Annotated in this window: 437 protein-coding genes, 1 tRNA gene, 2 pseudogenes and 1 riboswitch (2 of these 441 running past the window's edge); of the genes and pseudogenes, 195 read left to right on the top strand and 245 right to left on the bottom strand. The window is 68.9% G+C overall.

Annotated features, from left to right (window positions below; genetic code table 11):
- The 12 genes from fusA to LVJ59_RS14055 form a co-directional block, all read right to left on the bottom strand.
- A protein-coding gene (gene fusA / locus LVJ59_RS14110; protein WP_308191515.1) for an elongation factor G crosses the window boundary here: on the bottom strand, positions 1-1,099 show its 5' portion. It extends 1,016 nt beyond the left edge of the window; 1,099 of the gene's 2,115 nt are visible here — the first part of the coding sequence; it begins with the start codon at positions 1,097-1,099; the stop codon falls past the left edge of the window.
- 87 nt (positions 1,100-1,186) lie between these two features.
- Positions 1,187-1,657 (bottom strand): 30S ribosomal protein S7, encoded by a 471-nt coding sequence (gene rpsG, locus LVJ59_RS14105; RefSeq protein WP_017201608.1) that lies wholly within the window; start codon positions 1,655-1,657, stop codon positions 1,187-1,189.
- Between the two features lie 5 nt (positions 1,658-1,662).
- Positions 1,663-2,031, bottom strand: a complete 369-nt coding sequence (gene rpsL / locus LVJ59_RS14100) for a 30S ribosomal protein S12 (RefSeq protein WP_017201609.1) — start codon at positions 2,029-2,031, stop codon at positions 1,663-1,665.
- A gap of 226 nt (positions 2,032-2,257) precedes the next feature.
- Positions 2,258-2,905, bottom strand: coding sequence for a spermidine/putrescine ABC transporter substrate-binding protein (locus LVJ59_RS14095; RefSeq protein ID WP_194239285.1), 648 nt, complete (start codon positions 2,903-2,905; stop codon positions 2,258-2,260).
- 67 nt (positions 2,906-2,972) lie between these two features.
- Complete coding sequence (locus LVJ59_RS14090) at positions 2,973-3,407, bottom strand: hypothetical protein (RefSeq protein WP_232763530.1); 435 nt, start codon at positions 3,405-3,407, stop codon at positions 2,973-2,975.
- Positions 3,408-3,472: 65 nt separating this feature from the next.
- Complete coding sequence (locus LVJ59_RS14085; RefSeq protein WP_232763529.1) at positions 3,473-4,513, bottom strand: ABC transporter; 1,041 nt, start codon at positions 4,511-4,513, stop codon at positions 3,473-3,475.
- 115 nt (positions 4,514-4,628) lie between these two features.
- The gene (locus LVJ59_RS14080) at positions 4,629-4,781 is read right to left on the bottom strand and encodes a hypothetical protein (RefSeq protein WP_153242816.1); all 153 of its coding nucleotides are present in this window, start codon (positions 4,779-4,781) and stop codon (positions 4,629-4,631) included.
- 73 nt (positions 4,782-4,854) lie between these two features.
- Positions 4,855-5,508: a hypothetical protein gene (locus LVJ59_RS14075; protein WP_232763528.1), complete on the bottom strand. Its 654-nt coding sequence runs from the start codon at positions 5,506-5,508 to the stop codon at positions 4,855-4,857.
- The gene (locus LVJ59_RS14070; RefSeq protein ID WP_047524115.1) at positions 5,505-5,837 is read right to left on the bottom strand and encodes a PadR family transcriptional regulator; all 333 of its coding nucleotides are present in this window, start codon (positions 5,835-5,837) and stop codon (positions 5,505-5,507) included. The genes LVJ59_RS14075 and LVJ59_RS14070 overlap by 4 nt, the downstream gene beginning before the upstream one ends.
- Before the next feature lie 67 nt (positions 5,838-5,904).
- Complete coding sequence (locus LVJ59_RS14065; protein WP_232763527.1) at positions 5,905-6,813, bottom strand: sugar ABC transporter permease; 909 nt, start codon at positions 6,811-6,813, stop codon at positions 5,905-5,907.
- Position 6,814: 1 nt separating this feature from the next.
- Positions 6,815-8,419, bottom strand: coding sequence for an ABC transporter permease subunit (locus LVJ59_RS14060; RefSeq protein ID WP_232763526.1), 1,605 nt, complete (start codon positions 8,417-8,419; stop codon positions 6,815-6,817).
- A gap of 73 nt (positions 8,420-8,492) precedes the next feature.
- Positions 8,493-9,701 (bottom strand): maltose ABC transporter substrate-binding protein, encoded by a 1,209-nt coding sequence (locus LVJ59_RS14055; RefSeq protein WP_232763525.1) that lies wholly within the window; start codon positions 9,699-9,701, stop codon positions 8,493-8,495.
- A gap of 200 nt (positions 9,702-9,901) precedes the next feature.
- Here LVJ59_RS14055 and LVJ59_RS14050 point away from each other — a divergent pair, with 200 nt between their 5' ends.
- From LVJ59_RS14050 to LVJ59_RS14040, 3 genes are all read left to right on the top strand, one after another.
- Positions 9,902-10,546, top strand: a complete 645-nt coding sequence (locus tag LVJ59_RS14050) for a hypothetical protein (protein WP_232763524.1) — start codon at positions 9,902-9,904, stop codon at positions 10,544-10,546.
- Positions 10,547-10,555: 9 nt separating this feature from the next.
- Positions 10,556-11,047: a YajQ family cyclic di-GMP-binding protein gene (locus tag LVJ59_RS14045; protein ID WP_047524120.1), complete on the top strand. Its 492-nt coding sequence runs from the start codon at positions 10,556-10,558 to the stop codon at positions 11,045-11,047.
- A 202-nt stretch (positions 11,048-11,249) separates the two neighbouring features.
- The gene (locus LVJ59_RS14040) at positions 11,250-11,888 is read left to right on the top strand and encodes a GntR family transcriptional regulator (protein ID WP_232763523.1); all 639 of its coding nucleotides are present in this window, start codon (positions 11,250-11,252) and stop codon (positions 11,886-11,888) included.
- Positions 11,889-11,913: 25 nt separating this feature from the next.
- Here LVJ59_RS14040 and LVJ59_RS14035 read toward each other — a convergent pair whose 3' ends face one another.
- The 5 genes from LVJ59_RS14035 to LVJ59_RS14015 are packed head-to-tail and all read right to left on the bottom strand — an operon-like array spanning position 11,914 to position 16,802.
- On the bottom strand, positions 11,914-12,921 hold the full coding sequence (locus LVJ59_RS14035) for an alpha/beta hydrolase (protein WP_232763522.1): 1,008 nt from the start codon (positions 12,919-12,921) through the stop codon (positions 11,914-11,916).
- 60 nt (positions 12,922-12,981) lie between these two features.
- Positions 12,982-14,355, bottom strand: a complete 1,374-nt coding sequence (locus tag LVJ59_RS14030; protein ID WP_047524122.1) for an FAD-dependent oxidoreductase — start codon at positions 14,353-14,355, stop codon at positions 12,982-12,984.
- 59 nt (positions 14,356-14,414) lie between these two features.
- Positions 14,415-15,476, bottom strand: coding sequence for a polyprenyl synthetase family protein (locus LVJ59_RS14025; protein ID WP_232763521.1), 1,062 nt, complete (start codon positions 15,474-15,476; stop codon positions 14,415-14,417).
- Between the two features lie 46 nt (positions 15,477-15,522).
- Positions 15,523-16,242 carry a class I SAM-dependent methyltransferase gene (locus LVJ59_RS14020; RefSeq protein WP_261812177.1) on the bottom strand — a complete coding sequence of 240 codons (720 nt, stop codon included), beginning with the start codon at positions 16,240-16,242 and terminating at the stop codon, positions 15,523-15,525.
- Positions 16,239-16,802 (bottom strand): DUF402 domain-containing protein, encoded by a 564-nt coding sequence (locus LVJ59_RS14015; protein WP_134352106.1) that lies wholly within the window; start codon positions 16,800-16,802, stop codon positions 16,239-16,241. The genes LVJ59_RS14020 and LVJ59_RS14015 overlap by 4 nt, the downstream gene beginning before the upstream one ends.
- 56 nt (positions 16,803-16,858) lie before the next feature.
- On the opposite strand from LVJ59_RS14015, the gene LVJ59_RS14010 reads away from it, so the two are divergent.
- Complete coding sequence (locus LVJ59_RS14010) at positions 16,859-18,112, top strand: isochorismate synthase MenF (RefSeq protein ID WP_232763520.1); 1,254 nt, start codon at positions 16,859-16,861, stop codon at positions 18,110-18,112.
- Here LVJ59_RS14010 and LVJ59_RS14005 read toward each other — a convergent pair.
- From LVJ59_RS14005 to LVJ59_RS13995, 3 genes are read right to left on the bottom strand one after another with little or no spacing between them, the layout of a single operon-like run.
- The gene (locus LVJ59_RS14005; protein ID WP_232763519.1) at positions 18,109-18,951 is read right to left on the bottom strand and encodes a PPK2 family polyphosphate kinase; all 843 of its coding nucleotides are present in this window, start codon (positions 18,949-18,951) and stop codon (positions 18,109-18,111) included. The genes LVJ59_RS14010 and LVJ59_RS14005 overlap by 4 nt on opposite strands.
- A 16-nt stretch (positions 18,952-18,967) precedes the next feature.
- Positions 18,968-20,614, bottom strand: coding sequence for a 2-succinyl-5-enolpyruvyl-6-hydroxy-3-cyclohexene-1-carboxylic-acid synthase (gene menD / locus LVJ59_RS14000; protein ID WP_232763616.1), 1,647 nt, complete (start codon positions 20,612-20,614; stop codon positions 18,968-18,970).
- A 14-nt stretch (positions 20,615-20,628) separates the two neighbouring features.
- On the bottom strand, positions 20,629-20,979 hold the full coding sequence (locus tag LVJ59_RS13995) for a PLD nuclease N-terminal domain-containing protein (protein WP_047524129.1): 351 nt from the start codon (positions 20,977-20,979) through the stop codon (positions 20,629-20,631).
- Positions 20,980-21,054: 75 nt separating this feature from the next.
- Between LVJ59_RS13995 and LVJ59_RS13990 the strand changes: the two genes are divergently transcribed.
- The 5 genes from LVJ59_RS13990 to LVJ59_RS13970 all read left to right on the top strand — a co-directional run bounded on the left by LVJ59_RS13990 (position 21,055) and on the right by LVJ59_RS13970 (position 26,053).
- Positions 21,055-21,483 carry a hypothetical protein gene (locus LVJ59_RS13990; protein WP_232763518.1) on the top strand — a complete coding sequence of 143 codons (429 nt, stop codon included), beginning with the start codon at positions 21,055-21,057 and terminating at the stop codon, positions 21,481-21,483.
- A 73-nt stretch (positions 21,484-21,556) separates the two neighbouring features.
- The gene (locus tag LVJ59_RS13985) at positions 21,557-22,207 is read left to right on the top strand and encodes a thioredoxin domain-containing protein (protein WP_232763517.1); all 651 of its coding nucleotides are present in this window, start codon (positions 21,557-21,559) and stop codon (positions 22,205-22,207) included.
- Between the two features lie 96 nt (positions 22,208-22,303).
- Positions 22,304-23,110: a tyrosine-protein phosphatase gene (locus tag LVJ59_RS13980; protein ID WP_232763516.1), complete on the top strand. Its 807-nt coding sequence runs from the start codon at positions 22,304-22,306 to the stop codon at positions 23,108-23,110.
- A 41-nt stretch (positions 23,111-23,151) separates the two neighbouring features.
- The gene (locus LVJ59_RS13975) at positions 23,152-25,230 is read left to right on the top strand and encodes a DUF2156 domain-containing protein (protein WP_232763515.1); all 2,079 of its coding nucleotides are present in this window, start codon (positions 23,152-23,154) and stop codon (positions 25,228-25,230) included.
- A 4-nt stretch (positions 25,231-25,234) separates the two neighbouring features.
- Complete coding sequence (locus LVJ59_RS13970; RefSeq protein ID WP_232763514.1) at positions 25,235-26,053, top strand: nucleotidyltransferase domain-containing protein; 819 nt, start codon at positions 25,235-25,237, stop codon at positions 26,051-26,053.
- Between the two features lie 224 nt (positions 26,054-26,277).
- Here the strand turns inward: LVJ59_RS13970 and arfB are convergent, their stop codons facing one another.
- The 4 genes and pseudogenes from arfB to LVJ59_RS13950 form a co-directional block, all read right to left on the bottom strand.
- A complete protein-coding gene (gene arfB, locus LVJ59_RS13965) occupies positions 26,278-26,718 on the bottom strand; it encodes an alternative ribosome rescue aminoacyl-tRNA hydrolase ArfB (RefSeq protein WP_134352114.1) in 441 nt (146 codons plus the stop codon).
- A 68-nt stretch (positions 26,719-26,786) separates the two neighbouring features.
- A complete protein-coding gene (locus LVJ59_RS13960) occupies positions 26,787-27,788 on the bottom strand; it encodes a TIGR00341 family protein (RefSeq protein WP_232763513.1) in 1,002 nt (333 codons plus the stop codon).
- A 122-nt stretch (positions 27,789-27,910) separates the two neighbouring features.
- Positions 27,911-27,986 (bottom strand): annotated as a pseudogene (locus LVJ59_RS13955).
- 84 nt (positions 27,987-28,070) lie between these two features.
- On the bottom strand, positions 28,071-29,057 hold the full coding sequence (locus LVJ59_RS13950) for a YafY family protein (RefSeq protein ID WP_232763512.1): 987 nt from the start codon (positions 29,055-29,057) through the stop codon (positions 28,071-28,073).
- A gap of 63 nt (positions 29,058-29,120) precedes the next feature.
- Here LVJ59_RS13950 and LVJ59_RS13945 point away from each other — a divergent pair, with 63 nt between their 5' ends.
- From LVJ59_RS13945 to LVJ59_RS13930, 4 genes are all read left to right on the top strand, one after another.
- On the top strand, positions 29,121-30,161 hold the full coding sequence (locus tag LVJ59_RS13945) for an ATP-binding cassette domain-containing protein (RefSeq protein WP_232763511.1): 1,041 nt from the start codon (positions 29,121-29,123) through the stop codon (positions 30,159-30,161).
- Positions 30,158-30,937: an ABC transporter permease gene (locus LVJ59_RS13940; protein ID WP_232763510.1), complete on the top strand. Its 780-nt coding sequence runs from the start codon at positions 30,158-30,160 to the stop codon at positions 30,935-30,937. The genes LVJ59_RS13945 and LVJ59_RS13940 overlap by 4 nt, the downstream gene beginning before the upstream one ends.
- 119 nt (positions 30,938-31,056) lie before the next feature.
- Complete coding sequence (locus LVJ59_RS13935) at positions 31,057-31,974, top strand: hypothetical protein (RefSeq protein WP_232763509.1); 918 nt, start codon at positions 31,057-31,059, stop codon at positions 31,972-31,974.
- A 9-nt stretch (positions 31,975-31,983) separates the two neighbouring features.
- Positions 31,984-32,289, top strand: a complete 306-nt coding sequence (locus tag LVJ59_RS13930) for a DUF4229 domain-containing protein (protein WP_232763508.1) — start codon at positions 31,984-31,986, stop codon at positions 32,287-32,289.
- A 15-nt stretch (positions 32,290-32,304) separates the two neighbouring features.
- Here LVJ59_RS13930 and LVJ59_RS13925 read toward each other — a convergent pair whose 3' ends face one another.
- Genes LVJ59_RS13925 through LVJ59_RS13915 form a run of 3 tightly spaced genes read right to left on the bottom strand, consistent with a single transcriptional unit; the run spans position 32,305 to position 34,002 of the window.
- Positions 32,305-33,279: a 1,4-dihydroxy-2-naphthoate polyprenyltransferase gene (locus tag LVJ59_RS13925; RefSeq protein WP_047520930.1), complete on the bottom strand. Its 975-nt coding sequence runs from the start codon at positions 33,277-33,279 to the stop codon at positions 32,305-32,307.
- 51 nt (positions 33,280-33,330) lie between these two features.
- Complete coding sequence (locus LVJ59_RS13920; RefSeq protein WP_047520928.1) at positions 33,331-33,621, bottom strand: DUF4287 domain-containing protein; 291 nt, start codon at positions 33,619-33,621, stop codon at positions 33,331-33,333.
- Positions 33,622-33,639: 18 nt separating this feature from the next.
- Complete coding sequence (locus tag LVJ59_RS13915) at positions 33,640-34,002, bottom strand: cupin domain-containing protein (protein WP_232763507.1); 363 nt, start codon at positions 34,000-34,002, stop codon at positions 33,640-33,642.
- 45 nt (positions 34,003-34,047) lie between these two features.
- Here LVJ59_RS13915 and LVJ59_RS18130 point away from each other — a divergent pair, with 45 nt between their 5' ends.
- On the top strand, positions 34,048-35,073 hold the full coding sequence (locus tag LVJ59_RS18130; RefSeq protein ID WP_232763506.1) for a DUF5937 family protein: 1,026 nt from the start codon (positions 34,048-34,050) through the stop codon (positions 35,071-35,073).
- A gap of 9 nt (positions 35,074-35,082) precedes the next feature.
- Here LVJ59_RS18130 and LVJ59_RS13905 read toward each other — a convergent pair whose 3' ends face one another.
- Positions 35,083-35,541, bottom strand: coding sequence for an Lrp/AsnC family transcriptional regulator (locus LVJ59_RS13905; protein ID WP_047520924.1), 459 nt, complete (start codon positions 35,539-35,541; stop codon positions 35,083-35,085).
- A 72-nt stretch (positions 35,542-35,613) separates the two neighbouring features.
- Here LVJ59_RS13905 and LVJ59_RS13900 point away from each other — a divergent pair, with 72 nt between their 5' ends.
- Positions 35,614-37,053: a DUF6421 family protein gene (locus tag LVJ59_RS13900; RefSeq protein WP_232763505.1), complete on the top strand. Its 1,440-nt coding sequence runs from the start codon at positions 35,614-35,616 to the stop codon at positions 37,051-37,053.
- 131 nt (positions 37,054-37,184) lie between these two features.
- On the top strand, positions 37,185-37,844 hold the full coding sequence (locus LVJ59_RS13895) for an SDR family oxidoreductase (protein WP_232763504.1): 660 nt from the start codon (positions 37,185-37,187) through the stop codon (positions 37,842-37,844).
- Between the two features lie 24 nt (positions 37,845-37,868).
- On the opposite strand, the gene LVJ59_RS13890 is transcribed toward LVJ59_RS13895, so the two are convergent.
- A complete protein-coding gene (locus LVJ59_RS13890; protein ID WP_232763503.1) occupies positions 37,869-39,332 on the bottom strand; it encodes an MFS transporter in 1,464 nt (487 codons plus the stop codon).
- A gap of 55 nt (positions 39,333-39,387) precedes the next feature.
- On the opposite strand from LVJ59_RS13890, the gene LVJ59_RS13885 reads away from it, so the two are divergent.
- The gene (locus LVJ59_RS13885; RefSeq protein WP_134352125.1) at positions 39,388-40,455 is read left to right on the top strand and encodes a low specificity L-threonine aldolase; all 1,068 of its coding nucleotides are present in this window, start codon (positions 39,388-39,390) and stop codon (positions 40,453-40,455) included.
- A 206-nt stretch (positions 40,456-40,661) separates the two neighbouring features.
- Here the strand turns inward: LVJ59_RS13885 and LVJ59_RS13880 are convergent, their stop codons facing one another.
- On the bottom strand, positions 40,662-41,267 hold the full coding sequence (locus tag LVJ59_RS13880) for an NUDIX hydrolase family protein (protein WP_047524563.1): 606 nt from the start codon (positions 41,265-41,267) through the stop codon (positions 40,662-40,664).
- 218 nt (positions 41,268-41,485) lie between these two features.
- Here LVJ59_RS13880 and LVJ59_RS13875 point away from each other — a divergent pair, with 218 nt between their 5' ends.
- Complete coding sequence (locus LVJ59_RS13875; RefSeq protein WP_232763502.1) at positions 41,486-42,142, top strand: alpha/beta hydrolase; 657 nt, start codon at positions 41,486-41,488, stop codon at positions 42,140-42,142.
- Here the strand turns inward: LVJ59_RS13875 and LVJ59_RS13870 are convergent, their stop codons facing one another.
- A complete protein-coding gene (locus LVJ59_RS13870) occupies positions 42,143-42,433 on the bottom strand; it encodes a hypothetical protein (RefSeq protein WP_232763501.1) in 291 nt (96 codons plus the stop codon).
- Between the two features lie 283 nt (positions 42,434-42,716).
- On the opposite strand from LVJ59_RS13870, the gene LVJ59_RS13865 reads away from it, so the two are divergent.
- From LVJ59_RS13865 to LVJ59_RS13850, 4 genes are read left to right on the top strand one after another with little or no spacing between them, the layout of a single operon-like run.
- A complete protein-coding gene (locus tag LVJ59_RS13865; protein ID WP_232763500.1) occupies positions 42,717-44,408 on the top strand; it encodes an ABC-F family ATP-binding cassette domain-containing protein in 1,692 nt (563 codons plus the stop codon).
- A gap of 49 nt (positions 44,409-44,457) precedes the next feature.
- A complete protein-coding gene (locus LVJ59_RS13860; protein ID WP_232763499.1) occupies positions 44,458-49,062 on the top strand; it encodes an ATP-dependent helicase in 4,605 nt (1,534 codons plus the stop codon).
- A 23-nt stretch (positions 49,063-49,085) separates the two neighbouring features.
- Entirely contained in the window at positions 49,086-49,880 is a 795-nt protein-coding gene (locus tag LVJ59_RS13855; RefSeq protein ID WP_232763498.1) for an EI24 domain-containing protein, read from the top strand.
- Positions 49,880-50,653: a DNA-formamidopyrimidine glycosylase family protein gene (locus LVJ59_RS13850; protein WP_232763497.1), complete on the top strand. Its 774-nt coding sequence runs from the start codon at positions 49,880-49,882 to the stop codon at positions 50,651-50,653. Before LVJ59_RS13855 ends, LVJ59_RS13850 begins: the two co-directional genes overlap by 1 nt.
- On the opposite strand, the gene LVJ59_RS13845 is transcribed toward LVJ59_RS13850, so the two are convergent.
- Positions 50,654-51,355: a WYL domain-containing protein gene (locus tag LVJ59_RS13845; RefSeq protein WP_308191514.1), complete on the bottom strand. Its 702-nt coding sequence runs from the start codon at positions 51,353-51,355 to the stop codon at positions 50,654-50,656.
- 73 nt (positions 51,356-51,428) lie between these two features.
- Between LVJ59_RS13845 and LVJ59_RS13840 the strand changes: the two genes are divergently transcribed.
- On the top strand, positions 51,429-52,169 hold the full coding sequence (locus tag LVJ59_RS13840; protein WP_232763496.1) for an alpha/beta fold hydrolase: 741 nt from the start codon (positions 51,429-51,431) through the stop codon (positions 52,167-52,169).
- Positions 52,170-52,267: 98 nt separating this feature from the next.
- The gene (locus LVJ59_RS13835; RefSeq protein ID WP_047524579.1) at positions 52,268-52,675 is read left to right on the top strand and encodes a DapH/DapD/GlmU-related protein; all 408 of its coding nucleotides are present in this window, start codon (positions 52,268-52,270) and stop codon (positions 52,673-52,675) included.
- Positions 52,676-52,715: 40 nt separating this feature from the next.
- Here the strand turns inward: LVJ59_RS13835 and LVJ59_RS13830 are convergent, their stop codons facing one another.
- Together LVJ59_RS13830 and LVJ59_RS13825 are read right to left on the bottom strand one after the other, a co-directional pair.
- Positions 52,716-53,372 (bottom strand): response regulator transcription factor, encoded by a 657-nt coding sequence (locus LVJ59_RS13830; RefSeq protein WP_232763495.1) that lies wholly within the window; start codon positions 53,370-53,372, stop codon positions 52,716-52,718.
- Positions 53,365-54,618: an ATP-binding protein gene (locus LVJ59_RS13825; RefSeq protein WP_232763494.1), complete on the bottom strand. Its 1,254-nt coding sequence runs from the start codon at positions 54,616-54,618 to the stop codon at positions 53,365-53,367. The genes LVJ59_RS13830 and LVJ59_RS13825 overlap by 8 nt, the downstream gene beginning before the upstream one ends.
- A 106-nt stretch (positions 54,619-54,724) precedes the next feature.
- On the opposite strand from LVJ59_RS13825, the gene LVJ59_RS13820 reads away from it, so the two are divergent.
- The 4 genes from LVJ59_RS13820 (at position 54,725) to LVJ59_RS13805 (ending at position 58,085) form a co-directional block, all read left to right on the top strand.
- Positions 54,725-56,263: a PspC domain-containing protein gene (locus LVJ59_RS13820; RefSeq protein ID WP_232763493.1), complete on the top strand. Its 1,539-nt coding sequence runs from the start codon at positions 54,725-54,727 to the stop codon at positions 56,261-56,263.
- Positions 56,263-56,577, top strand: a complete 315-nt coding sequence (locus LVJ59_RS13815; RefSeq protein WP_232763492.1) for a hypothetical protein — start codon at positions 56,263-56,265, stop codon at positions 56,575-56,577. The genes LVJ59_RS13820 and LVJ59_RS13815 overlap by 1 nt, the downstream gene beginning before the upstream one ends.
- A gap of 61 nt (positions 56,578-56,638) precedes the next feature.
- Positions 56,639-57,328 (top strand): substrate-binding domain-containing protein, encoded by a 690-nt coding sequence (locus LVJ59_RS13810; RefSeq protein ID WP_131494280.1) that lies wholly within the window; start codon positions 56,639-56,641, stop codon positions 57,326-57,328.
- A gap of 40 nt (positions 57,329-57,368) precedes the next feature.
- Positions 57,369-58,085, top strand: coding sequence for a GMP synthase (locus LVJ59_RS13805; RefSeq protein ID WP_232763491.1), 717 nt, complete (start codon positions 57,369-57,371; stop codon positions 58,083-58,085).
- 1 nt (position 58,086) lies between these two features.
- Here LVJ59_RS13805 and LVJ59_RS13800 read toward each other — a convergent pair whose 3' ends face one another.
- Positions 58,087-58,557 carry a glutaminase gene (locus LVJ59_RS13800; protein WP_232763490.1) on the bottom strand — a complete coding sequence of 157 codons (471 nt, stop codon included), beginning with the start codon at positions 58,555-58,557 and terminating at the stop codon, positions 58,087-58,089.
- On the bottom strand, positions 58,554-59,768 hold the full coding sequence (locus LVJ59_RS13795; protein ID WP_047524585.1) for a cation:proton antiporter: 1,215 nt from the start codon (positions 59,766-59,768) through the stop codon (positions 58,554-58,556). The genes LVJ59_RS13800 and LVJ59_RS13795 overlap by 4 nt, the downstream gene beginning before the upstream one ends.
- An 86-nt stretch (positions 59,769-59,854) precedes the next feature.
- On the opposite strand from LVJ59_RS13795, the gene purU reads away from it, so the two are divergent.
- On the top strand, positions 59,855-60,706 hold the full coding sequence (purU, locus tag LVJ59_RS13790; RefSeq protein ID WP_047524587.1) for a formyltetrahydrofolate deformylase: 852 nt from the start codon (positions 59,855-59,857) through the stop codon (positions 60,704-60,706).
- Positions 60,707-60,786: 80 nt separating this feature from the next.
- Here the strand turns inward: purU and LVJ59_RS13785 are convergent, their stop codons facing one another.
- Positions 60,787-61,833, bottom strand: coding sequence for a nitronate monooxygenase family protein (locus LVJ59_RS13785; protein WP_232763489.1), 1,047 nt, complete (start codon positions 61,831-61,833; stop codon positions 60,787-60,789).
- 133 nt (positions 61,834-61,966) lie between these two features.
- Between LVJ59_RS13785 and LVJ59_RS13780 the strand changes: the two genes are divergently transcribed.
- Both LVJ59_RS13780 and LVJ59_RS13775 read left to right on the top strand, forming a co-directional pair.
- Complete coding sequence (locus tag LVJ59_RS13780) at positions 61,967-62,239, top strand: DUF6412 domain-containing protein (protein WP_232763488.1); 273 nt, start codon at positions 61,967-61,969, stop codon at positions 62,237-62,239.
- A gap of 66 nt (positions 62,240-62,305) precedes the next feature.
- The gene (locus tag LVJ59_RS13775; protein WP_232763487.1) at positions 62,306-63,085 is read left to right on the top strand and encodes a membrane protein insertase YidC; all 780 of its coding nucleotides are present in this window, start codon (positions 62,306-62,308) and stop codon (positions 63,083-63,085) included.
- On the opposite strand, the gene LVJ59_RS18125 is transcribed toward LVJ59_RS13775, so the two are convergent.
- The 3 genes from LVJ59_RS18125 to LVJ59_RS13760 all read right to left on the bottom strand — a co-directional run bounded on the left by LVJ59_RS18125 (position 63,057) and on the right by LVJ59_RS13760 (position 65,357).
- Positions 63,057-63,974, bottom strand: a complete 918-nt coding sequence (locus LVJ59_RS18125; RefSeq protein ID WP_232763486.1) for a DMT family transporter — start codon at positions 63,972-63,974, stop codon at positions 63,057-63,059. The genes LVJ59_RS13775 and LVJ59_RS18125 overlap by 29 nt on opposite strands.
- Before the next feature lie 50 nt (positions 63,975-64,024).
- Complete coding sequence (locus tag LVJ59_RS13765) at positions 64,025-64,909, bottom strand: SDR family oxidoreductase (protein ID WP_153242861.1); 885 nt, start codon at positions 64,907-64,909, stop codon at positions 64,025-64,027.
- Positions 64,910-65,009: 100 nt separating this feature from the next.
- On the bottom strand, positions 65,010-65,357 hold the full coding sequence (locus LVJ59_RS13760; protein ID WP_021201203.1) for a hypothetical protein: 348 nt from the start codon (positions 65,355-65,357) through the stop codon (positions 65,010-65,012).
- A gap of 189 nt (positions 65,358-65,546) precedes the next feature.
- Here LVJ59_RS13760 and LVJ59_RS13755 point away from each other — a divergent pair, with 189 nt between their 5' ends.
- Both LVJ59_RS13755 and LVJ59_RS13750 read left to right on the top strand, forming a co-directional pair.
- A complete protein-coding gene (locus LVJ59_RS13755) occupies positions 65,547-66,026 on the top strand; it encodes a hypothetical protein (RefSeq protein ID WP_232763485.1) in 480 nt (159 codons plus the stop codon).
- Between the two features lie 87 nt (positions 66,027-66,113).
- Positions 66,114-66,662 carry a CinA family protein gene (locus LVJ59_RS13750; RefSeq protein WP_232763484.1) on the top strand — a complete coding sequence of 183 codons (549 nt, stop codon included), beginning with the start codon at positions 66,114-66,116 and terminating at the stop codon, positions 66,660-66,662.
- A 19-nt stretch (positions 66,663-66,681) separates the two neighbouring features.
- Here LVJ59_RS13750 and LVJ59_RS13745 read toward each other — a convergent pair whose 3' ends face one another.
- The 6 genes from LVJ59_RS13745 to LVJ59_RS13720 form a co-directional block, all read right to left on the bottom strand.
- On the bottom strand, positions 66,682-67,776 hold the full coding sequence (locus LVJ59_RS13745; RefSeq protein ID WP_232763483.1) for an alcohol dehydrogenase catalytic domain-containing protein: 1,095 nt from the start codon (positions 67,774-67,776) through the stop codon (positions 66,682-66,684).
- An 11-nt stretch (positions 67,777-67,787) separates the two neighbouring features.
- Entirely contained in the window at positions 67,788-68,495 is a 708-nt protein-coding gene (locus tag LVJ59_RS13740) for a phosphonatase-like hydrolase (RefSeq protein WP_232763482.1), read from the bottom strand.
- A complete protein-coding gene (locus LVJ59_RS13735) occupies positions 68,492-69,637 on the bottom strand; it encodes a TIGR03364 family FAD-dependent oxidoreductase (protein WP_232763481.1) in 1,146 nt (381 codons plus the stop codon). Before LVJ59_RS13735 ends, LVJ59_RS13740 begins: the two co-directional genes overlap by 4 nt.
- Positions 69,634-71,388: an ABC transporter permease gene (locus LVJ59_RS13730; RefSeq protein WP_232763480.1), complete on the bottom strand. Its 1,755-nt coding sequence runs from the start codon at positions 71,386-71,388 to the stop codon at positions 69,634-69,636. Before LVJ59_RS13730 ends, LVJ59_RS13735 begins: the two co-directional genes overlap by 4 nt.
- Positions 71,385-72,215 (bottom strand): phosphonate ABC transporter ATP-binding protein, encoded by an 831-nt coding sequence (phnC, locus tag LVJ59_RS13725; protein WP_232763479.1) that lies wholly within the window; start codon positions 72,213-72,215, stop codon positions 71,385-71,387. Before phnC ends, LVJ59_RS13730 begins: the two co-directional genes overlap by 4 nt.
- A 107-nt stretch (positions 72,216-72,322) precedes the next feature.
- The gene (locus LVJ59_RS13720) at positions 72,323-73,252 is read right to left on the bottom strand and encodes a phosphate/phosphite/phosphonate ABC transporter substrate-binding protein (protein WP_232763478.1); all 930 of its coding nucleotides are present in this window, start codon (positions 73,250-73,252) and stop codon (positions 72,323-72,325) included.
- Positions 73,253-73,421: 169 nt separating this feature from the next.
- On the opposite strand from LVJ59_RS13720, the gene LVJ59_RS13715 reads away from it, so the two are divergent.
- Positions 73,422-74,165, top strand: a complete 744-nt coding sequence (locus LVJ59_RS13715) for a GntR family transcriptional regulator (protein WP_047524606.1) — start codon at positions 73,422-73,424, stop codon at positions 74,163-74,165.
- A 243-nt stretch (positions 74,166-74,408) separates the two neighbouring features.
- On the opposite strand, the gene LVJ59_RS13710 is transcribed toward LVJ59_RS13715, so the two are convergent.
- Positions 74,409-75,551 carry a sensor histidine kinase gene (locus LVJ59_RS13710; RefSeq protein WP_232763477.1) on the bottom strand — a complete coding sequence of 381 codons (1,143 nt, stop codon included), beginning with the start codon at positions 75,549-75,551 and terminating at the stop codon, positions 74,409-74,411.
- Between the two features lie 227 nt (positions 75,552-75,778).
- Between LVJ59_RS13710 and LVJ59_RS13705 the strand changes: the two genes are divergently transcribed.
- Positions 75,779-76,435 carry a response regulator transcription factor gene (locus tag LVJ59_RS13705; RefSeq protein WP_232763476.1) on the top strand — a complete coding sequence of 219 codons (657 nt, stop codon included), beginning with the start codon at positions 75,779-75,781 and terminating at the stop codon, positions 76,433-76,435.
- Between the two features lie 68 nt (positions 76,436-76,503).
- On the opposite strand, the gene LVJ59_RS13700 is transcribed toward LVJ59_RS13705, so the two are convergent.
- The 4 genes from LVJ59_RS13700 to LVJ59_RS13685 form a co-directional block, all read right to left on the bottom strand.
- Positions 76,504-77,253, bottom strand: a complete 750-nt coding sequence (locus tag LVJ59_RS13700; protein WP_232763475.1) for a TIGR00266 family protein — start codon at positions 77,251-77,253, stop codon at positions 76,504-76,506.
- Between the two features lie 113 nt (positions 77,254-77,366).
- Positions 77,367-78,794, bottom strand: a complete 1,428-nt coding sequence (locus LVJ59_RS13695; RefSeq protein WP_232763474.1) for an HNH endonuclease signature motif containing protein — start codon at positions 78,792-78,794, stop codon at positions 77,367-77,369.
- Between the two features lie 108 nt (positions 78,795-78,902).
- Positions 78,903-79,766, bottom strand: a complete 864-nt coding sequence (locus LVJ59_RS13690; protein WP_232763473.1) for an EamA family transporter — start codon at positions 79,764-79,766, stop codon at positions 78,903-78,905.
- 236 nt (positions 79,767-80,002) lie between these two features.
- A complete protein-coding gene (locus LVJ59_RS13685) occupies positions 80,003-85,543 on the bottom strand; it encodes a DUF11 domain-containing protein (RefSeq protein ID WP_232763472.1) in 5,541 nt (1,846 codons plus the stop codon).
- A 151-nt stretch (positions 85,544-85,694) separates the two neighbouring features.
- Between LVJ59_RS13685 and LVJ59_RS13680 the strand changes: the two genes are divergently transcribed.
- The 3 genes from LVJ59_RS13680 (at position 85,695) to LVJ59_RS13670 (ending at position 89,041) form a co-directional block, all read left to right on the top strand.
- Entirely contained in the window at positions 85,695-86,978 is a 1,284-nt protein-coding gene (locus tag LVJ59_RS13680) for a M18 family aminopeptidase (RefSeq protein WP_232763471.1), read from the top strand.
- A 66-nt stretch (positions 86,979-87,044) separates the two neighbouring features.
- Positions 87,045-88,487 carry a cytosine permease gene (locus LVJ59_RS13675; protein WP_232763470.1) on the top strand — a complete coding sequence of 481 codons (1,443 nt, stop codon included), beginning with the start codon at positions 87,045-87,047 and terminating at the stop codon, positions 88,485-88,487.
- Entirely contained in the window at positions 88,484-89,041 is a 558-nt protein-coding gene (locus LVJ59_RS13670; protein WP_232763469.1) for a cysteine hydrolase family protein, read from the top strand. Before LVJ59_RS13675 ends, LVJ59_RS13670 begins: the two co-directional genes overlap by 4 nt.
- 17 nt (positions 89,042-89,058) lie before the next feature.
- On the opposite strand, the gene LVJ59_RS13665 is transcribed toward LVJ59_RS13670, so the two are convergent.
- Positions 89,059-89,766 carry an MBL fold metallo-hydrolase gene (locus LVJ59_RS13665; protein WP_232763468.1) on the bottom strand — a complete coding sequence of 236 codons (708 nt, stop codon included), beginning with the start codon at positions 89,764-89,766 and terminating at the stop codon, positions 89,059-89,061.
- A gap of 80 nt (positions 89,767-89,846) precedes the next feature.
- On the opposite strand from LVJ59_RS13665, the gene LVJ59_RS13660 reads away from it, so the two are divergent.
- Positions 89,847-90,371 carry a TetR/AcrR family transcriptional regulator gene (locus LVJ59_RS13660; protein WP_232763467.1) on the top strand — a complete coding sequence of 175 codons (525 nt, stop codon included), beginning with the start codon at positions 89,847-89,849 and terminating at the stop codon, positions 90,369-90,371.
- Between the two features lie 197 nt (positions 90,372-90,568).
- Here LVJ59_RS13660 and LVJ59_RS13655 read toward each other — a convergent pair whose 3' ends face one another.
- Both LVJ59_RS13655 and LVJ59_RS13650 read right to left on the bottom strand, forming a co-directional pair.
- On the bottom strand, positions 90,569-91,942 hold the full coding sequence (locus LVJ59_RS13655; protein WP_232763466.1) for an aminotransferase class V-fold PLP-dependent enzyme: 1,374 nt from the start codon (positions 91,940-91,942) through the stop codon (positions 90,569-90,571).
- 10 nt (positions 91,943-91,952) lie between these two features.
- On the bottom strand, positions 91,953-92,612 hold the full coding sequence (locus LVJ59_RS13650; RefSeq protein ID WP_232763465.1) for a TetR/AcrR family transcriptional regulator: 660 nt from the start codon (positions 92,610-92,612) through the stop codon (positions 91,953-91,955).
- Positions 92,613-92,692: 80 nt separating this feature from the next.
- Here LVJ59_RS13650 and LVJ59_RS13645 point away from each other — a divergent pair, with 80 nt between their 5' ends.
- The 6 genes from LVJ59_RS13645 to LVJ59_RS13620 are packed head-to-tail and all read left to right on the top strand — an operon-like array spanning position 92,693 to position 99,459.
- Positions 92,693-93,733, top strand: coding sequence for an agmatine deiminase family protein (locus LVJ59_RS13645; protein WP_232763614.1), 1,041 nt, complete (start codon positions 92,693-92,695; stop codon positions 93,731-93,733).
- On the top strand, positions 93,733-95,460 hold the full coding sequence (locus LVJ59_RS13640; RefSeq protein ID WP_232763464.1) for an amidase: 1,728 nt from the start codon (positions 93,733-93,735) through the stop codon (positions 95,458-95,460). Before LVJ59_RS13645 ends, LVJ59_RS13640 begins: the two co-directional genes overlap by 1 nt.
- Before the next feature lie 59 nt (positions 95,461-95,519).
- A complete protein-coding gene (locus LVJ59_RS13635) occupies positions 95,520-96,371 on the top strand; it encodes a tryptophan 2,3-dioxygenase (protein WP_047524638.1) in 852 nt (283 codons plus the stop codon).
- Complete coding sequence (locus LVJ59_RS13630) at positions 96,371-97,390, top strand: hydrolase (RefSeq protein ID WP_232763463.1); 1,020 nt, start codon at positions 96,371-96,373, stop codon at positions 97,388-97,390. The genes LVJ59_RS13635 and LVJ59_RS13630 overlap by 1 nt, the downstream gene beginning before the upstream one ends.
- Position 97,391: 1 nt before the next feature.
- Entirely contained in the window at positions 97,392-98,630 is a 1,239-nt protein-coding gene (locus LVJ59_RS13625) for a kynureninase (RefSeq protein WP_232763462.1), read from the top strand.
- The gene (locus LVJ59_RS13620; RefSeq protein ID WP_232763461.1) at positions 98,620-99,459 is read left to right on the top strand and encodes a PaaX family transcriptional regulator C-terminal domain-containing protein; all 840 of its coding nucleotides are present in this window, start codon (positions 98,620-98,622) and stop codon (positions 99,457-99,459) included. The genes LVJ59_RS13625 and LVJ59_RS13620 overlap by 11 nt, the downstream gene beginning before the upstream one ends.
- On the opposite strand, the gene LVJ59_RS13615 is transcribed toward LVJ59_RS13620, so the two are convergent.
- Positions 99,456-99,950, bottom strand: a complete 495-nt coding sequence (locus LVJ59_RS13615) for an FBP domain-containing protein (RefSeq protein ID WP_131492322.1) — start codon at positions 99,948-99,950, stop codon at positions 99,456-99,458. The two genes, LVJ59_RS13620 and LVJ59_RS13615, sit on opposite strands and share 4 nt — an antisense overlap.
- Positions 99,951-100,173: 223 nt before the next feature.
- Here LVJ59_RS13615 and LVJ59_RS13610 point away from each other — a divergent pair, with 223 nt between their 5' ends.
- Positions 100,174-100,593: a hypothetical protein gene (locus LVJ59_RS13610; RefSeq protein ID WP_232763460.1), complete on the top strand. Its 420-nt coding sequence runs from the start codon at positions 100,174-100,176 to the stop codon at positions 100,591-100,593.
- A 12-nt stretch (positions 100,594-100,605) separates the two neighbouring features.
- On the opposite strand, the gene LVJ59_RS13605 is transcribed toward LVJ59_RS13610, so the two are convergent.
- The gene (locus tag LVJ59_RS13605; protein ID WP_232763459.1) at positions 100,606-101,007 is read right to left on the bottom strand and encodes a hypothetical protein; all 402 of its coding nucleotides are present in this window, start codon (positions 101,005-101,007) and stop codon (positions 100,606-100,608) included.
- 191 nt (positions 101,008-101,198) lie between these two features.
- Between LVJ59_RS13605 and LVJ59_RS13600 the strand changes: the two genes are divergently transcribed.
- Positions 101,199-101,408 carry a CsbD family protein gene (locus LVJ59_RS13600; RefSeq protein ID WP_232763458.1) on the top strand — a complete coding sequence of 70 codons (210 nt, stop codon included), beginning with the start codon at positions 101,199-101,201 and terminating at the stop codon, positions 101,406-101,408.
- A gap of 80 nt (positions 101,409-101,488) precedes the next feature.
- Here LVJ59_RS13600 and LVJ59_RS13595 read toward each other — a convergent pair whose 3' ends face one another.
- Positions 101,489-101,653: a hypothetical protein gene (locus tag LVJ59_RS13595; RefSeq protein WP_017201713.1), complete on the bottom strand. Its 165-nt coding sequence runs from the start codon at positions 101,651-101,653 to the stop codon at positions 101,489-101,491.
- 123 nt (positions 101,654-101,776) lie between these two features.
- Between LVJ59_RS13595 and LVJ59_RS13590 the strand changes: the two genes are divergently transcribed.
- The 7 genes from LVJ59_RS13590 (at position 101,777) to LVJ59_RS13560 (ending at position 107,609) form a co-directional block, all read left to right on the top strand.
- Positions 101,777-102,043, top strand: a complete 267-nt coding sequence (locus LVJ59_RS13590; RefSeq protein ID WP_131492321.1) for a Rho termination factor N-terminal domain-containing protein — start codon at positions 101,777-101,779, stop codon at positions 102,041-102,043.
- 8 nt (positions 102,044-102,051) lie between these two features.
- A complete protein-coding gene (locus LVJ59_RS13585; protein ID WP_232763457.1) occupies positions 102,052-103,128 on the top strand; it encodes a YbdK family carboxylate-amine ligase in 1,077 nt (358 codons plus the stop codon).
- 43 nt (positions 103,129-103,171) lie between these two features.
- Entirely contained in the window at positions 103,172-104,569 is a 1,398-nt protein-coding gene (locus LVJ59_RS13580; RefSeq protein ID WP_232763456.1) for an MFS transporter, read from the top strand.
- Positions 104,566-105,423: an endo alpha-1,4 polygalactosaminidase gene (locus tag LVJ59_RS13575; RefSeq protein ID WP_232763455.1), complete on the top strand. Its 858-nt coding sequence runs from the start codon at positions 104,566-104,568 to the stop codon at positions 105,421-105,423. Before LVJ59_RS13580 ends, LVJ59_RS13575 begins: the two co-directional genes overlap by 4 nt.
- A 90-nt stretch (positions 105,424-105,513) precedes the next feature.
- On the top strand, positions 105,514-106,554 hold the full coding sequence (locus tag LVJ59_RS13570) for an iron-containing redox enzyme family protein (RefSeq protein ID WP_232763454.1): 1,041 nt from the start codon (positions 105,514-105,516) through the stop codon (positions 106,552-106,554).
- A complete protein-coding gene (locus tag LVJ59_RS13565) occupies positions 106,551-106,757 on the top strand; it encodes a CDGSH iron-sulfur domain-containing protein (protein WP_047523425.1) in 207 nt (68 codons plus the stop codon). The genes LVJ59_RS13570 and LVJ59_RS13565 overlap by 4 nt, the downstream gene beginning before the upstream one ends.
- A 66-nt stretch (positions 106,758-106,823) precedes the next feature.
- Positions 106,824-107,609, top strand: coding sequence for a DNA/RNA non-specific endonuclease (locus tag LVJ59_RS13560; protein ID WP_232763453.1), 786 nt, complete (start codon positions 106,824-106,826; stop codon positions 107,607-107,609).
- 128 nt (positions 107,610-107,737) lie between these two features.
- Here LVJ59_RS13560 and LVJ59_RS13555 read toward each other — a convergent pair whose 3' ends face one another.
- The 3 genes from LVJ59_RS13555 to LVJ59_RS13545 form a co-directional block, all read right to left on the bottom strand.
- Positions 107,738-107,998 (bottom strand): type II toxin-antitoxin system prevent-host-death family antitoxin, encoded by a 261-nt coding sequence (locus tag LVJ59_RS13555; protein ID WP_232763452.1) that lies wholly within the window; start codon positions 107,996-107,998, stop codon positions 107,738-107,740.
- Positions 107,999-108,088: 90 nt separating this feature from the next.
- Positions 108,089-109,177, bottom strand: a complete 1,089-nt coding sequence (locus LVJ59_RS13550; protein WP_232763451.1) for an alkene reductase — start codon at positions 109,175-109,177, stop codon at positions 108,089-108,091.
- A 37-nt stretch (positions 109,178-109,214) separates the two neighbouring features.
- Complete coding sequence (locus LVJ59_RS13545) at positions 109,215-109,712, bottom strand: MarR family winged helix-turn-helix transcriptional regulator (RefSeq protein WP_232763450.1); 498 nt, start codon at positions 109,710-109,712, stop codon at positions 109,215-109,217.
- A 53-nt stretch (positions 109,713-109,765) separates the two neighbouring features.
- On the opposite strand from LVJ59_RS13545, the gene LVJ59_RS13540 reads away from it, so the two are divergent.
- On the top strand, positions 109,766-109,921 hold the full coding sequence (locus LVJ59_RS13540; protein WP_232763449.1) for a hypothetical protein: 156 nt from the start codon (positions 109,766-109,768) through the stop codon (positions 109,919-109,921).
- A 556-nt stretch (positions 109,922-110,477) separates the two neighbouring features.
- On the opposite strand, the gene LVJ59_RS13535 is transcribed toward LVJ59_RS13540, so the two are convergent.
- Together LVJ59_RS13535 and LVJ59_RS13530 are read right to left on the bottom strand one after the other, a co-directional pair.
- Positions 110,478-110,933 (bottom strand): MarR family winged helix-turn-helix transcriptional regulator, encoded by a 456-nt coding sequence (locus LVJ59_RS13535; RefSeq protein ID WP_047524442.1) that lies wholly within the window; start codon positions 110,931-110,933, stop codon positions 110,478-110,480.
- A gap of 1 nt (position 110,934) precedes the next feature.
- Positions 110,935-112,647, bottom strand: a complete 1,713-nt coding sequence (locus LVJ59_RS13530; protein ID WP_232763448.1) for an MDR family MFS transporter — start codon at positions 112,645-112,647, stop codon at positions 110,935-110,937.
- A gap of 106 nt (positions 112,648-112,753) precedes the next feature.
- On the opposite strand from LVJ59_RS13530, the gene LVJ59_RS13525 reads away from it, so the two are divergent.
- The gene (locus tag LVJ59_RS13525; protein WP_232763447.1) at positions 112,754-113,509 is read left to right on the top strand and encodes a methyltransferase domain-containing protein; all 756 of its coding nucleotides are present in this window, start codon (positions 112,754-112,756) and stop codon (positions 113,507-113,509) included.
- A 50-nt stretch (positions 113,510-113,559) separates the two neighbouring features.
- Here LVJ59_RS13525 and trpS read toward each other — a convergent pair whose 3' ends face one another.
- Complete coding sequence (trpS, locus tag LVJ59_RS13520) at positions 113,560-114,591, bottom strand: tryptophan--tRNA ligase (RefSeq protein WP_256536445.1); 1,032 nt, start codon at positions 114,589-114,591, stop codon at positions 113,560-113,562.
- A gap of 14 nt (positions 114,592-114,605) precedes the next feature.
- Entirely contained in the window at positions 114,606-115,574 is a 969-nt protein-coding gene (locus LVJ59_RS13515) for a DMT family transporter (protein ID WP_232763445.1), read from the bottom strand.
- Between the two features lie 34 nt (positions 115,575-115,608).
- Here LVJ59_RS13515 and LVJ59_RS13510 point away from each other — a divergent pair, with 34 nt between their 5' ends.
- Together LVJ59_RS13510 and LVJ59_RS13505 are read left to right on the top strand one after the other, a co-directional pair.
- Positions 115,609-116,208, top strand: coding sequence for a TetR/AcrR family transcriptional regulator (locus LVJ59_RS13510; RefSeq protein WP_232763444.1), 600 nt, complete (start codon positions 115,609-115,611; stop codon positions 116,206-116,208).
- Between the two features lie 65 nt (positions 116,209-116,273).
- Positions 116,274-117,164 (top strand): alpha/beta fold hydrolase, encoded by an 891-nt coding sequence (locus tag LVJ59_RS13505; RefSeq protein WP_232763443.1) that lies wholly within the window; start codon positions 116,274-116,276, stop codon positions 117,162-117,164.
- Between the two features lies 1 nt (position 117,165).
- Here LVJ59_RS13505 and LVJ59_RS13500 read toward each other — a convergent pair whose 3' ends face one another.
- Positions 117,166-117,927 carry a glycosyltransferase family 2 protein gene (locus LVJ59_RS13500; RefSeq protein ID WP_232763442.1) on the bottom strand — a complete coding sequence of 254 codons (762 nt, stop codon included), beginning with the start codon at positions 117,925-117,927 and terminating at the stop codon, positions 117,166-117,168.
- Between the two features lie 86 nt (positions 117,928-118,013).
- Here LVJ59_RS13500 and LVJ59_RS13495 point away from each other — a divergent pair, with 86 nt between their 5' ends.
- Entirely contained in the window at positions 118,014-118,748 is a 735-nt protein-coding gene (locus LVJ59_RS13495) for a GDSL-type esterase/lipase family protein (RefSeq protein WP_232763441.1), read from the top strand.
- Here LVJ59_RS13495 and LVJ59_RS13490 read toward each other — a convergent pair.
- The 7 genes from LVJ59_RS13490 to LVJ59_RS13460 form a co-directional block, all read right to left on the bottom strand.
- A complete protein-coding gene (locus LVJ59_RS13490) occupies positions 118,717-119,088 on the bottom strand; it encodes a hypothetical protein (protein ID WP_047524437.1) in 372 nt (123 codons plus the stop codon). The genes LVJ59_RS13495 and LVJ59_RS13490 overlap by 32 nt on opposite strands.
- Before the next feature lie 99 nt (positions 119,089-119,187).
- Positions 119,188-123,279 (bottom strand): PQQ-dependent sugar dehydrogenase, encoded by a 4,092-nt coding sequence (locus LVJ59_RS13485; protein WP_232763440.1) that lies wholly within the window; start codon positions 123,277-123,279, stop codon positions 119,188-119,190.
- A gap of 190 nt (positions 123,280-123,469) precedes the next feature.
- Positions 123,470-124,222: an ABC transporter ATP-binding protein gene (locus LVJ59_RS13480; protein ID WP_131492300.1), complete on the bottom strand. Its 753-nt coding sequence runs from the start codon at positions 124,220-124,222 to the stop codon at positions 123,470-123,472.
- Positions 124,212-124,952 carry an ABC transporter ATP-binding protein gene (locus LVJ59_RS13475; RefSeq protein ID WP_131492331.1) on the bottom strand — a complete coding sequence of 247 codons (741 nt, stop codon included), beginning with the start codon at positions 124,950-124,952 and terminating at the stop codon, positions 124,212-124,214. Before LVJ59_RS13475 ends, LVJ59_RS13480 begins: the two co-directional genes overlap by 11 nt.
- A gap of 20 nt (positions 124,953-124,972) precedes the next feature.
- Positions 124,973-126,088: a branched-chain amino acid ABC transporter permease gene (locus tag LVJ59_RS13470; protein WP_232763439.1), complete on the bottom strand. Its 1,116-nt coding sequence runs from the start codon at positions 126,086-126,088 to the stop codon at positions 124,973-124,975.
- Entirely contained in the window at positions 126,072-126,956 is an 885-nt protein-coding gene (locus LVJ59_RS13465) for a branched-chain amino acid ABC transporter permease (protein ID WP_047524433.1), read from the bottom strand. The genes LVJ59_RS13470 and LVJ59_RS13465 overlap by 17 nt, the downstream gene beginning before the upstream one ends.
- A gap of 10 nt (positions 126,957-126,966) precedes the next feature.
- On the bottom strand, positions 126,967-128,202 hold the full coding sequence (locus LVJ59_RS13460; RefSeq protein WP_197055682.1) for an amino acid ABC transporter substrate-binding protein: 1,236 nt from the start codon (positions 128,200-128,202) through the stop codon (positions 126,967-126,969).
- Positions 128,203-128,329: 127 nt separating this feature from the next.
- Between LVJ59_RS13460 and LVJ59_RS13455 the strand changes: the two genes are divergently transcribed.
- Positions 128,330-129,343 carry a LacI family DNA-binding transcriptional regulator gene (locus LVJ59_RS13455; protein WP_047524432.1) on the top strand — a complete coding sequence of 338 codons (1,014 nt, stop codon included), beginning with the start codon at positions 128,330-128,332 and terminating at the stop codon, positions 129,341-129,343.
- A 98-nt stretch (positions 129,344-129,441) separates the two neighbouring features.
- On the opposite strand, the gene LVJ59_RS13450 is transcribed toward LVJ59_RS13455, so the two are convergent.
- The 3 genes from LVJ59_RS13450 to LVJ59_RS13440 form a co-directional block, all read right to left on the bottom strand.
- Positions 129,442-130,944, bottom strand: coding sequence for an arylsulfatase (locus tag LVJ59_RS13450; RefSeq protein WP_232763438.1), 1,503 nt, complete (start codon positions 130,942-130,944; stop codon positions 129,442-129,444).
- Between the two features lie 87 nt (positions 130,945-131,031).
- Complete coding sequence (locus LVJ59_RS13445) at positions 131,032-131,925, bottom strand: formylglycine-generating enzyme family protein (protein ID WP_232763613.1); 894 nt, start codon at positions 131,923-131,925, stop codon at positions 131,032-131,034.
- 75 nt (positions 131,926-132,000) lie between these two features.
- Complete coding sequence (locus LVJ59_RS13440; RefSeq protein WP_232763437.1) at positions 132,001-133,155, bottom strand: ROK family transcriptional regulator; 1,155 nt, start codon at positions 133,153-133,155, stop codon at positions 132,001-132,003.
- Positions 133,156-133,278: 123 nt separating this feature from the next.
- On the opposite strand from LVJ59_RS13440, the gene xylA reads away from it, so the two are divergent.
- The 3 genes from xylA to LVJ59_RS13425 all read left to right on the top strand — a co-directional run bounded on the left by xylA (position 133,279) and on the right by LVJ59_RS13425 (position 137,004).
- On the top strand, positions 133,279-134,469 hold the full coding sequence (xylA, locus tag LVJ59_RS13435; protein ID WP_131492297.1) for a xylose isomerase: 1,191 nt from the start codon (positions 133,279-133,281) through the stop codon (positions 134,467-134,469).
- A 7-nt stretch (positions 134,470-134,476) separates the two neighbouring features.
- On the top strand, positions 134,477-135,781 hold the full coding sequence (gene xylB, locus LVJ59_RS13430; protein ID WP_232763436.1) for a xylulokinase: 1,305 nt from the start codon (positions 134,477-134,479) through the stop codon (positions 135,779-135,781).
- Positions 135,782-136,011: 230 nt separating this feature from the next.
- Positions 136,012-137,004, top strand: a complete 993-nt coding sequence (locus tag LVJ59_RS13425) for a DUF559 domain-containing protein (RefSeq protein ID WP_232763435.1) — start codon at positions 136,012-136,014, stop codon at positions 137,002-137,004.
- A 55-nt stretch (positions 137,005-137,059) separates the two neighbouring features.
- Here LVJ59_RS13425 and LVJ59_RS13420 read toward each other — a convergent pair whose 3' ends face one another.
- The 5 genes from LVJ59_RS13420 to LVJ59_RS13400 all read right to left on the bottom strand — a co-directional run bounded on the left by LVJ59_RS13420 (position 137,060) and on the right by LVJ59_RS13400 (position 142,934).
- Complete coding sequence (locus LVJ59_RS13420) at positions 137,060-137,977, bottom strand: aldose 1-epimerase family protein (protein ID WP_232763434.1); 918 nt, start codon at positions 137,975-137,977, stop codon at positions 137,060-137,062.
- Entirely contained in the window at positions 137,977-139,491 is a 1,515-nt protein-coding gene (araA, locus tag LVJ59_RS13415) for an L-arabinose isomerase (RefSeq protein WP_232763433.1), read from the bottom strand. The genes LVJ59_RS13420 and araA overlap by 1 nt, the downstream gene beginning before the upstream one ends.
- Before the next feature lie 32 nt (positions 139,492-139,523).
- Complete coding sequence (locus tag LVJ59_RS13410) at positions 139,524-141,107, bottom strand: xylulokinase (RefSeq protein WP_232763432.1); 1,584 nt, start codon at positions 141,105-141,107, stop codon at positions 139,524-139,526.
- Positions 141,104-141,823: an L-ribulose-5-phosphate 4-epimerase gene (locus tag LVJ59_RS13405; protein ID WP_232763431.1), complete on the bottom strand. Its 720-nt coding sequence runs from the start codon at positions 141,821-141,823 to the stop codon at positions 141,104-141,106. The genes LVJ59_RS13410 and LVJ59_RS13405 overlap by 4 nt, the downstream gene beginning before the upstream one ends.
- A gap of 100 nt (positions 141,824-141,923) precedes the next feature.
- Positions 141,924-142,934 carry a LacI family DNA-binding transcriptional regulator gene (locus LVJ59_RS13400; RefSeq protein ID WP_153242897.1) on the bottom strand — a complete coding sequence of 337 codons (1,011 nt, stop codon included), beginning with the start codon at positions 142,932-142,934 and terminating at the stop codon, positions 141,924-141,926.
- 57 nt (positions 142,935-142,991) lie between these two features.
- Between LVJ59_RS13400 and LVJ59_RS13395 the strand changes: the two genes are divergently transcribed.
- Positions 142,992-143,837 carry an NAD(P)-dependent oxidoreductase gene (locus tag LVJ59_RS13395; protein ID WP_232763430.1) on the top strand — a complete coding sequence of 282 codons (846 nt, stop codon included), beginning with the start codon at positions 142,992-142,994 and terminating at the stop codon, positions 143,835-143,837.
- Between the two features lie 180 nt (positions 143,838-144,017).
- Here LVJ59_RS13395 and LVJ59_RS13390 read toward each other — a convergent pair whose 3' ends face one another.
- The 8 genes from LVJ59_RS13390 to LVJ59_RS13355 all read right to left on the bottom strand — a co-directional run bounded on the left by LVJ59_RS13390 (position 144,018) and on the right by LVJ59_RS13355 (position 156,702).
- Positions 144,018-145,055 (bottom strand): sugar ABC transporter permease, encoded by a 1,038-nt coding sequence (locus LVJ59_RS13390; RefSeq protein ID WP_232763429.1) that lies wholly within the window; start codon positions 145,053-145,055, stop codon positions 144,018-144,020.
- Positions 145,052-146,131, bottom strand: a complete 1,080-nt coding sequence (locus LVJ59_RS13385) for an ABC transporter permease (RefSeq protein ID WP_047524288.1) — start codon at positions 146,129-146,131, stop codon at positions 145,052-145,054. The genes LVJ59_RS13390 and LVJ59_RS13385 overlap by 4 nt, the downstream gene beginning before the upstream one ends.
- A complete protein-coding gene (locus tag LVJ59_RS13380) occupies positions 146,128-147,735 on the bottom strand; it encodes a sugar ABC transporter ATP-binding protein (protein WP_232763428.1) in 1,608 nt (535 codons plus the stop codon). Before LVJ59_RS13380 ends, LVJ59_RS13385 begins: the two co-directional genes overlap by 4 nt.
- A gap of 78 nt (positions 147,736-147,813) precedes the next feature.
- Positions 147,814-148,821: a substrate-binding domain-containing protein gene (locus LVJ59_RS13375; RefSeq protein ID WP_047524286.1), complete on the bottom strand. Its 1,008-nt coding sequence runs from the start codon at positions 148,819-148,821 to the stop codon at positions 147,814-147,816.
- Between the two features lie 186 nt (positions 148,822-149,007).
- Positions 149,008-150,546: a sugar ABC transporter ATP-binding protein gene (locus LVJ59_RS13370; protein ID WP_232763427.1), complete on the bottom strand. Its 1,539-nt coding sequence runs from the start codon at positions 150,544-150,546 to the stop codon at positions 149,008-149,010.
- Positions 150,546-151,565, bottom strand: a complete 1,020-nt coding sequence (locus tag LVJ59_RS13365) for a LacI family DNA-binding transcriptional regulator (protein ID WP_047524284.1) — start codon at positions 151,563-151,565, stop codon at positions 150,546-150,548. Before LVJ59_RS13365 ends, LVJ59_RS13370 begins: the two co-directional genes overlap by 1 nt.
- Before the next feature lie 148 nt (positions 151,566-151,713).
- Positions 151,714-154,800, bottom strand: coding sequence for a carbohydrate binding domain-containing protein (locus LVJ59_RS13360; protein ID WP_232763426.1), 3,087 nt, complete (start codon positions 154,798-154,800; stop codon positions 151,714-151,716).
- A 642-nt stretch (positions 154,801-155,442) separates the two neighbouring features.
- Entirely contained in the window at positions 155,443-156,702 is a 1,260-nt protein-coding gene (locus tag LVJ59_RS13355) for an FAD-binding protein (protein WP_232763425.1), read from the bottom strand.
- A 77-nt stretch (positions 156,703-156,779) separates the two neighbouring features.
- On the opposite strand from LVJ59_RS13355, the gene LVJ59_RS13350 reads away from it, so the two are divergent.
- The 5 genes from LVJ59_RS13350 (at position 156,780) to LVJ59_RS13330 (ending at position 162,716) form a co-directional block, all read left to right on the top strand.
- The gene (locus tag LVJ59_RS13350; protein WP_232763424.1) at positions 156,780-157,826 is read left to right on the top strand and encodes a LacI family DNA-binding transcriptional regulator; all 1,047 of its coding nucleotides are present in this window, start codon (positions 156,780-156,782) and stop codon (positions 157,824-157,826) included.
- A 95-nt stretch (positions 157,827-157,921) separates the two neighbouring features.
- Positions 157,922-159,259, top strand: a complete 1,338-nt coding sequence (locus LVJ59_RS13345; RefSeq protein ID WP_232763423.1) for an extracellular solute-binding protein — start codon at positions 157,922-157,924, stop codon at positions 159,257-159,259.
- Complete coding sequence (locus LVJ59_RS13340) at positions 159,256-160,203, top strand: carbohydrate ABC transporter permease (protein ID WP_232763422.1); 948 nt, start codon at positions 159,256-159,258, stop codon at positions 160,201-160,203. The genes LVJ59_RS13345 and LVJ59_RS13340 overlap by 4 nt, the downstream gene beginning before the upstream one ends.
- Positions 160,203-161,129, top strand: coding sequence for a carbohydrate ABC transporter permease (locus LVJ59_RS13335; protein ID WP_232763421.1), 927 nt, complete (start codon positions 160,203-160,205; stop codon positions 161,127-161,129). Before LVJ59_RS13340 ends, LVJ59_RS13335 begins: the two co-directional genes overlap by 1 nt.
- A 51-nt stretch (positions 161,130-161,180) precedes the next feature.
- A complete protein-coding gene (locus LVJ59_RS13330; protein WP_232763420.1) occupies positions 161,181-162,716 on the top strand; it encodes an alpha-N-arabinofuranosidase in 1,536 nt (511 codons plus the stop codon).
- Positions 162,717-162,723: 7 nt separating this feature from the next.
- Here LVJ59_RS13330 and LVJ59_RS13325 read toward each other — a convergent pair whose 3' ends face one another.
- Positions 162,724-163,728 carry a LacI family DNA-binding transcriptional regulator gene (locus LVJ59_RS13325; RefSeq protein ID WP_047524277.1) on the bottom strand — a complete coding sequence of 335 codons (1,005 nt, stop codon included), beginning with the start codon at positions 163,726-163,728 and terminating at the stop codon, positions 162,724-162,726.
- A gap of 166 nt (positions 163,729-163,894) precedes the next feature.
- On the opposite strand from LVJ59_RS13325, the gene LVJ59_RS13320 reads away from it, so the two are divergent.
- From LVJ59_RS13320 to LVJ59_RS13300, 5 genes are all read left to right on the top strand, one after another.
- Complete coding sequence (locus tag LVJ59_RS13320; RefSeq protein ID WP_047524294.1) at positions 163,895-165,184, top strand: extracellular solute-binding protein; 1,290 nt, start codon at positions 163,895-163,897, stop codon at positions 165,182-165,184.
- On the top strand, positions 165,165-166,103 hold the full coding sequence (locus LVJ59_RS13315) for a carbohydrate ABC transporter permease (protein ID WP_052193815.1): 939 nt from the start codon (positions 165,165-165,167) through the stop codon (positions 166,101-166,103). Before LVJ59_RS13320 ends, LVJ59_RS13315 begins: the two co-directional genes overlap by 20 nt.
- A complete protein-coding gene (locus LVJ59_RS13310; protein WP_047524276.1) occupies positions 166,100-166,972 on the top strand; it encodes a carbohydrate ABC transporter permease in 873 nt (290 codons plus the stop codon). The genes LVJ59_RS13315 and LVJ59_RS13310 overlap by 4 nt, the downstream gene beginning before the upstream one ends.
- A 95-nt stretch (positions 166,973-167,067) precedes the next feature.
- A complete protein-coding gene (locus LVJ59_RS13305; RefSeq protein WP_374199083.1) occupies positions 167,068-169,329 on the top strand; it encodes a beta-glucosidase in 2,262 nt (753 codons plus the stop codon).
- Between the two features lie 64 nt (positions 169,330-169,393).
- The gene (locus LVJ59_RS13300; RefSeq protein WP_232763419.1) at positions 169,394-170,794 is read left to right on the top strand and encodes a threonine/serine exporter ThrE family protein; all 1,401 of its coding nucleotides are present in this window, start codon (positions 169,394-169,396) and stop codon (positions 170,792-170,794) included.
- Positions 170,795-170,827: 33 nt separating this feature from the next.
- On the opposite strand, the gene LVJ59_RS13295 is transcribed toward LVJ59_RS13300, so the two are convergent.
- Complete coding sequence (locus LVJ59_RS13295) at positions 170,828-171,433, bottom strand: flavin reductase family protein (RefSeq protein ID WP_232763418.1); 606 nt, start codon at positions 171,431-171,433, stop codon at positions 170,828-170,830.
- Between the two features lie 66 nt (positions 171,434-171,499).
- On the opposite strand from LVJ59_RS13295, the gene LVJ59_RS13290 reads away from it, so the two are divergent.
- Positions 171,500-172,195 carry a helix-turn-helix transcriptional regulator gene (locus LVJ59_RS13290; protein ID WP_232763417.1) on the top strand — a complete coding sequence of 232 codons (696 nt, stop codon included), beginning with the start codon at positions 171,500-171,502 and terminating at the stop codon, positions 172,193-172,195.
- 5 nt (positions 172,196-172,200) lie between these two features.
- Here LVJ59_RS13290 and LVJ59_RS13285 read toward each other — a convergent pair whose 3' ends face one another.
- Genes LVJ59_RS13285 through LVJ59_RS13275 form a run of 3 tightly spaced genes read right to left on the bottom strand, consistent with a single transcriptional unit; the run spans position 172,201 to position 175,803 of the window.
- Entirely contained in the window at positions 172,201-172,497 is a 297-nt protein-coding gene (locus tag LVJ59_RS13285; RefSeq protein WP_134352195.1) for a hypothetical protein, read from the bottom strand.
- A gap of 45 nt (positions 172,498-172,542) precedes the next feature.
- A complete protein-coding gene (gene ppsA / locus LVJ59_RS13280) occupies positions 172,543-174,927 on the bottom strand; it encodes a phosphoenolpyruvate synthase (RefSeq protein WP_232763416.1) in 2,385 nt (794 codons plus the stop codon).
- Between the two features lie 48 nt (positions 174,928-174,975).
- Positions 174,976-175,803: a pyruvate, water dikinase regulatory protein gene (locus tag LVJ59_RS13275; protein ID WP_232763611.1), complete on the bottom strand. Its 828-nt coding sequence runs from the start codon at positions 175,801-175,803 to the stop codon at positions 174,976-174,978.
- Between the two features lie 221 nt (positions 175,804-176,024).
- Here LVJ59_RS13275 and LVJ59_RS13270 point away from each other — a divergent pair, with 221 nt between their 5' ends.
- The 3 genes from LVJ59_RS13270 (at position 176,025) to LVJ59_RS13260 (ending at position 180,616) form a co-directional block, all read left to right on the top strand.
- Positions 176,025-176,237, top strand: a complete 213-nt coding sequence (locus tag LVJ59_RS13270; protein ID WP_047522544.1) for a heavy-metal-associated domain-containing protein — start codon at positions 176,025-176,027, stop codon at positions 176,235-176,237.
- A 66-nt stretch (positions 176,238-176,303) separates the two neighbouring features.
- A complete protein-coding gene (locus LVJ59_RS13265) occupies positions 176,304-178,622 on the top strand; it encodes a cation-translocating P-type ATPase (RefSeq protein WP_232763415.1) in 2,319 nt (772 codons plus the stop codon).
- Positions 178,619-180,616, top strand: coding sequence for a heavy metal translocating P-type ATPase (locus LVJ59_RS13260; RefSeq protein WP_232763414.1), 1,998 nt, complete (start codon positions 178,619-178,621; stop codon positions 180,614-180,616). Before LVJ59_RS13265 ends, LVJ59_RS13260 begins: the two co-directional genes overlap by 4 nt.
- 84 nt (positions 180,617-180,700) lie before the next feature.
- Here LVJ59_RS13260 and LVJ59_RS13255 read toward each other — a convergent pair whose 3' ends face one another.
- Both LVJ59_RS13255 and LVJ59_RS13250 read right to left on the bottom strand, forming a co-directional pair.
- Positions 180,701-181,105: a PIN domain-containing protein gene (locus LVJ59_RS13255; RefSeq protein WP_232763413.1), complete on the bottom strand. Its 405-nt coding sequence runs from the start codon at positions 181,103-181,105 to the stop codon at positions 180,701-180,703.
- Positions 181,102-181,338 (bottom strand): type II toxin-antitoxin system VapB family antitoxin, encoded by a 237-nt coding sequence (locus LVJ59_RS13250; protein WP_232763412.1) that lies wholly within the window; start codon positions 181,336-181,338, stop codon positions 181,102-181,104. The genes LVJ59_RS13255 and LVJ59_RS13250 overlap by 4 nt, the downstream gene beginning before the upstream one ends.
- 97 nt (positions 181,339-181,435) lie before the next feature.
- Here LVJ59_RS13250 and LVJ59_RS13245 point away from each other — a divergent pair, with 97 nt between their 5' ends.
- The gene (locus tag LVJ59_RS13245) at positions 181,436-182,143 is read left to right on the top strand and encodes a haloacid dehalogenase type II (RefSeq protein ID WP_232763411.1); all 708 of its coding nucleotides are present in this window, start codon (positions 181,436-181,438) and stop codon (positions 182,141-182,143) included.
- A gap of 5 nt (positions 182,144-182,148) precedes the next feature.
- Here LVJ59_RS13245 and LVJ59_RS13240 read toward each other — a convergent pair whose 3' ends face one another.
- Positions 182,149-182,772, bottom strand: a complete 624-nt coding sequence (locus LVJ59_RS13240) for a metal ABC transporter ATP-binding protein (RefSeq protein WP_232763410.1) — start codon at positions 182,770-182,772, stop codon at positions 182,149-182,151.
- Positions 182,773-182,826: 54 nt separating this feature from the next.
- Between LVJ59_RS13240 and aztB the strand changes: the two genes are divergently transcribed.
- The 4 genes from aztB to aztD are packed head-to-tail and all read left to right on the top strand — an operon-like array spanning position 182,827 to position 187,101.
- Positions 182,827-183,741, top strand: coding sequence for a zinc ABC transporter permease AztB (aztB, locus tag LVJ59_RS13235; protein ID WP_232763409.1), 915 nt, complete (start codon positions 182,827-182,829; stop codon positions 183,739-183,741).
- Positions 183,738-184,937, top strand: a complete 1,200-nt coding sequence (locus tag LVJ59_RS13230) for an ABC transporter (protein ID WP_232763408.1) — start codon at positions 183,738-183,740, stop codon at positions 184,935-184,937. Before aztB ends, LVJ59_RS13230 begins: the two co-directional genes overlap by 4 nt.
- Positions 184,934-185,854, top strand: a complete 921-nt coding sequence (aztC, locus tag LVJ59_RS13225; RefSeq protein ID WP_232763407.1) for a zinc ABC transporter substrate-binding protein AztC — start codon at positions 184,934-184,936, stop codon at positions 185,852-185,854. The genes LVJ59_RS13230 and aztC overlap by 4 nt, the downstream gene beginning before the upstream one ends.
- Before the next feature lie 50 nt (positions 185,855-185,904).
- Positions 185,905-187,101 carry a zinc metallochaperone AztD gene (gene aztD / locus LVJ59_RS13220; RefSeq protein WP_232763406.1) on the top strand — a complete coding sequence of 399 codons (1,197 nt, stop codon included), beginning with the start codon at positions 185,905-185,907 and terminating at the stop codon, positions 187,099-187,101.
- A 71-nt stretch (positions 187,102-187,172) separates the two neighbouring features.
- On the opposite strand, the gene LVJ59_RS13215 is transcribed toward aztD, so the two are convergent.
- The 3 genes from LVJ59_RS13215 to LVJ59_RS13205 all read right to left on the bottom strand — a co-directional run bounded on the left by LVJ59_RS13215 (position 187,173) and on the right by LVJ59_RS13205 (position 190,093).
- The gene (locus LVJ59_RS13215; protein WP_232763405.1) at positions 187,173-188,609 is read right to left on the bottom strand and encodes a type II toxin-antitoxin system HipA family toxin; all 1,437 of its coding nucleotides are present in this window, start codon (positions 188,607-188,609) and stop codon (positions 187,173-187,175) included.
- Entirely contained in the window at positions 188,609-188,857 is a 249-nt protein-coding gene (locus LVJ59_RS13210; protein ID WP_232763404.1) for a helix-turn-helix domain-containing protein, read from the bottom strand. Before LVJ59_RS13210 ends, LVJ59_RS13215 begins: the two co-directional genes overlap by 1 nt.
- Before the next feature lie 123 nt (positions 188,858-188,980).
- Positions 188,981-190,093, bottom strand: coding sequence for a histidine kinase (locus LVJ59_RS13205; RefSeq protein WP_232763403.1), 1,113 nt, complete (start codon positions 190,091-190,093; stop codon positions 188,981-188,983).
- A 378-nt stretch (positions 190,094-190,471) separates the two neighbouring features.
- Between LVJ59_RS13205 and LVJ59_RS13200 the strand changes: the two genes are divergently transcribed.
- The 5 genes from LVJ59_RS13200 (at position 190,472) to LVJ59_RS13180 (ending at position 193,874) form a co-directional block, all read left to right on the top strand.
- Positions 190,472-191,122 (top strand): response regulator transcription factor, encoded by a 651-nt coding sequence (locus LVJ59_RS13200; RefSeq protein ID WP_232763402.1) that lies wholly within the window; start codon positions 190,472-190,474, stop codon positions 191,120-191,122.
- A gap of 156 nt (positions 191,123-191,278) precedes the next feature.
- Positions 191,279-191,548 (top strand): hypothetical protein, encoded by a 270-nt coding sequence (locus LVJ59_RS13195; RefSeq protein WP_232763401.1) that lies wholly within the window; start codon positions 191,279-191,281, stop codon positions 191,546-191,548.
- Between the two features lie 275 nt (positions 191,549-191,823).
- The gene (locus LVJ59_RS13190) at positions 191,824-192,459 is read left to right on the top strand and encodes a hypothetical protein (protein WP_232763400.1); all 636 of its coding nucleotides are present in this window, start codon (positions 191,824-191,826) and stop codon (positions 192,457-192,459) included.
- Between the two features lie 634 nt (positions 192,460-193,093).
- Positions 193,094-193,507, top strand: a complete 414-nt coding sequence (locus LVJ59_RS13185; protein WP_232763399.1) for a GTP-binding protein — start codon at positions 193,094-193,096, stop codon at positions 193,505-193,507.
- A complete protein-coding gene (locus LVJ59_RS13180) occupies positions 193,500-193,874 on the top strand; it encodes a Fur family transcriptional regulator (protein ID WP_232763398.1) in 375 nt (124 codons plus the stop codon). The genes LVJ59_RS13185 and LVJ59_RS13180 overlap by 8 nt, the downstream gene beginning before the upstream one ends.
- Positions 193,875-193,987: 113 nt before the next feature.
- Here the strand turns inward: LVJ59_RS13180 and LVJ59_RS13175 are convergent.
- Together LVJ59_RS13175 and LVJ59_RS13170 are read right to left on the bottom strand one after the other, a co-directional pair.
- A tRNA-Ser gene (locus LVJ59_RS13175) sits at positions 193,988-194,078 on the bottom strand.
- Positions 194,079-194,132: 54 nt separating this feature from the next.
- Entirely contained in the window at positions 194,133-195,179 is a 1,047-nt protein-coding gene (locus LVJ59_RS13170; RefSeq protein ID WP_232763397.1) for a hypothetical protein, read from the bottom strand.
- 132 nt (positions 195,180-195,311) lie between these two features.
- Here LVJ59_RS13170 and LVJ59_RS13165 point away from each other — a divergent pair, with 132 nt between their 5' ends.
- Positions 195,312-196,088 carry a hypothetical protein gene (locus LVJ59_RS13165; protein WP_232763396.1) on the top strand — a complete coding sequence of 259 codons (777 nt, stop codon included), beginning with the start codon at positions 195,312-195,314 and terminating at the stop codon, positions 196,086-196,088.
- A gap of 36 nt (positions 196,089-196,124) precedes the next feature.
- Here LVJ59_RS13165 and cydC read toward each other — a convergent pair whose 3' ends face one another.
- Genes cydC through LVJ59_RS13140 form a run of 5 tightly spaced genes read right to left on the bottom strand, consistent with a single transcriptional unit; the run spans position 196,125 to position 202,563 of the window.
- Entirely contained in the window at positions 196,125-197,792 is a 1,668-nt protein-coding gene (cydC, locus tag LVJ59_RS13160; protein WP_232763395.1) for a thiol reductant ABC exporter subunit CydC, read from the bottom strand.
- On the bottom strand, positions 197,789-199,447 hold the full coding sequence (gene cydD, locus LVJ59_RS13155; protein ID WP_232763394.1) for a thiol reductant ABC exporter subunit CydD: 1,659 nt from the start codon (positions 199,445-199,447) through the stop codon (positions 197,789-197,791). The genes cydC and cydD overlap by 4 nt, the downstream gene beginning before the upstream one ends.
- Complete coding sequence (gene cydB / locus LVJ59_RS13150; RefSeq protein ID WP_047520250.1) at positions 199,444-200,472, bottom strand: cytochrome d ubiquinol oxidase subunit II; 1,029 nt, start codon at positions 200,470-200,472, stop codon at positions 199,444-199,446. The genes cydD and cydB overlap by 4 nt, the downstream gene beginning before the upstream one ends.
- A 14-nt stretch (positions 200,473-200,486) precedes the next feature.
- Positions 200,487-201,902 (bottom strand): cytochrome ubiquinol oxidase subunit I, encoded by a 1,416-nt coding sequence (locus LVJ59_RS13145; RefSeq protein WP_131492238.1) that lies wholly within the window; start codon positions 201,900-201,902, stop codon positions 200,487-200,489.
- Entirely contained in the window at positions 201,889-202,563 is a 675-nt protein-coding gene (locus LVJ59_RS13140; protein ID WP_047520253.1) for a helix-turn-helix domain-containing protein, read from the bottom strand. The genes LVJ59_RS13145 and LVJ59_RS13140 overlap by 14 nt, the downstream gene beginning before the upstream one ends.
- Before the next feature lie 101 nt (positions 202,564-202,664).
- Between LVJ59_RS13140 and radA the strand changes: the two genes are divergently transcribed.
- Positions 202,665-204,032 (top strand): DNA repair protein RadA, encoded by a 1,368-nt coding sequence (gene radA, locus LVJ59_RS13135; protein ID WP_047520255.1) that lies wholly within the window; start codon positions 202,665-202,667, stop codon positions 204,030-204,032.
- Positions 204,033-204,089: 57 nt separating this feature from the next.
- On the opposite strand, the gene LVJ59_RS13130 is transcribed toward radA, so the two are convergent.
- The 4 genes from LVJ59_RS13130 to LVJ59_RS13115 form a co-directional block, all read right to left on the bottom strand.
- Positions 204,090-204,500, bottom strand: a complete 411-nt coding sequence (locus LVJ59_RS13130) for a hypothetical protein (RefSeq protein WP_047520260.1) — start codon at positions 204,498-204,500, stop codon at positions 204,090-204,092.
- A 338-nt stretch (positions 204,501-204,838) separates the two neighbouring features.
- Entirely contained in the window at positions 204,839-205,483 is a 645-nt protein-coding gene (locus tag LVJ59_RS13125; protein WP_131492236.1) for a hypothetical protein, read from the bottom strand.
- 70 nt (positions 205,484-205,553) lie between these two features.
- Positions 205,554-206,054, bottom strand: a complete 501-nt coding sequence (locus LVJ59_RS13120; RefSeq protein WP_047520264.1) for an amino-acid N-acetyltransferase — start codon at positions 206,052-206,054, stop codon at positions 205,554-205,556.
- Between the two features lie 177 nt (positions 206,055-206,231).
- Positions 206,232-208,763, bottom strand: a complete 2,532-nt coding sequence (locus tag LVJ59_RS13115; protein ID WP_047520266.1) for an ATP-dependent Clp protease ATP-binding subunit — start codon at positions 208,761-208,763, stop codon at positions 206,232-206,234.
- A 176-nt stretch (positions 208,764-208,939) separates the two neighbouring features.
- Here LVJ59_RS13115 and LVJ59_RS13110 point away from each other — a divergent pair, with 176 nt between their 5' ends.
- The 6 genes from LVJ59_RS13110 to LVJ59_RS13085 all read left to right on the top strand — a co-directional run bounded on the left by LVJ59_RS13110 (position 208,940) and on the right by LVJ59_RS13085 (position 212,721).
- A complete protein-coding gene (locus tag LVJ59_RS13110) occupies positions 208,940-209,563 on the top strand; it encodes a hypothetical protein (protein ID WP_232763393.1) in 624 nt (207 codons plus the stop codon).
- On the top strand, positions 209,563-210,201 hold the full coding sequence (locus LVJ59_RS13105; protein ID WP_047520270.1) for a hypothetical protein: 639 nt from the start codon (positions 209,563-209,565) through the stop codon (positions 210,199-210,201). Before LVJ59_RS13110 ends, LVJ59_RS13105 begins: the two co-directional genes overlap by 1 nt.
- Positions 210,198-210,434, top strand: a complete 237-nt coding sequence (locus LVJ59_RS13100) for a helix-turn-helix transcriptional regulator (RefSeq protein WP_232763392.1) — start codon at positions 210,198-210,200, stop codon at positions 210,432-210,434. The genes LVJ59_RS13105 and LVJ59_RS13100 overlap by 4 nt, the downstream gene beginning before the upstream one ends.
- A 39-nt stretch (positions 210,435-210,473) precedes the next feature.
- Entirely contained in the window at positions 210,474-210,719 is a 246-nt protein-coding gene (locus tag LVJ59_RS13095; protein WP_134352264.1) for a CopG family transcriptional regulator, read from the top strand.
- A complete protein-coding gene (locus LVJ59_RS13090) occupies positions 210,716-211,168 on the top strand; it encodes a TA system VapC family ribonuclease toxin (RefSeq protein ID WP_232763391.1) in 453 nt (150 codons plus the stop codon). Before LVJ59_RS13095 ends, LVJ59_RS13090 begins: the two co-directional genes overlap by 4 nt.
- 125 nt (positions 211,169-211,293) lie before the next feature.
- The gene (locus tag LVJ59_RS13085) at positions 211,294-212,721 is read left to right on the top strand and encodes a dicarboxylate/amino acid:cation symporter (RefSeq protein ID WP_232763390.1); all 1,428 of its coding nucleotides are present in this window, start codon (positions 211,294-211,296) and stop codon (positions 212,719-212,721) included.
- A gap of 66 nt (positions 212,722-212,787) precedes the next feature.
- On the opposite strand, the gene LVJ59_RS13080 is transcribed toward LVJ59_RS13085, so the two are convergent.
- Positions 212,788-214,518 (bottom strand): sodium:proton antiporter, encoded by a 1,731-nt coding sequence (locus tag LVJ59_RS13080; protein WP_232763389.1) that lies wholly within the window; start codon positions 214,516-214,518, stop codon positions 212,788-212,790.
- Positions 214,519-214,572: 54 nt separating this feature from the next.
- Between LVJ59_RS13080 and LVJ59_RS13075 the strand changes: the two genes are divergently transcribed.
- The 3 genes from LVJ59_RS13075 (at position 214,573) to LVJ59_RS13065 (ending at position 217,087) form a co-directional block, all read left to right on the top strand.
- Positions 214,573-215,613, top strand: a complete 1,041-nt coding sequence (locus LVJ59_RS13075) for an LLM class flavin-dependent oxidoreductase (protein WP_232763388.1) — start codon at positions 214,573-214,575, stop codon at positions 215,611-215,613.
- Between the two features lie 192 nt (positions 215,614-215,805).
- Positions 215,806-216,726, top strand: coding sequence for a hypothetical protein (locus LVJ59_RS13070; protein WP_232763387.1), 921 nt, complete (start codon positions 215,806-215,808; stop codon positions 216,724-216,726).
- 151 nt (positions 216,727-216,877) lie between these two features.
- Positions 216,878-217,087, top strand: a complete 210-nt coding sequence (locus tag LVJ59_RS13065) for a methyltransferase (protein ID WP_232763386.1) — start codon at positions 216,878-216,880, stop codon at positions 217,085-217,087.
- Between the two features lie 100 nt (positions 217,088-217,187).
- Here LVJ59_RS13065 and pheA read toward each other — a convergent pair whose 3' ends face one another.
- Entirely contained in the window at positions 217,188-218,171 is a 984-nt protein-coding gene (pheA, locus tag LVJ59_RS13060) for a prephenate dehydratase (RefSeq protein ID WP_052193296.1), read from the bottom strand.
- Positions 218,172-218,216: 45 nt separating this feature from the next.
- Here pheA and pgm point away from each other — a divergent pair, with 45 nt between their 5' ends.
- Positions 218,217-219,860, top strand: a complete 1,644-nt coding sequence (gene pgm / locus LVJ59_RS13055; protein WP_232763385.1) for a phosphoglucomutase (alpha-D-glucose-1,6-bisphosphate-dependent) — start codon at positions 218,217-218,219, stop codon at positions 219,858-219,860.
- 17 nt (positions 219,861-219,877) lie between these two features.
- On the opposite strand, the gene LVJ59_RS13050 is transcribed toward pgm, so the two are convergent.
- From LVJ59_RS13050 to LVJ59_RS13025, 6 genes are all read right to left on the bottom strand, one after another.
- Positions 219,878-220,987, bottom strand: coding sequence for a glycerate kinase (locus tag LVJ59_RS13050; protein WP_232763384.1), 1,110 nt, complete (start codon positions 220,985-220,987; stop codon positions 219,878-219,880).
- Positions 220,984-222,054 carry a LacI family DNA-binding transcriptional regulator gene (locus tag LVJ59_RS13045; RefSeq protein ID WP_232763383.1) on the bottom strand — a complete coding sequence of 357 codons (1,071 nt, stop codon included), beginning with the start codon at positions 222,052-222,054 and terminating at the stop codon, positions 220,984-220,986. Before LVJ59_RS13045 ends, LVJ59_RS13050 begins: the two co-directional genes overlap by 4 nt.
- Before the next feature lie 186 nt (positions 222,055-222,240).
- Positions 222,241-223,119 carry a sugar phosphate isomerase/epimerase gene (locus tag LVJ59_RS13040; RefSeq protein ID WP_232763382.1) on the bottom strand — a complete coding sequence of 293 codons (879 nt, stop codon included), beginning with the start codon at positions 223,117-223,119 and terminating at the stop codon, positions 222,241-222,243.
- Positions 223,116-224,297 (bottom strand): dihydrodipicolinate synthase family protein, encoded by a 1,182-nt coding sequence (locus LVJ59_RS13035; protein WP_232763381.1) that lies wholly within the window; start codon positions 224,295-224,297, stop codon positions 223,116-223,118. Before LVJ59_RS13035 ends, LVJ59_RS13040 begins: the two co-directional genes overlap by 4 nt.
- 8 nt (positions 224,298-224,305) lie before the next feature.
- Complete coding sequence (locus LVJ59_RS13030; RefSeq protein WP_131492225.1) at positions 224,306-225,469, bottom strand: Gfo/Idh/MocA family protein; 1,164 nt, start codon at positions 225,467-225,469, stop codon at positions 224,306-224,308.
- Between the two features lie 436 nt (positions 225,470-225,905).
- On the bottom strand, positions 225,906-226,862 hold the full coding sequence (locus LVJ59_RS13025) for a LacI family DNA-binding transcriptional regulator (RefSeq protein ID WP_232763610.1): 957 nt from the start codon (positions 226,860-226,862) through the stop codon (positions 225,906-225,908).
- Positions 226,863-227,004: 142 nt separating this feature from the next.
- On the opposite strand from LVJ59_RS13025, the gene galT reads away from it, so the two are divergent.
- The 3 genes from galT to galE are packed head-to-tail and all read left to right on the top strand — an operon-like array spanning position 227,005 to position 230,427.
- Positions 227,005-228,207 (top strand): galactose-1-phosphate uridylyltransferase, encoded by a 1,203-nt coding sequence (galT, locus tag LVJ59_RS13020; RefSeq protein ID WP_232763380.1) that lies wholly within the window; start codon positions 227,005-227,007, stop codon positions 228,205-228,207.
- Positions 228,204-229,397 (top strand): galactokinase, encoded by a 1,194-nt coding sequence (gene galK / locus LVJ59_RS13015; protein ID WP_232763379.1) that lies wholly within the window; start codon positions 228,204-228,206, stop codon positions 229,395-229,397. The genes galT and galK overlap by 4 nt, the downstream gene beginning before the upstream one ends.
- A 49-nt stretch (positions 229,398-229,446) precedes the next feature.
- Positions 229,447-230,427 (top strand): UDP-glucose 4-epimerase GalE, encoded by a 981-nt coding sequence (gene galE, locus LVJ59_RS13010; protein ID WP_232763378.1) that lies wholly within the window; start codon positions 229,447-229,449, stop codon positions 230,425-230,427.
- 3 nt (positions 230,428-230,430) lie between these two features.
- Here the strand turns inward: galE and LVJ59_RS13005 are convergent, their stop codons facing one another.
- From LVJ59_RS13005 to LVJ59_RS12995, 3 genes are read right to left on the bottom strand one after another with little or no spacing between them, the layout of a single operon-like run.
- Entirely contained in the window at positions 230,431-231,756 is a 1,326-nt protein-coding gene (locus LVJ59_RS13005; protein WP_232763377.1) for an MFS transporter, read from the bottom strand.
- A complete protein-coding gene (locus tag LVJ59_RS13000; protein WP_131494353.1) occupies positions 231,753-232,682 on the bottom strand; it encodes a polysaccharide deacetylase family protein in 930 nt (309 codons plus the stop codon). The genes LVJ59_RS13005 and LVJ59_RS13000 overlap by 4 nt, the downstream gene beginning before the upstream one ends.
- Before the next feature lie 44 nt (positions 232,683-232,726).
- Positions 232,727-233,875, bottom strand: coding sequence for an ROK family protein (locus tag LVJ59_RS12995; RefSeq protein ID WP_232763376.1), 1,149 nt, complete (start codon positions 233,873-233,875; stop codon positions 232,727-232,729).
- A gap of 579 nt (positions 233,876-234,454) precedes the next feature.
- On the opposite strand from LVJ59_RS12995, the gene LVJ59_RS12990 reads away from it, so the two are divergent.
- Both LVJ59_RS12990 and LVJ59_RS12985 read left to right on the top strand, forming a co-directional pair.
- Positions 234,455-235,147 (top strand): M23 family metallopeptidase, encoded by a 693-nt coding sequence (locus LVJ59_RS12990; protein WP_232763375.1) that lies wholly within the window; start codon positions 234,455-234,457, stop codon positions 235,145-235,147.
- A gap of 48 nt (positions 235,148-235,195) precedes the next feature.
- Entirely contained in the window at positions 235,196-235,720 is a 525-nt protein-coding gene (locus LVJ59_RS12985) for a GNAT family N-acetyltransferase (RefSeq protein WP_232763374.1), read from the top strand.
- Positions 235,721-235,747: 27 nt separating this feature from the next.
- Here the strand turns inward: LVJ59_RS12985 and LVJ59_RS12980 are convergent, their stop codons facing one another.
- A complete protein-coding gene (locus LVJ59_RS12980; protein WP_232763373.1) occupies positions 235,748-237,199 on the bottom strand; it encodes a gamma-aminobutyraldehyde dehydrogenase in 1,452 nt (483 codons plus the stop codon).
- A 99-nt stretch (positions 237,200-237,298) separates the two neighbouring features.
- Between LVJ59_RS12980 and LVJ59_RS12975 the strand changes: the two genes are divergently transcribed.
- Genes LVJ59_RS12975 through LVJ59_RS12965 form a run of 3 tightly spaced genes read left to right on the top strand, consistent with a single transcriptional unit; the run spans position 237,299 to position 239,542 of the window.
- Positions 237,299-237,766 (top strand): Lrp/AsnC family transcriptional regulator, encoded by a 468-nt coding sequence (locus tag LVJ59_RS12975; protein ID WP_047520308.1) that lies wholly within the window; start codon positions 237,299-237,301, stop codon positions 237,764-237,766.
- A gap of 28 nt (positions 237,767-237,794) precedes the next feature.
- A complete protein-coding gene (locus tag LVJ59_RS12970; protein WP_232763372.1) occupies positions 237,795-239,198 on the top strand; it encodes an FAD-binding oxidoreductase in 1,404 nt (467 codons plus the stop codon).
- Entirely contained in the window at positions 239,195-239,542 is a 348-nt protein-coding gene (locus LVJ59_RS12965; protein ID WP_131494358.1) for a cupin domain-containing protein, read from the top strand. The genes LVJ59_RS12970 and LVJ59_RS12965 overlap by 4 nt, the downstream gene beginning before the upstream one ends.
- A 22-nt stretch (positions 239,543-239,564) precedes the next feature.
- Here LVJ59_RS12965 and LVJ59_RS12960 read toward each other — a convergent pair whose 3' ends face one another.
- On the bottom strand, positions 239,565-241,067 hold the full coding sequence (locus LVJ59_RS12960) for a carboxylesterase/lipase family protein (RefSeq protein WP_232763371.1): 1,503 nt from the start codon (positions 241,065-241,067) through the stop codon (positions 239,565-239,567).
- 29 nt (positions 241,068-241,096) lie between these two features.
- A complete protein-coding gene (locus LVJ59_RS12955) occupies positions 241,097-242,404 on the bottom strand; it encodes an MFS transporter (protein WP_232763370.1) in 1,308 nt (435 codons plus the stop codon).
- Positions 242,405-242,552: 148 nt separating this feature from the next.
- Here LVJ59_RS12955 and LVJ59_RS12950 point away from each other — a divergent pair, with 148 nt between their 5' ends.
- Complete coding sequence (locus LVJ59_RS12950) at positions 242,553-243,122, top strand: TetR/AcrR family transcriptional regulator (protein ID WP_131494361.1); 570 nt, start codon at positions 242,553-242,555, stop codon at positions 243,120-243,122.
- Here LVJ59_RS12950 and LVJ59_RS12945 read toward each other — a convergent pair.
- The 4 genes from LVJ59_RS12945 to LVJ59_RS12930 all read right to left on the bottom strand — a co-directional run bounded on the left by LVJ59_RS12945 (position 243,108) and on the right by LVJ59_RS12930 (position 246,896).
- Positions 243,108-244,127, bottom strand: coding sequence for a site-specific DNA-methyltransferase (locus tag LVJ59_RS12945; protein ID WP_232763369.1), 1,020 nt, complete (start codon positions 244,125-244,127; stop codon positions 243,108-243,110). The two genes, LVJ59_RS12950 and LVJ59_RS12945, sit on opposite strands and share 15 nt — an antisense overlap.
- Positions 244,106-245,155: a biotin/lipoate A/B protein ligase family protein gene (locus tag LVJ59_RS12940; RefSeq protein WP_232763368.1), complete on the bottom strand. Its 1,050-nt coding sequence runs from the start codon at positions 245,153-245,155 to the stop codon at positions 244,106-244,108. Before LVJ59_RS12940 ends, LVJ59_RS12945 begins: the two co-directional genes overlap by 22 nt.
- 116 nt (positions 245,156-245,271) lie before the next feature.
- A complete protein-coding gene (locus LVJ59_RS12935) occupies positions 245,272-246,123 on the bottom strand; it encodes an alpha/beta fold hydrolase (protein ID WP_131494368.1) in 852 nt (283 codons plus the stop codon).
- A 35-nt stretch (positions 246,124-246,158) separates the two neighbouring features.
- Positions 246,159-246,896: a copper homeostasis protein CutC gene (locus LVJ59_RS12930; protein WP_047520321.1), complete on the bottom strand. Its 738-nt coding sequence runs from the start codon at positions 246,894-246,896 to the stop codon at positions 246,159-246,161.
- A gap of 64 nt (positions 246,897-246,960) precedes the next feature.
- On the opposite strand from LVJ59_RS12930, the gene LVJ59_RS12925 reads away from it, so the two are divergent.
- From LVJ59_RS12925 to LVJ59_RS12915, 3 genes are all read left to right on the top strand, one after another.
- Complete coding sequence (locus tag LVJ59_RS12925; RefSeq protein ID WP_232763367.1) at positions 246,961-247,401, top strand: MarR family winged helix-turn-helix transcriptional regulator; 441 nt, start codon at positions 246,961-246,963, stop codon at positions 247,399-247,401.
- Positions 247,402-247,406: 5 nt separating this feature from the next.
- Complete coding sequence (locus tag LVJ59_RS12920) at positions 247,407-248,741, top strand: MFS transporter (protein ID WP_232763366.1); 1,335 nt, start codon at positions 247,407-247,409, stop codon at positions 248,739-248,741.
- A 62-nt stretch (positions 248,742-248,803) separates the two neighbouring features.
- Entirely contained in the window at positions 248,804-249,091 is a 288-nt protein-coding gene (locus LVJ59_RS12915; protein ID WP_047520327.1) for a hypothetical protein, read from the top strand.
- A gap of 13 nt (positions 249,092-249,104) precedes the next feature.
- On the opposite strand, the gene rocD is transcribed toward LVJ59_RS12915, so the two are convergent.
- From rocD to LVJ59_RS12870, 9 genes are all read right to left on the bottom strand, one after another.
- The gene (gene rocD, locus LVJ59_RS12910) at positions 249,105-250,307 is read right to left on the bottom strand and encodes an ornithine--oxo-acid transaminase (RefSeq protein ID WP_232763365.1); all 1,203 of its coding nucleotides are present in this window, start codon (positions 250,305-250,307) and stop codon (positions 249,105-249,107) included.
- Positions 250,304-251,182, bottom strand: coding sequence for a dimethylargininase (gene ddaH, locus LVJ59_RS12905; protein ID WP_047520331.1), 879 nt, complete (start codon positions 251,180-251,182; stop codon positions 250,304-250,306). The genes rocD and ddaH overlap by 4 nt, the downstream gene beginning before the upstream one ends.
- 168 nt (positions 251,183-251,350) lie before the next feature.
- Positions 251,351-252,358: an NAD(P)-dependent alcohol dehydrogenase gene (locus LVJ59_RS12900; protein WP_232763364.1), complete on the bottom strand. Its 1,008-nt coding sequence runs from the start codon at positions 252,356-252,358 to the stop codon at positions 251,351-251,353.
- The gene (locus LVJ59_RS12895; protein WP_047520335.1) at positions 252,355-252,585 is read right to left on the bottom strand and encodes a helix-turn-helix transcriptional regulator; all 231 of its coding nucleotides are present in this window, start codon (positions 252,583-252,585) and stop codon (positions 252,355-252,357) included. Before LVJ59_RS12895 ends, LVJ59_RS12900 begins: the two co-directional genes overlap by 4 nt.
- Positions 252,585-253,019: a hypothetical protein gene (locus LVJ59_RS12890; RefSeq protein ID WP_232763363.1), complete on the bottom strand. Its 435-nt coding sequence runs from the start codon at positions 253,017-253,019 to the stop codon at positions 252,585-252,587. The genes LVJ59_RS12895 and LVJ59_RS12890 overlap by 1 nt, the downstream gene beginning before the upstream one ends.
- 196 nt (positions 253,020-253,215) lie before the next feature.
- Complete coding sequence (locus LVJ59_RS12885) at positions 253,216-256,866, bottom strand: proline dehydrogenase family protein (RefSeq protein WP_232763362.1); 3,651 nt, start codon at positions 256,864-256,866, stop codon at positions 253,216-253,218.
- 104 nt (positions 256,867-256,970) lie between these two features.
- Positions 256,971-258,368 (bottom strand): Re/Si-specific NAD(P)(+) transhydrogenase subunit beta, encoded by a 1,398-nt coding sequence (pntB, locus tag LVJ59_RS12880; RefSeq protein WP_232763361.1) that lies wholly within the window; start codon positions 258,366-258,368, stop codon positions 256,971-256,973.
- The gene (locus LVJ59_RS12875; RefSeq protein WP_232763360.1) at positions 258,365-259,918 is read right to left on the bottom strand and encodes a Re/Si-specific NAD(P)(+) transhydrogenase subunit alpha; all 1,554 of its coding nucleotides are present in this window, start codon (positions 259,916-259,918) and stop codon (positions 258,365-258,367) included. Before LVJ59_RS12875 ends, pntB begins: the two co-directional genes overlap by 4 nt.
- A 172-nt stretch (positions 259,919-260,090) precedes the next feature.
- On the bottom strand, positions 260,091-260,651 hold the full coding sequence (locus LVJ59_RS12870; protein ID WP_047523568.1) for an acyl-CoA thioesterase: 561 nt from the start codon (positions 260,649-260,651) through the stop codon (positions 260,091-260,093).
- 131 nt (positions 260,652-260,782) lie between these two features.
- Between LVJ59_RS12870 and LVJ59_RS12865 the strand changes: the two genes are divergently transcribed.
- Positions 260,783-261,292 carry a GNAT family N-acetyltransferase gene (locus LVJ59_RS12865; RefSeq protein ID WP_165875492.1) on the top strand — a complete coding sequence of 170 codons (510 nt, stop codon included), beginning with the start codon at positions 260,783-260,785 and terminating at the stop codon, positions 261,290-261,292.
- A 68-nt stretch (positions 261,293-261,360) separates the two neighbouring features.
- Positions 261,361-261,996 (top strand): dephospho-CoA kinase, encoded by a 636-nt coding sequence (gene coaE / locus LVJ59_RS12860; protein WP_232763359.1) that lies wholly within the window; start codon positions 261,361-261,363, stop codon positions 261,994-261,996.
- On the opposite strand, the gene LVJ59_RS12855 is transcribed toward coaE, so the two are convergent.
- From LVJ59_RS12855 to LVJ59_RS12845, 3 genes are read right to left on the bottom strand one after another with little or no spacing between them, the layout of a single operon-like run.
- A complete protein-coding gene (locus LVJ59_RS12855) occupies positions 261,971-262,900 on the bottom strand; it encodes an NAD(P)-dependent oxidoreductase (protein WP_232763358.1) in 930 nt (309 codons plus the stop codon). The two genes, coaE and LVJ59_RS12855, sit on opposite strands and share 26 nt — an antisense overlap.
- The gene (locus LVJ59_RS12850; protein WP_232763357.1) at positions 262,897-263,679 is read right to left on the bottom strand and encodes a MaoC/PaaZ C-terminal domain-containing protein; all 783 of its coding nucleotides are present in this window, start codon (positions 263,677-263,679) and stop codon (positions 262,897-262,899) included. Before LVJ59_RS12850 ends, LVJ59_RS12855 begins: the two co-directional genes overlap by 4 nt.
- Complete coding sequence (locus tag LVJ59_RS12845) at positions 263,676-264,578, bottom strand: SDR family oxidoreductase (protein WP_047523538.1); 903 nt, start codon at positions 264,576-264,578, stop codon at positions 263,676-263,678. The genes LVJ59_RS12850 and LVJ59_RS12845 overlap by 4 nt, the downstream gene beginning before the upstream one ends.
- A gap of 167 nt (positions 264,579-264,745) precedes the next feature.
- Here LVJ59_RS12845 and LVJ59_RS12840 point away from each other — a divergent pair, with 167 nt between their 5' ends.
- From LVJ59_RS12840 to LVJ59_RS12825, 4 genes are read left to right on the top strand one after another with little or no spacing between them, the layout of a single operon-like run.
- Positions 264,746-265,504 carry an enoyl-CoA hydratase family protein gene (locus LVJ59_RS12840; protein WP_047523536.1) on the top strand — a complete coding sequence of 253 codons (759 nt, stop codon included), beginning with the start codon at positions 264,746-264,748 and terminating at the stop codon, positions 265,502-265,504.
- The gene (locus tag LVJ59_RS12835; protein ID WP_232763356.1) at positions 265,501-266,367 is read left to right on the top strand and encodes a CoA transferase subunit A; all 867 of its coding nucleotides are present in this window, start codon (positions 265,501-265,503) and stop codon (positions 266,365-266,367) included. The genes LVJ59_RS12840 and LVJ59_RS12835 overlap by 4 nt, the downstream gene beginning before the upstream one ends.
- Positions 266,364-267,113: a CoA-transferase subunit beta gene (locus LVJ59_RS12830; protein ID WP_232763355.1), complete on the top strand. Its 750-nt coding sequence runs from the start codon at positions 266,364-266,366 to the stop codon at positions 267,111-267,113. The genes LVJ59_RS12835 and LVJ59_RS12830 overlap by 4 nt, the downstream gene beginning before the upstream one ends.
- Positions 267,110-268,183 (top strand): nitronate monooxygenase family protein, encoded by a 1,074-nt coding sequence (locus tag LVJ59_RS12825; RefSeq protein WP_232763354.1) that lies wholly within the window; start codon positions 267,110-267,112, stop codon positions 268,181-268,183. Before LVJ59_RS12830 ends, LVJ59_RS12825 begins: the two co-directional genes overlap by 4 nt.
- Positions 268,184-268,291: 108 nt before the next feature.
- On the opposite strand, the gene LVJ59_RS12820 is transcribed toward LVJ59_RS12825, so the two are convergent.
- The 3 genes from LVJ59_RS12820 to LVJ59_RS12810 are packed head-to-tail and all read right to left on the bottom strand — an operon-like array spanning position 268,292 to position 271,415.
- Complete coding sequence (locus tag LVJ59_RS12820) at positions 268,292-269,443, bottom strand: acetyl-CoA C-acetyltransferase (protein WP_047523522.1); 1,152 nt, start codon at positions 269,441-269,443, stop codon at positions 268,292-268,294.
- Between the two features lie 20 nt (positions 269,444-269,463).
- Positions 269,464-270,252, bottom strand: coding sequence for an SDR family oxidoreductase (locus LVJ59_RS12815; protein ID WP_047523520.1), 789 nt, complete (start codon positions 270,250-270,252; stop codon positions 269,464-269,466).
- Positions 270,249-271,415, bottom strand: coding sequence for an acyl-CoA dehydrogenase family protein (locus tag LVJ59_RS12810; RefSeq protein ID WP_232763353.1), 1,167 nt, complete (start codon positions 271,413-271,415; stop codon positions 270,249-270,251). The genes LVJ59_RS12815 and LVJ59_RS12810 overlap by 4 nt, the downstream gene beginning before the upstream one ends.
- A gap of 105 nt (positions 271,416-271,520) precedes the next feature.
- Here LVJ59_RS12810 and LVJ59_RS12805 point away from each other — a divergent pair, with 105 nt between their 5' ends.
- Genes LVJ59_RS12805 through LVJ59_RS12790 form a run of 4 tightly spaced genes read left to right on the top strand, consistent with a single transcriptional unit; the run spans position 271,521 to position 275,627 of the window.
- The gene (locus tag LVJ59_RS12805; protein WP_047523516.1) at positions 271,521-272,387 is read left to right on the top strand and encodes an enoyl-CoA hydratase; all 867 of its coding nucleotides are present in this window, start codon (positions 271,521-271,523) and stop codon (positions 272,385-272,387) included.
- Positions 272,384-273,553: an acyl-CoA dehydrogenase family protein gene (locus LVJ59_RS12800; protein ID WP_232763352.1), complete on the top strand. Its 1,170-nt coding sequence runs from the start codon at positions 272,384-272,386 to the stop codon at positions 273,551-273,553. The genes LVJ59_RS12805 and LVJ59_RS12800 overlap by 4 nt, the downstream gene beginning before the upstream one ends.
- Positions 273,550-274,518 carry an acyl-CoA dehydrogenase gene (locus LVJ59_RS12795; RefSeq protein WP_232763351.1) on the top strand — a complete coding sequence of 323 codons (969 nt, stop codon included), beginning with the start codon at positions 273,550-273,552 and terminating at the stop codon, positions 274,516-274,518. Before LVJ59_RS12800 ends, LVJ59_RS12795 begins: the two co-directional genes overlap by 4 nt.
- Complete coding sequence (locus LVJ59_RS12790) at positions 274,518-275,627, top strand: acyl-CoA dehydrogenase family protein (RefSeq protein ID WP_232763350.1); 1,110 nt, start codon at positions 274,518-274,520, stop codon at positions 275,625-275,627. Before LVJ59_RS12795 ends, LVJ59_RS12790 begins: the two co-directional genes overlap by 1 nt.
- 18 nt (positions 275,628-275,645) lie before the next feature.
- Here LVJ59_RS12790 and LVJ59_RS12785 read toward each other — a convergent pair whose 3' ends face one another.
- Genes LVJ59_RS12785 through LVJ59_RS12770 form a run of 4 tightly spaced genes read right to left on the bottom strand, consistent with a single transcriptional unit; the run spans position 275,646 to position 277,865 of the window.
- Positions 275,646-275,903 carry a type II toxin-antitoxin system RelE/ParE family toxin gene (locus LVJ59_RS12785; RefSeq protein ID WP_232763349.1) on the bottom strand — a complete coding sequence of 86 codons (258 nt, stop codon included), beginning with the start codon at positions 275,901-275,903 and terminating at the stop codon, positions 275,646-275,648.
- Complete coding sequence (locus LVJ59_RS12780; RefSeq protein ID WP_232763348.1) at positions 275,900-276,511, bottom strand: nuclear transport factor 2 family protein; 612 nt, start codon at positions 276,509-276,511, stop codon at positions 275,900-275,902. The genes LVJ59_RS12785 and LVJ59_RS12780 overlap by 4 nt, the downstream gene beginning before the upstream one ends.
- Positions 276,508-277,125, bottom strand: a complete 618-nt coding sequence (locus LVJ59_RS12775) for a gamma carbonic anhydrase family protein (protein ID WP_232763347.1) — start codon at positions 277,123-277,125, stop codon at positions 276,508-276,510. Before LVJ59_RS12775 ends, LVJ59_RS12780 begins: the two co-directional genes overlap by 4 nt.
- Positions 277,125-277,865 carry an SDR family NAD(P)-dependent oxidoreductase gene (locus tag LVJ59_RS12770; protein WP_047523503.1) on the bottom strand — a complete coding sequence of 247 codons (741 nt, stop codon included), beginning with the start codon at positions 277,863-277,865 and terminating at the stop codon, positions 277,125-277,127. Before LVJ59_RS12770 ends, LVJ59_RS12775 begins: the two co-directional genes overlap by 1 nt.
- A 55-nt stretch (positions 277,866-277,920) precedes the next feature.
- On the opposite strand from LVJ59_RS12770, the gene LVJ59_RS12765 reads away from it, so the two are divergent.
- Positions 277,921-278,358, top strand: coding sequence for a VOC family protein (locus LVJ59_RS12765; protein WP_232763346.1), 438 nt, complete (start codon positions 277,921-277,923; stop codon positions 278,356-278,358).
- On the opposite strand, the gene LVJ59_RS12760 is transcribed toward LVJ59_RS12765, so the two are convergent.
- Both LVJ59_RS12760 and LVJ59_RS12755 read right to left on the bottom strand, forming a co-directional pair.
- Positions 278,352-279,230: an aldo/keto reductase gene (locus LVJ59_RS12760; protein ID WP_232763345.1), complete on the bottom strand. Its 879-nt coding sequence runs from the start codon at positions 279,228-279,230 to the stop codon at positions 278,352-278,354. The two genes, LVJ59_RS12765 and LVJ59_RS12760, sit on opposite strands and share 7 nt — an antisense overlap.
- Positions 279,227-279,949 (bottom strand): SDR family NAD(P)-dependent oxidoreductase, encoded by a 723-nt coding sequence (locus LVJ59_RS12755; RefSeq protein ID WP_232763344.1) that lies wholly within the window; start codon positions 279,947-279,949, stop codon positions 279,227-279,229. The genes LVJ59_RS12760 and LVJ59_RS12755 overlap by 4 nt, the downstream gene beginning before the upstream one ends.
- Before the next feature lie 92 nt (positions 279,950-280,041).
- Between LVJ59_RS12755 and LVJ59_RS12750 the strand changes: the two genes are divergently transcribed.
- On the top strand, positions 280,042-280,908 hold the full coding sequence (locus LVJ59_RS12750; RefSeq protein WP_232763343.1) for a CoA transferase subunit A: 867 nt from the start codon (positions 280,042-280,044) through the stop codon (positions 280,906-280,908).
- Positions 280,905-281,654, top strand: coding sequence for a CoA-transferase subunit beta (locus LVJ59_RS12745; RefSeq protein ID WP_232763342.1), 750 nt, complete (start codon positions 280,905-280,907; stop codon positions 281,652-281,654). Before LVJ59_RS12750 ends, LVJ59_RS12745 begins: the two co-directional genes overlap by 4 nt.
- Before the next feature lie 13 nt (positions 281,655-281,667).
- On the opposite strand, the gene LVJ59_RS12740 is transcribed toward LVJ59_RS12745, so the two are convergent.
- Positions 281,668-282,279 (bottom strand): TetR/AcrR family transcriptional regulator, encoded by a 612-nt coding sequence (locus LVJ59_RS12740; RefSeq protein ID WP_052193694.1) that lies wholly within the window; start codon positions 282,277-282,279, stop codon positions 281,668-281,670.
- A gap of 110 nt (positions 282,280-282,389) precedes the next feature.
- Here LVJ59_RS12740 and LVJ59_RS12735 point away from each other — a divergent pair, with 110 nt between their 5' ends.
- Positions 282,390-283,991, top strand: coding sequence for an AMP-binding protein (locus LVJ59_RS12735; protein WP_232763341.1), 1,602 nt, complete (start codon positions 282,390-282,392; stop codon positions 283,989-283,991).
- A gap of 114 nt (positions 283,992-284,105) precedes the next feature.
- Here LVJ59_RS12735 and LVJ59_RS12730 read toward each other — a convergent pair whose 3' ends face one another.
- Together LVJ59_RS12730 and LVJ59_RS12725 are read right to left on the bottom strand one after the other, a co-directional pair.
- Positions 284,106-285,326: an acetyl-CoA C-acetyltransferase gene (locus LVJ59_RS12730; protein ID WP_232763340.1), complete on the bottom strand. Its 1,221-nt coding sequence runs from the start codon at positions 285,324-285,326 to the stop codon at positions 284,106-284,108.
- Positions 285,323-286,141 (bottom strand): SDR family oxidoreductase, encoded by an 819-nt coding sequence (locus LVJ59_RS12725; RefSeq protein ID WP_231555029.1) that lies wholly within the window; start codon positions 286,139-286,141, stop codon positions 285,323-285,325. Before LVJ59_RS12725 ends, LVJ59_RS12730 begins: the two co-directional genes overlap by 4 nt.
- 73 nt (positions 286,142-286,214) lie before the next feature.
- On the opposite strand from LVJ59_RS12725, the gene LVJ59_RS12720 reads away from it, so the two are divergent.
- From LVJ59_RS12720 to LVJ59_RS12710, 3 genes are read left to right on the top strand one after another with little or no spacing between them, the layout of a single operon-like run.
- Positions 286,215-287,048, top strand: coding sequence for an SDR family NAD(P)-dependent oxidoreductase (locus tag LVJ59_RS12720; RefSeq protein ID WP_232763339.1), 834 nt, complete (start codon positions 286,215-286,217; stop codon positions 287,046-287,048).
- Complete coding sequence (locus LVJ59_RS12715; RefSeq protein WP_232763338.1) at positions 287,045-287,590, top strand: nuclear transport factor 2 family protein; 546 nt, start codon at positions 287,045-287,047, stop codon at positions 287,588-287,590. The genes LVJ59_RS12720 and LVJ59_RS12715 overlap by 4 nt, the downstream gene beginning before the upstream one ends.
- Positions 287,587-288,123 carry a nuclear transport factor 2 family protein gene (locus tag LVJ59_RS12710; RefSeq protein ID WP_232763337.1) on the top strand — a complete coding sequence of 179 codons (537 nt, stop codon included), beginning with the start codon at positions 287,587-287,589 and terminating at the stop codon, positions 288,121-288,123. The genes LVJ59_RS12715 and LVJ59_RS12710 overlap by 4 nt, the downstream gene beginning before the upstream one ends.
- Here the strand turns inward: LVJ59_RS12710 and LVJ59_RS12705 are convergent.
- The 4 genes from LVJ59_RS12705 to LVJ59_RS12690 form a co-directional block, all read right to left on the bottom strand.
- Entirely contained in the window at positions 288,120-288,839 is a 720-nt protein-coding gene (locus LVJ59_RS12705; RefSeq protein WP_232763336.1) for an ABC transporter ATP-binding protein, read from the bottom strand. The genes LVJ59_RS12710 and LVJ59_RS12705 overlap by 4 nt on opposite strands.
- A complete protein-coding gene (locus LVJ59_RS12700) occupies positions 288,832-290,649 on the bottom strand; it encodes an ATP-binding cassette domain-containing protein (protein WP_232763335.1) in 1,818 nt (605 codons plus the stop codon). Before LVJ59_RS12700 ends, LVJ59_RS12705 begins: the two co-directional genes overlap by 8 nt.
- A gap of 2 nt (positions 290,650-290,651) precedes the next feature.
- Complete coding sequence (locus LVJ59_RS12695) at positions 290,652-291,509, bottom strand: branched-chain amino acid ABC transporter permease (protein ID WP_047522268.1); 858 nt, start codon at positions 291,507-291,509, stop codon at positions 290,652-290,654.
- Positions 291,510-291,607: 98 nt separating this feature from the next.
- Positions 291,608-292,828: an ABC transporter substrate-binding protein gene (locus LVJ59_RS12690; protein WP_232763334.1), complete on the bottom strand. Its 1,221-nt coding sequence runs from the start codon at positions 292,826-292,828 to the stop codon at positions 291,608-291,610.
- A 139-nt stretch (positions 292,829-292,967) separates the two neighbouring features.
- Between LVJ59_RS12690 and LVJ59_RS12685 the strand changes: the two genes are divergently transcribed.
- The gene (locus LVJ59_RS12685; RefSeq protein WP_232763333.1) at positions 292,968-293,747 is read left to right on the top strand and encodes an SDR family NAD(P)-dependent oxidoreductase; all 780 of its coding nucleotides are present in this window, start codon (positions 292,968-292,970) and stop codon (positions 293,745-293,747) included.
- A gap of 40 nt (positions 293,748-293,787) precedes the next feature.
- On the opposite strand, the gene LVJ59_RS12680 is transcribed toward LVJ59_RS12685, so the two are convergent.
- Positions 293,788-294,360: a PadR family transcriptional regulator gene (locus LVJ59_RS12680; RefSeq protein ID WP_052193436.1), complete on the bottom strand. Its 573-nt coding sequence runs from the start codon at positions 294,358-294,360 to the stop codon at positions 293,788-293,790.
- 81 nt (positions 294,361-294,441) lie between these two features.
- Here LVJ59_RS12680 and LVJ59_RS12675 point away from each other — a divergent pair, with 81 nt between their 5' ends.
- From LVJ59_RS12675 to LVJ59_RS12655, 5 genes are all read left to right on the top strand, one after another.
- Entirely contained in the window at positions 294,442-295,368 is a 927-nt protein-coding gene (locus LVJ59_RS12675) for an alpha/beta hydrolase (protein ID WP_232763332.1), read from the top strand.
- A complete protein-coding gene (locus LVJ59_RS12670; protein WP_232763331.1) occupies positions 295,365-296,963 on the top strand; it encodes an NAD(P)/FAD-dependent oxidoreductase in 1,599 nt (532 codons plus the stop codon). The genes LVJ59_RS12675 and LVJ59_RS12670 overlap by 4 nt, the downstream gene beginning before the upstream one ends.
- A gap of 85 nt (positions 296,964-297,048) precedes the next feature.
- Positions 297,049-297,792: an SDR family NAD(P)-dependent oxidoreductase gene (locus tag LVJ59_RS12665; RefSeq protein WP_232763330.1), complete on the top strand. Its 744-nt coding sequence runs from the start codon at positions 297,049-297,051 to the stop codon at positions 297,790-297,792.
- On the top strand, positions 297,789-298,229 hold the full coding sequence (locus tag LVJ59_RS12660; protein WP_232763329.1) for a thioesterase family protein: 441 nt from the start codon (positions 297,789-297,791) through the stop codon (positions 298,227-298,229). The genes LVJ59_RS12665 and LVJ59_RS12660 overlap by 4 nt, the downstream gene beginning before the upstream one ends.
- Positions 298,226-298,660, top strand: coding sequence for a nuclear transport factor 2 family protein (locus LVJ59_RS12655; protein WP_232763328.1), 435 nt, complete (start codon positions 298,226-298,228; stop codon positions 298,658-298,660). Before LVJ59_RS12660 ends, LVJ59_RS12655 begins: the two co-directional genes overlap by 4 nt.
- Here LVJ59_RS12655 and LVJ59_RS12650 read toward each other — a convergent pair.
- Positions 298,647-299,681, bottom strand: coding sequence for an MBL fold metallo-hydrolase (locus LVJ59_RS12650; protein ID WP_232763327.1), 1,035 nt, complete (start codon positions 299,679-299,681; stop codon positions 298,647-298,649). The genes LVJ59_RS12655 and LVJ59_RS12650 overlap by 14 nt on opposite strands.
- A gap of 87 nt (positions 299,682-299,768) precedes the next feature.
- On the opposite strand from LVJ59_RS12650, the gene LVJ59_RS12645 reads away from it, so the two are divergent.
- The gene (locus tag LVJ59_RS12645) at positions 299,769-301,166 is read left to right on the top strand and encodes an MFS transporter (protein ID WP_232763326.1); all 1,398 of its coding nucleotides are present in this window, start codon (positions 299,769-299,771) and stop codon (positions 301,164-301,166) included.
- Entirely contained in the window at positions 301,163-302,323 is a 1,161-nt protein-coding gene (locus LVJ59_RS12640; RefSeq protein WP_232763325.1) for an NADH:flavin oxidoreductase/NADH oxidase, read from the top strand. Before LVJ59_RS12645 ends, LVJ59_RS12640 begins: the two co-directional genes overlap by 4 nt.
- A gap of 14 nt (positions 302,324-302,337) precedes the next feature.
- On the opposite strand, the gene LVJ59_RS12635 is transcribed toward LVJ59_RS12640, so the two are convergent.
- The 5 genes from LVJ59_RS12635 to LVJ59_RS12615 are packed head-to-tail and all read right to left on the bottom strand — an operon-like array spanning position 302,338 to position 307,008.
- Positions 302,338-302,790: a nuclear transport factor 2 family protein gene (locus LVJ59_RS12635; protein WP_052193431.1), complete on the bottom strand. Its 453-nt coding sequence runs from the start codon at positions 302,788-302,790 to the stop codon at positions 302,338-302,340.
- Entirely contained in the window at positions 302,787-303,533 is a 747-nt protein-coding gene (locus LVJ59_RS12630; protein ID WP_232763324.1) for a hypothetical protein, read from the bottom strand. Before LVJ59_RS12630 ends, LVJ59_RS12635 begins: the two co-directional genes overlap by 4 nt.
- Before the next feature lie 58 nt (positions 303,534-303,591).
- The gene (locus LVJ59_RS12625; RefSeq protein WP_232763323.1) at positions 303,592-305,256 is read right to left on the bottom strand and encodes a cytochrome b/b6 domain-containing protein; all 1,665 of its coding nucleotides are present in this window, start codon (positions 305,254-305,256) and stop codon (positions 303,592-303,594) included.
- A gap of 2 nt (positions 305,257-305,258) precedes the next feature.
- On the bottom strand, positions 305,259-306,230 hold the full coding sequence (locus LVJ59_RS12620) for an electron transfer flavoprotein subunit alpha/FixB family protein (protein WP_232763322.1): 972 nt from the start codon (positions 306,228-306,230) through the stop codon (positions 305,259-305,261).
- 1 nt (position 306,231) lies between these two features.
- Positions 306,232-307,008: an electron transfer flavoprotein subunit beta/FixA family protein gene (locus tag LVJ59_RS12615; protein ID WP_232763321.1), complete on the bottom strand. Its 777-nt coding sequence runs from the start codon at positions 307,006-307,008 to the stop codon at positions 306,232-306,234.
- A 176-nt stretch (positions 307,009-307,184) separates the two neighbouring features.
- On the opposite strand from LVJ59_RS12615, the gene LVJ59_RS12610 reads away from it, so the two are divergent.
- From LVJ59_RS12610 to LVJ59_RS12600, 3 genes are read left to right on the top strand one after another with little or no spacing between them, the layout of a single operon-like run.
- Complete coding sequence (locus tag LVJ59_RS12610) at positions 307,185-307,721, top strand: MarR family winged helix-turn-helix transcriptional regulator (protein WP_047522251.1); 537 nt, start codon at positions 307,185-307,187, stop codon at positions 307,719-307,721.
- 1 nt (position 307,722) lies between these two features.
- Positions 307,723-308,193 (top strand): SRPBCC family protein, encoded by a 471-nt coding sequence (locus LVJ59_RS12605; RefSeq protein WP_232763320.1) that lies wholly within the window; start codon positions 307,723-307,725, stop codon positions 308,191-308,193.
- Entirely contained in the window at positions 308,190-308,633 is a 444-nt protein-coding gene (locus LVJ59_RS12600) for a YdeI/OmpD-associated family protein (RefSeq protein ID WP_232763319.1), read from the top strand. Before LVJ59_RS12605 ends, LVJ59_RS12600 begins: the two co-directional genes overlap by 4 nt.
- Before the next feature lie 96 nt (positions 308,634-308,729).
- Here LVJ59_RS12600 and LVJ59_RS12595 read toward each other — a convergent pair whose 3' ends face one another.
- The 4 genes from LVJ59_RS12595 to LVJ59_RS12580 all read right to left on the bottom strand — a co-directional run bounded on the left by LVJ59_RS12595 (position 308,730) and on the right by LVJ59_RS12580 (position 313,247).
- A complete protein-coding gene (locus LVJ59_RS12595; protein WP_232763318.1) occupies positions 308,730-309,506 on the bottom strand; it encodes an enoyl-CoA hydratase-related protein in 777 nt (258 codons plus the stop codon).
- Between the two features lie 109 nt (positions 309,507-309,615).
- On the bottom strand, positions 309,616-310,503 hold the full coding sequence (mmsB, locus tag LVJ59_RS12590; protein ID WP_232763317.1) for a 3-hydroxyisobutyrate dehydrogenase: 888 nt from the start codon (positions 310,501-310,503) through the stop codon (positions 309,616-309,618).
- The gene (locus tag LVJ59_RS12585; RefSeq protein WP_232763316.1) at positions 310,500-311,705 is read right to left on the bottom strand and encodes an acyl-CoA dehydrogenase family protein; all 1,206 of its coding nucleotides are present in this window, start codon (positions 311,703-311,705) and stop codon (positions 310,500-310,502) included. Before LVJ59_RS12585 ends, mmsB begins: the two co-directional genes overlap by 4 nt.
- A 39-nt stretch (positions 311,706-311,744) precedes the next feature.
- Complete coding sequence (locus LVJ59_RS12580) at positions 311,745-313,247, bottom strand: CoA-acylating methylmalonate-semialdehyde dehydrogenase (RefSeq protein ID WP_232763315.1); 1,503 nt, start codon at positions 313,245-313,247, stop codon at positions 311,745-311,747.
- 403 nt (positions 313,248-313,650) lie between these two features.
- On the opposite strand from LVJ59_RS12580, the gene LVJ59_RS12575 reads away from it, so the two are divergent.
- Positions 313,651-314,235 (top strand): antibiotic biosynthesis monooxygenase, encoded by a 585-nt coding sequence (locus LVJ59_RS12575; protein WP_134352303.1) that lies wholly within the window; start codon positions 313,651-313,653, stop codon positions 314,233-314,235.
- Positions 314,236-314,293: 58 nt separating this feature from the next.
- Here the strand turns inward: LVJ59_RS12575 and LVJ59_RS12570 are convergent, their stop codons facing one another.
- Positions 314,294-315,805 carry an alpha-N-arabinofuranosidase gene (locus LVJ59_RS12570; protein WP_232763314.1) on the bottom strand — a complete coding sequence of 504 codons (1,512 nt, stop codon included), beginning with the start codon at positions 315,803-315,805 and terminating at the stop codon, positions 314,294-314,296.
- A gap of 328 nt (positions 315,806-316,133) precedes the next feature.
- Here LVJ59_RS12570 and LVJ59_RS12565 point away from each other — a divergent pair, with 328 nt between their 5' ends.
- From LVJ59_RS12565 to LVJ59_RS12550, 4 genes are all read left to right on the top strand, one after another.
- On the top strand, positions 316,134-317,033 hold the full coding sequence (locus tag LVJ59_RS12565; RefSeq protein ID WP_232763313.1) for a carbohydrate ABC transporter permease: 900 nt from the start codon (positions 316,134-316,136) through the stop codon (positions 317,031-317,033).
- Entirely contained in the window at positions 317,030-317,911 is an 882-nt protein-coding gene (locus tag LVJ59_RS12560; protein ID WP_232763312.1) for a carbohydrate ABC transporter permease, read from the top strand. Before LVJ59_RS12565 ends, LVJ59_RS12560 begins: the two co-directional genes overlap by 4 nt.
- Positions 317,912-317,955: 44 nt before the next feature.
- Positions 317,956-319,296 (top strand): ABC transporter substrate-binding protein, encoded by a 1,341-nt coding sequence (locus LVJ59_RS12555; RefSeq protein ID WP_232763311.1) that lies wholly within the window; start codon positions 317,956-317,958, stop codon positions 319,294-319,296.
- Between the two features lie 126 nt (positions 319,297-319,422).
- Positions 319,423-320,460 carry a LacI family DNA-binding transcriptional regulator gene (locus LVJ59_RS12550; protein ID WP_232763310.1) on the top strand — a complete coding sequence of 346 codons (1,038 nt, stop codon included), beginning with the start codon at positions 319,423-319,425 and terminating at the stop codon, positions 320,458-320,460.
- A gap of 37 nt (positions 320,461-320,497) precedes the next feature.
- On the opposite strand, the gene LVJ59_RS12545 is transcribed toward LVJ59_RS12550, so the two are convergent.
- From LVJ59_RS12545 to LVJ59_RS12525, 5 genes are all read right to left on the bottom strand, one after another.
- Positions 320,498-321,631, bottom strand: a complete 1,134-nt coding sequence (locus tag LVJ59_RS12545) for a bifunctional 2-methylcitrate synthase/citrate synthase (protein WP_047521627.1) — start codon at positions 321,629-321,631, stop codon at positions 320,498-320,500.
- 2 nt (positions 321,632-321,633) lie between these two features.
- Positions 321,634-322,536, bottom strand: coding sequence for a methylisocitrate lyase (gene prpB / locus LVJ59_RS12540; protein WP_134352309.1), 903 nt, complete (start codon positions 322,534-322,536; stop codon positions 321,634-321,636).
- Complete coding sequence (locus tag LVJ59_RS12535) at positions 322,536-324,062, bottom strand: MmgE/PrpD family protein (RefSeq protein WP_232763309.1); 1,527 nt, start codon at positions 324,060-324,062, stop codon at positions 322,536-322,538. Before LVJ59_RS12535 ends, prpB begins: the two co-directional genes overlap by 1 nt.
- Positions 324,059-324,745 carry a GntR family transcriptional regulator gene (locus tag LVJ59_RS12530; RefSeq protein ID WP_047521621.1) on the bottom strand — a complete coding sequence of 229 codons (687 nt, stop codon included), beginning with the start codon at positions 324,743-324,745 and terminating at the stop codon, positions 324,059-324,061. The genes LVJ59_RS12535 and LVJ59_RS12530 overlap by 4 nt, the downstream gene beginning before the upstream one ends.
- Before the next feature lie 80 nt (positions 324,746-324,825).
- Positions 324,826-325,791 carry a DMT family transporter gene (locus LVJ59_RS12525; protein ID WP_232763308.1) on the bottom strand — a complete coding sequence of 322 codons (966 nt, stop codon included), beginning with the start codon at positions 325,789-325,791 and terminating at the stop codon, positions 324,826-324,828.
- A gap of 186 nt (positions 325,792-325,977) precedes the next feature.
- On the opposite strand from LVJ59_RS12525, the gene LVJ59_RS12520 reads away from it, so the two are divergent.
- From LVJ59_RS12520 to LVJ59_RS12500, 5 genes are read left to right on the top strand one after another with little or no spacing between them, the layout of a single operon-like run.
- Positions 325,978-326,553, top strand: coding sequence for a glucose-6-phosphate isomerase family protein (locus LVJ59_RS12520; protein WP_232763307.1), 576 nt, complete (start codon positions 325,978-325,980; stop codon positions 326,551-326,553).
- Positions 326,554-326,562: 9 nt separating this feature from the next.
- On the top strand, positions 326,563-328,053 hold the full coding sequence (xylB, locus tag LVJ59_RS12515) for a xylulokinase (protein ID WP_232763306.1): 1,491 nt from the start codon (positions 326,563-326,565) through the stop codon (positions 328,051-328,053).
- Entirely contained in the window at positions 328,029-329,024 is a 996-nt protein-coding gene (locus LVJ59_RS12510) for a phosphoglycerate dehydrogenase (RefSeq protein ID WP_232763305.1), read from the top strand. Before xylB (LVJ59_RS12515) ends, LVJ59_RS12510 begins: the two co-directional genes overlap by 25 nt.
- On the top strand, positions 329,021-329,986 hold the full coding sequence (locus LVJ59_RS12505) for a shikimate dehydrogenase (protein WP_232763304.1): 966 nt from the start codon (positions 329,021-329,023) through the stop codon (positions 329,984-329,986). The genes LVJ59_RS12510 and LVJ59_RS12505 overlap by 4 nt, the downstream gene beginning before the upstream one ends.
- Entirely contained in the window at positions 329,986-330,957 is a 972-nt protein-coding gene (locus LVJ59_RS12500) for an aryldialkylphosphatase (RefSeq protein WP_232763303.1), read from the top strand. Before LVJ59_RS12505 ends, LVJ59_RS12500 begins: the two co-directional genes overlap by 1 nt.
- A 112-nt stretch (positions 330,958-331,069) precedes the next feature.
- Here the strand turns inward: LVJ59_RS12500 and LVJ59_RS12495 are convergent, their stop codons facing one another.
- The 5 genes from LVJ59_RS12495 to LVJ59_RS12475 all read right to left on the bottom strand — a co-directional run bounded on the left by LVJ59_RS12495 (position 331,070) and on the right by LVJ59_RS12475 (position 336,451).
- Positions 331,070-331,651 carry a glyoxalase/bleomycin resistance/extradiol dioxygenase family protein gene (locus tag LVJ59_RS12495; RefSeq protein ID WP_232763302.1) on the bottom strand — a complete coding sequence of 194 codons (582 nt, stop codon included), beginning with the start codon at positions 331,649-331,651 and terminating at the stop codon, positions 331,070-331,072.
- A gap of 140 nt (positions 331,652-331,791) precedes the next feature.
- Complete coding sequence (locus tag LVJ59_RS12490) at positions 331,792-332,793, bottom strand: ABC transporter substrate-binding protein (RefSeq protein ID WP_134352317.1); 1,002 nt, start codon at positions 332,791-332,793, stop codon at positions 331,792-331,794.
- Positions 332,794-332,855: 62 nt separating this feature from the next.
- Complete coding sequence (locus LVJ59_RS12485) at positions 332,856-333,890, bottom strand: ABC transporter permease (protein WP_194239293.1); 1,035 nt, start codon at positions 333,888-333,890, stop codon at positions 332,856-332,858.
- Complete coding sequence (locus LVJ59_RS12480) at positions 333,890-335,392, bottom strand: sugar ABC transporter ATP-binding protein (protein ID WP_232763301.1); 1,503 nt, start codon at positions 335,390-335,392, stop codon at positions 333,890-333,892. The genes LVJ59_RS12485 and LVJ59_RS12480 overlap by 1 nt, the downstream gene beginning before the upstream one ends.
- A 189-nt stretch (positions 335,393-335,581) precedes the next feature.
- Positions 335,582-336,451 (bottom strand): sugar phosphate isomerase/epimerase, encoded by an 870-nt coding sequence (locus tag LVJ59_RS12475; RefSeq protein ID WP_232763300.1) that lies wholly within the window; start codon positions 336,449-336,451, stop codon positions 335,582-335,584.
- Positions 336,452-336,646: 195 nt separating this feature from the next.
- Here LVJ59_RS12475 and LVJ59_RS12470 point away from each other — a divergent pair, with 195 nt between their 5' ends.
- Positions 336,647-337,648 (top strand): LacI family DNA-binding transcriptional regulator, encoded by a 1,002-nt coding sequence (locus LVJ59_RS12470; protein ID WP_047521602.1) that lies wholly within the window; start codon positions 336,647-336,649, stop codon positions 337,646-337,648.
- Between the two features lie 118 nt (positions 337,649-337,766).
- Here LVJ59_RS12470 and LVJ59_RS12465 read toward each other — a convergent pair whose 3' ends face one another.
- A complete protein-coding gene (locus LVJ59_RS12465; RefSeq protein ID WP_232763299.1) occupies positions 337,767-338,753 on the bottom strand; it encodes an aldo/keto reductase in 987 nt (328 codons plus the stop codon).
- Positions 338,740-340,035 carry an L-fuconate dehydratase gene (locus LVJ59_RS12460; RefSeq protein ID WP_232763298.1) on the bottom strand — a complete coding sequence of 432 codons (1,296 nt, stop codon included), beginning with the start codon at positions 340,033-340,035 and terminating at the stop codon, positions 338,740-338,742. The genes LVJ59_RS12465 and LVJ59_RS12460 overlap by 14 nt, the downstream gene beginning before the upstream one ends.
- 124 nt (positions 340,036-340,159) lie before the next feature.
- Here LVJ59_RS12460 and LVJ59_RS12455 point away from each other — a divergent pair, with 124 nt between their 5' ends.
- Both LVJ59_RS12455 and LVJ59_RS12450 read left to right on the top strand, forming a co-directional pair.
- Complete coding sequence (locus LVJ59_RS12455) at positions 340,160-341,020, top strand: fumarylacetoacetate hydrolase family protein (protein ID WP_232763297.1); 861 nt, start codon at positions 340,160-340,162, stop codon at positions 341,018-341,020.
- Positions 341,017-341,766, top strand: a complete 750-nt coding sequence (locus LVJ59_RS12450; RefSeq protein WP_232763296.1) for an SDR family NAD(P)-dependent oxidoreductase — start codon at positions 341,017-341,019, stop codon at positions 341,764-341,766. Before LVJ59_RS12455 ends, LVJ59_RS12450 begins: the two co-directional genes overlap by 4 nt.
- A gap of 289 nt (positions 341,767-342,055) precedes the next feature.
- Here the strand turns inward: LVJ59_RS12450 and LVJ59_RS12445 are convergent, their stop codons facing one another.
- The gene (locus tag LVJ59_RS12445) at positions 342,056-342,916 is read right to left on the bottom strand and encodes an amidohydrolase (protein ID WP_232763295.1); all 861 of its coding nucleotides are present in this window, start codon (positions 342,914-342,916) and stop codon (positions 342,056-342,058) included.
- 47 nt (positions 342,917-342,963) lie between these two features.
- Here LVJ59_RS12445 and LVJ59_RS12440 point away from each other — a divergent pair, with 47 nt between their 5' ends.
- The gene (locus LVJ59_RS12440; RefSeq protein ID WP_047522088.1) at positions 342,964-343,641 is read left to right on the top strand and encodes a FadR/GntR family transcriptional regulator; all 678 of its coding nucleotides are present in this window, start codon (positions 342,964-342,966) and stop codon (positions 343,639-343,641) included.
- 19 nt (positions 343,642-343,660) lie between these two features.
- Here LVJ59_RS12440 and LVJ59_RS12435 read toward each other — a convergent pair whose 3' ends face one another.
- Positions 343,661-344,323: a transaldolase family protein gene (locus LVJ59_RS12435; protein ID WP_232763294.1), complete on the bottom strand. Its 663-nt coding sequence runs from the start codon at positions 344,321-344,323 to the stop codon at positions 343,661-343,663.
- Between the two features lie 118 nt (positions 344,324-344,441).
- On the opposite strand from LVJ59_RS12435, the gene LVJ59_RS12430 reads away from it, so the two are divergent.
- Genes LVJ59_RS12430 through LVJ59_RS12415 form a run of 4 tightly spaced genes read left to right on the top strand, consistent with a single transcriptional unit; the run spans position 344,442 to position 347,739 of the window.
- A complete protein-coding gene (locus LVJ59_RS12430) occupies positions 344,442-345,404 on the top strand; it encodes a ribokinase (RefSeq protein ID WP_232763293.1) in 963 nt (320 codons plus the stop codon).
- A 37-nt stretch (positions 345,405-345,441) separates the two neighbouring features.
- On the top strand, positions 345,442-345,846 hold the full coding sequence (rbsD, locus tag LVJ59_RS12425) for a D-ribose pyranase (protein ID WP_047522092.1): 405 nt from the start codon (positions 345,442-345,444) through the stop codon (positions 345,844-345,846).
- Complete coding sequence (locus tag LVJ59_RS12420) at positions 345,846-346,658, top strand: GntR family transcriptional regulator (RefSeq protein ID WP_047522094.1); 813 nt, start codon at positions 345,846-345,848, stop codon at positions 346,656-346,658. The genes rbsD and LVJ59_RS12420 overlap by 1 nt, the downstream gene beginning before the upstream one ends.
- A 22-nt stretch (positions 346,659-346,680) precedes the next feature.
- Positions 346,681-347,739: a PLP-dependent cysteine synthase family protein gene (locus tag LVJ59_RS12415; RefSeq protein ID WP_232763292.1), complete on the top strand. Its 1,059-nt coding sequence runs from the start codon at positions 346,681-346,683 to the stop codon at positions 347,737-347,739.
- Between the two features lie 4 nt (positions 347,740-347,743).
- Here the strand turns inward: LVJ59_RS12415 and LVJ59_RS12410 are convergent, their stop codons facing one another.
- Positions 347,744-348,268, bottom strand: a complete 525-nt coding sequence (locus LVJ59_RS12410) for a DUF1992 domain-containing protein (protein ID WP_232763291.1) — start codon at positions 348,266-348,268, stop codon at positions 347,744-347,746.
- Between the two features lie 109 nt (positions 348,269-348,377).
- On the opposite strand from LVJ59_RS12410, the gene LVJ59_RS12405 reads away from it, so the two are divergent.
- Positions 348,378-348,893: a glycine cleavage system protein R gene (locus tag LVJ59_RS12405; RefSeq protein ID WP_232763290.1), complete on the top strand. Its 516-nt coding sequence runs from the start codon at positions 348,378-348,380 to the stop codon at positions 348,891-348,893.
- A 127-nt stretch (positions 348,894-349,020) separates the two neighbouring features.
- Here LVJ59_RS12405 and LVJ59_RS12400 read toward each other — a convergent pair whose 3' ends face one another.
- Positions 349,021-349,704, bottom strand: coding sequence for a FadR/GntR family transcriptional regulator (locus LVJ59_RS12400; RefSeq protein ID WP_134352329.1), 684 nt, complete (start codon positions 349,702-349,704; stop codon positions 349,021-349,023).
- A gap of 166 nt (positions 349,705-349,870) precedes the next feature.
- Between LVJ59_RS12400 and LVJ59_RS12395 the strand changes: the two genes are divergently transcribed.
- From LVJ59_RS12395 to LVJ59_RS12380, 4 genes are read left to right on the top strand one after another with little or no spacing between them, the layout of a single operon-like run.
- The gene (locus LVJ59_RS12395) at positions 349,871-351,106 is read left to right on the top strand and encodes an aminotransferase class V-fold PLP-dependent enzyme (protein WP_232763289.1); all 1,236 of its coding nucleotides are present in this window, start codon (positions 349,871-349,873) and stop codon (positions 351,104-351,106) included.
- A 56-nt stretch (positions 351,107-351,162) separates the two neighbouring features.
- Entirely contained in the window at positions 351,163-352,473 is a 1,311-nt protein-coding gene (locus LVJ59_RS12390; RefSeq protein ID WP_232763288.1) for a sugar ABC transporter substrate-binding protein, read from the top strand.
- Positions 352,474-352,476: 3 nt separating this feature from the next.
- The gene (locus LVJ59_RS12385; protein WP_047522105.1) at positions 352,477-353,442 is read left to right on the top strand and encodes a carbohydrate ABC transporter permease; all 966 of its coding nucleotides are present in this window, start codon (positions 352,477-352,479) and stop codon (positions 353,440-353,442) included.
- The gene (locus LVJ59_RS12380; protein WP_205802365.1) at positions 353,439-354,359 is read left to right on the top strand and encodes a carbohydrate ABC transporter permease; all 921 of its coding nucleotides are present in this window, start codon (positions 353,439-353,441) and stop codon (positions 354,357-354,359) included. Before LVJ59_RS12385 ends, LVJ59_RS12380 begins: the two co-directional genes overlap by 4 nt.
- A 203-nt stretch (positions 354,360-354,562) precedes the next feature.
- Here the strand turns inward: LVJ59_RS12380 and LVJ59_RS12375 are convergent, their stop codons facing one another.
- Genes LVJ59_RS12375 through LVJ59_RS12365 form a run of 3 tightly spaced genes read right to left on the bottom strand, consistent with a single transcriptional unit; the run spans position 354,563 to position 357,574 of the window.
- The gene (locus LVJ59_RS12375) at positions 354,563-355,576 is read right to left on the bottom strand and encodes an aldo/keto reductase family protein (protein WP_232763287.1); all 1,014 of its coding nucleotides are present in this window, start codon (positions 355,574-355,576) and stop codon (positions 354,563-354,565) included.
- A 23-nt stretch (positions 355,577-355,599) separates the two neighbouring features.
- Positions 355,600-356,091: a hypothetical protein gene (locus LVJ59_RS12370; RefSeq protein ID WP_232763286.1), complete on the bottom strand. Its 492-nt coding sequence runs from the start codon at positions 356,089-356,091 to the stop codon at positions 355,600-355,602.
- A 10-nt stretch (positions 356,092-356,101) separates the two neighbouring features.
- The gene (locus LVJ59_RS12365) at positions 356,102-357,574 is read right to left on the bottom strand and encodes a PLP-dependent aminotransferase family protein (protein ID WP_232763285.1); all 1,473 of its coding nucleotides are present in this window, start codon (positions 357,572-357,574) and stop codon (positions 356,102-356,104) included.
- A 52-nt stretch (positions 357,575-357,626) separates the two neighbouring features.
- Here LVJ59_RS12365 and LVJ59_RS12360 point away from each other — a divergent pair, with 52 nt between their 5' ends.
- Complete coding sequence (locus tag LVJ59_RS12360; protein ID WP_232763284.1) at positions 357,627-357,935, top strand: hypothetical protein; 309 nt, start codon at positions 357,627-357,629, stop codon at positions 357,933-357,935.
- A 40-nt stretch (positions 357,936-357,975) separates the two neighbouring features.
- Here LVJ59_RS12360 and LVJ59_RS12355 read toward each other — a convergent pair whose 3' ends face one another.
- Positions 357,976-359,601, bottom strand: a complete 1,626-nt coding sequence (locus LVJ59_RS12355; RefSeq protein ID WP_232763283.1) for a DUF4407 domain-containing protein — start codon at positions 359,599-359,601, stop codon at positions 357,976-357,978.
- 212 nt (positions 359,602-359,813) lie between these two features.
- Entirely contained in the window at positions 359,814-360,386 is a 573-nt protein-coding gene (locus LVJ59_RS12350; protein ID WP_232763282.1) for a TetR/AcrR family transcriptional regulator, read from the bottom strand.
- A 65-nt stretch (positions 360,387-360,451) separates the two neighbouring features.
- Here LVJ59_RS12350 and LVJ59_RS12345 point away from each other — a divergent pair, with 65 nt between their 5' ends.
- Positions 360,452-361,078 carry an NAD(P)H-dependent oxidoreductase gene (locus tag LVJ59_RS12345; protein WP_232763281.1) on the top strand — a complete coding sequence of 209 codons (627 nt, stop codon included), beginning with the start codon at positions 360,452-360,454 and terminating at the stop codon, positions 361,076-361,078.
- Here the strand turns inward: LVJ59_RS12345 and rlmN are convergent.
- The 15 genes from rlmN to LVJ59_RS12270 all read right to left on the bottom strand — a co-directional run bounded on the left by rlmN (position 361,027) and on the right by LVJ59_RS12270 (position 379,866).
- The gene (gene rlmN / locus LVJ59_RS12340; protein WP_232763280.1) at positions 361,027-362,316 is read right to left on the bottom strand and encodes a 23S rRNA (adenine(2503)-C(2))-methyltransferase RlmN; all 1,290 of its coding nucleotides are present in this window, start codon (positions 362,314-362,316) and stop codon (positions 361,027-361,029) included. The genes LVJ59_RS12345 and rlmN overlap by 52 nt on opposite strands.
- Before the next feature lie 58 nt (positions 362,317-362,374).
- Positions 362,375-364,285, bottom strand: coding sequence for a 3D-(3,5/4)-trihydroxycyclohexane-1,2-dione acylhydrolase (decyclizing) (iolD, locus tag LVJ59_RS12335; RefSeq protein WP_232763279.1), 1,911 nt, complete (start codon positions 364,283-364,285; stop codon positions 362,375-362,377).
- Complete coding sequence (gene iolB, locus LVJ59_RS12330; RefSeq protein WP_232763278.1) at positions 364,285-365,193, bottom strand: 5-deoxy-glucuronate isomerase; 909 nt, start codon at positions 365,191-365,193, stop codon at positions 364,285-364,287. Before iolB ends, iolD begins: the two co-directional genes overlap by 1 nt.
- 24 nt (positions 365,194-365,217) lie before the next feature.
- Positions 365,218-366,741: a CoA-acylating methylmalonate-semialdehyde dehydrogenase gene (locus LVJ59_RS12325; RefSeq protein ID WP_232763277.1), complete on the bottom strand. Its 1,524-nt coding sequence runs from the start codon at positions 366,739-366,741 to the stop codon at positions 365,218-365,220.
- 42 nt (positions 366,742-366,783) lie between these two features.
- Positions 366,784-367,683: a deoxyribose-phosphate aldolase gene (locus LVJ59_RS12320; RefSeq protein ID WP_131493381.1), complete on the bottom strand. Its 900-nt coding sequence runs from the start codon at positions 367,681-367,683 to the stop codon at positions 366,784-366,786.
- Position 367,684: 1 nt separating this feature from the next.
- Positions 367,685-368,641, bottom strand: coding sequence for a 5-dehydro-2-deoxygluconokinase (iolC, locus tag LVJ59_RS12315; RefSeq protein ID WP_153242985.1), 957 nt, complete (start codon positions 368,639-368,641; stop codon positions 367,685-367,687).
- A gap of 57 nt (positions 368,642-368,698) precedes the next feature.
- Positions 368,699-371,383, bottom strand: coding sequence for a hypothetical protein (locus tag LVJ59_RS12310; protein ID WP_232763276.1), 2,685 nt, complete (start codon positions 371,381-371,383; stop codon positions 368,699-368,701).
- A gap of 43 nt (positions 371,384-371,426) precedes the next feature.
- Positions 371,427-372,683, bottom strand: a complete 1,257-nt coding sequence (locus tag LVJ59_RS12305; RefSeq protein ID WP_232763275.1) for a CehA/McbA family metallohydrolase — start codon at positions 372,681-372,683, stop codon at positions 371,427-371,429.
- Positions 372,683-373,756: an ABC transporter ATP-binding protein gene (locus LVJ59_RS12300; protein ID WP_134352343.1), complete on the bottom strand. Its 1,074-nt coding sequence runs from the start codon at positions 373,754-373,756 to the stop codon at positions 372,683-372,685. The genes LVJ59_RS12305 and LVJ59_RS12300 overlap by 1 nt, the downstream gene beginning before the upstream one ends.
- Positions 373,756-374,610, bottom strand: a complete 855-nt coding sequence (locus LVJ59_RS12295; RefSeq protein ID WP_205802363.1) for a carbohydrate ABC transporter permease — start codon at positions 374,608-374,610, stop codon at positions 373,756-373,758. Before LVJ59_RS12295 ends, LVJ59_RS12300 begins: the two co-directional genes overlap by 1 nt.
- Entirely contained in the window at positions 374,607-375,551 is a 945-nt protein-coding gene (locus tag LVJ59_RS12290; protein ID WP_232763274.1) for a carbohydrate ABC transporter permease, read from the bottom strand. The genes LVJ59_RS12295 and LVJ59_RS12290 overlap by 4 nt, the downstream gene beginning before the upstream one ends.
- A gap of 2 nt (positions 375,552-375,553) precedes the next feature.
- On the bottom strand, positions 375,554-376,963 hold the full coding sequence (locus LVJ59_RS12285) for an extracellular solute-binding protein (protein ID WP_232763273.1): 1,410 nt from the start codon (positions 376,961-376,963) through the stop codon (positions 375,554-375,556).
- Positions 376,964-377,024: 61 nt separating this feature from the next.
- On the bottom strand, positions 377,025-378,188 hold the full coding sequence (locus LVJ59_RS12280) for a Gfo/Idh/MocA family protein (protein ID WP_165875472.1): 1,164 nt from the start codon (positions 378,186-378,188) through the stop codon (positions 377,025-377,027).
- Entirely contained in the window at positions 378,185-379,093 is a 909-nt protein-coding gene (locus LVJ59_RS12275; RefSeq protein ID WP_232763272.1) for a sugar phosphate isomerase/epimerase, read from the bottom strand. Before LVJ59_RS12275 ends, LVJ59_RS12280 begins: the two co-directional genes overlap by 4 nt.
- A 71-nt stretch (positions 379,094-379,164) precedes the next feature.
- Positions 379,165-379,866 carry an MgtC/SapB family protein gene (locus tag LVJ59_RS12270; RefSeq protein ID WP_134352348.1) on the bottom strand — a complete coding sequence of 234 codons (702 nt, stop codon included), beginning with the start codon at positions 379,864-379,866 and terminating at the stop codon, positions 379,165-379,167.
- A gap of 168 nt (positions 379,867-380,034) precedes the next feature.
- On the opposite strand from LVJ59_RS12270, the gene LVJ59_RS12265 reads away from it, so the two are divergent.
- The 4 genes from LVJ59_RS12265 (at position 380,035) to LVJ59_RS12250 (ending at position 382,890) form a co-directional block, all read left to right on the top strand.
- Positions 380,035-380,796: a GntR family transcriptional regulator gene (locus tag LVJ59_RS12265; RefSeq protein WP_131493363.1), complete on the top strand. Its 762-nt coding sequence runs from the start codon at positions 380,035-380,037 to the stop codon at positions 380,794-380,796.
- An 87-nt stretch (positions 380,797-380,883) separates the two neighbouring features.
- Positions 380,884-381,522 carry a bifunctional 4-hydroxy-2-oxoglutarate aldolase/2-dehydro-3-deoxy-phosphogluconate aldolase gene (locus LVJ59_RS12260; protein WP_047520967.1) on the top strand — a complete coding sequence of 213 codons (639 nt, stop codon included), beginning with the start codon at positions 380,884-380,886 and terminating at the stop codon, positions 381,520-381,522.
- A 14-nt stretch (positions 381,523-381,536) separates the two neighbouring features.
- Positions 381,537-382,124, top strand: a complete 588-nt coding sequence (locus LVJ59_RS12255; protein ID WP_232763271.1) for an ankyrin repeat domain-containing protein — start codon at positions 381,537-381,539, stop codon at positions 382,122-382,124.
- A gap of 13 nt (positions 382,125-382,137) precedes the next feature.
- On the top strand, positions 382,138-382,890 hold the full coding sequence (locus LVJ59_RS12250; RefSeq protein WP_232763270.1) for a sulfite exporter TauE/SafE family protein: 753 nt from the start codon (positions 382,138-382,140) through the stop codon (positions 382,888-382,890).
- 54 nt (positions 382,891-382,944) lie between these two features.
- Here LVJ59_RS12250 and LVJ59_RS12245 read toward each other — a convergent pair whose 3' ends face one another.
- Both LVJ59_RS12245 and LVJ59_RS12240 read right to left on the bottom strand, forming a co-directional pair.
- Positions 382,945-383,775, bottom strand: a complete 831-nt coding sequence (locus LVJ59_RS12245; protein ID WP_232763269.1) for an NAD(P)-dependent oxidoreductase — start codon at positions 383,773-383,775, stop codon at positions 382,945-382,947.
- A 40-nt stretch (positions 383,776-383,815) separates the two neighbouring features.
- Positions 383,816-384,574, bottom strand: coding sequence for an SDR family NAD(P)-dependent oxidoreductase (locus tag LVJ59_RS12240; RefSeq protein WP_232763268.1), 759 nt, complete (start codon positions 384,572-384,574; stop codon positions 383,816-383,818).
- Between the two features lie 151 nt (positions 384,575-384,725).
- Between LVJ59_RS12240 and LVJ59_RS12235 the strand changes: the two genes are divergently transcribed.
- Complete coding sequence (locus LVJ59_RS12235; protein ID WP_232763267.1) at positions 384,726-385,460, top strand: aminoglycoside 3'-phosphotransferase; 735 nt, start codon at positions 384,726-384,728, stop codon at positions 385,458-385,460.
- Between the two features lie 6 nt (positions 385,461-385,466).
- Here LVJ59_RS12235 and LVJ59_RS12230 read toward each other — a convergent pair whose 3' ends face one another.
- The 4 genes from LVJ59_RS12230 to LVJ59_RS12215 form a co-directional block, all read right to left on the bottom strand.
- A complete protein-coding gene (locus LVJ59_RS12230) occupies positions 385,467-386,840 on the bottom strand; it encodes a glutamate decarboxylase (protein WP_232763266.1) in 1,374 nt (457 codons plus the stop codon).
- Between the two features lie 89 nt (positions 386,841-386,929).
- A complete protein-coding gene (locus LVJ59_RS12225; protein ID WP_232763265.1) occupies positions 386,930-387,709 on the bottom strand; it encodes an energy-coupling factor transporter transmembrane protein EcfT in 780 nt (259 codons plus the stop codon).
- Positions 387,706-389,163 (bottom strand): ABC transporter ATP-binding protein, encoded by a 1,458-nt coding sequence (locus tag LVJ59_RS12220; protein WP_374199082.1) that lies wholly within the window; start codon positions 389,161-389,163, stop codon positions 387,706-387,708. The genes LVJ59_RS12225 and LVJ59_RS12220 overlap by 4 nt, the downstream gene beginning before the upstream one ends.
- Complete coding sequence (locus LVJ59_RS12215) at positions 389,160-389,813, bottom strand: ECF transporter S component (protein WP_232763263.1); 654 nt, start codon at positions 389,811-389,813, stop codon at positions 389,160-389,162. The genes LVJ59_RS12220 and LVJ59_RS12215 overlap by 4 nt, the downstream gene beginning before the upstream one ends.
- A riboswitch (TPP riboswitch) is annotated at positions 389,804-389,915 on the bottom strand. It overlaps the preceding gene by 10 nt.
- Positions 389,916-389,997: 82 nt before the next feature.
- On the opposite strand from LVJ59_RS12215, the gene LVJ59_RS18120 reads away from it, so the two are divergent.
- Entirely contained in the window at positions 389,998-391,854 is a 1,857-nt protein-coding gene (locus LVJ59_RS18120) for a D-alanyl-D-alanine carboxypeptidase (protein ID WP_232763262.1), read from the top strand.
- A gap of 72 nt (positions 391,855-391,926) precedes the next feature.
- Here the strand turns inward: LVJ59_RS18120 and LVJ59_RS12205 are convergent, their stop codons facing one another.
- Together LVJ59_RS12205 and LVJ59_RS12200 are read right to left on the bottom strand one after the other, a co-directional pair.
- Positions 391,927-394,179 (bottom strand): ABC transporter ATP-binding protein, encoded by a 2,253-nt coding sequence (locus tag LVJ59_RS12205; protein ID WP_232763261.1) that lies wholly within the window; start codon positions 394,177-394,179, stop codon positions 391,927-391,929.
- The gene (locus LVJ59_RS12200) at positions 394,176-395,903 is read right to left on the bottom strand and encodes an ABC transporter ATP-binding protein (protein WP_134352357.1); all 1,728 of its coding nucleotides are present in this window, start codon (positions 395,901-395,903) and stop codon (positions 394,176-394,178) included. The genes LVJ59_RS12205 and LVJ59_RS12200 overlap by 4 nt, the downstream gene beginning before the upstream one ends.
- Before the next feature lie 232 nt (positions 395,904-396,135).
- On the opposite strand from LVJ59_RS12200, the gene LVJ59_RS12195 reads away from it, so the two are divergent.
- Both LVJ59_RS12195 and LVJ59_RS12190 read left to right on the top strand, forming a co-directional pair.
- Positions 396,136-397,197: a hypothetical protein gene (locus LVJ59_RS12195; RefSeq protein WP_232763260.1), complete on the top strand. Its 1,062-nt coding sequence runs from the start codon at positions 396,136-396,138 to the stop codon at positions 397,195-397,197.
- The gene (locus tag LVJ59_RS12190) at positions 397,197-397,586 is read left to right on the top strand and encodes a GntR family transcriptional regulator (protein ID WP_232763259.1); all 390 of its coding nucleotides are present in this window, start codon (positions 397,197-397,199) and stop codon (positions 397,584-397,586) included. The genes LVJ59_RS12195 and LVJ59_RS12190 overlap by 1 nt, the downstream gene beginning before the upstream one ends.
- Positions 397,587-397,755: 169 nt before the next feature.
- On the opposite strand, the gene LVJ59_RS12185 is transcribed toward LVJ59_RS12190, so the two are convergent.
- The gene (locus LVJ59_RS12185) at positions 397,756-398,817 is read right to left on the bottom strand and encodes an enoyl-CoA hydratase/isomerase family protein (protein WP_232763258.1); all 1,062 of its coding nucleotides are present in this window, start codon (positions 398,815-398,817) and stop codon (positions 397,756-397,758) included.
- 112 nt (positions 398,818-398,929) lie between these two features.
- Between LVJ59_RS12185 and LVJ59_RS12180 the strand changes: the two genes are divergently transcribed.
- Positions 398,930-401,056 carry an ATP-binding cassette domain-containing protein gene (locus LVJ59_RS12180; protein ID WP_232763257.1) on the top strand — a complete coding sequence of 709 codons (2,127 nt, stop codon included), beginning with the start codon at positions 398,930-398,932 and terminating at the stop codon, positions 401,054-401,056.
- A 97-nt stretch (positions 401,057-401,153) separates the two neighbouring features.
- On the opposite strand, the gene LVJ59_RS12175 is transcribed toward LVJ59_RS12180, so the two are convergent.
- The 11 genes from LVJ59_RS12175 to LVJ59_RS12125 form a co-directional block, all read right to left on the bottom strand.
- Positions 401,154-401,603, bottom strand: coding sequence for a hypothetical protein (locus LVJ59_RS12175; RefSeq protein WP_131493338.1), 450 nt, complete (start codon positions 401,601-401,603; stop codon positions 401,154-401,156).
- 95 nt (positions 401,604-401,698) lie between these two features.
- Positions 401,699-403,021 (bottom strand): glutamate-1-semialdehyde 2,1-aminomutase, encoded by a 1,323-nt coding sequence (locus tag LVJ59_RS12170; RefSeq protein WP_232763256.1) that lies wholly within the window; start codon positions 403,019-403,021, stop codon positions 401,699-401,701.
- 75 nt (positions 403,022-403,096) lie between these two features.
- Positions 403,097-404,074: a porphobilinogen synthase gene (gene hemB / locus LVJ59_RS12165; protein ID WP_232763255.1), complete on the bottom strand. Its 978-nt coding sequence runs from the start codon at positions 404,072-404,074 to the stop codon at positions 403,097-403,099.
- Complete coding sequence (locus LVJ59_RS12160) at positions 404,071-404,871, bottom strand: uroporphyrinogen-III synthase (RefSeq protein ID WP_047520995.1); 801 nt, start codon at positions 404,869-404,871, stop codon at positions 404,071-404,073. Before LVJ59_RS12160 ends, hemB begins: the two co-directional genes overlap by 4 nt.
- The gene (hemC, locus tag LVJ59_RS12155) at positions 404,868-405,863 is read right to left on the bottom strand and encodes a hydroxymethylbilane synthase (protein ID WP_232763254.1); all 996 of its coding nucleotides are present in this window, start codon (positions 405,861-405,863) and stop codon (positions 404,868-404,870) included. Before hemC ends, LVJ59_RS12160 begins: the two co-directional genes overlap by 4 nt.
- 5 nt (positions 405,864-405,868) lie before the next feature.
- A complete protein-coding gene (gene hemQ, locus LVJ59_RS12150) occupies positions 405,869-406,549 on the bottom strand; it encodes a hydrogen peroxide-dependent heme synthase (RefSeq protein ID WP_047520999.1) in 681 nt (226 codons plus the stop codon).
- A 77-nt stretch (positions 406,550-406,626) separates the two neighbouring features.
- The gene (locus LVJ59_RS12145) at positions 406,627-406,899 is read right to left on the bottom strand and encodes a hypothetical protein (protein WP_047521001.1); all 273 of its coding nucleotides are present in this window, start codon (positions 406,897-406,899) and stop codon (positions 406,627-406,629) included.
- On the bottom strand, positions 406,886-407,293 hold the full coding sequence (locus LVJ59_RS12140; protein ID WP_021198266.1) for a phage holin family protein: 408 nt from the start codon (positions 407,291-407,293) through the stop codon (positions 406,886-406,888). Before LVJ59_RS12140 ends, LVJ59_RS12145 begins: the two co-directional genes overlap by 14 nt.
- A 1-nt stretch (position 407,294) precedes the next feature.
- Positions 407,295-407,726, bottom strand: coding sequence for a hypothetical protein (locus LVJ59_RS12135; protein WP_232763253.1), 432 nt, complete (start codon positions 407,724-407,726; stop codon positions 407,295-407,297).
- A 148-nt stretch (positions 407,727-407,874) separates the two neighbouring features.
- On the bottom strand, positions 407,875-409,452 hold the full coding sequence (locus tag LVJ59_RS12130; protein ID WP_232763252.1) for an NAD(P)/FAD-dependent oxidoreductase: 1,578 nt from the start codon (positions 409,450-409,452) through the stop codon (positions 407,875-407,877).
- Positions 409,453-409,478: 26 nt separating this feature from the next.
- Entirely contained in the window at positions 409,479-409,808 is a 330-nt protein-coding gene (locus LVJ59_RS12125; RefSeq protein WP_232763251.1) for a metalloregulator ArsR/SmtB family transcription factor, read from the bottom strand.
- Between the two features lie 67 nt (positions 409,809-409,875).
- On the opposite strand from LVJ59_RS12125, the gene LVJ59_RS12120 reads away from it, so the two are divergent.
- On the top strand, positions 409,876-410,787 hold the full coding sequence (locus LVJ59_RS12120; protein WP_232763250.1) for an NAD(P)H-binding protein: 912 nt from the start codon (positions 409,876-409,878) through the stop codon (positions 410,785-410,787).
- A gap of 59 nt (positions 410,788-410,846) precedes the next feature.
- Here LVJ59_RS12120 and hemE read toward each other — a convergent pair whose 3' ends face one another.
- Entirely contained in the window at positions 410,847-411,869 is a 1,023-nt protein-coding gene (gene hemE, locus LVJ59_RS12115; RefSeq protein ID WP_232763249.1) for a uroporphyrinogen decarboxylase, read from the bottom strand.
- 86 nt (positions 411,870-411,955) lie between these two features.
- On the opposite strand from hemE, the gene LVJ59_RS12110 reads away from it, so the two are divergent.
- The 3 genes from LVJ59_RS12110 to LVJ59_RS12100 are packed head-to-tail and all read left to right on the top strand — an operon-like array spanning position 411,956 to position 414,284.
- Positions 411,956-413,257, top strand: coding sequence for a glutamyl-tRNA reductase (locus tag LVJ59_RS12110; RefSeq protein WP_134352366.1), 1,302 nt, complete (start codon positions 411,956-411,958; stop codon positions 413,255-413,257).
- Positions 413,258-413,289: 32 nt separating this feature from the next.
- Complete coding sequence (locus LVJ59_RS12105) at positions 413,290-413,862, top strand: HhH-GPD-type base excision DNA repair protein (protein WP_232763248.1); 573 nt, start codon at positions 413,290-413,292, stop codon at positions 413,860-413,862.
- Complete coding sequence (locus LVJ59_RS12100; RefSeq protein WP_232763247.1) at positions 413,859-414,284, top strand: DUF1801 domain-containing protein; 426 nt, start codon at positions 413,859-413,861, stop codon at positions 414,282-414,284. The genes LVJ59_RS12105 and LVJ59_RS12100 overlap by 4 nt, the downstream gene beginning before the upstream one ends.
- 147 nt (positions 414,285-414,431) lie before the next feature.
- Here LVJ59_RS12100 and LVJ59_RS12095 read toward each other — a convergent pair whose 3' ends face one another.
- On the bottom strand, positions 414,432-415,580 hold the full coding sequence (locus tag LVJ59_RS12095; protein WP_232763246.1) for an epoxide hydrolase family protein: 1,149 nt from the start codon (positions 415,578-415,580) through the stop codon (positions 414,432-414,434).
- A gap of 68 nt (positions 415,581-415,648) precedes the next feature.
- Between LVJ59_RS12095 and LVJ59_RS12090 the strand changes: the two genes are divergently transcribed.
- Entirely contained in the window at positions 415,649-416,605 is a 957-nt protein-coding gene (locus LVJ59_RS12090; RefSeq protein ID WP_232763245.1) for a YafY family protein, read from the top strand.
- Positions 416,606-416,741: 136 nt separating this feature from the next.
- Here LVJ59_RS12090 and LVJ59_RS12085 read toward each other — a convergent pair whose 3' ends face one another.
- On the bottom strand, positions 416,742-418,127 hold the full coding sequence (locus tag LVJ59_RS12085; RefSeq protein ID WP_232763244.1) for a glycine--tRNA ligase: 1,386 nt from the start codon (positions 418,125-418,127) through the stop codon (positions 416,742-416,744).
- A 113-nt stretch (positions 418,128-418,240) separates the two neighbouring features.
- Here LVJ59_RS12085 and LVJ59_RS12080 point away from each other — a divergent pair, with 113 nt between their 5' ends.
- A complete protein-coding gene (locus LVJ59_RS12080) occupies positions 418,241-419,710 on the top strand; it encodes an oligopeptide:H+ symporter (RefSeq protein WP_232763243.1) in 1,470 nt (489 codons plus the stop codon).
- A gap of 21 nt (positions 419,711-419,731) precedes the next feature.
- Here LVJ59_RS12080 and LVJ59_RS12075 read toward each other — a convergent pair whose 3' ends face one another.
- The 4 genes and pseudogenes from LVJ59_RS12075 to LVJ59_RS17950 all read right to left on the bottom strand — a co-directional run.
- On the bottom strand, positions 419,732-420,421 hold the full coding sequence (locus tag LVJ59_RS12075) for a GNAT family N-acetyltransferase (RefSeq protein ID WP_232763242.1): 690 nt from the start codon (positions 420,419-420,421) through the stop codon (positions 419,732-419,734).
- Positions 420,422-420,471: 50 nt separating this feature from the next.
- Positions 420,472-421,092: a hypothetical protein gene (locus LVJ59_RS12070; protein ID WP_232763241.1), complete on the bottom strand. Its 621-nt coding sequence runs from the start codon at positions 421,090-421,092 to the stop codon at positions 420,472-420,474.
- Between the two features lie 32 nt (positions 421,093-421,124).
- Positions 421,125-421,619 (bottom strand): alpha-hydroxy-acid oxidizing protein, encoded by a 495-nt coding sequence (locus tag LVJ59_RS17955; RefSeq protein ID WP_374199075.1) that lies wholly within the window; start codon positions 421,617-421,619, stop codon positions 421,125-421,127.
- Positions 421,620-421,831: 212 nt separating this feature from the next.
- Positions 421,832-422,449, bottom strand: a pseudogene (locus LVJ59_RS17950) (alpha-hydroxy-acid oxidizing protein); the annotation flags it as partial.
- A 61-nt stretch (positions 422,450-422,510) separates the two neighbouring features.
- Here LVJ59_RS17950 and LVJ59_RS12060 point away from each other — a divergent pair.
- Positions 422,511-423,953 (top strand): MFS transporter, encoded by a 1,443-nt coding sequence (locus LVJ59_RS12060; RefSeq protein ID WP_232763240.1) that lies wholly within the window; start codon positions 422,511-422,513, stop codon positions 423,951-423,953.
- Between the two features lie 38 nt (positions 423,954-423,991).
- On the opposite strand, the gene LVJ59_RS12055 is transcribed toward LVJ59_RS12060, so the two are convergent.
- The 7 genes from LVJ59_RS12055 to LVJ59_RS12025 all read right to left on the bottom strand — a co-directional run bounded on the left by LVJ59_RS12055 (position 423,992) and on the right by LVJ59_RS12025 (position 431,267).
- Positions 423,992-424,585 (bottom strand): dihydrofolate reductase family protein, encoded by a 594-nt coding sequence (locus LVJ59_RS12055; protein WP_232763239.1) that lies wholly within the window; start codon positions 424,583-424,585, stop codon positions 423,992-423,994.
- A gap of 57 nt (positions 424,586-424,642) precedes the next feature.
- A complete protein-coding gene (locus LVJ59_RS12050; protein ID WP_232763238.1) occupies positions 424,643-425,044 on the bottom strand; it encodes a hypothetical protein in 402 nt (133 codons plus the stop codon).
- Positions 425,045-425,073: 29 nt separating this feature from the next.
- Positions 425,074-426,036 carry a serine hydrolase gene (locus LVJ59_RS12045; RefSeq protein ID WP_047521031.1) on the bottom strand — a complete coding sequence of 321 codons (963 nt, stop codon included), beginning with the start codon at positions 426,034-426,036 and terminating at the stop codon, positions 425,074-425,076.
- Positions 426,037-426,147: 111 nt separating this feature from the next.
- Complete coding sequence (locus LVJ59_RS12040) at positions 426,148-428,112, bottom strand: M13 family metallopeptidase (RefSeq protein ID WP_232763237.1); 1,965 nt, start codon at positions 428,110-428,112, stop codon at positions 426,148-426,150.
- 55 nt (positions 428,113-428,167) lie between these two features.
- Complete coding sequence (locus LVJ59_RS12035) at positions 428,168-429,547, bottom strand: hypothetical protein (RefSeq protein WP_232763236.1); 1,380 nt, start codon at positions 429,545-429,547, stop codon at positions 428,168-428,170.
- Positions 429,547-430,617 (bottom strand): NAD(P)-dependent oxidoreductase, encoded by a 1,071-nt coding sequence (locus LVJ59_RS12030; protein WP_232763235.1) that lies wholly within the window; start codon positions 430,615-430,617, stop codon positions 429,547-429,549. The genes LVJ59_RS12035 and LVJ59_RS12030 overlap by 1 nt, the downstream gene beginning before the upstream one ends.
- Positions 430,614-431,267 (bottom strand): MTAP family purine nucleoside phosphorylase, encoded by a 654-nt coding sequence (locus LVJ59_RS12025; protein WP_232763234.1) that lies wholly within the window; start codon positions 431,265-431,267, stop codon positions 430,614-430,616. The genes LVJ59_RS12030 and LVJ59_RS12025 overlap by 4 nt, the downstream gene beginning before the upstream one ends.
- 302 nt (positions 431,268-431,569) lie before the next feature.
- Here LVJ59_RS12025 and LVJ59_RS12020 point away from each other — a divergent pair, with 302 nt between their 5' ends.
- From LVJ59_RS12020 to LVJ59_RS12010, 3 genes are read left to right on the top strand one after another with little or no spacing between them, the layout of a single operon-like run.
- The gene (locus tag LVJ59_RS12020) at positions 431,570-432,226 is read left to right on the top strand and encodes a hypothetical protein (RefSeq protein ID WP_232763233.1); all 657 of its coding nucleotides are present in this window, start codon (positions 431,570-431,572) and stop codon (positions 432,224-432,226) included.
- Positions 432,223-432,825 carry a molybdopterin-dependent oxidoreductase gene (locus tag LVJ59_RS12015; protein ID WP_232763232.1) on the top strand — a complete coding sequence of 201 codons (603 nt, stop codon included), beginning with the start codon at positions 432,223-432,225 and terminating at the stop codon, positions 432,823-432,825. The genes LVJ59_RS12020 and LVJ59_RS12015 overlap by 4 nt, the downstream gene beginning before the upstream one ends.
- A complete protein-coding gene (locus LVJ59_RS12010; protein WP_232763231.1) occupies positions 432,825-433,076 on the top strand; it encodes a hypothetical protein in 252 nt (83 codons plus the stop codon). Before LVJ59_RS12015 ends, LVJ59_RS12010 begins: the two co-directional genes overlap by 1 nt.
- Here the strand turns inward: LVJ59_RS12010 and LVJ59_RS12005 are convergent.
- Genes LVJ59_RS12005 through LVJ59_RS11995 form a run of 3 tightly spaced genes read right to left on the bottom strand, consistent with a single transcriptional unit; the run spans position 433,045 to position 435,085 of the window.
- Positions 433,045-433,728, bottom strand: coding sequence for a class I SAM-dependent methyltransferase (locus LVJ59_RS12005; RefSeq protein ID WP_232763230.1), 684 nt, complete (start codon positions 433,726-433,728; stop codon positions 433,045-433,047). The two genes, LVJ59_RS12010 and LVJ59_RS12005, sit on opposite strands and share 32 nt — an antisense overlap.
- The gene (locus LVJ59_RS12000) at positions 433,725-434,426 is read right to left on the bottom strand and encodes a DUF2064 domain-containing protein (RefSeq protein ID WP_232763229.1); all 702 of its coding nucleotides are present in this window, start codon (positions 434,424-434,426) and stop codon (positions 433,725-433,727) included. The genes LVJ59_RS12005 and LVJ59_RS12000 overlap by 4 nt, the downstream gene beginning before the upstream one ends.
- Positions 434,423-435,085 (bottom strand): glycosyltransferase family 2 protein, encoded by a 663-nt coding sequence (locus tag LVJ59_RS11995; protein WP_047521044.1) that lies wholly within the window; start codon positions 435,083-435,085, stop codon positions 434,423-434,425. The genes LVJ59_RS12000 and LVJ59_RS11995 overlap by 4 nt, the downstream gene beginning before the upstream one ends.
- Positions 435,086-435,197: 112 nt before the next feature.
- On the opposite strand from LVJ59_RS11995, the gene LVJ59_RS11990 reads away from it, so the two are divergent.
- The 4 genes from LVJ59_RS11990 to LVJ59_RS11975 all read left to right on the top strand — a co-directional run bounded on the left by LVJ59_RS11990 (position 435,198) and on the right by LVJ59_RS11975 (position 438,949).
- Positions 435,198-435,926, top strand: coding sequence for a response regulator transcription factor (locus tag LVJ59_RS11990; protein ID WP_047521046.1), 729 nt, complete (start codon positions 435,198-435,200; stop codon positions 435,924-435,926).
- Positions 435,926-437,062 carry a sensor histidine kinase KdpD gene (locus tag LVJ59_RS11985; protein ID WP_232763228.1) on the top strand — a complete coding sequence of 379 codons (1,137 nt, stop codon included), beginning with the start codon at positions 435,926-435,928 and terminating at the stop codon, positions 437,060-437,062. The genes LVJ59_RS11990 and LVJ59_RS11985 overlap by 1 nt, the downstream gene beginning before the upstream one ends.
- A gap of 41 nt (positions 437,063-437,103) precedes the next feature.
- Positions 437,104-438,426, top strand: a complete 1,323-nt coding sequence (locus LVJ59_RS11980; protein WP_232763227.1) for an MATE family efflux transporter — start codon at positions 437,104-437,106, stop codon at positions 438,424-438,426.
- A 145-nt stretch (positions 438,427-438,571) separates the two neighbouring features.
- A complete protein-coding gene (locus LVJ59_RS11975; protein ID WP_047521154.1) occupies positions 438,572-438,949 on the top strand; it encodes a hypothetical protein in 378 nt (125 codons plus the stop codon).
- A 30-nt stretch (positions 438,950-438,979) separates the two neighbouring features.
- On the opposite strand, the gene LVJ59_RS11970 is transcribed toward LVJ59_RS11975, so the two are convergent.
- Positions 438,980-439,657 carry a TrmH family RNA methyltransferase gene (locus LVJ59_RS11970; protein ID WP_232763226.1) on the bottom strand — a complete coding sequence of 226 codons (678 nt, stop codon included), beginning with the start codon at positions 439,655-439,657 and terminating at the stop codon, positions 438,980-438,982.
- A 79-nt stretch (positions 439,658-439,736) separates the two neighbouring features.
- On the opposite strand from LVJ59_RS11970, the gene LVJ59_RS11965 reads away from it, so the two are divergent.
- The gene (locus tag LVJ59_RS11965; protein WP_372491394.1) at positions 439,737-441,029 is read left to right on the top strand and encodes an Nramp family divalent metal transporter; all 1,293 of its coding nucleotides are present in this window, start codon (positions 439,737-439,739) and stop codon (positions 441,027-441,029) included.
- 20 nt (positions 441,030-441,049) lie between these two features.
- Positions 441,050-441,346: a hypothetical protein gene (locus LVJ59_RS11960; protein WP_232763225.1), complete on the top strand. Its 297-nt coding sequence runs from the start codon at positions 441,050-441,052 to the stop codon at positions 441,344-441,346.
- 22 nt (positions 441,347-441,368) lie between these two features.
- Here LVJ59_RS11960 and LVJ59_RS11955 read toward each other — a convergent pair whose 3' ends face one another.
- Together LVJ59_RS11955 and LVJ59_RS11950 are read right to left on the bottom strand one after the other, a co-directional pair.
- Positions 441,369-442,814 carry a Na+/H+ antiporter NhaC family protein gene (locus LVJ59_RS11955; protein WP_232763224.1) on the bottom strand — a complete coding sequence of 482 codons (1,446 nt, stop codon included), beginning with the start codon at positions 442,812-442,814 and terminating at the stop codon, positions 441,369-441,371.
- Between the two features lie 58 nt (positions 442,815-442,872).
- A complete protein-coding gene (locus LVJ59_RS11950) occupies positions 442,873-444,486 on the bottom strand; it encodes an amidohydrolase (protein WP_232763223.1) in 1,614 nt (537 codons plus the stop codon).
- Between the two features lie 83 nt (positions 444,487-444,569).
- On the opposite strand from LVJ59_RS11950, the gene LVJ59_RS11945 reads away from it, so the two are divergent.
- The 5 genes from LVJ59_RS11945 (at position 444,570) to LVJ59_RS11925 (ending at position 447,494) form a co-directional block, all read left to right on the top strand.
- Positions 444,570-445,226, top strand: coding sequence for a TetR/AcrR family transcriptional regulator (locus LVJ59_RS11945; protein ID WP_232763222.1), 657 nt, complete (start codon positions 444,570-444,572; stop codon positions 445,224-445,226).
- Between the two features lie 9 nt (positions 445,227-445,235).
- Complete coding sequence (locus LVJ59_RS11940; RefSeq protein ID WP_232763221.1) at positions 445,236-445,865, top strand: metal-dependent transcriptional regulator; 630 nt, start codon at positions 445,236-445,238, stop codon at positions 445,863-445,865.
- A 70-nt stretch (positions 445,866-445,935) separates the two neighbouring features.
- On the top strand, positions 445,936-446,748 hold the full coding sequence (locus LVJ59_RS11935) for an HAD-IIA family hydrolase (protein WP_047521068.1): 813 nt from the start codon (positions 445,936-445,938) through the stop codon (positions 446,746-446,748).
- Between the two features lie 3 nt (positions 446,749-446,751).
- Positions 446,752-447,330 (top strand): YdeI family protein, encoded by a 579-nt coding sequence (locus LVJ59_RS11930; protein ID WP_047521070.1) that lies wholly within the window; start codon positions 446,752-446,754, stop codon positions 447,328-447,330.
- Positions 447,327-447,494 carry a hypothetical protein gene (locus LVJ59_RS11925; RefSeq protein WP_165875499.1) on the top strand — a complete coding sequence of 56 codons (168 nt, stop codon included), beginning with the start codon at positions 447,327-447,329 and terminating at the stop codon, positions 447,492-447,494. The genes LVJ59_RS11930 and LVJ59_RS11925 overlap by 4 nt, the downstream gene beginning before the upstream one ends.
- 160 nt (positions 447,495-447,654) lie before the next feature.
- On the opposite strand, the gene LVJ59_RS11920 is transcribed toward LVJ59_RS11925, so the two are convergent.
- Positions 447,655-448,240, bottom strand: the 3' end of a protein-coding gene (locus LVJ59_RS11920; RefSeq protein WP_134352388.1) for an ABC transporter ATP-binding protein. The gene runs 1,043 nt beyond the window's last position; the window shows 586 of its 1,629 coding nt (coding positions 1,044-1,629); the start codon falls outside the window, past its right edge — the gene reads right to left on this strand; the stop codon is at positions 447,655-447,657.

Here is a 448,240-nt window from a genome sequence, read left to right as displayed (position 1 = left end):
GCATCTGGAAGATCTTCCCGATGCGCTCCTTCTTGCCCTTGGTCGAGTTGACCACGGCGGAGCCCGAGTCGAGGTGACCCGAGTAGACGCGCACGTAGGTGAGGCGACCGAAGAACGGGTGCACGGCGACCTTGAACGCCAGCGCCGAGAACGGGTCGTTGGCGTCGGGGTGACGCTCGATGATCGTGTCGTAGTCCTTCGGGTCGTGCGCCTCGATGGCACCGACGTCGAGGGGGTTCGGCAGGAAGTCGACGACCGCGTCGAGCATCGGCTGGACACCGCGGTTCTTGAACGCGGAGCCGCAGAGCACCGGGTAGATCTCGCTCGCGACGGTCAGCTTGCGGATCGCGCCCTTGATCTCGGCGACGGTGAGCTCCTCGCCACCGAAGAACTTCTCGAGCAGCGCGTCGTCGGTCTCGGCGACGACCTCGAGGAGCTGCTGACGGTACTCGTCCGCCTTCTCCTTGAGGTCGGCGGGGATCTCCTGGACTTCGTACTTGGCGCCCATGGTGACATCACCCTTGGAGTCGCCGGGCCAGACCAGTGCACGCATCTCGATCAGGTCGATGACGCCGACGAAGTCGTTCTCCGCACCGATGGGCAGCTGGATGACCAGCGGCTTGGCGCCGAGGCGGCTGACGATCGTGTCGACCGTGAAGTAGAAGTCGGCACCGAGCTTGTCCATCTTGTTGACGAAGCAGATGCGCGGCACGTTGTACTTGTCGGCCTGACGCCACACGGTCTCGGACTGGGGCTCGACGCCCTCCTTGCCGTCGAACACGGCGACAGCACCGTCGAGGACGCGGAGCGAGCGCTCCACCTCGACCGTGAAGTCCACGTGACCGGGGGTGTCGATGATGTTGATCTGGTTCTTGTTCCAGAAGCAGGTCACGGCGGCAGACGTGATCGTGATGCCGCGCTCCTTCTCCTGCTCCATCCAGTCGGTGGTCGAGGCGCCGTCGTGCGTCTCGCCGAGCTTGTGGTTGACGCCCGTGTAGAACAGGATGCGCTCGGTCGTCGTGGTCTTGCCGGCATCGATGTGCGCCATGATGCCGATGTTGCGGACCTTGCTCAGGTCCGTGAGCACGTCTTGTGCCACAGGAGTGTCCTTATCTTTTGGAGCAGTCTTACTGCGAAGAGGGGGTGCCCGTCCCCCGACGGGAGGCCGGAGGACGGGCGAAGCTGTTTACCAGCGGTAGTGAGCGAACGCGCGGTTCGACTCGGCCATCTTGTGCGTGTCCTCGCGGCGCTTGACCGCGGCACCCAGGCCGTTGGACGCGTCGAGGATCTCGTTCTGGAGACGCTCGGTCATCGTCTTCTCACGACGACCCTTCGCGTAGCTCACGAGCCAGCGCAGAGCGAGCGTGTTGGCGCGGTGAGGCTTGACCTCGACCGGCACCTGGTAGGTCGAACCACCGACGCGGCGGCTGCGGACCTCGAGGGTCGGGCGCACGTTGTCGAGCGCCTTCTTGAGCGTGGCGACGGCGTCCTGGCCGTTCTTCGCCTCGACACCGCGGAGGGCGCCGTAGACGATCGACTCGGCCAGCGACTTCTTGCCGTCGACGAGGATCTTGTTCACCAGCGAGGTGACGATCGGTGCGCCGTATACCGGGTCGTTGACGACGGGGCGCTTCGGGGCGGGTCCCTTACGAGGCATCTAACTCAACCCTTCTTCGCGCCGTAGCGGGAACGAGCCTGCTTACGGTTCTTGACTGCCTGGGTGTCCAGGGCGCCACGGACGATCTTGTAACGCACACCGGGAAGGTCCTTGACACGACCGCCGCGCACGAGCACGAGCGAGTGCTCCTGCAGGTTGTGGCCCTCACCGGGGATGTACGCGGTGACCTCGGTGCCGTTGCGGAGCTTCACACGAGCGACCTTGCGCATCGCCGAGTTCGGCTTCTTCGGGGTGGTGGTGTAGACGCGGGTGCAGACCCCGGCCTGCTGCGGGTTCGACTTGAGCGCCGGCGCCTTGGTCTTGGTGACCTTGGGCGAGCGACCCTTGCGAACCAACTGCTGAATGGTTGGCACGTTCTCTCCTCATAGTGCTGCACGGTGACAGCGTGATGGGTTTCACATCATGACCCACCGGCACGCCGGAATCGACGAGCTTTTGGTGTGGTGGGTATGCCGTGGGGGCGGACCGGCATGGTGCCGACGCCCAGCGCGCACGTCGAGACGTGCACACACCTGGTCAAGTGTAATGCCGCGTAACGTAGCGGTCAAATGAGTGTGCGACCGCGAACCGTCGCGAGGATCAGGGGATGTCGGGATCGAAGGGCGAGTCCAGCGACTCGGTCAACTCCGCCAGCAGCGCCTCGATCTGAGGCTCGACATGCTGGGAGATCGCCGCCTGGATGACGATCCGGTGCCCGAGCAGCATGTTGCAGATCTCCCGGCCGACCATGTTGGCGTACTCGTCGGCGAGGGCGACTTCTTGGCGGAGGGCGATCTTCGCCTCCTCCGTGAGCGGCGGCAGCGCCGGGAGCTCTGCGGCGGAGTCGTCGGCGAGGCCGGCGATCGTGAACAGGAACGGTGCTCCGGGTACCGGCTCCGGATCGAGCGGGAGCCCGTCGAACTCGGGATCGAGGTCTTCGGCCGGTCGGTAGCTGCGGGCGCGATTGCGTGCGGCCTGCTGGTCGAGCTCTCGCTGCAGCATCGGGAGGTTCTGCGCCGTGTACTCGGCGACCGCGTGGTCGACGATGGTCTTGATCCGGGTCGAGAGCCCATGCTGCACGCCGTGGGGCGCGTTCGCGCCGATCCCGGCGGCGGCGAGGATCGGAGACCCCAGACAACGACGGCAGGGCGCGACGCGGCCTCGATGGGTCGCCGGCTCCCAGCGCGGCACCCAGCGCAACCAGGCCTCGACGGCTTGGTCCACCTGCGTCTCCAGTGAGCGCTCCACCCCACCAGCGTACGGCGCGTCGCCCTTCACCGCGTCGATTTCCCCTTCCGCGGCGGGGCGTGGAAGGTCACTCGTCCTCGTCACGCTCCCAAGGCCAACGCGGATGCTCAGCACGAGTGCGTCGGAGAGCGATGCCACCCCACGCGGCGATCAGCGCCGCCACGAGCAGCACCGCGCTCACTCCACCCCGGACGAGGTCCCCGGCGACCGCCGTGGCGATCACGATGTCCGACGTTCCGAGGAGAACGGCGAACCACACGACCGCGAGATGCGCGAGGACAGTGACGAGCGCGATCGTGATCGTGGAGACGAAGGAAGGACGCCGGGTCCGGAGGGTCACCCCCAGGAGCACCGCGAAGGCGACGACCGCGGCGAGCATCCCCGCCACCCCCGGAGCCTGACCGAGGTCGGGGGTCGAGATGATGTCGGTGTCGGTCGCCACGCTCAGGGCACCGAGCCCGAACACCGCGAGCGCGAAGAAGCTGATGGTGGCGAGCACCACCGCCAAGACAGCCGAAACCCCCGCGGACTCGGGCCCGCGGGGGTTCGGCGTGGTGGAGTTCGTGATTACCTCGACAGCGTCGGACCGGCTTCGAGGGTGCGCTCGTACTCGCGCTGCGCCTCGGCGTTCAGCTCGGTCTTGCGCGCACCGCTGCGGGACACCCATGCGCCGAACCAGATGGTCAGCTCACGGGCGAACACGAACGCGGCGATGGCCAACGGCGCCAGCAGCTGTTCCCCGACGAGGTCGAGTCCCTGCGAGGCGGTGAGCTTCCAGAACGGCGCCTCGAACAGCTGCCCGAGGATATGGCCGGCGTACGCGATGACGCCGACGATGAGACCGAACACGACCCAGAGGCCCCAGCGTCCGCGGTTGATGATCGCGCCGAGCAGCCAGAACCCGAGGAAGAACACGACGACGGGCGTCCAGTATCCCCACGTGAGCAGAGGCGCGAGCGCCGCTTCACCGATGTTCTCGCCCGTGACATCACCGGCGACCGCGCCGAATCCCAGCGCCGCGCCCAGGTAGAGCACGGCGAAGACGAGGGTCGCGAGCAGACCGATGAGCCCGGCGGTTCCGCGGTTGCCGCGATCACGCGGCGGCTCCGGGGCCTGCACGAAGATCGGCTGCGGCTGGGCCGCGGCCGCACCCGCGCTCGCGGCGACCAGCGGCTCCGACGGGACGATGCGGGTGTCGGCCTCATCGCCATACTGCGCGTAGGCACCCCCGGCCATCCCGGACTGTTCGTGGCCGAACGGTGCGGGCTCGGCCACGACCGGTTCTGGGAAGAAGGAAGCACTGTCGGCGTCGGCCTCAGCGCGGACATCGCGCACGTCGGGGTTCGATGCGGCGGCCGGCGTCGCTGTCGCGGCGGGGGGCGGAGGAGCGAACGTGCCGGGGTGCTCCCGCTCGGCCTCTTCGAAGGCGGCGAGGTCGGGGTCGACGGGCGCGGCGACGGGGTCGACGGGACCGTCGTCCACGCTGTCGTTCGCGCCGGGAACATCCGCGCCCGCGGCGGCGGCGTCTGCGAGACCGGCGTTCGCGCTGCCGACGACGTCGTCGACGTCAGCCGGCTTCTCGGGCTGGGGGCCGTCGGGATCACTCATGGGGTGCGCCTCTCATCGGATATGTGCATTGCGAGGGTACCGCCGCGTGAACGGCCGCTCACGCAGGCGTGCCGACGTGTCGCCATGCGGGTGAGGACGGGCCGGTCGCCACCGCTCAGGGGAGGGCGGTGCGCAGGGCGTCGCCCGCGAACGCGGCCAGCACGGGAAGGATCGGGAGCGACAGCCAGACGAGCGCCCCGATGATCGCGGCGCAGACGACACCGGCGAACCAGCTCATCGCGATGCTGCGCCCAGCCACTCGTGCCATAGCCCCACGCTACGACGAGCAGGGCGAACTCGCGGGCCGCAACGCCGAGCGATGACGCGGTCGCTGCACGGTCTCACGCGGCGGTGCGCCCCCGCAGCCTCCAGAGCAGCCACAGGCCCGATGCGGGGATGAGGAGGAAGCCGAAGAGGAGCAGGAGGTGCCAGATGCTGAGACTCGGCACCAGCGGATTGTTCGTGACGTCGTCCGGCCCGGGACCGGACCCGGAGGAGCTTCCTGAGGAGGCGAACTCCACGAAGCTCATGAACTGCAGGAGCAGCAGCGACAGGACGCCGAAGACGAACGGCACGACGATTGCGACGACCTTCTCCCACGTCTTCCAGAGGGCGCTCAGCGAGACGAGCACCGCTCCGACGAACCACCCGAGTACCGGGACGATGAATCCGCCGAAACTCAACGTCAGTGCCGCCGTGATCGCGAACCCTCTCGTCGACGTCGATGGGCGGCGCGGCGCCGGCGGGGCGGAGACCGGGGCGGCGACCACGATCCTCGGGCTGTCCGGGACTTCGTCCTGGGCCTCGCGCGCGATCGCGGCCGGATCCCCCAGCCGCGCGATCCGTGCGGCCATCGCTTCGGCGTCGAGCCCCTCGAGCTCTTCGACGATGCCGCCGCGGATGTCGGAGGCGACGCCGTGCGGGAGGTCTCGCATGGCCTCATCGAGCCGCGTGAGGTAGTCGTCGCGCAGTGCGTGTGCGTCTGTCTGTGTCATGGTCGTCCCTCTCCGACGATGCCCGTGACGACACGGGCGAACGGTGTCCATTGGGCGCGGAAGCGCTCGAGCTGCTGCACACCCGCCTCCGTGAGCCGGTAGTACTTGCGCACCGGACCGCTCTCGGACGGCTGGTCGAACGTGCTGACCCAGTCGGCGTCGCGCAGCCGCCCCAGAAGCGGATACAGCGTGCCGATGCTGGCGATCAGTCCGGCGCGTGTGAGTGCGTCCGCCAGCTGCCAGCCGTACATCGGCTCGCGCGCGAGCAGGCCGAGCACGCAGTACTCGACGACCCCCTTGCGCATCTGGGCGCCGACGTCAGCTGTCATGCATCACAAGATAGCATGCGACACAAGCTACCGCGACCGGCGGATACGCGAGGCGGGCCGAAGGAGGTCAGCCCTTGGTCGCGCCCGCGGTCAGTCCGCCGACGATGTACTTCTGCAGGAACAGGAACAGGATCATCACCGGGATCGCCGCCATCACGGCACCGGCGGAGAACGCCGACCAATCCGCGTAGCGCGGGTTGGCCACGAGCTTGGTGAGCCCGACGACCAGGGTCTGCTGGTCGACGTCGACGAGCATCACACTCGCGATCACGTATTCGTTGACGGTGCCGATGAAGGACAGCAGCCCGACGACGGCGAGGATCGGCGCGACCAGGCGCAGGATGATCGTGAAGAAGATCCGGGCATGTCCGGCGCCGTCGATGCAGGCGGCCTCGTCGATCTCCTTGGGGATCGTATTGAAGAAGCCGTACATCAGATACGTGTTCACGCCGAGCGCGCCCCCGAGGTACACCAGGATGAGTCCCGTGTGGGTGTTGAGCCCGATCGCCGGGAACCAGTCCCCCAGCGTCGACATGAGCAGGAAGATCGCGACGACGGCGAGCAGCTGCGGGAACATCTGCACCACGACGATCGTGACGAGTCCGACGCGGCGCCCGGCGAATCGCATGCGGGAGAACGCATATGCGGCGCACGCGCCGATGAAGACCGTGACGGCGCCCGTGACGACCGCGATGAGCAAGGTGTTCAGGAACCAGGTGCCGTAGGGGTTCTGCGGATCACTCAGGATGCGCACGTAGCTGTCGATCCCGATCGCCGAGAACAGCTGATTCGATCCGGTGAGCGTCCCCTTCGGGTTCAGCGAGGCCGACACGACGTACAGGAGGGGGAACAGGGCGAATACGCTGACGACGATCGCGACGAGGTGACGCCACCCGGTGTCGGCGAACCAGGCGCCGAGAGTGCGTCGGCGCGCGGCGGGGGCGTGTGCGTCGGTGGCGGGGCTGGCGGTGCTCATGTCAGTTCAGCTCCTCGAGGGCCTTGGTCTTGCGGAAGCTGATGATCGAGATGGTCGCGACCACGATGAAGATCAGGATGGTGAAGGCGGATGCGAGGCCGTAGTCGCGCGTTTGCCCGGTGAAGGCCACCTTGTACACCATCGAGATCAGGATGTCGGTGTGTCCCACGGGGATCGACACGTCACTGAATCGCGGCCCGCCCTTGGTGAGCATGTAGATCAGGTTGAAGTTGTTGAAGTTGAACGCGAAGGACGAGATCAGCAACGGCGCGACCGTGACGAGCAGCAGGGGGAGCTTGATGCGCCGGAACACCTGCCAGGGGTTCGCGCCGTCCATGACGGCCGCCTCGTTCACGTCCTCCGGGATGCCCTGGAGGGCACCCATGCACACCAGGAACATGTACGGGAAGCCGAGCCACAGGTTGACCAGCAGGACCGACACCTTCGCGAGCGTCGGATCCGTGAGCCACGGGATCGCCGCACCTCCGAACAGGACCTGGTTGATGAAGCCGAAGCTCTCGTTCATCATCCCGGCCCAGACGAGTGCGGAGAGGAACGCGGGGAACGCGTACGGCAGGATCAGGATGATCCGGTATCCGTTGCGGAAGCGCATCCGGGTGTTGTTGAACACCAGCGCGAGCAGGAGCCCGAGGAAGAACGTCGACGCGACAGAGATCAGCGCGAACGCGAACGTCCACAGGGTGACCGAGATCAGCGGCCCACGGATCGAGGAGTCGGTGACGGCACGCACGAAGTTGTCGAAGCCGACGGTCGTCTGCCACCCGGGCAGCAGCTGCGCCCCGTTCGCCGCGGTGAAGGCTCCGTCACCCTCGTCGGAGTAGACGGTGCCGGTGGTGGTGTCCGTGATCGTGTCGGCAGCCGCGTCGTACTCGAGCGTCGAGACGTACAGATACCCCTTCTGGCCGTCCGGAGCCCGCAGGCTGCCGTCGTTGGGGTCATCGCTGAACGGGACGGAGAGCTTCTCGAGCTCTTCCGAGAGTGTGAAGACGGTCGCGAGCGGGAGCGTCGTCCAGCCGTCGACCGCGACGGCCTGACCACCCGCGAACTCGGCGTCGACCTCTTCGAGCGGCTGCTCGGACGTGCCGAGGAGGGCGTCGCCGGACTCCGGGTCCGTCACGAGGAACCCGTACGTCCCGAACTGCTCGACGACGGTGACGGGGTAGGTGGGCGAGTCCTCGACACGCTCCTGCGCCGAGGCGAGGAGCGAGGAGATCGCCTGCTCCTTCGTGCCGTTGTGACCGGTGCCGTAGTTGGTGAAGCCGATGTACCCGGTGTAGAGGAGCGTGAACACCTGGAACACGACCAGGAAGATGATGCCGGGGGTGAGGTACTTCGCTGCGATGCGCTTGCGCGAGAAGTAGATGTAGTTGACGAGGACGGCGACCGCGACGACGATGCCGAGGATCAGCCACTCCTGGTTCGCGAAGAGCACGAACGCGGCGTAGAGCGCGATCGCATCGACCACCGCCAGCAGGAGGATCTTCAGCAGCATCCAGCCGATCGGTCCGGATGCGGCCTCCGCGATCTTCGCGGCCTGGCGCTGACGTCGGGTCGGAGGAGCCGTGCGCTCGTCGGTGTCTGTCATGTCGTCCTCGTCATGATCCTGCCGGGGCGGGCGGTGTTCGCCGTCCGCCCCGGCAGGGCCCGTGTGATGGCTGTTACTTGATCGCTGCGGTGACGTCGTCGACGAGCTTCTGCCACGTCGTCGTCGGGTCCGCACCGTTGATGATCGCCGCCTCGGCGACACCCCAGAACTGCCAGACCGAGCCCATGGCCGGGATGGCCGGCATCGGGACGGCGTCGGCACCGACGGCCTGGAAGCCGGCGATGATCGGGTCCGATGCCGCCGTGTCGGCGGCCGCAGTGAGCGCGGGCAGAACGTTGCCGGCCTTGAACAGCTCGAGCTGGACGTCTTCCGTGCCGAGGTAGTTGACCAGGAAGTCGTTCGCCGCGACCTTGTTCTTGGACTCGGAGCTCACGAAGAAGCCCTTGACGCCGGCGAACGGCGATGCGGTCTCACCGGTCGGGCTCGGGATCGGGTCGATCGCGACGTTGATGCCGGCGTCGGTGGCCGCCCCCACGTTCCAGGGACCGGTCAGCCAGAAGGCCGCGGTGCCGTCGAGGAACTGCTGCTTGGCGATCTCACCGTCGATGTCGGTGTTCAGCACGCCGGCCGCACCCTGCACGCCGAGCCAGTCGGCGAAGGCGAAACCGCCCTCGCTGCCGAGCTGGAGGTCGGTGGCGTCGTAGCTGCCCGTGTCATCCGTGCCGAAGACCGGGGCGCCGAACGCCGTCTGGAAGGGGTACAGGTGGTACGGGTTGCCCTCGGCGCCCTGCTCCACGACGAACGTGCCCTGGGCGATCATGTCGTCGAAGCTGGCCGGTGCGGTCGGGACCAGGTCGGCGTTGCGCAGCACGGCGATGTTCTCGACGGCGTAGGGAAGCATGTAGACGGTGCCGTCATACGTCGCGGCCTGCAGCGCGACCGGGAGGTAGTCCCCCGCGCTGTCGCCGAGCTCGATCGGAGCGACGACGCCGTTCGTCGACAGCTCCCCGAGCCAGTCGTGCGCGCCCATGACCACATCGGGTCCCTTGCCGGTCGGCACCTGCTGGATGAAGTCGTCCTTCATGTCGTCGACGGACTTGCCCAACAGCTCCACCGTGACCCCGGTCTTGTCCTCGTATGCGTCCGCGGCCCCCTTCAGGGCGTCGACGCGCTCGGCATCGACCCAGACGACGAGCGTGCCGCTGTCCTCGGAGCCGGAGGTGTCATCGCCGCTGGTCCCCGTGGAGCAGCCGGCGAGCGTCAGAGTCGAAACGATGGCGATCGCGCCCGCGGCGGCGATGCCCCTCTTGTTCACCTTCATTGGTGTGTGCCTCTCTCAGTGCTGGGTGGCCTGCACAGACTGCAAGCGCTTACAGTATGCATCGAAGCAAGGGCGATTTGCAACGAAGAGAGCGGGTGATATCAACCTGTGACCGGGGCGAACTCGCAGTATCGGAGTGAAAACGCTTCCACGCCGGCAGAAAATTGGGAGGTAGCGGCACGACGCGTTACCGTCGAGAGATGCGGAAAATCCGACGCTCGTGGCTGCTCGGCGGTATCGGACTGATCTCGTGCGGCATCGTCGGCATCGCGCGGAGTTCCGTCTTGGGTGCTCCCGGAGCGGACGTCATCCTCGCGCTTCTCAGCGACCTGCTCTGGGCCGGCGCGATCCTCCTCCTGTCCATCGGCCTGAGTCGCGAGGCGAGCGTCGTCGCACGAAGCCCCCTGGGACTGAGCGCCTCCGCGGTCGTCGCCCTCTGGCCCGTGACGGCCACAGTCCTCGGCCCGCTCGTCCTCCCCCAGGAGCCGACGGCGACGGAAGCATGGCAGATCTGGGCGTATCTGTCGGTGCTGATCCCGCTCATCTCCGGGTTGATCGCCGCGATGCAGGTGGCCCGCGCGCGTACGGTGCCAGCGCCCTGGAACTGGGCTCCGCTCTGGGCGCTCGGCGTTCAGACGATCGTCTGGGTGGTTCCGCAGGCCGTCGGCGCGAGCTCCCCGCGCGCGCTCATCGAGATGGCCGCCGTTCTCCCCGCGCTCGGGCTCCTCGGCTTCGTGGCAAGCACTCTCGGGCTCGGCATCGTGGCGGTGACGCTCGCCGGCCACCGTCGGGTCAACACGGTGCCTGTGTTCGAATCATCGGGTCCCGACACACCCGTTGCCTAGAATTGCAGAATGGCAAACGACTCTAGCTTTGACATCGTCTCGAAAGTGGATCACCAGGAGGCTGAGAACGCCGTGAACCAGGCCCGCAAGGAGGTCGAGCAGCGCTACGACTTCAAGGGCACCGGGGCGTCGATCGCCTGGAGCGGCGAGCAGATCCTGATCACCGCGAACACCGAGGAGCGGGCGAAGGCCGTGCTCGACGTGTTCCAGTCCAAGCTCATCAAGCGCGGCATCTCCCTGAAGAGCCTCGAGTCGGGCGACCCCTTCGCCAGCGGCAAGGAGTTCCGCATCGTATCGACGCTCAAGGACGGCATCTCCTCGGAGAACGCGAAGAAGATCGGCAAGATCATCCGCGACGAGGGCCCCAAGGGCGTCAAGAGCCAGATCCAGGGCGACGAGTTGCGCGTCCAGTCGAAGAGCCGCGACGACCTCCAGGAGGTCATCGCGCTCCTCAAGGGGGCCGATCTCGACCTCGATCTGCAGTTCATCAACTACCGCTGACCCCGGCGGCTGGTACGCAAGAGGGGGCTGGATGCCACGGCATCCAGTCCCCTCTCTGCGTATGTCTCCGAATGAATGCAGATGTACTGCTCGTGTTGGCGCGAGGGTGGAGATCTTCGGGATCCACGCGACCTCCTGGTGCAGTGGCCCTCCGAGCCTGAACGTCGGCTGCTCGGGACTCAAGCGTACGGGGAGCGCATCCATGCGGAACATCGGATCGACATCGACGGGCATCGGTGAGAGCAAGCAGCTTCTGGCGGAGGAGGTCTTCCGGCACATCGGCACGCAGATCGTCACGGGCACACTGACGGAGGGCGAACGCATCCGCGACGTCGACGTCGCCGAGGAACTGCACGTCTCGCGGACACCGGTGCGAGAGGCTCTACAACGTCTCGAACGGCTCGGCATGGTGATGATGTATCCGAGCCGGTACACCGAGGTCACCTCCGTGACGGCGGAGACCGAGGCGCAGTCGCTCGTCTTCGCCGGCTGCCAGGCCGGCATCGCCGCACGTCTGGCGGTCCCCCGGCTCAGCGCGACGCAGCGCGCACACGTCGTCCGCCTCGTGGCGGCGATGTACGCCACACTCGACGACGGCGCGAAGACGTCCGACGCCCGCTGGGCGGTCTTCTCCTACCTGGGTGAGCATTGCGGCAACACCCAGCACCGGGCGCTGATGGAGGACGCGAGCATGGCTCTCCTCCGCAACCTCCGGAACTGGAAGATCACGCCGACGGACCGCGACCGCATGCGGCAGATCTACCTCGACTTCCGCGACGCCGTCCTCGACGGTGACGGGGGACGCGCCGAGCAGCTCGTCCGGTCGATGCACTACCTCTGAGGAAACTCTGTACCTCTGAGGAAACTCAGTCGGCCGCTCGCCAGCCCGTGACCCATCGGTCCAGCCGCCGGTACGCGTCTTCTCGCGCCTCGTGACGTGAGAGGAAGACATCGTGCAGAGCTCCGTCGATGCGCTCCACGGTGACCGTCGAGCCCAGGCGGAGGGCCGCACGGGCGATGTCGTCGACCACCAGCACGGAGTCTGCCGACGTCAGCTCCTCGGACCAACGTGTCGGAGGCACGAACCTCGCGGACAGCAGCACGCACACCGGAGCGGTGATCGAGAGTCCCCCGGCGACGGTCTTGTGACCCGAGAGGATCGCGTGCAGCCATCCGGCGTAGACCGCCATGGTCTGCACCGGGCGCCAGAGGGGGTTCACCTCCATCGGGTCGTCAGGGTCGGCGACCTCCTGCTGTGCCCGGGTGTAGAAGCCGAGGTCGACCTGCGGCGCGGCCTCCATCGGACGGATCCACGCCTGGAACTCGACCATCGGCGCGATCGCCGCCCTGGCGGGGGCGAACTGGAACTCCAACCACGGGCTGTTCAGGATGACCGCGTCGGCCACGCCCGGATGCCGCGACGCCCACAGACTGAGCGTGAGGCCGCCCGTGGAGTGCCCGAGCAGGACGAGGCGCCGGTCGGATTCACCCCCGCCCTCCCCACGTCCCATCTCCGTCAGAGCCGCGGCGATGTCCTCGTCGTAGGTGGCCAGGTCGGCGACGTAGCCGGGCGTCTGCCCCTCGCGGAGGCTGCGCCCGTACTTGCGGAGATCGAGGGCGAAGAAGCGCGCACCCCGCGAGGTCCAGAAGCGCGCGAGTCGCTTCTGGAAGAAGTAGTCCGACCACCCATGCACGTAGAGCACATCGACGCCGTCGAGCTGCGGCGACTGGCGGCGCAGGCGGTCCCACCACCCCGGCTCCGCGGGAAGGGCGCGCACCAGCGTCGCGACGACCGGCCCTTGGTCGTCCGCGCCGAGGTCGAGCGTGAGCTGCTCGAACTCGTCGCCGAGCACGTCGGGCGTCCAGTCGGCCATGCGGTCCTCCCCCGTCATCGCCAGGCTAGCCCAGGCGCGACGCCGAGAGCGGGTCCGGCGCTATTCGCCCCGGGAGACGCGGACCATCTCGTCGCGCGGGACGACCTTGACGCGAGCGCGCTCCTGCGGCGCACCGAGGGCGATCTCGTGCTCGTCGAGGCGGTGCCAGCCGTCCAGGTCGGTCCACTGCACGCCGCGCTCCTGCAGGAGAGCGACGATCGCCTCCTCCGACGGGTCCTCCGGGTGCCACCAGGAGCCCTGATCGTTGATGATGTGCCGCACGGTCTCCATGGCGTCGGACTTCGTGTGGCCGATCAGACCCACCGGGCCGCGCTTGATCCACCCGGTCGCATAGATGCCGGACACGCGCTCGTTCGAATCCTTCGCGAGCACCTGGCCCTCGCGGTTCGGGATCACACCGTGCTTCTTGTCGAAGGGCACACCCGGCAGCGGCGAACCGAAGTAGCCGATGGCACGGTACAGCGCCTGGAGCGGGACCTCGCGCATCTCGCCCGTGCCCACGGCGCCGCCCTGTCCGTCGGGCCGCGTGCGCTCGTACACCAGCGCCGCCACGCGACCGTTCTCGTCCTTGCGCACTTCGACGGGGCGCGCCCAGAAGTGCAGGTGGAGGCGCCGTGAGGCCGTGCCTCCCGCGTTGTTGACCGAGTCGCGCTTGCGCCAGGACTGCAGGATGCGGTCGATGACCATGACCTGCTTGTTGCTGGCGACCGCGTCTTTCGAGGCCTCGTCGTAGTCGAAGTCCTCGTCGTACACGACCATGTCGACGTCGCGCAGCTCTCCGAGTTCGCGGAGCTCGAGAGGCGTGAACTTGACCTGAGCGGGGCCGCGCCGACCGAAGACGTGCACATCCGTGACCTCGCTGGCCTGGAGCCCTTCGTACACGTTCTGCGGAACCTCGGTGACGAGCAGGTCCTCCGCGTGCTTCGCGAGCATGCGTGCGACGTCGAGCGCGACGTTGCCGTTGCCGAGTACGCCGACGGACGCGGCGTCCAGCGGCCACTCGCGCGGAACATCGGGGTGACCGTCGAACCAGCTGACGTAGTCCGCCGCTCCGTAGGAGGCGACCGCATCGATGCCGGGGATGTCCAGCGAGGTGTCGCGGATCGCGCCGGTCGCGAAGATCACGGCGTTGTAGTGCTTCTTGAGGTCGTCGAGCGTGATGTCCTCGCCGAAGCGCACGTTGCCGAAGAGGCGGATGTCGCCGCGGTCGAGCACGTCACGCAGAGCCGTGATGATGCCCTTGATGCGAGGGTGATCGGGCGCCACGCCGTAGCGCACGAGACCGTACGGCGCCGGAAGCTGCTCGAAGAGGTCGATTGACACATCGAACTTGCGCTCGGCCTTCAGAAGGATGTCCGCGGCGTAGATGCCGGCGGGGCCCGCACCGACGATGGCCAGTCTGAGCTTGGTCATGGAGGTCCTTTCGTATGCCGTCGCAGCCGGCGCGCGGCCCGACGGGCCGCCCGCGCAGATCAGCTGGATCGTTCGGCGAGGGTCTCTGCGAATCGGGTCAAGGCCTCGCGCACCGTGCCGCGCGGCAACGGACCGAGGGCGTCGATGGCGTCCTGCGTCCAGGCGTGCGCGAGCTCGAGGGTCTTCTGCGTCACCGGGTGGTCGCGCAGCTCGTCCAGGGGCTCGTCGAGGATCGCCGGGTCCGCACCATCCGCGATCCGGGCGACCCCGTCATCGATGCGCGCAGCGAGGTCGGCGGACGCCTCGTCGGCTTCGGCCTTGAGCAGCAGATACGGCATGGTCGGGACGCCGGCGCGCAGGTCGGTTCCGGGCACCTTCCCCGTCTCCTCCGGCTTGGCCGAGAGGTCGATCACGTCGTCGAGCAGCTGGAAGGCGACGCCGATCTTCTCGCCGTACACCCGCAGCGGCTCCTCGTACTCGCTCGGGGCGTTGGAGAAGATCACACCGCCCTGCGTGGCCGCGGCGATCAGCGAACCGGTCTTGTCGGCGAGCACCTGGATGTAGAACGCGATCGGGTCGTCGTTCTCCTGCGGGCCGAGAGTCTCGTGCATCTGCCCGAGCACGAGACGCTCGAACGTATCGGCCTGGAGCCGGATCGCGCGCTCGCCCAGCCGGGACATCAACTGGCTCGCGCGGGAGAACAGGATGTCCCCCGTGAGGATCGCGATGTTGTTCCCCCACACGGCGTGCGCGGCCGGGACGCCGCGTCGGCGGTCCGCCCCGTCCATGACGTCGTCGTGGTACAGCGAGCCGAGATGTGTGATCTCGAGCGCCTTGGCGACGTCGATGACCTCGCGGGTGTTGCCGTCGCCCAACTGCGCGGCGAGCAGCGTGAGCACCGGTCGGATGCGCTTGCCGCCGGCCTCGTACAGGTAGCGGCTGGCCGCGTCGGCCAGCGGATCGGCGACGCGGACGTCCTCGGCGAGTCCGGTCTCGACCAGCTCCAACCCGTCTTCGATGGCGCGCGCGACGCGGCGGGCGGCGGGGCCGATGAAGACGCGATCGCTGAAGCCGAGACGGCTCGCCAGTCGCGAACCCGGGGCGATGGGGCTCGAAGTCACGTTCCCAGCCTACCTTCGTCGGGTGCCGCGGTTTCGCGCGGAGGAATCACTCCGGCTTGCGTGCTCTGTGCAGGGCGACGATGCCGAACGTGAGATTGCGGTACGCGACGTCCGTCCACCCCGCCTCACGGATCCAGGCCGACAGCTTCTTCTGGTCGGGCCACTCCCGTATCGACTCGTTGAGGTAGTCGTACGCGTCGCCGTTCGTGCCGGCCACGCGTGCGACGCGCGGCAGGACCTGGTCGTTGTAGAGCCGGTAGGCGCCACGGAACAGCTTCCCCGGAGGGGTGGAGAACTCGTTGATCACGAGCCTTCCTCCCGGCTTGGTCACCCGGTACAGCTCCTGGAGAGCCTTCTTCGGGTCGTTCACGTTGCGCAGTGCATACGACATGGTGACGGCGTCGAACTCGGCATCGGCGAACGGCAGGGCCGTGGCGTCCGCCTGCACGAACGAGAGGTTGCGCATCGCCCCGTGGCGGCGCTGGCCCTCGGCGAGCATCCCCGGCGAGAAGTCGGCCGCGACCACGTCGGCTCCGCTGCGGGCCAGAGAGGCCGACGACGACGCGGTGCCCGCTCCGAGGTCGAGGATCCGCTCCCCCGGTTTCGGCGCGACCGCGCGGGTCGTCGCCGCCCGCCACAGGATGTCGTTGCCGAAGGTCATGGCCGTGTTGGTGCGGTCGTACCCTGCGGCGACCTGGTCGAACATGCCGCTGACGCGGGCGGGGTCCTTGCCGAGATCGGCGCGGTTGGCTTCGTTCGGGGTCACGGCTTCAGTCTAGGCGCGAGACCCAGGGCTTCGAGGCGGTCGAGCCAGGGATCGGCGGTGGCATCGTCGAACGGGGCGGTCTGCGCACGCACCCGCTCCTCGAGGTCGAGGGCGAGCGCCTCGAGATGCGTCATCACGTCGGCGGGATAGCCGTACCGGGCGCTGTGCTCGGCCCACTCGTCGCGGTCGTCGACCCAGGTCCCCCGCGCACCCGCCACCCGCACGACGTCGAGGTCCATGTCGATGCCGGTCGCGAGCAGCGGGTCATCGGACCAGCGGATGTCCCACCCCAGGTCGATGTAGATGCGCATCCCGCGGCGGTGACGGCGGTTCACGGTCACCGCATGGTCTCCGCTGGCGGGGATGAGCGTCACGTTGGGGCCGCCCGCATGGAACGCGGCCCCGGGGCGCTCGCTGTGCCATCCCACGGGTTGCCCGAGCCAGTCCCCCCACTCGTCGGCCCCGAGGTAGACGCATTCGTGGCGCCAGTGCGGCGAGCCGTCCCACTTTCGCCACTGGAAGACCATCTCGGTGCCGGGTGCGGGGCGTGCATCACTCATCCGCTCACCCTACGACGGCGCGAATCCGTGCCCCCTGAGCGGCATAGGCTGGAACCGTGCACACCACCCCCCTGGTCGTGGAGACCCGAGAGATCGACCCGGTCGAAGATCTGCTCGCCTACACGGATCCCACCCGCCCGCTCGCCTGGCTGCGGCGCGGGGACGGGATCGTCGCCGTCGGCGAGACGCTCGCGGAGATCCGCCCGCCGGCGCGTCCCGGCGGATCACGCGTCGAAGCCCTCGCGACGGCCTGGCGAGGGCTGGCCGCCGGGGCCGAGATCACCGATCCGATCGGGCTCCCGGGCACCGGGCTGGTCGCCTTCGGTGCCTTCACCTTCGATGAGGAGTCGACGGCCGACAGCGTGCTCCTGGTGCCGACGCGCGTGCTCGGCCGACACGGCGACCGGTTCTGGGAGACCCGCATCCGCCTCGCCGACGCAGCCGTCCACGAGGATGCACTCGCCACGGAGCCGTACGGACCCCATTGGGCCGGCACGGTCGGACCGGGCGCGCAGACCCCGCAGCGCTACCAGGACGCGGTGCGCCGGGCCCTGACCCGCATCGCCGACGGCGAGCTGAGCAAGGTCGTGCTCGCGCGCGACCTGACCGGCAGCATCCCTGCGGGGTCCGACCTGCGTCGCCTCGTGCGAGCCCTCTCGACCGGCTACCCCGACACCTGGGCCTTCGCGGTCGACGGCCTGATCGGGGCGAGCCCGGAGACCCTGGTCACCGTGCACGACGGCACCGTCACGGCGCGTGTGCTCGCCGGCACGATCGGGCGCGGGGCCGACGCCGACGCCGACACCGCGGCATCCGCACACCTCGCTTCGAGCGTGAAAGACCTCGACGAGCACCAGTACGCGGTGCAGAGCGTGCTCGCGTCGCTGCGCTCCCACACCAGAGCCCTGGCCGCGAGCGAACAGCCCTTCCTGCTGAAACTGCCCAACCTCTTCCACCTGGCGACCGATGTCGAGGGCGAGCTGGCCGACGGCGAGTCGGCCCTGGACCTGGTGCGCGTCCTGCACCCGACCGCAGCGGTCGCCGGCACCCCGACCCCGACGGCGATCGCCGCGATCCGCGACCTGGAGCCCTTCGATCGCGGACGCTACGCCGGACCGGTGGGCTGGGTGGACGCGGCAGGCAACGGAGAATGGGCGATCGCCCTCCGGTGCGCGCAGTTCACGGCAGGCACCGACGCGATCGGGGTGACCGCCTACGCGGGTGCCGGGATCGTGGCCGGCTCCGACCCGGAGAGCGAGTTGCTCGAGACCCGGGTCAAGTTCCGCCCGCTCGTCGACGCCCTGGCCTAGCTCGCGGCGAGGCGCTCCTTCTCGGCCTCGACGTCGAAGTCGGCGACCGGCCACTGCGGATCGATGTCCTCGAGGGCCGCGAGCAGCAGCTCCTGCACCGCGAGGCGCGCATACCACTTGGCGTTCGCCGGGATCACATGCCACGGGGCGGCCTCCGTCGAGGTGCGGTCGAAGACCCTCTGGTACGCCTCCATGTACTGCGACCACAGGAGCCGTTCGTCCACATCGCCGGGGTTGTACTTCCAGTGCTTGTCCGGCCGGTCGAGTCGCTCCATGAGCCGCGACTTCTGCTCCTCCGGCGAGATGTGCAGCATGACCTTGATGATGCGGGTGCCCGATGCTGCCACCCGCGCCTCGAACTCATTGATCGCGTCGTAGCGGCGCTCGATCTCTGCGGCGTCCGCGAGCCCGCGCACCCGTCCGATCAGGACGTCCTCGTAGTGGGAGCGGTCGAAGACGCCGATGAACCCCGGCTCGGGCAGGCGCTTCTCGACGCGCCACAGGAAGTCGTGGGCGAACTCTTCCGGAGTCGGGGCCTTGAACGCGGCGAGCGCGACCCCCTGCGGATCGACACCCCCTACGACATGCCGCACGATCCCACCCTTGCCTGCCGAGTCCATCGCCTGCAGCACCAGCAGCACCGCGTCCTTCGTCACGCCCACCCGGCTTTCGGCGAACAACCGCTCCTGCAGATCGTTGAGCGCGTCGAGCCCGGCCGCGAGATCGCGCACTCCGTGCGACTTGCCGCCGACATAGCCGGGCTTGGTGTCGGGGTCGAGGTCAGCGAGGCGGAATCCCTCGTCGACGCGGAGCCGCTGCGTCCAGGTATGCGCGTTCATAGGCACATCCTGCCAGTCAACGCGGCAGCGGCACCTCGATGATCTGACGTCCGCCCCGCGGCGTGGTGAGCGCCTGATCCAGCGCGGTGCGGGTCGTGACCCGCTGGTACTCCCAGCCGTACGCCGATGCCAGATGTTCCAGTCGCACGGTGTGCGGGGTGTAGAAGGCGCGATCGAGGTCGGCCGGGGGTGCGGAGGCGGCGACTTCCAGCGCGTCGAAGATCGTCCCGCCGCCGTCGTTGCCGACGATGACCTGGAGACGCGGTTCCGCCTCATCCGGCGGCAGCAGCAGGGCACCGACGTCATGCAGGAAGGCGAGGTCGCCCAGCAGCACCCTGGTCACGCCGGGAGCGCCCGCGGCCTGGCTGGCGAGGGCGATACCGGTCGCGGTCGCGATCGTGCCGTCGATCCCAGCGAGACCGCGGTTCGCGTGGACGGGCACCTTCTTGCCTCCGAGCACCTGGTCGGCCACGCGCACCAGCCGCGACGAGCCGAAGACGAGCCGATCGTGCGGCCAGGTGGCCCGCCACACGGCATCGACGAGCAGCTCGCGATCGAGCGGGCGCCGGACCGCGTCGAGTTCGGCCTTCACGGCTTCCCGACGGGCGGCGAAGTCCGTGGAGGCGAGGCCTTCCGGATCCGGGGCGTTCTCGCTCAGGTCGACGGTCTCGGCGGCGGAGGCCTGGAGCCACGCACCGAGCCACGCACGATCGGCGGCACCGGGGGCGACCGTGACGGCCCCGACGGCGCGCGTGCGGTGGTTGAGATTGAGCTCCTCCCCTCCACGACGGACGGCCACCACGTCGACATCCTGGCGCGAGAGCAGGGCCGTCGCTTCCCGGCTGAGGGTCGGGTGACCCAGCACGACCACGCGCTCGATACGTCCACCGAGCTCTTCCTGCGCGAGGAGGCGGCGATACCCGTGCACGATCTGCCGACCGAACCGGGCCCCGCTCACGATCTCGGCGATCAGCGGCCACCCACCGGTGTAGGCGATCTCCTCGGCGTCCGGCCCGGCATCGGCACCGGCCAGCACGACGGTGCGCGGACCCCGGGCGAGCTCGAACGGGTCGGCCGCGCGCAGGACGGGCGTATCACCGGGAGTCACCACGACCCCGGGGAATGCACCGGAGAGCGGCTCGCGCGACGGCAGGTTCAGGTGGACGGGTCCTGCGACGCCGGGAAGCGCGTCGACGTCGCGCACGCCCATCGCCGCGGCCACCGCACGCTCGGCGAGCCCTGCCCACTCGCCGTCTCCCGGAACCGGCGCGTCGACCTGATCGCGCACCCAGGGGTGGAACAGACCGTTCTGCAGCGTCGCCTGGTTGGCACCGACGCCCCGCAACTCGGGTGGGCGATCAGCGGTGAGCAGCAGCAGCGGCACGCCCGAGTGGAACGCCTCCATCACCGCGGGCAGCAGATGCGCGACGGCCGTCCCCGAGGTGCAGATCACCGCGGCGGGGACCTGCGTCTCCCTGGCGATGCCGAGCGCGGTGAAACCGGCGACCCGCTCATCGATGCGCACATGCACACGGAGGTGACCCTCATCCGCCAGACGCACCGCGGCGAGCGCGAGGGCCTGCGATCGCGAACCCGGGGAGACGACAACGTCGCGGACTCCATGGGCGACGAGATCGGCGAGCAGGGACGCCGCCGCATCCATCGCCGGCGACGAGCTCACGGGCGCGGGTCCGAGGCGGGAGGCTCGTCGGTCTCCTCGTCCAGGCGCGCGAGCTCCTCTTCGAGACGGCGGATGCGCGCATCCTGCTCGGTCTTGTCGATGCTGCGCAGGAAGGCGGGATCGTCATCCGGGGCGATCACCGGGCGAGCACCGGAACCGTTGGCCCGCCGACGACCGATCACGAACCAGAGGATCCCCCCGATCACGGGGAGGAGCACCACGATGGCGATCCAGGCGGCCTTGGGCACGCCCCGGTGCCGCGTCGCCGGCTGCACAGCGCAGTCGACGATGCTGAACACCCAGAACACGGCGGCGAGGAAGCCGCCGATGATCAGTAGTCTCGCCACCCCTCCAGTGTAGGCATGTCCTCAGCGTCCGGGGTTCGGGGGAGGCAGAGGCGCCGTTGCTAGACTGCGCGGGAAATGCTGCCCTCATCGCCGGATCGGATGCCGCGAGCACGGGCCGAGCGGACGATGATCGCGCGTGTGGTCCTCGCCGTCGGTCTCGCGCTCCTGCTCGTCGTCGGCGCGTGGTCGACGTCGCGCGGCTCCGCCGAGGTGCACGCCACGCTCTGCCTCGCCTCCGGCATCACGGCGTCGACGGGCACGGAATCCGGCACCGCCGTGGCTGACGGCGCGACCGCGGTCGACGTCCTCACCGCCGACGCCGGGCTCTGCCTGGTCGTCGCGCTCTGCTGCGTCGCACTGGTGCTGCTGTTCCGGCGTCTCCGTGGTCGCGGCACACGGCTGCTCGTCTCGCGCGCCCCGCGCACAGCACCGCCGGCGCGCGCCGGACCGCATACCCTCCTCTCCGCACTCTCGCTCACACAGCTCTCGATCTCCCGCACCTGAACGCCGACGCGTCCCTCGGGCCGCCTTCGCGCGGCATCCCCTTTCCCGTCGTACCCGTGTGTCTGGAGACCCCATGAAGAACTCTGTCAAAGCGACCCTGATCGCCATCGCCGTCGCCATCGTCCTGCTGATCGTCGCCCTCGTGTTCGCGCTCAACCAGCGCGCAGCCCCCACGCCACCCGAAGGCGCGGGGCAGCAGACCGTCCGCACCGACTCGCACGTGCTCGACGACGGGGGCAAGGGCGCCGTGACCGTCGTCGAGTTCCTCGACTTCGAGTGCGAGGCCTGCGGGGCGTTCTATCCCGTCGTCGAAGAGCTCAGGGAGAAGTACGACGGCGAGATCACGTACGTCGTCCGCTACTTCCCGCTCCCGGGCCACATCAACTCCACCCAGGCCGCCCTCGCCGCCGAGGCGGCGGCGCAGCAGGACCGGTTCGAGGACATGTACCACCGGCTGTTCGAGACGCAGGCGCAGTGGGGCGAGCAGGGCGAGGAGACGCCCGAAGTGTTTCGCGCCTTCGCCGAGGAGCTCGGACTCGACATGGCCGCCTACGACGCGGCGATCGCGGACCCGGCGACGGCCGAGCGCGTGCAGGCGGACAAGACCGACGGGGAGAAGCTCGGTGTGACCAGCACCCCGACCTTCTTCGTGGACGGCGAGAAGGTCGTGCTCGAGACCTGGGACGACCCGGAACAGGCGATCGAGAAGGCCCTGAACGGCTGAGTCCTGGCGCCCGTCACGGCAGCCCCGCCGAGGGTGAAGGCCGGACACGAACCCCGATACTCTGAGATCAGATTCAGGGAGAGGGCCCGGACGACGATGGAACTGACTTCGCTTCTGCAGGGGACGCACAACGCCCGGGAACTCACCGGGTTGCCGGTCTCGGGAGGCGGGACCATCGCGTCCGGGCTCTTGTTCCGAGCCGATGCTCTCGTCGGACTGACCGACGACGGACTGCGGGCTCTGACGGATCTCGGCATCGGCACCGTGATCGATCTGCGCACGGATGCCGAGCGGTCCCGTGCAGCCGACCGTCTCCCCGCGGACGGCAGCGTGACGCTTCTGCCGTTGCCCATGCAGGGCGGAGCGATGGACGAGATGGTGAAGCATCTGCTCCCCGCGGCCGGCAGCAAGAGCCTGTCGGTGACCCAGGTCGCCCAGCTCCTGAAGCAGGTGCCGACCCTGGAGGAGCTGTACATCGCGATCCTCACGGACAGCGCCGCGCAGTTCGCGACCGTGGCGCGCACGGTGCTCGACGCTGCGCGCACACCCCGCCCCGGCGTCCTGTTCCACTGCACCGCGGGCAAGGATCGGACGGGTCTCGCTGCGGCGATCCTGCTCTCCGTCGCAGGCGTGCCGCGTGAGGCGATCGTCGACGACTACACGGAGACCGAGAAGAACCTCGCGCTGGGATTCGCGGAAGCACTCACCGGCCTCATCACCTCGCTCGGCGTTCCCCTGACCCCCGGACTCAAGACCCTGGCGACCGAATCGCCCGCCTCGGCCATCGAGACGGCCCTGGACTGGATCGACGCGACTCACGGTGACGTCGCGGGCTACCTCCGCAGCGGCGGTCTGACGGACGACGAGGTCGCCGACCTGCGGCGGGTGCTTCGCGGCGAGTAGTCCCCTCCCCGCATCACCGGAGCCGTCGCTACGCTGATCGCATGACTGAGGAGCGCTCCCCCTCGCTGCACCCGCTGCCGGCGTTCGCGCGGCGGATCCCCGCGACGCTGACGATGGTGGTGCTGATCCTCGCCGTCGGGGTCATCTGGCGCGGCCTGTGGACGCCGTTCGAGGACAGCGACCTGTTCCCTACCGTCGCCTACGGATTGCCCAATCTCGCCGAGGGGAAGTGGTGGACGCCGCTGACGGGCACGTTCTTCGTGAACCAGCCGTGGGTCTACGTGTTCACGATCGCCGGGTTCTGGGGCATGGCCTACCTGGAGTTCCGGCGCGGAACGCGCGTCGCCATCGCGTACTACGCGGTCGGCCAGCTGTTCGCGATCTTCGCCACCGCCCTGGCGCTCCTCGTGCTCTCCTCGTTCCCGTGGGCGTGGGCGACCACGCAGGCGCAGGCGCTCGATGTCGGGGCCTCCGGAGGCACCATGGCCTGCATCGCTGCGGCGGTGGGCCTGTTCCGGCCACCGTGGCGGGTGCGCGGGTGGCTCATCCTGCTCGGCTTCGTCTTCATCGCGATGCTGTTCTGGGGCAAGCTCGCCGACCTCGAACATCTGCTCGCGGTGCTGCTGATCCTCGTGGTGGACCGCACCCTGCGTGTGCGTCACACGACAGTTCGCGAGCAGCGGCTGATCGCGGTGATGGCGATCCTCGTGCTCGGCGCGGTCGAGATCATCACCACTCTCCTGCCGACCGACGGTCCGTTCGGTCCGACCGAGCCCGCCTCGGGCGGCTTCATCGACCTCGCCATCGACCTGGTCGTGATCCTGGTGCTCGTGAACGGGCTGCGTCGCGGACGTCGCTGGACCTGGGTGCTCGCCCTCCTACTCGGGATCCTCAACATCGTCACGGCCGCGCTCGTGCTGACGCTGATCACCGTCTTCAGCCAGGCCCAGGTGGACGTCCGCTGGGACGGCGAGACCGAACTCGCCCTCGCGAACGGCTTCCTCTGGCTGATCATGCTCGTGTACCTGATCTGGGTACGCCGCGCGTTCCATGCCCGTCGGAAGTCGAAGCTCGGCATGCAACCCTCCCCCACCGCGGACGACATGAAGCACGAACTGCGCACGCACGGCGGCGGCACCCTCTCGTGGATGACGACCTGGGACGGCAACAGCTACGCGCGTGTGCCCGGCGGCATCGTGGCGTACCAAAGGCGCAACGGCGTCGCGCTCGCGCTCGCCGACCCGATCGGCCCGGCGCATGCCCGTGCCGAGGCGGTGCAGGATTTCATCCGCACGGCGGAACTCGCCGGTCTCGTCCCGTGCTTCTTCAGCGCGGACGAGGCCACCCGCGCCGCGGTCCCCTCGACCTGGCGGAGCATCGTCGTGGCGGACGACACGATCGTCGACCTGCCGGGACTCGAGTTCACGGGAAAGCGGTGGAACTCGGTGCGCACCTCGCTCAACAAGGCCGGGCGCGAGGACATGACCTTCCGGATGACCCACTTCAAGTCGGAACCGTGGGGGGTGCAGCAGCAGCTGCGGGCGATCTCGGAGGCATGGGTCGGCGACAAGGATCTGCCCGAGATGCGCTTCACCCTCGGCACGCTCGACGAGGCCGAGGATCCCGAAGTGCGGCTCGCCCTCGCGCTCGCCCCGAACGGCGACGTCGACGGCTTCCTCTCCTGGCTGCCCGTGTACGGCGACGACGGCGAGGTGCGGGGCTGGACCCTCGACCTCATGCGCCGCCGCGAGGGCGGGTTCGGCCCGGTGATGGAGTTCCTGATCGGCTCCTCCGCCCGGCAGTTCTCCAACGAGGGCGCACAGATCATGTCACTGTCCGGGGCGCCCCTCGCCCACGACTATCCCCCGGATGCCGGCGTGATCGCAGCACTGAGCGACCGCCTCGCCGAGGCCTTGGAACCGGTGTACGGCTTCGGTTCGCTCCACCGGTTCAAGCAGAAGTTCCATCCCCGCTACGAGACCATGTACCTGCTCTTCCGCGACGAGAGCGACCTCACCCGCATCGGCGGTGCCCTCACCAGGGCGTTCCTGCCGGATGCGACTCTGCGGCAGTTCGCCGGCGCGGGGCTCGAACTCGTCCGCGGCGGCGGGAAGGACTGAGCCCATGCTCGATGAAGGCCGCCTCCGCTCCATGGCCGACGACCTGGGCCGCGTCCCCGGCGTGCGCGCGGTCGCTCTGGGCGGCAGTCGCGCCCGCGGGACCCATCGCCCGGACTCCGACATCGACCTGGGACTGTACGTGGACGCGGACGTCGACCGCGCCGGTATCGCCCGCGTCGCGAGCGGCTGGACGGGCGAACACGTCGAGGTCGCCGAGCGAGGCGGATGGGGCCCCTGGGTCGACGGCGGCGCCTGGCTGATCGTGGACGGCGTGCCCGTGGATCTCATCCTCCGAGACGTGGAGCGGGTGACGGAGCAGTGCGCCCGCGCCGTCCGGGGCCAGTTCGCCTTCCATCCCCAGCCCGGGCACCCGCTCGGCTTCCTCGACGTCGCATACGCGGGCGAGGTCGCGACGAGCGTGCCGCTGCGTGATCCGGACGGGCTGCTGGTCGCGCTCGCGCGCGGAGTGACCCCCTACCCCGATGCGCTGCGGGAGGCGTTCCTCGCGAACCTCTGGCAGGTCGACTTCCTGCTGAACGCCGCGATGAAGGGCGCGAAGGCCGGCGATGTCGCCTACGTGTCGCTGTGCGGCACCACGACGACCATGCTCACCGCGCACGGGTGGCATGCTGCCGCCGGCACCTGGGTCACGAACGAGAAGGGTCTCGTCCCGAACGTGGCCCGCCTTCCGATCGACACCGGCGGGTTCAGCGCGGCCGCAGCTGCCGCTCTCGGGAATCTGGGCACCTCCGCCAAGGAGTTGCTCGCGGCAGTCGGCCGGTTGCGGGAGCTCCCACGCCCCGGCGGCTCCGCAGCCGACTGACCGGCAGAGGGGCGGGTCACCCCCGGGCGCGCTCCTCGAGGTAGCGCTTCTCGACCTCATTGGCGGAACTCGCGGCGGCCTCCGCGAAGCCGGCCCGCGCCGCGCACCGAAGGCACGGGAGACGGCACGTTCAAGAAGTGAGCGCAGGCGTTCCCGTCGCACTTTCGACGGCTATCGGGCCGTTTTGCGAGCGAAACTGCGACGGGACCGCCGGGCGGGACCGCTCAGGAGTCGCGAGGCGGTCGACGCAGGTTCTTGGTCTCAGTGCGGCGCTGCTTCGCCTTCAGCCGACGCTCTTTCGATCCGCGAGTGGGTGCGGTCGGGCGACGCGGAGGAGCCGGCGGGCGCAGCGCCTCGGCCACCAGCGCGACGAGCCGATCCCGCGCGGCGTCTCGATTGCGCAGCTGTGCACGGTGCTCGGATGCCGCGATCGTGAGCACCCCGTCGACCAGACGCCCGCTGAGCCGGTCGAGCAGCCGATTCCGCTGATGCGGGGAGAGCACCGCCGAGTTCGCCGCATCCCAGACGAGCTCCGCCCGCGAATCCGCGGTGTTGACACCCTGCCCGCCGGGTCCCGACGACCGCGAGAAGCGCCACGACAGCTCGGACTCGGGGATGGTGAGACCCGACGAGACCCGCAGACCGGGGCGATGGGCAGAAGGCATACCTCCATCATCGGCCCTTGCGAGGCCGTACTCGACGTCGCGCGGTCGTTCCCGACGGATGGGGGTTCTCACTGCACGACGAGCTCGGTCCCCTGACCCGCGTCGACGACGACCCCGATGTACGAAGGCACGGTCTCGGCGATCTCCTCCTGGAGGTCGTCCAGCGGCGGAGTCGAGCCGTCCGGGGTGGTGAGGGAGACCGTGGCCGTCAGGCCGCTCCACTGCACCGGCCCGTGGATGTGCCCGCCGCTCTCGTCTCCGAGCCAGTCGGCCGTCACATTCCGGATGCTGACCGACCAGCGGGCGACCGCGATCGAGGCGATCGAGTTCGCCGCGAGCGGGAGAGCGATGATCAGGGCCAGCGTCACGACGATCGCATAGGCCCGGCGCCGATCGGCGGTGGGCGATGACCCGGGGTCCCGCGCGTACCCCGCCACCGTGAACACGATGCTGCCCGCGATCACCAGCGCGAACACGTTCGAGAGGAACAGGACGAGAGCACCGAGCGCCTCGGGCCACTGCCCCTGCCCCGCGCACACACCGACCACACCGAGCGGCGGCACGAGGGAGATCGCGATCGCGACGCCCGGCATCACCGCGCTCAGGTCCTTGCGGCACATCGCGAATCCGCCGGCGAACCCGGTCGCCAGCGCGGCCATCAGATCCATCAGGCTCGGCGAGGTGCGTCCGATCACCTGCGAGTTGGTGGACAGGCTCTCCGGGGTCGCGACGAAGACCGCGAACACCAATCCGAGCGCGACGACGATGACGACCCCGCTGAGGACCCACAGGATTGACGAGAGGACCCTCCGCGGATGGCCGGTGACGATCCCCCAGGCGATGCCGAGGATCGGTGTGCCCAGCGGGGCGATGATCATCGCCCCGATCACGGTCGCCGTCGAGTCGGTCAGCACTCCCGCGATCGCGATCACGCCGGAGAGCGTGAGCATGATGAGGAATCCCGTCCGCTTGCTGAGGGCGTCTCCGGCGCCCAGGTTCAGCGCATCGTCCAGGGCCTCGGCCGACAGCCGCTGCGACGGCGGGATCAGAGTCTGCGTCAGTCTCGACATGCCGCGGACCCCGTCTCCGCGCCTCGTGTTCTCGTCATGACCGAAAGCTAGGCACGCGGACCCCTGCGCGCAAGATCCCCTCGCCCGCACGGGAGGAGGTGTGGCGGGCCGTCGGGAAGAAGTGGACGCGACGGCGGGAGTCGAACCCGCAACGCCGTCAGGTATGAGCTGAGGCCCGGGACCACCCGGATCGCCGCGATGCGAACGACGTTACCCGGCCGTGATCTTCCTCGCTAGAACCGTTTCCTGGGATGACGCTCCGAGTCTGTGGATGACCGGCCGTCACTCGAGTTCATCCGGCGCAGCGGCGTCGAGGGCGCGCAGCAGCCGTCCGACGGCCTCGCGCAGCTCGCTGCGGTGCGGCTCGGCCAGCGCCACCGTGTACTCGACCCCCTCGGGGATCCAGAGCAGTCCATACATAGCCTCCCGCCAATCGGAGCCGCCGACCGGCCAGTGCGTGCGGTCGTCGCCCACGGGCGTCGCCCCCTCCCACCACGGCCCGAAACGCTCCTGCACCTCGGCGAGCGGCAGCTCCATCACGGCCGCGGCCGTGACGTTCTGCGGCGACCAGGACGCCGCCACGAGCACGCGCGCTTCGATCTCCTGTTCGGTGATCTCGTGCCGGCTGAACAGCACGCGGGTGTGCTCGACCGACACGATGCGGTCCACTCGGAAAGTGCGCCAATCGTCACGATCGAGATCCCAACACAGCAGGAACCACTTGCGGCCGGCCGGTGCGAGAGCATGTGGCTCGACCCGGCGGACGCTCTCCTGCCCTTCCCCGTCCACGTAGCGCAGCCGCAACCGTTCTGTGTCGCGCGTGGCCAGGGCGATCTCTCCGAGCACCTCCGGCGAGACCACCGGAGCATCGCCGATACGGGGCGCCTGCACCGACGCGGCGAGCGCGTTGACCCGCTGTCGCAATGCCGAAGGCAGCACCTGTTCGAGCTTCGCGAGCGCCGTGAGCGTGACATCCGGCCCCCCGACCAGCTGCTGAGTGGCAGCCACCCGCAGCCCGATGGCCATGGTCACCGCCTCATCGTCGTTGAGCAGCAGCGGCGGCACGGCGCTCCCGGCCTCCAATCGATAACCACCCGCCGCCCCGGGCGTCGACTCCACCCGGTAACCGAGCTCCCGCAGACGATCGACGTCGCGACGCACTGTGCGCTCGGTGACGCCCAGGCGTGTCGCGAGCTCGGCTCCCGGCCAATGTCTGTGCGTCTGCAGCAGATTGAGCAGAGCGAGGGCGCGGGTGGTCGTGTCGGTCATGCGTCACAGATTGCCAGACAACGAGGACGAGATCTGTCCGCATTTCTTTCTACGCTCCCCCTCATGAACGAATCCCTCATCGAGACCGAAGGCCTGACCAAGGTCTTCACCGTCAAGAAGACACCGGTGCACGCGGTGACCGATGTCTCCTTCACCGCCGTGCGCGGCGAGCTCGTCGCCTTCCTCGGCCCGAACGGCGCAGGCAAATCGACCACCCTCCGGATGCTGACCACTCTGATCCCGCCGACCTCCGGTCGCGCGACGGTCGTCGGACACGACATCCGCACGGACGCAGCCGGGGTGCGCGCGCGCATCGGCTACGTCGGGCAGCTGACGAGCGGCAGCTTCTCGCAACGCGTTCGAGATGAGCTGCTGAGCCAGGGCGCGTTCTACGGGATGTCTCGCCGGGACAGCGCACGGCGGGCGAGCGAGCTCATCGAATCGCTCGATCTCACCTCTTTCGCGAACCGCAGCGTGCAGCAACTCAGCGGCGGGCAGAAGCGTCGACTCGACATCGCGCTGGGGCTCATGCACGCGCCGCCCCTGATCTTCCTCGACGAGCCCTCCACCGGACTCGACCCGCAGAGCAGGGCCAACCTCTGGGAGCACATCCTCGACCTGCGCACCCAGCACGGCACAACCGTCTTCCTCACCACGCACTACTTGGAGGAGGCCGACCGTTACGCCGAACGAGTGATGGTCATGGACAAGGGCCGCATCATCGCGGACGACGACGCCACCTCCCTCAAGGCGAAGCTCGCCGGAGACGTGCTGACGTTCGGATTCGCGGATGCTGCCGACGCGGCGAGCGCGCGGGGCGTGGTCGCTCGTCTCAGCGCGGCTGAGGTCACGGTCGAAGACTCCGAGATCTCGCTCGCGGTCCCGGAGGGCGACAGGCTGCTCCCGGTGGTCGTGCGAGAACTCGACGCCGCCGGCATCACCGTCCATCGGGCGACCGGAGTGCCACCCACCCTCGACGACGTGTTCCTCGCCCTCACCGGACGCACCCTGCGCGAGGCCGGAGAGGGCGCCGAGGCCGCCGTCGACTCGCCCGATCCCGCACCCTCCCTCTCGGGGAACGACATGACAGGAGTCCACTCATGACCGACAACGACACACGCGTGCGCCCGAACCTCGCGCGCGACACCGGCAATGTGCTGAGCCGGGAGCTCAAGCCCGTTCTGCGCGACCCGTTCACGCTGATCTTCAGCCTCTTGCAGCCGCTCATCTTCCTGGGATTGTTCGCCCCGCTGTTGATCGGCGACTCCGGGCGACCGGCCGGCGAGACCCTGGACTGGTTCGTGCCGGGCGTGCTGGTGATGATCGTGCTGTTCGGCACCGGGTCCACAGGATCGAACCTGCAGTACGAGATGATGACCGGCTCGCACGAGCGCACACTGGTCGCCCCGCTCGCCCGCTCCTCGCTGCTGATCGGCCGTGCACTCAAGGAGATCGCGCCGATCGTCGTGCAGGCACTCGTGATCGTCCTGATCGCGTGGCCCTTCGGATTCACGGTCGACGTCCCCGGCCTGCTCATCGGGCTGGCCTTGCTGGCCGTGTTCGGGGTGGGCCTCGGCTCACTGTCGTACTCGCTCGCGCTGGCGACGAAGGACCGGGAATGGCTCTTCTGGGGTGTGCAGCAATCGTTGATCTTCCCGCTCCTGATCCTGTCGGGGATGCTGTTGCCGCTGGACGCGGCACCTGGATGGATGCGAGTGGTCGCCTCGTTCAACCCGGTGAACTGGGTCGTGCAGGCTGAGCGCGCACTTTTCGCAGGCGACCTCGGGGATGCGACAGTGATGTGGGGCTGGCTCTCGGCGCTCGCGGTCGCGGTCGTCGGACTCGCCGTCGGCGTACGCGCCATCCGTCGCAGCAGTTGACGCGAGTGCGAAACCCGGACGCGGCGTCGGCCCGTCAGCAAGTCGTCCCGCGACACACCGACAACCGCACAACGCGTCTGGGTTTCGACAACGCCCTCGGATCAGGGACGATGAGGAGCATGCTCTGGCCCTTCGGATCGACCTGGCGCCCGGTGCGGTGGAGACGGCGCGACGCCCTCGAGCTGCGCTGGCTCTCGGCCCGCACGTGGACCCGCCGCTGGTATCCCCAGGGCATCGACCTCGGCAGCTGGCGCGACCGCCCCACGATCGCCGTGAGCTGGTTCCGGCAGCGCCTCGACGGCGTCCATCTCGCCTCACGCGTCACCCTCGTCGACCGCGAACGCGCGCGACACCTGGACATCGTCCTCGCGGTCACCGGGGACGAGGGCGAGCTCGAGCCGGCGCCGATCCACGCCGGTGGCCTCGCCTGGTTCGAGGATCGATTGTTCGTCGCGGCGACGGGACGCGGCATCTGGGAGTTCGATCTCTCCGACATCCGCCAGGTCCGCGGCGCCGACGCCCGACGACTCGCCGGAGCGCGCGCCCGCCGGAGCCGTGCCACCGTGCTCGTGGCCGTGCGCACCGTCGTGCATCCGGTCGCTCTGCGCTGCTCCTTCCTCGGCCGGGTGTTCGACGACGACGGCTCTCCCCTCCGACGCGTGCTCATCGGCGAACACCGCACCGACGGCAGCGGCCGGATCGGTGAGTTCTCCATCCCCGAGGACCCCGAGGACGCCTTCATCGAAACGGACCGCTTCTCCCCCGACATCGCCCGCATGCAGGGGGCGGTGCGGTGGGGCGACCGCTACTTCGTGTCACAGTCCGACCAGTTGCACCCCGGCGTGCTGTGGAGCGGTCCGCAGTCCGCGCTCACCCGAGATCGCGCGGCACTGCCGGTCGGCTGCGAGGACCTCGCACTCGACCTCGACGCCGAGCTGCTGTGGACGCTGGGCGAACACCCCTGGCGGCGCGTGGTGCGTGGCATCCCCTTCGCTCACCTGGGCATCGGCGACGGAGGCACGGCGCAGCGAACGTAGACTGAAGAGGTGAAGAAGCCCGCCCCTTTCCTCGTCTACACCGTGCTGCGGCTGCTGGCATTCCTGGTGCCGCTCGCCATCCTGTGGTTCTTCTTCCCGATCTTCCGCGAGTTCTGGTGGCTCGCGGCGATCTTCGCCGCCCTCATCGGGATGAGCATCTCGATGCTGTTCCTGCGCACACCCCTCACCGACGCCTCCGCCCGCTTGCAGGAGCGTCGGGAAAGCCGCTCCTCCGGCGGTCAGGCCGACGCGGAGGCTGAGGACCGGGCCATCGACGATGCGAACGAATCCGTCGACGACGACCCGCGGGTCTGACCTTCGCGCGCTGGATCAGCCGACGAACGCCCAGAAGAGAGCGCCCGCGTAGAGCAGCGCGGTGAGCGAGGTGAGCGCCAGCGCGGTCACCAGCTCCTTCGGCTGCCGGTATGACCAGACGATCGCGATGGCGGGGAGACCTGCGAGCAACGCCAGCAGCGAGATCCACGCGATCGGGAACAGCAGCGCCAGCACGGCCGCGATGCCGAACGGCACCAGGACGAACAGCGTGAACAGCACCTGGGTGGCCCGGCGCCCGATCAGCACGGTGAGCGTGCGCTTGCCGACCTCGCGGTCCTGATCGATGTCTCTCAGGTTGTTGGCCAGCAGGACGGCGCATGCGAACAGGCCGGCGGCGATCGCCCCGAGCCAGGCTTGCTGCGGCAGGTCGAACACCTGCACCCACGTGGTGCCGAGCGTCGCCACGAGCCCGAAGAACACGAACACGAAGACCTCGCCCAGGCCGTAATAGCCGTAGGGACGCTTGCCCCCGGTGTAGAACCACGCTGCGATGATGCACGCGGCACCGACGGCGAGCATCCACCACTGCCCCGTGCGGATCACGATCGCCAGCCCGACGGCTGCGGCAAGCGCGAAGAAGCCGAGACCGATGATCAGCACGGTGCGGGGCTTCACCCGTCCGGAGGCGGTGAGCCGGGCCGGGCCGACGCGGTGGGCGTCCGTCCCGCGGATGCCGTCGCTGTAGTCGTTCGTGAAGTTCACGCCGATCTGCAGCAGCACCGCGACGGCGAGACAGGCGAGCGCGATGACCCAGTGGAACTCGGGACCGGTGCTGCGTGCCGCCCCCGTGCCGATGACCACCGGCGCGATCGCGAGCGGCAGCGTGCGCAGCCGTGCAGCCCCGATCCAGTCGGATACCGTCACCGGCCCCGCTTCGACGACCGGACGCTTCGCCGGGTTGCCGCTTCTGCGGGTCGGCGTGCGCTGGGCACTCGGGGCCTTCTTCTTGCGCTGGGAGGATGCTGCCACGCAGGGAATCCTACTGGCCGGGACGATGCGCGGCCTGCGCGTGCGGAGGGATCAGGCGTTCGGATTGCTGTCCTTGCCGTCGAGCCACAGGGTGTCGGAGGCGTCCCCGTGGGCGCCGCCCTTGCCCACGTGCTTGTCGCTGATCTGCGGACCCTTCGTGATCACGTGCACGAGCGCCATCGCGTGGCCCTGTCCCAGCTGATAGTCCTCTTTGAGCCAGGCGACGATGGGCGCGGCCTTGGTCGTCTGGTCGAAGCCCTTCTCCGTGGCGCGTTCGATGAACTGTCGCGGGGTGAGGCCGGTCTTGGTCTCGATGTTGTCGAGGTATGCCTGGAAGGACATGGGGTCTCCTACGGTGTGTCAGTCCTCGTCGAGGAACGTCTGGATGATGGTGGCGGAGGCGTGGATACCGATGATCTTGAGAACCCCGTCGCCCGCATTGGTGAAGCGGTGCGGGATGAAAGCGGGGCCGGTGGCTGTGTCTCCGGCCTCGGCGACGAACGTCTCCTCGCCCACCGTGATCGAGGCGACGCCCTCGATCACGACCCAGGTCTCAGGATAGGGATGCCAGTGCAGCCCCGGCCCCTCGCCCGGTTGATTCTCGACGAAGAAGTACGACACCTCGGCGCCGTGTTCGACCCCGACGAATCGGCGGCTGCGACCCGAGCCGATGCGGATGTCCGCGCCGGCGACGACCCCGACGGGAAGAGATGTGCTGTTCATGACCCCAGTCTCGACAGCGAAGGACGTACCCCCTAGAGTTTCGATGTGCATCGAAACTCCGGTCCGATCGAGGGCATCGAGCATCCCGATCATCGCGTCGAGTTCCATCTCACCCCCGGCGACGTCGAGGCGGTGCGGTTCGGCATCTCACCCGGTCACGAACTGGCTCACGCGGTACGTGTGCTGCGGCGTCCCGCCGCGCATCCACTGCAGTGGGGATGGCTGCGGGCCGTTCGCGATCGTCTTCCGCGCGACGACTTCGCCCTGCTCACCACCGTGATCGGAGATGACGGCTACCTGCCCGACTTCCTGACCACCGCTCCACGGTGGGATCTGACGCCCGAGGTCGAGCTCGAGGAGCTGCGCGGCGCACCGCTCGAGCCGATGCGCGTCGACTTCGGGAAGATGGTGGTGCGTTCGACCGGCGCTCGACGACAGGCGCTGCGCGAGATGCAGGATCACCCCGAGCGCGCCCGCGGCCTCATCGCGGACGCCTGCGCCGCCGTGTGGGACGCGGCGCTCGCCCCGGTGTGGCCGCAGCTCGAGCGCCTGCTGCGCGCCGACATCGCCGTCCGCACGCGCGCGATCGCGAGCACGGGCATCGCGGGGATGGCCGGCGACCTGCACCCTCAGGTGACCTGGGGTGCAGGTGCCGTCCGTGTCTCCCTCCGCCGTCACAGCGAGCAGGTCGACTGCCGGGGAAGCGGTCTCGTCCTCGTCCCCTCGGTCATGTCGTCGTGGGGGTGCATGGTGCTCACCGAACCTCCCGCGCAACCCACCCTGTTCTACCCCGCCCGAGGCGTCACGGCCGGCTGGGCGCGGAACGCGACCGACATCACCGATGCCCTCGGCGCGCTGCTGGGGCCGGCCCGCGCCGGCATCCTGCTTCGGGCCGGCACCGCCCGCACGACCTCCCAGGTCGCCCAGGAGGCCGACCTCGCGATCTCCACCGCCTCGCATCACCTCGCCGTGCTCCGAGGCGCCGGCCTGATCGCCAGCGAACGCGATGGCCTCAGGATGCAGCACCTGCGCACCCCGCTCGGCGAGGCGATGGTGGGCGCCGTGCTCTGAGTCGCGCGGCTACTCGGTCGAGCCCACCGGGATGATCGGCCGGTGCTCGTAGTAGGTCTGCAGCACCACGGTGGTGCGCGTGCTGACGTTCGCCGCGAGGCGCACGTCCCGCACGAGTTCCTCGAGCGCCCGCGGAGTCGGGACGCGGACGAACAGCATGTAGCTCGCATCGCCGGCGATGGAGTGGCAGGCCTCGATCGCGCCGAGGTGCTCGAGCATCTCGGGCGCGTTGTCGGGCTGAGCCGGATCGAGCGGCGTGATCTCGATGAAGGCGGAGAGCGGCGTGCCCACCTGCTCGGGGTCGAGGATCGCCCGATATCCGGAGATCACGCCGCGCGTCTCCAACCTGCGCAGGCGGGACTGCACCGCCGAGACCGAGAGGCCGACTGCATCCGACAGCTGGGAGAGCGTGGCACGCCCGTCACGGGAGATCGCGGTCAGGATCGCGCGGTCGACAGAATCATCCATAGCTGTAAGATTATCGTCAGGATTCCGATTATGCAGGAATCTTTCCGTCCAAATCCCTGATCGGAGGTCCCGATGTCCCTTCTTTCCGCCAACAGTTCCGCTGTTCAGGCCATCGTCGGCGAACCCGAGGTCGTCGAGGACGCAGCGATCGCCGAGCAGTCCGCCGCCTGGGCGCAGCTCAAGGACGCCGCGATCGCGATCCGCGAGATGCAGATCAAGGACGGCTCGATCCCCGACGCCGCGCACCACGCCGCAGCCCGCGAGCTCGTCGGTGCGATCACCGGCGCGATCCGCGCACTCGCCCCCGCCTTCCCGCATGACGCCGAGTACCTCGCCGCATCGGTGGTCGACTTCGACCGGTGGGCATCGGAGGACTTCGGCGTGCCGGACTTCCTCGACTCGCTCGTGGCCTTCCAGCCGCAGCAGCACCGAGTCGACGGCATCCGCCACCTCGTCGTGTTCCCGATGTACACCCAGAACGGCTCGAGCGATCGCCTGGTCGAGGCTTTGATCGTCGAGACCATCTGGCCTGAGTTCATCGCTGCTCTCGAGGCCGGCGACTACGGCAACAAGCTGTTCGTCTCGCTGCGTCTGGTCGATTTCACGCCCGGCTACGACACGAACTCGGCCGTGCTGTTCCCCGAGACAGTCGCGATGCGCGAGATCCCGACCTTCACGTGGGGCGCGATCTTCCAGGACCGTGAGGCGGCCCGCTACCGTCGCGTCACCCGTGCCGCGGCCGAGATCACCAACCTCGAGCTACCGGAGCGCGCGGCCGCGATGCTCGACGACCAGCAGGTGGCGGAGAAGACCTTCGTCATGTGGGACATCATCCACGACCGCACGCACATGCGCGGGGACCTGCCGTTCGACCCGTTCATGATCAAGCAGCGGATGCCGTTCTTCCTCTACTCGCTGGAGGAGATGCGCTGCGACATGACGGCGTTCCGCGAGTCCGTGAAGATCGAGCGCGCGCTCGCAGCCCGCATCGCCGCCGGCGAGGAACTCACCGAGACCGAGCAGGAGATGCACGACTACGCGCACCTCGTGCAGTACGCGGTGATCTTTGACCGCATCTTCCGGTTCGCCATCACGGGCACCCGCACCCGCAACTACGATGCCGTTGGCGGCCAGCTGCTGTTCGCCTGGCTGCACCAGCGCGGTGTGCTGCACTGGACCGACACCGCCCTCGCGTTCGACTGGGACAACGTGCCCGATGCCGTGGTCGCTCTGGGAGATGCGATCGACGACCTGTACTGGCACTCGATCGACCGCCCGAAGGTCGCACACTGGCTCGCCGCATACGAGCTCGTCCGCGGCACGCTGACCCCGCACCCTGCCTCGCAGTGGGCGCGCGGTCTGTCGGACGAGATCCTCGCCGGCGCACCGAAGGGCTACACGGACGCGGTGATGGACGACGAGTTCCCGCTGTCGATGTTCTTCGAGACCCTCCACAAGAAGATGAAGCCGGTCATCGAATCGACCGTCGGCATCCGCGGCACGGACGACTGATGACCACGCGCGCACCGCGCGCGTTCCGAGTGTGACGCTGGGGCGCACCGCGCTGCGGCCGGAACCTGTTCTGCGAATTCTTCCGCGGGTTCCGGCCGCAGAAGCCCCTCCGACGCGGAAGAGTGGAAGACATGGCTGAACAGACGGATTCGAGACTCTCCGGCCGCAGGGTCGTGCTGGCGGGAGCGACCAGCACTGCGGGTCTCGCGGTCGCGCGTGCCCTGCACGGAGCCGGTGCGCACGTCATCGCCACCGGTCGCTCCGCCGACAGACTGCAGGAGCTCGCCGATGTCGGCGCCGAGGTCGTGGTCGCCGATGCGACCTCCCTCGCAGAGATGGCCGCACTCGCCTCCCGGTCGGGCGCCGTCGACGCGGTGATCCCGCTGGTGGGCGGCTGGCGCGGCGGCGGCGGCCTCGCCGGGCAGTCGGACGAGGACTTCGCCGCATTGCTGCCCGCCCTCGAATCCGTGCGCGCCACGAGCCGGGCCTTCGATGCCGCGCTGCGCGCCTCCGAGGCCGGACGATTCGCGATCGTGTCGTCGACCGCCGTCGCACGACCCCTCGCCGGCGGAGCGAACTACGCCTCCGTCAAGGCCGCCAGTGAGGCCTGGGCGCGGGCGGTTGCTCAGGGGTACGCGAAGGCCGCGCGGGAAGCCGGCGAACCGTTGCGGACCGCCTCCGTCGTGTTCCGTGCCAAGGCGCTCGACCCCGAGGCTCTCGCGACCCGGATCCTTTCCCTGTGGGACGCGGACGCCACCGACCTCAACGACCGGGTGTTCGACCTGGAGTGAGTCCGGACGGGATCCCCGCCGCGCTCAGCGGGGTTCCGGCGGTATGCCCGGCACGACGGGCGGAGCCTCCACGTGCCGGACCTCGGCGTGCTCTTCCGGCTCTTCTCCCCCGCTCGCGTCCGGGGTGTGCGGCGCCGACCCCTGGGCGTCTCCCTCGGGCGTCGGGATGTCCTGCTCCGGCGCCTGCGCATAGAGCTCGGTGAGCTTGCGGTACGAGCGGGTGAAGAAGGCGAGCGTCGCGGCCACCACCATGACCAGCCCCGCGAAGAGGCAGATGAGGGCGATGCCCCGGGCCTCGCCCTCTCCGAGGAGCCAGCCCCACTGCTGCTGCCCCCCGGCGGTGTTCATGTACGGGATGATCAGGAACTCCGCGATCGGGGCGATCAGGAACGCGGTGATCGGCGCCGCCGCCGCTTCCATCGCCGCCGCGACCCCGAACACCCGCCCCTGTCGCTCGAACGGGACGACCTTCTGGATCACGGTCTGCTCCGCGGCCTCGACCGGCGGCACCAGTGCCATGTACACCCACATACCGACCACGTACAGCGGCCACCACTCGCGCAGCATGAACACCGAGCCCAGCAGTCCCATCGCGATGACCACGAGCAGCATCGTGCGCATCGGCTTGGGGCCGAGGCCGAACTTCGCCACGAGCGCACCACCGATCAAGAAGCCGGTCGACGCGAACGCCAAGGCGAAGCCCCAGGTCTGCGCGTCGAACAGGGTCAGCCCGTACGGATCCATCAGCGCCATGTAGACGCCGCCGATGAGGTTGTTGAACGTGGAGAAGATGATGAGCGCGAACAGCCCGGGGGCGAGGCGGATCGCCTTCACACTGCCGCGGAAGTCGAGTGCGCTCGACGCCTCGGGGTCGGGCTTCGGCGTCCCCTCGGGGATGCGGATGAAAAGCAGGTGCGCGAAGGTGAGCGCCATCGCAGCGATCGCGATCGCGAGGGTCCAGCCCATGCCGAGGAACCCGATCGAGAGCCCCGAGAACACGCTGGTGACCAGGAAGGCGATGCCCTGCACGGTTCCCACGAGGCCGTTGGCGTTCGCGCGGCGGTCTTCAGGGATGAGCAGGGTGACGGTGGTCGAGAGGGCGATGTTGCGCAGCTGCTCGATCACTCCGCCGAACAGGATCACGCCAGAGAACAGCCAGAACCACGGGCCGCCCAGATCGAGGAGCGCTGCTTCGGGCTGCCAGAGATACAGAGCGCCGGCGACCAGGAAGGCGGCCGCCGAGATGACGCTCGAGATGACCATGACCGTGTGTTTGCGGTTGCGGTCGACGATGGTGCCGAACGCCATCGCGAAGAACGCGATGAAGAGCATGTACGCACCGCCGATGATGCCCGTGGCCAGCACGGACTGCGTCTCGATGTAGACCCAGAACGTGAGCGCGAACCAGAGGAAGCTCGTCGTCACGTTCGCAATGAGCGTGTTGACGAGGACGTTGCCGAAAGCCCTCTTGGCTGCGGTGCGCTCCATGGGTTAGAGGGTAGGGCGGGGCGGGGACATTCGGTAGGGCGATTAGGCTTGAGCGGTGAGCATCCAGCATGATCCCGCGATCCGCGGCTTCGCCAGTGACAACTACTCCGGCATCCACCCCGACGTCCTCGCGGCGATCGCCGCGGCGAACGGCGGTCACCAGAGCGCCTACGGCGAGGATGCGTACACCGCCCGCCTGCAGGAGGTCTTCCAGGCGCACTTCGGCGACGGCGTGGAGGCGTTCCCCGTGTTCAACGGCACGGGTGCGAACGTGACCGGCCTGCAGTCCATGCTCCCGCGCTGGGGTGCCGTGATCGCGGCGTCGACTGCGCACATCAACGTCGACGAGGCTGCCGCCCCGGAGAAGATCGGCGGCTTCAAGCTGTTGACGGTTCCCACCGACGACGGCAAGCTCACCACCGAGCTGATCGACCGCGAGGCCTGGGGCTGGGGCGACGAGCACCGGGCGCAGCCTCTGGTGGTCTCGATCACGCAGAGCACCGAGCTGGGCACCCTGTACACCGCAGAAGAGATCCGCACGATCGCCGATCACGTGCACGAGCGCGGCATGAAGCTGCACCTCGACGGCGCCCGCATCTCCAACGCCGCCGCCGCCCTCGACCTGCCCCTGCGCGCCTTCACCCGGGACGTCGGCGTCGACGTGCTCACGTTCGGCGGCACCAAGAACGGTGCGATGCTCGGCGAGGCGATCGTGGTGCTGAACCCCGACGCCGCCGAAGGCCTCAGATTCTCGCGCAAGTTCAACATGCAGCTGTCGTCGAAGATGCGCTTCGTCTCGGCCCAGCTGATCGCGCTGCTCGAAGGCGACCTCTGGCTGCGCAACGCCCAGCACGCCAACGCCATGGCGGCCCGTCTGCGCTCCGAGATCGAGGCCGGCATCGCCGAAGGATCCATCCACGGCGTCGGCTTCACGCAGCCGACCCAGTCGAACGGCGTCTTCGCGACGCTGCCCGACGGCGTCGCCGACCAGCTCCGCGACTCGTTCCGTTTCTACGACTGGGATGCCGCCCGCAAGGAAGTCCGCTGGATGTGCGGCTTCGACACCGAGGAGGCCGACGTCGACGCGTTCGTCGCCGAGCTCTCCCGCCTCACCCGGCGCTGACCCGGGCGACCTCGGCGCGGTGCAGGGCTCGGAGCCGCAGGTACGCCCCAGACCCCCGTTGCGCGCCGAAACCCCCTGCTACTGACGCGGACAGGGCGGGGTCTCGGCGCGCAGGCGGGGTCTCGGCGCGCAGGCGGGGTCTCGGCGCGCAGGCGGGGTCTCGGCGCGCAGGCGGGGTCTCGGCGCGGGGGTGCCGGGCGCGAGTGCTAGCGCAGAAGACCCAGGCTCGCGAGAGCCTGACGGATCAGCGTGCCTCGACCGTTCTCCATCTCGGCCGCGACCGCGTCGGATCCCGCGGCCTCCGGCGAGAACCAGGTGACCTCGAGCGCATCCTGGCGCGGCTCGCACGTTCCAGTGACGGGCACGACGAAGGCCAGCGAAACGGCGTGCTGCCGATCGTCGTGGAAGGCGCTGACGCCGGGGATCGGGAAGTACTCGGCCACCGTGAACGGCAGCGGCTGCGGCGGGAGCAGCGGGAAGGCCATCGGGCCCAGGTCGTTCTCCACGTGTCGGAAGAGCGCCTCGCGGATCGTCTCCCCGAAGCGCACACGTCCGGAAACGATCGTGCGCGTCATCTCCCCCATCGGGGTGGACCGCAGCAGGATGCCGATCTCGGTTACCTGGCCGGAGCCGTCGGTGCGCACGGGGATCGCCTCGACGTAGAGCATCGGCAGTCGCCGCCGCGCCTCCTCCAGCTCGAACTCGCTCAGCCAGCCGGGGTTCGCATCCGGAGCCGGCGGGTTCGCGTCTCGGAAAGCGCCGAGACCTTCGTCTTCGGGCTCCGGGTCGGGATCAGGTGTACGGACCGCCATGTGTCCTTTCTACCAGCCGCCTCCTCGGACCGACACCGGCCCCTCTCCACCGCACGCTTCCCGCGTGCGCTCCCCCGTGCGCTTACTCCGTGCGTGCGGCCCGACGTGCACCGTTTCGCCGGCCGACACGCCAGATGTCGGACGTTGCCCACTCCTCGGTCCCACATCTGGCGTGTCGGCGGGGATCGTGTGTCGGCGGCTGCTGGCAGGATGACGGTGTGAGCGAGAACCCGACGATCGACGACACCGCGACCCGATGGTCGTCCCTCGACCGCGGACGGATGCCGCTGCTGGTCCTTCTGCACGGCTACGGGGCGGACGAGCACGACCTCTTCGGGCTCACCCCTTATCTGCCGGAGGGCATCGCCGTGGCTTCCGTCGCTGCACCCCTCACCCCTCCGTGGCCGATGCCGGGCCGCTCGTGGTACCCGATCGAGGGACTCGAAGGGCGCGCCCCCGAGGCCGTGACCGCTGCCGGGGAGGCCTTCCTGCAGTGGCTCGCCACGGCCGTCGGAGATGCCCCATCGGTCGCTCTGCTGGGCTTCTCGCAGGGCGCCGCGGTGGCGCTGCAAGCGCTGCGACTCGCGCCCGAGCGCATCGACGCCGTGGTGGCGCTGAGCGGATACGCCGCACCGGGCGAGCTGCCGAACGACGAGGCGCTGACCGAACTGCGCCCCTCCGTGTTCTGGGGCCGCGGCACGAACGACGACGTCATCCCGACCGCACTGATCGACCACACGGCACAGTGGCTCCCCGCGCACTCCGAGCTTTCCGGACGGGTGTACACGGGTCTGACCCACAGCATCTCCGAAGAGGAGCTGGTCGACGTGCATCGGTTCCTGGCGAAGTGGCTCGACCGGATCCCGTCACCCTGATCAGCGCGGGGGCCGATCCCCGTCGGCATCAGGCTCGCCCGTGGGAGAGCCCCCTTCCCCGTCCTCGGATTCCTCGTCCTCGGCCTCACCCTCGGCAGGGCGGCGTGACGTGCCGCCGGACGTGATGGCGACCGAGAGCGCGATGCCGATCGCCATCCCGATCCCGATGCCGAGCGCCCAGTTCTGCAGCGCGGAGCCGAGGGACACGCCGATCGCCATTCCGAGTGCGAGGCCGACGCCCAGCCCCATCCGCGAACGGGACTCCTGGGGACTCGGACCTCGATCTGCCATGCCTCCACGCTACGCATCCCTGCGCACGACGGCATCCCCCGCGCGACGGATGCGCGACACGCCCGGGTTGCGCGGCACCGACACGCCCGGGTATCGTCGGGGAGTCCTGTCCGCCGTGTCTGGAAGTCCTTTGATCTGATCCGTCGCCTCCGCGCCTCTCTTCCCGCGCGCTGACCCGACGATCGCCGACTCCACGGCAGACCCGCTCCTCCGCGACCTGTGACTTCACACGTCCGGCCGGTGCTCGGTGTCAGTGCACCCTCGCACTCGACAGGAGACACCCATGTCAACACCCACTTCCCTTCACGCGTCGGTCACCCTCGACCGGCTCGCCTTCGCCTGGCCGGACGGCACGATCGCGCTCGACGACGTCTCCGGCAGCTTCGGTTCTTGTCGCACGGGCCTGGTCGGTCGCAACGGCGCCGGCAAGTCCACACTGCTGCGGCTGATCGCCGGCGAGCTCGACCCCACCTCGGGCATCGTCACGGCGTCCGGCGATGTCGCGTATCTCCCGCAACAGCTGACGCTCGATGTCGACCGTCGGGTCGCGGAGCTTCTCGGCGTCTCCGCGGCGCTCGACGCCGTCCGGGCGATCAGCGCGGGCGACATCGATCCCGCGCACTTCGATGCCGTCGGCGACGACTGGGACATCGAGGCGCGCGCCGAGGCCTCGTTGGCGGAAGCCGGCCTCGCGCCGGATTTCCTCGATCGCAGCGTCGGCGAGCTGTCCGGCGGCGAAGCGGTCCTGGTCGCGATCGCCGGCATCCGCCTGCGCCGCGCGCCGGTCACGCTGCTCGACGAGCCGACCAACAACCTCGACCGTGACGCCAGGGCGAAGCTCGGCACGATGGTGCGCGCCTGGAAGGGCACGCTCATCGTCGTCAGCCACGACCTGTCCCTGCTCGAGTTGATGGACGACACCGCGGAGCTGTACGCCCAGACGCTCAGTGTGTTCGGCGGACCGTACTCGCAGTGGCGCGCCTGGCTTGATGCCGAGCAGGATGCGGCGAAACAGGCCGAGGTCACCGCCGCCCAGGCGTTCCGCAAGGAGAAGCGCCAGCGGATCGAGGCCGAGGTGAAGCTCGCCCACCGCGCACGCACGGCGAAGAAGGCCGAGATCGAGAAGCGGGTCCCGAAGATCATCGCCCACGGCCGCAAGATGGCTGCCGAGGTGTCGGCCGGCAGGCTCCGCACCGAGGTCGGGGCGAAAGAGGATGCCGCACGGTCGGTGCTCGACGACGCCGGGAGACGCGTGCGCTCCGAGGCGTCGATGAAGATCGAGTTGCCCGACCCCGGGATGTCGCGCAGCCGCCGGATCGCGACGATCGGCCATCACGAGCGGGCCTGGGTGATCCAGGGCCCCGAGCGGGTGGCGTTGATCGGGCGCAACGGTGCCGGGAAGACGACCCTGCTGGAGCGGTTGGTGGCCGGCGGGGTTCACAACTCCTCAGAAACCGCCGCCCCTGCCCCGGAAACGGGCGCTTCCACCGCATCGGCCGAGGATCTGAGGAGTTCTGAACGCCCGAGCCTGCATGCCGAGGCCCACACCGACCTGATCGGCTACCTGCCGCAGCGGGTCGACGGTCTCGACGAGGAGCACTCGGTGTTCGAGAACATCGCCGCCGCGGCGCCGCACGTACCGGAGAAGGAACTGCGCAACCGCCTCGCCCGGTTCCTCATCCGAGGGGCCACCGCGGACCGCCCGGTGTCGGCGCTGTCCGGCGGCGAGCGCTTCCGTGTCGCACTGGCGACGCTGCTGCTCGCCGACCCGGCGCCCCACCTCGTGGTGCTGGACGAGCCGACGAACAACCTCGACCTCGACACGGTCGACCAGCTGGTCGAAGCCCTCCGCGCCTACCGTGGTGCGGTGCTCGTGGTGAGTCATGACGACGCGTTCCTGCGGCGGCTCGACCTCGACCTCACCCTCGAGATCGACGGGGACGGCGCGCTGCGGGAGGTCCCGCTGGAGCCCTGACGCGCGGGAGGACGGCCCGGATGTCCCCGGCCTCGACGAAGATGGAGACATGAGCGATGTGCTCGACCGCTTCACCCCGGCCACACAGGACTGGTTCCGGGGTGCGTTCCCCGCGCCCACCCCGGCCCAGGCGGGTGCGTGGGAGGCGATCTCCGCCGGAAAGCACGCTCTGGTCGTGGCGCCCACGGGCTCGGGAAAGACGCTGTCGGCGTTCCTGTGGTCGATCGACAGCGTCTTCCGAGAACGCACGTCAGAGGCCGCGCTCCCGGCGAAGGGCGAGCCTCGAACCCGCATCCTCTACATCTCCCCCTTGAAGGCACTGGGCGTCGACGTCGAACGCAATCTGCGCTCCCCGCTGATCGGCATCGGCCAGTCCGCGCGCCGCCTCGGCGTGCCCGCGCCCGCGGTCACGGTGGGAGTGCGTTCGGGCGACACCACGTCGAGCGACCGCCGCAAGCTGGTGTCGGATCCGCCCGACATCCTGATCACCACCCCCGAGTCGCTGTACCTCATGCTGACGAGCCGCGCGGGCGAGACGCTGCGGGGCGTCCACACCGTGATCATCGACGAAGTGCACGCCGTCGCCGCCACCAAGCGCGGCGCGCACCTGGCCGTGAGCCTCGAACGCCTCGACGCGCTGCGCCACGCGAACGGGACCGAGACGCCGGCGCAACGGATCGGGCTCTCGGCCACCGTTCGTCCGATCGACGAGGTCGCGCGGTTCCTCGGCGGGTCGGCTCCGGTCGAGATCGTGGCACCGCCGGCGTCCAAGACCTTCGAACTCGGGGTCGTCGTACCGATGGACGACATGACCAATCCGCCGCCCCCGCCCGGTGTCGCGGGCGAGACCGTGGATGCGGAGTACACCGAAGTCACCGGCTCGGTCTGGCCGCATGTGGAGGAGGCGATCGTCGACCGCATCCTGCAGAACAACTCGACGATCGTGTTCGCCAACTCGCGGCGCCTGGCCGAGCGGCTCACAGGTCGTCTCAACGAGATCCACTCCGAGCGGATCGGCGTCGAGCTGCCCGCGGCGACGGTCCCTGCGGCCATGATGGCGCAGGCCGGAGCCACGGCCGGCGCCGACCCCGTGCTCGCCAAGGCACACCACGGATCGGTGTCGAAGGAGCAGCGCGCCCAGGTCGAGGAAGAGCTCAAGTCGGGCGTCCTGCGCTGCGTCGTCGCGACGAGCAGCCTCGAACTCGGCATCGACATGGGTGCGGTCGACCTCGTGATCCAGGTCGAGGCCCCGCCGTCGGCGGCTTCCGGCCTGCAACGCGTCGGACGCGCAGGACACCAGGTGGGCGAGATCAGCCGTGCCGCGCTCTTTCCCAAGCACCGCGGCGATGTGCTGCACACCGCGATCGTCACCGAGCGGATGCTGGCGGGGAAGATCGAGGCGATCCAGGTGCCGCGCAATCCGCTCGACATCCTCGCCCAGCAAACCGTCGCGGCGAGCGCCCTCGGTGCGATCAGCGTGGAGGAATGGTTCGAGACCGTCCGTCGTTCGGCACCGTTCCAGTCCCTCCCGCGTTCTGCGTACGAGGCCACGCTCGACCTGCTGGCCGGACGCTTCCCGTCCGATGAGTTCGCCGAGCTGCGTCCGCGACTCGTCTGGGACCGCGACGCGGGGACGCTGACCGGGAGGCCCGGCGCGCAACGCATCGCGGTGACCAGCGGCGGGACGATCCCCGACCGCGGACTGTTCGGGGTCTTTGTGGCCGGCGAGACCACCGGTGCCCGCGTGGGCGAGCTCGATGAGGAGATGGTCTACGAATCGCGGGTCGGCGACGTGTTCACGCTCGGCACGACCAGTTGGCGGATCGCCGAGATCACCCACGACCGTGTCAACGTGATCCCCGCCTACGGACAGCCCGGCAAGGTGCCGTTCTGGCACGGCGACGGCATCGGCCGGCCGTTCGAGCTCGGCGAGGCGCTCGGCGCCTTCGCGCGCGAGGTGTCGACGGCACCTCCCGAGAAGGCGGCACAGCGACTGATCGATGCGGGCCTCGACGAGCAGGCTCGAGCGAACCTCCTGGCGCACCTCACGGAGCAGCGCGAGGCGACGGGCACGCTTCCGACCGACCGCACGCTCACGGTGGAGCGGGGTCGCGACGAGGTCGGCGACTGGCGGATCATCCTGCATTCCCCGTACGGCATGAAGGTGCACGCGCCCTGGGCTCTGGCGATCAACGCCCGCGTGCGCGAACGCCTGGGCGTCGAGGGATCGGCGGTCGCGAGTGACGACGGCATCATCGTGCGGATCCCCGACGCGGAGGCGGAGCCGCCGGGCGCCGAACTGTTCGTGTTCGAGCCCGAAGAGCTGGAGCACATCGTGACGGAGGAGGTGGGCGGCTCGGCCCTGTTCGCCTCCCGCTTCCGCGAGTGCGCGGCACGCGCGCTGCTCATGCCCCGCATGAACCCGAACAAGCGCACCCCGCTGTGGCAGCAGCGGCAGCGGTCGGCGCAGCTGCTCGAAGTGGCCAGGCGCCACCCCACGTTCCCCGTGATCCTCGAGACACTGCGCGAGGTGCTGCAAGACGTCTACGACCTCCCCTCCCTGCGCGCCCTCGCGACGTCGATCGCCGACCGCCGGATTCGCCTGGTGGAGACCGAGCCCGGCCAGCCGTCGCCCTATGCCCGCGATCTGCTGTTCGGCTATGTGGGCGCGTTCATGTACGAGGGCGACTCGCCCCTCGCCGAACGCCGGGCAGCCGCGCTGTCGGTCGACCCTGCGCTCCTCGGCGAGCTACTGGGCACGGTGGAACTGCGTGAACTCCTCGATCCCGAAGTGCTCGCCCAGTTCGAGCGCGAGGCCCAGCGGCTCGACCCCGACCGTCGCGCGCGTGGCATCGAGGGCGTGGCCGATCTGCTGCGTATGCTCGGGCCACTCGATGCGGAGGAAGTGGCCCTGCGCCTCGACCCGGAGAGCGTGCCCGGCGCAGCGGGAGACACCGTCGGGGCGGATGCCGCCGCCGCACTGCTGGGCGACCTGGTCGCGGCCCGGCGCGCGATCCCCGTGACGGTCGGCGGGATGAGCCGTGTCGCCGCCATCGAGGATGCCGGACGAGTGCGCGATGCGCTGGGCGCCGCGCTCCCGACGGGGATCCCGGTCGCGTTCCTCGAACCCGTCGCCGATCCGCTGGGCGATCTCATCGCCCGGTATGCCCGCACGCACGGCCCGTTCACGACGGACGCCGTCGCCACCCGGTTCGGACTCGGCGCCGCGGTCGCCCGTCATACGCTTCAGCGCCTGGAGACCGCGGGGCGCCTCACCAGCGGGTATTTCCTCCCCGAGGCCGCCGGGAGCGGCGACGCGATCGAGTGGTGCGACGCCGAGGTGCTCCGCCGACTCCGCATGCGCTCGCTCGCCGCGATCCGCGGATCCGTCGAACCGGTCTCCCCCGAGGCCTACGCCCGTTTCCTCCCCGACTGGCAGCACATCGGTCGCCCTCTCGAAGGCGTCGACGGCGTGCTCACCGTGATCGAGCAGTTCGCGGGTGTGCCGATCCCTGCGAGCGCGTGGGAATCGTTGGTGCTGCCCTCTCGCGTGCGCGACTACACGCCCGCCCTTCTGGACGAGCTCACCGCAGCCGGCGAGGTGATCTGGTCTGGCCACGGCACGCTCCCGGGACGCGACGGCTGGGTGTCGATGCACCCCGCCGATCTCGCGCCGTTCACGCTGCCGGAGCCCGATGCCGAGATCGCCTCCGATTCCTTGGAGTCGCGGATCCTCATCGCCCTCGACGTCGGTGGCGCGTACTTCGCAGGGCAGCTGAAAGACATGGCAGCCGCCGAGAACGAGCAGTCCGTCCTCGAAGCGCTGTGGTCGCTGACCTGGTCGGGCTACGTGACCAACGACACTTTCGCGCCGATCCGCTCGCTGCTCGCCGGCGGCTCGCAGGCGCACAAGGTGAAGCGCCGCGCCCCGCGCGCCCGCACCTACCGCGGTGTGTCCTTCACCGGTTCCGCCGCGCCGAGGCCGCCGTCGATCGGAGGCCGATGGTCATTGCTGCCTCCCGTCGAGAAGGATGCCTCCCGCCGGGCCACCGTGACCGCGGGCCTCCTCCTCGATCGCTACGGTGTCGTCACCCGCGGTGCGGTCCAGGCGGAGGGCCTCCCCGGCGGCTTCGCCCAGGCGTACCGCGTGCTGGCCGGCTTCGAAGAGGCCGGGCACTGTCGTCGCGGCTACGTGATCGAGAAGCTCGGGGCCGCCCAGTTCGCCGCGTCCGGAACGGTCGATCGTCTGCGCACCTATGCGGGACTCGCCGATCCGCCCCCACGCGGTGCCGTGACCCTCGCCGCCACCGACCCCGCCAACCCCTACGGTGCCGCTCTCGGCTGGCCCAAGCTCGACGGGGTCTCGCACCGCCCGGGGCGCAAGGCCGGCGGGCTCGTGGTCCTCGTCGACGGAACACTCGTCCTCTCCCTCGAGCGCGGCGGACGCACGGTGCTGGCCTTCAGCGAAGACGGCGACGTGCTGCGGGCCGCGGCCACCGATCTCGCGGCGACCGCACGCGCACGCCGGCTCGACACCCTCACGGTCGAGAAGATCAACGGCGAGGGCGTCTACGGCACCGAGCTCGCCCTCGCCCTGCAGGAGGCGGGCTTCGTGGCGACGCCCCGCGGCTACACCCTCCGCAAGGCCACCTGAACGATGCACCTACGCTGGAAGCCATGATCCGAGAGTTCGCCACCGGCGTCCGCACGCTGTTGCACGGGTTCGGATTGTGGCGCACGCGCCCCGGGCTCATGATGCTCGGTCTGATCCCTGCGATCATCGCAGTCCTGATCCTCGCCGCAGCGCTGATCCCGCTCGTGATCGCCATGCCTTCGGTATCCGCGTGGCTCACGCCGTTCGCGGAGGGATGGATCGAGCCGTGGAAGGGCCTGTTGCGCGCGGCCGTGGGCTTCGTGGTCGTCGCAGCCGCCCTCGCCCTCGCCAGCGTGGTCTTCAGCGCACTGACGCTGACCATCGGCGACCCGTTCTACCAGCGCATCTGGCACGCCGTCGAGGTCGATCTCGGTGATGCTCCCCCTGCCGACGGCGGCAGCTTCTGGACCACGATCGGCGAGGGGCTGCGTCTCGTGGTGCTCGGCATCCTGATCGCGATCCTGGTCCTCCTGATCGGCTTCCTCCCTGCCGTGGGGGGATTCCTCGGCGCGATCGCGGGTGTGGTGCTGACCGGCCGACTGCTGGCGCGCGAACTCACCGGGCGTGCCTTCGACGCTCGTGACCTCAGTCCGGCCGACCGTGCCGCCCTGTTCTCGGGCAGCCGGGCGCGGGTGCTCGGTTTCGGCGTCGCCACCCAGCTCTGTTTCCTGATTCCCGGTGGTGCCGTCGCGGTCATGCCGGCTGCGGTCGCCGGCAGCACCGTGCTGGCGCGCGACATGCTCGCTCGTGCCGCCGTCACGGCCTCCCCTCACCCCCCGCTGCTCCCGCCTCCACCCGCGCCGTCCGAGGCTCCCTGATGCCCGAGGGTGACACGGTCTTCCGCACGGCGCGACGCCTCGACGAGGCTCTGGCCGGGTCCGAGGTGACCCGGTTCGACCTTCGTGTCCCCCGCTTCGCCACCCTGGATCTGACCGGTCAGCGGGTGCACGCGGTGATACCCCGGGGCAAGCACCTGCTCGCGCGCATCGGCGACAGCACCCTGCATTCCCATCTGCGCATGGACGGGGCGTGGTTCGTCTACCGCCACGGCGAGAAGTGGCGGCATCCGGCCTTCAAGGTCCGCGCGATCATCGGCACGGCCGACTGTGAGGCCGTCGGTGTCGATCTCGCAGAGATCGAAGTCGTCCCGACCCGCGACGAGGAACAGCTGGTGGGCTATCTCGGCCCGGACCCGCTCGCCGACGACTGGGATGCAGACGAGGCGAACCGGCGGCTCGGTGCCGACGCCCGCAGTATCCACGTCGCCCTCCTCGACCAGCGCAACGTCGCGGGATTCGGCAACGAGTACGCTGCAGAACTCCTGTTCCTCCGGGGGATCCTGCCGACGACGCCGACACGGGAGGTCGATGTCTCCGCGCTTCTCGACCTCGGCGTGCGCACCATCCGCGCCAACCGCGACCGCCGCAGCAGGACCTTCACGGGCATCGATCGACCGGGTCAGGGCACCTGGGTCTACGGCCGCGCCGGACGCCCCTGCCGACGCTGCGGCACCCTCATCCGACGCGGCGAACAGGGCGCGGATCCGACACGCGAACGCGTGACCTTCTGGTGCCCGTCGTGTCAGCGCTAGTCACTCGCCGTCGCTGACGAGCACGGGCCTGGCGTTCGGCGGAGGGGTTCCGACCTCCGCAACGGTGTGACCGCTGCAGGCCGTGCTCGTCAGGGTCGCCTTCTCGATGTTCGACACGACGAACCAGCGCATCGCGTCACGCAGCAGGCACCACCCGACGAGGTACCACTGTCCGTTCGTGGAGGCGAACATCACGGGCTCCACTTCTCTCGTGGTCGTGGCCCCGACGCGCGACGTATAGCGGATGCGGACCGTGCGCTGCGCGGACATCGCCTCCTCCAGGACCGATCGGACGGCGCGGGACGGCGAGGGCGAACCCTCCACCCAGACCCGACGCGCGAGGTCGGCCGCGCGGCCGCGCGTGGCGGGATCGAGGACGTCCAGGATCTTCCGGACCCCGGCCGAGGCCAGGTCGGCGTAGGGCGCGTCGGACGCCGCGGAGACAGCAGCCAAGAGCGCCACCGCCTGGGCCGGCGAGAGGGTGATCGGCGGCAGATTCGCGCTCGCGGCCAATCCGTACCCTCCTCCGGGTCCGGGTCTCGACCAGACGGGCGCACCACTGCTCGCCAAGGCGGCGAGGTCTCGCTTGACGGTTCTGACGGACACCTCGAACTCCGCCGCCAGCCGCTCGGCCGGGTAACCCCTGGTTCCGCCGCGACGCAGCATCTCGGACAGCGCATGAAGTCGTTCGCTCCGCCTCACTCTGCACACTCCGATGAATTCATGACAGAAATAGTGCCATACAGCTGTCCGCACACAGTGCGAGCATCGGGTCATGACGACAGCATCGAGCACTCCGACCATCCTCCTGATCGCGGGCCACTGGCTCGGCGCATGGGCCTGGGACGAGGTGCGCACACACCTGGCGGCGGACGGATCGGACGCCATCGCGCTCACGCTCCCCGGCCTGGACCCGGACGACCCCGACCGTTCCTCACGGACCCTCGACGAGCAGGCGGCGGCGATCGAAGCGGCCGTCCTGCGCTCCGGAGCCACGGCGGAGCAGCCGGTCGTGCTCGTCGGGCACAGCGGAGCCAATGCCCCGGTCAGCATCGTCCTCGATCGACACCCCGCGCTCGTCCGCCGTGTGGTGTGGGTCGATTCCGGCCCGGTCGCGCCGGGAAGCGTGTTCGCACCGGACCTCCCGGAGACGGTGGAGGCGCTGCCCCTGCCACCGTTCGACGTTCTCGGACAGCAGGCCAGCATCGAGGGCCTGAGCACCGCGATGCTCGACCGCTTCCGCGAACGCGCGGTCCCCGAGCCGGGACCCGTGCTCCGAGCTCCGGTGCCCCTCTCCGACGATGCGCGCCGCCGGATCCCCACCACCATCGTCTGCTGCTCGATCCCGAGCGCGCAGCTGCAGGAACTCGCCCGCGCCGGACACCCCATGTTCGCCGAGGTCGACGCACTCGAGAATCTGGAGCTCGTGGACCTGACCACCGGCCACTGGCCCATGTGGAGCCGTCCCGCGGATCTCGCAATGGCGATCCGCGACGCGGCCTCGCGCGTGGGCTGAGCACCGCGGACACCGAGGACATCCATCCGAGGGAATGAATCCACCCCTGCCGTGGTTGTTGGTATATCCGGAAGAGACTCCGGAGCACGGGAGGAATCGTGGGTAAGAACTACGTCGACATCGAGAACGACCAGGGAGCGACGCTGCGGTACCGCAAGCACGCGAACGGTCGGGGTCTCGTCGCGCATGGCGCGAAGGTGCATCCGAAGGCGCATATCGAGGCGGGTGCCTACATCGAACCGGGCGCGCGCGTCGGCGCCGGGGCGACCATCGCCCGCGGCGCCTGGATCGACGAAGACGCCGTGGTCGGAGAGGGCGCGTTCGTGGACGCACACGCGCACATCGGCCAGGGGGCCGCGATCGGCGACCACGCCTACGTGGGTGTCCGCACCGATGTCGGCGCCGGAGCGCGCATCATCCGAGGTGCCAGGATCGGCGACGACGAGACCGTCGCGGCCGGACTCACCATCGCGACGGATCAGAAGGGGCTGTGGCTCGCGGCCTGACCGCGTGAAGGCCCGGCCGGCTCATCGGGCCTGCGTACGACTACAGCAGGCGGCGCTCCGACGCCCACGCGGTGAGCTCGTGGCGGGAGGAGAGCTGCAACTTGCGCAGCACGGATGACACGTGTGTCTCGACCGTCTTGATCGAGATGAAGAGTTCCGAAGCGACCTCCTTGTAGGCGTAGCCACGGGCGATCAGACGCATGACCTCCTGCTCGCGCGCGGAGAGGCGATCCAGTTCGTCGGTGGCCGTGGCGGTCTCACCGGCCACCGCCCCGAACGCGTCGAGCACGAACCCGGCGAGCCGTGGTGAGAAGACCGCATCCCCGTCCGCCACCGCATGCACGGCGCTGCTGACCTCGATGCCCGATGACCCTTTGGTGATGTAGCCGCGGGCACCCGCCCGGATCACGCGCACGACGTCGGCGGCAGCATCCGAGACGCTGAGCGCGAGGAACCGCGCCGCCGTGGCCGACCCGCGGATCACCGCTTCTCCGCCCGCGGCATCGTCGCCGCTCCCACCCGGCAGATGCACGTCGAGCAGGACGACGTCCGGCTGTGTCTCAGCGATCACGGCGATCGCGGTCGGCACGTCCGCCGCCTCGCCGACCACGTCGACACTCGCATCGAGGTCGGCACGCAGGCCGGAGCGGAAGATCGAGTGGTCGTCGACGATCACGACGCGGATGCTCTCAGGCATGGTCGTCCTCCCGGGTGGGGATCGGTCGCCCCGCCGCCCGGTCGTACGGCGGGGCCGCCAGAATGCTCAGATGCACTTCGGTCCCGTTCGCGTCACTGCGGACCGCTCCGGTACCACCGGCACGACGCATCCGGCCGATGATCGACTCCCGTACCCCGAGGCGATCGCTCGGCACATCGTCGAGGTCGAAGCCCTCGCCGCGGTCCCGGATGAAGACGTCGACGCCCGCGGTGCTCCCTTCGATGTACACCGAGATGTCCCCGCCGGCATGCCGCGCGGCGTTCAGGATCGCCTCTCGGGCCGCCGCCGCGAGTTCCCCGCTGGCGCGCTCGGTGGAGAGGCCCGCCGACACGACGTCGATGCGCACCGGATAATCGAGCTCGAGGGCTCCTGCGTAGTCACGCAGATCTGTCGGGAGGTCGCTGTCGGCCGGTGCGTCGCCGTCGTACAACCATGCGCGCAGCTCGCGCTCCTGTGCCCGGGCGAGGCGGGCCGCCTCGCTGGAGGCTCCTGCCCTGTTCTGGATCAGCGCCAGCGTCTGCAGCACGGAATCGTGCAGGTGCGCGGCCATCTGGCTGCGCTGCTCCTCGCGGATGCGGCGCACCCGTTCGCCGGACAGTTCGCGCCATCGCGGGATGAGGGCCGAGGAGATCACCGCAGCGAGCCCGGCGAGAGGGAGGAGCACGAGTGCCACCCCCGAGCGCGCGACGGGCCAGGAGAGCAGCACGGTGAACAGCAGGGCGAGCAGCACGAGAGCCAGGATCCGGACGGTCATCGTGTGTCGCGGTCCGCGCGCGGTGTCGGTGCGATCGATCAGGGTCGCCCAGAGCCCGGCGCCCGTCGCGAAGCCCACGGTGCCGCCGACGACGACCGCGGCGAGATCGGGCGGGATGGATCCACTCAACCAGTCGCTGCCGCCGCGCCAGGCCAGCACGATGAGGATCCCGACACCGGCGGGAGCGAGCAGCAGCCAGGCGACCGGTACGCGTCTGGTCGGGGCCTCCTCCCCCTCGCTCCACGGCGTGAAGGCCCAGCACCAGGCGTAGAGGAGAATCCCGGCGCCGCCGCACAGCGTGAGCGCGAGGAACAGCGCTCGCACCAGCCCCACCCGCACGCCCAGGTGTCGCGCGAGGCCCGCACTCACCCCGGCCACCAGGCAGTCGCGATCACGGGTCAGCGGCGGGCGCGGCGCAGCGATGGACGCTGATCGCACGGGAGCGTGCGCCGAAGAGGACATGTCGCCCATCCAATCATCCGCATGGGCGCTCCGGGTCCTCCCCTGGCCAGAATCAGGGGTCGCTCAGGGGTTCCCCCCATGGCAGGGGACCGACGGATGACGCCAGGATCGAAGCATGACGATTCCGACTGCACCCCCGCCTCCTGCCGACCAGGCCACTCCGGCCGTCGGCGCACCGGGCACCGGCATCCCCCGCGGAGCCGAACGCTTCCTCCTCTGGGTCGCCGGCCTCGGCGTCGCCCGGTCCGAGGGCTGGCTGGGCGGTGTCGCCGCGGGGATCGCTGCCCGGCTGCGCATCGATCCGCTCATCGTCCGCGGGATCCTCGTGGTCGCGGCGCTCTTCGGCCTGCCGGTGATCTTCCTGTATGCCGCGGCCTGGGCACTGCTGCCCGACATCGGCGGACGGGTCCACCTCCGCGATCTGTTCCGCCGCGACTATCAGCCGGCGCAGTGGGGCATCCTCGCGATGGCCGTCATCGGTCTCTTCCCGACCGCACCACTGGCCGGACGTCTCTTCGGACTCGGCTACGACGGGTGGTCGGCCCTCTCCGTCGTCAGTTGGATCGTCGGGCTCGTGCTCGTCGCCGGTCTGCTCTTCCTGATCGTGCGCGCCATGCGCCGCACCCCGGGTGCTTCCGCGCCGGATCTGCCGATGGCTTCCGCAGATTCGGCGGCCCCGGCCGCATCCGACCCCCTCAGCGATTCGGGTACCGCTGAGGGGGCGGATGCCACTCTCGCCGATGAGGTCTCCGACACCGCGCTCGCCTTCACTCCCCCGGAACCGCCCGCCCCCCTCCCGCCCGGTTCACAGGACCCCACCGCTCTCGAGGCCTGGCGCGCACAGCATGCGGCCTGGAAGGAACAGGATCAGGCCTGGCGGCGCCAACAGCAGGACATCGAGCGGGCCGCCCGCGACCAGCTGCGCCGTGAGCGCCAGGCCGAGGCTGCGGTGTTCGCGACCGAGGCCGCGGAGCGCCGACGCCTCCGCCGTGCCTCGAACCCCCGGGCCGGCTTCGCGTTCGCCGCGACCATCGTCGGCCTCGCGATCATCACCGGCTCTGCCGTCGGTCTCGTCACGGGCGGTGAGGCCCTCGGCGGCGCGCTGGGACTGCTCGCGGCGGCGCTCATCCTGGCACTCGGGATGATCGTGGCCGGGGCGTTCCGTCGGCGCAGTGGGTTCCTGGCCTTCGCGACCGTGGTGACGCTGATCGGCGGACTCGTCGCCGGCGCTTTCTCCGCCTTCCCGGGCGTCACGCTGGGCCACGTCGCGCTCGGCAACAACGAATCCGCGCACGTCCGGCAGCCCTTCGGCGATACGTTCCTCACGCTGAATCCGTTCGAGGATGGTGCGCGGTCGATCGTCGTGGACAAGGGATCCGGCAACACCTACATCGACGTCCAGTCGGGCGTCGAGCTCGATCTGCGCGCCGTCGTCGGGTCGGCGACCGTTTCGTGGACCCGAGTGGATGAGGAGACCGGCCAGATCACTGCGCACGGCACCTGGACTCCCGTGCGCAGGAACGGGGAGTCGGTCGTCCTGCAGAAGGTCGCCGCTGAGGACACCGAGCCCACCCTCGTACAACCCGTCACGATCGATCAGACCAGCGGAGTGATCTCCGTCACCCTCTACGAGCCCGCGAAGGAAGAGCAGTGATGAGTACGCCGACGATCGTCGAAGCCCCCTCCCCTCCCCGCACGCGCTGGGCCGCCATCATCTGGGGCCTCCTGTTCGCCGCGATCGCCGCGATCGCCCTCTGGATGCTGGCCGACGCCGACCGGAGGGACACCGTCGCCGATGGGCTCCTCGCGCTGACGCCGACCGCGATCGTCACGATCCTCCTCCTGACCGTGGGCGTGCTGATCCTGGTCGGGGGAGCCGCAGGGCTCATCCGCCGTGCGCAGCGGAAACTCGCGACAGCGGCGGACCCCGTCGCACAGGCGGACGTGCCGGTCTCCCCTGCCGAGTAGCCTGGACCCCATGGCGAATCAGGGAAGGCGGCCCGGGAAGGGCGCAGGGCGAGGTACCCCTGTGCGTCGCAACAAGGCCGCCCCCGCCGAGCGGTTCCCGCCGCAGAAGCCGAAGAAGAAGACGGCCAAGGTCGTCTTCGATGCCCCTCAGCCCGAGCCCGAGGCACCGCGAACCTTCCGTCTGGGCGCGGTGCCGGGCGCGACACCGGGCAAGTGGATCGACGCGTGGAAGCAGCGCATGCCGAGAGTGCCGCTCGAGCTCGTCCCGATCGAGGTCGCCACCCAGCGCGAGGCGCTCGACGCGATCGATGCGGCGCTGGTCCGTCTGCCGCTCACGGACGAGTCCCTGCACATCATCCCTCTGTACGACGAGGTGCCGGTCGTGATCGCCGCGGTCGACTCGCACCTGATGGCGGCCGAAGAGCTCTCCGCCGCGGATCTCGAGGGCGAGGTCGTGATCGGGCTGTCCGATGACGTGCTGGGCCCGCTCGACCTCCCCGGCACACTCCCGGCCGCCTTCGCCGCACTGCCGACCGGAGAGGCGATCGCCACGGCGGCCTCCGGCGTCGGCATCGTGATCGTCCCGATGTCGCTGGCTCGCCTGCACCACCGCAAGGATGCCGACCACCGCGTGCTCGCCGATGGCCCGACCTCCACGGTGGCGCTGGTGTGGCCTCGCGATCGCACCACGCCTGACGTCGAGACCTTCGTCGGCATCGTCCGCGGCCGGACCGCGAACTCCTCCCGGTGACCGCGTCGGCTCGGCCCCGCGCGCTCGTTAGAATCTCCTGATGGCCTCGCTTCTCTACGTGTGCGTGCGACCCGAGATCGGGGCGGCGGACGCCGAGCATGCGTCCTTCCGACGGGCGCTCGGCGTCGACGTCGTCGATCGACTCGACCTGCTGCAGACACCGCTGCACATCGAGCGTCTGCGCGGATACCGCGGCGTCGTGGTCGGGGGCTCGCCGTTCAACGTCTCCGACACTGTGAAGTCCGCGGAGCAGTTGCGGGTCGAAGCCGACCTCCGCACACTGGCCGACGCGGCGATGGCCGCCGAGATCGCGGTGTTCTTCACCTGCTTCAGCATCGGTGTCGTGACCCGCATGCTCGGGGGCGAGGTCGTGACGGACACTCCCGAGCCCGCGAGCGCCACCGTGATCGATGTGACCGAAGCCGGCGCCGCCGATCCCGTCTTCGGGCCGAGCGGCCCCGCCCTCACGGTGTTCACGGCGCACAAGGAGAGCGCGGCGAGCACCCCGCCCGGCGCGGTGCTCCTGGCGACCAATGGGGCCTGCCCGGTGCAGGCCTACCGCGTGGGCACGCACCTGTATGCGGCGCAGTTCCATCCGGAGCCCACCCCCCGCGACTTCGCCGATCGGATGACGTTCTACCGCACGACCGGCTACTTCGACCCGGAGGAGTTCGACGCGGTGCAGCAGCAGGTGCTCGCCGCATCGGTGACCGAGGGCGCCGCGCTTCTGCGCCGCTTCGCCGAGACCTTCGCCTGACTCAGCCTTCTGCCGAATCCCGCAACAGGGACACGCGCTCACGCAGGTATGCCTCCAAGGGCATGAACCCGCCGGCCGCGCTCCACCGCACCGAGGGGACGCCGTCGACGAGCGCCAGCGGACCGGAGGAGCCGCCCGCATCCACGGCGTCGACGTCGATCACACTCCATCCCACGTGGACGACATCGCCCTCGTCGAAGCCACCCCGCAGGGCTTCGGCACGACGTTCGGCGCGTGCTCTGGCCGACTCGGCCGTGTAGCCGCGGCGTCCGGGATCAGCCGCGCGGAGCACCTCCGCCGTGGCCAGCGCGTGCGTGTCGGTCAGCAGCAGCACACCCAGATGCCATGCTTCGCCGACCCGCACGATGCGGCGCCCGCGCCACCGCGAGACGCGCTGCTCGCCGAGTCCTTCCTTCGCGATGCCGTCGAGGCTCTGAACCGTACGGGTCAGGAGCGCCGACGCACTCGTCACAGCTCCCCCTGGACAGCGTCGCCCGCACGGGCGGGCCCGACGACGTCGGCGCGATCGCCGCGCAGGGTCATCCCGATCAACGGATAGAGCAGCACCGAGAGCATGCCCGCTCCGACCAATGCCGCCGCGGTGCCGGTGTCGAGCATTTTCTCGTCGACGCCGATCGCGGTGACCGCGACGATGATCGGCAGTCCGGTGGCGGCGAGGAGGCCGAGGGCCGCACGGTCGCGGACACTCATTCCTACTGGGGCCGAGAGCTGCGCGGCCGCCCCACGGATGGCCAGAAGCGCGATCAGGAAGATGGGCACCAGGGCGAGGGCCGTCGGCGAGGTGAGCAGGGCCTGCAGATCGAAGGTCACGCCCGTGTAGAGGAAGAAGATCGGCACGAGGAATCCGAATGCGATCGCCTCGATCTTGCTCTCGACCTCCTCGGCGGATTCCTTCGGTGCCCGCGTCATGATGATGCGCCACACCGCTCCCGCGACGAACGCGCCGAGCAGCATGTCGAGGTCGAGCATCACGCTCAGGCCGACCAGCGCCGCGATGAGTAGGATCACGAAGCGCACCCCGAACTGGTCGGACGTGTGCAGCGTCGCACGGACGATGCGGTGCAGGCGCCCGTGCGGCACGCGGTGCGCGAGCAGCACGGCGAGCCCGGCCAGCACCACGAACGTCAGCAGGACGGCCGTGGCGATCGGTGTGGTGCGCGTGCTGAGGAAGATCGAGATCGCGATCAGGGGCAGGAACTCGCCGACCGCGCCGATCGCACTGATCGCACGACCGAACGGCGTGTCCAGCTCGCGGGCGTCGCGCAGGATCGGCATCAGCGTGCCGAGCGCGGTGGAGCTCAGCGCGATGCCGATCACGACCATCCCCTCACCGGGGGCGAAGAAGAAGCCCAGGCCGATGCCCAGCAGAACGCTGAGGAGCCAGCCGAGGGAGGCGCGGGCGAGCGGTTTGCCCGCCACGGTCTTGAAGTCGATCTCGGTGCCGGCGACGAAGAACAGCAGCGCCAGACCGAAGTCGCTGAGCTTCTCCAGCAGGGGGCCCGGTTCGACCCAGCCGAGCACCGCCGGCCCCACGAGGATCCCGAGCACGAGTTCGAACACCACGATCGGCACCCGCACCACCGGGCGGACCCCGCGGGCGAGCAGGGGCGCGGCGACGGCCAGCAGGGGGATCAGCACCAGGCCGAGATCGCTCGCTTCCACGATTCTCAGAGTAGCGAGTCGCCTCCCGCGATTCGCCCCCGGTGTGCATCCACGGCAGAATCGATGCACACCCTCGAGGAGCCTCCATGTCCCAGCCCGATACCGCCCGCCTGCTCATCGCCTGTGACGACCAGCCCGGGATCGTCGCCGCCGTGGCGGGCGTGCTCGCCCAGCACGGTGCGAACATCATCTCGCTCGACCAGCACTCGACGGATTCCGAGGGCGGACGCTTCTTCCAGCGCACCGTGATCCACCTCGATGGACTCGCCGCCGCGCGCCCCGCGCTCGAAGCCGACATCGCCGTCGTCGCCGAACGCTTCGGCATGGAGTGGTCGCTGCACGACGTCGCCCGCCGCAAGCGCGTGGCGATCTTCGTCTCGAAGTACGACCACTGCCTGATGGAGCTGCTCTGGCGCACACAGCGCGGCCAGCTCGACATCGACATCACGATGGTCGTCTCCAACCACCCCGACCTGGCCGAGTCGGTCCGCTCCTTCGGCGTACCCTTCGTGCACATCCCCTCGGGCGACAAGGCCGCCATGGAGGAGCGACAGCTCGAACTGCTGCGCGGGAACGTCGACCTCGTCGTGCTGGCGCGCTACATGCAGATCCTCACCGACGACTTCATCACCCGCCTCGAAGCGCCGGTGATCAACATCCACCACTCCTTCCTGCCCGCGTTCATCGGGGCGAACCCCTACGCACGCGCCAAGGACCGCGGTGTGAAGCTGATCGGCGCGACCGCGCACTATGCGACCGCCGACCTCGACGAGGGGCCGATCATCGAGCAGGACGTCACACGCGTGACCCACTCCGAGTCAGCGGCCGAGCTGCAGAGCCGCGGGGCCGATGTCGAGCGACTCGTCCTCGCCCGCGCCGTGCAGTGGCACGCCGAGGACCGTGTGATCGTGCACGGCAAGTCCACCGTCATCCTCTAGGCCCTCCTCCGGTCGCACTTTCGCACGCTAAACCGCTGTTTTGAAGGCGAAAGTGCGACCGGAGCGCCGGTAGAGAGCGATCAGGAGGGGCGCGGCACGCCGGCGGCCAGCTCCGCGAACACCTCGGCGGCGCTGTCATGGCGTGCGAGCGGCGCCGCCTGCCCCATCCACAGCGACTGGAGCTCCCCGAGATTCTGCTCCCCCGCCGCGGCCCGGAAGCGTCCGGTGAGCCAGTTCTGCATCGGGAACGGTGCGATAGTGCCGCTCGCCTCGATCGCCCGCACCGCACGGTTGCGGGCGCCTCGGGCCAGGCGACCGCTCATGGCACGGGTGAGCACCGTCTCCTCGGCGGCGGTCGCACGGATCGCGGCGCGATGCGCGGGCGTAGCCACGGATTCCGCCGTCGCGAGGAAGGCCGTCCCGACCTGCACGCCGGTCGCCCCCAACGCGAACGCCGCGGCGACTCCCCGTCGCTCGGCGATGCCCCCTGCCGCGATCACCGGCACATCCACCGCATCGACCACCTGCGGGACGAGCGCGAACGTGCCGACGAGCGAGTCCTCAGCCGGACGGAGGAACGACACCCGATGCCCGGCCGCCTCGGCACCCGTGGCGACCACCGCATCCACCCCGGCGTCGGCGAGCGCGACGGCCTCGGCGACGGTGGTCGCGGTGCCGACGATGCGGATCCCCCGGCGCTGTGCCTCCTCCACCACCTCGGCCGACGGCACCCCGAACACCGTGCTGAGCACGGCGGGCCGGATCTCCCAGATCGCGTCGAGCTGCTCCTCGAGCGACGGGACGTACCGCTCCGGGCGCGCCGGGAGATCGATGCCGACCGCCTCGTAGAACGGTTGCAGCGCCTGCGCGAACACCGCGTGCTGCGGATTCGGCTCTACCTCGTCGCCGGTGGGGAGCCAGAGGTTCACCGCGAACGGACGATCGGTCGCCGCCCGCAGTGCCGCGCCGGTCGCACGGATGCGGTCGCCGTCGTAGCCGTAGAGTCCGAACGAACCGAGGCCGCCCGCAGCACTGACCGCAGCCGTGAGGGCGGTCGAGGAGAGCCCGCCGAACGGGCCGAGGATGATCGGTTGCTCGATCCCGAACAGGGCGCGAAGGTCACTCATGCTTTCGACCGTACGCCCCGTCGGCTTTCGAATCGTGCACTGTGCGGCATAAGTGGCCGGGAGCGCACCATTCGCGCGATTCGAAAGCGGCGGCCGCCCCCGGTGCTACCCTCACAACAGGAAGGGAGCGCGCATGAGCGAGTGGTTCGGGCAGATGCTGAGCATCGTCGCGACCGCGCTCGGCCTCGTGTCGGTGCCGGATGCCACGGCTCTCGGCCTCGCCGTCGCCCTGCTCGCGGTGACCGCACTCACCCTCGCGATCGTGCTGAGTGTGCGCCCCGAGGCCTCGACCGGTGCCCCGCATCCGTTGCGCGCCATCGACGTCGGCACCCTCCTCACGCAGAGTGATCCTGATGCCGCCGGGCATCCGCGCCCTCGGGCGCCGGGAGTCGCGACCGCCGCGTAGTCCGCTCTTTCGACGGGACCGCGCGGCCTTCGCCGACCCTTCCCGACACCTCGAACGGACACTTCCATGGACCCCTTTGCCTTTCCACCCCTCGCCGCCCTCCTCGACGCCGCCTACGGCGCGCTGACCGGGCTCTCCGACCTGCTCACCCCCATCGCCGGTGCCTCCGCCGCCGCTCTCGCCGTCGTCCTCGTCACACTACTCGTGCGGGTACTGCTCATCCCCGTCGGCATCTCCCAGGCCAAGGCCGAGCAGACCAGGGCGCGTCTCGCGCCGAAGCTGCGCGAGCTGCAGCGCCGCCACAAGAAGAACCCCGAACGTCTGCAGAAGGAGACGCTGGCGCTGTACCGCGCGGAGAACACGTCGCCGTTCGCGGGGATGCTCCCGGTGCTCGCACAGGCCCCCGTGGTCGGCATCCTCTACACGCTGTTCCTCCGGGCCGAGATCGCGGGACACCCGAACGAGCTGCTCGCGCACGACCTGTTCGGCGCACCGCTGGGCACGAGCCTGGTGTCGGCGCTGTTCGGGGGCACCGCGACACCCGCCACCTTCCTCGTGTTCGGGGTGCTGCTCGCGGTCATGCTCGCGGTCGCCGAGATCACCCGCCGCGTGTTCCGCCCGACGCCGGTCGATGGGGACGACTCACCCCTGAACTCCCCCACCCTGCTGCGCGTCGTCTCGGCGATGCACTACGCGACCGCGGTCTTCGGCGTGTTCGTGCCTCTCGCCGCTGCGCTGTACCTGACGGTCACGGTGGTGTGGACGCTCGTGCAGCGAGTGATCCTGCGTCGCCGGTACCCGCTGCCGGTCCCCGCGGTCAGTCGGGCAGCGGTATCGGCGCGGTGAACGGGCCGGAGGGACCGTCGTCGCGGCGTTCCCTCCGCACCCCGAGCGTGGTCCCGACGCTCGCGGCGATCACGAGGGCGACGGCGAGCATCCGCAGCGGCGTGGCGTCCTGCCCGAGGATGAGCCAGCCGGCGAGCGTCGCGAACGCCGGTTCGAGGCTCAGCAGCACACCGAACACGCGCTGCGGCAGACGGCGCAGCGCCGCGAGCTCGAAGCTGTAGGGGATCACGGACGACAGCACCGCGGTGATCGCAGCGAGCAGGAGCAGCTGCGGATCCATCGCCACCGTCGACGCGGCCGGGATGCCGACCGGGATGAGCAGCACGGCAGCGACCACGAGTCCCATCGCCAGGCCGCTGCTGCCCGGGATGAGGGAGCCGACGCGGGCGCTCATCCGGATGTACATGGCCCAGAAGCCCGCTGCGATCAGGATGAACAGCACACCGAGCGGATCGAGCGGCTCAGCACCGATCAGGCCGTCGATGCCCAGCACGATCATTCCGAGGAGGGCCACTCCGACCCAGACGAAGTCCGTGACCTTCCGGGTGAGCACGGCCGCGAGCACGAGTGGTCCGAGGAACTCGATCGCGACGGCGGGGCCCAGGGGGATGCGGTCGATCGCCGCGTAGAAGAAGCCGTTCATCGCGGCCAGCGAGACGCCGAAGAGCACCGCGGCGAACCACTGCGGGCGGGTCCACTTCCCGGGCCGCGGGCGCACGATGACGACCAGGAGGACCGCGGCGATCGCGACGCGCAGTGAGGTCACCCCCCACGGACCGAGCACCGGGAAGAGCTGGGCCGCAACGGCGGCGCCGAAAGGAAGCGAGAGGCAGGAGCCGATGACGAGCGCGACTCCGACGAGGGGACGGGACGCGGTCGGCTTCTGCACCCCACAAGCTTAGGCGGCGGCTCCCCTCGGTGCCGCCGCCTGAGCACGTGTCAGAGGCCCTTGCCGCCGGTGACCGCGATGACCGAGCCGGACGTGTACGAGGATTCCGCCGATGCCAGGTACACGTAGGCGCCGGCCAGTTCCGCCGGCTGACCCGCCCGCCCCAGCGGAGTGTCGGCACCGAAGGTCGCCAGCCGCTCGGCATCCCATCCGGTCGCGGGGATCAGGGGTGTCCAGACCGGTCCCGGCGCGACGGCGTTGACCCGGATCCCGCGGGGTCCCGCCTCCTCGGCGAGCGCTTTGACGAACGCGATCTGCGCCGCCTTGGTCATGGCGTAGTCGATCAATCCCGGTGAGGGGTTGTAGGCCTGGATGGAAGCCGTCACGATGATGCTCGCTCCGGGCTGGAGGTCGGGGTAGGCCGCCCGCGCCGAGAACAGCATGCCCGCCAGGTTCGTGTCGAACACCCGACGCATGCGGTCCGTCTCCAGACTCCCGAAGTCGTCGATGTCGTGCTGATAGCCCGCGTTGAGCACGAGCACGTCGAGCCCACCCAACTCACTCCGCGTGCGGGCGACGATGTCGGTCGCGAAAGCCTCTTCTCGCAGGTCGCCTGCGAAGCCCACACCCGTGCGCCCCGTCTCGCGGACCAGGGCGAGCGTGTCCTCCGCGTCGTCCTGCTCCTCGGGCAGGTGCGCGATCGCGATGTCGGCGCCCTCCCGTGCGAAGGCGATCGCGACGGCCCGACCGATCCCGGAGTCACCGCCCGTGATGAGAGCACGGCGACCTTCCAGGCGCCCGTGGCCGACGTAGGTCCCTTCGCCGTGGTCCGGTTCGGGGCGCGTCCGCTCGGTCAGCCCCGGCTGGTCCTGGTGCTGGTCGGGAAAGCCCTCTTCGCGGTGCGCGTGTCGGGGGTCGGTGGTGTCGTCGGTCATGGCCGATCCTCCTCGTCTCGTCGAACGAGGCCCACACTTCCACCCTTGCCCGCCCGTGGTCAGGGGCTTGACATCCCGGGCTCGGAGCCGCGGTCCCGGCTCAGAGCGGAGGGGTGACCGGAACCTCACCGGCACCGGGCTCGTCGCCGGCCTCGGCGGGTTCGGGCACGAGGTACAGCCCGCTCGGCGCGTTCGCGGTGAAGGCGAGTGCCTCGATCCACGCCCGGTTGATGGACGGCTGACGGCTGCCGAAGTACTTGAAGACGAGCGAGCTCCCCGGCTGGATCCACACCGTGGTGCGCCCGCCGCCGACGCTCGCATCCTCACGCCAGCTGAACGGGAAGGGCTCCCCGCGGCGCAGCTTCGCGGTGATGACGAGCTGAAGGTGGGTGAGGGCGCGATCCTCGATCTCGGTCTTCACGCCGCCTTCGTAGACGAATTTACCCATGGGTGGTGCTCCTTGGTCGCTGCCGGGCCGAGACGACGGCTCACCTCATTCTCCCGTACTCGGGAGAAGGTTATCGCCTCCGGGGGCGGTCGACCGCGCGCTGACGACTCGCTGCACCGAAGTCAACCCCCTTCGGCGGAGCGACGGCAGGACCCTAGCCTCGGGACACGCGATTCGAGGAGGACTGCCATGAACGACCGACACATCGACGACCGCCCGGATGACGGATACACCCCCACGACCACGCATGCCGAATGGGGCGCGGGGAACCCTCGATTGCGCATCAGCCGAGACGACGAGCGCACCGAGTTCGCGCTCGAGGTCGACGTGGTCCGGATCGGGTCGGCCGAGGGCAACGAACTGCGCCTCCCCGAGACCGACCCCGTGCACGCGACCATCACGCACGACGACCGCGACGAGTACGTACTGACCTTGAACGGGGAGGGCGAGACCAACGCGAGTCTGGGTGTCGACGCGACTCACGCCGACGAGTCCTCCGAGACGCTGCGCACGGGCGCGCACTTCACGGCAGGCCCGTGGACGTTCGTGTTCGCACGCGACGAGTTCGCCGACCATGGACGTCCGTACGGCGGACGCTCGGGCGGGGAGTACTCCGATCAGCCGCTGCAGCCGCCGCGTCCCGACTACGACGAGGGCGAAGAGCGATGACCACCACGCGTGACCTCACGAGGGCGTCGGCATCCGCGCTCGGGGTCAGCCAGCCTGGCCGCATCGCGGCCCGTTGCCGCTGACGCCGTGGACACCGCTGACGCCGAGACCGACGACGCGAGCGCGGTCACCGGCACGCAGAACGACCTCACACGATTGAGCGACCTCGCCGCCGAGCTACGGCTGCGGGTCGGAGTGGCGGAGTCGCTCACAGCCGGCCTGCTCGCGCACACGATCGGTGCCGGCGACTCTGCCTCGGACTGGTTCTCCGGCGGCATCGTCGTCTACCGCACCGACGTCAAGGAGCGCGTTCTCGGACTGACGCCGGGGACGGATCCGTGTTCCGCAGCGTGTGCGGAACAGCTCGCCTCGGGCACACGACGCCTCTTCGACGCCGACATCGCCGTATCGACGACGGGCGTCGGAGGTCCCGACCCCCAGGGAGGTCATCCCCCGGGTACGGTCTACCTGGGTTGGGCCACCGCCGACGAGGTCGGGCATCGGAGACTCGCTCTGGTCGGCGAGCCTGAAGACGTCCTGGCCGCGACCGTCGACGCCGCTGTCCGACTGCTCGTCATCCGCTCCGCAGGTCTACGCCCACCGGGACCGCTGCGGGGTCAGGCGACCGAAGGCTAGTTCCGACACTCGTTCCGGCTCAGCGCCCCGGAACGAGTCCGATGCGCAGAGGCGCAGCCGGAGTGGCAGCTTCCGCGAGAGCCGCGTCGATGTCGGAAAGGTCCCGCACTGCACCGACCGCATCCACGAACGGGTACGCCCGCCCCCGTCCGGAGAGAAAGGCCACGGCCTCCGCCAGCTCGGCGCCCGTGTAGTTGTGGACGCCGGCGACCGTCACGAGGCGCCGCACGATGCTCTCGGCGTCGAAAGGCACCGGGTCCGCGGGGAAGACGCTGCCCACGAGCACGACCGTACCGCCGACTGCGACGCCCTCGAGCGCGTCGTGGACGGCATGGCCCGAGGCCTCGATCACGATGTCGGGCTCGCGGTCCACGGCGATCTCGGTCGCCCCGAATCGCGTGGCGAGTTCCCGCCGCTCCGGGTTCGGGTCGAGCACCTCCACGGTCGCGCCCTGCTCGACGGCGATGGCGGCGGCGGAGAGCCCGACCAATCCCGCGCCGTGGATCCGGACGGCCGCGCCATCGAGGTCTCGGCCCTGAGCGGCCCTGGCCACCGCTGCCCAGGCGGTCGCCGTGGCGCACGAGGCGGGAGCGAGCACGGCGGCGGGGAGTGCCTCCGGCACGCGGACGATCGCGGTGCCGGTGCGCAGCTGCACGTGACTCGCGAAGGCGCCGGTGAGGTCGCCGTGGACACCGACCCGGTCGTGACCGTACTTGCCGAGGTCGCGGCACTTCTGCGGTATCCCGCGCAGGCAGCGGTCGCAGCTCCCACAGGAGACGGTCACCGACCACACCACGCGATCGCCGATGCGCAGCGGGGTGCCGTCGACCCCGCTCGCCCCGGCGTCACCGGTCGCGATCACACGCCCGACGCTCTCGTGCCCGAGCACCAGCGGCACCGGGGCGGAGCGGCGCCCCTGCACGGTGTGGACGTCGGAGCCGCAGATGGTCGACATCTCGACCGCGACCAGCACGTCGCCATCGGCGAGCGCCACTCCCGGCACCGCGATCGTCTCGTGCGGGTGTCCGGCGCCGATCCAGACCATCGCGGTCGCCGCCGGGCGCAGCGCGACGTCTCTGCGGTGCCCGGGAGGACGGATCAGCAGCGTTCCCATGTCACGGTCTCTCAGGAGGTCGTGACGAGCGGAAGCAGCTCGCGCTGGGCGAGCACTCCGCGCAACGCGGTGACGTCGGCGAGCACGGCATCGGCGCCCGCTGCGCTCAAGGCCGGTCGATCATGGGCACCGGTCAGCACACCGGCGACGAAGCCGGCGCCGGCCCGGCGTCCGGACTCGACATCGCTGACGGTGTCGCCCGCGACGGCGACCGCGGAGACCGACGAGGTCTGCGTGCGCAGCAGCGCCGTGAGCACGAGGTCGGGAGCGGGGCGCCCGCGTCCGGCATCGATCGGCGACAGCGCGAGGTCGACGAGGCCGCGCCAACCGAGACCGTCGAGCAGGGCCTCTCGGGTGATCGGAGCGAAGCCCGTGGTCAGCGCGACCCGCAGTCCGGCGTCTTTGAGGCCCTGGATGGCGTCCGCCGCACCGGGGATCTCGGAGACGCCCTGCTCGGTGATGATCTCGGCGTAAGCGCCCTCGAAGGCCGCGGTCGCCCGTGCCGCGGCATCGGCATCGCCGCCGGAGAGGTGCGTGAAGACGTCGATCTTCGACTGCCCCATCGTGGCACGCACGTGGTCGAGTGCCTCCGCCCACGGCATCCGATCCGCGACGCCCGTGCGCTCGGCCGCGCGTTGGAACGCCTGCTCCACGACGCCGTCGTCGAGCACCGTGGTTCCCGCCATGTCGAGGACGACGAGTTCGATGGGAGTGGTCATGTTGTTCCTTCCCTTGCTGCCGCCCATCCGAAGGCGGCGGTGAGATTGTGTTCCGCGAGACCCAGGCCCGTGGTCATCCCGATCCCGGTCGTGGCGGCGAGCACGAGCACACCGTCGTCGCCCCGATCGATCAGGAACTCCTGCCGACCCTTGGCGTACACGCCCTGCCAGCGTTCGATCACCCGCGGCGCCGGCGCATCGAACAGCGCTTCCGCCTCGGTGAGGAACGCGGTGAAGGCGGCCTCGGGCTGGAACGGCGAAGGAGCTGCGGCGGTCGCGTGTGAGTCCCCGATGATGAGCGTGCCGTCGGGGACTTGCGTGTACATCTGGTTCAGGTCGAGCGCGGCGAGATCAGGCCGTTCGGCGTGGAGACGTTCGCGCAGCACGGCGGCCTCCGGTCCGTCGGAGAAGCGCCCGTACCGCACGAGCGACCATCCGGTGAGCAAGGGCGCCGCGAGCGGATACCGGAACGACACGGCCGCACGCATCATGTCGAGGGCGCAGCGGACGATCCCGTGCCGTTCGGCCACCTCGGGCAGCAGCTGGTCGATGTCGTGGTTCACGGCGACGACCACGCTGCCGCAGGTGAGGGGCCCGCGGGTGGTGTCGACCCGGCCGCGCCCGACTCCGGTCACGCCGGTGCGGAAGCGGAAGTCCACGCCGAGGGCTGCGAGGTGGCGGACGATCGCAGACGCCGCCGTGCGCGGATCGGTCTGCAGGTCGCTCTCGATGTGTGCGCCGCCGACCAAGCCATGGGCGCGCAGCGGTGCGAGTTGCAGGAGCTCGTCGGCCTCGAGCATCCGGATCCCGCCGTCGTGAGCGGCCGCCTCGAGCACCGCGATCTCGTCGTCGTGGCGGGCGGCGACCAGCGTTCCCGACTCGCGCAGCCAGAAGCCCGCGTCCTGGGAGAGGCGCAGCCACAGCTCGCGCGAGGCGTCGGCATACCGCCGGGCCTCCCCGCCCTGCGCTCCGATGCAGAGGTGTCCGAAGTTGCGGATCGTGGCACCGACCGGTGCATCGGTGCGGTCGACCACGATCACCCGCAGCCCGCGACGGACCGCCGCGTAGGCCGCGCCGAGACCGACGATCCCGGCTCCGACCACCACGACGTCCGCAGAGTCCGCAGAGCGATCCGGGTTCATCGGAACACCTTCCGCATCCACATGGCGAGGCCTTCGACGACGAGCACGGTGGCGAGGATCATCAGCACGATCGCCGTCACGGTCTCGTAGCGCGACCCCTGACTCGCGTTGAGCAGGTAGTAGCCGACCCCACCGCCACCGACGATCCCGAGGATGGTCGCCGCACGGATGTTCGTGTCGAGCATATAGAAGCTGTGACCGATCAGCGCCTGGGTCCCCTGCGGCACCGTGGCCGAGGCGTAGGTCTGCAGACGCGTCGCCCCGACGGCCCGGAGGGCGCGCTCGGGTCCGCGATCCACCTCTTCGAACGAGTCGGCGATGAGCTTGCCGAGGAGCCCGATCCCGCCGATCGCGAGGGCGATGACGCCGGCCTGCGCGCCGAGCCCCGTGATCACGACGAGCACGATCGCCAGGATCAGCTCCGGGATCCCGCGGATGCCGACGAGCAGGAGTCGTGCCGTCCCCCGTGCTCCGGAGTTCGGCGCGACGTTGCGGGCGGCGAGCGAGCCGAGCACGAGCGAAGGGAGGAGGGTGAGCACCGTGGCGGCGAGCGCGATCGCGACCGTCTCCCGCATCGCCTCGAACATGGCGCTCGCGTCGTAGTTCCCGAAGGAGGGCGGCCAGAACAGCGCGGCGACCTCGGGCAGCTTGGCCCAGAAGGTGATCAGGTCCATCCAGTTGATCTGGCTGACCACGATGCTGCCGATGACGACGAGCACCGCCACGACGCCGGCGACGGTGTGGCGCACGCGTCGGGCGGTCCAGGGGCGACGCACGGCGGTCTCGGGGCTCGTGGCCCAGGCGGGGCGGCCGACCGGCGCGGCTGCGGTGTTCGCTCCGAGGCGCGGGTGGAGGATCCGGTCGATCCACGAGCGGGTGTGCTTCTGCTCGCCCAGCATCGCGCCGCGAACCATGCTGGAGATGACCTCCATCGCGATGCACAGGAGGAAGATGACGAGCGCGATGCCGAGACCCTTGCCGTAGTTCAGCGACTTGAACGCGTACGACATCTCCAGGCCCAGACCGGCCACCCCGACGTAGCCGAGCACGACGCTGCCTCGCAGGTTGATGTCGTTGCGATGCAGCACGGTGGCCACCCAGCTGGGCAGCACCTGCGGGAGGATCCCCGCCGAGAACTCCTGCATCTTCGAACCGCCCGCGGCACGGATCGCGAGGCGGGGGCCCTCGTCGATCTGCTCGATCGCATCGGCGAACATCTTCGAGATCATGCCGATCGAGTGGATGCCGATGGCGAGGATGCCGGGAAGGGTGCCGAGCGAGAACATCAGCACGAAAGCCATCGCGAGCACCACGTCGGGGAGCGCACGGGTGAGCACGCCGATGAATCGAGCGGCGGCACGCCAGCCGTTGCCCGGAGTCGTGTTGGACGCGGCGAGGTAGGCGATCGGCACCGAGAGAACCGCGGCGAGCAGGGTTCCGACGAGCACGAGACCGACGGTGAGTGCGATCAGCCAGACGAGATCCCCGGGCGCGGGGAACGTGAGTCCGCCGATGCGGGCCATGAAGTTCTCGGCGTTGCCCCAGCTCTGCACCATGGCGGGGATCGAGATGTCGACGTCACGGACGGCGATGATACCGAGGACCAGGAGCGCGACAAGGGTGAGGGATGCGGCGATGCGTTCCGGGGAGACCACCCGCTTCGGGGCGCGCTCCCTCACCTGTCCCGCCTGCCGAGAAGCCGCCCCGCCGCCCCGCGTCGAGGAGTCCGTCGACGCGTCGAGAGCCGTCATGATGCGGCCACCTGTGCTGCCGCCTCGACGAGTTCTTCCTGGACGGCACGGATCTCGGCGGTCGTGGTGGCGACGCGGCCGTAGATCTCCATGACCTCGGCCTTGGTGAGGTCGCCGGTCGGGGTGTCGAGCACGACCTGGCCGTGGCGGAGTCCGACGATGCGGTCGGCCCAGCTGATCGCGAGGTCGACCTGGTGCAGGCTGCACACGACGGTGAGTCCCTCGTCGGCGGCGATCTCGCGGATCAGTGCCATCACCTGTTCACTCGACTCCGGGTCGAGCGAGGCGACCGGTTCGTCGGCGAGCAGGATGTCGGGCTTCTGCATGAGGGCACGGGCGATGGCCACCCGCTGCTGCTGTCCCCCCGAGAGGGTGTCGCTGCGCTGGTACGCGCGGTCGAGCAGTCCGACCCGGTCGAGGTGCTCGAGTGCGGTGACCTTCGCGGCTCGCGAGTACCCCCAGAGCCCGAGGCGCGGTCCGCGCAGGTCGGAGAGCGAACCGGTGAGGACGTTCTCGAGCACCGTGAGCGAGGGCACGAGCTCGAACTGCTGGAAGATGAAGCCCACGCGGCTGCGGAGGTCGCGCAGTGCCCGTCCCTTGAGCGAGGGGACCTCGGCTCCCAACACCTCGACCGAGCCCGAGGTGGGGATCTCGAGGCCGTCGAGGTGGCGCAGCAGGGTCGACTTGCCCGAGCCGGAGAGCCCGAGAAGCACGACGATCTCGCCGCGGGACACCTCCAGCGAGGCGTCCTGCAACGCAGTGGTCGTCCCGAAGGTCTTCGTCACGCCATCGAGGCGGATGAGGGCGTCGGATGCCGAGGCGGTCATGTCGTGGCTCCTGTGGTGTGGTGAGTCGTGCGGTGGTGCCCTCCGTCTCGTCCGTGCGAGGCGGACGGGACGGAGGGCGCCGATGAGGCGAGGTGGTCAGGCCGGGCTCAGGCCTTGCACTGCTCCGCTTCGGTCTCCTTGCAGATGTCGCGGATCAGGTCGTAGTACGCGTCGTCCACCGGCTTCGTGGCGTAGAACACACTGCGGAAGGAGTCGGTGTCGGCGCTGTCGATGCCTGCGGCGATGATGTCGTCGATCGTGATCTCGGAGAGTCCGTCGATGAGCTTCTTCGAGACGTCGTCGGGGAGCGTGGACGAGTAGACGAGCGGTGCACCGGGCACCATGGTCTCGTCGATGACCTTCACCTTGTCCGACTTCTCGACTTCGGAGTCCTCGGCGAAGCCCGCCTCGCACTCGACACCCTCGCCGACCTTGGTGACGCTGACGTCGTGCTTGCCGGCGAAGACCGGGGTGATGTCGGTCTTCGGGTCGATGCCGGCCTCGAGCAGGTTGTACGACGGGAACAGGTAGCCCGAGGTCGAGGACGGGTCGACGAAGCAGACCTTCTTGCCCTTGAAACCGTCGATGCTCGTGATGTCACTGTCTGCGGGGACGATCGCCTGCGAGTAGTAGCCCGGCTCCTGGCCCTCTTCGGTCACGATCGAGGAGATGGGAGTGAGTTTGGCGCCGTTGTTGGTGGCGGTGACGTAGGTGAAGCCCGAGAACGATGCCACGTCGACCTTGCCGGCCACGGCCGCCTCGATGAGCGCGGCGTAGTCGGTCGATTCGTGGTACTCGACGGACTTGCCCGTGAGCTCGGCGATGTAGTCCATCAGCGGCTGGTAGTTGGTCTCGGTGTCGACCGAGTCGGGCACGACGCCGAAGACGAGCGTGTTCTCGTCGACCGCGAATCCGCTCGCAGAGGACGACCCGTCGGCGCCCGAGGCACCGGTCGCCTCAGCCGAGCCCGAACAGGCGGCGAGACCGAGCGCGAGGATCGCGACACCGGCGAGGGCGGGGAGAGCGCGAAGCTTCATGAGGACCTTTCAGAGTGGGAGGGGTGATCCACGGAAGACTCTGACAGGTGCCGCACCGAGATATGTACCTAACTCGGAAGAGTTCAGAACTCGTTTACCGGGCATTCGCCTGGATGAACGCTCTTGGAACGCGATCGCGTGGGTGGGCATGACGAAGTAATGTACCTATGTGGCTGAAGCTGTGTACACCCAGATCGCTGACGACCTCCGCGCTCGGATCGCCGACGGCGGGTTGCGCCCGGGAGACGACGTCCCGACCGAGGCGGAGCTCGCGCAGAGGTGGCAGACCTCGCGCGGCCCGATCCGCAATGCGTTGGCGGCTCTGCGCGCAGAGGGCCTGATCGAGACGACGCGCGGCCGCCCCGCGCGCGTGGTGGCGCGCAAGGCCAATCAGGCGGTGGACGTGTCGGTGCCCTTCACACGCTGGGCGCGCGAACTCGGGGTCTCCCCCGGCGCCCAGACCCAGGAGCTGAGCCTGCGGCGCGCCGGCGCCCTGGGGGCGGCGCTCGGCGTCGACGAGAGCGACACCATCGTGAGCGTCGTGCGACTGCGCTTCCTCGACGGGCGCCCGACCATGCTCGAGCGCCTCAACTACACCGAGGTCGCGGGGCGTCACCTGTTCGAGGTGAACCTGGATGAGGTCTCGATCACCGAGTATCTGTCGTCGGTGGGACACCCCATCGTCACCCTGGAGCACGTGATCGACGCAGTCGCGGCGGATGACCAGGATGCCGCACTTCTGCGCGTACCGCGCGGCACGCCGATCCTGCGCCTCACCCGCACCTCGCGCGACGCGGAGGGACGGATCTTCGAGGCGTCGGAGGATCGCTACCTGAGTGAGGTCGTGCGTTTCACCGTCGCCGCATCGGGAATCTCCACCGATGGGCACTACATGCGAGCGGTGGGCGCGTAGCCCGGGGCCAGAACGAGGCCGGAGAATCGCGCGTTAACGCAGATGGCGATCGCGAGCGCGCAAAGTGTTTCAGAAGCCAGAAAGACCGCGCTCGCGATCGCAGCGCTGGGGACGCTTTATCTGGGGAGCCTCCAGAATACGGAGAGACTCAACCCGGAACGTAGGGCCGAACGTCGAGGTTTATCTAGACTTTTGTCCAGATTTTGCGGTCATCGACGAAGCGTGCTCACACACTCTAGAGCATCAGACGACCGGAAGGCGGGCCGACACGACCCAGGATCCTTCCTCTTCGCCGGCACTGAACTGTCCGCTCGCTCCCATCACACGCTCCGCCATGCGGGTGAGACCCGTACGACTCGAGGAGAGCTCCCGGCGTGGGGTGGTCGGAAGAGGACTCCGGAGGATGAGATGTGCGACCTCGTCGTCGACCGCGAGGTGCATCTGCACTTCGCCGGGGCCGGCGTACTTGAGGATGTTCGTGGCGGACTCGCGTGTGATGCGCGCGAGGACGATCTCGACCGCACGCGGGATGCGCTCGTCACGAGGATCTCCCACGCGGTCCACGGAGTGACCTGCAGCCTCGAATTCTTCTTGGGCCTCGTCGATCGCCGCAGCGAGGTCACCGGTCTGCACGCTCGAGGATTGTGGTCCGTCGTCGGCCAGCTCGATCACGAATCGGAGATCGGTCATCGCCTTGCGCGCGGCGACGCGAATCGCCTCTTGCGAATCTGTACTTGTCTGGGGGTCTTCGAGCATCTGCACGTGCAACGACACCACCGTGAGGTGGTGAGCGATGCTGTCATGCAACTCACCGGCGATCCAGCGCCGCTCGGCGAGTACTGCTTGGCGCTCCTGTTCGGCCGCCGCCTGGAGTTCGCGCTCAAGGCGGCTGCCACGGGCGAACGCGAGCCGAAGGGCGAACCCGACGGCTCCGGCCACCGTGGCGAAGACGAGGAAGAGACCGACATTCACATCGGCATCAGCGTCGCCGTAGGCGACGACTGCTGTCGCGATGAGGAACGCGCCGGTGTAGGCGAGGATCAGGGAAGTCCACCCCAGCCTCATGACCAGACCCGACGCGACTGCGGCGGCGGTCAGAACCTGGGACTCGGTTCCCACGAGAAAGGATGACGCGAACACGACGCCGAGGGCGCATGTCGCAAGGAGCGGCTTCCAGAGATAGAGGGCGAACGCTGCAGTGGATGCGACGCTCACCACCAGGGCGGCCGGGTTCACACCCGGCGTGGTGAAGAAGCCTATGACGTCGGTGGCGATGGTGATGCCGAGTATGACCAGGACGACGATCCGCTCGATCGTGCTGAGCTTCTCGCCTCGACCCAACCGGAACGAATCCGCAGATCGTCGGGGGGACTGGTCGAAGGCCATACTTCACTATCTCCTATTCGCCAGGTACGCTAGCGGACGAGACCAAAAAACTTGCCAACCTGCTGCCAGAAAGTCATTGCGTTCACCTCCATTATGTAGTCGTTCGTCGATGTCTGTATTCATCTTCTCGGTGATCTTCCCGGGGCACATCTGCCTCAAGTCCAGACCTTTTTAGCCAAAGGTCTATATGCGGTCGTCGAGCCGCTCACGCCGTTAGGCTTCCCTCTATGCAGGAAATCCGTGTCCTGATCGTCGACGACGATCCGCTGGTCCGCTCGGCGCTGTCTCACTTCGTCTCCCGTGACCCCGAGATCACCGTCATCGCCCAGGCGGAGGACGGACTCGAGGCGATCGCCACCGTCGAGCGCGAGCAGCCCGACGTCGTGATGATGGACGTGCAGATGCCCGAGATGGACGGCATCGAGGCCACGGGGGTGATCGCCGAACGTTGGCCGCACGTCCGAGTGCTCGCCGTGACGACGCTGGACGGGAGTGACACGGTCCTCCCCATGCTGAGCGCAGGCGCCTCCGGCTACCTCCTCAAAGACTCCAGCGCCGAAGAGATCGTCATCGGGGTGCGCGAGGTGCACAGCGGAGCGAGCTCGCTCTCCCCCCGGATCGCATCGATGCTCATCAAGCACGTCCGCGACTCCACCCCGGCGACCGCCGATGCGGATGCCCTCGAACCTCTCACTGAGAGGGAGGCGGAGGTGCTCCAGTGCCTCGCGAAGGGCATGTCAAACGCCGAGATCGCCAAAGCACTGATCGTCTCCGAGGGGACAGTGAAGGCCCACCTCGGACGCATGATGTCGAAGTGGCACCTGCGCGACCGGGTGCAGATCCTGGTCACAGCCGCGCACGCCGGCCTCGTCAACTTCCGCTGAGAACCAGCGCGTCCCTCCCCTCGACAGTCGGTCGACGGGAGGGACGCGGGGCTCAGGCGCGAGAGGGGTCAGCCGAAGATGCTGACGGTGTCGCCGCCGGAGCCGCTGGACGCACCGATGAAGGGGCTCAGCGAACCCGCGAAGGCCTCGACGTTCCGGGTCTGCATCAGAACGACGCCCGGCCCCGTGAAGTGCGCGACGAGTCCTTCGGCGGAGGTGACCGAGCGGAACAGGCTGCTCGCAGCCTTCTTGGTCTTGTACTTCAGGCTCGAGTCCCAGGCCGCAACGTGCCCCGTGTCGACGATGTACTCCTCGCCCGCAGCGAGCTTCTTCTGGTGGAGCGCGCCGAACGCCGTCAGGAACATCACTCCGGAGCCGCTCGCACGCAGGATGAACAGGCTGTTGCTACCGAAGAAACCCGCGGAGCCGCCCCACCGGGTGTCGATGTCGATCGCCGGTTCGCTGGCCAGGTAACCCGAGGCCGCGATGAGGTACTCACCGTCGAGCCGCACGGGGACGACGTCGCCGAGGGTGGCCGGTGCGAGCACGACCTCACCGCCTTCACGTCCCGCGGTAAAGGTGGAGACGAACGCCGAGCGGCCGGCGGCGGAGCGCTTGATCGCCCCCATGATCCCGCCCTCCATCTTGGAGGTGAGTTCGACGGACGCGCTCATCGAGACCATCGCCCCGGCCTGGGCTGCCATCGACGCGCCGGCGGCAAGACCCACGGTGGCCATGGGGAAGGCGGGGCGGTAGTCGACGCGGTAGCCGAAGCCGGTCGCGGCGCCCTCGTTCGGAAGAAGTTCAAAGCTTGACATGCAGCAAGGATAACTGCTATAGGGCGTGCAAAATGAGGGATTTGGCGATATACCGGAATGCGTTCTTCCGCGACGCCGATCACTGAGAGACGCCGATCACTGAGAGACGGCGATCACTGAGCGAGGCATGTCCCCGCAACGCTCGACGGAACCGGACGATGGGGAGCGCGCCAGCGACGCCCCGGATCCCACCACGCGGGACCGCGGATCTGCGGAAGCCCCTCGCTCATCCTGATCTCCCATCCGGAGGTCTCCAGCGAACGGTGATGCCACCAGCACAACGGCACGCCGTTGTCGGTCTGGGTGGGGCCACCCCGGGCATGTTCGACCACGTGGTGGATCTCGCACCAGGACGCGGGAACGTGGCACCCCGGAATCAGGCACTCCCCGTCGCGCGCGACGATCGCGCGCCGCTGGTGCACGGTGAACACCCGATCGCTGACCGTCACGCCGATGATCCGCCCCTCGTCGGTGAGGACACGCTGGATCGCTCCCGCGCACGCGACCTGCGAAGCCACTCCGAGAGGGACCGGCGCCTGCGTGTTCGCGATCGTGGCCCATCCCGTGCCGGTCGCCACACTTTCGGCCCCCACCTGCACGACCAGAGTCGGGGCGGCGCCGCCCAGGCTCGGCATCTCGTCATGGCGCGCTGCGATCCCCAACGCGACGGTCAGCGCATCATGTCGCTTCTGCGCCGCGGAGCGCCCGTCGATCACGTGCCGCGGATCCGTGTTCCACGGCTCAGCGTCCGGCGCTTCTCCCTCGGAGTCGCGGAAGACGACGCCGGGCGGAACCGGAGCGCCGGTCTTCGGATTGCACTGCGCGTCGAGGATCAGCTGCAGCTGCGCCGCGGCATCCGGCAGCAGATTGCCTCGCAGCGGATGCACCCCGTCGCGGAGGCGCCCGACCGTCACGAACCGCTGCTGCTGTGCCCGGAGGTCGGACGGCTCAGCGCCATCCGGATCGAGCGTCATGGCCAGCACCTGCGCGAACTGACGAAGGTCGTCGGGTGTCGCGGGCGGCGCGGAGTCGGCATCCGCGACGTCGTCCGCAGTGGGGCAGCCGCGGGCGATGTCTGCCAGCGCCGCGTCGGCCACCAGCCGCTCCGCGGTACCGATGCGATCGCCCGCCTGATCGATCGGGGTCGTGGCCGCGAGTACGCCGGTCACGCCGATCGCACCGTCGAGGAGTGCCTCACGCAGCGCGGGGTACCGAGCGGGCAGTCGCTCCCCCGCCGACAACGACACCTCGCGACGCACGGCGGAGGCTGCCTTCACGACTCGCGAGGCCCCCGGCGCGTCGAGCCGCAGCACCCTCTGCAGCAGTTCGTTCAGTGAGCGGCACCCGAAGCCGTCGGAGAACCGCTGGTCGGTCGATGCAACCGCCTCCACGATCACCGCCTCCACCCGCCGCAGCGCTTCTCCTGCGGTGCGGAGCACCTCCATCCGCCCGGCATCGGTCTGCCCCGCCAACCCTCCGCTGGAGAGCACTCGATCGAGGTCGGTGACCACCTGATCGAGAGAGTCCAGAAGCGGGTGCATGCCCTCATTCAACGCCCGACCACTGACATTTCGAGCCCGAAACAGGCCTGTTCAGGAGGTGTTTCGCGATATCCCGGAATGCGTTCGGCGGGGAGCGGACCACGACGCTCAGAGCGCGAGCAGCACGATCCCCGCGACGACCACGAGCGATGCGGCGATCCGCCATCCCGGACGCGATTCCCGCAGGACGAAGACCCCGAAGAGGCTCACCAGCACGACGCTCACCTCGCGCAACGGTGCGACCAGCGCGACCGGGGCGATCTGGATCGCCGTCAGCACCAGGATGTACGACAGCGGGGAAAGGATCCCGAAAGCGACGATGCGGCGCCACTGCGTGCGGCCGAGCGCCCACACCGCACCCCAGCGGCGACGAACCGCGATCGAGTAGAACGGCACTTGCAACACCGTGGTCCCGACCATGAACGCGACGGGCGAGAGGTCCCACGTGCGCACCGCGTGAGCGTCCCAGATCGTGTAGATCGCGATCGCGACGCCGGTGAGCAGGCCGAACACGATGCCGGGATCGATCCGCCCCGTCCCCGCCCCTCTGCCCCGATCGACGAGACCGACGGCGACGACCCCGACGATCACCGCCGCCACGCCCACGAGCGCGACCGCCGACGGGCGCTCCCCCAGCACCAGTACGGCGACGATCACGGAGAGGAAGGGGCCGGTGCCGCGGGCGGTCGCGTAGACGGTGGAGAGGTTGCCTCTCTGATACCCGCGCTGGAGGACGGCCATGTAGCCGACGTGAAGGATCGACGAGACGACGACACCGAGGGCGAAGGACCCCACGTCGTCGGTACCGAGGCCGCCTGTGAACGGCACGGCTCCGGCCCACACGACGGTGCTCCCGACGGCACCCCACCACAAGAACGGCGCTCCGGCCCTGCTGATGCCGTGCGCGATGATGTTCCACGCCGCGTGGGCGATGGCGGCTCCGAAGACCAGGACGAAGGCGAGAGGCGACACCGCGAGACCCTTCCGTCCGACGCACGGCGCGACGAACAGGGTCCTCCGGGCTTTTGTCCTGTCAGATGACGGCTCTCCTGCGGAGGAGTGCCGTGGCGCCGCTCGGACCAGACGGGTGCGAACCCCGGAACCCTAGGCGCTATCGAGAAGACCCTACCGCGCCGTGGTGAACACCCGGGAACGCGAAGCGCCCCGCTCGACCCTGGAGCGGGGCGCTTCGCGCGGCAGAAGCCGGGTCAGACCTGGATCTCGCGGCGACGAACGCGCGCGATCAGAAGCACGAGGGCTCCGACCGCGAGCAGGGCGAGAGCCCAGCCGAGCCCGGTGATCACGCCACCGGTGGCCGCGAGCCCGTTCAGGTCGACCGTCGTGGTCGCGGCGGCGGTGACCGTCACCGTCCCGCCGATGCCGCTCACCGTCGCCACGTTGACGACTGTGCTCGCCGCGACATCGGCCGCCGTGAGGACGTACGTCACCGGACCGCAGTCCGCCGTGGCCCCGGGTGCGAGATCGGGGATCGTGCAGTCGACGAGGCCGCCGAGCTTCCCGTCGTCGATCTGAACGTCCGTCAGCGTCACTGCTCCCGTGTTGGTGACCGTGAACCGGAAGGCGATGGTGTCTCCCGCGGTCACCTTCACGTCGCGATCGACGTCGACGTAGTCTCCGCCGGTCTTCGTCAGCGCGATGGCCGGCTGTGCCGCGAGCGGGGTCACCACGGTATCGGTGGCTACGGGCGGCACATCCGAGGTGCCCGTCCCCGTGGCCGTGGCCGTGTTCTCGATCTCCCCGGTGTCGATCTCGGCCTGCGTGAGCTCCGCGGGGGCTCCGGCGGAGCAGACCGTCGACTCCCCCGGCGCGAGCTCCGTCGCATCGCAGGTGACGGCAGCGCCGAGGCGCGGGTCATCGACCGTGACATCCGAGAGGGTCGTGGTGCCCGTGTTCGTCACGGTGAACGTGTACGCGATCGTGTCACCGGCATCCGTGCGTCCGCTGTCGTTCGCATCGACCACGGCCGCCGCAGACTTCAACAGAGCGATGTCGTCCGCCCCGACGACCGGCACATCGACCTCCGCATCGTCTTCCGCACTGCCGTTGCGCGACTGCCCCTCGACAGTGGCCACGTTGTGCACGACGCCGTCGTCGACATCCTGTTGCGTGAGCGTGTAGTCGACCGGCCCGCAGATCACTTCATCGCCCGGGTCGAGCGCCAGTCCGTCGAGCGCAGCGCACGCGACCGAGCCTCCGAGCGGCGGGTCGTCGAGCACGATGTCCCGGAGAATCGTCGTCCCCGTGTTGCGGATCGTGAAGGTGAAGCCGACCGTATCGCCGGCACCGGCCCGGCCGTCCGCTCCGAGCGCGATCGCACCCGCCGTCTTGCTCAGCTCGATCGCACTCGTGCCGGTGATCACGACGTCGGCCGAGGCGTCGTCCGTGACCGGCCCCAGGGGGCTGGTGCCGGTCGTCGTCGCCGTGTTGCGGACGATCTCCGCCTCCACGTCCGCCTGCGTGAGCGTGTAGGTGAAGGTGCCGCAGGCGGATGATGTGCCGGGCGGGAGGGTGCCGATCGTGCACAGTTCGCCGGCCCCCAGCAGTGGGTCCGAGATCGACACTGCGCTCAGAGTCGTCGTTCCGAGGTTGCGCACCGAGAACGTGTAGTCGACCGTATCCCCGGCACCGATGAATCCGTCGCCGTTCGCGTCGAGCACCCGCCCGACGTTCTTGAGCAGTTCGATCGCGGCGGTCCCCGTGATGTCGACGTCGGCCTGCGCGTCATCGGTCACCGTACCGATCGGAGCGTCCGCCGTGACGGAGGCCTCGTTGTGCACGAGCCCGGCGTCGATGTCGTCCTGCGTGAGCGTGTAGGTGATCGGCGTACACGAGACCGACTGCCCGGGTGCGAGCTCTGCGCCGCTGAGTTCGGGGCACGTGACGGTGCCGCCGAGCATCGGGTCGGTGATCACGGCGTCGCGCAGTGTCGTGGTCCCGTTGTTCGTCACCCGGAACGTGTAGTCCACGGTGTCACCGGCGCCGACGGCCGAATCGTTGTCCACGTCGACCACGGTCGACGGGGTCTTGGCGAGGCTGATGCTGTTGGTCGCCGCGATCGTGACGTTCGCCTCAGCATCGTCGGTCGCCGGCCCCTGAGCGGACTGCGCGGTCACCGAGGCGGTGTTGTTCACGGTCCCCGCGTCCGCGTCCGCCTGCGTCAGCGTGTAAGCGACCGGCGCACAGGTGACGGATGCCCCCGGCACCAGCGGTGCGGAGAACGCCGCGCAGGCCACAGCGCCGCCCAGAAGCGGGTCGGTGATGACCGCGCTGGTGAGCGTGACGTCGCCGGTGTTGCGGATCGTGAAGGTGTAGGCGACGGTATCGCCGGCACCGATGCGGTCGTCCCCGTTGGTATCCGTCGGAGCGCCGGCACTCTTGACGAGCTCGACCTGCGGGGTGCCGGATACCGGGACGGTCACGGTCGAGGTGTTGTCGTCCGTATCGGGGTCCGGCGTGTCCGAGGTCACCGTCGCCGTGTTCGACAGCGCCGTTCCCGCGGTCGACGGGTCGACCGTACCGGTCACGGTCACGGTGAAGGTGGCGTCGACGGCGAGGGTCGGCTGCGTGCATTCCAGCTGTGATCCCGTGATCGCGCAGTTGGGAGTGGTCGTCGACGGGTTCAGCAGTTCGACGGGGAGCGCGTCCGACACGACGACGGCCGATGCGGGGCTCGGGCCGTTGTTGGTGACGACCAGCGTGTAGGTCACGGCGCCGTTGAGCGGTGCCGGATCGGCGGAGATCGTCTTCTCGATCGCCAGGTCAGCCGACGGCGTCACCGTCACCGTCGCGGTGCCGGTGTTGTTCGACGTATCCGGATCCGGCGTTCGTGAACTCGCGACAGCCGTGTTGACCAGAGCGCCCTCCATGGTGGCCGTCGCCGTCACGGTGATCGTCGCCGACTCCCCAGGCAGGAGCGTCCCCACCGTCCACTGCGCGTCTTCCATCGACCAGGTGCCGACGGAGGGCGTTGCTCCGGTGAGTGTGAAACCGGCGGGCATGAGCTCGTCCAGCACGACGCCGGCGGCCGCGGACGGACCGTCGTTGGTCACGGTCACCTCGAAGGTCGCGGTTCCCTCGAGCGGGACCGTCGGGGTCGAGGTGGTCTTGACGACGCTCACATCGGCGTTCGGTGCGAGCGTGACATCGGCGGTCGAGGTGTTGTTGTCGGTGTTCGGGTCGGGGGTCGCCGACGTGGTCGTCGCGGTGTTCGAGACGACCCCGATCGCCGTGGTGCTCCAGGTTCCGGTGACCTCGACGACCACCGATCCTCCCGGCGCGATGTCACCGAGTTCGCACCCGACGGTGCCCCCGACGATGGAGCAGCCGGGGTCGTCGACCGTGGCATCCAGGAATCCGGCGGGGAGCGTGTCCGTGACGGATGCACCGCGCGCGACGGACGGACCGTCGTTCGTGACCGTGAGCGTGTAGGTGAAGGCGCTGCCGGGCTCACCGGTGGCCGGCGCCGTCTTCTGGATGCTGAGGTCGGCGCTCTGCACGACCTCGACGTCGACGGAGCTGGCGTTGTTCGTGGTGTCGCGGTCGTCCGCGGGAGCGGCCACCGCCGCGGTGTTGGTCACCGTCCCGATCGGGGCGTCCGCGGCCACGACGGCGTGCACGACCACGTTCGCAGGGCCGCCGACCGGGAACGACGCCCAGTCGCACAGGATGGAAGTCCCGGTGGAGGTGCAGTCCGCTCCCGAAGGGCCGTCGACGCCGGTCACGCTGAATCCTTCGGGCAGCGTGTCGGCGAGCACCACGTTGACTGCGTCGGAGGATCCGAGGTTGCTCACTGCGAGCGTGAAGTCGATCACGTCTCCCGCGGAGACCTGCGCCGCGGATGCCGTCTTCTCGACAGCCATGTCTGCGATCACGTCGGGCTGGAAGCTGACGGAGGAGACGTTGTTGGCGGGGTTCGTGTCGGTCGTGCTCGTGGTCACCGACGCGGTGTTCTGGAGGACGGCCGTCGCGCCGGGGTTGATCTCCACCACCACGAAGGTCTCGACGGAGCTGGCGCCGGGCGCGAGCGTTCCCACCTGGCAGGTCAGGAGCGACGCCTGGGCCGAGCACGTCCCCTGTCCGGGATCGGCGCTGATGAAGGTCGTGTCCGGGTCCAGAGGGTCGGTGACCACGACGTTGCGCGCCTCGGACGGTCCGGCGTTGAAGACCGAGAGCGTGTAGGTCACCTGCTCGCCGGCGACCGGTACGGACGGGGAGAAGGTCTTGACGATCGACACGTCGGTAGCCGCGGACAGCGTGCTCACCACGCTGGCGGAGTTGTTCGCGAGGTTCGGGTCGGTACGGGTACCGGTGACCGTGGCCGTGTTCGACACGGAGGCGCCGGGGTCGGCCGAGGGCGACAGCGTGCCGGTCACCTGTATCTGGGTGCTCTGACCGACGGCCAGGTCGGGGACGGAGCACGTCACCGTCGCCGCGACCGTGCATGCGCCGGCTCCGGGGTCGGCTGTGACGTTCGTCATCCCTGCGGGGAGGGGATCGGTGACGGTCACGCCCGTCGCGGTCTGCGGTCCGTTGTTCGTCACCCCGATCGTGAACGTGACGGGCTCGCCGGCGACGAGCGGATCCGTGTCGATGCTCTTGGTGATCGCGAGATCGGCGGCCGGGTTCACCGGCGTCTGGGTCTCCTGGCTGACCGAGGTGCGGTCCTGTCCGACCACGTTGTCCCGGAAGGCCACCCGGGCCTCGTTGATGATCGTGGTCGCCGCGGACGAGACGTTGACCTTGGCGTCGAAGGTGTAGCTCGTGCTGGCGCCGACACCGATGGATCCGCCGACGGTGGCGTTCCCGCCGTCGCCGAGGCGCACCTGCACCGTGCGGTTGCCCGAGGTGTAGGTGCCTCGGTCGTCGCCGGCGGCGTCGGTGAGGGTGCCTATGCCGGCACCGCTGATGATCTTGAGGGAGCCGGGGACGAAGTCGATCCCGGAGGCGAGCACGTCGGACGACACCGACTGCGTCGCCGGGTTGCCGCCGCCGTTGTTCGTCGTGACGGTGTAGCGGAGCGTGTCGCCCACCTCAGCGGTCGTGCCACCGCGAGTGAGGTTGGTCACCGACTTGGTCGTGATCAGGCAGGGCCCGGTGCCGAAGGTGATGTCGTCGAGGAAGTTGCCGACGGAGGCGTTGCCGCCCGAGGAGCTGACCGCCTCGAATCCGAAGCGCGTCACCGTCTGGCCCGCCGGGACGACGTAGGTGCCGGTGTGCGTGCCCCAGGCGCCGGTTCCGTCGGAGAGGTTGGGACCACTCTGGACGAGGGCGCCGGTTGGCGCGCCGATCACGACGCGCATCACGTCGGTGCCGACGCGTCCCCGGTGCTTCAGCGACCAGGAGAGCGTCTGCCCCGGCGTCGTCGCCACGTCCTGGAAGAGCCTGCTCGGGCTGTAGGCGTTGAGCTCGGCGAACTGACGGCCGGCGGCCGCGGTGACGCCGTTGAAGCCGCTGCTCCAGAGCTCGATGGCGTTCTGCGTGTCCGTGGTGAACCACGCGGGAACTTGGGACTGATTGAGCAGCGACACCGAGGCGTTCGGGATGACCGGCGCCTCGAACCCGCCGTTCTGGAGCGCGACGGTTCCTTGACAGCTGGTCGGATCCTGCGCTGCCGACGCCGATGTCGGTGCGACGGCCTCCGTCACGATCGTGAGGCCCGCTGCCAGCAGCAAGGCCGATGTGGCCGCCGCGACGGCGCGACGGACGGACAGACGTGTGTTCGCACGCATGTGAAGTTTCTCCCCGGTTCCCGGAAGACCCCGAACCGGCGTCTCCCCCGCTGGCAGGCTAACCCGGGTGAGCGGAATCGCGGTAGCGCTGATTCCGAAAGGAGGCCCGGACTACGCTCGAAGGACCGCACATCCGAAGGAAGGTCACGACATGCCTGTCACCCCCGCCGCGCTCGCCCACGCCGAGGATCTCGCCGACTTCGTCGCCGCTTCTCCGTCGAGCTATCACGCGGCGGCGGAGGTCGCTCGACGCCTGGAGAGCGCAGGGTTCACCCGGCTGCGTGAGGAGGACGCCTGGACCGCACCCGCAGGCGGGCGGTATGTGGTGGTCCGCGACGGCGCGGCGATCGCCTGGACCGTGCCGGCGGATGCCACGGCGACGACACCCGTGCAGATCTTCGGCGCCCACACCGACTCCCCCGGCTTCAAGCTCAAGCCACAGCCGACCACCGGGTCGCGCGGCTGGCTGCAGGCCGCCGTCGAGGTCTACGGCGGCCCGCTGCTGAATTCCTGGCTCGACCGCGAACTGCGTCTCGCCGGACGCCTGGCCCTCGCGGACGGACGCGTGGTGCTCGCCGACACCGGCCCTCTCCTGCGCCTGCCGCAGCTCGCGATCCACCTCGACCGCGGCGTCAACAACGGCCTCGCCCTCGACAAGCAGGTCGAGACGCAGCCGGTGTGGGGCCTGGGTGACGCGAGTGAAGCCGACATCCTCGCCGAGCTCGCCGCCTCCGCCGAGGTGGCGGCCGCCGACATCCGCGGATACGACGTGGTGATCGCCGACAGCGCACGCGGCGCCGTGTTCGGCAAGGACGACGCCTTCTTCGCCTCCGGCCGTCTCGACGACCTCGCCTCGGTGCACGCCGGGGTGGTCGCGCTCGCGACGCACGAGCCGAGGGCGGGCGGCCCCATCGCCGTGCTCGCCGCCTTCGACCATGAAGAGCTCGGTTCCGAGTCGCGCTCCGGAGCGGCCGGCCCGTTCCTGGAGGACGTGCTCGAGCGCCTGTATGCCGGGCTCGGCGCCGATGCCTCCGAGCGGCGCCGAGGGTACGCGTCGTCGTGGTGCCTGTCGAGCGATGTCGGACACTCCGTGCACCCCAACTACGCCGCCAAGCATGACCCCGTCGTGCAGCCGGTGCTCGGGTCGGGGCCGATCCTGAAGATCAACGCCAACCAGCGGTACGCGACGGATGCCGTCGGCACCGCGTCCTGGCTGTCCTGGTGCGAGCAGGCCGGGGTGACGGCGCAGGAGTTCGTGTCGAACAACAGCGTGCCCTGCGGGTCGACGATCGGCCCCATCACCGCGACGCGCCTCGGCATCCGCACGGTGGACGTCGGCATCCCGATCCTCTCGATGCACTCCGCCCGCGAACTCGCCGGGGTCTCCGACCTCCACGACCTCACGCGCACCGCACAGGCGTTCTTCACCGGCTGAGCCTTCTGGCGCGGTTCGACCGCAGAAGTCCGCCCGGTGACGGGGCGGCAGTGCCAGGATGTCAGCATGACGGACATCAAGCCGGCTCTCGTCGAGCGTGCGGGCATCGAGATCATCCCCGAGGCGGAGCGCACCGCGCGACCCCGCGACCTCTTCTGGCCCTGGTTCGCAGCGAACGTGTCGGTCTTCGGCATGTCGTACGGGTCGTTCGTGCTCGGCTTCGGCATCTCGTTCTGGCAAGCGACCCTCGTGTCGGTCCTCGGCATCGTGGTGTCGTTCCTGCTCTGCGGGCTGATCGCGATCGCCGGCAAGCGCGGCTCGGCGCCGACCATGGTGCTCTCGCGCGCGGCCTTCGGCGTGCAGGGCCAGAAGGTCCCGGGCATCGTCTCGTGGCTGACCTCGATCGGCTGGGAGACCTTCCTCGCGATCATGGCCGTGCTCGCCACGGCGACCGTGATCACCCAGCTCGGCGGTGACGGAGACAGCATCGGACTCAAGATCGTCGCGACCGTGATCGTCGCGGCGCTGATCGTCACGGCATCCGTGCTGGGCTATCACACGATCATGCGGATGCAGTCGGTGCTCACCTGGATCACCGGCGTCGTCACCGTGATCTACATCGTCCTGGCGGCGCCGCAGATCGACCTCGCCGCGGTGCTGGCCCGCCCGGACGGCGGCATCGGTCAGGTCATCGGCGCACTCGTCATGGTCATGACCGGGTTCGGACTGGGCTGGATCAACATCGCCGCCGACTGGTCGCGATACCAGAAGCGCACAGCGTCCGACGGGGCGATCGTGGCCTGGAACACCATCGGCGGGTCGGTCGCACCTGTCATCCTGGTCGTCTTCGGTCTGCTGCTCGGCGGGTCGAACGAAGAGCTCATGAACGCGATCGCCGCCGACCCGATCGGCGCCCTCGCCTCGATCCTGCCGACCTGGGTGCTCGTGCCCTTCCTGCTGACGGCCGTGCTCGCCCTCGTCTCGGGGGCGGTGCTGGGCATCTACTCCTCGGGGCTGACCCTCCTCAGCCTCGGCATCCGCATCCCCCGTCCGTCCGCCGCGGCGATCGACGGAGTGATCCTCACCATCGGCACGGTCTTCGTCGTGTTCTTCGCCACCGACTTCCTCGGGCCGTTCCAGAGCTTCCTGATCACACTGGGTGTGCCGCTCGCTTCCTGGGCGGGCATCCTGATCGCCGACATCCTGCGCCGCCGGAAGGACTACGACGAGGATGCCCTGTTCGACAGCCGCGGCCGCTACGGCGCCTGGGACTGGACTTCGATCGGCACCATGGTCGTGACCAGCGTGATCGGATGGGGGCTGGTCGTGAACAACTTCGCCGAGGACGCGGCCTGGAACAACTGGCAGGGCTATCTGCTGTTCCTGGTCGGCGGCCGGGACGGGGACTGGGCCTACGCGAACCTCGGGGTGTTCTTCGCGCTGGTGCTGTCGTTCCTCGTGACGTACTTCGCCCGGGCCGGGAAGATCCGGCGCCAGGAGGACGCGTGAGTGCGGGCCTGCTCGACGACACCTGGCTGGTGGTGATCGATCCGCAGGCCATCTTCGCCGCGCCGGAGTCCGCCTGGGGGTCCCCCTTCTTCGACGAGGCGATGCCCCGCATCCGCACCTTGGCCGACGCCTTCGGCGACCGCGTCCTCGTGACCCGCTGGATGCCGACCGCCGACCGGACGACGTCGTGGGGTGCGTACTTCGACGCCTGGCCGTTCGCGGATCAGCCGCCGAGCGATCCGCTGTTCGCGCTCGTACCGGAGGCGGCCACCGTGAGCACCCACCCGACGATCGACCTGCCGACCTTCGGCAAGTGGGGGCCCGAGCTCGAAACCGTGGTCGGACGCGGAGGCCGCGTGGTGCTGGCCGGTGTCTCGACCGATTGCTGCGTGATCTCGACGGCGCTGGCCGCCGCGGATGCGGGTGCCCACGTCACGATCGCCGCAGACGCCTGCGCCGGATCGACGGCGGAGAACCATGAGGCCGCCCTGCAGGTGATGAGGCTCTATCCCCCGCAGATCACCGTCAGCGACACGGACACGATCCTCGGCTGAACCAGGGCGTCGCCCGCTCAGGCCGCCCGCACGGCCGCTGCGATCTCGGACGGCGTTCCCTGCCACGGGGCGCCGTGTCCCGGCAGCACCCAGGAGGCCGACACCGCGGCCAGGCGATCGAGCGAGGACAGAGCGACCTCCGGCTCGTCCGTGAAGGGCGCGGGCTGTGCGCCGGTGCGGCCGGTGAGCACGTGCCTCGTCGTGAGCGCATCCCCCACGAACACGGCGTCGACGACCGGGACGTGCACCGCGATGCTGCCCGGCGAGTGACCGGGCATCCCGATCACGACGGGAGCGCCCGGCAGGTCGAGCACGTCGCCGTCCCCGACCTCCGTCACCACGGAGACATGCGGTGTGCGCAGGGCGTTCTTGCGGAGGGCGTAGGCGAAGAACCCGAGCGTCGGCCCGACCCTCGCAGGCCCCATCGCCGTCTTCGGCTTCTCGCCCGTGCGCACGCGGTGACTGTCCGCCGCGTGGATGAAGACCGGCACCCCCGCCTCGGTGCGCAGCCGCTCGGCGAACCCGATGTGGTCACTGTCGCCGTGGGTGAGGACGAGGCCGCGGACATCGGACAGCGGACGGCGGAGTACCTCGAGCTCGCGCTGGAGGTCGTGCCAGTGCCCGGGAAGACCCGCATCGATCAGGGTGATCCCCTCGGGCAGGTCGATGAGGTAGGAGGCGACGATGTCGTTGCCCAGTCGGTGCAGGTGGGGTGCGAGCTTCATGGCGGATCCTCTCGGGGCTGTTGCGATAGCTACGATACGTAGCTATCATGGCTAATGTCAATAGCCATCCAGGAGGACCGATGCCGACCCCCGAACGCACGTCCATCGCGGAGATCGTCGCCGCCGGACGGGAGATCCTCGAAACCGCCGGACCAGCAGGCCTCACCATGCAGGCGGTCGCGACTCGCGTCGGCGTGCGCGCACCCTCGCTGTACAAGCGGATCCGCGATCGGGACGCCCTGCACACCGCGGTCGCCGTGGCCACGATCGACGCCCTCACCGCACAGCTCGAGGAGGAGGGCGACGACCTCGCCGGCCTCGCGCACGTCTATCGCGGCTTCGCGAAGGAGAACCCCGAGGGTTTCCGGCTGATGTTCACGATCGCGGCCCCGCAGGATGCCCTCGCGCACTCCGCCGCGCCGGTGATCCGCGCGTCCTCGGCTCTGGTCGGCGACGACGACGCCCTCGACGCCGCCCGTCTCTTCACGGCCTGGGCGACCGGCTTCCTGCAGATGGAGCTCGCCGGCGCCTTCCGCCTCGGCGGCGACGTCGACCGCGCCTTCGAGTACGGGCTGACGCGACTCATCGCCGGCATGGGCGGCTGATCTCTCGCCCTCGAGAGCCGTCCCACACCCGGCGCCCGCTCCCGCACCCGGCGCGCGCTCCCGCACCCGCACCCGCCGCCGGTACGGCGGTCGGGAGGAAGGACGGATGTCGGGAAGATCGGGCCGACTCCCCCGACATCCGGGAATCCTCCCGACATCCGACACGGCCATCCGGGCGGCGCACCCGAGAGCTCGGCCTACTTCATGGTGTCGAGGATGCCGGTGAGGTCTTCGAAGGTCGTGAGCGGGTTCAGGATGGCGAAGCGCGTGTTCGGCCGACCGGCGTGCGAGCTGGGCACGACGAAGGCGCGCTGGGAGTCGAGCAGCTCCGCCGACCAGCGGTCATAGTCGGCGCGCTCCCAGCCGTCGCGCTCGAACACCACGACCGACAGCTGCGGATCCCGCACGAGGCGCAGCTCCGGGCGGCGGGAGATCTCTGCGGCGATGCGCTCCGTGAGGGCGATGGTCGCGCCGATCGCTTCGCGGTAGGCATCCACCCCGTAGGTCGCGAGCGAGAACCACATCGGAAGCCCGCGCGGGCGACGCGTCAGCTGGATCGAGTAGTCCGAGGGGCTGAACTCATCGGCGTCGGTCAGCGTGTCGAGGTACTCGGCGTGCTGGGTGTGCGCGCGGCGACCCTGGTCCGGCTCACGGTAGATCAGCGCGCAGCAGTCGAACGGCGCGAACAGCCACTTGTGCGGGTCGACGATCACCGAGTCGGCACGCTCCACACCGCGGAAGCGGGAACGCGCGGCAGGCGCGAGCATCGCGGTGAGCCCGTAGGCACCGTCCACGTGCAGCCAGAAGTCGTACTCGTCCTTGAGCGCGGCGATCGCCTCGATGTCGTCGACGATGCCGAAGTTCGTCGAACCCGCGGTCACGACGACGGCGCAGATCTCGTCGCCGTGGGTGTCGAGCGCCTCGCGCACCGCGTCGGCACGCAGCATGCCGTCGTCACCCGCGGGCACGAGCACCACGTCGGCATCCATCACCCGCGCGGCGGACTTGTTCGAGGAGTGGGCCTCCGCACTGCACACGATCTTCCAGCGCGCCGGGAGCTCCTTGCCCTGGGCGACCAGTCGGGCCTTGGCGGCCTCCCGCGCCGCGACGAGGGCCGACAGGTTGCCGATCGTGCCGCCCTGCACGAACACACCGCCCGCGGTGTCGGGCAGCCCGAACTCCCCCGCGAGGAACGAGAGCACCTCGTTCTCGGCGTGCACCGCGCCCGCACCTTCGAGCCAGCTGCCGCCGTAGAGACCGGATGCGGAGACGACGAGGTCGAACGCGATGGCCGCCATGGTCGGGGCGGTCGGGATGAAGGACAGGTAGAGCGGGTGGCTCGTGGTGAGACAAGCCGGCGCGAGGATGTGCTCGAACACGCTGAGCGCGCGCTGGGCTCCGAGCCCGGCGTCGGTGATCGTCGCCCCCACGAGACGGTTCAGTTCCGCCTCGGTCTGGGGCTTGTCGAGTGGCACGTCGGCGGCGAGCATGCGACGGCGCGAGTAGTCGAGCACGGCATCCACGATCGCCGTCGATTCGGGCGAAGCCGCGTGCATGCGCACAGCATCCATGAGCGTTCCTTTACTGGTCTTCGGTGCGGGGTTCGGTCGGGGAAGCGAGGGAGATCGCGTGGGGTGCGGCACTGTCGAGGACGGCGGACAGCGCGCGGCGGGCGAGGTCGGCGCGATCGCTCGGCGCCCACTTCACGAGCGAGTGCGCATTCATGCCGTCGACCATGGCGAGCAGGAGCCACGCGGCGGTGTCGGAACGGCCGTCGGCGATCACTCCCGCCGCCGCCGCTCGGACGAAGATCTGCTCGAGAGCGCTCTGCCACCCGTCCATCTCGGAACGCACGCGGGCAGCGAGGATGTCGTTGCGGGCACCGAGCGCCCAGGCCTGCACCCAGATCAGGGTGACGTCGTCGCGCTCGCCGTCGAGGAGGGTCTCGATCAGGTCGTGCAGACCCGCGCGGATGTCACCCACACCATCGAAAGCTGCGATCACCTCATCGCGCTCGGCCGCGACGATGTACCCGAAGATCTCGGCGACGAAGGCGTCCATGACGGGCCGATAGTGAGCGACCAGGGCCGGGGTGACACCGACGCGCGCCGCCACCGCACGCACCGTGAGCACCTCGAGTCCGCCCTCGCGTGCCAGGGCGATCGCGCCGTCGACGATCGATCGCTCGCGCTCCTCCGGGGGCATCCGCCGCGGCGCGGTGCTTCTTGACGTGATCTTCATCGCGGGCTACGGTATCACTCGTTGATCACGTGTTCAACAGCGGATTCCGTCCGCCCGAGATCGTCGACGAGGAGATCACGATGAGTTGGCGCATGCCCGCCGAGACGGCACCTCACGAGCGCACCTGGATGGCGTTCCCCGCGGAGGGCGAGACGCTCGGCGCCACGGATGCCGAGCGCGAAGAGGGGTACGCGACCTGGACGGCCGTCGCCCACGCCGTCGCCGAGTTCGAACCCGTGACGATGCTGGTCGACCCGAGCGAGATCCCGCGGGCCCGACGCATGCTCGGTGCCGGCATCGAGATCCTGGAGGCACCGGTCGACGAGTTCTGGATGCGCGACTCCGGCCCGACCTTCGTCGTCGACGACGAGCGCCCGGGCGTGCTCGGCGCCGTCGACTGGATCTTCAACGGCTGGGGCGCTCCCGACTGGGCCGAATGGCGCAAGGCCGCACAGCACGCCCGCATCGTGGCCGGCGCCGTCGGGGCGGAGCTCGTGAGCTCGACGCTCGTCAACGAGGGCGGCGGCATCCACGTCGACGGCGAAGGCACGGTGCTGCTCACCGAGACCGTGCAGCTCGACCCGCGACGCAACCCCTACGCCGACAAACAGCGGATCGAGGCCGAGATGGCCAGGACGATCGGCGCGACGAAGGCGATCTGGCTGCCGCGCGGGCTCACTCGCGACTACGACGACTTCGGGACGAACGGCCACGTCGACATCGTCGCCACGATCGTCTCCCCCGGCCGGCTCCTGCTGCACGACCAGCAGAACCCGCAGCACCCCGACCACGCCGTCTCCCGCGACCTTCGCGCCCTCCTCTCCGAGCAGACGGATGCCGCCGGTCGCCGCGTGGAAGTGATCGACCTGCCCGCGCCCTCGACACTGAGCGACGGCGAGGGGCCCGTCGACTGGAGCTACGTCAACCATCTCGTGACGAACGACGGTGTGGTCGCGTGCGGGTTCGGCGACGAGAAGGCGGATGCCGCGGCCCGCGAGATCCTCGCGGACGCGTACCCCGGACGCCGCGTGGTCACGGTCGACGCGCGCCCGCTGTTCGACCGCGGCGGCGGCATCCACTGCATCACGCAGCAGCAGCCTTCCGTGGACGGGTCGCGCTGATGTTCGACGTCGTCGAAGCCTCCATCGCCGATCTGCGCCGCGCGCTCGAGAGCGGCACCGCGACCGCGGTCGACCTCGTCGACGCCTACCGGGCTCGCATCGCCGCCTTCGATGCGCCGGGCACGCCGACCGCCCTGAACGCGGTGGTGGTCGCGAACCCCGACGCACGCGCCGAGGCTGCGGCCTCCGACGCCCGCCGTGCCCGAGGCGAGGTGCTCGGCCCCCTCGACGGCATCCCGTACACGGCGAAGGACAGCTACCTCGTGCGGGGGCTCACCGCCGCAGCCGGAAGCCCGGCCTTCGCGGATCTGATCGCCCAGCGCGACGCCTTCACGATCGAGCGCCTGCGCGCGGGCGGAGCGATCTGCCTCGGGCTGACGAACATGCCGCCGATGGCCAACGGCGGCATGCAGCGTGGGGTCTACGGCCGAGCGGAGAGCCCGTACAAAGCCGCGTTCCTCACCGCACCCTTCGCGTCGGGCTCCTCCAACGGCTCCGGCACCGCGACCGCCGCGAGCTTCGCCGCTTTCGGGCTCGGAGAGGAGACCTGGTCCTCCGGTCGCGGCCCTGCGACGAACAACGCCCTGTGCGCCTACACCCCCTCCCGCGGCGTGATCTCGACCCGGGGCAACTGGCCACTCGTTCCCACGATGGACGTGGTGGTGCCGCACACCCGCTCCATGGCCGACCTGCTCGAAGTGCTCGAGGTGATCGTCGCCGACGACCGCGACTCCCGCGGCGACTTCTGGCGGGCACAGCCGTGGGTCCCGATCCCCTCGGCCGCCTCGGTCCGACCGGACTCGTATGCGGCCCTCGCCAGCGGCACCCCGGCAGCGCTCGACGGCATGCGGATCGGCATCCCGAAGATGTACATCAATGCGGATCCGGATGCCGGAAGCGCGCAGGCCCCGGGCATCGGCGGCCCGACGGGTCGGCGCATCGAGACGCGAGCGAGTGTGATCGAACGGTGGGAGGCGGCACGCCGCGACCTGAGCGCCGCCGGGGCGACCGTGATCGAGGTCGACTTCCCGGTGGTGTCCAACTACGAGGGAGACCGCCCGGGCGCCCCCACCCTCCCGACGCGTGGACTGGTGTCGCCCGAGTACCTGCGACGCGAGATCGTCGACCTCTCGGCGTGGGCGTGGGAGGACTTCCTGCAGGCGAACGGCGATCCGGCTCTCCGCACGCTCACGGAGGTCGACGGGGCCACGATCTTCCCGCACCCGGAAGGCGCCCTCCCCGACCGCTACACCGGCTTCGACGACGACATCGCCGAGTATCCGGACTGGGTGCGGAGCCACCCCGATAGCCCCTTCACGGACATGCCCGAGCTCGAAAACGGGTTGCGGGGCCTGGAGGAGACGCGTCGCCGCGACCTCGAGGAGTGGATGGATGCGCTCCACCTCGACGCCGTGGTGTTCCCCGCGGTCGCGGATGTGGGTCCGGCAGACATGGACGTGAACCCGGAGTCCGCGGACCTGGGGTGGCGTAACGGCACCTGGATCGCGAACGGTAACCTCGCCATCCGTCACCTCGGCATCCCGACGGTCACGGTTCCGATGGGGCTGATGAGCGACATCGGCATGCCGATCGGCCTGACCTTCGCCGGACGAGCGTACGACGACACGATGCTGCTGCGCCTGGCCGTGGCGTTCGAAGCTACCGGTGCTCCGGGCACGCGACGCACTCCCCCGCCGCGCACACCGGCCCTGCCGTCGGACGACTGATCCGGATCGAGAACATTTCACACCTGTGACGCTCGCCACAGAAGTGATATGTTCGGCGCATGAGCACCGAGAACGAACGCGCCCTCGAATCCGGGATCGTCACCGATCTGTCCGGACGGATGACCTACGGGTCGTACCTGGCGCTGGACCAGCTGCTCACGGCACAGCACCCGGTGAGCGAGCCGCAGCACCACGACGAGATGCTGTTCATCATCCAGCACCAGACCACCGAGCTGTGGCTCAAGCAGCTGCTGCACGAGCTTTCGTCCGCTCGGGAGCTGCTCGCCCGTGACGACCTGCGCGAAGCACTCAAGCGCATCGCCCGGGTCAAGCGCATCCAGGACGTGATGACGCAGCAGTGGTCGGTGCTCGCCACCCTCACGCCTACCGAGTACGCACAGTTCCGCGGAGCGCTCGGCAACTCGTCCGGGTTCCAGTCCGTGCAGTACCGCGCGGTGGAGTTCGCCCTCGGCAACAAGAACGAGAAGATGCTGAACGTCTTCGCCGACCACCCCGCGAACCTCGCGCTGCTCACGGCCGAGTGGGAGAAGCCGACCCTGTACGACGAGTTCCTGCGGTTCGCCGCCCGGCGCGGACTGCCGGTGCCGTCGTCGATCCTCGACCGCGATGTGCGCGAGCCGTACCGCGAGACCCCGGAGCTGGTGCCCGCGATCCGCGAGATCTACCAGGACCCGAACCGGTACTGGGACCTGTACGAAGCGTGCGAAGACCTGGTCGACCTCGAGGACAACTTCCAGTTCTGGCGCTTCCGGCACCTCAAGACCGTCTCCCGCACGATCGGCATGAAGGTCGGCACCGGCGGCTCCAGCGGCGTCGGCTTCCTGCAGCGCGCCCTGGATCTGACATTCTTCCCCGAGCTCTACACCGTGCGCACCGAGATCGGCAGCTGATGCACGCCGCGACGTTCTTCGACGGGGTCGGCTGGCGCGAGGGCGTCGTCGAGCTCGTCGACGGGCGGGTGCGGCTGAGCGATGGGCACTCCGACGCCGACCTCCCGCGCCTCGACGGCGTCGTGCTGGGCGGGTTCACGGACCACCACGTGCACCTGCAACTCGTCGACCACTCGCAGTTGTCGGGTTCGCGCCTGGGACGCGTGGTCGACCTCGGCGGCAACCCGGACGTGCTGCGCCGACTCGCGCGTGGCGGGATCAATAACGCGCCTCCGACCCGCGATTCCGGCACGTTTTCGATCCCGCACCCGCGCGCGCTCGTGGTCGAGTTCGCGGGGGCGTTCGTCGCCGCCCCGGGTGGATACCCCTCCGACCGCGAGTGGGCACCGGAAGGCTCGGTGCGCGAGGTCGCGGACGAGAGAGCAGCAGCGGACGTGGTGGCCGAGATGGCGGCTACCGGGGCGTCGTGTCTCAAGGTCACGAGCAACAGCACGGCCGGACCGGTCTTCTCGGACGACCTGTTCCGCACGATCGTCGGCATCGCCGCGAGCCACTCCCTCCCGGTCGTCGCCCACGCCGAAGGACCGGGTGAGGCGCAGCGCGTCGTCGCACTCGGCGCTGCCCGCCTCGCCCATGCCCCGTTCACGGAACGCCTCGACGATGAGGAGATCGCTCGGCAGGCGGCCTCGACATCGTGGATCTCGACCCTCGCCATCCACGACGGCCGCGCGCGCGCGATCGCGATCGCGATCGACAACGTCCGCCGTTTCCACGCGGCAGGAGGGACCGTGCTCTACGGGACCGACCTGGGCAACGGGCCGATGCCCAACGACCTGAACGCCCGGGAGATCGCCGCCCTCCGCGAGGCCGGCCTCCACTCCGATGCGCTCCTGCACGCGCTCTCCCCGATGGATCCGCTCGCCCCGTCGGCGACGCTCCTGTTCCTTCCCGGTGCCTCTCCCGCAACAGCCGACCCGCTCGCCGCCCGCCCCCTCATCCCCGCAGACCTGAAGGTGTGACATGACCGACCCCCTCGACCGTGAATTGCTCGACCTCGCCCGCACCCTCGACGCCGCCGACCCGCTGCGTGCGCACCTCGACGCGTTCGCCGACGCCCCGGGCGTCACGGCCTACCTCGACGGCAACTCCCTCGGCCGTCCGCTGCGCGACATCCCCGAGAAGCTCGCCGCGTTCGTGCGCGAGGACTGGGGCACGCGGCTCATCCGCTCCTGGGACGAACAGTGGATGGCGCTGCCGATGGAGTTGGGCGACCGCATCGGACGCGTGGCACTCGGAGCCGGCGCGGGCCAGACCGTCGTGGCCGATTCGACCAGCGTGCTGATCTACAAGCTCATGCGTGCCGCCGCGACCGCCGATCCCACCCGGACGGAACTCGTGATCGAGGCGGGGAACTTCCCCACCGACCGCTTCCTGGCCGAAGGCGTCGCCGCCGAGACCGGCCTGACGCTGCGCTGGCTGGAACCCGACCCCGTGGCCGGCGTGACCGTCGCCGACGTGGCCGCGGTCGTCTCGGAGCGCACGGCCCTGGTGTCGCTCAGCCACGTCGACTACCGATCCGGAGCCCTGGCGGATATGCCCGGCATCACTTCGGTCACGCACGAGGCCGGCGCGCTGATGATGTGGGATCTGTGTCACTCCGCCGGCGTCGTGCCGATGCAGCTCGACGACTGGGGCGTGGACCTCGCGGTCGGCTGCACGTACAAGTACCTGAACGGTGGCCCGGGATCCCCCGCCTTCGCGTACCTCCGCCGCGGGCTCCACGGCGTGCTGCGGCAGCCGATCCAGGGGTGGTGGAGTGCCGCCGACATCTTCGCGATGGGCCCCGAGTACGTGCCGTCCGGCGATATCCGCCAGCTTCTCAGCGGCACGCCGCCGGTCACATCGATGCTCGCGATGCAGGGGATGCTCGACCTGATCGAGGGGTCGACGATCGAGAGCGTGCGTGCCAAATCCCGGTCCCTGACCGATCTGGCGGTCCGCGCCTACGATGCCGTCCTCGCGCCCCTCGGGGTGCGCTTGCTCAGCCCGCGCGACGCAGACCTCCGGGGCGGACACGTGACGATCGGCCATGCCGACTTCCGGGACGTGACGCGGAAGCTGTGGGCGGAGGGGATCATCCCGGACTTCCGCTTCCCCGACGGCATCCGCCTCGGCCTCTCCCCGCTGAGCACCTCGCACGTCGAGACGATCACGGGTGTGCTCGCCGTCCGCGACGCGCTGGAGTCCGGTGACTTCTGACTTCCCGGACGCCCCCGTCCTCGACGACATCGATGCGCGTCCCGGCAGCACGGCCTCACTGCTGCGGACGTTCATCGGCGTCTTCCTGCGTCCTCTCGGCGGATGGATCTCGGCGGCGGACCTGGTGGCGCTCGCGGGCGACCTCGGCATCCCGCCCACGCAAGCCCGCACCGGCATCACCCGCCTCAAGCAGAAAGGGCTGCTGCTCGCCGAGCGCGACGACACGATCGGCTACCGGTTGAACCCGGCCGCGATCCCGATGCTGGAGCGCGGCGACCGTCGCATCTTCGAGATGCGCGAGATGACGGATACCGACCCGTGGTGCCTGGTCTCCTTCTCGATCCCGGAGAGCGCGCGCAGCACCCGTCATCAACTGCGTCGCCGACTGCAGTGGATCGGTGCCGGAGTCGTGTCGCCCGCGCTGTGGATCTGTCCCGGGCACCTTAAGGACGAGGCCCTGCAGATCCTCCACGAGCTCGACGCGCGGCGCTGGGCGACGCTGTTCCTGGCCTCCGCCCCTGCCCCAGCCAGCACGCTCGTCGAGGCGGCTGCCCAGTGGTGGGACCTCGACGCGCTGCGCGCCGAGCACCTCGCCTTCCAGGCGTCTCTCGCGACGTTGCCGACGGAGCCCTTCGCCGCGTCTGTGCAGCTGATCGACCGCTGGCGGGTGCTGCCGTACACCGACCCGGGCCTGCCGCCGTCGATGCTGCCGACGGAGTGGCCCGGTCGGCGCAGCTTCGACGAGTTCGCCCGCCGGTCGGCGGCTCTGGCGGAACCTGCGTGGGAGCACGTGCGCGCCCGGATCACCGAGCGCGCACGTTCCGTCTAGTCCGCGCGCCCGCCGACTTCGGCGAGGAATCCCGCCACGTGTTCCTGCAGGCGCAGGATGCGCAAGTCGCGCGCGAACTCCCGGTCGAAGCCCTGATAGGCCAGCGGCGGCAGGATGCGCACGTTGCGGTTGCAGCCGAACTCGGCGCACGTGAGGACGCCCACGGAGTCGCCCTTGCGCCCCGCAGGTCCGGCTTTGCGCGCGACGTACAGCTGCACGTCGTTGCGGAGCGTGACGTCTTCGCACCACGAGCACTGGGCGCGGGCGAGCACCCGCTGCTCGGCGCGCTGCAGGAAGACGCCCACCACGGCGTCGTCGACCCAGGTGACGACGTAGGCCCGACGGGGGATCTTCGGGTCGACCCAGCCGAGGAAGTCGAGCCGCTCGAAGTCGATCTCGGCGAAGCCGGGCGGAAGGGACAGGTCGGAGACCTCCTTGCGGGAGGCGTTGAGGAAGGAGGCGCGGATGGCGCGCTCGTCGATGGGACGCATGGGAGCAGTGCTTTCAGGTTTTCGCCGCGACGGGCGAGTCGATCGGAGTGAGGAGCCCGGACAGGGAAGCCGGGTACGACGCGACACCGGCGACGGGGTTCCGCCTCCGGCCGGTCCTCAGCCTCTGTCTGCGGCGCGAGGGGCGCCTGCAGCTCCGCTCTGCGCCCGAGGGGCGCTCATCGACGACAGCACCCGGCGATTCTACACCCATATGTTTCGCCGCATGTCGGGCCGCCTGGCCCGGGATCGGCAGGCGACCTACTCTTTTCAGAACATCGATCCGAAGGAGACCACCGTGTCCACGCCGCTCAACCGCCTTTCGCCCGTCCCGGTGCGTGAGCGTGCGGCGTGCATGTGCAGCAACGGCGGCCGCTGCTCGTCCTTCGCTCCGGGTCACGCTCTGCACCTGATCCAGGCGCGCATCGCCTCGGCGACCTCCGCGGAATGGGTCGACGGCATCGTGGAGGCGTCCGACCCGGTGGCGGGCGTCCTCGTCGTGCGCACGCTCGACGGCGCCGTGCACGCGCTGTGGAACGCCTCGGGCGCGGCACTCGAGGCGGGGCCCGGAACACCGGTGGCGCTGCACGCCCGCTACGCGGTCCTCGCCGTGGGACGCACGCAGTTCAACGTCGCCGCCGTCTGAGCCGACCGCGGCTCAGGCACCCGCCATCATCATGTCCCTCATCGCCGCGCACGCGTCCATGCACGCCTGGCAGGCCTGAGCGCACAGACGGCAGACCTCACTCATGTCGGCGTGCTCCATGCACTCGTCCATGCAGGTCTGACACATGGCGATGCACGCATCGAGCATCGCCATCATCGAGGCCGGCGTCATCCCCTGCATCCGCAGCATCGATCGCATCATCGTGCTCGCCATGTCCGCGCAGTTCATGCAGGCCGGAGAACAATCCATCATCTGCGTCGAACACACCGTGCAGGCCTGTTCGCACGCCGCACACGCGTCCATGCACGCCTGCACCACCGACATGTCCATCATCTGCATGTCCGGCATCGACTCCATGTTCTTCGACATGGCGCCCATCATCATCGCGTCCATCGCACACCGCTTTCTCGGTCGGGTCGACGGGCAGGACCACCCGCCTGGCGCCAGGCTAGTCCTCCGCGCTCGCTGCGTCGATGGGGGCAGAACGTTGACACGACCCGTCTCGATTGTCAATCCCGTAGCTGCTTCCGCGCCCGCGTGGAAAGGTCGGACACAATCGAATCCGCCCACGAGAGGAGCAGAACATGAGTGCTGCAGACGACATGAAGCACGCTGCCGAGAAGGCCGCCGGAAAGGTCAAGGAAGGCGTCGGAAAGCTCACCGACAACGAGCGACTCGAGGCCGAGGGCCAGGCGGACCAGGTGAAGGCTTCGGCCAAGCAGGCCGGCGAGGAAGTGAAGGACGCAGCCGGCAAGGCCGGAGACAGCGTCCGCGACGCGTTCGACAAGAAGTAAGGACCGGTCCCCCGGACACCGAAGAGGTGAGGTCCGCCGATGGGCGGGCCTCACCTCGATGGGTCAGACGTTGTGAGTCGTCAGACCTTGCGGCTGCCGCTGATCGCTCGGATCAACCAGGCGATCACAGCGATCGCGAGGAGGACGAGCCCGACCCACAGGAGGAACTGGAGCGACTGCACCAGTCCTCCGGTGATCGCAAGGATCACGGCGACGACGATGACGATGATCAGGAGGATGTTCATCGGTCTTTCCCTTCTTTCGGCAGGCGCGGACGCCCGACTGCGGTGCCCTCACGCTAGCCCGAGAAGACCATCTGCCCGAGGGGGTTGACTTCCACCCTCCGAGTGCGCGAAGGAGACGAGCACATGCCAGGAAGACGCGAGAACTCGCTGAAGGATCCCGAACTGTACGAAGAGCTTCGGAACGACGGGGCATCCAAGGAGAAAGCCGCCCGCATCTCGAACGCCGCCGCGAAAGAGGGCCGCAGTGCGGTCGGGCGCCGCGGCGGGGAGCACGGCGACTACGAGGACTGGACGGTCCCCGAGCTGCGCAGACGCGCCAAGGAGCTGGGCCTGACCGGCTACAGCGGAAAACGGAAGTCGGAGCTGATCTCCGCGCTCAGGGATCACTGAGGCTGCGGATGACGCGCTTCGGCATCGAGGAGGAGTTCCTCTTCGTCGATGCGCACTCCCTCACCGCGGTCTCCCTGGCCGCAGGGACCCGCGAGCGCATCACCCGACTACGGACGGGCGGCGAGGTCACGAAGGAGTATCTGACCTCGCAGATCGAATGCCTCACGGAGCCGGTGTCGACCGCCACGGATGCGGAGGCGCAGTCGACCCATCTCCGCGGCCTGATCGGCTGGCACGCCAGCGAGCAGAGCGCGATCGCCGCGGGTACCGGCACCCCCTTCGCGACGACCCGTTCCTCGGCGGTGTCTCCCTCCGCGCACTACGACGACGTCGCGTCGTGGCTCGGCCACCTCACCCGCGACCACGAGGTCAACGGCCTGCATGTGCATGTGGAGGTGCTCGACGACGAGGAACGGGTGCGCGCCCTCAACCGGGTACGGGGCTGGCTCCCGGTGCTGCTCGCCCTCACCGGCAACAGCCCTTTCGCGGGCGGGCGCGACTCGAGCTTCTCGAGCTGGCGAAGCATCCTGATCCGCCGGTTGCCGGGATCGTGGAGCCCACCCCGGTTCCGCGACTTCGACGACTACCGCACGCAGGTGGAGCGGCTCGTCGATCTGCGGGCGATCACCGACCCGGCGGCCCTCTCCTGGGCGGCGCGGATCTCGGATCGCTTCCCCACGGTCGAGCTTCGGGTCTTCGATGCGCAGCTGACCGCGGAGGATGCCGTGTTCGCCGCCGTCCTCTCCCGCGCGATCGTCCTCACCGACGAGCAGCCGCACGGGGACGCCGGGATCGACGGCCTCGACGCCTCATTGTGGACGGCCGCCCGCCACGGGATGGACGCCCGCATGATCGATCCCACGACCGGAGCGGTCGACGCCGCCTGGGCGGTCGCCGATCGGATGCTCGCCGTCATCGCCCCCACTCTCCGTGACCTCGGTGACGACGAGCGGGTCCGCGAAGGGATCGCCCGACTGCGGGCGGTCGGCACCGGCGCCGACCGGCAACGTCGGGCCCTCGACCGGGGCGGGACGCCGATGCTCGCCCGGCTGCTCGCCGCAGGCACCCCGGCGCCGGTGGCCTGACCTCCACCGCCCCGGGGTCCGTCACCGGGAGTAAGGTCGCCCTGTGGCATCCTTCGCCCCTCTCCAGCGCCTCGTGATCTCGATCGCCGTGCTCGCCTCGTTCGTGACGTTCCTCGACGGCACGGTCGTCAACGTCGCACTGCCGGCGATCAGTCGTGAACTCGGCGGCGGCATCACCACGCAGCAGTGGGTGGTCGACGCGTATCTGATCACTCTCAGCGCCCTGATCCTGCTCGCAGGCTCCGTCTCCGACGCGTACGGACGCGTCCTCGTGATGCGCATCGGCCTGATCTCCTTCGGCATCGCCTCCATCGCGGTCGCCGCCGCCGTCGACCCGCTGATGCTGATCGTCGCCCGGGCCGCGCAGGGCGCCGCCGGAGCGCTGCTGGTCCCGAGCTCGCTCGCGCTGATCACCGCGACCATGCGCGCCGACGTCCAGGCCCGGGCCATCGGGGTGTGGACCGCGTTCACCACGGGGGCGCAACTAGTCGGGCCGCTGCTGGGCGGCTTGTTCGTCGACTTCATCTCCTGGCGGTTCGTCTTCCTCATCAACGTCATCCCCATCGGGATCACCCTGTTCCTGCTGGCCCGTCTGCATCTGCCCGAGCATCCGCGCGGCATCAAGGTCGACTGGTGGAGCGGTGCCCTGTGCGCGATCGGGCTCGGCGCCGTGGTGTTCGCACTGATCGAGCAGCCCAACATGGGATGGCAGTCGCCCGCCATCTGGATCCCCGCGGTCGCCGGCGCCGCCCTGTTCGGGTTGTTCCTGTGGCGTCAGCAGCACTCCACCTCCCCGCTCATGCCACTGTGGCTGTTCCGCGTGCGCGACTTCGGGTGGGGAAACCTCGCCACCCTCTTCGTGTACGCCGCCCTGTCACTCAACGGCTTCGTCGTCGGTGTCTACCTGCAGCAGGGTGCCGGGCTGAGCGCGACGGCCGCCGGTCTCGCGAGCCTGCCGATGACCATCCTGATGATCCTGGTGAGCTCGCGCGCCGGTCGCTGGGCGGGCAGGTGGGGTCCGCGCATCTTCATGACGGTCGGACCGCTGATCATGGCCGTCGGCGCCCTGATGCTCCTGTCGGTCGCCGACGATTTCGACTACTGGTGGCAGGTGCTGCCCGCGATGATCGTGATGGGTCTCGGTCTGTCCCTCACCGTGGCCCCGCTGACCGCCGCGATCCTCGGTGCGATCGATGAGAACCACTCCGGCATCGCCTCGGCCGTCAACAACGCCGTCTCGCGCGTCGCCGGACTGCTCGTGGTCGCGATGCTCTCCACGATCGTCGGCGGACAGCTCGACCTCGATGGGTTCCACAGTGCGGCGTGGGTCACCGCGATACTGCTCGTGATCGGCGGCGTGGTGTCGTGGATCGGCATCCGTCGCAATCCGGCCGAGCCCGTCCCGGCGGACATCGCGGCCTCCGGCACGGATCCGCATTGACCTCCTCGAGGGGCCCGCGCAGACCCGACGGCCGGACGCGCCGGGGCGCGCTGCTCTCCGCCGTCGCGGCACTGGTGCTCACGCTCGGAGGGTGTGCCGATGCCCCGGCGACGCCCGAGTCCGAGCGCGCCCCTGTGCTCCCGCCGGCCGGTGCCGTTCCGGACTATCAGCTCGGTGGTGCCTATGATCCCGCGCCGGAAGTCGGCATCGTGGGGCGCGACCGTGGTGCCGATCCCGCACCGGGCGTCTACTCGATCTGCTACGTCAACGGTTTCCAGACCCAACCGGCTGAGCTCGGTTCCTGGCCCGACGATCTCCTGCTGCGACACGACGGCGAGGTCGTGTTCGATCCGGACTGGCCGGATGAGGCCCTGCTCGACACGGCGAGCGCCGAGCGCCGCGAGCGGATCGCCGACACGGTGACCGCGTGGATCGAGGGCTGCGCCGAGTCCGGTTTCGATGCCGTGGAGTTCGACAACCTCGACTCGTACTCGCGGTCGGACGGCGCGCTCTCGCTCGAGGACAACCTCGCGCTGGCGACCCTCTACGTCGAGGCCGCCCACGCGGCGGGGCTCGCTGCCGGACAGAAGAACGCCGCGGAAGACGCTTCCACGCTGCACGAGCGAGCGGGCTTCGACTTCGCGGTCACCGAGGAATGCGCGGTGTACCGGGAGTGCGGCGCGTACACAGCGGTCTACGGAGAACACGTCATCGACATCGAGTACACGGATGAACTCCCCCTCCCGTTCATCGAGATGTGCGCAGACGGCGATGCGCCCTCCTCGATGGTGCTCCGCGACCGTGATCTCGTCACGCCCGCTGACGACGGGTACGCGTTCGAGACCTGCCCTTAGAGAGGCGTCGGAGCCTCCGCGTCAAGTCCCTGTACCTGTCACAGGTTTGCGCACAGGATGCTCCTGTCCCCATCGTCAGGAGCCCGACCTATGACCGCATCCACCCTCGTCGCCCCCACCGCCCTCGCCTTCCGCGATCGAGGCCCGCTGAGCCGCGCAGTCATCGCACATCTCACGGAGGGCACCGCGTCCGACCACACCGCACTCGCCGCCGACGCCGTGGCAGCGAGCACCGAGGTCGTGCGCGACGACGACATCCAGCTCGCGCTGTTCGTCCTCTACGCCTCCGCCTACGGATCGCTGCCGCAGCTGGACGCCGACCTCGAGTGGGAACCCGCGCTCCTGCGAACCAGACAGGTCCTCGAGGCGGCGTTCGAGAGGTCACTGCGCGCGCGCATTCCGACGCCCGACTTGCCGGACCCGACCGTGGATGCCGTCGGCCGCGCCCTCTTCGCCCTCGCCGAGGCCGACACCGGGCCGAGCCTCTCGCGCTACTTCGTGAAGAAGGCGACCGAGGAGCAGGCGCGGGAGATGCTCATCCAACGTTCGGCCTACACGCTGCGCGAGGCCGACCCGCACTCGTGGGCGATCCCGCGGCTGGACGGTCGCGCCAAGGCAGCGCTGGTCGAGATCCAGTCCGACGAGTACGGAGGCGGGCGTCCACAGCGCGTGCACGCCACGCTCTTCGCTCGTGCGATGACGGCCGCGGGTCTCGACGCGACCTATGGCGCGTGCATCGACGATCTGCCCGCGCTCACCCTCGCCTCACTGAACATGATGTCGCTGTTCGGCCTCAACCGCCGCCTGGTGGGAGCGATCGTCGGACACCTGGCGGCCTACGAGATGACCTCCTCCATCCCCTGCCGCCTGTACGCCGACGGCTTGCGTCGTCTGGGCTTCGACGCCGCGGTGACGGCGTACTTCGACGAGCATGTGGAAGCGGATGCGGTGCACGAGCAGATCGCCGCCCGTGATCTGGCGGGAAGCCTCGCCGAAGATCATCCGGAGTTGCTCCCCGACATCATGTTCGGGGCCGCCGCCTGCCTGACGGTGGACGGCTGGGGTGGCACCGCCACACTGGAGGCGTGGACGGCGGGGGCCTCCGCGCTCCGGCAGCGGGCGGGCGTATGAGCGCCGCACGGGAGCCTGTGACGATCACGCCGTACCCCGACGGCCCGCTGCTGGTGCGGGGTGACATCGAGGTGCTGACCGTCGAGGGGGATCCGATCGCGCCGCACCGCCGGACGGTCGCCCTTTGCCGCTGCGGCCTCTCCGCCCTCAAGCCCTTCTGCGACGGCACGCACAAGGCGGCCGGCTTCCGCACCGACGACTGACCGGGGGAAGGGGTGTCGACTCGGTCACTCACTGTGCGCGTCGGAGGCCCCGTGCACGATAGGAGAATGACCGACGGCTACGACCCGGACTTCCTCGGCACGCCACTGCCACTTCCACGCCCCGCGCAACCGAGCCGTGAACTTCCCTACCCGCGCTTCACCGTGCTGCTCGACCCCGCACGCAGACTGGCTGCAGTGACGGCGGTCAACATCGACGGTGCCCGGCTCCGGGAACTGCCCCGCACGGGCGAGTGGCGGCTCGATCCCCGCATCCCCGCCGATGAGCAGACGGGACCGGCGGTCTACGCGCGCAACGATCTCGATCGGGGCCACTTGGTGCGGCGGCGCGACCCGGGCTGGGGCGAACTCTCCGAGGCGAGGTCGGCGGCGGAGGCGACCTTCTTCTATCCCAACGCCGCACCCCAGGCGGCGGCGTTCAACCAGTCCAAGGAGCTCTGGCTCGGCCTCGAGGATCACGTGCTCGCCTACGCCGATACCACAGACCAGCGCGTGTCGGTGTTCACCGCGCCGGTCCTCGCCGACGATGACCCGCCCTACCGGGGTGTCCGGATCCCGCGCCGCTTCTGGAAGATCGCCGCATGGCGCAGCGGAGACGAGCTCACTGCGGCCGGCTTCGTGCTCGATCAGTCCGCGCTGGTCGACACCCGTGAGACGACACTCGTCGTCCCGCCATTGGCGGCGTTCCGCACGTTCCAAGTGCCCATCTCCGACATCGCCACCCTGACCGGGCTCGGCCTCGGGCCACTGCTCGCCTCCGACGTGCTCGTGCAGCCGGGAGCACGGGAGACCGGATGGCGACCTCTCGACACGGCCGGTGACATCGTGCTCTGACGACCGTCGTCCGCTCACATCTCGTAGACGTCACGCCGGTGAGCCACCCGGAATGCGGCGACGATTCTGTGGATCCAGCTTGCGGACCTCTTTCGCGGCCGCCGTCGTGAACTCGACCCGATACGCAGTCACGCAACTTCCGAGCGCAGTTCATCCAGCGTGACGCGCTGCCCATCATCGGCCGTGCGCGCCGCGGCGAACTCTGCCGCATCGCGGGCGGCCTCGAGCTCCTCAAGCAGCTCGAGGTCGTCCACACTGATCAACACGGCAGTGAGCTTTCCGTGACGCGTGACGCCCACGCGCTCCGAACCGTAGGCGACGCCCCCGAGGACGTCAGCGAGGCTGTCGCGGAGATCCTTCGATGGGACACTGCGGCTGATCGTGTTCATAGCGACATTATACAATTTATGTACATAAGTTACGTAAAGTGCATTGATTCCGCGTGCTTTCGTTCGTCGACGTCCGCCGGGAACAGCGGGTCACGCTCCGACGCGCACCGACTCCAGCGACGGGTAGTCGGTGTATCCCTCCGCGGTCCGGCCGTAGAACAGCGCGGGGCGGGGTTCGTTGAGCTCGGAGTCCTGACGCCAGCGCTCGATCAGGTCGGGGTTGGCGATCACCGGACGACCGGCAGCGACCGCATCGGCGATGCCATCGGCGACGAGTGCCTCTGCGGCTTCCCGCGTGGTCTCGATGGAGAAGCCGGTGTTGACGATCAGCGGGGCGCCCGCCGTGCGGCGGATGTGTTGCACGAGCTCGCCGGCAGGATCGGCGTTGAGCACGTCGATGAATGCGAGAGCGAGCGGCGCGAGCCCCTCGGCGACGGCCGTGTAGGTCGCGTGGACGTCGGCGTCGTCCTCTTCCAGCACTCCCTGGATGTTGTGCTGCGGCGAGAGACGGACGCCGGTGCGATCGGCTCCGACGGCGGCGGCGACGGCCGCGACGACCTCGACCGCGAAGCGTGCCCGGTTCTCGGGAGACCCGCCGTACGCGTCGTCGCGGACGTTCGACACGGGCGAGAGGAACTCGTGCACCAGGTAGCCGTTGGCGCCGTGCACCTCGACGCCGTCGAAGCCGGCGGCGATCGCGTTGCGTGCGGCCTGAGCGAACTGCTCGACGACCTCGGGTATCTCCTCCAGCGTGAGGGCGTGGGCGATGGGCAGATCGGCCTTGCCCTCGGGCGTGCGGGTCTGTCCGGGGGCGGCGAGCGCGCTGGGTGCGACGACCCGGGGCTCTCCCGAGATCGCGGGGTGGCCCACACGACCGCCGTGCATGAGCTGCATCACGATCGTTCCTCCCTCGGCGTGGACCGCCGCGGTGATCGACTTCCACGCCTCGATCTGTGCGGGCGTGACGATGCCCGGCTGCCCGGGGTAGGACTTGCCTTCAAGAGCCGGCCAGACACCTTCGGAGATGATCAGTCCCTGCCCTGCGCGCTGCCGGTAGTACTCCGCCATCGTCGCGGTCGGCACACCGTCGTCATCGGCACGCGTGCGGGTGAGCGGCGCCATGACGACGCGATTGGTCAGCGGGAGGGCGCCGAAGCGGGCCGGTTCGTAGAGATTCACAGTGGGAGGTAAGGCCCGGAGCGCTCCCCGTATTCCCTCAGTTCCCGCCGAGCGCCGCGAGCAGGTCGGCGAAATGGTCGAGGTCGGCTGCCGTCCACCTGCGCAGCCGCTCCCCCATGCGCCCCTCGTACTGCGACCGCGCGAGCGCGACCCGCTCCTGGGCAAGTTCGGTGGCCACGAGGACCCGGGCGCGTCGGTCCTCGGGATCGGGGATGCTCTCGACGAGGCCCAACTGTTCGAGCTGCCGTACCTGGCGGCTCACAGCCGACTTGTCGGTCTGCAGGCGTTCGATGATCGCGCCGGCGGACGTCGCCTTCCCTGTCGCGATCGAGGTGAGCACCTGGTAGCCGAGCGGCTGCAGGTCGGGGTGCACGGTGGCCGCGGCCTCACGCCAGCTCACCCGGATCCGTGCGAAGAGACGCCCGAGTTCCTGTTCGACCCGGGTGATGGCGTGGTCGAGCTCGGCCTCCCCCAGCAGTTCCGCGTCGGCGTCGGATGCGGGGGTCTCGGCGGGGGCGTCGGAGGAGGCGCTCATGCTCGCCAGTGTACGGCGAAGGGGGTGGCCAGCTGCTGCGCTACTGTCCCACCATGAGCATTGCTCGTCACCTGCGCCGCAGCATCGCAGCAGCGGCCACCGCCGCTGTCACGGCGCTCGCGCTCACCGCGGGTTCGCCCAGTTCCCCATCACCGGATGAAGACCCAGCGGACGATGGGCCTGCCACACCGGTACGTGACGGTCTGTAGTCGCGCCGCGAGGGCGACGTCGGTGCCGGTTGAGGACGTTCGAGGGGCGGAGCGGCCCGGAGGTCAGTGCTACATTCCGTTCATGAGGGTGTGGATTGTGCACTTGGAAGATACTCCTGGTTTCATCGGTGTTTTCGATGTCGAAGATGACGCGTACGAATTCCAGGACAAATACGCGGCTGATAGCGGACTCCCAGTTCTGCTTACGCCTGTTGCGGTGCCCTATCGGGCCACGGGACTAGATGCGGCTCTCTATTCGGAGTAAACACGACAGAGCGCGCAACACGCGTCAAGCGGTGCGTGCGATCACCCTGGATACGCAAGAACGAGCGGCATGGTGTAGCTCGTGAGGCGGGGTGAGGTCCCCTACTGATGGGTTCGCCGCACCAACGCAGCCAGAATCCGATCCTTCACAAGGTGAAGCTCGCCACGGGCATATCGGATCTGGATGTGACCGTCGATGTCGGGTACGGGCCGCGAGCCCCCGCCACGGACTGCACGAGAACGCCAGTGTACGGCGAAGCCCCGCTGTCGATCGTGACAGCGGGGCTACGTCTCACACTTCTGCGAGCAGCCGGAAGACCTTGGACGCGGCCCGGATCTCCTCGGGGGTGAGCTCATCGATCACGGCTTGGAGGCGGGAGCCGTACTCGCGACGGACCTCCGCGAGCGCCGCACCCGCACCAGCCGTGACCGTCAGCACCCGGAGTCGTCCGTCGCGCTCATCCGGTCGTGACTCCAGAAGCGCCAGCTCCTCCAGCATCCGCACCTGGCGACTGATGACCGATTTATCCATCTCGAACCGGTCTGCGAGCTCGTGCGCGTTGGCCGTACCCGCTCGATCGATGAACGTCAGCAGCTTGTAGCCGGCGACCTGCAGCTCGGGGTGGACCCGAGCGGCAGATTCCTTCCACAGCGACCTGGTCCGCGCGAAGATGAGGTTCAGATGCGCTTGCAGGTCGCCGAGCGCACTATCGACATCCGTCGAGGCGACCGCTCCCGGGGACGACATGTCAGCGCTCCTGGTCCCGATCTTCGCGTTCGAGCACTCCCACCGAACCGGTCTTCGGAGTCGCGGACTCCCCGCCGTCGATCCGGATGGCTCCGGTCGAGAGCGAGGCGCCGACCTCGGCCTCAGAGACCTCGATCACCGACTCCTCCGCCTGCTCGAGCATCTGCTCCGCGGCGTTCTTCGTCGACAGCGGCTTGTTCTTGATGAACGCGATGGCGATGATGGCGATCACGGCGAGCGGAATCGCGACGATGAAGGCGTCGGCGATGCCATGACCGTAGGCGCTCTCGACGATCGAGCGGATCGTGTCCGGCAGCTGCCCGACCTTCGGGACGTCACCCGAGGCGAGGTGCTTCAAGGCGTCGACCTCTTCCTGCGAGGTCGGCGTGAAGCCGGAGAGCCCGTCCGTGACGTACGTGCCGACGCTGGTGGACAGGAGCGACCCCATCACGGTCACGCCGATGGTGCCCGCGATCGTGCGGAAGAAGTTCACGTTCGACGAGGCGGCCCCCAGCTGCTGCGGGGCGGTGTCGTTCTGCACGATGAGCGTGAGGTTCTGCATGACCATGCCGAGTCCGGCACCGAGGACGAACATGTACACGGCGACCAGCGGGAACGGGGTGTCGTAGCGCAGCGTGGACATCAGGCTGACGCCCACGGTCGCCAGGACCGAACCGGTCAGCATCCAGCCCTTCCACTTGCCGAACCGGCTCACGAGCTGGCCGATGATGATCGAGGCGCCCATCTGACCGATGATCATCGGGATGGTCATGAGACCCGACTCGGTGGGCGTGGCGCCCCGAGCGAGCTGGAAGTACTGCGCGAGGAACACCGACGTGGCGAACATCGAGACGCCGATCGCGATCGACGCGATGACCGACAGCGTGAAGGTGCGGTTGCGGAACAGCGACATCGGCACGATCGGTTCCTTGACGAAGAACTCGACCGTGATGAACGCGGCGATGGCGACACCGGCGGTCACGGCGAGCATGATGCTGGTCGAGGAGTCCCAGTCGAACTGGTTGCCGCCCATCGAGACCCAGATGAGGAGGGTCGAGACACCGACCGCGAGCAGCACGATGCCGAAGTAGTCGATCGACACCTTCGAGTCACGCTGCGGCTTGGGCAGGTGCAGGGTGAACTGCAGCAGCACCAGGGCGAGGATCGCGAAGGGCACGCCGACGAAGAAGTTCGAGCGCCAGCCCCACACGTCGGTGAGGAGTCCGCCGAGCAGCGGGCCGCCGATGGTGCCGAGGGCCATGATGCCGCCGACGACGCCCATGTACTTGCCGCGCTCACGCGGGGAGATGATGAGAGCCACCGCGATCATGACCAGCGACATCAGGCCGCCGACGCCGATTCCCTGGACGACGCGGACAGCGATGAGCATGTTCGTGTCGGTCGAGAAGCCGGCGATCACGGTGCCGACGGTGAAGAGGATGAGGGAGATCTGGACGAGCACCTTGCGGTCGACCAGGTCAGCCAGCTTGCCCCAGATCGGGGTCGAGACCGCGGTCGCCAGCAGGCTCGCCGTGATCACCCAGGTGTACTGCGACTGCGTGCCGCCGAGGTCGGCGATGATGACCGGCATCGAGGTCGACACGACCGTGCCGGAGAGCACGGCGACGAACATGCCGACGACGAGCCCGGATATCGCGGTGAAGACTTCGCGTGCCGAGCGCACGGCTTCGGGTGCGGATGAAGTATCTGTCAAGGGGAAACGCTCCTGCGTAGAAAGTTGATCGAGGTCAACCATACGCCTTTAGTTGCCAAAGTGCAACTAAAGGCTCCGGTGGGGTGGTCGCTGAGAGAATCGATCCATGACCGATTCCTTCGAGGCACTGATCGAAGCCGGAAGGACCGCCGACGTGACGGGATGGGACTTCGGCTGGCTGGACGGAAGAGCCACCGAGGAGAGACCTCCGTGGGGCTATGCCCGCCTCCTGTCCGAGCGCCTCGGCGGTGCGTCCGCGTCGCTCGACATCCAGACCGGCGGCGGGGAGGTTCTCGCCGAGGCCGCGGCCTTCCCGCCCGCCGCCGTGGCGACCGAGTCCTGGCCACCGAACGTGCGTCGCGCGACGCGGCTCCTGCATCCCCGTGGTGTGGTGGTCGTCGCAGACCCCGACGAGCCGCCGCTACCGTTCGGCGATGAAGCCTTCGACCTCGTCACCAGCAGGCATCCGGCGACGATCTGGTGGTCGGAGATCGCACGGGTGCTGGCGCCGGGCGGAACCTACTTCGCACAGCACGTGGGGCCAGCGAGCGCGTTCGAGCTGATCGAGTTCTTCCTGGGCCCCCAGCCGGAAGCACGCCGCGGACGCCACCCCGACGACGAAGCCGACGCCGCTCGGGCTGCGGGGCTCGAGGTCATCGATCTGCGAACCGCGAGGCTTCGCATCGAGATCCACGACGTCGCCGCGGCGGTCTACCTGCTCCGCAAGGTGATCTGGTGGGTGCCCGGGTTCACGGTCGAGAACAGTCTCGACCGGCTCCAAGACCTGCACGACAGGATCCAGGCCGACGGACCGTTCGTCGCGCATTCGACGCGTCACCTGATCGAGGCCCGACGCCCGTAGCGGCGCCCCGGCGCTCGGGGCTCGGGGCTCGGGGCTCGGGGCTCGACGCCTCAGCAGTACACGGTCCCCATCGCCTCGCGCACCTCGTCCAACGTCGTTTCCGCCTCCGCATTCGCACGCTCGTTCCCGCAGCGCAGGACCGAGCGCACCAGCTCGCCATCTGCCGCAAGACTCCGCCGGCGCTCACGCATCGGCGCCAGGAAGTCGTTCACCGCCGCGGCGGTCACGGTCTTCAGCGCGTTGCTTCCCGCGTCACCGACGTCGTCCGCGAGCTCGGCGGGCGTGACATCCAGGCACAGGGCAGCCGTCGTCAGCAGTGCGGAGACACCGGGACGCGCTTCGGGATCGAACGTGATCCGCCGTTCCTGATCCGTCCGGGTTCGGCGGATCGCCGCGACGGTCTCCTCCGGTGTCATCGAGAGGGAGATCGCGTTGCCGTAGCTCTTCGACATCTTCCGTCCGTCCAACCCGGGCACCTCCGGTGTCGCCGTGACGAGCGCATCCGGCACAGGGAAGAGCTCGCCGTAGCGCTCGTTGAACCGTCGGGCGATGACCCGGGTCATCTCGACGTGCGGCAGGTTGTCCTTCCCGACCGGAACGAGGTTGCCCTTGCAGAAGAGGATGTCGGCAGCCTGGTGCACCGGATACGTCAGCAGCAGCCCGCTCAGCGCGCGACCGGACGCCGCGTACTCCGACTTGACCGTCGGGTTCCTGTGCAGTTCCGCCTCTGTGACGAGACTGAGGAACGGCAGCAGCAGCTGATTCAGAGCAGGGATCGAGGAGTGCGTGAAGATCGTGGTGCGCTCCGGGTCGATTCCGGCGGCGAGGTAGTCGAGCACGGCACCGTGAACGTTCTCACGGACGTTGTCCGTCGTATCGCGGTCGGTGATGACCTGGTAGTCGGCGAGCACGAGAAACGTCTCGACTCCGGCTTGTTGCAGCCGGACGCGCTCCCGTATCGTCCCGAAGTAGTGGCCCAGGTGCAGCGGTCCGGTCGGCCGCTCCCCCGTGAGCACTCGGAACCGCTCCGGGTGTCGGTCCACGGCGGCCGCGACCTCCGCCGAGCGCTGTGCCGTCGCAATGAAGGACTCCGATGCTAGCGCGCAGCCTCGCCAGCTCCACGCCTCGGCCGCATTCTCACCCGGACAGACCCGCGATCGACAGCGCCTGCGGGCCGAGCCTCGCCGACGAGCACCGCCGCCACGCCCACCGCGCAGAGGAGGAAGCCGAGGAGCGTCACGATCGTCAGCGGCTCACCGAGAAGGACGGCACCCGCGAGTGCCGTCGTCGGCGCGATCAGGAAGAGCAGGGCGTTCAGCGCCGTGATGCCAACCCGACGTAGCAGCCACCAATACAAGCCATACGCCGCAAGTGTCGGGAACACAGCCGCGAATCCGGCGGCGAGCCAGAAAGAGGCGGATGACGGCGGTGCGAGCGCCTCGAAGGCCGCAGCGACCGGCACGAGCACCGCGGCAGTGACCGTCACGTGGATGGTCAAGGTGACGAGGGTGCCCGTCCGTGGTCGGGACCGACGCTGGAGGAACGTGCCGATGATGAGGCAGGCCATCGCCGCCACAGGCCACAGAAGCGCGGCCGGATGCGCGACGGAGTCGTCAAGCTGCGAGCGCACGATCAGGAGGACCCCGACCGCGCCGACCAGGAGTCCGGCCCACTGCGCCGCGCGCACCCTCAAACCGAGCAGTGGGCCGACGAGGACCGCGACGATGAGCGGCTGCACGGCATCGATCAGGGCAGTGGTACCGGTAGCGACACCGGAGGCGATCGCTCCGTAGACGGCGACGCAATAGCCGAACTGGGCGAACAGGCCGATGAGCGCCTGACGCCGCACGTCGGCCGCGGAGAGACCCCGGGCCGCACCGGTGAACCCGACCACGGCCAGCAGGATCACAGCGAGAGGCACGAACCTCCACACCAGCAGTGTCAACGGCGAGATTTCCACCGCGGCGAGCGCGGGCACGAGGAAGCCGGAGCTCCAGGTCACGACGAACGCCACGGAGGCCGCGACCGTCACACCGATGTGAAGTATACCGATCTGTTTACTCATCTGCTCGACTATACAGGTTGGTATACTCGGTGTCATGGCCGTCCCCATCCCTGAGCTCGCTCCCCTCACACCGGGTGCCACCCGCGTGCTCGACGCCGCATCAGCGCTCTTCTACGAACGCGGCATCCACGCCGTCGGAGTCGACACGATCGCGGAAGCCGCCGGCGTCACGAAGAAGACGCTCTACGACCGGTTCGGTTCGAAAGAAGTCCTGGTCGTCTCCTACCTGCAACACCGCGATGCGCGCTGGCGCGCCCACGTCGCCGAGCACCTCGCTCGTGTCCCGGATCCGGGACAGGAGCGCGTCCTGGCTATCTTCGACGCCGCGATCTCCTGGTCGGACGCCAACAGCCCGAAGGGGTGCAGCGCGATCAACGCGCGCGCAGAGATCGGTGACGGCCATGACGGCCACCCCGTCTTCCCCGAGGTCGCTCGGCAGAAGAGCTGGTTGCTCGAACTCTTCGCCGAACTGTGCGATGAAGCGGGCGTCTCGAACCCGGAGAAGATGTCGCAGGCCATGATGCTGCTCTACGAGGGGGCGATCGTCACGGTCGGCATGGAGACCTTCGACCGACCATGGGACTCGGCCCGCAACCTCGCCCGGATGATGCTGGAGCAGGACCGGGCACACTGACCCGCCCGCGCATCTCCCGGCGCGCGCTCCGCCCGCGCACCGGAGCGCGGGAGTACCGTGTCAGCGTGTCGACGGATTCGCGAAGTGAGCGGGCAGCCGGATCCGCCGCCGCGCTCGATGCCGCGATCGGTGACATCGATTGGACGATTCCGCCCGCCGGCTCAGTGAGGTCATGGTTCTCGGCGCCGAGCGGTGAGCTGGCCGTCGTGTCGCTCGGTGATCCGACGCATCCTCGTGCGGTCCTGGTGCCGGGTGCGACGGGATCCAAAGAGGATTTCGCGCTGATGCTGCCGCTTCTGGCACAGGCCGGATACTTCGTGCAGTCCTTCGACCTCGCCGGCCAGTACGAGTCGCATGCCGCCGGCGCGGACCGGGCCTACACGTACGAGCTGTTCATCGACGACCTCGTCGCGTTCCTCGAAGCAGGCGCCCCGGCCCATCTGCTGGGCTATTCGTTCGCGGGCACGATCGCGCAGTCCGTGGCGATCCGCCACCCTGAGCTCGTCCTCTCGCTCGCCCTTCTCACGACTCCCCCGGGCGCCGGCAACGTCTTCGCCACCATGAAGTGGTTGGGTCCGATCGCCCCGATCGCGAGCCCGCGGCGCGGCGCCGGCCTGATGATCTGGGGCATCGTGACGAACAAGAACCGGGTGCCGCCCATGCGGCTCGAGTTCGTGCGATCCCGGTTCGCCCTCACACGGAGGCGCAGCGTCGACGAGATCATCGGACTGATGATGGCGACGCCCGACCTGCGCAGCAGCGTGCGCGCACTCCCGGTGCCCAAACTCGTCGTCGCCGGCGCGCACGACCTGTGGCCGCTGACCGCCCACCAGCGGTTCGCCCGCGACATCGATGCCGATTTCCGTGCTTATGCGACAGGGCACAGCCCCAGCGAGACCACTCCGCACCAGCTGACGGCGGATCTGCTCGACCTGTACGCTCGCGCCCGCGGCTGACTCACCGGCCGCGCGCCGACGCCTCCTCCCGCCGCCGGGCCTGCCGTCGCCGATACAGCGGCTCCTGCGGCAGATGCAGCCGCACGGTCGGAAGCACGTAGCTCAGCCGACGTCGAAGCGAAGCCCAGTCCTGGAACGGCCGCGCCGAGACCTCGACGACGAGACGACGGTCACGCAGCACGGTCATCCCGGGTCGGATGTGGAACGACAGGTCGAAGTCGTCGTGGATGTTCTGCGGCTCGCGGTGCACCTCACCGCTCAGGATCCGCCAGGTCTCGGCCCGCATGGCCATGTTTGAGCCGAAGAGCGGCGCGTGTCCGAGCAGCGGAGTGAGGGCGGCGTACATGCCACCAATGTAGAGGCGTTCTCCCACCCAGTGCACGAGCGGCGTCGAGCCGTAGAAGCGCGGGTCGCCTGTGACGAAGTCGAGGTCGTCGCGTTCGCGGAACGTCCGCTCGATCCGCTCGATCCAGTCCGGTCCGGGGCGGGAATCGGCGTCCAGGCGCGCGATGATGTCGCACGACGCCGCGTCATAGCCGGCCGACGAGGCGCGAGGGATCCCCTGCACGGGTTCCGACACGACGCGCGCTCCGTGCCGTTCGGCGACCGCAACGGTGTCATCCGTACTGCCGTTGTCGACGACGATGACTTCATCGGCTCTGCGCGTCTGCCGCTGCAGGGCGCGAAGACACTGTTCCAGAAAGAGGGCGTCGTTGCGCACCGGGATGACGACGGAGACGGAACGAGGGAACACGGTCGTCATCGCTCTCCTGTTCTGCACATCTGCGCACTCAGTCACAGTCTCCCCTCGTTCCCCCGCAGGTGCGGGGATTGAGAGAGGATGGACGGATGATCCGTCCCGCGCTGTCCGACGCGCGCCGGAGGATCCTCACGGCCGCTGCGAGCGTCGCCCTCCTGGCAGGCACCATCGCTGTGATGTATCGAAGGATCATGTATCCGCCGGTCCCCCGCCTCAGAGAAGACCGGATCCGAGTCGCAGCCGTCGGCGACAGCAACACCTACGGCGCGGGCGTGCTGTTCCGAGGCCGTGCGCGGCGCGCGTACCCCGGCCGCCTCCAGCAGATCCTCGGCGACCGGTATCAGGTGCTCAACTACGGCGTGAACCGGCGCACCCTGCAACGCGACGGCGACTGGCCGTACGACGAGACTCCGCACGCCGCAGCATCGCTCGCGTCCCAGCCCGACATCGTGCTCATCATGCTCGGCTCGAACGACGCGCGCGGCGACAACTGGAATCCGGAACGATACGCGTCGGAGCTGGCCGACTTCGCCGAACGCTACCGCGCACGGGGAGCGACCGTGTTCCTCCTGACGCCACCCGTCGCCTTCGAGAACCGCCGCGGCGTCGATGAGCGGATCATCGCGAGCGAGGTCGCCCCGCTGGTGCGACGCGTGGCGAGCGACCTCCGCATCGACCTGATCGACGTCTTCGAGGTCACCGCCCGGACCGTGACGAGCCACCGCGACGGCATCCACCTCGGCGCCCGCTCCAGCGCGCTCGTCGCCGCCACGGTCGCCGGCGCGATCCGGCTCAGCCGCAGAACGCCGACGCCGACTCCTTGAGCTGCTCGACCGCTTCGATGGTCTCGGGTGCCCGCAGATCGGTCATCCCGCTGATCTTCTCGGCGCCGGAGCGGATGGCATCGCCCAGCGCCCCGTCGACACCGTCCGCGAGCCCGTCGAGCGACGCGACCAGTTGATCCCGCGCCGCATCCGCCTGCTCCGCCGACACCTCGCCCTGCTCGAGCAGCGCCTGGTACTGACCGTAGGCATCGTCGATCGTCGCGCACGTCGCCTGCACGTCGACGCCGAGAGCATCACCGGCCAGCTGCGTGACCTGCGAGCATCCGGCGACGAGGAATCCGGCAGCGAGCACGAGGGGCAGAACGAGGAGACGGCGCATGTGACTGAGGGTAGCCGGGGATGCTGGGGCGGGCATGGGAGCCAGCTTGCGGCAGTGCGCGGATGCGGGGCGCTGGGCACCCCGCATCCGCCGACGCGACTACCCGGCCGTCACGGTGAAGCGGACCGTCGTCGCGTTGCCCGCGATGTCGTACACGACCAGCGTGTTCGCCCCTTCCACCGCACCGAAAGCACCCGGCTTCACGGCGTTGAGATCGGACCACGCGTTGTCCGTCAGATCCTTCGCCACCCCGTTGAGGGTCAGGCGATCCACCTTCCCGGCATCGTGGAGCTTGAACGACACCAGACTGTACGTGCCGTTCGCACCGACCGTGAAGGAGCCGCCCGTTTTGACCGTAACCGTGGGAGCCGTCGCATCGAGGGTGAAGCGGACGGTCGTCGCGTTGCCCGCGACGTCGTACACGACCAGCGTGTTCGCGCCTTCCACCGCGCCGAAGGCGCCGGGCACCACCGCGTTCAGATCGGACCAGGCGTTGTTCGTCAGATCCTTCTCGACGCCGTTGAGCGTCAACCGGTCGACCTTTCCGTCATCGTGGAGCTTGAACGACACCTTGCTGTAGACGCCGTCCCTCCCCACGGTGAACGTCGCGCCGCTCTTCACGGTCGCCGTGGGCGTGGTGGTGTCTGTCGCCGCCATAGTGACCGACAGATCACGGAGGCGTCCGAAGTTGTCGAATGAGCCGAAGCCCACACGCCCCTCGGTGAACGTCTTGTCGTTCGCCGTCATCAGCGGTGTGTCGATCCCGTCCACGAAGACGGCGATGTCACCGCTGTCCGCGCATCGGAGCAGCCGCACCTCGTGCCACTCCTCGTCGGTGACAGCCGGTGGCGCTCCGACCGTTCCATCCCACTGGTCGTCGATCCGCTCGCGGTCGGCACCATTGACCTTGAAGATGCCGTTGTGGGCATAGATGGAGTTGTCCTGCGAGAGATGCGCGTAGTAGTACTCCGTGTCGGACTTCCACCCGAAGACGATGATCACATCGCGGTTGTTGACCGACGCCTTCTCGTCGAGGCGCACCTGGCCGGTGAGATCGAACGAACCGAGCTCCGGGCCCTCGGTGAGCACGGCGTACTCGAACGGACGGCGGATCCCGTCGTTCGGGTTCGTCCCCGCTTCCGTGAGGATGACCTGGTCACCGGGGAAGTCCCACTTGGCAGGGGTCTTCGGCGCCCAGTCATCCTGCGACATCACATCGGTGATGACGGTGCCGTCCGGCGTGCAGGTCGGCGGCGTCGGAGGCTCGACCTCCGGCACGTCGTACAGCGCATACTGCGCGGCCACCTGCTCGGCCGTGGGCACCGTGTCGAGCAGCATGATGTCGTCCATCCGTCCGTTGAACGGATTGGCCTCTCTGGTGTTCTGCGGGAAGCTCCCGCCGATCTTGATGCCCGCAGGCGCGGTGTCGGACGTCGCGCCCTCACCCCACGGATTGGCTGCGGTGTACTTCCCCGCGAGCTCCTCGCCGTTCATGAAGAGCTTCATCTCGCCCTTCCCGAAGTCGAAGGTCGCCGCCAGGTGCACCCATTGCCCCTTCTTGAGAATCTCGTTCCAGGGCAGATCGGCCGCGAACGTCCACGAGCCGGCACCGTCGACGCGTCGCCCGAGCGCGACGAGCTTGAGCTCGCCCCCGACCGTGATGACCTCGAGCAACGCGCGCACCGCGTGTCCGTCCGACGTTCCGGTGAGCACCCCCGCGAGACCGATCGCGTTGTACACGTCGTCCGGATTCGTCGTGCCCGAGTTCAGCGCCGGGTGATCGCCGGTGGGCTTGAACCAGCCCATGACGGACGCCTTGTCCGTGCCGGCGAACCTGTCCAGCGACTCGACACCGTCGGCGTCGTAGATGCCCGCCTTCCAGTCGTCGTTCGACGCCGTCCGCGGACTCATCTGCTGCGTCTGCAGCGCCTCGCCCGCGCCCGGATAGGCACGATCGGCGACCCGCATCTCGATTCCGCCGTTGATCAGGGAGATGTCGGTACCGGAGCGACCCTGATCGGTCTCGGTGGTCGGCTTCGCCGCATCGGGGTGATCGAAGTCGTAGTGCGTGACGAGGTTCGGAGCGAGCGCCGGGAGCACGAACGGTGACGAGGGCTCGTCGACGGTCCGCGCACCGGTGACCTTCCAGATCTTCCCGTTCGCCTTCGACACGAGGTAGAGCTCGCCGTCGGCGTCGGAGCCGAATCGCAGATCGACGCGCTTGTCGCCGACCAGGTCCTGGAACGTCGTCTCCTCGCCGTCTGCGAACACCCGCAGCTCCTCGATCGTGGCGAGGTCACCGATGTCGCCGTCGTTGCGGATCATCTCCTCCGCATCGGTGGAGAGCACCCACCCGCGCACCAGATCGGTGAAGAGGTAGCGCCCCTGCAGCTCCGCGATCTCGCCGCGGTAGACGAATCCGCCGTTCACGGCCACTCCCGCGTCGCCGGTCTGACCGGGATCGCGATTGTGATCGTAGGCCGCGACGGGATAGGTGAAGCCGTTCTCCGCATCGTCCTCCGGAAGCGGGAAGATCTGCCGGTTGTCGGCCACGAAGGATCCCTCGCGAACAGACCAACCGAAGTTGTCCCCGGGTTCGACCGCGTAGATCGACTCGACCTGCCATTCGCCGATGTGGGCGAGGTACATCGTGTGGTCGCCCTCGGGGTCCCAGCTGATGCGGTGGGGGTCCCGCATGCCGACGGCGAAGATCTCCGGAAGGGCATCCGACTCGTCGACGAACGGGTTGTCCGTCGGCACACCGTATTCGCCGTTCGCGCTGTCGTCGCCGGTCGGGTCCACCCGGAGGATCTTGCCCTGCGGTGTGGCGAGGTCTTGCGGATTGCCGTTGCCGACCCCGTTGCCGCCGTCGCCCACGAGCACGTACAGGTTGCCGTAGTCAGCGTCACCGGCCGAGACGGTCGGGTTGAAGGCGATCTGCTGCACGGTGTGGACACGACCGGCGAACGGGATCCTCATCACCTCGCGGTGCGTGCCCGCGAAGGTCTCCGCAGACGGGTCGTCGGCCTTCCACTCGGTGATCACACTGTGGAAGGCGGTGTTCCCGAAGGCGGGGAAGTCGGGAGTGTCCTCCGTGAGAGCCGACCCGCCCTCAGTGTGCACCGTGTAGAAGAGCCCGTTCTCGGCGAAGTCGGGGTGGAACTCCGCCGACCCCAGACCGGTGCCGAGGCCTGCGCTGTTGTGGAAATTGTCGATGAACTCGTCGCGGACGTTGAGGTAGGGAACGTACTCGCCCGACTCCTTGTCGACCAGGTACAGGATGTCGTTGTTGTCCGGCACCATCAGCCGACCGGAGCCGTCGGGCACCTCGTCGAGGTGCGTGATCCGGTTGTGGCGCACGAGGCGCTGGTCCTGCGTGGCCGGGGTCGTGTGCGACTCCGGCAGCTGCGCCAGCTCGGTCACCTCGATTCCGAGGTCGGCGAGCGCGGGATCGGGGAGCGGGTTGAGCAGGGGTTCGGTCGCGGTGCCTCCGGGTGCGCAGTCACCCGGGTTCCCGGTGGCGATCGCGAGGTTCTCCCCCGTGGTGTCGACAGCCACGTCGTCGAGCAGCAGTCGTCCTGTGCTCGATGCGCCGTTCTTCCAGAAGAATCGATCGAGTGCGCCGTTCACCGCCTGACGGAAGCCGAACTGCTGCTCGGTGCCTTCGGGCAGCCGCGTCCTCTCTTCGTACGCACCGCCCTGGCTGTAGACGGTGACCTTGTCGGTCGCATTGTCGGCGACGATCCAGACGCACTGCCAGGCGTCACGAGACCAGACACCGGCAGATTTGAACGCTCCGCCGTCACGCACGCGAAGGATGTCGTCGTTCTGATTGTTCACGTAGGCCCGGCTGTGCACGTAGTCATTCGGCGCGTCCACATCGGTGAGGCCGAACGAGGTGTCCACACTCCCGGTGCGCAGGAACCGGAAGAACAACGTGCCGGTCTCTCCCTGCGCGATCGCGGGGATCTCCCGGTACGACTGCTGCCCTCCGCCGACGGATTCGACGACCTGGTTGTTGCCGTTCAACGGGTCGGCGACCACGCGCGGGGCCGTCGAGGCCACCCACCCGTCCTGCCCGTTCAATGCGACCCGTTCATAGGCCTCGAAGTCGATCAGCTCGGTGAAGGGTTCCGCGGCGGCCGCAGGAACCGCCGTCAACAGGGCTCCGGCCACGGTCGCCGCGGCCACCACGGCTGCAGACCTTCGAAGTCTTAGGGAGCGCGGAGGCGCATCCCCTCGGGTCTCGCGGTTCGCCGGTCGCAGGGTTCGTTCGTGCATCACAGACCTCTCAACGTCATCGTCGTGCGGTGTCGTGCCGATAAGTACCGTGCATCTCCTCCGGGGCGGCACTGCAGCGGAGGAGCAGGAGCGAAGGGCCTCAGCCCGCGTCGGTGACCGAGGGCTTGCCGCCCAGGTACAGAGCGGCGAGTGTCGGATCTGCGAGAAGCTCGGAAGCCGGACCGGAGATGTGCACGCGACCGAGATCGAGGACACAACCGATGTCCGCGGTCTCGAGCGCCCTCCGCGCGTTCTGCTCGACGAGCAGCACGGCGGTGCCGGCATCGCGCATCCGCACGATCTGCTCGAACACCTTCTCCGTGGTCTTGGGATCGAGTCCCATCGACGGCTCGTCGAGCAGCACCACCTTGGGGCTGACCATGAGCGAGCGTGCGAACTCGACCTGCTTCTGCTGACCGCCGGAGAGGAGACCCGCGAGCTGCTTCCACCGTTCCCCGACGATCGGGAACAGGTTCTGGACGAACTCGATGCGCTCCTGGATGACCGTCTGGTCCTTCAGCGTGAACGCACCGAGCATCACGTTCTCGCCGACCGTCATCTCACGGAACACACTGTGCCCCTGGAGGACGTGTGCAAGCCCGTGACGCAGCATCGACTGCGGTCCTTCACCGGTGATGTCGCGGTCATCGACGCGGATGCTTCCGGACCGCGGCTTGAGCATGCCGCTGGCCACCTTGAGCACCGTCGACTTGCCTGCTCCGTTCGGACCGACCAGACAGACCACCGACCCGGGCGGCACCTCGACCGTGAGACCGCGGAGCACGAGGGCCGCACGGCCGTATCCGGCCTCGATGTCGCGCAGCTCGAGCAGATTCTTCGCTTCAGACTCCAAGGTAGGCCTCCAGGACTCGGGGGTCTTGCTGGATGATCTCCGGGGTTCCCTCGGCGATCTGGCGGCCGCGGTCGAAGACCACGACGTGGTCGCACAGGCTCATGACCATCTCCATGTTGTGCTCGACGATGATGAACGTCTTGCCTTCTTCGTTGAGCTCGCGCACGAGCGTGGCGATGCGGCCGATGAGCGCGGGGTTCACCCCTCCGGCGGGTTCGTCGAGCATGATCGTGTCGGGCTCCCCCATGAGCACACCTGCCAGCTCCAGGAGCTTCTGCTGTCCGTAGCTGAGGTTTCGCGCCTCGGCGTGCTCGAGGTGGTCGATTCCGACGCGTCGAAGCCAGTTGCGCGCCCGCTCGAGCTCCTCCGGATCGTGCGCCGAACGGAGCTGCTGACGGATGTTCGTGCTGCGCACCGCGACGAGCAGGTTCTCCATCACCGTCATGCGCGGGAACACCCGGCACAGCTGGAAGCTGCGCCCGATGCCGGCGCGCGCGATGCGGTCGGGCGACTTGCGCGTGATCGCCTGCCCTCGGTAGCGCACCTCTCCGGAGTCGGGTTTGATCATCCCGGTCACGCAGTTGAAGAAGGTGGTCTTGCCCGAGCCGTTCGGCCCGATCAGACCGTTGACCTTGCCTTCCTGGAAAGTGACCGTGGCGCCGTCGACCGCGGTGACGCCGCCGAACGACTTCGTCATCGAGACCGTGCTCAGGCTTTCGAGTGTGGTCATGGGCTGAGCCGTGGGGGCGTTCATGACGACGTCTCCTTCGTCGAAGCGTCCGCTGTTCGCGTCTTGTTCTGCTCGAGCAGCTCGCCGGCGGTGACCTCACGGATCGAGGCCGCGTTCGACGAGCGGGTGAAGAGCCCCTTCACGGCCGGGATGATGCCGTCCGGCATGAAGAGCACGACGATGCCGAGCAGGATGCCGGTGGCGATGAGGTGGAACTGCGTGTCTCCGAACTCGAGCTTGAAGTACTCGAGGGCGACCCCGACCACGACAGCGCCGAGCAGCGGCCCGAAGAGGTTCCGCACCCCGCCGAGCAGCGCCATGAGCACCATGTAGGAGCCGATGAGGATCGAGAACTGGAAGATCGGATCCAGGTCGCCGAACCACAGCGCGTACAGACCGCCTCCGAGCGCCACGAAGAGCGCGGACAGGACGTAGGCGATCAGCTTGTACCGCGTGGTCGGAACACCGAGCGACTGCGCCTTGTCCTCGTCTTCGCGGACCGACTTGAGCGCTGTGCCGAACTTGGACCGATCGATGATCCACCACACCACCAGCGCGAACGCCAGGAGTCCCGCGAACAGGTAGTAGAAGATGCGGTGGTGCTCCGGCCGCAGAACGTCGAACGGACGCGGGACGTTCAGGCCCTCGGATCCACCGGTCACGTCGCGCCAGCTCTGGAACACCAGAAGCATGATCAGCACGAAGGCGATCGAGACGATCACGAAGGACGCACCGCGGACGCGAAGGGCGGCGATGCCGATCGGGATCGCGATGATCGCCACGACCACGGCTGCCACGATCCAGGCGAGGAATCCGGGAAGGTCGAGGAATTTGATCAGCAGACCGGTGCCGTAGGCGCCGAGCCCGAAGTACGCGGCATGTCCGAGGGAGATGTATCCCGTGAACCCGCCCATGAAGTTCCACCCCGTCGACAGCACGGCGTAGTTGAGGATCACCACGCCCGCCGAGAGGATGTACGGGTTCGGGGCGATCGTGGGGAAAGAGAGGACGAGCGCGGCTCCGACGACGAGGAGGACGAGTTTCACCCACGTCGTCGACTTTCTCCGCACGGGAGCGGGTGGCGCGATCACGACCGTCTCGGTGGCGATCGGCTCTCTGCTAGAAACGCTGGGCAAGACGACCTCCGAAGAAACCTTGCGGACGGAACATGAGCGTGGCGAAGAGCGCGACGTAGAAGACCGTCTGCGCCCAGGTCGGCCCCAGCGGAAGCTGGAGCAGGCTCTGCGCGACGCCGAGGATGAGCGCCGCGATCGCGGCACCGGGGATGCTGCCGAGCCCTCCGACGACGATGATCGCCATGAGCGGTCCGATCCAGTGCCAGTGGAGCGAGGGGTAGATCGTGGCATCGAGTGAGAGCGCGGTGCCGCCGATCGCCGCCGTCGCGAGTCCGAGACCGAACCCGTAGCCGGCGACACGATCGGTGTTGATGCCGACCAGCCGTGCGGCTTCCGGATGCTGGATGGTCGCCCGCAGCGCCTGACCGAACTTCGTGTACTTGAGCAGGACGAAGAGGAGAGCGAGGGCCACGGCCGCCAGACCGAAGGCGATGAGCTTGACCACCGGCACCTGCGCGCCGAACACCTCGAGGCTGGCGCTGGCGTACGGCAGCGGGATGCGCCGCTGGGTACCGGTGAAGAAGAACCCGAGCGCTCCCTCGATGATCAGCGCCACCGCGAACGTGAGCAGCACCGACATCATGGTCAGCGTCAAGGGCTTGAGCCTCGACACCAGCAGCCGCTGCATCACCACACCGGTCACGAAGAACAGGGGCACCGTGACGACGAGCGACACGAGCGGATCGATCCCGGTCTCCCTGTTGAACCACCACGCGAGGTAGGCGGCCAGGATGAGGAAGGCCGAGTGCGCGATCATGACCACGCGCATGATCCCGAAGTACAGCGTGAGCCCGGCCGCCAGGAGGGCGTAGAGCCCTCCCAGCAGGACACCGAGGATCAGGCTTTGCAGCAGCAGTGCTCCACTCACGATGTGCGGATCACCACGTCGGCTTCGGGTAGAGGAACTCGGCTTCCTTGACGTCCTCGGGGAGGACGATCAGGATCTCGCCGTCGATCCACTGCTGGATCAGGTGCGCACCCGTGGGCTTGCCGGTCTCATCCCAGCTGAGTTCTCCGACGACCGTGTCGACGGAGTTGTCCCGCAGCCAATCGATGAGCTCCTGCTGGCAGTCCCCCTGCTCGGCGCAGCCGACGGCCTCGACCGCAGCCGCGACGACCTGACCGGTCGTGTAGGCATTGGCTTCGTCCTCAGACGGCGGGTTGCCGTGCATCTCGGTGTACTTCTCGACGAACTCGATGTTGCTGGGGAACTGGGACTTCGGCGAGTACCCCGTGGGGGCGAGGATGCCTTCGGTCGCACCACCGATCGCGGCGGCGAACTCCGGATTCGTCGGAGCGGTCGAGAACGCCGCGAGCTCCGGCTGATAATTCAGCTGCTGCAGCGCGATGATGAGGTTGACGGCATCCTGATACTGCGTGCCGCCGATCACGATGTCGGCGTCCGACTGCGCGATCTTCGCGGCGATCGTGGAGAAGTCCGTGGTGTTCGGCGGGTAGACCTCGTTCACGAGAATCTCGACGCCGGCCTCTTCGAGCTTGTCCCGGAGTCCGTAGGCGGTGCCCTGGGCGAAGGGGTCGTCCATGGCCGCGACCGCGGCCGTCTCCGGCCTCTGGTCCTCAGGAAGTGCCAGCAGATAGTCCGCGAGGTTGTTGTAGTGGTCGTTCGCGATGGCCGGTGCCGCGTAGAAGAGATTGTCGAAACCCTGCTCGAAGACCTCCTCGGCAGCGCCGGCCGGCTCGACGAACAACATCCCGTACTCCTGCGCGACGCGCGCCGAGGGCACGACCAGTCGCGTCGAGAACGGACCGAACACCAGGTCGACTCCGTCCTGGGCGATCAGCGACTCGTAGTCCGAGACCACCCGGTCGGCATTGGACTGATCGTCGAGGATCTTCAACTCAACCTGACGGCCCAGGAGACCCCCGCTCTCGTTCACGATGTCGCGCCAGGCCTCGTAGCCTCGCTCGACACCCTTGCCCGGTTCGGAGAAGTCGCCGGTGAGCGGCAGCGAGATGCCGATGACGATGGGATCGTCCGAGCCACCTCCCTCCGCCTCATCGCCGGGGGCCGAGCAGGCCGAAACCGTGAGCGCGGCGATCGACAGCGTCCCGATCGCCGCAGCGATCCGTCGACCGTGTCTGGGTGCAGTCATCCGAGTCTCCTACGTCATCGTAGCGAAAGCGCTTTCGTAAGCGCTTCCGCCACTATAGTGGGATCGAAGAACGAAGAGCAACCTACCTCGCAATCAGCGTTGATCTTGCTCCACAGGGGGAGGTTTCGTGAAGCGTGAAGGCGCGCCACGACTCATTGATGTGGCCGAAGCCGCAGGGGTCTCCCTCGCGAGTGCGTCGCGGGCGATGACGGGCGGACCGGGGATATCGCCCGAGGTCGCCGAACACGTGAGAACGGTCGCTAATCGGCTCGGCTACGAACCGAACATGCACGCGCGAGGACTCGCCGGCGGCCTCGTCCCGACGATCGGCCTGGTCGTGCACGAGATCGGCGACCCCTACTTCTCGGACATCGCGAGCGGTGTGATCCGCAGCGCGACGCTCGAGAACCGCTCCGTGCAGATCGCACAAGCCGACCGCACGCCCGACAGCGAGCTCGCTCAGGTCAAGTCCCTGCTGCGCCAGCGCGTGGGATCCATCATCATCGCCGGCTCCGGCTACGCCGACCACCGCCGCGAGCTGGGCATGTCCGAAGCCCTGTTGGACTTCACTCTCGCCGGTGGCCGCGCCGCCGTCATCGGTCGACACCATCTTCCGGTCGACGCCGTGCTCCCCGACAACCACCGCGCCGGTATCTCCGTCGGCCGTCACCTCGCCGAGCTGGGACACCGCCGCATCGGCGTCGTCGCCGGGCCCCTGGACCTCAACACGGTCGCCGACCGCATCGCGGGCCTGCGCGAAGGCACCGCCGACACCGACGTCGAACTCACCGTGGTCTCGCAGGAGTTCACCCGGGAGGGCGGCATCGCGGGAGCCAGAGACCTGCTCGATCGGGACGTGACGGCCATCGTGGGTCTCAACGACGCCATGGCCATCGGCATTCTCAGCGAACTGCGCCAGCACGGCATCCGCGTGCCGGAAGAGATGTCGGTGGTCGGCTTCGACGACATCGCCGTCGCACCGGATGTCGCGCCCGCGCTCACCACCGCGCGGATCCCGATGTTCGAGATGGGGCAGCATGCGGTCTCGCTCATCCTTCGCCCGGCGAGCGATGAGGCCCGTACGATCACGACCGCGCACGAGCTCATCATCCGTCAGTCCTCCGGCCCGCCCCGGAGCTGACCCCGCTCCGCCCCACTCCGGTCGCTCCGGTCGCGATATGACAGCCTCCGGGCCACTTCTGGCTGCCATATCGCGACCGGAACCTTGAGGGAGGGGGCTCAGGAGCTGCCGGCGGTCGACGCCTCCAGCTTCTCCATGACCTGGTTGATCGTGAACGACGCCGATTCCTGCCGGGCCGGGAATTCCACGAGGGACTGCAGCATCCGCGCCACGTACGCCTGCGCCGGCACGAACAGGAAGACCCGGTCGAGCACCCAGTCCCAGTAGGTGTTCGACGTGATGTCCGCCCGCTCGTAGGGATCCGTGCGCAGGTTGAACAGCTTCGGGAATCGCAGCTCGATGTACGGTTCCTGCCAGATCTGCAGGGTCCCGGAGGCGCGCTGCTCGAGGAACACGAGCTTCCAGTTGTCGAAGCGCAGTGCGGTGAGGTCGCCGTCATCCGAGACGTAGAAGAAGTGTCGGCGCGGACTCTGATCGACGGCACCGGTGATGTAGTCGAGCTGGTTGTTGCCATCGAGGTGCACCGTGAACTCGGTCCCGTGCAGTTCCGTGCCCGACTTCAGCCGCTCCGCGATGTCCGTGTCGCCCGCAGCCGCGAGCAGGGTCACGAACCAGTCATTGTGGCTCACGATCCCGTTGAGCGTCGTCCCGGCCGGGATGCGACCCGGCCAGCGGACCATCGCGGGCACGCGGTAGGCGCCCTCCCAGTTCGAGTTCTTCTCGTTGCGGAACGGCGTCATGCCGGCATCCGGCCAGCTGTTCATATGCGGACCGTTGTCGGTGGAATACATGACGATCGTGTTCTCGGCCAGTCCCAGCTCGTCCAGGAGGTCGAGCAGACTGCCCACGACGCCGTCGTGATCGATCATCGTGTCGTGGTACTCCGACTGCCAGCGTCCGGCCTGCCCCTTGCTCTCTTCCTTGGTGTGGGTGCGGAAGTGCATGTGGGTGGAGTTGAACCAGACGAAGAAGGGGGTGTCGTCGTCCGCCTGCGTGCGGATGAAGTCCGCCGCCGCATCGCGGAACTCCTCGTCGACCGTCTCCATGCGCTTCTTGGTCAGCGGTCCGGTGTCTTCGATCCGCTGCGTTCCATCGGCGTTCGCCCAGCTGTGGAGCACACCCCGCGGGCGGAACTTCTCGCTGAAGCCGGGGAACTCCTCGTCGGTCGGGTAATCCGGATGCTCGGGCTCCTCCTCCGCGTTCAGGTGGTACAGGTTGCCGAAGAACTCGTCGAAGCCGTGCGCGGTGGGCAGGTGCTCGTCTCGATCTCCGAGGTGGTTCTTGCCGAACTGCCCCGTGGCGTAGCCGTGATGCTTGAGCGCGTCCGCGATCGTGGGGTCTTCGGGCTGGAGGCCCAGCTTCGCGCCGGGCATCCCCACCTTGGTGAGTCCGGTCCGATAGGGGTTCTGTCCGGTGATGAAGGCCGCACGTCCCGCCGTGCAGCTCTGCTCGCCGTAGTAGTCGGTGAACTTCACGCCCTCATCGGCGATCCGATCGATGTTCGGCGTCCGATAGCCCATCAGACCGTCGGAGTACGTGCTCAGGTTACTGATGCCGATGTCATCGCCCCAGATGATGAGGATGTTGGGCTTCTCGGCCATGGGTGACTCCTTGCTTCAACCGGTGAGAGGGGGCGGATGCCCGCGATCGAAGCCAAACAGGTCACCGACCTGAAGCCCAGTGACGCCTCACTCGGAGCGGGTGAGGCGGAAGCCGATGTGCGACATGCCCGTGTCCTCCGCCTGCGGCGAGCGCGCGGCAGGCCGGAACCGCAGGCAGTAGTCCGGCGAGCACAGGTGGGATCCACCTTTGAGCACGCGACGGGGAATGCCGGGGAAGCCTTCCTGCGCGCTCGCTGCGGCGAGGAGGTTCGTCCGCTTCCCCGCATCGACCGGGGTGTCGGAGAGCCGCAGGTGCCGCGGGGTGTAGAAGTCGGTCGTCCACTCCCACACATTCGCGATCATGTCATACAGGCCGTAGCCGTTCGACGGATAGGAGCCGACGGGCGCTGTGCCGCCGACACCCTGGTTGTCGTAGGGGAAACGACCGAGCCAGGAGTTCGCTTGGGCGACGCCGCCCGGGTACGGCTCGTCCCCCCACGCGAACGGCGCGCCTTCCAGGCCGCCGCGCGCCGCGTACTCGTGCTCGGCTTCCGTGGGCAGCCGCATCCCGACCCAGTCCGCGTATGCCACCGCGTCCTCGAACGCGACGTGCACGACCGGATGCTGCATCCGGTCGTCGATCGAGGAGTCCGGTCCGAAGGGTCGACGCCAGAAGGCTCCGGGCTGCCAACGCCACCAGTTGCGCCAGTCCCCGAGATTCGTCGGTCCGGACGTCGGAGTGAAGACCATCGCTCCGGGCACGAGATCGGCAGGGTCGGCGCCCGGAAACGCGGCCGGATCGAGCTCCCGTTCGGCGACGGTCACGTACCCCGTCGCGTCCACGAACTCGGCGTACTGCGCGTTGGTCACCGGATAGCGGTCGATGAAGAAGGAGGCGACCTCACGCTCGTGCACCGGGCGTTCATCGGGGTAGAAGTCCTCGGACCCCATCAGGAACGTGCCGCCCGGGATGTGGACCATGTCGCGCGAGTTCGTCACGTGACTCAGCGTAGTGTCCGACTCTCCGCGGCTGCAGGGGTGTTCTCGGAGGGGGTGTCAGATGACGCGGGCGGTCGTCCATGCGAGTTCGGCGGCACCCAACAGCAGGCGGTCTGCCGCGAGGGAGGCGGGGAGGATGCGCAGACCTTCCGCGTTCTCGGTCATCGCTCGAGCTGCCACGTCCGCGGCGAAGCACTCCACGTCGACGCTCGCGAGGAGGGCGAGGAATCCGCCGAGGACGACGACGGAGGGGTTCAGGATGTTGACGGCGTCGGCGATCGCCTGCGCGAGGAAGGCCCGCTGGCGGGAGCACTCGGCGCGGACGGCATCCTCATCGGCAGCCGCGGCGAGCGCGCTGGCGAGCGTCGCCTCGTCTGCCAGCGCGAGACCGAGCGCCGCCAGCAACCGCGCCCTGCTGACGACGTCTTCCAGGACCGCATCGGAGGAGACGTCGACGCGGTTCTGGCCGAACTCACCGGCGAATCCGCCCACACCGCCCACCGGCGCCCCGTGCACGATGATCCCCCCGCCGATGCCGGAAGGGCCGCCGTTGAGGTAGACGAGATCGTCCACGCCCTGGGCGGCACCGAACAGGTGCTCGGCGAACGCACCGAGACTCGCATCGTTGCCCACCGCCACCGGGAGCCCGGTCGCCGCGGCGATGGATGCACGCAGCGGCAGATCGGTCCATCCCAGGTGCGGCGCATTGCGCACGAGTCCGTCCGCGGCACGCACCAGACCGGGCACCGCCACCCCCACCGCGATCACGCGCATCCCTGCGAGCGCACCGCGTGTCCAGCGGTCGATCACTCCGGCGATGAGGGGCGCCACCTCATCCGCACCGAGCAGTGAGGTCGACTCGATCCGTTCCCGCACCGCGATCGTACGCGCGAGGTCGATCGCTGCGATCTCGACCGCGTCGACCTCGGGGTTCACGGCGATCACGACCGTCGTCGGAGCTGCGGCGACCACGGGCGACGGGCGCCCCACCCGGCCCACCGGTCCCGGCTCGCGCTCGACGACCCAGCCGTCACCGGCGAGTTCTGCGACGAGGTCCGCGATGGTCGAGCGGTTCAGTCCGGTCGCGGCGGTCAGCTGGGCGCGCGACTGCTCGCCGCCCAGATGGACGAGACGGAGCACACGGGCGAGGTTGCCGGCACGCACCCCGCCGTTCGCGTCCTTGGCTGCGGCGCCCTCCCCGGGTTCGGTCACGTGGTCCTCGCATTCCCGCTCGGTGTCTCAGTCTAGGAGGCTGGACATCCTGCTCTTCTCCGTATAAGTTGCTGTCAACAACATATACGCGCACGCCGCCGTGCGCCCGTGCGAAGGAGCATCATGAGCCTCACCCCGACCCGCGCCGACAAGTTCTCGTTCGGTCTCTGGACCGTCGGATACAACGGCTCCGACCCCTTCGGCGGTCCGACGCGTCCGGCCCTCGACGTCGTGCACGCCGTCGAGAAGCTGGCGGAACTCGGCGCCTACGGTCTCACCTTCCACGATGACGACCTCTTCGCCTTCGGGTCGACGGATGCCGAGCGCCAGACGCAGATCGACCGCCTCAAGGGCGCGCTCGCCGACACGGGTCTCGTCGTGCCGATGGTCACCACGAACCTGTTCAGCGCCCCCGTCTTCAAAGACGGCGGCTTCACCTCGAACGACCGCCAGGTGCGCCGCTTCGCGCTGCGCAAGGTGTTCCGTCAGCTCGACCTAGGCGCAGAGCTCGGTGCGCGCACGTTCGTCATGTGGGGTGGCCGCGAGGGCGCGGAGTACGACTCGGCGAAAGACGTGCGTGCCGCGCTGGAGCGCTACCGGGAGGCCGTCAACCTGCTCGGCGACTACGTGACCGACAAGGGCTACGACATCCGGTTCGCGATCGAGCCGAAGCCGAACGAGCCGCGCGGCGACATCCTGCTCCCCACCCTCGGCCATGCGATCGCGTTCATCGACTCCCTGGAGCGCCCCGAGCTCGTCGGCGTCAACCCCGAGGTCGGACACGAGCAGATGGCGGGTCTCAACTTCACGGCCGGCATCGCCCAGGCTCTGTACCACGGCAAGCTCTTCCACATCGACCTCAACGGCCAGCGCGGCATCAAGTACGACCAGGACCTCGTGTTCGGCCACGGCGACCTGCACAACGCCTTCTCCCTGGTGGACCTGCTCGAGAACGGCGGCCCGAACGGCGTGCCCGCCTACGAGGGCCCCCGTCACTTCGACTACAAGCCCTCTCGCACGGAGGACGAGACGGGGGTCTGGGACTCGGCTGCCGCCAACATGCGGACCTACCTGCTGCTGAAGGAGCGTGCTGCGGCCTTCCGCGCCGACCCCGAGGTGCAGGAGGCGCTGGCCGCCGCGAAGGTCGCCGAACTCTCGACGCCGACCCTCGACGAGGGCGAGTCCTACGACGCTTTCCTGGCCGACCGCAGCGCCTACGAGGAGTTCGATGCCGACGCCTACCTCGGCGGCAAGGGCTTCGGGTTCGTCCGCCTCCAGCAGCTCGCGACCGAGCACCTGCTGGGCGCCCGGTGATCGGCTGATGGCGCTCGCCCTCGGCGTCGATTCGTCGACGCAGGCATGCAAGGTCGTCGTCGTCGACGCCGAGACGGGAGCGGTGGTGCGCAGCGGTCGCGCCCCTCATCCCGACGGCACCTCGGTCGATCCTGAAGCGTGGTGGTCCGCACTGACCGCCGCGATCGAGGCTGCCGGGGGTCTCGACGACGTCACGGCGTGGGCCATCGGCGGGCAACAGCATGGGATGGTGGCGCTCGACGCCTCGGGCGCCGTCATCCGCGATGCGCTGCTCTGGAACGACACGCGCTCCGCGGAGGCAGCGGCCGACCTCGTCGCCGAGTTCGGTGCGCAGGAGCTGGCCGAGCGCACGAACGTGGTGCCGGTGGCGTCGTTCACGATCTCGAAGCTGCGCTGGCTGCGCGACCACGAACCCGAGAACGCGGCTCGCGTGGCGGCGGTCGCCCTCCCCCACGACTGGCTGACGTGGCGACTCCGCGGCTACGGACCGGCAGGCGCCGAAAGCGCGCCTCTCGGACCCGCGCTGGATCAGCTCGTGACCGACCGCTCCGATGCATCCGGCACCGGATACTGGAGCCCCCCGACCGGAGGCTACGATCGCGAGCTGCTGATCGCCGCCCTCGGACACGACGTCCTGCTGCCGCGCGTGCTCGGTGCGGACGAATCCGTGGAGGATGCGAGCGGTCGCCGGGTCGGGCCGGGGGCAGGCGACAACGCCGCGGCCGCACTCGGACTCGGCGCGGGCCCCGGCGACGTCGTGGTCTCGATCGGGACCAGCGGCACGGTCTTCGCGGTGAGCGCGGAGCCCTCCGCCGACCCGTCCGGCATCATCTCGGGGTTCGCGTCGGCCGACGGCCACTTCCTCCCCCTGGTCTGCACGCTCAATGCGGCACGGGTGCTCGACGTCACGGCGGCCCTGCTCGGAGTCGACCATGACGAGCTCAGCAGGTTGGCTCTGTCGGCGTCGGCCGGAGCGGCAGGACTCTCGCTCGTCCCCTACTTCGAGGGTGAGCGCACCCCGAACCTGCCCGATGCCACGGCGACCCTCAGCGGCATGACCCTCGCCTCGACCACGCGCGAGAACCTGGCGCGCGCCGCGGTGGAGGGCATGCTCTTGGGGCTCCGCGCAGGACTCGACGCCCTGCGGGAGGCGGGAGTGCCGCTGCGGCGAGCGCTGTTGATCGGCGGCGGGGCGCAGTCGGAGGCCGTGTGGGAGATCGCGCCGCAGGTGTTCGGCATCCCCGTCGAGGTGCCGGCCGCGGGTGAGTACGTCGCCCTGGGCGCTGCCCGTCAGGCCGCCGCGCTGCTCTGACCCGCCCTTTCACGTCCGCTCCCCGTCCTCCACAGCCGATCCGCATCCCGTCCTCCACAGCCGATCCGCGTCCCGTCCTCCACAGCCGATTTTGTCGGCGCACGCACCCCACGCTCCGGTCGCGAGATGTCAGCCAATTCGCCTCCCAGAGCTGACATATCGCGACCGGAGGAGGAGCAACCCTGGGGAGAGCCGTCCACGCGGCACGCGTCCGGTGCCAGCGTCGAGGGATGGGACGCACACGAGACCCCCTTCCTCCGAACCTCGGCAACAGTTTCAGTCTGCGAGCCGCATATCGCGCGGGGGTCGGACGAGGCCGACTCAGCGGTGACGATCTGGAGCGCCCGTTCCCGGCCGTACGGCGGCGACTCCCTCCAGACCGCTCAGAACAGCCGGACCCGTACCGACGCCAACGGGATGCGCGTGTCACCGCCGCCCGGGCCTACGCCCACCGCATGCACGAGCGGCAGCACATCAGCCATGAATCGGCGGCTGCGCTCTGGGGTGCTCCCTTGCCCCTGACCCGCACCCTGGAGGGGGCTATCGCGGAGGCGGACGCGCTCGGCGTACATGTCACCACGATCGGCACGGGCCCACTATCCCGGGTCCGCGGCGTGGTCAGGCATCGCGGGAAGGAGGATCGCACGGCCACGACGAACCTCGAGGGCATCCGTCTCTCGGATCCCGCGACCACCTGGGCCGCTCTCGGCCGACTGCCCATCTTCGATCTCGTCGCACTCGGCGACTACTTCTGCCGCGCCTGGCGCTCCGGTCATGGTCGCCCTACACCGGGGCGGGCACCGCTAACGACGATCGCTGAGCTCGAAGCTGCCCTGAGCACAGGCCGCCGCGTCGGAATCCGCAACCTGAGGGAAGCGCTCCCGCTGATCCGCGAGGACTCCTGGTCGCCGCGTGAGAGTCGGGTGCGCTGCCTCCTGGTCCAGGCCGGACTGCCGGAGCCCGAGCTCAACGTCGACATCGTCGAGGATGGTGTCTTCCTGGCCTGCGGTGACCTCGTCTACCGCCGACACCGGGTGCTCATCGAGTACCACGGCATGATGCACGGCGCGCAGTGGGCGGCGGACGTCGAGCGTGCCGCGGCGCTGCGTGCGGCGGGGTGGACGGTGATCGAGGTGACGGCGCCTCTGCTCGCTCAGCCCGAGGTGCTCGTGCATCGCGTACGTGCCGCCCTTCGCTCCGGTCGCGGAATGGCACCGAATTGAGCCGGGAGCCATGCGTTTTCGCGACCGGAAGCCGCTGATCGGAGGCCACTGGACGTTAGATCCCGAAGATCCGCCACGAGGCGGCGTGCGCCTCGCCCGGCGCCAGGGTCACCAGGTCGACGCCGGAGTTGAAGGCATCGGGAGGACACGTCATCGGTTCGACCGCGAGTCCGATGCGATGGGTCGACGCAACGGCGGGGGTGTCGGCGGTATGCACCTGCACCCACGGGCACCGCCGGTCCCACGCGATCCCGACGCCCTCCCCCGCAGCTGTCACGACGCGGACCTCCGCGATCTCGTCCGCACGAGCGAGCGAGGTGAACGCGTGGTCGATGAACACACCGCCGATCCGCCTCCCCTCGCGGAAGTCCCATTCCGGGTGCTCCGTCACGGACTCCACGGTGACCGGGCTGAGCCGCTCCGGGGTCACCGTCAGCACCTCGGATGCCGGAAGGGTGAGCGTCCAGTCATCCACGCGTCCGGGCCCGGCCACGAGGTAAGGATGCGGTCCGGTACCCCACGGCGCCGTATCCGCACCGAGGTTGCGCGCCGTGACGGTCTGGTGCAGCCCATCGACATCGAGGCGATAGTCGACCTCGACCTCGATGCGGAACGGGTAGCCGGCCTGAGGCTCGATCACGGCGGCCAGGGAGACGCGGTCCTCCGTGACGAGGCGATCTTCGAACTCCACCCAGACGAGGAGTCCATGGAGGGCTTGGCCGCGCTCCGGTTCGGTCAGTGCCAGCTGGTGCTCGGCACCGGCGAACCGGTAGCGTCCGTCGACGATGCGGTTGGGCCAGGGAGCGAGTGTCGCCCCACGATAGGCCGGGCGCACCTCATCCGCATCGAAGGGGACAACCAGGTCACGCCCGTCGAAGGTCAGCGTCCGGAGAGTAGCGCCGACGCTCGCGATCTCCGCCGCATAACCGTGGCCGGTGAGACGCCGCTGTCGACCGGAGCGAGGCGCCACCATCAGAGCCCCTGCGCCAGGCGGTAGTACGCCTGATTCCAGCGCACCTGCTTCTGGAACTCCGGCAGCGTCGTGCTGTCGTCGATCACCAGCAGTTCGACCTCTGCCATCTCGGCGAAGTCGCGGAACGCCTCGATGCCGACCGCGGTGGACATGACGGTGTGGTGTGCGGCTCCCGCAGTCAGCCACGCGGCGGCGCTGGTGGTGAAGTCCGGTTGCGGCTTCCAGACAGCACGCCCGACCGGGAGCTTGGGCAGCGCGGCGCGCGGTGGCACGTTCTCGACCACGTTCGCGGTGAGACGGAAACGGTCGCGCATGTCGCTGAGGGCGACGACGACCGCGGGCCCCGGGTCCGCCGTGAAGACGAGTCGCACCGGGTCGTCCTTGCCGCCGATGCCGAGCGGATGGATCTCGAGCGTGGGCTTCGCGGTGGTCAGCGACGGCGAGACCTCGAGCATGTGGGCGCCGAGGATCAGCTCGTCGCCGGGCGTCATGTCGTAGGTGTAGTCCTCCATCAGGCTCGCGCCACCGGGGAGGCCGGAGCCCATGACGTTGGCGATGCGCACGAGCACCGCGGTCTTCCAGTCTCCCTCGGCACCGAAGCCGTAGCCCTCCGCCATCAGTCTCTGCACTGCGAGACCCGGCAGCTGCGTCAGGGCGCCCAGATCTTCGAACGAGGTCGTGAAGGCGCCGAAGCCGCCCTCTTCCAAGAAGGACCGCAGTCCGAGCTCGATCGCGGCACCGTCACGCAACGAGGAATGCCGGTCGCCGCCGCGCCGGAGCTCGGGGGCGACCTCGTAGAGTTCCTCGTACTCGGCGACCAGCGCGTCGATCTCACCGTCGGATGCTGCCGCGACGGCATCCGCCAGCTCGTTCACGCCCCAGGTGTTGACCTGCACGCCGAAGCGCAGTTCCGCCTCGGTCTTGTCACCCTCGGTCACGGCGACGAATCGCATGTTGTCCCCGAAGCGCGCGAGCTTCAGATCGCGGGATGCCGCCAGCCCGGCGGCCGCACGCTGCCAGGTGCCGAGCTCCCGGCGCACGCGCGGGTCGGAGGCATGCCCCACGATGGTCTTGCGCGGCACGCCCAGGCGCGTCTGGATGTATCCGAACTCACGGTCGCCGTGCGCGGCCTGGTTCAGGTTCATGAAGTCGAAGTCGATGTCGGCCCAGGGCAGCTCGACGTTCGCCTGCGTGTGCAGATGGGCGAGGGGCTTGCGCAGGGCGTCGAGGCCGGCGATCCACATCTTCGCAGGGCTGAAGGTGTGCATCCAGGCGACGAGACCGATCACCCGATCATCGGCGTTGGCTTCCCGTGCCGTGCGCGTGATGGCCGCCGCATCCGTGAGCACCGGCTTCCAGACGATGGTGACCGGGATCTCGGCGGACTCATCCAGCAGCCGGGCGATCTCCTGGGACTGCGCCGCGACCTGCGCGAGCGTCTCGGGGCCGTAGAGATGCTGGCTGCCGGTGAGGAACCAGACTTCGTAGCCGTCGAGCGAGGTGGTGAGAGCCATGGGCGTGCCTTTCGAGGTGAAGCGCAGATGCGTCAGAGGGATGCGACGGCCGCGGCCTCGACGGCCAGGCCCGCGCGGTAGCGATCGAGGTAGGACGAGAAGCCGGCGACGTCCGCCGGATCGGGGTCGACGACAGCGACGGATGCCGAGGCGAAGACCCGCTGGTCGAGGTAGTCCCCCAGCGTGACCTCGTCGGCCGCGGCGAGGTAGGAAGCGAGCACCGCGATGCCCCATGCCCCGCCTTCCGAGGCGAGGTCGCCGACCGCGACCGGAGCCGCGAGCGCCCCGGCGAGGAACCGCTGGGCGACCCCGGCGGTGCGGAACATGCCTCCGTGGGCGAGCATCCTGTCCAGCTCCACGCCCTCTGCGGTCAGAACCTGCATACCGAGGGCGAGGGTGCCGAACACGCCGTACACCTGCGCACGCACGAAGTTGGCGAGGTGGAAATCGCTGTCGGGCGTGCGGACGAACAGCGGTCGCCCGGCGGCGAGCCCGGCGATCGGCTCTCCGGCCAGGTGGTTGTAGGCGAGCAGCCCGCCGGCGTCGGCTTCTCCTGCCAGTGCCTCGCGGAACAGCACGTCGAACACGGCGTCCTCGTCGAGAGGCTGCCCCGCCGCCGCGGTGAAGCGTCCGAACAGCCCCGCCCACGCGGCGAGCTCACTGGCCCCGTTGTTGCAGTGCACCATCGCCACGGCGTCTCCTGCCGGGGTGGTGACGAGGTCGAGTTCATCGTGCTGCTCCGCCAGCGGCCGCTCCAGCACGACCATCGCGAAGATGCTCGTGCCGGCACTCACGTTTCCGGTGCGCGGAGCCACGGCGTTCGTCGCCACCATCCCGGTTCCGGCGTCACCTTCGGGCGGGCAGAGGGGGATGCCCGGCCGCAGCGCTCCGGTGGGGTCGAGGAGGGCGGCACCCTCGTCGGTGAGCGTCCCTGCTGCCGCCCCCGCCGCCCGCACCGCCGGGAGCAGCGCGGTCAGCGGGGCGGGAAGCCGATCGCCCGCGAGCTCGGTGTAGGACCGCAGCATCCCCGCGTCGTAGTCGGCCGTGGCCGCGTCGATCGGGAACATGCCTGAGGCGTCACCCACCCCCAGGACGCGCTCGCCGGTCAGTGCGTGATGCACGTACCCCGCGAGCGTCGTGACGAAGTCGAGGCGGGGCAGGTGCGGTTCCGCATCGATCACGGCCTGATGCAGATGCGCGATCGACCAGCGCAGCGGGATGTTCACCCCGAGAGCCGCGCGGAGCTCGGCGGCGGCGGGCCCCGTGTTCGTGTTGCGCCAGGTGCGGAACGGGACGAGCAGCCCACCGTCGGCGTCGAGGGCGAGGTAGCCGTGCATCATCGCCGAGATCCCGATCGCCCCGAACGTCTCGGGGCGGAGGCCGTGCCGCCGCTCGACGTCGTCCACGAGCCCGGCGTATGCGGCTCGCAGCCCGGTCCAGACGTCGTCGAGCGCGTAGGTCCACAGGCCGTCTTCGAGGCGGTTCTCCCAGGAGAAGGTTCCGGTGGCGAGCACCTCGGCCGGGTCGGAGCCGACCAGGCAGGCCTTGATCCGCGTCGACCCCAGTTCGATGCCGAGACTCGTGCGGCCGGCGGCGATGTCGTCGCGCGCGCTCATCGCCGGGAGTCCGTGCTCTGGCCGTAGACGTGCTGGTAACGCTCGTAGAGGCTGTCGATCGCTGCTTGCGGAATCGGGATCAGGGGCCCCGCCTCCCGGGCGAGATGCACGGTGCGAGCGACGTCTTCCACCATGACCGCCGCCTTCACCGCATCCTTCGCGTCGGCGCCGATGGTGAACGGCCCGTGGTTCTGCATGAGCACCGCCCGCGACCGATGGCCGCGGAGGGTCTCGACGATGCCACGACCGATCGAGTCGTCGCCGATGATCGCGAACGGCCCGAGCGGCACGGGACCGCCGAACTCATCGGCCATGGCGGTGATGACGCAGGGGATCTCTTCGCCGCGCGCCGCCCAGGCGACCGCATAGGGCGAGTGCGTGTGCACGACGCCGCCGACCTCCGGCATGTGCCGATAGACGTAGGCGTGCGCGGCGGTGTCGCTCGAGGGCGAGCGTTCACTGCCCTCGGTACCGGGGATCACGTTCCCGTCGAGATCGCACAGGATCATGTTCTCGGGCGCGAGGTCGTCGTAGCTCACCCCGGACGGCTTGATCACGAAGAGATCGGCACCGGGGACGCGGCCGGAGACGTTGCCTCCGGTCCAGACGACCAGCCCGTAACGGACCAGTTCGCCGTGCAGGCGAGACACATCCGCACGGACGGTGGCGATCGCCCTCTCGATGTCGGGGGCGAAGGTGGGGGCGTCGTCGCTCACGGCTACCTCGATCGTCGTGACCGGTCACTGTGACCGGTCACGGAAGTCTGTCACGGCTGCTCGGTACCCGTCAACCCGCCGCCCCCGGCGAGCGCAGCTCTCAGCGCGGAGGAGCGATGGAGGCGCGCGAGACCAGCACCGGCGCCACGGCGGCGAGATCGGAGGGGGCCGCGGCTCCGTCCCCGATCACCGCAGCGACAGCCCTCCGGGCCAACTCGTCGAAGTCCTGGCGCACGGTCGTGAGCGCGGGCCAGTAGTAGGCGGCGTCAGGAGTGTCGTCGAACCCGACGACACTCACGTCGTCCGGGACGTCGAGCCCCGCCTCGTGCAAGGCGCTCAGCAGCCCCAGCGCCATCTGGTCGTTGGCGGCGAACACCGCGGTCACGCCGGACCGTCGCACCGCTTCGACCGCGGCATGCCCCGACCCGGCCGACCAGTCCCCCGCGATCACGGGGCCGGGCGTCAGGCCACGGGCGGCGAGCTCCGCGGCGAATCCGTCGGCGCGCGACTCCGCCTCCAGCCAGTCGGTCGGCCCGGCCAGGTGCGCGATCCGCGTGTGTCCGGCGTCCGCGAGCGCGGCCACCGCCAGTCGCGCACCCGCGACCTGATCCACCGACAGCCCGGTCTCACCGAGCCCGGCCGAGTGCAGGGTCACGACGGGCACCCCGATCCGGAGCGCGGCGAGCGCCTCGAGTGTCTGCGCGTGCGGGGCGACGACGACGATCCCCTCCACACCCTGCACGACGAGGTGATCGACCGCGGCGACCACGGCCTCCGCATCCGCCGCGTCGGCGAACGCGGCACTCACCCAGTAGCCGGCCTCCCGCGCCGACGCCTCGAGCGCGGCAAGACTCCGCGACGGACCGTACTGCAAGGCGTCCGACGCCAACACCCCGAGAGTCCGGGACCGTCGGGTGCCCAGCGCCCGGGCCGCGTTGTTCATGCGGTACCCGAGCTCCGCCATGGCCGCTCGCACGCGCTCCTGCGTCTCGGGAGCGACGTCCGGGTGGTCGTTCAGGACGCGCGACACGGTCTGACGAGACACCCCGGCCCGGGCGGCGACGTCACGGACGCCGATGGATCGGCCGCGGCCGTTGCTCGTGTCACTCACGCCGACGAGTGTACGGCGTGGACGTCCGCCGCTCCGTCGGCATGGCACCCTGGTGACATGCGCATCGCTCTCACCGGTTCAACGGGCAAGCTCGGACGCGTCGTGGCACGGGAACTCCGTGCGAGCGGCCACGAGGTCATCGGAATGGACGTGGTGGGGGGCCGAGAGCCCGACTTCGTACAGGTCGACCTGACGGACTACGGCCAGGTCGTCGACGCGTTCGCGGGGGTGAACGACACGCACGACGGCATCGACGCGGTGGTGCACCTCGGAGCGATCCCGGCCCCCGGCATCCGCACCGACGTCGCCACGTTCCACAACAACATGCCGGCGACGTTCAACGTGTTCTGGGCCGCCGTGCGGCTCGGGATCCGTCGCATCGTCTACGCCTCGAGCGAGACCGTCCTGGGGTTGCCGTTCGACGCGCCGCCTCCCTACGTGCCGGTCGACGAGGAGTATCCGCCGCGTCCGGAATCCGTGTACTCGCTCGTGAAGACGCTCGAGGAGCAGCTGGCGACCGAACTGGTGCGGTGGCAGCCGGAACTGTCGATCACGGCCCTGCGGTTCTCCAACGTGATGGCGCCGGAGGACTACGCGGAGTTCCCCGACTTCGACACCGATGCGCTCCGCCGCAAGTGGAACCTGTGGGGCTACATCGATGCCCGCGACGGGGCCCAGGCGATCGAGCGGGCGCTCGAGAACGCGCCGGTGGGCTTCGATCGGTTCATCATCGCGGCGGCCGACACCGTGATGTCGCGGCCGAACGCCGAGCTGCTCGCCGAGGTCTTCCCCGACGTGCCCGTCACCCGCGCAGTGGCTCCGAACGAGACCCTGCTGTCGATCGACAAGGCCCGCCGCGTCCTGGGCTACGCCCCGCAGCACTCCTGGCGCGACCACGTGTGAGCCCCGCTCCCGCCCCGCACCGCCCCGTCCGCACCTCCCCGGTCCGTGCTCAAGCCCACGCTCCGGTCGCAATATGGCAGCCAGAATCGCCGTTTCGGCTGCCATATTGCGACCGGAAGGTTCCCGGCGACCGGGAGACCCCCTGAGACCCCCGGCGACCGGAAGCCAACTGGGTGGGTGCTACTCCCGTTTGCGCGTCACCACGCGCTGCAGCAGAACGAAGACCAGCAGGATGCCACCCGTGATGATGGTCGTCATCTCGGGCGGGATACCGCCGTCACGGGTGATCAGCACGTTCATGAGACCGAGGACCAGTGCCCCGACCACCGAGCCGAGGACGTACCCGTAGGCGCCGGTGAGGACCGTGCCCCCGATGACCGCGGCGGCGATCGCGTCGAGTTCCCACCCGATTCCCGTGATGTTCTGCGCAGTTCCGAGGCGGGCGGTGTAGAGCACCGCGGCGAGGCCGGCGAGCGCTCCGCTGATCACGTACACCAGGACCTTGGTCCGCCAGACCGGAAGCCCCATCAGGAGAGCAGAGCTCTCCGACCCGCCGATCGCATACACGGTGCGTCCGGTGCGCGTCCGGTGCAGCACGAAGAAGGCCACGAGCACGACGATGACCGCGACGATCACTGCCGGGGTGATGACGAGATCATTCACCTTCGGGCCGTCGATGATCTTCAGCTGCACCCCGATCCAGCGGATCGGCGAGTCCTCATCCAGCCGCTCGGGCGTGGTGCTGAGCAACGAGGCGAGTCCGCGGCCGAGGAACATCATGGCCAGCGTCGCGATGAACGGCTGCACGTTGAAGTACCTGATCAGGATGCCCGACACCAGGCCGCACGCCCCACCCGCACCGATCATCACCGCGATGACGGCGTAAGCGTTCCAGCCCGCATTGGCGAGCATCACCCCCGCGACCGAGGAGAACGCGATGATCGATCCCACGGAGAGGTCGATACCGCCGGTGATGATCACGAACGTCATCGCCACGGCGAGGACGATCAGGTGGGCGTTGTTGATGAGCAGGTTGGACAGGGTGTTGAACTGCACCACGCGTCCGTAGGCGACCTCACCGTAGATGACCATCGCGACGAAGATGACGACCGATGCGATCGTGGGGAGGACGGACGGATTCGCGAGAACCACCCGCCGGACGCGGGTCACCAGATCCGCGCGCTCGTGCTGCTCGGGGGCAGCGATCAGAGCGGTCATGCCTTCGCCTCCTCTTTGATGGCTTCCTGGGCGGGGGTGACGGTGACGACCCGTCGTCGTGTGCGGAACCAGCTGCGCACCCGTTCGGACTGCAGCAGGCACAGCACGACGATCACGATCGCTTTGAAGGCCGGGGTCGCCGACGACGAGACCCCGAGGAACAACACGGTCTTGTCGAGCGTCGCGATGAGCAGTGCCCCGACGAATGCGCCGCTGAGCGAGAACTTCCCTCCGGCGAGGGACGCCCCTCCGATGACCACCGCCAGGATGGCGTCGAGCTCCAGCTGATAGCCGGTGCGGGAGATGTCGACGGTCATGACGCTGCCCACCGACATGATGCCCGCGACGCCGGCGAGGATGCCGCTGAGCACGTAGGCCGTGAGCAGAAGCCCCGCCGGCTTGATGCCCGCCATGCGGCTGGCCTTGGGGTTGATGCCGATCGCCTCGATCATGAGGCCGAGCGCGCTGCGGCGCACGACCATGCCGACCGTGAGCACGATCAGGACGGCGATGATGAACACGACCGGGATCCCGATGAGGTACCCGTTCGAGATCCAGCGGAACGGCGCATTCGAGGCGGATGTGTTCTGACCGCCGGTGATGACCTTCGCGATCCCGCGCCCGGCCAGCATCAGGACGAGTGTGGCGATGAACGGCTGCAAACCGATGTACGCCACCAGGACGCCGTTCACCGCCCCCAGTATCGCGGTGACCAGCAGCGCGAGGCCGACGGCGGAGAAAGCGATGCCCACCGACTCGGAGTCGCCGGCCGCGCTGAGGAACTCCATCGAGACGGCACCCGCGACCGCCATCAGCGAGCCGACCGAGAGGTCGATGCCTCCGGTCGCGATCACGAGCGACATGCCGATCGCGATCATCATCACCGGGGCCGCTTGGCGAAGGATGTCGATCACGTTCCCGACGAGGTTGCCGTTGTTCGGATTGATCGTCACCGCGAGGTAGGTCGGGTCCTTGACCACGTTCAATGCGAGCAGCGCCACGATCGCGACGATGCCCCAGAAGAACGGTTTGCGGATCAGATCATGCCAGAAGGTCGTCCCTGCTGCGGCGGTCATCGCGCGCCCTCGCTCTCGGTCGTGTGGGTGACGGCATCGACGACTGCGCCGTCAGCGTCGTCGAGTGTCTCGGCGGCGGCGTCCAGACCGTGCGCGGCGATGACGTCGACGATCTCCTGAGCGGTCACCTCGGGACCGTTCTGGATCTCACCGATCTTGCGGTGGTCTTTGAGGACGATGATGCGCTCCGAAAGCCGCACCACCTCCTCGAGTTCGGAAGAGATGAAGACCACGGCGACGCCATCCTCGGCGAGCTGCGCCACGGCTTCCTGGATCTCGGCCTTCGCGCCGATGTCGATCCCGCGGGTCGGCTCATCCAGGATCAGCAGGTCCGGGGAGGTCGCGAGCCAGCGCCCGAGCAGCACCTTCTGCTGGTTGCCACCGGAGAGGTTCTTGATCATGCGATCGGGATCCGCGGGGCGCACGTTGAGCGCGGCGATGTACTTGTCGACGATCGCGTCCTGCTCCTTGCGCGACATCGGTCGCGCCCAGCCGCGCTTCGCCTGCACGGCGAGGACGATGTTCTCCCGCACGGTGAGGTCGCCGATGATCCCCTCGTCGCGGCGGTTCTCGGTCGAGAACGCGATGCGGCGGGCGAGCGCATCCGAGGGGGACTTCAGATCGGTCCGGGTGCCGTCGAGAGTGAGAGTGCCGTCGTCCGCCCGGTCGGCCCCGTAGAGGAGACGCGCGAGTTCGGTGCGTCCTGCGCCGAGCAGACCCGCGAAGCCGACCACCTCGCCCCGTCGGATCTCGAGGTCCGTCGCCTCGACCGCGCCGCGTCGCGCGATCCCGGATGCCGTGAGCAGGGGCTTCTCGTCGGGGTCGCGCGACTCCCGTCGACGGTTACCGCCGAGCGACTTGAGAGCGTCGAGATCCTTGCCGATCATGGTCGAGATCAGCGCGTGGCGATCAAGCTCACTGGTGAGGAACTCGCCCTCGTACCGTCCGTTGCGCAGCACCGTGAGCCGGTCGCTGATCGCGTAGATCTGGTCGAGGAAGTGGGAGACGAAGAGGATGGCGACGCCCTGGTCGCGCAGGGAGCGGATCACTCCGAACAGCCCCTCGACCTCGGCGGCGTCCAGGCTGGACGTCGGCTCATCGAGGATCAGGACCTTGGCGTCGATGGCCATCGCTCGGCTGATCGCGACCAGCTGCTGCATCGCGATCGAGAGCGTCGCGAGCGGCTTGTGGGTGTCCAGGTGCTCGAGCCCGAGTCGGCGGAGCGCCGCCGTCGCCGCCCGATGGGTTGCTCGCCAGTTGATGTCGAACAGGCCGCGCACCTCGTGCCCCAGCATCACGTTCTCGCCGATGGAGAGGTTCGGGGCGAGGTTGACCTCCTGGTAGACGGTCGAGATCCCCGCGGCCTGCGCATCGCCCGTACCGCTGAAGCTGCGCTCTTCCCCCGCGACCGTGATCGTGCCCGAGTCGATCGTGTAGACGCCGGTGAGGGCTTTGATCAGGGTCGACTTGCCGGCGCCGTTCTCTCCCATGAGGGCGTGCACCTCGCCGGGGAAGAGGCGGAAGTCGACGCCGTCGAGTGCTTTGACGCCGGGGAACTCGATCGAGATCCCGTGCATCTCCACGATGGGCCGTTCTTCGTTCATCGCTGTCTCTCCGTCTGAGAAGCCGGGTGACGCAGATCGCGCTGCGCCACCCGGCGTGAGGCCGAGGCCTCGGTCTGATCAGTACTTGCGGTCGGCCAGAACGGCCTGGGCCGCCTCGGCGGAGTCGAACGCCTCGCTGGGGACGATGATGTAGGACTCGACCGATTCGCCGGCAAGGGTCTTCTTCACCACGTCGAGGGCGGTCTCACCGAACAGCGGGTTGTACTCGTGCACATAGCTGAGCTGTCCGTCCGCGAGTGCCTGCATCGCATTCTTGGTGCCGTCGATCGTCGCGATCTTGACGTCCGTGCCGATGACCAGACCCGCCTCTTCCGCGGCCTGCGCCGCGCCGAGACCCATCTCGTCGTTCTGCGCGAACACGAACTGGATGTCGTTGCTGTTCGCCTTCAGCATGGTCTCGAAGACGCTCTTGCCCTCTTCCGCCGACCAGTTCGCGGTCTGGGCATCGAGCTTGTTCAGCGACGAACCTCCGAGGCCCTCGTCGAAGCCCTCGTTGCGCTCATTGACGACGCCGACGCCGGCCGGTCCCTCCAGCACGACGTAGTTGCCACCGTCGGGGAACGTCGCTGCGGCCCACGTGCCGACTTCCTTGGCGACCTCGACGTTGTCGGGGGCGATGCGGGTGACGTAGAGGCTGTCGTCGTCCGGCTCGATGCCGCGGTCGAGCAGAATCACGGGAATTTCCGCCTCCTGTGCACGCTTGAGCGAGTCCTCCCAGCCGGATGCCTCGGTGGCCGAGAGCAGGATCACGTCGACACCGGCGTCGACGAACGACGTGAACGCGTCGATCTGCGACTTCTGGTCCAGGTTCGTCGCGGGCGCGTACTTGAGGTCGAATCCGGCGTCCTCCGTGAAGGTGTCCTGGATGTTTCGCTCGTTCGCCTCGCGCCATGCTCCCTCGGGACCGACGGCGACGAACCCGACGGTCGTGAGCTCTCCCGCGTCACCGCCGTCGCCGCTGCCGCCGTCACCCGATCCACCGGTCGAGCAGGCCGCGAGACCGATCGCGAGAACTCCTGCAGCTGCCAGGCCCATCGCCGTGCGCATGCGCTTCTTCACGGACATTTCTCCTCCTTGAGACGCCGGGATGAACCCGGCAAACCGTTTCGGACCGATCGTGGTCCTGGTGATTGCAGGACACTGTCGTCGTGTCCCGGAGCCGATGTTACCGGGAACAAAGACTGGAACACAACGCGTAACTCGAATACCGGGGCTAGATCGTCATCCTCATCGTGTTACCGGGCACAATCATCACAGCCGAGACTCCACATCCGCCGCGATCATCTCAACCACGGTGTCGACGGTGACACCAGGCCCGTTGCTGAGCTCGCCGATCTTCTCGCGGTCCTTCAGGACGATGATGCGGTCGCTCACCCGCACGACCTCCTCGAGCTCCGACGAGATGAACACGACCGCGACCCCTCCGGCAGCGAGCTCGCTGACACGGCGCTGGATGTCGAGCTTCGCCGCGATGTCGATCCCCCGCGTCGGCTCGTCGAGGATCAGCACATGCGGGCGCACTGCGAGCGCACGGGCGAGGAGGACCTTCTGCTGCGCACCACCGGAGAGCATCTTCACCGGGCGATCGAGGTCGACGGGATCGAGATGCAGGCCCTCGACGTAGGAGTCGATCAACGCCGCGGACTCACCCGCCGACAGCGGCCTCGACCATCCGCGCAGAGCCTGCAGCGACAGCAGGATGTTCTCTCGCGCGGTGAGGTCGCCGATGATGCCCTGGGTGCGCCGGTTCTCCGTGGACATGGCGATGCGATGACGCAGAGCCACCGAGGGGCTGCGCAGCTCCACCCGCTCCCCCTCGACCCAGACCTCACCGGAGTCCGCGCGGGCGACGCCCGAGAGCAGGCTCGCGAGCTCGGTCCGACCTGAGCCGCGCAGCCCGGCGAAGCCGACGATCTCGCCTCTCTGCATCTCGATGTCCGTCTCGGCCAACTCGCCACGACGTCCGATGTCGAGGGCTTGGAGGGCGGGGAGGGCATCGGAGACGTAGTGATGCGACTTCCGTTCCGACTTCAGGGCGCGCAGACTCTCGATGTCCTTGCCCAGCATCTGGGAGATCAGCTCTGCCCTGTCCAGATCACGGGTGGCGTTCTCGCCGATCAGGCGACCCCCGCGAAGGACGGTCATCCGGTCGCTGATCGCGAACGCCTGCTCGAGGAAATGCGACACGAACAGGATCGCCACCCCCCGCTCGCGAAGGTTGCGGATGACCCGCATCAGGGTGGCGACCTCCGCCTGGTCAAGACTCGAGGTGGGCTCATCCAGGACCAGCACGTCGGGTTGATCCACGACCGAGCGCGCGAGCGCGACCAGCTGCTTCTGCGCCGGCGACAGCATCGAGACCGGTGTCCGCGGGTCGAGGTCGTCCAGTCCGAGTCTGCCCAGCGCCTGTGCCGCATCGGCCCGCGTGCGACGCCAGTCGATCCCGAACATCCCTCGACGCTCGTGGCCGAGCATCACGTTCTCCGCGACGCTGAGGTTCGGGCTGAGCTGCGTCTCCTGGAACACGGTCGCGATGCCAGCCGCGCGGCTGTCGGCGACACCGGACAGCCGACGCTGCTCCCCCGCGATCGTCACGGTGCCCGCGACCGGCGTGCAGGTTCCCGTGAGCACCGCGATGAGGGTGGACTTGCCTGCGCCGTTCTCGCCCATCAGCGCGTGCACCTCGCCGGGGAACAGACGGAAGTCGACGTCTTCGAGCGCGCGCACACCCGGAAAGTCCACCGTGATCCCGGAGAGCTCGACGATGGGCTCCGGTCCGGGGGCGGACATCACCGCACCTCCCGCGGTGGCCCGGTCGAGGCTCGGGCGACGATCTCGGTGGGGATGCGCGTGAACGCAGGGATCTCACGTTCCTCGATCGCCGCACGCAGCATCTCGACCACGGCGACTCCGAGGGCGTGGAAGTCCTGGCGGATGGTGGTCAACGGCGGCAGGAAGTGCCGCGCGAGGGGCACGTCATCGAAACCGACGACGCTGAGATCGTTCGGAACACTGAAGCCCTTGTCGTGCAGTCCGTGGATGAGACCGATCGCCATGTCGTCGTTCGCGGCGAATACGGCGGTGTAGTCGGGCAGCCGGTTCAGGCCCATCGCGAAGTCATAGGCGAAGTCGGCGGTCCAGTCGCCCACGACGATCGGACGTTCGCGGATGCCCCAGGACTTCGCCCTGGAGTGGAAGGCGCGCTCGCGGGCGCGGGCGTCGAGCCAGTCCAGGGGACCGGAGATGTGCAGGATGTCTCGATGGCCGAGGGCTACCAGATGATCCACCAGCAAGGTGGTCCCGGCGTGCTGGTCGATCGACACGGTCAGGAAGGTGGGATCGGCATCCGCCTTGACCACGAGCATCGGGACGTTGATGACGACCCGGCGCAAAGCCGCCACCGAGGAGGAGCGCGGCGCGATCACGCACAGCGCATCGACGCCCTGCGTCATCAGGCTCTCGACCGCCTCCTGCGGCGAGAGACCATCGCCCTCGTGCAGCGCGATCTGGGCGACGGAGTAGTCCGCGCCGCGGGCGGCCAGCTCGACCGCGCTCAGGATGCTGGTCGGCCCGAAAGCGCCGGGGCTCTCGACGAGCACGCCGATGCGGCGGGACCGCTGCGTCGCGAGCGCACGTGCCACCAGATTCGGCCGGTAGTCGAGTTCCTCGATCGCCTCCAGCACGCGGCGCCGCGTATCGGGCTTGATGTTGGGATGGTCGTTCAACACCCGCGACACCGTCATGTGCGACACCCCGGCGATCACGGCCACCTGTCGGATGTTGGGTTTGTCCGAGCCGACGTTCACCATGCGCACCTCCGTCGGCCCTGTCTGAGCGATGTTACCGAGAACAGTGGGAACCACGCAACGACAGAGGGACCCGCCCCTTCCTGCTGCGGGGAGCCAGGAAGGGGCGGGCCGGGAGCGGAGGTCACCGCGTGCGAGCGGCGACCTCACCTCACTCCCTCTCGACCTCCACGACCGCGCGGCCGCGGCGACGCAGGACCCAGAAACCGGATCCGAGCGCCAGGAGCAGCACCCCGAGCCACATCGCCGTCAACGACGCGCTGGCGTCGCCACCGGTGTTCGCGAGGGAACCGTCGGAACCGCCCGCGCCTCCTCCGGCGGAGGAACCGCCACCGGTGCCGCCACCAGCGCTCGACCTGGTGATGGTGAGCGGCACCCGTGCGAGCTCGGTCTCGCCGTCTCGGAGCACGATGTGATGTGCACCCGCCGCCATGTCGGCAGGGATCGTCACGGTCTCCTGGATCCGGCCGGCCACCGCCGTCGCGGTCGCGAGCGCCCGATACGTGCTCTCGATGCCGATCTCGACCTCGTCACTCGTCACGCCGGTGGCGATCACCGTCACCGTGCTTCCTGCGGCAGCGGTGTCGACGGACAGCTGGACGTTCAGCTCGGTGCCCGGATTGTCGTCGATCGGGGTGAACGCCCAGTTGTCGACCTCGAACACGTCGGTCTCGGCGTCCGCGCCCTCGGCTGCGGCGAAGACGAAGAACACATCGTGCTCGCCCGTCGCACCGGTGACCTCGGCCTCGACCGTCGTCCACTCCCCGATCGTGCCGTCGACGGGGATCTCCGCCACGACCGCGCCGTCGACATCATCCAGACGCACCTGGATGCTGCCTCCGGCGGCCAACGGCTTCACCGTCGCGGACACCTTCCGGGCACCGGAGCCGAAGTCGACGCCGGAGATTCCGGAGAAGTCACCGTCGTCGACGCCGGACAGCACCATGTTCCCTGAACCGTTGTGCTCGGGGAACTCGACCGAATCGGCATCCCCCTCGATCGTCGTGATGCCCAGCTGCCAGGCCAGGGTCTCCGCTTCGAAGGTGCGGTACGGGTCGAAGCTCTCCACCTGCTCCACCCCGGCACGCGTTCCGACGATCGGCTTTATGGTGCCGTCCTGGTTGAACTCGAGCTTGTCGATGTGGACCGAGCGGTACCCCTGTGTCGCTCCGGGCGTTCCGAGCGCGGCCGCCCACGCCGCCCCGCGCGTCTGCGCGTGGTACGTGAAGTAGGTCCCGCCCTTGTAGGTGAACATGTCGGAGTGGTTGTTCCCACCGTTGCCCGCTCCGAAGAACGTGCCCTGGTTCTGGAAAGCCACCCCGGCGTACTCCGAGGAACCGAGCGTCATCGGGTCATCGGTCATCATGTAGGCGATCGCGCCGCGCGACGGGTACTGCCCAGGAGCTTCGTTCACCTGGAAGTTAGACGAGTACGAGTAGTAGTACTTGCCGTCCCGCTTGAACATGCTCGACGCTTCGAACATGCCGGGGGCGTCGATCTCCACCGGGTCGCCGTCGAGGGTGACCATGTCGTCCTTAAGCTTCACGACGCGGGTCGACTTCGGGTTCTGCGGTCCCTGCACGTCCGGCGCGGTGCCGATCTGCGAGTTGCCGCCGAAATACAGGTAGCCCTGGCCGTCGTCGTCGATGAAGACCTCGGGATCGAAGAGCCACATGCCTGCCGGGAATCCGCCTTCGGCGATGTAGTCACGTGAGACCGTGTCCGGGATGATCTTCTTGCCGAGCGGGTCCTCCCACGGGCCCAGTGGCGAGCCGCCGACGACGACCGCCGTGCCGGTTCCGCTGTCGCAGAAGTAGAGGTAGACCTTGCCGTCCTTCTCGATCGCGGCCGGTGCCCACGAGTTCCGGGCCCAAGGGGCGGCGCCGCCCTCGCGGGCGACCGGCACCGAGCCGTGATCGACCCAGTTGACCATGTCCGTCGTGGACATCACGTTGAGTCGGGTGATACCGCCGTAGCCGTTCGACTGGGTCGGCAGACCGTTCTCGTCCTTGGTGTTCAGGTCGTACTGCTGGGTGTCATCGGTCGAGTAGATGTAGAGGCGGTCGTTGTAGACGAGGTGGTGCGGGTCGGCGCCGAACTTGTGCCCGACGAGCGGGTTGTGGTCACCGATCGGCTTGGTCTGCACCTTCTCCAGGTTGGTGAAGACGGGGCCCTCCGGGGCATCCGCGATCTTGACGAGCGACAGGTCATCGACGGAGAAGTCCTGCAACGCATCGGAGCCCCAGGGGGTCTCGACGAACAGCCATCCCGCCGCGACGTGCCTGGCCTCGGCCGTGAACTCCTGGGAGAACGTGCCCCATTCCCCCTTCGTGAACGTGTGACCGTAGTCGGCGCACCCGTTGAAGTTCGTGGGGCAGAAGGTGAAGTTGAACTGCTGGGTGGGGTTGCCCTCGTCGTACTTGAGCGTGCCGGTGAGCCGATAGGAGGCACCCAGCTCGAGCTTGTCCGCGACGCTTGCGAACGGACCCGACTGCGTGTTCTCCCGGCCGGTGACCTTCAGGGAGTGCGCCCCGCTCGCCGCGTCGTCACTGAGCGCCAGCGTGCCGCCACGGGTGTTGGTCCATCCGGTCAGGTCCGAGACGAAGCGACCGTCCGGCAGGAGGTTTCCCGGCACGGCCGGCGGTTCGGTGACCGCAGGGCCTCCGTCGCCGGTCGTCAGCGAGACATCGTCGATCACGAACGACTGCACGTCCGTGTTCCAGGGGGTCTCGACGAAGAGGATGTCGTAGTCGGCGGTCAACGGTGTGAACGTCTCCTCGATCGTCGACCACTCCCTCGCCGTCGCGGTCGTGGAGGCCACCACGTCACAGCGGCTCCGCGTCGAGGTGCACAGCACCACATTGAAGTTCTGCGTGGCCCGGCCGGCGTCGAACTTCACCGAGAGCGAGAGATCGTAGGACTCCTCCGTGTCGAGCAGCCCCGTCACCGTCGCAGTGGGGCCGGACTGGAAGCTGGAACGATCGCTGATCGCGAGAGCCTTCGCGCCGGTGCGAGCATCCAAGCTCTCGGCAAGCGTCCCGCCCAGGGGTGCGGTCCACCCCGAGAGCCCACTTTCAAAGGTGCCGTTCTCGATGATGTCGGACGCGGCGAAGGCCGCTCCCGGTCCTCCCACCGCGCTCACGGACGAGACGATGAGGGTGGCGACGCCCAGCAGCGCTGCCGGGCGCGATACGGATCGGCTGCGTTGCCGATCGGCGAATCTGAGATGTGATTTCACTGGTGTTCTCCTTGCGGATCGATTCGCCCGAGGCGCGGGCGCACACCGATGGCGGGCTTCTCCTCGCAGGAGAAGTCCGTCGAGTGTGCTGACCTCAGGCGAAGGCGGGGATACGACCGAGGGCTCCCGATGCGGCGGATCGCCGCAGGACGGGCCTCGGTCCCCTTGTGGGGTCGATGGGATTCAGGACCGGATGTCGCGGGCACGCCGAGCACGCCGCACGGACACGGAGGTCCGCGGATTCACACGTGCCGCGTGCACGGCGCGTCTGCAGAGGGAGTTCCCTCCAGGGCTCAGCGTGACGTTCGGGACTGCCCCTGCCCGAGCTCACGCTCCGGGCGACGGTGTGGAACCCGCTGACCGTGTCGACACAGTTGGATGCCGGCGACGCTGTTCATGCACTCTCCTCCTTGAGATGCCGGAGGCTCGCGGGGGCACGAGTCCGGACGGCCCGGACGGGCCGTGTGATGATCACTGCGAGCCTGATGTTACCGGTAACAGAATTCGAGCACAAGACTCGATCGCTCCGCCCCGCCGCTCCGCTCTTCACCCAGGGGCTCCAGTCGCGATATGGCACCCAAAGCGGCCGTTCTGGCTGCCATATCGCGACCGGAGCGGTCAGACGGGCGGGGCGCGAGCGGACTAGAGACCGAGCCGCTCCAGGTAGGGGTTCACCAGGCGGCGGTCCGGGTCGTAGCGGGCGGCGAGCGCGGCGAAGTCGTCTCCGCGCGTGTATCGCGAGCGCGTCTCGGCGCCGTCGAGGGTGAACACCTTGCCCCAGTGCGGACGCGCCGTGGCGGGAAGCGCTGCCTCGATCGTCGGCAGCAGAGCGCGCACGGCCGCCTCATCCGGCTTCCAGGTGAAGTGGAGACCGACCACATCCGTCCCGTACGACGGGCTGAGCCACAGACTGTCCGCGCGCACGGTGCGGATCTCGTTCACCAGCAGCAGGGGCGCGATCTGCCCCGCGAGGGTTCGCACGGCTTGGATCGCGGCCACCGCATCCTCACGCGGCACGAGGTACTCGCTCTGGATCTCGGCGCCGGCCGAGGGGGTGAAGTCGAGCCGGAAATGCGGCAGCCGCTCGAACCACGGTCCGGCGACGCCGAGCTGTTCGGTGCAGGCGATGGGGTCGACGCCGAGGATGGGATGCCGCTTGCTCACGGCAGCGACGGCCCCGAGCCGTTCGAACAGGGACACCCGGGCGGCCTCGCGCACCTCGGGCAGACGCTGCTTGACCCAGATCTGGTCGATGACGTCGGTGCGCTCCCACGTCGAGAACAGGCTCACACTGGTACCGATCGAGGTGACCTCGTCGAAGTCGGCGAGCACCGCGTCCCAATCCGGATGCTCGAAGACGTGCTGAGCGATCTCGTAGGTCGGCTCGACGTCGAGCGTCACATCGAGGACCGCACCGAGAGCCCCGAGGCTCACGACCGCGCCGTCGAAGTCGGCGTCCCCCCGCTCCAGGCTGCGGGTCTCGCCGGAGGGCGTGAGGATCGTGAGGCCTCGGACCGCGCTCGCGAGCGAACCGATGGCGTCGCCGGAACCGTGCGTTCCGGTGGCCACCGCTCCGGCGACGGAGATGTGCGGGAGTGAGGCCAGATTGGCGAGCGCGAGTCCCTCCGCGTCGAGCAGGGGCGCGATGTCGCCGTAGCGCGCGGCACCGGAGACCCGCACGGCCGTCCGGTCGGCGCTCACCTCGAACACCGAGGGCAGACGGTCGAGCGCGAGGAGCACGCCTTCGGTGTCTGCGATGTCGTTGAAGCAGTGCCGTGAGCCGAGCACGCGCACCGGCCCGCCCTGCGCGAGCAGGGCGCCGAGTTCGTCGACGGACTCGGGGTGCGCGACCGCCGAGGCCCGGTACGTCAGGTTGCCTGCCCAGTTGCGCTCGCTGCTCATTGCGCCATGATAGCCACCCGCCGATCGACTACATCGATGTACTCCGCATCAGCCGGGCTCGGCGCTAGGCTGACCGGATGACAGCGCTGCCGCCGCCCCGCGCCACCATGAAAGACGTCGCGGCCCTCGCCGGGGTCTCCCCCAAGACGGTGTCGAACGTCGTGACCGGCACAGTTCCCGTCAATGAGAGCACTCGGGCCAAGGTCGAGTCCGCGATGGCGCAGCTCGACTTCGTTCCCAACCTCAGCGCACGGGGACTGCGCAAGGGGCGCTCCGGGATCATCGCCGTCGCCCTCCCCGATCTCGCGACCGCATTCTCGGCAGAGCTCGTGCATCGCATCGTCGAGGCTGCGCACGGAAAAGGCCTCGCCGTGCAGATCGAGGAGACGGCATCCGAGCCCGAGCGTGAGAAGGAGCTGGTCTCCCGCGCCCGCGCGCACCTGGTCGACGGCCTCATCCTCAACCCCATCCGCCTCGAGGACAGCGTGCTGAAGTACGCCGACCGCCTTCCGCCGCTGGTGGTGATCGGCGAGGTGGAGCAGAACCGCGCCGACCATGTGCGCATCGACAGCCGACAGGCTGCCGCCGATGCGACGCGGCATGTGCTGGCCCGCGGCGCGACACGGATCGCGGTGGTCGGCGCCGACGACGATCCGTCGATCGCGACAGCCACGAGCCGGCTGCGCCTCGAGGGTGTGCACGATGCGCTCCGCGAGGCGGGCATCGCCCGGGATCCCGCCCTCGAGATCAATCGTCTGCCCTGGTCGATGGCCGGTGGCGCGGAGGCGGTGCGTGCCCTGCTCGATCGCCGCGTGCCCTTCGACGCGATCGTGGCGTTCACGGATTCGCTCGCGCTCGGGGCTCTGCACACCCTGCACGACAACGGCATCCGAGTGCCGCACGACGTCATCGTGACCGGCTTCGACGATGTCGAGTTCTCGCGTTTCACCTCCCCGGCACTGACCTCGATCGCGTTCGATCGACAGGCGTTCGCGATCGCGGCACTCGGCCTGCTGGAGTCCCGCATGGACGACCGCACGGCTCCGCCGCGGGCACTCACCCTCTCGCACCACCTCCTGGAACGCGCGAGCACGGAGGGCCGCCCGGCCGGCTACCGCCCCTGACCTCCGCCGGCATCGGAGCGCGATCGATGCTTGCACATCCGATTACATCGATGTAATGATGAGTCGTCCACCCGCCCTGTCACGAAGGAGTGACGATGACGCCCCCGCTCGATCTGTCCAGAAGGCAGTTCCTCGCTGCCACCTCCCTCGCCGCCGGCGCGGCCCTGCTCAGCGGGTGCGCGCCCGGTGCGGCATCCGCCACCGGCCCGCAGACCCTGCAGTTCTGGCACCTGCTCAGCGGAGGCGACGGTGTCACCATGTCGCAGCTGTTGGATGAGGTGAACGGTGCACAGAGCGCCTTCCGCATCCGCCCGACCGTGCTCGCGTGGGGCACTCCGTACTACACGAAACTCGCGATGGCGGGTGCCGGTGGTCGCGCCCCCGATGTCGCCATCATGCATGCGACCCGCACCGTCGGCTGGGCCCCGGGTGGTCTCCTCGACCCCTGGGACCTCGACCGCCTCGCCGAGCTCGGCGTCGACAGCTCGACCTTCCCCGCTCCGATCTGGGAGAAGGGCTTCGTGGGGAGCGACATGTACAGCGTCGCCCTCGACGCCCACCCCTTCGTGATGATGTTCAACACCGACATCTGTGATGCCGCAGGCGTCCTGGACAGCGACGGCGCACTGGCCGAGACCTCCTCACCCGAGGAGTTCCTCGACCAGTTGCGCGCAATCGGGGGCTCCGCCGAGGGGCATGCGCTGTCCTACGGCTACCTCGGCGACGGCGCCCAGATGTGGCGCCTGTTCTACACCTTCTACTCGCAGCACGGCGCGGCCATGGAACTCCCTCCGGGCGGGCCCGCGACGATCGACAAAGAGGTCGCCGTCGAATCACTGTCTCTGATGCGCACCCTTCTCGACGGGGAGATCGCCCTGGCACAGGCCGACTACGGCAGCGCCATCGCCGAGTTCGCCACCGGCAAGAGCGGCATGCTGTTCACCGGTGTCTGGGAACTCCGCACCATGCAGGCTGCCGGGATCCCGTTCGACGCGACGATGATCCCCACGCTGTTCGGCACACCGGCGGTCTACGCCGACTCCCACTCGTTCGTGCTCCCGCATCAGTCCCACGCCGATCCGGTCCGACGCGATCTCACCTACGAGTTCGTGGCCGACATGCTCAAGAACTCCTTCGGGTGGGCCGAGGCCGGGCACATCCCCGCGTTCCTCCCCGTGACCGAATCCCCGGAGTACGCGGACCTGATCCCCCAGGCGAACTACGCCGACGCGGCCCAGCACGTCGTGTACGACCCGACCGCATGGTTCACCGGGTCCGGTTCGAACTTCCAGTCCGAGTTCGGCGCGGCCGTCCAGGGTGTGCTGCTCTCGGGCGACGACCCGGCGACCGCGATCGACCGCTTCGAGGCGCGGGTCAACACCCTGCTCCGACAGCCGAACCCGGCAGACCCCGAGGGGACGTTCGAATCATGACCGCGCTCACCGACTCCACGCGCACCATCGTCACCGGGTCCCGTACCACCCCGCGGGGTCGCCGCGCCGGCTCGCGCAACCGCGAACAGCTCATCAGCTGGGCCTTCCTCGCGCCGTTCCTCGTGGCCTTCGTCCTGTTCCTCGTCTGGCCCATCATCCACGGCATCATCCTCAGCTTCACCGACCAGTCCCTCACCGGGGCCGGCGGCGCGTTCATCGGCTTCGCCAACTACGCGGAGGCATTCGGCGACCCGAAGATGTGGCAGTCGATGGGCAACACCGTCTGGTTCACGCTGCTCTCCACGGTGCCTCTCGTCGTGGTCGCCCTCGCGATGGCGGCTCTCGTCGACCGCGGCATCCCGGGACAATGGCTGTGGCGCCTCTCGTTCTTCATGCCGTTCCTGCTCGCCTCGACCGTGATCTCGCAGATCTGGGTCTGGATCTTCAACCCCCAAGTGGGCGCGGCGAACAACATCCTCGAGCTCTTCGGTCTCGAACCGCTCGCCTGGCTGCAGAATCCCGACACGAACATGCTGTCGATCGTGATCGCCACCGTGTGGTGGACGGTGGGCTTCAACTTCCTGCTGTACCTCGCCGCCATGCAGAACATCCCGCCGCAGCAGTACGAGGCCGCTTCCCTCGACGGTGCCGGCGCCTGGCGACAGTTCTGGTCGATCACCCTCCCCCAGCTCGGCCCGGCGACCGTCCTCATCCTGATCCTGCAGATCCTCGCCTCGCTCAAGCTGTTCGACCAGGCGTATCAGATGCTCGGCGGGGTCGCGAGCGACACCACCCGCTCCATCGTGCAGTACATCTACGAGGCCGGTTTCGTCAGCTACCGGTTCGGCTACTCGGCCGCCATCTCCTACGTGTTCTTCGCCCTCATCGTCATCCTCGGCGTCGCGCAGGCCCTGATCACGCGCCGCCGGAAGGAGCAGCTCTGATGTCCACCGCCACCGCATCCCCCGTCGTCCCCACTGCCACCGAGACGATCACGACGGCATCGTCCCGTCGTGATCGGCGGCCGCGTCTTCCCGGCCAGAACCCCTTCGGCCCACTCCGCATCGCCGCTTTCGTCGTGCTGCTGCTCCTCGCGGTCGGCTGGCTGCTGCCCTTCCTCTGGGCGGTCGCGACCGCGTTCAAGACCGAGACGGATGCCGCCTCCGGCGATCCGGGCTGGATCGGCGCCAGCGGACCCACGATCGAGGCGTTCGCGGCGATCCTGTCGCAGGGCAACGTCTACGTGTGGGGGCTCAACAGCCTGCTCACGTCCGTCGCGATCACCGTGATCACGCTGGCCATCTCCGCCCTCGCGGCCTATGCCTTCTCCCGCCTGGACTTCACCGGCCGCAAGTGGTTGTTCGTGGCGATCATCGCCTCCATCGTCGTCCCGCCCCAGGTGCTGATCATCCCGCTGTTCTACGAGATGCTCGCGTTCAACCTGGTCGACACCTACGCGGGGCTGATCCTGCCGCAGGTCGTGGCACCCGCGATGGTGTTCATCCTGAAGCGGTTCTTCGATGCCATCCCGATCGAGCTGGAAGATGCGGCACGGGTCGACGGCGCCGGACGGTTCCGGATCTTCTGGTCGATCGTGCTCCCCCTGTCCCGTCCGATCATGGCGTCGGTGGCGATCTTCGTGTTCATCAGCGCCTGGAACAACTTCCTCTGGCCGTTCCTGGTCATCAACGACACGACGCTCATGACGCTGCCGGTCGGCCTGCAGACCGTGATCAGCGCCTACGGCGTGCAGTACGCACAGGTCATGGCGCAAGCCGTGCTCGCGGCGCTGCCCCTGATCGTCGTCTTCATCATCTTCCAGAAGCAGATCGTCAAGGGAGTCGCGACCAGCGGCTTCGGCGGTCAGTGATCCCTGTCCTCCCGCACCACCCCACCCGCAGAGCCAGACCCGAGGAGAACAATGTCTCAGGCCCGCATCACCATCGACCGCGACTTCACGATCGCCGACGTCCCCCGGAGACTCTTCGGTTCGTTCGTCGAGCACATGGGTCGCTGTGTCTACACCGGCATCTACGAGCCCGGTCATCCTCAGGCCGATGAGCGCGGCTTCCGCCGCGACGTCCTGGCTCTGGTGAAGGAGATGGGACCGACCGTGGTCCGCTACCCCGGCGGCAACTTCGTGTCCGGATACCGCTGGGAAGACGGTGTCGGCCCCGCAGAGGACCGGCCGGTGCGTCTCGACGGCGCCTGGCACACCGTCGAGACGAACGCGTTCGGCCTGCACGAGTTCATGGCCTGGGCGAAAGAGGCCGACGTCGAGGTCATGGAGGCCGTGAACCTCGGCACCCGCGGTGTCGAGGAGGCCCGCGCCCTCGTCGAGTACGCGAACCACCCCGGCGGCACGTACTGGTCGGATCTGCGTCGCAGGAACGGGGCCGAGCAGCCGTTCGACATCAGGCTGTGGTGCCTCGGCAACGAGCTCGACGGCCCCTGGCAGATCGGAGGCAAGACCGCGGCCGAATACGGGCGTCTCGCGCAGGAGTCCGCCAAGGCGATGCGACTGGTCGATCCTTCCATCGAGCTCGTCGCGGTCGGGTCGTCCGGCCGCTCTATGCCGACGTTCGGCACCTGGGAGCACACGGTGCTCTCGCACGCCTACGACGAGGTCGACTTCGTCTCGATGCACGCGTACTACCAGGAGCACGACGGCGACGCCGAGTCGTTCCTCGCCGAGTCCACCGACATGGACGCCTTCATCGAGGGCGTCATCGCGACGGTGGACGCGGTGAAGGCCGCGGGCAAGCACACGAAGCAGATCGACATCTCGTTCGACGAGTGGAACGTGTGGGATCAGGTGAAGTACAACGACGTCGAGGCGAAGGAGATCGAGAAGGCCGGGTGGAGGCAGCACCCTCGGCTGATCGAGGACACCTACAACGTGACGGATGCCGTCGTCGTCGGGACGCTGCTCAACAGCCTGCTGCGGCACGGCGACCGTGTGAAGATCGCCAACCAGGCGCAGCTCGTGAACGTGATCGCACCGATCCGATCCGAAGAGGGCGGAGCGGCCTGGCGCCAGACGAGCTTCTGGCCTTTCGAGCGCATGGCGCGTCTCGCGAAGGGCCGCATCCTCCGACTCGCCGTCTCGGCGGCGCAGATCGAGACGAAGCGCTACGGCGGCGTCGACGCGGTGGACGCCGCCGCCACGTGGGAGGAGGCGACCGGTCGGGTGGCCGTGTTCGTCGCGAACCGCTCGCTGGACGAATCGAGCGACCTGACGATCGACCTGCACGGACTCGGCGACCTGCGCGTGGTGGAGGCCGAGACCCTCACGATCCCCGAGGGTGGCGACCGCCACACGTCGAACCTCGAGACCGCTCCCGACAGCGTCCACATGGTGCCGCTGGGTGCGGTCGAGGTCGTGGACGGTGCGGTGCGCGCGACCCTGCCCCCGCTGTCCTGGTCGGTCATCCAGCTCGAGGTCGCTCGCGCCTGACCCCGGCCTACGTGCGGGCGATCGCCGCCGTGGTCGCCCGCACGACCAGCCTCGTCGGCAGGGTCACGTTCATCTCCTCGATGGGCTCGCCGGCGAGCAGCGCGAAGACCATCTCCGCGGCCACCGCCCCGAGTCGACGCATCGGCTGCTGGATGGTGGTGAGCGGCAGGGCTCGGCGGGTGGCCTCCGGCACATCGTCGAATCCGACCACCGAGAGGTCCTGCGGCACCCGGAGCCCGAGCTCGTGCGCGACCTCGATCACGGCGATGGCGGAGAGGTCGTTCGCGGCGAACACGGCCGTCGGCCTCTCCGGACCCGCCAGGAGGATCCTCGCCGAATCCCGTGTCGTCTCCAGCTCGTAGCGCCCCGCGCGGATCAGATCGGGATCCACCGGGATGCCGGCGTCGGCGAGCGCACGCCGATAGCCGGCGTCACGCAGTCCCGCGGAGCGAAGGTCGGGACGACCACCAAGGAAGCTGATCCGGCGATGGCCGAGCTCGAGGAGGTGGCGGGTCGCGGTGAGAGCCCCGCCGAAGCTGTCCGACTCGACCGTCGGCAGGTCGGCCCGGCCCGTGTGCGGGTCGATCGCGACCACGGGAATCTCGGCCGAGGCCCCCACGACGGTGGGTGTGACCATGATCGCGGCATCGATGAGCGTTCCGGAGAGGCGGCTGAGTGATCGGCGCTCCCACCCCTCTCCTTGTCCGTGCCGCGACCCGCTGTACGCGAGCAGATCGAAACCGGTGCCGTGCACCGCTGCGCCGACGCCCTTGAGGATCTCGGCGCTGAACGGCTCGAAGTCGGCGAGGAGCACCCCGATCACGCCGGTGCGTCTGGCGCGCATGCTGCTGGCCACCAGGCTCGATTCGTAGCCGAGCTCCTGCACGACGTCGAGCACACGTCGGACCGTCTCATCCGCGATCCCGTAGCGTCCGTTGACGGCTTTCGACACCGTCGACACCGAGACGCCCGCCGCCTTCGCGACATCGTGGATCGTCGTTCTCCCGCTCATGATCGCCCAGCGTATCCGGCTGCGCGCCCGCCATGGAAACTGTTTTCGAAAACGTTTGACGAAGGTTCTCGACGACAGCAGACTGCAACGCGACGCGGTCGCACCTCCTGCCACCGCGGCGCCCGCAGAGACGCGCGGCGCAACTCTCGATGAGGAGAACGATCACATGAACAGCACACGGCGCTCCCTCGTGTCCCTCGCCACGATCGCCACGGTCGGAGCTCTCGCGCTCAGCGGGTGCACGGCCGGCTCGACCGACGACGGCGGAGACTCGGCGATGACCCTCTGGCACAACTCCACGACGGGACCGGGGGTGGAATTCTGGGAGCAGACCGTCGCCGACTTCGAAGAGGCGAATCCCGGCGTCACCATCGACATCCAGTCGATCCAGAACGAGGATCTCGACGGCAAGCTCCAGACCGCTCTGAACTCCGGCGATGCCCCCGACATCTTCCTGCAGCGCGGCGGCGGCAAGATGGCCGCGATGGTCAAAGCAGGACAGCTCAAGGACCTGACCGACTCGATCACGGGTGCCGCCGCGGAGGAGATCTCCGATGCCGCCTACTCGGCGAGCAGCCTTGACGGCAAGATCTACGCCCTTCCCGTTGCCGTCCTCCCCGGAGGGCTCTTCTACAGCCAGGACCTGTTCGATGAGGCGGGCATCGCCGAGAACCCGACCACGCTCGACGAGCTCGAGGCCGCGACCGAGAAGCTCAAGAGTGCGGGGATCGATCCCGTCGCCCTCGGCGCGAAGGACGCCTGGCCCGCAGCGCACTGGTACTACTGGCTGGCCCTGCGCGAATGCAGCTCGGACACACTCGCCCAGGCTGCCGATGAGATGAACTTCGACGACGACTGCTGGGTGCGCGCCGGTGAAGACCTGCAGGCCTTCGCAGCCACCGAACCGTTCAACTCCGGCTTCCTGACCACGACCGCGCAGCAGGGCGCTGCCAGCTCGGCCGGACTGATCGCCAACCACAAGGCGGCCATGGAGCTCATGGGCGCCTGGAACCCGGGCGTGATCGGCTCCCTGACGCCCGACCAGAAGCCGCTTCCCGACCTCTCGTGGTTCCCCTTCCCCGAAGTGGAGGGCGGCGAAGGCGAGCCGGGCTCGATGATGGGTGGCGTCGACGGGTACTCGTGCTCGGTCGATGCGCCGGATGCCTGCGTCGACTTCCTCAACTACCTGGGCACCTCCGAGGTGCAGACCGCCTACTACAAGGCGTTCAACGCTCCGCCGGTGAACACCGTCGCGCAGGAAGCCGTGACCGAGCCGTACCTGCAGGCCATCCTCGAGGCCTACAACGCCGCACCGTACGCCACCCAGTGGCTGGACACCGTCTACGGACAGAACGTCGGCAACGCCCTCAACGTCGCCGTCGTCAACATGCTCGCCGGTCAGGGAACCCCGGAGGACATCGTCAAGGCCGTCCAGGATGCCGCAGCAAAGGCATAGGGTCTCCGCCCGGCTGGAAGTGATCCTTCTGGCCGGGCCGGCCCTCCTCGTCTTCCTCGCCTTCGTCATCTTCCCGGTGCTGATGGCGGGCTACTACGGGTTCTTCAGCTGGCAGGGCTACGGCCCTCCGACCGACTTCGTCGGGCTCAAGAACTACCTCACGATCCTGCAGGATCCGCTGTTCCACGACGCGCTCGCGCACAACGGGTTCATCCTGGTCTTCTCGCTCGTCTTCCAGGGGCCGGCGGCGATCCTGCTCGCCCTCCTGCTCAACCGGCGGATGCGCGGTCAGTCACTGATCCGCGTCCTCATCTTCATCCCCTACGTGATCTCCGAGGTCGTCGTGGGAACGGGATGGAGCCTGATGCTGCAGACCAGCGGTGCGTTCAACGACCTGCTGGAGAAGATGGGCCTCGGGTTCCTCGCGAACGACTGGCTCTCGAATCCGGACATCGCGATCTGGACGCTGATGGTGATCATCACCTGGAAGTACGTCGGATTCGCGGTGATCCTGTTCCTCGCCGGGCTTCAGGGCATTCCCGAGGAGCTGCACGAAGCCGCCGCGATCGACGGCGCCTCGTACTGGCAGATCCAGTGGCGCATCACGCTGCCCCTGCTGGCTCCGACGCTGCGCATCTGGGCATTCCTGTCGATCATCGGCTCGCTGCAGCTGTTCGACCTGGTCTACATCATCTGGGGGCAGTACATCGCCTCCACCGCCGGGACCTCGACGATGGCGACCTACATGGTCTCCGAAGGACGCAACGCCGGCAACTTCGGGTACGGCAACGCCGTCGCGGTCGTGCTGTTCCTGATCTCGCTCGTCGTGGCGCTCGTCTACCAGCGCGCGGTGCTACGACGCGACACCGACGGCGCCCTGACCGGCGCCCCTGCACGGAAGAAGAGGACGACGCGATGACCGCCACCTCGCTACTCGTCACCCAGCGACCGGGGCGCGCCCCGCGCGCGCGGCTGCCGTGGGCCAACCCGACCGTCTACTTCGTCGCACTGATCGTCGTCGGATTGATGCTCGCTCCGATCGCGTACATCATCATCGGCGGTTTCCGCACGAACGCCCAGATCACGACGGACCCGTCAGGGCTGCCGAGCCCGTGGCTCATCCAGAACTACCTCGACGTGATCACGGGCGGCATCTTCTGGCGCCAGGTGCTCAACTCGACCATCGTCGCCCTCGCCACCACCATCGGCGTGGTCGCCCTGGGGCTGATGGCGGCCTACGTGCTCGCCCGCTATCGGTTCGCCGGACGCGGAGTGCTCTACGCGTTCTTCGCCGCCGGCCTCATGTTCCCGCTGACAGTGGCCATCACGCCGCTGTACATCGTGGTGCGGAACCTCGGCCTGATGAACTCCCTCGGTGGGGTCATCCTGCCGCAGATCGCCTTCGCCCTGCCGACGACGATCATCATCCTGGTGCCGTTCCTCCGGGCGATCCCCGACGAGATCCAGGAAGCCGCGTTCATCGACGGATGCAGCAGGATCGGCTTCTTCTGGCGCATGGTGCTGCCGCTGTCGATCCCCGGCGTGATCACCACCGGCATCCTCGCGTTCATCGGCAGCTGGAACGGGTACCTCCTCCCGTTGTTCATCCTCAACGATGCGGCCTCGTTCACGCTCCCCCTCGGCGTGCAGTCGTTCGCCTCCCAGTACTCCGTCGACACCGCGAAGGTGCTGGCATTCACATCGCTGTCGATGATCCCCGCCCTGATCTTCTTCAGCTTGTTCGAGCGTCGGATCGTGGGCGGACTGACCGGCGCCGTCAAGGGTTGACGATGTCGACCGAAGTTCCACAGAAAGAGATGGATGTGCTCTCCCCCACCCCCCGCCCTCAGCTCTCCGCACGCGTGGCGAGCCTCCTGGACCAGATGACGCTGGAGGAGAAGCAAGCGCAACTCGTCGGCTTCTGGGTCGACCAGGGCAACGAACTCGTCGCCCCGATGGCCGGCGAGAAGCGGACGTCCACGCGCTACGAGGAGGCGACCGCTCACGGGATCGGTCACCTGACCCGCGTCTACGGCACGCGCCCCGTCGAGCCCATCGAGCGGGCGAGCTGGTTGTGGGGCGAGCAGGCGCGGCTGCAGCGGGAGACCCGGTTGGGGATCCCCGCTCTCGTGCACGAGGAGTGCCTGACCGGGCTCGCCGCGTGGAAGGCCGCGACCTTCCCGACACCTCTCGCGTGGGGAGCGTCCTTCGACCCCGATCTGGTCGAACAGGTCGGGCGAGCGATCGGATCGTCGATGCATACCCTCGGGATCCATCAGGGTCTCGCGCCGGTGCTGGATGTGATCCGCGACCCGAGGTGGGGACGCGTCGACGAGTGCATCGCCGAGGACCCGCTGCTGGTCGGAACCGTCGGAACCGCCTATGTGCGCGGCATGCAGGCGGAAGGTGTGCACGCCACGCTCAAGCATTTCGTGGGGTACTCCGCCTCTCGCGCCGGCCGCAACCACGCTCCGGTGTCCGCCGGTCGTCGCGAGGTGGAGGACGTGCTCCTTCCGCCGTTCGAGATGGCGGTGCGGGAAGGCGGCGTGCGCAGCGTCATGAACTCCTACAGCGATATCGACGGCGTGCCGGTCGCCGCGGATCCGTACTACCTCGATGAGGTGCTGCGCGGACGCTGGGGGTTCGACGGAGTCGTGGTGTCCGACTACTTCGCCGTCGATTTCCTGCGCACCATGCATCATGTCGCCGCCGACTCCGCCCAGGCGGCCGCGCTCGCGCTCACCGCGGGAATCGATGTGGAGCTGCCCTCTCCCGACGCGTACACGACGCTCGCCGCACAGGTGCGCGACGGGTCTCTGCCGGAGAGCATCCTGGATCGGGCCGTCGGGCGCGTGCTCACGCAGAAGGAGGAGCTGGGCTTGCTGGACGCGGACTTCACCGATCCGCCGCGCGAGGTCGACCTGGATTCGCCCGAGCATCGTGGATTGGCCCGCCGTCTGGCCGAGGAGTCGCTCGTCCTCCTGAGCAACGACGACATCCTCCCGCTCGACCCGTCCGCGTCGCCGCGTATCGCGGTCATCGGACCGAATGCCGACAGCGCCGAGGCATTGATGGGGTGCTACTCCTTCGTCAACCACGTCCTCGCCCACCACCCCGAAGTACCCGCCGGCATCGCGCTGCCGAGCGTGCTCGACGCGCTCCGGGCGGAGCTCCCCTCGGCGACGATCACCCACGCCGTCGGCTGCGAGGTCGACGGCGAGGACCGCAGCGGCTTCCCCTCGGCGATCGCGCAGGCCACCGAGGCCGATGTCGCGATCGTCGTGATCGGTGACCGTGCCGGCCTGTTCGGACGCGGCACGGTCGGCGAGGGCAACGACGTCGATACCCTCGACCTCCCCGGCGTGCAGCGCGCACTCGTCGAGTCGATCGTCGCCACCGGTACCCCGGTGGTGGTCGTCGCTCTCACCGGCCGCCCCTATGCTCTGGGCTGGGCGCTCCCGCCGCGGGCGACCGCCGCCGGGACGAACGCGGGTCTCGGGTCGGTCAATTCCCCCGCGCCGGCCGGCCGGACATCGCCGTCGGAGCAGCCTCCCCTGCCGGCCGCCGTCCTGCACGGGTTCTTCCCCGGGGAGGAAGGAGGCGCGGCGATCGCCGCCGTGCTGAGCGGACGCGTGTCCCCGTCCGGTCGCCTGCCGGTGTCCCTGCCGAGATCCGCCGGCGCGCAGCCGTACTCTTACCTGCACGCCGCCCTCGGAGGACGCACCGATGTGACGAGCGTCGATCCGACGCCTGTGCGCCCCTTCGGATTCGGGCTCACCTACACGACGTTCGAGCACCGGGACCTGACGGCGGACGAGACCGTGACCGCGGGGCAGACGTTCCAGGTCACCGTGCGCGTGCGGAACGTCGGCTCCCGCGAGGGCACCGACGTCGTGCAGCTCTACGCGCACGACGAGGTCGCGAGCGTGGCCCGCCCCGTCGCGCAGCTGGTCGACTTCCGCCGGGTGTCCCTGGCACCGGGTGCGGAACAGGTCATCGAGTTCGCGGTCCCCACCGAGCGCCTCGCCTTCACCGGCCTGGATGGTGTGCGACGCGTGGAGCCGGGGCGCATCCGACTCTGGGTCGGGTCGGCCTGCGACGACGTCGAGACCTCCGCCACGATCGACATCACCCCTGCTCCCTGACGGGCGGGCGGTCCGATCGCGGCGCGCCCGTGACGGATCGCCTCCCGGCCGGGAGAATGGAGACATGTCCGCGAGATCCCGCCGGCCGCTGCTCACGTCGGTGCGCCGCCTGCTGCACACCGATCCCTCGGCCGTCGCGGCCACCGAGGCGATGCCCGTCATCGACGAACGCACGGTACCGCGGGTGCTGGACCTTGCGACCCGTATCGGCGAGTCGATGTTCGCGGTCGGAGCCTCCGCGCACGAGGTGACGCTCGCGATCATCCGCGTGTGCGACGCGTATGGGATGAAGGGCGTCCAGGTCGACGTCACCTACAACTCGATCACGGTGTCGTTCCACCTGAGCGGCGAGGTCTGGCCGGAGACGCTGGTCCGCGTGGTGCGGGTGACGGCTCCAGACCATGCGAAGCTCCAGCGGGTGCAGGCCCTGGTGGCGGACATCGACGACGGACTCGACCTCGAATCCGCGCGCGCGATGTTCCGGGCGATCCGACGGGTGCCCTTCCGCTATCAGCAGCCGGTGGTCATCGTCGCGCGGGCTCTGCTCGCCGTCGGCGTGAGCATCATGCTCGGCGCCTCCCCGATCATCGTCGCCCTCACCTTCGTCGCGGCGCTCTGCGCGGCGCTGACCCAGGCGGCTCTCGCCAGGATCCGGGTCCCGTTGTTCTTCAGCCAGATCGCCGGTGGCTTCGTGACGACCGGGGTGGCGGTCGCCGTGTCGGCTCTCGGCGCCGCGGGGGTCGAACCCTTCGTCGGCATCCGCCCGTCCATCATCGTGGCCTCGGGTATCGTGCTGATGCTCGCCGGACTCACCGTGGTCGGGGCGGCGCAGGATGCGATCGACGGCTTCGCGCTCACCGCGGGCGGACGCATCCTCGACCTCACGATGCAGACGCTCGGGGTCGTGATCGGAATCCTCGTGGGCCTCGAGCTGGGCAGTGTCCTGGGCTTCACGATGGACCTCCCCGACGACCCTGCGCCGTTCGGCCCGCTGCTGAACCAGTTCGCCGGTGCGATCATCGTCGCCATCGCGGTCGCCGTGTTCAACGGCGCCGGGATCCGGATCATCCTGGTGAGCGCACTGCTCAGTGCCGTCACGCTCGCAGGGTATTCGGCATCCATCGCCCTGAACCTGCATCCCGCAGCGGCGAGCGCGGTCGGCGCACTGCTGGCGAGTTTCCTCGGCATGCTGATCGCCCGCAACCTGCACGTGCCGTCCGTCGCGGTGACGACCGCGGCGATCGTCCCCCTCGTCCCCGGTGTGGCCGTGTTCCAGGGTCTGCTCGAGATGGTGCACGCAGCCGGCACCTCGACCGGGATGCTGTACGCCGGAGGTTCGCTCATCGATGCTGCGGTGATCGGCATCGGTCTCGCCTCCGGCGCCTCCCTCGGGTTGTACCTGGGCACTCCGTTGCGTGCGACCCTCGCCAGCGTCGCGAAGACGCGCGCCCGCGTCCGCCGCTGATCCCCACCCGTCTCGCAACCCGAGCCGAACGGCTCACCGCTCCGCGCGGAAGTTGACCCCGACCCGCTCGCCCTGCGCGAAGTAGTGCCGGAACGTGTAGTACATCGGCTTCCAGGCATCGACGTCGACGTAGGAGGTCCCCGGCACCGCCAGCGCCTGATGCACGTGTGTGCGCAGGACTTTCGCATGGACGATGGTGGCGTCGCCTTCCTCATCCAGCGGCGTCAGGTTCGTGACACGAGCCTCCATCTGCACGGGGCACTCGGCGATCCGCGGCGGCCCGACGATCCCACTCGGCCGTGGAGTGAACCCACCGAGCGTCCACTTGTCCGGCTCGAATCGGTATTTGTCCCGCTTGGGTGCCGGGACGTCCGCAACCCCCGTGGTGTCGGCGATCCTCTCGATCGACTCGCACAACCGAGCGTCGGGAAGGTTGATCACGAGTTCGCCGTTGTCGCGGAGATTGCGCATCGCCTTGCCCACGTTGCTCAGTCCCAGGACGTAAGTGTCGCCCAATGCCCATGCGGACGAGATGGGCGTGATGTTCGCGGTTTCGTCGCCGGCCTTCGCCGTGGTGAGCAGGGCCACAGGGGTGCCGAAGTAGAACACGGAGGGTTCGATCGCCAGAGTCGAGTTCATGAGGGCAAGTCTGTGGCTCGAACCGTTCGGGCTGGACCGAACGGTGCGGGCGATAAAATCCTCGACATGGAGGGGACGAGCAGCCCGGAGTTGGCGGCGACGGCCGCCGTGTTCGCCAACGAGGCGCGCGCGTCGATGCTTTTGCTCCTGCTCGATGGAAGGGCATGGACGCTCACGGAACTGTCCAGGGCCGCCGACATCGCTCGGTCATCCGCGAGCGAGCACGCCGACAAACTGCTCGATGCCGGTCTCGTCGAAGAAGTCCGCCAGGGACGACACCGCTACCTCAGACTCGCCGGCACCCGCGCCGCTGACCTGGTCGAGGCACTCGCCGCATTCTCCGGTCGTGTCCGGCCCGCCACGCCGTCGCTCGACGCCCAGCACCGTGACCGCGCCATCAAGGAGGCTCGTACCTGCTACCGCCATCTCGCGGGCACGCTCGGTGTCGCACTCGCTGACGGCATGCGCGCGACAGGCTACATCGAGTCCGATTTCTCACTCACCCCGGCCGGACGAACCTGGGTGGCGTCCTTCGGGATCGAACTGCCGACGCATCCGAGGCGCGCTCTCACCCGCCCGTGCCTCGATTGGACGGAACGACGCGAGCACCTCGCCGGGCTGGCCGCGGACATGCTGCTCGCGACGTTCACGGAGAACGCCTGGATCGAGCGCGTTCCGTCCAACCCCCGTGCCGTGCGTCTCACCGCAGCGGGGAGGGAAGGTCTCGCAGACCTTCTTCCGGGAGCCCCCGTCCGCCGCTGATCCTCCTAGCCGAGCTGATCGAGGACGAGCTCGCCGCGGGCGTTCAGGTTCTCCATCATGCGTTCGATCCGCTTCGAGTCGATCGCCGGCATCTCCGCGTGGTCGAACGCGAGGCTCAACGGGATGCTGGGGTGCATCCAGATCGTGAGCCGGCCGGCGGGGTTCTTCTCCTCCGGCAACCAGGTCATCATGAAGCTCTCATGACGGCGAAGCTTCGTCCCGATGACGATCTTCAGATGCGCCAGCGTCTCGTCGTCGACCACGATCGGAGGACGAGAGCTGTTGTACTCGAGGGTTCCCATGACCTGAGACTACTCGTGTCGACCGACACGGACGCCCCGGCGCGGTCAGGGAACCGGCACGGTCTGCGCGGCGAGCCGCAGCCAGGTCTCCACGACGGTGTCGGGGTTGAGTGACATCGACTCGATCCCCTGCGAGACCAGCCACTCGGCGAGATCGGGATGGTCACTCGGGCCCTGACCGCAGATTCCGACGTACTTCTCCGCACGGCGGCACGCCTCGATGGCCATCGAGAGCATCCGCAGCACGGCCGGGTCGCGTTCATCGAAGGTCGAGGCCACCAATCCGGAGTCGCGGTCGAGTCCGAGCGTGAGCTGGGTCATGTCGTTCGAGCCGATCGAGAAGCCGTCGAAGTACTCGAGGAACTCCTCGGCGAGCACGGCGTTCGAGGGGAGCTCGCACATCATGATCACGCGCAGTCCGTTCTCGCCCCGTCGCAGGCCGTTCTCGCTCAGCAGTTCCGTCACGGCCGCCGCTTCACCGAGGGTGCGCACGAACGGGACCATGATCTCGACGTTGGTGAGACCCATCTCGTCCCGCACGAACCGCAGCGCCTCGCACTCCATGTCGAAGCACGCTCGGAAGTCCGGAGAGATGTAGCGGGAGGCGCCGCGGTAGCCGAGCATCGGATTCTCCTCCTGCGGCTCGTAGAGCTCCCCGCCGATGAGGTTGGCGTACTCGTTGGACTTGAAGTCGCTCAACCGCACGATGACGGGTTCCGGCGCGAAGGCCGCGGCGATCATCGACACCCCTTCCGCGACGCGGCGCACGAAGTACTCCCGAGGAGACGCGTAGGCCGCGATGCGCTCAGAGATGTCGGCACGCAGGGACGTCGGCAGCGATTCATGGTCCAGGAGCGCGCGCGGGTGGATGCCGATCTGCCGGTTGATGACGAACTCGAGTCGCGCGAGCCCGACGCCGCGGTTGGGCAGTTTCGCGAAGGCGAACGCCTGATCGGGAGTGCCGACGTTGAGCATGATCTTCGTCGGGCTCTCGGGCATCGCATCGAGACGCGTGATGATCTCCTCGAACCCGAGCATTCCCTCGTAGACGAAGCCGTTGTCCCCCTCGGCGCAGGACACCGTGACCCGTTGCCCGTCGCTCAGAACGGTGGTCGCGTCGCCCGTGCCCACGACGGCGGGGATGCCCAGCTCGCGCGCGATGATCGCGGCGTGACAGGTACGACCACCGCGATTCGTGACGATGGCGGAGGCGAGCTTCATGATCGGCTCCCAGTCGGGATCCGTCATGTCGGCGACCAGCACGTCCCCGGGCCGGAAGGCGTCCATCTGCGCGAGCGAGGTCATGACCCGTACCGGTCCGGCTCCGATCTTCTGCCCGATCGCGCGACCGACGGTGATCACCGTGCCCGACTCCTCGAGCACGAACCGCCGCATCTCCTTGCCGTCGGCGCGGGAGACCACCGTCTCCGGGCGGGCCTGGAGGATGTACAGCCGTCCGTCGATGCCGTCCTTGCCCCACTCGATGTCCATCGGGCGCCCGTAGTGCTCCTCGATGACCAGGGCCTGCCGTCCGAGTTCTTCCACCTCGGCATCGGTGATGCTGAAACGGACGCGCTCGGCGGCGGGGACATCGGTGAAGACGGTGCTGTCGCCCGCGTGCGTGCCGTCGGCGTAGACCATCTTCACGGCCTTCTCGCCGACCGAACGCTTGAGGATCGCCGGCCGTCCCTCTCGCAGGGCGGGCTTGTAGGCGTAGAACTCATCGGGGTTCACCGCCCCCTGCACGACCGCCTCGCCCAGACCGTAGGAGCTGGTGATGAACACCGCACGATCGAATCCGGATTCGGTGTCGACCGTGAAGAGCACGCCGGAGGCCCCGACATCGGAGCGGACCATGCGCTGGATCCCCGCCGACAGCGCCACGTCGTGGTGGTCGAATCCGTGATGCACCCGGTAGGCGATCGCCCGGTCGTTGTAGAGCGACGCGAACACGCTGCGGATCGCGGCGAGGATGTTGTCGATGCCGCTGATGTTGAGGAACGTCTCCTGCTGGCCGGCGAAGGAGGCATCCGGCAGGTCCTCCGCCGTGGCACTGGATCGCACGGCCCAGGAGACCGACGCGGGCTCGGGATCGGAGTCGACGAGCGTGGCGTAGGCCGCACGGATGTCCTGCTCGAAGGCGGCCGGGAGCGGCTGCTGCTCGATCCACTCGCGGACGGTGGCGCCGACCCGCGCGAGTTCGGCGACATCCGTGACGTCGAGCGCTTCCACGGTGGATCGGATGCGCTCGTAGAGTCCTCCCTCGGCGAGGAAGTCCCGGTAGGCGTCGGCCGTGGTCGCGAAGCCGCCGGGCACGCTCACCCCGGCTCCGGAGAGGTTCGAGACCATCTCGCCGAGGGAGGCGTTCTTGCCTCCGACCTGGGCGACGTCGGCCATGCCGATCTGCGTGAACCAGAGGATGTTCGTCATGTGATCTCCAGAGAGTGGGGCGTCGTGTGCGAGGGGTGGAGACCGCGATCAGCTGCGCAGGCGCATGGACTGCATGATCACGGCGGACATCTCCTCCACGGATTTCGTGGAGGAGTTGAGGAAGGGGACGCGGTTGCGCCGATAGAGGTCTTCCGCGCGGCGGATCTCGAGCGTGCATTGAGCGAGGCTGGAGTACACCGTGTCCGGCCGCCGCTCGTGACGCACCTGACTCAGCCGGAGCGGCGTCGTCGTCAGCCCGAAGCACTTGCTCGCGAACCGTTCGACCGTCGCGGGCAGCCCGTCGGACGGGAAGTCGTCGTCGGTGAGCGGGTAGTTCGCCACCAGCAGTCCGTACTGCAGGGCCAGGTACATGGTCGTCGGGGTCTTCCCGCACCGAGAGGGCGCGATGATGATCACGTCGGCGATGTCGAGCGCCCGCATGCTCTGGCCGTCGTCGTGCTCGATCGCGTACTCGACCGCCCGCATCCGGGCGAAGTAACGCTCCATGTCGCCGACGCCGTGATACTGGCCCAGTTGCTCGGAGGCCGCACTGCCGAGGGAGGCTTCGAGCTCCCGCAGATGCCCGCCGAGGAGGTCGATCACGACCGCGCCCGACGCATGGAACTCCGCGAGGATCTGCGCGGACTTCACGGTCGTGAAGACGATCGGAGCAGCGCCCGCCGGGGTGACCCGGAGATCCCCGATCACGGCGCGGGCGCCGTCCACCGAGTCGACGAAGGGCACGGTGTGGCGGCGGAAGCGCGCGCCGGGGAAGTTCGCCAGAAGGGCGTTCCCCAGGGTCTCGGCGGTAATACCGGTGCTGTCCGAGACGAAGTACGCGTCCCGGACCTCGGCACCGGAGTCATCTCCGAGCACGCCGGCCGGAAGCACGGGCGATGAGGGCTGGCGGGTCGAAGCGTCGGACACGTTCCCGAGCCTAGGAAAGTAACTGCCTTCATCATGAGGTCTTCCCGAGAAAGAATGAGCAAATTTGCTCAGAGGGCAAGCCGGATCCAGGGATGCGGAATACCCCGGATGGGTATATGGTTGTCATGATCCGATACCCCATAGGGGTACACCAGAGGATGGGAGAGGCAATGACGACCAACGAGTACCAGGTCACCGGGATGACGTGTGGGCACTGCGAGATGTCGGTCCGCGAGGAGGTCGCCGAGGTTCCCGGCGTCGACGGGATCCAGGTCAGCGCACAGACGGGCAAGCTCGTCGTCACGAGCACCGACGGCGTGGACGACGCACAGATCCTCGCCGCTGTCACGGAGGCGGGGTACGCGGCCGTGCGCACGGCATGAACGCCGACACCACGGGCACAGTCTCTCACTGAGCCCACCGACGACGATCAGGAGAAGGATAGGACCATGGGCACATCAGCACTTCCGAGCATGGGATCGGGCGTCGAGCTCGAGATCGGCGGGATGACCTGCGCCTCCTGCGCCATGCGCATCGAGAAGAAGCTGAACAAGCTCGACGGCGTCGTGGCGACCGTCAACTACGCGACGGAGAAGGCGAGTGTCTCGGTCCCGGACGACTACGACGCAGCGCTCCTGATCGCCGAGGTGGAGAAGACCGGGTATTCCGCGGTCGTCGCTGCGCCACGGGGGAAGAGGAAGGACGCGGCCACAGGCGGCGACACCGACGACACCGATCCTGAGCTGCTCTCGCTGCGCAACCGACTGATCGGCGCGATCGTGCTGACGGTGCCCGTGATCGCGATGGCCATGATCCCCGCGCTGCAGTTCACGTACTGGCAGTGGGCCTCGCTCGCGCTGGCCGCCCCGGTGATCACGTGGGCGGGCTGGCCGTTCCACAAGGCCGCGTGGACGAACCTGCGCCACGGAACGGCCACGATGGACACGCTCATCTCGATGGGAACCTCGGCCGCCTTCCTCTGGTCGCTGTACGCGCTCTTCTTCGGCACCGCAGGCATGCCGGGCATGACGCACCCGTTCGAGTTCGCACTGGCTCCCTCCGATGGGGCGGCGAACATCTACCTCGAGGTGGGGGCCGGCGTGACGATGTTCGTCCTCGCGGGGCGCTACTTCGAGAAGCGGTCGAAGAAGCAGGCCGGCGCGGCTCTGCGCGCGCTCCTCGAACTCGGCGCGAAAGAGGTCGCCGTGCTGCGCGGCGGTGCGGAGACGAGGATCCCGGTCGAAGACCTCCGGGTGGGCGATGAGTTCGTCGTGCGACCGGGCGAGAAGATCGCGACCGACGGCCTCGTGGTCTCCGGAACGTCGGCCGTCGATGCCTCGATGCTGACCGGTGAATCCGTGCCGGTCGAGGTGGCCCCGGGCGGCAGCGTCACCGGCGCGACCACGAACGTCGGGGGGCGGCTCGTGGTCCGCGCGACCCGGATCGGCGCGGACACCCAGTTGGCACAGATGGCCAGACTCGTCGAGGACGCGCAGACCGGGAAGGCAGAGGTGCAGCGTCTCGCCGACAGGATCTCCGGGGTGTTCGTCCCGATCGTGATCGTGATCGCCCTCGTGACGCTCGGTGGCTGGCTAGTCGCGGGGTTCCCCGTCGCCGCGGCATTCACGGCGGCGGTGGCCGTCCTCGTCATCGCGTGCCCGTGCGCGCTCGGGCTCGCCACGCCCACGGCCCTGCTGGTCGGGACCGGTCGAGGGGCGCAGATGGGCGTGCTCATCAAGGGCCCGGAAGTCCTGGAATCCACCCGCCGGGTCGACACCGTGCTGCTCGACAAGACCGGAACGGTCACCACCGGCAGGATGACCCTGGTCGACGTCATCGTGGAGCCCGGCACCGACCGCGCGACGCTGCTGCGGCTGGCCGGGGCGGTGGAAGATGCCTCGGAGCATCCCATCGCGCAGGCAATCGCCGCGGGTGCCACCAGGGAGGTTGGGGCGCTGCCCACACCGGAGGAGTTCACGAACCTCGAGGGAAGGGGCGTGCAGGGCGTCATCGAAGGCCATGCCGTGCTCGTGGGACGCGAGTCGCTCCTCGCCGAGTGGTCGCAGAGGCTGAGTCCGAGCCTCTCCTCGGCGAAGGTCAAGGCCGAGGGCGAGGGTAAGACCGTCGTCGCGGTCGGCTGGGACGGACACGCACGCGGCATCCTCGTCGTCGCGGACACGATCAAGCCGAGCAGCGCCGAGGCGATCGGCCACTTCCAGGCGATGGGACTGACCCCCATCCTGCTCACCGGGGACAACGAGACGGTGGCACGGCAGATCGCGGCGGAAGTGGGGATCACGGAGGTGATCGCGGAGGTCCTCCCGAAGGACAAGGTCGACGTGGTCGTCCGGCTCCAGCGCGAGGGCAAGACGGTGGCGATGATCGGCGACGGTGTCAACGACGCCCCCGCCCTCGCCCAGGCCGACCTCGGACTCGCGATGGGCACCGGCGCGGACGTGGCGATCGAGGCATCGGACATCACGCTGGTACGCGGTGACCTGCGCAGCGCGGTCGACGCGATCCGCCTGTCGCGCAAGACGCTCGGAACGATCAAGACCAACCTGTTCTGGGCCTTCGCCTACAACGTCGCCGCCATCCCGGTCGCGGCGCTCGGCATGCTCAACCCCATGCTCGCCGGTGCAGCGATGGCGCTGTCGAGCGTGTTCGTGGTCGGCAACAGCCTGCGCCTGCGCGGGTTCACGAGCGTCACGCGACGAGGACGCTCCCGTCGAGCCACCCGCCCCGCTCTGAGGAAGGATCACGCATGAACGAGCCGCACGCGGGGCACGGTGATCACGTCGGGCAGTTCCGGCGCCTGTTCTGGATCAATCTCGTCATCGCGGTGCCCGTGGTGGCGTTCTCTCCGATGTTCGCGATGCTCTTCGGGTACGACGTCCCGGGCTGGGCGCAGTTCGTCGCTCCGGTGCTGGGCACCGTCATGTACGTCTGGGGCGGCTGGCCGTTCCTGACCGGCGCCGTCAGCGAGCTCCGGACCCGCACGCCGGGGATGATGCTGCTCATCGGGCTCGCCATCACCGTGGCCTTCTTCGCCTCCTGGGGCGCGACGCTCGGACTGCTCCACCACGAGCTCGAGTTCTGGTGGGAGCTGGCACTCCTCATCGTCATCATGCTCCTCGGACACTGGATCGAGATGCGATCGCTCGCGCAGACGACGTCGGCCCTCGACTCGCTCGCCGCCCTGCTGCCCGACGAGGCCGAGCGGGTCGAAGGGGACACGACCGTCACGGTCTCCCCCGCGGAGCTCGCCGTCGGCGATGTCGTCGTCGTCCGTCCCGGCGGGAGCGTCCCGGCCGACGGCCGCATCATCGACGGGACCGCCGCGATGGACGAGTCGATGGTGACCGGCGAATCCCGCCCCGTCACGCGGTCCACCGGTGACACCGTCACCGCGGGCACCGTCGCCACCGACTCGGGCCTTCGGGTGGAGATCACCGCTACGGGCGACGACACCGCCCTCGCCGGCATCCAACGACTGGTGACGGAGGCACAGAACTCCTCGTCCCGTGCGCAGCGCATCGCCGACCGCGCCGCCGCGCTGCTGTTCTGGTTCGCGCTGCTGTCCGCCGCGCTCACCGCCGTGGTGTGGACGGTGGTGGGGAATCCAGACGCCGCCGTGGTCCGCAGCATCACCGTGCTGGTCATCGCCTGCCCCCACGCCCTCGGGCTCGCGATCCCGCTGGTGGTGTCGATCGCCACCGAGCGGGCCGCACGTGGCGGCGTGCTGATCAAGGACCGACTCGCGTTGGAGAGCATGCGCACGATCGACGCCGTCCTGTTCGACAAGACGGGCACTCTGACCAAGGGCGCTCCGACGGTCACGGCGATCGAGCCGACCGGTGAGGTGGACGCCGATCGGCTGCTCGTCCTCGCCGCCTCCGCCGAAGCGGACAGCGAGCACCCCCTGGCCCGGGCGATCGTACGGGCAGCCGAGGAGAAGAGCCTCGCGGTCCTTCCTGCATCCGGATTCACCTCGTCCCCGGCGGTGGGCGTCACAGCGACCGTCGACGGCGCGGAGGTCCGTGTCGGCGGCCCGAAGCTCCTCGACGAGGTCGGCAGTGACGAGATCGCCGCCGCGGACGAGTGGCGCGAAGAGGGCGCCATCATCCTCCACGTCATCCTCGACGGCCGCGTGGTCGGCGGACTGCGCCTCGCCGACGAGATCCGCCCCGAATCCCGCGAGGCCGTGAACGCCCTCCACCGTCGGGGCGTCGAGGTCGTCATGATCACCGGGGATGCGCAGGCTGTGGCCGAATCGGTGGCTGCCGAGCTCGGCATCGACCGGGTCTTCGCCGGGGTGCGCCCCGAGGACAAGTCCGCCAAAGTCGCGGAGCTGCAACGCGAGGGCAAGAAGGTGGCGATGGTCGGCGACGGCGTGAACGATGCGCCGGCACTTTCGCAGGCCGACGTGGGCATCGCGATCGGGGCGGGGACCGACGTCGCCATCGCCTCGGCCGGCGTGATCCTCGCGAGCTCCGACCCCCGCTCGGTGATCTCCGTGATCGAGCTGTCGCGCGCCACGTACCGCAAGATGAAGCAGAACCTGTGGTGGGCGGCGGGCTACAACCTCGTGTCGGTGCCCCTCGCCGCCGGAGTCCTCGCGCCGATCGGATTCGTCCTGCCGATGTCGGTCGGAGCGATCCTGATGTCGTTGTCGACGGTCGTCGTCGCGCTGAACGCCCAACTGCTGCGTCGGATCGACCTCGCCCCCGACGCGCATACGCGGTCCGTCGGCGATCGCTGATCCGTCCGAGGGGACGCCACGAAGCGTCTGACGAAGGCAACCCGCGGGCGGATCGTGCACCCCGCCCCGGCGTTCGCCGCGGGGTCAGCCATCCACGTACTCCTGGCGGACTCTGCCTTCGGTCGCCAGCTCGATGTATCCGAAGTCATGGTCGGAGTTGAGGATGACGGCGTCGTTGGCGACGGCGTACGCGGCGATGAGGCAGTCGAACGCCGCAGCAGCGCGCAGGAGCCCCCTCTTCCACAGTGCCTGCTGGATATCGAGGGCATCCTGCTCAGCGGGATGCTCCCATGCGGGAAGCAACCCCTCCATGTCGCGGCGCAGCTCCGCATACTCTTCGGCGCTGCGCGCTGAGTGGCAGTACTCGAGAACCTGTGGCGGGCAGGTGATGATGAGGTTGTTCGGTGAGAGAGACCGTAGTCGGTCCGCGATCGTCGCGCTTTTGCCCGCCTTCTGCCAGATGCTGTTGTCGACAAGATAGGTGGTCACCGCGCCGAGGGCTTGTCTCGCGACACGGCAGCGGTCGGCGTGATGGTGGGTGCATCGATCTGATCGTCATCGAAGTGGCGCCCGATGATGCGCTCCACGGCGGCGGGCTGACGGCGCACGGCGATCAGCGTGCGCAACGCGAGATCCACAGTCTCCCGGTTGGAGGTCGTGCCGGCGAGCTGCTTGGCCTGCATCAGCTCGTCGGGGTCGATGTCGATGGATGTGACTGCCATGGTGCCTCCTCTTTTCTCGACTCTTATATAGATCACTATATAGTGTCTCGCTGGAGCGCGGCGGAACAGTCCGCGCTCCGGACGTGTTCTCTTCTGCATGACCGACGGATCCCGTGAAGTGGCGCCGGAGCGCGTCGTGGCCGTGTTCGACGTGCTGGGCACTCTGGTGAATCAGGCGGAAGGTCTCCGACGCCGCGTGGAGGCGACGACCGGCCTCGACCGCGAAGAGACGACCGCGATCGTCGACGAATGGCTGAGCGGAGTGGCCGAACAGGAACGGGCCATCGTCCGCGGTGAACGCGTGTTTGCGACCAGCGACCAGCTCGACGCCGAGGTGCTGGAGCAGCTCGCCTCCCGAAGCGCCCTTCCCGTCACAGCCGTCCCCGCGCTCGTCGGCGCTTCCGCTTTCAGCCCACCCTGGGAGGACTCCGCTGCGGGCCTGCGCTCCCTCGCCGAAGTCGCCACCGTCGTGGGGTTGTCGAATGCGAGTCGCCGGGTGCTAACCGGCCTGAGCATCAACGCGGGCTTCCGCTGGCACCAGGCGCTCTCGGCGGAGGACGCCGGCACCTACAAGCCTGCCGCGGCGATGTACGAGTTGGCGATGGCGAGCGTCCCGGCGAGCGGTCGTCCCCCGCTCATGGTCGCGGCCCATGCGTGGGACCTCAGAGCGGCGCGGGCTGCAGGCATGCGCACGGCCTACGTGCCTCGGCCCGACGCCGACCCGCCTTCCCCGGGCGAGCGGTTCGACATCCACGCCACCAGCCTCGCGGACCTCGAGATGCGCCTGCGGGCGGAGACGGAGTAGGTCGCTCAGATCACTCGCCCGCGCTCCAGCCGGATGACACGGTCGGCGGCGAGTACGGCAGCGTCGTCGTGGGTGACGGTGCACACTGCGACGCCGCGAGCGGCCTCTTCCCGAAGGATCTCCTGCATCCGGGCAGCACTCTCGCGATCGAGACCGGCAGCCGCCTCGTCCAGCAGCAGGACGTCGGGCTCACACACGATCCCCTGCGCGAGGAACACCCGCTGCCGCTGCCCGCCGGACAGCTCCGCCAACGGGCGGCCCGCGAGCTCCGACATCCCGACACGGTCCAGGGCCCGCTCCACCGCTCGACGCGCGGTGACGCGGGAGAGGCGTCGCCCTCGCTTCCACGTCCCGATGCGCACCACATCCGCCGCTGACACGGGCAACGCATCCGGCACGGCAGGACGCTGCACGACGAGCGCGAGGGCCCCTCGGCGGCGCACCGCACCCCGCCGAGGGACCTTCACACCGGCGAGGATCTCGACCAGTGTCGACTTGCCCGACCCGTTGTGCCCGGCCAGTGCGACGATCTCCCCGGAATGGACATCGACCGTGACGGAGTGCAGCACGTCATCGTCGGAGTACCCGAAGCACACGTCGCGCGCGGACAGCGCAGAGCTCTCATTCATCGCCTCAGCCTAGCAATTGATAATCATTCTCATTCTCATATAGAGTCTCCTCTCGTGCCCTTCCTGCTCGAACCGTTCGCCGTGGAGTTCTTCGTCCGTGCCCTGTGCGGCGGGGTGCTCGTGGCCGTGATCTGCGGGGTCGTGGGCACGTGGGTCGTGATCCGCGGCATGGCTTTCCTCGGCGAGGCGATCGGCCACGGAATGCTGCCCGGCGTCGCGCTCGCCACCGTGGTCGGCGCCCCGGTCCTGCTCGGCGCGGCTCTGAGCGCTGCCGCCATGAGCGCCGCGATCGGCCTCCTTCAGCGACGGGGCCGGCTCTCGTACGACACGAGCATCGGTCTGCTGTTCGTCGCCATGCTGTCGCTCGGCGTGATCATCGTCTCCCACTCCCGCAGCTTCGCCACGGACGCGACCGCTCTGCTGTTCGGCGACATCCTCGCCATCCGCCCCGACGACATCGCGATGCTCCTCGTCGCCGCCGTCGTCACGGTCGGTGTCGCGTCCGCCTTCCATCGCTCCTTCGTGGCGACGGCCTTCGATCCGCGCATCGCCCGCACGCTCGGGTTTCGCCCCCAGCTCGCGCACGTGGTGCTCGTCGCCCTCGTGACGCTCGCCGTCGTCGCGTCTTTCCAGGCCGTCGGAACGCTTCTGGTCGTCGGGCTGCTCCTCGCCCCCGCCGTCGCCGCCCGGGCATGGACGACGCGGATCCCCACGACCATGCTCGGGGCCTCCCTCGTGGGCGCCGCCGCCGTCCTGATCGGGCTCTTCGCCTCCTGGCACTTCGCGGTGGCGGCGGGGGCCTCGATCGCCACCGCGGCTGTGCTGCTGGCCGCTCTCTCCGCAACCGCACGTTCGCTTCTGACCCGTGCCGTTCGCCGGCACCATCCCGTCGAACACCCCGAATCCGCATCCCCGCAACCCGCATCGCCCGATGCTCCTGCCGTCGCGCTCCCCGAAAGGACCCGATGATTCCCCGACCCCTCCGGCTCCTCCCCGCCGCCCTGACGATCGTCGCGCTCAGTGCGTGCGCCTCTGCTCCGGAGAGCTCAACGCCCGCGAGCCCGGCGTCCGGAGACGGCCACGGCGCGATCACCGGCGCCGAGGAGGTCGCCGAGCCGCCTCTCGGCCTGCTGTCCATCGATGCCGCGGGGAACGCCGCCGTGCTCGACCTGCGGACCGAGGAAGCGACCACCCTCGACCGCACGGCAGCTCCGTCGGCGCTCGCGAGCGATGGACGCTACGGGTTCGTGACCACGGAAGAGGGCGTGGAGGTGATCGACTCGGGCCGATGGAGTTGGGATCACGGCGACCACTTCCACTACTACCTCGCCGAGCCCGCGCTTCTGGGCACGGTCGCCGGCGAGGGCGTCGCCACCGTCGTGACGGGCCCGCTGTCGACGGCCGGGGCCACCGGCGTGTTCTTCGGCGGCAGCCGCGAAGCGGTGCTGCTCGACAACAAGGCACTCTCCGAAGGACGGCTCGATGAGCTGTTCCGCATCGAGGTGAACGCGGACACCGGCCTGGTCGCCCCGATCGGAGAGGGCGCACTCGTGGCCGTCGACGACACGCTCGTCTATCACGACAGCGACGGCGAGCCCGCGGAGTCCCCGGTCGACTGCGCCGACGCCTCGGGAGCGATCACCACCCGCGTCGGACTCGTCGTCGGGTGCGCAGACGGTGCGGTCCTGGCGGCCTGGCAGGACGCGGGCCTCACCGTCGAGCGCATCCCCTACCCGTCAGGCGCCGTCGAGCGCGCCCTGTCGTTCGACGGCCGGAAGGGTCGTCCGACGGTCGCCGCCGTCGCGGGGACGACCGGCTTCTGGCTGCTCGACTCCCGGGAGCGCACCTGGACCCTGGTGCCCACCGAACGTCCTCTGACGCACGTGGTCGCCGTGGACGACGCCGAGGGGCATGTGGTCGCCATCGACATCGACGGGCGGATCGTCGTGCATCTCGCCGACGACGGTGCACTCGTGGGCGCCACTGATCCTCTGCTCGCCGACGGCGGCGCCGCTTCCTCGCTCACCACCGACGAGCAGCGAGCCTACGTCAGCGACCCGGCCGCCGGCGTCGTACACGAGGTCGACTACGCCGATGCCGCCCGCGTCGCTCGTTCCCTCGAGACGCCCACGGCTCCCGCGTTCGTCGCTGAGGTGGGGCGATGAGACCGCTGCGGGCCCCCTCCCTGCTGATAGCGACGACCGTGCTCCTTGCCGGCCTCGTGGGGTGCACCGGCACGGCGGCGTCGGATCGACCGCAGATCGTGGTCACCACGAACATCCTCGGCGACGTCGTCGAGAATCTCACCGGCGACGCGGCCGAGGTCACCATCCTGATGAAACCGAACGCCGACCCGCACTCGTTCGAGATCTCCGCGCAGGAGGCCGCACGGATGGATGGCGCCGACCTGCTCGTGACGAACGGACTGGGCCTCGAGGAGGGGCTCCAGCAGCACATCGATCGCACCGCAGCCGCGGGAGTCCCGACGGTCGTGGCCGGCGACGTGATCGACGTGCTGCCCTACAGCTCCGAAGACGCGAACGGGGCGGACGATCCGCATTTCTGGACCGATCCGGCGCGCATGGTCGATGTCGTGGACGCGGTGGAGGAAGCGCTGGCCGAGGTGGACGGGATCGACGTCGCGCAGGTCCGCAGCAATGCCGAGACGTATCGCGGCGAACTCGCCGAGCTCGACGAGGAGATGTCGGCTGCCTTCGCCGCGATCCCCGTGGAACGACGAGCACTCGTGACGAACCACCACGTCTTCGGCTACCTCGCGGACCGCTTCGACTTCCGCCTCATCGGCGCCGTGATCCCCGGGGGCACGACCCTCGCCGCGCCGAGCGCTGCCGACCTGCGCGATCTCACCGACGCGATCGACGAGGCAGGAGTGCGCACGATCTTCGCCGAATCCTCGCAGCCGGACCGACTCATCCAGGTGCTGGCCTCCGAGGCTGACATCCAGGTCGAGGTCATCGAGCTGTTCACCGAGTCCCTCACCGAGCCCGGCGAGGGCGCCGACACGTACCTGACGATGATGCGCGCCAACACGGACCGCATCGCCGACGGACTGACCCCATGAATGGACCCCGACCGGGGCCCGATACGAGAGGAAACACAATGAAGCGACACATGAGGATGAGTGCCGCTGTCGCGGCGCTGGCAGGCGTCTCGCTGCTCGCCACCGCCTGCGCGGGCGGTGCGAGCGGAGCAGGCGACACCGCGCCCGCGGACGAGAAGTCAGGCACCACCGCGAGCGAGACGGGACGCGTCGCGATCTCGTACCCCGGAGGGATCGCGGTGCTCGACCCCGAGACGCTCGAGGTCGTCGACGAGTTCGAGACCGAGGAGTTCACCCGCCTGAACCCGTTCGGCGACGGCCGCACCATCGCCGTCACCACCTCCGCAGGGTTCCAGATGCTCGACACCGCCGAGCCCGCCCTCACCGACGCACTGTTCGAGGCGACCGCGGCCGGGCACGTCGTCATCCACGGGGAGAACACCGTGCTCTTCGACGACGGCACCGGAACGACCACGATCGTGCCGACCGACGGCTTCGCCGACGGCTACGACGCTCTTCCCGAGACCACGACGTACACCGCCGATGCCCCGCACCACGGTGTCTCGATCGTGCTCGAGGACGGTTCGCTGCTCACCACGGTCGGCGACGAGACGTCGCGCACCGGGGCCAAGTCCTTGCACGCGCACGACGACCACTGGGACGAGGCCGCCGTCAACGCCGAGTGCCCCGGCATCCACGGGGAAGGCACCGCGGCCGAGGAAGCCGTGATCTTCGGTTGCGAGAACGGTGCGCTGCTGTTCAAGGACGAAGCCTTCACGAAGCTCGCAGCACCGGACGCGTACGGCCGCATGGGCAACGCCTTCGTCTCGGAGACCAGCCCGATCGTCGTCGGCGACTACAAGAACGACCCGGACGCGGAGGGCTACCTGTTGAATGCCGTCACGCTGATCGACACCGCCGCCGAGACCCTCGATGTCGTCGAGCTGCCTGCCGAGGTGCAGTACACCTTCCGCGACATCGCACGCGGCCCCGGCGACCTCGCCTACATCCTGTCGACCGACGGGCAGATCCACGTCCTCGACCCCGAGACGGGCGAGCTCACCGAGTCCTACCCCGTGATCGAGGCGTGGGAGGGTCCGGCCCAGTGGCAGGACGCGCACCCGGCGATCAAGGTCGACGGCGACATCGCGTACATCACCGAGCCCGCCGCGAACAGTGTCCACGCAGTGGACCTCACCACCGGGGAGATCATCGCCTCGGTCGAGCTCGACCACACCCCGAACGAGATCGCGGTGGCCATCGGCTGACCCCCGCGTTCGCGCGCACCGGCGGGCAGGGCGTCCTCATCGGACGCCCTGCCCGCTTTCGTGCCGTACGATCAGCGCGCGCTTCGGCCGAGATAGCGACCCGTGATCCATCGGTCACCGCGCCACTCGCCCGGTTCCCAGATCCGCCTGACAGGAAGATCGACCGCGTTCGCCCCCGTGAAGCGAGGCAGCGCGCTCAGACTCAGGTCCTCGCCGTTCGCGCGGCGCACGAACTCGTCGGCGAAGGTCTGGATACGCGCGGGCATTTCCCGCAGCCGCGGAGTGACCATGTCGGCCGGGACTTCGGCGACCGCGGCTTCGAACGCTCCGTGGAGGCGGGGCGCCATCGCGTTGATGGTTTCTCGCATGAGTTCACGTCGTACGCCCAGGACGTCGGCGGCGCGCGCGATGTTGCGGCCGGAGATCTGACGATACCGGCGCTCCTTGCCGTACTTCACCGCCGCGCTGGATCTGAACATGACCCGGTCTTCCTCCCAGAACCCGTGCGCCGAGATGAGATCGTAGGCCGGCGCGAGCCGCGTCGCGTTCCCGACGTGCAGCATGCTGTGGTTCTTCGCGTGAGCGTCGACGCCTGCCACGAGCAGATTGAAGACGAACAGATCGGCGAGCTCGACGTGATCCTTGCCTCGGTAGAACGGTGACGAAGCGCGGTCGACCAACTGCACCATGTCGGCCATCGTCGGACCGCCGTCCTCCTCATACTTGCGCGACGGATAGACGCCGAGCGCCTGGCAGAAGTCCTCCTGGTGGATCCTGGCGACGGCGCCCTCGGCGGGGAGGCGGCGATCGAACCGCGTCGTGACGAAAGCGCGGACGCCGGCGAAATCGAGGATCTCCACCCTTGCGACTCGCAGGTCGAGCGCGCGCGCCGCGCGCATCGTCACGTACTCGACCGCCTGGATGTGGTCGTCGGTATGGCCTGACTTCAGCACCATGCCGGGCTTCACGATGTGCGTGCTCGGCACCCGCCCGTTCGGCTCGAACCACTGCCCATCGATCCGCGCGATGGCGAACTTGCCTTGATTGCCGCCGAGCGAGAAGCGACTCTCGTCGGCGTCGGTGTCATCGACCCAGTGGTCTGGGTCGTCCAGGATGGCACGCACCCGCCGCGCGATGTCATGCTCCGTGAGGAGTGAGAGTCCGCCGGCTTGGGCAGGCACCGTGTGCTCGGGGACGACCTGGACCGACCCCGGGGCGTCCTCACCCATATGCGTGAGGAGCGTGAAGGGATCCGTGCGCCGCTCGCCGAACTTCGCAGCCCATCGTCTGCGGACCTCCTCCGCATCGGGAAGGAGGTTCGACAGCCACGGCATCACCACATCCGGACCGTGTCCGAGCGTGCTCTTGGGCATGCTGACCGAGAGAGGAGTAGCGGTGCGATCCGCGAGGTAGTCGTCGTCGTAAAGGAACTCGACCTGGTCGGTCTCGCCACGCATGAGCTTGCCGGCGAGGCGCCCGTCAAGCCAGATATCCAGGACGTCTGCCATCAGAGATCCTCGAAGATCTCATCGAGGATTGCCGAGGGTTCGTCGCGATCGAGTGAGACGACGTAGCCCAGCGCAGCTGCGACAGAAACGGCCGCACTCAATGAGGGGTCGACGTTCCCCGCCTCGAGGTCAATCACCCACCGGCGGCTCTTGCCCACGGCCTGAGCGAGCTCTTCTTGGGTCACGTTTGTGCGCAGGCGATTACTGCGGACGAACGTCGCGAACGCCGCGGTCGATGGAAGCTGCATGATCACCCCTCACGTGAAGCATAGTTCTCATGGCGATACATGGTAACTATACTGCACTTTGAGTCGCGAGGGAAGTATTCTGCACGTGGAGGTGGTTGCTGGTACGCCGAAGCCGCTGGTGGTTCAGGCGTTGGGATCGGATCCAGTCGCGATGATCGCTCGCAGCTCCCATCCGCCGTCGGTCGGCCCTGCCTGCAGGCGCCCGTGAATCTGGTTGAGGCGCTGACGCGCGCGCCTCAACCCGCGCCCACCCGACGGCAGTTTCGAGCGGTGTGACGAAGCGCCGACGTTCGTGACAATCAACGCGACTTGGTCGGGCTGACTATCGATGTGGATCCTCGCGGATCTCGATTTCGGGGCGTGCTTGATGATGTTCATGACAGCCTCGATCGCCGTCTCGATCAGAACACGCTCTACAACCGGCTGCACGTCGACTGCTGTGCTCGGCGCATCGAGCGTGACAGGGATCCCCGCATCACGCAGAAGCTCACTGAGAGCCGCGATCGCAACGATGATGTTTCCTTCGTACCGGGTCTCTTGAAGCGGCGGGGCCTCTGTGGTCGTGTCGCGCATGAGCGAGAGCAACGACTGGATGCTCTGCAGCGCCTGCTCGGCGGAGCCCTCGATCGTGGTGAGTGACACTTGTCGTGCAGCATCGTCGGGCTGGCGGGGCAGGGCGCGAGCATGGAACAGGATGAGCGTGAGATCGTGTGCGATTCCATCGTGCAGCTCGTCGGCGATGCGTTCCTGATCTTCTCGGGCAAGGGCTTCCAGGTCTCGCTCGACACGAGCGCGCTCAGCGACAAGGATCGTTTCTCTCGCGGTCACGAGCCTGAAGGCGACGCCGACGAGGAACGCGATCGTCGCGATGCCCACGATGCCGTAGACGCCGCCGGCAGCGAGCGTCGTCGTTTCGACCGCCACATATGCGGTCAGCGCTCCCAGCACCACGACGTGGACGATGATCACCCACGGCGCGCATGTCACGGCGACCAGTCCGAGCGAGATCGCCAGCTCGAGGAGATCGCCGCCGCTCCCGGTGAAGACGACGCCGACGCTACTGATCAGCATGACGGTGAACGCCGCCGTCATCGGATGCCACGCGAACGCCGCGAGCCCCAGGTAGAAGACGATGGCGAGAAGGTCGTACCGGGTGAACTCACCACCCTCGACGGCGAACCCGATGGCGACGGCCAAGAGGACGCCGATGATGACGATCAGAAGTAGACGCGCCACAGGATGGAGTGTCCGAGGCTCCCAGAACCTCGGCGACCGCAGCATCCTCCCGACCGATCCGCGCCCAGCGAAGGGCGGTTCCCGGCGACGACCGGACGGCGCGAGGCCGTCAGGCACAGATGCCCATCACCTTGCATAGCCAGTCGCCGAGGTCGGCGTTCTGCTCCGTGAGCACACGCCCCAGGATGTTCACGACATATCCGCTGATGAGTCCCACGCTGGTCTCCTTCATTCGGCCGACCACCTTCGCCGAGCCTCAGATCGGCATCGACAGGCGCTACGGCAGCTCCGTCCACCCTACGAGGGATGCTCTTCAGGTCGAGAGATCATGACCCCAGGGCTAGAGATCCAGCCCGGAGCCCGCGATACCGTGAAGACGTGAGTGAAGCCGCACGCGTTCTCGTGGTCGACGATGAAGCCCTGGTCAGGCACGCACTGCGCGCATTCCTCTCCGACGACGATCGCGTCGTTCTGGTCGGGGAAGCGACCGACGGGTCCGAGGTCGTCGACACCGCGAGAGCCACCGATCCCGACGTGGTCTTGATGGACATCAGGATGCCCGAGATCGGCGGCGTCGAGGCGACCCGCCGCATTCTCGACTGGAACCCTCGCTGCCGCGTCCTCGCCCTGACGACGTTCACCACGGAGTGGCAGGCGCTCGAGGTCCTGCGCGCCGGTGCGTGCGGGTACCTCGTCAAGAACTCCACCCCTGCGCAGATCATCGACGCCATCGTCGCCGCCCACGCCGGTGACCGGGTGGTCTCCCCCGAGGTGCAGGAAAGGTTCGTCCGCGCGGCTATCGAAGCCGGCGACGATCACGTCTCCGATGTGCCTGCGCTCAGTGACCGCGAGCGGCAGATCATCGGCTTGATCGCAAAGGGTCGCTCCAACGCCGAGATCGCCGACGAGCTCCACTACGCCGAGAGCACCGTCAAGGCGGACATCCGCCACATCAATCAGCTGTGGGACGTCGAGAACAGACTGCAGATCGTCCTCCGCGCGACTGAGCTCGGGATCATCGCCCTCTGACCTTCCAGCGCCTGCGTGGACTCGGACGTGATCGGTAGCCCTGGGGCTACGAAGCACCCGGATTCCTTGATCCGGCACAGCACAGGCACGCACGATGTAAGCGGTCATCGCCGTCGGCGACTGCTTGGCCACATCTCCGGTTCCAGAAGAGAGGCGATGATGACTCGGACCATCACCCAGCGTCTTACGATCATCCTTCCGCTCGTCGGGGTCGCATTCTTGCTGGCATCGATGCTCCTCCCCGTCCAGCTCGCCGCAGCCGCGTGGGGCGTGGCGATGACCAGCTTTCTCATCGCCCTCACGACAGCGATCGCCGTCCAGCGGCATCAGGCGCAGTTCAAGGTGGCAAGCCGCGAGTTGGCGCCCAGCAACGCGCGGCCGATGACCCTGAGGGCGGGCGTTGCAGCGGACGACGCCACGCCCTGAAGGCCGAGTCCGCCGTCGCCGCCTGAGCAGCAGCAGGCGCAACATCGATTAGGGTGAGGGCGGTCGCGATGGCGAACCCGACTTCCTTCTTCTGAGTCTCATTTCCTCCCCTGTTCTTGCGTCCCCGCGAGGGTGAAGATCGCACAGCATGCGTGGACGCACCACCCTTTCTGACTTTCGTAGCCCCAGGGCTATGAACCCGTTTCGCGTCGCGTTTCGCTCGTAGGTTGAGAGCGCAGTTCAACACGGAACCGCAGAGAGACGGAGGAGCAACGATGAAGTTCAAAACCGCTGTGCTCGGGGTTGTGGCGGCGCTCGCGCTCGGAACGATCGCCGCGCCTGCGCAAGCGTCGGAACCGCTACCTGACGATTCGATGTTCTTCTCCTCGGAAGACCTCGATGCGATGTCGCCGAACGGTGGGGCTGCACTGGACCCCGATGTGTTCCTCCAAGGACTGGAAGAGCTCGAAGCCTCGCCTGTGGAGCGAAACGAGATCACCCAAGACGGCTACACGTTCTACCAATACGTCGTACCCGAAGGCTCGCTGACGCTACCGAGCGCTGCCGATGTCCGCGCAGCGATCGAAGCGGATGCCTCGGCGTCCACGACAGTGCCGAACGACGTGATCACGCCCTTCCTCGAGGTGCGTTTCTCCGGCATCAAGATGGCCGTCGGGTTCAACACCGTCGACCAACAGGCTCTCGCTGCAGGAGGTGGAGCTGCGGTCGCCGCGGCTCTGTGTCTGATCCCGGCCGTCGGCTGGGCTGCCTGCACAGTCATCGGGATCGTCGTCGGCGTCGCCACCACCTACCTCGTCGCGAATGGGATCTGCAGCGGTGGTCGCACTCTGTGGTGGTACGACGTCCAGGGTGGATCCGTGATCAACTGTCGTTCGTCCGCACCGTTCTGAGTAGGCATCTGAAAGAGGTAGGCCCATGCGTTCTTGGCTGATCTTCACAGGAGTCGTCATCGCGGCCCTGGTACTCCTCGCGCTGCTTGCGACTGGATTTCCGTCGGCATCATCGATCATCTTCCTCATCGGCACTCCGATCGTCGTCCTCGGTGCAGGTTTGGGAGCCAAGTTCGTCCAGCGCAGGAACAGGACCATGAGAAGTGAGAACCTCTAGCTGGAAACTGGTCACCGACTAACCGCGTCGAGATGAGCCGCCCGTGGCAACGCTGCCCGGGCGGCTCTGTGGTGCTCGTGGTCAGATATTGCACCTTTCATAGCCGGGCGAGGCCGGCGAGGGTTCTGAGGGAAGGGAGCCCCCTTGTCGTTCACCGAAGTCACCCTCATCACCGGTCACCGCGAACGCGCCCGGACCGCCGTCGCGAGACGCCACGCGCCTGCTCAGCGATGTGCGCACGTGACCGCGTCCGCGCTCCGTCGCGCGCGGCACTCTCTACGTCGCGCGGGCTCTGCGGCTCGTGCAGCATGTCGAGCACGCGAGAACCGTCATGGTGACCGGCTGCCCGCACCGCACTCCGAGCAGGTCCACCAACCAGGCTGGGTCCACGTGCTCAACGAGGAGCATGACCCACACATGCGCGACGCCCGCGTGACCGCGTTCCGCTACGAGAGGCTGCGCCCCTTCCATCCCGGCCGACTGCACCGCCTTCTCAACGACGAGTTCGGCAGCGGTCGACACGGAGCGATCATCCGCTCGGCAGGATTCTGTCGACTCGCCACGCGACCCGGCCTGGTCGGCCGCTGGGATCAGGTCGGGCAGATGATCTCGCTCGAGCCGCTCGCGCGTGACGACGACTCCCCCACGCCTCCCCTCGCTCTCGGGCAGGATCTGGCGTTCATCGGCATCGACATGGATGCCGTCACCCTCTCAGGCACGCTCGACGGAGCGTTGCTCGACGATGAGGAGCTCCTGACCGACGTGCGTACCTGGATGCGCTTCGCGGACCCCTTCCCACAGTGGACGACACACGTGCACTCCGATGACTGACAACGCACCGTCCACCCACATCAGCGGCGCATCCGACGAACACGAACCCGCCGCCGCGCGGAGGACGGTGCAGCGCGACGCCGTCCTCGCGGCGCTCCGTGAGAGCCCGTCCTTCATGTCGGCGCAGAGTCTGTACGACCGTCTGCAGGACGGACCGGTTCCCGTCGCGCTGGCGACGGTGTACCGGCACTTGAACGCCTTCGCCGAGTCAGGGCTCGCCGACACACTGTGGCGGTCCGGCCACCAGTCGTTCCGCGCGTGCAGTGTCGCCGTGAGCCACCATCACGTGGTGTGCCGATCCTGCGATCGCGGCGCCGACATAGAACCGCCCGTCGACTGGCTGAACGAGGCGGTCGCACACTGGTGAGGCCGCCTCATCACTCATCACCACCCGTGCCACCGCACCAGCGAAGTCTGCACCACCGATGCACCACATCCACCCCGGATACGGAAAAACCCCCGATTTCTCGGGGGTTTCCATGGCGGTGACGGTGGGATTTGAACCCACGGTAGGGGGTTACCCTACACAACTTTTCGAGAGTTGCACCTTCGGCCGCTCGGACACGTCACCGCGGAATAGCTTACGCGAGAGCGGGCGAGCGCGCGAATCGGGCGCCGAGAGCGTTCACCAGGCGGCGGCGACCTCTGCGTGCGTTCGCAGGATGCCCTCGGTCGATCCCGCGGGCGCGCGGCCGATGCCGCACTCGGTGGCGACCCCGAACCGCTCCGCGAACGGGCGGGCGGCGGCGACACGGCGCGCGGCTCCTTCCGCGCCGTCTTCGCGGTGGACGAGTCCGAGGTACAGCTCTTCGACGGGCGCGAGGTCGGCGAGAGGGGCGAAGTAGCCCTCATCGTCGCGCTCGATCGGCACCGGCAGGTGCAGCCAGGTGAGAGGACGCGCCGTCGCCGCCAGGACCGCGTTCGCGTAGCGGACCAGGTTCGCGGAATCGGTCGGCTCGATGAAGTGCTTCTCCCCCGCGTCGCCGTAGCAGAGGTGCACGCCGGCCTCCACGTCTGCGGGAACCGCGTCGATGAGGCGAGCCAGCCGCGCGACGAGGCCGTCGAACGGATCACCGGGCCACCAGGCCTCCATGACCGCTCCGTAACCGGCTGCTCGCTCGATGATGCCCATCTCGCTGGCCACATCCCACTGCACAGCAAGGTCGTCGTGCGGGATCGCGGCGAGGATCGCATCGAGCTCACGCAGGATCGCGGCGGTGTAGACGGGCTCGATGGCCGCCCGGTCATCCCCTCGGAAGAAGGAGGAGATCACGGCGAGCGGTGTCGGCAGCGACACCTGGAAGCGCACATCGGCCGGAACCGCACCATCCTCGCGGAGGCGCGTGAACACCGCGTACGACTCGATCGCCGCGGCCGCGTATCCGAGCGCGGGAAGTTCGATGCTCGCTGCGTCCACGCCCTCGCCGATGCGCAGGCCACGGGCGTCGATCCCGGCCGGGAACGGGATGGGCTCGTCGCCGATGCGCTCGATCCCCTCGGCCTGGCCGATCACATCGGGCTGGAACATGATCCAGTGGAATCGTTTGCCGACCTCTCCGTCCGGGATGCGCCGGAGGCGGGCGCCGAGCACATCCACGGCTGTGCGGATCGTCGTCTCGGCATCGTCGAAGTTCACACTGCCCACGAGGAGGGCGCCCTGCGGCTGAGTCATCACCCCAGGATATCGGCGCGGGATTCCGCGCTTTTCCCCGGCCGGCCACCGGGCGGCGAGACGTCCGAAGAGTTAGGATGTCCTAAGAACCCGCCGCCTGTGGGGGCAGCGATGACGGGAAGGGTACGCAGCATGGGCTTCATCACCTCGGAGGCGCTGGCCGACACCGGCTATGTGGTCCTCGACGATCACTCCGCACCGGGCGACCCCGCCGAATGGCTCGACCTGGAATACGTCCGCTGGCGCTCCTCCGGCGTCACGCGCTTCGCCCCGCTCGCCAGCTACGCGGGCGACGTGGACTGCAACGGCTTCTGGAACCACACGCCGCCGCGCACCGACAAGGACGGCGTGTGGATCGACTCCCAGGTGGCGATCGCGCCCACCCTGCAGCGTCGCGCGCTGGAGCCCGGCGCGGGCATCGGACGGTGCCGCGTGATCGAGTTGCAACCGAACGAGTACGCCGATGCGATCTACAATCTGCACCAGGATGACAACAACCGCCTCAACGAAGACGGCACCGGCTGGGTCGTCCGCGGGTTCTTCAATCTGTCCGACGACACCGAGTCGATGCTCATCCTGCGCGCCGACCGCTTCGACCCGGCGACCGAGGTCCGGCTGCCGCTCCGCGCCGGCTCGCGCATCATCGTCGACACCCAGCGCTTCTGGCACGCGGTCTGGCATCGCGGCACCGCACCCCGCTACGCGCTCATCACCTCCTGGACCAGCGGCCCCGAACTCGACGCGTACATCGCGGCGAACCAAGGCGACCCGCATCCGCCCACCGTCGACCTCGACCCGCAGTTCGTCGATGAGGCGCAGGTCGAGTTGCACCGCCGCATCGAAGAGCGCCGCCGTGCCTTCGAAGCGCAGGGCATCGTGATGGAACCGCCCGTCGACATGAACGCCTGACCCGCAAGGCCGCCCTGACCGGCCCGCGTTCCTCGCTCAGAGCGTGCGTCCGCCGTCGAGTCGCACCACACGGTCGACGGTGCCCGCGGGCGGCACCACGTGCGAGATCAGCAGCACGGACTGCGACCCCGCTGCGGCCAGCAGATCACGCAGCAGGGCGTCGGACGCCTCGGGGTCAACCCCGGCCGTCGGCTCGTCGAGCACCAGCACCGGGAAGCCGCGCAGCAGGGCCCGGGCGAGAGCGATCCGCTGCGCCTGCCCGCCGGACACCAGTGCCCCACGGTCGCCGACCCGCGCATCGAGACCGCCGCGCTCCCGCGCCCACTCCCCGAGCCCCACCCGGTCGAGCACGGCGAAGAGTTCCTCATCATCCGCGGTGTCGCGCGCGAAGAGAAGGTTCTGACGGATGTCCTCGTCGAACAGCTGAGGGCTCTGCTCACACAGGCCGATGACCCGGCGCAGCGTCGGACCGGACAACTCCGTTGCGTCGCGGTCCCCGATCCGGTACTCGCCCTCCACGCGGAGGAAACCGACGAGGGCCGCGGCCAACGAACTCTTCCCGGCCCCGCTCGATCCCGTCACCAGCACCCGCTCACCGGGTCGGAGATCGAGGTCGACGCCGGAGAGCGCCGGGGTTCCCCCCGGCCAGGACGCGCGCACGTCGCGCATCCGGACCGCCGGAGTGCCGTCGAACTCGACGTCTTCACCCGCGTCGGAACGCAGCTCCTGCGGCATCCGGTCGGGGAGCACGTCGACGATGCGCTCCGCACTCGATCGGACACTCCGCCACGACGCCGCAGCGATCGGCACGGCGCCGAAGATCTCGAACACCACCATCGGCACCAGCACCGCCACGGCCAACCACGGCCCGTCGATCGCCCCGTCGACGAGGCCGGGCGACGCGGCGGCGAGCGCCCACACCGACGCCGCTCCGGCGACCGCGGAGACCACCCCGGCAGCGACGGCCTGCGCCAGCGATGCGCGGGAGACGAGCTGACGCAACTCCCCGTCGGCTGCGGCGATCCGTGCCCGCGCCTGCTCCTCCGCCCCATACGCGAGGAGGACATCGAGGCTCGCGAAGTAATCGACCAGCGCCGCCGAGAGCTCAGCCCGACGCGCGGACACGAGTGCTTCGGCGCGGGAGCCGAACACCCAGCCGAGTCCGATCGCCGCGGCCGCGGCGACCAGCAGGCAGACGGCGAGGGTGAGGGCGGCGGGCGGCGAGACGAACGCGATGAAACCGACGGCACTCACCGCGACGAGCGCCGCGACCCCCAGCGGCTGTACCACCCGCAGCGGGAGGTTCTGCAGGTTCTCGACGTCGTCGACGAGGGCCGTGAGCACTTGACCGCGGTCGGTCGAGCCGAGCCCGGCCGGCGAGAGCGGGATCAACCGACGCACCATGTCGGCGCGTGTGGAGGCGAGCTGACGCAGCGCCGCATCATGCCCGCTCAGCCGTTCGAGGTAGCGGGTGACGGCGCGCGACACAGCGAAGAACCGGACGCCGACCACGGCGATCGACAGCGGAACCAGCGAGTCGACGATCGAGGCGCTCACGATCAGCCAGCCACTGACCGCGAGCAGGCTCACGGCGGCCGCCGCGGACAGCACACCCCAGATGAGACCCGGCATGAAGCGTCCGACCGACGGCTGCGCGAGCCGAAGGATGCTGCGGACCCGCTGTCCGCGCGTCAGCTCGGTCATGCGTCCACCCCCAGCGCCACGACCTGATCCGCGATGCGGCGCGCCGACCGCCGGTGCGACACGAGCAGGATCGTCGCTCCGGCATCCGCCCGCGCCCTCAACGACTGCCACAACCGTTCCTCGGTCTCCGGGTCCAGCGCGCTCGAGGGCTCGTCCAGGGCGAGCACACGTCCGGGATCGGTCTGCTGCCGGTACAGCGCGCGCGCCACGGCCACCCGCTGCGCCTGACCGCCCGAGAGCCCACTCCCCTGCACACCGAGTTCGAGTGCCGCGTCGATGCTCTCGGCGCGTGCCTCATCCAGCGCTGCGCGGACGCGGCCGGCATCCGGTGCCGGGTCTCCGAGGGCGACGTTGTCTGCGACCGTGCCGCGCATCAGCCCCGGTGCTTGCCCTGCCCAGGCCAGCCACCCGGCCGGAGCGAGCCCGCGAAGACTCTGCCCGGCGAACACGGCCGTCCCCTCATAGTCGGCAGCGCCCCGCAGCGCCGCGAGAAGCGACGACTTGCCCGAGCCACTGGGTCCCTCGATCAGCGTGATCGTCCCCGGCGTCGCGGTGAAGGACACCGGGCGCAGATCGCGCACCTGCACCCCCTCGACCACGAGCGCCGCGCCTTCCAGTCGGTCCACCTGCACGACGGATGGACGGATGTCGGAAGCTTCGACGGCGATTCGTCCGGCATCCGTCGGAAGCTCCTGCATCCGTGCACCTGTCCGCGCCGCATCGAGCACCTCGAACACGTCCTCGGTCGCGGCGACGCCCTCGGCCGCGGCGTGGAACTGCACCCCCACCTGTCGGATCGGCAGGAACGCCTCGGGCGCGAGCAGCAGCACGAATAGCCCCACCTCGAGCGTGAGGTCCCCCGACAACAGCCGGAATCCGACCGACACGGCGATCAGGGCGACCGCGATCGAGGCCAGCAGCTCCATCGCGAACCCGGACAGGAACGAGAACCGCAGCACCTTCATGGTCTCGCGCCGGTACTCGTCTGCCGTGACCTCGATGCGGTCCGCCGCGCGCCGGTCGCGCCCGAAGAGCCGCAGCGTCGAGAGTCCCTGCACCGTGTCGGCGAACCGGGCCGCGAGCCGCTGCAACGTCTGCCACTGCCGCTTCTGCACCGTGCGCGTCGCCATCCCGATCAGGATGAGGAACAGCGGGATCAGCGGCAGCGTGATGAGAGCGGTGAGACCGCTCGGCCAGTCCTGCCACCACATCACCGCGACCAGCACGGGCGTCGCGATGACGGTCAGCACGAGCTGCGGGATGTAGCGCGCGAAGTAGGCGTCCAGCGCTTCCAGACCATGGCCGGCGGTCACCGCGAGTTCGGTCTGGTTCCGCTGCGCCAGCCACCCCGGTCCGAGCCGCCCCACCGCCGCGATCAACGCGGATCGCAGCTGCATGCCGGTCTTCGCCGCAGCACGGGTGCCCGCCGCATCGGACGCGGCGATGAGCACACCGCGAAGCAGTGCCGTGACCAGCAGCCAGAGCAGGGAAGCCGTGACGTCGCGCCCGGCGATCGCCCCGGTCACCGCATCCGTCAGCAGCCAGGCGAACACGATCACGACCGCCGTCTGGACCACGCCGATCAACGCGGATGCCGCGAGGAATCCCCTCGCGGCACCCGCGTAGCGCAGCAGTCTTGGATCGACGGGTTTCACGCGTGCGCCGGTGCCCCCTCGATGGATTTCCGAGTGACGCGCTTGCGGAAGACCCAGTACGTCCAGGCCTGGTACGCGAGCACGAGCGGCATCGCGATCAGGGCCGTCCAGCTCATGATCTGCAGCGTGTACGGGGTGCTGGATGCGTTCGCGATCGTCAGGCTGTACGCCGGGTCGATCGTCGAGGGCATCACGAACGGGAACAGCGCCGAGAAGAGCATGACCACGGCGAACATCACCGTGAGCATCCCGGAGAAGAAGGCCCACCCGTCACGTCGGACGAGCGAGAACCCGACGGCCGCGATCAGGCTGACCGCCGCGAGCACCCCGGTGCCGATGACGAGCCAGAGCAGCGGAGCCTCGCGGCCCATCGCGATCGCCACCGTCCAGATCACCGTTCCGGCCGCGACGAGGATCGTCGGAAGAGCAGCCTTCTTCGCCAGCTTCTGCGCATCCTCGTGCACCTGTCCATCGGTCTTGAGAGCGACGAACAGCACACCGTGCAGGAAGAACAGCAGCAACGTGGTGACGCCGACCAGCAGCGCGTACGGGTTCAGCAGCGAGAAGAAGCCGCCGACGTAGATGTGGTTCTCATCGATCGCCACCCCCTGCACGATGTTGCCGAAGGCGACGCCCCAGAGCAGAGCGGGAACGGCGGACCCGATCACGATCATCCGGTCGAATCCGGCCTTCCACTTCACGCTGTCGCGCTGGTGCCGGTACTCGAAGGACACCCCGCGCAGGATCAGCGCCAGCAGGATCAGCAGCAGCGGCAGGTAGAAACCGCTGAACAGGGTGGCGTACCACTCGGGGAACGACGCGAACAGCACGGCACCGGCGACGATGACCCACGTCTCGTTGAGGTCCCAGACCGGACCGATCGTGTTGATGACCTGACGGCGCGAGACATCGTTCTTGCCGAGGAACGGCAGCGACATGCCGACGCCGAAGTCGAACCCGTCGAGTACGAAGTAGCCCACGAAGAAGAACGCGACGATGAAGAACCAGAGTGTTGCGAGATCCATGATGCTCCTCCCCCTCAGTAGACGACCGACGGCAGCTGGGCCGTCTCGTCATGCGGTTGTTCTTCGGTGTCCGGGCCCTTCTGCGCGGCCTTGACGATGAGTCGGACCTCGACCACGGCGAGGGCCGCGTAGATCGCGGTGAACGCGATGAGCGATATCAGCACCTCGAGCCCGCTGACGCCCGGCGAGACGCCGTCCTGCGTGGTCATGAGCCCGAACACGATCCAGGGCTGTCGGCCCATCTCCGTGAAGACCCATCCCATGATGTTGGCGACGAGCGCGAGCGGGAACGACCAGATCGCGAGCTTCCACATCCACGGTGCCGGGGGCTTCTTGGCGCCCTTGCGGGTGAGCCACAGGCCGGCGACGGCCACGAGCGCGGCGGCCATGCCCAGGCCGATCATCCAGCGGAACGCCCAGTAGGTGACCCACAGGATCGGGGCGAAGTCCGTCAGACCGGTGGCGGCGTAGGTCTGGGCGTACTCGGCGTTCAGGTCGTTGATGCCGTGCACACACGCGTCGAGCGTATGCGTCGACAGCAGGGACAGCAGGTAGGGGACGCGGATCGAGAACAGTTCGGAACTGCCGTCCGGGGTGCCGAGGGTGAACAGGCTGAACGACGCGTCCGGTCCGCACACCGTGTTGAAGGTCGCTTCAGCCGCAGCCATCTTCATGGGTTGCGCGGCGTACATCGCCAGGCCGAGCTGGTCACCCGTGAGCACGACACCCGCGGTCGAGACGATCATCGCCCACAGTCCGAACTTCAGCGAGATGCGCATGGTGTCGAAGTGCTGTCCGCGAGCGAGGTGCCAGGCGGAGACCGAGATCACGACACCGGCCGCGAACATCAGCGCGCCGAAGATCGTGTGCGGGAACGCGGCCAGCGCGACCGGGTTGGTCAGCAGCGCCCAGAAGTCGGTGAGCTCGGCCCGGTTGGTCTCGGGGTTGAACGTGTAGCCGACCGGGTTCTGCATGAACGCGTTGGCCGCGATGATGAAGTACGCCGACAGGATGCTGCCGATCGACACGCACCAGATGGTGGCCAGGTGCAGCTTCTGCGGGAGCTTGTCCCAGCCGAAGATCCAGAGACCGATGAAGGTCGCCTCGAAGAAGAACGCCAGCAGGCCCTCGAAGGCGAGCGGAGCACCGAACACGTCGCCGACGAAGCGGGAGTAGTCCGACCAGTTCATGCCGAACTGGAACTCCTGCACGATGCCGGTGACGACGCCCATCGCGAAGTTGATGAGGAAGATCTTGCCGAAGAAGCGGGTCAGGTGCAGGTACTGGACCTTGCCGGTGCGCACCCATGCGGTCTGGAAGATCGCGGCGATCAGCGCCATGCCGATCGTCAGGGGGACGAAGAGGTAGTGATAGACCGTGGTCAACCCGAATTGCCATCGGGCGAGCGCGAGCGGATCAAGCCATTCCATGCACGACTCCTGTTCTGTGCTGCCGCTGCCTCGTGCTGTCACGCAGCTGGACGGTGCAGTCCGATGCGAGGACGGCATCGCGGACGCACTCGGCTTCGAGGGGTCCACCGGCCTCGTTCAACACGCTCTGCATGAGCTCGAGGTGCACACGGCAGAGCATCGGGCGGTCTTCGGAACGGCCCGCCGCGTGCGGGCACGGGCTGAGGTCGACCGTGAGCCGGCGGTCGTCGACCACGGGCTCGAAGCCGCTCTCCTCCAGGTGCTCCACGAGCGCGTCGAGCTGATAGGTGGCTTCACGGCCGAGGTCGGGCGCCGAGTCCGGCAGCATGCTGCGCATCAGGTCGCCCCGACGAGCAGCCGCCTTGGCCTTGTCGCGCGCGACCGGGCTGGAGGCACCCGGAGCTCCGGTGGCCGCGCTGTACAGCGTGCGCGGACGCCCCCGCGTGGTGCGGTGCTCGATCGTCGGGATCACGTACCCGCCTTCGATCAGGCGCTGCAGGTGCTCACGGACCGTGTTCGCGTGGAGTCCGGTCGCCTCGCACAGCTCCGCGATCGACACGGCGGCTCGGGTCTGCGAACTTCCCGCTTCGAAGAGCAAGTGCAGGATCTGCACCCGGGAGTAGCTCGAGATCGGCCCGCAGACGGGCCCGCCGTTGGCCATGTCACCAGTATTCCGTGAGATCGCGGGTTTACCCAGAGGTACGGGCCGTGAATAAACACCTGGCCGATAGGGATGTCCGATCCCGCCGATAGCCTGAGAGCATGGCCACCCGAAAACCCGCTCCTCCCGCCTACGTCTGCACGGAATGCGGCTGGACGACCGCGAAGTGGGTCGGACGCTGCGGGGAGTGCCAGCAGTGGGGCACGGTGCAGGAACAGGCGGCGCAGACCGGCATCCTCCGCCGCGTGGGTCCGGTCGCACCGAGCGCCGAGCGGACGGCACGACCGATCACGCAGATCACGACGCAGGACGCACCGCGGCGCTCGAGCGGGGTCGGGGAGTTCGACCGCGTGCTCGGCGGTGGCGTGGTCCCCGGCGCCGCGATCCTGCTCAGCGGTGAGCCCGGTGTGGGCAAGTCCACGCTGCTGCTGGAGGTGGCCGCCCAAGCAGCCCGCGGCGGGCGGCGAGTCCTGTATGCGAGCGCCGAGGAATCTCCGGGGCAGGTCCGCCTTCGCGCCGAGCGCACCGGAGCGTTGCACGACGAACTGTACCTGGCGAGCGAGACCGACCTGGCGACCATCCTGGGGCACATCGACGAGGTCAAGCCGCAGCTGGTGATCGTCGACTCCGTGCAGACCGTCTCCTCGTCGCTGATCGACGGTGCGGCCGGTCAGCCGAGCCAGGTCCGCGAGGTCGCTGCGACGCTGATCCGCGTGGCGAAGGACCGCGATCTGCCGATCATCATCGTCGGTCATGTCACGAAAGACGGCCAGGTCGCCGGCCCCCGGGTCCTCGAACATCTGGTCGACGTCGTCTGCCACTTCGAAGGGGATCGGCAGACGTCGCTGCGCTTCATCCGCGCTCTCAAGAACCGCTTCGGTCCGACCGACGAGGTCGGCTGCTTCGAGATGACGGGCGACGGCATCGCCGAGGTCCCCGATCCCTCGGGGCTCTTCCTCTCTCAGGGCGCGACCGAACCCGGAACCTGCGTCGCGATCTCGCTCGAGGGCCGCCGGGCGCTCCCCGTCGAGGTGCAGGCCCTCACCGTGCCCAGCAACGCTCCGAACCCGCGCCGCATCGTCCATGGCCTCGACTCCTCGCGCGTGGCGATGGTGCTGGCCATCCTCGAACGCCGCGCCGGCATCCCCACCGGGACTCTCGACGTCTATGTGTCGACCGTCGGAGGCGTGCGCTTCACGGAGCCCGCCGCCGATCTCGCCATCGCGATCGCCGTCGCCGGCTCCATCCAGCAGATCGCGGTGCCGCGAACCGTCGCAGCGGTCGGTGAACTCAGCCTCGCCGGCGAGATCCGCCCGGTGACCCAGGCCGCGCAGCGGCGGTCCGAGGCGGCGCGACTCGGATACGAGCAGGTCGTCGACGACCGCTCGAAGACCCTCCGTGCCGCGCTCGGCGATGTGCGGGCGCGCAACACCTCACGCCGATCCGACCGCGACATCCCGCCGTTCTGATCCGCCCGGGAGCCGTTCTGGTCCGCCCGGGAGCCGCTGCGCCTGCCGCAGACCGTCTCAGGCGTCGAGCGCCTTGAGCAGCTCGGCGGGATCGGCCTGCATGGGGTGCGGGCCGGCGATGTCCAGGAACACCGTCGTGATCGGGTGCGCGGAGAGGAACTTGCGCAGCCAGTCCGCGGTGTAGATCCCGACGCCGGGCGGCAGGTTGGCCGGCTTGTTCTTCGCATCGCTGAACAGCAGCAGGGCCAGATCACCCGTCTTCGGGTCGCGGTACGTCCACACCTCCCCGCTGTCGAGCGGGTTGTCGCGCGCGCCCGGGGTGATCAGCGGCACGACCGTGGTGCCGTGGCGCAGAGCGAGAGCGACCGCAGCGACATCCTGCTTCTCGAGAGCCTGAGCCAGGGCATCCGAGCGGAAGTCCTCGGGTGCGGGCTTCTTCTTCGAGGTCTTCGACTTCTTCGCTGCCATGTCTCCAGCTTATTCACGGAGGACGACGCGGCGCGCGGAATCGACCGCGGAGACGATTGGGGCCCTCTCGAGTCCCACATTGGGGACTGGGGTACTCGAGAGGGCCCTCGGACTCTCGAGCGGCGATGTCGAAGCGCTGGGGACGCTGTAGTTCGACGCCACTGGGGATGGCTTGTGCCGCATGATGCGGAGAGTCATCTCAATGGTATCCCAAAGATGAGCACCTGTCAGCATCATGCGGCGAACGATGCTCACATCGCCGCGATTCGCACCCCATAGGGCAGATGACGACGCATTTCGAATGCTTCCTGTCACCGTCGCTTCGAAGACGGAGGCCGCTAGTACAGCAGGATCTGCACGGTGCTGGGGCTCGTGAAGCCGCCGATCGACACCTCGACATGGTACGAGGCTCCCCCGCCGGGCGCGCGCTGACGATTCTCCTGGTCACAGGTCTCGACGCTCGAACGCGTCCGATCCCACGTCACCGGATCCTTGCTCGTGACGGTGGTCCCGGCGGTGAGCGTCGCGATCATGCTGCTCGGGTCCTTCTGGCAGTCGGTCGAGCGCCACCACACATCCGAACCGCTGGACACCGTGAACACCTGCGTCGTCGATCCGACGTCGATCGTGCAGTCCTTCGTGCTCTTGTTGGTCAAGGAGATCGAGAGCTTCGGCAGGACTCCGGCGGCATAGGTCTCCGCATCGGCCACCGCGGCGACTTCGACATCCTTCGCCTCACAGGCGACGATCGCGGGTGTCTGCGAGGCCGACGGATCCGGAGAAGGAGACGCCGTCCCGGGCGACGGTGAGGGCGTGGAGGTCTCCGATGAGGACGCCGACGGCTTCGGACCGGTCTCGGCGGAAGCCCACGGCTTCGCGATCAGCAGCCACACCCCGACGCCGATGGCCGCGAGGAGCAGGACGAGCCCGCCGATGACGACCAGTCGCCGACGGCGGTAGACGGCGGCGGAACGACGGGGCATATCTCCAGGCTAAGCGATCGCACCTGCACAACCGGGGAGGCCCACGGACGGTCGTCGAGCAGGAGGCGCCTCAGAGCACTTTGAGCATGCGTGTGTTGCCGAGCGTGTTGGGCTTGACGTGGGCGAGGTCGAGGAACTCCTCGACACCGGCGTCACCGCTGCGCAGCAGTTGGGAGTAGACGTCGGGGTCGACGACCTGCTCCCCGATGGGCGTGAAGCCCCGACGGCTGAAGAACTCGACCTCGAAGGTGAGGCAGAACAGGCGGGAGAGCCCAAGCATCCGCGCCGTCTCCTCCAGTCGGTCGACGATGGCCCGACCGACTCCGTGGTGCAGCCAGTCGTCGCGCACGAGCAGGGTGCGCACCTCGCCCAGATCCTCCCAGATCACGTGCAGCGCACCGCAGCCGATCAGCACCCCGTCCGCCTCCGCCACGACGAACTCCTGCACGGATCCGTAGAGCACCGCGAGGTCCTTGCCGAGCAGGATGCGCTGCTCCACGAGGGGCTGCAGGAGGTTGCGGATGCCGATGACGTCGGCGCTGCGCGCCGGTCGGACGATGTACTCGCTCACGGCACAAGCCTATGACCCATGCCCCTGCGAAAACCCAGACGGTTCGCTCGCGGTACGGCGCGTCGTGTGCATGACGCGCCCGGGCGATCGCATCCCGTCTGAGTTTTCGCAGGAGGGGCCGGGACACAGGAAAGGGGCGGATGCCGCAGCATCCGCCCCCTCGTGGTTCTGTCTGACTTACTCGCCGCTGGCGACCGCCAGGTCGGGAGTGCCGGCGATCGCACCGCCACCGGTGTTGACGCCGACCGCGACCTTCTCGCCGCGCGGGCCGTGCTCGAACAGGAACTGCCCGTCCTTCGCATCGACCTTCACGTGGTCACCCGAGTTGAGCTCGCCGTGAAGGATCTTCTCGGACAGACGGTCCTCGACCTCGTGCTGCATCGCGCGACGCAGCGGTCGGGCGCCGAGCGCCGGGTCGAAGCCGATCTCGATCAGACGCTCCTTGGCGGCCTGCGACAGCTCGATCGTCATGTCGCGGTCCAGCAGACGCTCGCCGAGGCGCTTGGTGAACAGATCCACGATCTGCACCAGCTCCTCCTTCGAGAGCTGCGGGAACACGATGATGTCGTCGACACGGTTCAGGAACTCGGGCTTGAAGTGCCGCTTGAGCTCTTCGTTCACCTTGCCCTTCATCCGGTCGTAGCTGGTCGAGTCGTTGCCCTCGATCTGGAAGCCGACGGGGCCGCCTGCGATGTCACGGGCACCGAGGTTGGTGGTCATGATGATGACCGTGTTCTTGAAGTCCACGATCCGACCCTGACCGTCGGTGAGCCGACCCTCTTCGAGGATCTGCAGCAGCGAGTTGAAGATGTCGGGGTGGGCCTTCTCGATCTCATCGAAGAGCACCACGCTGAACGGCTTGCGCCGCACCTTCTCGGTGAGCTGGCCGCCCTCTTCGAATCCGACGAACCCGGGAGGGGCACCGAACAGACGCGAGACGGTGTGCTTCTCGCCGAACTCGCTCATGTCGAGGGAGATCAGCGCGGCCTCGTCGTCGAACAGGAACTCGGCGAGGGCCTTGGCGAGCTCGGTCTTTCCGACACCGGTGGGGCCGGCGAAGATGAACGAGCCCGAAGGACGCTTCGGGTCCTTGAGACCGGCACGCTGACGGCGGATCGTCTTGGAGAGAGCGGCGATCGCCTCCTCCTGACCGATGACGCGCTGGTGCAGGGCCTTCTCCATGAAGACGAGTCGGCTGGACTCCTCTTCCGTGAGCTTGAAGACGGGGATGCCGGTGGCCTGAGCGAGCACCTCGGCGATCAGACCCTCGTCGACGACCGCGGAGGTCGCGACGTCGCCTGCACGCCACTGCTTCTCGAGGCGGAGACGCTCGGCGAGAAGGCTCTTCTCCTCATCGCGCAGGGAGGCGGCCTTCTCGAAGTCCTGCTCCTCGGACGCGATCTCCTTCTGCTCGCGCACGGCGGCGATCTTCTCGTCGAACTCCCGCAGCTCGGGCGGGCTCGACAGGATCGACAGACGCAGGCGTGCGCCGGCCTCGTCGATCAGGTCGATGGCCTTGTCCGGAAGGAAGCGGTCGGAGACGTAGCGGTCGGCGAGGTTCGCCGCGGCCACGATGGCGCCATCGGTGATCTGCACCTTGTGGTGCGCCTCGTAGCGGTCGCGCAGCCCCTTGAGGATGTTGATCGCGTGCGGCAGCGTCGGCTCGTTGACCTGCACCGGCTGGAAGCGGCGCTCGAGCGCGGCATCCTTCTCGAAGTGCTTGCGGTACTCGTCGAGCGTCGTGGCACCGATCGTCTGCAGCTCGCCACGCGCGAGGAGCGGCTTCAGGATGCTGGCCGCGTCGATCGCCCCTTCGGCGGCACCCGCACCCACGAGGGTGTGGATCTCGTCGATGAAGACGATGATGTCGCCGCGCGTGCGGATCTCCTTGGTGACCTTCTTCAGGCGCTCCTCGAAGTCACCGCGGTAGCGGGAACCGGCGATGAGCGAACCGAGGTCGAGCGAGTAGAGCTGCTTGTCCTTCAGGGTCTCGGGCACATCGCCCTTGACGATCGCCTGGGCCAGGCCCTCGACGACGGCGGTCTTGCCGACGCCGGGCTCACCGATCAGGACCGGGTTGTTCTTCGAGCGGCGGGAGAGGATCTGCATGACCCGCTCCGCCTCCTTCTCGCGCCCGATGACCGGGTCGAGCTTGTTGTCGCGCGCGGCCTGGGTGAGGTTGCGTCCGAACTGGTCGAGCACGGCAGAGCCGCCCTGGGCACCGGCCGGCGAGTCGTTCGTCTGCGCGCCGACGGAGGCCGGCTCGCGCCCCGGGGCACCGGAGAGCAGCTGGATCACCTGCTGGCGGACCTTGTTGAGGTCGGCACCGAGCTTGACGAGCACCTGAGCGGCGACGCCCTCGCCCTCGCGGATGAGGCCGAGCAGGATGTGCTCCGTGCCGATGTAGTTGTGGCCGAGCTGCAGGGCCTCGCGGAGGCTGAGCTCGAGCACCTTCTTGGCACGAGGCGTGAACGGGATGTGCCCGGTCGGCTGCTGCTGACCCTGGCCGATGATGTCCTGCACCTGCTCGCGCACGGCGTCGAGGGAGATGCCGAGGCTCTCGAGGGCCTTGGCGGCGACGCCTTCACCCTCGTGGATGAGGCCGAGCAGGATGTGCTCGGTCCCGATGTAGTTGTGGTTGAGCATCTTCGCCTCTTCTTGGGCGAGGACGACCACTCGACGGGCTCGGTCCGTGAATCTCTCGAACATGCTGTGACTCCTTATTCGCACGGGGCGAAGACGCGTGAAGCGCTTGTACATCGAGAGTAACCACCACATCGGGCGCGTATGCCCGTGTTCGCCGTGGGCATACCGGGGGTTGACCGAGTTATCGACAGTCGTTATGTTAACGAATGTCGATAACAACCAACCTCAAGGAGACAGGGATGCTCACCAGACAAGGACGCCCCTCACTCGCCGACGGGATCGCCCTCGGACTCATCGCCACCGGCGCCGTGAGCGTCGGGATCGGCGCGATCTTCGCGGTCGCCTCCGCCGCGTTCGAGATGTTCGGCGCGGCGCCTGCGGTGCTCATGCCGATCCACGACGTCGACCTGACCGCACTCGATGACGTCTCCGGCGTGAGCGCGGCGACGGTCGACTCCGCCCTCGTCACGTTCTCGACGATGACCGCCGGCGCTCGCTGGATGCTGCTCCTCGAGGTCGCGCTCCCGGCACTCGCCACGATGGCGCTGTGCGCGGGGGTCTGGTGGCTGGGCGTGTCCCTCATCCGCTCGCGACCTTTCCGTGCGTCGCTCGGGTGGATCTTCGGCCTCGCCGCCTGCCTGATGCTCGCCGGAGCGCTCCTCGGGCAGCTGGCCGGCGGGATCGGGCGGGCGATGATCGTCCAGGACCTGGCCGCCGCGGATCCCGCCGTCGAGGACGTGCTGTGGACCCTGCTGGTGCAGTTCGACCTCGCCCCGGTCGGCTGGGCGTTCGCCCTCGCCCTCATCGCCGGTGTCTTCGAGATCGGTCGACGCCTCGAACGTGACACGGAAGGACTCGTCTGATGCTCAGCACCGCCACCCCCACCCGCTCCGAAACGGCAGATGCCATCACCGTGATCCTCTACGCCGCCGCGGCGCTCATCACGGTTGTCATCGCCACGGTGCTCCGCATCGGCAGCACTTTCCGCGACTCCGGAATCGCGTGGTCGATCCCGATCGACGAGCAGCCGATCTCCGCGACGACCGACTCCGGCGCCCTCTCCATCGAGGGGATCGCGCAGGATGCGATGGTCTTCGCGACCGATGTGAACGTGGTGTCGGTCACCGCCATCATCGCCGCCATCGCTCTGTGGACTCTCGCAGCTGTCCTGATCATCGCGTCAGTGACGCTGGTCGCCTGGAACTTCCTCCGCGGACGCTTCTTCGTTCGCGGAAACGCACGTGCCTTCGACGTGATCGGCTGGACACTCGTCGCCGCCCCCATCCTGATCGTCATGCTCGAGACGATGGGGCGCAACGGCGTGACCACCGCGCTCGGCATCGGCGACGGAGAGCCCGTGCACCCGATCGAGTTCTGGACCATCGCGCCGATCTTCGCCACCGGGGTGACGGTCGGCCTGATCGCCGTCGCGTTCCGCCGCGGCATCCGTCTCCAACAGGAGAAGGCGGCGCTCCAGAAGGAGACGGAGGGACTGGTGTGAGCCCGGCGGAGAGCGACGACGAGTTCACCGGCATCCACTGCCGGCTCGACGAGCTACTCGCAGAGAGAGGCATGACCCTCACGGAGCTCAGCGCCACGGTCGGGGTGAGCATCGTGAACCTGTCGGTGCTCAAGAACGACCGCGCCCGCGCCATCCGCTACTCGACGCTGCGGGCGATCTGCGAAGCGCTCGACTGCGAGGTCGGCGACCTGTTGGTGATCGCCTCGCGCTGATCCGAGCAGATGTCTGCGCACACGCGTATGCTCATCTGTATGCGCACCACGTTGAATCTCTCCGAGGCACTCGCGACCGAAGCTAAGGCGCGCGCCGCCGCAGAGGGCCTGACCTTCACGAGCTTCATCGAAGAGGCCCTCCGCGAGCACCTGGCGAAGCGTCCATCCCCTGCGCCCAGCGAGCCCCTGCCGACCTTCGGCGACCCGCGCACATCACGGTTCCTCGTCAACATCGACGACCGTGACGCCCTGTGGGACGCGCTGGAAGAGACCTCGATCCGATGATCGTTCCCGACGTCAACATCCTCGTCTACGCATTCCGCGCCGACTCCGCAGAGCATCAGACCTACGCGCCCTGGCTCAACGAGGCCCTGACCCGCGAAGCGATCGGCGTCTCCGACACGATCCTCAGCGGATTCGTCCGCATCGTCACCCACCCCCGAATCAGCACCGTGCCCGCACCGATCGACGCCGCGATGGCCTTCGCCCACAGCCTCGTCGCCGCTCCGCGCACCCACTGGCTCACGGCCGGGGCACCGTCCTGGAACCGACTCGAAGCTCTCACCGCGGTCGACCAGGGCATCCGAGGGAACCTCGTCCCCGACGCGTACATCGCCGCGTTGACTCTGGCGAACGGTGCACGCCTCGCCACGCGTGACCGCGGATTCGGCCGGTTCCCCGACCTCAGGTGGTTCGACCCGGCGACGGACGCGCGCGCCGACGGTTCCCGGTGACCCGACGATCGTCGGGAGGAACCACGTCATCCTTCGTCATATCCACCCAGGGAATTCCCAGGGAGTCCTAGCGTTGAGCCTCATGGCGCGCACCCGGCGCACCGCGATCCTGGAGTCCCCACCCCATGAGCACCACCGCACGCGCGCAGAAGGCGCCTGACACCCGCGGACCGGTCCGGAAGCTGCTGACGTCGTTCGGCTTCCAGATCCTCGCCGCCCTCGTCCTCGGCATCGCCGCCGGTCTGATCGGCCGCCAACTCGGCGCCACCGCCGAGAACCCGACCGGCCTGTCCGCGACCCTCGACACGATCGGCAGCTCGTACGTCACGCTGCTGCGTGCCGCCGTCGTCCCGCTGATCTTCACGGCGATCGTCGCCAGCATCTCAAACCTGCGACGGGTGCAGAACGCCGCCCGCCTGGCCGGTCAGACGATCCTCTGGTTCGCGATCACCGCCTTCATCGCCGTCATCATCGGTATCGTCCTCGGCCTCGTGATCCAGCCCGGCAACCGCGCCGGTGACGGCCTCGAGCCCGGGGACCCGTACACGGTCGGCACCTGGTGGAACTTCCTCCTCGGCCTGATCCCGCAGAACTTCCTCGGCCTCACCGTCAGCACCTCGCCCGGTGCTGTCGAGGGCACCTTCTCGTCGAACGTCGGCTTCAACATCCTGCAGGTCATCGTGGTGGCGGCCGTCGTCGGCATCGCCGCTCTCAAGGCCGGCAAGAAGGCCGAGCCGTTCCTCATCTTCACCGAGTCGCTGCTGAAGGTCATCCAGCGCGTGCTGTGGTGGATCATCCGCATCGCCCCGATCGGCACCTTCGGCCTCATCGGCTCGGCCGTGATCAAGTACGGCTGGGAGAAGCTGGCCTCCCTCGGCTGGTTCGCGGCTGCGGTCTACATCGGCCTCGCGCTGGTGCTCTTCGTCGTCTACCCGGTCCTGGTGCGCACGCACGGCCTGTCGATCAAGCAGTACTTCTCCGGTGTCTGGCCGGCCGTGCAGCTCGCCTTCGTCAGCCGCTCGTCGATCGGCACGCTGCCCCTCACCGAGCGCGTCACCGAGCGCAACCTCGGCGTGCCCCGCTCCTACGCGTCGTTCGCCGTCCCGCTCGGTGCGACCACCAAGATGGACGGCTGCGCGGCGATCTACCCCGCCATCGCCGCGATCTTCGTCGCTCAGTTCTTCGGCATCGAGCTGAACTTCGTGCAGTACCTGCTGATCGTGATCGTCTCGGTCGTCGGCTCCGCCGCCACCGCGGGCACCACGGGCGCCGTCGTGATGCTCACCCTGACACTGTCGACTCTCGGCCTGCCGCTCGAGGGCGTCGGACTCCTGCTCGCGATCGACCCGATCCTCGACATGGGCCGCACCGCGGTCAACGTGGCCGGCCAGGCACTGATCCCGACGATCGTCGCCAAGCGCGAAGGCATCCTGAACGAGGAGCTCTACAACGCTCCGCGCGAAGGCCTCCCCTTCGCCGACGACTCCGGAGACGACGAGGGCACCCCGGAAGCGGACACCTCCTCCGACAAGGAGCCGGTCGGCGCCCGCTGACCGCGGTTCCGCCTCACGCAGAGCGCCCCGTCCCCCTCCGGGACGGGGCGCTCCGTCGTCCGGCACTCAGGCGCGGCTCTGCGGACGCGTGGCACCCCGGGTGTCGAGCGCGAGCTCCTCGGCATCCATCGCGGCGATCAGCTCGCGCATGACCTCCTCATCGAGGTTGCCCGCATCCCGCTCGGCGAGCAGGATCTCTCGCCGCACCTGCAGCCAGCCCTTCGTCAGGGCGACGAGGTCCTCGTACGAGGGCCGGCTTGCGGCATCCTCCACCTTCTGCACCTCGTCCGTGTCCTTCTCGACCCGGGTCATCCGCTTGGTGAACGCGTCGAAGATCCCGAGGTCGACCTCGCCGTACTTCGCCTCCCATTCGACACGCTTCGTCGCCAGGTAGGCCTTGCCGGCCTCGCGACTCTTCTCCCGGACGGCGGCGAGCGCCTCCCGGTCCTCTTCCTCGTCGACGTCGCTCGCGATCCCGAGACCGCGGATCAGCAGCGGGAGGGTGAGCCCCTGGATCAGCAGCGTGCCGACGGTCACGATGAAGGCGACGACGACGATGGCATGCGACGCCTCGGTGTCGAGGGTCGCGAGGTCGGCGGCGGCGACCGCGATCGCGAGGGTCACCACACCGCGCATCCCCGCCCAGGAGATGACGGCGCTGTCCTTCCAGCTGAGCTGCAGCCCTGCCATCCGCTCGCGCACGATATGGCTGCGCAACTCGTCGGGGGAGTAGTCCCCCCAGCGACGGGACTTCTTGTGTCGTTTCTCGAACTGCTCGGTCTCGACGCCGCGATCCCAGCGTTCGAGCCGTCGGCGATCCTGGAAGTTCGCCCACGCGCTGGTCGGATAGATGTAGAGCGGTCGCACGATCAGCACCACGAGCAACACCGCTCCCGACAGGAGCAGGATCCGCCCGACCGACTCGCTGCCCAGGTCGTTGAGCACACGCGGGAACTGCAGACCGATGTAGGCGAACACGAAGCTCTCCAGCAGCAGGTCGGCCGAGAGCCACAGCGGCTTCTCCTGCTGCCGCGTGGTGTAGTCGGTGCGCGGCGAGTTGTAGCCGACGTAGAGCCCCATCGCGACGACCGCGAGCACCCCGGATCCGAGCAGGTGCTCGGCGATCGCGTAGGCACCGAACGGGGCGAGGAGCCCGAATGTGCCGATCACCACCGGGTCGCTGATGCGGGTGCGCAGTTGGTGCAGGACGATTCCGAACACCAGACCGACGCCGACGCCGACGCCGACCGCCAGGAGGAACTGCCAGATGCCGTCCCAGACCGTCAGCGTCGCACCGGCGAGGATGGCCGCGAACACCCGGTAGAGCGTGAGGGAGGTCGCGTCGTTGATCAGGCTCTCGCCGGAGAGCACGGTCATGATGCGCCGGGGCAGTCCGAGGCGACGGCCGATCGCCGCGGCCGACACCGCATCCGGCGGAGCCACGATCGCACCGAGCAGCAGCGCGCCGGGAAGGGTGAGCGAGGGCAGGAGCCACCACGCCACGAACCCCACGGCGACGGCGGTGAGCAGCACGAGCCAGATCCCGAGCCGACGGATCTGCGGCAGGCTGCGCCGGAAGCCGACGAACGACACGTCGAGCGCGGCTGAGTACAGCAGTGGCGGCAGCACCAGGCTGAGCAGCAGGTGTCCGTCGATGTCCAGCTCGGGCACGAACGGCAGGAATGACGCGGCGAGCGCCACGACGGTCACGAGCAGCGGCGCCGGCCATCCTCTCCAACGCGCGAACGCGGCCACGGCGACGGAACCGACGAGGACGTAGAAGATGCCTGCTTCCATACGGCAACGCTACCGGGGGGAATGACGCCACCCCGCGAGACGTTGCAGGAGAGGATGTCCGCTACAGCTCTCTCCGTCCTCGATCTCGTCCCGGTGCGCACCGGCCAGACGAGCGCCGAGGCCATCGCCTCCTCCCTGTCCCTCGCCGAGACCGCCGACCGCCTCGGCTACCGCCGCTACTGGTTCGCCGAGCACCACAACATGCCGGCCGTCGCGTCCACCACACCCCCGGTGCTGATCGCCGCTGCGGCGACGCGCACGACGCACCTGCGACTCGGATCCGGTGGTGTGATGCTGCCCAACCACGCGCCCCTCATCGTGGCCGAGCAGTTCGCGGCACTCGAGGCTATCGCCCCGGGACGCATCGACCTCGGCCTCGGTCGCGCGCCCGGCAGCGACCCCGTGATCACGCAATTGCTCCGCGGCTCCGGCACCACGAGTGACGTCGAGCAGTTCCCCCGTCACGTCCAGGACATCGCCGCGCTCCTCTCGGGCGACGGCGCCACCGTGCGGTTCACCTCGGGCGGCGAGTACACCGTGCGCGCGACCCCGGCGGCGACCGGGTCCCCCGAGGTGTGGCTGCTCGGATCGAGCGACTACTCGGCCCAGCTCGCGGCCTCCCACGGACTCCCCTACGTCTTCGCGAACCACTTCTCGGGACAGGGCCTCGAGCGCGCGCTCGACCTGTACCGCACGGGCTACCGCCCGAGCGAGGAGCACCCGGAGCCCCGGACCTTCCTCACGGTGAACGCGGTCGCCGCGCCCACCTCGGAGGAAGCGGAAGCTCGCGCGCTCCCGCAACTGCGGATGATGGCACGGCTGCGGCTGAACCAGCCCCTGGGAGCGCTCGAGACCGTCGAGGAGGCACTCGCCGCGGAGACGGACGCCACCACGGATGAGGTCGTCCAGGCCGCCCGCTCCCGCTGGTTCGTCGGCACGGGAGAGAGCGTGGCCGCAGAGGTCCGCGGCTTCGCCGAGCGCCACGGTGTCGACGAGGTCATGCTGTCCCCGGTCGCCGGTGCGTACGAGTCCGAGCCGAAGGACTCCACCCTCGGCCGAGCCCAGACCCTGGAGCTCATCGCCGCCGCCCTCTGACCCCGTCCGTCCCCCGGTCCCGGTCCCCGCTCGGTTGCGGGATGAAAAACGCGCCTCCCCGGGCACCCGGAGGCGCGTTTTTGATCCCGCAGCCGGAGCGGGCGCTCTCCACAGGCGACAGTTGTCCACAGATGCCGGAGCGCGAGGCTGGAGGGCGGGACGGAGCGGAAGCTCGCGAGCGACCATGGGCGGATGCGACACCGGATCCCCCTCCCCGCCGAGCTCGGCGCGCACTTCTCCGTCCGCGATGCCGAAGCGTCCGGAGTCGGGCGCAAGCGGCACTCCGCGCGCGATCTCATCCGGCCGTATGCAGGTGTCCGCGCCGCGGAGGCGCCCGCCAGTTTCGTCGAGCACGTGGAGTGCTACGTGCCGCGGTTGCGACCGGGCCAGCGTTTCGCCGGACGGACGGCCCTGCGGCTCTGGGGAATCCCCTTCCCGGTTCGCTGGACGACGACCGAACCCCTGGACATCGCGGTGGACACGGGCCACTCTCCCCCGCGCACCGGCGGCATCCGCGGTCGTCGCATCGCCTCGGGGCGAGCGCACTCCTGGGAGATCGGAAGGGCACCGGTGGTCGACCCCGTGGCTGCGCTCTTCCTCTGCGCCGCGGAGCTGACCCGTGTGCCGATGACCGTCGCCCTGGAAGCCCTGATCACCGCGGCCGACAACTACCCCGGCCTCCACGAAGGCAGACCTTCGGTGGACGTCGAGAGGATCGAACAGCGGCTCCTCGAGTGGGGGCGCTTCCCCGGGTGTGGGCGCATCCGCAGGGCTCTCCCCCGAGTGCGCGGAGGAGTCGAGTCACCGAAGGAGACCGAGACCAGGATGCTGCTGGTCGACGCAGGGCTTCCCGAGCCGGAGATCCAGCACGTCGTCCGGGCCGCCGGACGGGCGATCGCCCGCGTCGACCTCGCCTATCCGCAGTGGCGCATCGCGATCGAGTACGAAGGGGACGGACACCGCACGAGCCGCGAGCAGTGGCGCACCGACATCCGTCGACAGCGCGACCTCGAAGCCGCCGGGTGGATCGTGGTCCGCGTCACCGAGCTCGACCTGCGCGAGGGCGGCGCCGCCCTCGTCTCCCTCATCCGCCGGGCGATCTCCTCGCGCTGACACCCGCGTCCTCCCGTGCGGGATCAAAAACGCTCCTCCCCCGACCAGCGGAGGTGCGTTATCGATCCCGCAACCGCGCCGCGGATCCCGTCAAGGGGTGTCGACAACACACAGATCGGCGTACCCTCGACGGCAGAAAGGGGGTCCGAGGATGAGCACCACCAAGACGCTCGCACTCTGGGTCGCTTACGGACGCAATGGAGTAGTCGGCAGCATCCGGCACGACGACGATGGATACCACGTCACGATGGCGGGAGCGGATGCCGAAGCCAGCACCTATCCCAGCCTCGCTTCCGCGAAGGGTGCCCTGCACGCGCGCATGGCTCCCGGCAGCGACTGGCCGCGCTTCCAGGAGCATTGACCCCAAGTCCCGCTCTCGCGGGATGAAAAACGCGCCTCCGTGACGTCCCGGAGGCGCGTTTTCGATCCCGCAACAGCCTCACGGGAGGCGGGGGCGGAGGTCAGACCTCGGGCTCGCCGGAGAGGATGCCGCGCAGCCAGTCGCGCGCCTCGACGAACACGTCGTCCGAGTAGCGGTCGGGGTACTGCACGATCTGGCGATCCGCACGCGGGTAGGAGCCGAGGAACACCACGCGCGGGCTGAAGCGCCGGATGCCGAGCAGCGCGTCGGCCATGCGCTCGTGCTCGATGTGTCCGTCCGCGTCGATCACGAACCGGTAGCGACCGAGTTCGTCGCCGATCGGCCGCGACTCGATGAGCGAGAGGTTGATCCCGCGGGTCGAGAACTGCTCCAGCATCTCGAGGAGCGAACCGGGGTGATCGTGCGGGAGCTCCACGATCAGGGAGGTCTTGTCGGCGCCGGTGGGCTCGGGGGAACGGGTCGTCCGGGTGACCAGCACGAAGCGGGTCACGGCCTGCGCATTGTCGCCGATGCCCTCCGCGAGCACGTCGACGTCGTAGTGGCTCACGATGCCCGGGGCCGCGATGGCCGCCTGCGCGGCGAGGGTTCCGTCGAGGACGCCGATCGCCGACGCCACGTTGCTCGAGGCCGGCACGTGCGAGTGCGAGGGCAGATGCTCACCGAGCCAGCCATGACACTGCGCATAGGCGACGGGGTGCGCCGCGATCACCTCGACCTGATCGAGCGTCGTGCCACGCGGGGCGACGAGCACGAAGTTCACCCGCACCAGGTACTCACCGATGATGCGCAGGCCGGGCAGGGTCGCCAGCGCATCCTGCGTGGTGGACACACCGCCCTCGATGGAGTTCTCGATCGCGATCATGGCGGCATCGCTGCGGCCCTCGAGCACGTCGGCCAGCGCCTCCCCCACGTTGTGCACGGGGCGCCACGTCTGGCCGCGAGCCTCCGCCACCTGATCGAGCGCCGCCTCCGTGAAGGTTCCGGCAGGGCCGAGATAGCTGTAGGTGCGGCGTTCAGTCACGGGTTTCACCTTAGCCCTCGGCGCGACGACGGAGATACGCATGACTTCTCGGGTGCGATCCCGCCGATCAGGGGGCAGACTGAGAGGATGACCAGCCGTGCCGGCCTCCCTGCGGAGGAAAGTGACCTGATCGACGTCGACGAACTGATCGCCGCCTACTACGACCGCACACCGAACCCCGAGGTCGCGGCCGAGCGGGTCGTCTTCGGGACCAGCGGCCATCGCGGTTCGTCCCTGTCGAACAGCTTCAACGAGAACCACATCCTCGCCGCGACGCAGGCGATCGTGGACTACCGCGCAGCCCAGGGGATCACGGGTCCGCTGTTCCTCGGTCGGGACACACACGCGCTCTCCCTGCCCGCCGAGCGCAGCGCCATCGAGGTGCTGCTCGCGAACGGTGTGGACGTGCGGGTCGATGCCCGCGACTCGTGGGTGCCGACCCCCGCGCTCAGCCATGCGATCCTGACCTACAACCGCGGACGCGCTGCCGACGACCCCGGTCGCGCGGACGGCATCGTCGTGACCCCGTCGCACAACCCACCCCGCGACGGCGGCTTCAAGTACAACCCGCCGCACGGAGGACCCGCCGACACCGACGCCACCGGATGGATCGCCGACCGCGCGAACGCCCTGATCGCCGCGGGGCTCGAGGGAGTGAAACTCGAGCGCTTCGCCGACATCGACTGGGATGCCCTCACCGGCTACGACTTCCGCGAGGAGTATGTGCGGGATCTGCCGTCCATCATCGACCTCGACGCGATCCGCACGGCCGGGGTGCGCATCGGCGCCGACCCTCTGGGCGGAGCGTCCGTGGAGTACTGGGCACTCATCGCCGAGATGCACGACCTCGACCTGGACGTGGTGAACCCCGAGGTCGACCCGACCTGGCGCTTCATGACCTTGGACTGGGACGAGAAGATCCGGATGGATCCGTCGTCGCCCTCGGCTATGGCGTCGCTGGTCGCGAAGAAGGGCGACTACGACGTGCTGACCGGGAACGACGCGGATGCCGACCGGCACGGCATCGTCACCCCGGATGCCGGGCTGATGAACCCGAACCACTACCTGGCCGTCGCGATCGACTACCTGTTCTCGCATCGGCAGGACTGGCCCCGCGATGCCGCGATCGGGAAGACGCTCGTGTCGTCGATGATCATCGACCGCGTCGCCGAATCGCTCGGTCGCCGCCTGCTGGAAGTCCCGGTCGGGTTCAAGTGGTTCGTCCCCGGACTCCTCGACGGATCGGTCGCGTTCGGCGGCGAGGAGTCGGCCGGAGCGTCCTTCCTCCGCAAGGACGGCTCGGTGTGGTCGACCGACAAGGACGGCATCCTGCTGTGCCTGCTGGCCGCCGAGATCATCGCCGTCACGGGCAAGACGCCCTCGGAGCGGTACGCCGAGCTGGAGGAAGCCTTCGGTGCCTCGGCCTACCAGCGGGTCGACGCCCCCGCGACACCGGAGCAGAAGGCGACGCTCGGAAAGCTCGCCCCCGAGTCGGTGACGGCGACCAGCCTCGCAGGGGAGAACATCACGGCGAAGCTCTCCCACGCGCCCGGCAACGGTGCGGCGATCGGAGGGCTCAAGGTGCAGACGGAGCACGCCTGGTTCGCGGCGCGACCGTCCGGCACGGAAGACGTCTACAAGCTCTACGCCGAGAGCCTGCGCGGCCCCGAACACCTCGCGGAGGTCCAGGCGGAGGCACGCGCTGTCGTGTCGGCCGCACTCGGCGACTGATCCACGCGGGCGACGTCTCAGGCTGCGGCGGAACGGGCCAGCACGGCGCCGGCCTCGCGCAGCCAGCGCGCCGGTTCGGCAAGGGCCGCGTCGGACGAGCCGGCAAGCTCGGTGAGCGAGGCGGATGCCGCGAACAGCGCGGTATCCGCATCCTCGGTGATGCGACCGGCCGCGACCATCGCGCGCGTCCCGGCCTCAGCGGCGAGACCCGCGAGGTAGGAGGGCACCTTGCCGTCGCCGGACTGCCCGTCGTAGGCCCCCTCCCCGGTGATGACCACATCGGCGTCGGCGATCGCGTCGGCCAACCCGATGAGTTCTGCGACCTCGGATGCGCCGGGAGCGAGGACTCCGCCCCACACCACCAGGGCGGCACCGGTCCCTCCGGCCGCGCCGTTCCCCGCGCCGTCCGGATCGACGCCGAGCAGTGCGGCGAGCCGGCGCAGCCCATCGTCGACGAGGACGATGTCGTCGGGGGTGCGCAGTCCCTTCTGCGGGCCGAACACCGCGGCGGCCCCGCGCGGACCGACGAGCGGGTTCGTCACGTCGGTGAGCACGCGTACCTCCGGAGCCGGGCGCAGTCCGGAGAGGTCGACCGCGGCGATGTCTCCGAGTCCCCGTGCGCCCGGAGCGACAGGAGCGCCCGCGGCATCGAGGAACCGCGCCCCCAGTGCCGACAGCATGCCGGTGCCGCCGTCGGTCGATGCGCTCGAGCCGATCCCGACGACGAGGCGCGAGACCCCGTGATCGAGTGCGGCGGCCATGGCCTGCCCGAACCCGGCGGTGTCGGCGTCCCAGGGGCGCAGCTCCGTCAGCAACTCGATGCCCGATGTCGAGCCGAGGTCGACGACAGCCGTCCCCGCGGGAGCATCCTCGGTCGGGGGAAGCAGCAGCCAGGAGGTCTCGATCCGGTGCCCCGCAGGCCCGTCGACCGTGACCGGCATCCGCACGGCCCCGGGAACCGCGGCCTCGAACGCCGACACGGTGCCCTCGCCGCCGTCCGCCATGGGCCGGTGCACGAACTCCGCCGCGGGGTCGACGGACGCCCATCCTTCGGCGAGCGCCGCCGCGGCATCGGCTGCCGTGATCGTGCCTTTGAAGCTGTCCGGGGCCAGCACGACCCGAGTCACCGCGGGACTCCCGGGGTGCTGGCGCGCACGACCACGTCGAGCGGCAGCGGCGCCTGCTCCCAGTCCGCATCCACCGTCGCACGGAAGGCCTGGTAGCCGACCTCGCTCAGCGGCACACGCACCGTCGTCAGTGCCGGGGAGACGTCGCTGCTCGCGGGCACGTCGTCGAAGCCGCAGACCGCGATATCGGCGCCGATCTCCCGACCGGCGTCGCGGATCGCGGACATCGCGCCGATCGCGACGACATCGGTGATCGCGAAGACCAGGGTGCCGGTGGGCACACCATCGGCGAGCGCCGCGGCCATACTCTCCGCGCCTGATTCACGGAGGAAGCCGCCACGCAGCGTGCGCACGACAGCTCCTCCTGAAGCCTCGAACCCGGCGCGGAACCCGGCCAGACGATCATCCGAGGTCCACACGCCCTCGGCGGCACCGAGCGCGATAGCCGAGCGATACCCCCGCTCGGCCATCCGTCGTCCCAGCGCCTCGGCTCCGGAGCGGTTGTCGATCTCGATACTCCGCTCCACGCCGGAGCCCGGCCCGAAGGCGACCACCCTGCCGCCCAGACGCGAGAACTCGGCGAGGTCGTGGGCGACATCCGCCTCGATCGGCTCCTGCGTGCCGGAGGCGGCGAGGATCAGGCCCCGCGGCCGCTGACCCCGCAGAGCTCGGACGATGCGCGCCTTCCGGGCCGGATCACGGTCGGTGATGGCGACCGTGACGACGAGCCCGTGCTCGTCGGCACCGCGCGCCACCCCCGAGGCGATCAGACCGAAGTAGGGATCGGCGATGTCGGCGACGAGCAGAGCGATGACGGGCGAGGTGCCACGCGCGGTCGCCTGGGCGGAGACGTTCGCGGTGTAGCCCAGCTCCGCGGCCGCCGCTTCCACACGCTCACGGAACGACTCGGCGACCTTGCGCTCCGATCCGTTGAGCACACGGGAGGCGGTCGCAAGCGATACACCGGCCTCGCGAGCCACGTCGTGCAGGGTGGGTGCGGGTCCCCGCGTGTGACGCTGGGCCCTGGTCGGCGCCGGCCGCTCCGCCGACGATGCGGGCTCTGTCATGCCCCAGATCCTACTTCCCCGCCCGGTACCGCGCCGACCTCGGGGGTCACGGGCGGCCCGCCGACACACCGACGCCCCATGCACGGATGTCGGGCCGATGCATGGATGTCGGACGGAAAGCCGCCCGTGCGCCCTGCATCCGTGCGCGCTCCCGACAGGTGGTGCGCCGAACCTCCGGATCGGACCTCATGCGAGGTGCGGAGAGACGGCAGCCGCGAACGTCTCCGCCGTGCGGCGCACGACGCTCTCCGGGGCATCCGCCCAGATCTCGGCGTTGAAGATCTCGACCTCGATGTCGCGGTCGTACCCGGTCGCGACGACCGCACGGGTGAGTGAGCCGAAGTCGATCACCCCGTCTCCTGTGTAGTGCCGGGAGAGCAGCACGTCGGCGGCGAGGGGTGTCTTCCAGTCGCACACCTGATAGGTCGCGATCCGGTTCTCCCTGCCCGCCCGCGCGATCTGTTCGAGCACCTGCGGATCCCACCAGATGTGGAACGTATCGACGGCGGCCCCGACCACCTCGGGCGCGAAGTCAGCGGCGATGTCGAGTGCGTGCCCGAGCGTCGAGATGACGGCGCGATCCGACGCGTACATCGGATGCAGCGGCTCGATCGCGAGCGTCACCCCCGCCGCCTCCGCCTCGGGAGCGAGGACACCGATCGCATCGCGCACCCGCTCCCGCGCTCCGATCAGGTCGCGTGATCCCGCAGGCAATCCGCCCGCGACGAGCACGAGCACGGCGGTCGAGCCTTCCGCACCGGCCGCGGCCAGCGTCGCGGTCTCCTCGATCGCCCTGCGGTTGTCATCCAATGCCGTTTCCCGGTCCGCACCGGCCGGCAGGGTGAAGAAGCCGCCCCGGCAGTGGGTGGAGAAGCGCAGACCCGAGTCGGACAGCATCCGCGCGGCGACGTCGAGGCCGACCGCATGCACGGGCTCCCGCCAGAGGCCGATCGATCGCACCCCCGCGTCGGCCGTGACCCGCAACGCGGTGGCGAGATCGGCATGCTTGATCGTCGCCTGGTTGATCGACAGGCGCGGGTCGGGGGTATGCGAAGAAGGGCTCATGCGTCCACTCCGTTCACGCGCAGCATGCGGTGCCACCGTTCCTGCGCGAGGTCGGGCTGCTCCAGCGCGAGCGAGGTGTTCGCGAGCTCGACGATGCGACTCAGATGCGGCAGGCTGCGCGCGGAATGCAGGCCACCGACCATCTGGAACGCGGGCTGATGCCCGTTCAGCCAGGCGAGGAAGGCCACGCCCGTCTTGTAATAGAACGTGGGGGCGGCGAAGATCTGCCGGCTGAGCGCTTCGGTCGGGCCCAGGATGCGCAGATACTCCTCCTGGTCACCGGCGTCCAGAGCCTGGATCGCCGCCGAAGCCACCGGGGTGATCGCCGCGAACGCGCCGAGGAGCGCGTCGGAGTGCATGTCGTCGCCCGGCGTCATCCCTTCCGCTGTGCCCCCGATCAGACGGACGTAGTTGAAGTCGTCGCCCGTGAACATCCGCACGCCTTCGGGAAGCCGTGCGCGCACCGAGATCTCGGACTCGGCGTTCAACAGACTCATCTTCACTCCCGCGATCTTCCCCGGGTTCTCGGCGATGATCTGCAGCAGCACCTCGGCTGCCTCCTGCCAGCCGTCTGCCCCGAAGTAGCCGGCGAGCTCAGGGTCGAAGGCGGTTCCGAGCCAATGCAGCACGACGGGGGTCGTCGCCCGGGACAGCACCTCGCGGTAGACGCGACGGTAGTCCGCGGCACCCGTCGCCGCGCGGGCGAGGTGCCGGGACGCCATCAGCACAGGACCGGCCCCGTGCTCCTCTGCGAAGTGCAGCTGTTCGGTGTAGGCCGTGATCACCTGCTCGAGGGAGATTTCCGACTCGGCGATGTGGTCGGTGTTGACGCCGACCACCACCGAGCCGCCTTCCTCGCGGGCGACTTCAGCGCTGCGAGCGATCAGTTCCCGCGTGGCCGCGGCGTCCAAGCCCATGTTGCGCTGCGCGGTGTCCATCGCATCGGCGACACCGAGCCCCCAGGAGAACACGTTGCGGCGGAACGCGAGCGTGGCGTCCCAGTCGATGTCGGCGGGTTGCCCGGGGGTGTTGTCGGCGTGCACCTTGGGCACGACGTGTGCGGCGGCGTACGCGACACGGCTCCGCAGCGGCGCGGTCGGACGCGTGCAGGCACCGACATCGTTGAGGGCGACGTCGGTGGTCGCGCCTGTCGGGTGCAGGAGGCGGAGTGTGGCCATCGTGCGCCTCAATCCAGGGTCAACGACTCGAGGGCGATCTTGCGGCCCTCGGCGCTGGAGGTCAGACCGGCCTCGGCGAACTGCACTCCACGGGCGCCCGCGAGCAGGTCGAACGGGTAGTCGGTGCCCTCGACGTACGACACCAGGTACTCCTCCCACTGCTGGCGGAAGCCGTTGAGGAAGACATCGTTGGTCGGCACCTGTTGCCAGTCCGCGTCGTAGTCGCGGGTGTCTTCGAGATCAGGGTTCCACACCGGCTTGGGGGTGGCGTTGCGGGGCTGGATCTTCGCGCCGAACAGCCCGACCACCGCGGATCCGTGGGTGCCGTCGACCTGGAACTCGACGAGCTCGTCCCGGTTCACGCGCACGGTCCAGGAGGAGTTGATCTCGGCGATCACGCCGCCCTCGATCTCGAAGATGCCGTAGGCCGCGTCCTCGGCCGTCGCCGTGTAGTGCTCGCCCTGCTCGTCCCAGCGGTCGGCGATGTGCACGGCCGCCTGCGCGTAGACGCTCTTGACCTCGCCGAAGAGATTCTCCAGCACGTAGTTCCAGTGCGGGAACATGTCGGTGATGATGCCGCCACCGTCTTCCGTGCGGTAGTTCCAGCTTGGGCGCTGCGCGGGCTGCCAGTCGCCCTCGAACACCCAGTACCCGAACTCGCCGCGCACCGAGAGGATGCGACCGAAGAAGCCCGAGTCGATCAGGCGCTTGAGCTTCTGCAGGCCCGGCAAGTAGAGCTTGTCATGCACGACCCCGGTCTTCACGCCGGCTTCCTTCGCGAGGCGCGCGAGTTCGAGTGCTTCCTCGAGCGACTCGGCGGTGGGCTTCTCGGTGTAGATCGCCTTGCCCGCGGCGATAGCCTTGCGGATCGCGGTGGCACGGGCCTTGGTGACCAGGAAGTCGGCGTAGATCTCCCACCGGGGGTCAGCGAGCGCGGCGTCGAGGTCGGTCGTCCAGTCCTCGATGCCGTGCTTCGCGGCGAGCTCGGCGAGCTTGGACTCGTTGCGGCCGACGAGGATCGGCTTCACGGTGATGCGGGAACCGTCGGACAACTCGATGCCGCCCTGATCGCGGATCGCGAGGATCGAGCGCACGAGGTGCTGCCGATAGCCCATGCGCCCCGAGACGCCGTTCATGATGATCCCGATCTCGCGGGTGTTCGCCTGTGCCATGGTGTTCCGTTTCTGTCTCGGGAGGCTGGTCGTGGTTCCGATCCACGGGACCGGAAAGCGCTTTCCGAGATCATGTCATGAGCTTCCACCCGAGTGCAACCACGCAATCCGACCCGGCGGCCCCTCGCCCCGATCCGGTCCGGGAGTCCGGCGTCTCGATCCGGTCCGGGAGTCCGGCGCCCCGCTCCGGTCCGGTCCAGCCTCACCACTTCCGTCGACGCCCCCCGTGCGCGCCGAGACCCCCTCGCGCGAACGACGTCAGGAGGGGGTGTCGACGTCAGGAGGGGGTGTCGACGACAGGAGGGGGTCTCGACACATGAGGAGGTCTCGACACAGGAGGGGGCGTCGACGACAGGAGGGGGCGCGGGGAGGAGGCAGCGAGGGGGCGGGAGGAGGGAGCGGGGGGGAAGGGGTGGGAGGAAGAAGCAGGGACGCGTCAGCGCGAGGATGTGCTGGCGCGCTCGACGAGCTCCGTCGGGACGACGACCGACACCGGATCTCCCGCATTACCCTCGATCGCCGCGACGAGCGACGACACGGCCCGGTGTGCGAGAGCCGCAAAATCCTGGCGGATCGTGGTCAGCGGAGGACGGTAGTTCGCCGCCTCCGGCACATCGTCGAATCCGATGACCCCGACGTCGTCCGGCACCCGTCGCCCCGCTTCGGCGAGCGCGCGCAACAGACCGAGCGCCATCTGATCGTTGGCGCAGAAGACGGCGGACGCCGCCCGCAACTCCCCGCCCGCCGCATACCCCGAGTCCGCACTCCAGTCGCCGCGGACCACCGGGGGCGGGCGGACTCCGGCGGTCACGAGGGTCTCGCGCCATCCGCGCTCACGCTCGATTGCGGCGAAGGAGTCGGCTGGTCCCGCGAGGTGGTGCACCGTGTCGTGGCCGAGAGCGAGCAGTCGGGCCGTGGCCGCGGAGGCACCACCGGCATGATCGCTGTGCACGGACGCGAACCCGGCTTCGGTCGGGGCGTCCACCACGACCAGGCGCAGTCCCTCGGGCGGCTGCGCACCGGGGACAAGCGCCGAGGCCTCGTTCAGCACGATCGCACCGTCGACCTCCTGCTCGGCGAGCCGCTCGAACGCCTGGGCGACACCGGCGGCAGCGGTCACGAGCGTGAGGGCGTACCCGCGTTCGGCTGCCGCTTCGGCGGTGGCCTGCAGCATCCGTGAGTTGCCGACCGTGGCGAGGGTGGTGACGACGAGCCCGATGGTCTGCGAACGGCCGGTGCGCAAGGCCCGAGCGGCACGGTGGGGTCGGTAGCCGAGTTCCGCCATCGCACGCTCGACCCGAGCTCGGGTGTCGGGATCGACCCGCGGGCTGCCGTTGACGACGCGCGAGACAGTCTGCCCCGAGACCCCGGCGCGGACGGCGACCATCGCCATCGACACGCGCCCCGTGGAGGAGCGTCGCCGATCGACCCTGAGGCCCTCGACCTCGCCGCGCTCGCTCACCCTGTCTCTCCGTCCACCGGTTCACAACTCCGTCATGTTGACGTTATCACGGCCCTGTGCGTACCATGTTTACGTGAACACGCACGATCTTCCTGAGTTGCGCACCGAGGACCTCGGCGCCGGCGTCGTCAAACGCACCACCACCCTCGCCGACGGCCGTGACCTCTTCTACTACGACGAACCCGGCACGACTCTGGGCGCCGAGCGGGCGGTCGACGCCCGCGTGCTCGACCCGCGCCCCGACACCGCGACCATGCGCCTCGACGTGCTCACCGGCGACTGGATCACGGTGGCCGCGAATCGACAGAACCGCGTGATGATGCCGGGCGCCGACGCCGACCCCCTGGCACCGCAGACCCCCGGGAACCCGTCCGAGGTCCCTTCGCGATACGACGTCGCGGTGTTCGAGAACCGCTCCCCCGCGTTCGGCCCCGCGCTCAGCGAAGCCGTGGGCGGTGCCCCCCAGGCGCCCAATGCACCGCGCGGACGGGACGACCTCTCGGCGCTGGGCCTCGGCCGCACCCGCGCCGCCATCGGGCGCTGCGAGGTCGTGTGCTTCAGCCCCGAGCACTCCGGCTCCTTCGGCACGCAGTCCGAGACCCGCGCCCGCACCGTGATCGAGGCCTGGGCGGACCGCACCGCTGCCCTGTCGACACTGCCCGGCATCGAGCAGATCTTCCCCTTCGAGAACCGCGGCGAAGCGATCGGCGTGACCCTGCCGCATCCGCACGGCCAGATCTACGCCTACCCGTACGTGACTCCCCGCACGACCCGCGTCCTGGAGTCGATCGACCGGACGGCCCCCGACCTGTTCCAGCACATCCTCGAATCCGAGCAGGCGTCGGAGCGCGTCGTCCTCCGCGGCGAGCACTGGACCGCCTTCGTGCCGTTCGCCGCCCGCTGGCCGCTCGAGGTGCATCTGATGCCGCACCGCCACGTTCCCGACCTCGCCGAGACGACCGCGGCCGAGCGCGACGAGCTGGCCCCGCTCTACCTGCGCCTGCTGCGCGGCGTCGATGCCCTCTACGACTCCCCCACCCCCTACATCGCCGCCTGGCATCAGGCACCAGTGCACGTCGGACGCGACACCGTGCGCCTGCACCTGCAGCTCACGAGTCCGCGCCGCGCCGCCGACAAACTGAAATTCCTGGCCGGCTCCGAGGCCGCGATGTGGGCCTGGGCCGCCGAAGTCCCGCCGGAAGCGGGGGCCGCTCGCCTCCGCGAGGCCATCGAACGCGCATCGCCGACCACCACCGGAGAAGGAGCATCCGCATGACCACGGCCCACGACGACGCGCGAGCGCTCTACACCGAGCTCACGGGACGGCGACCGGACGGTGTCTGGTCCGCGCCCGGCCGCGTGAACCTCATCGGCGAGCACACCGACTACAACGACGGCTTCGTCCTGCCGTTCGCCATCCCGCAGAGAACCTTCGCCGCGGTCGGCCGCGGCGACGACGACCGCGGCCGCGTGCGGGTCAGCTCCCGTTTCGCCTCCGATCCGGTCGAGGTCGGCCTCGACGAACTCGACCGGCTCTTCCCGACCGCGCCCGGCGCGTCTCCGGCCGTTCCCGAATGGGCGGCCTACCCGCTCGGCGTCGCGTGGGCGCTGCGCCGGGCCGCGACCGGCGACGGCCCGTTCCACGGTGTCGACATCGCGATCGCCTCCGATGTGCCGGTGGGAGCCGGGCTCTCTTCTTCCGCCGCGATCGAGGGAGCGACGGCCTCCGCGCTCGACGAGCTGTGGGGCACGGGCCTCGACGGCAGAGCCCTCGCCCGGATCGGACGACGAGCGGAGAACGAAGCCGTCGGCGCACCCACCGGGATCATGGACCAGATGGCGTCCATGCTGGGAGCGCCCGACACCGCTCTCTTCCTCGACTGCCGTTCACTCGAGACCGAACTCGTGCCGCTCGGCATCGCCGAGGCAGGCCTCGCCATCCTCGTGATCGACACCCGCGTGAAGCACGCCCACTCCACCGGTGGTTACCGCGATCGTCGCGCCTCCTGCGAGCGCGGAGCCGCAGCCCTGGGGGTGCCCGCACTGCGCGACGTATCGATCGCCGACCTGCCCCGCGCCCGCGAAGAACTGGACGAGGAGACCTTCCGCCGTGTGCGGCACGTCGTGACGGAGAACCAGCGCGTGGTCGACACGGTGCACACGCTCCGCACGGACGGCGCGCGGGCCATCGGCGACCTGCTGATCGCCTCGCACGCGTCGATGCGTGACGACTTCGAGATCTCGACCCCCGAGCTCGACACCGCGGTCGACACCGCACTCGCGGCGGGGGCACTGGGGGCGCGGATGACCGGCGGCGGCTTCGGCGGTGCGGCGATCGCGTTGATCGAAAATGATGCCGTCGAGACCGTGTCCGCAGCGGTGAACGCGGCCTTCGTCGCGGCCCGGTTCACGGCACCGCACCTGTTCACCGTCACCCCTTCTGCGGGACCTCACCGCGACGCCTGACAGAATGATCCATCGGGCCGCGAAGATTCCGCGGCAGGAGAGGAATGCAGTGTCCTGGATCGTCACCGGCGGTGCCGGCTACATCGGTGCCCACGTCGTCCGCGCCCTCGCGAGCGCGGGGATGACCCCCGTCGTCCTCGACGACCTGTCCAGCGGGGTCGCACCGTTCGTCCCCGAGGGCGTCCCGTTCGTGCGGGGCAGCATCCTCGACCGCACACTCGTCGAGAAAGCGCTGCGCGACCACGACGCGGAAGGCGTGATCCACGTCGCCGGGTACAAGTACGCGGGCGTGTCGGTGCAGCGCCCCCTGCACACCTATGCCCAGAACGTCGAGGGCACCCGGATCATCCTCGAGGCCATGGAGGCCGCAGGCGTCTCGAACATCGTGTTCTCCTCCTCGGCCGCCGTGTTCGGCACTCCTGATGTCGCGCTGGTCGTCGAGGACACGGCGAAGAAGCCGGCCAGTCCGTACGGAGAGTCGAAGCTCATCGGGGAATGGCTGCTGCGCGACCAGGCGATCGCGACGGCCGACTCCGCACACCCGCTGCGCCACACCTCGCTGCGATACTTCAACGTCGTGGGCTCGGCCGACCCCACGGTCTACGACGTGAGCCCGCACAACCTCTTCCCGATCGTGTTCGAAGCACTGCTCGAGGGCAGGACGCCGAAGATCTTCGGCGACGACTACGACACCGAGGACGGCACCAACGTGCGCGACTACGTGCACGTCGGCGACATCGCGGCAGCGCACGTCGCCGCCGCCCAGCGCCTCGCAGACGGACGGCCGATCGAGACCGCATACAACCTCGGATCCGGCGACGGACTCAGCGTCAAGCAGATCATGGATGCGGTCGCCCGAGTCACCGGCATCGACTTCACCCCCGAGATCGGACCCCGCCGTCCTGGCGACCCCGACCGCATCGTGGCCACCGGGGAGCTCGCCGCGCGCGACCTCGACTGGACCATGCGATACACCGTCGACGAGATGGTGCGCACGGGCTGGGAGGCGCGGAAGGCGGCGTCCCTCTAGGGCTCAGAGGTCGCGGGTGCGGATCGGATAGAGCCAGAAGCACAGCCACGCGAGGGCGGTGAACCCGAGCGGGATGACCGCGAGCATCAGACGGATACCCCCGTCGACGCTTTCGGGCTGGGCATCGCCGAGCGTGGCGTCGAACCCCGAAGCCGTCAGCACCACCGCGGCCACGACCGCCTGCAGTACGACCGAACCGCGCACCACGAAACCGTTCACTCCGAAGTAGGCGCCCTCCCGTCGGTGCCCGGTGCGCACGGCATCGTCATCGATGATCTGCGCGAGCATCACCTCGAGCAGCTGCAGCAGTCCGCCGACGCCGACCCCCACGGCGACTCCGACCAGCGACGCCCCGAGCACGGTCGACGGCGCGAGGTAGCCGAGCACGGCGACGCCGAACACCGCGACGCTCCACAGCACGGCGGTGCGCGGTGACGTACGACGGACGACCGCGCTCCACAGCACGATCGAGGGGATCGCCGTGACGAAGATCGCCCCGAGGAGCAGGCTCCCCTCCCCTTCCTCGGCGCGCAGCGAGTACCGCACGTAGAAGGGGACCGCGGCCAGGATGACCGCGATCGAGGTCTGGACGAACAGCGAGCCCAGCACGTAGGGGACGAACGCCCGGTTGCGGAAGGTGTAGGTCAGCTGATCCTTCCACCGCATGGCTTCCGACGCCGCCTCGGGCACCCGGCGCTCGATCATCCCGCCGAAGAACGACCACGCGAGCAGCACCAGGCAGACCGCGCCGAGCACGAGCGCCATACCCGGCCATCCGAGAGCCCCGTACAGGGCGGGGGCACCAGCCGTGCCGAGGACCATGCCGAGGATCGCGAAGATCTGCCGGGGGACGTTGCCGCGGGCGCGCTCCTCCGTGGTGCGGAAGATCTCGGGGAACAGTGCCGAGATGTTCAGCACCACGACGACGAAGGCGATGTCGTACACGGCCACGACGACGAGGAACCAGACGATGAGACCGGCGACGGGAAGTTCGGGCGGCATCCACACCAGCGTGAACGCGACGACGAGCGGCACGATGCCCAGCCCGATCCACGGGATGCGACGGCCCCAGGGGGTGCGCAGCCGGTCGGAGATCGCCCCCACGACGGGGTTCAACACCGCGTTCAGGATGCCGTGGGCGATCATCGCCACGGCCACCCACCCTGCCGGCACCGCGAGGTGCGAGACGTAGAAGTAGACGACGAACGCGGAGAAGGTCTGCGCCATGAGCTGCGTCGGGAAGCCGGAGGCTCCGAACGCGATCGCCTGCCGTCGGGTCGGAGCCGCCTCGAGACGGCGGTCGCGCAGGCGCTCGCCCACCGAGGTCATCGGACGCCTGCCCGCTGCACGTCACGCAGGGCGCGCCAGCCGACGCGCACGAGCGCCTCATCCTCGATCGCCTGCAGCACCGCGGGGTCGCGGAGCAGTCGCAACTCATAGCCGCGCTTCGTCGCGCTGAAGTCGACCGCTGACCGCAGCTCCTCGTCGTCGACCATCGGATGCAGGTAGATCTCGGTCACGCCGGCCGGAACGGCGCGCAACAGGGCGATGAAGCCGTCCCGTACCTGCTCGTAGGTCTCCTCCTCCGGCGTGCCCTCCCCGAGGAGCGGGAAGGGATGCGACCACAACCTGTCGATGATCACGACGCCGGATGCATCGGCGGCGGCAGCTGCAGCATCGAGCGTCGCCTGCAGGGCCGCGTCCTCGCCCACGCCGTCCATGCTGCGCGGCAACCGAAACGGAAGCCCGTGACGCGCGGCGAGCTCGAACACCGGACGGAGGAAGTCGCGTCCGGTCACGAGTCCGTAGACGGAGCCCATGTGATTGTCGAGGTGCGTCACATCGACACCGGCATCGAGCGCGGCCTGCAGTTGGGCGGCGAGCTCGACTGCCACGTCCTCCTCCGACGCCGCCTGCTCGACGGACGCGACGTCCATCGGGAAGAAGCCCGCCGCGTCGACCAGGCTCGTGTCCGTGCCGGTGAGCGGCCGCCACCGGTAGCGAGACCATTCGCTCGTGAGCACGAGATGCACACCGATGTCGAGGTCAGGGCGGGAGGCGGCGAAAGCGAGCGCCTCCGGGGACCACGAGCATGGCACCATCACGGTCGCCGAGTCGATCCGGCCGGCGTCCAGGAGGTCGACGATGGCGGTGTTCGCCGCATGGCACATGCCGAAGTCATCCGCGTTGAGGATGATCGCTCGTGCGCCGGGGGCGAGGCCGAGACGGTCGGCGAGGTCGGAGGGAAGGGTCATCGGTGATCCTGTCGGAAAGGGGCGGTGGGGAGGGGCGGCGATCCTCAGCGTCCCGGCTTCGCGGCCGGCGTGAGGATGCGGGTGAACAGGGTGCCGCGGAGCGCGGACGCCGCCTCGCCGACGGCACCGACGAGCGGCGCCTCGGGTCCGAACGAGGAGACGAGGAATCGCAGTGGGAGCTGCGCAGCGTATTCCTCGGCGATGCGCTCGATCGCCGCCACGAGCGCGGGGTGTGCTGCCCGGCCGCTCAGGATGAAGGCTTCGGGGTCGAGCACCAGGCCCACGCTGCCGGCCACGAGCACGATGCGTCGTCCGATCTCCTCCACGACCCGGGCCGAGGCCGTGTCCTCGCGCGCAGCGGCCTCGAGGTGGTCCGCCAGGGAGGCGTCGGGGTCGCACCCCTCGTTGAGAGCGAGATCGCGGACGACGGCATCGCTCACGATGGGTGCACCGATCGGGAGCGGGGGCTGCGGCAGGTACATGACCTCGCCCGCCACACCGGAGAATCCGCGGTGCAACGCTCCGTCGACCACGATGCCCGCTCCCAGTCCGTCGTCGAGCAGGAGCAGCGCGAAGCTGGCGAGATCGCCACCCGCACCGGCGGTGAGCTCGGCGAGGGCTGCGAGGTTGACGTCGTTCTCGATCCGGACCGGGCAGTCGAGGGCCGTGGCGAGCGCGGTGCGGAAGGCGCCGCCGTCAGGGCCGAGGTCATCCCGGATGCCGCCATCGGGGGTGACGATGCCGGGGACGCCGACGACTGCGAGGTGGACGGCGTCCTTCGTCGCCTTGACCGCACGACGGCAGCGGTCGACGAGGTCGACGATGTGCGCGACGCGGTCTTCGGTGGACGTCAGCGCAGCGTGCTGCTCGGCGCGCACGGTCCCGCTCGCGTCGACCAGGACGACATGCGCTGCGTGGTGGTCGATGTGCACGGCGGCCGCGAAGCCGAGTCGCGGATGCAGGGCGACCCGTCCGGCCGCGGGTCCGCGGGTCTCTCGATCCACGCCGGCCGCGGCGACGGCTCCTGCCCCTTCGAGCATCCGCTGCACCTGGGTGACGGCGGTGCGGGAGAGACCGGTCGTCGACATCAGCTCCGCGCGGGTCTGCGGCCCACTGCGCGCCAGGGCCTCCAGGATCGCGCGGCCGTTGAGCGTGCGGAGCAGGCCCTGCGGTCCCGCGAGTGGTCTGGACATGGGTTCCGGTGTCTCCCTCGCTCGCGCGTCCTTGACGCGGTGTCCGCAAGCATGCCACATCGCGTCGCACTCGTCGACGGTTCGCCACTCCTTTCCGCCCTCGATTTGACGCTCTCGGGGTTCGCCGCTTAGATTACAGATCGGTAACGGCGGCATCCGGGGGGATCGCCCGCCACGCACACCTCCCTCCGGAAGGATCCCGTCACGAATTCCCTGCCGCCCGAGAGCGCTCACGACGCCTCGGAAGCCCCCACAGAAACCTCCGGCACGCCGCGACCGCTTCTGCGGCGCGACCTGCGCCGTTACGCGAACGCCGAACAGCTGCCGACCGGCACCGCGAACACGCCGGGCACGGACACCCCTCGCCCGTCATCGCCCCAGGCATCGCCGGCCGAGTCCCGCCCGCGCGCCGCCCGCGAGCAGCCCCCGACGCCATCCCCGGAACCGACTGAACAGCCCCCGACGCCATCCCCGGAACCGACGCAGCCCCCGAGCGCGACGCGGACCCGTCGGCGGAAGGCCTCGGCCCCACGGATCCGTTCCCGCCGAGCGACGCGCCCGTGGGCGAAGGCCAAGGCGGTGGGAGCCACATTCGCGGTCGGCGCGATGATCACCGGGGCAGCACTGCCCGCGTTCAACCCGGAGATCACTTCGGTCGCCGCCGCCTCCGCCGAAGTCACGACCGCCGCGAGCGACTTCGCGCAGTCATACACCTCGACAGACGAGATCCGCGCGGAGATCGCGCCTCGAGGGAACTTCGCCGCGACCACGCCGGAGGAGATCAAGGAAACGCGTTCGCGTGCCGTCGCCGCCGCGATCGCCGCCGGCATGCCTCTCGGAAGTGCGATGGAGATCCCCGTCGCCGACCGCGTCGTGATGCCGATGGCCGACGGGACCTACACGTTCACCGACGGCTTCGGCGCCTCCCGCCCCGGCCGGTCACACCTCGGCCAGGACTTCGCCGCGGGGGTCGGCACTCCGATCAACGCCGCGATGACGGGCTGCGTCTCCCGCTCCACCGAGAGCTATCAGGGCTACGGAGTGACGATCCAGATCGAGAGCATCGTCGACGGCCAGGCCGTGAGCACCGTCTACTCGCACCTGAACTACGGCACCCGCGCGGTCGAGGTCGGGGACTGCGTCGACGCCGGGCAGTACATCGGCGACGTCGGATCGACGGGGTACGTGTTCGGCTCCTGCCTGCACTTCGAAGTCCACATCAACACGGTCGCCGTGGATCCCATGCCGTGGCTCGAGAAGAACGTGAGCTGACCGCACCCCGTCACGGAAAGCCGTTCGCCCCTCCCCTAGGGTGGACGGATGAGTCCGCTGGTGGTCCGGGAAGCGGGCGTCGACGACGCCGACGAGGTGGCTCGCGTGCATGTAAGGTCCTGGCAGGCTGCCTACCGCGGGCTCATCGACCAGTCCGTGCTCGACGGGCTCTCCATCGCCGAACGCGCGACGGGCTGGCGTCGCCTCATCACGGATCCGCTGCCCACGACTCTCGGACTCCTGGTCGCCGAACGCGACGACCACATCGTCGGGTGGACGTCGTTCGGCTCCGGCCGCGACCCCGACGGCTTGGCCGACGCCGAGGTGTACGGGATCTACGCGGATCCCGATGCCTGGTCGACGGGCGCGGGACACGCGCTTCTCGACGCCGCCGAACAGCGCATGGCCGACGCCGGACACGCGCGCGCCTACCTGTGGGTGCTCGACGGGAACGTGCGTGCCGACACGTTCTACGCACGCCACGGCTGGATCGAAGACGGCGCCATCAAGATCGAGGAGCGCCCCGGGTTCACCCTCTGCGAGCACCGCCGCGTGAAGCTGCTGGCACCCTGATCGCAGGGTCTCCGGCGCGGGGGGACGTCAGTCGAGGGCGCTCATCACGTGTTTGATGCGGGTGTAGTCGTCGAAGCCGTACTGGGAGAGGTCCTTGCCGTAGCCGGAGTGCTTGAACCCTCCGTGCGGCATGTCCGACACGAACGGGATGTGGGTGTTGATCCACACGCAACCGAAGTCGAGGTCGCGGGAGAAGCGCATCGCGCGGGCATGATCCGTCGTCCACACCGAGGACGCGAGCGCGTACGGCACATCGTTCGCCATCTCCAAGGCCTCCTCGTCCTCCGAGAACGACTGCACCGTGAGGACCGGCCCGAAGACCTCGCCCTGGACCACCTCATCGTCCTGTCGCACGCCCGACACGATCGTGGCCTCCCAGAAGTAGCCCTGTTCCCCCTGACGGCGACCACCGGTCTCGATCTTCGCGTGCGCGGGGAGGCGGTCGATGAAGCCCTGCACCTGCGCGAGCTGTGCGGCGCTGCTCAACGGTCCGTAGAGGATGCCGTCCTCACGCGGGCCGCCCGTACGCGCGTGGCTGCGCGCCCGGGCGACGAGTGCCTCGACGAGCTCGTCGTGTCGTGATGCATGCACCAGCACCCGGGTCGCGGCCGTGCAGTCCTGTCCGGCGTTGAAGAAGGCGCCCGTGATGATGCCCTCCACGGCATTCTCGAGCGAAGCATCCGCGAACACGATCGCGGGTGCCTTCCCGCCCAGTTCGAGATGCACGCGCTTGACGTCGCTCGCCGCCGACCGCGCGACCGCCATCCCCGCACGCACCGAGCCGGTGATCGCGACCATCTGCGGGGTCGGGTGCTCCACCAGCGCGACACCCGTGTCGCGATCGCCCAGCACGACGTTCAGCGTGCCGGCCGGCGTGTGCCGGGCGACGATCTCCGCCAGCAGCAACGTCGTCAGCGGAGTGGACTCAGCGGGCTTCAGCACGACGGTGTTGCCGGCGGCGAGCGCAGGGGCGATCTTCCACACGGCCATGTTCAGCGGGTAGTTCCAGGGCGTCACCTGTCCGATCACACCGACGGGCTCGCGGCGGACGAACGACGTGTGGCCGGCGAGGTACTCCGCTGCGGCTCGTCCTTCGAGACTCCGCGCGGCCCCTGCGAAGAAGCGCAGCTGATCGACCGACTGCATGATCTCGTCGGCCACGAGGCTCGCCCGCGGCTTGCCGGTGTCCTGCGATTCGAGGTCGGCGAACTCCTCCGCGCGGGCTTCCATCTCGTCGGCGATGCGGAACAGCGCGAGCTGTCGGTCGGCGGGCGTCGTGTCGCGCCAGAGCGGGAAGGCCGCGGACGCCGCGGCGTAGGCGGCGTCGACGTCGGCCGCGGCCGAGACGGGCGACTCCCCGTAGATCTCCTCGGTGGCAGGATCGATGAGCGGCATCCGCCCCGAGCCGTTCGCGGGCACGAAGTGTCCGCCGATGAAGTTCTGCAAGGGAGCGGAGGTCTTCAGAAGAGTGCTGGGCATGGCGTCATGCTAGCGCGTCGGATACGGAATCTGAAGATCCGGTCCGATATTTCAACTGAATCAGTTGCAGATCAGTGTGATAGCTGACAATATCGACACATGAGCTCGAAGCCTGCCCAGCCCGCACTGGATGACATCTCCAAGCGAATCGTCGAACTGCTGCAGGAGGATGGCCGCCGTCCCTACGCGGAAATCGCACGCGAAGTCGGTCTGAGCGAGGCGGCCGCACGGCAGCGCGTGCAACGGATGACCGAGGCGGGTGTCATCCAGATCGTCGCGGTCACCGATCCGATGCAGCTCGGCTTCCGGCGCATGTCGATGATCGGCATCCGCGTGTCGGGCGACCCCCGCACCATCGCCGAAGAACTCACGACCATCCCGGAACTGGCCTACGTCGTGGTCACGCTCGGCACGTTCGACATCCTCGTCGAAGCCGTGTGCGAGGACGACGAGCACCTGATCGACCTCATCGCCACGCGGATCCGCACCATCCCCGGCATCGCGCACACCGAGAGCCTGCTCTACGCGGGGCTCTACAAGGACCTCTATAACTGGGGAACGCGCTGAGTCGCACCCCCCTCACATCGGAGTGAACATGGGCACCACCGTCTTCGAACGCCGACGTCCGCCGCAGGGGGTCGTCGACGACTCCCTGCGCGAGACGGCTCTCCGCGTGTTCTGGCTCGACGACGTCGATCGGCCGACGCATCCCTCCCTGAACGGGACGGTCCGCGCGGATCTCGCGATCGTCGGCGGTGGGTACGCCGGCCTGTGGACGGCCGTGCGCGCCAAGGAACGCGACCCCGGACGACGCGTCGTCCTGCTGGAGGCGTCGCGGATCGCGTGGGCCGCGTCCGGCCGCAACGGGGGCTTCTGCGAGTCGAGCCTGACGCACGGCCACGAGAACGGTGTGAACCGCTGGCCGGAGGAGATCGACCGGCTCGAAGAGCTGGGGCACGCCAACCTCGACGGCATCGAGGAGACGATCGCGCGCTACGGCATGGACGCCGAGTTCGAGCGCACCGGACAGCTCGCCGTCGCCGTCGAACCGCACCAGGTCGACTGGTTCCGCGAGGAACCCGGATTCCTCGACCGCGAGGCGGTGCAGGCGGAGGTGCACTCGGAGACGTTCCTCGCCGGCGACTGGGACCGCGAAGGATGTGCGATGGTGCACCCCGCGAAGCTCGGCGTCGAGCTGGCACGTGTGGCTGCCGACCTCGGCGTCGAGATCTACGAGCACAGCCTGGTGCGCGCGATCGAGGGCGACGGGTCCGGCCCCATCGCCCTCGTCACCCCGAACGGCCGGGTGGTCGCCGATGCGGTCGCGCTCGGGACGAACGTCTTCCCTTCCCTCCTCACACGCAACCGTCTGATGACCGTGCCCGTGTACGACTACGTGCTGATGACCGAGCCGCTCTCCACGGAACAGCTCGCTGCGATCGGCTGGTCGAACCGGCAGGGCCTCGCCGACAGCGCGAACCAGTTCCACTACTACCGCCTCACCGCCGACAACCGCATCCTGTTCGGCGGCTACGACGCGATCTACCACTTCGGCGGCAAGGTGCGCCCGGAGTACGAGGACCGCATCGAGAGCCACCGCCGGCTCGCCTCGCACTTCTTCACCACGTTCCCGCAGCTCGCGGGCCTGCGCTTCACGCACCGGTGGGCGGGCGCGATCGACTCGTCCAGTCGGTTCTGCGCTTTCTTCGGCACCGCGCGCAAGGGACACGTGGCCTATGCGACCGGCTTCACCGGTCTCGGTGTGGGCGCGGCGCGCTTCGCCGCCGACGTGATGCTCGACAAGCTCGCGGGCGAAGAGACCGAGCGCACCGAGCTGCGGATGGTGCGGGAGAAGCCCATTCCGTTCCCGCCCGAGCCCGCCGCCTCGATCGGCGTCAACCTGGTGCGCGCGGCGATGGATCGAGCCGACCACAACGAGGGCAAGCGCAACCTCTTCCTCAAGACGCTCGACGCCCTCGGCATGGGCTTCGACTCATGAGCGGCCTCGCTGCGGGCGGCGGAGTGGATGCCATCGCCCTGGACCTCGCGCATGCTCCCCTACCCGCGGACGAGGTGATCGCCGGAGCTCCGACCACCGCCGTGCACGAGCTCGCGACCCTCGGCGGTGTCGAGGTGGGCATCTGGGAGATGACGCCGGGCACCGCCACGGACACCGAGACCGACGAGGTCTTCGTCGTGCTGTCGGGCCGTGCCACGATCGCGTTCGCCTCGTCCGGGCTGCCCGATCTCGAGGTCGGCCCCGGCTCGGTGGTGCGCCTCGCGGAAGGCATGCGCACCACCTGGACCGTCACCGAGACGCTGCGCAAGGTCTACGTCGCCTGACACCCCGGCGCGTCGTTCGATGTCAGCCGAGCAGCGGTCGCACGGAGGCATAGGCGTCAGCGACGTCGCGCGTGGGGACGTCGTAGACCCGGGCGATGCCGTGCACACCCTGGTGACGCGGCCAGCCCGGGTCGCCGGTGGTGATGAAGGCGACGGCGGCCCCGTGCACCTCATCGGCCAGCTCCTGCGGAGGGTTCGGTCCGGCGAGCGGCTCCATGGCCGGACCGTCGAGGCAGTCGAAGAAGAACGGCACGTCGAGGCAGTGCTCGGCGAAGCCGAAGTGTCCGGACGGCCAGGAGAACCGGTACAGCCAGGTCGGCGCGTCACCGCGGTCGGCCACGACCTTGAGCAGCGCCGTGCGGAACATCCGATCGGTCAGCAGCCGACCGCCCACGCGGGCATTGCCGAGTCCGGTGATGTCGGCGTTGGCGGCCAGGTACGCCCGCCGCGCGCTCTTCGGCAGCCCGAGCCGCTTCAACAGGAGCGACCGCGGCACCCAGCGCAGCTTCTTCTCGGCCCCCGCGAACACCATGGTGAACTCGTCATCGGTCGCGCCGAGCACGAGAGGTTTGTCCGCACCGACCCCCGCGGCGATCGACTCCCGGGTAGGACGCACGAGCAGATCGCCGTCGACGGCAGGGCCGAGCGGGAGGCCGTCCTCCACCACGCTGCCGAGAGCATCGGGGCCGAGCTCGGTGGCCTTCTTCTGCAGTTCGAGGACGCGGTCTTCGGAGAGGGAGGAGAACCCGGCCACGGTCGGCTTCACCCCGGCGGACGCGGCGAGCCCCCGACCGAACTCCTCCGCGCGCGCCGGAGCCACATCGGCGAGGGCTCCGGAGATCGCGTAGACCCCGTGGAACAGGTGCTGCGCCTTCTCCATGCCGAGCAGGGTCAGCACGGCCCCACCCCCGGCGGACTGCCCGGCGATCGTGACCCGCGACGGATCCCCGCCGAAGCGGGCGATGTTCTGCTGCACCCACTCCAGGGCGAGCAGCCAGTCGCGCACACCGCGGTTCGACGGCGCATCCTCGATCCACCCGAAGCCGTCGAATCCCAGACGGTACGAGAGCGACACGGTCACCACGCCGTCGCGGTTGAAGTTCCGGCCGTCGTACCAGGGACTCGCCGGGGAGCCCGCGAAGTAGCCGCCGCCGTGGATCCAGACGAGCACCGGAAGACCGGTCCCCTGCTCGGTGGTCTCCGGGCTCGGGGTGAAGACGTTCACGTTGAGCGTGGAGTCGCCCTCGATGCTCGGCTCGGGGATGAGCGTCACCCCTGGGTCGCCGCGCTGTGCGGTGGCGGCGAACTCGAGCGCGTCCCGCACGCCGTCCCACGGCGCCTTGGGCACCGGAGCCTGGAAGCGTAACGGGCCGGTCGGCGCCTCTGCGAAGGGGATGCCGAGGAAGGCCGCCGTCCGCGGGTTGCCCCGCCCTCCCGTGGTCGGGCGCCAACGACCACGCACCCGTCCTGCGGTGGTGTCCACCTCGACGAAATCGGCGGCCGTCTCGAACTCGGTATCGGTCATCACAGCATTCTCCCGGTCATTCCTGGTCATCAGCGCACTCCCTTGATCGGTGCGGTCGCGACGGCGGCGAGGATCACGAACACGATCGCGAAGATGAAGAGCATCGCATAGCCACCGAGGGACGTGATGATGACTCCGCCGATCGCCGGGCTCAGCGCCTGCGGCACGTTGGTCGCGACGTTGAGGATGCCGAGGTCCTTGCCCGCCGACACTCCCTCGTTCGGCAGCACTTCGGTCATCAGCGCGGCATCCACCGACATGTACAGACCGAACCCGATGCCGTTGATGACGCTCATCAGGATCATCCCCGTCATGTTCGGCTGCAGCACGGGCATCGCCAGACCCACCACCATCACCGCGGAGGCGACGTAGATGAACACCTTGCGACGACCGACCTTGTCGCTCCACCATCCGGACAGGCCGATCGCGATCAGCGTCGGGACGAACGCCACGAGGGTAAGGGTGACGACGGCGCCCTGCGCATCCGCGAGCGGCAGCCCGATATAGTCGGTGAGCATGTAGAGCTGGTAGGCGCTGACGACGAAGTAGCCGAGGATCAGCAGGAACCGGGCCGTGAACGCCCACGCGAAGTCCGGGTGACGGCGCGGATCGATCCAGAAGCCCCTGAAGAACGCACTCCAGCGGAACGGATCGACCGAAGCGTGCCGCGAGGACCAGTCCCGGTTAACGAACGCGAACAGCAGCGCCACCACGATCACGGCACCACCGAACACCGCGTAGCCGACGCCGATCTGCGCGGCGAAGGCACCGGCGAGCATGACGCCGACCGTCATGCCGACCTGCGTGCCGAGTCCGATCATCGCGCTCGCTCCGCCGCGCTTCGAGCGCGGGAAGCGGTCGGCGGTGATCGCGGTGAGGGGCGCCTGGAAGAAGTTCAGCGCCACCTGGATGATCACCCAGAACACCGTGATCCAGAGGATGTCCGTCAGGGACCCCATGCCGAACAGGAAGACACCGCCGACGATGGCACCGAGCACCATCCACGGCACGCGGCGCCCGAAGCGCGAGCGCGTGCGGTCGCTCAAGGCGCCCACGATCGGCTGCGCGAACAGCGTGAACACGAAGGAGATCGTGGTGACGACGGCGAGGTTGCCGACCTTGTTCGCCTCGTCGATCATCAGCACCTGGCTGGGCAGGAGGATCGCGATGAGACCGCCGTAGGTGGCGAACAGGGTGAGCGAGGCGATCAGCAGGCTGGGCAGCAGTCGCCGGTTCGCGGGCGGGCTCGCCGCCGGTTCTCCGGCTGCGGGCGGGGCTGAGCGGATCGTGCCGGTCGGGGCGAGTTCGGCGGCCGGGTCGAGAGGGGGAAGGGACATGTCGGCTCCTCGTTGAGCGGTTGCGTATGAATACCAAACGATGTTCGGTATTCATCGGACATGCTGGCAGATCGGCCACCCCTGCCGCAAGACATTCACGAACGATGTTTGGTTTTCGTGATCCGGACACGACGGATACCCTGGGGCCATGTCGACACGAGGGGCCTACGCCAAGGGCGTGGCGAAGCGCGAGGAGATCCTCGACGCGGCGCTCGCCGTCGTCGCCGAACACGGGTACCGGAAGGCTTCCGTCCGCGAGATCGCGGATGCAGCGGGACTCAGCCCCGCTGGGCTCCTGCACTACTTCGGCTCCAAGGAAGAGCTGTTCGTCGCGATCCTGCGCGCCCGAGACGACCGGGACCAGCAGCAGTACGCGGCCGAAGACGCTTCCGCAGCTTTCCTCGCGATCATGCGCCACAACGCATCCGTGCCGGGCCTCGTACAGCTCTATGCGCAGCTGGCCGCGGAGGCCGGAGACCCCTCGCACCCCGCGCATGCCTACTTCCGTGAGCGCACCGACCGCATCGAAGCCTTCACGCGCGCGCAGGTCGCCGCCGACCAGGAAGCCGGCCTCCTCCGAGCCGACCTCGATCCGGCCTGGGTCGTCCGCTCGCTGCATGCCCTGGCCGACGGGCTCCAGACCGCGTGGATGCTCGATCCCTCCCTCGACATGGCCGCCGAGATCGAACAGTTCCTCGTGTTGCTACGCCCGGTGTGACCCCGCGTCGAGGGGCGTCACCTCGGCGTGCGGCATCCGCGCCCTCATGATCCCGATCGCCTCGGGGTTGTCATCGACGAGCACGGCATCTCGACCGAGTACCGATGCCACCGCGCCGGTCGTCCCGCTGCCCGCGAACAGATCGAGCACCCGATCGCCCGGGCGGCTCGAGGCCGTCACGATCCGCCGGAGGATCCCTTCGGGCTTCTGCGTCGGATAGCCGGTCTTCTCGCGGCCGGTCGTCGGCACGATCGTGTGCCACCACACGTCGGTGGGGAGCTTGCCGCGAGCCGCCTTCTCGGGAGTCACGAGCCCGGGGGCCATGTACGGCTCGCGGTCGACCTCGTCCGAGTTGAAGACGTACGCCCGAGGGTTCTTCACGTAGACCAGGATCGTGTCGTGCTTGGTGGGCCAGCGACTGCGCGACTTCGCGCCGTAGTCGTACGCCCAGATCAGCTCGTTCAGGAAGCAGTCGCGCCCGAACACCGCGTCGAGCATCACCTTCGCGTAGTGCGCCTCCCGGTAGTCGAGGTGCAGGTAGAGGGTGCCGTCGTCGGCGAGCAGTCGCCACGCCTCCTCGAGCCGCGGCATCAGGAAGGCACCGTAGTCGTCGAAGCGGTCGTCGTAGGCACGGAGGATTCCGCGCACCCGCTCGTAGGCATGGCCGTGGAATCCGTGGCGCACCTCGGTCTCGGGCACGGCGGGCCCCGGTTCAGAACTCCTCAGTTCTGCACTGCTCACACCCTCGGCACCGCCGGATTCCGGACCGGGCTCCGCGACCCCCGCGGATTCCTGCGGAGTTGTGAACGAGCGTCGCGCGGTCACGACCTGGCGCTCCTGCGTGCGACCGGTGTTGAACGGCGGATCGAGGTATACGAGCGTGAACGACGCCGACGGCAGAGTGGCGGCGACCACGAGGTTGTCACCCTCGATGATCGTGACCGCACCGGTGATCGGGGTCGGGAGGTCAGGCTCCGGAGCCGTCACGGCACCCGATGCAGCCATGCCTCGGTGGCGAACTTCGAAGTGACGAGGGCCTCGGCATCGGCATACTCGTCCGCTGTCACCGATCCGGTCTCCGCGTCGGTCAGCGAGCGGAAGGTGTCCTTGAAGCGCTCGATGATCTCCGCACGCTCGAGCCCGGTCTGCGTGCGCAGCGGATCGACCCGCTTGGCCGCCGACGTGGTGCCCTTGTCGCTGAGCTTCTCGCGCCCGATACGCAGGACCTCGGTCATCATCTGACCGTCGATGTCGTAGGAGAGGGTGGCGTGGTGCAGCACTCCCCCGTTCGCGAGTCGCTTCTGCGCGGCACCCCCGATCTTGCCGGTCGGGCTCGCGATGTCGTTGAGCGGCTGGTAGACCGCGTCGATGCCCAGCGACCGCAGGGCCTGCAGCACCCAGTCGTCGAGGAACGCGTAGGAGTCGGCGAACGTCATGCCCGCGACGAGGGACGCCGGCACGTAGAGCGAGTAGGTGATGATCTGCCCGGCGGCCATGAGCATCGCCCCGCCACCGGAGATGCGGCGGACGACGTCGAACCCGTGCTTCGCAGCCCCTTCCGGATCGACCTCGTTCCGGTAGGACTGGAACGACCCGATCACGACGGCCGATTCGTCCCATTCCCAGATGCGCAGAGTCGGACGACGTCGTCCCTCGCCGACGCGTGAGGTCAGAACCTCGTCGAGCGCCAGGTTCATCCGGGGCGACACGGCCGCGTCGTGCACGATCTCCCAGTCGAAGTCACGCCATCCCGGAGCGGTCACGAGCGCGCGGCGCACCGCGGTGCCGACGGCCTCGGGGGTGAATCCGAGCAGCTGTGCACCGTCGGGCAGAGCTCCGCGGACGGCGGCGGCGATGGCCGAGGCATCCGACTCGGCGGGCATCCCGTTGACGGCGGCGTCGATGTCGTCCAGCGCCGAGTCCGGCTCGAGGAAGAAGTCGCCGGCGAGGCGGAAGCGAGCGATCCGGTCATCCTCGATCTCGAGGTCGACGACGACGAGCTTTCCGCCTGGAACCTTGTATTCACCGTGCACGGTTCCAGCTTAAGGCGCGGAACTCCGCCCGCGGGGCCCGTGCGGGATGGATTTCGCGCCTCGCACCGGCCCCTCAGGCGCGTTTTCGATCCCGCACCGCCGCGGGGAAGAAGCCGTCAGCGCGCCGGGATGTGCTTGTCGAGCCAGGAGAGCACGTCGGCTCGCACCTCGTCCTGCTGCAGTTCCGCGAAGATCTCGTGGCGCGCGTCCGGATAGACCAGCGTCGTGACGTCGGTGAGTCCGGACCGGTTGCGATACTCGTCGGCGAGCTTGTGCACGCTGCGGGGGCCGCCCACCGGGTCGTCGCGCCCGACCAGCAGCAGCATCGGGATGTCGTGACCGAGGTCTTTCGCGGGCCGACCGTAGAGCTTCGCCGCCTCGATCGGCCCGAAGAGCTTGAGGAGCGGAACGTCGGTGGTCAGCGGATCCTCGTCAAACGCGGCCCACACGGCCGGGTCACGGCTGAGCCATTCGAGGCCGGTGGCACCCTCGCCGGCCCACCGCGCGTTCAGGGGCGCTGCGTTGAGCGACCCCGGCATCCGCAGTGCGGACCCCGAGAGGATGACGGCGTCCCAGGCTTCGGGATGGTCGTTGACGAGCATCTGCGCCAGGAACGAGCCCCAGGAATGCCCGAGCAGCACGAGCGGCAGATCGGGGTTCTCCGCACGGATGATGCCCGTCAGCTGCCAGACGGCCTCCTCGGCCGCGCGCAACCCGCCCTTGCCCAGGCGTCCGAGCTTCTCGGGGCCGCCGTGCTGACGGATGCCGGTGCGGCCGTGGCCCCGGTGGTCATCGGCGTACACGTGGAAGCCGGCGGTGGTGAGAGCCCCGATCAGGGCGCCGTATCTCCCGGCGTGCTCCCCGACGCCGTGCAGAAGCTGCACGACTCCGCGGGGCGTCCCGTCCGCAGGATGGACGTCATAGACGATGTCGACGCCATAGGCATCGGTGAACTCGCGGGTATCCATCACGGTGCGAGCCTATCGAGAGCACGGAGGAGCGGCTACCGCGCGAGCGCATCCCGGATCGCGAACGCGGTGTCGCGGTCGGTCACCTCGTAGCCGCCGACCCCATCGGAGGCCGATCCCATCCGCACGCCGCCGTCTTCGAGCACGGCCCGCTTGGCGGAGAAGTGGAGCGCGTCGACGCCGGCGGCCGCGAGCACGGGGGCGCTGTCGACGTCGACCCCGCTGCCTGCCATGACCTCGATCTCCCCCTCGGCCGCGGCGACGAGAGCACGCAGGGTGTCGATGCCGTCGATCGCGGCGGACGCGCCCCCCGAGGTGAGCACTCGGCGCAGACCGAGCTCGCGGGCACTGCGCAGCGTCGCGACCGGGTCCGCGGTCATGTCGATGGCACGGTGCAGCGTGACGGGGGCTCCCCCGGCAGCGTCGCGAAGCCGCGCCATGGCGAACAGGTCGAGGCGTCCCTCGGCGTCGAGCGCGCCGATGACCACCCCGCTCGCACCGGCACTGATCGCGTGGCGGACGTCGCGCTCGGAGACGGCGAGCTCATCCTCGGAGTAGTGGAAACCGCCGGCGCGCGGCCGGATCAGCACATGCACCTCGGGGCCGGCCTGTCCGGCCGCCTCGACCGACAGCTCGACGGTCGCGGGCGACGGGGTCAGCCCACCGAGGGCGAGGGCCGTCGCGAGCTCGACGCGGTCGGCGCCGACTTCTGCGGCGATGCGCACTCCTGCGGGGTCCTGCACGGCGATTTCGAGAGCGATCGTTCGGGTCACCCCTCCATTGTGCCCGGCCTCGGCCGCACCCGAGAGCCAGAAAATTAGATAGGCTATCTAAGTAATGTCTGCGTCCGATGAATCCCTCCACCTCACCGCCACAGACCTGCGTATGGCCACCTTCCGCCTGGCTCGGCGCCTCCGGTGCGCACGGGCCGCGGACTCGATGAGCGACGCGCAGCTCGCGGTGCTCGCCGACCTGCGCATGAACGGTCGCCGCACGATCTCGACCCTCGCCGAGCGCGAGCGGGTGACGGCACCCTCGATGACCAGCACGATCAACGGCCTCGAGGAACAGGGCTTCGTCGTGCGCACCCCCGACGAAGACGACCGTCGACGCGTGCAGGTCGACATCACAGACGCCGGCATCGAGATCGTCGCCGAGACCATCCGGCGGCGCGACGAGCTGCTGGCCGACATGCTGCGCGAGGTGGACTACACCGAAGAAGAACTCACCACGCTGCGCGAAGCGAGCGCGTTGATGCGACGGGTGGTGGAGCGATGAGCGCGATGTTCCGTTCCTTCGCGAACATCAACTACCGGATCTGGTTCGCCGGAGCCCTGGTCTCCAACGTCGGCGGCTGGATGCAGGCGACAGCCCAGGACTGGGTCGTGCTGACCGAGCTGACCGACAACGACGCGACCGCGATGGGCGTCACGATGGCCTTGCAGTTCGGGCCGCCGCTCGTGCTGGTGAGCCTCACCGGCTGGGTGGCCGACCGGTTCGACCGACGACACATCCTGTTCGCCACGCAGTCGGCGCTGCTCGCCCTGGCCGTCGCGGTCGGCGTGCTGCTGCTGAACGGCCTGATGACGCTGCCGATGATGTTCGGCTTCGCCCTCGGGTTCGGCATCGTGAACGCTTTCGACGCTCCCGCCCGACAGGCCTTCGTCTCCGACATGGTCTCGACCGGCGACACCTCCAACGCGGTCGCCTTGAACTCGGCGTCGTTCAACCTGGCGCGGATGATCGGCCCGGCGGTCGGCGGTCTGCTGATCGTCGCGATCGGTTCCGGCTGGGTCTTCATCGTGAACGCCGCAACCTTCCTCGCGATGATCCTCGCCCTGTCGATGCTGCGCACGGGCCTCCTCGCGCCCCGCCTCAAGAGCCGCAGTCGCGGTGGCCTCTCCGACGGCTTCCGATACGTATGGGGCCGCAGCGATCTGCGGGTGGTGTTCGTCACGGTGTTCCTGATCGGCGCGTTCGGCATGAACTTCCCGATCTTCGCCTCGACCATGGCGCTCGAGTTCGGCGCCGGGGCCGACGGCTACGGCGTCCTCAGTTCCGTTCTCGCGATCGGCTCCCTCATCGGCGCGCTGCTGGCGGCGCGCCGCGACAGGGCCAGGGTGCGGGTCGTCATCCTCGCGGCCGGAGGGTTCGGCATCGCCGCGTTCGTCTCCTCCGCGATGCCGACCTACGCGTCCTATGCCGTCACCTTGACGTTCACCGGGTTCATGATCGTGACCCTGCTGACGACCGCAAACGGCTACGTGCAGATCACGACCGAACCGACCCTGCGCGGACGCGTGCTCGCCCTCTACATGGCGGTGATCATGGGATCGACGCCCGTGGGAGCGCCGATCGCCGGGTGGGTCGCCGACGTCTTCGGACCGCGCGCGGCCATCATGCTCGGTGGCACAGCCGGATTCGTCGCGTGCGCGATCGGCGTCATCTGGGTCGCGACCTCGGGGCGCCTGCGTCGCGCCGAGAACCGTCGATTCCTGCTCACCCTCGACGAGACCCGTCCGCTGCGGGTCGTCGAGGTGGACCCGATCGAGTTCAGCGACGAAGCCGCCGTGACTACGCCGATCCGCAGCCCGAAGAACCGCGACGACGATCGCTGACCCTCCGCGCCGGGTTTGTCAACGCCCTCCACGGCTGCCCCGGCCGTACGTATCGTCGTCGCATGGATGAGAACACGGAACGCACCCCCCACTCGACGGACCCGGCAGAGGGCGCACCGGAAACCGCCGTCCCGGACGAGGACTCGGGCCAGGGCGACGGCACCGGCGGAGCGATCCAGGGCGACAGCTCCCGGGGCGAGTCGACCGGTGGCGCCATCCAAGGCGACGCGGGTCAGGGCCATCGCTCGGCCCTCGGCGGTGACGAGAACACCGAGGAGCAGCTCGACGCGGACAACGAGGCCGAGGAGGACTCGCTGAAGACGCTCGACCCGGATTCCCCGCCCGCCTGAGCGCGGCAGGGGCTCAGGCCAGCACGAGCTTGAGCTGCTCCACCGCCCAGTCGAGTTCGGTCGCGCGGATCACGAGCGGCGGCGCGATGCGGATGGTCTGCCCGTGCGTGTCCTTGACGAGCACACCCCGCTCGAGCAGCTTCTCGGCGATCTCGCGGCCGGTGCCCTTCGCGGGGTCGATGTCGACTCCGGCCCAGAGACCGGCGAGGCGCACGGCCGTCACGCCGTGGCCGATCAGCGGCTGGAGGGCTTGATCCAGGTGAGCGCCGAGCGCACGCGCCCGCTCCTGGAACTCGCCGTTCTGCAGCATCTCGACCACGCGCAGGCCCACGGCCGCCGCGAGCGGATTCCCGCCGAAGGTCGAGCCGTGCTCGCCGGGCCGGATCACGCCGAGCACGTCGGCGTCGCCGACCACGGCCGAGACCGGAAGCAGGCCGCCGCCGAGGGCCTTGCCGAGCAGGTACAGGTCGGGGACGACGCCTTCCCGGTTGCACGCGAAGGTCTCCCCTACCCGCCCCAGGCCCGCCTGGATCTCGTCGGCGATGAACAGCACGTTCTTCTCGTCGCAGATCTCACGGATGCGGCGCAGGTAGCCCTCCGGCGGGATCACGACACCCGCCTCGCCCTGGATCGGCTCCACGAGCACGGCCGCCGTCTCGTCGGTGATGGCCGCAGCGATCGCGTCCGCGTCCCCGTAGGGCACGACGTCGAAACCGGGCGTGTACGGACCGAAGTCGTCGCGAGCCGTCTCGTCGTCGCTGAAGCTGACGATGGTGGTCGTACGACCGTGGAAGTTCCCGGCCGCGACGATGATGCGCGCCTTGCCCTCGGCGATGCCCTTGACGCGGTATCCCCAGGCCCGGGCGACCTTGATGCCGGTCTCCACGGCCTCGGCCCCGGTGTTCATCGGCAGCACGAGCTCTTTGCCGGCGAGTTCGGCGAGTGCCGCGGCGAACGGTTCGAGCCGGTCGCTCTGGAAGGCGCGGCTGACGAGCGTCACGCGTCCGAGCTGTTCGGTGAGCGCCGCGACGAGGGCCGGATGCCGGTGGCCGAAGTTCACGGCGGAGTACGCAGCGAGCAGGTCGAGGTAGCGCTTGCCCTCCACATCCGTCACCCAGGCACCCTCGGCGCGGGCGATGTTCACCGGCAGCGGGTGATAGTTGTGCGCGACGTGCGGCTCGGTGCCCGCGGTGGTGGTCTCGTCGAGGGCGGTCACTTCGCACCCCGCAGTTCGAGCGTGCAGCACTTGATCCCGCCACCGCCGAGGAGAAGCTCGGAGAGGTCGATCAGGATCGGGTTGTACCCGCGCTCGCGCAGCTGCTTCTCGAAGCCCTTCGCACGCGGCGAGATGACCACGTTGTAGCCGTCGCTCGCCGAGTTGAGGCCGAACACCGAACCGTCCTCATCCGAGACGAGGATCGCGTCGGGGAATCGCTCTTCGAGGATCGCGCGGCTGGCGTCGTCGAAGGCACCGGGGAGGTACGCGATGTTCGCGCGCTCGGGGCCGCCGTTCTCCGTGCCCTGCACCGGATCGAGCACGGCGATGGCGGTGTCGAGGTGGTAGAAGCGCGGGTCGACCAGGGTGAGCGAGACGACCTCGCGGCCGAAGACCTCGCCGACCTCACGGTGGCTGTCTCCCGTCGACCGGAAGCCGGTGCCGGCCAGGATCACGTCGCCGACGAGGAGGAAGTCCCCCTCACCCTCGTTGACCTCCTTCGGCATCACGGTGTCGAAGCCCGCGGCACGGAACCAGTCGGCGAAGGCCGGGGACTCGCCCTGACGCTCGACGAAGCGGAACTCGGGCACGTAGGCGCGACCGTCGATGAGGAACCCGCCGTTGGCCGTGTAGACCATGTCGGGGTATCCGGGGAGCGGATCGATGAGCTCGACCTCGTGGCCCAGCTCGATGTACAGATCGTGGAGCTTCTGCCACTGCGCGACCGCGTTGGCGGTGTCGGTCGGCCTCGTCGGCTCCATCCACGGGTTGATCGAGTAGTTGACCGTGAAGTGCTCCGGCTTGCACATCAGGTAGCGGCGGTGGTGCGCGGTGCGGGCGGGGGCGGGGGAGACGGCGGCTTCAGGCGTCGACATGGGTGCTCTCCTCGGAGGACGGGCGCGGCGGACGCTGTCCAGGGGCCCGGCGGTCCTTCGACCCTTCGCTCGTTCAGAGCGGGCGTCGGGGAAGATGCGACTCGGGCACGCCGGGGTCCATTGTGTCACCCGCCGCCTGTATGCCGCCAGAGCACCGCGCGGGTCGGTTCAGGAGCCGGAGCCGGAGCCGGTGACGACAAGCTTGCCGACCGTATGACCGGCCGCGATGCGAGACAGGGCGGTGGCGGCCTCCGAGAAGGGGTACTCCTGTTCGACCACGGGAACCACACGTCCGTCGGCCACGAGTTGGAGGAGCTTCGCGAGCACTTCCGGACGCGGAGTCGCGGCGAGGGGACGGATGCTCCGCGATCCGATCGACAGGAACACCGCGCGCAGCATCCGGGGGATCGGGCCCAGCACGTGTCCGCCGTCTCCCGTGACCAGCACCACGGTGCCTCCGGGAGCGACGAGGCGCTTCAGCTCCCGCAGCGGCATCCCCCCGGCGATGTCGACGATCGCGTCGAACCGTCCGGCGGGGAGGTCGGCCAGCGGGGACTCCCGGTGATCGAAGGTGCGGATGGCGCCCAGCCGCTCGACCAGCGGTGCGTTGCGGGCACGGCAGGTCGCCCAGACCTCGGCCCCACGGAGCGCCGCGAGCTGCACGGCGAAGGTACCGACACCACCCGAGGCGCCGATGATGAGGACACGCGGCGTCCCGGCATGCGCGAGCCCCACCCCGGCGAGGTCGAGCGCCTGCCACGCAGTCCCCCCGGCCACCGGAAGGCACGCGGCGGACTCGGGCGCGATGTCGGGCGGGATCGGCACGAGCCGTGAGGCCGGCACGCTCACGTATTCGCCGAGGCCTCCGCCGCCGACGAGCTCTCCGACCACGTCCTCCCCCAGCTCCGCGCCCACGATGTCGGGCCCGAGTGCGACCACGGTGCCGGCGACCTCCATACCGCGCACCGGATGCTTCGGACGGGTCAGGCCGTACACCGGCCGGACGAGCAGCGGATCACCGAGGAGGAGACGCACATCGCCCGCGTTCAGGGCTGTGGCGCGCACCCGCAGCAGCACCTCCCCACGACCGGGCGTCGGGACGGGGATGCTCTGCAGCGTCACGCCGTCGGCCGCCCCGTAGGTCTCCCGGGACCATGCCTGCATCGACCGGTTCATGCGGATGCTCCTGACGTGTCGGGATACTCGAAGATGTCGTCGAGGCCCACACCGAACGCGCGGGCGATCTGGAAGGCGAGCTCGAGCGTCGGCGAGTACTTCTGCTGTTCGATCGCGATGAGCGTCTGGCGCGTCACACCGACCGTGCGTGCGAGTTCGGCCTGGGTGAGTCCTGCCTGTTCGCGGTGCACACGGATGGTGTTCGAGACGCGGGTGGGCTTGACCATCAGACGAGTCCTCGCCGGTAGGCGATCACCCGCGCGATGCCGCCGACGAGCGCCGACACCGCGAAGCCCGCGAACATGGTGTTCGCGATCCAGAAGACGTCGGCTCCGACGGCGCACAGCGCGATGACTCCGAGTCCCGCGACCACGACGAAAGCCTGCTCGACCCTTCCGCCCATGCGGCTGATGTCGCGGTCGCGGATGTCCGAGCGACCCACCCCGTCCGGATCCGTCATCCCGGCGATGATCCCCCAGACGATGCTGAGGACGATGGTCGCGACGATGCCGCCACCGATCACCCACAGCATGAGCGGGAACCAGTCGACGTCGGTGAGCGGTCCTCCCCCGGCCTGCTGAAGCACCAGCGCGACGTACACGACCATCACGATCGGGCTGACGATGAGCCCCGACCAGGCATTGCGTTCTTCGTAGACCATGACGCCTCCGATGTAAAAGATTCTTGACACACTCAGCGTACGTCCGCGATATGCGTGTGTCAAGAATTCTTTACATCCGGGGCGATCCCATGCCGTTCCGGTCGCGATATGGCGCCCTATTCTCGGTTTTCGGCTGCCATATCGCGACGGGAGCAGGAGAACGGGACACCCGGACCCGACGGGGACGCGGGCGAACTCAGATCACGTCACTGCTCCACGGGTCGAGGTTGCCGTAGCGGTGCGCGGTGATCGAGATCGACTGCTCGTGCACGAACGGCAGCAGCTCGATGCGGGCCGCGCCCGTCACCTCGCCGTCGTACACCGCGAGGTCGGGATCGCCGGCGGAGGCCGTGGCGAGCTTCGCGCGCAGCGCGGCCACCCCCTCACGACCGCCGACCAGCCGCACGCGGTCGGCCACCGGAAGCGCGACGCCCTCGGGACCAGCGTCCTGCCGCTGCAGGCGCTGCAGCCACTCGTCGTCGCTCTCCAAGAACACGGGGGCGTCGAGATCGCTGAGCGCGCGACGCACATCGGCGGGCAGCCCGACCGGAGTCGAGAGGACGAACGCCGCTCCGGCGCGCACACCGGCGATGACGACGCGCAGCAGCTCCTGCAGTCCCGCATCCGCCGTCGCGCGGACCTCGACCGGCACCGGACGGTAGCGGAACAGGTTCCGCTCGACATCGAGGTGCGACACGTCGCGCACCTGCCCGAACTCGCGGTCCCAGGCCAGCGCATCGGACAGCGCCGATCGACGCAGCCACTCGAACGACTCGTAGGCGAGCGAGGACTGCGCCGACTCGATCAGAGCCGTGATGCGGGAGTCGAGTCCGCGCAGGTGCAGCGTGCTGGACGCCGGGCCGCCCGCCTGCGAGCGCCACGACCCCAGTCCGATCAGGTAGTTCGGCCCGCCCGCTTTCGCGCCGGGACCGACCGAAGACCGTTTCCACCCACCGAACGGCTGCCGTTGCACGATCGCGCCCGTGATGCCGCGGTTCACGTACAGGTTCCCCGCCTCGACCCGATCGAGCCACAGAGCGAGATCGTCCGGGTCCTGCGTGTACAGCCCGGCGGTGAGGCCGTAGGCGACCGCGTTCTGCATCTCGATGGCCTTCGCGAGGGTGGGAGCATGCATGACCCCCAGCACCGGGCCGAAGAACTCCTCCGTGTGGAAGCGCGACCCCGGCTGCACTCCGACGCGGATACCGGGTCGCCACAGTCGCCCGCTGCCATCGTCGCCCTCGGCGAGCGCAGGCTCGATCAGCCACTGCTCCTCCCCCTCGAGCTCGCTCAGCGCCCAGGCGAGCTTGCCGTCGGGTCGCTCGATCACCGGCCCGACCTCGGCCAGCGGATCGGTCGGCGGACCGATGTGCAGCGAGCGCACGGCATCCGCGAGCTGGCGCGCGAACCGCGGGGACCGGCCGACCGGGCCCACCAGGATCGCCAGCGAGGCGGCGGAGCACTTCTGACCTGCGTGGCCGAAGGCACTCTTGACGAGGTCGGCGACCGCGAGATCGAGGTCGGCGGACGGGGTGATGATCATCGCGTTCTTGCCACTGGTCTCCGCGAGCAGCGGGAGGTCCGGACGCCAGGAGCGGAACAGCGCCGCCGTGTCCCACGCCCCCGTGAGGATCACGCGATCGACCGCCTCGTGCGTGATGAGGTCGCGACCGAGATCGCCCTCTTCGACATCGACCAGCGCGAGCAGATCACGAGGGATGCCGGCCTGCCACAGCGTCTCCGCGATGACGGCGGCGCAGCGACGTGCCTGCGGGGCGGGCTTGAAGACCACGCCGGAACCGGCGGCGAGCGCGGCGAGCACCCCGCCCGCCGGGATCGCGAGGGGGAAATTCCACGGCGGGGTGACCACGGTCACGGATGACGGCACGAAGACGGCCCCGGCGATCGCATCGAGCTCGCGTGCCTTCGCGGCGTAGTAGCGGGCGAAGTCGACCGCCTCGCTCACCTCCACGTCGGCCTCCGCGAAGACCTTTCCGGTCTCCGAGGCAGCGACCTCGATGAGATCCGCCCGCCGCCCTTCGAGCGCTGCCGCCGCGCGGAGCAGCACCTCGGCCCGCTCCGCAGCGGGTCGTCCGCCCCAGGCGGGAGCGGCGCGGCGGACACCCTGCACGATCCGGTCCAACGCCGCGGCATCGTCGACCCGCCCGGCAGCGACCGTCGCGGCGCCGAGATCGGACCCGGGGATGCGCTCGCGCACCTCGCGCGCCCAGTCGCGGTTCGCGGGGAGGGCGGGGTCGGTGTCGGCCGTGTTGACGAACCCCGGAGCGCCGCCCGCGTCGTGCTCCAGTTCGCGGGCGGAGTACACGGCCGTCTCGAGGAAGGCCTCCCGTCCGCCGTCGTCGGATCCGCGGGAGATGCCGAGCACCGCCTTGGTGAGGTCGGTCTCCGGGGCGGGAGCCGACGGGACGGGCCGCACGGACTCGTGCACGGGGGCGTGCCGGTCCTGGGTGCGACGCGGTCCGGTGCGGAGAGTCGGATCGGCGGCGCGATCGAGTGCATCGAGGAACCGGTCCTGCTCGCGCACGAACAGGGACTCGTCCTCGCCGAGCCGGAGCGCCGCGGAGAGGAAGTTCTCCGCAGAGGCGTTCTCCTCCAGCCTCCGCACCAGGTAGCTGATCGCGACGTCGAACTCGGCGGGCTCCACCACGGGCACGTAGAGCAGCACCGGACCGACTTCGCGGGAAACGGCCTGCACCTGCCCCTGCGCCATCCCGAGGAGCATCTCGAACTCGACGGCGTCCCGGACACCGCGCTCACCGGCGAGGAGCCAGGCGTAGGCGATGCCGAAGAGGTTGTGTCCGGCGACACCGATCTTCACCGCCGCCGTGTGCTCGGGTCGCAGTGCCCAGTCCAGGCAGCGCAGGTGGTTCGCATCGGTGTCGAGCTTCGTGTCGTAGGTCGCGGGTTCCCATCCGTGCATCCGCGCCTCGACCCGCTCCATCGCGAGGTTCGCACCCTTGACCAGCCGCACCTTGATGCGGGCCCCGCCGTGCGCGACGCGATCCTGCGCCCAGGCGGTGAGCTCCTGCAGGGCGGGCAGCGCATCGGGGAGGTAGGCCTGCAACACGATCCCGGCTTCGAGTCCGGCCAGACGCGGATCTTCCAGGAGGCGCGTGAACACCGCGATGGTCAGATCGAGGTCGCGGTACTCCTCCGTGTCGAGGTTGATGAACGTGCCGTCCCCCGCGGCCGTGAGGTACAGCGGCAGAAGCCGTTCGACGACCTCGTCGACGACCTCGTCGAACGCCCACATCGACAGGTGGCTGACGATGGCGGACACCTTGACCGAGACATAGTCGACGTCCGGTCGCTGGATGAGTTCGTGGATGCCGTCGAGGCGACGCCGCGCCTCCGCTTCGCCCAGAACCGCCTCGCCGAGCAGGTTGAGGTTGAGCCGGGAACCGTCCGCGGCGATCCGCTCGATGGCGGCGCCGAGCTTCGCGGGGCGGGCGTCGACGACGAGGTGCCCGACCATGTCGCGCAGCACTCTGCGGGCGATCGGCACGACGGGTGCAGGGAGGATGGGGGCCACTCCTCCGCCGAGGCGCACCACGGAACGCAGGTACCACGGGAGGAACTCGGGCACGATCGGAGCGATCCGGCGCAACTGCGAGGCGGCAGCGGTCAGGCTTTCGGGGCGCATCACGCCGTCGACGAAGCCGAGCGTGAACGGGAGGCCGTTCGCGTCCTGCAACACACCCGCGAGCCGGGCGGCCGCGGGGTCGGGTTCGACGGCCGCGGCCTCGATCGCCCACCGCCGAGCGAGCTCGACGGCGCGGTCTGCGAGGGGTGCGGATGCCACGGCATCCGGCGGGGTGTCGGCCATGGATTTCAGCCTAGGTCGGGAGCAGGATCCCTCGGCCGTTCGAATCGCGCAATCGGTCGCTTTTCCCTCTCGGATGGCGTCGATCGCGCGATTCGAAACCGAGGTCACAGCGCCGCGATGATGTCCTCCACCCGCTGCTTGGCATCACCGAACAGCATCGAGGCGTTGTCGCGGAAGAACAGTGGATTCTGCACCCCCGCGTAGCCGGCGGCCATCGAGCGCTTGAACACGATGACGTTCTCGGCCTCCCACACCTTGAGCACCGGCATCCCGGCGATGGGGCTGCCCGGGTCCTCGGCCGCAGCCGGGTTCACGGTGTCGTTCGCCCCGATCACCAGCACCACCGAAGTCGATGCGAGGTCGTCGTTGATCTCGTCCATGCTGAGAACGATGTCGTACGGGACCTTGGCCTCGGCCAGCAGCACGTTCATGTGACCGGGAAGGCGCCCGGCCACCGGGTGGATGCCGAACCGCACGTCCACCCCGCGTTCGCGGAGCCTGTGGACCAGATCAGCCACCGGGTACTGCGCCTGAGCGACGGCCATGCCGTAGCCGGGTGTGATCACGACGCTGCCCGCGGCGACGAGCATCTCGGCCGCCCCCTCGGCGGTGATCTCGCGGTGCTCGCCGTACTCGGTGTCGTCCGCGGACGGTGCGGCGATCCCGAAACCGCCCGCGATGACGGAGAGGAACGAGCGGTTCATGGCCTTGCACATCACGTACGACAGGTAGGCACCCGACGAGCCGACCAGCGCACCCGTGACGATCAGCAGGTCGTTGTTGAGGAGGAAACCCGCCGCGGCGGCCGCCCAGCCCGAGTAGCTGTTGAGCATCGAGACGACGACCGGCATGTCGCCACCGCCGATCGAAGCGACCAGATGCCAGCCGAGGGCGAACGCGAGCACGGTGACCGCGATCAGGAGCCAGAGCTGCTGGTCATTCACGAACCACACGGTGAGCGCGACGAAGGCGACGAGCGCGCCGACGTTCAGGCCGTTCTTGCCGGGGAGCATGAGCGGCGCGGAAGACATCCTGGCCGATAGCTTGAGGTAGGCGACGATCGATCCGGTGAAGGTGACGCCGCCGATGAAGATCCCGATGAAGACCTCGGCGTTGTGGATGCCGACGAGCTCGGGGGCGAGCTCCGGGTGCGCGAGGTAGCCGTTCCAGCCGACGAGCACGGCGGCCAGACCGACGAAGCTGTGCAAGAGCGCGATGAGCTCGGGCATTCCCGTCATCTCGACGACCCTGGCCCGCCAGAGCCCGATGGCTGCGCCGACCAGCACGGCGGCCACCAGCAGGCCGAGACCGAGGAACGCACCGGTGCTCCAGGCGTCGGCGACGGTGAGGGCGACGGTCGCGACGAGCGCGATGGTCATGCCGGCGATGCCGTACACCACCCCCGCGCGTGCCGACTCGTGGCGGCTGAGGCGCGCGAGACTCAGGATGAACAGCAGGGCGGCGACGATGTACGCCGCTCCGACGAACGCGTCGATGGTCATTTCCGGCCACCCTTCGCGGAGTTGCCGAGGGTGAACATCGCGAGCATCCGGCGGGTGACCGCGAATCCTCCGAAGATGTTGATGGATGCCAGCAGCACGGCGATCGTCGCGAGCACCTGCACGACCGGAATCGGTGAGGTGACCTGCAGCATCGCGCCGACGACGATGACGCCGGAGATCGCGTTCGTCACCGACATGAGCGGGGTGTGCAGCGCGTGGTGCACCTTGCCGATCACGGAGAAGCCGATCACGACCGAGAGCACGAGCACGGTGAAGTGCTGCGGAAGCGGCGCGGGTGCGAACGCGTTCACGGCGAAGAGGGCGGCGATGCCCAGCACGATCAGGGTCACCCGGCGCGCCGTCGACATCTTCTTCGGCGGGGCGACTTCGACGGGATCCGCGGCGGCTCTCGCAGCGGGCGCGGCGGCGACCTGCACGGCGGGCGGCGGCCAGGTGACCTCCCCGTCGCGGACGACGGTGACCGAACGCTGCACCACGTCGTCGAAGTCGATCACGAGCCGTCCGTCCTTCGCGGGCGTCAGCAGGGCGACCAGGTTCGCCAGGTTCGTGCCGTAGAGCTGGGATGCCTGAGAGGCCAGGCGCGACGCCAGATCGGTGTACCCCAGGATGATCACACCGTTGTCGGTGACGATGCGTTCGCCCGCGACGGACCCTTCGACGTTGCCGCCCTGCCCCGCGGCCATGTCGACGATCACGCTGCCGGGCTTCATCCGGGCGACGTCGGACGCCGTGATCAGGCGCGGTGCCGCACGCCCGGGGATGAGGGCGGTCGTGATGATGATGTCGACGTCGGCCGCCTGCTCGGTGTAGATCTCGGCGGCCCGTCGGTCGTAGTCCGCGCTCGTCGCCTTCGCATAGCCGTCGGTGGACGCGGCGACCTCGACGTCGACCGGGAGGTACGTCCCCCCGATCGAGGTCACCTGGTCGGCGACTTCGGGGCGCGGATCGGTGGCGCGGACGACGGCTCCGAGGCTCGACGCCGCACCGATGGCCGCGAGCCCCGCGACTCCGGCTCCCGCGACGAGCACCTTCGCCGGCGGCACCTTGCCGGCGGCGGTCACCTGGCCCGTGAAGAAGCGGCCGAACTCGTGGGCGGCTTCGACGACCGCCCGATATCCGGCGATGTTCGCCATCGAACTGAGCACGTCCATGGACTGCGCCCGCGAGATGCGGGGCACCGCATCGAGAGCGACCGCGGTGATCCTGCGCTGCGCGAGAGCCTCGACCAGGTCGGGACGCAGTGCCGGCGACAGCAGGGCGATGAGGGTCGCCCCGTCGGCGAGGAGGGCGATCTCCTCCGGTCCGGGCGCCGTGATCGCGAGCACGATCTCACTCCCCCACGCCTCCGCCCTGTCCACGAGCACGGCACCGGCGGCTTCATAGTCCGCATCGGGGAACGACGCCGCCGCTCCTGCTCCTCGTTCGACCCTGACCGTGTGTCCCAGCCTGCCGAGCGACGCGATGGTCGCCGGGGTGGCCGAGACCCGTGCTTCGCCCGCAGGCTCCCGCACGATGCCGATGACTGCCACTGCTTCCTCCTCCACCCGTCTGCGTCGACGGGATCACCGGGGCGTCCGCGCCCCTGACTTCCCGCTCAGAGTACTGAGAGGGCGATCGGGAGCAGCCCTCTTTCGGCTCTATGACGGGGAAAGAAGCGAGGTTCTTACGGAAAGCAGAGGAGGAGATCGCGGCGAGAGCGGCTCAGCCCCAGACGCTCGGAGCCTTCACGCGCACGGGCGGGAGGGCGGATGCCGCGGCCCAGTCGTGCACCCAGGCGTCGATCTCCGGCACGCCGTCGGGCTTGCCGACCGCAGCGAAGAGCTCTTCGTTGCTGACGGTGCCCCCGGTGCGACGCAGCATCCGGGCGCGCACGATCGCCCGGGCGTAGACCTCGCCGTCGACCACGGCCCGGTGCTCCAGGAAGAGGGCCTTGTCGTCGTGTCCGATGAAGCGCGACTGCACCTCGAACCGCTGCCAGAGCTGCAGCGACTTGCGGAACGTGACCGTCTCGCTGGAGACGACCGCGTACCAGCCGCGGTCTTTCATGGCGTCGAACAGTCCGGTGCGGATCAGCTGGTCCCAGCGCCCGAGGTCGAACAGCGACAGGTAGCGACCGTTGTTCATATGGCGCAGGATGTCGAGGTCCGTCGGCAGCGTCGTCAGGGTGATGCTGCCCACCGCCGTCGGGTCGAGGGTCTTCCCCCGTCGCACGCGGCGGCGAGCGCCGAGGATCACCAGAAGGGTCCGCCAGATCACGTTCACGAGGATCGATCGTAGCCAGACGCGCACGAATCACGAACATCGTTGTGCGAACCCTCCATCCCGTGACGCCCCGTCTCCGCGGGTCTCCGCTCGATTTCCTGTTCGCGGACGCCGCGCGTAGAGTCACGAACATGAGCGCCGAAGCCCAGCCTGAAGTCATCGTCCGTCCGGTCCGTGATGTGGATGCGGAAGCCCTCGGTCGCGTGCACGCCCAGTGCTGGCACGAGACCTACGACCACCTGATCAGCAAGGCAGCGCTCGAGAAGGTCTCGCCGCGGCGGATGGCCGAGCTCTGGACGCACTGGGCCTCGCAAGGCCCCGACTTCAAGATGAACGCTGCGCTCGTCGACGGCGAGATCGTCGGCTTCGTCGGTTCGGGACCGGCCCGCGACAAGGATGCTCCGGCGTTCCGCGAGCTCTACTTCATCTACCTGCTCGACGCCTGGCACTCGACCGGCATCGGCCAGAAGCTGTTCGACGCCGCCGTCGAGAAGGACGAGCCGCTGTACCTGTGGGTCGCGGAGGACAACCCCCGTGCGCACCGCTTCTACACGCGCAACGGCTTCCACCTCGACGGCGCATCGCACACCGAGCCGTTCCTCGGTGAGACGCTGACCGAGGTCCGCTTCGTCCGACCCTGACGCGGCGCGCCCGTGCGGGATCGATTTCGCACCTCGCACGTCCCTCGCAGGCACGTTCTTGATCCCGCATGCACCACACTTCGATCCTCGTCGGACTCACCGGTGGCATCGCTGCGGGCAAGAGCACCGTCGCTCGTGAACTGACGGCCCTCGGTGCGCGCATCGTCGACGGCGATGCGGCAGCACGTGACGTCGTCGATCCTCGGACGCCCGGCGGGGCTGCGCTCGTGCGTTCGATCGCCGAACTGCTCGACACCGACGTGCTCGCCGCGGACGGCACCCTCGACCGCGCCGTGGTGAGCGCACGAGTCTTCAGCGACGCCGACCTCCTCCGTCAGTACAACGCGCTGCTGCGCCCGGCGATCCTCTCCGAAGTCGGGGCGAGGATCGAACGCGCCCGGCGGACACCTGGTGTCGTCGTCCATGAGATCCCGTTGCTGAGTCGCACGACGGCGCCGCTGCCGTGGACCTACGACCTGATCGTGACGGTCGAGGCAGCGGAGGACCTTCGGCTCCGGCGCCTGCAGGACGGACGCGGATACGCCCCCGCCGAAGCGGAGCGCCGCATCCGCGCTCAGGGTGAGGAAGTCGATCGGATCGCGATCGCCGACGTCGTCGTGCGCACGGACGGCACCCTCGAAGAGACGCGGAGCGCGACCGCATCGCTGTGGGAGCGTCTCACCGCAGATCGTCCACCGCGGTGACGATCTCGACGAGTGACCGTTCGACGTCGTCCTGGGCGTAGCCGAGCAGCGCCGTCTCGGCGGGGTCGGTGTCGTAGGAGATCACCGCACCACGACCCTGGACGATGAACCGATCGGGGAGGAACGGATGCTCCTGGTCTCGCTCCTCGATCACGCTCCCGCTCCCGCTCCCGCTCCCTGCAGCGTCCGCGAGCAGCTGGAAATACTCGCGGTAGGTGAGATTGCGATCCCCGATCAGATAGGCGCGACCCGCCTCTCCCCCATCGAGCGCGCCCTGCACGGCCTGTGAGAGCGAGCGCACCGACATGTAGTTCGTGCCCCCAGGAGGAGCGAACAGTTCTGGATCGGCGAGTTCCCCGCGCGTCCACGCGATCATGCGTGCGAAGCGACGCATCCCGCGCTCATCGGCACCCACGATCGACGGCGGGTTCAGCGTCATCGCCGCGAAGCCGTCACCGCTCAACGCCCGCGTGCGCTCATCCGCATCCCGGCGAGCGGCGACATACGGGATGCGCGCCGTCCATTCCGGATGCAGATGGTGATAGTAGCTGCCGACCTGCACGAAGCGTCCGACACCCGCAGCCTTGGCCTGCGCGGCGAACTGCGGCACACCGACACTCTGCGTGCGCGCCCAGAACGCATCGTCCTCTTGTTCAGCGGGAACATGACGGATGTCGTTGCCGGCCGCGAACACGATCGCGTCGAAGCCCTCCAGCATCCGCGGCGACGTCCCGGGATCCGTGTAGTCCCCCTGGAGCCGCGGCATGCCCTGCACCGCGCGCGGATCTCGGTCCGATGGATCCCGACGCGCCATCACGGTGACGTCGTCGCCTCGGGCGGCGAGGTCGGCGGCGACGTGGCTGCCGATCATCCCGGTCGCTCCGACCACCAGCACCCGGCTCATGCGAACACCGCCCGGCCGTCGGAGATCACGGGTACGCCATCGCGTCGGAGTTCGAAATCGCCGTCGGGCCATGATTCGACCTCGAGCGTGTCGCCGGGGAGCACCGGCCCGCTGAAACGGCCCTGCAGCGCGGTCAGGTCAGCCGGATGCGCCCGCTGCTCCGTGGCGAGCACCAAGGTGGTCGAGGCGAGGGTGCACAGCCCCTGCAGGATCGGCCTCGGCTGCCCTATGCGAGCCGACGCCTCCGGATCGATGTGGATATGGTGCCGGTCACCGGTCAGGCGGTACAGGGCTGCCTGCGTCGGGAAGGTCCGGACCACGGCGCCGATGCCCGCAGGACGTGTCACGGGCGCAGTCCGCGACGCACCGCGCTCTCCGCCGAAGCCGCCGAGACCGGGGGCGAACAGCGACCACGTGGCGGTGAATTCCTCGCACTCGACGATCACGTCGAAGATCGCCGCCGAGCCCTTGTCCCAGACTTCGCCGACCCGGCCCGAAAGTCGCAGCGCACCGGTGCGGGGCAGTGGCCGACGCACCTCGAGCGTCTGCGAACCGTGCACGGCCCGGTCGTCGAACGCGCCGGCGCCGGCGAGGACATCGGGTGCCCATTGCGCAAGCGTGAGGCCGAACGTCGGCAGCACCCGCAGCCGGTCTTCGAAGACGAGGTCGAGGTCGGTGGCCTGCGCGCCGACGGCGAGCGCATAGAGGATGACGTCCTTCTCGTCGTACCCGATGGTCCGCTCGCCGAGGTCGCGCCCTGCCCAGTCCGCCGCGCTCATGCGCCGTACACCGCCTCGGGCGCGGTGCCTTCGGTGACGAGCGCCCGGACGGCATCGCCGACCTCCGCCGCCGACCAGCGTCGATCGAGTTCGCGGACTGCGCCGTGTCGCCATCCCTCTTCGAGGCAGATACGGCCGCCCTCGACTTCGATCACACGGCCACTGATCGTGCAGTCGGCACTCGCGAGCCACGCCACCACCGGCGAGACGTTCGCAGGATCCATCCGGTCGAAGCCGCCATCCGGTGCGGCCATCGCGTCGGCGAAGGGCCCCTCGGTCATCCGCGTGCGCGCGGAGGGGGCGATCGCGTTGACGGCGACGCCGTAGCGTCCGAGTTCAGCCGCGGCGACGAGGGTGAGAGAAGCGATGCCGCCCTTGGCAGCCGAGTACGCCGCCTGCCCGATGCTGCCTTGAAGGCCGGCTCCCGAGGAGGTGTTGATGACACGCGCGAGGGGCTGCCGTCCTGCCTTGGATTCCGCACGCCAGTATGCGCTGGCGTGGCGAAGCGGGGCGAAATGGCCCTTCAGATGCACGCGGATGACCGCGTCCCATTCGTCTTCGCCGGCATTGACGAGCATCCGGTCACGCACGAATCCGGCGTTGTTGACGAGGATGTCGAGACGGCCGAAGGTGGACACGGCTTGCTCGACGAGCTCTGCGGCTTGGCCGAAGTCCGCGATGTCGGCGCCGTTGGCCACGGCGTCGCCGCCCGCAGCACGGATGATCTCCACGACCTCCTGCGCCGGACCGACCGAGACTCCGGCACCGTCCAACGTCGTGCCGAGGTCGTTGACCACGACCGCGGCACCCTGCCGAGCGAGTTCGAGAGCGTGCTCGCGACCGAGGCCGCGCCCCGCCCCGGTGACGATGGCGACGCGGCCTTCGAGGATTCCTGCCATGAGTCGACTCTCCTTTGAGGCTGTGGCTGCTGCGGACCGCTCTGAGAGCGGTGGATGCACCCGATGCTACCAACCAAGCAATTGCTAGGGCAAATGTCCACAAGGGGTTACCCTGCAAACCAAGCAAGTGCTAGGGTGCCTTGAGCAAACGTTAGGTTAGGTGTCCGATGACGATCACTTCCACCCTGCATCCTGACGGTGTCCGCACCGTCACGATGGACTATCCGCCGGTGAACGCGCTGCCCGTGGCCGGGTGGTTCGATGTCGCCGCGGCGATGCGCGAAGCCACAGCCGATGCCGAGACACGCGTCGTGATCCTGCGGGCGGAAGGGCGGGGCTTCAACGCCGGCGTCGACATCAAGGAGATGCAACGCATCGAAGGCTTCTCCGGCATCCTCGGCGCGAACCGCGGTTGCTACGAGGCCTTCAAGGCGATCTATGAGTGCGCGGTGCCCGTGATCTCGGCGGTCAACGGCTTCTGCCTGGGCGGCGGTGTCGGGCTCGTCGGCAACAGTGATGTGATCGTCGCCTCCGATGACGCCACCTTCGGTGTCCCCGAAGTCGACCGGGGCGCACTCGGCGCAGCGACTCATCTGTCACGACTCGTGCCGCAACACATGCTGCGCTCGATGTATTACACGAGCCGCACCGTCACGGCGCGACGGCTGGAGGAGTTCGGCTCCGTCGCCGCCGTCGTGCCGCGCGACGAGCTCGACGCCACCGCCCTCGCCCTCGCCCAGGAGATCGCCGCCAAGGACCCGCGCGTCATTCGTGCGGCCAAGGAGGCGCTGAACGGCATCGACCCGATCGACGTCAACCGCAGCTACCGGTTCGAGCAGGGATTCACCTTCGAGCTCAATCTCGCCGGGGTCGCGGACCAGCATCGCGACGCGTTCGTCGCAACCGGCGAGAACCTCTCGACATGAGCGTCGTGGCCTCCTCTCCCACGGAGGTCGCATCGTTGATCCACGACGACATGACGATCGGGATCGGCGGATGGGGCTCCCGTCGCAAACCGATGGCCCTCGTGCGACAGATCGTGCGCTCCGGCGCTCGCCGACTGCGCATCGTCAGCTTCGGCGGCCCCGACGTCGGCATCCTCTGCGCCACCGGGCAGGCCGCCGAGATCGTGCACGGCTTCGTGTCACTCGACAGCATCCCGATCGACCCGCACTTCGCGTCCGCGCGCCAGTCCGGCGCGGTGCGCAATGTCGAGTACGACGAGGGGATGCTGGTCGCCGGACTCCGTGCCGCCTCCCGCAGGCTCCCCTTCGAGGTCACCCGTTCCGGGGCGGGCTCGGACGCCGTGACCCGCAATCCCGATATCCGCACGGTCACCTCGCCGTACGCCGACGCCGAGGTGCTGGTGGCGATGCCTGCCGTGCCCCTCGACCTCGCGCTGCTGCACCTCGACCGCGCGGACGCGTCGGGGACAGCCGTGTGCCTCGGCCCCGACCTCTACTTCGACGACCTCCTCGCGGGGGCGGCGGCGCGGACCGTGGTCAGCGTGGAAGCCGTGGTCGACACGGCCGATCTGGTCGTCGACGCCGGGCCCACGGCCTCGGTCCTCGACCGCACGCTCACCACCCTGGTCGTCGTGTCACCCGGAGGCTCGGGGTTCACCGCCCACCCGCCGCACACCGCAAGGGACGAGCATCTCCAGCGTGCGTACGCGGAGTCCGCCGCTTCCCCCGCCGCGTGGGCCGACTTCCGTGCCCGGTTCATCGACGTCGATGACGATGCGTACCGCGCCTCGGTCGCGGCCTTCCACACGAGGCCGTCGTCATGACCGCCACCCGCGCCGAGGTCGCCGCGGTGGCCTGCAGCGACCTGTTCCGCGGCGCCGGGACGATCCTCGCCAGCACCGTCGGCATCGTCCCCACGATCGGCGCTCGGTTGGCGCGCCTGACCCACGCACCCGACCTGCTCCTCAGCGACGGCGAAGCGACGCTGTACGCCGACACACCCGCCGTGGACGAGCCGTTCCGCGAACCCGAGGCGCCCTTCGCCTACGCACGTCTGTTCGAGTTGATCGCCCGAGGCCGCCGTCACGTCGTCATGGGCGCCGCACAGATCGACCGGCAGGGCGACCAGAACCTGTCCGCTATCGGCGACCGCGACCATCCGAGCCGGCAAATGCTGGGCGCACGGGCCGCGGCGACGAACACGGTGAACCACGCCACCAGCTACTGGATCGCCCGGCACAGCCCCCGCGTGTTCGTGGAACGGGTCGACGTCGTCACCGGCGTCGGACCCACCCGCGCACGAGCCGCCGGTGCCGACCGGTTCCAGGACCTGCGGCGGATCGTCACCGACCTCGCCGTGCTCGACTTCACCGGGCCCGCCGGCACCGTCGCGCTCGTGAGCCTGCATCCCGGTGTCGCGCTCGATCAGGTGACGGCGGCCACCGGCTTCCCCGTGCACATCCCCGCCGACGTCCCCGAGACCCGGCTCCCGACCGACGAGGAGCTCCGCCTCGTGCGCGAGCGACTGGACCCCCGCGGACTCCGCGACCGAGAGGTGACCGCATCATGACCACACCCCCACAGCTGTCCACAGCGCTCACCCGAGTCACGGGCGTCGATCATCCCATCGTGCAGACCGGCATGGGCTGGGTCGCCGGCGCCCGACTGGTCTCCGCCACCGCACAGGCCGGCGCCCTCGGCATCCTCGCCTCGGCGACCATGACGTACGACGAGCTCGAACGGCAGATCATCGAGGTCGCCGAACGCACCGACCATCCGTTCGGCGTGAACCTGCGGGCGGATGCCGGCGACGCGGCGGAGCGTGTCGAACTCCTCATCCGTCACGGTGTCAAGGTGGCGAGCTTCGCCCTCGCACCCCGTCGCGAACTCATCGAGCGACTCAAGGAGAACGGCGTGGTGGTGATCCCCTCGATCGGCGCGGTGCGCCATGCGGAGAAGGTCGCCGCATGGGGCGCGGATGCGGTGATGGTGCAAGGCGGCGAGGGCGGCGGCCACACCGGTGCGGTGCCGACGTCGATCCTGCTGCCCTCCGTGGTCGCCGCGGTCGACATCCCGGTGATCGCGGCCGGTGGCTTCCACGACGGAAGGGGCCTCGCTGCCGCGCTCGCCTATGGAGCCGCTGGCGTCGGAATGGGCACGAGGTTCTTGCTCACGAGCGACAGCGCGGTGCCCGAGGCGATCAAGCAGCGCTACCTCGGCTTCGGGCTCGACGGCACGGTCGTCACCACCAAGGCCGACGGGATGCCACACCGGCTGCTGCGCACCGAGTTCGTCGAGGACCTCGAAGGCCGCGGCGGACTGCGCCGACTCGGCCCGACGCTGCGACGCTCCCTGGAGTTCAAGAGGATGTCGGGGCTGAGCTGGCCGCAGATGGTCAAGGACGCGGTGTCGATGAAGAAGGCGACCGGTCGTTCCTGGGCACAGATGACACTCGCTGCGAACACCCCGATGCTCCTCAAGGCCGGCCTCGTCGAGGGCGACACCCGAGCCGGGATGCTCGCGGCGGGCCAGGTGGTCGGCATGATCGACGACCTGCCCAGCTGTGAGGAGCTCGTCGATCGGGTGGTGCGCGACGCCGTCACCCACCTCCGCACCGCTGCGTCCTGTCTCCTCGACTGAGGCCTCCCCCGGGCTTCGATCGCCGAGACCCCTCTCACGCGCCGAGACCCCTCTCCGCCGGCGTCGGCAGAGAGGGGTCTCGGCGGGACCTGGGGGTCTCGGCGTCGTTCAGAGGCGCTCGATGATCGTGGCGTTCGCCAGGCCACCGCCCTCGCACATGACCTGCATGCCGTAGCGTCCGCCGGTACGCTCCAGCTCGTTCAGCAAGGTGGTCATGAGCCGGGTGCCGGTCGCACCGATCGGGTGCCCGAGCGCGATGCCGCCACCGTTGACGTTGAGCTTCTCGCGCGGCACCCCGGTCTCCTGCAACCAGGCGAGCACGACGGACGCGAACGCCTCGTTCACCTCGAACAGATCGATGTCGTCGAGCGACATCCCGGAACGCTCCATGGCGTAGTGCGTCGCGGGGATCGGAGCCGTGAGCATGAAGACGGGGCTGTCGCCACGCACCGACATGTGGTGGATGCGCGCCCGTGGCGTGAGGCCATGGTCCTTGACCGCCTGCGCGCTCGCGACGAGCACCGCACTGGAGGCGTCACTGATCTGTGACGCGACCGCAGCCGTCAACCGCCCGCCCGGGGTGAGCGTCTGGAGCCCCGCCATGCGCTCGAGCGAGGTGTCGCGGCGCACACCCTCGTCGTGGTCGAGGCCGTTCAGCGGCGCGATCTCGTTCACGAACCGCCCCTCGTCCTGGGCCACGGCGGCGCGCTGGTGGCTCTCCAGGGCGAACTGCTCCATCTCCTCCCGAGAGATGTCCCACTTCTCGGCGATCATCTCGGCACCCACGAACTGAGAGATCTCCTGGTCGGGGTATCGGGCCTGCCAGCCCGGCGACTCGGCGAACGGTGTCGTGAAGCCATAGGCCTCACCCGCGACCATGGCCGAGGAGATCGGCAGCTGAGACATGTTCTGCAGGCCGCCCGCGATGACCAGGTCGTTCACTCCGCTCATCACGGCCTGCGCGGCGAAGTGCACCGCCTGCTGACTCGACCCGCACTGTCGATCGATCGTGACCCCCGGCACATGCTCGGGAAAACCTGCGACCAGCACGGCTGAACGACCGACGTTGCCGGACTGACCGCCGATCGTGTCGGTCGCACCGATGATGACGTCATCGAGCGCACCGGGGTCGATGCCGGTGCGCTCGACCAGCGCCCGCAGACTGTGCGCCCCGAGGTCGGCCGGATGGATGCCCGAGAGCGAGCCGCCGCGCTTGCCGACCGGCGAGCGGACCGCGTCGACGATGTATGCCTCTGCCATGTTCTTCCTTCTCTCTGAACTCACGCGTGCTGACTGCTGACGGCGACGACCTCGCCGGTCATGTAAGAGGAGTATGCGCTCGCGAGGAACACCATGACGTTGGCGACCTCCCAGGGTTCCGCCGCCCGCCCGAACGCTTCTCGGGCCTTGAGCTCTTCGAGCAGCTCGGGCGAGGTGACCTTCTCCAAGAACGGATGCATCGCCAGACTCGGCGAGACCGCGTTGACGCGGATTCCGTGCGGGGCGAGGTCCATCGCAGCGCTGCGGGTCAGCGCCATCACCCCGGCCTTCGCGGCGGCGTAGTGTGCCTGCTCGACCTGCGCCCGCCAGCCGATGACCGAGGCGTTGTTCACGATGACTCCAGCCGTGCCTGCCGCGACCATACGCCGACCCACGGCACGGATGCACCGGAAGGTACCGGTGAGCGTCACGTCGAGCACCTTGTCCCACTGCTCGTCGGTCATGTCGAGGATCGGCACCGAGCCGCCGAGCCCCGCGTTGTTGATCATGACGTCGATGGGGCCGCCGTCTTCCGCGAGGTCGAGGAACGCCGTGATCTGCTCCTCGACGGTCACATCGCACACGGCCGTGCGCACCCGATCCGCCCCGAATCGATCACCGAGCTCCTGCTGCGTCTCGGCGAGGCGACCGGCATGCGTGTCGCCGAGGACGACGAGCGCCGCCCCTTCCTCCAGGCAGCGGATTGCCGCGGCCTGGCCGATGCCGGCGCCGGCGGCGGCCGTGATGACGACACGCTTCCCGGTCAGCAGTCCGTGGCCAGGAACGTACTCGGGTGCGGTGGGGATCATGGGCGGGCCTCTCGGGGCAGGCCGAGCATACGCTCAGCGATGACGTTGCGCTGGATCTCGTCCGAGCCGCCGTAGATCGTGTCGGAACGGCTGAACAGGAAAAGCGTCTGGAGGTCGTCGAGCGCATAGTCCGCACCGACGAGGAGGGAAGCGGGACCGGCGATCTCCATCGCGAGCTCGCCGAGCGAGCGGTGCCAGTTGGACCACAGCAGCTTCGTGACCGAAGCACCGTCGCCCTGCTCGCCGCCGAGCGCGCGCAGGGCGTGCTGTCGGATCACTTCGAGGTCCATCCTCGCCCGGACCAGCCGGTCGCGGAGCACGGCGTCGTCGATCGCACCGGTGCGCGTGGCCAGGTCGATCACCGCATCCAGCTCGCGGCGGAACGCGATCTGCTGGGCCAGGGTCGACACGCCCCGCTCGAAGCCGAGCGTCGCCATCGCGACTTTGAAACCGTTGCCCTCACCACCCACGACGAGGTCGGCGGCGGTGCGGGCATCGTCGAAGAACACCTCGTTGAACTCGCTGGTGGCGGTCAGCTGCAGGATCGGGCGCACCTCGACGCCGGGCTGATCCATCGGCACCAGCAGGTACGACAGCCCCTGATGGCGGGTGGAGCCGGGTTCGGTGCGTGCGATCACGAAGCACCAGTCGGCGTGCTGGGCGAGCGAGGTCCACACCTTCTGCCCGGTGATCGACCATTCGTCGCCCACGCGTTGCGCCTTGGTGGACACCGCGGCGAGGTCGGAACCGGCACCCGGCTCGGAGTATCCCTGGCACCACAGCTCTTCGACGGCGACGATGCCGGGCAGGAACCGGGCCTGCTGCTCGGCGGTCCCGTGAGCGATGAGGGTCGGTCCGAGCAGTTCTTCGCCGAGGTGGTTCACCCGCGCCGGCGCATCCGCCCTGGCGTACTCCTCGTGGAAGATGACCTGCTGCGCGATGCTGAGTCCGCGCCCGCCGTGCTCGACGGGCCAGGCGACGCACGTCCAGCCTGCGGACGCCATGTGGCGGTTCCATTCCAGCCGCGCCTCGAAGTCCTCGTGCTCCCGTCCGGATCCCCCGCGGCCGCGCAGGTCGGCGAAGCGGCCGGTGAGGTTCTCGTCCAGCCAACCGCGGATCTCGGCGCGGAACCGCTCATCCGCGTCGTGCTGCGTCGCGTCCATCGGTGCTCCTCATCGAGTCATGGTCTTCGGCATGCCGTTCACGTATAGTATCAATAAACCAAGCGATTGTTTGGTTGATCGCTGGAGTTCAGAGAGGAACCCGTCATGACCGTCGAATCCGCCGACGCCGTGGTCACCTACGAGGTGCGCGGGGCGACCGCGATCATCCGCTTGAACCGCCCTCAGTATCGCAACGCACAGAACTCCCGGGTCACCTACGCGCTCGACGCCGCCTTCACCCGCGCCGTCGACGACGACTCCGTCAAGGTCATCGTGCTCGGCGGCAACGGCAGACACTTCTGCGCGGGCCACGACATCGGCACACCCGAGCGCGACATCGACCAGAGCTTCGAGCGCAAGGCCGTCATCTGGTGGGACCACGTGGGCGCTCAGGGCGTCGATTCCCGCTTCGCGCGCGAGTCGGAGGTGTACCTCGGCATGTGTCGGCGCTGGCGCGAGATCCCGAAACCCGTGATCGCGATGGTGCAGGGCGCCTGCATCGCCGGCGGCCTCATGCTCGCGTGGTCGTGCGACTTCATCGTCGCCGCAGACGACGCGTTCTTCCAGGACCCTGTCGTGGCGATGGGCATACCGGGAGTCGAGTTCTTCGCGCACCCCTGGGTGACCAACCCCCGCGCAGCCAAGGAGATGCTCTACACCGGCGACCGGATGCCGGCCTCGCGTGCGCACGAGCTCGGAATGGTGAACCACGTCGTCCCGCTCGAGGAGTTGGAGGAGAGGACGCTCGAGATCGCGGAACGTATCGGACGAATGCCACGGCTCGGACTCGCACTGACCAAGAAGGCCGTCAACCAGGCCGAGGATCTGCAGGGCATGCGCGCCGGAATGGACTCGGTGTTCGGGCTGCATCACGCCGCCCATGCGCACAACGCCGAGGTCGGCGGAGACTCCCTCGGCGGGGTCGATGTCCGATCGATCAAGGCCGACGCCGCACGCGGAGGAGAGAAGTGAACCTCGATCTGACTCCGGAGCAGGAGGCGTTCGCCGCGGAGGCGCGCGCCTGGCTCGACGTGCATGTGCCGAAGAGCCCTCTGCCCTCGATGGACACCGAGGCCGGGTTCGCCGCGCACCGCGAGTGGGAGGCCACGCTCGCTGCCGGTCGATGGTCGGTCGTGTCCTGGCCGGAGCGGTACGGCGGTCGCGATGCGGGAATCACCGAATGGGTGCTGTTCGAGGAGGAGTACTACCGCGCCGGTGCGCCGACCCGCGTCGCGCAGAACGGGATCTCACTCCTCGCACCGATCCTGTTCGAACACGGGACCCCTGCGCAGCACGAACGGTTCCTGAGACCGATGACCGACGGATCGCTGATCTGGGCGCAGGCCTGGTCGGAGCCGGGCGCCGGCAGCGACCTCGCCGCGATCCGCAGCACCGCACGCCGCGACGACGCCCGTGGAGGGTGGGTGCTCAACGGCCAGAAGATCTGGAGCTCGCGGGCGGTGTGGGCCGATCGCGGCTTCGGGCTCTTCCGCTCCGACCCCGAAGCGCAGCGGCATCACGGGCTCACCTATTTCCTGTTCCCGATGGACGCCGAGGGCATCACCGTGCGGGCGATCGCACAGCTCGACGGCACGACCGGATTCGCGGAGATCTTCTTCGACGACGTGTTCGTACCCGATGCCGACGTGCTGGGCGCTCCGGGCGACGGCTGGCGCGTGGCGATGAGCACGGCCGGGAACGAGCGCGGGCTCTCACTGCGCGCCCCCGGACGCTTCCTTGCGGCGACCGACCGCCTGATCGCACTGCAGTCCGAGCGTGGAGCACCGACGGAAGATGATGCCGTCGTCGACTCGTGGATCGGCGCCGAGGCCTACCGGCTCTTCACGTGGCAGACCGTCAGCACGCTGCTCGAAGGAGGGACCGTGGGCGCGGAGGGCAGCGTCAACAAGGTGTTCTGGTCCGAGCTCGACGTGCACATCCACGAGACGGCGCTGCGCATCCTCGGCCCGGAGGGTGAGCTGCGGGGTGCCTCCGCGGTCGACGGCGGGCGCTGGGTCGACGACTACCAGTTCTCCCTCGCCGGCCCCATCTACGCCGGAACGAACGAGGTCCAGCGCAACATCATCGCGGAGCGGATCCTCGGGCTCCCCCGCGGCGGAGACGGAAGGCGCGCATGATGCGGTTCCTGCCCACGGAAGAACAGCTCGCATTCGCAGAGGCGATCGACGAGATCGTCGAGGGGAGCGGCGGCGCGGACGTCGCACGCAGCTGGGCTGACGGCGACACCGCCCCGGGCCTCGCTCTCTGGGAGCAGTTCGCCGAACTGGGCCTGCTCGGCCTGCGCGTCAGCGAGGAGACGGGTGGCTTCGGCGGCACGCTGAGCGATCTCGTGGTCGTGTTCGAGCGACTGGGGTACCACGGCGTTCCCGGCCCGTACCTCGAGACGGTCGCCCTGCTTCCCGGGCTGGTGGACGACGACACCAGGAGCGAACTCGCCGCCGGTGCGCTCGCGACGGCAGCGGTCGACGGCACAGCTCCCGCCGCGCTCGACGCTGCCCTCGCCTCACACCGATATCTCGTGCGCGACGGCGCACTGCACCACGGCGTGGCCGGAGACGAGCTGACTTCGGTCGCACCGACTCGGCGGCTCGCACGGCTCACTCCGACCGGCGACGCCGTGCCGCTCGGTCCCGGTGCGCTGGACGCAGCGCTCAACGAGGCGAGTCTCGCCGCTGCGGCGACCCTGGTCGGTGCCGGGGAGCGGATGCTGGCGGAAGCGGTGTCGTACGCGAAGGTGCGCGAGCAGTTCGGTCGCCCGATCGGCGAGTTCCAGGCACTCAAACACCAGCTGGCGGATGTGCGCATCGCGCTGAGCTTCGCGCGGCCGCTGGTGTGGAATGCCGCGCTCCGTGCCGATGAGCCCGATGAGGACCGGGCGATCTCCGCCGCGAAGGTCGCCGCCGGCGATGCGGCCGTGCTCGCTGCGCGAACCTCGTTGCAGGTGCATGGTGCGATCGGCTACACCGCCGAGCACTCGCTGCGGATCTGGCTCGGCCTCGCCCCCGCACTGAGCGCGGCCTGGGGTACTCCCGAGTTCCACCGGGCGCGCATCGCCCGCGATATCCTCCCGAAGGAGCGGTGATGTCGTTCGAACCCGACGAAGACCAACAGGAGCTCGTCGCTCTCGTACGCGGCCTCCTGAACCAGCGTGCAGACAGCGCGGCGAACCGGCGCGCACTGGAGAGCGCGGAGCGCTTCGACGTCGGCCTGTGGCGTCTGCTCTGCGAAGAGATCGGCATCGCCGGCATGGCGATCCCCGAGGAGTTCGGCGGGGCCGGGTTCACTCTGCGGGAAGCGCAGCTCGTCCTCGAGGAGATCGGATACTCCCTCGCCCCCTCTCCCTATCTCGGCTCGGTCGCGATCGCCGCGCAGGCGATCCTCGCGACGGGCGACGTGGATGCTGCTGCACGACTCCTGCCCGGCATCGCGGAGGGATCCTCCTCGGCAGCGCTCGCCTGGGCCGCCCCCGACGGACGCTTCGCCCCCGACCGCGTCGACCTCCGCGCCGAGGACGGCGATGGCTGGAGACTCAGCGGCACGTGCGGGTTCGTGCTCGACGGCGCCCTCGCCGATGTGCTGCTCGTGATCGCGCAGACGAGGGAAGGCCCGCGGCTGTTCGAGGTGCTCGACCCTGCGGCCGTGGTGCGCGAGGATACGCCGGCCATGGACCCGACGCTCCGGCTGGCCAGCCTGCGTTTCGACGCTGTCGCGGCACGGCCACTCGGCGCCTCTGAGCCGGCGATCGGAGAGTCCCTGCGCGCGCTGGCTCTGACGGCGATCAGCGCTGTACAGGCAGGCACCGCCGCCCGAGCGCTCGACGAGACCGTGGCCTACGCCAAGCAAAGGGTGCAGTTCGGCCGCGCCATCGGCTCGTTCCAGGCGATCAAACACCGCCTGGCTGACATGCACGTCCGAGTCGAGATCGCGCGCACCGCGTCGCGTGCCGCCTCCGATGCCCTCACGACCGGCGCGGCCGACCGGTACCAACTCGCGGCCATAGCCAAGGCCATCTGCTCCGAAGCACTGGCCCATGTCGCGGCGGAGACCATTCAGCTGCACGGCGGCATCGCGATCACGTGGGAGCACGACGCCCACCTGATCTTCAAGCGCGCCCATTCCCTCGGTCAGCTCTTCGGCACCGCGCGGGAAGAGCGCGAGCGCGCCACGAGCTGGGCACTCGGCTGCGGCTGAGATCGAGTCGGTCGCTCGTCAGCGACTGTAGACGTCGCGACGTGGGCCGGCGTGCACGACGACGACGGTGAGCACGCGATCCTCTATGCGGTACACCACGCGATAGTCGCCGCTGCGCACCCGCCACTCGGCGCGAGCCGTGAGCTTCTTCGCCGCCGGAGGGCGCGGATCCTCCGCCAGCAGACCGATGACCGCCTCGACGCGACGCTTCGCCTCAGGGGGGAGCTTGCGGATCGCACGAACAGCGACCGGGAGAACCTGGACGGTATACGTCACGAAGTCAAGCCGAGGTCTCGCTTGACGTCGTCCCAGGGGATCGGCGTCTCACCGAGACGCTCCGTCTCGTCCCACGCCTCATCGACGGCACGGATGTCGGCGAGCTCCTCGGCGTCTTCGAGAAGACGCTCGAGGAGGGAAGCGTCGACGATGGCCGCGACCGGAGGACTGCGTCGCAACGCCGCCTGCTCCGTCCAGTCGGTGTACTTGCGCCGCTCCTGGAACAGCCAGCGTCCGTCGAGACGGACGAGCGTGTCGTCGTAGCGGTCTGCGAGGGTGAAGCGCACCCGCCCCTCGCCCGTCTCGCTGATGTGGTGCGACATGCAGGTGGTGTGCGCCCGCGCGGTGCCTCCGCCGATCTCGACATCGCTCGGCGACAGCGCATGAGTCGTCACGGTGAACGCGGCGAGCGCGCTGAATGCCGCGATCAACTCCTCCTGGCCCTGCGGCGATTCGGCGGGTTCTTCGGCGCGCGGACGGAACATCAGCATCCGCCCGTCCGGCACGAACAATCCCGCCATCTCCGTGAAGCGCCGCTGATCCGCGAACCGCGCGTAGCGGGCGATCACGCGGGTGATGGCGAGCCAGTCGGCGAATCCCACGCTCACGAGGCACCCCCGTCGCGGTGACGGTGCAGCGGGGTTGCCGCCTCCGCCGACCACGAGGTGCGACGACGGTCCGGCTCGACAGCGGCGAGCGGCTCGACGGGCCGAAGGGTCTCCCGGCTGCGGCGGGCGAGTTCCTGGTAGATCCGCACGCCGTTGCGCTTCCAGGCGAGCGCCTGTTCGTCAAGCGGGCCGACCACGCGTGCGGGCGTGCCGAGCGCTTTCGTCCTCGGGGGGATCACGGTTCCCGCCATCACGACAGCGCCGGCGCCGAGGAGTACCTCCGCACCGATCTCCGCGCCGTCGAGCACTGTGGCACCGATGCCGATCAGCGCGAATGATCCGATGCGACATCCGTGCAGCACGGCCCCATGCCCGACGTGACTGTTCGGCTCGAGCACCGCATCGGCGCCGGGGAAGGCATGGATGACACAGGAATCCTGGACGTTCGAACCTTCGCCGACGAGGATCCGCCCGAAGTCGCCTCGCAGACTCGCGAACGGTCCGATGTAGCACCCGGGACCGATGATGACGTCGCCGATCAGGCTGGCAGTCTCATGCACGAACGCAGTCGGATGCACGACAGGCACGACCCCGTCGAAGGCATAGGCGGGCATCAGGCGACCTGACCGCCGTCGATCACGAAGTCCTGCCCGGTGCAGTAGCTGCTGGCGGAGCTGGCGAGATACGCGACCAGATTCGAGATCTCCTCCGGGCGACCGGCCCGAGGGATCGGGATGCGCGAGATGAAACCCACTCCTGCACGCGTGTCCTCGGTGATCATGGGGGTGTCGACCGCGCCGGGGCACACGGTGTTCACGCGGATCCCGTTGTCGGCGAGCTCGCGGGCGAGCGCGCGCGAGACGCCGCGCAGACCCCATTTCGACGCAGAGTAGGGGACGCGGTTTGCGTATCCGGCGACACCGGCCGTGGACGCGATGTTGACGATGGACGCCCCCTCGCCGAGGAGCGGGAGCAGAGCCTGGACGCCGAGCATCGGTCCGATGAGGTTCACATCGAGGGTGAGGCGGATGACCCGCTCCGGGGTTTGCGCGAGCGGGCCTTCGGGACAGAAACCGGCGTTGTTGACGAGCACGTCGACGCGCCCGAACCGCTCCTTCGCGGCCTCGGCCACCCGCGCCCACGCGTCGGCCGAGGAGACATCGTGCGCGAGACCTATGGCTCGCTCCCCGAAAGCTGCAGCGACGTCGGCGACGGCCGCACCGTCGAGGTCGGTGAGCACGAGGTCGGCGCCGAGCTCATGGAAGAGCGCGGCGTGTGCGCGACCCTGTCCACCCGCAGCCCCGGTGATCACGGCGACGCGGCCGGTGAGATCGATGACGGGCTTTGCATTCATGTTGTTCCTCCGCGATAGTTAGCAAACAAGCATTTGGTTTATTTAGGGAGACAGGATGCCGCGACTGCATCACATCGGGATCACGGTGAGCGACACGGCGACCGCGACCGCCTTCTACCGGACCGCGACCGACGGCGAGGTCATCGGTCCGCTCGTCAAGAGCGGTCCCGCCGTCGAGGCCGCCACAGGCTATCCCGGCGTCGAGATCCTGCTGACGTTCATCCGTCTGGCGGATGGCGTCTTCCTCGAGCTCGCCGAGTACCGCGGCGCGGACACCCCGCGCATCGATCCCGACAACGGGCACACCGGCGCCGCGCATCCGGCCATCGTCGTGACGGACATCGAGGCGAGTCTCGCCCGCCTGGCAGCACTCGGACACCATCCGCTGTCGCCGACGATGACGGCGACAGCGGGCCCCCTCGAGGGCTACCGCTACGTGTACGTCCTCGGCCCGGATGAGGTACGCGTCGAGCTGCTGCAGGAACCTCACTGACCCACTCCCCGGAGTCCCGTGCCGAGCAGGCGCAGATCGTCGTCATCCAGCGCGAGGTCGACCGAAGCCGCTGAATCGCGCACGCTCTGGGCGCGACTCGCTCCCGGAATCGGGATCAGAATCGGCGAGAGGGACAGCAGCCATGCCAGCACCACCCGCTGCGGACTCACTCCGTGCCGCTCGGCGACCATCCCGGCGGAGGCGGCAGTGCCGCCGAGCTCCTTGGCCGCGCGCATGCCGCCCAGCGGGCCCCAGGCGAGGAAGGCGAGTCCGAGTTCCTCGCAACGGCGCAGCACAGGTTCACTCGACCGCTCCTGCACCGAATACTCGTTCTGAACACTGACCAGGGCATCGCCGAGCACGCGCCGCGCGATCTCCAGCTGCGCCACATCCACATTCGAGACGCCGACCCGCATCACCACGCCCTCGTCCACGAGCTGCCGCATCGCCCCCATCGATTCCTCGAAAGGCACGCGCACATCGGGCCGGTGGTGCTGGTACAAGGGCAGCGCGTCGAGACCGAGCCGCTGCGCCGACGCCCGGGCGGCGGCAGCCAGATGCTCCGGCGAACCGTCCACCCACCAGGTCGCGGCCGGTCCGCGCGTATGCCCGCCCTTGGTCGCGATCACCACGCGCTCGAGGGCATCCGGATGACGTCGCAGCGCCTCGATCAAAGCGCACTCGTTCACCCCCATCTCCCCCGTGGGTCCGTACGAGTCCGCCGTGTCGAACAGCGTGATGCCGGCATCCACCGCGGCATGCACAGCCCGGACGCCTCGCTCGACATCGGCGTCGGGCACCTGCGTCAGAGTCATCGCCCCCATGCCGATGGCCGAGACCCGGAGGTCTCCGATCGCACGGTTCGGCATCATCGCCCCACGACCGTCCATCCCCCGTCGACGGGGAGGCACTGCCCGATCACGTGCGTGGCGTCGCGCAGCATCCACACGATCGCACCGGCGATCTCGGACGGATCCGCGAGGCGTCCGCGAGGCGTCCGCCGCTCCACCGCCGCCAGGTCGTAGCCCCCGTCGACCATGTCCTGCACCATCGGGGTCAGCGTGTGCCCCGGAGCGACGGCGTTGACCCGCACACCGAGCGGCGCCCACTCCACGGCGAGGTTCTCCATCAGCTGCCGCTCCGCCGCCTTCGCGGGCCCGTAATCGGCCTGGTTCGCCCAGCCGCGGTACGCCGTCGTGGACGACACCAGGACGATCGAGGCCGGCGCTCCGTCGAGGCGCCGCACCAGAGCACGAGAGACCGCGAGCGTGCCGACGACATGCACGTCGTAGAGCAGGCGCAGGCGGTCGAGGTCGATCTCCAGGGCAGGCACGAACGCACCGCGGATGCCGTGGCAGGCGACCAGTCCGGTCACGGAGCCACGGGCCCATGTGCGCCCCATCGCCGCCTCGACCGCCGCCTCGTCGTGCAGGTCCACGACCTCCGTCTCGACCCCGGGGCGCCGACTCGACGCGAGATCGAAGACGGTCACCCGACAGCCGCGGTCGAGGAGCAGCTCGACGACCGCGGCACCGATGCCACTGGTGCCACCGGTCACGATCACGTGGTCACCTGTCGACTGTCGCGCCATATGCAGCCCCCTCGCTGTTCACCCTTCCGGGCATGCTACTGTGATTCCCAAACAAGCGCTAGGTTTAGCGCCGGTCGCGCGAAGGAGCGGGGATGTCGGACAAGCGGTTGAGCATCGAGGAGGCGGTCGCCACCATCGAGAGCGGTATGACGATCGGCATCGGCGGCTGGGGGTCGCGGCGCAAGCCGATGGCCCTGGTGCGCGAAATTCTCCGTCGCGACATCACCGACCTCACCGTCGTCGCCTTCGGCGGGCCGGATGTCGGCCTGCTCGCCGCCGCCGGCCGCATCCGTCGCCTGGTCTACGGCTTCGTCTCGCTGGACAGCATCCCGCTCGATCCGCTGTTCACCCAGGCGAGGGAGCGCGGCGGACTGGACATCGAGGAGTACGACGAGGGCATGTTCGTCGCCGGGCTCCGCGCAGCGAGTGCCCGGCTCGACTTCCTGCCGATCCGTGCCGGCCTCGGCTCTGACGTCCTGCCCGCCAACCCGCATCTGCGCACCGTGCAGTCGCCGTATTCCGATGCCGAGTACGTGGCGATGCCGGCCCTGCCGCTCGACGTGGCCCTGGTGCACGTGAACCGTGCCGACGAGCAGGGCAACGCGCAGTACCTCGGGCCCGACCCGTACTTCGACGATCTCTTCGCGATGGCCGCCGACCGCACCATCGTTTCGGCCGAGCGGGTCGTCCCGACGTCCGCACTGCTCGACGAGGGATCGTTCCACACACTCCTCTTCAGCCGGATCTACGCGTCGGCGGTCGTCGAGGCCCCGCGCGGCGCGCACTTCACGACCTGCGCCCCCGACTACGACCGCGACGAGACCTTCCAGAAGCACTACGCCGTCTCCGCCAAAGACCCTGAGGCGTGGGCCGAGTTCGAACGCACCTTCCTGCACACCGACGAAGCCGGCTATCAGGCCGCCGTCACACGCTTCCACACCGACCGAGGAGAGTCATGACCACCGCCACGATCGCCGAGATCTGCATCGCCGCGTGCGCCGACACCTACCGGGACTCCGGAGAGATCCTCGCGCACGCGGTCGGCATCGTCCCGGCACTCGGAGCACGCCTCGCGAAGCTCACGACCGCTCCCGACCTCGTTCTCAGCGACGGCGAAGCCTTCTTCCTGAGCGGCCCTCCGCGACCGGGAGAGCCGGGCGCCCCGCAGCCGACGATCGAAGGATGGGCGCCCTTCCGCCGGATCTTCGACATCCTCGCGACCGGACGCCGTCAGAGCATGATGGGTGCCAGCCAGATCGACCGCTTCGGCAATCAGAACATATCCCTCATCGGAGACTGGGCGCGGCCGACCCGACAGCTCATCGGCGTGCGCGGGGCGCCGGGAAACACCGCGAACCACCGGGTGGACTACTGGATCTCACGCCATAGCCCGCGTGTGTTCGTGCCCTCGGTCGACATGGTCTCCGGCGTGGGCAACGACCGCGCCCGCGAAGCGGGACTCGACCACCACCACCTCGGCGTGATCGTCACGAACCTCGCAGTACTCGGCTACGACGAAGAGGGCGCCGTCACCGTGCTCTCGATCCACCCCGGAGTCGACCCGCAGAAGGTGGCGGACGGCACGGGGTTCGCGCTCGATGCCTCGGATGCACCGCTCACCCGCACGCCCGACGCGGAGGAGCTGCGTCTGATCCGCGAGGTGCTCGACCCGCGCGGCACCCGGACGCGCGAAGTCGCCGACTGACGCGGCGGCCAACTCAGTCGGCGAGGAGACCCTTGTGGAGCAGATCCAGGAAGTTGTCGGTCAGGGTCGAGGCGGTGTGTCCGCGGCCCGGCCGATACCAGGCGACGGTCGACCAGACGGCGTCGCGGATGAAGCGGTACGCGATCGGGGCGTCGATCGAGTCGCGGAAGACGCCGACCTTCTGCCCCTCGGTGATCTGCGCCAGCCAAAGCGCCTCGATGCGCTCACTGTTCTCTCCGAGGAACTCGAAGCCCGGTTGGCGCGCAAGGAAGGACAGCTCGTTCTGGTAGAGCCCGACCGCGTCGGGCTGACTCTCGATCGTCGCGAAGGCGTGCGCGATCAGCTTGTCGAGGATGTCGCGCGGACTCCCCCCTTCCGCGACGATCTCCTCGAAGCGACCGAGCAGCCCGCTCATGAAGCTGTGGAGGATCTCCTGCAAGATCGCTTCTTTGGAGGAGAAGTGGTGATACAGGCTGCCCGACAGGATGCCTGCTTCATCGGCGATGTCGCGGACCGTCGTGGCGGAGTATCCGCGCTTGGCGATCAGGCGCGCGGCGATCGAGATGATCTGGTCGCGGCGTTCGGAACTCTGCTCCTGCCGGCCCCCGCTTTTGGTCGTTGCCATTACTGCTCCTTCACAGAGAATCTCACAAGCGCTTGTTCAAGTGTGCCGCATGCGAGCGTTTTCCCGAAACGTCCACTCGGAGTGTACGCATGATATTGGAAAGGACGTCCATGACAGTCTCGGAAGCCACGACCGTGCCCGCCCTCCTCGCCGAGATGGCGACGCTCAGGGTGCATCCGGCCATCGTCGACGGAGACGTCGTCATCAGTTACGCGGAGTTGCAGGATCACGTCCGCAGAGTCGCCCGCGCCTACCTCGCGCACGGCATCGAACCGGGCGACCGGATCGGGCTCTGGGCTCCGAACCGGCACGAGTTCATCCTGGCGATGCTCGGTGCGCAACTGGTCGGCATCGCCGTCGTGCCTCTCAACACCCGCTTCACCGGGCACGAGGCCGCCGAGATCCTGGCGCGATCCCGTGCCACCGGGCTGGTGCTGGCAGACGGGTTCCTCGGCAAGTCCTACAGCTCCGCCCTGCGCGGCGCCGCAGCCGAGCGCGGCACCGACGGCCCGATCTTCCCGGGACTTCCCCACTTGCGCACCGCCGTCACGATCGATGGTGCGGGCGGTGACGGCGTCGTCTCCTGGACGGACTTCCTGACCGCGGGCGTCGCGGTCACGGAAGACCGCGTGACCGCCGCCGCGGATGCCGTGACCCCCGACGACATCATGGACGTGCTCTTCACCTCGGGGACGACCGGGGTGCCGAAGGGCGTGCTGAGCGCGCACCGGCAGACGCTCTCCGTCGCTCGCGCCTGGGGGCGGGGCGCGCAGTTGAGCCCGGCGGACCGCTACGCCGTCGTGAACCCCTTCTTCCACGGGTTCGGCTACAAGGCCGGGATGATCACCTCGCTGATGGCAGGCGCGACGATCTACCCCGTCGCCATGTTCGACGCCGACCGACTGCTCGAGCTCGTGCAGTCTGCGCGCATCAGCGTGCTTCCCGGCGTGCCGACGATCTTCACCTCCCTCCTCGACCACCCGCGGCTCGGCGAATACGACCTGTCGTCGTTGCGGTTCGCGATCGCCGGTGCCACGGCGGCTCCCGCGACGCTCTTCCACGACATGGTCGACATCCTCGGATTCGAGACGGTCGCCCAGGCGTACGGCCTCACCGAGTGCGTGGTCGCCACCCTCTCGCGCCCCGGCGAATCCCTCGAACACACTGCACACACGACCGGCCCGGCGGTCGAAGGCGTCGAGATCCGCGTCGTGAACGAAGACGGCGCGGATGCCGGGCTCGATACCGACGGGGAGATCCTGCTGCGCGGTCCCAATGTCATGCTGGGGTACTTCGAGGATCAGGCAGCCACGGATGCCGTGCTCGACCCGGACGGCTGGTTCCACACCGGCGACGTCGGCCGCCTCGATGAGCACGGATGCCTGAAGATCACCGATCGACTGAAGGACATGTTCATCGTCGGCGGCTTCAACGTCTATCCTGCCGAGGTCGAGAACGCCCTGCGCAGGCATCCGGCCGTGAACGAGTCCGCCGTGATCGGAGTCGACGACCACCGCCTCGGCACGGTCGGCCGCGCCTACGTGCTCCTGCTGCACAGTGCGACTCCACGACCGGACGCCGCGGAGCTCGAGGCCTTCTGCCGCACGCACCTGGCGAACTTCAAGGTGCCGCGCGAGTTCGTCTTCGTCGAGGACTTCCCCCGCAACGCCACCGGGAAGATCCTGAAGTCGGAGCTCCGCGCCCACGCCTGACCTCCGTCCCCCTCCCGGCGGCCGTGCGAGTGCAGAAACGCACCTCCGCAGGCGCAAGGAGGCGCGTATTTGCACTCGCACGGGGCGGGGGGCGGGGGGCGGGATGGGGCGGGGTCAGCTCAGACGCTCGAGCACCAGGGCCATGCCCTGGCCTCCGGCGGTGCACATGGTCTCGACGGCGAACTGCTCGTCGCGCTCGCGCAGCGCGTTGATCGCCGTGGTCGTGATGCGCGCGCCGGTCATGCCGTAGGGGTGGCCGAGGGCGATCGCACCGCCGTTGACGTTCACCCGCGCGGGATCGATCCCGATGTCGGCGATCGAGGGGATGACCTGCGCAGCGAAGGCCTCGTTGATCTCGAGGATGTCGATATCGCCGATCGACATACGAGCGTGCACGAGTGCCCGCTCGACGGCCTGCACCGGCCCGAGCCCCATGATCTCCGCCGACAGCGCGGAGACACCTGTCGACACGATTCGAGCGAGCGGGGTGAGACCGAGCTCGGCGGCACGGGTGTCGCTCATGATCACGAGTGCAGCGGCGCCGTCGTTGAGAGGACAGCAGTTCGCTGCGGTCACGGTGCCGTGCGGGCGGAAGACGGGCTGCATGCCGCTGATGCCTTCCAGAGTGACACCCGCACGGGGACCGTCGTCCTTCGTCACGAGCGTGCCGTCGTCCAGTCTCACCGGAGTGATATCGGCGTCCCAGAACCCTCTGGCAGCCGCCGCCTCTGCCCGGTTCTGGCTGAGTACCGCCCACTCGTCCTGCTCGCGGCGGGACACACCGCGGAAGGATGCGACGTTCTCAGCGGTCTCCCCCATCGCGATGTAGATGTCCTCGAGCTCGCCGCGTTCGAGCGGGTCGGACCACACGAAGGCCGGGTCCTGCACGTCACGCGCTGTGCGGGCAGCGGCCGGTGCCCACCGCGGATTCTTGGTGTCGGGCATGCCGTCGGACTTTCCGGATCCGAACTGCGACACGGCCTCCACGCCGGCCGAGACGAACACATCTCCCTCACCGGCCTTGATCGCGTGGAAGGCCATTCTGGTGGTCTGCAGCGACGACGCGCAGTAACGGTTGACCGTCGTGCCCGGCACTGAATCCCACCCGAGCTGCAGCGCCAGCATCCGACCGATGTTGTACCCCTGCTGTCCTGCCGGCTGCGCACAGCCGACCATCAGGTCGACGATCTCGCGCGGATCGAGATCGGGCACCGCATCGACGGCCGCTCGCACCATCTGCACGGCGAGGTCGTCGCCGCGCATGTCCTTCAGGCTGCCTTTGAACGCGCGCCCGATCGGAGAGCGGACCGCAGAGACGATCACAGCTTCGGTCATGATGGGGATCCTCCAGTGATGTCGAGACGGTCGGCCTGCTGCACGATGTCCGCGTTCGGGGTGTGGGTCAGGAATGCCGGCCACTCGCCACCGCCGTCGACGGGGATGACCGCACCCGTGACATGCGCCGAGAGCGGCGACGCGAGCATGACGCACACGTTGCCGAGTTCCTCCGGTGAGGCGAGACGTCCACGCGGGATCGTGCGCGCGATCTCGGCGTACTGCTCCGGGGTGCCGTAGTGGTCGACCGCGCTCTCGGTGTGAACCAGCCCGCTGCTGACCGCATTGACCCGGATCTCCGGGGCCCACTCGACCGCGAGGCTGCGGGTCAGGCTCTCGAGCGCCGCCTTCGCCGCACCGTAGACGGCCGTACCGGGGCTGGCGCGACGCGCGCTGATGGAGGTGATGTTGATCACACTTCCGGCGCTCTGCCGCAGGGGCGCGAACGCCGCTCGGGTGGCGACCGCGGCGGAGAGGAAGTTGATCTCGGTGATCGCTTGGAAGTATCGGGAGGATCCGGCTTCGAAGCGACCGAACGGAGATCCTCCGACGTTGTTGACGAGCACGTCGAGGCGTCCATGCCGCTCGGCGATACCCCGGATCCAGGCCTCGTTCTGCGCGGCGTCGCGCACGTCGACACGACGGAAGGACGCAGCACGACCGTCGCGCTCCGGCAGGTTCTCCGGCTCGGAACGACCGCAGAACTCGACCTCGGCGCCGGCGTCGAGGAAAGCCTCGACCACTCCGCGTCCGACGCCGCGTGCGCCGCCGGTGACCGCGACCACCTTGCCCGCGAAATCCATGACCAGGCTCACTCCGCCTCCTCCGTGCGCAGCGCTCCGATGCGCCGGCCTGTCCATGCTACCAACCAAATGCTAGGTTTGTCGCATGAGTCTCGATGACGCCGCTCGACGGCATCCGCGCACGGTTGTGGTGACCGGCGGCGCCCTCGGCATCGGTGGCGGTATCAGTCGCCGTTTCGCAGCCGACGGCGATCACGTCGTGCTCGTCGACATCGATGAAGGTGCCGCTGCCGCAACCGCCGCGGACATCACCGCGGGCGGAGGACGCTGCACCGTCCTGCTCGGGGACGTCACCCGGAACGACACGGTCGCCCGCCTCGCGGCACTCGTCGACGACGCGCACGGCCACGCCGATGTGCTCATCAACAACGTCGGCGACTTCCGGCCTGCGAAGTCCTTCTTCGCCAAGAGCCCTCCCGGGCAGTGGCAGCGTCTTCACGAGCTCAATCTGTGGCACGTCTTCGCGGTGACGCACGCACTCCTGCCGGGGATGATCTCGGTGGGATCCGGCAGCATCGTCAACGTCTCCACGGTCGAGGCGTTCCGCGGGATCCCCGGCAACGCGGTGTATTCCGCGTACAACGCAGGCGTGTCGGCCTTCACGAAAAGCCTCGCCGTGGAGCTGGGGCCCTCCGGCATCCGGGTGAATGCGATCGCCCCCGACCTCGCCGACACATCGCAGACGCCGGCCGAACTCATGCTGGCCGGGCGTGACCCCGCCCTCCTGCGGTCCTGGCTGCCCGCTGGCCGCTTCGGCCGACCCGAGGACTTCGCAGGGGTCGTGGCCTTCCTCGCCTCGCCCGACGCCGCGTTCATCACGGGTCACACCATCCCGGTGGACGGCGGAACTCTCGCCGCCTCCGGCTGGTACGGCAAGGCATCAGGGCGAGGATGGACGAATATGCCGGATCAGGCATGAAGACGCTCGCCGAGCTGTCGGACAGGCAGGAGATCCACGACCTGGTCCTCCGCTACTGCTCGGCGGTCGACCGCGCCGACTATCCCGCGGTCCGCGACGTCTATGCACGCGACGGGGTCGATCATCACACCGGCTTCTCCGGCACGGCCGACGACTACGTGCACTGGCTGCGGGAGCGCACGTCCGTTTTCGACGGCACCATGCACCTCATCGGGAACCATCGGGTCGAACTGTTCGGCGATCACGCCTATGCCGAGACGTACGGCACGGCCGTGCACTGGGGCACACCGTCCGACGACGAGGCCCGCAACTTCACGAGCGGCTTCCGCTACCTCGACCACGTGCGCCGCGACTCCGATGGATGGCGCATCGTCGAGCGCACCGCAGTGCGCGAATGGACCCGCTCGGATGCCGGCCGGCTGCGCGAGCCGGAGGGCCACGGACCACGCGGCCGACGGGATGTCCACGATCCTTCGACGGCTTTGCGTGAACGCGTGCGCCAGGCGGCGGTGATCCACCCATCACAGAAGGGAACCCGATGACAACGAGCATCGAGCAACGGCTGCAGGCCCTCGAAGACCGGTTGGAGATCATCGACCTCGAGGCCACCTACGCCCGCACTTTCGATGAACGCGACGGCGACGCCTGGAGCAGCCTGTTCACCGCGGACGGGATCTACCAGTCGCGTCCGGTGGGCGATGCCCCACCTCAGACTTTCGTGCAGGGTCGAGCAGCGCTCCAGGCGTTCTGCACGGACGCCTCGTTCGCCGGCATCCACTTTCTGCACCTCCCGCAGCTGGCGGTCGCCGGCGATCGCGCGACGGCCCGCATCCACCTGGAGTTCCACGGCGACTACGCCGAAGACGCGGGAGCGCCTCGCCTCGCCATGCGGGGGTTCTACGACGTGATCTATCACCGGGTCGACGGCCGCTGGCTGATCGCCCACCGGGTCACGACCGCCTTCGCGCGCGAGCAGAACACGGTGCTCGGCTACCCCACCACCTCCTCGCTCTCGGGGGCCCACCGGGACGGGACGCAGGACCGGAGCGAAGAGGCGGCGAGGTCTCGGGCCTAGGCGATCGCCCCGAAGTACGCCTTCTGCAGATCCTCTATCGTGACCTCGGATGCCGCACCCGAAAGGGTTGTACGGCCCATCTCGATGACGGCCACTTCGTCGGCGATCGCCACCGACTCCTGCACGGCCTGTTCGACGAGGAGGATGCCGATCCCGGTGTCCTTGAGTTCGTGCACGCGCTCCATCACCTCCTTCACGATCACAGGCGCGAGCCCCTGACTCGGCTCGTCGAGGATGAGCAAGCGGGGCTTTGCCATCAACGCCTGGCCGATGGCGAGCATCTGCTGCTGGCCACCGGACATGCTCGCCGCCGGCAGGGAGCGCTTGCTGCCCAGGATCGGGAACAACTGATAGATCTCGTCGGCCGCAGCGACCAGCGCTCGCTTGCTCATCCGTCGCGAGAAGCCGCCGAGGATGAGGTTCTGCTCGATCGTCAGTTCCCGGAAGACCTTCTTGCCCTCCTGGACGTACGAGATCCCTCGGACGACCCGCTTGTGCGGGGCATCCGTCAACGTCTCACCGAGGTATGCAACCGTGCCGCCCGACATCTTGTTGAGCCCGGTGATCGCACGCAGTGTCGTCGTCTTGCCGGCACCGTTGCGGCCGAGCAACACGGTGATCTCTCCGGCCCGCACGGTCAACGAGACGTCGCGCACCACCGTCAGATCACCGTAGCCGGTCTGCAACCCCGCTACCTCCAGCAGCACATCACTCATGGTCGCCGCCTCCCGCCGCGTTCGTCTCCGCTGTGACGCCGAGGTACTCCTCCATCACACGCGGGTTGCTCTCGATCTGCGCAGGGCTGCCGTGTGCCATGACCGCGCCCTGTGCGAGTACGTAGATGTCATCGGCGACCCGCAGCACGAGCTGGAAGTTGTGCTCGACCAGGATGACGGTCATGCCCGCGTCGCGAAGCCGGGTCACGAGGCCTTCCAGAACCTCGAGCTCGTCCTCGTCCAGACCGGAGGCGACCTCGTCGAGCAGCACGACCTTGGGGGAAGCCGCCAGACTCCTGGCGACTTCGAGGAGGCGCCGGTTGCCGAGGGGGAGGGAGTCGGCGGGTTCGTCGCGCTGCTCACTGAGGCCGACGAGGGCGAGCGCGCGCTCCGTCGCGACGCGGTTCTCCCTGCGGGTCCGCCAGAACGTCGGAAGCCGCAGCACCGAGGCCAGGACAGACGGTCGCTCGGTGGCATACCGCCCCGCCTCCACGGCTTCGAAGACCGTCAGCTTCTCGGGGATGTTCGGTGTCTGGAAGGTGCGCGACACACCCGCACGCGCGACCCGATAGGACGACAGCCCTTGGATCGGTGCGCCGTCGAGTTCGATCCGTCCTGCATCCGTCTTGTAGAAACCGGAGATCATGTTCAGCAGAGTCGTCTTGCCGGAGCCGTTCGGTCCGATGATGGCGGTGACGGCTCCCGGCGGTGCCTCGATCGAGACCTTCGACAGGGCCTGGTTGCCGCCGAACGCCTTCGATACCCCTTCGGTGCGCAGCAGCGCTCCGTCGAGCTTCTCGACCTCCGCCGACACGGCCTCCGCCGGCCGCACGCCGATCTTGACCTTCGCCGCGATGTCCGCCTTGCGCAGCAGCGTGCGCAGCAGTCCGGCGAGTCCGCCTGTGAAGGCGACCCCGCCGATCAACAGGAACGCGCCCGAGATGATGAGTCCGAACTTGCTGAAGTTGGTCGACTGGTTCATGCCGAACTGCAGCACGGTCGCGCCGATGAGGGCGCCGTAGATACTCGCCGAGCCGCCGAAGATCGAGGCGGCGAGCACCGTCATGGCGAACGAGAATGCGAAGGCTTCCGGCGAGATGAACAGGTCGAGGTTGGCGAACAGCACGCCGGCGATCCCTGCGGGCACGGCCCCGATCGCGTAGGCGGTGAGCTTGGCCCGGAACACCGAGATGCCCATCGATGACGCCAGCACAGGGCTCTGCTTGAGGACCCGGAGGGCGGTGCCGTGGCCGGACAGGACCAGGTTGCGGATCAGCGCGAATGCCACGATGGCGACACCGACGATGATGATGTAATAGGTCCGCCCGTCGATCATCTGGCCGAACGATGTGGCGGGCATGATGCCTGCCAGTCCGTTACGACCGCCCGTCTCCTCCTTGAAGATCGACAGCACGTCCGGGACGATCAGGATCAGGAAGAACGACGTCATCGCGAGCGACCAACTGCCGAGGCGCAGGCCGGGGATGCCTGAGATGAGCCCGATCACGAGCGCGGCAGCCGCACCTATCAGCAACTGCAGCCAGATGTCGGTGACGCCGGCCTTGTTCGCGAGCCCGGCGGCATAGGCGCCGGCCGCGTACATCGCCACCTGACCCATCGCGAGCTCTCCGGCGTACCCGAGGGACAGGTTCAACCCCAGCACGATCAGCGCCAGGATGAGGGTGAGTTCGATCTGCCGCGTCGCGGCGTAGCTGAGACCGAGGAAAGGGAGGACGATCAACAGGATCCCGACCGCGAGGGGCCAGATCCACCCCGGGATCGCTCGCAATTTCAACCAGAGGGCAGCCATGGTCACACCGTCCGTTCCACGCGACGGGTGAAGAGCCCCGTCGGCTTGACCATCAGAATCACGATGAGGATGAAGAACACGGTCAGACCCGCGTAGTCCGCACCGATGTACCGGGTGGCGAGTGCCTCTGCGAGCCCCACGATCAGTCCGCCGACGAGCACGCCGCCGAGGGAACCGAACCCGCCGATCGCGAGCACGACGAAGCCCTTGAGCGCCAGCGAGGCACCCAGCGTCGCGACGGCGTAGGTCTTGGGACCGACGAAGACACCGAGGAATCCGGCCAGGACGCCGGTGAAGATGAAGGCCATGAGAGCGAAGCGCCGCACGTTGACACCCCGCAGCTGCGCGGCCTCTCTGTTCTCACTCATGCCGAGCAGAGCGATGCCGGTCATGCTCCGCTTGGCGTATTGGGTGAGCACGATCACCAGCAGGATGACGAGGACGATCAACGCGAGCTCGACCGGGTACACACGACCCCCGAGGAACTCCAGCACCTGATCTCCCATGAAGAACGGCACCCGCTTCGGTTCGCCGCCCCAGATCACCTGGGCGACGCCCTCCATGATGATGGAGGCGCCGAGCGTCGTGACCAGCAGGTTGTGCGGGTCCTTGACCGGACGGATCGCGACGCGCTCCTCGAGCGCGGCGATCGCGCCGACGATGACGGCAGCGGCGATCGCGACGAGCCACCAGGGCAGACCCCAGACGACGATGCCGACGTACGCGATGAACGCGCCGAGCATCATCAACGCCGCCTGCGCGAAGTTGAAGGTCTTCTGCGAGAGGAAGACGATGTTGTAGCCGATCGCCACCAGTGCGTAGATCGCACCGAGCGCCAGGCCGGACCAGATGATGGTCATTGCGGTCGGGTTCCTTCCATCATTGTGGCTTGGTGTGCCGACGGCCCGGATCCGATTCGAGATCCGAGCCGTCGGCGATGGTCACGCGCCGACCGCGGTCACGGCTGGAACTGACCGTTGACGAGTTCGCCCGGAGGGATGAACGAGAACTGGTCGGGGCTGACGTGAGGGCTGTACGAGTCGTCCGTGAACGCGTACAGGCTCAGGATCGCGGTTCCTGCCGATTTCTGCACGTCCGGGTCGACCAGGGCCTTGACGATCGCGTCGGGGTCGTCGAGTCCGCCGGCCTTCTCCGCTGCGGCCTTGAACAGGAACATCGAGTCGTAGTTGTACGCCAGGATCAGTGAGGACTTGATGTCCCCCGCGGCGAGCATGCGCTCGACGGCGTCGTTGACCTTGGTGTCGTCCGGGTTGTACTGGGTGCTGGAGTACACCTGCATCGTGAGGTTCTTGACCTGATCGGTGCCGAGCACGCCGTCGGGTGCCGGCGTGGCGATCAGTCCCGTGGCGGCGACGGAGGAGTTGCCCATGACGGGCACATCCCAGCCGAGCTTCTCCAGGCTCTGCAGCACGTAGCCGAGCGGAGCACCGTAGGCGTCGAGGACGAGCACATCGGGGTCACCCTGCTGCAGAGCCGACAGCTGCGCCGTCATGTCGAGTGCGGCGTTGTCGAAGCCCTCGTTGCCTGTCACGGTGAAGCCGGCGTCGGTGAAGGTCGTCTCGCCCAGCGAGCCGAAGAGCTCTCCATAGGCACTCGATCCGTGCAGGATCGCGACGTCCTCGTATCCGCGGTCCTCCATCTCGGCGACGAACGAACCGAGGTAGTCGGGAACGGATGCGCTGAGGTTGAAGCTGTAGGGGTTGGCGCTCGGGTCACCGGATGTGGTGGTCGGGCCGATGTTGAAGGAGACGATCTTGTTCTGCGTCAGGATCGGCAGCATCGCCTCGGTGATGGTCGAAGGTCCGGAGTTCATGACGAGGGCAGGAGCACCCTCGGTCGCGATGTACTCACGCAGCTTCGTCACAGCCACCGTCGGGTCCGCGTTGTCCTCGAGATGGGTGATCTCGACCTCACGGCCGAGCACGCCGCCGTCGTCGTTGATGGCATCGACCGAGGCGAGCGCCGCGGTGACGGATGTCGTGGCGTTGTCTGCCAGGATGCCCTCGGCCCCCATCCCGCCGAGCACGACCACCTTGATCGGGTCGTCCCCGCCATCGCCTCCATTGCCTGCGTCCGCGTCACCGCCCGAGCAGCCGGCGAGCACCACCGTCGACACCACGATCCCTGCGGCAACCGCCGCGAATCTGTTGAACCGCATATCCGAACCTCTCTCATCGTTGAGCTAGAGCGCAAGGGCGACCAAACGCTTGCTTAGTAAATCACACTCGGACAGCCCGGGCAACGCCCAACCGGTCAATTGCTTGGTTACGATTCGGACACCTGTTAGATTCCGGCTCATGGACACTGCACCGACCTCTGAGAACCGCCGCCTCCGTGACCTCCCCGGCATCGCCGTCGTGACCGGTGGTACCGGCGGAATCGGCTCCGCCATCGCTGAAGCCCTCGCCGCCGACGGAGTGCGCGTGGCGATCACGCACCGCTCGGAACCGACTCCCGCTCTGCTCGCCTCTCTCGGCGACGCGGGTGAAGCTCATCGATTGGACGTGCGGGATGAGGCCGCGGCGACGGCCCTCGCGCACGACCTCGTGGCCCGGCACGGTGCCGTGCACACGGTCATCCACGCCGCCGGCCCGCACGTGCCGATGGTGCATCTGTCGAAGGTCTCCGTCGAGCAGTTCGCCCGCCAGGTCGATGACGACCTGATCGGCTTCTTCGTCATCGCGACGGCGTTCCTGCCGGCCCTCAGGGCGGCCTCGGGCTCCCTCACCGTCGTCACCAGCGCCGGAACCCGTCGCTATCCCGTGCGGGACGGACTCTCGGTCGCACCGAAAGGCGGCGTCGAGGCACTGGCTCGCGGGCTCGCCGCCGAAGAGGGCCGCTTCGGTGTGCGCGTGAACGCCGTCGGCCCCGGCATGCTGTGGGATGGCATGTCCGCTCGACTCATGGCATCCGGCGACCTGGACGAGCGCGCCTTGGAAGTCGCCACCGCCAACATCCCGCTGCGTCGCTTCGGAACCGCCGCCGACATCGCGGCCGCCGTCTCGTTCCTCGCCTCCCCCGCCGCAGGATTCATCACGGGGCAGAAACTCGACGTGGACGGCGGTTTCGGAATCTGACAGCGGCGAGCACGAGAGGCTCACGCCGCCACCGCGGTGCTCATCGCATACCGCGGAGGCGCTCGATGAGCCAGTCGATGCGAGCCGCCTCGTCGCGGTAGTAACGCTCCGACCACTCCAGCGCGACACCCGAGAATCTCCAGTCGTCCTCGCGCCGCGCGCCCAGAGCGTGAGCGCCCGCCTCTGCGGCGCTCCGGACGGACTCGTCGCGATACTCGGCCAGGGCCGCGCGGAGACGATCGAGGTCACCGTTGTGCGCTGCCCACAGCCGCAGGATCTGGGAGTGCTTGAGCACCACCGGCTCCGCCGGGATCTCGTCCGACCACCGGCGCATGCTCCGGCGCCCCAGGTCGGTGATGCCGTACAGGCGCCTGCTCTTCGCCGCGTGCGTCTGCTCGACGCGCGAGACCGCGAGTCCGAGCTCCTCCAGCCGCCGCAGCTCGGTGTAGATCTGGCTCTGCGAGGGCGCCCAATAGAAGTACGCGAGGCTCTGATCCGCCCACTGCTTGACGTCGTAGCCCGAAAGCTCGGTGCCGAACGAGAGGATGCCGAGAACCGCCCAGCTCGTCGCCGGGAGATCGACCTGCTCGTCGGGGTGTTCGTGTTCGCTCACTTGACCTCCTCGTCGATGAGTGAGATATTCCTGATCGTACTATGACTAACAGTCATACCGCTGCTGATCGAAGGAGATCATGTGGACGAGACGACGCGCATGCTGGAACTCCTCAACTCCAGTTTCCCCGCGCTGGCGACCATGACGCCCCTGGAGGGCCGCGCCGCCGCCGACAGCCGGATCCGTCCGGCGGCGAATCTCGACGACGCCGTCTCCACGGATGACCGAACCGTGGACGCCGGCACGCACGACATCCCGATCCGGGTGTACCACCCTCGCGTCGTGCATCGCGACGCCCCGACGACCGTGTACGCGCACGGCGGCGGATTCCTGCACGGCTCGATTGCCGGACACGACGGGTTCTGTCGACGGTGGGCGCGCGCGACCGAGGCTACCGTCGTGTCGGTCGGCTACCGTCTCGCGCCCGAAGCCGGGCCGGGGGACGCACGCGATGACGTCGTCGCCGTGGTCGACGAGGTCATGTCGGCAGGCCTCGCCGACCGCGGCATCCTCCTGGCGGGCGACAGCTCGGGTGGCAACATCGCGGCCGGCGCCGCCGTCGTTCTGCGCGACCGCGGAGCGAGCCCGGTCGTGGCTCAGGCGCTGCTGTACCCGTTCCTCGATCCGGAGATGTCGTCCGACAGTCACCGCACCAGGGCGAGCGGATACTTCATCACCTCGGAACTGCTCGCGCACTACTGGCGCACCTTCCTGAGCGATCATCCCGACCGCTTCGATGCCGATGTCTCCCCGCTCGCGGTCGACGACCTCTCCGGCCTCCCGCCCGCCGTCGTCGTCACCGCCGGCCTCGATCCGCTCTGCGACGAGGGAGCCGCCTACGCGCTTCGGATGCGTGAGGCCGGGGTACCGGTCATCCTCCGCCACCACCCCGACCAGTTCCACGGCTTCCTGACCATCCCCGGATACGGACCCGCTCTCGGCGCCGCCGAGATCCTCTGGAGCGACCTCCGCTCCCTGATCACCTCTGACCCGAAGGACCACCGATGACCCCCGAACATGATGTCATCATCGTCGGCGCCGGCCTTGCCGGCATGTATTCCACGATCCACGCCGAGCGCGCCGGGCTCGACGTCCTCGGCCTCGAGGCGGGAGACGACGTGGGCGGCACCTGGTACTGGAACCGCTACCCCGGCGCTCGCTGCGATGTGGAGAGCATCGACTACTCGTTCTCGTTCGATGACGGTCTGCAGCGTGAGTGGCGTTGGAGCGAGCGTTACGCGACACAGCCGGAGATCCTGCGTTACCTGAACCACGTCGCCGACCGTTTCGATGTGCGGCGGCACTACCGGTTCGGCCAGCGTCTGGCTTCCGCTTCCTGGAACGAACGGGCGCAGCACTGGGAGGTGCGCACGGAGTCCGGGCTGGAGGCTTCTGCACGATGGCTGGTCATGGCGACCGGCGGGCTCTCGAAGCCGCAGCTGCCTGAGCTCCCCGGTCGCGACGATTTCACCGGCATCGTCCTGCAGACCTCGGCGTGGCCGGAAGACCCCGTCGACCTGAGCGGCAAGCGGGTCGCGGTGATCGGCACCGGCTCCTCGGGCGTCCAGGCGATCCCGCTGATCGCACGGGATGCCGCGGAGCTGACCGTCTATCAGCGCAGTGCCAACTACAGCGTGCCCGCTTTCAATCGGGTGATCGACGACGCGGAGTGGCAACGCCAGCAGGATGACCTGGAACGTCGCCGCGAGTTGTCGTGGAACAGCACGGCCGGGTCCCCGTGGTCGAGCCATCCCACCCCGTTCGCCGAGGCCGACGAACAAGAGCGCGCCGAGGTCTTCGAGGAGAGCTGGACCCGCGGCGGGGTCCTCTTCGCGAAGGCGTTCCAGGGACTCACGGTCGATCCGGTCATCAACGATGCCGCCCGTGTCTTCTTCGAGCGGAAGCTCGCCGAGCGGGTACCGGACGCCGCGACGCGAGACACGCTGACTCCCCGCGACCACCCCCTCGGCACCAAGCGCATCTGTACCGACACCGGCTACTACGAGACGTTCAACGAATCGCACGTCGCTCTGGTGAACCTGCGGCGGGAGCCCCTCGCCGCAGTCACCGCCACCGGCATCCGGACCACGGAGCGCCACCGGGAGCACGATGTCATCATCTACGCCACGGGGTTCGACGCGATGACCGGAGCTCTCACGGCGATCGACATCCGCGGTCGGGACGACCGATCGCTGCGCCAGGAGTGGGCGGGCTTCCCCTCGACGTACCTCGGCGTCGCGCTGCCCGGCTTCCCGAACCTGCTGGTCCTCAACGGCCCCGGCAGCCCCAGCGTGCTGTCGAACATGGCGCTCACATCCGAGCAGCAGGGCGACTACGCACTGCGGATCATCACGTATTGCCGCGAACGAGGCCACACCTCGATCGAAGCGCGGTCCGACGCTGCCGCGGCCTGGACCGCACACTCGCTCGAGCTCGCCGATCGCACCCTGTTCGGCTCGGCCCCTTCCTGGTATACGGGCTCGAACATCGCTGGCAAGGCGCGCGGGTTCCTGCCCTACATCGGCGGCTTCAAGAACTACATCGATCGTTGCGAGGAGGTCGCAGCCGCCGACTACCGCGGCTTCATCCTGTCCTCCCGTTAGGAATCGTCGTCGCGGCGGGGGGTGGCCTTGCCGCCGCGACGACGCTAGAGTCAAACAAGCAAATGCTTGGGCAAAGGAGCGCGGTATGAGTGCAGTCGACTTCGGATTCGCGGCAGGAGACGCGGTGCTCATCACCGGCGCCGGGAGCGGCATCGGCCGCGCTACCGCAGTGCACGCCGCAGAGCTCGGACTCGCCGTCAGCCTGTGGGATCTGAACCCGGGAGGCCTCGAGGAGACCGCGCAGCTCGTGCACGACACTGCGCCCGCCGTGCACACCTGGGTAGCGGACGTGTCGGACGACACCGCGGTGGACGGCGGGTTCACCGATGCGCGTCGTGTGCTCGGGACCATCCGCTACCTCCACAACAACGCCGGCCCCGCCTCCAGCTCGGACATCCCGTTCGACCGAGCGCTGGAGATCTGTGTCGGAAGCGTCCGCCGGATGACGCAGGCGTGGTCGGCCGCCGACCCCGGAGAGGGCGCGGCGATGGTGGCGACGACGTCGGTGGCCGGCAACCTGGTCGGCACGGACAACGCCTGGTACTCGGCCTCTAAGGCCGCGATCATGGGCTACATCCGCCATCTCGCGGCGCACCACGCGAAGGAGTTCCGCTCCAACGGCGTCGCGCCGGGGATGACCGACACACCACGCCTGGCCGGGTTCGCCGGTAGCGAGATCGGCCGAAGGGTGCTCACCCGCATCCCGCTGGGCCGCATGGCCACCGCTGATGACATCGCCTGGGCGACACTCTTCCTGCTCTCGCCGCTCGCCGGCTACATCAACGGCGTGTTCCTCCCGGTCGACGGCGGCTGGACGGTGACGCAGTGATCGAGGCCGCCGACCGGCCGATCATCCATTCGCACACCGTGCGTCTCAGCTACGCCGACACGGACCCCGCCGGCATCCTCTACTACGCCGCCTGGTTCCCGAAGATGGAGGGATTGCAGTCCGAGTTCCTCTACCTGCAAGGGCTACGGCAGGACACCCTCGTCGAACGCTTCGGCTGGTGGACGGTGTCTCGCGCCACGACCTGCGAGTACCTGGCCGCAGCTCGGCTGTTCGACGAGATCCGGATCGACCTGAGGATGGGGCGCGTCGGCCGTTCTTCCTTCCGATTCGCCTTCGAGATGACCCGCCTGGAGGATCGGATCACGGTCGCCCGCGCCGAGAGCACGATCGTCACGGTCTCTCCCGCGCAGGACCCCGTGCCGATCCCGGCCGCCCTCCGCGTGCATCTCGAGCGCTGGGCCGGGGAGACGGCGTGAGCGCCGATCTGCGGACGATCGGCGACCGCCAGGACATCGCGATGCTCCTCGCGCGCATCGCGCATCTCGCCGACGCCGGGGATCCCGAGGAGTACATCGCGTGCTTCACCCCGGATGCGATCTGGGATCTCACCGATGCCACCGATCTGCCGATGGATGTGCAGACCATCAGAGGGCGGGACGCACTGCTCGTCGGCGTTCATGACCGCCGCGCGTCGGGCATCCAGGGTCCAGGCACCCACACCCGCCACGACATCTCGAGCATCGCGGTGGAGATCGACGAGGACCGCGCGAGCGCGCGCTCCTATTTCCGTTACTACCGGCGAACCGACGGGGCCCCGACCCTCGCCGCGATGGGCGTCTACGCCGACACCTTCGTGCGCACCGCAGCGGGCTGGCGTCTGCACCATCGGGTGATCAGTCGGGGTTGAGCCAGCCCTGCGCCCGGCCGCTGCGCACCAGCTCGAGGTGCATCTCGGTCTGCCGCAGGGCCGAGTGCAGCCAGAAGCCGTCGAGACCACGCCAGCCCGAAGTCCAGGTGAGTCGGCTGGCATAGGTCCACACCGAGCGGTCGCCGAGCTTCGTGACCAGCGCGGCCACCTCGCCGGTTCGCCGCAGATGATGGGCGGAGATCGCGCCGCGCCGCGACGCCAGCCCGACGAATCGGAACTCGTGGCCGGGAAGCACGGTGAAGTCGTCGAACTCGGCGAGACGGTCGAGCGACGACAGGAGGTCCCCCATCGGCTCCGTCCCGGCCAGTATCCCGATGCCGACCCCCGAGTAGATGCGCGGAAGTACGTGGTCCCCGGTGAAGAGGAACCGGCTCGCACGATCGGCGAGGCAGATGTGGCCGCCCGTGTGGCCCGGCGTCGCGATGACCTCCAGGCGGTGCCCGCCGAGCTCGAGCACGTCCCCGTCGACGACCTGGAGATCAGGCTCGACATCGCCGGTGAGGGAGGGGCGCGCGAACGAGGCGACGAGCTCCTCGCGCCGCCCCTCTGGGACGCCCCAGCGCGCCAGAGTGTCGCGGTATGCCTCCGGATCGCGCGCGGCGGGGGCGGTGACAGCGGCGAGCACGCTCCGCTCGGCTGCGGACATCACCAGACGAGCTCCGGTGAGCGTGCGCATGCGACCCGCGATCCCGAGGTGGTCCGGATGATGGTGGGTCACGATGATGGTGCGGATGTCGGACAGCGACCTCTCCTCAGCAGCCAGAGCCCGCTCGATGCGGTGGAGGTTCTCCGGCGTATCCCAGCCGGGATCGATCAGGTGCACACCGTCGTCACCGATGAGCGCGTAGCCGAGGGTGCCGGGCAAGGTCCCCTCCGGGATCCACGTCGGAAGACTCCAGAACCCGTCACCCAGCTCGCGGGCTTCGAGCAGTCGCCCCGCCTCCCACGCCTCGCGCTCGACCTCGTCGACGGCGACCACGTCATCCGGAAGGCTGGTCATGACATGACCCTAGCAATCGCTTGTTCATTCCGCGAGATCCGGATAGCCTGACGAAGGGACAGCGCTCCCCCGAGCGGAACGGTGACGGTGAAGTCGGAATCAGAGCGCCACGAGCGCATGGTGGTGGCACTGCTCGCCGCCTGCGGCATGCTGACGTCGCTGCAGTTCACCCTCATCGTCCCCCTCCTCCCGCTCATCCCCGACCTCCTCGACACAACGGCCGCTGATGCCTCCTGGCTCATCACGGTCACCTTGCTCACGGGAGTGGTCGGCACCCCCATGGTCACCCGACTCGCCGACCTGCACGGCCGACGCCTCATGCTCCTGGTGTCGATGGGTCTGCTCGTGCTCGGTTCCGTGATCGCCGCGGTGATCCCCGGTTTCGGTGCCGCGCTCGTCGGACGCGCACTGCAAGGCTTCGGCACCGCGGTCGTCCCGATCGGCATCGGTCTGCTGAGCGCGCTCGTGTCGCGCCGCCGGGCCGTCCTCGGCATCGCGCTCATGAGCGCGACCCTCGGAATGGGCTCGGCGCTCGGGCTCGTCCTCGCCGGGCCGCTACTCCAATGGGGCGGCCTGTCGACGGTGTTCTGGTGCTCGGCCATCGTAGGAGGCGTCTTCTGCATCCTGATCCGCTGGCGCATCGCCGAAGCCCCGACGGGCGGCTCCCACACCTTCGACCTCATCGGCGCGGCCCTGCTCACCGTTGCACTCACCGCCCTGCTGCTCGCGATCTCGCGGGGACAGTACTGGGGATGGACCGGCTCGCCCACGCTCACTCTCGCGTTCCTCGCACTCGTGACGCTCGTCGTCTGGATGCGATGGGAACGGCGGCATCCCGCGCCGCTGATCGACGTGCGAACGGCGATGCGTGCGCCGATCCTGCCGATCAACATCGCCTCATTCTTCGCGACGTTCGGGATGTACGCCAACCACCTGCTCACGACGCAGGAAGCCCTCGCCCCTGCGTCCACCGGCTACGGCCTCGAGGTCGCCACCGCCGCGGCCGGGATGCTCCTCCTGCCGTCCGCGCTGACGATGATCCTCCTCGCTCCGCTCGCCGCGCGCGTCATCAACCGCTTCGGCGGGCGCCGGGCGCTGCTGCTCGGGTCGGCGACGATGGCGGCGGCGTTCCTGTTCCGAATGCTGTTCCACGGCGGCGTGCTGTCCGTCGTCATCGGTTCCGCACTCGTGGGAGCCGGCGTGGCCTTCGCGTTCGCGGCGATGCCCTCCCTGATCACCGCATCGGTCCCGGGAGACGAGGTGTCGACGGCGAACGGCCTCAATTCCGTCATCCGCACCCTCTCGGGAGCCGTGGCGTCCGCGCTCTTCGCTTTCGTGATCGCCGCCCTCCCCTCATCCGTCGATCCGGCCTTCCTCTCTGAACCGGCGCTGCAACTGTCACTCGGCTTCGCGTCCCTCTGCGGCGTGGTCACAGCGGTGTTCGCCGCGTTCCTCCGTCCGCCGCCGAACAAGGAACCCGCATGACACTCTTCTCTCCGCTCGCCCTTCGCGATGTCACCCTGCCGAACCGCATCGGCGTCTCACCGATGTGCATGTACGCGTCGTCGGACGGTCTGGTCACCGACTTCCATGTCGCGCACCTCGGCCGCTTCGCCCTCGGCGGCGCCGGGCTGGTGATCGCCGAGGCGACGGCCGTGCACCCGCACGGCCGCATCTCGCCCTTCGACGCCGGCCTGTGGAGCGACGAGCAGATCCCCGGATGGCGTCGGATCGCCGCACTCGTCTCGGCGGCCGGCGCTGTGCCCGGCGTGCAGCTCGGTCATGCCGGACGGCGCGCCGCTGTGCGGGAACCCTGGCGCGCAGGCGCACCCCTGGATGCTGAGGATGCGGCGTCCGGATTCGGTCCCTGGCCCCTGGTCGCTCCCAGCGCCCTGGCAGCCGGCCTCGGCCACACCGTGCCCGCCGCCCTCACGACGGAGCAGATCAGCCGTTCCGTGCAGGACTGGCACGACGCGGCCACCCGCGCGGTGACGGCCGGCTTCCGGTTCGTCGAGTTGCATGGCGCGCACGGCTATCTGCTGCACTCGTTCCTCTCACCCGTCTCGAACCGCCGCTCGGACGACTATGGCGGGAGCGCCGAGAACCGTCTCCGCTATCCCCTCGAGGTCGTCGCCGCCGTGCGCGCCGCGATCGGCGAGGGCATCCCCCTGTCGTTCCGCGTCTCGGCGGTCGACGGCGCCGAGGGTGGCGCCGGCATCGACGAGACGGTCGAGATGGCACGTCGCCTCGCAGACGCCGGCGTCGATCTGATCGACACCTCCTCCGGCGGGATCACCACCGACAGAGCGGTCGACACGCGCATCCGGCGCGGCTTCTCCTTCCACGCCGACTTCTCGCGACGCATCCGGGCGGAGGTGGGTGTGCCCACCGCGACCGTCGGCCTCGTCGTCGATCCGGAGCAGGCCTCCCGCCTCATCACACACGGCGACGCAGATCTCGTACTGCTCGGACGACAGCTGCTGGACGACCCCAACTGGCCGCACCACGCCCGGATCGCCCTCGGCGACGACAGCCACGACTCCTGGGATGTGCGCTTCGGCAGCGCACTCGGCCCGCGGGCCCGCACCCTCGCCCGCCTCGCCTCGTCCGGCGAGTCGCCTCTGTCGCGCTTCGGCGTCTGACTCCCCCCGCCGAGTCAGGGAACGAGAAGTTCTCTGGCGGCGGCGGCGCCGTCGAGCAACCTGTTGCGCCGGTGCCGGACGCGCCACCCGTCGGGAGTGCGAAGCATCTCCCACCGATTCGCGCTGACCCGCTCGCCGACCCACCGATCCCCTTCGCGCAGCATCACCACGGAGTGCGTCACCGCCACGGCCTCGTCTCCGTCGATCTCGATCCGCGGCGCCGACACGATGTGCGCGCAGCCGCGGCGCATGTATTCCTCGTGCGTCGGGATGCCCACCAGGCCACGGATGCCGCCGCCCTCCAGCACCGTGTCGTCGAACTGATAGGTACCGTCGGGTACCCACAGCGCTGCGACCGCATCCGCGTCGCCCGCGTCCACGGCCGGTCCGTACCGTGCGATGAGATCCGCAATCGCGGCGCGGTCCTCCAGAGACCGCAGCCGGCGCTCCAGAGCCTCGCTGCTCACCAGTCCTGCCAGGGGATGATCGTCTTCACAGGCGTGGAGAGCAGCCGCTCCCCCTGCTCCGAGAACTCTCCTTCGGCTGCCTGCAGCGCCGGCGCCATGTCGGCCGGATCCTCCTCCAGGTACACGAGGCGGATGCGGATGCTCCCCGGCGGATCGGCGGGCGTCTCCTCGAAGGGCAGCGACGAATGACGCTGAGGGTGGCTGTAGGAGAAGGTCCATGCTCCGGCGACCCCGTCGAGCTCCAGCAGCGCTGGGATGAGCTCGCGGTCCTCGCGCCGGTGCGCCGCATGAGCCTCGGCACTGTGCGGCTCGGGGAACCGTGTGGCGGTGACATGGATGCCGCGGTGCGGGCGGTACGGCAGCACCTCCGGAGCGACCAGCGCGCGAGGAGCCGCATAGCCCTTGACCGGACGGAAGAATGCCAACAGCGGTCGGTGGATGCCGGGGATCAACGGCCCCCGCCCCCACTGGAAGGACGCCTCGCCGAGGGCATCCCAGGCCGCGACGGATTCCTCGACCGGGTCACGGAACCAGTACATGGCGACGAAGTCGACGGCGCCGGCGAGTGATCCCTCACCGAGTCCGGCGTATTCCGGGCGCACCTCCCAGCGGTCCCCCCAGGCCACACCGGGGAGAGCGAGGTTCTCCGGGCGATGATCGAGCTGATGCCAGCGGTTGTACGCGGCATGCTGAGAGCGGTCGCCGAGGCGGACGAAGGAGAAGAAGGCGAGGGGCGCGAACACCGCTCCAGTCAAGCGCTTGCTTGGTTGCGTGTCAATGCTCGCACACCCGTATCCGGTGTCAGCGACCCGAGACCTTTCCGAAGACCTTCGCGATCGGAGCGAGCACCAGCGGACGGGCGGCCGCCCAGCCGATGGCGATCACGACGATCGAGACGACGAAGACCCAGAATCCCGTCCAGGTGACGGCATCCTGCGCGGCGAACATGTGGTTCAGGTTGCGCAGGAATCCGGTCAGCATCACCAGCGCCACGTGCGCGATGATGAATGCCACGAAGTACAGCATGATCGGGAAGTGCAGGGCACGAGCCCATTCGACCGGATATGCCTTCGACAGCTTCTCGGCCTTCTTCGGCCACAGTCCCGACATCCGGAAACCGGTGATCGCCGCGAGGGGAGCCGCGATGAACACGGTCGCGAAGTACGCGAGCTGTTGCAGGCTGTTGTAGTTGTTCCAGCCGTTCTCATGCGGCCAGTCGAAGGACACATACTGCAGGGCCGCCGACAGTGCGTTCGGGAAGACCTCCCAGCTCGTCGGCACGATGCGCACCCAGTGCCCGGTGACGAACAGCAGCACCACGAAGATGACGCCGTTCACGAGCCACAGGATGTCGAGCGCCTGGTGGAACCACAGGTTCAGGCTGATCTTGCCCTTCGCATTGCCGCGGGGCGTCCAGAAGACCGTCGGACGCTTCTCCGTGCGCACCTGGAGTCCGGAGCGGATGATGAGCACCATCAGGAACATGTTGAAGAAGTGCGCCCAGTTCACCCACGGTGCGAATCCGGGCGCGACCTCGATAGCCGGCTCGTACTCACCGGGGAAGGCCGCGAGGAAGTCCTGCATGAACGGGAAGCTCAGGAGCGTGCGCACCAGCGCGATGGCGGCTCCGGCGAGCACCCCGAGCGCAGCGGCGCCGAACAGGACGGCGATCGCCTGGGTCCAGGTCGGACGACGACGTGCGGGCTCCGGGGCCACAGCCACGTGCCGCGGTGCACGGCCGTCCCACACCGTGCGCTTCCACGCCAGCGGCGTATCGACGGTGGCGACAGCAGCGGTCGGGACCCGCGCGGCCGCGGAGGCAGGGGGCTCGGCAGCAACAGGATGCTCGGAAGCGGTAGCAGCAGCGTCGACAGGGGCCGCGGCTGCGGGGACGATCGGAGTGACGCCGGCGGGCGGCCACGGCTCACCACCGACGACACGAGGCAGCCCACGTCGAACACCGGTCGCCGAGGAGGCGTGCGCCTCCGACGTCGCGGCGGGCCCGGGCGTCGGCACAGGAGCAGCAGCGCCCACGGTGTCCGACACGACCGGGCCGGATGCCACAGCCGAGGCTGATGCCGCAACCGAGGATGCTGGCGTGGGCACCGCCTCCGCGGCTGCTGGTTCTTCCGCGACGGGAGCCAGCGCACCACTGGCCGGCGGCCACGGCTCACCCCCGGGCACGCGCGGGAGCCCTCGCCGGATGCTCGCGGTGGAGGAGGAGGCGACCACACCCGTCGTCGCCGCGACGGCTCCGTTCACGGACCCCACACGCGGTGCGAGCGCGTCCGCCTCCGGCGCGACCTCGGCCGCGATGGGTTCAGCGACCGGTACGGTCGCCTCCGGGAGCGACACGTCCGAAGGCTCGGGAGCGTCGGCCGCTTCCACGGCCACGGCATCCGCAGGGGGCCAGGGGTCCCCGCCCGGCACCCGCGGCAGACCGCGTCGCAGCATCCGCGTCGCCATGACTAGTTCTTCCGCGCCTCGAGCGCCGCGATCACCTGGGGGACCACGGTGAACACGTCGCCGACGATGCCGAAGTCCGCGACCTCGAAGATCGGCGCCTCGGGGTCCTTGTTGATCGCGACGATGTTCTTCGACGTCTGCATGCCCGCACGGTGCTGGATCGCTCCGGATATGCCGAGAGCGACATACAGCTGCGGAGAGACCGAGACGCCCGTCTGTCCGACCTGGTGCGACTGCGGGATGTATCCGGCGTCGACGGCGGCCCGGGAGGCACCGACCGCCGCTCCGAGCGCGTCGGCGAGCTCCTCGACGAGCACGAACTTCTCCTTGGAGGCGAGACCGCGACCGCCCGAGACGACCCGTGTGGCGCCTCGCAGCTCGGGGCGGGAGGAGGCGACCTCGACCGCTTCGACCGGACCAGCCGTCGCGACAACGACCCCGGACGGGGTGACATCGAGCACCTCGACCGAGTGCGACGGCACCGCCTCGGCACGCGCATCGACCGCGCCCTGACGCACCGTGATCACCGGGGTTCCGAATGTCGGAGCGGAGTCGACCAGATACGCGCCGCCGTAGACCGAGTGGTGCGCGACGACCCCCTCCTCGTCGCGGGAGACACCGACCGCGTCGACCGACAGCGCGCTCTTCGTGCGCACCGCGAATCGTCCTGCCACGTCTCGACCGGAGATCGAGTTCGAGATGAGCACAGCATCGGGTCGCACCTGGGCTGCCGCAGCCTGCAACGCGTCCACGATCGGGACCGTCAGCGCGGTGGGGTCTCCGTCGGCCGTCAGCACCACGGATGCTCCGGCCGCGGCGGCCTGATCGACCGCCGCAGGGCTGCCGCCGACGATCAGCGCCACGGGCGTACCGACCGTCGACGCGGCACCGATCAGCGCGGCCGTGCTGGTCGCGACGTAGCCGGAGGGGTCGACGTCGACGAGGACGAGGATCGGGTTCTCGGAAGAAGTCATCTCACACCAACCTGTTCTGCACGAGGTAGTCGACGAGCTTGTCGGCGGCATCGCCTTCATCGGTGATCTTCACGCCGGCCGCGCGCGGAGGCTTCTCAGACACCGCGGTCATGATGGTTCGCGGCGCTGCGGACGGATCCGCCGAGACCTCGAGGTCGGCGAGCGAGAGCACCTCCAGCGGCTTCTTCTTCGCCGCCATGATGCCCTTGAAGTTGGGGAAGCGCGCGTCGGGGAGCGCCTCGGTGATCGAGATGACTGCGGGCAGCGACGCCGTGATCGGCTGACTGCCTGCATCCGCACCGCGGACCCCGGATACGCCGTCGTCGGTGATCTCGACCGACGTGAGAGCGGTGGCCTGCGCGAACCCGAGGTGCTCGGCGAGCATGGCCGGGATGACACCGCCCGAGCCGTCAGTCGACAGGTTCCCGGTGATCACCAGGTCGGGGTTCCCGCGGCGGATCGCGGCGGCCAGCACTTCGGCGGTGAGGCCGAGATCGGCACCCACGAGTTCCTCATCGGCGATGTGCACTGCCGACGAGGCGCCGATCGCGAGCGCCCGACGCACGGAGGCGGTCGAGCCGGCCGGAGCCATCGAGAGGGCGACGACCTCGGTCCCGTCGTTCTTGTCGGCGTAGCTGAGGGCGACCTCGAGAGCACGCTCGGTGATCTCGTCCAGGACGACATCTCCGGCGGCGCGATCAGCGAGCCCGGTCTCGAGATTCAGTTTGCGATCGCCATAGGTGTCGGGCACCTCTTTGACCAAGACGAAGATCTTCATCGATTGCTCCTCACGACACGCTGAGTCTATCCGCATGGGCCTCTATGTAGCCAAAAGCGGAGGAAACCACGGTCGGGACCCCAGAATTGCCCCGACAATGTATACATACCCCACACTCCGGCTGCGGTATTCCCCACGCTCCGTCCGCCGCACGCCGCCGCCGGTACCGTAGAGAGGTGACCCGACCCCGCCCGCTCCCCGTTGACCCGCTCGCCGAGGCCAAGCGGCAGTGGATCGCGCACGGGTGGACGGATGCCGCCGACGGCATGGCTGTCGTCACCTCGGTCATGCGGGCCCAACAGCTCCTGCTCGCCCGCGTCGATGCGGCGCTCAAGCCGTTCGCGCTCAGCTTCGCCCGGTTCGAGGTGCTGCGTCTGCTCGCGTTCAGCCGCGCCGGACGCCTCCCCTTGTCGAGTGTCGTCGCTCGCCTTCAGGTGCACCCGACCACGGTCACGAGCACGGCGGAGCGACTGGTCCGCGATGGGCTCGTGGTGCGGGAGCCGCACCCGCACGACGGTCGGGCCGCGCTCCTCGCCCTCACGGATGCCGGGCGGGAACTGGTCGAACGCGCCACCCGGTCCCTGAATTCCGAGGTCTTCGTCGATCCCGGCATGAGCGGAGACGACGCCGCGGAACTCGTCGCGATCGTCGCACGGCTCCGCAAAGCCGCAGGCGACTTCGCGGACCCTCGCCCGCATCCCGAGCCGCTCTGACATGCCCCGGTTCGTCCTCGAGACGCTCATCGCCGCACCACCCGCTGCCGTGTTCGCCGCGTCGCTGGACCCTGAGCTGCACGTCCGCTCGATGGCTCGACACGGCGAGTCGATCGTGGAGGCACCGGCGGGGGGATCGTTCACGGAGGGGTCGACCGTCACGTGGCGGGCACGTCATTTCGGCGTCCCGTTCCGGTTGCGTTCCGTCGTGTTCGACATCGATCCACCCCACGGCTTCTCGGACCGACAGATCGCCGGCCCGTTCGCGGCGTTCCTGCACGAGCACCGGTTCGTTGCGCATCCGTCCGGCACGCTCATGCGGGACACGGTGACGTTCCGGTCGCCCTTCGGTCCGCTCGGCCGAATCGTCGACGCCCTGTTCCTCGGCGCGTACATGCGCCGCCTGATCAGCGAACGCAACACGATTCTGGCCGCCGAGATCGAGGACCCCGGGCGTACCCTGTCGGCATGAGCGAACTGCGTCTGCACACCGTCCTCACCGGTCGCGGCCCTGCCGCGGCGATCCTGCTCACGGACGAGCAGGTCGCGTCATTCGGTGCCGGGAAAGCCTTCCCGGTCGCCGTCACCATCGACGGACGCACCGCCCGCCTGCGACTGGCACGGATGGGCGACGAGAACCTGATCGGGTTCAGCAAGGCCGTCCGCACCGAACTCGGGCTGGAGATCGGGCAGGAGATCGATGCCGTGATCCGGCTGGATTCAGCCGAGCGCACCGTCGACATCCCCGCCGAGCTCGCTGCAGCCCTGGAGACCGACCCTGCCGTGCGCGCACGCTTCGACGCACTGTCGTACTCCGTACGCAAAGAGCACGCGCGGAGCGTGGCCGAGGCCAAACAGGATGCAACGCGCGAACGCCGGATCGCGAAGGTCCTTGACGCCCTCTCCGACTGAGGGCGTTCACAACTCCTCAGGAATCTCCGACGAGCACCGCGCGAAGCGGCGTTTCCCGCGCGACGCACTCCTTTCTGAGGAGTTGCGAACGAACACCTAGCGGTTCTGGAAGTCCGGCGACCGCTTCTCCCGGAACGCCGACATCCCTTCCTTCTGGTCGGCGGTGTCGAACAGCGCCGCGAAGGCCTGCTTCTCGTGCGCGAGGCCGTCGGCGAGGGTCGTCTCCATCGCCGCATCCAGCGCGGCCTTCGCCGCATAGACGGACGGCAGCGACTTCGCGGCGATGGAGTCGGCGAGCGTCGCCGCCTCGGCGAGGAGCTCGGATGCCGGAACGACGCGCGACACGAGACCTGCGCGCTCGGCTTCCTCCGCCCCCATGAAACGTCCGGAAAGCACCAGCTCGGCCGCCTTGTAGTAGCCGACCGCACGGATCAGGCGCTGCGTACCGCCCATCCCGGGGATGACGCCGAGGTTGATCTCCGGTTGGCCGAACTTCGCGGTGTCCGCGGCGAGGATGATGTCGCACATCATCGCGAGCTCGCAGCCCCCGCCCAGGGCGAAGCCGGAGACCGCCGCGATCACGGGGGTGCGTACCGCGGCGAAGTCATGCCAGACGCCGAAGTGGTCGGTCTCGAGCATCTCCGCCGCGGACATGCTCTCCATCTCCTTGATGTCGGCGCCGGCCGCGAACGCCTTCTCGGACCCGGTCACCACGATGGCGCCGACAGCGTCGTCCGTGTCGAAGGCGACGGCGGCCGCGGTGACCTCCTCCGCGAGTCGGCTGTTCAACGCGTTCAGCGCGCCGGGTCGGTTCAGGGTGATCCACCCCACTCGTCCGCGCTGCTCGACCAGGATGGTCTCGTATTCGGTCATGTCGCCCTCTCCGTCGGATCTCCTTCAGCATTCACCCTGGCCTTCGAATCGCGCAAACGAATCCGTCCGCACCGCGAATGGAACCATTTGCGCGATTCGAACGCAGTGCTCACACGCGGTCGTCGCGGATATCCGTGATGATGCCCGAGAAGTCCCGGGTCGCACCGTCACCGGCGGCGAAGGCGGCATAGAGCTCTTGCGCCAGACGGCCCATCTTGGCGTCGGTCGATGTCTGTTCGATCGCCTGCAGCGCGAGGCCGAGGTCCTTCGCCATCAGCGCCCCGGCGAAGCCCGGCTGATAGTCGCGGTTGGCCGGACTCGTGGGAACCGGGCCGGGAACGGGGCAGTTCGTCGTGATCGACCAGCACTGGCCGGATGCCTGCGACACGACGTCGAACAGCGCTTGGTGCGCGAGGCCCAGTCGCTCCCCCAGCACGAACGCCTCGGCCACCGCGATCTGCGAGACCGCGAGCACCATGTTGTTGCAGACCTTCGCCGCCTGGCCGAGCCCGGGCCCGCCGCAGTGCACGATGCGCTTGCCCATGACCTCCAGCAGCGGCAGCGCTGCGGCGAAGTCCTCGTCCGAGCCACCGACCATGAAGGCGAGCGTGCCGTTCTCGGCACCCACCACACCTCCCGAGACCGGGGCATCGATGTTGCGGTGCCCCGCGGCGAGCGCGAGCGCGTGTGCCGCCCTCGCCTCATCGACGGCGATCGTGGACGACTCGATGAAGAGAGTGCCCGGTCGCGCGGCGGCGAGCAGTTCGGTGCGATACGCCTCGATCACGTGCTTTCCGGCAGGGAACATCGTGATGACGACGTCCGCCTCGGCCACCGCATCGGCTCCACTCGCCGCAACCGGGATCCCTGCCGCCTGCGCCGTCTCGACGGCGGCGGGCACCAGGTCGAAGCCGTGCACCTCATGACCGGCGGCGACGAGGTTCCTGGCCATGGGGAGGCCCATGTGCCCGAGACCGAGGAAGGCTACGCGAGTCATGACCCGCTCCGAATCTGGTCTCCGCCGCCGCGCTGGAGGGAGGCGGAACCCGCAGGTCGCAGCATCTCGCGACCGACGATGAGCCGCATGATCTCGTTGGTCCCTTCCAGGATCTGATGCACGCGCAGGTCACGGACCACCTTCTCGATGCCGTAGTCCTGCAGATACCCGTAGCCGCCGTGGAGCTGCAGCGCCCGGTTCGCGACGTCGAATCCGGCATCGGTCGCGAAGCGCTTGGCCATCGCACAGCGCATCGTCGCGTCGGGTGCATGCTCATCGACCGCCTGCGCGCCGTCGCGCACCATGAGGCGTGCGGCGTGCAGGTCGGTGCGCATGTCGGCGATCGCGAACAGGATCGACTGCTTCTCGGCGAGCGGCTCTCCGAAGGCCATCCTCTCGTGCACGTACTGCACGGCCTTGTCGAGCGCCCATTGCGCGCCGCCCAGCGAACAGGCAGCGATGTTGAGCCGACCTCCATTGAGGGCCGACATCGCGATGGCGAACCCACGCCCTTCGTCGCCGAGCATGGCGGAGGCCGGAACCCGCACGCCGTCGAGGATCACCTGGCGGGTCGGCTGCGCATGCCAACCCATCTTCTTCTCCGGCGCCCCGAAGCTCAACGCCTCGGCGTCGCCCGGCACCAGGAACGCGCTGATCCCCCGCGCGCCCGGCTCTCCGGTGCGTGCCATGACGACGTAGACGGCGGCCTCGCCCGCGCCCGAGATGAACTGCTTGACGCCGGTGAGTACGAAGTCGTCGCCGTCGCGGACCGCGCTCGTCGCGATGTTCGCAGCGTCCGATCCCGCGCCCGGCTCCGTCAGGCAGTACCCGCCGAACTCGGACATCGAGGTGAGCGCCGGCAGCCACTGCCCACGCTGCGCATCGTCGCCGTACGTGTCGATCATCCACACGACCATGTTGTGGATGGAGATGTAGGCCGCGACCGCAGGATCGCCCTTCGCGAGCTCCTCGAAGATCGCGACGGTGTCGAGGCGGCTGAGGCCGGTGCCGCCGAACTCCTCGTCCACGTAGATGCCGCCGAGGCCGAGCTCACCAGCACGGTTCAGCGATTCGCGGGGGAACAGGTGCTTCTCGTCGCGCTCCGCGGCGTGCGGGGCGAGCTCGGTCTCCGCGAACTCACGGACGGCGCCGATGATCGCCTCGCGCTCTTCGGCTGTGGTGGTGACGGTGGTCATGGTCATCGTGGTTCCTTGTGGGAGTTTCGTGCCGGACGGTACGGATCAGTGCATGGTGGGGATGACGAAGCTGGCGCCGTCGCGGATGCCCGCCGCAGGCCAGCGGCTCGTCACCGTCTTGGTCTTCGTGTAGAACCGGAAGGCGTCGGTGCCGTGCTGGTTGAGGTCTCCGAACCCGCTGCGCTTCCAGCCGCCGAACGTGTAGTACGCGATCGGCACCGGGATCGGCACGTTCACGCCGACCATCCCGACCTCGACGCGGGCGGCGAAGTCGCGTGCGGCGTCACCGTCGCGCGTGAAGATCGCGACGCCGTTGCCGTACTCGTGCTCCGAGGCCATGCGCAGCGCCTCTTCGTAGTCGGCAGCACGGGCGATCACGAGCACCGGGCCGAAGATCTCTTCCCGATAGATCGCCATCTCGGTCGTGACGTGGTCGAACAGGGTCGGTCCGAGGTAGAACCCCTCTTCGTGACCGGGAACGGTGAAGCCGCGGCCGTCGGCGAGGAGGGTCGCTCCTTCGTCGACGCCCTGCTGGATGTACCCCTCGACCCGTTTCACCGCCGCGCGGGTGACCAGCGGCCCGTAATCGACGTCCGCCGCGAGAGAGGGCCCGACCCGCAGCTGGGCGACCCGTTCGGTGAGTTTGGCGGCGAGAGCGTCGGCCGTCTCCTGTCCGACCGGAACGGCCACCGAGATCGCCATGCAGCGCTCTCCGGCCGAACCGTAGCCCGCACCGATGAGCGCATCCACCGCCTGATCGAGGTCGGCGTCCGGCATCACGATCATGTGGTTCTTGGCTCCGCCGAAGCACTGCGCCCGCTTGCCGTGAGCCGTCGCGGTGCCATAGATGTACTCGGCGATCGGTGTGGACCCGACGAACCCGACGGCCCGGATGCGGTCATCGGTGAGCAGCGCGTCGACCGCCTCCTTGTCACCGTGCACGACGTTGAGCACCCCGGCGGGAAGTCCCGCTTCGAGGAAGAGCTCGGCGAGGCGCACCGGCACCGAGGGATCGCGCTCGCTGGGCTTGAGCACGACGGCGTTCCCCGCTGCGAGCGCGGGCCCCGCTTTCCACAGCGGGATCATGGCGGGGAAGTTGAAAGGAGTGATCGCGGCGACCACGCCCAGGGGCTGCCGCATCGAGTAGACGTCGATTCCGGTCCCCGCGCCCGTGGAGTACTCGCCCTTGAGCAGGTGCGGAGCCCCGGCCGAGAACTCGATGACTTCGAGACCGCGCTGGATGTCGCCCTTGGCATCGTCGACCGTCTTGCCGTGTTCGCTCGCGAGGAGCTCGGCGAGCGGCGTCATCTCGCGCTGCACCAGATCGAGGAAGCGCAGCAGCACCCGCGCACGCTTCTGCGGGTTGGTCGCGGCCCAGGCGACCTGGGCCTCCTCAGCGTTGGCGATCACCCGGCGGACCTCCTCGGCCGACGCCAGCGGCACCCGCGCCTGCACGGCACCGGTGCTCGGATCGAACACATCGGCGAAGCGACCGGAGTCGGGAGTGAGAAGCGATCCGCCTACGAAATGGGCGATGGTACGAGTCATTGTGCGACATCCCTCCGTGCCGTCATTGGCACATTGAAGAGTTTACTCTGGCCTCCGGAGATTTACTAGGACGTCCTAGCATTTTTTGCCACGTGGGTCTTCTCATCCGTCGGGGGTGTTCGCACCGCGTTCACCGGCCGGCCATCTCCCCCGGGTACAACTGCAGATGCGCGGACAGAGACTCAGACCGGATCGGGTGTCACGTCCACCGCGCGCACGGTGAGCACTCTCGCTCCCGTCGCGGCTCCCACGCCGCGAGACCCCCGCCGAATCGGGTCGGCGGGGGTCCTCCTCGTGGAGGCGGCGTCCGTCCGAATCCACCTAGAATCGACCGTGCGCTGCCACCCTGGCGCATCCGCTTCGACGCCCCGACCCCGGGCGTCCGTTCTCCGAGGACCGCATCATGTCCGAGCCCGTCACCGTGTCCATCCGCCGCGAGGTCGACCCCGGCCGCATCACCGAGGCGACCGCCTGGGTGCAGACGGGGGTGAACCTCGCGACGAAGTATCCGGGCTTCCTCGGCTCCGGCTGGGTGCGCGCCGGCGAGGACTCGCAGGTGTGGCACATGCTCTACCGCTTCGCGAGCGAGGAGTCGCTGGTCGCGTGGGAGCAGTCGGCCGAACGCACCTGGTGGCTGTCGATGGGCGAGGGCTTCGTGCGGAGCGAGCGTTCGAAACGGCGCACCGGCATCGAGGGCTGGTTCGACGAGCCGACCACCGGGACCATCACGCTCCCGTCCTCCGAGGGCGGCACCGCCACGGTCACCGTCGCGCCTGCGCCTCCGCGGTGGAAACAGGCGACCTCGATCTGGCTGGGCTTCTTCCCGGTCAACCTGGCCTTCACCTACGCCCTGAGTCCCGTTCCCGGCTGGGACGGTCTCCCGATCTGGCTGCGAGTGCTCGTCACGACTCTCGTCCTCACCCCGATCATGGCCTACTGGGTACTGCCCTTCGTGACCCGGTCCCTGCGGAGCTGGCTCACACGCTGACGAGACCTCTGCGCACTCGCAACGCGATCACCCCGTCTCGGACCTCGGGCCGGTGAGTTCAGCCCAGAGCGATGGCGGACCAGGACACGGGCGGCAGAGTCACCGTGAGCAGTCCTCCTTCGAGGGCGACCGTGTCGTTGTCGCGGACGGTGACGCGCTCCGGCTCGGCAAGCGTGTTCACGGCGTACACGTCGTCATCGCTCAGGGTGTGGGCCTCGCACACCCCGACGTCGCCGAGTCCGGCGATGTCCACGGTGACCGTGATCGCCTCCGTCGTGCTCCGATTCACCAGGAAGACGGCGGAGCGCCCGGTCTCGGACTCGTGCGTCGCCACCGCGTCGACGAGTGGCACTTCGCCATACAGTGCGGTGCGGTAGGAGGGAGCGTCGAGCTTGAGCTCGAGCGCGTCCCCCTGGGCCAGGCGCGAAGTGATCGAGAAGGGGTAGAACGTGGTCTGCCTCCACGCGGGCCCGCCCGGCTCGGTCATGATGGGCGCGATCACATTCACCAGCTGCGCCAGCGACGCGCTCGTGACCCGATCGGCATGCTTGATCAGCGAGATGAGGAGGTTGCCGAAGACGACCGCGTCGACGACCGAGTACACGTTCTCCAGCAGACGCGGAGCGATCGGCCAGTTGTCGATGCCGGAGATCTTGTCCACGTCGCGGAACCGGTCGAGGTACCAGACGTTCCACTCGTCGAAGGAGAGGTCGATCTTCTTCGTGCTGCCCCGTACGGCCCCGACGTGATCAGCCGTCGCCACCACCGACTCGATGAAGCGATCCATATCGACGGCGGACGCGAGGAACGAGTCGAGGTCTCCGCCCTTCTCCTCGTAGTAGGCGTGGCAGGAGATGTAGTCGACGTCGTCGTAGGTGTGCCCGAGCACGACGCGCTCCCATTCGCCGAACGTGGGCATGTGCCGGCTCGATGACCCGCAGACGACGAGCGTGACATCGGGGTCCATCTGTCGCATGGCCTTGGCCGCCTGCGAGGCGACCTTGCCGTAGTCGTCCGCAGAGCGATGGCCGAGCTGCCACGGACCGTCCATCTCGTTGCCCAGGCACCACATCTCGACACCGAACGGCTCGTCGCGCCCGTTCTCTCGACGCCGCTCACTCAACGCCGTCCCTCCTCGGATGTTCGCGTACTCGAGAAGATCCAGTGCCTCCAGCGTTCCCCGGGTGCCGAGGTTGACCGCCATCATGAGGTCGCTGCCCACCTTGTCGAGCCACGAGACGAACTCATGGAGCCCGACCTCGTTCGTCTCGGTCGAGTGCCAGGCGAGGTCGAGGCGCCGGGGCCGCTGTTCACGAGGGCCGACCGAGTCTTCCCATCGGAATCCCGAAACGAAGTTGCCGCCGGGATAGCGGATGGTCGAGACGCCGAGTTCTCTGACGAGGTCGATGACATCCCGGCGGAACCCCTCCGCATCCGCGGCCTCATGCCCGGGTTCATAGATTCCGTCGTAGACGTGGCGGCCGAGATGTTCGACGAAGCCGCCGAACAGTCGACGCTGAATGCGCCCGGTGACGAAATGCGGGTCGATGGTCAGATGGGCCGATGGCATGGGTGCTCTTCCGAGTGAGGACGTGTGCGTCACCAATATACAACGTTGTAAATCTCTCGGCAGGAGCATAACCTGTTCAGCGAAGACAGGTGGAGGCGGAGCAAACGACCCGGTTCATGGAGCATCGACATCTCCGCGCCACCCGAAGCTCCGGCGAGAAACGCCACCCAGGCATGAGTTCGAGGAAGAAAGCTGCCATGACTGATCGAGAACCAGCGCGACGCCCCCACAGCCTCACGAGCACGCATCGCCGGCACGGTGACGTGGCGCATTGTCAGCCTGTTTACATCGTTGTGAATTCTGGAACGCTGAGAAGGGGTCGCGGCGCATGAAGAAGCTGCTCTACAACCAGCGTCTCGCTCCCTACCTGTTCATCCTGCCCTTCGTGCTCACGGTGCTCGTCTTCTGGCTGGTTCCCGTCGGCCGATCGGTGACGATGAGCTTCCAGGAGGTGCTCTACGGTCAGGCCACGTTCATCGGTACGGAGAACTACGAGCGGCTCTGGCGCGACCAGGTGTTCTGGAAGGCCATGTTCAACAGCATCCGCTACATGCTCCTCACCCTGGTCATCCTCGTCCCGATCCCGATGGTGCTGGCGGCGATCATCAACTCCCGACTGGGCAACAGCCGCATCAAGGACTTCTTCAAGTCCTCGCTCTTCATCCCCGCTCTGACGTCCGTCGTGGTCGCCGGCATCATCTTCCGACTAATGTTCTCCGAGACCGACTCGGGTCTGATGAACCAGGTCGTCGAGTTCTTCGGCTTCGGGCCCGTCCGCTGGCTACGCGAAGACCTCACCGGTCTCACGGCGCTGCTCCTCCTGGCGCTGTGGAGATGGGCCGGCGTGAACACGATGTACTTCCTCGCCGGCATGCAGGCGATCCCGACCGAGTACTACGAGGCGGCGTCGATCGACGGTGCGAGCAAGGTCCAGCAGTTCTTCAACGTCACCCTGCCGGGGCTGAAGCCCACCATCGTCTACGTCACCACGATCAGCGTGTACGGCGGTCTGGCCATGTTCCTCGAGAGCTTCATGCTCTACGCCGGCAACAACTCACCGAACAACCAGGGCCTGACGATCGTCGGCTACCTCTATCGCAAGGGCATCCAGGACAATGACCTCGGCTTCGCCTCCGCCGTGGGCGTCGTGCTCCTCGTGCTGGTCCTCGCGATCAATCTCACTCAGCTCATCGCCACGGGCACGTTGAAGAAGGAGTCGGCTCGATGATGTACCAGACCTCCGCGACGCCGCCTACCACCCGCACACGACCACGGATGTCGCGTCGCACGGCGGGACTGATACAGAGCGGCTTCCTGATCCTCATCGCTCTCGTCTCGCTCGTCCCGGTGCTCGCGATCGTCTTCGGAACCTTTCAGGACGGCAACGACGTCATCCGCAACGGGATCTCGTTCTCGACCGACTGGTCGACACTGAGCTTCGACAACTACGTGATGCTCTTCACCGATTCCGGCCTGTACTTCCAATGGTTCTGGAACAGTCTCGTGCTCACGGTCGTGCAATTGGTGGGCACTCTCCTCGTGAGCTCGTTCGTCGCCTACGGGTTCGCGATGTACGAGTTCCGCGGCAAGAGCCTCGGCTTCATCCTCGTGATCATCCTCATGACGATCCCGTTCGAGATGCTCATGCTGCCGCTGTACGTCCAGGTGAACGACATGCGCGCCACGGACCAGTACTGGATCGTCGTCCTCCCGTTCCTCGCCCAGGCGGTCACGATCTTCTTCTTCCGGCAGTACTTCCTCGGCATCCCGAAGGAGATCCTCGAGGCCGGTCGCATGGACGGAGTGTCGGAGTTCGGCATCTTCTTCCGTCTGGTGGCACCGATCGCCAAACCGGCGTTCGCGGCGATGGCGATCCTCAACAGCATGATCATCTGGAACAACTTCCTCTGGCCGCTGCTGGTTCTGCGCTCGCCGGACAAGTTCATCCTGCCCATCGGCCTGAACACGCTGCTCACGCCGTACGGCAACAACTACGAACTGCTGATCATCGGCTCGTTCTTCTCCCTGATCCCCCTCCTCATCCTCTTCCTCGCGTTCCAACGGTTCTTCGTGCAGGGCATGACCGCCGGTGCGGTCAAGGGCTGACACCGAACCATCCTCTCCCCCGTATCCCCCACACAGTCAGGAGTATGACCATGCGATTCCGAAGGATTCTGACCGCGGCGACCGTGGCAGCAGTGACGGTCGGCGTTCTGTCCGCCTGCGCGAGCGGCACCCCGCAGAACGACGGCGCGAACGCCGACGGCACCACCACACTGGACATGTGGGTCTTCGCCGAGCTCCACGGCCAGGTCTACGAGCAGATGGCCGAGAGCTGGAACAAGGAGAACCCCGACAAGGCCATCGACCTGAACATCACCGTCTACCCCTATCAGGACATGCACGACAAGCTCCTGCTCGCCGTGAACTCCGGGGAGGGCCTCCCCGACCTGGCCGACATCGAGGTGGGCAAGTTCGCGAACTTCGTCAAGGGCGACAACCCGCCGTTGGCGGATCTGACGGAGGTCGCCGCGCCCTACACCGACGACATCGTGCAGGCCCGGCTCGACCTCTACAGCAGGAACGGCAAGATCTACGGCTTCCCGACCCACGTCGGCGCCTTCGTGAGCTTCTACAACACCGAACTCCTCGACAGCGCCGGGATCGACTACACGACGATCGAGACCTGGGATGACTTCGCCTCCGCCGGCACCGAGTACTCCACGGCGACCGGGAAGGCGTTCGGCGTCGCCAGCACGGGCATCTTCTTCACCGAGCCGCTCGCGATCGCACAGAACGGCGGGCAGCTCTTCGCCGAGGACGGGCGGGGGGACGTCGATGTGAACAGCCCCGAGGTCGTCGACACGATGGAGATGTTCCAGGACATGAAGGAGTCGGGAGCGCTCTCGACGATCCCCGGTGGCAGCCCGGACAGCGAGGAGGCCTTCGGCGCCATCAACGACGGCGACTACGCCGCCGTCGTCTACCCCGCGTGGTACACCTCGCGTTTCGTCGACTACATGCCGGATCTCGCGGGGAAGATCGCGATCGCTCCCGCTCCGCAGATCGAGGGCTCCGAGGTGCTGACCATCGGCGGCGGTGGCACCGGCACCGCCGTGATGGCCGGCAGCGGGAAGAAGGAGATCGCCAGCGAGTTCGCGGCCTACAGCAAGCTGTCGCTCGAAGCGAACGTGAAGGTGTGGGAGGAGCTGGGCTTCGATCCCGTGAACATGTCGGTCTGGGAAGACGAGAAGGTCACGAAGAACCCGGACAACAAGTTCAACCAGTACTTCCAGACGAACCTGTTCGACGTGCTGAACTCGGTGAAGGACGGGATCGGTCACTTCGAGTCGTTCTCCAACCCGTCCCTTCCCACGGTCGACAACCAGTTCCGCACGGTCACGCTCAACGAGATCTACGAGAACGGCACGCCCGCGGAGGAGGCTCTCGATCAGGCGCAGACCGACCTTCAGAACGAGCTCGGCCAGTAGCAGCCGGCTATTCGGGTGCGGGCGGGAGAGCATTCCTCTCCCGCCCGCACTCTGCGCACGACGTTAGAGTGAGGGGAGCGCGCTGGCGTGACACACGGCGATTGGTGAGGCCCGATGGATCCGACGATGCACGACGTCGCGCGCCTCGCCGGAGTCTCCATCAAGACCGTCTCGAACGTCATCAACGACTACCCCCACGTGAGCGCGCAGACCCGCGAACGTGTGCAGACGGCCATCGATGAACTCGGCTACCGGCCGAACCTGTCGGCCCGCGGCCTCCGCTCCGGCCGCACGGGTGTCATCGGCCTCGCCGTTCCCGCTCTGAGCGAGAACTACTTCGCCGAGCTGGCGGATGCGGTCATCCGCGCCGCCGACGACCGGGGGCTCGGTGTCGTCGTCGAGCAGACGAGCGGCGACAGGGCCCGCGAACTGCAGGTGATCACCGGAGGGCGTCTGCGTCTCACCGACGGACTGCTGTTCAGCCCCGTGGCACTGGGGCAGCCCGATGCCGATGCGCTGGACACGGGCTTCCCCCTCGTCCTCCTCGGTGAGCGCATCTTCGACGGCCCGACAGACCACGTCGCCATGCACAACACCTCCGCGGCCCGAGCTGCGGTGGAGCATCTCCTCGACATCGGGCGCCGGCGCATCGCCCTCGTCGGCGCAGAAGAGGACGAGACGCCTGGCACCAGCTCGGCGAAGCTGCGAGTCGCCGGCTATCGAGAGGCGTTCCTTGAGGCGGGCTTCGAGGTCGACCCACGGCTCATCCGCACGAGCGCGCACTGGAGTCGCAGCGGAGGTCTCCTGGCGATCCGCGAGCTGATCAGCGAAGGGGTGGCGTTCGACGGGGTTTTCGCCCTCAACGACGCCCTCGGTCTGGGGGCGCTCCGCGCGCTGGGCGAGGCGGGGTTGCGCGTCCCCGAGGACGTCGCGGTGATCGGGTTCGACGACATCGACGAGGCCAAGTTCTCGATCCCCTCCATGTCCAGCGTCGACGCCGGGCGCACACAGATCGCGGTGGCAGCCGTGGACCTGCTCATCGAGCGCATCGAGGAGAAGGGGGGTCGTCGCTCGCCGCGCACGGTGAAGCCGGGGTTCCGCATCGTCAGACGCGAGTCGACGGGCTTCCCCGGGCGCACCGCTCACCCCGATCCCGCCCTGTGACCGTCGCCCTCTGAGCTCGAATCGCGGGCGGGGGCTCTCAGCCCTCGACGTGGCGCTCGTCCGGGCCGTCGTAGTGCGACAGCGGACGGATCAGCGCGTTCGATCCCGCCTGCTCGATCACGTGCGCGGTCCAGCCCGTCACTCGCGCCGCGACGAACAGCGGCGTGAAGGTGAGCGTGTCGAAACCGATCAGGTTGTAGGCAGGGCCCGACGGGTAGTCGAGGTTCGGATAGATGCCCTTGCGCGCCACGAACTCCGACTCGAGGGTGTCGTACAGCTCGGCCACGTCGGCGCGATCGTAGTGCTCCACGAGGGTGTCGAGCGCCGCCTTCATGGTCGGCACCCGGGAATCACCCTTCTTGTAGACGCGATGCCCGAAGCCCATGATCTTGCGCTTCTCGGCGAGCGCCTTGTCGAGCCACGGCACCACATTGTCTGCGGTGCCGATGTCGTCGAAGATGTGCAGGACCGCTTCGTTGGCGCCACCGTGCAGCGGGCCCTTGAGCGCGCCGATGGCCCCGACGACCGCGGAGTAGATGTCGCTCAGGGTCGAGGTGATCACGCGCGCGGTGAACGTCGAGGCGTTGAAGGAGTGCTCCGCGTACAGGATCATCGAGCGGTTGAACGCATCCACGACGACGTCGTCCGCTTCCTCGCCGAACGTCATCCAGAGGAAGTTCGCGGAGTAGTCGAGGTCGTCGCGGGGGGCGATGAGCTCCTGGCCACGACGACGACGCTGCCCGTATGCGACGATCGCCGGGAGCGCGGCGAAGAGGCGGATACTGCGTTCGAGGTTCTGCTCGGGGCTGCCCCCGGCGTCGAGCACCGAGCCGCCGGCGCCCGGGTCGGAGGCACCGATCAGGCTCACCGCGGTGCGCACCTCGTCCATCGGGTGCGCGTCGAGCGGGACCAGGTCGATCGCGGCCTTGACGTTGTCGGCGAGCGCGCGGTGTCTGCGCTCCTCCACGCGGAACGCCGCCAGCTCCTCGGGCGTCGGCAGTTCGCCGTTCCAGAGCAGGTAGGCGACCGCTTCGAACGGCTGCGTGTCGGCGAGCTCCTGCACCGGATAGCCGCGGTACAGCAGACTGTTCGTCTCGGGATTGACCTTCGAGATCGCGGTCGTGTCGACGACGACCCCCGCGAGGCCCTTCTTGATGTCCGGCTCGGTCATGGTCACTCCTTCGTGATGGTGAAGTTGAAGACACCGGAGTCGAAATGGTTGTACGACTCGTAGTCGATCAGGTCGTAGAGGTCGGCGCGGTGCTGCATCTCGCCGAGCTTCGAGGTCAGGTGCCCCTCTTCGTTCAGCGTATCGAGCGCACGGCCCGCGGCCCCCATCGAGATGCGCAGCAGCGACACCGGCCAGATGACGAGGTTGACCCCGGCGTCGCGCAGCTGATCCACGGAGAACAGCTCGCTCTTGCCGAACTCGGTCATGTTCGCGAGGATCGGCACGTCGAGTGCCTCGGCCATCGCCTCGAACTCCGCGAGCGTGCGCATCGCCTCGGGGAACACCGCGTCGGCGCCCGCATCCACCAGTGCCTTGGCGCGGTCGATCGCCGCGTCCAGCCCTTCCACCGCCCGGATGTCGGTGCGCGCCATGAGGAGGAAGTTCTCGTCGCGACGGGCGTCGGCGGCGGCACGGATGCGCTTGATCGCCGTGTCCTCGTCGACCACGGATTTGCCGTCGAGGTGACCGCAGCGCTTCGGGTTGATCTGGTCCTCGATGTGCGTGCCCGCGAGGCCCGCATCCTCGAGCTCCTGGATCGTGCGGGCGACGTTCATCGGTTCGCCGAAGCCGGTGTCGGCATCGACGATCGCGGGGAGGTCGGTCATGCGGGCGATCTGCTTCGCCCGACCCGCGACCTCGGTGAGTGTGGTGAGGCCGATGTCGGGGAGGCCCAGATCGGCCGAGAGCACGGCGCCGGAGATGTAGACGCCGTCGAAGCCCTTCTGCTCGATCAGGCGTGCGCTCAGCGGGTTGAACGCACCGGGGAAGCGAAGCAGCTCCCCGCTCGCGAGCCGCTCGCGGAACAGGCGCCGCTTCTCCGACGGGGTGACGGTCGAGTACAGCATCAGAACAGCCCCTTCGGGGCGCCGGCGTTCTCGAGCACTCCCGGCTTCGCGACGATCGACAGCTCGCCGACCTCCGCTGCGGTCAGCTCGGGCAGACGCTGGACGAGGTCCAGGAACCGCTCGATCTCGGCGGGCTCGAGCACGGGCTCCGCCAGCAGACGGAACTTGGCGATGTAGTTATCTCGGGCGAACGGACGCGCTCCGAGGGGGTGGGCATCCGCCACGGCGATCTCGTCCACCACGGTCGACCCGTCAGTGAGGCGGATCTCGACGCGACCGCCGAAGGCCTTCTCATCGGGGTCCTCGGAGTGATAGCGGCGCGTCCACTCGGCGTCCTCGGCGGTGGTGATCTTGTGCCACAGCGCGACCGTGTCGGCGCGGCCCGCGCGCTCGGGAGCGTAGGAGTCGACGTGGTGCCATCCACCGTCCTGCAGCGCGACCGCGAAGATGTAGGGCACCGAGTGGTCAAGCGTCTCGCGCGAGGCGGTCGGGTCGTACTTCTGCGGGTCGTTGGCGCCGGAGCCGATCACGTTGTGGGTGTGATGGCTCGTGTGGATGACGATCTGATCGATGTTGGCGGGGTCACGCAGCGCCGGGTTCTCGATCCCGAGCTTGCGGGCGAGGTCGATGAGCGCCTGCGCCTGGTACTCGGCCGAGTGCTCCTTCGTGTACGAGTCGAGGATCGCGCGCTTGGGCTCACCCGCAGCGGGCAGCGGCACGTCGTACGCGGCGTCCTTGCCGTCGAGCATCCAGGCGATCACGCCGTCTTCGCCTTCGTAGATCGGGGCGGGGCTGGTCTGCCCCCGCATCGCCCGGTCGACCGCCTCGACGGCCATCTTGCCCGCGAAGGCCGGGGCGTGCGCCTTCCAGGTCGAGATCTCGCCCTTGCGGCTCTGGCGGGTGGCGGTCGTGGTGTGCAGTCCCTGCCCGACGGCCTGATAGATGGTCTCGACGTCGAGGCCGAGCAGGGTTCCGATGCCGGCGGCGGCCGACGGGCCGAGGTGGGCGACGTGGTCGATCTTGTGCTTGTGCAGGCAGATCGCGCGCACCAGATCCATCTGGATCTCATACCCGGTGGCGATGCCGCGCACCAGGGCGCGGCCGTCCTTGCCGGTGTGCTGGGCGACCGCGAGGATCGGCGGAATGTTGTCGCCGGGGTGCGAGTACTCCGCCGCGAGGAACGTGTCGTGGTAGTCCAGCTCGCGCACGGCCACGCCGTTCGCCCAGGCGGCCCACTCGGGGCTGGTGCGGTGGTCGAGTGCGGCGCCGAAGAGGTTCGCACCGACGCCGCCCGTCGAGACGGGATGGCTGAACGCCTGCGCCCTGGCCGCGTTGATCGGAGCGCGGGTCAGGGAGGCCGCGGCGACGGAGGCGTTGTCGATGATGCGGTTGATGATCATGTCGACGACATCCTGCTCGACCTCGACCGGGTCGGCGGCGACCTCGGCGATCTTCCAGGCGAGCTGATCCTCACGGGCGAGGTTCTCGTCGCTGCGGTGCACACGGACGTGGTGGGTGACGGTCATGAGAGTCCTTCGGTCGTGGGAGGAGACGAGACGTCTTCGGGGAGGGAGTCGAGGATGCCGGTGAGCGCGTTGTGCAGGTGCACGTGCGTCGCGTGGGCCGCGAGGTCGCCGTCGCGGGCGGCGAGTGCCGCGGCGATGGTGCGGTGCTCCCCCGCGGAGGCGGCGAGCCGGGCGGGGTTGTCCCGCGCCATCCGACGAACCCGCACGAGGTGGGTGCGCACCGTGCGCAGCGCCGACGCGATGTAGTCGTTCGCCACGGCCGCGTCGAGGGCGGCGTCGAAGCGGGCGATCAGCGCATAGTAGGCGTCGCGGCCGGCGACCGCGTCGAGGTCGACGTGGGCGAACTCGTCGGCGAGCGCGGCGAACAGGGAGGCATCGCCCCGGGTGGCGGCAAGGCGTGCCGAGCTCTCCTCGAGCGCGCGGCGGATCTCGAAGAGCGAGCGGATGTCGTCGGCGTCGAGATCGGCGACGACCGTGACCCGCGGTGACTGCTGGACGACGAGGCCGTCGGCGGCGAGCCTGCGCAGCGCTTCGCGCATAGGCGTGCGACTCACGCCCAGGCGTTCCGCCTGCTCGACCTCGCCGAGCACGAAACCTGCCGCGAGCGCGCCGGACTGGATGTCATCGAGCAGCGCCGCATACGCACGGTCACCGGCCGAGGTGCGCTCCACGGGAAGGGTCATGCCCTCAGTGTATACATAAAGCGGCTCTGGCAGGCCGCATCTCTCGCTGGACTCGTTTCCGGTATACATTCCCCGCGGGGCTACGGCACCGGTTCGACGAACTCCTGGGCGACCGGCTCCCCCAACTTGACCACGACGACGCCGGCGAGCACGAGCACCCCACCCAGCGCCTGCAGCAGATCGGGGAGCTGCCCGAGCAGCAGCCAGCCGAACAGGAGAGCCGCCACGACCTCGGCGAGCGCGACGAAGGACGCGAGCCGCGACCCCAGCATCCGCGTCGACGCGATCCCGAGCAGGTACGCGAGGGCGGTCGCGACGACACCCATCGCCAGCGTCGGGACGAACCACGGCACACTGCCGAACCGGTACGCGATGTCGTCGGTGGTCCACCGGATCGGCAGCACGCCGATGGCCCCGGCGGCGGTGAGCCCGAGCGCACCGAGCAGCAGACCACTGCCGGCGAGCGCGATCGGCGGTAGCCCCGTGTCAGCCTTGGCCGACAGCACGAAGTACGTCGCCGCCCCCACCATCGCCCCGAGCGCCCAGAGGATCCCGGCCACGTTCACGTCGGCACCGGTGAGGATGTCGAGCATCAGCACGAGCCCGACGAAGGCGATGGCCGCGCCGATGATGCTCCGACGCGTCGGACGCTCCCCCCTGCGCAGCCAGAGCCACAGCAGCACCGCGACCGGAGCGGTGTACTCGATGAGCAGGGCGATCCCGACATCCATGACCGCGACGGCCTGGAAGTAGAACAGTTGCGTCGCCGCGACCGCGAGCAGACCGTAGGCGAGGATCATCCCCGCATTGCGCCGCAGCAGCCCCCACCGCCCACGCAGGGAGAGGATCGTGGGAAGGAGCAGCACGAGGGCTGCCACCCAGATGCGAGCGGTGACCGCGGCCCCGGGCGTCCACCCCGCATCGATGAGCCCGCGCGCCCAGGCTCCCGACATACCGAACGCGAAGGCCGCGGCGATCGCGAGTGGCAGCCCGAGGCGCACGTCGCGCGCGGGTGCGACCGCCGCGTCACTTCTCACCTTGCTCATGATCGATGACGCTACTCGTGACAACCCCGGGTTTCGAATCGCACGATTGGTCGCTTCTCCACCCCGAATCCGACCATTCACGCGATTCGAAAGAAGAGGGACCCTGGACGTGACCTGTCATAACAGGTACAGTGAACCTGTCATTACAGGTTGCGCAACGACGCAGCGCCCGTACGAGGAGCACCGATGCCCGAGTTCCACACCCCGCCGATCTCTCCGATGGCGATCGCGTTCGACGCCGAGAAGCTGACGCTCTCGCCCGAAGGGCCGACCCTCACCCGGCGGATGTCCGACCTGGAAGGGCTCTTCCTCGACGCCGAGGCCTGGGCCGACGCATCCGCCGGCGACAACCCGGTGGTCTACACGGTGGTGAGCTCCCCCGTTCCCGAGGTCGACCGCGAGCTGCCGCAGTCGATCACGACGATCATGCCCGGTGACACGTCCGGTGAGCTCTGGATGACCAAGGGCCACCAGCACCCGAACCACCAGGGCGAGATCTACCTGGCGCTGAAGGGCCGCGGCGGTCTGCTCATGTTCGACGGCGATCGCACCGAGTGGCTGGACATGCTCCCCGGAACGATCGGCTACATCCCGCCGGGCTGGGCACATCGCTCGGTCAACACCGGCGACGAGCCCTACGCCTTCCTCGCGGTCTACCCGGGAGGAGCAGGGCACGACTACGGCTGGGTGCTGGAGCACGGTATGGGCGCACGCGCCTATCGCGCAGCCTCCGGCGTCGATCTGCGCCCCTACGCGGAATAGGCTCCGGCCATGATCATCGCGCACGATCTGGGCACCACCGGCAACAAGGCGTCCCTGCACCACGACGACGGCCGTCTCGTGGCGTCGGTCACGGTCCCCTACCCCGCGCACTTCGCCGCGGGCGGCGTCGCCGAGCAGAACCCCTCCGACTGGTGGAACGCGGTCGTCGGGGCGACGCGTGACCTGATCGCCCGCACCGGAACGGCCGCGAGCGACATCGCCGGACTCGTGGTGAGCGGCCAGATGATGGGGGCTGTGCTGCTCGACGCCGACGGCGAACCCGCACGCCCGGCGATCATCTGGGCCGACACCAGGTCGGGCGCCCAGCAGCGCGAGCTCGAGGCCGCGATCGGCGCCGAACACGCCTATGGCATCCTGGGCCATCGCCTCAACCCCACTTATTCGGTCGAGAAGATCATGTGGGTGCGCGACAACGAGCCCGACGTGTGGGCGCGCGTGCGCCGGGTGTGCGTCGCGAAGGACTTCATCGTCCTGCGCCTGACCGGGCGCCTGGCCACCGACCGCTCCGACGCCTCCGGCACCAACGCCTACGACCAGGCCGCCGGAACCTGGTCGGACGAGGTCGTGCGCGCCGCACGACTCGACCCGGCTCTGTTCCCCGAGATCCTCGACTCGACCCGGATTGCCGGCACGCTGACGGACGCAGCCGCGGACGCCCTCGGGCTCCCCGCGAGCGTCCGTGTGGTGATGGGGGGCGGCGATGGTCCGATGGCCGCCGTCGGCTCCGGCGTCGTCGCGCCCGAGGACGGCGCGTACGTGTGCCTGGGCACCTCGTCGTGGATCTCGTTCGCGGCCGATGCCCCGCTGCACGATCCCGCGATGCGCACTTTCACGTTCGACAACGTGGTCCCCGGCTCGTTCGTCCCGACCGCCACCATGCAGGCCGGCGGGGCCTCGGTGCAATGGATCTCGGAGGCTCTCTCCCCCGACCCCGCGCATCCCGAAACCGGACGGCTGACGACCGAAGCGTCCGCCGACATCGACACCGACGACCTCTACTTCCTCCCCTACCTCCTCGGCGAGCGCTCCCCGATGTGGGACCCGGACGCCCGCGGCGCCTTCGTCGGTCTCGCCCGCCACCACGGCAGAGCCCACCTCGTGCGGGCGGTGCTGGAGGGTACGGCGTTCAACCTGCTCAGCTGCATCCAGGCCTTCCGTGAGTCCGGTGCCGTGATCGACCGCATCGACGCGGTCGGCGGCGGAGCCCAGAGCGACGTGTACCTCTCGGTGCTGGCGGATGTGTGGGGCGTGCCGGTGCGCCGCCGGACGATCGTGGAGGAGGCGAACAGTCTCGGAGCAGCGGTCACCGCCGCAGTCGGGCTCGGTCTCACGGACTTCTCGGCCGCCCGCGCCCTGAGCGAGGTCACCGCCGAGTTCACCCCGGATGCCGGGCGCCATGCCGTCTACGCCGAGCGGCACGCCCGCTTCGCCGACGCCTACACGGCCCTGGCGCCGTGGTTCGCCGGACGGCCGCGCTGATGGGCGTGATCCTCGTCACCAGCCGCTCCTTCTCGGACGGCGACCTCGACCTGGTGGAACGCGCCGCCCAGGCGGGGCATCGCATCCTCCGCGGTCCGGCGCATCATGACCTCGAGGACTTGCGATCACTCCTGCACGGCGCTGATGCCTGGATCGCGGGCACCGGGGCGATCACGGACGCACATTTCGCCGCGGCTCCGAAGCTCAAGGTAGTCGCCCGGTACGGCGTCGGCACCGAGTCGGTCGATCTGGGCGCGGCGCGCGATCGCGGCATCCCGGTGACCAACACCCCCGGCGCCAACGCCGACGCGGTCGCGGACCACGCGATCGGGCTCATGCTCGCCGCGCTGCGGTTCATCCCGGACGGCGATCGCCGCGTGCGCACGGGCGATTGGGGCGTGCGGCGCGGACGTGAGCTCGGCGCCGCCACGGTCGGCATCGTCGGCTTCGGGCGCATCGGCCAGGGTGTGGCCGCGCGGCTGAGCGGCTTCGGGCCGCGCGTGCTGGCCGCCGATCCGTTCCTTCCTGACGAGGTCGTGCGGGCCCGGGGTGCAGAACCCGTCTCGCTCGACGACCTGTTCCGCACCGCCGACGTCATCACGCTGCACGCTCCGGGCGGGCAAAAGCTCGTCGACACTGACCGTCTCACCGGCATGCGGCCGGGAACCGTGCTGATCAACACCGCCCGCGGTGACCTGATCGACGAGGCAGCCGTCGCGCAGGCGCTGCGCGACGGAACCCTTGCCGGCTACGCGGCCGACACCCTCGACGGTGACACGGCCGCGCACCACAGCCCTCTGCTCGCCCCGGACCTCGCCGACCGCGTGATCGTCACCCCGCACCTCGGCGCGCAGACCACCCAGGCCGTCGACAACATGGGCGCTCTCTCGCTGGCCGACGTGATCGCGATCCTCGCCGGCAGCGATCCCGCCCATCCCGTCCCCGTCCCGCTCGCCGAGGAGAACCGATGACCACCACCGCCGACACCGTCCACGCCGACGGGGCCTCGACTGCCGCATCCGCCGACTACATGGGTTTCGTCGGGGTGACCACGGCGTCGTCGTCGATCATGAAGGTGTTCCCGCTGTGGGCCGACATCCTGGGCCTCCCGACGCGCACCCTGCTCGGCCACGATCTGCCGATGGACGCCGAGCCGCCACAGTACCGCGCGATGGTCGAGCAGATCCGCGATGACCCGCACCACCGTGGAGCCCTCGTGACCACGCACAAGATGAACGTGTACGCCGCGGCCTCCGACCTGTTCGATGAGCTGGATCCCTTCGCGGTGTCCTGCTCCGAGATCTCCAGCATCTCGAAGCGCGGCCGGGTCCTGTCCGGACGGGCCAAGGATCCGATCACGGTCGACCTCGCGTTGAAGGACTTCCTCCCGGCCGATCACTTCACGCGCACGGGGGCGGCGGTCGTGATCCTGGGTGCCGGCGGTTCGGGCACCGCACTGAGCTGGGCGCTGGCCGAGCGTGAGGACGCCCCCTCGAAGATCACGGTGACGGCCCGCACACAGGACAAGCTCGACCACCTGCGCGAGGTGCACCGCCAGCACGGCACGCGGGAGGGACTGATCGAGTACGTGGTGACCGCTTCCCCTGCAGAGGCCGATGCCCTGGTGACCGCGGCCCCCGCGGGATCCGTCATCGCCAACGCCACCGGGCTCGGCAAGGACCGCCCGGGCTCGCCCCTGAGCGAGACGGCGGTGTTCCCCGAAGGCGCGTACGCGTGGGAGTTCAATTACCGCGGCTCGCTCGAGTTCCTGCATCAGGCGCAGGCGCAGGCGGCCGCGCGCGGGCTCCACGTCATCGACGGCTGGCGCTACTTCATCCACGGCTGGTCGCAGGTGGTGGCCGACGTGTTCGAGCTCGACCTGACTCCCGAGGTCGTCGAGCGACTCGCCGAGGCCGCGGAGTCTGTGCGCTGATGTCCGTCGTCGTCCGAACGGTGCTCGGTGACATCGCGCCGACGGCGCTCGGACGAGTGAACTACCACGAGCACCTGTTCCAGGTGTCGCCGCTGCTTCCGGGCGATGAGCTCGACGATGAGACCGCGTCGGGCAAAGAAGCGGCACTGCTGCGGGCGAGCGGGTTCGACACGATGGTGGATGCCACACCGTTCGGGCTCGCCCGGGACCCGGAGGCTTTGGCACGGATCAGCGCGACGACCGGACTGCACATCGTCGCGACGACCGGCCGTCACCGTGAAGCCCATTACGGCGCGGACCATCCGATGCAGGTGTGGACCGCCGACCGCCTGGCCGCTCTCTTCCTCGCCGACCTCACACGCGGCATGCCCGTGGACGACAGCGAGATCTTCGAGACGCCCGACATCTCCCTCGCGCGCACACCGGGCGGCGCTCCCGTGCGCGCAGGGATGCTCAAGGGGGGCGCCGACTACTGGCGTATCAGTCCGTTCGAGCGCACGACGCTGATCGCCGTGGCCGCAGCGCACCGCGCGACAGGGGCTCCCGTCATGGTGCATCTGGAGTTCGGCACGGCGGCCCATGAGGTGCTCGACCTGCTCTCCGCCGAGGGGGTGCCGGCCCACCGGGTCGTGCTCGCGCACGCCGACCGCGACCCCGACCCCGGGCTGCACGTGTCCCTCGCCCAACGCGGAGCCCACCTCGGCTACGACGGCTTCGCGCGTCCGCGCACCCGCTCCGATGCCGAGCTGCTCGCCCTGACCGTCGCCGTGGTCGAGCGCGGCGCCGGCGACCGGATCGTGCTCGGCGGCGATGTCGCCCGGCGCACTCGGTACATCGCGTATGGCGGCATGCCCGGGCTCGCTTACCTCGGCGACCGTTACCTCCCCCGCCTCCGCGAGGCTGTGGGCGAGGACGCCGTGCACCGGATGCTCGTGACCACGCCGGCACAGCTGCTGAGCTTCTCCGTCTGACCCCGAGCACGGGCACGGGCATGGGCATCCACATCCACATCCGAGAACGCCGAGGAGACACCGTGTCCGAACCGACGATCCTGCGCGCCCGCGTCTGACGAGCCGACGCTGTTCAGCGATCGAGCCGGGGATCCCGCAAGGACGCCATCGCCTCGACGAGGCTTTCGTGGATGTACTCGAGTTCAGGTGAGCTGAAGCTCGACCAGTCCTCTTCGGGGGCATCGTGGTCGTCCGCCCCTTCGCTCTCCGCGGATCCGCTCCACGCGGCGGCGTCCTCTCCAGCGGCATCCCACGTCTGACCCTGCGGAACGTGGGTGTAGACCCACCAGAGATTTCCTGACGGGTCGGCGAAGCGCGAGAACGTGTCACCGAAGAAGTCCGTCGGCCGGGTCACGATGCGTGCGCCGAGTCCGACTGCTCGTGCGAGCGTTCCTTCGACGTCGTCGACGTACACCTGGAGGAATCCGGGAGTGAAGGGCCAGTCGGGCTTACGGTCGGCGACCGTGATGACGGAGTCGCCGATGCGCAACTCGGAGTGCAGGATCAGTCCGTCGGTGTCGACGGTGCGAGCCTCGGGGACGTCGGTCGCCCCGAAGACCTCGATCACGAAGTCGATGATGCGAGAGGCGTCATCCGTCATGAGGAAGGGGTTGACGGTGTTCGATCCGGCGGGCAGGGCAGGTGCGTTGCTCATGGTGTGTGTCCTTTCGTCGCAATCACTCTGGCAGTCACCGCGGACAGATCCTGACCTGGATGTCCTGCGTGATCCGGTTCACGTCCCGACACGAAGAAACCCCCCGCCCGAAGGCGAGGGGCTTCTTCATGGATGCGGTGTCACTCGTAGAGGACGGCCGCGATCTTCGGGTCTTCGATGTTCGTGCTGTCGTACCAGTACGAACCCGTGTCGTAGAACTTCTCGACCGACTCACCGTTGGCGGCGTCGTACGCGGCCTGCACGACCTGCGCGCCGATGCCGATCGGGTCCTGCGTGATCGCGCCGGCCATGGTGCCGTCCTTGATGGCGTTGATCTGGGCCGCACCGGAGTCGAAGCCGACGATGGTGATCTTGCCCTTCTCGAGGCCGAGCTCGTTCACGGCGTTCACCACACCGATGGCGGAGCCCTCGTTGGTGCCGTAGATGCCCTTGAGGTCGGGGTGGGCCGCGATCAGGGTCTTGGCGATGTCGGCCGACTTGAGGTGGTCGCCGTCACCGTACTGGATGTCGACGATCTCGATGTCGGGGTAGTCCGCCTCGATCTTGTCGACGAAGCCGTCGCGACGCTCGACACCGGTCGAGTTGATCTGCGAGTGGCCGACGATCGCGACCTGTCCTTCGCCGCCGATCAGCTCGGCCATGTGCTCGGCAGCGAGCGCACCGGCGACCTTGCTGTCGGTGGCGGACAGGCTCAGGCCCACGTCACCGTTGCAGGGGGCGTCGAAGTAGACGACCGGGATGTCCTTGGACTTGGCCTGCTCGAGCGGGGCGACGCACGCCTCGGGGTCGAGGGCGGCGTAGGCGATGGCGTCCGGGTTCTTGTCGATCGCGGCGGTCAACATCTCGAGCTGCTGCGCGATCTCGGTCTCGGCCGCGGGGCCCTCGAACGTGATCTTCACGCCGAGCTCGTCGGCCTTCTCCTCGGCGCCCTTCTTGACGGCCTGCCAGAACTGGTGCTGGAAGCCCTTCGAGACCATGGCGATGTACATCTCGCCGTCGCCGCTGCCGCCGTCTCCGCCGGAACCTTCCTCGATCACGTCGCCGCCGCCGGCACAGCCGGCGAACACCAGGGCGGATGCGGCGACCAGCGCTGCGAATGCGGTCTTCTTCCCGAATTTCATGAAAACTCCATTGTTCGTGGGTGGGTGGGTGGTGCAGGGATGGTGGGTGGTGCAGGGATGGGTCAGGTGCGCTGCCGGTTGCGGAGCGAGTCGAGGAAGACCGCGAGCAGCACGACCACACCGACGACGATGTTCTGCCACTCGGTCTGGATCGACATGATGCGCAGTCCGTTCACGAGCACGCTCATGATCAGGGCGCCGATCACGGTGCCGAGGATGGATCCGCGTCCGCCCAGCAGCGAGGTGCCGCCGATGATGACCGCGGCGATCGCCTGCAGCTCGTACCCCATGCCGATCTGCGGCTGAGCGGAGTCGAGGCGCGAGGCGATGACGATGCCCGCGACGCCGGTGAACGCACCCGCGAACATGTAGATGAGGATGGTCCAGCGACGCGTGTTGACGCCCGACAGACGGGTGGCCTCCTCGTTCGAGCCGATCGCGAAGGTGTAGCGGCCGAGCAGGGTCTTCGACAGCACGAGCCAGGCGACGATCGCCAGCGCGGCGGTGATGAGCACCGCGTTCGGGATACCGGGGATGATCACGCCGAGGGCGATCTTCTTGAAGTCCGGTGCCGAGGTCGAGAAGTAGATCGGTGCGACGTTCGAGATCACGAGGGCGAGACCACCCGCGATCATCATCATCGCGAGCGTGGCGATGAAAGGAGGCAGTCGCAGGAACGTGATGTTCACGCCGTTGACGAGTCCCATCAGCACACCTGTCGCGACGCCGCCGATCACACCGACCCAGACGGGAAGGCCCATGTTCGTGACGATGACCCCGGTCATCACGGCGCACAGCGCCATGCCGGTGCCGATCGACAGGTCGATGCCGCCGGTGATGATGACGAAGGTCGTTCCGAGGGCGAGGATGCCGATCACCGCGGTCGACAGCAGCACCGTGGCGATGTTGCTGAAGGTGAAGAAGTTGGGGCTGGCGATCGAGAAGAAGATGACCAGCACGATCAAGGTGCCGAAGGCCAGCGACTGCTGGAACTGCCGCTTGATGAACCCGACGACATCCCTCTTGTCGGTGTCCTCGTTCACGGCGGTCTGGATGATCGTCGTCGTCGACGATCCGGGCTGCTGCGGAGCGCTCATCAGTCTTCCTCCCCGTGGGCTGCGAGTTGCATGATCTTCTCCTGGCTTGCTTCCTCGTTGCGGAGCGTCCCGGTGATGCGGCCGTTGGCGAAGACCGCGATGCGGTTCGCCACACGGAGGATCTCCGGGAGCTCGGATGAGATGACGATGATGGACTTGCCTGAGTCAGCGAGCTGCTGCATGAGGCGGTAGATCTCCTCTTTCGCGCCGACGTCGATCCCTCGGGTCGGCTCGTCGAAGATGAGGATGTCGCAGTCGCGCATCAGCCAGCGGGCGATGACGACCTTCTGCTGGTTCCCTCCGGAGAGGAGCTTGACGACCTGGTTGACAGAGGGCGTCTTCACGCGCAGCTGCTGCACGTATTCCTTGGTGCGGTTCTTCGCCTTGCTGTCGCCCATCCAGCCGATCGCGTTGGCGTAGGAGCCGAGCGAGGCGAGCACGGTGTTGAACGTCACATCCTGCTCGAGCATGAGGCCGAGGAGCTTCCGGTCCTCGGACAGGTACCCGAGGCCGTGATGCACCGCGTCCGCGGGCTGGGAGATCCGCGCCGGGCGACCATCGATGGTGATCGTGCCGCTGTCGCGGTGGTCGGCGCCGATCACGGCTCGGGCGGTCTCGGTGCGCCCCGCCCCCATGAGGCCGGCGAAGCCGAGGATCTCGCCCCGGTGCAACCGGAACGAGACGTCTTTCAGAAGGCTCTTGGTCGACAGCCCCTGCACCTCGAGGACCACGGGGTCGTTGGCGTGCTCACGGGCCTGGGGACGGGTTCCCTCGTCGATCACGCGGCCGACCATCATCTCGATGATCGTCGGGATGGTGATCTCGGACTTGTCGAGTGATCCGATGTATGTGCCGTCACGCAGGACGGTCACCCGATCAGCCAGGCGGCGCAGTTCGTCCATGCGGTGCGAGATGTAGACGATCCCGGTGCCGCGCGCCTTGAGCTGCTCGATCAGCACGAAGAGCGTCTCGACCTCGGTGTCGGTGAGGGCCGAGGTCGGCTCGTCCATGATGAGCACCTTGGCATTGAAGGACAGCGCCTTGGCGATCTCGACCATCTGCTGCTCGGCCACCGTGAGCTCGCCGACGAGCTGACGCGGGTTCAGGTGGATGTCGAGGCGCTGCAGCAGCTCGGCGGTCTGCGCGTTCAGCTTGCGCTCCGACAGGAACGGGCCCGTGGTGGGTTCCCTCCCCACGTAGATGTTCTGCGCCACGGTCAGATCGGGCATCAGGTTGAGCTCCTGATGGATGATCGTGATGCCGAGCTCCTGCGCCTGGAGGGGGCTCGTGAGCTCGACCTCCCGGCCCTCGAACGTGATCGTGCCCTCGTCCTTGGTGTAGATCCCGGAGAGGATCTTCATCAGGGTCGACTTGCCGGCACCGTTCTCACCCACGAGCACGTGCACCTCGCCGGCGTGCACCTCGAGGTGCACGTCTTTCAGCGCCTGCACGCCGGGGAATCCTTTGCTGATCCCCTCGACCCGGAGGATGGGTCCACTCATGCGCTCACCTGCTTCCTTGAAGGTTCTGCTTCGACGTCGACGGATCATTCCGTCACAAACATCGGATCAATTCTGCGTCCTGCGCTACGGGCAGCGCAAGTTGTATCTAAATGTATCTAATGACCGCCGAATGCGGAAGACCTGTAATGACATCTTGATCTTCCGATCTTCGCGCCGGTGGATTCCGGCTCAGTGGAGGCGGATCGAGTCGACCGCCACGAGCTTGTCGCGGATGTACGCGTTGGCGTGGGCGCCGAGTTCGTCGTTGTCGCTCCAGAGGTTCCGCCAGATGCCGAGCATGCGGCTGAGGTCGGGAGCGACGACCGCCGAGGAGAACGACTCGAAGACGATCGGACCGTCGTAGCCGATGCGGCCGAGCGCCTTGAAGAACGTGTCGAAGTCGACCGTGCCGGTGCCGAGGTACCCGCGGTGACTCTCTCCGATGTGCACGTAGCGCAGGGCGGGAGCAGCGTCGAGGACCGGCGCGAACATATCCGACTCCTCGATGTTCATGTGGTACGTGTCGAGGTGGATTCCGAGGTTCGGCCGATCGACCTCGGCGACGTATCCCAGGGCCTGTCGCGCGGTGTTCAGCACGTTGGTCTCGTAGCGGTTCACGACCTCGAGCGAGACCGAGACGCCGCGCTCGGCGGCGTGGTCGGCGACGCGGGCGATCACGGCGCGGCTGCGCGCGAGCCCCGCAGTGGTCACCGGCTCCATGTACTTCTTCATGGCGCTGTAGATCACCCCGCAGAAGTGCTGGCCCCCGAGGTCCGCCAGCACGTCCACGGCCTTGAGCAGCAAGGCTTCGCCGGCCGCGACGATCGCAGGGTCGGAGCTGGTGACATCGGTGGCCTCGGAGAGTCCGAGGGAGGCGCTGACGGCGAGGTCGTACTCCTCCAGCGCATCCTTCGCGACGGCGACGTCGAACGAGAACGGATCCATCAACGGGAACTCGATGAGGTCGAAACCCGCGCCTTTGGTCTTGCGCACCGCCAGACGGATGCCCTCGGCATCGAAGTTCCCCGTCCAGACGAGCCCGTGGCATCCGATGTTCATGAGACCTCTCACAGCGGGTGTGCGGCACCGTCGCCGTCCCGAAATTGGCACGTGCCAATTCCGGTGTGCGTGCCACGCTACGTCGCACGCCAGACACTGTCAAGAACTTTCTTGGCACGTTGCAAGTCCTCCGCTATCCTGAGGCGACCGACGCGGTCGCCGTTCCCGATCGACGCGGTTCGACGAAGGAGTTCCATGCCCGCGAGCGTCAAGGACGTCGCTGCCCTCGCCGGAGTCTCCTCCTCCACCGTCTCGAACTACCTCAACCACCCGCATGTGCTCGGATCCGCGAGTCGGGAACGGGTGCGGGCGGCGATCGAACAGCTCGGCTACGTGCCCAACGAGTCCGCACGACAGCTGCGCGCCGGATCGAGCAAGGCACTCGCGCTGATCCTGCTCGACGCCTGGCTGCCCTATTTCCACGACCTCTCGCGCGGGGTCGAAGACGTGGCGCGAGAGGGGGGATGGTCGCTGTTCTTCAGCAACAGCGACCGCGACGATGCGCAGGAACGGCGCAACCTCGACATGTTCGAGGCGCACCGGGTGCAGGGCATCGTCATCTATCCGCTCGGCGACGTGGTGCCGCGCCTGGAGGGACTGGCCGACCGCGGTATCCGCTCGGTCGTGGTGGGTCCGATCCGGGAATCATCGAAGGTCGCATCCGTGCTGTTCGACGACCGCGGCGGTGGGCGCCTCGCGGGCGAACACCTTCTGGACCTCGGCCGACGACGCCTCCTCTTCCTCGGCAATCCAGCGGTGAGTCAGTCGAACGACCGCCTCGCCGGGCTGCGTGAGGCCGTCTCGGGGTCCGACGCGAACCTGTCGATCATCGACGTGTCGCACCTGGCGATCGAGGACGGACTGCGTGCGGGTGAGCAGATCATCGCGATGCCGGTCACCGAACGCCCGGACGCGGTGTTCGCTGCGAACGACATGGTGGCACTCGGGGTGCTCACGCAGCTGCTGCGTCATGGCATCCGGGTCCCGGAGGAGATCGCCCTCATCGGCTTCGACGACGTCGCCCAGGCACACCAGGGCGTCGTGCCGCTCACGAGCGTGCGGCAGCCCGGCTACGAGATCGGCCGCGCCGCCGGAGCTGCTCTCCTGCAGCAGCTCGCCGACCCCACGGCACCGCCGCCCGCGACCACCCCCTTCCCCGCTGAACTCATCGTGCGGGAGTCCACGGTCGGACGGTGAGCACGGCCCTGCGTGGTTCACAACTCCTCAGATATTGCCCGCACACCGGGCCGCGACGGCCGCAACCGCTCGATCTGGGCAATCGTTGAGGAGTTATGAACGGGGCACAGGCGCCGGGTCAGACCGTGGGGATGAGCCCCTCCTCCGCGAGGCTCGCCCACAGCGCCGTCGGGATGTCGAGTGCGGCGTACTCCGCGTTCTGCCGCAGCTGCGCCGGGCGACTGCCGCCCACCACGACCGAGCGCACGACATCGGACTGCAGCGGGAACTGGATCGCCGCGGCGGGCAGCGGCACCCCGTGGTCGGCGCACACGGCGGCGATGCGGACCAACCGATCCCACAGCTCGTCCGGAAGCTGCCCGTACTCGTAACGCCCGTCGCGGCGCGGCTCGTTCGACGCGAGCAGCCCGGAGTTGAACACGGAGGCCGCGACGATCCCGGTCGAGGTCTCCCGGCACGCGGGCAGCACGTCGACCGCGGCGGGCTGTTCGAGCAGCGTGTACCGGCCGGCCACCATGATCAGGTCGAGGTCGGCGGCACGGACGGCTGCGGCGAGAGCATCCGACACCATCGAGCCGATGCCGATCGCGGAAACCTCGCCGTCGGCCCGCAGCTGCTCCATCGCGGGGAGGGCTTCCGCGAGCGCGAGGTCGAGATCGTGCCGCTCGGGGTCGTGCAGGTACAGCAGGTCGATGCGCTCGATGCCGAGACGCTCCCGGGACTCGTCGACGCTCGCACGGATCCCCGCCTCCGAGAAGTCCCACACCCGCTGCAGGTCGTCGGGCACGTGGAAGTCGTTGGCGGTGTCGAGGCCACCGGCGTGGTCGGGGTTCGGTCGCAGCAGACGCCCCGCCTTCGTCGAGAGCACGAACTCGTCCCGCGGCTTGGTCTGCAGGAAGGCTCCGAGCCGGCGCTCGGAAAGCCCCAGACCGTAATGCGGCGCGGTGTCGTAGAAGCGGATGCCGCTCTCCCACGCCGCATCGAGCACGGCCCAGGCCTCGTCGTCGCTGAGCGGTCGGAACAGGTTGCCCACGTTCGCGGCCCCATACCCGAGGGCGGGAACGGGCAGGCGGTCAGGCGTCGCCAGAGGATCAGGCACCGACATGCGCACCCGTCCAAGAGTAGGTGGCGATGCTGTCGGCCTTCATCTCCATGCCCGTTCCCGGCGCGGTCGGCGCCATGTACGAGCCGCCGCGGATGTCGGTGGGCACGACGAAGTGCTCGTGCAGGTGGTCGACGAACTCGATCATGCGGCCCTCGCGGGTCCCGGTAACTGCGACGAAGTCGAACATCGACAGGTGCTGCACGGCTTCGCACAGGCCGACTCCGCCGGCGTGGGGACAGACCGGCACGCCGAACTTCGCGGCGAGCAGGAGGTTCGCGATGTTCTCGTTCACCCCTGCCACGCGCACGGCGTCGATCTGCATGACCGAGATGGCTTCGGCCTGCAGGAGCTGCTTGAAGATCACGCGGTTCTGGGCGTGCTCGCCGGTGGCGACCCGGATGGGTGCGATGCCCCGGGCGATCTCGGCGTGACCGAGCACGTCGTCGGGGCTGGTGGGCTCCTCGATCCAGGCGGGGTGGAACTCGGCGAGCGCGTTCACCCATTCGATGGCTTCCGACACCTCCCAACGCTGGTTGGCGTCGATCGCGATGGGGAAGTCGGGCCCGCACACCTCGCGCGCCTTGCGGAAGCGGCGGATGTCGTCGTCGAGGTCGGCGCCGACCTTGAGCTTGATCTGGGTGAAGCCGTCAGCCATGGCCTCGCGGGCGAGGCGTTCGAGCTTCTCGTCGGAGTATCCGAGCCATCCGGGGCTCGTGGTGTAGCCCGGGTACCCGCTGGCGAGGAGCTGCTGCTCCCTCTCCGCGCGACCGGGTTCGGCGGCGCGCAGGATCTCGAGGGCGTCCTCGCGGGTGAGCGCGTTGGTGAGGTAGCGGAAGTCGACGAGGTCGACGAGTTCCTCCGGCGTCATGCGGGCGAGCAGCTGCCAGAGCGGAAGTCCGGCGCGCTTGGCCTTGATGTCCCACAGCGCGTTGATGACCGCGCCGATCGCCATGTGCATGACGCCCTTCTCGGGCCCGAGCCAGCGCAGCTGCGAGTCGCCGATGATCTCGCGGAAGGTGCCGCCCATGTCATCGAGCAGCGGCTCGATCTCGCGCCCGACGAGGTGCCCGGCGAGCGCATCGATCGCCGCGACCTGCACGTCGTTGCCACGGCCGATCGTGAAGACGAAGGCATGCCCGTCGATGTCATCATCGGCATCGGTGCGCACGATGACGTACGCCGCCGAGTAGTCCGGGTCGGGGTTCATCGCATCCGACCCGTCCAGGCTCAGGGACGTGGGGAAGCGGATGTCGGTGGTGTCGAGGGCGACGATACGGCTCACGGGATTCCTCTCCATGCACGGCTGATTTCTTCCGCGCGGATCTCTTGGAGTGTAAACATCCGATGTCTATACTGTCAACGAGACCAGCCGCGTTGTCGCGGCTTCCCGACCGATCAGGAGAAACATGAAGTTCGCGCGGCTCGGCACCCCTGGCACTGAGATCCCCGTCCTGGTGGAGGGTGACCGATACCTCGACCTCCGCCCCGTAACATCCGATGTGGATGGAGCGTTCCTCGAGAGCGACTTCACCTCCCGCGTCGCGGCCGCTCGCGATGCTGGCGAGCTCCCCGAACTCGCGGATGCCGCGTCGATGCGCATCGGTGCCCCGATCGCCCGTCCGAGCGCCGTGATCTGCATCGGCATGAACTACGCCGCCCACGCGGCGGAGTCGGGGTCAGAGCCGCCCACCATCCCCATCCTCTTCCTCAAGACCCCGAACACCGTCGTCGGCCCGAACGACACAGTGACGATCCCCCGCGGCAGCGTCAAGACCGACTGGGAGGTCGAGCTCGGCATCGTGATCGGCACCCGCGCCGCCTACCTCGACAGCCCCGAGGAGTCCATGGCGCACGTCGCCGGCTTCGTCGCAGCGAACGACGTGTCCGAGCGCGACTTCCAGATGACCGTCTCCGGAGGACAGTGGTCCAAGGGCAAGATCGCGGCGGGCTTCAACCCCACCGGCCCCTGGCTGGTCACCCCCGACGAGGTCGACCATCAGGCGCTCGGCCTGCGCAGCTTCGTGAACGGCGAGCCGCGGCAGGACTCGAACACGAGCGACATGATCTTCACGGTCGAGCACATCGTGCACCACCTGTCGCAGTACGTGACGCTCGAGCCCGGCGACCTCATCCTCACCGGCACCCCGCAGGGCGTGGCCCTCTCGGGGAAGTACCCCTACCTCGCCGCGGGCGACGTGGTCGAGATCGAGATCGACGGCCTCGGCCGCCAACGGCAGGAGTTCGTGGCATGGGAGGCCCGGAAATGAGTGCACTGAACGGACTGGTGGCGATCGTCACCGGCGGAGCATCCGGCATCGGCGCGGCGATCGCGCAGCGCCTGCACACCGACGGCGCGACCATCGCGGTCCTCGACCGGGACACCGCGGCGGCTGACCCCGCCTTCGCCGCCTTCACGGCCGATGTCTCGGATCGCGCGAGTGTCGACGCGGCGGTGGCCGCCGTCGCCGAAGAGTTCGGACGCATCGACATCGTCGTCAACAACGCCGGGATCGGCGCGCAGGGCGACATCGCCGCGAACGACGACGACGAGTGGGCCCGCGTGCTCTCGGTCAACGTCACCGGCATCGCCCGCGTCACCGCGGCGGCACTCCCGTGGCTGCGGAAGTCCCCGTCGGCCTCGGTGTGCAACACGGCATCCATCGCCTCGACCACCGGACTGCCGCAGCGCGCCCTGTACAGCGCCTCGAAGGGTGCCGTCTCCGCCCTCACCCGCGCCATGGCCGCCGACCACCTGCGCGAGGGCATCCGTGTGAACGCGGTCAACCCGGGCACCGCCGACACCCCGTGGGTCGGACGCCTGCTCGACTCGGCGGTCGATCCCGCGGCCGAGCGCGCGGCGCTGGAAGCCCGCCAACCCCACGGACGTCTGGTGAGCCCCGAAGAGGTCGCCGCCGCCGTCGCATACCTCGTGAGCCCTGCCGCGGGTTCGACCACCGGCACCTTCATCGAGGTCGACGGCGGCATGGCCCAGCTGCGCCTCCGCGCGGAGTAGCCCCCCTTCGTTCCCTCGTTCCCCCCGTTCCCTCCTTGCCGGATCAAAAACGCACCTGGGCCCCGAACGCGGGATCAAAAACGCACCTGAACACGCCCACGGAGGTGCGATTTCGATCCCGCACCCGCCCCGCGCGCGTCGTGCACCCGTCCCGCGCGCGGCGGCATCGCCGGTGCGGGATCGAAAAGGGACCGCGTACGCGTGTGGCAGGTGACATATTGCACCCGCAACGCGCGGGACGGGGGCGGGACGGCGGGACGGGACGGCGGGACGGGACGGAGGGGCGGGGTCAGAGGGAGTAGAAGGCGGCGGCGGTGTCGTGGAAGAGGGCGGTCTGGTCGAGGCCGCGCGAGTGCGCCCACGCGGCGACCGTGTCGAACCACCGGGCACGCGACGATGATCCGTAACCCGCGCCGCTGACGGCGGAGACCGGCCAGTCGCTTCCCCACATCATCCGCTCCGGCCCGAACAGGTCGGCCGCCACATCCAGGAACGGGATCAGCTGCTCAGCTCTCCACTCCCCACCGGCCTCGGCGGGCAGACCGGAGATCTTGCAGAAGGTGAGGGGATGCCGGGCGAGTTCGGCCAGATCCCGCTCCCACTCCAACGGCGGCGCGAGCGGAGCCGATGCCGTTCCGACCGCGGGCTTGCCGAGGTGGTCGAGCACGATCCGCAGTTCCGGGATCGCTCCGGCCAGGCGTGCCACATCCGGGAGCTGCGATTGCCGCACGCACGCATCGAAGGTCCAGCCCCTGGCGGCGACCTCGCGCGCGCCCGTCACGAACGCGGTGGACAGGGCCGTGCCGTCGGGCTCATCCTGCAGGAGGTGTCGCACGCCGACCACGAGAGGCTCGGACGAGAGTTCCTCCAGGTGCACGGTCGTGTCCGTGCCGCCGTCCAGTCGCACGCCCGCCACGATCCCGACCACCCCGAGCTCCCCCGCCTGGCCCGCGACCCAGCGCACCTCGTCGAGGGACTCGTCCTCCCGCGCCCCGGCCTGCACGAACACGGCCGCCTCCTCGGAGGCATCCTCGATCCGCGCTCGCTCGAGCTCGCCGCCGCCGAACCTTCCGGCGAGAGGGCCTTCGAGCCAGGCGTAGGTCAGAACCTCGGGATCCCAGAGGTGCAGATGTGAATCGAGAACGCGCATGCCTCCATCCTGCCGGAGACATCCGATCAATCGCTAGGATGACGCTCATGGCAGTCACCGACGAGGCGATCGAGAAGATCAAGGCGATGATCGTGGCGGGCGAGCTCTCCCCCGGCGACCGGCTTCCCCCCGAGAAAGAGCTCTCCGAGCGGCTGGGACTCTCCCGCAACTCCATGCGCGAAGCGGTCAAGGCGCTCGAGGTCATCCGCGTCCTCGATGTGCGTCGGGGGGACGGCACCTACGTCACGAGCCTCGAACCCCACCTGCTGCTGGAGGCCATCTCGTTCGTCGTCGACATGCACGATGACGACTCGATGCTCGAGATCTTCGCGGTGCGCCGGATGCTGGAGTCGCAGGCGACCGGACTCGCGGCGACCCTGGGCACCGACGAGAAGATCTCCGAGCTGCAGGCCGAGGTCGATTCGGTCGATGCGGCGGTCACGATCGAGGCCCTCGTCGATCACGACATCCGGTTCCATCGGGAGATCGTCGCGATGTCCGGCAACGCGTACCTCGCGAGCCTCATCGAGCACCTGAGCAGCCAGACTGTGCGCGCGCGCGTGTGGCGAGGCCTCACCGAGGGGGGCGCCGTCGAGCGCACCCTGTCGGAGCACCGGGCCATCGCCGATGCGATCGCCCAGCACGACTCGGCTCTCGCGACCTCGCTGGCCACCGCGCACATCGCAGGCGTCGAGCGCTGGCTGCGTCAGGCCGCGGCGAGCTGACCGCGGCGGCGGGCGCCGCTCATGCCCCCAGGCGCACCATCGCGGCGTCGAACTCCGCCGCGGAGCTGTCGCTCACCTCATGGAAGAGCACGCGGTCGAGCACGTCGGGGGCGGCGGTGAAGTACGGGACGCCGGCCAGGCGCAAGCCCGTGATGTCATCCGGCGAGCGCAGCGACGCGGCGAGCACGTTCGAGTCGCTGCCCGCGCACACCTCTTGCATCCGCGCGATCGTCGCATCGCCGTCGAGCCCGGCATCGCGCATCCGTCCGAGGTACGGAGCGATGTACTGCACCCCGGTCGACGCGCACGCGAGCGCCTGCGCGACCGAATACACGGCGGTCACCAGAACGGTCGCGCCGTCGCGCACGAGCGCGGATGCCGCGGCGAACCCCGCAGACGTCGCGGGCACCTTCACGGCGACCCGGTCACCCAGCGCGCGGATGCCCTCGGCGTTGCGGAGGAAGGACGCGGTGTCGCCGCCCCAGGTCTGGAAGAAGATCTCCTTCGCCCCCTCCGACTCCCAGCGGGCGTAGAGCTCGGGGATCTCGGCGGCGGCGCGGCCTCCCCGTTCCAGGATGGTCGGGTTCGTGGTCACGCCGTGCACCACGCCCGCGGCGAGCAGCCGGGAGACGCGGTCGACATCGGCACTGTCGACGTACAGGCGTGGCGCGATCGGGGTCATCGGGGTCTCCTCGCGGACAACCTGTCGTTACAGGTACGGATTCGGCTAATGTAATGACAGCCACCGCGATCTGTCAAAGCGTCGGCTACACCTGCCGTCGAGGAAGATCAGGAGCAAGATGACCCCCGCACACTCCGAAGACCGCTCCGGTGTCGTCATCGTCGGCAGCGTCACGGCCGACGTCACCACGTTCTCCGGGCGCTTGCCCGCACGGGGCGAGACGATCCTGGGAGACGAGTTCACCCTCATGCTGGGTGGCAAGGGAGCGAACCAGGCCGTCGCGGCCGGACGCTCGGGTGCGCGCACGAGCTTCGTCGGCTGTGTCGGAGACGACCTGTTCCACGACCTCGTGGTCGACGGGCTCACCGCGGCCGGGGTCGACCTCACGCATCTGCGCACGGTTCCCGGCCCCACCGGCATCGCGCACATCCGTGTCGACTCCTCCGCGCAGAACGACATCGTGATGGTGCCGCTCGCCAACGCCGCCCTCAGCGCCCCGCAGATCGACGAGGCCCTCACGGCTCTCGCCCCCACGACCTCGGTGCTGCTCACCCAGCTCGAGACCCCCTCCGCGCTCACCGCGCACATCACCGCGCGGGGACGCGAACTCGGCATGACCGTCATCCTCGATCCGGCCCCGGCCGCCAAGTTGGACGCCGAGATCTGGCGGAGCATCGACATCGTCACCCCCAACGAGACCGAGGCGTCGCTGATCAGCGGCATCGAGGTGACGGATGCCGCGTCAGCCGAACGCGCCGGACGCTGGTTCCTCGCACAGGGAGTCGGCGCGGCGGTGATCACCCTCGCGGGCCAAGGATCGTGCGTCATCACCGCGGAAGGCGCGTCCGTGATCCCGCCGTTCCCGGTGGAGGCGGTCGACACGACCGCGGCGGGAGACGCGTACGCGGGGTACCTCGGTGCCGCGCTCGCCAACGGCAGCACCCTGGCGGACGCCGTGCGCCTGGCCACAGCCGCCGGTGCGCTGACGGTCACGAAGCAGGGTGCATCGCCCAGCCTTCCGCACCGTGCCGAGGTCGACGCGTTCCTGACCGCACGCCTGGCCGCGCCCGTCGCGAACTGACTTCCTGAACCGGACCTGCGGAGAACCGAGGACACACATGCGCAAGACGGCCACCACCATCAATCCCGCGCTCTCCCGCGTGATCAGCGAGACCGGGCACACAGACCTCGTCGTGGTCACCGACGCCGGGCTGCCCATCCCTCCCGGCTCCGAGCGCATAGACCTGGCGTACCGCCCGGGCGCTCCGGAGTTCCTCGATGTGCTCGACACCGTGCTCGCCGAGATGGTGGTCGAGGGGGCGACGGTCTCGGCCGAGGTCGCCGAGAAGAGCCCGGAGGTGCTGGCCGCACTGCGGGAGCGGTTCGCCGGCATGGGGTTCGAGATCGAGCTCATCCCCCACGTCGAGTTCAAGAAGCTCAGCCAGGGCGCTCGCGCGTTCGTGCGCTCCGGGGAGTTCACCCCCTACGCCAACGTGATCCTGCACGCGGGGGTGGCGTACTGATGGTCACCGTCGACGACGCGATCGACCGCCACTCCGCCGCCCCCATGTATGACCAGCTGCGCCAGCTGATCATCGACGGCATCGCCCGCGACGGCCTGCAGCCCGGCGACCCGCTGCCGGGAGAGCACCGCCTCTGCGAGCGGTACGGCATCTCACGCACCGTCGTCCGCCAAGCGCTCGCCCAGCTGGAGCACGAAGGGCTCGTAGAGCGCGTGAAGGGCAAGGGCACGTTCGTCTCCCGCCCTCGCACGAGCGAGAGTCTCGTGCACACGCTGGTGGGTCTGTACGACGACGTCGAGCGCCGCGGCGGACACGTGCACAGCGACGTCCTGCGACACGAACGGACGACAGCCGACGAGGAGGTCGCGCTCGCCCTCGAGCTCCCCGTCGACTCCCCGGTCGTCGTCTTGGAGCGCCTGCGGCACGTCGACGGCGAGCCGTGGTCGCTGTCGACGACGTGGATGCCGGAGGCCACGGGCTCCGTGACGCTCGGCGCCGACCTGACCGAGGGGTCGCTGTACCGGCTCCTCGCCGAACACGACATCGTCGCGACGCACGGCGTGCGCTCGGCGGAGGCGACGGTGGCGACGCACGAACAGGCGCAGTTCCTGGGCGTCAGCGCCGGCTCGGCCCTGCTGCGCCTGCGCAGCATCAGCCGCAGCGCCGACGGTGCACCGATCGAGTACTTCGTCGCCTATCACCGCGGTGACCGGTCGCGCTTCGAGTTCCAACTCCAGCAAGAGCAGTCGCAGGCCTCCCTGCTGCACGTCGACGGCGATGGCGGGGCCTCGCGCGCCGGGACGGTGGGCTGAGTCGCCCGGTAGTGTCGAGGGCATGAGCGACTGGACCAGCACCGCGATCGCCCTGCTGGAAGCCGATGCCAACCGCAGCGCCGACACGCATCTGCACCTCTTCCCGCTGCCGCCCGAATGGGGCATCGACCTGTATCTCAAGGATGAGTCCGTGCACCCCACCGGCTCCCTCAAGCACCGCCTCGCGCGCTCGCTCCTCCTCTACGGCCTGGTCAACGGACGCATCCACGAAGACACCACGCTCGTGGAGTCCTCGAGCGGATCGACCGCCGTCTCCGAGGCCTACTTCGCTCGGATGCTCGGGCTGAAGTTCATCACGGTCGTGCCGCGCTCGACGGTGCAGGAGAAGATCGACCTCATCGAGTTCTACGGCGGCACCTGCCACTTCGTCGACCGCGCCGAGGACATGTCTTCCGAGGCGCAGCGCCTCGCGTCCGACTGCACCGGCCACTACCTCGACCAGTTCACGTTCGCCGAGCGCGCGACCGACTGGCGCGGCAACAACAACATCGCCGAGAGCGTGTTCAGCCAGCTCGCCCAGGAGCAGCATCCGATCCCCACGTGGATCGTCACGGGTGCAGGCACCGGCGGCACGAGCGCGACCTTCGGACGCTACGTGAAGTACCGTCGGCATGACACCAAGGTCGCGGTCGTGGACCCCGAGGGTTCGGCCTTCTACGACGGATGGGCCGGCACCGTGGATCCGCCCGCCGGGCGTCCGAGCCGCATCGAGGGAATCGGTCGCCCGCGGGTCGAGGCCTCGTTCGTGCCCACCGTGATCGACGAGATGATCCGTGTCCCCGATGCCGGCTCGATCGCCGCGATCCGCCTGTTGCGCGAGCGCACCCTGCACTGGGCCGGCGGGTCCACCGGCACGAACCTCTACGGCGCGTTCCAGCTGATCGCCCGGATGCGCGCCGCGGGTAAGACCGGCAGCGTCGTGACCCTGATCTGCGACAGCGGCATCCGCTACGCCGGCACCTACTATTCGGACGAGTGGGTGGCGCAGCAGGGGTGGGACCTCACCCCGCACCGCGCACGGCTGGAAGGCTTCCTGGAGACCGGCGACTGGGCGGAGTGACGGTTCAGGTCGACGAGCGGCGCCACCACCGCCGCCGAGGGGCCGCTGGAGTCGACGGCGTCGGTGCGGTCGGACCATCGGGCTTCCGCCGCCGATGGCGCCACTCGTCGACCTCCGCATCCACGTCTCGGAGCGGCGTGACGACCGGGGGCCCGCCCGTCAACTGCATCCGCGCCGCACGGATGCGGGAGTTGAAATCCTCCACATGCCGACGCACGTCTTCTTCCTGAGAGTAGGTGTCGAGGACGGCTCGAAGGTTCGCGTCCTCCGTGCGCAGCTGGAACACCGGCGGCGCCAGACCCGTGAGGTTCTCCCGCTCGATCTTCTGCCGGATCCACCAGTCGGGGTCATGCGTGCGGCCGAGATTCTCGATGGGCTTTCCCGCGCCGGGCAGATCGTCGAACTCGCCGCGACGGATCGCCATCTGGATGTTCAGCTCGACCGCGGCCCAGCGTTCCTCGGTCGTCGACCATCGCGGCGGGCCCCCGGCACCGGCGGTGTCACCCTCGTCTTCCTCGGCGTCATGCATCAGCAGCCCCCTTCGATGGCGTGCTCGATTCACTGTGGAGGCTACCCGAATCACGGGGGCACTCGGTAAGTTCGCCGACCATCCCCGGACTCCCCCGTACGCTGGCCGCATGACTACTCTGATCCTCACCGTCGCGGGTGCAGACCGTCCGGGCCTCGTCGCCGCCGTCGCCGATGTCGTGGACGCGTACGGCGGAAACTGGGAGAACAGCTCGCTGGCCGAACTCGCCGGCACGTTCGCCGGTGTCATCGAGCTCTCGGTCGCCGACGACAAGGAGGCCGAGCTGACCTCCGCCCTGCGCGGCCTGCAGGGTCAGGGGCTGCTGACCCTGGCCGTGCTCACCGGCACCCCGGAGACCGTCGCCGCGGACGATCGGCTGCTCGAGATCCAGGTACTCGGCAACGACCGCCCCGGCATCGTGCGGGAGATCTCGACCGTGTTGAGCACGCACGCACTGAGCATCGAGGAGCTGGCCACCGAGACCCGGGATGCCGCGATGGCGGGCGGCCGTCTGTTCGAAGCCTCGGTGGTCGCGAAGGTCCCCGCCACCGTCGACCTCGACGCCCTGCGCGCCGACCTCGAGCGTCTGGCCACCGAGATCCAGGTCGACATCACCGTCAGCTGACCCGAGACCCCCGCACCTCGCCGACGCCCCCGCCAGCACGCGTCACTCCGCGGGGGTCTCGACGCGCAGAGGGGGTGTCGGAATCCCGAGGGAGTGTCGGCGCGAGACGGGGTGCCGGAGCGCAGACTCAGTCCTCGAGGCCGGAGTAGCGCCGGACCCAGTACTCCGTGTATGCGACGTGCGCCGAGGCCGCAGCGCTCGCGGCGACAGGATCCGCCGCCGCCAGGCCGCGCAGGATCGCGCGGTGCCCCGCATCCGAGTGGATCTTGAGCTCGGCCGCATCCTCGGGATCGGAGATGCGATACGCCCGCGAACGCGAACGCAACACGTCGATCAGACTGGTCAGCGCCTCGTTCCCCGCCACCCCGGAGATCGCCATGTGGAACTCATGGTCGAGGCGCGACTGCACCTCGAAGTCGGTGGTCGCCTCGATCTCGTCGAGCACGCGGTCCAGGGACTCCACGGTCTCGTCGTCGATGCGGGCGGCGGCGAGCGCGGCGGCATGCGGTTCGAGCACCCGGCGCAGCTCGGTGAGTTCGAGCACCCCCGCCATCGGCAGCAGTCCGACCGTGAGTGACAGGCTGCCGATCAGGTCGGCCGCGCGCAGTTCGCTGACATAGCTCCCCGATCCGTGCCGGGTGTCGAGCACACCGAGTGCGGCCAGCATCCGGATCGCCTCGCGGAGAGACCCGCGGGAGACACCGAGCCGTTCACACAGTTCCCCTTCACTCGGCAGCCGGTCACCGGGCCGCAGCGCACCGTCGGCGATCAGCGCCCGCAACCCGTGCAGCGCCGTGTCGAGTGCGCTCATCGTGATCCTCTCTGACACTCCCCCACCCCTCGTGAAGTCTGGCGGAACTCCCCTTCGCAGGGAACTCGTATGACAACTATGTTTCATAGTTCTTGTTTTCGTGGCAGTTTTCGCGCTCGTGTGGCAAAGTTGTGCAACAACTCGCCCCACTCATCGATGAGGACTGATGCCCGCACCGTTGTTCCCCGCACCGCTCACGCTGAACTCCGGTGTGCGCGCCCGTGACGCCTGGCCCCTCGACCCGTCGGTGATCCACCTCAACCACGGATCCTTCGGCGCGGTCCCCTCCGCCGTCGTCGCGCATCAGGACGCTCTTCGCCGCCGCGCGGATCTCAGCCCGGTCGAGTGGTTCCCCCGCATCGCGGAGCGTGTGCAGGATGCCCGCGAACGCACCGCGCCCTTCGTGGGTGCCCGGACGGAGGACAGCGTCTTCGTCCCCAACGCCTCCGCCGCCGCCACCGTGGTCTACAACGCGCTGCAGCTGGAAGCCGGGGACGAGATCCTCGTCACCGACCAGGGCTACGGCGCCATCACCATGGGGGCCGAGCGCCTCGCCCGCCGGTTCGGCGCCCGCGTCCGCACGGTCGCCCTCCCGCTGCTCTCCTCCGACGACGAGATCGTGCAGCTCTTCGCCGATCATCTCTCCCCCCGCACCCGTCTGATCGTGGTCGACCAGATCACGTCGCCGACCGCACGGATGCTGCCCACACGGCGCATCGCCGAGGCGGCGGCCGAGCGCGGGGTGCGCACGCTCGTCGACGGCGCTCACGCCCCCGGCCTCGTCCCGGACGCCGCTGCCGTCGCGGGCGGCGACTGGTGGTTCGGAAACCTCCACAAGTGGCCCTGCGCGCCCCGCGGCTCCGCACTGCTGGTCACCTCCGCCCCCGACCGCGACGAACTGTGGCCACTCATCGACTCGTGGGCGGCGCGCGAACCGTACCCCTCCCGCTTCGACACCCAGGGCACGATCGACGCCACGACCTACCTGGCCACCCCGACCGCCATCGACTTCATCGAGAACGAGTTCGGTTGGGCTGCCGCACGCGCAGCGATGACGGAGGTCGCGGATGCCGGCGCCGAGCTGATCGCGGAAGCCCTGCGCCCCTACGGCGACGAGGACCCGCTCACCCCGCTCCCCTCCCCTGTGCCGTCGATGCGACTCGTGCGTCTGCCGCTCGGGCTGGGGGCGACACGGGAAGAGGCCGACGCCCTGCGCATGGATCTCCTCGATGAGGTCGGCGTCGAGACGGCCTTCACCAGCTTCCGCGGTATCGGCTACTTCCGACTCTCCGCGCACCTCTACAACGAGGCCTCCGACTACGAGGCCTTCGTGGAGCGGTGCGTCCCGCAGATCCTGAGCCGTGCGGGCATCCGCCGCGCCGACTCCCTCGTCCTGCCCTGATCCGCCCACCGTTCACCCGACCGCAACACCCACCCACCCCAACCGAGAGGCACTTCGTGAAGAACAAGATCTTGACGACAGCAGCGGGATTCGGCACCGTCGCCGTCCTCGCTCTCACCGGCTGTTCCGCGAGCTCCGGCCCGTCGGCCGACGGCGCGGTCACCCTGCAGATGGTCGAGAGCCTGACCAACCCGGCCCGCACCGAGCTCATCCGCGGACTCCTCGACGAGTTCGAGAAGGACAACCCGAAGATCACGGTCAACCTGGTCTCCCCTCCCACCGAGCAGGCCGACGCGAAGATCCAGCAGATGCTGCAGTCCGGCAAGGGCGTGGACGTGCTGGAGGTGCGCGACATCACCGTCGGACCGTTCGCGAACAACGGCTGGCTGTACGACCTCGGCCCCGACCTCGAGAAGTGGGACGGCTGGGACGCGCTGACCGACAACGCGCAGTCCGCGTCCGTGGCCGCCGACGGCAAGAGCTACTTCGTTCCGTACGGCTTCTACGGGCTGTCGCTGTTCTACCGCACCGACCTCGTGAAGGACGCGGGCTTCGACGGACCCCCGCACAGCTGGAAGGACCTGCTCGAGCAGGCGTCCGCGATCCAGGACCCCTCGAACAACATCTACGGCTACGCGTTCCGCGGCGGCCAGAACGCGAACACCAACGTCGTCGCGGCCATCGAGGCCTACACGATCGACGGGCTCGACACCGAAGACGCCTTCCTGATGGAGGACGGCTCGACGATCTTCGCTGCACCCGAGGCGCAGGATGCCGTCGACGACTACTTCGACCTGTTCACGGAGGCCTCCCCGCCTTCCGCCGTCTCGTGGGGCTACCCCGAGATGGTCGCCGGCTTCACGAACGGCACCACCGCGTTCCTGCTGCAGGACCCCGAGGTCATCGCGACCGTGCAGGACTCCTCCCTCACCGAAGACCAGTGGGACACCGCTCCGCTGCTCGTCGGCCCCTCGGGTAAGGCCGCGCAGCCGCTCGCCGTGGCCGGGTGGGGTGTTGCCGAGAACAGCGAGAACAAGGAGGCGGCCGTCAAGCTGGTCGAGTTCCTCTCGTCGGCCGAGCCCGCCACCGAGTTCGCCCAGGCCAACAGCCTGGTGCCGATCATCACGGCTGCAGCGGATGACGACTTCTACTCGTCGGGCCCCTGGACCAGCTACGTCACCATGACGGAAGACCCGGAGACGTACGTCAACGTGCGCCAGCCGCGCGGGGTCAGCTGGTGGACCGAGTGGATCCAGAAGTCCGACCAGGATGTGCAGAACGTGCTGCTGGGCAACATGTCGACCAGCGACCTGCTGGCCTCGTGGGACGCGTTCTGGACCGAGAAGTACGCCGCGGAAAAGGGCTGACCTGTGGCCCGCACCGCTCAGAAGGGAGGCTCCGTCGGCACTGCTTCGCAGCAGGCAGCCGTCGGGGCCTCCCCGGCATCGCGTCGACGTCGTCCGTTCCGAGGGCGCCAGGCATGGACGCTGCTGGCGTTCCTCGCCCCCGCGGTCGTCTTCGTGTGCTGGTTCACCTACTGGCCGATGCTGCAGGGCGCGCGCATGGCCTTCCACGACTGGAACCTGTGGGACCTCACGTCGACGCCGTTCGTCGGCTTCGACAACTTCCTCGCGGTGTTCCGTGACCCCGCGTTCCCGACGGTGGCAGGGAACTCCGTGCTCTGGGTCGTCGGCTCGCTCGTGCCGCAGCTCGTGATCGGGTTCCTGATCGCGCTCGCCCTGCGCAAGCGGTTCCGGTTCCGCGGCGTCTACCAGGCGCTCGTGTTCTTCCCCTGGGCGGTATCCGGCTTCCTGATCGGCATGCTGTTCCGGTGGATGTTCAACGCGGAGTTCGGTGTGGTCAACGACCTGCTCATGAAGGCAGGACTGATCGACGCCCCCCTCCCCTGGCTGGCGGATCCGAAGCTCGCGATGTTCGCGGTGATCGTCGCCAACGTCTGGTACGGGGTCACGTTCTTCGCGATCATGATCCTCGCCGCTCTGCAGTCGGTGCCCGACGAGATGCTGGAGGCTGCGAGCCTCGACGGCGCCGGCAAGGTCCGTCAGCTCTTCTCGATCATCATCCCGTACATCTCGATGACGCTGCTGCTGACGATCCTGCTGCGAGTGATCTGGATCTTCAACTTCCCCGACATCATCTACGCGATGACCAACGGCGGACCCGCCAACCAGACGCACATCATCACGACGTGGATGATCAACTACACCCAGCAGGGCAATTACGGCTTCGCGAGCGCGATCGGCCTCATCGTGATGGCCGTCCTGTTCGTGTTCTGCGCGTTCTACCTGATGGCGATGCGGAGAGTGCAGCGATGACCATGACAGACACCTCCCGCACGGGCTCCTCGGTCACCGAGACCCGCCGCATCACCGTGCCCGACCCGGCATCCGCCCCGCGTCCGAAGCCGCGCGTCACGGTCGGCGGCGTCATCCGCGTCGTGGGTCTCGGGCTCTGGCTCGTGATCACGCTGTTCCCGCTGTACTGGATCGCGCTGACCGCGTTCAAGTCGCCCGGGACGATCAACAGGTTCCCGATCGAGTATTGGCCGAGCGAGCCTTCGCTCGACAACTTCACGAGTCTGTTCGAGAAGAGCTCGTTCGGGGTGTTCCTCGGGAACTCGGCCCTGGTCGCGGTCGTCGGCGGCGCGGTGGCGACACTCATCGCCCTGCTCAGCGCCTATGTGCTCGCCCGCTTCGAGTTCCGGGGCAAGGGCGCGATCCTGATCGCGTTCCTGCTGACGCAGATGATCCCGGCCTTCATCGCGCTGGGACCGCTGTATTCGATGATGACGGACCTCGGGCTGGTCGACACCAAGCCCGGACTCATCCTCGTCTACATCGCGATCTGCATCCCGTTCTCGACGGTCATGCTGAGGGGCTTCTTCGAGAACGTGCCCGATGCCCTCGAAGAGGCCGCCATGATCGACGGATGCTCCCGCCTCGGAGCCCTGTTCCGGGTGCTCGTCCCGGTGATGACGCCCGGCATCATCGCGGCGTTCATCTTCAACTTCGTGAACTGCTGGAACGAGCTGTTCCTGTCGGTCGTGCTCATGAACACCGATGAGAACCGCACCGTGCCCTCCGCGTTGAACGGCTTCATCTCGACGTTCAACATCGACTGGGGGTCGATGAGTGCCGCAGCGGTGCTGACGATCCTGCCGACCATGGCGATGTTCGCACTCGCGAGCCGCTGGATCGTACAGGGCCTGACCGCCGGCGCCGTGAAGGAGTAACCCCCTCGCGACCGTCGCGCCCCGTCCGTCGCGCCCGTCTCGTCCGTCGCGCCCCGTCCGTCCCGTCCGTCGCGTCCGTCGCGTTCGCCGAGACCCCCTTCCACCGCCGAGGCCCCCTCTGATTCGCAAGATTCAGAGGGGGCCTCGGCGGGCAGAGGGGGCGTCGACCCTCGCGACGAGCGAGCGGGCGGGCGGGCGAGCGGTCAGACCAGGCGGGACTTCGGAGACACGGAGTAGGTGTGCTCGGCGTCGCGGTTGACCGTGTGCCCCAGCGCGGTGTCGATCGCGGCGAGCGTGTCGGCGTCGAGCTTCACACCCGAGGCCTTGACGGTCTCCGCCAACTGCTCCGGACGGGAAGCTCCGACCAGCGCAGCCGCGACGTTCGGGTTCTGCAGCACCCACGCGATCGCGAGCTGCGGCATCGACAGGCCGGCTTCCTCGGCGATCGGCTTCAGACGCTGCACCGCGGTGAGGATGTCGTCCTGCAGGAAGCTCTTGATGAAGTCGGCGCCGCTGTGCGGGTCGGTCGCGCGCGAGCCCTCGGGCACCGGCTGCCCCGGCAGGTACTTGCCGCTGAGCACGCCCTGTGCCATCGGCGACCACACGATCTGCGAGATCCCGAGCTCTTCGGACGCCGGAACGACCTTGCCCTCGATGACGCGCCACAGCATCGAGTACTGCGGCTGGTTGGAGATGAGCTGGATCCCCAGCTGCTTTGCGAGTGCGTGCCCTTCGCGCAACTGCTCGGCCGTCCACTCCGAGACGCCGATGTAGAGCGCCTTGCCCTGACGGACGACGTCGGCGAACGCCTGGAACGTCTCCTCCAGCGGAGTCTCGTAGTCGAAGCGGTGCGCCTGGTACAGGTCGACGTAGTCGGTGCCGAGGCGCTGCAGCGAGCCGTTGATCGATTCGAAGATGTGCTTGCGGCTCAGCCCGGTGTCGTTCGGGCCCTTCGGACCGGTCGGGAAGTAGACCTTCGTGAAGATCTCGAGCCCCTCACGGCGCTGCCCCTCGAGTGCCTTGCCGAGAACGACCTCCGCAGCCGTGTTGGCGTAGGTGTCGGCGGTGTCGAAAGTCGTGATTCCCGCGTCCAGGGCGGCATGCACGGTCTTGACGGCGGCATCGTCGCCGACCTGTGAGGCGTGGGTGACCCAGTTGCCGTAGGTGATCTCCGAGACCTTGAGACCACTGTTGCCGAGATAGCGATAGTTGACCATGGATCAACGCTACTGGCTGCCCACTATGGCTGGGCCGGATGCCGGGATCTCACGACCGCCATCGCGCCGCCGACCACGATCGCGACGGCGGCGAGGGCGCTCACGACGTACAGCGGTCGGGCCCATGGCGAGTAGTCCGCTCCGCTGATCCCGAATGTGTCAGCCAGTGCCATGCCCGCGCCGAACGACGCGACGAAGTAACCGACCGCGCCGAGCATGAGCAGCGCCAGGAAGGTCATCGCAGGAACCACGGGGTCCGCACGCCGGACGACCGAGACGACCGCCACCGCGACGGCCAGCGCCACCCCGATCCCGAGCACGAAGAACACGGCACCCTGGCCGAGGTTCTCCCCCGCCTCCGCCATCGCGAAACGGATCTCATCCATCGTGAGCCCCGGAGCCGCGGCGAGCGGATTCAACACGAGGATCTGCAATGCAGCGAGCACCGCGTAGGCCAGGACGGTGAGCACGCCAACGATCGAGATCCACAGGGTTCGGCGCTGAATCCGAGTCATGCGGGTCAGCCTAAGAGGACATCCCGAGAGTCTGCCGATACTCGCGCCAGGCGGCTCCGAGACGCCGGACGCCCTCGGCGAGCACGTCGTCGGGTGCAGTGAACGGGATGCGGATGCGGTCGTCGGGCGAGTCCGAGACCGCGAAGGCCGCGCTCCCGGCGATCGAGACTCCGTGGGTGGCGGCGGTGCGGACGAGGGCCGCCGCTGAGCCTGCGGGCAGGCGCACCCACAGCGACAGCCCACCGCGCGGCGGCTCGGGTGTCCACTCCGGCAGGTGCTCGGCCATCAGCGCCTGCAGCAGACGCAGACGCTCCTGGTGGATGCGGCTGTTGGCTCGACGGAGGTCATCGGCGCGCGCGATCAGATCGAGTGCGAGCAGCTGTCCCGGCACGCTGGTGGACTGGTCGGCGAGCTGGCGCGCGCCGCGGAGCCGACGGACGAGCACGGGGTCCGCGCGCAGCCAGCCGATCCGCAGCCCCGCCCACACCCACTTCGACACCGACTCGACCACGATGATGGGGGCATCGGCGCGTTCGGCCGCGAGCGTCGGCGGCACGACCCCGTCGAAGGATATGCCGGCGAGCACGCGGTCTTCGATGACGGGTACGCCGTACTGGGCGGCGAGCTCGGCGACGCGATGCCGAGCGGCGGGTGGCAGGCGCGATCCGGTGGGGTTCTGATGGTGCGGGTTCACCGCGACGAGCACGGGCCGCAGGCGGGCAAGCGCCTGTTCGAGCGCGTCGACGTCGAGTCCGTCCTCGCCCATCGCGATGCCGTGCACGGTGCCGCCGCGGAGGCCGACCGAATCCGTGACGCCCGGCCAGGTGATCTCCTCTGCGAGCACGATGTCGCCGGGACCCACGAGTGCGTTCACGACGAGGCTGATGGCCTGCTGCGCCCCGTGCGTGACGAGGATCTGCTCCGGCGTGGTCGGCGTGCCCTCCGCGGCGTACATCTCGGCGATGAGGGCGCGCAGTGCAGGAAGACCCGCGGGGTCGGTCTCCGGGAGCAGGGCGAGGTCGAGTCGCGGCTTGTGGTCGCGGATGAGCTGCACTCCGAGATCGGAGATCTGCGGCACGGTGCGCAGCAGGTCGATCGCATTGGGGAGCGCCGAGAAGAGCGCCTCCCCGCGCCCCGGCCGCTGGGCGGGCACGGCGGTTGCGGCTGTCCCGGCGATGCGGGTGCCGCTCCCCTGCCGCCGGTCGACGAGATCGCGCTCGGCGAGGTCGGCGTAGGCGGCGACGACCGTGCCCCGCGAGACGGACCCTGCGGCTGCCAGCGCGCGCTCCGCGGGCAGCCGGTCCCCGGGGCGTAGCTCACCGCTCGCGATCAGGCCCTCGATGCCCCGTGCGAGCCGGGCGGCGAGAGTACCGTCTCCCTGTGTCCAACGGCCGAGCCGTGCGGAGAGTGCGTCCGACGACACGTCACCTGCATGCACGAGAGATGCCGCTCGCTCCGCAGCAATGGCCGAAAACTGATCCATTGGCCGGCCATTGGCACTGTCACTCGCGCTCATGAGATCCGATTCTGGACCAATGACCAGAAATCTCGCCACCAGTCCCTCAAGTGATGGTCCAATCAACCCCGATTGGACCATTACCCAGCTCCTAGAGTGGCTCAGCGACGATGCCCGTCAGCACGATGTGGCGCTGCAGCATCCGCTCGCCCGCATCGAGGCGCTGATGACCGGAGCGCGCTGGGCGCGCACCCCGTCCACGGTTGCGTTGATCCGCTCGATCGCCGCCGCTGTCCACGACGACCCGGCACGGGGAAGCCTCCGGATCGGCGAACTCTCCCCGCAGCAGGAGCCAGGGGTGCCGGAGCGGATTCCGCAACTCGCGTGACCGGAGGCTCGTGCCGTCCCGCCGAACCGCGATTCACCTCTCAGCCGATCGTCGGTCGAACCAGCTGCTCCTGCTCCTCGAGCGTCTGCGCCTGCGCGCGCTTCTCCGCCCGCTCCCGCTCCTGCGCCTCGGCCGCCTCGCGGCGTTCCGCACGCGTCTGCGGCTCACCGGAGCCGGCCTCCGCGTGTATCCCCTGGGACTGATCCGTCACGATCTGCGCACGGTCTCGGAAGCCCTCCGCCGTCACCTTGTCGAGAGCGACCTGTTTGCGGATCGCGGCCGCCTTCTCGTACAGGCTCGGGTCACCGTAGCTCGTGAGCACCTTGACCAGCACCGGAAGCAGCTCGATCATGAAGAACAGGGCCGCAATCAGGATGTGCGCCCACAGGATCGTGGGCTCCTTCTCGCTCAACCGGTTCAGACCGCTGATCTGGCTGAGCAGCCCCACGGCTCCGGCATTGCCCTGCGCCACGGCATCCGCCCGGGCGTTGTACGCGGCGAGCGCCTGGTCGTAGGTGTCGCGCGCGGTCGGCAGCTGCGACTTGGCCTGCTCCCGGTTCTGCGCCTCGGACGTGGAGGTGTTCTCCTTGGCGGCGGTGCCGGCCGCGGCGAGCTCCTCGTTGGCGGTGCGCAGCTGGGCGGCGAGCGCGTCGTACGTCTGCTGGGCCTCGGCGAGCTGTGCCTTCGCGGCATCCGAGCTCGCACCCTCTCCGTTGACCCCGGTGCACCCGGGGACCGTGCCTGCGCCTTCGCCGGTCAGCTCGCACTGGTACAGCACGCGCGCCTGGTCGATGACCTCCTGCTGCGCGGTCATCTTCGCGGTGACGTCGTCGACCGTGGCCTGTGCGGCCGACTCCGTCGCAGACGACGAGTCCGTTCCCGCCACGATCCCGGTCGCCGCCTGGTTCTCGAGCTCGGCGACCTTGGCGGAGGCCGCGTCCAGCGCGATCTTCTCCGGCCCCGACTCAAGGGCCTCCTGATCGGACTGCGACTGCGTGATGTTGGTCGACGCGACCTCACGGGCGATGTCGTTGTGGAAGATCTGGAGCACGAGCGGCTCCGCCACCACGAAACCGATGATCGCCGCCATGATCACTCGCGGGATCGCCAGGCCGATGAGCCGCCAGACGCTCCTCGTCGAGCTCATGGTCGAGGTCAGGAACCGATCGAGGTTGAAGATGATGAGCGCCCACACGAGAGCCAGGGGTACAGCCAGCCACAGCGCCGCCTGCACACCGGTGGTGAGGGCGAAGAGCATCGAGATCGCCGAGACGAGCGCGGTGCCGGCGAGCACGAAGAACATCTGGACGAAGCGGGGGGTCTCGCCCGGGACGCGGTCGAGGATCTCGCCCTCCGCGCCGCCGAGGATCGCCAGGGTCCGCGCGCGCGAACCGGGAGCACGCGGCACGCGCTTCTTCCGCTCCTTCGGGACACGAGGCGCACGCGGAGTCTTCACCGGGGCGGACTCGTCCGCAGCGACCGCATCGGCGATCGGGGTCTGCTCGGCGGAAGCTGCGACCGACGCGTCGCGTGCGGCGTCTTCGGTGCCGGTGGGCTCGAACTCGCGCAGGAAGTCGAGGTCATCCGTGACGGCGTCGGGTTCGCTGTCGAGGATGATCCGACCCTGCGAGTCGTAGCGACCCGGTCGATGGGCGGAATAGGGCATCCCGACAATCTACGAAACCTCGCCTGTGGATAGCGTGGAAGAGTCCTCGGCGTCCACCCGGAATCCCACGTTCCCGTCGCGATATGTCAGCTTCCGAGCCGCGATTGCCTGCCATATCGCGACCGGAGCAGGGTCAGGGAGACCGGAGCAGGGTCAGGGAGACCGGAGCAGGGTCCGGGAGACCGGAGCAGGATCCGGGGACGGGAGCAGGGTCAGGGGGACGGGAGCAGCCGATCGAGGGCCGCCGCGTAGGCCACGAGGGCATCGTCGAGGGTGAAGTGCCCCGCAGCGGCGAGCGTGCCGAGTCCATGGATCAGCCCCCACACCACGACGGCATCGGTCGGCCGGTCCAGGCCTGCCGCGGCGACGCCCTCCGCGAGCACCGCCTCAAGTCCGTCGATCAGCGGCGCCATCGTCGCGGTCGGGGATCCGGGGACGCAGACCGTCGGGTCGTACACCGCATCGAACGCGTGCGGATGCTCGACGGCGAAGCGGATGTAGGCAGAACCCGCGTCCGTGAGTGCCGCGCGTGGGGTCGGTGCCTTCTCGGCGTCACTGCGGACCTGCGCCAGGAGGTCGGCCATGCTCCGCTCGGCGAGCACCTTGAGCAGCCCGAGCCGGTCGGAGAAGTGATGGTATGGCGCGTTGTGGCTGACGTTCGCTGCCCGGGCGACCTCGCGCAGGCTGATCTCCGCCGCGGGCATCCGCTCCAGCAGCTGCATGGCGGCATCCTCCAGCGCCCGGGCGAGATCGCCGTGGTGGTAGCCGTCCTTCGAACTTGACATGAGCAACATCATCTCCTATCTTGACAGTGTCCACCACCTTGACACTGTCCAGATAGGAACCTGACATGCCTGCTCTCGTGATCGACGGCCACCCCGACGCCCGCTCCCTGACCGCTTCCCTGGCCCGGCGGTACGCCGACGGACACGGAGACGCCCGGGTGCTCGCACTGCGTGACCTGGACTTCGATCCCCACCTGCGCTTCGGCTACCGGGAGCGCATGACCCTTGAGCCCGACCTCGTCGACGCGAGACAGGCACTGCACGACGCCGACACGATCGTCGTCGCCACGCCGCTCTGGTGGGGTTCGGTCCCGGCGGTGCTCAAGGGCTTCTTCGACCGCGCCCTGCTTCCGCAGCAGGAGTACCGCTACACGAAGCTCGGCCTCCCCGAGGGGCTGCTGCCCGCACGCCGCGGCCGACTGCTCCTGCTCGCGGACACCCCGTGGTTCGCGGTGCCGTTCACCGGGCTGCCCGCGCAGACCCAGGTGGCCCGCAACACCCTGCGCCTGTGCGGCGTGAGGTCCGTACGCGTCCACCGCATGCTCGGCGTCAAGGACGCCGACACCGCCACGGTCGCACGGTGGCTCGACCGCGCCGAACGCCTCGGCACACTCGACGGTCGCCGAGCGGGCGTGACGCCTCAGCTCACCGCTGCGGAGGCGGCCTCGTCCTCGGTCGTGGCGACCAGCTGACCGCAGGCGCCGTCGATCTCCTTGCCGCGGGTGTCGCGGAGGGTCGTCGGGATACCGGCGTCATTGAGTCGCCGGACGAACTCGTTCTGCACCGGGATCTCCGACGAGGTCCAGACCGAACCGGGCGTCGGGTTGAGCGGGATCGGGTTCACGTGGACCCAGCCGCGTCCGCGCTGATTGAGCTTCTCCGCGAGCAGGTCGGCACGCCACGCGTGGTCGTTCATGTCCTTGATGAGCGCGTACTCGATCGAGACGCGACGACCGGTCTTGGCGTAGTACTCGTACGCGGCGTCGAGGGCCTCATCGACCTTCCAGCGGGAGTTCACCGGGATGAGCTCGTCGCGGAGGTGATCGTCCGGGGCGTGCAGCGACAGCGCGAAGGTCACCGGGATGTTCTCGTCGGCGAGCTTCTTGATCGCCGGCACGAGACCCACGGTGGACACGGTGATGCCGCGCGCGCTCATGCCCAGACCGTCGGGCTGCGGAGCCACCATCGAGCGGACCGCATCCATCACGCGCTTGTAGTTCGCGAGCGGCTCGCCCATGCCCATGAACACGATGTTCGACACGCGCTCCATGCTGTGGTCGTCGGCCTTCTTGCCACCGAGGCCGCCGTCGGCGATCAGTCGGTTGGCACGAACGATCTGCTCGATGATCTCCGCGGTCGACATGTTGCGGGTCAACCCCGCCTGGCCGGTCGCACAGAACGGGCAGTTCATGCCGCAGCCGGCCTGGCTCGACACGCACAGCGTGATGCGGCCGGGGTAGCGCATGAGCACCGACTCGACCAGCGCGCCGTCGTGCAGACGCCAGAGGAACTTGATCGTGTCGCCGCGGTCGGTCTCGAGGCGTCGAACCTCGGTGAGCAGCGACGGCAGCATCCCGGCGACGAGCTGCTCCCGGGTATCGGCCGGGAGGTCCGTCATCTGCTCGGGGTCGGACGTGTAGTGGCGGAAGTAGTGCGTCGACAGCTGCTTCGCGCGGAAGCCGGGAAGTCCGAGCTCCTTGACCTTCTCGGTGCGCTCGGCCGGCGTGAGGTCGGCCAGATGCACGGGCGGCTTGCCGCGCTTGGGGCTCGCGAACTGCAGCAGCGGGCGCCCCTCGGCATCCTTCTGCTGCGTCCACCCCTCGGTCCGGGGGCGCACCTGTGCCGTGCGCGTCTCGCGGACCGCCCCCGAACGGGACGACGCGGGCGCTGCCTGGGGGCGCGTCTCGCGCGTGCGGGGATTCTCCGTCATACCTCCAGGGTACGCGGTGACGGATGGGAAGGCCCTGGGGTGCGGTGCTTCCGTGACGTCAGCCCAGCAGGGGACGCTGTGCAGCACGCTGCTGCACGTACTCGTCGAGGGCCCGCTGTGCGGTGTCCGTGGTCGAGACCGCCGCCACCGGCACGTCCCACCATCCCTCCCCGTCCGGACCGTAGACCGTCGGGTCACTGTCGATGTGGATGAGCGTCGACCGCTCCGAGGCCTTCGCCGTGGCGACCGCAGCGCGCAGATCATCGATCGCCGCAGACCCCCGTGCGATCTCGATGACGTCGACGCCGTAGCTGCGAGCGTTCATCGCGAGGTCGACCGGGAGCACGTCACCGTGCTGGAAACTCCGCGTCTCCTCGTCGTAGCTCCGGTACTTCGTGCCGAAGCGCTCCGTGCCCACCGTCTCCGAGAGATGCCCGATCGAGGCGTATCCCTGGTTCTGGACGAGCACGACGATGATCTTGATGCCCTCGGCCACGGCCGTCGCGAGTTCGGAGCTCAACATCAGGTACGAGCCGTCGCCGACCATGACGATCACGTCCCGTTCGTCACCGGATGCGAGGAGCCCCCGTTTGACGCCGAGGCCTCCCGCGATCTCATACCCCATGCAGGAGTAGGCGTACTCGACGTGGTAGCCGAGCGGGTCGCTCACCCGCCACAGCTTGTGCAGATCTCCGGGGAGCGAGCCGGCCGCCTGCACGATGACGTCTGCATCGGCCACCGACCCGCGCACGGCGCCGATGATCTCGGGCTGCCCCGGCAGTTCGCCACCCGTGGGCGCGAGAGCGTGGTCGACCACCGCATCCCATCGCCGCTTCTCGTCGGCGATCCGCGCGCTCAGATCGGTCGCGATCCGGAAGTCCCCGAGCATGCCCGTGAGCGCGACCAGCGCTTCCCTGGCATCGGCGATAAGCGGGAGCTGCGAGCCGTGCTTGTAGGCGTCGAAGGCGGCGACGTTGACGTTCACGAACACCGCATCCGGGTTCTGGAAGGCGGTGCGCGACGCGGTGGTGAAGTCGCTGTAGCGCGTGCCGATACCGATGATCACATCGGCGTCGGCGGCGATCCGGTTCGCGGCGGTGGTTCCCGTCGCACCGATCCCGCCGAGATTCTGCGGGTGGTCCCAGGGCAATGCGCCACCGCCCGCCTGCGTGGTGCCGACCGGGATGCCGGTGGCCTCGGCGAAGGCACCGAGTGCCTGCTCCGCTTCCGAATAGATCACACCCCCACCGGCGACGATGAGCGGCTGCTTCGCGCCGCGGATCGCGGCCACGGCACGCTCGAGCGGTCCGCGTTCGGGCAGCGGCCGGCGGATGTGCCACTCACGCTCCTGGAGGAATTCGAGCGGGACGTCCACCGCCTCGGCCTGCACGTCCTCGGGGAGGGCGATCGTCACCGCCCCCGTCTCCGCCGGATCGGTGAGCACGCGCATCGCCGCGAGCGCGATCGAGAAGAGCTGCTCGGGGCGCTGCACCCGGTCGAAGAACACCGAGAGCGGGCGGAACGCATCGTTCACCGTGAGCCCGATGTCGTGCGGGCGCTCCAGCTGCTGCAGGACGGGATCGGCGACCCGGGTGGCGAAGGTGTCACTCGGCAACAGCAGCGCCGGGAGCCGGTTGGTCGTCGCGAGGGCCGCACCGGTGAGCATGTTCGTCGCGCCCGGCCCCACGGAGGCCGCACTCGCGAACGTGGCCCTACGCCGGTGCATCCGCGCGAAGCCCACCGCCTGGTGCACCATCGCCTGTTCGTTGCGGGCCTGGCGGTAGGGCATCAGATCGGGCTGCTCGAGGTTGTACTGCTGCAGCGCCTGACCGAGACCCGCGACGTTCCCGTGGCCGAAGATCCCGAACATACCGGGCACCGTGCGCTCGCGGATGGTGCCGTCGATGGTCCATTGGCGCGAGAGGAACTCGACCAGGGCCTGGCCGACCGTCATCCGCTTCGTCTGCATCAGTGATCTCCATGTCCGTAGGGAAGTCGGGAATCGATGTCCTGCCCGCTCCAGCTGTCGCGCACCCACGCGTGCGCCGGGTCGTCGGTGATCAGCCACACCCGCTCCTGATTGGGGCCGGCCATGACGTTCAGGTAGTAGAGGTCGTAGCCCGGTGCGGCGACAGCGGGTCCGTGGAATCCGAACGGGACCAGCGCGATATCACCGGTGCCCACCCGCTCGGCGATGTCGATGGCGCCCGCGTCCGAGGAATAGGTCGCGAACATCCCGAACGCGGCCTCGGCGGCACCGGCATCGCCGCCGGCACGCGTGGGGGCCGCCTCGAAGTAGTAGATCTCCTCGAGCCGGGATTCCCGTCCCGACACGTGCTCATCGTGCTTGTGCGGCGGATACGACGACCAGTTCCCCGCGGGCGTGATGACCTCGCAGACGATGAGGCGCTCGGCGTCGAGCGCTTCCGGCGTGCCGAAGTTGTGCACCTGCCGGCTGGAGGTGCCGGCTCCGCGGAGCTCGATCGGGATCTCGGCGGCGCGGATGTGCCGGGTCGGATGCACGGCCGATGCGGGCGCGGAGGCCACCGCCACCCGACCGACTCCCGTGATGACCGCGGAGGCTGCGGACGACAGGTAGAGCACGTCGCTGGGCCCGTCGAAGACCGACCGGCGGCCGGCGAGCGTCGTCTCCGAGGTCGCGCCCTGCTCGGTGTGCTGCACCGTGAAGGAACCCGCGAGCGGCACGATGATCCGCTCGACCCCGGCCTCGGCGAGCGCGAGGGTCTCCCCCGCGGCGAGCGCTCCGATGCGGATGCCGGTGTGCGTCCATCCCGGGATCGCAGCGTCGACGACGCTCTCCCACCCGTCGCGGCCGATCGTCCCTCGGCGGTGGAACCATTGCCCCTGCTCGGTCATGACGCCTCCTGCCCGATCCGAAGCTCAGTTGTTCTGGGGGAAGCCGAGGTCGATGCCGCCGTGCAGCGCGGGGTCGAGCCAGCGGCTGGTGATCGCCTTCTCCCGGGTGAAGAAGTCGAAGCCATGGACACCGTACGCCTTCGCATCGCCGAAGAGCGACGCCTTCCACCCGCCGAAGGAGTGGTAGGCCACGGGGACGGGGATGGGCACGTTGATGCCGATCATCCCGACCTGCACCTCGTGCTGGAACCGACGTGCGGCGCCGCCGTCGTTCGTGAAGATCGCCGTCCCGTTCCCGAAGCGACCGGAATTGATCAGGTCCACTCCCTCCTGGAAGGTCTGCACCCGCACCACGGACAGCACCGGCCCGAAGATCTCCTCCTGGTAGGCGCGCGAGGAGGTCGGGATCTCGTCGATGAGCGTCGGTCCGAACCAGAAGCCGTCCTCGCGCCCGTCGACCGTCAGACCCCGGCCGTCGACCACGATCCGCGCTCCGTCGGCCTCGGCGATGTCGACATACCCGGACACCTTCGCCCGGTGCTCGGCAGTGATCAGCGGCCCCATGTCGGGCTCGCCGTCGACCCCACCCGCTCCGTCGCCGATGCGGAGAGCGGCGATGCGCTCCCGGATCCGCTCGATCAGCTCATCCGCCACCGGATCGACCGCGAGCACGACGGAGACCGCCATGCACCGCTCGCCGGCCGCTCCGAACCCGGCGTTCACCGCCTGGTCGGCGACGAGGTCGAGATCGGCGTCCGGCAGCACCAGCATGTGGTTCTTCGCCCCGCCGAGCGCCTGGACCCGCTTGCCGTTGCGCGATGCGGTCTCGTAGATGTACTGGGCGATCGGCGTCGAGCCCACGAACGAGATGGACGCGACATCCGGGCTCTCCAGCAGTCCGTCGACGGCCTGCTTGTCGCCCTGCAACACCGTGAACACACCGTCGGGAAGGCCCGCCTCGGCCCAGAGCGCAGCGAGCCACAGGGCCGCCGACGGATCCTTCTCACTGGGCTTGAGGACGACCGCGTTGCCCGCGGCGATCGCGATCGGGAAGAACCACATCGGCACCATCGCCGGGAAGTTGAACGGGGAGATGATGCCGACGACCCCGAGCGGCTGCTTCAGCGAGTACACATCGATGCCGGTCGAGACGTTCTCCGAGTATGCGCCCTTGATCAGGTGCGGGAACCCGGTGGCCAGTTCCACCACCTCCTGTCCGCGCAGGATCTCCCCCATCGCGTCCGAACGCACCTTGCCGTGCTCGGCCGTGATGATCTCCGCCAGCTCACCCTTGCGCGAGTGCAGCAGCTCACGGAACGCGAACATCACCGCCTGACGCCGCGCGATCGAGTAGCCGCTCCACACCTCGAACCCGCGCCGCGCGGACGCGATCGCTTCCGCGATCTCGGCGTCGTCGGCCAGAGCCACGTGTCCGGTCACGGCCCCGGTCGCGGGGTTGTGCACCGGAGCCGTCCGGCCGCTGGTCGACGCACGGGCGGCACCGTCGATCCAGTGTCCGATGGTGGGGATGGTGGAGGCGGGGGTCATACGTGTCCTTCGGCGAAGTGGCGTTCAGGCGGGAAGAGGCGTTCAGGCGGTGAGCCCGGGGTGGACCAGAGAGGCGGCGACGTCGATCGCGGACGCGACGTCGATGTCGGAGGAGTACAGGAGCGTGCGTCCGACCGTCAGTCCGCGCACTCCTGGCAGCGAGAGAGCATCCTCCCAGGACGAGAACGTGTCGTCGGGGTCGGCGCCCGCGTCTCCGCCGAGGAGCAGCACCGGCAACGTCGTCGCCGCCAGCACGCGCTCCATGTCTTCGACCACCGGCAGCTTCAGCCAGGAGCTGGCGCTGCTCGCGCCCAGACCGCTGGCGATGGCGATCGACAGCATCACGGCATCCGGACTCAGATCGTTGACGACCCGGCCGTCCACGCGTCGACTCAGGAACGGCTCCAGCATGATCGGCAGATCCGCGCGTGCGGCCGCCGTGACCGCTTCCGCCGTCGAGGCCAGCGTGGGTGCCGTCCCGTCGTCGTCGAGGTTCACCCGCAGGAGCGCTTTGGCGAAGTCGATTCCCGAGTCCACCATCGCCGGCACGTCGTACCCCGTGTAGCGGTCGTCCATCTCGAAGCTCGCCCCCCGCAGGCCACCGCGGTTCATCGAGCCGACCACGATCTTGTCGTCGAGCAGACCGAGCACGGCGAGGTCGTCGATGATGTCGGGGGTTCCCAGCACGCCGTCGACGCCCGGGTGCCGCAGGGCGATCGCGAGGCGGTCGAGCAGCTCGTAGCGGTCGGCCATCGCGAACGGCGAGCCGCCGACGGCGAGCGCACCGCGCGCAGGATGGTCGGCCGCGATGATGAACAGCCGCCCGTCGCCGCGGATGATCTCGCGACGACGTCGCCCGGCCAGCGTCTCGCGGATCGCTCGCGGCGACTCCGCACGCACCGTCCGGAGCCGGTGGAAGTCGTCCTCGGTCAGTGCTGTCATCTCATGCATCTCCGTTCACGACCTCGGCGACCTCGCGCTCCGTCGGCATCGCCGTCGAACATTCCCGGCGGCCGGCCACGATGCCGCCCGCCGCGTTCGCGTAGATCAACGTCTTCTCCAGTTCCCATCCCGCCAGCAGACCGTGGCAGAGCGCGCCACCGAACGCATCGCCGGCACCGAGCCCGTTGACGACCTCGACCGGGGTGGCCGGAATCTCCACCTGCGTCGACCGCGTCTTGGCGAGCACACCACGCGGCCCCTGCTTGACGATCGCCAGTTCCACGCCGCGCTCCAGGAGCGCGTCCGCGGCACGCTGCGGTTCGGTCTCGCCGACCGCGACCTCACACTCCTCGCGGTTGCCGACTGCGACGGTGGCGAACTCGAGCGCACGCTGGATCTGCGTGCGCGCGGCCTCCGGCGCCTCCCAGAACATCGGTCGGTAGTCCAGGTCGAACACGGTGTGCGCACGGCGTCCCCGCGACGCGAGGAGGTCGAGGTGGGTCTGTCTACTCGGCTCCTCGCTCAGGCCTGTCGCCGTGAACCAGAGGAGCGTCGCTTCCCGCACGGTCTGCGCATCGACGTCGCCGGGGCGGATCTGCAGGTCGGGAGCAGTGGGCTCGCGATAGAAGTACAGGGGGAAGTCGTCCGGCGGGAAGATCTCGCAGAACGTGATCGGCGTCTTGTAGCTCGGATCGGTCGCGACGAAGTCGCTCCGCACCCCGAGGCGCTCCAGCTCCTCGCGAAGGTACCGCCCGAAGGGGTCGTCTCCCACCCGGGAGAGCAGAGCGGTGTCGTGCCCGTAGCGAGCAGCGGCGACGGCCACGTTGGCCGCACTTCCACCGAGGTACTTGCCGAAACTGGTGACGTCACCGAGACCGACGCCGTCCTGCAGCGGGTACAGGTCGACGCCCAGGCGCCCGATGGCCAGGATCTCCGCGACCGATCGTTCTTCCGACATCACCCCTCCACTCCTTCGCGCGTTTGTCTTAACATTAGCACTAATGCGGTGATCTGCTCAGAGCGATCGTCGGATGCTGAGCATCGCGCCCGCGTCCGTGCGCGCGGAGGACGCGTCGAACGCGGCCTCCTGAACCTCACCGGCCAGGTCGACCCGCGCCCAGGACCCCGGCGCCGAGAACGCCACGTCGCGTGCGTCGGACAGGTAGTTCACGAATCGGAGCTCAGCGGCATCACCGACCCGACGCGCCGATTCCAGCACGACGTCGCCCGAGAGCTCGACCGGGAAGGCTGCCTCGGGCACCGGACCGTCGGTCTCGCCCGAACCCCGGACCACGAGCGGGTCGTGCCGGAAGAGGTCGGCGGCACGCACGGCCGTCACATCATCCGCGCCGACCAGGATCGCCAGGTCCGTGTGCACGGCCACTCCGAGGTACTGCGCACCGGGCACGGGGATCTCGGAACCGGCGGGCTCGTCACGCAACGGATGCACATTGACGCTCATCATGCCGACGGAGCGCGACAGGGTGACCGCGAGGGCATCGGATGCGCCCAGCGTCGACACGAGCTCGTATTCCGACAGCTTCTGCACCAGAACCGCGGTCGAACCCGCCGCGGCGAAGCGGTACGCCGGGTAGGTCGGCAACGGGAACTCACCCCAGCCACCCTCGGCCTCGCGACCACGGACGGTCGTCGCGTACTGCCCGGCACTGCGGGAGGCGTCGAGCTCCGCACCCCCGACGGGGACGAGCACCCGGAGCCGGTGGTCGGAGGCCGTGTTCACGTAGTCGATGCCGACACGCAGGAAGCCCTCCCCCTCGCGCAGTTCGATCGTGGTCTCGGTCACCAGCGGCACGGTCTCACTCGAACGTGTCCGGTCTTCGGTCAGCCCCACCGGCAGGTCGTAGACCCGACGGATGCGGAGGCGTCCGCGCAGCGGCCCCTCCTCGATCACGGCGACGTCAATGGAGGACGCACTCCTCACCGCGGAGGCCGGATCGACCGGGCCGTAGTTGTAGGAGTCGCCGCAGTCGCCGTCATCGACGAGGGCGAGGGCGCCGTCGATCGAGGAGCCGTCCGCCCCGTCGATGCGCACGGTGCCATCGGCGTTCACGGTCGCGGTGAGCGCGGCGTTCGAGAGCGATCCGGTGGTCACTGTGACCGGATCATCGGAAGCCGCCGCCGTCGTCTCGGCCACCGCGGCGAGCGCGAGACCGTCGACGTCCACCGCCAGCAGCGCACGGTGGCGCGCATCGGCGATGGTCTCGACATGCCAGAGGTCGTCGCCGCCGGCATCCGCCGCCACGCGCTCCTCCAGTTCCACGGTGAAAGCCGCCAGGTCCCAGACACCCTCAGGGCTCTCCGCCACCTGGAAGCGGAGCGACTGCTCGCCCCACTCGTACCCGTTGATCTGCTGCCCGAAGAGTTCACGCCCGTGGATGCGGCGGAGGATCTTGGGCAGATCGGCGCTGCGCATCCGCTCGTCGCCGAGCACGGTGGGCAGCGGGTCCAGCAGTTGCACGCCCGCCGGGAGCGCCGCCGCATCCACCCCGTGCAGAGTGACCTCCACCTGCGCACGCCGAGCGAAGCCCGAGGGGTTGAACACGAGGTGCTGCGCAGGCGACACTGCCGCCGACACGTCACGGAGGACGGTGTCGATGACCCCACGGGCGATGTGCCCCGCGGTGTGGATGCGGGTCCCGACCTGCTCAGCCGTCGCGTCGACGCCACAGCCGGTCACGGAGTCGTGCGCCGTGCTCTCCACCAGGCGGTACCAGGCGGTGTCGAAGAAGGAGCGGTGGTCGCGGGATCCGAACATCAGGTCGAGTCGTTCGGCGGCCGTGAGCGCCTGCTCCGAACGGGCCATCTCGCGCTTGAGGTTCGTGCGGATCGAGAACACCCCGGGCAGCAGGTTGCCGCGGGCGTGCGAGCGCATCTCGCCGTGCACCTGCGGAAGAACGGCCAGCGCCGCGGCATCCGTCGCATAGCGCGAGAGGTGCCCGTCGAGGGTCGCGATCGACAGGTGCGGTTCGCGGCCCGTCGCGTCGTAGTCCCGGATGACCTCGGCGAGGTCTTCGGGAGGTGCGGAGTGATCGGTGCCCAGCATGGCGAGCACCGGGTCGTCGCCGTACCAGGACGCAGTGCGGGCTGCGTAGTCGGGGGCGAGCGCGGGGAGCTGACCCGGCAGAGCGAACATGTCGAGCCCGTTGCCGTAGCCGTCGAAGAGGTACTCGCAGCGCACGGCATCGCCGTTCGGGGCGACCCATGCGAACGCGTGCTCAGCGACGTCAGCGGGCACACCCCGCCAGAGCGCGCTGTGACGGATTCCGAACCCGGCCAGGATCTGCGGCATCTGCGCCGCATGGCCGAACATGTCCGGGAGGTAGCCGACCGGCATGGTGCGGCCCAGACGCGCGCTCGCGGCGCGACCGAGCTCGAGGTTGCGGATGATGGTCTCGCCGTCGCAGCCGAACTCGTCGAGCAGGATGAGGAACGGGCCCACACTCAGCTGCTCCCGCTGCACCAGAGCCATGACCCGGTCCCGCATCTCCGGACGCATCTCGAGGTAGTCCTCGATCGCCGCGGCCTGTCCGTCGAGCGTGAACCGGTACTCCGGCTCGGCCTCCAGGATCCCGATCAGCCGGTCGAGCATGTGCACCAGGCGCAGGCGGAAGACATCGTGCGGCTCATACCATTCGCGGTCCCAGTGGGTGTGGGGGACGACGACGATCTCACTGGTCACGGGCGGGGACTCCTGATTCTCTGCGGAAGATGCGTGCGGCCGGTCAGGCGCACAGGGCGGCGATGCTGCGGTCGGGATGCAGCAGGTAGTAGGGGCCGGCGGCCCGATCGGCGGTGAAAGAGGCGAGGTCTCCGTGCACCGAGCGACGCTCACCGGCACCGTCGACGAGGATCAGACCGTCGGCGTCGACGGCGAGCAGTTCGTCATCGACGCGCAGGAGGACCGGGGCGGTGAAGAGGTCGGGTGCGCTGAGCCCGTCCCGCACGGTGACCCCGCCCATGATCGCGGTCCTCCCCGCAGCGACTCCGGCGAGGATCGCCTCGGACGAGGCGTCTTCCGCGGCGACCCAGGTGGTCGGCGTACCGGGCCCGATGCCCTGGCTCTGCATGTGGAAGTCGGCACCGCCGAGGAGGACGGCGTCCTTGCCCCAGCGCTCGTGGAACGCGAGCGGCGAGGTGGCGATGAGCTCGCGGTACCACGTCGAATGCCAGAGCTCGATGGCACGCGGCAGGCGCGAGAGCGGGTGCAGCCACGAGCAGTCCCCCGAGATCGGGTGGTTCACGCTCAGGACGCCGCCACGGCGCTCGACCTCGTCGACCCATTCCTGCGCGGGGCGGCGGAAGTCGATCCAGCCGATGTCCCCGAAGGCGTTCGCATGACCACGGTGCGTGGTCACCTCCTGGCCGGGCAGCAGCGTGATCGCGTGCTGCTCCCCGATACCGGGGAGATGCGCGTGGTGGCTCGTGGTGTTGTGGTCGGTGACGGCCAGGAAGTCGAGTCCGGCGCTCACCCCGAGTGCCGCCAGGCCGGAGATGCTCTCGCGGCCGTCCGAATGGAGGGTGTGCGCGTGGAAGTCGCCGGCGAACCACCGCAGACCTGCGGAGGCGGGGAGGTTCCTCGAGCTTCCGCGGGGCACCCCCGCCACGGGGGCGACGACCGGGCCGTGGTCGATCGTCGATTCCGCGGGCAGGAGGATCTCGACGATGACGTCGGCGCCACCGGCGCTCAGTCGGTGCACCCCGAGGACCACGTTCCACTCGCCCTCTTCCGGGCGCCCGGGAAGGTACCCCGGGGTGGCGTCGTCCGTGCGGATCACATACGTGGTCCGCGCGCCGCCGGACCATCCGCGCCACCCTGCCGCCCCCTCGCAGCCGAGGTCGATCACGGCCGCCTCGGTGTCGTAGGAGATGCGCACCTCGAGCGAATCCGTGCCCGAGGGCACGTCGAACGGCACCCGCACGTAGCGATCGGCGTTCTGGATGTCGTGCGTGAGATGGAGGGTGGTGCGGACGGTGCCCATCAGCCGATCCGCTCGGTGCTCTCGGCGTCGAACAGCAGCGCGCGGTTGAGCTGCGGGACGATCCAGCCGCGGTCGCCCGCGGCGGGTTCGTGTTCCTCGGGAACGACGACCTGGAGCTTGTGCTCCCCCGCGCTCACGAGCACGAGGCTCGTCGCACCGAGGGTTTCGGTCACGACGACCTCCGCCGCGATTCCGTCCGCGACGGGTTCGGCCGACCAGCGCAGGTACTCGGGACGGATGCCCCAGCTCACGGTCTGCCCATCCCGCACCGCCGCGGCGGCTTCCGGCGGGACCGGGACATCCGCGTCGCCGATGCGGACATGACCGGCCGCGACCGTCGTCTCGAGGAGGTTCATCGGCACGGAGCCGATGAACCCGGCGACGAAGGTGTTGTTCGGACGGTGGAAGATCTCCCGCGGCGAGCCGATCTGCTGGAGCTTCCCCGCCTTCATGACGGCGATCCGATCCGCGAGAGCGAGAGCCTCCGCCTGGTCGTGCGTCACGAACACGGTGGTGACACCGAGGTCGCGCTGCAATTCCTTAAGGAAGGTCCGCGCCTCGAGCCGCAGCCGCGCATCGAGGTTCGACAGCGGCTCGTCCAACAGCAGTACATCGGGCCGGGTCGCCACGGCGCGAGCGAGGGCCACGCGCTGCTGCTGGCCACCGGAGAGCTGACCGGGTCGGCGCTCGATCAGGCCGTTGAGCGACAGACCGTTCGCGACGGATTCCGCCGTGGTGCGACGCTCCCCCTTGCCCACTCGGCGGATCCGCAGCGGGTAGGCGATGTTGTCGCCGACGTCCATGTGCGGGAACAGCGCGTAGTCCTGGAACACCATCGCCACGCCGCGCTCACCCGGCTCGGCGTTGGTGACGTCCTTCTCGCCGATCGTGAGCTTTCCGGAGGTGATGCTCTCCAGGCCCGCGATCGACCTCAGCAGCGTGGTCTTCCCACACCCGGAAGGACCGAGCAGCGCGAAGAACTCGCCGTCCGCGATCTCGACGTCGACGCTGTCGACGCCGCGCACCCCGCCGGGGTACTCCTTGACGAGTTCGGTTGCAATGATGGCGGCCATCAGGACTTGATCCCTCCGTGGAAGCGGAAACCGTAGCGACGGTTCACAAAGAAGTAGATGAGAAGGACGGGCACCGAGAACACCAGCGAGAACGCCGAGATCAGTCGGAGATCGGCCTGGCCGCTCTCGGTGTAGAAGGTGTACATGAGCACGGCGGCCGGCTGCATGTCGGGCGTGCGAAGAAGCAGGAACGGCACGAGGAAATTGCCCCACACCTGCACGATCGTCCAGATCGCGATGAACGCGAGGCCCGGACGGGCGATCGGCACCACGACGTCCTTGAGGATGCGGAAGGGACCCGCACCGTAGAGCCGTGCCGATTCCTCGTACGACTTCGGGATGGAATCCATGAAGTCCTTGAGGATGAAGATGACCGTCGGGAGGATCCCGCCGGCCAGCACGAGGATGACGCCGACGTGGGTGTTGATCAGCTGCAGCTGATTGATGAGCTGGAAGGTCGGGACCATCGCGGCCGTCCCCGTCACGATGGACGACAGGAGCAGCAGCCCGTAGAGGATGCCGTCGCGCCCCGGGATGCTGATCCGGCTCATCGCGTACGAGGCCAGGGCTCCGAGCACGATCACGAGCGCCATGGTCCCGATGCCGAGGATCAAGGAGTTGAGGATCGACTTCAGGGCGTACGGGTTCTCCGCCAGGCGGGCGAAGTTGTCGAGCGTCCAGTCCGGCCACGACACCGTCAGCGACGGCGTCGCGTCGAACGGAGCCAGGACCAGCCACACCATCGGCAGCGCGAAGAACAGGGACACGAGCACGATCACGATCGTGAAGAGGATCCGCGACACGAAATGGGTCACCGACCGGTCGCGCACGACGGTCTTGATGGTGGTCATCATGAGCGCACCTTCTTCTTCGAGCTCTTCCCTCGCGAGACGCGCGTGTACATCAGCGCGATCACGAGGTTGATGAGGAGCATGATCAACGAGATCGCCGCTCCGAGTCCCAGCTGCCCGCCGGGGATGGCGGTCTGGTAGATGTACACCGACAGGATGTCGGTCTGACCGTTCGGCCCGCCCGCGGTGAGCAGGTAGGGGGTGAAGGTGTTGAAGGTCCACAGCGTGATCAGCAACGTGTTGGTCAGCAAGTGCCCCTTGATGTTGGGGAGGATCACATCACGCAGCTGCTGCCACGTGTTGGCCCCGACCATGCGGGCGCTCTCGAGCTGTGACGGCGGGACGGCGCTGATCGCCGAGGAGAACAACTGCATCGAGAACGCCGTTCCGACCCAGATGTTGAAGATGATGATGCACTCCATCGGATGCTCGATGAGCCAGGCCGCCCCCTCTGTCCCGAGAAGGGAGTTCAGAGTGCCCGTGCGCCGGTCGAGGAGCGCGAGCCAGAGGAAAGAGGCGACCGATGCGGGGATCACCCAGGCCGCGAGGACGAGCGTCTCGACGAAGGTCTTGACGCCGGCCCGCACGTGGCGCAGCATCCAGGCGAGCGCGAAGCCGAGGACGGTCTGCCCGATGATCCCCGACACCAGCACGAACACCAGCGTCAGCCACAGCGAGTTCCAGAACCGCGGGTCGTTGAGCGCCGTGGAGAAGTTCTCGAGTCCGACGAACTCCGGGTTGGCGGCGGCGAAGCCGGTGAGCCGGTAGTTGGTCATCCCGAGGTAGACGGTCCAGAGCGCCGGGAAGAGGAGGAACAGGCCGATCAGGAGCAGACCGGGCGCCGCGAACAGGGTCGCCCTCGCCCGGCCGAGACCGGCGACATCCTCCGCGCGGCGCCGGCGGGGAGCGGTGACGCTCCCCGCCGGCATCGTTGCTTGCGTCATGGTCACTCGGAGATCGCGTCCGGGCCCACGACGCCTTCGAGACCACGGACGTAGGTCTTCAGGGCGTCATCGACCGACGTCCCGGTGGCGACGTCGAGCGTGGCCTGCTGGAGCAGCACGGACACCTGCGGGTAGGCGGCCAGGCCGGGACGGTAGGCGGTGATCGGCAGGACCTCTTCGCTGACGAACGTCAACATGGGGTCGGACGACAGGAGCTTCTCGTTCACGTCGTTGCGCGGGGAGATCGAGAGCGTGCCGGCGGCACGCGCCTCGTAGGCTTCCGGCGAGTTCATGAAGGCGAGCAGCTCCCAGGCGAGCGCTGCGTGCTTCGAGTTGGGGTTGAGTACGCGCCCGGTACCCCCGGACATCGAGACGTAGTCCTGATCGTTGATGCCGTCGCCCGGCTCGATCGCCGGGATCTTGGCGTACCCGACGGTGGTGTCGCGATCGGCCATCGGCGCCGTGCCCACACCCTCCGCGGGGTTGATCACGGAACGCCAGAAGTAGTCGCCTTCGAGGAGGATGCCGATCTTGCCCTCGGCGAAGAGCTGGAACGAGGTGTCGCGTCCCGACGCCTCCTGCTGGAGGACCGGGTCACCCAGCCCCTCGTCGACGTAGATCGTCTCGTACAGGTCGAGCGTCTTCTCCATGCCGTCGGTGGCACCGATCCACTTGCCGTCCTCGTACACCTGCTCTCCGGTCCCGACCAGCATCGGAAGCAGACCCTGCATCGTCGTCGCCTCGCCCATCGCCGTACCGGCGTTCAGCTGGATCGGGGTGACGCCGTCGAGGTCCTTGAGGTCGCGCGCCGCGTCGAGGATGTCGTCCCAGCTCTCCGGAGCCCAGTCCTCATCGAGCCCCGCCTGGGCGAAGAGGTCCTTGTTGTAGTACAGCACACGACCGTCGGCGCCCTGCGGGACGCCATAGCGGTCGCCGTCGAACGAGAGGGCGTTCTGCACGGCGTCGGGGATCTGCGCCCAGCCGTCCCAGTCGTCGACCGCCTCACCGCCGACGTCGGAGAGCGGCTTGATGTATCCGGCCTCGGCGAACTCGCCGACCCAGATGCCGTCCATCCCGATGATGTCGGCACCCTTGCCGGACTGCAGATCGAGGGCGATCTTGGTCTTGTAGTCCTCATCATCGACGCCCTGCGGCTGGAACTCGACGGTGACGTCTTTGCCTTCCGCGTCCATGGCCTTCTCGAACTCGGGGATGACCCAGTCCGCGATCCAGTCCGCTTCGGCACTGTTCTTGCCGCCGGTGATGGAGTTGGTGGTGAGGGTGAGGGTGACCGGCCCGGATTCGTCCTCGGTCTCCGGCTCCGATCCTCCGGAGCAGCCAGCCAGGACGACCGCACCGACAGTGGTGAGGGCGAACGCCGCAAGCAGGCGGCGCTTTCCGTACGTGACCATTTCTGACCTTTCTGTATCGCTGAACGCCGAGCGGATGCGCTCGGTCGCGGATGTGGGTGAACTACTGCGCGGCTTCGACGCCCGGGTCGAGCGTGACGCCCTTCGAGAGCGCGAGCGCGCGGATCATCCGCTGCCCGACCCGCACGTCGGCCATCGATTCCTCGACGCTCGCCCCGTCGGGACGCTCGCCGCGGACCAGTGCCGCCAGCGCGAACAGTTCGTTCTCGAAAGCCTCTTGCTGCATCCACCGCGACTCGCTCACGCGGATGCCGAGCTCCGGGTGACTCTCCGTCACGCGGAGGACGGTGGGGAGATTGGTCACGTACGGAACACCGAAGAGCAGTTCGACGGTTCCGGTCTCGTGATGGAAGGTGACGGTCTCCTGGTAATCGGGGTAACCGTCGATGTAGTGCCAATCGAGGGTCCACGGGGTCTCGTCACGAGCGAGCGTGCCCCGCAGGTGCACCGATCCCGGCATCTTCGGACCCCAGTGCTGGGCGAAGTCGACATCGCCCAGACCGCCGACGAGCATACGGAGCAGTCCGACGTCGTGGACGATGGAACCCAGCACGACGTTCGTGTAGAGCGTGCGCAGGTCGGTCGGGAGGTCGGCGCCGACGGCCGAGTCCACGATCGTCCCCGTCGCTGCGATCAGCGGGGCGAGGACTTCCGCGGAGACGTCGTGGGTGCGCGCCGCGAGGCGGGCGTACTCCAGTTGCGAGCCGTCCAGCGGGTGCATCACCTGCACGCTGATCGCACGCAGGTCGACGTCGGCGAGGAGGCGCTTCGCGTGCTGCGACGCGAGGTCGTACTCCTTCATGTAGCCGACGCGCACCCAGTCACGCAGGTCGATCCCGGCGTCCACGGCGTAGGCGGCAAGGGCGTCGAGCTCGGCGATCGAGTAGGCGAGGGGCTTCTCGGCGAGCACACGGATGCCTGCCTTCACGAGCCGCAGCGTGTCGCCGGCGTGGGAGCCGGTGGTGGCGAGGATGGCGGCGTCGATCGCGAGCACGCCGTCGTCCTTCGCGGCGACGAGGGCATCGACCGACGAGAACCGACGGTCCGCGGCGACGCCGTAGCGGGCTCCCATGTCGGCGGTGCGCTCGGCGGAGAGATCGACGAGTGCGGCGATCTCGAAGCCCTCCGCGTTCCTGCGCAGCATCGGCAGGTGCACGCTCTGGCTGATCGCCCCCAACCCGATGACGGCGACGCGGGTGACGCTCACGCGAACCACGCCCGCAAGGCGTCACGGTTGGCGACCTGTTCGGCCTTGGCCCGCTCGACCTCAGTGGTCGAGCGCGGCACGACGTCCTGCTCGACGATGAGCCAGCCGCTGTATCCGCTGTCGATGATCTCTTCCACGAGCTCGGTGACGGCGAGATCCCCCTGCCCCAGCGGGACGAAGACGCGCTTCTCCCAGACCGAGCGCATCGGGTCATCGGCCTGCAACGCCTCGTGCAGGATCCGCGTGCGCGCGTCCTTGAGGTGCAGGTGATTGATGCGGTCACGCCACCGGCGGAAGTCGGGCAGCGGGTCACCGCCCCCGATGAGGAGGTGACCGGAGTCGAAGGTGAGACCGACGTCGGTCGATGCCAGCAGCGCGTCGACCTCTTCGGGCGTCTCGACATACGTGCACGCGTGGTGGTGGAAGGTCGGTTCGAGCCCGCGATCGCGGACACGCGCCGTCGCGATGTTGACGCGATCGGCGAACCGCGCCCAGTCGTCCCCACGGAGCGTGAGTTCGGGAGCGCCACCAGGACGCGCCTTGCGTGCCGCGCTGCCCGAGTCGGCGAGCGTGGGCAGAGGAGCAAGGGTCGGTCCGGTCGCCGCCGCAGCGACGAACACGTCGAGGATGTCATCGAGGTCCGCCATCGCGCGGGCGAAGTCGTCGTCGGCACCGGCGAACGGAAGATCCACCCATCCGCCCGCGAGTTCGAGGCCGTGGCGCCGCAGGCGATCCGTCAGCTCCGCGCCTCGTCCGAGAAGTCCGACCGGTCCGAGATCGATGCCCTGGTAGCCGGCCTCGCTGATCCAGCGCGCAAGTTCCTCGCCTTCGGGAAGTGCGACGAGGTCCGGGCGTGCGAGCTCGAAGACCCCGTAGCTCACCGGCGCATTCGCGATACGGATCACTCGATTTCCTTTCTCCATTGAACGGTCGGACCGAAGCCCAGTGAAAATGTTAGCAGGTAATTACATATGCATCAATCATCATCGGAGGTCCCCTGGACGGCGACCGAACGCACGCCATCGAGCCGCGCGATCGCGTCGATCAGGTCCGAGCGTTTGTCGGGAGAGGCCTCGACGAACTCGAGGGTCGCGCGCATGTCGGAATCGCCGTGGATCCGGGCCGCTCCGAGAAGGGTGCCCGGCAGACCACGGCGCTCGGCGGCCGCGAGCGCCTCACGGAGAGCACCCCGATCGGCCTCGTACTGGACGGTGACCCGTAGCCTCTCGGGTTCCGGGCGCAGACGATCGCGCACGCGGGAGAGCGGACCGACGGTGAGCAGATGCAGCCCGGTGCCGGCGATCGCCAGGAGAGGCATGTTGGCACCGCAGGCCATGCCGATCGCCGCCACGACCCAGATGGTCGCCGCCGACGTCAGCCCCGACACGGCATTGTTGCGCACGAAGATCACGCCGGCCCCGAGGAACCCGATCCCGGACACGACCTGCGCCGCGATGCGGGAGGGGTCGACGGCCACGTCAGGCCCGAGGACCCCCTCGAATCCGTACGCCGAGATCAGAGTGAAGATGGCGGAACCGATCCCGACGAGGACGTGGGTGCGCAGCCCCGCGCTCTTGAGCTTCCGGGAGCGCTCGACACCGACCGCCACCGAGAGCACGAAGGCCAAGGCGAGGAGACCGAGCTCCACGAACAGGTGCGGATCCCACACGTAGCTCACGCCGACTCCTTCATGTCAGCACAATAGCACTTTAAGCATCCTCAGGACTTTTCGCTGCTCAGCGCCGCCCCTCGCCACGCATCGCCGCTCGAAGTGCCCGGAAAATCGGGTCTGGGGTGGATCGTATGATTGTCGCTACAATATGACTCCCACAGAAAGCGGAGGACCATGGCCGATCTCGTCACCCCGTGGCCGAACGATCTCTTCGCGGACATCGACCGCACGGGTCCGGTCCCGCTCTACTTCCAGGTCTCCACGCGCCTGCAGAGCGCGATCCAATCCGGAGCGATCCCCGCCGGCGCCCGCCTCGAGAACGAGGTATCGATCGCCGAGCAGCTGGGCCTCTCCCGACCCACCATCCGACGAGCGATCCAGGAACTCGTGGACAAGGGACTCCTCGTGCGCCGACGGGGCATCGGCACCCAGGTCGTGCAGGGTTCCGTCACCCGCCAGGTCGAACTCACCAGTCTCTTCGAAGACCTGCAGAGCGCCCACCACGAACCGGGCACGCAGGTGCTGACGCACGAGGTGATCCCGGCTTCGGAGGAAGTGGCGACGGCGCTCGCCCTGCCCCCCGGTGCGGAGGTCCTCCACCTGCGACGCCGACGGAGCACCGACGGCGTTCCCGTCGCCGTTCTCGAGAACTACCTCCCTCGCGAGTTCGCGGACATCTCCGCCGAACAACTCGAGTCCCGAGGTCTCTATCAGGCGCTCCGCGCCCGAGGCATCGCCATCCGGGTCGCCAAGCAGAAGATCGGCGCACGCCGCGCAGAGGCCGATGAACCAGAACTGCTGGAGATCGAGGCGGGCGGTCCGCTGCTGACCATGGAGCGCATCTCGTTCGACCAGTCAGGCGCTGCGATCGAGCTCGGCCACCACTGCTACCGCCCCGACCTGTACCGCTTCGAGACCACGCTCGTCGCGAAGTAGTCCGGCGCATACGTCCGTCTTCCGGCCGAGTTGTCATTACAGGGGACGCCCGGGAGAATGGAAGGATCCCCCACCGCAAGGAGCCTCATGTCCGACCGCCTCGACCGCGCCCGCAGCACCGGCATCCTCGCCGTCCTCCGCGCCCCCTCCCCTGAGCTGGCCCTGGAGGCGTCCGAAGCGATCATCCGCGGTGGCGTGACCGGCATCGAAGTCACCTTCTCGACACCCGATGCGCCGGCGGTGATCCGCGAACTGGTCGCGCGTCACGGCGACGCCGCGTACATCGGTGCCGGCACGGTGACCACCGCGGCTCAGGCCACTCAGGCCGCTGATGCGGGCGCGGAGTTCCTCGTCAGCCCCGGCACCCTCCCCCATCTCACCCGGTCGATGCTCGACACCGACCGCGTCGTGATGACCGGCGCGATGACCCCCACCGAGGTCATGGGCGCGCTGGAACTGGGCGTCGACGTCGTCAAGATCTTCCCCGCGTCGCTGGGCGGCCCGTCGTACCTCGGCGCGTTGCGGGGCCCGTTCCCCACTGCGCCCCTGATGCCGACCGGCGGCGTGAATCCGGACAATCTCGCTGCGTGGTTCGCGGCCGGCGCTGTCGCCGTCGGTGCGGGCGGAGACCTCGCGAACGGCGCATCGATCGCCGCAGCCGACTGGTCCGACATCGAGCAGCGCGCCGCACGCTTCACCACCGCACTCTCCGCCGCGCGGGGCTGATCGCACCACACACGATGACCGACGCCACCACTGATCTGCTCGCCTCCGCCGCGGCCGGCGATGCGGATGCCGTGCGGGCGGCACTCGCCGCCGGTGCGGACATCGAGGCGCGAGGAGCCGGCGGGATGACTGCCCTGATCGCGGCCACCAAGGGCAACAGGGTCGAGGCGGCGCGGGCGCTCATCGACGCCGGCGCCGACGTGAACGCGAAGGACGACATCCAGGATTCCGCGTACCTGTATGCGGGCGCGCGCGGTCACGATGAGATCCTGCTGCTGACCCTCGAGAACGGCGCCGACCTGACGAGCACGAATCGCTTCGGTGGTACCGCACTGATCCCGGCGTCCGAACGCGGGCTGCTCGCGACCGTCGAGATCCTCCTCGAGGCGGGCGTGGATCCCGACCACGTCAACAACCTGAACTGGACGGCCCTGCACGAGGCGATCGTGCTCGGCGACGGTTCCTCCGCCTACGTGGAGGTGGTGCGGGCGCTCCTCGACGGCGGTGCCGATGCGCACATCCCCGACGGCGACGGTGTGCTGCCGGTCGAACTGGCACGGAGCCGCGGCTACGACGCGATCGTCGCCGAGCTCGAACGGTGATCGGGCGGCAACGGTGATCGCGCTCGACCCCTGGGCGTGGGCCGCACTCGCCGTGGCCGCGGTGACGATCGGCATCTCCAAGACGGCTCTCCCGGGCGGCAGCATCCTGGCGATCGCGCTGTTCGCGGCCGTCCTGCCCGCACGCACCTCCACGGCCGCGATGCTGCTCCTGCTGATGGTCGGCGACGTGTTCGCGTTGATCGCCTACCGCCGCCACGCCCATTGGCCGACGCTGCTGCGCCTCGCACCGGCCGTCGTCCTCGGGCTCCTTGCCGGATTCGCGTTCCTCGCGCTCGCCGGCGACGGCATCGTCCGCCGGGCGATCGGCGTGATCCTGCTGCTGATGATCGGCGTGACCCTCTGGCGGCGATGGCGGCAGGACCGTGCGCACGCAGCGGTCCCGCCCTCCTCCGGCGGCATCGTGCTCGCCGGTGCCTACGGCACGCTCGGTGGCTTCACCACGATGGTCGCCAACGCCGGCGGCGCCGTGATGTCGATGTACTTCCTGGCCACCCGGACTCCGGTGCAGGTCTTCCTCGGCACCTCCGCCTGGTTCTTCGCGATCATCAACGTGCTCAAGGTGCCGTTCCTCGCCGGTCTCGGCTTGTTCCCCACTCCGGTGCTGCTGATGGATGCCGCCCTCGCGCCGCTCGTGGTGATCGGCGCGCTCCTCGGCCTGCGCGTCGCGCGACGCCTGAACCAGCGCGTGTTCGACCGCCTCGTGATCATCCTCACGATCCTCGGCGCGGCCTACCTCCTGATCTGACCCGGGTCTCCCTGCCGGCGAGGCCAAAGCGCCCTGCCCGAATGAGGTGGGGGGTCAGTCGAGGAAGATGTCCGGGAAGAGCGCGCTGTCGGGAGTGCCGGGGATCGCGGCGTACCCGGAGAAATCGGTCACACCCTCACCTTCGAGCACATCCTCGACGATGAGCGACTGCCCGGTGTAAGAGCCCGCGGGCTTGAGCAGCACGGCGTAGGCGGCGTCCGCGTAGATGGCGGGCGTACGGCTCGCGGCCATCACCTTGTCGCCGCCGAGGAGGTTCTGCACGGCGGCCGTGGCGATGGTGGTGCGGGGCCACAGCGTGTTGGCGGCGATGCCGTCCCGCGCGAACTCCGCCGCGAGGCCGAGCGTGGCCAGCGTCATGCCGAACTTCGCGAGCGTGTAGCCGGTGTGCGCACCGAGCCACTTCGGCGTGGGGTTCAGGGGCGGCGACAGCGAGAGGATGTGCGGGTTCTCGGCATCCTTCAGGATCGGCACCGCCGCGCGGGACAGCATGAACGTGCCGCGCACGTTGACGTCCTGCATCAGGTCGTACTTCTTGGCGTTCAGGTCGAGCGAGCGCGAGAGGTCGATGACGCTGGCGTTGTTGATGACGATGTCGATGCCACCGAACTCGCCCTGCGTCTTCAGGACCGCCTCGGTGATGTCGTCGTCATCGCGGACATCGCCCACGATCGGCAGGGCATTGCCCCCGGCCGCACGGATCTGCTCCGCGGCGGTGTGGATCGTGCCCTCGAGCTTGGGATGCGGGGTGTCGGTCTTCGCGAGCATCGCGATGTTCGCGCCGTCAGCCGCGGCCCGCAGCGCGATCGCGAGGCCGATGCCACGGCTGCCGCCCGACATCAGGATGGTCTTGCCTGCCAGTGTCATGGATTCTCCTGGGTTCTCGATCGCGGTTCAGAGGGCGGGGTCAGCGCGGGGCCATGCGGATCGCGCCGTCGAGGCGGATGGTCTCGCCGTTGAGGTAGCCGTTCTCGACGATCTGCTCCACGAGAGCGGCGTATTCGTCGGGTCGACCGAGGCGGGCGGGGAACGGCACCTGCTGGCCGAGGGAGTCCTGTGCCTCCTGCGGCAGCCCCATCAGCATCGGCGTCTCCATGATGCCGGGCGCGATCGTGCAGACCCGGATGCCATGGCGCGCGAGCTCGCGCGCGATCGGAAGGGTCATCGCATGCACGCCGCCCTTCGACGCCGAGTACGCGGGCTGGCCGATCTGTCCGTCGAAGGCGGCCACGCTCGCGGTGTTGACGATGACGCCGCGTTCGTCGTCGTGGAGTTCGTTCTTGGCGATCACCGCCGATGCCTGCGAGACGACGTTGAACGTGCCGACGAGGTTGATGCGGATCACCCGTTCGAAGTCGGCGAGCACAGCCGGGTTGCCCTCGCGGTCGAGGACCTTGGCGGGCGGCGCGATGCCCGCGCAGTTCACCACCACACGCAGCGGTGCGGCGGATTGCGCGGCCGCGACGGCCGCCTGCACCTCGTCGGCGCTCGTGACGTCGGCGGCGACGAACAGCCCGCCGATCTCGTCGGCCACCTCCGCACCCTTCGACGAAGCGAGGTCGATGATCGTGACGTGGGCGCCCGCCGCGACGAGGCGACGTGCGGTCGCCAGGCCGAGCCCCGAGGCTCCGCCGGTGATGAGTGCACCCTGTCCGCTGATCTGCATCTGATGTTCTCCTTCGAACGTCGTCGTGCGACTGCTGTTGTGGAACGCGGTCCCAGCCTACGTGGTTCTTGGTGTCATCACGAATGGAGGTACGGCGTCGAAAGCGAGCCTACGACATCACTCCTGACGTGCCGTCGGGCAGGATGGATGGATGTCGATCCCCGCCGAAGACGTCGTCGTCCCCGAACACGTCCGCCTGCTCGCCCGGGGAGCCGACCTCGAATGTGTCTGGCGCAACGACTACGGCGGACTCACCTTCCGCGCCACCGGCACCGCAGAGCCGTTCTACATCAAGTGGGGGCCTCGGAACCTCGAATTCACGTTGAGCGACGAGGCAGAACGGATGAGGTGGGCGTCGGGCTGGATCACTGTGCCGACCGTGCTCGACGGCGGGGCGGACGACACGCACGAGTGGATGATCACTGCCGCCCTCGACGGCCTCAGCGCGGTGGACCCGCGATGGATCGCAGAGCCCGCGACCGCCGTGCGAGCAGTCGGCGAAGGGCTCCGCGCGATGCATGAAGCCCTCCCCGTGCGGGAGTGCCCCTGGGAGTGGAGCGTGCCTTCGCGCATCGCGAACGCGGAACGACGCGGGATCGCCGTGCCGGAAAGCCTCCGGACCGCTCCCGCGGTCGACCGCCTCGTCGTCAGTCACGGCGATGCCTGCTGCCCCAACACCCTGGTGGGAGACGACGGCCGCTGGCTCGCGCACGTCGACCTGGCTCTGCTGGGCGTGGCCGACCGCTGGGCCGACATCGCCGTCGCCTCCATGAGCACCGAGTGGAACTTCGGCCCCGGGTGGGAGGACGCTCTGATCGAGGCCTACGGAGTCGAACCCGACCGCGAGCGTCTCGCCTTCTACCGCGACCTCTGGAACGCGACCTGAGCACCCCTAGTGGTGGAACGCCGAGTCGGGGTGATCGGATGGCATCGGCGCGGTGAGGGCGTCGAGGTGGGCGACTTCCGCCGTGATCGCGTCCAGCAGGTCGGCGGCCAGGTCCATGCTCAGCCCGTTGCGCACGACGATCCGCTGCACCGTGATCTGCTCGAGATCCGCGGGCATCGGGTACGCCGGCACGAGCCATCCGCGCATCCGGAGACGGTCCTGCAGGTGGTACAGCGTCCAGTTCTTCGTATGGCCGTCCTTGAGGCGCCAGGCGAACACCGGGATGTCGCTGCCGTCGTTCCAGAGCTCGAAGGCGTCGAGCCCCGCGATCCCGGCCGACAGGTACTTCGCGACGTCCTGCGACTCCTGCTGCACGGCACGGTAGCCCTCGAACCCCAGCCGGAGGAACAGGTAGTACTGCAACAGCACTTGCGCCCCCGGACGCGAGAAGTTCAGCGCGAATGTGGGCATCTCGCCGCCGAGGTAACTGACCTTGAACACGAGATCCTCCGGCAGCCACTTCTCCTCGCGCCAGACCACCCATCCGAGACCCGGGTACACGAGACCGTACTTGTGGCCGGACGTACTGATCGAGTGCACGCGCTCGAGACGGAAATCCCACACGAGATCGGGTTGCAGGAACGGCGCGATCATCGCCCCGGAGGCACCGTCGACGTGGATGGGGATGTCGAGCCCGGTGTCCTTCTGGATCTCGTCGAGCGCCGCAGCGATCGCCGCCACCGGCTCGTACATCCCGGTATAGGTGACGCCCATGATCGCGACGACGCCGATCGTGTTCTCATCGACGTACTTCGCCAGATCGTGACCGTCGAGCGTCTTGTGCTCCTCGGAGATGGGGACGTAGCGCGGCTCGACGTCGAAGTAGTTGCAGAACTTCTCCCAGCACACCTGCACGGCGGACGACATCACCAGGTTCGGCGTCGACGTGTCCTTTCCCGCGGCACGTCGCGCCTGCTGCCAGCGACGCTTGAAGGCGAGGCCGCCCAGCATGCACGCCTCGGACGAACCGACCGTCGAGGTACCGATGGCCCCCGAGGCATCCGGCGCGTTCCAGAGGTTCGCCAGCATGTGCCAGCAGTTGTCCTCGATCGCCGCCGTCTGCGGGTACTCGTCCTTGTCGATCATGTTCTTGTCGAAAGACGAGGTGTACACCTGCTTGGCGTCGTCATCCATCCACGTGCTGACGAACGTCGCCAGGTTGAGGCGCGCATTGCCGTCGAGGATCGTCTCGTCCTCGACGATCTGCCTCGCCGTGGCAGGGAGCGAACCCTGGGGCGGGATCAGATGGCGCGGGGCGACCGACGCCTCCCCCGGGCGCGTGAACATCGGCTCGTAGCCGGAGGAGGGCGTGCTGCTCATACGAGAACCTTTCGGTGGAGGCGTCCTTGCGGCCTTGCCGCCCACCGTAGCGAGATCGCGCCGACGTATCGACCGGTTCGCGACAGACCCTAGCTCCACACGAAGCGGAACGTGCCCACGACGACAGCAGCGGCGAGCGCGAGCGCCATGATCGCGATGCCGCCCATCAGCGCCACTGCGTCTCTCGGGTGCAGCCGCGACGGACGCGACCAGGTGCGGGGGATGTCGGAGGCGAAGCCGCGCGCTTCCATCGCGAGTGCCAGTTTGGAGCCGCGCCTCACGGCGAACACGAGCAGCACGAAGGCCATGGAGAAGAACCGTCGGAGCACGCCCCGGTCCCCCACACCGCGCGCACGACGAGCCAGGCTCATGGTGCGCCAGTCATCGAGGAACAGGCCCAGCATCCGCGTACCGGCGAGGATGCCCAGCACGAAGCGACTCGGCAGCTTGGCGACCTGGGCCAGCGCGTCGGCGAGTTCGGTCGGGTCGGTGCCGCCGAAGAGCAGGATGGTGGGCAGCCCGAGCGCGACCACGCGCAGGCTCACCGCGATCGCGAGGGTGATGGAGTCCTCGCTGATCGTCGCGAACCCGAAGGTCCAATAGATCCGCCCGGCCGGTTCGGCGTACAGCAGCATGCTCACGCCGGCGATCGGCGCGAAGATCGCGATCGGCAGCAGCCTCCGCAGCACCGTCGAGGGGCGCAGTCTGGTCAACGGCAGGCAGAGCAACTGCAGGACGATCGCGGCCAGCGCGCTCGTGATGTCGATGGACGCGAACAACGGCACCGACAGCAGCACGGCGAGCACCAGCTTCGTCACCGGGTTCACCCCGTCGAGCCACACCGGCCGTGCGGTCTCGATCGCCGTCACGCTGCCGCCCCCAACTCGATGCGATGACCACCCAGGTGTCGGACCACGGCATCGTCGTGCGTCACCGCGATGATCGACCGTCCACGCGTGATCTCCTCCTGCAGGAGCGCGACGAGGGAGATCCATCCACGCCGGTCCTGACCGAACGTCGGCTCGTCGAGCACGATCACCTCCGGTGCCCCCGCCAACGCCGTCGCGACGGACAGCCGCCGCTTCTGGCCGCCGGAGAGCGTGAACGGGTTGGCCAGCGCGAGCGGCGCGAGGCCGAGTCGCTCGAGGAGATCATCGACGACGGCGTCCGTCCTCGCACGGTCCCAGCCGAGCGCGCGCGGACCGACAGCGAGCTCGTCACGCAGTGTCTGGGTGAGGAACTGGTGCTCCGGCTCCTGGAAGACCATGCCGATACGGGTGAGCAACTCGCGCGACGTCCACCGGATCGGGCGGGTGCCTTTGCGCCCCGCCAACTCGGGTGCCGACCGCACCTCTCCTGCTTCTTCGGGGATGAGTCCGGCGAGCGTGAGCGCAAGGGTCGATTTGCCCGCCCCGTTGGGCCCGGTGATCACGGTCGCGTTCGCTCGCGGTACGTGCAGGTCGAGTCCCGCCTGCACGACGACGCCCGTTTCCCTCGCAATCGAGAGCCCGGGGGCGGAGAGCGCATCGGGTGCCGTCACCCGCTCCAGCACGGGCAGGTCGATGCCCCGCTCGGGCACCCACACCCCGGCATCGGCGAGCACATCGCCGTGGACCGCGAACACGTGCTCGGGCGTCCCATCCGCGAGCAGCCCGCCGTCGGCCGCCAGCACGATCACACGCGTCATCAGATCGACCCAGACCGGCGTGCGATGCTCGACGACGATCAGTGTCGCACCGGAGGAGATCACCGCCCGCTCGACACTCGCCCGCACCTCGCGCACGCCCTCGGGGTCGAGGTTCGCGGTCGGCTCGTCGAGCAGCAGCAGGCCCGGGCGCATCGCGAGCACGCCGGCCAGCACCAGTCGCTGCTTCTGGCCGCCCGAGAGCGCCTTCGTGGGACGCTGCGGCGAGACGTCGAGGCCCACGGCGTCGAGAGCCTCCGCGACTCGGCCCGGGATCTCGGACGCCGCGACACCGAGATTCTCACAGCCGAACGCCACATCATCGCCGACTTTCGACAGCACGATTCCGGCATCGGGGTCCTGGAGGACGAGCCCCACGCGACCGTGCCGCGATTCCGGGGACGCGCCGTCGATGCGCAGGGCACCGGTGCGCTCCCCCTCGTCATCGCCACCCAGGACGCCGGCGAGACCGGCGAGCAGAGTCGACTTGCCCGCGCCCGATGCGCCGAGAAGCAGCACCCGCTCGCCCGGGTCGATCGTGAACGAGACGTCGGCGACGGCTGGGCACTTTCGACCGGCATACCGCCAGCCCCAGCCCGCAGCCTGCACGCGGGCCGGGGCGGCGAAGCTCACGCTCAGACCTCGCGCACGTGCTCTCGCCCGACGGCGAAGCGGTTGAGTGCGCCGGTGACGGCGAGGGCGCGCACGAGCAGCCACCCGACCACGCCCGCGAGGATCGCGCCCGAGATGACGACGCTGACCAGATAGATGGTGTTGAACTCGAGCGACTTCAGGATGTTCGGCGAGCTGCCGTAGAACAGCTCGAACACCCAGGCGGCGACCGCTGCGCCGACACCCGCGAGCGCGGCGACCACGATGCCGAAACGACGATAGAAGAACAGCGCGAAGATGATCTCCGCACCGAGGCCCTGCACGATGCCAGACAGCACGGTCGAGACGCCCCACACGTTGCCGATCAGCATCGACACGATCGCCGCGACCAGCTCGACCACCAGCGCGGCGCCCGGCTTGCGGATCACGAGGCCGCCGACGACGCCGCCGAGCAGCCAGATGCCGACGGCGATGCCGCCGAGACCCGGGGTCAGGGCGTCAGCGGCGCCGAACCAGGCGTAGCCGATGGTGTTCCAGCCCCAGAAGACGAGGCCGATCGCGACGCCGAGGACGGCGGCGACGACGATGTCGACGACGCGCCAGCGCCAGATCGACGTGGGTCGCAGACCGTTCGCGGCGGATGTCTGCTTCGCGGATGCGGACGTGGACGTACTCATCTGAACTCCTCCCTGCGCTGGCATGACCCAGATCAGGTTCGACGGTCGAAGCGCGATTCGCTCCCTCTCAGCCCGGCTCGCCGGACTCCCGTGGTTGTGCTGATGATCTTACCCGGTGGCGACACCGGCGTGGCGACAGGGCTTCGCGCCGCGGAACACGCCGGGGATTGGGTACCGTAAACGAGTGACCGCTTCAGATCCCGCCGACGAGGCGACGGGCGTCGTCAGCGACGACGGCTCGCGGACGGCCGCCCCCTCCGGGCCTGTGGACGACCTGGCGATCGCGTCGGACCCCGCCGCCCCCGCATCGGAGAGCGCCGCACCCTTCGCCGCCGATCGACTCTTCGCCGGCGACACGCCCCCGTCGGATCCCTCCGTCGTCTCCGCCGTCCCGGTCGACGCCGCCGCGATCGGCGCGCTGTTCACTGTGGACCGGACGCCCGCACGACGCCACGGCACGGCTTCGCCAGACGACCCCGCGCCGGCGTCCGATCCGGAGCCCGTGCTCGACCCGGAGCCCGTGCACGACCCGGAGCCGGCGCTCGACCCGGAGCCGGCGGATGGTCCCGCGACTCCGCCACTCACGAAGCCGCCCTTCCAGCCCCGCCGACGCGGCGAGGGTGAGGAGGCGCAGGAGCCCGATGAGGCCGAGGCGCTCGTCGACGGCGCGGCCGTGCAGTGGGCCGACGGCACGACGGGCGCGACCGCACTGACCTGGGTCGATGCCGCCGCCGTCGGTGCGCACACGGCCACGGCGACGTTCGAGCAGACCCCGGAAACCGAACAGAACGGCGGGCTCCTCCGTGGGGCTCGCCTGCGGCCGGCCATCGCTCGCCCGGGAATCCTGGTGCCGCTGGTCGCGCTCACCGCGCTGGTCGCCGGCTATGCGGGCACGACTTTGCTCTGGCCGCTGCACGAGGTTCCGCCGACGGCGCAGTCCGTCGAGTTCGACACGGTTCCCGCTCCCGCCGCGACGATCACCTGGCCGAGTGAGGGCAGCGCGTCCGTCGGCATCGCCGGGCTCACCACCGCGGCGTCGATCACCGATCCGGTGAGCATCGCGAGCATCACCAAGGTCGTGAGCAGCTTGATGGTGCTCGACCGCATGCCCCTCGCCCTCGGCGAGCAGGGGCCGGAGTTCGGCTTCACCTACGGCGACAGCGTGGACTACTGGAACTACCGGCGCAGCGATCAGTCTGCACTCGATGTCCCCGTCGACGGCGTCCTCACCGAGTACCAGATGCTCCAGGGCACACTCCTCGGGTCGGCGAACAACTACATCGACCGGCTGGTGTCCGAGATCTGGGGCTCGGACCAGGAGTTCGCGGCCGCCGCCGAGGTGTGGCTGCGCGATCGTGCGCTCACCGACATCACGGTGGTCACCCCCTCCGGTTTCGACGAGCGCAATGTGGCGACCCCTGCGGCCCTGATCAAGCTCGGTGAGCTGGCCATGCAGAACCCCGTGTTCGCGGAGATCGTCGGCACCCGGTCAGTGGACCTCCCGGGTGCGGGCACGGTCGTCAACACCAACGGGATGCTCGCCGATCCGGGCGTCGTCGGCATCAAGACCGGCACGCTGGTCGGCTGGAACCTGCTGACGGCGAAAGACCTGACGATCGGGGACACCACGGTGCATCTGTTCGCGGCGGCGCTGAATCAGGCGGGCGACGACGAGCGCCTCGCTCTCACCCGTTCGCTGTTCGCCGAGACGGAGGCCGCCCTGGATGCACAGGAGGCAGCCGTCGCGAAGGGCACGGTCGTCGGGCAGGTCACGACCGACTGGGGCGAGAAGGTCGACGTGGTCACCGAATCCGATGCCGATGTCGTGCTCTGGAACGGTGCTGTCGCCACTGCGACCACGGCCTTCGATCTCGGCGACAAGCGGGACGAGGACGCCACCGTGGGCACCTTGACCGCGGCCGGACCGCTCAACACCGCGACGGTTCCCCTGGTCCTGGCCGATGACGTCGAGGGGCCGAGCCCGTGGTGGCGCCTGACCCACCCCCTGGAACTGCTCGGGATCACGGACGACGGGTCCTGACACTTCGCTCGGCCGAGTACAGCACGACGCCCCATCCCGCGTGAGCAGGATGGGGCGTCTGCGTGATGCCGCTCAGTCGCGAGAGGCGGAGCCGTCGGCCCCCTCCTCGAGAAGCGCCTGGGCAGCAGCCGTCTCGGCGGCAGGAACCTGCGCCCCCACCGAGGCGCCGGCGACGGCCGCAGCCGCGTGCACGCTCTCCTCGTCCGCGTCACCGGTGACCACGACGGGCGTCGAGCCGGTGAGGGCCTCTTCGGCGTCGATGTCTGTGGCCGCCTGCTCGAACTGCGACTGGTACAGGCGCCAGTAGGCTCCTTGCGCGGCGATCAGCTCGTCATGTGTGCCCTTCTCCACGATGTCGCCGTGCTCCATCACGAGGATGAGGTCGGCATCGCGAATGGTCGACAGACGGTGCGCGATCACGAAGGACGTGCGTCCCTTGCGAAGGGCGGCCATCGCGTGCTGCAGCAAAAGCTCGGTGCGGGTGTCGACGGCCGACGTGGCCTCATCGAGGATGAGGATCGACGGCTGTGCGACGAACGCGCGCGCGATGGTGATGAGCTGACGCTCGCCCGCGGAGACGTTCGCGGCATCCTCGTCGAGCACCGTGTCGTAGCCCTCGGGGAGGGCGTGGACGAAGCGGTCGACGTAGGTCGCCTTCGCCGCGGCGAGGACCTCGTCGTCGGTCGCGGTGGAGCGACCGTAGCGGATGTTCTCGCGGATGCTCCCCGCGAACAGCCACGGATCTTGCAGCACCATCCCGGTGCGCGACCGCAGCTCATCCCGGGTCACCTCGGCGATGTCCTGACCGTCGAGCATGATGCGTCCGCCGCTGAGCTCGTAGAAACGCATGATCAGGTTGACCAGGGTCGTCTTCCCCGCACCGGTCGGCCCCACGATCGCGACGGTCTGCCCCGGCTCCACCCGGAACGACAGGTCTTTGATCAGCGGACGATCCGGCGTGTACGAGAATGCGACGTTCTCGAACTCGATGACGCCCTTGCCCTCGACGAGCTCCGGAGCATCGGCATCGTCTGCCTCCTGCTCGTCCGCGTCGAGAAGCTGGAACACGCGCTCCGCCGACGCCGTACCCGACTGGACCACCGCAGCCATGCCGCCGAGCTCGGAGAGCGGCTGCGTGAACTGCTGCGAGTACTGGATGAACGCCTGCACATCGCCGAGACGGAGCTGTCCGTTCGCGACCATCAGACCACCGAGCACCGCGATGCCCACGTAGCTGAGGTTTCCGACGAACATCATCGCCGGCATGATGATGCCGGACAGGAACTGCGCCTTGAAGCTGGCCTGGAACAGCTCTTCGTTCTCGGCCTGGAACTTGTCGAGCGCGTCTTTCTCACGTCCGAAGACCTTCACCAGCGCGTGGCCGGAGAACGCCTCCTCGACGCGGGCGTTGAGCCGTCCGACCTTGCGCCACTGCGTGCCGAAGGCCTTCTGCGAGCGCGGACCGATGATGCCGAAGATCACACCCATCAGCGGCAGCGTGATGAGGGCGACGAGCGCGAGCTGCCAGGAGATCGAGAACATCATCACGAGCACGCCGATGACGGTGAGCACGGAGGTGAGCGCACCGGACAGCGATTGCTGCATCGTCTGGGTGATGTTGTCGATGTCGTTCGTGACGCGCGAGATCAGCTCACCGCGCTGCACCTTGTCGAAGTACGACAGGGGCAGACGGTTGATCTTCGCCTCGACCGCCTCGCGCAGACGCCACATGGTGCGCACCATGATCACGTTGATGACGTACCCCTGGATCCAGGTGAGGAACGCCGCGGCGACATAGATGGCGAGGACAGCGGCGATGACCAGGCGCAGCGCGCCGAAGTCGACACCCTGACCGACGGTGAAGTCACCCAGCGCACCGACCTGATTCGCGAAGTCGTCCTGACCCGCGCCTCGCAGCGCCTCGACCACGACGTCCTGCGATGTTCCTGCCGGGAACCCCGGGGAGTCGCCGTTCGGCTGCCCGAGTTGGATGGAGATGAACCCCTTGTAGACGAGGTTCGTCGCCTCGGCGAGCACCTTGGGCGCGGCGACCGTCAGCACGACGCCCAGCGCACCCAGGATCGACACGAAGACGAACCAGAGTGCCGAGGGCTTCAGCAACCCGATCATGCGCGCGAAGCTCGGCCCGAAGTTGTCGGCCTTGCCCGGCGCGACGCTGTCCCAGTCGCCGGAGTTCTGTCGGGCCTGCTCCGCGAGCTCGGCCTCGTACTTCTCCTCCGCCGTCAGTTCGACCTCGGCCACGGGAGCCGTGGCCTTACGGCGGCTACGCGTGGGCTTGCCCTGTTCTTTGTTCTGCTCGCTCATGCGTCCACCCCCAGCTGCGACTCGACGATCTCGCGGTAGGTCTCGCTTGTCTCGAGCAGTTCCTCGTGCGTGCCGACGCCCACCATCGTGCCGCCGTCGAGGACGACGATGCGGTCGGCGTCCGTGATGGTGGAGATGCGCTGGGCGACCACGATCTTCGTCACATGCGGGAGCTCCCTCCACAACGCCTGGCGCAGCCGGGCATCGGTGGTCAGATCGAGCGCCGAGAACGAGTCATCGAAGACGAGGATCTGCGGCTGGTGCACGATCGCACGCGCGATCGCGAGACGCTGGCGCTGACCGCCCGAGACGTTCGTACCACCCTGCGCGATCCGCGAATCGAGTCCGTCCGGCATCTCCTCGACGAAGTCGCGACCCTGCGCGATGTCGAGCGCATGCCAGAGTTCTTCGTCGGTCGCATCTTCACGCCCGTAGCGCAGGTTCGATGCGACGGTTCCGGTGAAGAGGAAAGGACGCTGCGGCACCAGTCCGATGCTGTCCCACAGCGCCTCGACGTCGGCCTCGCGCACGTCCGTGCCGCCGACGTGCACCGCGCCGCCCGAGACGTCGAAGAGACGCGGGATGAGCGACACGAGCGTCGTCTTGCCCGATCCGGTCGAGCCGACGATCGCGACGGTCTCGCCCGGCTGCGCCGCGAAGCTGATGCCGGTGAGGACCGGCGAATCGGCTCCGGGGTAGGTGAACTCGACGTCGTCGAGCGCCAAGGACCCTGGTACCGGGAACTCGGTGACGCCGTTCTCGGGACGGATCAGCGTGGATTCGGAGTCGAGCACCTCGCCGATGCGCTCGGCCGAGACCGCCGCGCGCGGGATCATCATCGCCATGAAGCTCGCCATGATCACGCCGCCCATGATCTGGCCGATGTACTGCATGAAGGCGAACAGCGTGCCGACCTGCACCGTGCCGTTGTTCACCTCGATGCCGCCGAACCAGATGACCGAGACGACGGTGACGTTGAGGATGAGCATGAACAGGGGGAAGAGCAGCACGAACAGCGAGCCGACCTTGCGACCGACGACCATGATGTCGGTGTTGGCCCCGCGGAAGCGCTCCTCTTCGATGCCCTCGCGCACGAACGCACGGACGACGCGGACACCGGTGAGCTGCTCCCGCATGATGCGGTTCACGTTGTCGAGCTTGCCCTGGTAGCTGCGGAACAGTGGGACCATGCGCCCGATCACGAGAGCGGCGAGGATCAGCAGCAGCGGCACGGAGACCGCGATGAGCCAGCTGAGGCCGACGTTGGTCTGCACGGCGAAGATGATGCCGCCGATCGCGAGCAGCGGCGCCGTGACGAGCATGGTCGCGCCCATCATGGCGAGCATCTGCACCTGCTGCACGTCGTTCGTGTTGCGGGTGATGAGTGAGCCGGCACCGAACTGGGAGACCTCGCGCTCGGAGAAGCCGCTGACCTTGCCGAACACGTCGGAACGGATGTCGCGTCCGGCACCCATCGCGGCGCGCGCGGCGAAGTAGGTCGCGGTGACCGAGGCGATGATCTGACCCAACGAGACCGTGAGCATGAACAGGCCGGTGCCCCAGATGTAGGCGGTGTCACCGCGGGCGACGCCCTTGTCGATGATGTCGGCGTTCAGGCGCGGGAGGTAGAGGGTCGCTGCCACGCTGGCGAGCTGGAAGACCAGCACCGCGAGCAACAGCCACCGGTATCGAGAGAGATAGCGAAAGAGGATTTTTCCCAGCACAGGCGGACTTTCTAGGAAGGATGACGCGGCGGGTTTCTCGGCAGACGGATGCCGACCGACAACCGGCCACAAGACAGAGTGCCACGATCCGCGGACATTCGTATCCCCCTTTGGACGGACCTTCGCTGACAGCGAACCGGTTTCCCGTACGATCAGCGGTTCGGTCCGAGCTTGTATTTAGGAACTGATACAACTTGTGATAGACATGCAGTACAAAGAGAACGGACTCCGCATGCCTGACCTTTTCACCTCCCCGCTCGCCTCCGCTCCGTGGCGCCTGGATGGCTGGCAGATGCTCGGCGCGCTCTTCACGATGCCGTGGGTCTCTCTGGTCGTCGCGGCGGTCATCGCGTGCGGCATCTGCGTGTTCCCCGGAAGGCGCGCGCAGAGGGAGAGCCGGATGCGGCTCGGGGCGGCCACAGCCGGCGGCGTCGTCGCCCGCTACTCGCGAGAGCACCGCACGCTCGGCCTGACGGCGATCGGAGTGGTCGTCGTCTTCCTCGCCGAGAATCTGATCTCCGGATACGTGGTCGATCTCAACGGCGTCATCTCCTGGTGGCGGTACGCGATGCCGGTGTTCACGGCGTCCGTCGGCATCGGACTCCTGCTCGCGATCGTCGCGACCCTCGGGAGCACACCCCCGGAACGACCGGTCGCCGTTCCCCGCCGCACGTGGCTGACCTTCAGTCCGCGCGCAGGAACGGCGGGATCCGCCCTCGCAGCGCTTGCTCTCACGGCGACCACGGTCCTGGCCGGTCTCGCTTCGTCGAACATCAACGGGGGTCCCTATGTCTTCCTCGAGATCGCGATCAACAACGAGCCGATCGACCCGCTCCGACCCTGGTTCTACGGCTGGGCGTACGGCATCCCCGTGCTGATCTGCACCGCGGTCCTCCTGGCAGTCATGGTGGCCGCGCTCCACGCGAGCGCCGTCCGCCCGTTCCTGCGCCCGGAGACGGTGGCCGCAGAGCAGCGGGAACGCCGCGATGTCGCGACGGCGATCACCCGGACGGCGACGTCGGCGCTCCTCCTCACCCTTGCGGGGGCGTGGCGGTTCATCGCCGATGCCGGATCGGTCGTCGGTCTGGCCGTCCAGCGCGACGGCGGCTCGGACTCCTACACGGCATTCTGGCGATACGGCGAGATCGCAGGTGTCGGAGGCGGTCTGGCACCGTTGCTGGAGATCGCCGCCTTCGTGCTCCTCTTCCTGGTGATCGGGCAGCTGTACCCGCGCGATCACGGCGCGCGTACGGGCTCCGAGGCCGAGAGCCCCGCCGACAGCGAGGCCGTGTGATGAGCCCGAATCCGAAGCTCTCGGCGGCAGATGAGAGCAATCCTGCGCTCGACATCTACCGGCAGTTGCGCGGCCTCATCGTCTCGGGCCAGCTCGGTGCCGGCGAACGACTGCCGACCGTCCGCCAGACGGCGAGCGATCTGGGCGTCGCTCCCGGCACCGCCGCACGCGCCTACAAGATGCTCGAGGCGGACGGACTGGTGATTTCGCGCACCGCCGCCGGCACGCGTGTCTCCGAGTCGGCCGGGGTCCTCCCGGCCTCGGTGATCCGCCGCCTCCGTGACCTGGTCGACGAGGCCGACCCCCTCGGCGCCGAGCTCGACGACATCGTCGATGTGCTGCGGACGATCTGGCAGTCGCGGACGACGCCAGAGGACGCCGGGGAGTAGCCCGATCCCGCTCCGGCCCGGCCCACCTGTCGGGGACTCCCTGCCCGCCTGTCGGGAGTTCCGGGCCGAACCGACTGGAAACGGCCGAAACCGTCCGACAAGCGGGCACACTCCCGACTGGTGTGCACCGCACGCGGGCACACTCCCGGCGGCCCCACACCGCGCAGCGTCAGAACAGCGGCGGACGGGGCACGTACGCCCGCGCCGGGGCGCCGGCGTCCGGCGCGAGCTCGGCCAGCGTCGGCGGGTCCCACTTCGGGTTGCGGTCCTTGTCGACGAGCTGCGCGCGGATGCCCTCGACGAGGTCCGGGTGCTCGTTGACGAACCACAGCACCCGCCGGTACTCGCCCTCGAGGGCGGCGCGCAACCCCGGGAGCTCGCGCGCTTCGCGCACGGCATCGAGCGTGACCGTGAGGCCGGTGGGGGCGAGGCCCGCCAAGAGCTCAGCCGTGGCGGCGGCCTCCGTGGTGTCCTGCGCCTCCAGGCGGTCGATGATCTCGCTCACGGTCGCGGCCGAGAACGCTTCGTCGACCCACGCCTTCGATGCGGGCAGCTGCGTGGGCTCCGGCGTCTCGTCGAAGAGCAGGACGATCTCGCTCGGGCCTGTCGGATCCGCACGGAACGCGAGGGCCTCCCTCAGCGCGTCCAGACGATCGGACGGCACGAAGTGGTCGGCGAACCCCAGGTAGACGGCATCCGCTCCGCTCATCGTCGCGCCGGTCAGTCCGAAGTACTCCCCGAAGCGGCCGGGCGCTCGTCCGAGCAGCCAGGTGCCGCCGACATCGGGTGTGAACCCGATCCGGGTCTCGGGCATCGCCAGCTTCGAGCGCTCCGTGACGATGCGGATCGCCGCATGACCGGCCAGGCCGATCCCTCCGCCCATCGTGATGCCGTCGGCGAACGCCACGACCGGCTTCGGATACTCCGCGATCATCGCGTTCAACGCATACTCCGCGCGGAAGAACTCGGCGGTGCGCTCGGACTCCCCGGCGACGATCTGGGCGTGCAGCGCACGCACGTCTCCGCCGGCGCACATGCCGCGTTCCCCCGCCCCGTCGATCAGCACGATCTGCACGTCGGTGTCGTCGCGCCAGGCGTCGAGCGCCTCGGTGAGCGTCTCGATCATCCCCTCGTCGAGCGCGTTGATCGCCTCCGGACGATTGAGGGTGAGCCGCCCGAGTGCTCCTTCGGTGCGGATGAGGACACGGGATGCAGCCTGGGATTCGGTCACGCGTGCCAGGTTACCGCTTCGCCGAGGGCGGAGATTCCGCGCGAAATGCGGGATCCGACAGGCTTTTCCGGCAGGATAGGGAGGAACTGTTCACTGCGACGAGAGGTCACGGATGCCTGAAGGACAGGTGCTGGAGTTCACGCACGTGACGAAGCGCTTCAATGAGGTGACCGCCGTCTCGGACTTCTCCGCGCGCGTCGAGCCCGGCGCCGTCACCGCCTTCCTCGGCCCGAACGGAGCCGGCAAGACCACCACCCTGCGAATCCTCCTCGGTCAGGTGCGCGCCACCTCCGGAACGGCCACGATCGGCGGGACGGCCTACGCGGAGCTCCGCCAGCCGCTGCGCACCATCGGTGCCGTCCTGGAAGAGACCGTCTATCGTCCTCGGCGCACCGCCGAACGTCAGCTGACGATCGCCGCCAAGGCGAACGGCATCCCGCTGGCCCGCGTCGGAGAGGTTCTGTCCCTCGTCGGCTTGGACTCCGAAGGCGACTCCCGGATCGGCGGCTTCTCGCTCGGCATGCGTCAGAGGCTGAGCGTCGCGCACGCCCTTCTCGGCGACCCGGGTGCGCTCGTCTTCGACGAGCCGGCCAACGGGCTCGATCCCGAGGGCATCCGCTGGATGCGCCTGCTGATGCGCCGCCTCGCCGACGAAGGACGCACGGTACTCGTGTCCTCGCACGTCCTCAGCGAGGTGGAGCAGGTCGCCGACAACGTCCTGGTCCTCTCGAAGGGCCGGTTGGTGCTGGCGAGCGGTATCGAGACGCTCGCCGACCCGCAAGGCGGCTCCGTCATCGTGGATGCCGCGGATCGTGGTGCGCTTCGTGTCGCGCTCGACGCGGCAGGATTCGACATCGAGGTCCTGCGCTCCGGCCTGACCGTGCGAGGCGGCGACGCCGGGACCGTCGGAGCTGTCGCCGCGGAGGCCGGAATCGCCCTGAGCACGCTCGTGCAGCGCGGCCCGACCCTGGAAGACGTCTTCATCGACCTCATGCGCGGCGGCCGACTCGCGCCCCGCGCAGACACGAACACGCCGCCGCTCGACGCGCCGGTGCTCGCCGCCACGCCTGACGACGCCGATTCCGAGCGCGCGGAGCCCGACTCTGCTGCCACCGACTCCGCTGCCACCGACTCCGCTGCCACCGACTCCGCTGCCACCGACTCCGCTGCCACCGACGCCGCTGCCACCGACGCCGCTGACGCCGAGTCCACGGTCGCCATCCCGGTAGCCGCCGCCGCGGCCTGGGCCGCCGAGGCCGCCGCCGCACCCGCCGGTGAAGCCGTCGGCGATGACCTGGCCGCAGCGGCTTCGGCGTCGGCGACCGTCGACGAGGATTCGAACGACGGCATCTCCGGGCTGTTCACCCCCGAGACGGACGACGAGACGCCGGTGGATGCCGCTCCCGTCGCTGCAGCCGCATCCGAGGCGGACGAACCGCTCCCCCACGAAGACCACGAAGATCGTCACGGCGACGAGGACCACGGTGACACGAGCCGGGACGACGAGACCCACCAGGCCGAGGAGCCCCCGGCGCGGTCATTCGACGAGATCCTGTTCGGTGCGGCAGCCCCCGTCGCCTCCCCCGCGGCCACAGCTGACCCGGAATCGCCGCGCCACGACGTCGCCGAGGTCTTCACGAGTGAAGATCCCGAGACTGACACTCCCGCACAGACCTCTGAGCACGACGGCACTACCGCAGACGACACCGCCGCAGACGACACCGACACAGACGACACCGACGACACTGCCGGAGACGAGCAGATCGTCAGCACGGACGGCGCCGACGCCCACGACGACGACGCAGCGGAGGACGATGCCCCCGCCGGTGTCGAGATCTTCGCCGACCTCGACACCGCCGCGGACGTCGACGGCGGCGAGGACACTGCCGAGACCGAGGAGGACGCCGATCCGCGGTCGGCAGCCGTCAGCTCGATGCTCGCCGCGGCCGCACGCGCGTACTACGAGGACGTGCCGAAGGACTACCCGCTGGGGCGGGACGTCGAGGCCACCGACGATGCGCCCGTCGAGGACGGTGCCCACTGGAGCGTCGCCTCCACCGGCGTGATCGACACCGTTCCGCTGGCCGAGCCCGAGCCCGAGCCCGAGTCCGAGGAAACGAGCCTCGAGGAATCCGGCGACTCCGAGGCCACCGGCGGCCAGGATCACGACGGCGGCCAGGATCCCGACGGCGAGAACCACGACGGCCAGAACCATCACGGCGAGACCCACCACGGGTGACCCGCCCGCTCATGCAGCAGAACGCCCTCCCGGCCTGACGGCTGCGGAGGGCGTTCCCTGTCGTGGGGCGCGGATTCGCGCGTCGGTCGCCCTGTGCTCAGGCGGGCCGGGGGCGGATGACCGGTCGGCGGCTCCCCTTCGTCACGGGGGTCGGCGCCGTGGCGACGATCTCCTCGACGTTCGCGGGCTCCGAGGACACGTCGAGTCGGAGCGCCTGTGTGAGCGCGAGGCCGTGCCGGGTCGTGAGGATCAGGCGGCGGTACTGATCGTCGCCCTCGAGGTCGATGACGACGCTCGGGCGACGGCGGCGGATGAGCACGAAGTCGAGGCTGCCCGCGGCCTTCCAGCTTCCCGCGGCCAGGACGCCGGGGATGTGCGTGCCGGGATTCGGCACCCCTCGCAGCCAGGTCCACGCGTCGTCGGTCAGCTGGACCTTGGTGATGGTGTCGCGCACGATCCGGAGGTTCTCGCGGTGGAATGTCGCGGCTCGTTCCAGCGGCGAGAGCACGACTTCGAGTTGCGTCTGGTCCAGCAGCAACGTCACCATGACACTTAGTCTGCCAGCGCCGCCCTGCCAGTTGTCTGGAAGTTGCTCACAGGAACGCAACGATCCCTTGTGGGGTCACGCCATTCCCCGGCACACTACGGGCGAGCCGCCGCCGCGGCCTCCGCGGCAGACGGCAGCGCCGCTTCAATGAGCCCGAGCTCCTCGTCACCGTGCGCGGCGGTCAGGAACCAGGCCTCGAAGACACTCGGCGGCAGGGCCACACCCTGCTCCCGCAGCGTGTGGAAGAACGGCGCATAGCGGAACGACTCCTGCGCCTGGGCCTCGGCGTAGTTCCGCGGCACGGAGGCGCGGAACGAGGCGCTGAACAGGTTGCCCGCCCGCGCGACCGCGTGCGTGACCCCGGCAGACGTGAGCGCGGAATCCAGCGCCGCGGAGAGCCTAGCGGAGGCGGCATCGACGGTCGCATAGACCTCGGGCGTCGCGAGCCGCAACGTCGCGAGGCCCGCCGCGACCGACAGCGGATTCCCCGAGAGCGTCCCCGCCTGATACACCGGCCCCAAGGGAGCCAGCAGGTCCATGACCTCGGCCCGCCCACCGAGCGCGGCCAGCGGCATCCCCCCGCCGACGACCTTGCCGAAGGTGACGATGTCGGGCAGGTAGTCCTCGCCCTCCGAGGCCTGCAGTCCCCAGAAGCCTGCGGGGTGCACGCGGAACCCGGTGAGCACCTCGTCGAGGATCATCAGCGCACCGTGCGCGTGCGCGGTCTCGGCGATCCGACGGTTGAATCCCGGCAACGGCGGGACGACGCCCATGTTCGCAGCCGACGCCTCGACGATCACGGCGGCGATCCGCTGTCCGTGCTCGGCGAACACCGCGGCCAGCGCCTCGGGGTCGTTGTACCCGATCACGAGCGTCTGCGCAGCGATGGGAGCCGGTACCCCTGCCGATCCGGGGAGCGCCAGGGTCGCGACACCGGAACCCGCTTCTGCGAGAAGACCGTCCGAGTGGCCGTGATAGTGCCCGGCGAACTTCACGAGCAAGTCGCGGCCGGTGGCTCCGCGCGCGAGACGGATCGCCGTCATGGTGGCCTCGGTTCCGGTGGACACCAGTCGAACGCGTTCGATCGGGCGGATCTCGCCGAAGCGGACCCGATCGGCGATCAACGCCGCGAGTTCCACCTCGCCCTCGGTCGGAGCACCGAACGACAGCCCGCGGGTCGCGGCCTCCTGCACCGCGGCGACGACTTCCGGGTGCGCGTGTCCGAGGAGCGCGGGCCCCCACGAGGCCACCAGGTCGACGTACTCGCGCCCTGCCGCATCCGTCACCGTGGCGCCCGTGGCCGACGCCAGGAAACGCGGTGTCCCCCCGACCGAACCGTAGGCGCGCACCGGCGAGTTCACGCCGCCGGGGATCACCGCCCTGGCAGCGGAGAACAGGTCGTCATTGCGGTCGGTCATGAAAGCTCCTTGCGATGCACGGAGCCGTCCCGGCATCCCTTCCAGGCTAACCGTCGTGCACGGTCTCCGAAGACGTCAGTCGCGCAGCCAGGCCGCAGCCTCGGTCGCCCAATAGGTCAGCACCGCATCCGCGCCTGCCCGTCGGATCGACAGCAGGGATTCGAGCACAGCGGCCCGCCGGTCGATCCAGCCGTTCGCGCCGGCGGCCTCGATCATCGCGTACTCGCCGGAGACCTGGTACGCCCACACCGGAACGCTCACGGTGTCGCGCACCTCCCGCAGCACGTCGAGGAACGCCATCGCCGGCTTCACCATCACGATGTCGGCGCCCTCGGCCTCATCGACGACGGCCTCACGCACGCCCTCGCGGCGGTTGCCGGGGTCGAGCTGGTACGTGCGCCGGTCACCCTTCAGCTGCGAGTCGACAGCCTCACGGAACGGTCCGTAGAAGGCGCTCGCGTACTTCGCGGCGTAAGCGAGGAGAAGCGTGTCGGTGAAGCCCTCGGCATCCAGGGCAGCGCGGATCACCGCGACCTGGCCGTCCATCATGCCGGAGAGCCCGAGGAGCTGCGACCCCGCCCGCGCCTGTGCGAGCGCCATCGAGGTGTACCGCTCCAGCGTCGCGTCGTTGTCGACCGAGCCGTCGGCCGCGAGCACGCCGCAGTGACCGTGGTCGGTGAACTCGTCGAGGCAGAGGTCCGTCTGGACCACGAGTGCGTCGCCGACCTCGGCCGCGAGCGCCGCCGTGGCGAGGTTGAGGATGCCGTGCGGGTCGTCGGCGCCGGAGCCGCGGGCGTCGCGGACCTCCGGGACGCCGAAGAGCATCACACCGCCGACACCCGCTTCCGCCGCCTCCACCGCTGCCGCGCGCAAGGAGTCGATCGAGTGCTGCGCGACACCGGGCATCGAGCCGATCTGCACCGGTTCGGTGAGTCCTTCGCGGACGAACAGCGGGAGCACGAGCTGCCGCGGCTCCAGCGAGGTCTCGCGCACGAGGTCGCGCACGGCCCGAGACCGGCGCAACCGCCTCAGGCGAACATCGGGGTAGCTCACGGTGCGAACTCGTCGGCCGCGTGCGGAAGGGTGAAGTGCGAGACGGCGTCGATCAGTGCGTCGATCGTCTGCCGGTCGGCGACCACCGACACGGGCAGTCCTGCGAGCTGGGCGTCCCTCGCCGTCCGTGGGCCGATCGCGGCGAGCAGCGTCTCATCCGGGATCTCCGGGAACTGCTCGCGCACCTGCTGGGCGACCGAGCCGCTGGTGACGAGGATCGCGTTGATGCGGCCGTTCTCGACATCGCGGCGGATGCGCTCCGTCACCGGGACGCCGACCGTCCGGTAGGCGACGACACCGTGGACATCGTGCCCCGCCTCGGAGAGCAGACGACTGAGCACCGGCTTGGCGATCTCGCTGCGCAGGGCGAGGATGCGGCGCGGTTCCTTCTCGAGTCCGATGAGCTGCCGCGCCATCCCCTCAGCGGAGTTGTCCTGCTCGGGGACGAGCGCGACCTCGTAGCCGACGGCCTGCAGAGCAGCGGCCGTCGTCTCACCGACCGCGGCGATCTTGGTCGATCGCGGCACGATCGCCCGATGGGCGAAGAGGACGTCCACGGTCGTCGCACTGGTGATCGTGAGCCAGTCGAACTCTCCGGCGGCGAGCTGCGCGAGCGCGGTGTCGAGCGTCGCCTGGTCGGTGGTCGGGGCGAAGTTGATCAGCGGCGCCACGACGGGGACGGCGCCCAGCGCCCGAAGGCTCGCGGCGACGCTGTCGCCCCACGGCCCGCCACGGGGCACCAGAATGCGCCAGCCGTCCAGCGGTCGGTCCTGCTTGATTTCTTCGGAAGTGGTCATGAGGATTGCTCTCGGGATACGAGGCCGGCCGCCCCTTGATCGAGCAGCCGACGGGCAACAGTGAACCCGAGCTCGCGCGCTGCGTGCATCGGGTCTGCACCATCGGCAGCATCCGCTCCATTGCCACTGCCGTTCCGACGAATATACTCCCCGTTCAGGTCTTCGGTGACGTCGAGGCCGATCCGGCGCCCACCGTCCGTCGCGTAGACCACCGTTCTGACACGGATCGACGAGCCGTCGACGACGGCATGCGCGGCCATCGGCGCCTGGCATCCGGCATCGAGTCCTTGCAGGATCGCGCGCTCCACCGTGATGGCCAGCCGGGTGTCCCTGTCATCGAGACCGGCGAGGGCGTCGAGCAGCTCCTGGGGCGCGTCCGCACGGGTCTCCACCGCGAGCGAACCCTGCCCCGGAGCGGTCGGCCACTCGGCGAGCCCGAGCTCCTCGCGCTGGAGGGGAGTCCTCGCATCGAGCCGCGACAGCCCTGCCGCAGCGAGGATCACGGCATCCAGCTCGCCCGAGACGACCCGCGCGAGACGTGAATCCACGTTCCCCCGGATGTCGACGACCTCCGCACCCGGCGCGCGCCGATGGACCTGGGCGATGCGCCGCGGAGAACCGGTGCCGACCGTGCTGCCGGAACGCAGCTCGTGGAGCGGGACGCCGTCGCGGGTGAGGACCACGTCTCGCGGATCCTCTCGTTTCGGCGTCGCGGCGATCACGAGCCCTTCGGGGACTGCGGTCGGCAGGTCCTTGAGCGAGTGGACGAGGAAGTCGCACTCCCCCGCGAGCAGCGCCTCGCGCAATCGCGTGGCGAAGATGCCCTGGCCACCGATCTCGGACAGGGAGGCACGGTTCGTGTCGCCCTCGCTGGTGATTGGGACGAGTTCGACAGGGCGACCGGAGAGCTTCTCGAGCGCGGTCGCGACATGGCCCGATTGCGCCTGCGCGAGCGCGCTGCGACGGGTTCCCAGACGGATGGGGGTGCTCATGGCGCTTACTGGAGGACGTCCGCGATCTCGTCGAACCGGAGCCTGCGCCCCGTGTAGAAGGGCACCTCCTCCTTCACGTACATCCGCGCGTCCGTGTAGCGCAGGTCCCGCATGAGGTCGACGAGGTCGGTGAGCTCATCGGCCTCGAGCGGCAGCAGCCACTCGTAGTCGCCGAGCGCGAAGGACGCGACCGTGTTGGCGAGGACGCCGGTGAACGCCGCACCCCGGCGTCCGTGGTCGGCCAGCATCGTGCGCCGCTCCTCCTCCGGAGCGAGGTACCACTCGGGCGTGCGCACGAAGGGGTACAGGCACAGCCAGTCCTTGGGCTCGATGCCGCGCAGGAATCCGGGGACGTGTGCGCGGTTGAACTCGGCATCGCGATGGACGCCCATGACGTTCCACACCGGGAGGAGCGGACGCAGGAGCTCGGTGCGGCGCAGGCGTCGAAGGGCCTTCTGCAGCTCTTCCGCGGTGTCGCCGTGCAGCCACACCATGAGATCGGCGTCGGCCTTGAGTCCGGAGACGTCGTAGAAGCCACGAACGGTCACCCCGGAGTCCTCGATATACGCGACGATCGTCTCGAGCTCCGTCGACTCGCTCTCCGTCACGGGCACATCGGGATTCCGTCGCCAGACGGCCCAGAGTGTGAAGCCGGACGGGTTCTCAGCGCTCTCTTCGGACATCATGCTCCCCAGTCTGCCTCGTTTGTGCAGGAGCCGCTAATCACCCCAGAAGCGGTCCCGACCTCTCGGAACTCCGCACGTCAGCGGGAGATCACGCGCGCGATCGCCCAGACCGCACCGCCCACGGCCGCAGCGACGCCGACGGCAGCGGCGATCGCACCGATCGGGTTGCGATCGGCGAACACCCGGGCCTTGGCGGCGGCGCGCGTGGAGGCCTTCTCGAGACGGCGCGGCAGGTTGCCCTTGACCTCGATGGCGGCGAGCGCGGCCTTCAGTTCAGCGCGCGCGGAGGCGACGGGGTCGACGATCCCGGCGGGGACGGCGGTGCGCGGCATCGATTCAGAATTCGTCATCGCCGGCCTCCTTCACGAGTCGGATGTCTTCCGCAACGGCCTGCGCCGGGTTCTGGCGCGCGAGGACCTTGCGGAACTTCAGGATGCCGAGCAGCGCGAACAGCAGCACGGCCAGGATCAGGATGCCGAACACGGCGATCGCCGAGAGCCACACGGGCCACCACGACGAGAGTCCGGCGATCGCGAAGACCAGGATCACGGGCACGGCCCAGAACAGGAAGAACAGCGCGACGAGGAACCACACGGAGCCGATACCGGCGTCCTTCGAGGTCCGCGAGATCCACGCCTTGGCGGCGTCGATCTCGGCCTTGACCAGATTCGTGACGAGTTCCGGCAGATCCCCGAGCAGGGTCAGCAGACTGTCGTCGGCACGATCACGGTAACCGCGGGGCATGTCAGGCGCCGGACTTCTTGGGGGCGGACTTGGTCGCCGCGGGCTTCTTGGCCGCGGGCTTCTTGGCGGCGGGCTTCTTGGCGGGCGTGCTCGCCGTCGCCTTCGCGGCCTCGACCGCTTCCTCGGTGGCTTCGGCGAGGTCTTCCGCCGCCTCGCGGCCGGTGGCGATGGCGGAGTCGAGTCGCTGACCCGGGGTGCCGTTGCCGCTGACGGACTTGGCGACCTTCACCACGCCGGTCCAGAGCGCTCCCGGCACGGCAGCGGCCTTGTCGCCGACGAAGCCCTTGACCTTGGTGACCTGCTCCTGCACCGGATCGAGGTTCCACACCTTCAGCCACTGCGTCCTGATCTGTTCGTAGCGCTCACGTCCGGCACGGGTGCCGAGGACGTAGCCCACGCCGAGTCCGACGACGAGTCCGATCTTCCCCTTCATGGGGTCTCCTCACCTTGTTCCGGTTGTCCGGCCAGCTTCGCCCGGCTTGGATCGACCGCAGGCTTCGCGCCCTGCGGCAGGTTCCCAGCGTAACCCCGTATGCCGATTTCGGCATCTATACGCCGGAGGGTTGACATGGAGAGGTGTCTCAGTCCCACAACAGGGTGCGCCGCAAGCGGTCCGCCTCGTCCCGCGCATCCGGGATCACCTGCGCGAGCCCTGTTCCGGCGAGCCAGGCACCGACCGCAGCGAGGCCGGGAACTGCCTGAACCGCAGCCCGCGCGGCCCGACGCCGGGCCCCGGATCCGATGATCGACGCCGGCTGCGACTGCACGAAACGGCCGCGATGGGAGGCGAGGACGGCCGCGGGGGCGAGGGGGACACCGAGCAGAGCAGCGGCTTCCCTGCGGGCGAGGTCCGTAGCATCGGCATCGCTCAGCTCTGCGGTGGCGGCCGGTTCCCCCTGCGCGCCGAACGACACGCGGACGACATGGCGATCTCCTGCCGCTTCACGCACCCACCCCCACTTCGCGGTCGAGTGTGTCAGAGCCTTGGCCGTGTGGCTGCCCGGCACCGTGAGTACGCCGGTGCCGCGCGGGGTGGCATCCAACGCGGGCGCGTCGAGGATCAGGGTGACGATCTCGATCTCGGGCGAGGCCGCCGCCTCCGTCTTCCGGAGATCGGGCACCACCGCGGAGAGGAGTTCCCGCGCCGTGGACTCGGGCGTCGCGATGATGACGGCGTCGGCGGCGAGCTCTTCGACCACCGGAGCAGCGGATTCCACCGCGGCGGCACGCAACTCCGTGACGACCGCGGCCTCGTCGTCGGTGACGGCGGGGAGGTCGACGACGGGCGCGGTCTCCACCTCCACCGTCCAGGCCGCTCCGGCCCGGCGCACGCTGCGCACCCTCACGCCCGTCCGCACGTCGGCGTCGAGGCGTCCCAGATCGGCGGCGAGCGCGTCGACGAGGGCGCTCATGCCTCCGGAGAGCCCTTCGACCGCCGCTCCGGGCGTCTTGTCCGCCGCGCTCGCCGTCGCCGCCCTCGCCGTGGCCGCCTCGTCACGGAGCGACTGCACCGCACCGGAGAGGGAGCCGACGCGGGTGAGCGCGGCGTTGAGGCCCGGAGCCGCCACGTCGATGTCGACGTCGTCGGGAGATGCGGAGTAGACGCCGGTGGTGACGGGCGCGACGAGACGGTCGCGCACCTTGGGTCCCATACGCGAGGCGACCAGCTTGCCGAGACTGAGCTGGTGGCCGATCGTGAGGGGCGGCCGGACACGATCGAGGTAGGCGCGCCAGACGCCCGACCATCCGATGATCCGACGCACGTCGTCCTGGAAGGGGTTCGCGGGGATCCCCAGGATCCCTCCGACCGGGAGCGGTGCCGCGCCCACGCCGGGGATGCCGGCCAACCAGGCGGCGCCCGCCTGCGGAGCCGCGATGCGATCTGCGAGGCCGAGCTCCTCGACGAAGGCGCGCACGTGTCCGCCCCTGGTGGCATAGCTCTCGGCCCCGGCATCGACGACGACGCCGTCCAGCTCGATGCGACGGATCGCGCCCCCCGGTTCGTCCGCGGACTCGAGCAGGGTGACGCGCATGCCGACCTTGGCGCATTCCCGCGCCGCGACGAGGCCGCCGATGCCGCCACCGATCACGACCACGTGCTTCTGCGCCGCGCGGGCGGCGAGATCGGACGGCTCTGCAGAGGAGGGGTCGGGCGTCATGCCCTCAATTCTCCCACCGGTGCGGATCAGGCCTCGACGGGCTCAGAACTGCGTCCACGCTTGCGGACCTCGCGCAGCACGATCTGCTCGGGGCACACCGTCGAGAGGAAGTCGCCGACGGACAGCGCGAGCCGTTCACCGACGAGCGAGTAGAGGATGCGGTTGGCGTCGCGGCGCTCGGTGACGAGTCCGGCCTGGCGGAGCACGCTCAGGTGACGGGAGATGGTCGGCCCGCTCGCGGAGAAGCGCGAGGCGATCTCGCCGGCCGCGAGTTCCCCCTCTTTCAGATCCTGCAGGATCTGGCGCCGGGTGGGGTGCGCCAGCGCCGCGAAGATGTCGCTCGCGCTGTCGGTCATGGTTGCAATATAGCACCTTTGCTAGATACTCTGTAGCCGCGTAGCTAATTAGCAAAGGAGAAGCATCATGCGGGTAGCGATCACGGGCGGCACCGGATTCGTCGGCAGGAACCTCGCCGACCGCCTCGACGACGCGGTCGTGATCTCCCGCCGGAACGGCATCGAGATCACCGACGTGGAGGCCCTGAGTAGAGCCTTCGAGGGGTGCGACGCCGTGGCGCACTGCGCCGGGATCAACCGCGAGATCGACGGACAGACGTTCCGTCGCGTGCACGTCGACGGGACGAGGGCCGTGGTGGAGGCAGCCCGCCGCGCCGGGGTGGAGCGCATCGTCCTCGTCAGCTTCCTCCGAGCACGCCCCGACTGCGGCTCCGGATACCACGAGTCGAAGTGGGAGGCGGAGGAGATCGTCCGCGCCTCCGGCATCCCGCACACCATCCTCAAGTCCGGGATGATCTACGGCCCCGGCGATCACATGGTCGACCACGTGACCAAGGCCGTGCGGACACTGCCCTTCTTCTGGACCGTCGGCTACCGCGAACGCACGGCACGACCGGTGCCCGTGGAGGACGCCGTCGACGTCCTCGTCGCCGCTCTCGAAGGCCGCATCGAGGAGCCGACGATCGCGGTCATGGGTGTGGATGAGGTCACACTCGGCGAGGCGATCCGTCGCATCGCCCGTGTCGCCGGACGCCGTCCCGCGTTCCTCCCGGTGCCGACCTGGATCGTGCGGGCGCTGGCCCAGGTGACCGAGTGGACGATGGTCGTCCCGCTCGTGGCGAAGGCTCAGGCACGGATGCTCGCGGAGGGCGTGAGCGAGGCCGCACCGTTCGCCCCCGAGGCGCCGATCGGCATCCGCCCGGCCCGGGCGTTCGACGACGAGCGCATCCGCGCGGCGCTCCCGGCCGGGGGCTTCACTCTCGACGACCTGCGGATCATGCGTCGTCTGCGGCGGACTGCTGGCCCTCGAATCGCGTGAATGGTCGCTTTCGGGTCACGGATGCGACACCTTGCGCGATTCGAACGCCGATCTGATCGTCAGAGGGAGTGTGCCAGCTCGACGATGCGGGTGAGCTGGTCGGGGTCGGTCTCGGGCGGGACGCCGTGTCCGAGGTTGAGGATGTGGGCTCGCGCAGCTCGACCGCGATCGATCACGTCGCGCACATGAGCCTCCAGCACCGACCACGGGGCGGCGAGGAGCGCAGGATCGATGTTGCCCTGCACCGTGACGTCCGGTCCGAGGATCGCGGCCGCCTCATCGAGGGGCTGCCGCCAGTCGACACCCACCCCGTCGGCCACGCCGTCGAGGCGCATGTCTGCGAGGAACGGCCCCGTGCCTACGCCGAAGTGGATGGTCGGAAGGCTGATGTCTGCGAGCGCGGCGTGGGAGTGCGGAGCCACGAACGCGCGGTAGTCGGCGGTGCTGAGCGATCCGGCCCAGCTGTCGAACAGCTGCACGACGGAGGCCCCCGCGTCCCGCTGGGTCTCCAGGAAACGACGGGAGACACGCGCCAGCCATCCGGCCAGCCGGTTCCACGATTCCGGGTCGGAGTGCATCATGGCCCGCGCGCGCAGATGCTCCTTGGAGGGGCCGCCCTCGACGAGGTAGGCCGCGAGCGTGAACGGTGCACCGGCGAATCCGATCAGCGGGGTGTCGCCCAGCTCCGCCGTGACGATGCCGACCGCCTCCGCGATAGCCGTGCCGTCCAGGTCGTCCGGATCGATGGCGGTGACACGATCGACGTCGGATGCCGTGCGCACCGGGTCCGTGAACACCGGGCCACGCCCGGGCTCGATCTCGACGTCGACCCCGGCCAGTCGCAGCGGGATGACGATGTCGCTGAAGAACACCGCCGCGTCCACCCCGTGCCGGCGCACCGGCTGCAGCGTGATCTCGGCCGCGAGATCCGGAGTCAGGCATGCATCGAGCATCCGGGTCCCGACGCGCAGGTCACGGTACTCGGGCAGCGACCTGCCGGCCTGCCGCATGAACCAGACCGGGGTGCGGGCGGGACGGTCGCCGGCGAGGGCGCGCAGAAGCGGGGCGTCGGAGAGGGCCATGTCCCCATCCTCGCATTCCGCCCTTATGGAGCCGCCGAGTCGGGCCGCGCGACTCCCCGCTCTCCGCGCTCCGGTACAATCGAAACGTGCTGCTGTGTGTGACGGCGAGTCACAAGACCGCCTCCTTCGAACTGCTCGAACGCCTGAGCCGCACCCCCGACGACGTCGCTCCCACTCTCGTGGGCATGACGCCGTGTGTGCAGGGTGCCGTGGTCCTGGCGACGTGCAACCGGTTCGAGGCGTACGTCGAAATGGACGAACCGGTGACCGCCGCCGGTGCGATCGGCGTCGAGGCCGTCATCGAAGCGGTCGAGTCCGCGACGGGCATCCCTGCGGCCGAGCTCGACGGCGCCTACGCCGTGCACTCGGGACGCCGCGTCGCCGAACACCTCTTCTCGGTCGCCTCCGGCCTCGAATCCGTCGTCTCCGGCGAGGGCGAGATCGCCGGGCAGGTCCGCCGCGCCCTCACGTCCGCGCGCAAGGACGGCACCACCTCCCCCGAACTCGAACGCCTCTTCCAGCGTGCGAGCCAGGCGCAGCGCAAGGTCAAGAACGTCACCGCCCTCGGCCGCGCGGGCCGCTCGCTCGTGCGCCTCGCCTTGGAACTCGCCGACAGCCGGATCGCCGACTGGGCCGCCGAGCGCGTGCTGCTGGTCGGCACCGGAGCCTATGCCGCGGTCACCCTGGCCACGCTTCGTGAGCGCGGTGCCGTGAACATCTCGGTGTACTCGCCCTCGGGCCGCGCCGAGGTCTTCGCCGCGAAGCACGGCATCCGTCCGATCGCCGCCGACGAGTACGCCCGCACCGCCGCACGCTCGAGCCTGCTCATCACGTGCACCACCGCCACGGAACCCGTGCTCGGCCCCGAGCACCTGCAGCTTCCGACCGGACCCGCCGCTGTCGGCTGCCCCGTCGGCGCCCACAGCCGGCTCGTGGTCGACCTCGGCATGCCGCGCAACGTCGACCCCGCCGTCGCCTCGCTCGAGGGCGTGGCCCTGCTCGACCTCGAGACCATCCGCCTCCACGCACCGCTCGAAGAGCTCCAGGCGACGGATGCCGCGCGCACGGTCGTCCGCGAAGCCGCCGAGACCTTCCACGTGGTGGGCGCACGACAGAGCGTGACCCCTTCGGTCGTGGCTTTCCGCTCGCACATCTTCGAGTTGCTTGAGCGTGAGATCGATCGTGCTCGCGCACGCGGCGACGAGGACGGCAAGGTCGAGCAGGCTCTGCGCCACCTCTCCGGCGTGCTGCTGCACACCCCGACCGTGCGCGCGCACGAGCTCGCCGCCGCCGGTCGCGCCGACGAGTTCACCGCCGCGCTGTCCGCGCTGTACGGCATCGCGCCCGAGGCCGACACCTCCGCCGCGGACGACGCCGCGACCGCCTGACGCGCTCCGCCGCGGGGTGGGACACTGGAGGCATGGCCCTTCACATCACCGGAGACACCGCCGCCGACGACCTGCTCACGAACAACCCGCTCGCGCTGCTGGTGGGGATGCTGCTCGACCAGCAGGTTCCCATGGAGACCGCATTCGCCGGTCCACTCAAGATCGAGCAGCGCACCGGAGCTGCCGACGCCGCGACGATCGCCCACATGGCGCCGGACGAGTTCCTCGAGGCCTTCAGGCAGACTCCCGCGGTGCACCGATTCCCCGGATCGATGGCGACTCGCGTACAGACGCTGTGCCAGACCCTCCTCGACGACTGGGACGGAGACGCCGCCGCGCTGTGGACCGAGGGAGACCCGTCGGGACCCGAGGTGCTGAAGCGCCTGAAGGCGCTCCCCGGCTTCGGCGAGCAGAAGGCCAAGATCTTCCTCGCGCTCCTGGGCAAGCAGTACGGCTTCACGGGCGAGGGCTGGCGCGAGGCGTCCGCCCCCTACGGCGAGGACGGCTCCTACCGCAGCGTCGCCGACATCGTCTCGCCCGACTCGCTCACGAAGGTGCGTGAGCACAAGAAGGCCATGAAGGCCGCGGCCAAGGCAGCGAAGTGAAGCCGACCGGGGATGACGTCGCGGGGCTCATCGCCCGCTCCTCCCCCGCGGTCCGCCGTCGGGACGCCGAGACCCTGACCGCGCTCATGCAGGAGATCACCGGACGCGAACCGCAGACCTGGGGCACGATCATCGGGTTCGGCTCCTGCCACTACCGCTACCCCACCGGCACGGAGGGTGACAGCGGGCTGCTCGGTTTCGCTCCGCGCAAGGCTGCGACGACGATCTACCTGTTCGACGGAGTGGCCGCGCACGCCGAGGCCCTGGCCGAGCTCGGACCGCACACCACGGGCGTCGGATGCCTGTACATCAAGGATCTGGAGCAGATCGACCTCGACGTGCTGCGGGGTATCCTCGAACGCTCACTGGCCTGGGTCGAGGCGGGCGGCACCTCCGAGGTGCAGCTCACCGTCACGGGCTGACCCCGCCGCCGCGCGGCGCTGCCGCGGTGCTGCCCTCTTGATCGTCGGCGCCCCCTCTCGTCGTCGAGACCCCCTCCTGCAGGCGGCTGCGAGAGGGGGTCTCGGCGCGGAACGGGGGTCTCGGCGCGTGTGCGGGGGGGGCGGGGGTCAGGAGTGCGGGGAGAAGAACGCGCGGAGGTCGGCGGCGAGCAGGTCGGGGAGCTCCAGAGCGGCGAAGTGCCCGCCCTCGTCGAAGCGGCTCCAGTGCACGATGTTCGCGTTGTCGCGCTCGGCGAAGACCCGGATCGTCTGGAAGTCGTCCGCGAACACGGCGACTCCGGTGCGGGCGGTGCTGACGCGCGACTCGGTCCCTTCCTCGGCGGCGTCCGCCCTGGCGTTCTCGAGGTAGCTGCGCGACATGCCGGACGCCGCGTTCGCGAACCAGTTCACGCTGACCTCGAGCAGGATCTTGTCCAGAGGCACGAGCGACGTGCCGTTGCCGAACGAGTTGAACAGCTCGCTGTACGCGAGGAGTCCGACCGGAGAATCGCTGATCCCCACCGACACGGTCTGCGGGCGCGAGGAGTTCATGGCGTTGTACCCGCCCACCGACTGGAACCACTGCATGTGCTCGAGGCCGGCGTAGTCCGCGGGCTCCAGCTTCTCGAACTCCGCCGGGTCGCCCGAGGGGAACGAGAACAGCTGCAGCACGTGCAGTCCGAGGAATCCCTCGGGCTCGAGCAGCCCCAGCTCGCGGGCGACCATGGCGCCGTTATCGGAGCCGTGGATGCCGTAGCTGTCATAGCCGAGCCCCCGCATGAGGCGGTCGTAAGCCTCCGCGACGCGTGCGGTCGTCCACCCCACCGAAGCGAGCGGCTGGGAGAAGCCGTAGCCGGGCGCATCCGGGATCACGACGTCGAATGCGTCCTCCGCCCGGCCGCCGTGCGCCACAGGGTCGACGAGCCGGTCGATCAGGTCGAGGTAGTCGATCGACGAGCCCGGGTAGGTGTGGGCGAGCAGCAGGGGTGTCGCTCCCTCGTGGGCCGAGCGCACGTGGAGGAAGTGGATCGTCTGTCCGTCGATCACGGTGGTGAAGTGCGGGACGGCGTTGATCCGCTCCTGGGCGGCGGTCCAGTCGAAGTCGCGCCAGGCGGCGACGGCCTCGCGCAGGTAGGAGTTGGGGGTACCGGCATCCCAGTCATCCGTCGGCGACGGCTGCGGAAGACGAGTGCGGGCGAGACGATCCTGGAGATCGGCGACCTCGGCAGCGGAGACCGAGACGGTGAAGGGGCGGAAGGTGAGCGTCGTGTTTTCCATATCTCGAAGGTAGAAGCGCATTAGGTTGGATTCGTTCCTAATAAATGACCGACTTTCACGGAGTTCCGATGGCCGATCCGACCGCTCGCCTGCTCGCCCTTCTGGCCCTGCTGCAGACCAGCCCCGAGCGCTCCGGGTCCGACCTGGCCGCCCGTCTCGGCGTCTCGGCGCGCACCATCCGGCACGACATCGAGCGGCTGCGTGACCTCGGGTATCCGGTCGACGCCACGCGCGGATCCATCGGCGGATACCGCCTGGGGGCCGGCGGGAAGCTTCCTCCGCTGCTCCTCGACGACGAAGAGGCGGTGGCGGTCACGGTCGGGCTCCGCGCCGCGGCCGGCATCGCGGGGGTCGCGGAGTCGGGCGCCCGGGCCCTCGCCAAGCTCGAGCAGGTTCTGCCGTCGCATCTGCGTCCCACGGTGGACGCCCTCCGCACCAGCGTCGACCGCGCTCCGGAGAACAACGACACCGACGCCCCGGATCCCGAGGTGGACGCCGCATCGCTGCAGGCCATCGCGCGCGCGATCCGCAACGAGGAGTGGTTGCGCTTCGAGTACGAAGGGGCGCCCGTGCTGGTCGAGCCCTATCGGCTGCTCACCTGGCATCGGCGCTGGTACCTGGTTGCGCGCGATCCGCACACTGAGGAGTGGGGCACCTACCGCGTCGACTGGGTGGAGCTGCGGATGCCGACCCACCGGCGCTTCGACCCGCAGCCGCTGCCCGGGGGCGACTACACGGCCTTCGCGATGCGGACCATCGCGGTGAGCGGGTGGATCGTGCACGCCCGACTGCGGATCGACGCCTCGGCGGAGGCCGTGCTCGACCGGATCCATGCCGCGGTCGGTGTGGTCGAACCGATCGACGAGGAGCACTGCATCCTCGTCACCGGCGCGGACAGCCTCGACACGGTCGCCGCCTATATCGGGATGCTCATGATGGACTTCACGGTCGAGAGTCCACCCGAGCTGATCCCCCGCCTCCAGCTGTTGTCCGAGCGCTACGCGCGCGCGGTGGCCGGCAGCTGAACCCTCCCCGTCCGTGCCGAGACCCCGCCTGATCGTCGAGACCCCCGCCTGCTGACGTCAGCAGGCGGGGGTCTCGGCGGGGCGCGGGGGTCTCGACCACCAGGCCCGGAAGTCGGGAGGGCAGGCGACGCGAGGCTCAGGCGCCGCGCAGACGCTCCGCGAGGTACGCGTGCAGCTGGTCGATCGAGACGCGCTCCTGAACCATGGTGTCGCGATCGCGCACCGTCACCGCACGGTCCTCGAGCGAGTCGAAGTCGACCGTGACGCAGAACGGGGTGCCGATCTCGTCCTGACGGCGGTAGCGGCGACCGATCGCCCCCGCATCGTCGAAGTCGACGGCCCAGGAGCTGCGGAGCGTGTCGGCGACCTCACGCGCGAGAGGAGACAGCTTCTCGTTGCGCGAGAGCGGCAGCACCGCGGCCTTGACGGGCGCGAGGCGCGGGTCGAGCTTGAGCACGGTGCGCACGTCGGTGCCTCCCTTGGCGTTGGGCACCTGCTCCTCGCGGTAGGCATCGACGAGGAACGCCATCATCGCGCGGGTGAGGCCGAACGACGGCTCGATCACGTACGGGGTGTAGCGCTCGCCCGTGGCCTGGTCGAAGTAGGTCAGGCTCTGCCCCGACGCCTCGCTGTGGCTGGACAGGTCGTAGTCGGTGCGGTTGGCGACGCCCATGAGCTCGCCCCACTCCTTGCCCGCGAAGCCGAACTTGTACTCGACGTCGATCGTGCCGGCCGAATAGTGCGCGCGGTCGTCTTCCGGCACGTCGAACTGGCGCATGTTCTCAGGGTCGATGCCCAGATCGATGAACCAGTTCCAGCACGCCTCGACCCAGTGCTCGAACCACTGCTGCGCGTCGGCGGGCGGCGTGAAGAACTCGATCTCCATCTGCTCGAACTCGCGCGTGCGGAAGATGAAGTTACCCGGCGTGATCTCGTTGCGGAACGCCTTGCCCACCTGGCCGATGCCGAACGGCGGCTTCTTGCGGCTCGCGGTGAGCACGTTAGAGAAGTTCACGAAGATGCCCTGCGCGGTCTCGGGGCGCAGGAAGTACAGGCCCGACTCATCGTCCACGACGCCGAGGTAGGTCTTCACCAGGCCAGAGAACGCCTTGGGCTCCGTGTACTGCCCCTTGGTGCCGCAGTTCGGGCAGGGGATGTCGGCGAGGCCGTTCTCGGCCTTGCGCCCCTTGCGCGCCTCGAAGTCCTCGATGAGGTTGTCGGCACGGAAGCGCTTGTGGCACTGCAGGCACTCGACCAGCGGGTCGGTGAAGGTCGCGACGTGACCCGAGGCCTCCCACACGCGCTTGGGGAGGATGATGCTGGAGTCCAGGCCGACCATGTCGCCACGGCCGCGCACGAACGTCTGCCACCACTGACGACGGATGTTCTCCTTGAGCTCCGTCCCGAGGGGGCCGTAGTCCCAGGCCGACCGAGAACCGCCGTAGATCTCACCCGCTTGGAACACGAACCCGCGGTGGCGGGCGAGGGCGATGACCTTGTCGAGGCGGGACTGTTCGGCCATGGTGGCTCCAATGGTCGGATGCGGGAGGAGACCCGTGAACACGGGCACCCCATTCTATCCGTCACCCCGTGGCGACCCTGGCCCCGACGGCCGCACGGGAGTACCGTCCTGACATGAGCACTGCAGCGCGAGATCAGCGGGCCCGCAACGAAGACACCCGCTTCTTCGGCCAACCGTGGGCTCTGGTGCACATCTTCGGCGTGGAGATGTGGGAGCGCTTCAGCTTCTACGGCATGCAGGGCATCCTGCTCATCTACCTGTACTACTCGGTCTCGCAGGGTGGCCTCGGTCTCCCCGAAGCCGTCGCCGGCGGGATCGTCGGCGCGTACGGCGGTGCGGTCTACCTGTCGACCATCCTGGGCGCCTGGCTCGCCGACCGCTTGTTCGGGTCCGAACGGGTGCTCTTCGTCAGCGCGATGGTGATCGTGGCCGGCCACGTCGCCCTCGCCCTGCTCCCGGGCTTCGTCGGCGTGGGCGTCGGCCTGGTGCTCGTCGCACTCGGCTCCGGCGGCCTGAAGGCGAACGCGACCTCGGTCGTCGGCAGCCTCTACACCCCGGAGGATCCCCGCCGGGATGCGGGCTTCTCGCTGTTCTACCTGGGCATCAACCTCGGCGCGTTCCTGGGCCCGATCCTGACCGGCATCCTGCAGTCCTCCCTCGGTTTCCACTTCGGTTTCGGACTCGCAGCCCTGGGGATGACCTTCGGCCTCGTCCAGTACTCGTTCGGACGTCGCGCCCTGCCCGCGTCGGTCCGCGAGGTGCCGAACCCGCTCCCGACGTCCCGCTACCCTCTCGTCGGGATCATCGCCGTCGTCGCCGTCGCCCTCATCGCCGTCCTGGTCCTGACCGGGCTGATCCGCGCAGACAACCTCGCGACCCTGGTCATCGGCGGCACCGCGATCGCCGCTGTCGCCTATTTCACCGTGATCCTGTCCAGCCGCCGCATCGACACCACCGAGCGCTCGCGGGTGTGGGGGTTCCTGCCGCTGTTCGTCACCAGTGTCGCGTTCTGGTCGCTGTACCAGCAGCAGTTCACGGTCCTGACCGTCTACTCGGACAAGCGCCTCGACAGGAACCTGTTCGGCTGGGAGATGCCCGTCTCGTGGGTGCAGTCGATCAACCCCGTCTTCATCATCATCCTGTCGGGAGTGTTCGCCGCGATCTGGACCCGACTCGGAAAGCGCCAGCCCTCGACACCGGTGAAGTTCGGGCTGGCCGCGATCATCATGGGATCGGCGTTCCTGCTGTTCCTGCCGTTCGCCGGCGGGGGCGAGAACTCCACGCCGCTGCTGGCGATCGTCGGGATCCTGTTCGTCTTCACGGTCGCCGAACTGCTGCTGTCACCGGTCGGGCTCTCGGTGGCCACCAAGCTCGCGCCCGCCGCGTTCCACACGCAGATGGTCGCGCTGTTCTTCCTGTCGATCGCCCTCGGCACCGCGATCTCCGGATGGCTGGTGCAGTTCTACAACCCGGATGACGAGGTGCCGTACTTCTCGATCCTCGGTGGCATCGCCATCGTCGTCGGGATCGGCCTGCTGCTCAGCGTGAAACCCGTCCTGAAGCTCATGCGCGGGGTGCGCTGATCGCACCGTCGCGGAAGGCGGTCAGGCCGTGAAGAGGTAGCCGCGCGCGTTGTCGTAGCCGGCGACCTTCAGTCCGCTGCCGAGCAGACCTTCCATCTGGGCCCGCAGACGGAGCCGCCACTCGTGTGCGGCCGCCGGGTCCGAGATGCGCAGCGCCTCGATGTCCGCCGGGATCTCCAGGGTCTCGACGACCTCGTCGTCTGCCGGCGGCTTGGCGATGTCGGCGAGGGCCCACTCGACATCGAGCCGGTCGCTCTCGTCACCCGCGTCCCCGCCGCCGAAGATCCCGTAACGGTTCACCGAGTATCCCGTCGCGCGTGCGCCGAGCACCGTGAAGAAGAAGTGCGCGTTGCGCGCAACCAGCGGATCGAACACCCAGGTGATCCGACCGACGTCGCGGGAGAACGCCCACTGACGCTGGTGCTCCTTGAGCTCACGCCCCCAGCCGCGCCCCCGATACTCGGGGAGCAGAGCCGTGATGTGCGAGTGCATCGCCCGCCGGGCGGGTTCGCCGAAGAACGCGATCGATGCCCCGACCATGCGCTCCTCGTCGCCCGCGCCGTCGAAGAAGCCGACGACGTAGTTGCCCGACTGCTGCAGGGCGCGCAGGGTGCCGGCATCCACCACGCGCTGCGGACCCCGGATGGAGTCGAGCAGGCCCTGCGCGTCGAGGATGAGTTCAACGGTGTCGAGGTCACGGATGGTTCGCACGCACCCAGTCTGCCCCTCGTCGGCCCGTTCGAGGAATCGACGGGCCCGGATCAGCGATAAGGGAAGGCCTCCCCGCCACCCGCCGCGAGCGTTTCCGCGACGATCCGGAGGTGTGCTTCGGCCATCTCCGGCGGCAGCGGCGGCAGGATCTCGTCCCAGAAGGCGAGCACGGCGCCGCGGCCCTGCATCATTCCCTCCGGGCGACCCATCGCCCACAGATGCATGTGCGCGGAGCCGTCGTTCCAGCGACCGAAGTGGCAGCGCGCGACCCCAGGGACGCTCTTGACGGCCTGGGAGACCCGCTGCATCAGCGGACCCAGCGCGGCGAGCACATCGTGCGGGGCGTTCTCGAGCAGCCAATGCTCGCGCGGCGCGACCCCGCCGATGAACGGCAGACCGCCGATGTCCCATCCGGCACGCACTTGCCACAACTCGTCGTGCCAGATCGTGTGCACGCTCGGGCCGCAGTGCCCGCACTCGGCCGGGTCGATCTCTCCTCCGCGCGGCTTCTCCGGCACGAGCATCGGTTCGAGCGGACGCATCGTGATCGTCTCGAAGGCCCAGGGCAGACCCTCGGCGATCGCTGAGGCGTCGAGCACCTCGCCGATCGGGAGCCGGCGGTGGTATGCGGAGTCGGCGGGGTGCTGGTCGAAGGCGGCGTCATCGCTCATCTGCCCATGCAATCACGAACGGCGGAGCGTGCTCACACCTTCCTCAGCGCGTCCCGATCGAGTTGAGAGGCGGAGGTGAGCCCCGCCAGCCCGAGGGTGATGTCGATCTCGGCGAGCACGTTCCGCACGACCTCGCGCACACCCACCTCCCCCGCGATGCCGAGGCCGTAGGCGTAGGGACGACCGAGAGCCACGACCGTCGCGCCGAGGGCGAGGGCGATCACTGCATCAGCGCCGCCCCGCACCCCCGAGTCGAAGACGATCGGCACCCGGCCCGCGACACGCTCCGCGATCTCGGGCAGCACGTCGAGTGTCGGCACCGAGCGGTCGATCTGACGGCCGCCGTGGTTCGAGATCCAGATCCCGTCCATCCCCGCATCGAGCGCCGCCTGGGCATCGTCGGGGTGCACGATCCCCTTGAGGATGATCGGCAGACTCGTCCACTCGCGTGCTTTCGCCAGGTCTTCCCCCGTGAGGGCAGGAGTGGAGAACACGTCGAGGAACGTCTCGACCGCAGCCCGCGGCAAGGCGAGCGGAGGTTGTCGCGCAACGAAGCTCCGCCGGTGAGCGGCGCGCCCTTGCGGGCGATCGTCAGGGCCGCGGCCACCGCGCGAGGTGTGACGCGGACGCCGGGCGCATCGCCCTTCGGCACGGCGGCGCGCTCGCGCACCAGCTGCTGGAACACGGGATCACTCGTGTACTGCGCGATCCCCATCCCGCGGGTGAACGGCAGGTACGCGAGATCGAGGTCGCGGGTGCGCCAACCGAGCAGGTGCGTGTCGAGGGTGATGACGATCGCTTCGCACCCGGACTCCTCGGCGCGGGCGAGCAGCGAGCAGTTGAGGTCGTCCGACGCCGACCAGTAGAGCTGGAACAGCCGGGAGCCGTGCGGTGCGGCATCCGCCACCTCCTCCATCGGGAAGGAGGCCTGGTTCGAGAGCGTGTACGGGACGCCGAGGGATGCCGCGGCACGCCCGACCGCGAGGTCGGCCTCCGCGTGGGCCATCTCCATCACCCCGAGCGGGGCGAGCAAGAGGGGCGTCGGGCGCATGCGACCCAGGAATTCCACGCCGAGGTCGCGGGTCGAGACGTCACGGAGCGGCCTCGGCCACACCTGCCAATGGTCAAACGCGCGACGGTTGGCCGTCATGGTGCGCTCGGAGCCCGCGCCACCGGCGATGTATGCGAACGCTTCGGCGCTCAGCGCCTTGCGGGCCGCAGCCTTGAGGGCCACGGGATCGATCGGCACCGCGGGCTTCGTCCCGCTGATGCCCGCGCGGTAGATGTCGGACTGGGTACGCCGGGAGATGCCGCGGTGGGCGGCGGGATCGTCCGGAGCTACGCTGCTCGTGACCATGCCCACATGCTAACCAGCGCCGGACGGCCCCGCATCGTCCGATCGCCGATAGCCTGAGCCGGTGGGTGCGAGCGACGACAGAGCCAGGAAGCGTCTCTCCCGCACCCCGCCGAAGTGGGCGATCGTCGCGGTCCTCGCGTTCGCCGGTCTGTGCTCGTCGTTCATGTTCACGCTCGTCGTCCCGTTGCAGGCCGAGCTGCCGCAGCTGCTGAACGCCTCCCGCGAGGACACCACCTGGGTGGTCACGATCACGCTGCTCGTCGCCGCGGTCGCCACCCCCATCTCCGGCCGCCTGGGCGACATGTACGGCAAGCGCCGGGTCGTCATCGCCCTGCTCGCGCTCCTCATCCTCGGCTCCGTGATTGCCGCGGTGTCCGGCTCGATCGTCGGCGTGATCATCGGTCGCGCGCTGCAGGGGGCCGTGACGGGCGTCGTCCCCCTCGGCATCGCCATCATGCGTGACGTGCTGCCGCCCGAGCGGCTCGGCACGGCCGTGGCCCTCATGAGCGCGACCATGGGAGTCGGTGGTGCCATCGGGATGCCCGTCGCCGCCCTCCTCGCCCAGAACGCCGACTGGCACATGCTCTTCTGGCTCGCGGCAGCGCTCGGCGTCGTCGGCCTCGCCCTCGTTCTGGCGGTGATCCCGGAGGACGTGCTCCGCTTCCCCGGTCGACTCGACGTGGTCGGTGCCGTCGGCCTCGCGATCGGCCTCACCGGGATCCTGCTCTTCGTCTCGCGAGGAGCGCAATGGGGGTGGACCTCCGCGCTCACGCTCACCTGCGTCCTCGGGGGAGTCGCCGTCCTCCTGGTCTGGGGCTGGTACCAGCTGCGCACGAAGGACCCCCTGCTCGATCTCCGGGTCGCCGCACGCCCGGCCGTCCTGTTCACGAACATCGCCGCGATCGGCATGGGGTTCGCGCTCTTCGCCTCGAACGTGACGTTCCCTCAGCTCCTCGAGATGCCGACCGTCGGCGGCGCGGGCTTCGGGCTCGACATGCTGGCGGCGTCGCTCGTGATCATGCCGGCGGGGCTCGTGATGATGGTCATCTCACCGCTCTCGGGCTGGCTCGAACGCACCGTCGGCCCCCGCCCGCTGTTCACGGTCGGCGCCGCGGCGATCGTGCTCGCCTACGTCTTCGTCCTGCTCTGGTCCTCCGAGGTGTGGCACATTTTCGTGGCCAACATCTTCATCGGCATCGGTATCGGGTTCACCTTCGCCGCGATGCCGATGATCATCATGCGCTCAGTCCCGGCGAACGAGACCGGGGCGTCGAACGGACTGAACGCCCTGTTCCGCTCGGTCGGAACCTCGAGCGCCTCCGCCGTGATGGGCGGTGTGCTCGCGGCGATGAGCATCGATGTCGACGGGGTCGCCGTGCCCACGCGAGCCGCCTTCGAGGTGTGCTTCTGGCTCGCGATCGCGGCCGGCGTGATCGCCGTGGTGCTCTCGCTCTTCATCCCGAAGCAGCGCAGCTCCGAGCAGCATCCGTCCCTGCCCGGCTGAGCGCGGCGCGACGCCGCACATCCGCGACGCGGACCGGCTCAGATCCTCCGATAGGTGATGTGGGTGACCAAGGAGGTCGCGCGCACCGACACCCGTTCGAGCCGCTGCGGAGGCACCCCCTCGAAGACGCGCTCCCCCGCCCCGATGATGCACGGCGTGATGTGCAGGCGCAGCTCGTCGAGGAGACCCGCCGTGAGGAACTGGTTCACGGTGCGCGGCCCGCCGGCGATCGAGATGTCTTGCTCTCCCGCGGCGTCCCGGGCCAGCCCCAGTGCCCTTTCGATGCCGTCGGTGATGAAGCGGAAAGTCGTGCCGCCCTCCATCTCGATCGGCTCGTGCGGATGATGCGTGAGCACGAAGACAGGGTTGTGGTACGGCGGGTTCGGACCCCACCAGCCACGCCAGTCGCGATCCCATTCCCCCCGCACCGGGCCGAACATGTTGCGGCCCATGATGGTCGCCCCCGAGGTGACGATCGCGTCGACCTCGGCCTTGTTCTCCTCGTAGGCGTCGAACATCCAGTTGTGCAGCCAGGAGTCGTCGACATCGCCGAACGGTCGCTCCTCCGTCTGGTTCAGACCGGTGGCGTAGCCGTCGGCAGAGACGGCGAGGTCGCTGAAGATGATGCCCATGCGTGACTCCTCCTCGGATGCGGACGCCCTCCGGTCTACGCGAACCGAGGCCGTCCGTCAACGGGAGATCGTGCGCGGGTCCGGGTCGTCGTGCCGCGGAGGGCGCAGCCGATCCGGGATCGGCCAGGCCAGCACGAACTGCGCGGTCGCCGGACGGGTCATGTCGCCGAAGTCGTCGATCTTCACCACGATCCGCCCCGGCACACCCTCCTCGTCGGGAGTCACCTCGAGGAGGCGCACGCGCAGCGGACGGTCGTCCTCACCGTCCAGCATCCACGGATCCGCGAGCCACGCGATCCCGTGCTCCTCCAACGCAGCCTCGGCATCGAGCCATTCGGCGGGAGCACCGACACGGCGGCCGAGCACGTCGACAGCCACCCACTCGTCTCCGGCAGGGTGGATCCATCCGAGCAGCTCGCCGTCGTCGCGGCGATGCGGGGTCCAGTCAGATCGTGGCATCCCTCGATGCTAGCGACGTGCCGTGCGCGTCAGTGCGTGTACTCCATGAGTTCGACACCGAGCACGCGGAAGGCGTCGTGCGCACGAAGCCGGTGCGTGATCGAGAGGTCGTCGAAGCAGACGATGAGCGAATAGGCGACCCCGGCGCGAGGGCCGGCGAGCACACCCGCCTCCGCACGCACCCCCCGGTCGCGACCGGTCTTGTTCACGAACAGCAGGCCGTGCGCATCGTGATCGTGCGCGAACGGATCGAGGCCCGTGGAGGCCGCGACCAGGCTCAGGTCCTGGTTCAGGCTCAGCCACTCCGACACCTGCGCGCTGACGGCGGCGTCGACGACCTGCGAGTTCACCAGCGCCGAGAACAGCCCGGCGAGTTCGCGCGCCGAACCGACGGCGACCTGCGGAGCGTCGTCGGGGCCACGACGGTCGCGGAAACGGTCGAGCAGCGCCGTGCGACGGAGCCCGAGGGACTCGATGCGCTCGCGCACCCGTTCGTGCCCGACCTTCTGCAGCAGTGCGTTGACCGCGATCGGGTCGCCCGCGGTCGCCGCCAGCACGGCGAGGTCCTCCAGCGGAAGCGCCGGGGCATGCAGGTGTCGCCAGAGCCCCGAGGTCTCCACGGCATCGACGTTCTCGCGCTCGACGATCTCGAACGGGTCGAGCGCACCGCTCTGGAAGCCCGCGGCCACCTCGATGAGCAGCGGGACCACGCCGAGCCCCGCGACGGGCATGGTCACATGGTCGTCACCGGCCAGGACGTGCACATGATTGTCGAGGTCGACGACGTGAACCGAGACCTGCGCGCCGGAGTCCGCCAGCCCCTCCAAGGACCGGAGCGTGGCGGTGAACGACCGTCGCCCGGCGGCTGCGCGCCGAGGGAGCCGACGGCTGGTGCGCTGCGAGCGGCGACCGCCGGACGACTCCGGGGCACCCCGCAGAGACTCGGGGACCGAAGAGTTGCGGAACCCATCACCAGGCTCGAGAGCGCCCACGCTGATCCTTAAGGGGGGTGGATGTGCGGGATACCGAGGGAAGACGCTCCCCAGCGGCAGGGCTATCGTAACCCCACCGCCGGGGGATGCTTCACAGAGTGTGACGTTTGGTCACCAGATGGTCACCCGCGATGCCGCGGGCAGCCAGAGGGCGTCGGTGTCGGACACCCCGAAGGCCTCGTAGAAGGCATCGATGTTGCGCACGATCTGGTTGCAGCGGAACTCGTTCGGCGAGTGCGGGTCGATCGTCAGCAGCCGCAGGGTCTCGGCGTCGCGGCTCTTCTGCTGCCACACCTGCGCCCAGGAGAGCAGAAGTCGCTGCACGCCGGTGTACCCGTCGATCACCGGTGCCTCCGCACCGTCCAGCGACAGCTCGTACGCCCGGAGCGCGATGCCGAGACCGCCGAGGTCGCCGATGTTCTCCCCGATCGTGAGGGCGCCGTTGACGTGATGCTCGGCGTCGAGGCCCTCTGGAACGAGCGCGTCGTACTGGGCGATGAGAACCTTGGTGCGGTCTTCAAACGCCGAGCGATCCGCATCCGTCCACCAGTCCTGCAGTCGGCCGTCGCCGTCGTAGCGGCTGCCCTGGTCGTCGAAGCCGTGGCCGATCTCGTGACCGATGACCGCGCCGATGCCCCCGTAGTTCGCGGCCGCATCACGACCGGCGTCGAAGAACGGGTACTGCAGGATCGCCGCGGGGAACACGATCTCGTTCATGGACGGGTTGTAGTACGCGTTGACCATCTGCGGCGGCATGTGCCACTCGGTGCGGTCGATGGGCGTGCCGACCTTGTCGACGTTGCGATCGTGCTCGAAGATCGCCGCGCGGCGCACGTTGCCGAACAGGTCGTCCCGGTCGATCTCGAGGCTCGAATAGTCGCGCCACACCTCGGGATGCCCGATCTTCGGCGTGAACGAGTCGAGCTTGGCGAGGGCGCGCTCACGGGTCTCCGCGGTCATCCACTCGAGGTCGGTGATGCTCCGGCGGTAGGCCTCGATGAGGTTCGCGACCAGCTCGTCCATCGCGGCCTTCGCCGTCGGCGGATAGTGCCGCTCGACGTACACCTTGCCGATCGCCTCGCCGAGGGCCCCTTCCGCGAGCGAGACGCCGCGCTTCCAGCGCTCGCGCATCGTGGGGACACCGGTGAGCTCGGTGCCGTAGAACGAGAAGTTCTCCTGCACGAGATCGTCGGTCAGGTACGGCGCCGCGGCGTGCACGACCTTCGCCCGCAGCCACGCCTTCCAATCGTCGAGACGCTCCGGGGTCAGCAGCGAGCCGAGGCCCTCGAAGAAACTCGGCTGCGACACGACGACCTCGTCGAACGCGCCGGGGTTCGACGGCGAGACCGCTTCACGCCACGGCGTCAGGTCGACACCGGCGAGCTCCTGGAGCTCGTCCCAGGTCTTGAGGTTGTAGGTCGCGACCGCATCGCGGCTGCGCACGTTGTCCCAGTGATGACCCGCCAGCTCGGTCTCGAGCGCGATCGCCCGGTCGGTGTTCTCCGCCGCCTGCGGGACTCCGGCGAGCTCCAGCAGTCGCTCGAGGTGGGCACGGTACGCGGCGCGGGTGTCGGCGAACGTGTCGAGGCGGAAGTAGCTCTCGTCGGGGAGCGACAGACCTGCCTGCACGAGCACAGGGAGGTAGCGCTCGGGGTTGCCGGGGTCGCCGTCGACGTAGAGTCCGATCACGGATGCACGACCGTCGCGGTCGTACGCGCCGACGGTGCGCAGGAACGCCGGGATGCCGTCGATCGCGTCGATCTCGGCCAGCGTCCCGGCGAGCGGGGCGACACCGGCGGCATCGATCCGCTCGGTGTCCATGAAGCTCGCGAACAGGTCGCCGATCTTGCGGGCGAGAGTGCCCTCCGCCGCGTCCTGCGACTCCTCGACGATCGCACGCACGTCTTTCTCCGCCTGCTCGGCGAGGAGGTGGAAGGAGCCCCAGCGCGCCTTGTCGCCCGGGATTTCGGTGCGTGCGAGCCAGGCGCCGTTCACGTGGCGGTAGAGGTCGTCCTGCGGGCGGATGTCGGAGCTGAACTCATCAAGGGCGAGGCCCACGGGAAGAACGTCAGTCATGCGCCCCAGCCTATGACGCCCCTCCCCCACCGCGTCGAGGCGGGCCCGTCCGCCGTCACCATCCGGTCTGCAACAGGGACTGGACGATGATCGCGGCGACGACCTGCACCGCCAGCAACCAGCGGCGCGCCCGTTCGTCGAAGAGCGCCAGACCGATCGTGATCCAGGGCACGAACGGCAACCAGATGCGCTCCACCTCCGCCCGGCTCATGTTCGACAGATCGGCCAGGAGCACCATGAGCACCCCCGCGGCGCAGAGCAGCAGCACGATGGTGCGCGGCTCCCATCCGCGCCCTGACTCGGTTCGGAGTTCCGGAACCTGACGCCGCTCTCGTGGTCCGCGGATCGCCCACGCCCCGACCGCCGCGAAGGCCGCACCGATCGCCGGCCCCGCGCTGACCGCGAACGCGGCGATGTTCCCCCACAGCCAGTACCCGGGCGGTCGGCGCGATGCCACCCCATCCCAGTAGCGCTGCTGCAACACCGGGAACGCCTCCCACCAGGCGAAGCCGAAGACCGCGAACGCCCCCACGACGGCGATCGCCGAGACCGCGGCGATCGGCAGCGGGATCCACGACCTCCCCGCCACCAGCACGGCGACCGCGAGCACCCCCAGCAGGGGGAGGCCGTACGAGAGCATCACGCAGTATCCGAGCAGGAGGCCGGCCCCGACCGACCACGCGATCCGCGCGACACCACCTGCACGCGTCGCGAGCGCCAACAGACAGATGCCCCACGCGGCGACAGCCATGAACATGCCGTCGCCCGAGACCGCCACCCAGATCGCCGCGGGGGTGAACACCAGGAACGGAGCCGCACGACGGGCGAGGTCGGCCGCACCGAGAGCCCGCAGCGTGATCAGCACCGCCACCACGGTCGTGGCACCCAGGAGCAGGACCACGAATCCGGCGGCGAGCGCGCTCCCGAGCCCCATCCGCACCAGGACGACGAAGAAGAGCAGGGCTCCCGGGGGATGGCCGGCGATGTGCACGGGCCAGTTGTCCTCATGCGCGTACGGGATCCGCTCGATGTACTCGCGCAGCGTGGCCCCGAAGTCGTCGACCTCCCGTGCGGTCCCGAGGTACTCGTACCGGTGGTCGAGGATGGTGCCGATGCCGTCGAGCCCGTCCACCGTGGCGAGCGCGAAGAGCCACAACGCGGACGCCGCGAACGCCAGCAGCAGCAGCCGCCCCCACCGGAGCGAGGAGGCGAGCCGCGGACCCCAGATCACGCCGGCCACACCGAGCAGCACCGCCAGGGGTGTCCCCGGTCCGACTCTCGGCGCCCACTCCGCGTGCAGCGGCGGGAACGACTTGACGCGCACGTTCCATCCCGTGAGCGCCGGGATCAGGACCGCGGCCGCGATGAGCACGATGGCCGCGACCGTCCCCCAGAGGGCGAGACGCAGCCCCGGACGCGTCGCGGCAGCCGCCATCAGACGTCCGCCCCCGTGCGAAGCGAGGCATGCGCGAACTCACGCACCCCCTCGTCGAAACCGACCTGCGGTCGCCACCCCAGCTCTCGGCCGATGCGATCCGCCGACGCGGTGATGTGGCGCACGTCGCCCGACCGGAACTCCCCCGTCCGCACCGGCGGCGGTCCTCCGAATGCCGCGGCGAGCGCGTCGGCGAACTCCCCGATCGTGTGCGGGACTCCCGTGGCCACGTTGAACGCCCGCGTGGTCCCGCGCTCCACACGATCCGTCCACTCGAGGGCGGCGAGGTTGGCGCGTGCCACATCCCGGACATGGATGAAGTCGCGTCGCTGCTGCCCGTCCTCGAACACGCGGGGGGCCTCGCCCCGCTCGAGGGCGGAACGGAAGATCGATGCCACTCCAGCGTACGGCGTGTCCCGGGGCATCCCCGGTCCGTAGACGTTGTGATAGCGCAGCAGCGCCGCCCGCCCTCCGTCATAGGCCCACGTGCGGGCCAGCAGTTCCTGCTCGAGCTTGGTCGCCGCGTAGGCGTTGCGCGGATCGCAGGGCTGCTCCTCGGGGATCGAGGTCGGTCGGAGGGGCTCCCCAGTGTGCGGCGATCGCGGCTCGAAGCGACCCGACTCCAGATCGGCCCGGCTCCGCGGTGCGGGCTGCACGAGACGATCACCCTCCCGGTACAGCCCCTCGCCGTAGACGACCATCGACGACGCGAGGACGAGGCGTTCGATCCCGGCCTCCGCCATCGCCGAGAGCACCACCGCCGTGCCGAGCGAGTTCGAGCCCACGTAGTCGGGGGCATCGTGGATGCTGACGCCGAGTCCGACCTTCGCCGCCTGATGACAGACCGCGTCGACCCCGCTCAACGCCTGGCGCACGGCGTCACGGTCGCGCACATCGGCGGCGACGAACTCGACCTCGCTTCCGCCTTCCGGCTCGGGGGCGGAGCTGCCGTGCACGTCGGGGCGCAGGGAATCGAGGATCCGAACACGCCAGCCCGCGGCGATCGCCTCGTCGACGATCGCGGAGCCGATGAAGCCGGCTCCGCCCGTCACGAGCAGAAGTCGACTCATGCTCGTGCCCCGATCAGCGCCGCGACCACCTGGGGCGCCAGGCGCTCGGGCGGCTCGTACCCCGGAGGGATGGCGGCGATGATCGCTGCGACAGCCGCGCTCAACCGCGGCTGCGCCTGTGCCATCACGGCGAACACACGTTCCGCGGTGGCCGAGGTGTCATCCTCTGTCTCGCCGTGCTCGGTGTCGGTGTCGGTCACGATCGCGAGGTTCACGTGCGCGAACCCGAGCTCCGCGGCGAGCGCCGCCTCGGGCAGCTGGGTCATGTTGACCAGGTCGGCTCCCATCGCGCGGTGCCAGTCGGCCTCGGCGGCCGTCGCGAACCGCGGTCCCTGCACCACGACGCTGGTCCCCGCGGGGTGCACGCGTTCCCCCTGGTCACGGAGCACCCGGAACGCGATCTCGCGCAGATGCCGGTCGTAGGGCTCCGCGAACGGCAGATGCTGCACACCGGCGATCTCGATGTCCCCGTCGAAGTAGGTGTCGGCCCTGCCGTGCGTGCGGTCGATGAGCTGATCGGTCAGCACGAAGTCACCGGGCGCGAGCGATGACGCCAGCCCACCCACCGCGTTGGTCGACAGCAGCACCCGTGCCCCGAGCCGCCGAAGCCCCCACAGCAGCGCCCTGGCGTTGACCCGGTGCGGCGGCACCCGATGGCCCCCCCGTGCCGCGGCGCGAACGCCACCGCGCGTCCGTGCAGCCGGCCGACGACGATCTCGGGAACGACTCCCCACGGTGAGTCCGACGCGGGAAGGACTCGTCTGTCCCCGAGGTCGAGCGCTTCGAAACCCGATCCTCCGATCACGGCGAACTCGATCCGGCCCGGCTGCGCGTCAGTCATGCTCCCAGCGTGCCCGCGGACTCGGCATACCGGCACCCCATTTCCTTACACCCCGATGACAGGTTCCCGATCCGCCCGCGTCCGGGCACGCCCGGTCCGCATACTGAGGACATGCGCGACGACCACTCGACCGGTTCGGTGACCGAACGGCTCTCCGTCGCGCTCCAGGATCGGTCGGAACGTGCGCAGCGAGCCCTGGGCTCCCCCCTGCGCACGACGCGGATGGCCGTCGTCATCGGCAGACTGCTGGGTCTCGCCTTCCTCGTGTGCTTCGTCACCGGTCTGTACAGCCACCTGCAGCAAGACCCGCTGCCCTGGCTGACGTTGCCGACGCGCCCGATCCACCTCTATGCCTGGAATCAGGGGATCCACGTCGTCGCGGGGTCGATGCTCATCCCGCTGCTCCTGGCGAAGCTGTGGATCGTGTTCCCGAAGCTCTTCGCCTGGCCTCCGGTACGCAGCTTCCCGCATCTGCTGGAGCGCCTGAGCCTGGCGGTGCTGGTGGCTGCCGCGCTGATGGAACCGATCACCGGGGTGCTCAACACCCTGCAGTGGTATCCGTGGGACTTCTCCTTCCGCCGCACGCACTTCGCGCTGGCCTGGGTCCTCATCGGGGCGATGGCCGTGCACATCGCGGTGCACCTCCCCGCGATCGTCACCGCGTGGCGCGCACACCCGGACGATGACGATGCCGATGCCCCCTCGGATTCCGATGCCCCCTCCGATTCCGATGCCCCCTCCGATTCCGAAGGGACGGCGACGCGATGACCGCGCCCCTCTCCCGCCGCCGCTTCCTCACCGGGGTCGGCGGCGCCTCCGCACTGTTCGGCGCCGCGGCGCTCGCCCACGCGGTCGCCCCCATCGGCCCGTTCAGCCTGAGGGAGCCCCGCACCCGCGCCGACAGCCCCCAGGATCTGCCCGTCAACCGTTCCGCGCGGCAGGCCGACGTGACGTCGCTCGCCCTCGACCCGGAGTGGATGCTGACGGTCGCCGGTGTCGGGATGACCCGTGCCTTCACAGCGGCCGGACTCGAAGCCCTGCCGCAACGCACGGTCCGGCTCCCGATCGCCTGCGTCGAGGGGTGGACGGTCGACGCGTCCTGGACGGGTGTCCGCCTGCGGGATCTCCTCGCCACCGTCGACGCGCCCGATGACGCCACGATCCGCTTCCGCAGCCTGCAGCAGCGCGGCGCCTTCCGGGCGACCACGATGCCGCCTCAGTACGTCGGCGACCCCCTCACGCTGGTCGCCCTCCAGCTCAACGGGGAGCGCCTCGACCTCGACCACGGCTATCCGGCGCGCGTCATCGCCCCCGGGCGGCCCGGCGTGCTGCAGACCAAGTGGCTGTCCTCGATCGAGGTGGTCTGATGAGGGCCGGCAGAATCGCGCTCGCAGCCCTCGGGGTCGCCCTGCTGCTGTGGGGAGCCTGGCTGATGCTCTCCGCACAGGACTTCGCTCAGCTTTTCAGCGTCGCCGTCTGGCTGCTCGCCGTCGTCGTCGTGCATGACGGCCTTCTGACCGTCGTCAGCGCCGTGCGCCATCGCCTGCGGCCTCGGACCGCGACAACGGCACCCCGCGGACCGGCCGTCACTCGCGACATGGATCCGGCAGACGGGTGAGGCTCACGAACGCCCGCCCCGACAGCGTCCATGTCTCGATGATCTGCAACCCCGTCCCGTGCACCCGATCGCGGAGTGCCGTCGCTCCGATCTCGTACCACGGGAAGGGCGAGCTCGATCGGCCGTCGATGTCGACGACGGTCGCCTGATACCCCCGGTCCCGCGCCGGGTGCGGATCGACTTCGACGATCACACGTCCCCCCGGACCGACGATCTGCCCGCACCGGGCAAGCAGTGCGTCCGGCTCGCCCCCGATGCCGATGTTCCCGTCCAGGAGCAGCAGCGTGCCCCAGGAGCCCTCCTGCGGCAGCGGATCGAACACGGAACGCTGCAGCGCGGGCAGGCCCTGCTGCCTGGCGTGCTCGACGGCGGACATCGCGACATCGACCCCCAGCCCGAGGTGTCCGGCCACGATCGCGGCGTGGAGTATCCGCCCCGGCCCGCATCCGACATCGAGCACGGGCCCTCGGATCCGGGCGATCACCGAGTCGTCGGCAGCGTCCGCAGCGGCGAGGAAGCGACCGACCTCGACCCGATGCTCGGTTCCCTCCCCGAGCTCGATCAGGCGCAGCATCCCTCCCCCGTTGCGCAGGGCGAAGTCGTAGGGTGCATCGCCTCCGGCCCCGAAGTGCGCGGCGGTCGCGTTGCTCATCCTCGCCCGTTCCCTTCGCCCGCGCGGCCGACGGCAGCCGTGGCCTCGAGGACACCCGAGAAGCGGGGAAGCAGGCCGGCGACATGCCCCTGCGGAGACAGAACGGCCGCGACCTCCCGTAGCGAGGCGAGATCGTCGATGTCCGTAAGAGGAGGGGCGTCGCGCACGCGGAGCCACATCCGCACCAGACGTCGGCGCTGATGCGCCCCGGTGTCCGACACCGACATCGGCACACCGCGGACGAGGTCCCCTCGAGAGCACGAACCCAACCGTCCGGGGCGAAGATCATCGATCCCGAGGAGCCAGAAGCCTCCGTCGGTCGCCGGTCCGATCCAGGCGTCGACGTCTTCCGGCCAGTCATCGGCGAGTGCGCGCAGCAGCATCGGATCCAGCTGAGGGGTGTCCATGCCGACCAGGAGCACCCTCCCGGGAACGGAGTCCAGCGCTGCGCCGATCCGCTCGTCCAGCCCGCCCGAGACCTGGGGGATGACCCGGAAGCCCGCGGGAACGGATACGTCTCCCTGCGCGCAGACGACGACCGGGAGCCCGGTCACCCCCACCGCGTCGAGGGTGTCGGCGAGGCTCGCCTGTGCGATGTCCGCCGCCTCCTCCAGCGTGAAGGGCGGATGCAGCCGGGTCTTGACCTTTCCCGGCAGACACTCCTTCGCCATCACGATGATCGTCGTCTCGGCGTTCATGCGAGCCTCCTCAACGTCCGGTGCATATCCGACACCGCGATCAGGGTGCCCCGGACCGTTCCGGTGACCTTCGACCGGCCGGTCCGCGGGCGGTAGGAGACATCGGTCTCGCCGATGCGCAGCCCCTTCCGCCAGGCACGCAGCAGGAGTTCGAGGGGATAGCCGCTGCGTCGATCCTCCATCCCGAGGTCGAGGAGCATCTCGCGACGCCCGGCCCGGAACGGACCGAGATCGTGCATCGAGAGCCCGGTGCGCCGACGCACCATCGACAGCAGCACCGTGTTCGCGAATCGCGCATGGATCGGCCACGCCCCTCGTCCACCGACCCGGCGACGCCCGAACATGAGGTCGCTCTCGCCTCGATGCACGGGGCCCGCGAGCCGATCGAGCTCGGTCAGGTCGAACGATCCGTCGGCGTCGCAGAAGGCGACGACGGGTGCTGTGGCCGCACGCAGTCCGGCATGCACAGCGGAGCCGTACCCGCGCCGTGGCTCCTGGATCACCAGCGCTCCGAGACGACGCGCGATCTCCGCCGACCCGTCGGTGGAGCCGTTGTCGACGACGATCGCCCGCGCACCGGAGGGAAGGGCAGCCAGCACCCCGGGCAGCGCCTCCGCCTCATTCAGACAGGGGAAGACGACGTCGGTGGGAAAGGCCATATCGCGACGCTAGAGAAGATGTCCCCCGGCGACATCCGTCAACTCTTACGAACCGAGGAAGGTTGCCCTCCGAGCGGGTGACGGGGAGGACCTCCGAACCTACGATGAGAGCATGTCCGCGCCGTCCGTTCCGCCTCCGCACCTCGCGGAACTCGCCGACCGCCGGGTGCTCGTGATCGAGGACGATGCGACGGTGAGCGAGGTCGTCCAGGCGTATCTGCGCGCCGCGGGGTACCTCGTCGATCACGCCACCGACAGCTTCACCGGTCTGGCATCGGCCGCGGCGAGCGCTCCCGACCTGATCGTGCTCGACCGGATGCTCCCTGGAATCGACGGCGCCGAGGTGTGCCGACGGATCCGGGCCGCCTCGGACGTCCCGATCATCATGCTCACGGCCCTCGGTTCGGAGGAGGACCGCATCGACGGTCTGGAAGCCGGTGCCGATGACTACGTGGTCAAGCCCTTCTCCCCCCGGGAACTGGTCCTCCGCGTGAACTCGGTGCTGCGCCGGAGCCTTCCCGAATTCGCGCGGGAGGCTCCGTTCGACCTCGGCCCCTTCCACCTCGATCCCTCGGCCAGGATCGTCACCCGGGACGGCGTGCCGCTCGAGCTGTCGGTGCGCGAGTTCGAACTGTTCGCGTTCTTCCTCAAGCACCCGCGGCAGACGTTCGATCGGCCCACGCTGCTGCGTCGGGTCTGGGGATGGGAGATCGGAGACCTCTCGACGGTCACGGTCACCACCCGGCGGCTTCGGGAGAAGATCGAAGACGACCCCGGTTCCCCCACGGTGCTCGTGACGGTGTGGGGCGTGGGGTACCGCCTCGAATGGGAGGACCGCTGATGCCGTTCGCCGATGTCGTCACGATCGCGGCCATCGCTCTCGGATGGGCTCTCCTCGTCGGAGGGGCCGGCCTGCTCGCGCTGTGGCTGCTGCGCCGGCGCTCACTGATGCTGCAACTGTGCATCGTGATCCTCGCTGTGGTGCTGTCCTTCGCCGCCGGGGTGCTCGCGGTCGCCGAGGCGATGTACATCTCTCCCCACGACCTTCTCGTCGTGGTCGTGGTGACCGCCATCTCCGCCGTCGTCGCGGTCGCCGTCGCCGTGCTGCTCGCGGCCCGGCTCGTCCGCGATGCCCGCTCGCTGCAGAGGCTCACACATTCGGTTGGTGAGGGCGAACTGCTCGAGGACACCGGCGCCCTCCCCGTGAACACGGAGTTCGCCCGCGTGGCTGCCGAACTCGTGTCGACCAGCGAACGACTCGCGGCGGCACGCGAGGAGGTGCAGCTCCTCGATCGCTCCCGGCGCGAGTTGATCGCGTGGATCTCGCACGACCTGCGCAGTCCTCTCGCCGGGCTGCGGGCGATGACGGAAGCACTGGATGACGGCTTGGCCGAGGACCCTGCCCGCTTCCATCGTCAGATGCGCCGCCAGGTCGACCACATGAGCGACCTCGTCGACAACCTGTTCGAGGTCTCGAAGATCTCGTCCGGCACCTTGACCCTCCGTCTCGAACCGATGTCCCTGCACGATCTGGTCAGCGACGCGGTCGCCGAACTCGCGCCGGTCGCCCGGGCGAAGGACGTGGCGCTCGTCGAGCTGACCAGCCCGGATCACACCGTCGTCGGTGACGCGCGCGAGCTCGCCCGCGTGATGACCAATCTGCTCGCCAACGCGATCGAGCACACACCGGCCGGAGGGACGATCCGCATCAGGACCAGCCGCGAGGACGACGCGATGGTGCTCTCGGTCCAGGACACCGGCTCGGGCATCGCCCACGAGAACCTGACGAGCGTCTTCGAACCGGGGTGGCGGGGCACCGACGCGCGAACGCCCGGAACGAGCGTCCACGGCACGAGCGGTGCCGGTCTCGGGCTCGCGATCGCGCGGGGCATCGTCGAGGCGCACAACGGGGTGATCAGCGCGCACAACGCCGACGGCGGGTCGCGGTTCGACATCCGCTTGCCCGCGGGCGCCTGAGTCGGGCGGACGAGGTCCGTGCCAGGTCATAGGCTCGGAGGATGACCGCGCGCACCTCCCTCAACCGAGAGATCCTGCGCCTGGCCGTTCCTGCTCTCGGCGCGCTGGTCGCGGAGCCGGCCTTCCTGATCGTCGATGCCGCGCTGGTCGGACATCTCGGCACGACTCCGCTCGCCGGGCTCGGCATCGCCGCAGCCGTGCTGCAGACCATCGTCGGACTCATGGTCTTCCTGGCCTACTCGACCACGCCGGCGGTGGCGCGTCGCTTCGGCGCAGGTCAGCCGGGTCAGGCCGTGTCGGTCGGCATCAACGGGATGTGGCTCGCCCTCGGACTGGGAGCCGTCCTCGCGGTGATCGGCGCCGTCTCCTCGCCCTGGCTCGTATCGCTCTTCGGCGCGAGCGAGGCCGTCGCCGCACAGGCCAACGAATACCTCGTGATCTCGATGTGGGGTCTCCCCGCGATGCTGATCGTGTTCGCGGCGACCGGGTTGCTCCGGGGCATGCAGGACACCATGACGCCGCTCTGGATCGCAGGGCTCGGCTTCGGCGCGAACGCCCTGCTGAACTGGCTGTTCATCTACGGACTCGGCTGGGGCATCGCGGGCTCGGCCGCCGGAACCGTGACCGCGCAGTGGGGGATGGTGGCCGCCTACGCCCTGGTGGTCCGCCACCTGGCCACGCGCCACAGCGCCTCGCTCCGCGCGCAGCGCGCCGGCATCCGCAACACGGCCACGTCGGGCGGCTGGTTGTTCCTGCGCACCGTGAGCCTGCGTGTCGCGCTGCTCGCGACGGTGGGGATCGCGACCGGGATCGGGACCGATGAACTGGCCGGGTGGCAGATCGTGTTCACGATCTTCTCGGCTGCGGCCTTCGCTCTCGACGCACTCGCGATCGCCGCGCAGGCGTTGATCGGCAAGGAACTCGGTGCCGGCGACGAGCGACAGGTGCACCGGGTGCTGGCACGGACGGTGGCGTGGGGTGCGTGGTTCGGCGTGATCGTCGGCGGGCTGATCGCCGCCCTCTCCGGGGTGCTCGGCATCGTGTTCACCGGCGACGCCGAGGTCGCCGCTCTCGTGCAGCCTGCGCTGCTCGTGCTCGCCGTCGCCCAGCCCATCGCCGGTGTCGTCTTCGTGCTCGACGGGGTGCTCATGGGCGCGAACGATGCGCGGTACCTCGCGATCGCCGGCGGCGTGAACCTCGTGCCGTTCCTGCCGGCACTGTGGATCATCTCCGCGGTCGGCGTCGACGGATCCGCAGGCCTCGTCTGGCTGGCCGTGGCTTTCTTCGGCGTCTATCTGCTCGCCCGGCTCGGCACCCTCGGCTGGCGCGTGCGCTCAGGACGCTGGCTCACCGCGTCGGCATGATCCCGGGTGCCGGTTCCGCGCCCGAGCTGACTGCACAGACTTCCGCGAGAACGACTTCTCCACAATCGCTGAGTTCCCCGGAATACTAGGCCTCCGTTCCCTGGCGCCTCGACAATCATCGAGGAACAATGAGGGGATGCTGGGGATGACGGAACCACAGGTCTGGACACTGATCGGTGTCTTCGCCGCAGCCATGTTCGGAACGCTCACACTCATGTCGACGATGTTCCTGCGAACGATGCAGAACGGCTTCGACGGCGTGCGCACCGAGCTGAAGAACGAGTTCGCCAGCGTGCGGACCGAGTTCAGAAACGAGTTCGCCAGCGTACGGACCGAGTTCAGGAACGAGTTCGCCAGCGTACGGACCGAGTTCAGGAACGAGTTCGCCAGCGTGCGCACCGAGTCGGGCAGCGAGTTCAGCGGCGTGCGCACCGAGATCCGGGCCATCCACGAGCGCATCGATCACCTCGACCGGGACGTCAGCGCGATCTATCGCCACATCTTCGGCATCGACCGCGGCTGACGACTGCTCGACGGTCGTCATCGCGACGGCTCAGCCGGCGTAACGGCGGCACCACTCGTACATGATCACGGCCGCCGCAGCGCTGGCGTTGATCGAGCGCGTCGAGCCGTACTGGGTGATCTCGATGTGCGCGGAGGCCGCGGCGAGCGCTTCGCTGGACAATCCGGGCCCCTCCTGACCGAAGAGCAGGACGCAACGGAGCGGGAGATCTGCCTTGTCGACGGGGACGGCACCGTCGACGTTGTCGACCGCGATGATCGGAAGCCCTTCGGCCGCAGCCCACGCCGCGAAGGTCTCGACGTCTTCGTGGTGCACGACGTGCTGGTAGCGATCGGTCACCATCGCCCCGCGCTTGTTCCACCGTCGGCGACCGATGATGTGCACGGTGTCGGCGAGGAAGGCGTTGGCGCTGCGCACGATCGACCCGATGTTCATGTCGTGCTGCCAGTTCTCGATGGCGACGTGGAACGGATGCCGCTGGGTGTCGAGGTCGGCCACGATCGCCTCCATCCGCCAGTAGCGGTAGCGGTCGATCACGTTGCGGGTGTCGCCCTCGGCCAAGAGGAGAGGGTCGTACTGCTCCCCCTCGGGCCAGGCCTCCGCACCGCCCGGCCAGGGTCCGACGCCGTAGCCGGGTTGGCCGATGGAGCCCGTCGCCGCAGCCGCCGAAGGGTCCGGTGTCGCGCGGTCCGCCGAGGCATCATCCATCCCGCCAGGCTATCGCCGCCTCCGCGGAGCCGGCACCGAGGACTTTTAGGTGGACCGAAAAATACGCTACGGTTTCGGTGTGCCTAAAAATTCTGTGCTTCCGGGAACCACGAAGGATCTGACCCCGGCGACCGCGCCCCGCGGGCTGTGGCTGCTCGGACCCGCCCTGGTCGCCGGGGTCGCCTACCTCGACCCGGGAAACGTCGCGAGCAACATGACCGCGGGCGCCCAGTACGGCTACCTGTTGGTCTGGGTCGTCGTCGCCGGCAACGTCATGGCCTGGCTCATCCAGTACCTCTCCGCGAAACTGGGTGTCGTCACGGGGCAGAGCCTTCCCGAGGTGCTGGGCACCCGCCTGCGCCGCCCCTGGGCACGCCGGGCGTACTGGGTGCAGGCCGAACTCGTCGCGATGGCCACCGATCTCGCGGAGATCATCGGCGGGGCGGTCGCCCTGAACCTGCTCTTCGACGTCCCCCTGCTGCTCGGCGGCCTGATCACGGGCGCCGTCTCGATGATCCTCCTCACGGTGCAGAACCGTCGCGGCGCACGTCCGTTCGAGTTCGTGATCATCGGACTGATGGCCATCATCACGATCGGCTTCGTCGCCGGTGTGTTCGTGGCTCCGCCGGATCCGGCAGGGATCCTGGGCGGCATGGTGCCGCGCTTCGAGGACACCGGATCGGTGCTGCTGGCAGCCTCGATCCTCGGGGCGACGATCATGCCGCACGCGATCTACGCACACTCCTCCCTCGCCCGCGACCGTTTCGGCGCAACGACCGCGCACGCCGGCGACGAAGCCGTGCGCACCGAGAGCTCGCGCATCCGTCGGCTCCTCACCGCCACCCGCTGGGATGTATCGGTCGCGATGGTGATCGCAGGTTCGGTCAACCTCTGCATCCTCCTGCTCGCCGCCGCGAACCTGGCGGGAGTCGAAGGCACCGACTCGCTCGAGGGGGCGCACGCCGCCCTCGCCGCCGGCCTCGGACCGGTCGTGGCCACGTTCTTCGCGGTCGGCCTGCTCGCTTCCGGTCTCGCCTCGACGTCGGTCGGCGCCTACGCGGGAGCCGAGATCATGCACGGCCTGCTGCACGTGCGCATCCCCCTGCTCGCACGGCGGCTGGTGACGCTGATCCCCGCTCTCGTGATCCTCGGGATCGGTTTCGATCCGACGCTCGCCCTCGTGCTCAGTCAGGTGGTGCTTTCCTTCGGGATCCCGTTCGCCCTGATTCCGCTGGTCGTGCTCACGGCACAGCGACGGACCCTCGGCGCCTGGGTCAATCGACGGTGGACGACAGCAGCCGGCATCGTGGCCTCGGTGCTGCTGATCGCACTGAACGGCGCCCTGCTCTGGCTGGTGCTGACGGGAGCCTGAGCCCGGATAGGCTCGGAGGCATGTCTGCCGAGAGCGCTCGCCGCACCGTCCGCATCCTCACCTGGACCGGCTTCGCGACCGGCGTCATCGGTGGGCTGCTGATCGCCTTCCCGAAGGTCATCGGGCCCGCCAGCCCCTGGGTGCAGCTGGCCCTCGGCGTGGCCACCCTCGTGCTGGCGTTCCGTGCCCGCAAGGTCGGCATCGACGAGGTCGAGGGGTTCGACGGCCGGCTCTCGCTGGCCGCCGCCCTCCTCGGATTCCTCGTCCTGTTCTTCGCGGGTCAGGCGGCGTTCATCTTCCTGAGCACCCTGGGCTGACCCCCGTCGCTGGGTCCCGCTGCTAGGCCGTCACGAAGCCCGTGACCAGGTAGAGCACGAACGACACACCGGCGGCGATCCCCGCGTACGGGAGGATCGCGATCATCAGGTTGAGCGGCTTGATGCCGATGGACCTCGACGCGAGGATGATGCCGTCCCCATAGAGGCAGGTGGTGCTGCCGAGCGCGGCGCCGGAGAACACGGCGGCACCCGCGAGGATCGGATCGGCGCCGAGCGCGAGCGCCAGCGGTAGCACGACCGGGGTGATCACGGCGGCCAGGTCCCAGAACGATCCGGTGGCGTACGCGTAGATGCCGCACACCGCGAAGACGATCGCCGGCAGCAGCGCCGGGGTGAGCACGGGCTCGGTGACCTGGATCACGAACTCCGCGAGCTGCAAGGCGATGTTCATCTCCTGCACCATGAACGCGAGGACCGTGAGGATCATGACGAACAGCATGCTCTCGATGCCCTCGAGCGCCGCGTCCAGCACCCCGCGGATGCTGAGCCGGCGCTGCACGAGCACGATGACCAGAGTGACCGCGAGAGCCGCGGCGGTACCGGCCACGACATTCGCATCGGTGGCGATCGTCACACCGACCAGCACGGCCATCGCGATCAGGAAGCCCCAGGGCTGCGGCTTGCGTTCGGTGTCGGTCGAGGTCGCGAGCGCGGTGGCCACGCGCTGCGCCGTGGAGCCGTCGGGGTCGTCGGCCTTGAGCTCCGCGAGGAGAGCGGTGCCCTCGGCCCGCCGCTCATCGTCAGTGGTTCCGAGCGGGAAGACATCGCCGTCCCGGTCGGCACGCAACGCATCACGCTTGATCGCACCGAGCTTCGGCAGCCAGCCGGCGCTCATGAGGAGAGCCACGGCCAGGGCGGCCCAGCCGAAGAAGATGAACGGGATCGCCTGCAGGTAGGCGCCGAACCCTGTGCCGCCCACCGTGATCCCCTGCGCCTCGAAGAGTCCGGAGAAGAACAGCGCCCAGGTCGACACCGGGACGAGCACGGCGATCGGAGCGGCGGTCATCTTCATGATCGCGCCGAGCTGCGTGCGTGGCACCCGGTATCGATCGGTGACCGGCTTCATCGAGGTGCCGGTGGTGAGCACGTTCAAGTAGTCGTCGACGAACAGCACGATCGAGAGCAGGAAGGTCAGCACGGTCGACTTGCGGCGCGAGGTGACGAACCGCTCCACCCACCGGGCGAAGTCCGTCACGATGCCGGACTTCTCGAACAGCATCATGAGGATGCCGAACAGCGCGACGATGAGCAGGAGCCACTGGGCGGTGGCGTTGGACAGCGCCTTGCCGGTGTACTCGACCCAGACGTCGAAGCCGCCCCAGCCGCCGAGGATCAGAGCCCCGGCGACGGTGCCGCAGAGCAGAGCGAAGAGAGTGCGCCGGGTGGCGACCGCGATGACGAGGATCACCGCGATGGGGAGGAGCGCGAGAGCGCCGAATTCTGGCATGGAAGTCACCTCAGTGTGAAGGGGATGCGAAGGAGGAGGAGTGAGGTCGAGCCGGGGGTCAGGACTCGGTGCCGCCGACGATCGTCCCCTGCACGGGCAGGTCGGGGAGGTCGTCCGGAGAGACGTGCAGCGGGTTCTCCGCCCACACGGCGTAGTCGGCCCGGAACCCGGGAGCGATGCGGCCGAGGTCGGCATCTCCCTGAGCCAGGGCGGCGCCGACGGTGTAGCCGTGCAGCGCCTGGTAGGGAGTGAGCACCTGGTCGGGCTCGAACACCGGCGAGTCGGGGTCACCGGGACGTCGGCGCAGCATCGACCAGGCGAGGCCGATGCGGGCGTCGTTCTGGGCGATCGGCCAGTCCGAACCGAGGGCGAGCGGCGCCCCCGCTTCCCAGTAGTCCCGGACGCGCCAGGCGCGGGAGGCGCGTTCCGGCCCCAGCTTGCGCGACCAGTCGTCCGAGCCGTCGGCCTTGCGCCACTGCATGTGCAGGGGCTGCATCGAGGCGGTGATACCCGCAGCGGCGATGCGCGCGACGTCGCGGTCGGTCGTCGTCTCGAGGTGCTCGATGCGGTGCGGGGCTCCGCCGGCACTGCGCACTCCCGCATCGAGGTACGCGTCGACGACCTCTCCGATGGCGCGGTCTCCGATCGCGTGCGTGGCCACCTGGAACCCGGCTTCCGCGTATCGTCGCACGGTGCGCGCGTACGCGGCGGTGTCCTTCCAGAACGGTTCCCGTCCCGCGCCCGTCGTGTCGGGTTCGTACAGCCAGGCGGTGCCGGTCTCGACGACGCCGTCGGCGTACAGCTTGACGACACCGCCACGCCAGCGATCGCCGCGGCGGTCGCGCATGCCGAGGTTCACGGCCGTCCGCTCGTCATCGAACCCGGGCTCATGGTCGATCGCCGACACGATTCGGATCGGGAGCCCCGGGCCGTGTTCCAGCGCATCCAGGAGCTCGAGCGTGGCGAAGCCGCCGTCCATGATCGTGCCGCCGGTGAGGCCGGAGTCGCGGAGCCCGCGGAGAACCTCGTGGCCCACGGCCAGAGTCTGCGCCCGGTCCAGAGCGGGCGCGCGGAGGCGAACCGGTTCGTAGGCACCGAGTTCCCGCAGCTCGCCTGTCGGCCGCCCGTCCCGATCGACCACCACGCAGGAGGAGTCCTCGAATTCGCGGGCACCCGTGATGCCGGCGCGCTCCAGGCCGGCGCGGCTGGCGAGGGCGGTGTGCCCGTCGAACAGGATCAGGAGCGCCGGGAGCCCTCGGACCGCGTCCTCGATCGCCGCTGCCGTCATCGGCAGGTCGTGGAACACGTCGTAGTCGACGTTCCAGCCGCGCACCCACGGGTCGGCGTCTTCGGCGAGCGCACGATCGGCTTCGACTCGAAGTGCGGCGAGGAGCGCCACCCCGGCGGTCAGTCCTCCCAGGTCGACGCCCGCCGTCAGCTCGATCCCCTGGATCGGATGCAGGTGCGAATCGATGAGCCCGGGGGTCACGGCGGCGCCACCGAGATCCTGCACGATCGTGCGCGGACCGCGCAGGTCGCGGATCAGCGCGTCATCCCCGACGGCGAGGAAGCGACCGTCGCGCACGGCGAACGCGGTGGCGTGCGGGCGGCGCGGGTCCATCGTCACCACGTGCGCGCCGGTGACAATGGTGTCGGCGTCGAAACCGGTCATGGGCAGTACCTTCGTCGGTAGTGAGTCCTCGGTATTGAAAGAGTTTCAATAAAGTACCAGACGCCCGAGCAGAATCGAGCACGATGACGAAATCCCCGCGCAGCGTCGGCCGCCCGTCCACCCAGGTACTCACCGAGGAGCGCATCCTGAAGGCGGCCTTCGCGCTCAGCGCCCAGCGCACGCCGCGCCAGTTCACCATGACCGCCCTCGCCGACTCGCTGGGCGTGCGCACCTCGGCGCTGTACCACCACTTCGCGAACCGGGACGCCGTGATCCGGGCGATGCGGGGACGCGTCAGTCGCTCGCTCGCCACCCCCGTGCTGCATGAACTTCCGGTCGAAGACGCGCTCCTGACCTGGGCGCACAGCTACCGGGACGCCGCGATCGCCGCCCCCGAAGCGATGGTCATCCTGGCGACCTCGCCGATCGACGCCGACGAGGGCTCGTTCGCCGACTACGAGCAGATCGCCCGCCTGCTCGCCGACGACGGCTGGCCGACCGACACCATCGTGGACGCCATCGTCGCCCTGGAATCGTTCATCATCGGCTCGGCACTGGATGCCCTCGCCCCCGCGGACAACATGGCTCCCGGAGCGCTTGCGCCGCAGTTCCCGACCTTCGCCGAAGCTGAGGCCGCACGTGCCCGTCTGAGCACGGACCCGGCGCGCCGCACCTTCGAGGTCGGAGTGCGGGCGTTGATCCGCGGGCTCGCTGCATGGGCGCGGGAGAGCACCGCGTAGGCTGGTCGGGTGGCCTCCCCCGCAGCTGACGACTATCTGAAGACCGTCTACGCGCACACCGAGTGGCAGGATGCGCCGATCACCCCGTCGGTGCTCGCCGCGAAGCTCGGCATCGCCCCCTCGTCGGTCACCGAGATGGTCAAGAAGCTCGCCGCCGCGGGGCTCGTCTCGCACGTGCCCTACGGCGCGGTGCGGCTGACGGAGGCCGGCACGGCCCGCGCCCTCGCGATGGTGCGCCGCCACCGGCTGGTCGAGACCTGGCTGGTGCAGGAGTTCGACTACGGCTGGGACGAGGTGCACGACGAGGCCGAGGTGCTCGAACACACCATCAGCGACCGACTGCTGGAAGGCATCGACGCCCGCCTGGGGCGCCCCCGCTTCGACCCGCACGGCGATGCGATCCCCGATGCCGACGGGCACGTGGAGCGGGTGCCGTTCGTGCTGCTGGCCGATGCCGCTGTGGGACACACGGGACGCGTGCTGCGGGTGAGCGACCAGGATCCGGAAGTGCTCCGCGCCGTGGAGGCCGCCGGCATCGCGGTCGGCGTCGAGGTCACGGTGACCGCCGCCGGTGTGTCTGTCGACGGCACCGACGCCGAGGTCGCGCACGCCGCGGACGTGATCTGGCTCACCGCCTGAACCGATCTGTTGCGGCACCCCTCTGCCACACGGACATGTGCCGGCAACACTCGCCCTCTAGGCTGTGCACATGGCACAACGTGACGACATCGAATGCTGGCTCACCGACATGGACGGTGTGCTCGTCCATGAGAACGACGCCATTCCCGGGGCGTCCGAACTGCTCGCCGGCTGGGAGAGCGCAGGCATCCCGTACCTGGTGCTCACCAACAACTCGATCTTCACCGCGCGCGACCTGTCGGCACGTCTCCGCATCAGCGGACTGCACGTGCCCGAGGAGCGCATCTGGACCTCGGCCCTCGCCACCGCCGACTTCCTGAAGCAGCAGCTGCCCGGTGGCTCGGCGTTCGTGATCGGCGAGGCCGGCATCCTCACCGCCCTGCACGACGCCGGCTTCATCATGACCGAGACGAACCCCGACTTCGTGGTCGTCGGCGAGACGCGCAACTACTCGTTCGAGGCGATCACGAAGGCGATCCGCCTCATCATCGGCGGCGCGCGGTTCATCGTCACGAACCCGGATGCCACGGGTCCGAGCACCGACGGGCCACTCCCGGCCACCGGTGCGATCGCGGCCCTCATCACCAAGGCCACCGGCAAGGAGCCCTACGTGGTCGGCAAGCCGAACCCGATGATGTTCCGGTCGGCGCTGAACAAGATCGGCGCGCACTCGAAGCGCACCGGCATGATCGGCGACCGGATGGACACCGACGTCGTGGCCGGCATCGAGGCGGGCCTGCACACCGTCCTGGTCCTCACCGGGATCAGCGACCAGGCCGAGGTCGAGAAGTACCCGTTCCGCCCCGATGAGATCGTGCAGTCCGTGGCCGACCTGCTGCCGCGGATCACCGAGACGATCCCGACGGTGAAGACGAAGAAGTAGCCCATGGGCGCACTGGAAGACGGCGAGCGGATTCGGGCGGCCGATGCGGTCGCCTGGCGCACCTGGCTCCAGGAGAACCACGAGCGGACCACGGGCGTCTGGCTGTTGAGCGTGCGGGGTGCCGCCGACGGCGTCGAGTACGAGGACGCCGTGCGGCATGCGCTCTGCTTCGGATGGATCGACGGCCCGGTGCGCGTGTTCGGCGAGGGAACGGACGAGCGCGCCGTCGGACAGTGGTTCTCGCCTCGCCGTCCCGGCAGCGGATGGGCGGCGACGAACAAGGCTCGGATCGCGGAACTCGAGGCGGAGGGACTGCTTGCCCCGGCCGGGATCCGTGTGCTGGAGACGGCGAAGGCGAATGGCTCCTGGACCGTGCTCGACGGCCCCGAGGCCGGGATCGAGCCGGACGAGTTCGCCGCCGCCCTCGATGCCGTCCCCGCTGCGCGCGAGAACTGGGACGCGTTCCCGAAGTCGGTGAAGAAGTTCGGTCTCACGCACATCGCGATGGCCAAGCGCCCGGAGACCCGGTCGGCCCGCATCGCCAAGATCGTGGCGGATGCCGCGGAGGGGAAGCGACCATGAACCAGAACGACCTGCTGTTCCTCGTGGTCTTCCTGATCCTGCTCAGCTCGCTGACCGTGTTCATCGTGCAGTTCGTGCGCTCCCGCCGTGGTCGCGGCGGCTCGGACGACGGCCGCGCGGGCTGGTGGGAAGGCCCCTGGGACGACGACGACCGCAAGCGCTGAGCCCGCGGTCGTCCCCGCCCATCCCCGCTGCGCGCCCGTCTGCCGTCCGGAGCAGATGTCGGGAGATTTCACGGATGTCGGGCGGATGAAGCGCATTCGCCCCACATCCGCCCATCCTCCCGACATGTGAACCGACGACAGGCGTGACACCTGCTCCCGCTCAGGACGCCAGCGACGCCCCGGGGATCGCGGCGAGCAGTTCCCGCGTGTACGGATGCTGCGGGTCGTCGAAGATGCGCTCCGGCGTGCCGCTCTCCACCACGACACCGCGCTGCATGACGTGCACCTCGTCGGAGATCATCCGCACGACGGCGAGATCGTGGCTGATGAACAGGTAGCTCAGGCCCAGGCGCTTCTGCAGGTCGGCGAGCAGATCGAGGATCTGCGCCTGCACCAGCACGTCGAGCGCCGACACCGCTTCGTCGAGCACCACGAGCTCAGGCTCGAGCGCCAGGGCGCGGGCGATCGCGACGCGCTGACGCTGTCCGCCCGACAGCTCGTGGGGCAGACGCTCGGCCATCGCTGCGGGGAGGGCGACCTGTTCCAGCAGCTCGAGCACCCGTGCCTTGCGGGACGCCGTCGTGCCGATGCGGTGGACACGCAGCGGCTCGGCGATCGACTGCTCGACGGTGTAGCGGGGGTCGAGTGAGGCGTAGGGGTTCTGGAAGACGGGCTGCACCCGGCGGCGCAGGGCGAACAGCTCCTTGCGACGGAGAGTGGTCAGGTCGAGCCCGTCGAACAGGATC

This window comes from Microbacterium sp. KKR3/1, from assembly GCF_021272365.1.
GTDB classification, from domain to species: Bacteria; Actinomycetota; Actinomycetes; order Actinomycetales; family Microbacteriaceae; genus Microbacterium; species Microbacterium aurugineum.
Note: the sequence above shows the minus strand (reverse complement) of the source record. Positions and strands in the feature narration are given on the sequence as shown.

What these genes read in the sequence shown, in the direction of transcription:
- LVJ59_RS13270 (WP_047522544.1), top strand. Translation starts at nt 176,025, where the DNA reads ATGACGACCAACGAGTACCAGGTCACCGGGATGACGTGTGGGCACTGC.
- LVJ59_RS13695 (WP_232763474.1), bottom strand. Translation starts at nt 78,794, where the DNA reads ATGCACCCGCTTCTGGACTCTCTCGATCAGGTGGTCACCGACCTCGAT.
- LVJ59_RS13475 (WP_131492331.1), bottom strand. Translation starts at nt 124,952, where the DNA reads ATGACCACACTCGAAAGCCTGAGCACGGTCTCGATGACGAAGTCGTTC.
- LVJ59_RS12685 (WP_232763333.1), top strand. Translation starts at nt 292,968, where the DNA reads ATGGACACTGCACCGACCTCTGAGAACCGCCGCCTCCGTGACCTCCCC.
- LVJ59_RS11970 (WP_232763226.1), bottom strand. Translation starts at nt 439,657, where the DNA reads ATGGATGATGCCTCGGCGGACCGCGCGACACCGGACCCTTCGGCGGCT.
- LVJ59_RS13855 (WP_232763498.1), top strand. Translation starts at nt 49,086, where the DNA reads ATGATCCGAGAGTTCGCCACCGGCGTCCGCACGCTGTTGCACGGGTTC.
- LVJ59_RS13960 (WP_232763513.1), bottom strand. Translation starts at nt 27,788, where the DNA reads ATGTCGAGACTGACGCAGACTCTGATCCCGCCGTCGCAGCGGCTGTCG.
- LVJ59_RS13720 (WP_232763478.1), bottom strand. Translation starts at nt 73,252, where the DNA reads ATGAAGCTTCGCGCTCTCCCCGCCCTCGCCGGTGTCGCGATCCTCGCG.
- LVJ59_RS13940 (WP_232763510.1), top strand. Translation starts at nt 30,158, where the DNA reads ATGACCGACAACGACACACGCGTGCGCCCGAACCTCGCGCGCGACACC.
- LVJ59_RS12135 (WP_232763253.1), bottom strand. Translation starts at nt 407,726, where the DNA reads ATGAAGGGGAAGATCGGACTCGTCGTCGGACTCGGCGTGGGCTACGTC.
- LVJ59_RS13640 (WP_232763464.1), top strand. Translation starts at nt 93,733, where the DNA reads ATGTTCGACGTCGTCGAAGCCTCCATCGCCGATCTGCGCCGCGCGCTC.
- LVJ59_RS12380 (WP_205802365.1), top strand. Translation starts at nt 353,439, where the DNA reads ATGACCATGACAGACACCTCCCGCACGGGCTCCTCGGTCACCGAGACC.
- LVJ59_RS13830 (WP_232763495.1), bottom strand. Translation starts at nt 53,372, where the DNA reads ATGCCTGAGAGCATCCGCGTCGTGATCGTCGACGACCACTCGATCTTC.
- LVJ59_RS13490 (WP_047524437.1), bottom strand. Translation starts at nt 119,088, where the DNA reads ATGCGCCGTCTCCTCGTTCTGCCCCTCGTGCTCGCTGCCGGATTCCTC.
- LVJ59_RS12640 (WP_232763325.1), top strand. Translation starts at nt 301,163, where the DNA reads ATGACACTCTTCTCTCCGCTCGCCCTTCGCGATGTCACCCTGCCGAAC.
- LVJ59_RS12915 (WP_047520327.1), top strand. Translation starts at nt 248,804, where the DNA reads ATGGATGAGAACACGGAACGCACCCCCCACTCGACGGACCCGGCAGAG.
- LVJ59_RS12965 (WP_131494358.1), top strand. Translation starts at nt 239,195, where the DNA reads ATGAGCGGCCTCGCTGCGGGCGGCGGAGTGGATGCCATCGCCCTGGAC.
- LVJ59_RS13195 (WP_232763401.1), top strand. Translation starts at nt 191,279, where the DNA reads ATGATGACTCGGACCATCACCCAGCGTCTTACGATCATCCTTCCGCTC.
- LVJ59_RS12350 (WP_232763282.1), bottom strand. Translation starts at nt 360,386, where the DNA reads ATGTCAAGTTCGAAGGACGGCTACCACCACGGCGATCTCGCCCGGGCG.
- LVJ59_RS12095 (WP_232763246.1), bottom strand. Translation starts at nt 415,580, where the DNA reads ATGGAAAACACGACGCTCACCTTCCGCCCCTTCACCGTCTCGGTCTCC.
- LVJ59_RS12175 (WP_131493338.1), bottom strand. Translation starts at nt 401,603, where the DNA reads ATGGTGACGTTGCTGCTGGACCAGACGCAACTCGAAGTCGTGCTCTCG.
- LVJ59_RS12050 (WP_232763238.1), bottom strand. Translation starts at nt 425,044, where the DNA reads ATGCCACGATCTGACTGGACCCCGCATCGCCGCGACGACGGCGAGCTG.
- LVJ59_RS13990 (WP_232763518.1), top strand. Translation starts at nt 21,055, where the DNA reads ATGCTGCCCTCATCGCCGGATCGGATGCCGCGAGCACGGGCCGAGCGG.
- LVJ59_RS12420 (WP_047522094.1), top strand. Translation starts at nt 345,846, where the DNA reads ATGGTCACCGTCGACGACGCGATCGACCGCCACTCCGCCGCCCCCATG.
- LVJ59_RS13895 (WP_232763504.1), top strand. Translation starts at nt 37,185, where the DNA reads ATGGCTGAACAGACGGATTCGAGACTCTCCGGCCGCAGGGTCGTGCTG.
- LVJ59_RS12555 (WP_232763311.1), top strand. Translation starts at nt 317,956, where the DNA reads ATGACCATGCGATTCCGAAGGATTCTGACCGCGGCGACCGTGGCAGCA.
- LVJ59_RS12950 (WP_131494361.1), top strand. Translation starts at nt 242,553, where the DNA reads ATGTCGACACGAGGGGCCTACGCCAAGGGCGTGGCGAAGCGCGAGGAG.
- LVJ59_RS13375 (WP_047524286.1), bottom strand. Translation starts at nt 148,821, where the DNA reads ATGTCCGTGAAGAAGCGCATGCGCACGGCGATGGGCCTGGCAGCTGCA.
- LVJ59_RS13605 (WP_232763459.1), bottom strand. Translation starts at nt 101,007, where the DNA reads ATGGACGCGATGATGATGGGCGCCATGTCGAAGAACATGGAGTCGATG.
- LVJ59_RS13675 (WP_232763470.1), top strand. Translation starts at nt 87,045, where the DNA reads ATGACGGACATCAAGCCGGCTCTCGTCGAGCGTGCGGGCATCGAGATC.
- LVJ59_RS13030 (WP_131492225.1), bottom strand. Translation starts at nt 225,469, where the DNA reads ATGGCACAGGCGAACACCCGCGAGATCGGGATCATCATGAACGGCGTC.
- LVJ59_RS13615 (WP_131492322.1), bottom strand. Translation starts at nt 99,950, where the DNA reads ATGCGTCCCATCGACGAGCGCGCCATCCGCGCCTCCTTCCTCAACGCC.
- LVJ59_RS13625 (WP_232763462.1), top strand. Translation starts at nt 97,392, where the DNA reads ATGACCGACCCCCTCGACCGTGAATTGCTCGACCTCGCCCGCACCCTC.
- pheA (WP_052193296.1), bottom strand. Translation starts at nt 218,171, where the DNA reads ATGCGTATCTCCGTCGTCGCGCCGAGGGCTAAGGTGAAACCCGTGACT.
- LVJ59_RS11930 (WP_047521070.1), top strand. Translation starts at nt 446,752, where the DNA reads ATGGGCGCACTGGAAGACGGCGAGCGGATTCGGGCGGCCGATGCGGTC.
- LVJ59_RS13905 (WP_047520924.1), bottom strand. Translation starts at nt 35,541, where the DNA reads ATGGATGATTCTGTCGACCGCGCGATCCTGACCGCGATCTCCCGTGAC.
- LVJ59_RS14075 (WP_232763528.1), bottom strand. Translation starts at nt 5,508, where the DNA reads ATGACACAGACAGACGCACACGCACTGCGCGACGACTACCTCACGCGG.
- LVJ59_RS13045 (WP_232763383.1), bottom strand. Translation starts at nt 222,054, where the DNA reads ATGACAGAGCCCGCATCGTCGGCGGAGCGGCCGGCGCCGACCAGGGCC.
- LVJ59_RS12615 (WP_232763321.1), bottom strand. Translation starts at nt 307,008, where the DNA reads ATGAAGATCTTCGTCTTGGTCAAAGAGGTGCCCGACACCTATGGCGAT.
- LVJ59_RS13395 (WP_232763430.1), top strand. Translation starts at nt 142,992, where the DNA reads ATGCGCATCGCTCTCACCGGTTCAACGGGCAAGCTCGGACGCGTCGTG.
- LVJ59_RS12195 (WP_232763260.1), top strand. Translation starts at nt 396,136, where the DNA reads ATGCCTGACCTTTTCACCTCCCCGCTCGCCTCCGCTCCGTGGCGCCTG.
- LVJ59_RS12455 (WP_232763297.1), top strand. Translation starts at nt 340,160, where the DNA reads ATGAAGTTCGCGCGGCTCGGCACCCCTGGCACTGAGATCCCCGTCCTG.
- LVJ59_RS13190 (WP_232763400.1), top strand. Translation starts at nt 191,824, where the DNA reads ATGAAGTTCAAAACCGCTGTGCTCGGGGTTGTGGCGGCGCTCGCGCTC.
- LVJ59_RS12775 (WP_232763347.1), bottom strand. Translation starts at nt 277,125, where the DNA reads ATGCCCGCCTATGCCTTCGACGGGGTCGTGCCTGTCGTGCATCCGACT.
- coaE (WP_232763359.1), top strand. Translation starts at nt 261,361, where the DNA reads ATGCACCACACTTCGATCCTCGTCGGACTCACCGGTGGCATCGCTGCG.
- LVJ59_RS13555 (WP_232763452.1), bottom strand. Translation starts at nt 107,998, where the DNA reads ATGAACACGATCAGCCGCAGTGTCCCATCGAAGGATCTCCGCGACAGC.
- LVJ59_RS14045 (WP_047524120.1), top strand. Translation starts at nt 10,556, where the DNA reads ATGGCAAACGACTCTAGCTTTGACATCGTCTCGAAAGTGGATCACCAG.
- LVJ59_RS12745 (WP_232763342.1), top strand. Translation starts at nt 280,905, where the DNA reads ATGACCACCGCCACGATCGCCGAGATCTGCATCGCCGCGTGCGCCGAC.
- LVJ59_RS13755 (WP_232763485.1), top strand. Translation starts at nt 65,547, where the DNA reads ATGAACGACCGACACATCGACGACCGCCCGGATGACGGATACACCCCC.
- LVJ59_RS12020 (WP_232763233.1), top strand. Translation starts at nt 431,570, where the DNA reads ATGCGCGACGACCACTCGACCGGTTCGGTGACCGAACGGCTCTCCGTC.
- LVJ59_RS13410 (WP_232763432.1), bottom strand. Translation starts at nt 141,107, where the DNA reads ATGAGCGCGCGCGACGACATCGCCGCCGGCCGCACGAGTCTCGGCATC.
- LVJ59_RS13785 (WP_232763489.1), bottom strand. Translation starts at nt 61,833, where the DNA reads ATGAGTGACCTTCGCGCCCTGTTCGGGATCGAGCAACCGATCATCCTC.
- LVJ59_RS12285 (WP_232763273.1), bottom strand. Translation starts at nt 376,963, where the DNA reads ATGGTCACGTACGGAAAGCGCCGCCTGCTTGCGGCGTTCGCCCTCACC.
- LVJ59_RS12365 (WP_232763285.1), bottom strand. Translation starts at nt 357,574, where the DNA reads ATGGATCAGTTTTCGGCCATTGCTGCGGAGCGAGCGGCATCTCTCGTG.
- iolC (WP_153242985.1), bottom strand. Translation starts at nt 368,641, where the DNA reads ATGTCGGAAGAACGATCGGTCGCGGAGATCCTGGCCATCGGGCGCCTG.
- LVJ59_RS12750 (WP_232763343.1), top strand. Translation starts at nt 280,042, where the DNA reads ATGTCGGACAAGCGGTTGAGCATCGAGGAGGCGGTCGCCACCATCGAG.
- LVJ59_RS13335 (WP_232763421.1), top strand. Translation starts at nt 160,203, where the DNA reads ATGTCCACCGCCACCGCATCCCCCGTCGTCCCCACTGCCACCGAGACG.
- LVJ59_RS12370 (WP_232763286.1), bottom strand. Translation starts at nt 356,091, where the DNA reads ATGACTCGGATTCAGCGCCGAACCCTGTGGATCTCGATCGTTGGCGTG.
- LVJ59_RS12485 (WP_194239293.1), bottom strand. Translation starts at nt 333,890, where the DNA reads ATGAGCGCTCCGCAGCAGCCCGGATCGTCGACGACGACGATCATCCAG.
- LVJ59_RS12600 (WP_232763319.1), top strand. Translation starts at nt 308,190, where the DNA reads ATGAGCGAACTGCGTCTGCACACCGTCCTCACCGGTCGCGGCCCTGCC.
- LVJ59_RS13000 (WP_131494353.1), bottom strand. Translation starts at nt 232,682, where the DNA reads ATGACCCTTCCCTCCGACCTCGCCGACCGTCTCGGCCTCGCCCCCGGC.
- cydC (WP_232763395.1), bottom strand. Translation starts at nt 197,792, where the DNA reads ATGACCGAGCTGACGCGCGGACAGCGGGTCCGCAGCATCCTTCGGCTC.
- LVJ59_RS13760 (WP_021201203.1), bottom strand. Translation starts at nt 65,357, where the DNA reads ATGGGTAAATTCGTCTACGAAGGCGGCGTGAAGACCGAGATCGAGGAT.
- LVJ59_RS12480 (WP_232763301.1), bottom strand. Translation starts at nt 335,392, where the DNA reads ATGAGTGGACCCATCCTCCGGGTCGAGGGGATCAGCAAAGGATTCCCC.
- aztD (WP_232763406.1), top strand. Translation starts at nt 185,905, where the DNA reads ATGAGGATGAGTGCCGCTGTCGCGGCGCTGGCAGGCGTCTCGCTGCTC.
- LVJ59_RS12190 (WP_232763259.1), top strand. Translation starts at nt 397,197, where the DNA reads ATGAGCCCGAATCCGAAGCTCTCGGCGGCAGATGAGAGCAATCCTGCG.
- LVJ59_RS12900 (WP_232763364.1), bottom strand. Translation starts at nt 252,358, where the DNA reads ATGAACCGGTCGATGCAGGCATGGTCCCGGGAGACCTACGGGGCGGCC.
- LVJ59_RS12830 (WP_232763355.1), top strand. Translation starts at nt 266,364, where the DNA reads ATGACCGCCACCCGCGCCGAGGTCGCCGCGGTGGCCTGCAGCGACCTG.
- LVJ59_RS12000 (WP_232763229.1), bottom strand. Translation starts at nt 434,426, where the DNA reads ATGAACGCCGAGACGACGATCATCGTGATGGCGAAGGAGTGTCTGCCG.
- LVJ59_RS12325 (WP_232763277.1), bottom strand. Translation starts at nt 366,741, where the DNA reads ATGACCCCCGCCTCCACCATCCCCACCATCGGACACTGGATCGACGGT.
- LVJ59_RS13945 (WP_232763511.1), top strand. Translation starts at nt 29,121, where the DNA reads ATGAACGAATCCCTCATCGAGACCGAAGGCCTGACCAAGGTCTTCACC.
- arfB (WP_134352114.1), bottom strand. Translation starts at nt 26,718, where the DNA reads ATGCCTTCTGCCCATCGCCCCGGTCTGCGGGTCTCGTCGGGTCTCACC.
- LVJ59_RS14085 (WP_232763529.1), bottom strand. Translation starts at nt 4,513, where the DNA reads ATGAGTGATCCCGACGGCCCCCAGCCCGAGAAGCCGGCTGACGTCGAC.
- LVJ59_RS13080 (WP_232763389.1), bottom strand. Translation starts at nt 214,518, where the DNA reads ATGGAAGCAGGCATCTTCTACGTCCTCGTCGGTTCCGTCGCCGTGGCC.
- LVJ59_RS13370 (WP_232763427.1), bottom strand. Translation starts at nt 150,546, where the DNA reads ATGTCCGCCCCCGGACCGGAGCCCATCGTCGAGCTCTCCGGGATCACG.
- LVJ59_RS12705 (WP_232763336.1), bottom strand. Translation starts at nt 288,839, where the DNA reads ATGAGTGATGTGCTGCTGGAGGTAGCGGGGTTGCAGACCGGCTACGGT.
- LVJ59_RS14070 (WP_047524115.1), bottom strand. Translation starts at nt 5,837, where the DNA reads ATGACAGCTGACGTCGGCGCCCAGATGCGCAAGGGGGTCGTCGAGTAC.
- LVJ59_RS13915 (WP_232763507.1), bottom strand. Translation starts at nt 34,002, where the DNA reads ATGAACAGCACATCTCTTCCCGTCGGGGTCGTCGCCGGCGCGGACATC.
- LVJ59_RS12105 (WP_232763248.1), top strand. Translation starts at nt 413,290, where the DNA reads ATGGCCCTTCACATCACCGGAGACACCGCCGCCGACGACCTGCTCACG.
- LVJ59_RS12160 (WP_047520995.1), bottom strand. Translation starts at nt 404,871, where the DNA reads ATGACCACTTCCGAAGAAATCAAGCAGGACCGACCGCTGGACGGCTGG.
- LVJ59_RS12885 (WP_232763362.1), bottom strand. Translation starts at nt 256,866, where the DNA reads ATGGCCGACACCCCGCCGGATGCCGTGGCATCCGCACCCCTCGCAGAC.
- LVJ59_RS12255 (WP_232763271.1), top strand. Translation starts at nt 381,537, where the DNA reads ATGACCGACGCCACCACTGATCTGCTCGCCTCCGCCGCGGCCGGCGAT.
- LVJ59_RS12360 (WP_232763284.1), top strand. Translation starts at nt 357,627, where the DNA reads ATGACCAGAAATCTCGCCACCAGTCCCTCAAGTGATGGTCCAATCAAC.
- LVJ59_RS12755 (WP_232763344.1), bottom strand. Translation starts at nt 279,949, where the DNA reads ATGGCGCGACAGTCGACAGGTGACCACGTGATCGTGACCGGTGGCACC.
- LVJ59_RS13865 (WP_232763500.1), top strand. Translation starts at nt 42,717, where the DNA reads ATGTCAACACCCACTTCCCTTCACGCGTCGGTCACCCTCGACCGGCTC.
- LVJ59_RS12970 (WP_232763372.1), top strand. Translation starts at nt 237,795, where the DNA reads ATGGGCACCACCGTCTTCGAACGCCGACGTCCGCCGCAGGGGGTCGTC.
- LVJ59_RS12545 (WP_047521627.1), bottom strand. Translation starts at nt 321,631, where the DNA reads ATGACCGAGCCGGACATCAAGAAGGGCCTCGCGGGGGTCGTCGTCGAC.
- LVJ59_RS13245 (WP_232763411.1), top strand. Translation starts at nt 181,436, where the DNA reads ATGACCGACGGATCCCGTGAAGTGGCGCCGGAGCGCGTCGTGGCCGTG.
- LVJ59_RS12415 (WP_232763292.1), top strand. Translation starts at nt 346,681, where the DNA reads ATGAGCGACTGGACCAGCACCGCGATCGCCCTGCTGGAAGCCGATGCC.
- LVJ59_RS13970 (WP_232763514.1), top strand. Translation starts at nt 25,235, where the DNA reads ATGCTCGATGAAGGCCGCCTCCGCTCCATGGCCGACGACCTGGGCCGC.
- aztC (WP_232763407.1), top strand. Translation starts at nt 184,934, where the DNA reads ATGAGACCGCTGCGGGCCCCCTCCCTGCTGATAGCGACGACCGTGCTC.
- LVJ59_RS12405 (WP_232763290.1), top strand. Translation starts at nt 348,378, where the DNA reads ATGACTACTCTGATCCTCACCGTCGCGGGTGCAGACCGTCCGGGCCTC.
- LVJ59_RS12790 (WP_232763350.1), top strand. Translation starts at nt 274,518, where the DNA reads ATGTCGTTCGAACCCGACGAAGACCAACAGGAGCTCGTCGCTCTCGTA.
- LVJ59_RS13320 (WP_047524294.1), top strand. Translation starts at nt 163,895, where the DNA reads ATGAACAGCACACGGCGCTCCCTCGTGTCCCTCGCCACGATCGCCACG.
- LVJ59_RS12580 (WP_232763315.1), bottom strand. Translation starts at nt 313,247, where the DNA reads ATGACTCGTACCATCGCCCATTTCGTAGGCGGATCGCTTCTCACTCCC.
- LVJ59_RS13365 (WP_047524284.1), bottom strand. Translation starts at nt 151,565, where the DNA reads ATGGTGAACGTCGGCTCGGACAAACCCAACATCCGACAGGTGGCCGTG.
- LVJ59_RS13880 (WP_047524563.1), bottom strand. Translation starts at nt 41,267, where the DNA reads ATGGCGGTCCGTACACCTGATCCCGACCCGGAGCCCGAAGACGAAGGT.
- LVJ59_RS11955 (WP_232763224.1), bottom strand. Translation starts at nt 442,814, where the DNA reads ATGCCAGAATTCGGCGCTCTCGCGCTCCTCCCCATCGCGGTGATCCTC.
- LVJ59_RS13610 (WP_232763460.1), top strand. Translation starts at nt 100,174, where the DNA reads ATGTCGGGCCGCCTGGCCCGGGATCGGCAGGCGACCTACTCTTTTCAG.
- LVJ59_RS12760 (WP_232763345.1), bottom strand. Translation starts at nt 279,230, where the DNA reads ATGATGCCGAACCGTGCGATCGGAGACCTCCGGGTCTCGGCCATCGGC.
- LVJ59_RS12855 (WP_232763358.1), bottom strand. Translation starts at nt 262,900, where the DNA reads ATGAGCCGGGTGCTGGTGGTCGGAGCGACCGGGATGATCGGCAGCCAC.
- LVJ59_RS13495 (WP_232763441.1), top strand. Translation starts at nt 118,014, where the DNA reads ATGATCCGTCCCGCGCTGTCCGACGCGCGCCGGAGGATCCTCACGGCC.
- LVJ59_RS12445 (WP_232763295.1), bottom strand. Translation starts at nt 342,916, where the DNA reads ATGCGCGTTCTCGATTCACATCTGCACCTCTGGGATCCCGAGGTTCTG.
- LVJ59_RS13775 (WP_232763487.1), top strand. Translation starts at nt 62,306, where the DNA reads ATGGACCCCTTTGCCTTTCCACCCCTCGCCGCCCTCCTCGACGCCGCC.
- LVJ59_RS12975 (WP_047520308.1), top strand. Translation starts at nt 237,299, where the DNA reads ATGAGCTCGAAGCCTGCCCAGCCCGCACTGGATGACATCTCCAAGCGA.
- LVJ59_RS12505 (WP_232763304.1), top strand. Translation starts at nt 329,021, where the DNA reads ATGACCACCACCGCCGACACCGTCCACGCCGACGGGGCCTCGACTGCC.
- LVJ59_RS13515 (WP_232763445.1), bottom strand. Translation starts at nt 115,574, where the DNA reads ATGAGTAAACAGATCGGTATACTTCACATCGGTGTGACGGTCGCGGCC.
- LVJ59_RS12695 (WP_047522268.1), bottom strand. Translation starts at nt 291,509, where the DNA reads ATGACCATCATCTGGTCCGGCCTGGCGCTCGGTGCGATCTACGCACTG.
- LVJ59_RS12845 (WP_047523538.1), bottom strand. Translation starts at nt 264,578, where the DNA reads ATGGCAGGAATCCTCGAAGGCCGCGTCGCCATCGTCACCGGGGCGGGG.
- LVJ59_RS13735 (WP_232763481.1), bottom strand. Translation starts at nt 69,637, where the DNA reads ATGAACCCGGATCGCTCTGCGGACTCTGCGGACGTCGTGGTGGTCGGA.
- LVJ59_RS14065 (WP_232763527.1), bottom strand. Translation starts at nt 6,813, where the DNA reads ATGAGCACCGCCAGCCCCGCCACCGACGCACACGCCCCCGCCGCGCGC.
- LVJ59_RS13980 (WP_232763516.1), top strand. Translation starts at nt 22,304, where the DNA reads ATGGAACTGACTTCGCTTCTGCAGGGGACGCACAACGCCCGGGAACTC.
- araA (WP_232763433.1), bottom strand. Translation starts at nt 139,491, where the DNA reads ATGGCTCTCACCACCTCGCTCGACGGCTACGAAGTCTGGTTCCTCACC.
- purU (WP_047524587.1), top strand. Translation starts at nt 59,855, where the DNA reads ATGTCCCAGCCCGATACCGCCCGCCTGCTCATCGCCTGTGACGACCAG.
- LVJ59_RS13315 (WP_052193815.1), top strand. Translation starts at nt 165,165, where the DNA reads ATGCCGCAGCAAAGGCATAGGGTCTCCGCCCGGCTGGAAGTGATCCTT.
- LVJ59_RS13900 (WP_232763505.1), top strand. Translation starts at nt 35,614, where the DNA reads ATGTCCCTTCTTTCCGCCAACAGTTCCGCTGTTCAGGCCATCGTCGGC.
- LVJ59_RS13170 (WP_232763397.1), bottom strand. Translation starts at nt 195,179, where the DNA reads ATGACTCAGCCGCAGGGCGCCCTCCTCGTGGGCAGTGTGAACTTCGAC.
- LVJ59_RS12470 (WP_047521602.1), top strand. Translation starts at nt 336,647, where the DNA reads ATGCCCGCGAGCGTCAAGGACGTCGCTGCCCTCGCCGGAGTCTCCTCC.
- LVJ59_RS12375 (WP_232763287.1), bottom strand. Translation starts at nt 355,576, where the DNA reads ATGGTCAACTATCGCTATCTCGGCAACAGTGGTCTCAAGGTCTCGGAG.
- LVJ59_RS13105 (WP_047520270.1), top strand. Translation starts at nt 209,563, where the DNA reads ATGCTCAGCACCGCCACCCCCACCCGCTCCGAAACGGCAGATGCCATC.
- LVJ59_RS12055 (WP_232763239.1), bottom strand. Translation starts at nt 424,585, where the DNA reads ATGGGCATCATCTTCAGCGACCTCGCCGTCTCTGCCGACGGCTACGCC.
- rlmN (WP_232763280.1), bottom strand. Translation starts at nt 362,316, where the DNA reads ATGACGGAGAATCCCCGCACGCGCGAGACGCGCCCCCAGGCAGCGCCC.
- pgm (WP_232763385.1), top strand. Translation starts at nt 218,217, where the DNA reads ATGACCAGCCGTGCCGGCCTCCCTGCGGAGGAAAGTGACCTGATCGAC.
- LVJ59_RS13975 (WP_232763515.1), top strand. Translation starts at nt 23,152, where the DNA reads ATGACTGAGGAGCGCTCCCCCTCGCTGCACCCGCTGCCGGCGTTCGCG.
- LVJ59_RS11975 (WP_047521154.1), top strand. Translation starts at nt 438,572, where the DNA reads ATGACGGAACCACAGGTCTGGACACTGATCGGTGTCTTCGCCGCAGCC.
- LVJ59_RS11990 (WP_047521046.1), top strand. Translation starts at nt 435,198, where the DNA reads ATGTCCGCGCCGTCCGTTCCGCCTCCGCACCTCGCGGAACTCGCCGAC.
- LVJ59_RS13840 (WP_232763496.1), top strand. Translation starts at nt 51,429, where the DNA reads ATGACGACAGCATCGAGCACTCCGACCATCCTCCTGATCGCGGGCCAC.
- LVJ59_RS12945 (WP_232763369.1), bottom strand. Translation starts at nt 244,127, where the DNA reads ATGGCTGCATCGGGTGCCGTGACGGCTCCGGAGCCTGACCTCCCGACC.
- LVJ59_RS12500 (WP_232763303.1), top strand. Translation starts at nt 329,986, where the DNA reads ATGTCCGTCGTCGTCCGAACGGTGCTCGGTGACATCGCGCCGACGGCG.
- LVJ59_RS12525 (WP_232763308.1), bottom strand. Translation starts at nt 325,791, where the DNA reads ATGAGCAAGGTGAGAAGTGACGCGGCGGTCGCACCCGCGCGCGACGTG.
- LVJ59_RS12450 (WP_232763296.1), top strand. Translation starts at nt 341,017, where the DNA reads ATGAGTGCACTGAACGGACTGGTGGCGATCGTCACCGGCGGAGCATCC.
- LVJ59_RS12955 (WP_232763370.1), bottom strand. Translation starts at nt 242,404, where the DNA reads ATGTCCCTTCCCCCTCTCGACCCGGCCGCCGAACTCGCCCCGACCGGC.
- LVJ59_RS13765 (WP_153242861.1), bottom strand. Translation starts at nt 64,909, where the DNA reads ATGACCGACGACACCACCGACCCCCGACACGCGCACCGCGAAGAGGGC.
- LVJ59_RS13740 (WP_232763482.1), bottom strand. Translation starts at nt 68,495, where the DNA reads ATGACCACTCCCATCGAACTCGTCGTCCTCGACATGGCGGGAACCACG.
- LVJ59_RS13230 (WP_232763408.1), top strand. Translation starts at nt 183,738, where the DNA reads ATGATTCCCCGACCCCTCCGGCTCCTCCCCGCCGCCCTGACGATCGTC.
- LVJ59_RS13385 (WP_047524288.1), bottom strand. Translation starts at nt 146,131, where the DNA reads ATGACCGCCGCAGCAGGGACGACCTTCTGGCATGATCTGATCCGCAAA.
- LVJ59_RS13260 (WP_232763414.1), top strand. Translation starts at nt 178,619, where the DNA reads ATGAACGAGCCGCACGCGGGGCACGGTGATCACGTCGGGCAGTTCCGG.
- LVJ59_RS13705 (WP_232763476.1), top strand. Translation starts at nt 75,779, where the DNA reads ATGCAGGAAATCCGTGTCCTGATCGTCGACGACGATCCGCTGGTCCGC.
- LVJ59_RS12960 (WP_232763371.1), bottom strand. Translation starts at nt 241,067, where the DNA reads ATGACCGATACCGAGTTCGAGACGGCCGCCGATTTCGTCGAGGTGGAC.
- LVJ59_RS12345 (WP_232763281.1), top strand. Translation starts at nt 360,452, where the DNA reads ATGCCTGCTCTCGTGATCGACGGCCACCCCGACGCCCGCTCCCTGACC.
- LVJ59_RS11950 (WP_232763223.1), bottom strand. Translation starts at nt 444,486, where the DNA reads ATGACCGGTTTCGACGCCGACACCATTGTCACCGGCGCGCACGTGGTG.
- LVJ59_RS12995 (WP_232763376.1), bottom strand. Translation starts at nt 233,875, where the DNA reads ATGTCCAGACCACTCGCGGGACCGCAGGGCCTGCTCCGCACGCTCAAC.
- LVJ59_RS13350 (WP_232763424.1), top strand. Translation starts at nt 156,780, where the DNA reads ATGACAGCGCTGCCGCCGCCCCGCGCCACCATGAAAGACGTCGCGGCC.
- LVJ59_RS12085 (WP_232763244.1), bottom strand. Translation starts at nt 418,127, where the DNA reads ATGGCCGAACAGTCCCGCCTCGACAAGGTCATCGCCCTCGCCCGCCAC.
- LVJ59_RS14055 (WP_232763525.1), bottom strand. Translation starts at nt 9,701, where the DNA reads ATGAAGGTGAACAAGAGGGGCATCGCCGCCGCGGGCGCGATCGCCATC.
- LVJ59_RS13165 (WP_232763396.1), top strand. Translation starts at nt 195,312, where the DNA reads ATGGGCTTCATCACCTCGGAGGCGCTGGCCGACACCGGCTATGTGGTC.
- LVJ59_RS13570 (WP_232763454.1), top strand. Translation starts at nt 105,514, where the DNA reads ATGACCGCATCCACCCTCGTCGCCCCCACCGCCCTCGCCTTCCGCGAT.
- LVJ59_RS12595 (WP_232763318.1), bottom strand. Translation starts at nt 309,506, where the DNA reads ATGACCGAATACGAGACCATCCTGGTCGAGCAGCGCGGACGAGTGGGG.
- LVJ59_RS12395 (WP_232763289.1), top strand. Translation starts at nt 349,871, where the DNA reads ATGCCCGCACCGTTGTTCCCCGCACCGCTCACGCTGAACTCCGGTGTG.
- ppsA (WP_232763416.1), bottom strand. Translation starts at nt 174,927, where the DNA reads ATGACGAACATCCTCTGGTTCACGCAGATCGGCATGGCCGACGTCGCC.
- LVJ59_RS12015 (WP_232763232.1), top strand. Translation starts at nt 432,223, where the DNA reads ATGACCGCGCCCCTCTCCCGCCGCCGCTTCCTCACCGGGGTCGGCGGC.
- LVJ59_RS11960 (WP_232763225.1), top strand. Translation starts at nt 441,050, where the DNA reads ATGTCTGCCGAGAGCGCTCGCCGCACCGTCCGCATCCTCACCTGGACC.
- LVJ59_RS13730 (WP_232763480.1), bottom strand. Translation starts at nt 71,388, where the DNA reads ATGACGGCTCTCGACGCGTCGACGGACTCCTCGACGCGGGGCGGCGGG.
- LVJ59_RS12125 (WP_232763251.1), bottom strand. Translation starts at nt 409,808, where the DNA reads ATGACCGACAGCGCGAGCGACATCTTCGCGGCGCTGGCGCACCCCACC.
- LVJ59_RS12530 (WP_047521621.1), bottom strand. Translation starts at nt 324,745, where the DNA reads ATGACCCTTCCCGTGGAGCGCACCTCGGCCGGTGACCGTGCGTATGCG.
- LVJ59_RS13545 (WP_232763450.1), bottom strand. Translation starts at nt 109,712, where the DNA reads ATGAGCGCCTCCTCCGACGCCCCCGCCGAGACCCCCGCATCCGACGCC.
- LVJ59_RS13700 (WP_232763475.1), bottom strand. Translation starts at nt 77,253, where the DNA reads ATGTCAAGCTTTGAACTTCTTCCGAACGAGGGCGCCGCGACCGGCTTC.
- LVJ59_RS13745 (WP_232763483.1), bottom strand. Translation starts at nt 67,776, where the DNA reads ATGGGAACGCTGCTGATCCGTCCTCCCGGGCACCGCAGAGACGTCGCG.
- LVJ59_RS12865 (WP_165875492.1), top strand. Translation starts at nt 260,783, where the DNA reads ATGAGCGCCGAAGCCCAGCCTGAAGTCATCGTCCGTCCGGTCCGTGAT.
- LVJ59_RS13535 (WP_047524442.1), bottom strand. Translation starts at nt 110,933, where the DNA reads ATGTCGTCCCCGGGAGCGGTCGCCTCGACGGATGTCGATAGTGCGCTC.
- LVJ59_RS13585 (WP_232763457.1), top strand. Translation starts at nt 102,052, where the DNA reads ATGACGCGCTTCGGCATCGAGGAGGAGTTCCTCTTCGTCGATGCGCAC.
- LVJ59_RS13565 (WP_047523425.1), top strand. Translation starts at nt 106,551, where the DNA reads ATGAGCGCCGCACGGGAGCCTGTGACGATCACGCCGTACCCCGACGGC.
- LVJ59_RS12795 (WP_232763351.1), top strand. Translation starts at nt 273,550, where the DNA reads ATGATGCGGTTCCTGCCCACGGAAGAACAGCTCGCATTCGCAGAGGCG.
- LVJ59_RS12400 (WP_134352329.1), bottom strand. Translation starts at nt 349,704, where the DNA reads ATGAGCGCACTCGACACGGCGCTGCACGGGTTGCGGGCGCTGATCGCC.
- LVJ59_RS12010 (WP_232763231.1), top strand. Translation starts at nt 432,825, where the DNA reads ATGAGGGCCGGCAGAATCGCGCTCGCAGCCCTCGGGGTCGCCCTGCTG.
- LVJ59_RS13985 (WP_232763517.1), top strand. Translation starts at nt 21,557, where the DNA reads ATGAAGAACTCTGTCAAAGCGACCCTGATCGCCATCGCCGTCGCCATC.
- LVJ59_RS13295 (WP_232763418.1), bottom strand. Translation starts at nt 171,433, where the DNA reads ATGAACTCGACTCTGGCGATCGAACCCTCCGTGTTCTACTTCGGCACC.
- LVJ59_RS13070 (WP_232763387.1), top strand. Translation starts at nt 215,806, where the DNA reads ATGCGACACCGGATCCCCCTCCCCGCCGAGCTCGGCGCGCACTTCTCC.
- LVJ59_RS12935 (WP_131494368.1), bottom strand. Translation starts at nt 246,123, where the DNA reads ATGGATACCCGCGAGTTCACCGATGCCTATGGCGTCGACATCGTCTAT.
- LVJ59_RS12740 (WP_052193694.1), bottom strand. Translation starts at nt 282,279, where the DNA reads ATGGCAACGACCAAAAGCGGGGGCCGGCAGGAGCAGAGTTCCGAACGC.
- LVJ59_RS13340 (WP_232763422.1), top strand. Translation starts at nt 159,256, where the DNA reads ATGACCGCGCTCACCGACTCCACGCGCACCATCGTCACCGGGTCCCGT.
- LVJ59_RS12430 (WP_232763293.1), top strand. Translation starts at nt 344,442, where the DNA reads ATGACCCCCGCACACTCCGAAGACCGCTCCGGTGTCGTCATCGTCGGC.
- LVJ59_RS13250 (WP_232763412.1), bottom strand. Translation starts at nt 181,338, where the DNA reads ATGGCAGTCACATCCATCGACATCGACCCCGACGAGCTGATGCAGGCC.
- LVJ59_RS13820 (WP_232763493.1), top strand. Translation starts at nt 54,725, where the DNA reads ATGACGATTCCGACTGCACCCCCGCCTCCTGCCGACCAGGCCACTCCG.
- LVJ59_RS12805 (WP_047523516.1), top strand. Translation starts at nt 271,521, where the DNA reads ATGACCGTCGAATCCGCCGACGCCGTGGTCACCTACGAGGTGCGCGGG.
- LVJ59_RS12605 (WP_232763320.1), top strand. Translation starts at nt 307,723, where the DNA reads ATGCCCCGGTTCGTCCTCGAGACGCTCATCGCCGCACCACCCGCTGCC.
- LVJ59_RS12890 (WP_232763363.1), bottom strand. Translation starts at nt 253,019, where the DNA reads ATGGTCTACGAAGAACGCAATGCCTGGTCGGGGCTCATCGTCAGCCCG.
- LVJ59_RS14035 (WP_232763522.1), bottom strand. Translation starts at nt 12,921, where the DNA reads ATGGCCGACTGGACGCCCGACGTGCTCGGCGACGAGTTCGAGCAGCTC.
- xylA (WP_131492297.1), top strand. Translation starts at nt 133,279, where the DNA reads ATGAGCCTCACCCCGACCCGCGCCGACAAGTTCTCGTTCGGTCTCTGG.
- LVJ59_RS13500 (WP_232763442.1), bottom strand. Translation starts at nt 117,927, where the DNA reads ATGACGACCGTGTTCCCTCGTTCCGTCTCCGTCGTCATCCCGGTGCGC.
- hemQ (WP_047520999.1), bottom strand. Translation starts at nt 406,549, where the DNA reads ATGATGTCCGAAGAGAGCGCTGAGAACCCGTCCGGCTTCACACTCTGG.
- mmsB (WP_232763317.1), bottom strand. Translation starts at nt 310,503, where the DNA reads ATGACTCGCGTAGCCTTCCTCGGTCTCGGGCACATGGGCCTCCCCATG.
- radA (WP_047520255.1), top strand. Translation starts at nt 202,665, where the DNA reads ATGGCCACCCGAAAACCCGCTCCTCCCGCCTACGTCTGCACGGAATGC.
- LVJ59_RS11935 (WP_047521068.1), top strand. Translation starts at nt 445,936, where the DNA reads ATGGCACAACGTGACGACATCGAATGCTGGCTCACCGACATGGACGGT.
- LVJ59_RS12650 (WP_232763327.1), bottom strand. Translation starts at nt 299,681, where the DNA reads ATGACCAGCCTTCCGGATGACGTGGTCGCCGTCGACGAGGTCGAGCGC.
- LVJ59_RS12475 (WP_232763300.1), bottom strand. Translation starts at nt 336,451, where the DNA reads ATGAACATCGGATGCCACGGGCTCGTCTGGACGGGGAACTTCGATGCC.
- LVJ59_RS12080 (WP_232763243.1), top strand. Translation starts at nt 418,241, where the DNA reads ATGAGCACTGCAGCGCGAGATCAGCGGGCCCGCAACGAAGACACCCGC.
- LVJ59_RS13825 (WP_232763494.1), bottom strand. Translation starts at nt 54,618, where the DNA reads ATGGGCGACATGTCCTCTTCGGCGCACGCTCCCGTGCGATCAGCGTCC.
- LVJ59_RS12235 (WP_232763267.1), top strand. Translation starts at nt 384,726, where the DNA reads ATGTCGATCCCCGCCGAAGACGTCGTCGTCCCCGAACACGTCCGCCTG.
- LVJ59_RS12840 (WP_047523536.1), top strand. Translation starts at nt 264,746, where the DNA reads ATGACGATCACTTCCACCCTGCATCCTGACGGTGTCCGCACCGTCACG.
- LVJ59_RS13950 (WP_232763512.1), bottom strand. Translation starts at nt 29,057, where the DNA reads ATGACCGACACGACCACCCGCGCCCTCGCTCTGCTCAATCTGCTGCAG.
- LVJ59_RS12770 (WP_047523503.1), bottom strand. Translation starts at nt 277,865, where the DNA reads ATGAATGCAAAGCCCGTCATCGATCTCACCGGCCGCGTCGCCGTGATC.
- LVJ59_RS13920 (WP_047520928.1), bottom strand. Translation starts at nt 33,621, where the DNA reads ATGTCCTTCCAGGCATACCTCGACAACATCGAGACCAAGACCGGCCTC.
- LVJ59_RS12320 (WP_131493381.1), bottom strand. Translation starts at nt 367,683, where the DNA reads ATGACAGCACTGACCGAGGACGACTTCCACCGGCTCCGGACGGTGCGT.
- LVJ59_RS13420 (WP_232763434.1), bottom strand. Translation starts at nt 137,977, where the DNA reads ATGGTGGCGCCTCGCTCCGGTCGACAGCGGCGTCTCACCGGCCACGGT.
- LVJ59_RS12670 (WP_232763331.1), top strand. Translation starts at nt 295,365, where the DNA reads ATGACCCCCGAACATGATGTCATCATCGTCGGCGCCGGCCTTGCCGGC.
- ddaH (WP_047520331.1), bottom strand. Translation starts at nt 251,182, where the DNA reads ATGTCGACGCCTGAAGCCGCCGTCTCCCCCGCCCCCGCCCGCACCGCG.
- LVJ59_RS12700 (WP_232763335.1), bottom strand. Translation starts at nt 290,649, where the DNA reads ATGGCTGCCCTCTGGTTGAAATTGCGAGCGATCCCGGGGTGGATCTGG.
- LVJ59_RS13040 (WP_232763382.1), bottom strand. Translation starts at nt 223,119, where the DNA reads ATGAGCCCTTCTTCGCATACCCCCGACCCGCGCCTGTCGATCAACCAG.
- LVJ59_RS12215 (WP_232763263.1), bottom strand. Translation starts at nt 389,813, where the DNA reads ATGAGTACGTCCACGTCCGCATCCGCGAAGCAGACATCCGCCGCGAAC.
- LVJ59_RS13300 (WP_232763419.1), top strand. Translation starts at nt 169,394, where the DNA reads ATGTCCGCGAGATCCCGCCGGCCGCTGCTCACGTCGGTGCGCCGCCTG.
- pntB (WP_232763361.1), bottom strand. Translation starts at nt 258,368, where the DNA reads ATGACCATCGACGCGTTCGTCGGAGCGGCGTACATCGTCGCCGCCCTG.
- LVJ59_RS14015 (WP_134352106.1), bottom strand. Translation starts at nt 16,802, where the DNA reads ATGAGTGATGCACGCCCCGCACCCGGCACCGAGATGGTCTTCCAGTGG.
- LVJ59_RS13595 (WP_017201713.1), bottom strand. Translation starts at nt 101,653, where the DNA reads ATGAACATCCTCCTGATCATCGTCATCGTCGTCGCCGTGATCCTTGCG.
- LVJ59_RS12265 (WP_131493363.1), top strand. Translation starts at nt 380,035, where the DNA reads ATGGCCGATCTCGTCACCCCGTGGCCGAACGATCTCTTCGCGGACATC.
- LVJ59_RS12560 (WP_232763312.1), top strand. Translation starts at nt 317,030, where the DNA reads ATGATGTACCAGACCTCCGCGACGCCGCCTACCACCCGCACACGACCA.
- LVJ59_RS12620 (WP_232763322.1), bottom strand. Translation starts at nt 306,230, where the DNA reads ATGACTTCTTCCGAGAACCCGATCCTCGTCCTCGTCGACGTCGACCCC.
- hemE (WP_232763249.1), bottom strand. Translation starts at nt 411,869, where the DNA reads ATGGCCCTCTCCGACGCCCCGCTTCTGCGCGCCCTCGCCGGCGACCGT.
- LVJ59_RS13240 (WP_232763410.1), bottom strand. Translation starts at nt 182,772, where the DNA reads ATGAATGAGAGCTCTGCGCTGTCCGCGCGCGACGTGTGCTTCGGGTAC.
- LVJ59_RS14050 (WP_232763524.1), top strand. Translation starts at nt 9,902, where the DNA reads ATGCGGAAAATCCGACGCTCGTGGCTGCTCGGCGGTATCGGACTGATC.
- LVJ59_RS13600 (WP_232763458.1), top strand. Translation starts at nt 101,199, where the DNA reads ATGAGTGCTGCAGACGACATGAAGCACGCTGCCGAGAAGGCCGCCGGA.
- LVJ59_RS13130 (WP_047520260.1), bottom strand. Translation starts at nt 204,500, where the DNA reads ATGGCAGCGAAGAAGTCGAAGACCTCGAAGAAGAAGCCCGCACCCGAG.
- LVJ59_RS12305 (WP_232763275.1), bottom strand. Translation starts at nt 372,683, where the DNA reads ATGGGCACCGTCCGCACCACCCTCCATCTCACGCACGACATCCAGAAC.
- LVJ59_RS13215 (WP_232763405.1), bottom strand. Translation starts at nt 188,609, where the DNA reads ATGGCAGACGTCCTGGATATCTGGCTTGACGGGCGCCTCGCCGGCAAG.
- LVJ59_RS13460 (WP_197055682.1), bottom strand. Translation starts at nt 128,202, where the DNA reads ATGACTGCACCCAGACACGGTCGACGGATCGCTGCGGCGATCGGGACG.
- LVJ59_RS13630 (WP_232763463.1), top strand. Translation starts at nt 96,371, where the DNA reads ATGCACGCCGCGACGTTCTTCGACGGGGTCGGCTGGCGCGAGGGCGTC.
- LVJ59_RS12835 (WP_232763356.1), top strand. Translation starts at nt 265,501, where the DNA reads ATGAGCGTCGTGGCCTCCTCTCCCACGGAGGTCGCATCGTTGATCCAC.
- LVJ59_RS12090 (WP_232763245.1), top strand. Translation starts at nt 415,649, where the DNA reads ATGGCCGATCCGACCGCTCGCCTGCTCGCCCTTCTGGCCCTGCTGCAG.
- LVJ59_RS12570 (WP_232763314.1), bottom strand. Translation starts at nt 315,805, where the DNA reads ATGCCATCGGCCCATCTGACCATCGACCCGCATTTCGTCACCGGGCGC.
- LVJ59_RS13680 (WP_232763471.1), top strand. Translation starts at nt 85,695, where the DNA reads ATGCCTGTCACCCCCGCCGCGCTCGCCCACGCCGAGGATCTCGCCGAC.
- LVJ59_RS12130 (WP_232763252.1), bottom strand. Translation starts at nt 409,452, where the DNA reads ATGACGCCCGACCCCTCCTCTGCAGAGCCGTCCGATCTCGCCGCCCGC.
- galK (WP_232763379.1), top strand. Translation starts at nt 228,204, where the DNA reads ATGACCACGGCCCACGACGACGCGCGAGCGCTCTACACCGAGCTCACG.
- LVJ59_RS12300 (WP_134352343.1), bottom strand. Translation starts at nt 373,756, where the DNA reads ATGGCCGCCATCATTGCAACCGAACTCGTCAAGGAGTACCCCGGCGGG.
- LVJ59_RS11995 (WP_047521044.1), bottom strand. Translation starts at nt 435,085, where the DNA reads ATGGCCTTTCCCACCGACGTCGTCTTCCCCTGTCTGAATGAGGCGGAG.
- LVJ59_RS12410 (WP_232763291.1), bottom strand. Translation starts at nt 348,268, where the DNA reads ATGCATGACGCCGAGGAAGACGAGGGTGACACCGCCGGTGCCGGGGGC.
- LVJ59_RS12180 (WP_232763257.1), top strand. Translation starts at nt 398,930, where the DNA reads ATGCCTGAAGGACAGGTGCTGGAGTTCACGCACGTGACGAAGCGCTTC.
- LVJ59_RS12690 (WP_232763334.1), bottom strand. Translation starts at nt 292,828, where the DNA reads ATGCGGTTCAACAGATTCGCGGCGGTTGCCGCAGGGATCGTGGTGTCG.
- LVJ59_RS12240 (WP_232763268.1), bottom strand. Translation starts at nt 384,574, where the DNA reads ATGCAGATCAGCGGACAGGGTGCACTCATCACCGGCGGAGCCTCGGGG.
- LVJ59_RS12520 (WP_232763307.1), top strand. Translation starts at nt 325,978, where the DNA reads ATGCCCGAGTTCCACACCCCGCCGATCTCTCCGATGGCGATCGCGTTC.
- LVJ59_RS12140 (WP_021198266.1), bottom strand. Translation starts at nt 407,293, where the DNA reads ATGCCCCGCGGTTACCGTGATCGTGCCGACGACAGTCTGCTGACCCTG.
- LVJ59_RS12465 (WP_232763299.1), bottom strand. Translation starts at nt 338,753, where the DNA reads ATGTCGGTGCCTGATCCTCTGGCGACGCCTGACCGCCTGCCCGTTCCC.
- LVJ59_RS12030 (WP_232763235.1), bottom strand. Translation starts at nt 430,617, where the DNA reads ATGAGTCGACTTCTGCTCGTGACGGGCGGAGCCGGCTTCATCGGCTCC.
- LVJ59_RS12440 (WP_047522088.1), top strand. Translation starts at nt 342,964, where the DNA reads ATGGCAGTCACCGACGAGGCGATCGAGAAGATCAAGGCGATGATCGTG.
- LVJ59_RS13935 (WP_232763509.1), top strand. Translation starts at nt 31,057, where the DNA reads ATGCTCTGGCCCTTCGGATCGACCTGGCGCCCGGTGCGGTGGAGACGG.
- LVJ59_RS13685 (WP_232763472.1), bottom strand. Translation starts at nt 85,543, where the DNA reads ATGCGTGCGAACACACGTCTGTCCGTCCGTCGCGCCGTCGCGGCGGCC.
- LVJ59_RS14005 (WP_232763519.1), bottom strand. Translation starts at nt 18,951, where the DNA reads ATGAACGCGCATACCTGGACGCAGCGGCTCCGCGTCGACGAGGGATTC.
- LVJ59_RS12920 (WP_232763366.1), top strand. Translation starts at nt 247,407, where the DNA reads ATGTTCCGTTCCTTCGCGAACATCAACTACCGGATCTGGTTCGCCGGA.
- LVJ59_RS13075 (WP_232763388.1), top strand. Translation starts at nt 214,573, where the DNA reads ATGTCCGCTACAGCTCTCTCCGTCCTCGATCTCGTCCCGGTGCGCACC.
- LVJ59_RS12245 (WP_232763269.1), bottom strand. Translation starts at nt 383,775, where the DNA reads ATGACACTGGCAGGCAAGACCATCCTGATGTCGGGCGGCAGCCGTGGC.
- LVJ59_RS13125 (WP_131492236.1), bottom strand. Translation starts at nt 205,483, where the DNA reads ATGCCCCGTCGTTCCGCCGCCGTCTACCGCCGTCGGCGACTGGTCGTC.
- LVJ59_RS13380 (WP_232763428.1), bottom strand. Translation starts at nt 147,735, where the DNA reads ATGAACGAAGAACGGCCCATCGTGGAGATGCACGGGATCTCGATCGAG.
- LVJ59_RS12205 (WP_232763261.1), bottom strand. Translation starts at nt 394,179, where the DNA reads ATGAGCGAGCAGAACAAAGAACAGGGCAAGCCCACGCGTAGCCGCCGT.
- LVJ59_RS13290 (WP_232763417.1), top strand. Translation starts at nt 171,500, where the DNA reads ATGGAGGGGACGAGCAGCCCGGAGTTGGCGGCGACGGCCGCCGTGTTC.
- LVJ59_RS12435 (WP_232763294.1), bottom strand. Translation starts at nt 344,323, where the DNA reads ATGACCCCGATCGCGCCACGCCTGTACGTCGACAGTGCCGATGTCGAC.
- LVJ59_RS13310 (WP_047524276.1), top strand. Translation starts at nt 166,100, where the DNA reads ATGACCGCCACCTCGCTACTCGTCACCCAGCGACCGGGGCGCGCCCCG.
- hemC (WP_232763254.1), bottom strand. Translation starts at nt 405,863, where the DNA reads ATGAGCACCCCCATCCGTCTGGGAACCCGTCGCAGCGCGCTCGCGCAG.
- LVJ59_RS12720 (WP_232763339.1), top strand. Translation starts at nt 286,215, where the DNA reads ATGAGTCTCGATGACGCCGCTCGACGGCATCCGCGCACGGTTGTGGTG.
- LVJ59_RS12815 (WP_047523520.1), bottom strand. Translation starts at nt 270,252, where the DNA reads ATGATCCCCACCGCACCCGAGTACGTTCCTGGCCACGGACTGCTGACC.
- LVJ59_RS13870 (WP_232763501.1), bottom strand. Translation starts at nt 42,433, where the DNA reads ATGGCAGATCGAGGTCCGAGTCCCCAGGAGTCCCGTTCGCGGATGGGG.
- LVJ59_RS13210 (WP_232763404.1), bottom strand. Translation starts at nt 188,857, where the DNA reads ATGCAGCTTCCATCGACCGCGGCGTTCGCGACGTTCGTCCGCAGTAAT.
- LVJ59_RS13325 (WP_047524277.1), bottom strand. Translation starts at nt 163,728, where the DNA reads ATGAGCGGGAGAACGACGATCCACGATGTCGCGAAGGCGGCGGGCGTC.
- LVJ59_RS12035 (WP_232763236.1), bottom strand. Translation starts at nt 429,547, where the DNA reads ATGGCGGCTGCCGCGACGCGTCCGGGGCTGCGTCTCGCCCTCTGGGGG.
- LVJ59_RS13265 (WP_232763415.1), top strand. Translation starts at nt 176,304, where the DNA reads ATGGGCACATCAGCACTTCCGAGCATGGGATCGGGCGTCGAGCTCGAG.
- LVJ59_RS12820 (WP_047523522.1), bottom strand. Translation starts at nt 269,443, where the DNA reads ATGGCAGAGGCATACATCGTCGACGCGGTCCGCTCGCCGGTCGGCAAG.
- LVJ59_RS13355 (WP_232763425.1), bottom strand. Translation starts at nt 156,702, where the DNA reads ATGAGCAGCGAGCGCAACTGGGCAGGCAACCTGACGTACCGGGCCTCG.
- LVJ59_RS12850 (WP_232763357.1), bottom strand. Translation starts at nt 263,679, where the DNA reads ATGAGCGCGGCGGACTGGGCAGGGCGCGACCTCGGCGAGCGGACCATC.
- LVJ59_RS12895 (WP_047520335.1), bottom strand. Translation starts at nt 252,585, where the DNA reads ATGGTCAAGCCCACCCGCGTCTCGAACACCATCCGTGTGCACCGCGAA.
- LVJ59_RS13285 (WP_134352195.1), bottom strand. Translation starts at nt 172,497, where the DNA reads ATGGGAACCCTCGAGTACAACAGCTCTCGTCCTCCGATCGTGGTCGAC.
- LVJ59_RS14080 (WP_153242816.1), bottom strand. Translation starts at nt 4,781, where the DNA reads ATGGCACGAGTGGCTGGGCGCAGCATCGCGATGAGCTGGTTCGCCGGT.
- LVJ59_RS12985 (WP_232763374.1), top strand. Translation starts at nt 235,196, where the DNA reads ATGAGTCCGCTGGTGGTCCGGGAAGCGGGCGTCGACGACGCCGACGAG.
- LVJ59_RS12715 (WP_232763338.1), top strand. Translation starts at nt 287,045, where the DNA reads ATGAAGACGCTCGCCGAGCTGTCGGACAGGCAGGAGATCCACGACCTG.
- LVJ59_RS12490 (WP_134352317.1), bottom strand. Translation starts at nt 332,793, where the DNA reads ATGAAATTCGGGAAGAAGACCGCATTCGCAGCGCTGGTCGCCGCATCC.
- LVJ59_RS13305 (WP_374199083.1), top strand. Translation starts at nt 167,068, where the DNA reads ATGACGCTGGAGGAGAAGCAAGCGCAACTCGTCGGCTTCTGGGTCGAC.
- LVJ59_RS13815 (WP_232763492.1), top strand. Translation starts at nt 56,263, where the DNA reads ATGAGTACGCCGACGATCGTCGAAGCCCCCTCCCCTCCCCGCACGCGC.
- LVJ59_RS13035 (WP_232763381.1), bottom strand. Translation starts at nt 224,297, where the DNA reads ATGGCCACACTCCGCCTCCTGCACCCGACAGGCGCGACCACCGACGTC.
- LVJ59_RS12565 (WP_232763313.1), top strand. Translation starts at nt 316,134, where the DNA reads ATGAAGAAGCTGCTCTACAACCAGCGTCTCGCTCCCTACCTGTTCATC.
- LVJ59_RS13890 (WP_232763503.1), bottom strand. Translation starts at nt 39,332, where the DNA reads ATGGAGCGCACCGCAGCCAAGAGGGCTTTCGGCAACGTCCTCGTCAAC.
- LVJ59_RS13655 (WP_232763466.1), bottom strand. Translation starts at nt 91,942, where the DNA reads ATGGATGCTGTGCGCATGCACGCGGCTTCGCCCGAATCGACGGCGATC.
- iolD (WP_232763279.1), bottom strand. Translation starts at nt 364,285, where the DNA reads ATGCAGACGAAGCGGATGACGGTCGGCCAGGCCCTGGTCGAGTTCCTC.
- LVJ59_RS13425 (WP_232763435.1), top strand. Translation starts at nt 136,012, where the DNA reads ATGGGACGCACACGAGACCCCCTTCCTCCGAACCTCGGCAACAGTTTC.
- LVJ59_RS12625 (WP_232763323.1), bottom strand. Translation starts at nt 305,256, where the DNA reads ATGGCGACGCGGATGCTGCGACGCGGTCTGCCGCGGGTGCCGGGCGGG.
- LVJ59_RS13330 (WP_232763420.1), top strand. Translation starts at nt 161,181, where the DNA reads ATGTCTCAGGCCCGCATCACCATCGACCGCGACTTCACGATCGCCGAC.
- LVJ59_RS13850 (WP_232763497.1), top strand. Translation starts at nt 49,880, where the DNA reads ATGCCCGAGGGTGACACGGTCTTCCGCACGGCGCGACGCCTCGACGAG.
- LVJ59_RS13525 (WP_232763447.1), top strand. Translation starts at nt 112,754, where the DNA reads ATGACCGATTCCTTCGAGGCACTGATCGAAGCCGGAAGGACCGCCGAC.
- menD (WP_232763616.1), bottom strand. Translation starts at nt 20,614, where the DNA reads ATGGATGCGGCGGCGTCCCTGCTCGCCGATCTCGTCGCCCATGGAGTC.
- LVJ59_RS13095 (WP_134352264.1), top strand. Translation starts at nt 210,474, where the DNA reads ATGCGCACCACGTTGAATCTCTCCGAGGCACTCGCGACCGAAGCTAAG.
- cydB (WP_047520250.1), bottom strand. Translation starts at nt 200,472, where the DNA reads ATGGATCTCGCAACACTCTGGTTCTTCATCGTCGCGTTCTTCTTCGTG.
- LVJ59_RS14060 (WP_232763526.1), bottom strand. Translation starts at nt 8,419, where the DNA reads ATGACAGACACCGACGAGCGCACGGCTCCTCCGACCCGACGTCAGCGC.
- LVJ59_RS13090 (WP_232763391.1), top strand. Translation starts at nt 210,716, where the DNA reads ATGATCGTTCCCGACGTCAACATCCTCGTCTACGCATTCCGCGCCGAC.
- LVJ59_RS12145 (WP_047521001.1), bottom strand. Translation starts at nt 406,899, where the DNA reads ATGACGAATTCTGAATCGATGCCGCGCACCGCCGTCCCCGCCGGGATC.
- phnC (WP_232763479.1), bottom strand. Translation starts at nt 72,215, where the DNA reads ATGACCGCCTCGGCATCCGACGCCCTCATCCGCCTCGATGGCGTGACG.
- LVJ59_RS12535 (WP_232763309.1), bottom strand. Translation starts at nt 324,062, where the DNA reads ATGACCGTCACCCACCACGTCCGTGTGCACCGCAGCGACGAGAACCTC.
- LVJ59_RS12005 (WP_232763230.1), bottom strand. Translation starts at nt 433,728, where the DNA reads ATGAGCAACGCGACCGCCGCGCACTTCGGGGCCGGAGGCGATGCACCC.
- LVJ59_RS11945 (WP_232763222.1), top strand. Translation starts at nt 444,570, where the DNA reads ATGACGAAATCCCCGCGCAGCGTCGGCCGCCCGTCCACCCAGGTACTC.
- LVJ59_RS13665 (WP_232763468.1), bottom strand. Translation starts at nt 89,766, where the DNA reads ATGAAGCTCGCACCCCACCTGCACCGACTGGGCAACGACATCGTCGCC.
- LVJ59_RS11985 (WP_232763228.1), top strand. Translation starts at nt 435,926, where the DNA reads ATGCCGTTCGCCGATGTCGTCACGATCGCGGCCATCGCTCTCGGATGG.
- LVJ59_RS12170 (WP_232763256.1), bottom strand. Translation starts at nt 403,021, where the DNA reads ATGACCGACCGCAATGACGACCTGTTCTCCGCTGCCAGGGCGGTGATC.
- LVJ59_RS12355 (WP_232763283.1), bottom strand. Translation starts at nt 359,601, where the DNA reads ATGCCCTATTCCGCCCATCGACCGGGTCGCTACGACTCGCAGGGTCGG.
- LVJ59_RS13185 (WP_232763399.1), top strand. Translation starts at nt 193,094, where the DNA reads ATGCGCGACGCCCGCGTGACCGCGTTCCGCTACGAGAGGCTGCGCCCC.
- LVJ59_RS12230 (WP_232763266.1), bottom strand. Translation starts at nt 386,840, where the DNA reads ATGAGCAGCACGCCCTCCTCCGGCTACGAGCCGATGTTCACGCGCCCG.
- LVJ59_RS13390 (WP_232763429.1), bottom strand. Translation starts at nt 145,055, where the DNA reads ATGACCGCTCTGATCGCTGCCCCCGAGCAGCACGAGCGCGCGGATCTG.
- LVJ59_RS13005 (WP_232763377.1), bottom strand. Translation starts at nt 231,756, where the DNA reads ATGACCTCGGTGGGCGAGCGCCTGCGCGACCGCCGTCTCGAGGCGGCT.
- LVJ59_RS12295 (WP_205802363.1), bottom strand. Translation starts at nt 374,610, where the DNA reads ATGATGACCACCATCAAGACCGTCGTGCGCGACCGGTCGGTGACCCAT.
- LVJ59_RS13450 (WP_232763438.1), bottom strand. Translation starts at nt 130,944, where the DNA reads ATGGCCGAGAAGCCCAACATCCTCATCATCTGGGGCGATGACATCGGC.
- LVJ59_RS13560 (WP_232763453.1), top strand. Translation starts at nt 106,824, where the DNA reads ATGACCGACGGCTACGACCCGGACTTCCTCGGCACGCCACTGCCACTT.
- LVJ59_RS13660 (WP_232763467.1), top strand. Translation starts at nt 89,847, where the DNA reads ATGCCGACCCCCGAACGCACGTCCATCGCGGAGATCGTCGCCGCCGGA.
- LVJ59_RS12710 (WP_232763337.1), top strand. Translation starts at nt 287,587, where the DNA reads ATGACAACGAGCATCGAGCAACGGCTGCAGGCCCTCGAAGACCGGTTG.
- LVJ59_RS13590 (WP_131492321.1), top strand. Translation starts at nt 101,777, where the DNA reads ATGCCAGGAAGACGCGAGAACTCGCTGAAGGATCCCGAACTGTACGAA.
- LVJ59_RS13445 (WP_232763613.1), bottom strand. Translation starts at nt 131,925, where the DNA reads ATGGTCCACATCCCGGGCGGCACGTTCCTGATGGGGTCCGAGGACTTC.
- LVJ59_RS14040 (WP_232763523.1), top strand. Translation starts at nt 11,250, where the DNA reads ATGCGGAACATCGGATCGACATCGACGGGCATCGGTGAGAGCAAGCAG.
- LVJ59_RS13650 (WP_232763465.1), bottom strand. Translation starts at nt 92,612, where the DNA reads ATGAAGATCACGTCAAGAAGCACCGCGCCGCGGCGGATGCCCCCGGAG.
- LVJ59_RS13140 (WP_047520253.1), bottom strand. Translation starts at nt 202,563, where the DNA reads ATGGCCAACGGCGGGCCCGTCTGCGGGCCGATCTCGAGCTACTCCCGG.
- LVJ59_RS13110 (WP_232763393.1), top strand. Translation starts at nt 208,940, where the DNA reads ATGCTCACCAGACAAGGACGCCCCTCACTCGCCGACGGGATCGCCCTC.
- LVJ59_RS13860 (WP_232763499.1), top strand. Translation starts at nt 44,458, where the DNA reads ATGAGCGATGTGCTCGACCGCTTCACCCCGGCCACACAGGACTGGTTC.
- LVJ59_RS12665 (WP_232763330.1), top strand. Translation starts at nt 297,049, where the DNA reads ATGAGTGCAGTCGACTTCGGATTCGCGGCAGGAGACGCGGTGCTCATC.
- LVJ59_RS12735 (WP_232763341.1), top strand. Translation starts at nt 282,390, where the DNA reads ATGACAGTCTCGGAAGCCACGACCGTGCCCGCCCTCCTCGCCGAGATG.
- xylB (WP_232763436.1), top strand. Translation starts at nt 134,477, where the DNA reads ATGGCGCTCGCCCTCGGCGTCGATTCGTCGACGCAGGCATGCAAGGTC.
- prpB (WP_134352309.1), bottom strand. Translation starts at nt 322,536, where the DNA reads ATGCTGTACTCGACCGTCACCCCGTCGGAGAAGCGGCGCCTGTTCCGC.
- LVJ59_RS12260 (WP_047520967.1), top strand. Translation starts at nt 380,884, where the DNA reads ATGTCCGACCGCCTCGACCGCGCCCGCAGCACCGGCATCCTCGCCGTC.
- LVJ59_RS12980 (WP_232763373.1), bottom strand. Translation starts at nt 237,199, where the DNA reads ATGCCCAGCACTCTTCTGAAGACCTCCGCTCCCTTGCAGAACTTCATC.
- LVJ59_RS12495 (WP_232763302.1), bottom strand. Translation starts at nt 331,651, where the DNA reads ATGAGCAACGCACCTGCCCTGCCCGCCGGATCGAACACCGTCAACCCC.
- LVJ59_RS13645 (WP_232763614.1), top strand. Translation starts at nt 92,693, where the DNA reads ATGAGTTGGCGCATGCCCGCCGAGACGGCACCTCACGAGCGCACCTGG.
- LVJ59_RS12730 (WP_232763340.1), bottom strand. Translation starts at nt 285,326, where the DNA reads ATGACCGAAGCTGTGATCGTCTCTGCGGTCCGCTCTCCGATCGGGCGC.
- LVJ59_RS13115 (WP_047520266.1), bottom strand. Translation starts at nt 208,763, where the DNA reads ATGTTCGAGAGATTCACGGACCGAGCCCGTCGAGTGGTCGTCCTCGCC.
- LVJ59_RS13065 (WP_232763386.1), top strand. Translation starts at nt 216,878, where the DNA reads ATGAGCACCACCAAGACGCTCGCACTCTGGGTCGCTTACGGACGCAAT.
- LVJ59_RS11925 (WP_165875499.1), top strand. Translation starts at nt 447,327, where the DNA reads ATGAACCAGAACGACCTGCTGTTCCTCGTGGTCTTCCTGATCCTGCTC.
- LVJ59_RS12040 (WP_232763237.1), bottom strand. Translation starts at nt 428,112, where the DNA reads ATGACTGACGTTCTTCCCGTGGGCCTCGCCCTTGATGAGTTCAGCTCC.
- LVJ59_RS12825 (WP_232763354.1), top strand. Translation starts at nt 267,110, where the DNA reads ATGACCACACCCCCACAGCTGTCCACAGCGCTCACCCGAGTCACGGGC.
- LVJ59_RS12575 (WP_134352303.1), top strand. Translation starts at nt 313,651, where the DNA reads ATGTCCGAGCCCGTCACCGTGTCCATCCGCCGCGAGGTCGACCCCGGC.
- LVJ59_RS12765 (WP_232763346.1), top strand. Translation starts at nt 277,921, where the DNA reads ATGCCGCGACTGCATCACATCGGGATCACGGTGAGCGACACGGCGACC.
- LVJ59_RS13085 (WP_232763390.1), top strand. Translation starts at nt 211,294, where the DNA reads ATGAGCACCACCGCACGCGCGCAGAAGGCGCCTGACACCCGCGGACCG.
- LVJ59_RS12120 (WP_232763250.1), top strand. Translation starts at nt 409,876, where the DNA reads ATGCGGGTAGCGATCACGGGCGGCACCGGATTCGTCGGCAGGAACCTC.
- xylB (WP_232763306.1), top strand. Translation starts at nt 326,563, where the DNA reads ATGATCATCGCGCACGATCTGGGCACCACCGGCAACAAGGCGTCCCTG.
- LVJ59_RS12925 (WP_232763367.1), top strand. Translation starts at nt 246,961, where the DNA reads ATGTCTGCGTCCGATGAATCCCTCCACCTCACCGCCACAGACCTGCGT.
- LVJ59_RS12585 (WP_232763316.1), bottom strand. Translation starts at nt 311,705, where the DNA reads ATGACCATGACCACCGTCACCACCACAGCCGAAGAGCGCGAGGCGATC.
- LVJ59_RS12070 (WP_232763241.1), bottom strand. Translation starts at nt 421,092, where the DNA reads ATGAGCGATGACGCCGCCTTCGACCAGCACCCCGCCGACTCCGCATAC.
- LVJ59_RS13710 (WP_232763477.1), bottom strand. Translation starts at nt 75,551, where the DNA reads ATGGCCTTCGACCAGTCCCCCCGACGATCTGCGGATTCGTTCCGGTTG.
- LVJ59_RS14030 (WP_047524122.1), bottom strand. Translation starts at nt 14,355, where the DNA reads ATGACCAAGCTCAGACTGGCCATCGTCGGTGCGGGCCCCGCCGGCATC.
- LVJ59_RS12810 (WP_232763353.1), bottom strand. Translation starts at nt 271,415, where the DNA reads ATGGACGCGACGCAGCACGACGCGGATGAGCGGTTCCGCGCCGAGATC.
- LVJ59_RS12550 (WP_232763310.1), top strand. Translation starts at nt 319,423, where the DNA reads ATGCACGACGTCGCGCGCCTCGCCGGAGTCTCCATCAAGACCGTCTCG.
- LVJ59_RS13540 (WP_232763449.1), top strand. Translation starts at nt 109,766, where the DNA reads ATGAGCATTGCTCGTCACCTGCGCCGCAGCATCGCAGCAGCGGCCACC.
- LVJ59_RS13635 (WP_047524638.1), top strand. Translation starts at nt 95,520, where the DNA reads ATGAGCACCGAGAACGAACGCGCCCTCGAATCCGGGATCGTCACCGAT.
- LVJ59_RS13510 (WP_232763444.1), top strand. Translation starts at nt 115,609, where the DNA reads ATGGCCGTCCCCATCCCTGAGCTCGCTCCCCTCACACCGGGTGCCACC.
- LVJ59_RS13145 (WP_131492238.1), bottom strand. Translation starts at nt 201,902, where the DNA reads ATGGAATGGCTTGATCCGCTCGCGCTCGCCCGATGGCAATTCGGGTTG.
- rbsD (WP_047522092.1), top strand. Translation starts at nt 345,442, where the DNA reads ATGCGCAAGACGGCCACCACCATCAATCCCGCGCTCTCCCGCGTGATC.
- rpsG (WP_017201608.1), bottom strand. Translation starts at nt 1,657, where the DNA reads ATGCCTCGTAAGGGACCCGCCCCGAAGCGCCCCGTCGTCAACGACCCG.
- LVJ59_RS13780 (WP_232763488.1), top strand. Translation starts at nt 61,967, where the DNA reads ATGAGCGAGTGGTTCGGGCAGATGCTGAGCATCGTCGCGACCGCGCTC.
- LVJ59_RS13025 (WP_232763610.1), bottom strand. Translation starts at nt 226,862, where the DNA reads ATGGCGATGGTCGCCGTCCGCGCCGGGGTCTCGGGGCAGACTGTCTCG.
- LVJ59_RS12290 (WP_232763274.1), bottom strand. Translation starts at nt 375,551, where the DNA reads ATGACGCAAGCAACGATGCCGGCGGGGAGCGTCACCGCTCCCCGCCGG.
- LVJ59_RS11980 (WP_232763227.1), top strand. Translation starts at nt 437,104, where the DNA reads ATGACCGCGCGCACCTCCCTCAACCGAGAGATCCTGCGCCTGGCCGTT.
- LVJ59_RS13345 (WP_232763423.1), top strand. Translation starts at nt 157,922, where the DNA reads ATGACGCCCCCGCTCGATCTGTCCAGAAGGCAGTTCCTCGCTGCCACC.
- LVJ59_RS13805 (WP_232763491.1), top strand. Translation starts at nt 57,369, where the DNA reads ATGGCCTCGCTTCTCTACGTGTGCGTGCGACCCGAGATCGGGGCGGCG.
- LVJ59_RS13180 (WP_232763398.1), top strand. Translation starts at nt 193,500, where the DNA reads ATGACTGACAACGCACCGTCCACCCACATCAGCGGCGCATCCGACGAA.
- iolB (WP_232763278.1), bottom strand. Translation starts at nt 365,193, where the DNA reads ATGACCGAGCAGGGGCAATGGTTCCACCGCCGAGGGACGATCGGCCGC.